The sequence below is a fragment of the Paenibacillus tundrae genome, assembly GCF_036884255.1.
GTDB lineage: Bacteria > Bacillota > Bacilli > Paenibacillales > Paenibacillaceae > Paenibacillus.
Map to the genome: position 1 here is coordinate 1,232,743 of NZ_CP145605.1, position 461,373 is coordinate 1,694,115.

Sequence of the window (461,373 nt, forward strand, 5' to 3'; positions counted from 1 at the left end):
AATATACGAAATGGGTGGAGCATCCTTTTGACCTGCAATTATCCTTCGGACCGGTAGCTTCGGATTTACCTGATCGCGTGGTGGAAGAGTTATTTTCCCACTTAGGGTATGCCGTTACTTTGGAACGAGAAGAGCTGTCCTATTCCTTCGATCTGAAGAAGAGAAGCAGTGTAAGACGCATCATTCTTCGTGGTCAGGAGACCGTGCAAAATGCACTGCGTCAGTTATTTCTATTGATTCCGGTGTTGGATAACTATAAGCACTATTTCATCAGCGAGGATGAGATTGATAAAATTAAGCGTTACGGTGACGGCTGGCTGGAGACCCATCCGCACAAGGAACTTATTGTTAAACGTACCTTACGATTCGCTGAACTTATAAGGAAATATGAGTCGAAGGAAGGTAGGTTGTCTATCTCAGACAACAAGCCGCTCAGCGCAGAAGACGTGGAGAATGACAGAAATGCATTATCCGAGCGTTCAAACGAGGCATCAACAGATGATGTCCTAACGGACGACCCACCGGTAAGGTTGAATGAGTTACGATACCGTGCCATTACGGATGTGGTCGCTCGTTTGCCGCACAGACGGAGAATCGTCGACATGGGTGCAGGAGAAGGGAAGCTATCGGCAAGGCTGGCGACCATTGCAGGGGTAGAGTCTATTCTGGCAGTGGAGCCTTCTGGTCAATCCCGTCTACGTGCGATGGAACGATTTGCGAAGCTGGAGGGTCGTCATGGGGTCTTTGCGATGCCAGAGCCGATCATCGGATCACTATTTTATTTTGATGAACAGCTGCAGCATCAGGATGTCATGATTCTGTGCGAAGTCATTGAGCATATTGAGGCGTACCGCCTAGATGGAATTATGAATACGCTGCTTCAGGAATATCAGCCAGAAGTCTTGATCGTGACCACACCGAATAAGGAATACAACGAGGTCTATGCGATGGAGCAGGAAAGTTTCCGTCACCACGATCATCGTTTCGAGTGGACACGCACTGAACTGGCTGAACGATGTGTGGAATGGTCGGCAGGTACGAATTACACCTATACGATCCAAGGCATTGGTGAACAGGTGGAAGGGTATGGACAGCCTACACAGATGATTATTTTTGGGCGCAGAGAGGAGGGACACCAACAATGAGAGAGGACAAGAAACAGGTAACATCAAGAGCAGGAGAAGTATCTCGTCCGAAGGGTCACGAAGTATCTCGCACAGAGCGAAAAAATCGAGAGATCAAGCTGCCACATGCGGGAGTTGTGGTACTCGTTGGGCCGTCAAACAGTGGCAAAACGACAATGCTGGATCGTTTAGCGAGGGAGGGCGTCATCCGGCGAACCGAAGCGGTCTCGTCAGATCAGTTTCGGATGCTAGTAGGCGATGAAGAATATATGGAGTGGAAGAACCGTCCACGTAGCGAGGCGGATGTGTTGTATGCCGAATATCAGCAGGTATCCGCGAAGGCGTTTGAGGCGATGGAAGCTATCGTAAGTACGCGTTGCCGCCTGAATAAGCTGACGTGGATAGATGCAACGCATCTATATCCCGAAGATCGAGAACGCCTTGTTCGTTTGGCAAGAAAAGCACACGTGCCTGTGATCGCCATCGTACTTGATATTCCGGAGAAGGAGCTGTTGGAACGGGACAGCCAGCGGGAGTACCCGCGTGGACGGCAACGGGTGAAGCAACAGGTACAGCAATTTAAGCGCTCATTACGCTCTATTCGCGAAGAAGGATTCGATGCGAATTATATCCTGAAACAGCCGGATGAGATCACATTTGTTCGGACAACGAACCCACTTGTGCTGGATATGGGAGCAGGAGTGGACATCATCGGAGATATTCACGGCTGTTATGAAGAGATGATGGAATTAATCGTCAAGTTGGGATATGTGAGAGGTGAGACCGGGCTATACCAACACCCAGACGGACGTAAGCTTGTTTCGGTCGGGGATGTATCGAGTCGTGGGCCTGAATCTCTCAAGTGTTTGATATTCTGGCAACAGCATTGTGCAGCAGGTCTCGCTTATATGATTGATAGTAATCATGGTTGGAAAATTGCACGATATCTGGATGGCCGCGATGTCACGCTTAGTCATGGAGATGAGCTTGTAGAAGCTGAGCTGATTCAACTGGAACAAGCCCAAGGTACAGATCAGGCACAGCAAGTGCGAGCAGAACTGAGAGACTTTCTGCTCGAAGCTCCGTCACATCTGGTGTTCACCCAGAACGGTGTACGGCAGGTGGTCGTTGCCCATGCAGGGATACGAGATCATTTTATAGGGAAACAATCCAAGCGTATTCAAGATTACTGCCGTTTTGGTGATGTAGAAGGGACAGATGCGGAAGGTCGCCCAATCCGCAAAGATTGGTATGTAGACCATACTTCTGGTGAATGCATCGTCTGGGGACATGACCCTCGTCCATATCCTACGATTGTGAACGACACCGTCAACATTGACCAAGGTGTAGTATTTGGTGGCATGCTGACAGCTTGGCGCATGCCTGAGCGGGAATCAGTTAGTGTACCTGCCCGGAAGGATTATGCCGAGGATCGCAACAGCCCATTAGTACGTTGGGAAAGAAAACGTTTGTCGCCGCCGAATTTGCGTAAATTCAAGGAAGGGTTCACCGTACAAACGAATTCGCGGATGGATGTAACGATACATGGCGAGGTTGCTCAAACGGCGATTGATACGTTCTCCCATTTCACCGTACCTCTCGAAGAGCTGGTATACATTCCGCCAACGATGAGTCCACCGCCTGTAGCTTCTTCGGTGGAAGGTTATCTGGAGTATCCACAGGATGCCTTCCAGTATTATCGCTCACAAGGCGTTACCCGTATGGTTGCTGAGAAAAAACATATGGGAAGCCGCGCCATACTGCTGATTTTCCGTGATGAGCAGGTAGCGCGGCAGCGAGTAGGTCGACCAATGCTCGGGAACATCGTGACTCGTACAGGCAGATCCTTTTTTGATCCAGCAACAGAGCAATTGGTATTGTCCAGACTACATGCCGACTTGAGCGCAGATGGCTATTTTGAGCGGCATCAAACCGAATTTGTATTACTTGACGCTGAGATTGTGCCATGGAACCTGAAGGCGAGGGAGCTAATCGCTTCACAGTATGCGCATGTGTCTGAATCGTCTCTTGTAGATCGTAATATTATGGTGGATAAACTTCGTGAAGCGGAGAAGGTGGGTCGTGATGTAACCGAATGGTTACAGGAGACTGAGCTCAAGCTTGCAAATGCCCAGACATTTCGCGATGTATTCCAATACTATTGCTGGGATGTAAATGATATTGGCGACATTCGGATTGCCCCGTTCCATACGTTGGCACACAGCACGGGTACATTCTGGGAGCAGACGCATGAATGGCATATGGAGCAGAATCGTGAGTTTGCCCGAATCTCCCCATTGATGATGGAAACAGAATACCGTATCATCGCTGACGAGACAGATGAGGCAGACATTATTCGCTGGTGGGATGAAATGACGGCAGAAGGTCATGAAGGGATTGTTATCAAACCAGAGACGTTCCGCACCTGGAACGGAAACAAAATGATTCAGCCTGCCATCAAAGTTAGAGGACGCGCCTATTTGCACATCATCTATGGTATGGATTATCTTGCGCCTGAGAACTTATCACGCCTTCGGAAACGCAAAACCTCCAAAAAAGAAAGACATGCGCTCATGGAGAGTGCTTTGGGAATGGAAGGGATCGAGCGTTTCGTACGCGGTGAATCGGTGGAGCGGATTCATGAATGTGTACTCGCCACATTGTCCCTCGAATCAGATCGAATAGACCCACGATTATAGAATTGGATTATAGAGAGCGTAATTGTTAGGTACAATTGTAGAGATGTAAATGAATCGGATAGCCTTGTACACTAGGTTGAACATCTGGGATTATTCGTAAGTTAAATCCAAATAAAGTAATGTGATTTGAATGTTTTCATTCAATTTACATTGCTTTTTTCTTTTTTTTCAGAGGCAGAAACCGTTGGTACTTAACCCTTTTGGCTTGTTTGAAGCAGGGGAGAGTCTTTGAGCCACCTAAATATTTCCTCTATGGATTCCGATAATATGTATGAATGTATTTTATTGTGAATGACTCAGAAAGGAAGCGGAGACCTTGTTCAAAAGGGTAGAGAGTGAAGTGGAACTGGCCATGTTCAACGGGATATGGACAACTGTCTGGACAGAAAAAGGATTCGAGCTTGAATTTTCAGAGGAAATTCTGGAAAGATACGTGGTGATTACGGAGGAAGGATACTATGTAGGTACAACGGAGATCAAGCCGTATTCTGAGGATAGCTCCATTAATGAAATTGGATCATTCCACACGCATCCCATGATTCAAGAGAACCTGAAAAAGGTTGCAGAGATTGATAAAATGGCAGTTTTGTCGAGCTTCCGGGGGCAATATATTGCCGAATTGTTGTCTGCAATCGTTCACTATGCGGAGAAGAACGGTTTAACGTATTTTGTCATGTTGCTTCAACCCACGCTGATGCGTGCTTTACGAGTCTCATATCATCTGCCGATTCATAAGGTTGCGGGGAGGGTGTTCTATAAGGGCGAAGACGTTATTCCCTCGATTGTGAATGTGAGAGATGTATATATGCATAAAGAACGGTATTCGTGGATTATCCAATCGGAATCAGATTCAGCCTTGGTGTCTAAGGGACTACAACTGTCCCAGCAAACTTAATCTATCAGATCTTACATAGGTTATTCATGGTATTTCAATGGGAGTACTTTACAGAGGGGAGAAACATCATGGTTAAGGGAGCTCTGACGGAGCTAGACAAACGTAACCGGCTATTCATCAAAATTTTGTGGATCATGCTTGCGTTTAGTATCGTTACGGATATTATGATTGGACTGGGCATGAATATTATTTTGATGCTGGTGGGGATAGGAGGTACGTCATGTGCTGTGGCTACATTCATGACATACAAGCGAATCTGGGTTACATCGATTAAATATTTTATCGCTTGTATCGTAACATTGATTGTTGTCATGCTGATCGTATTCGATCCGAATCCGGTCATTAGCACGTATTTCTTAGTTTATGTGAATTTGGCGATTATGGCGCTGTATGCAGACTATAAGACGATCATATTTACAGGAGTACTGGGTGCAGGCGTGAGCACGTACATATTTATGATACCGGAATATGGAGATCGACTGTTTGCAGGGGATTCGCTCTTGTACTTGTATCTGTACCTTGGATTTGCGACAGCTGCATTAGCTTTTGGTGCAAACTTTAGTCAACGGTTACAAAAGCAAGTTACCGAGAGACAGCAGGAGACGCTGGAAGCGAAGAAGGTTGCAGATCATCTGCTTGAGCAATTGAAGGCTTCTGTTCTGACATTGGATCAGTTCAGCAACAATCAGCAAGAGGGTGTACGCACAACAGGAGAAATCAGTAAAGAAGTCACCCTCAGCTTCACGGAGATGACATCATCCATTGAAGCACAGACCGGTAGTGTCATGAGAGTAAACGAGACATCACAGACGATCAATCAGACGGTAGGTACATTACTCGATGGTACACGTGAGCTACAGAATTATGCAGCGGAGAATACTAGACTTACCGAGCAGAGCAGCACTCAGATGGGCGTGTTATCTGCTGACGTGGAGAACGTACATCAGATGATGGGCAGTACAGTAGAGATGATGCAAAAGCTTAACAGTGATAATGAACGAATCAGCTCCATCGTTAGTGTCATTCAGGAGCTCGCAGAACAGACCAATCTACTTGCATTGAATGCCGCGATTGAAGCCGCACGAGCAGGTGAGCATGGCAGAGGGTTCGCCGTTGTATCCGATGAGGTACGCAAGTTAGCAGATAGCTCAAGAAAAGCGGCGGCTGAGATTGATGGCATTCTATCCAATATTCGTTCGCAGATCAGTGGGCTACATGGACAGGTTGTTCATGGACAAACTGCTGTAGCCACCAGCAGAACAGTTTCACAGGAAGTGAGCGACCTTATTGAGCAGATTCATGAGAATATGGAGCGGATGAAGGAGCACACCGATCGTGTAGGCGAATCATCGAACCATCTGCATGTACAGCAGAATGAAATGGTAGATAGTATGTCTCACATTGCGGGGATCACGCAGGAGAATATGGCTTCTGTTGAGGATATGCATCAGAATATGCGAACGCAGGATTCCAAAATGACAGACATGATTAGTGATTACGCTAAACTAGATCAGTTGATTACAAGTATGAAGAAACTGGTTGCTACTTCATAATCGAGAGAGAGGCCTTAAGGGCCTCTCTTTTTATGTTGGAAAAATGGGAGTTTTGGATCAATATAACTAACCTAAGCCCTATATCCATTCCTTCCAATCTGGGTAATAATTATAGATGTAGTTCAAAATAAAGCTATTTGATTCCGAGGGATGTCTACGGCATCTTTTTGAACATGCATGATGAATTTGTAGCATTGGAATCTCACTACGTAACGATAGGGGGTAACCTGTATGGCGTCAATGATTCTACTGGTGAAACAGACGGAGGACGATGAAAAGGTTATTTATCGATTCGGACCGAATGAGCGGAAGATGGGACTCATTGAGATGAACAAGGTTAAGGAAAGCGTGAAGGAACTGGAGCCTGTTCAGGTGGACGGCATGAGTTCAAGTTTTTACTTCAATCGAGCCGCTCAGCGATTGGTGCGATGTTTGTTCAGAGAAGGCGGGAAGTTCCCAGAGCGAACATCGTTTGAATCATAGTCCGTCTTGGATCTTCTAGTAAGAAGGCTGAGCAGACATTGGCATAGCATTAAGCACCAACTGAATAGGTGCAAAATAGAAGAAGTCCAAGCGCAACGGAGAATAGTTGCACTTGGACTTCTTTGTGTTAGATAGTGGTTTAAGGGTGGGTCACAGGAGCTGCGAAGCGATCGATCCATGCCCGTAATTGTTTACGAAAGGACGCTCTGGAATGTTGGATAATCTCAATGCTGGCATCACTTTCGTTACTAGCGTTATCATTGGAAATGCTCCAGAAGCCTTCTTCAGTATGAAGCATAAGCAGAGCTTGATCTGGCAAAGGGATCTCCGTTTGCTCACTGGTATAACGAATAATACTAAGGTTATCCACTTGACGACCAGACGCTTCAAAGGACTCATACCAACGTGTTAGTAACTCATGCGATTCCGTGGGAATTTCCCAATCATTTATGAGGGTATCTAACGCAGTGTGGTTATCCTCATTCGTAAGTACGTTCCATTGTTCCTCTGTTAGCTTGAATTGAGTGGGCTGTTCAATGAATGGCTGCTGTTGGCCTGTGTAGAAACGGAATAGCTCTTCCTCCCATTCCTGCGGTTCTGTCCAAGTGAACAGGTGAACACGTTGATCCACGGCTAAGTGATATAAGTATGTATCGTTGTTATCTGTACCTTGGTGGATGGTTAATACCTTTTCTTGCTCAAGGCTGTCGGAGTAGGCACGAATCATCCCGCGACTTTGGGCAAAATGCATCAGCATCTTCAGAAACTCTGGCTCGATCTCAATCTCCGTTTCTTCCATACGTACGATAAGCCCTTTGGATAACAGGCTGTGAGACGCTGCTCGCAGAACAAGTTCCCAGTGCTGTTCAGATAATTCACCATACATTGGTTTGAGAAGCCCGGCTGCAATGTCTTCTGCGCCAAGCGTGGCGAGCGCAAATCCGAATTCTTCGATAGATAGGGTAACTAGAGGTTTAGCCATGAGTTTAATCGCCTTCTTTCGATTAGATGAGTGTGTAGAGAGTTTGTGATGAGAAAACAAGCGTGCGTGACTACTTTCGGTTTTTGTATAGATGCCAATTCTTACGGAGGACTCCTAGATTTCTCTTCAATTCTATTGGTGTAAACACATAACCGGTTTGGATATCCTCGAATTGATTATGGTACAGATGCAGACGATAAAATGGCTGAGCAGGTTGCGCCCATCTGCGTAGAAAAGGCATTTTGAGTTCAATACGTGTGACGGTTGACCATGGAATGGGACGTCCATTCCGTAAGAAGATATTAGATTCGTCCCACTGCACAATGAGGGTATCCTTCGCCATAGCCCTCAAACCGAGCGTTATCCAAATAGGGCCGAAATACCAGAAGCCCAGCAGAGCTGCCGATCCATAGTAGTATTGGTTGAGTATGAAGTCATCCGTGAAGGTTGCATAGAGCAGTGTGATGGACACAGGGATGAAAACAAAAGCAAGTAGAGCTCTATAGAGAGCGGATTCTCTCTGGTAGCTTATCGAGTTCATTGTACATTCCCCCAGAAACGGATCCTGCAATACAAGTGTTAGTAACAAGAAAAATCTATTGATCCACCTTACGATGTTTATTATGAGACCAAGCTGTACGTAGTTTTTTCGCACCATCTGTAAATTGTTGATTCGTTAGAAGGTGATAAGTAGACATGTCGACATGGGATCGATCTAAAAGAGTGAAGCGGTATAACCTAGGTACCGGTTGCGCTATATTGTTAATGGTATCTTCCACCACCTCAATACGCTTGATTTTAGACCAGGGAAGGGATCTACCGTCTCTGGCGGTCACCCTATATTGGTCGAATGAGATAAGAGTTGTTCTGGCGAATAGAAGAACAGTAAGTTTACATAACGCAGGGCCAACAAACCAGATCGATAAAACGAATATCAGAACGTAATAGAGGGGAGCGAACCAGCCAAACTCACCCTGTTCCGGTGCTAATATAAGAAAAATTCCAAATAAAACTGCGGATAAAGCAATCAGAAATCTTCCCAGTGCTACTGATCGACTAAACTTAATTGACTCCATGGATTGCTGATCACTCACTCCCCTTTGACAAAGGTGTAATTCATTTAAAACTTACGTCCAATTCCTACATTATTTCATTTGCTTTTTGGATGGTGATTTACGTTCATTCCAGGTTTTGCGAAGCATTTTAAGAATATCGTTTTCCTGATGTTTCAGTAGACTGTACGTATAGATTTTATGACGCTGTCCGTTATGCATTTTCAAGTCATAGTAGGATGGGGTAGGTTGAATCCATTTATTGATTCCCGGCGCAACCAATTGAATCGTTTGAATCTCCCTCCAAGGCAGGTGTTCTCCAGATTCGGTCTTAATACCAGACTCGTCAAAGCCAAACAACACATTGGAGCCAAATGCTCTAATGATGTTCCACACGAATAGCCGTCCAATAAACCAAAAGCTTAAGAAGGCAGCACTACTAAAATAGAAGGTTTGTAGAGGACTGTTCTCCCCGAAGATCACGTCACCAATCAAGACAAATCCAGCAATAATAAATAGAGCAGAAATTAATGCATGACGTATAGCAAATTTGCGCTGGTATGTAACGTACTGCATGGATACCCCCTAAAGATTATTTGAAGAGTTTACTAACCCACCGAATTCCTTTTTCCGCCGCTGAGGCGATATGTTTACCGGCGTAACTACCAATAGCTCCGCCTACGTAAGCCCCAACTGCTGTTCCGGCAGGCCCTGCGAATGATAATAAGGTTCCACCGACGATTGCGCCAGCTCCAGCTGAGGCAGACTTAATTACAACATTTGATGCGGAGACAGCAAGATCTGTTTTGGTTAGAGTACCTTCCTTAAACTTGGAAACCGTTTTGACCCCTTCATCCCAAACATTCAGCCCAACGTTAATGGGGAACAGCTTTTTGCTGATCATTTTAGGAATTTGAGAGGTTTTCATACCATATTGACCTTTAGTTACGCCAGCGATAACATTCCGGGTCCATTGACCAAAGCTGTTGGCTTTACTGAATCCGAGCCCGATATCACCAACTTTTAACTTACCTGCAAGTTTATCAAATCCCTTCAATCCTTTCATGACCAGACCCGGGTTGCGGAATTGCTTATCTAGTTTACGTGCCATGTTACTTAAGAAGGAATTACCCTTGCCCTTAACCCATGGAGCATTATGCACTTTAGCACGAGTAGGGTTGCGAGGATCTACCTTAAAATGAACCGATTTAGAAAGCACCATGGATGTAGCCATGGCAGAATACATAGCCGTACCAAACAGTCCCACGTTACCGTGAATCCCACTGATCTTATCCCAAGACTTACTCCCTTGATCATACAGATCCGATAACGTTGTTTTAACATCTTTGCCAGAAGGAGATTGACCTCCATTTGCCTGCACACCTTGTCCTTGGGACTGATCCGCTTGGGCGAAACGAGTGGCAATCGTATTCAGCTCTGTACCGATGGAAGATACCGAAGTAGAGAAATTCGCCATTTGCCGATGTGCCACTTGAAAATTCTGAAAGAAACGCTCCTGTGTGATTCCGGACCATTGACTCTGTAATGAACTAATATGTCTGCTCAGGTTGCTAATCATATTTCTGCTTTGTTCCGAAGCTTGCGCAAATTGGTTGGAGATATCCTGAAGCTTCTCAGGAGGGACAACAATTCTTGTCACGACATTCACCTCACGAAAAATGATAATGAAGTAATTCTATATATGTATATATGAAAATAACTCAACTCTAAGGGATAATTACCCAATAATTTTAATGGTCGAAACGTGCCTTCGCAACGGATAAAAGGCATTTGACGCGCAAAACAGTTCTATGGTCAGGCTAAATGAGGAGTCGTGCTAAGACTTTATTCCTGCAACCGGGACGAATGAAGGTGAAGAATGAAAAAAATCCACAACCGTCTTAAAGCGGTTGTGGACTTAGAATTTTAATATGAATACTATAGCTTCTCGCTTCAGAATGTTTTGGCATAAGAGATGAGTGCAGTAATGGTAATAATGTTGAGCAAGGTTGAGATGAGTACCGTTTGAGCAGCAAAGTCTGGCTCATTGTCATACTCCTCGGCTAGAATCGACGCATTCACCCCAGTCGGCATACCAGAAGCAATGATAAGTGCCTGAGCGGCAATACCTTGCATACCTAGTAGCAGAACGATGGAGATGCCAATGGCAGGGCCAATCAACAACCGTAGAAATGTGCTAATATACACATCAAGGCGATATAAACGAATCGGGTATTTCACAATTTGAGCACCCAGTGTCAACAAAGCCACAGCGACCATACTTTGCTGCGCATAGGTTAGCGGCATAGATAAGAAGGTTGGTAGCGGCACATTCCACATATGAAGCAAGATACCGAGCAATAGCGCGTAAGGCACAGGCATTTTTAAAAATCCAATAATCACTGCACGGTAATTCCCCTTAAGCTTGGCGCCTTGAATGGAGAGTACCCCATAAGTAAAGGTCAGCAAAGCCTGCAACGACATAACGAGCGCTTGAATGGATGAGGCAAGTGGATCGCCACGGAACACGAGCGCATTAATCGGTAATCCGTAATTGCCTGCATTGTCGAGCATGATACTGTTATTAAAAGCAGCCTTCATACCTTTGCTCATCCGAAGCGTACGTGCCGTAACAGAACCAATAATATAGAGAATAATGACATAGATCGCATAGAATAGCGTGACCGTACCGAGTAATTCACCCGACATATCGGAATGATACATGCTCATAAAGACAGCAGCCGGGGTAATACAATAGAAATTAATTTTGGCGAGGGTATACAAGTCCAGCTTAAACACCTTTTGCATCCAAGACCCGACGGCAATTAAGAGAAAGACGGGTAGGACGACTTCAAGTATGATGTCTGCAATCATCTGTTCAACTTCCTTTTTCATGAAAATTTCAGCCTATTTCGAAAAACCTTCAATCATTATAGCACTAAAAGGAGTGTGTACGTCCTATGATTCCAGATCATTTAGAACCAGGTTTATCCATTCTGTTTATCGGATTTAATCCAAGTATCACGTCCGGCGAGACAGGTCATCATTATGCATACAAAGGCAATCGCTTCTGGCGTATCCTTGAACGTTCCGGGTTGACGCCGCGTTTATACCAAACTGAAGAGGACGGGGAGCTGCTGAAGTTAGGATATGGGTTTACAAATATTGTAGCGCGACCGACAAAAGGTATAGAGGATATTACACGTGAAGAGTATGCCGAAGGACGGGAGATTTTAAAGCAAAAGTTAGAGCAATACCGCCCAGACATCGCTTGTTTTGTCGGGAAAGGGGTCTATACCCAATATAGCAAACGTACCAAAGTAGAGTGGGGATTCCAAGACGATCCAATTGTTCCGGAGATTCATGAATTTGTAGCTCCTTCGTCTAGTGGTCTGGTACGGATGTCGATGGATGAGATTGTGGGAATCTACGCGCAGCTCAGTGATTTTATATCGGAGAAGAAGTAAATACACCTTATGCAGGATTCGCTTATCCGGCTTCTACCGGAACCATGCGAATTCTTTTTTTTGGATGAAGTGAGAAGTTTCGGGAAGTCACACCGTCTATATAGTACAGAACCATGCATGGAAGCTGTAGAGAAGGGGGATTACATGGCACAGCAGCTACAGGAGGAGGAACTCATTGAACGCATTATTGGGGGAGAGAAACAACTGTTTGCCGTCCTTGTGGATCGATATAAAAATAAAGTCTTCGGCATTATGCGCGGAATGGGCGCAAGTCATCAGGATGCACAGGATCTAGCTCAGGATACGTTTATTCGCATCTATCGATATTTGCCAACAAGGCGAGCGGGGAGTAGCTTCTCTTCGTGGGTGTACACTATTGCAGTGAATCGAATGCGGGATTTTCTACGGCAAAAGAAACCGGTGATGACGGCTGTAGACAACGGTCTAGAGCGCAGTCATGACAATACACCAGAACAGCAAGTGCTGCACAAGGAGATGCAGCGTGAGATATATCGCCAAATGGACGAGCTACCTGAGGCATATCGGCTTGTCCTATTGTTGAAATATACAAATGAGCTGAGCTACGAAGAAATCGCAGAAATTACTGGCATGAGCCCAGGGCAAGTGCGTAATGCCCTCCATCGGGGCAAAAAATCACTTAAGAAAAAGCTGGAACGTAGAGGAGGGTTAGCAACATATGAAGCCTATTCCAAATGAGGAAGAACGGTTGCTGGAGCAGCATTTGTTCCGAGAAGAACCAGACGCTGATTTTACGCTGGAAGTGATGCAGAAGCTGGAAGATGTATCAATGGTGAGCGGAGAAGATGAGCTACAACCGACGAAAGCCAGCAAAAAGATATGGTTCCGTCGAACTGGGATGGCTGCCGCTGTAATTCTTCTGCTTGGGGGAGCATGGTTCGCTTGGGAGCAGAACGTGGTGCCTACAGAGCCAGGCGTGAGCGCAGTGAATCCGCCACTTCCGAATATCCCTGTTCCAGAAAGCTTGAGGTATTTCAATCTAACTGATGATTACAAACGTTTACAGCCACTAGGTCTATACGTTGATCCGCAGATTGAGATTGAGAATGAGGGCTACACGCTCAAGATCCATCATGTGCTGGTGGATCGTTCGCAGATTGTGATGACGATAGAACAAATAGCCCCGGACGGGACAAATGCGTACCTTGTTACCCCATACTCAGGCAATATTCATATTACAGATGAAAATGGGCGTCAAGTCGCCACAATTTTAAAAGAAACAAACCTTTACCGAGCCGGTTCTCAGCGATGGGTATTTCAACTGAATGATGACATCCCCGATCAAGTGGTTGTACGAGGGGAACTGGGGCATCTAACTGCAGAAGAATACACTATCGGGGTGAATAAGCCATCTGAAAAGAAAACGATCGACTGGAGCTTTCAATTTAATTTGGATATGACCAAGGCCAAAGCGTTATCTATCCAAACACCACTGAAGAACACGTATACAACGCCAGAAGGTTTACAGATCGGATTAACTCAAATGATTCGAACGCCAAATGGAATTCGTCTGGATCTCGATGTGAACCTGAGTGATGAGTTGCAAGCCAAAGTCGAGGCAGGATGGGACGAGGAACTGGAAATTTTATATCATCTGGAGATTCCTGATACGAAGGAATATCGTATTTTTAACGGCAGCAGGTCAGGTGCGCGGCAAGCTAAATTCCGAGTGAAAGACCTTAGCCAGCTAAGTGGTACAGAGGGGCATATCCAATTATCCGAGGTGTGGGATCCTGCATATGTAACGCTGGATGCGAAGCATATTCGTTTTGTGCTGGATGGCTACACGTTACCTGTAAAAGAAGAAAAGCAAGTCGAATTTGATCTGAATCAGCTCTACAGAAAGCCTGTCAAAATTAAGCAAGAAGGTACTGAGTACACTATTCATGGTTATAGCTTTGATCCTGTCGAAGAGGCATATGATCTGGAGAAGGACAACAAGGACACGGAAGAAAATGAACTTGTGCTTAAAGCAAGCTCAATTCAAACGGGCAAACATACTCGGGAATATTGGTTGATCGTGGATGATGTAGGGAATGAGCATATAATTGAAGGTGTAGGAACTGAGATTAGAGTGAATGAAAAGGGACAAAGCATAACGGACGATTGGAAGTTTATGGTTCGGGGTTATGATCGAAGCAAGGGTTCAAAATTCACGCTAAAACGAACAATTTACAAACAAGACTTTGACGATGTTGATTGGACAGTGGATTTACCGTCCTACAGAAGTTTGCCTTGGCAGCAATGAGGAGGGATCTGTAGAACTCAATGTTCTCGTGTTCTGGACATCTCAAATTCATGAGCAATTGGAATGAAAATCTCTTGTTGGCGAAGCGGTCGGCTGAAAGCTTTTTGAGAGAAAGCTGCATCTGAAGCATATCCTATCCCCGGATTTATCTTTGGAATAGGAAATCAAAAAAAATCTGGGGATAACAGCGATCGGAAAGTTATTCTGTCATCGAAGTGCCAAGTGTAAACTATTCTTTAGTTCAATTTATATAGATTAGAACTATCTCTATAAATACACCCAGGGGATGTCCCATAGTCAACAATAATGACGAGGGACATCCCCTTTAGCGTTATTTTGATGTAATGAACCTGACAAATGCTATTCGCTTCTATTTTCCTGAGTCTGATATCTAACGAATCACAGAGGCGTTATTTCGTCGACGCAGTCGATATTTTAGGTTTTCCCACCGTTGTATGGCGGAATAGCGTTATTGAGGTTCGTTAAATCTTGCATACGTACATGATCCGCTTATTAAGATGTGGTAGGTTCGTTAGCGTATGGAGCGAAGAGGAATTCCTTTTGAGCAACCCTTCTTCATGTCTATCTTAGTCTATCCATCCACATCTAGCGTGAGATTCCATGCGTTTAGCCTACGAACAATCACTACACTAACTTCAGATGATCCCCAATCAGCACTTTCTGACCTGTGCGGGCACTTTCGAGAGAAGCAAGCACCATTGCCATACTGTACTGATTATCGCTACAGTGCGTTTCGGGAAGACGGCCAGTCTCTAGCGCAGAGAACATATCCTCGAGACAGCCATGATGCCCGGTTTTCTCCATCACAGGCAGTGTTCCTTCGATTCGTTCATGGGGCTGCAAGAACGACAGTTTGCCATCAGCCTCCCGCTGTTCCGCCGCAACGACCTCCGCATAGATTGTGTCATGACCATCCCAGATGGCAGTGCCTTTCTCCCCGGTAACACGCCACGACGCTTCCCATGAAGTAGGTGAACCTTCAGCGCACCAAGAACCGCGATAGTTGAATATCGAACCGTCAGACATTTCAAATATACAGATTGCCATCGCATTGCCGGTATACCAAGAGCCTGGAGGATTGAATTCATGACAATAAACGGATACAGGGTTCACTCCCATAATTAATCTAGCTTGATCGAAGGTATGTATGGACATATCCAGTAACAGCGGACTATCCATTACGTCACGAAATCCACCGAAGTGAGGGCCAAGGAAAAAATCAGCCCCGGCAAATCCAATTTTACCAATATGCCCATCCTCTATCAGTTGCCGATAGGCACGAATACGTGGATCGAAGCGGCGATTCTGCATGACAGCTTGAATACGACCTGTGCTTCGTGAAGTTTGCACGATGTCCTCGCATTCAGCGAATGATTCAGCCAGTGGTTTCTCGCCAAACACATGGCAGCCCTCTTGTAGCGCAGCCATAGATATACCGTAGTGGCTGGCTGGAATCGTTACATCGAATACAATGGTTGCGTCGGTAGCCCGAATGGCATCACGAATATCGGTGAACGTTGGACAGGTGAGACCATGTCTAGCCGCAAGTGCTGCTGCCACAGGCTCGTATAGATCGACAAGCCCTACAATCTCTGTGTTCGGTCTAGCCAGTGCGTAATCCACCCAAGTGTTGGACATGGCACCACAGCCGGCTATAACGACCCGATGTTGTTGAGTCACCTTATCATCTCCTCTTGCTTCTCATGATCTTCATCGATGTATGAACTGTGCATCGGCAAGGTATCTTCTCAGACACGATATTCCTGCTGTCTATACTGGATTCGGTACAAAATCCCCACCACGACATTGCTTCAGATAACGAAGGGCATGCACCTGTCCTGTCATCTCTAATTCGTCCTTGTAGACCGGATCATGCCAGCCTTCAATATCAATCGTGCCTTGGTATCCATGCTGCCGCAGAATCGTGATAATATCCGACCAATTGCTATCCCCGAAGCCTGGTGTACGATGCCATACAAATTCATGCGGTCCATGCACGCCATGCTCCTTCACAATATCCCAAGCGATGGTGGCGTCTTTACCATGGACATGGAACACTTTAGGTGCCCACTTGCGCAGTTGAGGAATCGGATCAATCAAGCTGACCATTTGGTGGCATGGCTCCCATTCTAGTCCGATATTGTCCTCTGGCACAGCATCGAACATCATCTCCCATGCGGTTGGATTGTGGGCAATATTCCAATCACCTGTCTGCCAGTTTCCACCCATATCACAGTTCTCAAATGCGATGCGCACACCGCAATCCGCTGCTCGGCGTGTTAGCTCTCCAAATACCTCTTTGAATTTGGGAATCGATTGATCGATAGGTTGATCGGTCAACCGTCCTGTGAATCCAGAGACGATATCTGCGCCGAACAGATGGGCATGATCGATAGCTCGCTCCCAGCTTGCCAGGGTATCTGCGTTATTGCCAGCCCCGGTAAGTGGATTACCGAACACGCTAAGTGCAGAAATGACAACATTATGTTCGTCTACAATCTCGCGAACACGTTTGGCGGTTTCCGTTAGATCCAAGTCTCCTGTCGTCTGCCAGAAGGTCAGATTGAATGATTCGAAGCCGTGCTGCATAATCTGTGGGATGACGCGAACAGCGTCTCCTCCACCGACCAGGGTACCTATACGCAATGGATTATTCATCGTTGTAATTCACTCCAATATTGGCTTATAGTAACTTCATGACACACTCATTATATCCGGGCATCTGCCAGATAGCTCTATACAATCTTGTGCAATATTAGTCCGATCTTGTGGGGAAGGAGCCATTGGCGATGTTAGACCTGAAAGCGCTTCACGAAAATACCCGGATTGATCATAAATCACACCCATTTCAATTGTTTGAGAATCGTTTCAAGCAGATGAAAGCTGGCGAATGTATTTTATATTTGCATTGGCATGAGCACTTTGAACTCATTATGATGCGCAGGGGCAGTGTCCTTTTTCATATTGATAGTAAACCTTACGCTGCGGAAGCAGGCGAGCTCATTGTCATTCCAGGTGGGGCGCTGCATGTTGGATATGCCGCTCAAGAGGGGGATGTGGAATACGACTCGGTTGTAGTGAATCCAGCCTTATTTCATGATTTTATGCATGATCCAGTTCATATCCAGTACGTTGCTCCCTATCTAGAGGGGAGAGTGAGGTTCCCGGTAAAACCTGCTGACCAAGACGATGTCTGTCTCACGTATTATGCATTGATGCATGAAGCGATTGAAGAGATGTCCTTACGGCCTCCGGCTTATCAGCTTGTGGTGAAATCTAAATTGCATGCCCTATTCACGATGCTTGCCCGTACATTTCTGCCACAGCAACGATCAGAGCGGAGCACGAGGTCCTATTTTCCCAATCGAGAACGATTCAAGCAGTTGATTGAACAGGTTGAGGCGACACCTACATCCAAAATCTCAGTGACCGAAGCGGCGAGCCAAGTTGGACTGAATGCATATCATTTCTGTAAAATGTTCAAAAAACTAACCGGTCGTACATTCGTGGAATATGTGAATGGATGCAGAATGACAGAAGCAGAACGACTGCTGCGTGAGAGCAGTCTAACGATTACGGAGATTGCCGCTAGAGTGGGATGCGAGAATGCCAATTATTTTACTAAACTATATAAAAAATATAAGGGAATGACTCCCTCACAGGGAAGGGTGGAGAAAGAAAGCTAAGAGTCCCGGAGTTGATGAATTGATAAAGAATGAATTGATTAAGAATCAAGAATTCGCTAGGGATTGAGGACTCTAATAGATGGAGAAATCAGAACAAAATCAGAAAAAAACGGACGCTCGCACAAAACTGCGAGTGTCCGGTGGATTCCTATCATAAGACTACTTCATAAATCGGGAGAATAGCCGGTTGGCTTTTCTGGAGAGGTCGTCCAGCTTAATGTTGGCCTGATCCAGTTGGTTGTACCCCCATTTGATCGTTTGCAGCATACGTGGAGACAGTGGTGTCCCCTTAATCCGAGGATAGATATTGTGATACGCCCAGACAAGGTGTTCCCAGCGATGATCGTTACCGTCTTGAATGTATTCAGATACGTCCAGAACTTTACCGCGTCCTTCTTGGAGTAACACATTTTTCAAGTGAATGTCCCGCGGATTGAGTCCACGACTACGGACCGCCTCGCGAGCTGCGTCCACATCGAGCATTACTTGCTCAGGAACGGGTATCCCTTTCTCCAGACATTCCAGCAGTGTGTCCCCAGGCTCGTAGCTAATAACGAGAATATTCCTGCCGCTGCCGTAATAGGTGGGGAAATAAGGTAAACCTTTGAGCTGCTCGTATACTTCTTTTTCATTTTGTAACTTGTCCAGGGCATGATCCGAGTACATTTTGAAGGCGTATTGTGGCAAGCCGTCATACGTAAATACGGCGGCATCTGTACCTGTGCCGATGCAGTGCAAGTTTTCCACTTGGCCAATGATGTCTACAAGCTCATTCCGGTCGCTTCCGATGACTTGGATCTGTTGCAACGCTTCTTCTGCCTGGAACCAATCCGGTCGATTCATGGGTGGTGCCTCCTTTAAGGATATGCCTCTAATCCTCGTTCAAATGAATACATCTCATCTTGTGCTCAGCATGATGATATTATATAAACGATACGGATATCATCGGAAACGGTTGCGGGTATAAGAAAAAAACAGCAAAGCATAACTCACTAAAACAGAAAAGATGTAACGAGTGCGGCAGTAGATGAAAAGTTGTAAAATTGAAATACTAGCGAGTTACGTTAAGGTTTCGTCATGCTCACAATTTTAGCTCTGCTGCGGCACGAGTAGCATGAAATGAGCTCGAACCTATATCTTACGAACGTGAGACACGCTATTTCGCAGATATGGCACTTACTCGGTATTTAGCGAACTCAGGACACCTTATTGTAGTTATAAGTAGTAGATCAGAGCACATTATTAACCTTTTTCGTGAAATAAGGCTGCTGAAGTTCGTTACAATTTCAACATTGCTCAAATAGAGGTGATAAGCTCGTCTGAGTTCGTTAGGACGTGTCTGAAAACTCGCTGAAGAGTAAGTCTTTTACTGCCTTTTCGCCCCCTGCTGCGTCACTTTCCCTTGACGTGTCCTGGCATGCCTGCGGAAAATTTTCTGGCTTAGAACGGAAAATCGGCAAAACAGGGGGCCTTCGGATTTTCAGACACGGGTATGATGAATTGAATTCATTTATCGTATCTATTCCCAAGTCTGCTTATAATCAAAAGCGGATTTTTTGAAAAAAATCATAAGGGATCTTGTACAGATCGTACACAACCATACAACCTACACAATGTACGCAGATCCTGTTATGCAGAAAGGCAGATTAACTTATGGCACAGTACCCTCAGTGGTCTTACTCGCAGTCGCGGGCAAGCATGTTCGATGAGTGCCTGCGCAAATATTATTATCATTATTACGGAGCGCATAACGGCTGGAAAACGGAAACAGCCGATGAGATGCAGGTGCGGCTATACCGCTTGAAGCAGTTAAGCAATCTATACTTGGTGTTTGGTGATCTAGCCCACCGGATGTGTGAGTCTGCTGTACGCAGTAGAGAGGAAGGCAAGGATAAGCCACGCGAGCACTTCTTGGAGCAGATGATGCGCAAATTGCTCAATCAAGCCTATGTGGAATCCATGGATCAAGATCAGTGGCGACAAGATCCGAAGAATCGTGTGATGTTATCCGAAATGTATTACGGTGACGATACGTTGGACGACCGAATTGCTACGATTAAGGAACGCGTCTCTGCTTGTGTGAGTAATCTCTATCAGACACTGACATGGGAGGACTTATCACGCGCTAGCACAACGATTCTGGAAATAGAGAAATGGGATACCATGTTGCTGCATGACACTCGTGTATATGTGAAGATGGACTTGTTGTACCGCCGTCGTAATGGCAATATTGTCATTGTTGATTGGAAGACAGGCAAGGAGGATGATTTCTCCGATCAGCTGATGTTGTACGCATCCTATGTCAAGGAGCATTACCAAGTTCCGTTAGAGCAGATTGAGCTAAGAGTGGAGTACCTTTTGACAGGGACACACAAACAGTATACGGCAACGGAAGTGGATATAGCGAAAGTGGAAGAGAACGTTGGACGTTATATTGAAGAGATGCGGTCTTGTGTCGCGGATGAATACTATAATCGTCCGAAGGACGTCTCGTATTTCACACCGATGCCTTCGCGTCGTGCCTGCCGGGATTGCAACTTCCGAGAGGTATGCAGTGAGCGTGCTGTCTGAGCCAGGGGAGTAGTTCCGGGACGTGCATGGACGGTATATTGCAAAATAAAACTAGAAGCGCCAGTCTGGACACTACTGCCCAGACTGGCGCTTCTATTGCGTTCCACAGGCTTAAGGAGAGAGCCTGTGGAACGATAATGTTCAAGATCATCTGACCGCCACGGGTTCTCCGTGAGCTGTCATGTCTTACTGGACAGTGGCTGCATTCTCCAGCGCCTGTCCTGCAGGGACATAGGCATGCCCGAGATCCCGAGCAACAGCCTCATACGTGATATGTCCATTCAGCGCGTTAACCGCGCTGCGAATGGACGAGCTACCGCGAATCGCTGCGGCTGCACCATGGTTCGCGAGTTGCAGTGCATAAGGCATGGTGGCGTTAGTGAGCGCCACAGTCGATGTGCGCGGCACTGCACCAGGCATGTTAGCGACCGCGTAATGAACGACTCCATGCTTCACATAGGTGGGTTCATCATGGGTTGTAATATGATCAATGGTCTCGACAATTCCACCCTGATCAATTGCTACATCCACAATGACCGAGCCAGGTAACATGGTCGTAACCATCTGCTCACTGACCAAGGTAGGAGCTTTGGCTCCTGGGATCAGCACGGCACAGATGAGCAGATCAGCTGATGCTACCGCTGCTGCGATGTTGGATGGGCTCGACACCAGCGTATGGATCTGGTTGCCGAAGATATCATCTAACTGGCGCAGCCGATTCAGATTCAAATCAAGAATGGTAACGTCAGCTCCGAGTCCAATGGCAATTTTGGCCGCATTGGTTCCAACCGTTCCTCCGCCAATAATGACAACTTTGCCGCGACTAACACCAGGTACACCGGATAGCAGAATGCCTTTGCCACCCTCGGTTTTCTCTAGAAGCTGGGCTCCGATCTGGGCTGACATGCGCCCAGCCACTTCACTCATCGGTGTAAGCAGAGGAAGTGTTCCGTTTACTTCCAGCGTTTCATATGCGATAGCGGTCACCTGACGTTCTATTAGAGCTTTAGCCAGAGCAGGCTCTGCGGCAAGATGAAGGTAGGTGAAGAGGATGAGACCAGGTCTGAAGTAGTCGTATTCACTTGGAAGAGGCTCCTTCACCTTCATGATCATATCGGATTCGGCCCAGATCGACGCGGCCTGCTCTTTAATTTCTCCACCTGCCACTACATATTCTTGGTCTGTGAAGCCACTGCCGAGTCCAGCGCCTTGTTCGATCATCACCTGGTGACCGGCTCTGACGAAATCAGCGGTTCCAGCAGGGGTTATTGCAACTCGGTTTTCATTGTTTTTGATTTCTTTGGGAATTCCGATTCTCATCACCATGCACCTCGTCCATTTATTGGTTGTTAGCTTATACTACAAGTTTATGACTTGGATCGTCGTTTTGCACCTTGCTTAATGTCTATGTTTTTCAAGAAAACATCAACATATTGTCGAGAAAGTCTATTCAGGACATTTGTCTTTCGATTATAATGTAAGAAAAAATGACATATAGGAGAGCCGATATTGAGAAATGATCGTGTGTTTACGATAAAGGATATGTTGGATCGTCCTGTTTTTGACAGAGCAAGGCTTGCAGCAGGTAAAGAGGGATTGTCTCGGCAGGTTGGATGGGTTCATGTGCTGGAGATTACCAATGTCTCTCCATTTGTTAGCCCTCATGATCTTATTTTATCCACTGGACTATGGCTTCAATCGGCAGAAGGTCGTGAGGAATACCTGTTGCAATTGATTCGGAGTGAGGCGGCAGGGCTATGCGTGGAGTTTGGCACAAGTATCTACAGCATTCCTGAACAATTAATTGAACTGGCTGACCGGCATCAATTTCCGTTGATTGTATTTGAACAGCCGGTTCGTTTTGTCGAGATTACACAAGACATTCATTCACTGCTTATTAATCACCAACACCAGTTACTCAAAAGCTTGGAGTCATACTCTCGCAAGCTTCAGCAGCTAACTCTTCAAAGTACGGATATGTCCGCAGTCATGAACCTATTGCACAACTATGCGGCCAAACCGGTAGTATACATTTCCTCAATGGAGCCTGGGAGCTTCGTTCCCGATCTCTCACCTGAGTCTGAACAGGCCATCTATACGTGGTATGAGCAGGAGGTGGAGCATCTGGATCTGAATGATTCTGATACAGAACTATGGTTCCATCTAGATGAGGACAATGTGCTGCTCTGCCATCCGGTTGTCTGTTTCGGTCAGGTGTTCTCTGCAGTAGGGATGCTTGTCCATCCAACAGCACCTGTAGAATATCTCAAGCTGCTGCTGGATTACACAGCCAAAGCCGCTGCAACGCTCACCTTACGATCCCAGTTCTTAGAGGAAAAGATGGTGCGGAACCAAAATGAGTTAATCCAGGATCTGATGAACGGCAATATTCATCAAGAGGAGCAGGCGCAGACTCGGATGGGATTGCGTTTGTTGGTAAAGGGACAGTATTGGTTCGCAGGAGGGGTCATGGAGATTGAGCATCAATGGAAGGGAACAGGTCGGGAACGAATGGAAGCTAACCATCAGGACATTCTTGTACTGCTCCGCTCCTTGCTCAAAAAGAACAATTTAACGAGTTTAATTATGCTGAAGAATAATCAGGTATACTTGTGCTGTGCGAAGGAAGAGATTAACCTGTCCACGCGCGACCAGTTACTTCGAGCACTGGAAGGCATTGTTGGGGATGTTACACGATTTGCGAGTCGCAATCTGAAGCAAGTCGCAATTCGTGTCGGTTTTGGCAAGTTAAGAAGTCGCTTGACTGAAATGCATGATAGTCTTCAAGAAGCATATCAAGTCATTGAAGTTTCACGAACTGTAGATCAGATGGAACATGTTCATTTCTACGAACGTATGGGTATATATCAAATGTTAAAAGCTTTGCCTCAATCCTTCCTACAACCATTCGTCAATGATCATCTAGGTGTGCTGATCGAGCATGATCGGGCATATCATCTCCGGTTGGTCGTAACACTGGATGCTTATCTACGTAGTTTTGGCTCCAAGCGGGATGCTGCTGCCCGATTATTTATTCATCGGCAGACATTGTATAACAGGTTGGAGAAGTTAGAGGAGTTGCTCGGTTCGGACTTCATGGATCAAGGGAGAAGAATCTGTCTGGAGATGGCGCTTCTCGCCCATGCGATGATTGAGGATGAACAGCTTCACCATCGCTAGAACCTAAGAAGCATAGCGTAGAGATTGTTCATTCCATTGGTTCTAAGCGATGGTTTAGCATTTTTTGCTGATGCGGTATGTGGGTTGCATTTCTGTAGTCAGAAAGGGCTTGTTAAGTATCATACGACGTCCGCGTTGTAATTTTGGTTGATTAGTGATAGAAGCAAGGGATAGGAAGGGGGGCGCCACTAAACGATAGGGGGATGAAGCACGCTTGGCTTCCGAAGCCTCCGTCTTGGAGGAAAGAGTCCTCATTTGGCGCATCCACTCATTTAATCGCTCTGGATGGATTCCGATTTGCCCGCTCAGATTACAGATATCGAGGTTTTTTCTCACACAAATCCGCCTTTCCAAGAATTTCGAGAAGTATAGATGATGAAAGGGAAGCATGATAATCGAAATCAGTTGATCAGTGGAATGCATTCATCAATACGTTGTTAAACGTTTACATGTCCGTATTGGAGTCTTTTCTATAATTTGGCTTTTATCGAGATTTTATCATTTTATACTTGATTATGCGTCTCAATATAGTCTCAATTTGATTGAAAAATAAAGTATATTGAAAGTACTAGTACTAGTACGGAGGACATAGATGGGAAACAGTGGTGAATCACGATATGATAGTTATTTTGGTCAGGGCAAACGATTTATTGGACGAATTCAAGAACTGAATATGTTGAATCAATGGTTTGCTGATTCGGTAGCGCCGCTCACTATTTTTTCGGTAACGGGTATGGGGGGCATAGGCAAATCCTCCTTACTCTCGGAGATGATGGCTGTATCGCGTAATCGGGGGGCAACCGCAATCTGGATGGATGGTAGATTCTGCGGCTCGACCCCTTCGGTTTTTCTGGATTATTTATCTTCGGCGGTAGGGCTGGAGACGATGGAGAGTGGAGGGGATTGTACGCCATTAAGTCGTCTGCGTACCGCATCTGCTCGAAATCGATACGTTATTGCGGTGGATAACTATGAGGAACTGTTTTTGCTGGAAAGTTGGTTTCTTGAGGTATTTGTTAACAAAATTCCGGCTAACGGTGTACTTATTATTTTGGCATCCAGACCAGAGCCTGCTTCAACTTGGCGAACACATCCCCGTCTGCAGCAATGTCTAGTTCAGATGCCGCTACAGCATTTTACAGATGAAGAGGTAACGAATTATATTGCAGGTGTGGGTACGTTGAATCGCCATATGGCAGGCAAGATCGCTCGTATGACGGATGGTCATCCGCTGGGTCTTGCACTGGCTGTGGAAGCGGCAGATCAGCATTGTAATATACGTCTGAGGGAATGGGCTGAATTATCACATATGGTTAGTGCCCGTTTGTTGCATGAATTGACATTACCCAGCTTGCAACCGATGGTAGAGGTGTTAACCCTACTAGAGACCGCGAATCAAGAATTGTTATCCTCTGTACTGCAAACAGAAGTGACGCTACAGGAATACCAGGTTCTGAAACGAATGTCGTTTATTCGTTCTGATCCGAGCGGTGTGGTCTTACATGATCTAGCACGACTACATTTGCTGCGGGATTTCCGTCAACGAGAACCACAACGAGTGCAAGCTATGCGTGTCCGTATTGCAGGTATCCTGAGACCGTTGCACGAAAAAGCGGAGCCGCACGAGCGCAATCAAATCACCAGAAAGATGCTGTTATTATGCCAAGAGTCGATGCTACAACACCGGAAATACGCAGATGTTTCTGCTGACTCCCTGTTCACGCCAATGGAGGCAATGAAGATGGAGGACATGCCGGCACTCCAGCAGCTGCTTTGGCAATGGTGCCAATATAGCGTAGAACCGTGGCAGGCACCGCTATATCGTGATTTTCTGGACGAATTGGCACGTCGATATCCAGAAGGTATTGTGGTTATGCGGGATAAAAACGGTGAACCGATTGCGATGTTTGTTACTGTTTTTTTGCACCGGGAGAGCAGCGAGATTCTACTCAAGTATTTTCCCGATGAAATGCAGGAGTGTTTTACGTCTGATGAAATGAAGTGTGAGCCGGATCAGGCGGATACACATTATGCGGTTTTGGTCGCGGCTAGAGATGATGTACCCGGATATAAGCGTGAAGAGCTTGTCGGTTATATGGCGCTGGATCGGTTGTCGTTACTGGGGGATGGGGCTAGAGTGTTACTGGTGGCCACCAATCCGAATCTCAAGCTTTTTTTGCAAAGTATTGGTTTTCAGATGCGAAAAACCCGTACCCGTGTATGCGACTTGTATGACGAGCAGGCTGACGTGATGGAATTGGATCTGCGCAAAGAAAAATTTGGGGATTGGGTCATGTCTCTGCTAAACACAGAGACTTTAGCTAATGGCACCTCCCATTCAACGGCGGTTAAAGAACGGATGTCATGGACGGAAACGGACGTCCGCAAAATGCTGGCGCTATTGCATTCTCCTGGAGAATTGCAGCCTTACGCCGAGCGAATGAACGGTATGGAGAATGGCATCCAATTTCAGATGTATGTGCTGGATTTGCTTGAGGGAAGAACGCATGGTATCTGCCAGCAGGATCAGATGCTGCTGTATGCGGCCTATTGGACACATGCTGGCAATCCAACTGCCGCTGCACAGGTATGTTCCATGAGTCGTGCGACCTTTTATCGCCATCTACGAGCTGCCCTGAAGCGGTTAGCGCGGGTGTTATAAGTCAGGATTCGCGTGCGTTAGGGATGGATCGATGAGTAGTTGAAAAAAATGAATAGATGGATAGCTGAAGAAATGAATGCATGAAAAAAGTGGATGAATACATGCAAAAAGACACGCAGTAGAGGCTGGTGAACCGTTACTGCGTGTTTAGTGTGAGCACTTATTTATTTTTATGGAACTCAACGGTTCAGGATCGAACTAGCGGAGTGTTGTCTAGTAATGGCATTCGCACCGCGCCGAGGGTCTATAGACCAAGCCGCTTCATCCGGTTGTATAACGTTGCTCTTGAGATGCCGAGCTGACGAGCAAGGGTGCGTTTGTTTCCTCCCACGTCTTGTAGATATTGGAGTAATAGCTCTGATTCGAATGCATCAAGCCGATCCTGATAGGAAGAGGATGAAGGTTCGCTGGACTTCCCTAACGTCTCCGAATGAGTGTCATCAGTAGCGTTAAGCCCGCTGACTTGTGTCTCTGATTGAACAACATCTGAACTTGCATACGAATGAAGAGATAGCGCCTGCTGATTGTTGATCTGTTCTTGGTTCATGGATATAAGTAGCGATTCGGGTAGATAATCCGCCTTAACCTCGCCATCCGTGGTGAGAATGGTAATTCGTTCGATGACATTCCTTAGTTCCCTTACGTTACCCGGCCAGTCATATTCGAATAACAGCTTAAATACGGCTGGAGGTACAAGTTCAATATGCCGGCTATACAACAAAGAAAACTCTTGTAGAAAGGTCTGTGTTAATTCATAAATATCCTCCTTCCTTAGACGTAACGGAGGAATGATCAGATTAATGACATTCAGCCGGTAGTATAGATCCTCTCTAAACTGACCACGTGCGATCATATCCATCAAATTCTGATTGGTTGCTGCAACGATCCGGCAATTCGCCTGCTTCATGCGTGTTCCACCTACGGCAAAGTAGCTTTTCTCCTGCAATACACGGAGTAGCTTAACTTGTAGCTCCAGCGGCATCTCGCCGATCTCATCTAGAAATAATGTTCCGCCTTCTGCAAGCTCAATTTTGCCCTTCTTGCCCTTCGGATCAGCTCCAGAGAAGGCTCCCTTCTCATAGCCGAACAATTCACTTTCGAACAAAGAAGCAGGAATGGCACCGCAGTTTATGGCGACAAAAGGTGCAGTTTGTGGCTCGCGCAGATCGTGAATGGCTTTGGCGAATAGCTCTTTACCTGTGCCGCTCTCCCCGAGAATGAGTACTGTCGCTGAGGTGGTGCTAATTTTGCGGATCGTTTCCAGGCATTGTTTGATGACTGGGCTACTGCCTTTGATTTTGGCAAAGGGATCTACGTCCGGACGCAGCCTGGCGACAGCCTTTTCTAGATGTTGAACCTTAGAGGTCATGTGCAGCAATTCCTGGTGAAGTCGGATTTCAGTTGTTATGTCCACTTCGGCTGCGACTGCTCCAACAATTCGGCCATCCAGATACACCGGACGTGCATTGATTAAAGCGAATAGATCAGGTCTCGGTTGATGCTGTTTACGATATACCGTCTCGCCAGTGTAGAGTGTTTTGAGTGATTGAAGTCGGTCAAGTGGGAAGAAATCCGCCGCGGGCTGGCCGATGATATCCTCTCTACGAATCGAAAATACATGCTCGGCATCGGAAGTCCAGTAGGCTACTTTTGCCTCCTCATTAATTAAAGTGAGTGCAGTACCTGCCGTTTCCAGTGTGGTTTCGAAGTAGGCTTCCAGAAGGCGGTGAGCGTGATACATCTCTTGCAGTAGATCGGATGCGGCAATATAACCGAGGATATGCTCTGCTTCGCCTTGAATTAATACATATGGACTGGCATAGAAGAGAGGCAGGCAGGTTGCCAGTTCCGTCGATGATAAGACTGTTGGTATAGGTATTCGTTTATGGGATGGGGACTTATCGGTTTCGGACGTTTGGGGTATCCATGAATATCCTGACGTATCGCGAACAAAGACAGGTCCCTGAGAAGTTTCACGGTGAGTTGGTTGTGAAGCTATTCGATGAGTGTACTCCATAATGGTCTCGCCCTGAATGATGAGGTCAGTGCGTAATAAGGACATCAGATTGGGAAGTAAATGTTTCAATGCGATCACCTCAATTAGAACATTGCGTTATTTAAAAGGAAGTATGTGTAGTCCTTCTATAACAAATGGTTAGGACACCCATAATGTTAAACATATTATAGCTTTCCAAATGATGTATGTATATATTTTTTGACATCAAATGGTTAGGTATGGAGGTGTTGCGTCGCAGAGTATATCAAACAGATAAAGTATGCGTTTACAAAACGATATGTATTGTGCAAATGCTGATATGACGTTGTTCTGGCGATATAAAAAGTAATATGTAAGTTATATAATGTGACATCGTAATGTTTTAATTTTTAGATAATTTACGGATGTGTTTAGGATGATTTGCAAGAGATTATTGGCAGGTGTCTAACTATTTGTACACTTCAATTTGGGGATGTTAAATTTTTAGACATTGTGGTGGATGTGAAATAAGATAGTTAAGAGGAGCATGGCGAACATGAGGAAAGGCGAAGGAACACAAGGAATGCGAAGAAACATGCCAACCTTGAGAGATGCAGGTTGGCATGAGATGAAAGTAAACACATATTATCTGAACATATTTTTGACAACCATCCAGAGGTTAGCCGGTTTTTCCGCCAGTCGGCGAGTATAGTAGGGGTACCACATCGTGCCATAGGGAACGTAACAGCGAATCCGATATCCCTCTTGCGCCAATCGCTCTTGCTCACTCATGCGTAAGCCGTACAGCATCTGAAATTCATACGCATCTGGTGAAATTCCTCGATCTTTCGCGTATTGCTTCGTCCATGAGATGATGTGGTCATCATGTGAGGCAACTGCGGTATAGACACCTTGGTCGAGATGATGCCGAATCATCAATTTGAACTGTTCAATGACTTCCGAGGCATTTTGATAGGCCACTGCAGCAGGTTCTTTATAAGCGCCTTTGACCAGCCGAAGCCGAATCCCTTCCCGAATCATATCCCGTGTGTCTTCTACTGTTCGATGCAAATACGCCTGTAGCACCGTACCTGTGTTCACCAGTCCTTCACCATGCAGACGGCGAACGATATCCAGCGTCGCTTGGGTAAACGGACTGTCTTCCATATCGATTCTCACAAAAAGATCATGTAATTGCGCCTGCGCAGCAACGGCGCGAATATTCTGATAACCTTCTTCGGGGTCAAGGGCAAGCCCCATCTGCGTAGGTTTAAGTGATACGTTCGAATCCGCTTGCTGACGAGCAATGCCGTCGACAAGTCGTAGATATTCATCCCGATACAATGCTGCTTCGCTCAAACGAGTAATCCCTTCTCCGAGATGATCCAGGGTTGCCATGATGCCTTTATTGTTGAGTATACGAATCTCTTCAAGTGCTTCCTCGAGTGTATTACCGGCAATAAACTTCCCAGCGAGCTTTTTTCCATATTTAATAGATAAATTCTCTACAGCTTTGTTGCCTGCAACAGTTAACAGCGTTTTGCGGTACATCTCCGTTCCAATACTCATCCTGCTTCCTCCTTATGAATCATGCTCCTGATACCAACATATCTAGCAAGAATCGTGCCAAATCTACAGCGTGGACGTATACATCACCAATGAATTATGGAAAGCATCTAATCTCACCAAAAAAGTTACAAAAATATTCCTACCTCAACCGGAGTTGGCACGGATCTTGCTACATATATTGGATGAGACCCAGCCAGCGAACATATATTACATCCTGAAGGAGGAATTATTTATGAATATCCCTTTTGTGAACGAACCCTTTACGTCTTTTGCTAACCCAGCCAACCAAGAGGCTTTTGAGAATGCGCTTCGTCAGGTGGAATCGGAGTTAGGACAACAATATTCTATGATCATAGGCGGGCAAAAGGTAACCAGCTCTCGCACATTAACCTCCGTGAATCCTGCCAATAAAGAGCAGATCATCGGCACGATCTATCAAGCTGATCAGGAGCTGGCAGAGCAAGCGATCCAGACTGCGGCAGAGACATTCCGTACGTGGAAGCATACAGACCCGAATGAACGCGCACGATTGTTGTACAAAGCGGCAGCGATTATGCGTCGTCGGAAGCATGAATTCTCTGCTTGGCTTGTATATGAGTCAGGCAAGACATGGCCAGAAGCAGATGCAGATACAGCGGAAGCGATTGATTTTATGGAATTTTATGCGCGTGATATGCAGCGGCTGAGTCAGCCTCAGCCACTGACACGAATTGCGGGAGAAGATAATGAGCTAACCTATATTCCACTTGGCGTAGGAATTGTCATCCCACCATGGAATTTTCCACTCGCCATTATGGCAGGCATGACATCGGCAGCACTTGTATCGGGCAACACCGTTGTATTGAAGCCAGCTAGCACAACGCCAGTAATAGCAGCAAAGTTCATGGAGTTGCTGGCTGAAGCGGGATTGCCAGACGGAGTCGTCAATTATTTGCCAGGGCCAGGAAGTGAGGTCGGTGATTATCTGGTGGATCATGCGTTGACTCGATTCATTAGCTTCACAGGTTCAAGGGATGTTGGACTGCGTATCAATGAGCGTGCGGCTCGCACGGCACCAGATCAGAAGTGGATCAAACGGGTTATTGCCGAGATGGGCGGCAAAGACTCCATTGTGGTGGATAATGATAGCGATCTGGAGCTTGCAGCAGAATCGATTACCGCATCGGCGTTTGGTTTCTCAGGTCAGAAGTGCTCTGCGTGTTCCCGTGCCATTATTCATAAGGATGTATATGATGAAGTATTGCAAAAAGTGATTGAGCGCACGAAGCAGTTGACGATGGGAAGTCCGCTCGAAGTAGGTAGCCAGGTTGGTCCTGTTATTGATGACAAGGCATATGCCAAAATTAATGAATATATTGAAATAGGTAAAAGCGAAGGAAGATTGGTGCTGGGCGGTGGAAAAGGCAGTGCAGAAGGTTACTTTATCGAACCGACTATTATTGCGGATGTTGATCCTCAGGCTCGCATTGCACAGGAAGAGATTTTTGGCCCTGTGCTTGCCTTTATTAAGGCGGAGGACTTCCAGGATGCTCTGGAGATTGCCAACAATACCGATTATGGTCTGACCGGTGCGGTGATCTCACGGAATCGTGAGCATTTGCTGCAGGCTAGACAGGAGTTTTTTGCAGGTAATTTGTATTTTAACCGGAAATGTACTGGCGCGTTGGTGGGCACTCATCCTTTTGGTGGATTCAATATGTCGGGTACGGATTCCAAGGCAGGCGGAAGAGACTATCTGTTGCTATTTACCCAAGCGAAGCTGGTATCGGAGAAATATTAAATACGCGCTAAGTTTGGTCTTCAAACGCTAATCAAGATTAAGGCGAGTCTTAAATCTCACTTAAGGGCACATGCTCTAGATTCTTGTGTTATGATGTGTTCAAAATATGTACTCCAATAGGTGTTCAAAATAGACATACTCGTGCTTCGATATAAGTTCTCACACTGCCGCTAAGGAGGGAGACGGATGCTCGGATTGCAGTTGGTGCAGGAGCAGCGTGTACGACTGGCCATCACACCAGAGATGAAACAATCCATTCATGTATTAACGTTGTCCAGCCAGGATTTGGCTCGATATCTTCAGGATGCAGCAGCAGATAATCCCGTTCTAGAAATTGAAGAAACCACAGCACGAGTAGCTCGGCTCCCTGCGCGGCTGAATCAAGGTGGAGGAAGCTCTTCTTATGATCCGTTACTCCAGATCAGAGGAGCTGAACCTACGCTTGAACAGTTGTTGGCATCACAGATTCGTGTGCTCGCACTGCCTGCACAGCAGAGAGCAATTGCCATATATTTGGCTGGATGTGTCAATGACGATGGTTATCTCGCGGTTGATCTGACTGAGGTGACTTCGTTACTCGGTATATCCATGGATACGGCGATGGCAGGACTGGATGTGCTGCAATCGCTCGACCCGGCGGGTGTTGGTGCCCGTAGTTTATGCGAGTGCTTGCTTCTGCAGATAAAGCGTGATCCATCTGCTGCTGCTTATGCGGAACAGATGGTGGGCGCAGGACTGGAGGCCTTAGTTCCCTTCCATCCAGGCCGAGCAGGTGCAAGGTTAGCGATCACTTCTCAACAAGCGCAGAAAGCTTATGATTATATTTCGAGTTTGAACCCTAAGCCTTGCCGCTCCATCGGCTCCAAGGAGTATCCGCACTATATCATTCCGGATGTGGCTGTAGCTGTTCGAAACGGAGTGATTAGTATTCGACTGTGCTCAGCAGGTATCCCGCGAGTATCTATTAACGAAGAGTACGCTCATTGGTTCAGAGATCCTTCTACGGATGAGTCTTGGCTGGCACGTACGGCAGAAGCAAGAGCGATCATTCGTAGTGTATATTTGCGGCGAGGGACATTAATACGCGTGGTGGCAGCGGTACTGGAGGAGCAGGAGCGGTTTATGTCTGAGGGGCCATCTGGATTAAAATCACTAAGCATGACAGCCGTTGCTGACAACATTGGCATGCATGAGTCAACAGTTAGTCGCGCCGTCCACGGGAAGTATGTTCAAACGCCGCATGGCGTATTTGAATTGAAGGCTTTCTTCACTTCGGGCATTGCAACAACTCAGGGAGACCAGATGTCGGCATCGGCAGTAAAGCTGAGGTTAAAAGCATTGATTGCCACGGAACGTGCAGATCGCCCGTTCTCCGACAGTGCCTTAGCTACATTGCTGCAAAAGGAAGGCATCATCCTCTCGCGTAGAACGGTCGCGAAGTACAGGGAAGAGCTCCAGATTTTATCCTCGCTTGAGCGCAAGCGATGGGGATAAATAAGCAAACGTATTGCTAGTAGTCCAACATATCGAACCGCACAATAACGGTAGACAGCCCCCATTAACCGAGTACATACCGGTCTACGGGGGCTGTTAATTTTTATATTTTGTTGTGTTCTGTCCAGATAGCGAGTCGTTTGAACGATTTGAACAAAAAAACGGACTATTGCTCCATATTAAGCAGGAATCGCTCACCAGCAATACCTGGTGTAGTCATCTGCTCTGGATGCAAAATTTCCTCAAGCTCTTCTGGGGTCAACAGACCTCGCTCCAGAATAATTTCTTGCAGAGAAGCACCTGTTTTCAATGCTTCTTTTACAATTGAGGCTGCCACATCGTAACCGAGGTGTGGGTTGAGAGCTGTGATGACACTGAAGCTCTGTTTCATAATGATTTCACAGCGTTCCCGGTTTGCTTCCATCTCTTCGACAGCATAACGGGTAAATACGTCGATACCATTATTCATGATTTTCAATGATTGTAACAAGTTAAACGCAATGACAGGGCCCATGACATTCAGTTCGAATTGACCTGCTTCACAAGCCATGCAGATGGTATGGTCATTACCCATTACCTGGAAGGATACCTGATTAATGACTTCAGCCATAACAGGATTCACTTTACCCGGCATAATGGATGAGCCTGGTTGGCGCGGTGGCAGACGCAGTTCGTTGAAGCCTGCACGGGGACCTGAAGCCATCATACGAATATCGTTACAGATTTTGGAGAGATTGACTGCACATACTTTCAGCGCAGCAGACAGCTCCATGTAAGCATCTGTATTCTGAGTAGCATCCACGAGATCCTCTGCCGTTTGCAGCTTCAATCCTGTAATATCCGCCAGATGCTCTGTAACCTTAACGATGTATTCCGGCTTGGCATTCAGACCTGTACCTACAGCCGTAGCACCAAGGTTGATGGTCAACAAGCGGCGATTAGCAAAATCGAGACGTTCCATGTCACGACCAAGCACCCGAGCATACGCACCGAATTCTTGTCCAAGTCGAATCGGCACCGCATCCTGAAGGTGGGTACGTCCTACTTTGACAACATCGTCGAATTCCTGCTCCTTCTTACGGAAGGCATCCTGAAGCCGTTGCATTGTCTTCAGTAAAGTTTCCGACAGATGATAGGCTGCGATGCGAAGGGCTGTAGGTATGACATCGTTCGTTGATTGGGACATATTGACATGATTGTTGGGATTACAGTGGAAGTAGTCCCCTTTGTTCTGCAACAGCAGCTCCAGTCCACGATTGGCAAGAATTTCGTTCATATTCATATTCATGGAGGTGCCCGCACCACCTTGAATGGAGTCTACAATAAAATGATCAATATGATGACCCTTCATCATTTCTTCAGCAGCCATAACGATCACATCGCCAATTTTGCGTGGCAGCATTTTTAATTCCATATTCGTGACTGCCGCTGCTTTCTTAACAGCAGCCAGAGCCGTGATTAGTTCGCGGTGCACGGGAACGCCGGTAATGGGGAAGTTTTCTACTGCCCGTACCGTCTGTATTCCGTAGTACGCATAGTCAGGAATTTCTTTTTCACCGATAAAGTCTTTCTCAGTCCTTGTGGACATTTCGTTCGCCTCCAGTGGCATCCAAAAATAGGTCAACTCTGGCATAGCCAAAGCGCACTCAGTATATCATTTAAGCAAAATGGATGCCAAGCTAAATCATTTGGCCCTAAATTCCGATAAATAATTTAAATTAAAAATATTACCCGACGTTGAAGCTAACATGAGATGATTTAAGGTTATAACATGCGATAGGGACGGATGTACCTGTTTTGTGCACGAGTTGAAGGGGGAGTCATTCATCTTATAAATTATGCACTATAAGGATGGAAAGGTATTCATATAGCGTTTTCAGTGATGAATGTCACATGTATTTTGGGTAACGATTGGTAAAATAGGAAAAAAGGACTATGAGGTGCGAATATGAAGTGGACTTTAGGCGCAAAGACAGTCGCAGGTCTGGTATTGATTTCAATTATTACATATGGAACTAGCGGCTTTTTTATATTTTTTCTCCAGGATTGGTTCTCATTTAATATTCCAAGCTGGTTATACATTTCAATCGTTCTTGTGATGGGGGTATGCTGGAACGGTATCCTCGGTTATTTTGCATCACGCTGGCTAACTCGTCCAATTGTACGTCTGGCCAAAGCGGCGCAGCAAGTTTCATCGGGAGACCTGACTACGGAGATTCCGCAGCGTCGTACCGCTGATGAGCTTACGGTTCTGTACGATGCTTTTCGGGCAATGGTAACGAATCTACGTGGCATTGTGAATGATATTGCGGATAGTACACGGACAACATCCCAGAATGCCCAGTCGCTAAGTGAAGCCATTACACAGGCTGCTGAGCAAATAGAGATGATGTCAGATGCGGTAGATCATATCGCTGTCGGCGTAGAAGAGCAGAAAGTGACATCACAGCAATCATTAGTGACTGCCGACGAGATGCTTGGCGATTTTCAACGTATGCAGAATCAGTCCATGGGCATGGCTGAAATGTCCGGTCAGATGGAACGTTCGGTGGAGCATACGAAGGAGACTTTCTCTTCCCTGATGAAAGGGATGGACGAGCTGGCTGTATCGCATAACCGTTCTCGTGACATTATGGTTCTACTTGAAAAGGAAGCTTCGGATATTGAAGCCATTACGCAATCCGTTAAGAATATCGCAGAAGAAACGGGACTGCTTGCCCTTAATGCATCCATCGAGGCTGCACGGGCAGGAGAAGAGGGCGCTGGATTCGCTGTCGTTGCACAACAGATTCGCAAGCTCGCAGACGAGAGTAAAGATTCCGTACATCGGATTAATGAGTTAATTAGCCGGGTTCAGCAGCGGATCAGAGACACTGCTCAATTGATTCACGAACAGCATGGGCTTGTCGTGAATGAATCCCAGCGGACGATTAACGTAGATCAGACGTTACAGGAGTTGACGGGATCTGTGGAGGTGTTCATGAGAGGTGCGCATGATATCGGCCTCAAAATCGCGGATCAGACGGGACGCGTAGAATTGACACATGGTCATGTGAAGCAAATCCAAGGTAAAGCAGGTTCATTCTCGGATGAAGCCAAACGGATTATGAGCGCTGCACATGAAGAAACGGCGATTATGGAGGAAATTTCTTCTTCTGCCGAAGAGCTGAGACAATTGACTGATCGTTTGATGGACAAGACCAAAGCATTCCGGATGCAGCCTTGAGCTGTGTCTGGAGTGTTTTTTTACTTTATTTGCTAAAAGAAGTGTTAGAATTTTGCTTATTTTGGTTAAACCCGAACGTTCTTTCGTAAAATGAAAAGTTTGTAAAGATATTTTTATTAAACATTAACAAAAACGCAACGCTTGGGCGATAAATGACGGTATAATAGTCATATTCCATGAAAAAAGAAGGAGCCCAGTATATTGAAAACGACTTGGACAGGTATCCTGCTGATGATTATTTTGGCGGTAGCTACGATTAGTACAACTTCCGCTGCCAAAACAACCAATGTACAACAAAAACAGCTTAACATAGATGAGCAATCCAGCCAGACCGAAGCGGTTGTGGCTTCTGATATCGAAACAAAAAAAGAACATTCACTCCAACTGGAGGCATCTGCGCCGAGCAACAAGGAATATGTGTCGGTAGCGCCAGAAAATGATGCCATTCGATTATACCCGATGCAAGTAGAGGGTTCTGGATATATATATAAAGGCTTAGTGCTTGAGGCAAACGGTATGACTCGCGAGTTCAGTGATTGGACAGCAGAGGGTGGAAGCAACAAACCGGAAATACATGAGATTGATCTGAACGGTGATGGGCAAAAAGAGATTGTCGTTATGTTTACGCAAGGTCATGGAACGGGAATTTATTTAGGCCAGGCATACATTATTCATCCTGAAACGTTGGAAGTCATGAAGATGCAATCGTTAGAAGATATTGTGAAGCAGCATGTGGAATCGAATATTAATGTTACGGCAGGTCAGGTGGCCATTGACGTGTCCATTGATGGGGTTAAGGGAGATCCCATTCGGATAGAGGAGGACACAGAAGGGCTGCAATACTACGATCAACTTCTGTTTGGTGATGTCATCTATTACGGTTTGGAGAACGGACAGCTGGTTGTATCCGTATCGGGCGCCTACGGTTTTGCCGTGTATGGCGGTGAATTGAAGTTCGCTTATGGCTATGAGGATGGCGAATGGAAGGCCGTGAACGTGCATTATACGAATGAAGAATACGAAGACGGATATGAGGAGTCCTTTGATTAAGTGGTGTAACAGACGATTCGCATGAACGGATATATATAATATGAGCTATACGGACAGTGGGGCTGAAAAAATCGGAAAAGTACAGCCTCATTTTGTGCTGTCTAAAAACAAACAAAACATAAAAAAATACCAGATTATTGTAATAAATAAATTGACATTTTTACTTTAGTGATTTAAATGTATAAAGGACAACTCATTTCTCAGGGAGGGATTAGTAGTGAAGAAGAAGGTTGTACTTGGATTGATGGTAGGCACACTGACGTTAGGGATTGGTACTGGAGCATTGGCCGCAACGGGATTGGAGCCAATTAAAGCATACCTCAACAGCAAGATTACGCTGAAGTTAAATGGGGAGACGGTGACAGCAAAGGACGCTAACGGCAAGGCCGTATTGCCCATTACCTATAACGGAACGACGTATTTGCCGGTTCGTGCGGTGGGTACACTGCTTGGAACTGAAATTTCATATGACGGGGCAACTTCTTCCGTCCTGATCGGTGGGACAAATGGGTCAACGCCAGTAACGAACAATAAATTAACATTAAGCTCTTTGGGAACATCGGTGCTCGGATCTACTGCATGGCATACCAAAGATCCTGCGGAGACATCATACAAAGGCAAGGACTACAAAGACGTGTATCTGCATAATGATCCTTCGACACAAGGAAGCGATATCCAGATTAACACGGGCAAAAAATATTCATCCCTTCATGTGGAACTGGCAGCTCTTAAAGGCAATCAGAAGATTCAGGTTGTTGATCAGGATCGGACTGTCCTGAAAACAGTGAATATTACGCCAGAAGACGGCTTGATAAGTCTAGACGTGGATGTTAAAGGCACAGAGGCTGTCTATGTCGAGATCGTAGCTGAAGATCCGGGTTCAGCGCTGTTTGTACCGCTCACAACATCTTATCTAACAAATTAAAATAGAACATTTGCATGATGCACCAACTAAGGTGACTTAATTAAAAAACGATTATTCACGATGCATCCTCGCTTTCTATTGAGAGGATGCACCATCGTGATAATCGTTTTTTTTGCAGAAAGCAGTATGATGTGAATGCTGTTCGTCACTTTTAACGAATAACGGTATCGAGTGGTTTGAGTTGTGCTTCAATCTCTTTGCGGCGACCTTCCAAGAATGGTGGCAGGGCTAGAGATTCACCGAGAAATTCAAGCTCTTCGTCCGTATCGAAGCCAGGGCCATCGGTGGCAAGTTCGAACAGGATGCCATTGGCTTCTCGGAAATACAGGGAACGGAAGTAGAAGCGATCTACAAAACCTGAGTTCGGGAATTTGAAGTTGCTTACACGGTCTACCCATTGCTTCAGTTCTTCCTCGTTGTCTACACGGAAGGCAACATGGTGAACACTTCCTCGACCAGGACGTTCAATTGGTAAGTCGTTTCGTTCTTCTACATGCACCTCAGTACCACTTCCGCCGTCACCGGATTCAAAGACCAGAATGTCGGGCTGGCCTGTAACCAGAGCAGGGTATGAACCTTTAGAGCGGAAGCCAAGCAGATCCGTAAGAACAGGGGTTGTCAGCGACGCATCTTGAACCGTCAGATGGATTGGACCAAGACCAATAATACCGTATTCAGCAGGTACAGGGCTTCGATCCCACGGTTTTCCTCCAGGGACACCTGAATTGTGTTCATCTGAGACTAGAATCAAACGCTGGTTCTCGAAGTCCGTAAAGGAAAGGGTCAATCGACCACCCCGCTCCGTAATTTCACCGTGAGGTACTTCGTACTCATCGAAACGTTGTAGCCAGTACGTAAGAGCTGCATCGCTCGGAACACGCAGGGATGTTGCCGAGATGCTGTTCACGCCTTCGCGTGTCTCGCCAGCCATTGGAATCTCGAAGAAGGTAAGCTCTGTGCCAGGGTTACCTTTCTCATCGCCATAGAAGAGGTGATATACTGATACGTCATCTTGATTGACCGTCTTTTTGATAAGGCGAAGACCCAAGACATTGGTATAGAATTGATAGTTATTAGAAGCGCGTGCGGTTAAAGCCGATACGTGGTGAAGTCCTTTGATTAACATATGAATTCCTCCTAAGTAGTGTAGATGTAATACAATGCTCTGTGTTATAGATGAGAGTTGTTGTTTTATTTATGAAAAAACTAATTTTAAGTTACTAACTTTTAGTTTGTTTTGTTCTTGAATTTATCTTAACATAAAGATAATAACAAAGCAACAGGTAAGTTAATCACTGTTATGAGGCTTGATGTCAGTCCTGACAAACTGGAAAAGAGACATGGACAATCGGATAGAACGATGGCAAAATGAAGAATATCCCAGGATGATCTTCGCTCATTCGGGAGTGAAAGGAGAGACGTATGGCATTTCCCTCATGGCTCGACCCATTTGACGCCGAACCCTTTGTCTTTTTTTCCAAATCACATCTGTGGGCCATGGCATGTATAGCCGTTGGACTCTTACTAACATATCTGTTTCGAAACGAATTGAGAGCAATGTCTGATCGCACAAGGCGGAACATACGTATCTATCTGGCTTTGTTCATGTTCGGCTGTGAGATTGTGCTGCAGGCCTGGTACATCTATGGAGGTGTATGGAGCCTACGAACCTCGTTGCCTCTTGAACTGTGTAGTCTTTCGTTGCTACTATCCGGGGTTGTATTGTTAACTCGTAGCCGCTTGTTGCATAGTGCGCTGCTCTTTGCTGGCATTGCGGGAGCCCTTATGGCGATTGTGACGCCGAACTTGGGATATGCCTATCCGCATTTTCGTTTTATTCAATTTTTTACTGCACATGCCTGTATTATTCTTGCTTTACTCTATATGACTTGGGTGGAACAGCTTCGTCCAACCTGGCGTTCTGTTGTGGCTTCCATGGTATTCGTTAATGTGGCGGCATTCGTTGTGTATATTATGGATGTAATCCTTGATGCGAATTATATGTTTCTTCGACACAAGCCTGATACTGCTTCAGTGCTTGATTTATTAGGGCCTTATCCTGTCTATATTTTAGGAGAAGAGATTCTTGCTATAGTGATGTTCTCACTGATGTATGGTTTATTCTTTGCCATTCCAGCGCGAGTAAGAAGCCGGATGAAGAGAGATAGAGGTACGACGTTCTGAGAAGCATCATGGTATATGTATAGTATAATCCCGTAGCGTCCTGTCGCAGGCGCTAGCGGGATTATTAAGTTTGAGGTAGAAATCCGTATTAGCCGCGTAACAGGGATTCTGCACCATCGACATAGATGCGTGTACCCGTTACATGGGAAGATTCATCCGAAGCGAGGAAGAGCACCACGTTGGCTACCTGCTTAGAAGAACCGGCTTCATCCTTCAACGGATGCTCATGCCCTTCAGGGAACTCGACAGGAATCTGAACTTCCTTGAGGTCATCGGATGGATAGGTATTATCGTCAATATTGGTATCGATTGCGCCCGGACAGACGGCATTTACGCGGATTTTATATTGTGCAAGTTCGAGTGCGGCCATCTTTGTAAATGCAGTTTGTCCAGCTTTACTGGAAGCGTATGCAGAAAATCCGATATTGGAGAACACACGATTACCATTGATTGAACTTGTGATGATCATACTGCCGCCACGTTCCTTCATGTGGGGGATCGCATATTTAATCGTTGCAAAGGTACCACGCATATTGATCTCCATGGTCTGATCCCAGTCTTCGATTTCCATCGTTTCGATGGGCGCCATCGAACCATTGATACCTGCATTAGCAAAGACGATATCCAGTTGGCCAGCGCTTTCTGCAACCTGATTAATGGCCTGCTGTACCTGGTCGGGCTTAGATATATCACATTCGATAACGTGTGCCTCGCCACCGATATTTTCAATGGAGTTTTTTGTTTCTTCCGCGTTCTCAGGTGTTCGATCCAGCAAATACACTTTAGCGCCGTGCTCGGCAAATCGGATGGCAGTTGCTTGACCTATACCTGATCCACCTCCTGTAACAATAGCTACTTTACCTTCTAAACGTTGTTCAGTCATCCTGATCCCTCCGTTTATAATAGATATGCATAGTAAGTATCTTCTCTATTTCTACATACCCGACCCATAGCTAGTGAATCAGAAGGGGAGAAGGACTCGGCAACTTATACCGTTGAAGGGAAGGAGAACATGCGATAAGTAGCCCTCGAAATTGAAAAAGACCCAGAACCGCTGTGCGATTCTAGGCCTGTACCTACATAAAAACAACTTATTTATGCTTCTTCCAATCCAGAGAGCTGTTATTTAATAAATACTCAAAATCATTATCTCGGCGCTTCTGCTCGGCCTTGCGCGCTTCGTCTGCCTTGATGCGCTCTTGCTCTTTCCGCTGAGCTTCTGCGGCTTTGGCTTCATCTGCCTGAGCCTTTAATTTCTCAAGCACATCACTGCTTAGCAGATCCTTCAAGGTCGTTGGTTTATCCTGAGCTGCCTTGGGAGCAGGTGTGTGTTTTTTCGATTTTGCCATCATAAAATCTCCTTTCGTGCGGTGAATCAAGGTTCCCTATATCAATCAGTAGTCATAGTATATCAGGTTACTAAGCCCCAATCCATGAATATGCGGAAGAAAAGCAGGAAATGAATACTCTTGTGACGAATGAAAATGGGTATCAATTCATATGATAATACCGATACTGCGACTATCCCCCTGATGAAAGGAGTCGTTGTTCGTGGAAATGAATCGGAGTTTATTGAAAGGGCTTGCATGGGGCATTGCCTTTAGCTGCCCACTGTGGATTGCCATCATCGGTTGGTTGCGATTGTTAGGTGGGCTTCTTTGAATGAAGCAGCGCAAGAGATGATTTCCTTTTATAATATTACTTATGCAAGCGCTACCAATAGTTAAAGCTCTGCCTTGCGATTTCGCATAAGGCAGAGCTTTTGTTTGTGTATGGCTGAACACTTCCGAAGGAAAAAACTCGTAAGCATCCACTTATTTCGGCTGAATTCCATATTCGACGCTGAGATGACGCCCTATTCGATGGAATTAAGGCATCTTCACCGGTTCTGGATACTCCAGCCCGTGGGTGTCCACCGTTACTTTTTTCATCACTTGGTTGGTAAGGGGTCTATCTTGGTCACCACGCTGCTGAGCTGCAATCGCGTCAACGACTTCCATACCTTCTGTCACTTTGCCGAACGAAGCGAAGGTGTTATCCAGATGCTCCGCGTTTCCAAGCATAATGAAAAATTGTGATCCCGCTGAATCCAATGAGTCCGCACGTGCCATAGAGATAACTCCACGTGTGTGCAACAGGGTGTTTTTATGACCATTAGAATTAAATTCACCTTTGATGCTATAACCTGGACCACCTCTACCGTTACCGTCTGGATCGCCACCTTGGATCATGAAGCCTGGAATAACGCGGTGAAAGATCGTACCGTCATAGAATCCTTTGTTCGCGAGTGAAATAAAGTTATTCACCGTATTTGGAGCAATGTCCGGGTATAGCTCAATAACAATTTTTTGCCCGTCTTCCATTTCAATGGTAGCGACAGGATTAGGGCCTTCAGGCTCTACCGGAGCTGGCGTCGCACTATTGGAAGGGCGACCACAACCACTAATAACAATGAGCAGTAACGCCATGATCAGCGATGCAGCTATTGATTTTTTCCGACGATTAATCATGAACAAGTTCCCCCTTGGTTCTTTTGCTATCGTAGTATTCATCCTTGATTACGATAAGATAGTCCATCAACTATCATACCTGTTTTATATCCTTTATAGCAATCTATGACACCGTTTATACCTTATAGGGATGGTCTTCAATAAAGTATAGGTGTAAAATAAGGAAAATGCTTCCTCAGACAGGGACGTACGGGTCTGTTCCGTTCGCTCCAATACACGGCAGTCCCGGCGTCAATGATGGAAAGGACGTGCGGGGGATATGAACTTCTCGTGGAAGCGTAATCTGGCGATTTTGTGGATCGGTGTATTTTTTTGCAGTACAGCATACTCGATATCTATTCCGTTTCTCCCACTGTTTCTGAGCAACGATCTTGGTGTTCAGAATCACTTGGAGTTCTGGTCAGGTCTTGCATTTGGCATTACCTTTCTGGCAAGTGCGCTGGTGTCTCCGTTCTGGGGATCACTAGCTGACAAATACGGGCGTAAGCCCATGCTGATTCGGTCAGGATACAGCCTTGCGGTATTGTATTTAATCAATTATTTCGTGCAAGATCCATATTCTCTCATTGTGGTACGTCTGTTTCAAGGATTGCTGGCTGGTTTTGTTCCGGCAGCGATTGCCCTTGTAGGTACGAATACACCAGAAGAGAAGACAGGCTATGCCCTTGGAGTGATGTCCACGGCAGGGGCTACCGGTGGAATTATCGGTCCCTTAATTGGTGGGATTGTCAGTCATTACTATGGTAATCGGAATGCTTTCTTATTTTCGGCAATTGTTGTATTAGTCTCGGCGCTGATCGCAACGTTCTGGGTGAGGGAAGAGAATTTTAATCGGAATAAACCGCGCTCTCATGTGATGGATGATATTCGTGAAGCCAGAGCGAATCGTGTGTTTATTACGGTGCTTGGTATGATGGGCATATGTACTTTTTCCGTAATGATCTTAGAGCCTTTACTGACGGTATATGTAATGGAGATGGGCGTTCAGCCAGATCGAGCCTCCTTAAGCTCAGGAATTATATTCTCTGCGGTGGGTGTGGCTACAGTCATCATGGCGCCTCGTTGGGGCAAGATCGGTTCACGAATCGGATTCGGCAAAGTGTTAATCATCGGATTGGTTGGCGGGGCCGTGGGTAATTTGTTGCAATTTTTCACCACAGGTTACATTGGATTTGGCATACTTCGGTTTGTCTATGGACTGTTCTTCGCAGCAGTCTTCCCAGCGATCAATGCCATGATTGTACAAGTAACGGATTCGAGCTTTCGTGGCAGAGCGTTCAGCCTCAATCAATCTGCTGCTCAGATTGGCACAATGGCAGGGCCGATTATTGGCGGTATTCTCGGTGGCTGGCTACCGATCCGGTGGATCTTCATCATTAATGGTATCGCGTTGCTAGCGACTGCCATCGTTGCTAAGTGGTCTGGTCTGGAGCATAAGTTGCCTGGTGCGAGCCAAGCTCCTACGAAGGGCAAAACGTGATGGATGTTGTAAAAAGAAGAATGAATGATGACAAGGGGGGACTGCGCGCGGGATGTAGTTCCGCCTTGCTTGTCTATGTCACCAACAGGGAAGGCGTTCATTCATCTTCGCTACGTCAAGAAACCCCTTCTCTGTAAGAAGAGGTTTCAGCTACAATAATAAGGTACTTTTATGTGTATAACATTAGCTATCAATTAGAAGCATCCTTCGAATCTGGTTCTTCCTTAGGGATGGCATGCTCCACTGCATCACGCTGATCTTCATCCTTAAGTGCATCTGGGAATGAGTCTTCCGTGAACAGGCCGAAGTCTGGATCAATATCTCGTTCTGTAACCAGATTATCCGGTTCTGGTTTAGGTCGAGCGTGCTCGTCCTTCATGAGTCTCAGCCTCCTTCAGTTCAGAATCTTAGTTGTGCAAGTTGGGCCAATTAGCGACCAGGCAGGATATCGTCCTGAGGTTTTGCATTCGCGCCAAAGCCGTTCAACAAGTCTGTGCCGTGAAGTGCATCCGGATCAGGTGCAGCAGGGTCAACAGGGCTGTCTGGCTGAACAAGGTCAGCATCTGGAACAGATTCCAGCGAAGGTTCTGCTGTTCTAGACTCCAACTCTCGATCTCCTTCAGCTGTTGCCGCTACAGGGTACATTTCAGGTTCTTCTTCCATTTCGATCCGCCTGCCCGAAACTTCATCAAATGTATCCATGTCTCCTACAGGAACCTCGGTTTCTGGCGGAATATCGCGTGACCTTTGATAACGGTCGAAGTAACGGTCGCTTTCTCCATTGCTAATTGGTTTATCTGACATGAGTAGCAACTCCCTTCAGTCCTATTTATTAAGGTGGAACGTGATCTGTGATCGTATGTGTGAAGTCATCTTACTTCGTAGTTACCCAAAGGGCTGGTATTGTAATCTTACTCTCCCACCAATATTGTCCCCTCAGACTCTTCAAGTATGAATGGGTCAATTAAAATTTAGGAAATACATATTTGACCAAGAAGTACAGGAAACCGAAGAAAATTAGAACATATGCTGCATATTTAATAAATGTGGCTGCAACCATACTAGAGTCTGATTTTTGTTGAATATCTTTGTGCTCAACCTCAACCGTTTTGTGTGGCTCGTTCATTCGAATCATCTCCTCGTGGATGTTTGGTTTTACTTTGAGGAACCATTACACCAGGAAGAGCGAGTTGAATCGTAAGTACCGTTTTTACAGCATTACATGATTTGGCTATGGTATGATGGAGCATGAACACATAGGAGGGATACCCCTTGGAATGGTACACACTTGGTCATATGATTACACGAATTCGTATTGGACAAAAGGCTTCTACACCGGGATTCTCCCGTACGGTAATTCGTCGTCCAGATGGTTTGTTTTGGGTTGGGGGAATATGGGCTGGACAAGTTGTACAGCTAAGAGATTTTTTATTCTCAGACATTTGGACTATATATGAGGATGAGGATACGGAACAGTGGTTGGCATTTCGCGACTCGTATGAACGCAAAGAGCAAGAGATGATTGTAAACCAGTTTGAAGATTTGCGGGACTGAATCATTGTTCTCATTCGATTTCTTAACAGTTAATTGGAAAAAAATATAAACTTAAACTAAAATGTGATTTTTCATTTAAATTTAGAAGGTGACACGTGAAACTTTGGCGAAAATAGATGGTAGAGTTAACGGGGTCAAAGAAGCGGAGAAAATAAGAACTTTGAGGTGCTGTGAATGAAAAATGTGCCCAAAGCTATCGTCGTCTTATGGATTGGTTTATTGATACTCCTGTACTGGCCGCTGGAGGTTCGTGCCGCGGTTATACAAGAGAACGACAAGCCTGTTCCGATTATGACGTGGGAAGTCAAGTGGGGGAATGCACACGATCGGGGATTTATAAGTGAAGCGAAGCATTATGATGAAGTGTGGGAACGGCAAGGGGTAGATAAATTAGAGAATAGTATAATTAACCCGCCTTCCGGATCACTTTGGACTCGCTTGACCATTCCTGAGATACAAGAGGATAATGATGCAATTCGGTTCGAAAATATCAAAGGTCAACATATTGTCATTTACTTGGAAGACCAGAAGGTATACGAGAACTATCATTATAATTACGATAACAATGCAGTACTATTGCCATTGACGATGGAGAACTCTAACCAGAAGCTGTATGTATGGGCAGAGAATACGGATGGTCAAATAGGGATATACGGGACGGTTGAGGTAGGGCCTTATAGTGTCCTACAGGGAGAGTTTATGCGCAACGGCTTATTGGATGTGATATTGGGAGCAACGTTCCTATTCACAGCTCTTGCGATGTTAAGCTGCACCTTCTTTCTTGGGAAATTTTATACCGGATTATGGATTTCATTAATCATTGTCATAAGTTCCATTGGCACGATGATTATTACGTACTCGCCATTTCTGTACACATTCTACCAAATACATGGGAATTTGTATTCTGTTCTATTTGATCTATCCATGTTAACAGGGATGCCTGCTTTATGTTATTTCTTCGAACAGGTTATTGGAAGTGGGCCTTATCGGATCTTCACCAAGCTACGCAAGTTTCAACTCATGTACTCTATGGTAGCTATCCTAGCATTAATTTTATATTTTGTTTCTAGTGGTGAGTGGGATCTGTTCTATGTCCTGTTGGTTCAAAAAGGGAACGGTATTATTCTCGTCATTTTATTAACTTTATTAATGATTGGTACCGTTACTAAGGCGCTTCAGCGAGATCGGGAAGGAATATTGCTCGCGGCGGGTTATGGGACATTTGCGTTGGTGAGCATTGCAGAATTGGTATTCTATTATCAACGTAATGGGATGTATCATCTGTTGTGGTGGAAGTGGGCCATCGTTATATTCATCGTATCGCTTATTGCTATTCTCGGTAATCGATTCGCAGCGAAGCATACAAAGGTCATTGAATATTCCAAAGAATTGGAGCTGTTCAATAACGAGTTGCAACGGTCGGAGAAGATGGAGATTATTAGTGAACTTGCTGCTTCGGTAGCTCACGAGGTCCGTAATCCACTACAGGTTACAAGAGGTTTTCTGCAGCTCATGACAGAGCAGGAGGATAATAAAAACAAAGGGTACGTGCGGATTGCGTTGGAAGAACTTGATCGAGCATCAGGGATCATAACGGACTTCCTTACATTTGCCAAACCGGAGTTTGATCATATCATCTCTCTTAATATTGCGGATGAATTCAATCATATTGAAGGCATTCTCGTGCCGATGGCTAATCTAGAGGGTGGTAAGATCACAACAGATATTCCTCCAGATTTATGGATCAGAGGTAATTCGTCTAAGTTCAAACAAGCTTTTATTAATATTATTAAAAATAGTATTGAGGCTCTACAAGGAACCGGTCAGATCGATATTTGGGCATATGCTCAAGATGGTACCGTTAAGGTACATGTGCGGGATAACGGAGAAGGAATGGACGAAGAGGCGCTAGTTCGTCTTGGAGAGCCCTATTTCTCGAATAAAATCAAAGGCACAGGACTGGGCATGATGGTGACATTCAGGATTGTAGAAGCCATGCATGGTGAGATCACGTTTACAAGTACCAAAGGTGTAGGGACAGAAGCCGTTGTAACTTTTGCTGAGTTCGTCGAGTGACGAATCGGCAGAAGTGTGCAGCGGCTTATTGCTGTGGTTGATTAGTCTATCATGTAATCATTTAATGAATGATGCAAAATCTTGGAATAAAAAAGCAAGGATTAGGTTCACACTAGAGAAAACGAACCTCGACATAGGAAAGGCGGTACAGTAATGAAACTCAGATGGAAAACATGGTTGGCTAGTGGGATCATAGCCACATTCGTAGTAGCCTCCAATGGATATGCAGTATCTGCACACTCGTTCTCCGAACCGAACAACACGCCAAAGGAAAATTCATCTTCCACGTCCGCTCCCAATAAACTACCTTGCATTCAAGCAGGACATGGGCTGTTTATGATTGGCGAGACGGCAGATCTACTGGGGATTGGCCTTCGGGATTTGAAGGAACAGATGGAGCTTGGCAAAACATTGTCTCAGATCGCAAAGGAAAGAAAAGGTCTTAGCGAGGAACAATTGCTGCAGAAGTTAAAGCCTTCTCTTACGAAGCGCTTAGATCAAGCCACAGCTGATGGTTGTTTAACGAAAGAACAAGCTGCAGCTGCCAAGGCAAGTATGGATGAGAAGCTGAAGAAGGTTATCAACACGCCACTGAGGGAGTTGCGACGGGAATTTGCAGGTCATGGCAGAAAACATCCTGCTATGAATCAGAAGACGATCGCGAAGTTTATTGGTATTACTCCGGATCAGCTCGAAGAGCAGCTGAGACAGGGAAAGTCACTAGCCCAAATCGCGGAAGCTCATGGCATTAGTGAAACACAACTGATTAATAAGATGAAAGAGGAATTAACAGGTGATCTGAAGCGATTGGTTCATCGAAAGGGAGGGGCACATGCTGCTCCTCATGAGCATGCTCCAGGACATCCAGCTGCTGCTGAATCAGAATGAGAATGAGCTCAAGAAACAGGTCAGGGCATCCATGTCTATCCGATGGATGCCCTGATCGATTTGTAAGCCAATATTTTTCAAGCAAAAGTTGCTTGGAAATGAGTCAGTGAAAAAACATTAACATCAATGGTAAATTAATGAACATCAGGTTCAGCTAACGCTTGTTGCTTAGTTGATAGCGATGTACTGTACCCGGCCTTTTGCCTCGGTAGTGATTCATCAGTGCTGCGTATTGGTGAATTCGAACGTTTCCTCCTTTGCAGCCCAACGGTAAACCGGGAGCCAGGCAACTTCGATAGTCCCCAGCTTATCGCAAGTGAGATCGATACAGTTACCAAGAAGGAAAGTAGTGTAACAGGTAAGTGCAAGCCTGTTAATAGTAACGGTCTAGTCACATAAGCAATGCAATAGATAATTAAGGCGTGTACCAAGTATCCGCCGAACGAATAACGGCCAATCCACGTAAATAGTTGCTGGAAGCGAGTATTTTTGCTGCGAAGTAAAACAAGGAATCCATATAACATCAGCATCTGCGCCATGATAATGATGAATGTTGTTGGCTTCAGATAGGTGGAAATATTCAGATTCACAATATCCCCAGAGCCCTTAAGCACATCGTAACCTAGCCAGATATACATACCGATGAAGAGGCATACCAACCAAGGTAACGCCCGAACCATCCAATGCCTCCAATGTTCTATGCCCCAAGCACATACAGCTCCAAGTAAGAAATAGAACCAATACATTGCCCAGGAGTAGGAGCGGTACTCCAGCAATGTTGACCAAGGTGGAGAGAGAGCTGCTGTCCAGCCAGCCATGTCATAATAAGACCACTTCATCAGCATTGTATATAATGCTGCCGCAATGAGAACAAGTGCGATAACCGACTGTGTTCCCGTCAATTTGGTCATCTTCCCTAGTTTCCTCTGTACGAACTGCGCTGCTCGAAGGAATAACGGGAACAATACGTAGAACTGAAATACCATAAGGACAAACCAGAGGTGATACCCCGTCTGAGGAAGGAACAACTCACGGATGAAGCTTCGAACATCAAATGTACCTGATTGCCAGAACTCAGGTGTGAAAATGCGTACCGCCAGCCAGTAGATTAGAGTCCACAGCACAAAAGGCACATAAATATCCCCAAACCGTTTACGGATAAAACGTGGGTAGTCGGGCTTCTTATGACTATGATGATAAAATAACAGCACGCCTGCTAGAAATACAAATGTAGGTGTACCAAAACGAGTCAGGTGGTAAATCATCGTTAACATAATGGAATCCGGCTGTGCAATATCTGCACGATAGATATATTCTGCTATATTGTGTTGCATAACGATGGCAAGAAACGCCATACCTCGTAGCTGTGTCCATTCTTCAATACGCGGTTTGCTCACATGTCACCGCCTCCTTGCAAATAAACATTCACCTCTAAGGGTACCGTTCTAACATTAAGAGGGCATTAAATGGCGAGAATTGGATAAAAAAAAGGTGGCGAATCGCCACCTTAACGGAATGTTGTGTATGTGTATGCTAATTTAGATCTTTGTTTTGATCTGGATTCGCTGCGTCATCCTCTGGAGTTTCTGCATCTTGTGCGAATAAATCTTGAATATAGGCTTGGAGCCTAGCTTCGTTCACACCAAGAACCTGAGCGGAGCCTACAAGCTCATTCGTCAGTAACTTATTTGGTGGAATCTGTTGCTTGTCAATCTCATTCGCATTAATGTCGAAGCCGAGTGCTGCCAGTTTGAGCATCTGGGTTGGACTGAGATCTGTCTCGATATAAGGAGCAACGGCTTCCAGAATGTCTGGAATCTTGAAGAGCGATGTGGTGCTCTGCATCTTCTTAGCAAGCTCTGTTATGAAGATTCGCTGACGCTCCGTTCGAGTGAAGTCGGAGGTTGCGTCATGTCTGAAACGAACATATTGGAGAGCTGTTTTTCCATCCATATGCTGTAGCCCTTTTTTTAAATCGATATCATACATATGCTTGTCTGCTTTGCTGGTGTAGTACATGTCTTTCTCCACGTCGATATCTAGACCACCGACCGCGTCTACAAGCGCTATGAAGCCAGTGAAATCAGTGTAAACGTAATGCTGAATCGGAATACCAAGCAAGTTGCTGACAGTTTCCTTCGTCAGTTCGGCACCGCCATATGAGAAGGCTGCATTCAATCTGCTTTTGCCGTGTCCGGGAATGCTAACGTACGTGTCCCGCAATACAGAGAAGAGATGTGCCTTTTTGGTGACAGGATCGATCGAAGCGATCATAACCGAGTCGGAACGCCCCGCGTCATCTCCCCGGGAGTCTCCTCCAAGCAACAAAATGTTAACGCGCTCTTTGCCGTCCCATTTGGGAATCGTGGCAGTTGGTGTTTCATTCGTTTCTGTCTCGGATGAGGGTTCGGATGAAGAGCCGGCTGCTGTCGAGATACTATTGGCAAAATGAACGATTGAATATCCGTAGTATACAATGACGCCTGTAACAATGAGCGCCAAGGTTAGGGCTGTCCCCCATAACCATTTTTTGTGCATAATCTTCACCTTTCTTAGACATTTGTATCAGCATTTTGCATCCTTTAAAGCGAATGGCTTCGAAATGCAGGATATAGATTAATAGGATTATTCTGATCTAGATCCTACCGATTCGGAAGTCACTCTTGGGATTGAAGCAAACTGCTCTCGTATATGTAACCCAAATCATTTTAACAAAAAGTAAGGCAAATGTCCTGTTTGATTTCGAAAGTTCGGTTGATTCGTGGTTTGTTTGACAAATAGTTAGTCTATATTTAATATGTAAAAAATAATCTAGGTTTGTGTAATGGGGGTATTAAGCTTCGAATATGAATCAATCTATTTTTAACTGGATTAATCAGTTCGCGGATCGAATTCCGCTGCTTGACTGGTTTATGATTACCTCAGCTGAGTATGCCGTATGGGTCATGATTGCTCTGCTTGTCCTGGTATGGTTTGTTGGGGATGCCCACAAGCAGCGCATCGTGTTCTATGCGTGCGTGTCTTCTATAGTGGCACTTGTGTTAGCGAAATGGGGCATTTCTCCTATCGTAGGCCATCCTAGGCCTTTTATGGAAGGTGTTGTGAACCAGCTCGTTCCACATGTGCCTGATCCATCTTTTCCAAGTAAGCATGCATCCTTTGTCTTTGCGCTTGCTGCGGCATCGTTTTTCATTGGCCGTCGCTTCGGCTCCTGGATGTTATTACTGGCTGTGCTAACAGGTGTATCACGCGTCTATGTGGGGGTTCATTACCCAGGAGATATTGTAGGTGGATTCATTCTGGGAAGTTTGGTCAGCGTCATTTTGATTGTTACACGTCAATACACGAAGTCCGTTCCTGACTTTTTCATTCAGATTCATCAAAGAATTTTTCGCTAATTCATCAGTTTGAGAAATTTACCTCACTTATAGTAAAAGCCAATATAGAAAAAGCGAAAATAAAAAGAGCCTCATTTTTATGGCGTTGCCAGGAAAATGAGGCTTTTTGTGCTGTGAATTTCCGAACATATTCTGAGCTTTTACTAAAGTGATTGTAAATTTTCATTGTTAAATGAAATTTATGAAAGATGGATGGGATATATCTACAATTTACGACGGAGTTTGTCGATATAGTATTGATATGTACGATGCTAAGGAGTGGGAACTATGAAGAACACGTGGGGAAACGTGGCGGGGAAATTTAGGTTAACGATTCGCATGAAGTTATTACTTGGTTTTGCAATCGTGGTCGCATTGCTTGCCTTTGTAAGCATCTATTCAGCAACACAGATTAAGGACATGTCCAACAAGGCAAATGACATTGACCAGACGTGGATGCCTAGTGTAAGCCTTCTAGGTATGATGAATGGTGATGTATCCGATGTGGAGCGTCTTGCTTTGGCAGTGATCGTGGAAACGAGCCAAGAGGAGATTACCAAGCTCAATGAATCTTTGCAGTTTCTCTTAACCAAGATCGAGGATGAGCGTAAACAACTCGTTGCGCTGATTGGTAACAATGAAGAAGCCATGAAGCTATACAATGAGAGCTTTAGTCCAAACTACGATGCCTATGTGGAAAAGATGCCTGCATTCATTGAGTTCGGCAAAGATAACAATTATGGTGAGGCGAGTAGACTACATAGTGAATCCTATCCTCTATGGTATACTGCGAATGACACGATTGCTAAATTGATTGAACTTGGCAATACGGGATCAGATGCAGCTACGAATTCATCGGTTGAATCAGCCGATAGAGCCTTCGTCATTATTGTAGCTCTAAGTATTACAGCGATCGTACTCGCATTGTTTATTGCGATCTTTATCTCGATCATTATCTCCAGACCGATTCAAAAAATGAATGAGGCAGCGATGCTTATTGCAAATGGAGACCTGACAGGAGAGACAATTCTCCTTAAGAACAAGGATGAGCTGGGAACCCTCGCAGAATCCTTCAACGTTATGACAGGTAATTTGCGTAATATGATCCAATCTGTATCTATGACTTCGCAACAAGTTGCAGCTTCATCGGAAGAACTGCTGGCTAGTGCGGAGCAAAATACAAGTGCATCCAAACAAATCTCGGAAACAGTGGAAGAGCTGGCGGTAGGTACATCCGATCAAGTAAATATCGTTAAGCGTTCATCCCAAGCAATGAGCGAGATGGCTTTAGGTTCTGAACAAATTGCAGAGCTTGCTCAAAGTGTATCGGTATCAGCGGTAGATGCAGCTAATCAGTCTTCCGAAGGAAATATGATCATCAAACAGGCTGTAGAACAAATGGGATCTGTACGTAATTCCATTGCTTCCTTATCGTCATTAGTTACGGGATTGGGAGAACGTTCTACAGAGATCGGTAATATCACAGAGGTTATCAACAACATTGCTCGTCAAACGAACCTGCTTGCACTCAATGCTGCGATTGAAGCAGCTCGTGCAGGTGAGCATGGTAAAGGTTTCGCTGTCGTTGCTGGTGAAGTGCGTAAGCTGGCAGAGGAATCCTCGATCTCTGCACAGCGAATTACGGACCTGGTGCAATTGATTCAAAATGATACAGGCCATGCGGTACAAGCTGTGAAAGTGAACAGCAGCGAAACCGAAGCTGGAATCGAGATGGTAACTGCAGCAGGCCAAGCCTTCGAACAGATCTCAGATGCCGTGAACAAGGTAGCGGGTGAAATTCAAGAAGTATCAGCAGGCTCGGAAGAGATGTCAGCGAGTACGAATGAAGTTGTGGGATATGTAGATCAGATCTCCAATATTGCTGAGGAAGCTGCAGGGGGAGCACATAACGTATCTGCTGCAACGGAGGAACAGTTAGCTTCCATGGAAGAGATTGCATCATCCGCGAGTTCATTGTCCCAAATGGCAGAGGAACTGCAAGAACAGATCAATAAATTCAAGGTATAGTCTATACTGACATTTCGCTGCGTATTGGAATGAGCAGTGCAATGATGTAGCGGGCTTACTGGAATGCTAGTATGAATAGAAGTCGTTATCTGGCGGGATGTATTCCGTTAGGTGACGGCTTCTTTGGTATTGGTACATATCAAAGCTGAATATGTCACAACAATGTTATTTCAGAAGTCACCAATGCTTATATTGGAAGTTAGACAAAAGACTATAATGGAAATTAATGGTGGAATTAACAGGGAGTCACACCATAGAGAGGAGCGGGTTGGAATCGTTTTATACAAGGCAATGTGTAACAGAATTGATGAAGAGGAGATGAATGATTGGACATGAAACGAAGCTGGTGGAGGCGAATCGCAATCATTGCGTTGTCGGCAGGACTACTGGCAGGGAGTTTACCGGTGGGTACAGGATGGATAGGCAAGGCGGATGCGGCCGCTGGCACTCACAATTATGCAGAAGCTCTGCAGAAATCGATCTATTTCTATGAAACTCAACGTTCAGGTAAACTACCGGCGAATAACCGAGTGGAATGGCGGGGAGATTCAGGGCTACGTGACGGAGCCGATGTTGGTATTGATCTGACAGGTGGATGGCACGATGCTGGCGATCACGTGAAATTCGGTTTGCCGATGGCTTATTCAGCTACGATGCTGGCTTGGTCTGTAGTCGAATATCGCGACGGTTACGAGAATGCAGGACAGCTGGAAGAGATTAAGGAGAATATTAAGTGGGCGACAGACTACTTTGTGAAAGCGCATACGAAACCAAACGAACTATGGGGACAAGTTGGATCAGGACACGTGGATCATGCTTGGTGGGGGCCTGCAGAAGTGATGCAGATGAACCGTCCATCGTTCAAGATCGATGCTTCTTGCCCAGGTAGTGATCTTGCGGCAGAGACGGCAGCAGCGCTCGCAGCAGCTTCCATTGTATTTGCAGACGATGAACCGGAGTATTCGGCGAAGTTGCTCCGACATGCTAAGGAGCTATACAGCTTCGCAGATACGTATCGTGGTAAATACTCGGATTGTATTACGGATGCGCAGTCCTTCTACAATTCATGGTCGGGGTATTACGATGAACTGGCTTGGGGCGGAGCATGGCTTTATTTAGCTACTAATGATAGCGCTTACTTGTCCAAAGCAATTGCTGCTACCGATCAATGGTCGTCGGGTGGTCCTTCCAATTGGCCTTACACCTGGACACAGGGTTGGGATAACAAAAACTATGGAGCACAGATTCTTCTAGCCCGCATTACTTCCAGTCTGAATATGCCAGAGGCGACAAGGTTTATTCAGTCAACGGAGCGTAATCTGGATTATTGGTCGGTCGGTACCAATGGGCACAGAGTGACGTATACGCCAGGAGGCCTTGCTTGGTTGGATCAGTGGGGCTCGCTCCGCTATGCGTCGAGTGCGTCATTTATTGCATTTGTATATTCAGATTGGGTCAATGATCCTGTGAAAAAAGCAAGATATCAGGACTTCGCAGTTTCGCAAATGAACTACATCTTAGGGGATAACCCACGCCAGGGCAGTTATGTGGTTGGTTATGGGCAGAATGCTCCGGAGCATCCACATCATCGTACAGCTCACGGTTCATGGGTCAATAGTGAAAGTACCCCATCGAGTCACCGTCATATTTTGTATGGCGCCTTGGTCGGGGGTCCGAATGCATCAGATCAATACACGGATGATATTGGGGACTATGTTAGCAACGAGGTTGCAACCGACTATAATGCGGGATTCACGGGAGCGCTCGCGAAGATGAATCTATTGTTTGGTCAAGGGCATCAGCCTCTTGCCAACTTTCCTGCCCCTGAAGTAAAGGGGGATGAATTTTTCGTCGAAGCAGCCATTAAGGCTTCCGGTTCAAACTACACGGAGATTAGAGCCATGCTGAACAATCGCTCAGCCTGGCCTGCACGGATGGGGGATCAACTCTCATTTAAATACTTCCTTGATCTAAGTGAGATCTATGCGGCAGGGCGTACAGTCTCGGATGTCAATGTCACTGCATCTTATGCGGAAGGTGCAACGATCTCGCAACCTGTAGTCGTGGATGCAAGCCAACATATTTATGCAATTACCGCCGACTTCAGTGGAACCAAAATCTATCCTGGTGGAGAGGGGCACTATCGCAAAGAAATACAGTTTCGCATTACCGGCCCTCAAGGGGCTTGGAATCCGAATAACGACCACTCATTTCAGAATCTAGGTACTGGTAATGTGGCGAAAAGTACCAATCTACCCGTCTATGATGCTGGGGTACGCGTATATGGTGAGGAGCCAGGGATTGCTCCTGTAACGGTTCCAATCGCACCTGCTAACGTGCAGGCTCTAGCAGGAAGCGCGCAAGTAGCGCTCAACTGGACAGCAGTGCCAGGCGCCACATCCTACTCAGTGAAGCGTTCTGAGACAGCAGGTGGAACGTACACCTCTGTAGCCACTGGAATCAACGGGCTAACACATACAGATACCGGCTTAACGAACGGAACAACCTATTACTATGTCGTTACTGCGGTGAACTCTGCAGGAGAGTCAGGGAATTCTGTTCAAGTTTCGGCAACACCTCAGGCTACTACAGTCGTACCTGGTACGTTGACGTTAACTGGAACGGCGGGTAACGCTCAAACGATCTTATCTTGGACATCATCAACAGGAGCTGCAAGTTACAAAGTACAGCGTGCGCTTGCAGGAGGAGCCTACACGGATGTAGCAACAGGTTTAACTACACTTACCTATACCGATGAAGCGACAGTGAATGGGACGACATACAGCTACCGCATTATGGCTGTTAACGCAGCGGGGCAGACGTTGTCCAATGTTGTGACGCTGACACCAAGTGCGCCGCCAGCAACGACGGGCACATTGGAAGTTCAGTATCGAACTACAGGATCTGGCGTGTCCAGTAATGCAGTGACACCACAATTCATTGTGAAGAACACGGGAACTCAGGCGGTTGATCTGAGTACAGTGAAGCTACGTTACTATTTTACGAAGGATGGTTCAGTCGATCTGAGCTTCTGGTGTGACTATGCACAGGTGGGCGCTGCCAATATTGAAGGCCGGTTCGTAACGGTGAATCCGGCGAAGGGTACGGCAGATACCTATCTGGAGATAAGTTTTAAATCCGGTGCAGGCAGTCTAGCTCCTGGGGCGGAGACAGGTGTCATTCAGGCACGCTTCTCTAAGACCAACTGGAGCAATTTTGATCAGAGCAATGACTATTCTTATGATGCAACGAAGACGGCTTTTACTGCCTGGAGTCAAGTGACTGGATATCAGGGCAGCACACAAGTGTGGGGAATTGAACCATAATGACCCGTGGAGGCGCCGAATATTCCAAACGTAGCGGATCTTAATAATTCTACTCATTTAGGGAGGTAAGTACATGTTGAAATCAGCGACGAAGAAAAGTTTGACGGCCATGCTGGCAGGTACAATGATGTTGACCGGATATACCGGACTATGGGCGGGGCCAGGTCAGGCACATGCTGCGGATTCAGCGATTGAGCTTCAGGCAGAGAGTATAAATGAACAGCGGTTTCTGCAATTGTATGATCAATTGAAAGACCCGGCTAATGGATATTTTTCACCAGAGGGGATTCCCTATCATTCGATTGAAACGTTGCTGAGCGAAGCACCTGACTATGGGCATATGACAACTTCGGAGGCATACAGCTACTGGTTATGGCTAGAGACCATGTATGGTCACTACACAGGTGATTGGTCGAAACTCGAAGCAGCTTGGGACAACATGGAGAAATACATTATTCCAGTCAATGAAGGTGATGGCAAGGAAGAGCAGCCTACGATGAGTTATTATAATCCGAATAGCCCAGCAACGTACGCTGCGGAAAAACCGTTCCCGGATCAGTATCCTTCAGCGATTAATGGACAATATGCGGCAGGCAAAGATCCACTCGATGCCGAACTTAAGGCTTCGTATGGCAATAACCAGACCTATCTGATGCACTGGCTGCTTGATGTAGATAATTGGTACGGATATGGGAATTTGCTGAATCCATCACACACGGCTGCTTATGTGAATACGTTCCAGCGTGGTGAACAAGAGTCCGTATGGGAAGCGATCCCCCATCCATCGCAAGATAATAAAACGTTCGGCAAAGCCAATGAAGGCTTCATGAGTCTGTTCACGAAAGAAAATCAGGCACCTGCAGCTCAATGGCGTTATACCAACGCAACAGATGCTGATGCACGTGCGGTACAAGTGCTGTACTGGGCCAAAGAAATGGGTTATACCAATACGAAGTATCTGGATAAAGCGAAGAAGATGGGGGACTATCTGCGGTATGGTATGCATGATAAGTACTTCCAGAAGATCGGTAGTGCGAAGAACGGGACACCTACTCCGGGTACAGGTAAAGATTCCAACATGTACCTGATGGCATGGTACACCTCATGGGGCGGTGGCTTAGGGCAAGGTGGAGAATGGGCATGGCGCATTGGAGCGAGTCATACGCACCAGGCTTATCAAAATCCGGTTGCGGCCTATGCGCTGTCCGATCCTGCTGGTGGCTTGATTCCAAAATCGACAACAGCGAAGGACGACTGGAATGCATCCTTGAAGCGTCAATTGGAGTTCTACACGTGGCTGCAATCGCATGAAGGTGCTATTGGCGGAGGGGCAACTAACAGTCTGGATGGCTCCTACAAAGCGTATCCGGCAGGAGTAAGTACTTTTTATGATATGGCATATCAGGAAGCACCAGTATATCGTGACCCAGACTCCAACACATGGTTTGGATTCCAGGCTTGGTCGCTCGAACGTGTAGCAGAGATGTACTATATTCTTGCTGAGAGTGGCGATTTGAGCTCCGAGAACTTCCAAATGGCCAAAAAAGTCATTACCAAATGGATTGATTGGACGAAGGACTATGTATTTGTAGATGAACGCCCGGTAACGGATGCTCAAGGTTATTACCTGAATGCAGCCGGTCAGCGTGTACTTGGTGGAACCAATGTGCAAGTAGCGACAACGCCTGCGCCAGGGGAATTCTGGATTCCAGGCGGTCAGGAATGGCAGGGTCAACCTGATCAATGGAATGGATTCAGCTCCTTTACAGAGAATCCGAATTTCCATGTCGTCACGAAAGATCCAGCACAGGATACAGGTGTATTGGGCAGTTATATTAAAGCTCTTACCTTCTTCGCAGCAGGTACTCAGGCAGAGGAAGGTGTGTTAAGTGCTGATGGGCAGGAAGCTAAGGATCTCGCTGAGAAGCTTCTGGACACAGCATGGGACTATAATGACGGCGTGGGAATTGTAACGGAAGAAGTGCGTAAGGACTATTTCCGCTTCTTTGCAAAAGAAATCTACATTCCTGCAAACTGGACGGGAACGTTTGGTCAAGGGAACGCCATTCCAGGAACGGCTGGTATTCCTTCTGATCCAGCGAAAGGCGGAAACGGTGTATACATCGGGTACTCCGATCTTCGTCCGGCCATCAAGCAAGATCCAGCATGGGCTTACTTAGATAACTTGTACAAAACGTCATACAATCCAACAACGAAAACATGGGAAAAAGGAGCGCCAACCTTTACGTATCACCGTTTCTGGTCACAGGTTGACATGGCTACCGCATACGGCGAATATGATCGTTTGCTTGGAGATGAAGAGACACCAGTAGTTGAAGTGCCCGCAGCACCTGTTGGTGTAACAGCCACAGGGGCTAGTGAACAAGTCGTACTGAAATGGAACACAGCTCCAGGTGCAGCTTCATACACAGTGAAGCGTGCTGAAGTAGACGGTGGGCCATACACTTCGGTTGCAACAGGAGTCACAGGCACAACCTTTACAGACGCGGACTTGACTAATGGCACGACCTATTATTACACCGTCACAGCGGTCAATGCCGTAGGTGAATCCACGCCATCTTCACAGGTATCTGCAACGCCGCAAGCGGGCGCGGTCGTACCAGATGTACTGACGCTTACAGGCACGGCAGGCAATGCTCAGACCGTATTAACATGGAGCGCATCCACAGGGGCGGACAGTTATAACGTACAGCGTTCTGTTAATGGAGCACCGTACACGGACGTGGCAACCCATGTAACCGAGTTGACATATACGGACAGCGCGGTAGTCAACGGCACGACGTACAGCTACCGGATTGCGGCCGTGAATGCCAGCGGACAGACATTGTCGAACGTGGTAGCATTGACGCCTACAGCGCCTCCTGCTACAACGGGCAGTATAGAGGTGCAATATCGTAATGGGAGTTCGGCAGCCTCCGGCAATGCCATTACGCCACAGTTTAACGTGAAGAACACAGGTACAACCGAAGTGGATCTAAGCAAGGTAAAGCTACGGTATTACTTCACGAAGGACAGCGCAGCAGAGCTGAGCTTCTGGTGTGATTATGCCCAGATTGGTAGCAGTAATGTAGAGGCACGTTTTGTCGCGGTAGACCCAGCGACAGGAACGGCAGACACGTATCTGGAGATTGGATTCAAAGCTGGAGCAGGCAGCTTGGCAGCGGGTGCGGAGACAGGGGTCATCCAAGGTCGTTTCTCCAAGACCAACTGGAGCAATTTTGATCAGACGAATGACTATTCATTTGATGCAACGCAGACTGCCTTTGGCGCTTGGAGCAAAGTAACTGCTTATCAAGATGGTGTGAAGGTATGGGGAATCGAGCCTTAATGGAGGCGAGCCCATCCATTGTAAATGAGTAAGTGAAGCCGGGGAGCAATCCCCGGTTTTTACGTTCATGGATACCCAGATCGATATTAAATTAAACATATTTATGTATAATTGTGGGTATTTATAGCTTTTATTGGTGTAGTAATGTTTTCCACTTATGGAATGTGATGAATCGGAAGTGGTTCTTAAGAACTATTAAGTGGATGGGCTAAAGTATACACGTACTTATGGAGATAAAGTGTGTGACACCAAATGGTTACAATAATTTAACCTTTGTAGAAACCTTCGTATTGAAGCGATTTTTCCCATGTATGGCATGTGTATCCCTGATTCTTATTGCTCAAATGGCATGAATCGAATACAGGACTTTGGTCTGATGATTGTTATGGAAAGCCCCGTTTACAATGGGGCAAGCCCGGGAGAACCAAGCCGAGGTTAAAATTCTGTAACATCAGGGGGAACACGACATCATGAACTGGAAAAGTAAAATGATTACTGCAACACTAACAGCAACGATGCTGATGGGAAGTCTGACGACAGGAGCACTTACAGCACCGGTATCAGCGGCTGCAGTCCAAAATTCGAAATTAGAGGTTATCTGGGGCGTTAATATGCGTACTTCAGCATCTTCAAGTGCAAGTGTAGTTCGCATGGTACCAAAAGGTGAGCAAATTACTGTACTCGGGCAGTCTGGATCGAGCTGGTACAAAGTACAGGATGCTAACAAACGCACAGGATACATATCCTCTTCATCCAAATATACAAAAGCTGTGAGCGGAAATGCGAACACGTCGACTTCTGGCAGCAGTTCATCGAATACCAACCAAGCGGCAGTTGAGAAGGTAATCGCTGCAGGTATGAAGTATTGGGGTACTCCTTATGAGTTTGGAGCAAGCCGTAATAGTACGGCTACCTTTGATTGTTCCAGCTTCATCCGCCAGGCTTTTATTGATGCACTTGGAATCAAACTGCCAGCCGACTCTCGCCAGCAAGGCGATTATGTTAAGGGCAAGGGCGCTGTTCAGACCAATTGGAAAAATCTAAAACGCGGCGATCTGATGTATTTCATGTCTTATAAAGGGACTAAGTCGTCCTCATACGCTGGCGTGAATAAGTCCACAGCAAGAATTACGCACACCGGTATTTATCTAGGTGATGGTAAAGTATTGCATACGTATTCCAACGCCGGTGGCGGTGTAACAATCAGTGATATCGCAGGTAAGCATTGGGAATATCGCTTCTTGTTCGGTGGAAGTGCGCTGTAGGGAAGCAGCATCTCTCAGTTAGATGTGTCTATGCATCCTTGCGGAATACCTAAACGAACTTTTTGATCTAAGTGTACGTCGGTACATTTGGTTAAGTGAGTGGCTAAAAAGGCTATTCCAATGCTGGGATGCCTCGGACATCCATCGTAATCAGAATCGGACTTTTTGAATAACATCTTACTACAAGTGAGACTAACAAATAACCTGCCATCTACGCCACAAAGGGTAGACGGTAGGTTTTTTATTGTAATTGCTATCCTAATTCAGTCCTGATAGTAGAGACGGAACAGGATATCTTGGTTATAGTTTCCGAATCCTTCGCCATACAAGGTCATACCTCCGACATGCTGCGCATCTTCCTCAACCGATAAGCGCAATGTCCACTGATTGCGCTCCACCGGAATGTCCGAGAGCTTCACATCAGATAAACGCTGTCCATCGATAAATGTCCCCTCATCGGTAATCCGTAGCACTTTTAACATGCCATATTGGTTAACGCTCTCGCTCCACCATTCCGGGGTGAACATACCGCGTCCGTTGCCGGAATCGCCGGGACTTGTCCATTCCCCGAGCCTTATCCCATTCAGTGTAAACGTAATATCAGAAGGCCAGTTTGGATTAACGGACGGTGCTTCTGAACCGATCTCCAGAGACAGCTCAATCGCATTAATCTGTTGCCCGGACAGAATGTAGTTTGGAATTTTATATTCTACAAATCCTCGCCCCATCCAGAGAATTAAAGCATGCATCCGCTCTGGGTCTAAAAAGTAACGTGGGTCATCATATTGACCGATCACATGAGTAGAGGTAGCTAATCCACAGGTTGGATAAACGTCAAAATGGGTGTAGTGCCCCACCGGAATCGCAACCTCATGAACTTTATTGGATGATCCGGTGTCCTGAGGCATCGAGATTCCGATCCAATCCACCGCTAAACTGTTCATTTTGTGGGTACCGCCATCTTTACGAACCATCTTCGATTGAATAATACCTACGTCCTGAAGCTTCCGAACGTGCATCGTTACAATGGCACTGCTTAGACCAAGCGAAGCAGCGATATCTTTGACGTTCATGGGAGTGTCCGCGACGAGACGGATAATTTGCAGACGAACTTCACTGGCAAGCGCCTCATAGAGGGGCAGCCATTCTGCATCGGTATTTGCTCTGATCACATGTGTTCCTCCAAGCCATAAATTATAGAATTAAGTTAAACATAAATCCAAATGAAAGAGTAACATTTTTCGAAATTCGGGTTGAAATTATTGTTGTAATCGATTTTAATATAAATATAAACGTTTATCCATACATTTTGAATTAATTTTAATATTAATCTTAAGGAGTGTTAACCTCAATGGAAAAAGCGAAAATGACAGTAGACAAAGATTTTAAAATTGGTGAAGTTGATAAGCGCTTGTACGGATCTTTTATAGAACACCTGGGACGCGCTGTATATGGTGGGATTTACGAGCCGGGACATTCTTCAGCGAATGAGCAAGGTTTCCGTACAGATGTGCTGGAGATGGTGAAGGAGCTGCAGGTGCCGATTGTACGTTATCCAGGAGGGAATTTTGTATCCGGTTACAATTGGGAAGATTCCGTTGGACCAGTGTCTGAGCGTAAGCGTAGATTGGAATTGGCATGGAGAACGATCGAGACGAATGAATTTGGCTTCAACGAATTCGTAGACTGGACGAAGCAGGCGAATTCCGAAGTGATGATGGCGGTCAATCTGGGAACAAGAGGAGCAGATGCTGCCCGTAATATCGTAGAGTACAGCAACCATCCGGAAGGTTCGTATTATAGTGATCTTCGGATCAAGCATGGTTACAAAGAGCCGCATGCGATCAAAACATGGTGTCTAGGTAACGAGATGGACGGCCCTTGGCAAATTGGTCACAAAACGGCTGAGGAATACGGGCGTGCTGCAGTAGAGGCGGCAAAAGTGATGAAGTGGACGGATCCAACGATTGAGTTGGTGGCTTGCGGAAGCTCTAGCTTGAATATGCAAACGTTCCCGGATTGGGAAGCAACGGTGCTGGATCATACGTATGATCACGTCGAGTATCTTTCCCTACACCAATATTATGGCAATCAGGAGAACGATACGCCGACATTCCTTGCACGCTCGCTTGAAATGGATCGTTTCATCGACACGGTGAAGGCAACTTGTGATTATATCAAAGCGAAGAAACGCAGTAAGAAGACGATGTATCTCTCCTTTGACGAGTGGAATGTATGGTATCACTCCCATGAAAATGATTCGAAAATGGATCCATGGCAGATTGCTCCGCCGCAACTGGAGGATATTTATAACCACGAGGATGCACTTCTCGTAGGTTGTATGCTCATCAGCATGCTCAAACATGCAGATCGAGTCAAAATGGCATGTTTGGCACAGCTTGTTAATGTTATTGCGCCAATTATGACAGATACAGGCGGTGGTTCATGGAGACAGACCATCTTCTATCCATTTATGCATGCTTCCGTATACGGACGTGGAACAGCGTTGGTGCCGTTGATTCAATCTCCGAAATATGACACAAAACAAATTACGGATGTTCCTTATCTGGAAGGGATTGCGGTGCATAACGAAGAGCTTGGAGAAGTGACTGTATTTGCAGTGAACCGTCATCTGGAAGAATCTTTGCCGCTTGAAGTGGACTTGCGCAGCTTTGGGAAGTGCAGCTTGATCGAGCATATTGTGCTTGAGAATGATGATCTCAAAGCGACCAATACAGCAGCACAGCCGAACCGTGTTGTTCCGCATAACCGCGGGGGAGCAGAGGTATCGGATACGTTGATTACAGCAAGTCTTGCCAAAGCGTCTTGGAACGTCATCCGATTGAAAGTTCAGTAAGAGCACAGGCTAAATTGATGTAGAGTTCTCCAGTAACACTAGAGACAAATCGATTGAGAGTTCTGTAAGAACACAGACAGAAACTGCAATGAAGAACACAGAATAAACTGATTGAAAATGAGTAAGGCCAAAGGTAACACTGATGAGAAATCAGTAAGCGCGCACAGACATAAGCTAGACTGGGCACGATCATTCTTGTGTTTAACTTAAGTTAAATGCCCGACCGAGAGAGAAGTGAGGAAGGACGTTAGCGAGTTAACGTCCTTCCTTGAATCCCAAAAAGCTGGATGCGAGTTTATCGCATCCAGCTTTTTTCATGTTATATACAACAATTAGGTTAGGTCAGGCTATCGAATGCTGGGAAGATAAGGTGGGATAATCCGCAAGGTTGCATGTAGGTAACATGTAGGTATCAAGGAGAGAAGGTAGTAAGCAGTAGGCGTAGGATTCGTTGAAATTGCAGAAAATATTGCATTAGCTTTTGTTGTATTAACTCTTCATGAATTCATCGTATTAATGGTTGTTGGTAAGTCTATTATCGAGCGTACAGTCCGGTGCTTACGTTCTAACGAATCTAGGAAACCTTATTGTGCCCATTATCACCAAAATAGAATTTTAATGAATCTGAGACACGCTATCCCAGCAAAAAGGTGGATAAATGCCGGGAAAAGTGTGCCCAGAGCAATAATAACGTACATAGGATTCGTTAGAATTTTGGATAGGCTGAAATTGACCTAATAGAGTGTCCTGAGTTCGTTACCTCAAACCTCAAATCTCAAACCTCAAATCTCAAAACTCAAAACTCAAAACTCTCACCGTCAAGTGGGATAAGTACTTGACCATCCAACTGCTCGGATGCCAGATGGTTGGCGAGATCAGCGCGGGATACTACGCAATGGTTAATGGCATCCATATGCACAGCGATCACATGAGCGGATGGCGCATGTTGCTTCACAGCAACAACGTCATGCTCGTCCATCGTAATGGGATCCCCCTCGTTGAAGCGTGCACCCCCAGCATTCACAACAATAACGTCTGGAGTATACTGACGAATTGCCTCAGCAGGCTCCTCGCACCAGATCGTATCACCGGCAATATACGTGACGGGTTCACCGTCTGCTTCCAGAACGAAGCCGGATACGTTGCCCATACGTTTACCAATCTCACCCGTACCATGATGACCGGAGGTGCGAGCGAATCGTACCGAATGATGCTCATGTTTATCCTCCACAGCCGTTACGTCGGTGAACCCCGCATTGGTAAACACATGCTCATCTCCAGGCTGGCATAACAGCGGGATATCTTTGCGGAGATGCTTCGCAGCAGCTTCATCCCAATGATCTGGATGAGTATGAGTGACAATCAACAGATCAGGGTTGAGGTAATCTGTTTCGGTTTCTGGCAGGCTCACTCTCGGGTTGCGCAACTCATTTGGGGTGTTCGGAAATCCGGGCATGGATTCAGCATCCATCAACATCGGATCAACTAGAATGTTCAGACCTCCATATTCCAGCCACAGCGTAGCATTGCGGATCAATTGAAATTTCATTATATTTGCACTCCTTCGGGTTGTTGAATAGTATTATCCTATATGTTATACAACCCGATTAACGTCGTACATAACATGATGAACGGAAATAGATCGAACTCATTTCACGTTGAAAGGATTGTAACAGCCGGATGAATGAAACGATAGATGACACAGATCTGCGTATTTTACAGATTCTTATTCAGGACGCCAAGCGTTCTCACAAAGAAATCGGAGAAGACGTTCACCTGACTGGGCAGGCCGTAGGTGCAAGATTGCGCAAGCTGCAGGATCTGGGTGTGATAGAAGGGTATACAGTAAAATGGAACCCAGAACGTCTTGGCCTCGGGCTTCAGGCATTTGTTACCGTATTCATGAATTCGGGTGATCGACACGTCGCTTTTCGGACATTTATCGCTTCACATGAAGATATCGTTGAAGTGCATCGTATTAGCGGAGAAGGCTGTTACCTGATGCGGGTTCGCACCGGAACGACAGAACAACTGAACCAATTACTTGAGGAACTTTTACACTATGGAAACTATAAGATGAGCTTGTCCATTCGTGTGGAGAAATGAAGCTGTGGTGACTATCCTTGTTGTGAAGCAGAGCACCGCGTCCAGTCAGCTGTACGCGGTGAGCAGGTCATAACGATGACGTAAATCCATCCTCCCGTGGATGCTTATTGCGCAATGTTTGCTGAAGCAGGTTGATTGCTTTGTCTCGTTCCTTTTTGCTAAGCAAGTGATCTGTTGCAATGTGGTGCCGTGTGCCGTCATTTAGGAATAGGACAATCATTGGTGAAGACGACAAGATCCACTTGCTAAAGTGATACGAGGACAATTCAATTTTGCGAATTTGTTCCCAACGGATACTTCGTTTACCGCACAGGATGGCTTCATCATTCCAAGACAGTAACACAGGCGGCTGCTTGATGAATCGAGCTCCAAACATCAGGCATAACGGGCCGATGAACCATATGCCCAGAACGGCTGCGATCGAGTAATATAATGTTTCCAGTTTGCCAGATAGCCCATCATATATAAACCATAACAGTTGAATGCACAGGATTATAAACAGCAGAAACAGTGTTCCCTTCCAGAGAGCTGTGAATCGTCGGTATCGAATGTGCTGTATATTCGAAGTTGGTACTGTTGATTCTGATTCCATGTCCAATCAATCCTCCTTTATAACCATCATATAACGAAATATGCCGCTCTGCGAGGCAGGCGGCATATTTCATATTCGTTTATCCCGAGGCGGCGTTATTCTCTCCAGCTTCTCGAGCATGTTTATACAAGTCAGCATATACGCCTTTGGCGGCGATAAGTTCTTGATGTGATCCTTCCTCGACAATCTCGCCATTCTCCATGACGAGAATCCGGTCAGCATGCATGACAGTGGAGAGTCGGTGTGCAATGACAATCGTTGTTCGTCCTTGAGATACAGTTTCCAGGGCTTGTTGTACCAGTTGCTCGGTATGGGAGTCTAGATTAGCCGTTGCTTCATCCAAGATGAGCACGCGAGGCTCGAATACCACAATCCTTGCAAACGATATGAGCTGTCGCTGTCCAGCTGACAATCCGCTGCCTCGTTCAGATAGACGTGTATCGTATCCATCAGGCAAACGCTCAATCATCGCTGCTGCTCCGACAAAACGGCAGGCTTCAATTGCTTTTTCCCGCGGAATATCCTCGCGGAACATTCGCACATTATCGATAATCGTTCCCGAGAATAGAAAGGGCTCCTGCTGAATTAAACCAACGATTCGATGAAGATTGGCTTGGGGGATTCGCCGGATATCTGTACCATCGATTTCAATACGACCTGCCTGAACATCATAGAAGCGATTCAGTAGAGAGATCAGTGTGCTTTTGCCTGCTCCCGTTGTCCCTACAATGCCGACCATTTCTCCAGGATACAGATGCAGATTCAGATGCGCTATCAGTGGACGATCTGGTTGGTATCCGAACGATACATCGTTAAAATCAACCTGACCCATCACATGCTGTGGCTCAAGTGTGTGTGCATCTTGGGGCTTGGGATCCGCGACTTCAGGACGGGTGCTTAGAATTTTCCAGATGCGATCCATGGATACCGTAGTAGATTGGAACGTGTTCCATTGCATCGTAATCTGGTTGATCGGCTGAAAGAACTGGCGAATGTAGCTGATAAAGGCGTAGAGTACACCTACCTGTAATGACTCGCCAAGGACTGCCCGACCTCCTAACCAAACCATCATGACCAGTGCGGCATTGCCCAGAATATCAAATGTACGGTTGAAAATGACATTGGAACGAGCCTGAGTAATGTTGGCTTGCAGATGATCCTGATTTTTTTCCGAGAACCGTTTCTTCTGTTCTTCCTCCTGATGAAAAGCTTGAATGAGGAACATGCCGGACAAGTTCTCAGCGGTAAACGCAATCAGACGAGAGAGACGTGTGCGTGCGTTCTGATAAGCTTTTCGTAGTCTGCTTCGAAATAGTACGGCAACTATAGCGATAATCGGTAACACAATGAGTGAATATCCTGCCAGTACCGGATCTAGTTGAAACATGAAAAAGATAATGAGGACGAGCATCATGCCATCCCGAATCAGACTGAGCAGCACTTGCGTGAAGAAACTGCTGATCGTTTCCGTATCGCTGGAGACATTCGTAACCAGGCTGCCAATATGAAACCGATCAAAAAATGACATCGACATTTTGGAAATATGCCGGAATAGGTCTTTGCGAATACGAGAGACGATGTTCTGACCGACATGTTGCAACAGATTATTTTGTACATAAGTAAAAACAAAGCTGATGACAGCTAAGCCTAAATAAATGGCTGCGAGTTGAACCAGAAATGCAACACTTGTTTGACCTATCGCAAGATGGTCATCGATCGCAATTTTGACTAAATAAGGCTGAAGTAAGTCAGCAGAAATGCCGAGTAGTGAGCACAAAAAGATTCCCAAAAAGGTAAGTCTATGCGGTTTGGCATATGCCATCATGGCTTTGAAGGAAGTGCGCTTACTCTGATCTGGTTCCGTTGTTGTTGTGGATGTTGTATCTGCATCAGGTTTATGGTCACTCAAGATGTAATCCCTCCTCCTGCAAACGATACGTTGCGGCATATAACCCATTCGCTGCCATCAACTGGGAGTGGGTGCCTTGTTCTGCGATACGCCCCTGATCAAGCACAATGATGTCATCTGCATGACGGACCGCGCTGATCCGATGTGAAATAATCAAAGTTGTTTTGCCTTTACCGATCTCACGTAGACTTCGCAAAATGCCACTTTCAGTAACGGCATCCACAGCACTCATGCTGTCGTCCAAAATGAGCAACTCGGATTTCTTAATTAATCCCCGAGCCAAGCTGGTACGTTGGCGCTGTCCACCAGATAGGGTAAGTCCGCGCTCGCCGAGTAAAGTATCAAAGCGGTCTGGGAAACGTGTGATGTTATCGTAGATCATCGCTTGCTTCGCGCTGTGTTCAACGGTACCGAGCGACGCATTACGGTCGCTGAAGGCAATATTGTCTCGAATGGTGGTGCTGAATAAGAATCCATCTTGCGGAACATAGGCAATGCGGGATCTCAGGCTCTCCAGTGATAAAGCGCGAATATCTGTACCATTCATGCGAATCGTTCCCTCGGGTGGTTCGTATGTACGAAGTAACAACTTGACCAAGGTGCTCTTGCCTGAACCAGTTCTGCCTACGATGCCAACCGTACGACCTGTACGAATATTCAGTCGAATATTACGGAGCGAAGGAGAAGAACTTCCTGGGTACGTAAAAGTCAGTTGGTCAATAGAGATATCGCTTACCTTATCAAGCGGCTGAGCCCCTGAACGTTCCCGTACATCTGGTACTTCTAGGAGCAGATCATTGACTCTCTCCAGTGAAGCTCCAGAGCGTTGCACGGTATTAATAACATTACCGATCTGCTGCAGCGGCCCCATAATAATACGTAAATATAATGTCAGCGCTACAAAACTACCGAGCGTGATGGAATTCTGCATCGTTAGTATGCCGCCAACGAGCAGTGATACAACGAGTGAAATGGCACCGAGTAGCGGAAGTAGAGCCTGGAATAGAGACGACAGGCGTACTAAGCGCAATTGTTTTGCTTTGATTGCATCAACGGTTGTGCCAAATCGCTCCTGAGCAACGTCTTCAATCGCAAATGTTTTGGTAACCCGGATGCCACCCAGCTGTTCTTCGGCAGCTTCGGTCATATTTGCCAGAGCCTCTTGCACGTCGCGGGAGCGCTTTCGAATGCGCGGTCCAAAAAATACGACCAGAAATGGGATAGCTAACAGCGGAATCACACTGATTAGAATTAGGCTCTGGGGTATCCCGCTAAGCAGCATCATGACAATACATGACAGCAACAGGAATGTTGCATTTGTCATCAATGTCACACCATTGGAGATGGCTTCACGTACTGATGTGACGTCGTTCATTACATAGCTGAGCAGCTTGCCGTTACCTTGTTTGGAAAAATAATGCTCGCTCAGTTCGGAAAATTTGCTGAATATTCGCTCACGTGTCATGAATTCAAACCGACGGCCAAGCTTCATAATCATGAATTGTCCTGTACCAAACAGTAAATTATAAGCGATGGCAATAGCCAGTAAGGAGAGGCTGTACTGAACGACGGTGTTCATCTGAATTTTATGTTGCATTAACTGATCCGTGAAGCTGCCCAGAATTCGGGGTAAAGATGCCTGACCTACATTGGAGGCAATGATTAGAAGGATCGCGACCAGATATACAGGCCAGTTGGCAACCACATAGCCTCGTAATAATCCTGTCTTGGACATAAGATAGGTTCTCCTTTGTTCAGATAAGAAGTGTCTTCGGAAGCGAAGTCAGCAAAAGGGCCGACACCTGATATTAGCGCGCCGTGCCCTCTTACTGTATGCAATCTAGTTTGTAATTTATCCGTCATTCAATGAATTTCTCTATACTTATTTTTGCTCTATTCCGTACGGATGTCAACAAAGCAAGTAAGCATGGATGCAGGAAAATGGGTCGACATAGAACGGATATAAAACGAATATGGAAAGGATCAAGGAACGTTGTGTCTCTCTCATTATTCATCCTAAAGTCGATTTGGTGAAACATTTTTGAACAGTATCCCGTCTGTAGGATTGAACAGGTAAAAAATAGGGTTTACTAATCATAGGAGGTGCCAAGGCATGAAACATAAAAAAGGATTGGCGGCAACGCTTGCACTATGCGTGTCATTAACGGCAGGAGGTGCTTCGGTACTCGCTTTTTCAGATGTGAAGGATGAAGGGCAAAAAACAGTTGTGGATACATTGAAATCGAAAGGCATCGTGAACGGTGTGACCTCAGATCTATTCCGTCCAGATCAGGCATTGTCAGAGCCACAAGGTGTGCAGTTGATTGTAAAGGCATTTGGTTTGAAAAATGAATATGCTGCTGCTTCAGCGGCTCAAAATAAAATTAGTCCAGACACATGGTATGCTGATGCTGTACAGGCTGCAACGCAGAATGGTCTGTCCATTCCGGTCGAGTTGAATCCGCAAGGGGAGATGACGCGTGAACAGTTTGTCATTTTACTCCACGAAGGTATTAACACAACAGGTAACTATCCAGTGATCATGAAGTATAATCTTGTGAATGACGAAGATAAAATTGGTAAGGACGCCAAATCTGCGGTTCAGAACCTGCTGAATATGAACATCATTGAACTGGATAAGGACGGTAACTTCCGTCCAGATCAGTCGCTTACCCGTATGGAGGCTGCAAGCATGATCTTCAATGCACTTGAATTTGTGGATTCGCATGGAAATGGTGGTTCGTCTGAACCCGCTCCAACCGAGCCGGGCGAGGGTCAACAAGGAATCGTACCAAGCGTGACAACGACGAAGGTCGATGATAAAACGACGAAAGTTAAGCTGACGGCTGAAATGCCGCATCCTGGTTATGGCTTGAAGATTGATGATGTGAAGCTGGAGAAGGATGGACGTGCGATCGTGCTCTACACTATTGTTCAGCCTGATCCTGACATGATGTATCCAATGGTTATTACGAATGTAACTGCTGAGACAGATATTCCTACAGGCTACACAGCAGAAGTACAGCCATCAGGTAAGTAAAATTAGAATAGTATCTATATATCGACGTTAACTCGAACCCTACCTTTTATGCATATGCATGAAGGGTGGGGTTTTTGAGTTGAATCTGTTATTCGTTCAATTCCTGTAATCTCACAGGTAATAATCTATATTTTGACAGGTTAAATTTCTTCAACAAAAAAGATAACATAAATAGTATTTATAATAAGACTAATGTATAGAGGTGTTATGGATTCATGAATCCATCTCGGGTAGTAATTATTGAAATTTTAAATCAAAGTAAAAAAATCATTTTTTTGATTCTATTGTTCAATATCTCTGCCTCGTTAGTCTCAATTGTACAACCACTATTAATCAAGAGTTTATTTGATAACATTTTGCCTGGAAAGCAGATTGGAACCGCTACATTATATATTGTACTTCTTGTATGCATTCCTATTGTTTATGCCGCGTTTCATAGCTTTACTGCTTATTATAACAACGAATTGGGAAATAAGTTATCTGAAAAACTTCGTCTTCGATTGTTTTCACAATTGCTGGCGAGCAGACCGAAGCATGTCGATAAGATCGGAAGAGGAGAAATCATCAACCGAATTACATCGCAAGTGGGAATGTTATGTGAAATCTTTGTCGTAGAGACCATAATGTCTATCGTATCTAATGCTTTTTTACTGATAGCTACGTTGTGGATTATGTTGTCCATGAGTATGGAGCTTACGTTAGTAGCTGTTATTTCATTTCCTGTGTTTATGTATGGCTTCAAACGTTTCAGAAACAAGACAGAGAAGCTGGATAAGCAATATTATGGAATTTTGGAAAAGGGTATCGGGTATTTGAATGATTTTTTTCACAATTTAAAAGCTGTACATATGTCTAACGGACATGAGGCTGAACAAAAACGCTGGAGTGACTGGAATGATCAGGCATGGAAGATTTCCAAACAATCTCGTGTGTTTCATCATATGATTTTAAACCTCGTTGCGGATACAGTAATCTCCTTGATTACTGGTGTGATTTATGGCTACAGTCTGTACCTGATTCTAAAAGGTGAAATCTCACCAGGTACATTACTGGCGTTTATTGTGATTCTTCCAAGATTGTACAGCATATTTAAATCGCTATTTACGATGAATATTGATATGAGCCGAATGAAGGTTATTATGAATAACCTGAATGAGATTTTGGAGTTGGAAAAGATTGAATCAGGTATTAAGGTACCTGATTATAACAGAGCTCCTCGAATTCAGATGAACAATGTATCTTATCGTTATACGAAAGAAGATTCTTCTGGTATTTCGAACTTCACTTTGGATATTAAGCCAGGGGATTTTGTGGGCATTATTGGATTAAGTGGGTCAGGAAAATCTACGATTTTTGAATTAATTCACAGATATATGGAGCCGGATGACGGAGAGATCTTACTGGACGGAACTCCAGTTAAAGAACTGAATCTTCAGGAATTAAGAAAATATGTGGGCTATTCCCCGCAAAAGGGAGTGCTTTGGAACTTATCTATTTTGGAAAACATTATTTATCCACTTCAACGAGAAGACTTGGATGAAGAGACGCTGCTCAGATTTAATACTGCGGTTGAAATGGCTCATGGTAAAGCATTTGTTGAGGCTATGCCTGAGCAATATGAGAAGAAGGTTGAAAGCCACGGAGATAACCTCTCTGGTGGAGAAATCCAAAGAATTTTGTTAGCGAGGACATTCATGACTCCATCCCGCGTACTGCTGCTGGACGAGTATACCTCTGCTCTTGATGCCATGACAGAGAGTAACTTGAATGATACATTATTGAATTTAAAAGGGCAGCAGACGATTTTAGTCATTGCACATAGACTCTCGACGGTTAAGAATGCAGATTACATCCTGGTGGTCGAAAAGGGACAGATTGTAGAGCAAGGTAGCCCAGAAGAATTGCATTTCCGCAAGGGTGTCTTTTATAAGATGACAGAAAAGCAGAGAATATAGCGATGTCCACTTTTGAAATGATGATAAATATGATAAACATGGCTGCTCATGATAATGAAATACTCCCCTTCAAGATTACCTTGAAAAGGGAGTATTTGGAATTTTATTCAACTATATATAAGAGGTAGTTAATCAGGATTTTAATCCTCCAATGGTTCATAATCGAACCAATTGAAACTTGCAGGTGCGCCATTTCCTGATGGACTGCTGGCATACATCGCAGCGATGACCCCTGTGAAACCGCCTGCTACTTCAGTAGAGAGCAGATGTGTCTCACCTGAGCCAACCTCCAGTTCTGGAGATGAATTTTGCTGAATGGAGAAAAGGAATTGCTCAGGCTTAGTGTGAATCTTCAAGATTACGGGGCCAGCCTCACAAGCAACCCATTGCTCGGTTCTTAGGGAGCCGACTGTGCGACGGAGTAGGATCTTTTTCTGCCCGTTTACCTGTTTGATCGCCAGATCATAATGATATTTGGGATTCATATACAAGGTTAAGCCGGCTTCTTCACCGTCCTCCTGTGGCTCAAATGTTAGTTCAGTTGCGATATGGGACGTAAAATGTGTCAACCGGCGACCAACAAAAGCAGGATTACCTACATCATCAAGGGAAACTGCGGTTCCGCGCAGCACGAGCTGACCAGGTTGTTCCTCTAGCGACCAGCTTCCGGGTGCAGGGTTACGCAAGAACATCCATTCCAAACCAAGTGTTGGTTCCTTAAAATCATCGCGTACGCTTGGTGCTGTCCATTGTACTTGAGGTAGCTCAGGCGCATCCATAACAGGCTTAATGTTCCCATTGTCCCCAATGATTGGCCAGCCTTCATCCGTCCAAGTCACAGGTGCAAGAAATGTTTCACGTCCCAGATGATGGCGCATTGGATAAGAAGGAGGACGCATACCAAGACAGACAGCCCACCATGTACCATCTTGAGCTTGAACCAGATCTGCGTGTCCAGCGGCATGGATGCTACTCTTCATACTGCGATTCGATAAAATTGGGTTGTGAGGACATGCATCAAATGGTCCGTATGGGTTCGTGCTCCGGGCGATAGTTTCCATATGACCGTATTCGGTGCCACCTTCGGCAATCATGAGATAATACAGATCGTTAATTTTGTACAAATGGGGCGCCTCTGGGGCAGCTCCACCTGTTCCGCGCCAGATGAGTCGGCTATCTGTAAGCTGCTTCCCGGTAGTGATATCGATCTCGCACTGATATATTCCTTCGCCTTCATCGCCATTCTGCGCGGATTGGAAATACACACGACCATCATCGTCGAAGAGCAGAGAAGGATCTATCCCTCCCTGTGCAACAAAAATCGGATCAGACCATGGGCCTGCTGGATCTTGGGTGCGAACAATCAAGTTTCCACCCGCGCCGATATTGGTTGTTGTCATGTAGAACCAGCCCTCATGGTGACGGATGGTCGGTGCATATATACCGCCGGAACTCCACGCTTTACTTAGAGGGAGTTGTGTTAGCGAGGTTAGACAATGTCCAATTTGTTGCCAGTGCACAAGATCCTTGCTATGGAAAATAGGTACACCCGGAGAGTATTCAAATGTACTTGTTACCAGATAATAATCTTCGTTTACGCGGCAGATACTCGGATCGGGGTAAAAACCTGGAATCACCGGGTTCGTATATTTTGTCATGTTAGGCTCCTATTCATATGAGAGTTATGGGTAACTTACGGCACATTAGCGAATCCGAGCTACCGTCTGGCGTGAGCTCCTCATTCGCAGTGCCTTGTTATAAGGAAAAGTATAGCGGTTACAACCGCCCTTTACCTTGATTTTTCGGACTTGGAGTAGCATGATATAGACATACGAACCCAACATTGTTCGGAGGGAATGCTTTTGAGTAATGCATATCTGAGATGGTTTACGTCAGATAAGGAATTCCCGTTTTTCATTCAGTATGGTGGGCATGAGACAGATATGGAGCTTCACAATCATATGGATTTCACGGAGCTTGTGATCGTTCTGAATGGTCATGCGACCCATGTTGTAAATAACGAGGAGTTTTTTATTAAGAAGGGGAATGTATTTGTCATCAATGGCGAGACACACCATGCGTATATCGACCCTCATGATTTTAGAATATGTAACATTATGTTCAAGCCTGACATGCTTTCATCAACGGGGCCTGACCTAAGGAAGTCGAATGGATTTCAAGCATTGTTTGTGTTGGAACCGTTTTATCGTCATATCCACTCGTTCCCCAGCCTGCTTGCCTTACCTATTTCTAGTCTGGAATATATTGAAGCGCTGATTTCATTCATGGTTGAGGAATATGAGGCGAAGCAGCAAGGGTATCAGACGATGCTGATCGCACGTCTAACGGAGATGGCAGTATATTTGTCGAGGCAGTATGATACCCAGGAGAAGGGTGGCAGGGGCAATAATCTGATGCATCTAGCCAATGCCATTTCCTATATTGAAGATCAGTATCTGAAGCCATTATCGCTGGAGGATATTGCGGGAAAATCAAACATATCGATCAGGCATCTCAATCGGATCTTTCGATCCTACTATCAGATGACGCCTATTTCGTATGTACATAAGCTGCGTCTAGAGAAGGCATGTCATCTGCTGAAAAATAGCAATCTGTCCATCACCCAAATCTCGTATGATTGCGGATTTAACGATAGCAATTATTTTACTCGTCAGTTTAAGAAAGCCTATGGCGTGTCTCCCAAAAACTACAGGCAGAATTTGCACTGATCAACGAAGAGGATCTCCCTTATCGTGCGGGTTCAAAAGCGGACTTTATGAACAAGCTCTTTTCGGAGATCCTCCTTTTTATTTTTTCGTGATATTGGTGAAATCTTCATAGTGATAATCTAAGAGTCGTCCATGATCATGCCACTGACCGTACATCTGGTTTGCCTCTGTATGGGTGATCAATTTGTTCAATCTGCGCTGGAATAGCACAGGCTGATGCTTCACGCTTTGGATCGTATCGATTCGAACCCGCTGGTAGAGAGCAGGGAATGCCAAGAAATTGGTATAGGTCATGGGATTCACTTTCAGTCTTCGCTTAATAACATCATCAATGATGAACGCATTGGGATCCATCTCAGGTAGAACCTTTCTACCTTCGTCATGCATGAGTCCCAGCGCTTCAAGGCGACGAACACGTTCTTTGTTTAGCTCAGTCCACGAGCTTTGTTTGCTTCGGGGAGATAAGCGTTGCGCTAGATGATGCTCGGATATTTTTTTCTTTATTCCATCAATCCAACCATAACATAGTGACTCTTCTACGGCATCCAAGTACAACAGTGTATTTGGGCTTGGTTTGAGACTAATGGTTACCCAGCAACACGTCTGAGTGCTACCATGCTCGTGTAACCAAGCTCTCAATTCTTCTCTTGATGTAGCAGCCAAATGATTGTTAATTTCCACAGTTCATTCCACCACCGTCTAATCTATAGCAGGTTTGGTATACCAGAAAAGACTGTAGTCATTCATGATAGAGGCATGGCCTAATTGACGCAGCATCGTAGAGATGTTCCCCCGATGGTACGTTCCGTGATTAATGAGGTGAAAGACGATCTCTGCAAGGCGCGTATCCCGAATTCCCGCAAATGGATTATCCAGCAGAATCGTCTGTTCCAGATCGATGTGATCTAGAAACCACGTTGTATATTGCTCTGATAACTCTGCAAATCTCTGACTGTAGTCCTCCACAGCATCGTAGATCTCTTCATTCCGTGGCATGCATAGTTGTAGAGCTTCGGGCATACTGACACCTGTTAAGACTAGATACCACATTTGATCAACGGCATACATATGACTTAGTGCGTGAGCAATGGTAGGAAATGAACTGTTCACCTCCTGATGTAACAGGCTGTCCGGCAATTCTTGAATCCTCCCTAGAATGGTGTGTGTGGCCCATGTGTGGTATTGATACATTTCTTGCGGATGGTTCATGCGATCATCTCCTTAGAATAGTCGTGAAGTGCAACTAACTTACAGAGATGATTATAAAAAAAGAAGTATGACAACAGCGTGTCATACTTCTTCAATGTGATTTTTCATAAGGTCTAAGCGCGTTTTGCAGCTCTTCTCTTACGATATCTCGCAGTTCGGTAGGTTCGAGGACCTCCGCACCACTTCCTAAACTTAATAAGAACGAACATAACCAACGGGCTTTCAATGGCTGATGAACTGCGATTCGCATCGTCATGCTTCCATCATCATGAAATTGTTTGTCCGCTTGTTGAAAGTGATCCATGGCTTCCGCGAGTGCTCCCGGATTAACCTTGAACACCACTTCTGTTGTCTGATTTTGCAGCGAGTCATCCCAAGTAGTCGTTGGTTCAATCCTGACAGAATGCGGTTGGAAAGTGTCAGAACTTAAGCTCACATTCATCATCCGAGAGAGTCGGAACTCCCGATAATCCTGGCGTGTCAGACAGAATCCATATACGTACCAATTGCGATATTTAAAGTGTAGTCTCACAGGTTCCATTCGACGAGTTGTATGTTCATTTTTCGTATTAATGTAATCGAATTGGATAATCCGATATTCCGTAATGCCTTCTCGCAGATATGGCAGGGCATCAGGTTCCGTTCGACGTGTTTCCAGATCTATAGATAAACTTGATATCTGATGCTCCGGTCCAATCGTTTGCAGTCGCTCAATCGTTCCTTGTACTCGTCCATCATCGAAGACAGTGGAGAGACTGCTGAGTACTGTAATAAGGGAATTGACATCGTATGAGCCGAGTAAGCTTTTGTCCATTTTATATCCATCAATGATGCCATATCCGCCTTTAAGTCCTTGATGAGAGACGACGGGGAAGCCAGCTGCACAGATGACATCAATGTCTCGATAGATCGTCCTTGGAGAAACGTGAAACTCTTCCGCCAATGTAGAAGCAGACAACACCTCATGGTTCAAGAGCTTGAATATGATCGAGATTAAACGTTCCAATTTCATCAAGTATCCCCGCCCAGTATCCCTTTTTGTTATTGCAGGCCATATTATATCACAGTGTCATGAACGAGAAGGGATTTGTCTTCTAATGACTTTAAGGTAAGTCACTAATTGCTGATGCGCAAACTTAACTTAGCTATAACGTGAGATGAAAATAACAAAAAAGAGTGCTGATACGCACTCTTTCTAAGCCGCGATATTATTACGCTGATTCGTGATAATAAGCAGTAATGCAAGCAGTTAAGCCAAGCAGTGATAGCATGGAAGGAGGTGCTTTTTCTATCGGTGTTCATTCAAGCTTGTGTTAATCTTCTTGTACGTTGTAGAGCACACGGGCGAGTAGACCTTGGCCGTAATTACCGAAATGTTTGCCAAAGATCGTGAGTCCACGTTTGTTGACAGGTTCTTCTGTCACTGCAATGCGGAAGAGGATATCACTTTTGTAGTCCAGTCCAATATCATCTAACGTCACATCCGAAATGCGACAGCCGTCGATATAGCTACCTTCTTGCGTGATTCGAATCAGCTTCAGCATGCCATACTGATTAAGGTGAGGCGGCCACCAGTCTGGATTAAACGTTCCACGTGTATTGCCAAAATCACCTGGACTCGTCCAGCAGCCAATCTCGATACCGTTGATGTGAAAGTAAATATCTGAAGGGTAGTTATCGCAATAGCCGGGTGATTCCGAACCGAGTTCCATGGAGAGTTGAATCTCACTAAATGACTGATTCGGTTTCAGATAATTGGGAATGCGATACTCCAAATAACCTTCCGCAAGCCAGATCATCTCCGCATCAATCCGTAATGGATCTGCGAAATAACGTGGGTCATCGAATTCCCCAACGATACTGTCCCGAGTCGCAAGTCCACAAGTAGGGGCAGCCTGATAATCACTATAATGTCCTACTTGAATCTCTACTTCATAACGGTTATTAATCTCCTGCGAACGCAGATCCACCATCAGCTTCTCCTCATTGAGATAGCAAATTTTCTGGATTCCATGTTTGCCGACAGCGGTATTTATTTCGATTAAACCGCTCTCCTCCAGCTTTTTGATATGCATTGTAATTGCTCCGTTGCTAAGTCCCAGCTTGGTCGCAAGATCATTGAGATTAAGGCTCTGGTTCTTCGCCAGTAGTTCAATGATCTGTATCCGAATCTCCGAACTGAGGGCTTTAAAGATGTTCACACCCGACTTCAGATCCTTAATATAAATCATATGTGTTGGTCCTTTCCCCGTTCACTGTTAGATAGGTTATTCAAAAAGTCAGCTTTTGATTACGAAGGATGTCTGACGACATCTCAGCGTCGAATATGGACTTCAGCCGAAATTTCCGTTGCTCACGTAGCTTGATCTACGCTCCGCTACTCTATTTCTATCTTCATCCCATCTTCTCGGTACTGAAAACCATCCTTTTTGAACACGTACTGTTAGATAGGTTAGTGCACATTTCTATATTTTATTTTAGATAAGTATAAATGATTATAAGATAGATGGGAAGGGTAGAGCCAAGAAGCCTATCTTCTTTATTATCGTACGATTGATTATACAAATGAAGGTTTGTTTATCAAGGTAGTGTTACATATAAACATTTAAATTGTTTCATTAATCTTTGAAATAAACCATTGAAAAGTATTGTAACCGCTTTTATAATTCTATTATACCTAAAATACTTTAACACTTCATGAATCAAATGCATCATTTGGTTAAGAAAAGATCGAAACTTCCCTCTATCACCTCCCTGGTGTCAAAATTTCAAACGATGAAAATCATAGGTTAATCCACGGTTATAAACCCTAAGGAACACTCCCAAACATATTTTATTTTATAAAAATATAAAATGTTTTAATAAAGTATTGACTAAAGTGATTAGTGTTTGATAAATTTAACAACAGAAATCTTATTTCACGCAATTGAATACGGTTACAAATTCAGATCAGGAGGGGTTCAGATGTTAAAGAAAAAGAGTTGGGTCACGTTTATGCTTCTTATGCTGGTTACTGCACTTGTCTTAGCAGGTTGCGGTGGAGATAGCGGTGGGGCGAGCGGTAACAAAGAACTGACATTTATGTTCCGAGGCGGTACAGATGAACAGAAGGCTTATCAAGCGGTTGTCAAAAAGTTTGAAGAAGAGAATCCTGGTATCAAAGTTAAATTGATTGTAACGGCTGCAGATCAATATGCTACTAAGCTGAGAGCAGCGATCACGGGCAATAGCTTGCCAGATATTTTTTATTTTAACCCTGGTGACGTGAAAGCGTATGTGAACAGTAATGTATTGATGAATCTGACTCCTTATGTTGAAAATAACCCGGATGTAAATTTGGATAATATTTGGAAATACGGTGTGGATTTATATCGTTATGATGGCCAAATGGCAGGACAAGGAGACCTTTACGGTATGCCGAAAGATCTTGGTCCATTCGCACTTGGTTATAACAAAACGCTGTTTGAACAAGAAGGCATTCCACTCCCAGACAAGGACAAGCCATATACGTGGGATGAGTTCATTCAAGTAAATCAGCAAGCAACGAAGGATACGAACGGAGACGGCAAACCGGATGTATTCGGTACAGGCTTCAACGTAAACTGGGCACTTCAATCCTTCGTATGGAGTAATGGTGCTGACTGGTTAGATGAGACCAAAACGAAAGTAACGATTGACGATCCGAAATTTGCGGAAGCGCTACAATTTTTCGCAGACATGCAGAATAAATACAAAATCACACCTTCTATTGAAGAAGCACAAACCCTGGATACGTACCAACGTTGGATGAAAGGGGAAATGGCATTCTTCCCTGTAGGTCCGTGGGATATGAGTACGTTTGAAGGGCTGCCTTTTGAATATGATCTGTTGCCATTCCCAGCTGGTTCTAGTGGTAAGTCCGCAACGTGGATCGGTTCCCTGGGTATCGGTGTTTCCGCCAAAACGAAATACCCTGAAGAAGCAGCTAAACTGGTGAATTACCTTACAGCTTCTAAAGATGCAATGCAGCAGCTTGTCGATGCCAAAGTACAGATTCCGAACCTGCTCGACATGGCTGATGAATGGGCTAAAGATACATCAACGAAGCCAGCGAATAAACAGGAATTCATTGATATCGTTGAAGATTATGGTCGCTCCCTTCCAGGGAACTACACGTATAACGCAGAGTGGTACGACCTGTTCTTCACAGACGTTCAACCTGTGCTGGATGGCAAGATTACAGCTGCAGAGTATGTAAAACAGCAACAGCCGAAAATGCAGAAGTTGTTGGACAAAGCAGTAGAGCAAGAGAAAAAGTCTCAGAAATAAGTTAATCAACGAGAGATTGCTAGAAAGCTTCGAGCCCTTCGAGCGAGAAGCGAACTACACAAGGTGAATCAGAGTTAAGTTGGTAAATTTCGTGTTGCATAGAAAAGCGATGCCAGCAGCCTGCTATCACGCTGCTGGCATCATTTTTGGATTCCATACTTGATATTAGAAACAGGGGTGAGCGCAGTGAATACAAAGTCTAGCTTGTATCGCAAAGAGAGGCTGTATGGATATTTGTTTATTACACCTCCAATTCTCGGTCTGCTGATCTTTGTTCTGTTCCCTTTCTTATATTCGTTGTACGGTTCGTTCACGGATTGGGATGGCTTGGGACAGATGAACTTTATCGGTTTAGCCAATTTTAAAGATTTGCTCACAGATGATCTATTTTACAAAGCGATGTTTAACACCTTTTATCTGATGCTGGGGATTCCGATTGGATTGTTACTTGCACTCTTGCTCGCAATGGGCTTGAATCGCAAAATTCCTGGTACAACGACGTTCCGCGTGATCTATTATATTCCCGTTATTTCTTCTCTTGCAGCCGTTTCCATCATGTGGAACTGGGCTTATAACGGAGATTATGGATTGGTTAATCAGTTCCTTGCGCTCTTCGGCATTGAAGGGCCTAACTGGCTGGCTAACAAAGATACAGTCAAACCAGCGCTCATTATTATGACGGTGTGGAAAGGTCTGGGTTACACCATGTTGCTGTACCTAGCTGCCCTACAAAGCGTATCACGTACATACTACGAGGCGGCTGAGCTGGACGGAGCGAACGGGTTCCAGATCTTCCGTAACATCACCTGGCCGATGGTGAAGCCAGTGACCTTCTTCCTCGTGGTTACCAATATTATTGGTGGCTCCCAGATCTTTACCGAGATGAACATTATGACCCCTACAGGCGGTCCTGAGTATTCATCGGCGTCGATCGTTTTCTACATCTGGCAAAAAGCGTTCAGCAACCTGCAAATGGGTTACGCCTCAGCGATGGCCATGATTCTAGGTATTTTCATCTTTGTCATTACTTTGGTGCAATTCAAATTAAACGAAAGATCAGCCTATGATGGGGATTGATGGTCAAGGGAAAGGAGTGAACCGGAGATGTCTTACAGTCAAAGAAGGAAAGTAACGAACTCGATTATTTTTATCATACTTGCGATTGGCGCTATTGCGATGGTTGCCCCATTGATCTGGATGCTGTCCACGTCGTTGAAGGAGAAACAGGATGTATTTGCACTTCCTCCTGTGTGGATTCCAGAAGTGTTCCAATTTGAAAAGTATAAAGAAATCTGGGAAGCTGGCCCGTTACTCAGCGGGATCAAAAATAGCTTGATCATTGCATTGAGTGTCACTGTGGTCGGTACGTTTACGTCCAGTATCGCCGCTTTTGCTTTTGCCAAATTGAGATTTCCACATAAAAACAAATTGTTTCTAGCTCTGCTTGCATCCATGATGATTCCTTATCCAACTGTCATGATTCCACAATTCATGATGTTCTCTAAGCTTGGTTGGGTAGATACACTACTGCCGCTGATTGTACCTGGGTTGTTCGGTAACGTCATTATGATCTTCTTCCTGCGGCAATATCTGCTTAGTGTCCCAGATGCAATTATAGAAGCAGCCAAAATTGATGGAAGTTCCTATTTCCGGCTCTATTCTAGTATCACCTTCCCACTGATCAAACCTGCGATTGCGGCACAGTTAATTCTGTGGTTCATGGGAATCTGGAATGATTATCTGGCTCCAATCATCTATCTGAACTCGCCAGAGAAGCAGACCTTACAGCTTGTTATCGCAAACTTCAATGCGACCTATGCGATTCAGACGGATTATCCGCTTATTATGGCTGCGTCCATCGTTGCGTTGCTCCCAGTACTCATTGTCTTCTTGGTCTTCCAGAAGCAAATTATTGAATCTGTTGCGATTTCTGGAGTAAAGGGATGATCTCGTTGAAAAAGCGTGGCTGGAACATAAACAAGAGAGGAGTGGTTGCTTCAATGCTATTGTTCCTGTTGATTGGTGCGACGGGTTGTTCTGGAGAGGGGGCAGAGGCAGATGTGCCTCGCCCAACCTTTCCTGCGGAACCACAAGATACCTTACTGTATGACAACTCCATATTAGATGATGAGTCTCGTTGGACAGTAAATAATGCTCATGATCCAGCGATTATTAAAACAGATCAGGGTTACTATGTATATTCGACGGATGTTCGTGTTGCCGGAGAGCCTAAGCCTGGCGTGATGGTGCGAAAATCAGAGGATCTTATCAACTGGACATGGGTAGGTCAAGCCCTGCCGGGCATTCCGCAGGAAGCATTGGACTGGACAGGAGCCGTGAATTTATGGGCACCTGATGTTACGAAGGTAGGAGATACGTACCGCATGTATTACTCGGCTTCTACTTTTGGCAGCACGCGGTCAGCCATTGGTTTGCAGACATCCACTTCTCCAGAAGGGCCTTGGAAAGACGAAGGACTTGTAGTGAGCACATCGGAGAACGAACAGGATAAACTAAATGCCATTGATGCGAATCCTGTGTTGGATGCCGACGGCAATCCGTGGATGGTGTACGGCTCATTCTTCGATGGTATTTATATTGCGCCACTCGATCCAGACACGGGCAAGTTCAAGGAAGAGGGTTATGGTACTCGTATTGCCGCACGTGATCGGGCTACCGAAGAGGGTGCAGTAGAGGGGCCGTATATCATATACCATCCTGAATTTAAAAAGTATTATCTGTTTGTCTCATATGACTCCTTATTCGAGGATTACAACGTAAGGGTCGCGCGCGCTGATTCAATTACAGGCCCATACACGGATATAAACGGTATGAACATGCTGGATACAGATCATCTGCCACAATACGAAATTGGAACAAAAGTGGTAGGGGGTTATCGCTTTACAGAGGGAGAGGGCTGGGTTGCTCCAGGTCATAACTCAGTACTGCAAGACGGTGACGATTATTACATCGTGCATCATGCTAGAGGGGAGACGGATAAAAACTGGCCGTACCTGCATGTTCGTAAAATGTTATGGACGAAGGACGGTTGGCCGGTCGTCTCTCCCGAACGTTACGCTGGCGAGACGGTACAGGATATTCCTAAGTCTATGATTGCTGGGGAATGGGAAGGTATGGAGCTTGATCCGTCTGTTGACGGACAGGTTCAAGCATCTCCATTTACCTTACAGCGTAACGGCAAAGTCACAAGCGAAAACGATTCAGGTACGTGGACATTCGATGGCAAACACACACTCACGATTGAGTGGAAGGAACGTAACTCGAACGGAGCCTCCACAGAGGAGCTACAACTGCTCCCGTCGTGGGACTGGGAACTGAGCAAGCCAACCCTTGTGGTCACAGGTCTGAATGACCGCGGCATTGCCGTATGGGGGAAACAACTGAGCGAAGAAAAAGAATGAGAATCTTATAGAAGCGCGCATGAATAAGCACAAAGCTGCGCCTTGAAGGGGCATCAAGCAGTGAAGGGGAAGGAAGGAGCCGAAGGAGTGTGTTTGTCATCGGATTTCAACTGCTGAAGAGCAGGTGGGAGGAAATCGGAGGACAAGAAAGCGACGCAGGCCCATCATTCCCCGAAGTGTGAGCGATGCCCCTCACGATCAGGTTTGTTACTCAGGTGCAGTCGACAGGAAGGTAGTCGACTGTCCACAACCAATCGAGCCACAACAATGGTTCGATGAGAACCTTATAGAAGCGCGCATGAATAAGCGCAAAGCTGCGCCTTGAAGGGGCATCAAGCAGTGAAGGGGGAGGAAGGAGCCGAAGGAGCGTGTTTGTCATCGGATTTCAACTGCTGAAGAGCAGGTGGAAGGAAATCGGAGGACAAGAAAGCGACGCAGGCCCATCATTCCCCGAAGTGTGAGCGATGCCCTCACGATCAGTTTAGTTACTCAGGTGCAGTCGACAGGAAGGTAGTCGACTGTCCACAACCAATCGAGCCACAACAATGGTTCGATGAGAACCTTATAGAAGCGCGCATGAATAAGCGCAAAGCTGCGCCTTGAAGGGGCATAAAGCAGTGAAGGGGGAGGAAGGAGCCGAAGGAGCGTGTTTGTCATCGGATTTCAACTGCTGAAGAGCAGGTGGAAGGAAATCGGAGGACAAGAAAGCGACGCAGGCCCATCATTCCCCGAAGTGTGAGCGATGCCCTCACGATCAGTTTAGTTACTCAGGTGCAGTCGACAGGAAGGTAGTCGACTGTCCACAACCAATCGAGCCACAACAATGGTTCGATGAGAACCTTATAGAAGCGCGCATGAATAAGCGCAAAGCTGCGCCTTGAAGGGGCATAAAGCAGTGAAGGGGGAGGAAGGAGCCGAAGGAGTGTGTTTGTCCTCTGATTTCAACTGCTGAAGAGCAGGTGGAAGGAAATCGGAGGACAAGAAAGCGACGCAGGCCCATCATTCCCCGAAACGTCAGCGATGCCCCTCACGCCCAGGCTTGCTCGTTTTCACCAGCTTATATCGTTCTCTTCAAACCAATGCCAAATAGAAAGGAAGCGATCTTATGACACAATCTATTACATTTACCAATCCTATTCTGGAACAGCGTGCCGATCCATGGGTGTACCGCCATACGGATGGTTTCTATTATTTTTCCGCTTCTGTACCTGCATTTGACCGGATCGAAATCCGGCGTGCGCGCACAATTGAGGAGCTGAAGGATGCGGAGCCAGTGACAGCATGGCGCAAGCGCGACACTGGACCGATGAGCGCCAACATCTGGGCGCCTGAGATTCATTTTATCGACGGGAAATGGTATATCTATTATGCCGCGGCACATACGAGTGAGACGAATGCAGGTTTGTTTGATCACCGGATGTACGTACTGGAAAATGAATCTGCGAATCCACTAGAGGGTGAATGGGTGGAGAAAGGGCAGACGCGGACACGCTGGGAAAGCTTTGCTTTGGACGCTACGACGTTTGAGCACCGAGGCATCCGCTATCTCGTCTGGGCACAGAAAGATCCGGATATTCCAGGTAACTCTAACTTGTATATCTCCGAGATGGAGAATCCGTGGACACTGCGCGGAGAACAAGTCATGATCTCTACACCTGAATATGATTGGGAGATTATTGGTTTCAAAGTCAATGAAGGTGCGGCTGTATTGCACCGAAATGGACGTATTTTCATTGGTTATTCAGCCAGTGCCACAGATTATAACTATTGCATGGGATTGCTTACTGCAGATGAAAATGCCGATCTGCTCGATCCAGCAAGCTGGGTGAAATCGCCTGAGCCGGTATTCCAGACATGTGAAGAGAACGGCCAGTATGGCCCGGGACACAACAGCTTTACCGTAACACCAGATGGGCAGACGGATATCCTCATTTATCACGCTCGTAACTACAAAGAGATCGAGGGAGATCCGCTCTATGACCCTAACCGTCATGCCCGTGCTCAAGTAATCCACTGGAGAGAGGATGGTACACCTGATTTTGGTGTTCCTGTTCCGGATGGTAAAGCTGTAGCTGAAGTGGAACAATAATTAGATAGAATGTGAATGATAGAAGTAGCCCTTAGTCAGTATAATAGCTGATTAAGGGCTTTTCTCGTTAATGAAGGAAGAGGCGGATCTAACATAACGCATGAATTGAATCCGTTCTTGCACCTTTCACGTATACAACGTATAGATGAAGTTAATATGTAAATAGAACAGCTCTTGCTATAGTTCGTTTGATATCATGCTAGGAGGACAATATATGGATTCGCGTGAAACTTTAGATCAGGAACTACAACTGATTCATACATGGGAGAAAGAGCAGAAGGACTTGTTCATTTGGGACAAGATCGGTCGTCTGCCATTTGCTATGCTGGATAAAGTTATGCCTAAGGCATTGAAAGATAAGATTGGAAATTCGCTCAATGAAGTAGGACAGTATGTACAGCATGGTGGTAAATTTCTTGTTCAGAAGAAGAAGGTGGCGAAGCTGCTACAGGAGGAAGCTCAGCGAACAGGTCATTCGATGTTAGGTCATACGAATCGTCTCGAACGGGAAGCTGAGGAAGAGAGCACAGCGAAAATTCACAGTGTAGAGAACCTGCCACTTGAAGTATTGGATCGTGTAGCTGACAACATCGCTGAGAGTCGTACCAAGTTTGCAGCAGCACAAGGAGCGGCAACAGGCATTGGTGGAATCGTGACGATTGCAGCGGACATTCCAATGGTGATGGGACTTTCTTTGAAAGTGTTACAGGAGATGGCGCTATGTTACGGTTATGATCCGGATGAGCCACAGGAGCGCATTTTCATTGTGAAGTGTCTGCAATTTACATCGGCGGATATCGTAGGCAAGAAGGCAATCATTGATGAATTGGCAGACTACGAGAATCCTGATAAACAGGTTGAGGTAATGTCGCAAATGCAAGGGTGGCGAGAGGTGTTTGACTCCTATCGTGAGTCCTTTGGATGGAAAAAGCTATTTCAACTCATTCCGATTGCAGGTATGATCTTTGGTTCAGTGAGCAATAAAAACACAATTCGGGATGTAGCTGAGACGGGTAAAATGCTGTACAAAAAACGGCTGATTCTGCACCGTTTGAAGTAAAATGCTTAGAAGGACTGCTAAAACGCTTGATTGTCGGCTCTCGGTGTCCCACCTTATAAACAAGAGGGTCAGCCCACATGTAGAGTACGAGAAACAGACATGAGAGAAGGGAAGGAATAAAGTAAAGTAAAGATAAGGGTTCCTGCCAGACTGTAAATACAGCATTGGCGAGAACCCTTTTGTTGTGGTTGAACTAAATAGCACAGATCTAAGGATTCTAACGAATCCATTAGACGCTATTCAGGAATATTGTGCTCATTCGAAATTCTAACGAATCTCAGACGCTTTATTTTACAAAATGAACACCGTTCTGAAGGATAATCGCTCCAGTATTCGTAAATAACGACGCTCAGATTCGTTAGATTGGGAATTCGACGATAATTGTGAATATAAGAATGGTCAGGTTCGTTAAAGCACGGACAGACGGATTTAGACGCTCAGGCAGCCATATCTAAGTCCAAGCAAGCACCAGCCCGCTCGCATCATACCGTTTGCACTTTCCTTACTCTTCGCTACCGTTCTCATCTGCCCAACGCTTCAGCAGTTGATCTGAAGGAAGCAGGAAGGTCAATATTCCGAGTAGTGGCAAGAAGCTACACACCTGCATCACAGGTGATACGCCGAACACATCAATCCAGTTGCCCAGTACGAGCGCGCCTAGACCGCCCATACCGAACGCTAGACCCGTGATCAGACCAGAGACGGTACCGATTTTGCCGGGGATCAGCATCTGTGCGTACACGACAGTAACCGAGAAACTCGATAACATGATGAAGCCGATGATGGTTAACAGTACACCCGTCCAGAACAGATTAGCATATGGCAGTAACAACGTTAATGGAGCCGCACATGCCATGGATAGGAAAATAAGATTGCGTTTGCCGAATCGGTCGGCAAGTGGCCCTCCGAAGAAAGTTCCCAGTGCTCCTGCTGCTAGGAATAGGAAAATATAAATTTGTGCGTCAGGTGTAGAAAGGTTGAAGCTTTCTATGAGATTAAAGGTATAGAAACTGCCGATAGCTGCGATATATAGGGAGCGGACAAAAACAAGCAAGATCAGAATTGTAATCGCTGCAGCGATTTTCTTACGTAATGCCGGGTTAGGAACTCGGCGTGCTGCCGCTTGTTTGCGTAGATAACTACCTGATCTCAGCATCCGTTCGTACCAACGTGCAATGTAGATCTGTACGGCAATACCTGCTGCTGCAATACCTGTGAATCCAATAGCGCCGAAGAGACCAAACGGAATGAAGATCCAACGGGTGAGCAGTGGAGCCAGGGATTGTCCTGCATTGCCTCCAACTTGAAAGATCGATTGTGCCAGACCACGCCGTGCGCCGGCGGCCATATGAGATACTCGAGAGCCTTCGGGATGGAAGGCAGCCGAACCGAGCCCGACAAAAATAACAGAAATAAGAACGGCCATATAGCTGTCAGCAAAGGCTAACAGGAGCATCCCTGTAAATGTAAAGCCCATACCGATCGGTAGAATAGAAGGTGTTGGCTTCTTATCGGCAAACCATCCAATGACAGGCTGCATAATGGAAGCGGTGAAATTAATGGCGAAGGAAATCCAGCCAATCTGCGTGTAGGTGAGATGCATGGAATCCTTCAAAATCGGGAAGATTGCTGGAATAACCGACTGAATGGAATCGTTGAATAGATGCACCAGACTGATGGCGATTAATATCCGGTATACGGTGCGTTGAGCATCCAATCCGGAGGTTGCCTGAGGCCCTGCTGATGCGTCTTTGGGTAAAGAGGTTTGCATGGACATGTTCATGTTCTCCTTTGGTCGCGGTCACGAGGGATCAGCGCCTTTTGATGTGATTTAAGCATATTGTTACATAATAGGATAGATTTAATAGGTGGGCAAGGGGAACAAAGAAATCGTTTAGGCCGTTTCTACCTTTATTCTCGAAAAGGATGAAGGATTGAAATATGGGGTTGGATACGAAGAATTCATTTCGAATTTTGCAATGCCTTGTGGTAGGGGGAAGATGCTTAATTTGTTATTGATTACCTTCTATAGTGAGCTGCTTCATATATAGTAGAAAAGTACCCTTTTATCCTATTTACCTTCAAAAAGGGGTTAGCTTCAGGTAACGTAAAGTAGTCGAGTGTAATGCAGATCCAACGGCACTATTCCAAAAATGCTGGGAGGATGAATCGATATGAAGCAGTTGAGCCCCTATGTTCTTGCCAGGCGAAATGTCGTGATGACTATTATCTATATGGCCGTGGCCACTTTTTTTGCGATATATGTGGCACCTCAATCTTTGACTTTTGCGATCGTACTTTTTGTCACTTATCAACTGTTTAATGTCTTTATGTTACGGCACTATATTCGAAAGATGAAACATTTGAAGGAAGAATGAGCTATCCAAATGTGAAGTAACTCCTTGTGCACGCAGATGTGGCGACTGAAAAAGAAACTGGATAGGCCGAGAGAATGGGAAATCTTCATAATCTAAAAAGTAAACCATCCTCTAAATGTCTCGAAAAGCCCAAAAAATCCGAAAAACCTAAAAACACAAAAAAGCCGAGCTCCTCAATCATTGAAGAACTCGGCTTTTGATGTTTTACCATTAACGATTATCAATTGTCTCTGGATACATATCATGGTTCATCATACGGTGGTCGGCCATTTGCTCATATTTCGTTCCCGGTTTACCGTAGTTGGTGTACGGGTCGATGGAAATACCACCGCGTGGTGTAAATTTACCCCATACCTCAATGTAGCGCGGATCCATGAGCTTGATCAGATCGTTCATGATGATGTTCACGCAATCCTCGTGGAAATCTCCATGATTGCGGAAGCTGAACAGATACAGCTTGAGAGACTTGCTCTCGACCATTTTGATATCAGGAATGTAGCTGATATAGATTGTCGCAAAATCCGGTTGACCCGTGATAGGACACAGGCTAGTGAACTCCGGGCAGTTGAATTTAACAAAATAATCGCGGTACGGATGCTTGTTATCGAAGTTTTCTAGAATTCCTGGATCGTATTCGAATGTATATTTTACGTTCTGGTTACCCAGTAGCGTGATATCTTGCATTTCATCAGGTTGTCTCATCGGTTTATAACGCTCCTTATTTCCGTCAAAGCCCGTAGCCTTGCGGTATATCTTAACAGACGAATTTCGCTGTACAACTCAATTGATATAGAATGATTACGACGGAGTCCGTTATTACATCATGCCGCCCATTACACCCATTGCATCCAGCTTAGACGCCGCGCTTGTTCCCCCATACCAATGTATGAAGCTGAGGAAGCACACGGACGTTATTCAGATCATCGGAGGCACTGACTTGGTCAATCAGCCACTCATAACGAGTGAGCAGGGAGGCCGCAAGGTCAGGCGTATCCATCGATGTCACATTCGGATTACCTGTCTGCAAAAATAAATCGGTTCCCGGATAACGTGCATGCACACGCCGGGCATAGTTCAGGTCTGTTTCGTCGAAAATGACGATTTTTAGACTATGACTTCGGTCTGGGGAAACTGCGGCAAGCCTCGCGATCACATCATCCAGCACGTCCCAATCTGTATCCATGCCAGAACTTGGCGGCTTAGGTGAGACGGTGACTTCGTCGATGTCTGCCAGCCATGGCTGCCAGCGAGATCCTTGCGTCTCTACGGCTGTACGGATGTCATGCTCACGCAATAGATTAACTAAGCCATCCAGCGAAGCGAGCAGAGCAGGATTACCGCCAGAGATGGTGACATGGGAGAAGCGAGATCCGCCAACGCGGCGCAATTCCTCCCATATCTGCTCAGCTGTCATCTTCTGAATCTGATCTTTGCCGGTGCCGTCCCAGGTGAAAGCAGAGTCACACCAGGAGCAACGGTAATCACAGCCAGCGGTGCGGACAAACATCGTTTTCTGCCCGATGACCATACCCTCCCCCTGAACGGTAGGGCCGAATATTTCCATGACAGGAATGCGCATAGCTTGACTAGGAATGCTACTCATCGATCATCCACTCCCGTCTCGCTTCGGCATAGCTGGTGGGTGTCTCATAAAGTCTTACAAACTCCGTACGTCCGCCTTCAGTGAGTGCCGCATATGGCTCCGTCTGAAGCGCGTGTTCCATTTGTTCGAACAGCCATACGACCATATTTTCCGCCGTTGTGTTCATCAGAGGCAGTGTTTCATTAAGGTACTGGTGATCCAGATAACCTTCGATTTTTGTTTTCCATATATCTTTAATATGTCCAAAATCAACCGTCAGCCCGGTTTCACCCGGATAACCGCTGATGCCGAAAATAACTTTATACGTATGACCGTGCAAGTTCTTGCACTTACCTTCATAACAGTGCAGATGATGTGCCGCGTCAAAAGTAAACTCCTTGCTGACCAGTACACGTTTGCGATGATATCTTAGCTGTGTTGGCAGGATATCCTCGTCAATCCGCTGCAAACGTTCAACAATACGGAATGTTCCAGGCTCTCTCATCGCACATCCACTCCCGTATGACCTATTGCTGTACGTTGCTCTACGTACTGATCCAATCCGGCTTTGCGCAATTTACATGCAGGGCATTCTCCGCAGCCATCCCCAATCACGCCGTTATAACAAGTGAGTGTGCGCTCGCGTACATATTCAAAGGCACCCAGATCATCTGCCATTTTCCAAGTTTGGGCTTTGTCCAGCCACATCAAAGGCGTGTGAATTACGAACGGATAATCCATCGACAGGTTAAGAGTGACATTCATTGATTTAACAAATGAGTCGCGGCAATCCGGATATCCGCTAAAATCGGTTTCACATACACCTGTGACGAGATGACGTGCGCCTTTTTGTTTGGCAAGAATAGCGGCGAAGCTAAGGAACAGCAGGTTACGTCCATCCACAAAAGTGCTGGGCAGCTCGCCTTCATTATGTGTAATTTCTACATCATTACGAGTTAATGCGTTAGGGGCAAGCTGGTTGAGCAGGCTCATATCTAGCACAGTCTGCTGCACACCGAGATCCTTAGCAATAGCAGAGGCACATTCAATCTCCAGCTTGTGGCGCTGTCCGTAATCAAACGTAACCACCTCAACTTCAGCAAATTGCTGTTTGGCCCAGAACAAACAAGTTGTACTGTCCTGACCGCCGCTGAAAACAACGACTGCTTTTTCTTCGTTCAACATAAAAAAACCTCTCCATCTTCTTAAGATCACGCCATGCACTTAGGCATAGGGTGTCGGAAGAACAGAGAAGTCCATGAACTAACATCCATCAAAAAACACACCTTCTTGCAAATCGCTTCAAAAAAAGCGGATTTCCAATCCAGTGTCCTTAGTTTTTTACGTACATGCTGTTTGTGTCATCAACACAAAGTATTGAACTGCTGTACAACAGGTGCATAACACGGTGTCCACATGTTCAATTCAATGTACGCAAGACTGTGCTGACCCAATGGGTCTAAGTCTTGTAGAGGGAGTTCGCGAACCTCTCCCATGCCAGACGGCATGGATTTTCTTCTTCAAATGTCTGATCCATTATAACACGAAACCGCCTGGTGGCTACCTCACTTCAATAAAGTGGCATAAGTCTCCAGACGGTTTGGTCGTGAAATGCATTATTTAATTAAAACGTTCCCGAAGGGGATCACTTCTTTCAAGATTCGCTTGAACAGACCTTCATCGTTCACATCCCTTTCCAGTCGGCTATTCTCACGTCCTGCTTGAAATAGAACCGAGCCGTGTCCAGTCATTTTCCAGTGATAATTCATATGCTGACTCGCCAGATGGTTCCCATATACGGTGAGTTCCAAGTGTGCATTCTCAGGGTAGGCGATAATGCTGCCCGCGTCGACATAGAGCGGGGCGGTGGGATGTAGCTCCTGTTGGCATACTTGGCCTTGAGTTAACAGTCCGATCTTGCCTTTTCCCGAAAACTTCATTTTGACCGCATCTTGGGTGATGAGCATATTTTTGATTTTCTGAATTTTGGTATGCATGGTGACGCCATCGGAGTAAAAAAAGAGATGTCTGAAGTCGTATAACAGATCACTCTCTTCATCCAGCTCGACCTCTTTCATCGTAAAACCGGGAGGGAGCGCAGCTACAAACTGGCATGGACCAGAGATTTCCGATTTGATCAGTTTCTTTTTGCGGACAATGCCTGAAATGTTCATAAACTTATCATTACGGCTGTTACTAGAGCCACGAAATGCAACAATCTGCTGTGGATGCAAAATATGAAGCCGGTCGTCCTGAACAAGCGAGAAGGTAACGACTTGTCCAGCGCCACCAGCTTCAACGGTATTGAGGTGTATGTGCATGCGGCTGCTCCTGTTCTCGTTTTAGATTCGGCCTGAGCGACGACGCATTCCCAAACGCATAAGGCGAATCAAAATAAAGTAACCCAATATAAGAGCAACGATGGTAATAATCATCGTCTGAATTCGTTTGGCAGTCGTATTTTTGGCATTTTGATCGTCTTGCAATTGGCTGACCATTTCAGTCAGTTTTTGGTTTTGTGCGATTAACTGATCATTCTGAGCTTTGAAGGCTTCGACGTTCGCCTGGGCTTGTCCCAACTGGGCGGAAGTTTCATTGAGCTTGTTTAACGTCTCTTGATAGCTTTGCTGTAGGGCATTCACTTCTCCTGGAAGTTCAGCTACCCGTTCCCATCCGCTGTATATATCTGAAAATATATTGGCATTTGCTGCATGTACTGTAGAAGTTAACGAGGCAGTAAACAAAATGCATGTGGTGAATAACACCCGAATTAGAGCATGATGAATCGATTTTGGCATTCATGACACCTTCTTTCGATGTGGTAGATTCGTCAGACGATTTATGTCTTTATTTGTTTCATTTAATGAAAGCATGGCTCTTACATTATACGTCAAAAGTAGCGCAATGGGTTCAGGCTGTCCACATTTTTTGCAAGTAATATTTAGTTTCGTTCACAAAGTGTCAGGGTAATAGAACGATAAGGAAGCACACGAACAGGTCTGACTTATAAATATTACCCCAGTTCCGGGAGCTTACTCTTCACAAAGACGAAAAATATAATGAAAATAATATATCCGATTTCGGAAGAAGATCGTATACAAAAGGAGTAGAAAAATATGCATACTACAGAACGTGGAGCACCAACCAAAACAATTATGATTACAGTCAATGGCGAGCCTATTGGACGCAAACTAATTATTGATAGTGTGACGTACGCACCCGTTGCCGAAACAGAATGGAATGAATCAATACCTCAAATTTTAAATAATTCATCGGCATTGTGAGTTAGGTCTTGCCAAGAATAACCCCTTGAAAAGCATGGCAATTTGCCAGGCTTTTTTGTCGTTTAGTGTCGTAATTAGACGGATTAAGAAGGAATAAACCATCTATAATTATTTTTGTGTAAATTTTATATGCGAACATATGTTCCGTGACAATATAGTGTCCATTCACCCTGATAACTTAGAAGATAATACATAAAAATCGGGGGGGAGACGACGTAGTGAACTCAGTCTTTGAAGTATGTTATTCGTGGAACAAAGAGGCCATACCGACGGGAGGAGCCGACCCCGTGTATATGATGATTGAATGGCGCAACGGTTCCCCTGCCAAAAGACTCAGGAAGTTAGCACCTAAAATTGTGTCTAGAGACTTGGAATTATTGCTCAAACCGGAATATGGAATCGAGCTTAAAGGCATTTACGGATGCCGCTCCAAAGAGACAGATATCGGTTGGGTGCTCCGACTTGGAGATGTCTATAAAGGCGAGAGTAAACAGATCTTACTCGAATTTGCGATGGGATCCAGATTATCAGGCAAAGCTTCTGTATGTTCAGCCTATTGGAGTACACGCAAACTGAAACAGAGCCAGCGAGTGTTGCTCCGAAGAGAACAGTTGTACATTCAATATACGAGTCATTTGGGTATGTTGAGGCAACCGGAGGATCCGAAGGTCGAAAAGACCATTAAGCTTAGTGAGACAGTACCGTTGATTAAACAAGCTCTACGAGCTTATGAAAGAGGGCGTGTACAAGAAGGAAGTAATCTACTGCGACGACATGCGGATGCCCTGCTGATTGAAGCAGCCCGCAAACAAGATTTGGATTATTATGAAGAGGCCGAAATGGTGGAGAAACTGCGCTATCACTATGGAATTACGTATGCTAATCCTTACCAAGTTCGTGGAAAAACGATGTTAGGCGAGTAGGGAGAAAGAACCATTCATAACGTGATACCAATAACTGTTTCTACATAGATTTTAAAGGTGAAGTTAAGAAATAAGTCGAATTTACTATGAATGTGATAATGGATATTGCAAGAAAACAGAAATGGTAAATAAGTTCAATCAAGCAATGTCCATCATCATAAAAATGGATGGAGTTGTCACAAATTTATTGAAACAACATCGTGGAGGATCCGGCAAAATGACAGACCGACTGATCCGATTAATGCGCATTATCACGCTTGTGCAGGCCAAACCTGGAATTCTGGCTCGTGAGCTAGCTGAGCGGTGTGAGACAACGGAAAGAACGATATACCGTGATATGGAGGCTCTCAGTGCAATGCATATTCCGATTGCGAATATGGGACATGGCCGAGGGTATATGTTTATCAGCCAATTTGCGATGTATCCCCTGAACTGGTCAGATGATGAGGCGGCAGCCTTTATGCATTTGGCTGAGGTTATGGAACATATCCGCCCGTTGTTGAAGCCAGCTTTTGAGAGTGCATATGAGAAGGTCATCGCTTCAAGTCAGAAAAATAAGACGGAGCGGGTGGAATGGTCGGAGCACATTAGTGGGTTGTTTAAAGTTGGGCTACCCGTCTGGCAAAATGAAAATTCCGATATGATGAATAGTACACTGGTCACCCTTCTTGAAGCTAGTATTTCTCAGAACACGATTGAAGCAGAGTACCTCACCGAGGGGAAAAAGATCGTCATTCAAATTGATCCGTATAGTCTAGTTCCTCGAGAGTACAGATTTGATCTGCTCGCTTATTGCCATCAATCAGAGAAGCTGAGGAGATTTCAAGTGGGTCGTATACAGAACATACGGATTTTGCCTCGCACATTCCGCAAAGATGACTTCCTATTACAGAACTATTTCCGAACCCCAAGGGATGGTAAAGCTACCGAGTGGATTGCGTTTAAAATCCGATTTTTTCCGAATGCCGTAGAGCATGTGATGCAGCAACAATATTTAGTACGTCCTCTGCTGACGAGCGAGCCTGGGGGCACGCTATTATTCGAAGTGATTTTGAGTGATGACCAAGAGTTATTAACATGGTTAACCCAGTATGGCCCCAATGCAGAAATTCTTGAACCCAAAGAGTATCGAAACCGAATGAAGGAATGCCTAGAGCGCTGGCAGCAAGTTTACAAACAAGCCCCTACCTAGGGTGTGTCTCAAAACTCGCTGAAGAACATCGTTCACTGCCTTTTCGCCCCTTGCTATGTCAGTTTCCTTGGATGTGCTCCGGCACGCCTGCGGAAAACTTCCTGGCTTGGAACGAAAATTCGGCAAAATCTGCTTCGTTTGGAGTTTTAAGATTCGCCCTAATAAGCATCCCTTGCGTTGGTCATGCAAGTGTAGATTATTCTTTGCTCTTAAAGAGATGAGCCAAGTTTCCAAAAGGTGACTCGTGATCATCATCCATACTACTGGAATAGACCACCTTGGATGTGATTCCTTCATCATCTGCGGCGCAATTCGTCTCAAGATTAAAACTCTCAAATTGATGAATGAATACTTTGGCTGTGTTGATCGCATCATCAAGTGCTCTGTGCTGCGTACCATCGAATTCAATCCCGCATAGTTCAAGTGCCTGAGCAAGTCCAAGCTGACGGAACTTACCTTCTTTGCGTACAGTGCGTGACCATTGCTGCTGTAAATCGTTATGATTCGTGATCCATGCTACATCGAGCTGGTGTGTCCGGCAATGAGAAATTAGCTTGCTGCGATCATCCGGTCCCCATGAGCACATGTAGTATGGGGCGTTACCCATCCATGCAATGAAGTTTCGTATCGCTTCCGGAAAAAGCGGGGCTGCATCAATGTCTTTTTGTGTAATGCCTGTGAATTGAATTGTATCGGTAGAGAGTACCGATTTGTTAGAAGGACGAACATAGGTATGGAACGTGTCGGAAACGATCAGACCGTCCTCACCTTCTGTGACTTTTACTGCACCGATATCAATAATTTCGGAAGAGTAGCGAGCATTGCGACTTACGGTAAATTCGAGATCATAAATGATATATGGCATGGGATGAACTCCTTTGTGAAATGTACATGTATAACTTAGCGAATGAACGAACGGATTGTTATTTCTCTATATTACAGGTAAGCATCCAACATGTCAGCCACTAAGGCACATTTCATAGCAGAGGGAAGACGAGTTTGGAGTTCAGAATACGAAGGCAGATAGTCTGTCGTTTTGAGAGCGCATGACCCTTTACATTGGAAAAAGCGAACTTTATAATGGGTAAAGTTAGGGGAAAGTTCCAAGTTTTTGTTATAAGCATGTTCAAGTGGATAGACCGTTTGAGCATACAAGATCGATGTATAATTAACATTTCCTGACATGGCACACGCCATTGGGAAATGTTTTTTTTATGACATCAGATTACATATGGGGGTTAGGTTAGGTGGGGAAAAGTAAAAAGGGAAGAGTAGCGCTTATTGTCGCGGCTGTCTTTATCGTTGCATGCAGTGCTGCTTATGGGGCGTTCTATATCTGGAATAAGAACTATAAGTTCAACAATAATTATGTCTGGCAACCGTTGGAGGCTGTGCAATCGACGACAGAACTCGCTGATTCTTACGATGTTATTGTCGCGGGAACCGATCCGGAAGGCATCACTGCAGCCTTATCAGCGGCTCGTAACGGGATGACCGTATTGCTCACGGAAGCGCGTCACCGGAAGATGCTTGGGGGATTAATGACAGAGGGTGGATTGAATACGCTTGATCTGAACTACTCTCCTGATCAACCACAATGGTTAAGCAGTTTGAGGCAGGCTGACTTTTTGAACAAAGGTATTTTTCAAGAATGGTTTGATCAGATTGAGGGAAGTTCATTTGATACCCATACTGCTGCGAACGTTTTCTACCAAATGATTCGTTCCGAGCCCAACATTGATCTGTTGATGCATGTGAAGCATATGGAACCTGTGACCGAATCTGCTTCGGGTGACCAGAGGAACATTACAGGAATGGACATCACAACGGAGGAAGGGACGACTGTACATATTGCGACGCGTTCGATCATTGATGCGACCCAAGATGCAGATATCGCCGCAGCTGCTGGAGCGCCTTATTCCATAGGCAGACAGGACATTGGAGACGGCAAGTCTAAGATGGTATCCACCCTCGTCTTTAAGCTAAGTGGGGTCACAGATGACGTATGGCAGAAGTTCAGGGACAGAGAAGGAACAGGTGTGGATAAAATGAGTGCCTGGGGTTACGGAGATGCGCGTAACTATGAATCAACCAATCCAGACCGTGTGAAAATTCGTAGCTTGAACATCGGCAGACAGAATGACGACACCATTTTGATTAACACGATGCAGATCTTTGGAGTCGATCCGTTAGATCCAGCCTCTGTGCAGGAGGGTCTCCGGATAGGTAGGGAAGAGGCTCCGAGGATTGTAGACTATTTGCAGAAAAATTACCCCGAATTCGCAGGTCTTCAGTATGAGGGGACTGCCGATGAACTTTATGTCAGAGAATCACGCCATATCTATGGCGAATATCGGTTGACGCTCGCTGATCTGATGGAAAACCGGGATCACTGGGATGCTATCGCCTACGGCTCTTACGACATTGATATCCAAAGCACAAGTGCCGGACTGCCAGGTACAATTATGATGAGTCCGATTCAGTATGGGGTGCCTTTTCGTGCATTGGTGCCTTTGAACGTAGATGGTCTGTTGGTTGTTGGACGAGCTGCGAGCTATGACACCATTCCTCACGGAAGCGCGAGAGTTGTGCCATTAGGAATGGCAACAGGGGAAGCTGCCGGAGCAGCGGTCAAGCTGGCCGAACTGCATCAGGAAACGTTCCGCGAGCTGTCTGCTTCACAAGAACGTGCAACCGAACTACGTACCATACTGGAGAAGCAAGGGATGGATTTATCGATGCAACCATTCGAGCAACCCGACTATATGAAGCATAAGGATTACCGAGGTTTATTAGCTGCCGCAAGTATGTACATGACCTCTGGTAACTATAATAATGATGGATGGGACTTGGATGTTGCCATGAATCCCGAGCGCTTCTTGAGTAAATTAAAGCGGATGCAGGCGATGTTCCCGAGCAGTTACCCGGGACAAGCTACTGAAGCTATCGCAAACATAACTAATCCGGCTTCCATGCCGCTATCACTCAATCAAGCTGCATACATGATATGGCTAATGATCGAGCCTGTTGGAGCGTCCATATCGCCTGAGCAAGCTATAGCTGAATTGCAGCGGGAAAATCTCATCAGTGCTGCTACGCTGGATGGGATTGCAGACCAAAACGAGCTCACGAATGGAGATGCATACATGCTTCTTCGTGATGTAGTCGAATATCATTCAGGTAAGGTATTTGAATGAGATATAAGAATGCCCTAGTTGACAATTTTGGAGTAATGAACTAATGTGATCAAAAATGGTAACAGCGATCAACAAGGACATGATTACGACGGTTGGCTTCAACAGAGAGAGAACCAATGGTGTGAGGTTTTCGTTGCTGCTTCGTAATTCCCGCCTTGCTAGCTGCGGAGGAGAAGGTCGATGACTGCAACTTCCGCCGGATGAGCCCGTTATGCTCTGAAGGATTGCATGACTGCTACTCGTCCTTAGGTGCGAGCAGCGTTGGCTTGTTCAGCATGCTCAAGTTCAAGAGAACTTTGGCAAGGTAATCTGGCTGAATTCATGCAGTTAAATAAGGGTGGTACCACGACACATTCGTCCCTTGACGGATGTGTCTTTTTGCTGTTTATCCAATGATTATGTTGTACGTCAGATGACAAAAAGAAGAGGTGTATCCACATGCGACAAAGTGAAATTCTAATCCCTACATTACGGGAAGCGCCAGCCGAGGCAGACGCAGCAGGACATCGCTGGTTGCTGCGCTCCGGCATGATTCGCCAACTAGCATCGGGGATCTATAGCTATCTGCCAATGGGGCGACGTGTTCTGTTAAATGTTGAACGTATCGTTCGCGAAGAGATGGATCGTGCGGGATGTCAGGAAGTATTGTTGCCGATTATGCAGCCTGCCGAGCTCTGGGAAGAGTCCGGAAGATATGACCAGTATGGGCCGGAGCTTATGCGCTTGAAGGATCGTCATGCGCGAGAGTTTGCACTCGGGCCAACTCATGAAGAAGTGGTGACTGCACTGGTACGTGATGAGGTCAACTCTTACCGGAAGTTGCCATTCACGTTATATCAGATCGGAACGAAATTCAGAGATGAACGCAGACCGAGGTTTGGTTTGTTGCGTGGTCGGGAATTTGTGATGAAGGACGCGTACTCCTTCGCTTCCAATTGGGAAGAGCTAGACCAGACGTACCAGGCGATGAATACGGCATATTCACGCATTCTGGAGCGCTGTGGCTTGAACTATATGCGCGTTGAAGCGGATGCAGGAACGATTGGGGGACAGGGAGCGACACATGAGTTTATGGCGCTTGCCGATGTGGGTGAGGACACCATTGTCTCCTGTGAGAAGTGTGGCTATGCAGCCAATCTGGAGAAGGCAGGGTACCAAGCTTCCAACTTGAATTCTTCAGGTGAAAAAGGTACAACGAGTCTGGCTAGCTCCGAATTAAATCGCGATCTTCAGCCAGATTCTAATTCAGGTGCAACGTGGACTCGAATAGAAACACCGGGCATTCGTACGATAGACGAATTAAGCTCCTTCTTGAACATTGGGGCAGAAGCGATCATCAAAACATTGATATATCAGGCGGATGATAAGTTGGTTGCGGTACTTGTTCGTGGGGATCATGAAGTCAACGATATTGCATTAAAGCAGGTATTAGGTGTGGAAGAACTGGATTTAGCTGATGAGGCTGCGCTCGCAGGCCATCCTGAATTGGCAGTAGGTTTCCTAGGTCCCATTGGATTGAACATACCTCTAGTTGTGGATCGGGATGTGGTTGGAATGGAAGCAGCGATTACAGGAGGTAATGAGGCAGATATACATCTCTCAGGAGTGCGTCCAGGTAGAGACTTCCCTGTGAGCCGTGTCGAATCCGTTCGTTTTGCAACAGAAGGTGATGGGTGCCCTTCATGCGGAGAACCGCTTTCGTTTACGAAGGGAATCGAGGTGGGGCATATTTTCAAATTAGGAACGAAGTATAGTGATGCTATGGGCGCGTCATTCTTAGATCGTAACGGTCGTCAATCCGCACCTGTAATGGGATGTTATGGTATCGGTGTATCACGCTTAATGGCGGCGGTAGCTGAACAACATGCAGGCGAGGACGGTATACAGTGGCCTGCGTCTATTGCTCCTTACGATGTACATCTCATCACGCTGAGTTGGAAGGATGAACAGCAACAGAAGCTGACGCTTGAGTTGGAACAACAGCTTATGGACGCCGGATACAGCGTATTATTGGATGATCGAGATGAACGACCTGGCGTCAAATTCAAGGATGCAGAGCTGATTGGATTACCTGTGCAGATCGTCATTGGAAGAGGTGCGGCTGAGGGACAGGTTGAACTGGGATCACATGTGCTTGCGATATCCGGGGATTCTAAACGGATCAGTATGGCCGCACAAGAGGCTGTAGATCTTGTGAAGGAACAGCTATGATCTTGTAGCCACCATGTGCGTAGATATAGGTCCAGTTATTATGCGGTAAGCAGAAATTCAGTTGCGATGGCACCTATAAGCCGAAAAAAGAGGGCTAGAGTCATAGAAAAGAATTTAAAATTTTGCATATTGTCATCCGTAAACACTATATTTTTGTATGTTGTATTCTGTATACAACAGGTTTGTGTTAAAGGAAGCAACTAGCGAAGTTTTTTCTAGGAGTGACTGTGCAAATACGCAACATCTAAATGCAAGAATGAACAATCGAAAATACAAGAAAGCCTATGGTAATGGTAATTTTGGGGATATTTACTATAGTTCACTGCGGTAAATGAAGGAAGAGCTTTTTGCCCAGTGTACTGCTGAAGATGTGTTTTTCGCACGGAGTTTGGAAAATGAAGCAGGTAGACTCAGGGTAAGATTGCTAAGTAAGAAGGTGAGCGTGGTAAACATAGTGGTGCCATCCATATTGCCGATTCGTTCCATATACTAATTCTTGAGTCTGCCCAAATAACATAAGAGAAAGGGTGTTCCTTAAGCCGCTAACGGCTAATGGAACACCCTTTTTCTGTTAAGACTATCGTTCAATTCACTAGCTTAGGTTACACTCACATGCAACGCTAATCCTGTTTGCACGCTCTTGCTCTGGAAGCAGATTAAGAAGCGGCTGGCAGTTTCAGTGATTGACCTGGATAAATCCAGTGTGGGTTTTTGATTTTGTTCAGCTTTTGCAAAGCTTGCCATGTAGTGCCATATTGTTTGGAGATGGAGTACAAGGTATCTCCCGATTTAACAACATGCACTTTAGCTGGTGCTGGCTTGCTTGGTGTAGGTTTGGAAGGTGCTTCTGGTTTAGGTGTTTCTGGTTTTGGTGTAACCGGAGCTGGTGTTTCTGTTACTGGAGCTTCTGGTTCAGCTGCAGGCAATGCAGCTTCTTTGATCCGACCATCAGTTTTGATATCTACAGCGCCGAGTTGTTGCATGTATTCAATCAATGCTTCATCCAATGCACCGTACATGCCAGTTGTTGGGTATTTCGCGAACATTGTGTATTCGTCACCACCAACAGCTGTAAAGTCATTTGTAGCCAGTGTATACGTAGCTTCTGGATCCAGTGCTTGATCTCCAACCATCACGGAATGCACGCGGTTTCCTTTGTCTTGGGAAGGATCAATGCTGAATGTGATACCAGATACTTGCGGGAAACCACCACTTGGTTCAGGGTAGGAGCCTACGCCATTTTCAAGAGCAGCTACAACATCGGAACCCTTCACATCAATCGTTACAACCTGGTTACCAAAAGGAAGAACGGTAATAACGTCACCTTTAGTTACTACTCCTGTTTCAATGGAAGCACGAATGCCGCCACCATTTGTCAGCGCAATATCTGCACCACTTACGTCACGAATAGCATCTGCAAGCAGGTCGCCAAGGTTTGTTTCCCCTGCACGAACTTGTTCACGCTTACCGTCCAGCAGAACAGCTGTGTTAGCTACTTCTTCTTTCAGGATTGGTTCTTGTTCTTTCTGAATGGAGTTCACCAAAGTGGCAACTTTCTCATTGGGTTTAATATCTTTTGCTGCTGCTTCATCAATCAATGCAGCTTGTTTTTTCGTTACTTTACCAGCATCTACCCACAGGTCAATAACCCCTACGTAGTTCGTATATTCCCCTGCACTAGCAATCAGTGTTCCATGATCGGAAACCAGACCATCTTGCAGTACAGTGTGGCTGTGACCATCGATGAATACATCAATGCCAGGCACTTCTTTCACTACTTTGAGACTCGTATCTGTACTGGATGCATCTTGTCCAAGATGTCCCAATACAACGACAACATCTACTTTGCTGCGAATTTCATTCACAAGCACTTTAGCTTCCGCAGTAGGATCTGTGATATCAAGACCTTCTACATTTTTCGGATTCGTTTTGTACATCGTTTCCGGTGTGGACAGCGCAATAATACCGATTTTCACGCCATCCACTTCTTGGATGAGGTACGGTTCAAATAGACGAGTGCCGTCTTTCTTCTTCACGTTACCACTAATCATAGGGAAGTTCATCATGTCCGCAAGCTCAAGTAGGCGTTCGGAGCCGTAATTGAATTCGTGGTTACCAGGTACGATTGCTTGGTAGCCCATTTCGTTCATGACTTTGACGATGCTCTCACCGTTAACCAGTGTGGCAAACGTTGTGCCGTGTACAGCATCTCCAGCATCAAGCAGGAGGGTATTTGGGTTTTCGCTACGGTATTTGTCCGCAATTCCAGCTACTTTAGCAAAACCCATCGCAGGTGAGGATTCAACTGCGCGTGCATGTGTATCATTCGTATGTAGAATGGTAATGTGCTTGCCTGTGCCCGGAGTGGTATCCGCAGCCGCAGCCATGCCTACACTGCCAAACAGCAAACAGACCGTTAGCAGAAGTGAAACGTAATTCTTCCAGATTTTCATATGAATCCGAAACCTCCCAAAATAGTAATCTACTTGAGCGTGTATAGCTCATTTGCTATTTTAGCAGACAATGATTAGGAAATCTCGCGATTTACGTAAAAATAGGTAACCTATAAGTGACATCATATTGTATGGATGCAAAAAGAAAATAAATTTTAACAACGAAGGAACGTATGTTCTTAGTTGGGGTAAAAAAAATGCTGCACTTCACGAGGCAGTCCTGTTCGTAAGCAATATTTTTCAAGTGATTCATCGGGCTCTGGAGTTACCCCTGAGGTTAAGAGCTGAATGGCAAAAAGATTCGCCTGTCTTTCCAGCTTGCCAGGTGCAAAATAGGAGTGCTCCTCTAGAAAGAAACGGTTGATGCCTTTATGCAATCGGTCATGCCCCAGTTCATGAGCGCACACAAAACGTTGCCATTCTGGAGCCAGGTCATTGTGAATCACAATAAATCTGCGTCGCAGCTTACGAAAATACAAACCTTTGGTAGACTTTCCGAGATTGGTGAATCGGATGTGTATTCCAAGGGCTCTCGCAATGCTGAAAGGGCAGTTGGTCCGGTGTTTTCGAATCAGCTTTGTTACAATGTCATCCATATCATCTCACCCGCTGCTTCAATTTGGTTCACCCTGTATTGCTTCATTTATTCTCATCTGGATCCGTTGTTTTCTTGCGTTTGTTCATCTGCTTAGCTTCCCAGAATAGTCCTGTTAGAACATCCTTAATACGCTTCTTGTCCTCGTCATCCAGCGGTATGCCATCAAACATGAGATCATCCTCATCCTCCAGCATTTTCTTAAAGTCTCGACGATCCTTATAGGTTGCCCACTCAGGTGTGACTAGTGCATCCGTTGTGGTATTCATTTCTTCCATATAACCAGCTTGCTTCATCATCTCTGCATAAGGAACGGAGAGGGCATCTGCCAATTTGCGAATAGTTGCCGGTTTGGGAACACCGCGCACCCCATTCTCAATGCGTGAAATCTGCGAGTTACTAATTCCTGCGGAATCTGCTAGCTGATTGATACTATAGCCTTGCAACTCTCGCAGTTGTTTGAGGTAAGATCCAAAAGCATGCTCCACAATTCATGCCACTCCTTCGATTAGTCTATCGTAGTCTACATCTATGTAAGTTCAACTAATGAATATTTACACTTGCCACTCCGATGACAGAATAACCTTCCGATCGCTGTTATCCCCAGATTTTTTTTGATTCCCTTTTCTTTAAAGGGAAAATCCGGCGATAAAGGCGAGCGCTTCGCTTCTTCACGTTATTTCTGTCTTCTCCGTTCTCGTGTAAAAAGTTTAGTTGAACTTATATAACTCGTAGAAGACGACTTGGATGGAACTCGTTCATTATTTGTACTATATCGTATATATACCATTAGGTAAAGAGATTTGAAACAATTATGCCAAAAGGTAAAGAGAATGAGAGAGTGAGTTTTATTATTCGCCCAAAATGACCCAAAATGAGGGTTTACTCCAATCTCCAGAAAGTGGTATCCTCGAATAGAAATACGAACAATATACGAACAAAATGTAAATTGATGATAACTGATGTCTATTAAAAATACCATCGTTTTTGGTCTATTCAAGCTCGAACGGATTCCAAAAGGCAACAAAGGAACATGAGCTATATGAAGCTCTAGCACAGAAAACAAAATGTTCAGTATATAAGGAGGAGAATGATGATGGAATTATTGTTACCCGAATTGGATCGCCGAAAAACACAGACTGCGGTTGAAGCTGCTCTGGAGAAGTATCGCATATACAAAACCATTGCGTTTGAAGAACGAGAAGTGATGGTGACTGCGAGCTATGCAGAACGCTTCCATGGTGCAACGAATGTAACCGGAGATTCAACGGCTCGAACAGCAATTTATAATGTGGATGTCCAGCGAGCGCGCCAAGCCTATTGTGATACGATTGATTTTATTGTCTCTCGTCTTAGTGAGAAAGAGCGTCTGCTTGTGTGCGAACGTTATTTGAAGGATGAAGATGTGTTCGATTATAAAGTATATAACCACGTGTTCGACCCTCCTGTAAGTAAGGATACGTATACGAAGATTCGAACGCGTGCCTTCTATAAGTTGGCTCTTGCTTTATCCGATCGAGGGTTAATTAATGTAGAGCCGTTATCGGCAACACGCAAGGAACGTAAGAAGCTGGGGTAAGGGCAGCGAACTTCATCCTTTAATATCCATGCTTGATTGGATACAATAATGAACAATACGAGGTTTAGTTAATGTGCGTGTTCAACAAGGGCAGTCGGACTTTTTGAACACTCTTAAAGGAGAGAATCTGCATGTCTGAAGAAGGTAGGATGCAGGAGATGTACACCCTGAAGACGATTGCGGAGACGCTGAATACCTCGAACGACCTGAGTACGATGCTGGATACCGTTATAGGCAAGTTATTGGGTCTTACGGGGCTGACAACAGGATGGCTATTTCTGATTGGGGAACGCGGAGAATATTCGTTCATGGCAGACTATAATTTGCCACCTGCACTTCAGCGTCAAGAGAAGCAACCGATGCGATGTGGCACGTGTTGGTGTCTGAATCGCTTCTGGGATGGACGACTGGACAATGCTGTTAATGTTCTTAACTGCAAACGACTTGAGGATGCGCGTGAATATCAATGGGGAGATACCTACGATATCACCCATCATGCAACGGTACCTCTGCGATCTGGTGAGAAGATGTTAGGGCTGCTCAATGTAGCTGCCCCGAACAAAGAGCACTTTAGTGAAAGTGAACTGGCACTATTACAAGCAGTAGCTTATCAGATCGGCAGTGCGATTGAGCGAATGCGGTTATATCGTGCTGAGCAGAGGCGAGCAGATCTATTTACGAAGCTAGGCGGATTCAGCAGTGCGTTAGGACTCGCGGTGAATGAGTGTAAGCATTTGGATTCGCTGGCCGAGACAACGGTTAGTCTGCTAGGACAACATTATGATTGGCCATTTGCGGCATTGCTGAAACTCAGAGAGGATCGTTTGGTTGTTCAGGCTGCACATGTTGTGGGAGCCTTGCAGCAACGATCATTATATGAAGATTTTCCTTCGGATGGACTGAACGGTCTACAGCGTGCCATTGAACTTCATCGCGTTACGAAATTATCCGCCTCAGAGGTTCAAGAGATAGCTACAAGCAGTGCACGGGTGTTACCTGTACCTGTTCTATCTTCAGGCCTCGCCGTCCCCATTCTGAGTATTATTCCGGGAGAGGTTGGTGTATTAGTCGTTGGTTATGCTCGATCCAGCATTCTCCCTCAGGCGGATCATGAGGTTCTTGAGGCAATTGCTGAACACATTACTGCGTCGTGGGAAAGCTTGAAACTTGCTGAACAACGGCGTGAGTTGGCTCGATTGGAAGAACGGAATCGCTTGGCACGGGATCTGCATGATTCGGTCAACCAGATTCTATTTTCTTTGTCCTTGACGGCGAAGGGAGCTGAGAGCATGATGTTGGGTTCTGCAGAGCTTGAGCCTATTCGAGAGGCAATGAAGGACGTTCGTTCTCTCTCACAAGAAGCGCTGAAGGAAATGCGAGCACTGATTATGCAGCTGCGACCGGCCGGCTTAGAGAAGGGGCTAATGAGTGCATTGCAGGAATATGGTGCAGGACAGGGACTGCAGGTGGTTGTCCAGCGTTCTGGTATGGGGAGCCTGCCCCGAAGTGTTGAAGACGGGCTATGGCGAATCGGACAGGAAGCCCTTAATAATGTACGTAAGCATGCTGGTGTAGACGCGGCTGAGATCATCCTACATTTGAGTGATCGTGAGGTAACATTAAGCGTAACCGATCGTGGGAAAGGTGGAGCCAAGCGGCGCGGAGCTTTGTCCACTCGCTCTCTCGGATTATCGATTATGAAGGAACGTGCTCAAGCGTTGGGAGGCCGATTGGAACTTGTGAGCTCCGCTCGCAAAGGAACAATGGTAACGGTGGTCGTCCCGCTTACGTCTGAACGGTAGAGAATTAAGGAGGAGAAGAGATGCCGATTAGGATTTTGCTTGCGGATGACCATGCGATGGTCAGGCGTGGGCTTCATGTTTTTCTATCCACACAGTCCGATATGGTTGTCGTTGGCGAGGCATCTGATGGACAGGAAGCGTTGCAACAAGCAGCAGAGCTGGAGCCGGACGTGGTGTTAATGGATCTGCATATGCCTGTACTTGATGGAATAGAAACAGCTAGACAGCTTCGAGTGCTTACGCCTAATATTCGAATCATTGTGCTCACATCGTTCTCAGACCAGGATCATGTTGTACCTGCTGTACGTGCTGGGGTCAAAGGATATTTGTTAAAAGACATCGAACCAGAGGATCTGGCGGTGGCGATCCGCAATGTACATGCAGGTCAGGTGGAGCTTCATCCGGCGGCGGCCGGTCAACTCATGCATGTCATGGCTTCTGCTGAACTATCTATGAATGAACAGCAGTTATCGTTGAAGCAGACAGAGCAAAAGTCTGTACAAGAGCAACGCCAGGATAAAGAAAAGGATAAGGAAGCCCAAGCATCCGCACAGGAACTTGATACGCTGACCCGTCGTGAACGGGAGGTGCTGGGGCTTATCGCTCAGGGGTTGAGTAATAAAGAAATTGCAGCCCAGCTAGTCATTACTGAGAAAACAGTAAAAACACATGTTAGTCATCTATTGGATAAATTAGGGCTATCGGATCGTACCCAAGCTGCGATCCATGCGGTCCGCAAAGGATGGGTGGTCTGAGCATCATAACCATGCCTCAGTCCAAAGTCGTAGAAACTCAGCCGAAAGGTTGAGTTTTTTGGTGCTGGAAGTTAAGCCTTTCTGCTGACGCATCTAAGGGTGAAGAAAGATATGCTAGTAATACATAAGACGGGAACTTGAAACGAAATAAAAAAAGGAGCGTGACCCAATGAAGTTTATTGTTGTGGCAGGAAGTAACCGTAAAAATGCGACCAGTACACGTCTGGGAGAATATGTGATTCAAGCTATTCATGGTCAAGGACATGAAGCGAGCCTGTTCGATTTATATCAAACACCGGTTCCTTTCTACGCGGCGGATGAGAAACTCGACGATGATCTACATTTGGCTGATCTGAAGGCTCGAGTGCTCGCGGCAGACGCCATTATTTTAGCTACGCCAGAGTACCATGGAAGCATAAGCGGTGTGCTCAAAAATGCACTGGATCACCTAGGTCAATCCTATTTCAGCGGGAAGCCTGTGTTGTCCATTAGCTCATCGGGAGGTGCTGTAGGCGTAAGTGCGCTACTACAGTTACAAGCGATTGTGCGGAATATGCATGGGATCAATGCATCGGAGTGGATTTCTATTGGCGGAGCACAGCGTAGAAGATTCGAGGCAACATACGATGGATACGAGGAATATGAAGGAAGTCAAGATATTGAAGAACGGATTCAACGTGTACTTGGTTCATTTTTGCATCTAGCAGAGGCCATCACGTCTGCACGTAAATAATAAATAAAACTTGATAGAGAGGGGGATGCCGCATGATTAAAGGTATATTTGAGACCCATCTGAATGTAACAGATCTGGAGAGATCTCATCATTTTTACGAACAGGTCGTAGGTCTGGAACATGCATATGGACAGCCCGAGCGAGGGAACTCCTTTTACTGGGTCGGTGGTAGAGGAAACGCAATGTTGGGACTTTGGCAAAAGGAACCTGCTAACGTTCAGCGGCAGCATTTTGCTTTTCATGTGTCCTTAGAGGATATGAAACAAGCTGTCCCTTATCTGGAGGCTAAGGGTATTACGACGCGTAATTTCTTAGATGATGACATTGGCGGATTGTACGTGTTTGGCTGGATGCCTGCTGTGTCGGTGTATTTCACCGATCCAGATGGGCACTCGCTTGAATTCATATCCATGCTGCCAGACGAAGCGAAGCCTGAGCTGGGCATGGTACCGTGGAGTACGTGGGAACGCATGCATGGACGCATGTAGATCCTCATTTGATATAAACCACAGGAATCTGGGTGACGGGGGATCGAAAGATTGTTCTGTCATCACAGTGACCAGTGTAAATAGGGTTTAGTTTAATTTATATAGTTATATCTTATGGGCGTGTCCCGTGAGAGGCGGTAGGAGGAAACGAGATGGTATTTGAAGAGGTTACGTTATACACTGCACGGTTGAAAGATATTAAACCGTTCTATAAGGATACGTTAGGCATGACAATTGTCGATGAATCTGAGCATTCATTTACGATTCAAGTTGGACAGACAAGAATGGTATTTATGCAAAACGAAACGAACGAGGAGCCCTTCTATCACTTTGCATGGATGATACCTTCGAATCTCTTTCAGGAAGCAAAGGAATGGGTAACTTCTCGGGTTCCGCTTAGTCTGCAAGATGGTCAAGATCAGACGTACTCTATGAACTGGAACGCCCATTCACTTTATTTTGAAGACCCCGCAGGTAATATTCTAGAATTCATCGCCCATCATTCGGCGCATAATGAACGGCAGCATGCTTTCTCAACCGCTGATATATTGAAGGTATGTGAGGTAGGCATCGTATGCGAAGATGTGCTGGCAAAAGTGAGTGAATTGGAGCGGATGGGGATTAAGCGATGGGGAGAGATCAGTAATACCTTTGCGCCGATGGGAGATATGAATGGTCTATTCATTGTTGTGAAAAAAGAACGGATCTGGTTCTTCTCCGAGCAAAAAGCACAGGTACATGCACTTGAGGTCGTCGTCCAAGACGTCGGAAAGCTTCAAATGTAGTAAAACGCAAACAAGTGAAGTAAAAATGGAGCGGGTCAGCAGGGGTGTGCATATCTTCACGATTTGGCTCATTTAATAGAAGTATCCGCAATGTAAGCGGTATACATGGGGAAACACTTATTCGATGAAGGAGGGATGAATTATGGATCGACGTTTGTTAGAAGAGGGTCTAATGATCATCGTTTCGAGTCGGGAGCACACAGGTGATCTGTGGCATGCCCATTATGGTGCAGCAGCGATTGCGGCTTACTTCTGGGTGAGAGAGAACCGCTTAACCTCCCTGGCTGCTGGAAGTGTTACCGCTGAAGCCAAGGCAATGCTCCGTAAACATGGCGTACACTCGGGAGAACCTTCTTTGCGAGGTGAAGTGTTGCCGATGGAAGAAGCGGAAGCACTTATCACCCAGGCGCTGGATCGTACCATTGGTGAGCTGCACTGGGTTGGGCATCAAGCGATCTATGGAGCGCTAAGCTTGAAGGCCATTCGCGAGCTGGAGGGCTGGGGGACTGCGCACGATGTGCAACAGCTAGTTGAGCTGATGGATTCATTCGAACGGACTGTACCTGGACGATCGTGGATCAATACGACGGTTAAAGAAATACGTACGCTGCGTGTCGATGAATCTGACGGGTTCCCGCATATTGAACGCCCAGAGGATCTGTCGCGTCTCATTCTGGATGAGCTTGGCGCATTTGATACCATCTATCAGGCAGAGGCTCACCATGATCTCATCGGACATATGTTAACGTATGGACATGCACTTAACATTTTGTATGAATTAGGTTATCCAAGCTTGTTCCATCAGGGGCTGACGCCGTTCTTAACGATGGTAAAAGCGTTGCGACTGAGCCGTAACGTGGATCATGAACTAGATAGGCTGACGTTACAGTCTCCGGTGGATCGATTACCCTTGGTACGTGCTGAACGCTCGATTGCACTGCCGCATGAACTTGAATACTGGCTAACAGACCGACGCTCACAAGATTGGAACAGCGGACATGTATTCAAATTCCCATTCAGTTTCTACCATCACGCAAGAAACAGCAATTCGGTTCCGGAGAGCTGGGAAAACTTTCGGTATATTATTGCTTAACAAGGATACGAAAGAAACATTCAGTCCATGCGTGGATTGAGTGATTAGATATATAGAATTAATGGACATATGTAAGGAACGAGGAAATAAAATGAGAAGAGCACAGCCTGTGAAGTATAGGGCATGTGCTCTTTTTTGGTATATGAATTTAAGCTGATCCTTTGACCTAACGGACTCCTATCCAAATGATGAAAAGAATGAATATGACTCGCGATAACAACAAGAAGAGGGGCTTCGTCGATGGATTACGTACTACCCATACTCCCCAAGAACAGGTCAGGGCTGTGCTCGTCCAAAAAACAAGGAAAGGCAAGCCTTCGACTGTGAAGGGGAACGATAATGGCGGTAGTGTGGAAAGGCCTGTGCCAAGGAACAACCAAGCGGTCATATAAACGATAAGGAAGGATGCTAATACAAACATAATTGTCTGAGACCAGAAACGATATAGACCGACTAGACGTAGGATAAGTACAGAAAGTAGATACAGCAGCATCACGCTCGTTAAATACATCACCGCAGTCCATCCAATAAACGAGCCAGTTACTACGTCAGCCTCTCTATATAGAAGGAATAGGGTCATCATGTACATAACGTAACCTGTCAGATAACCACTTATGATCACCCAGAGGTAGAACCAATCTGATCTTTGCATGCATGTCACTCCTCTTGATCCTGTAAAACTTTTATTTGAAGTATAAACGTTAGCAAGATTAAGAAAGTTGAGTCAAATCGACTAAAATAACGCCTTCGCAAAAAAACGACCATGAGTCGACGTACTAGCTCCAACAATCGGTCTTAATTCAGACGGTTAACCGTCAGCGTAGACGTTTAAAAGAGGTAAGATGGTATTATCAGATCAGAAGGAAAGCAACCATATCGATATCATCTATGAATCTACTGGCTAAAGGCCAGTTTTTTTAATAGGGGCTAATCGTTCTGATCCGATGCTGAAGGAAAATCTCATTCTTGGAGCAGGAGGTAGCATGATATGAAAAAAGTATTGTATGTCCCACTCGATGATCGTCCAGCCAACCTGGATGACGTCATTGTACAAGGTAAAGCAGCCGGTCTCCATATCGTTACACCGAACCGGAAGGACATCCAAAATCGCTTGGATTCGGAGAAAACGGTAGATGGCACCACATTACTTGGTACATCTACACCTCAGTATGGCAAGCCGTCCAATATTCACGATTTTATTCTGGAGCATGCTGCTGAAGTTGAAGGTTTCATTATTTCAAGCGATATGCTGGCTTATGGTGGTCTCATTGGTAGCCGCGAGCTTCGTGAGAACGGAGGCGGTGACTATCCGAACTATGATCAGGAGACGACGCGGTTGTTGGATGTAATTCGTGTTATCAAAGAGAAATATCCATGTAAACCCGTTTACGTAATGGACACAATCATGCGACTTGCGACCACTTCATTTGCAGATGGGCTTGCACTTGATGCCTATAATGAATCGCGAGCATTGATGCAACAGCCTCGTCAGACGTTTACTGCTTTTGAAGATATTATTCAGGGGTATAACGTGTCTCCTGATTCTACAGAGTATGGTGAGACGACCTATTTTGATAAAGAACAATACTATAATACGAGACAGCATAAATTTAAAACGAATCTGTATATCCTTGATCAGCTGGCACGTAAGGGATACATTGATTTTCTCGCGGTTGGTGTGGATGATGCCAATACACAAGGCGTACAGATTAACGAGATTCGTTATGTGGAGAATCGAATTAACGAATGGCTTGGCGGAGTAGCTGGGCAGAATCCAGACCGTGCGATCATTCTTCCGGATGCCGATGGTTTGGGGCATTCGTTGTTAGCTCGTATGGCGAATCAATTGATTCGTGATGGTGCAAAAACACGTTATGCAGTTACCTACTTTGGCCCGCATGGTAATACCATCGTGAACACCTATGAATATATGAATGTGCATGAGAATGTAGCCCGTCATATTGATATCGTGGGTGGTGTGCTTGTTGCTGATTCTGCATATCCAGTTCCAGAGACGGATACTGATCTTGTCAAAGGCGAGAACGTTAGGCAGGATGGCGTTGCGCCTCAAGCTGCAACGTTTGATGTTGCCTCCGAACTCGATCGAATGACCAGACATTCTCATAAGAACAAATCAGAGCCTAACTTAGAAATTGTGGCGATTACGGCATTGGAAGAGGTAGAGGCTGCTGTTGAGCGAATTAACGCCAATAGTGAAGAAGGTGTGCCCACAGTTGTGATTGATTTTGTAGGTAAAGGCCCGGCGAATGTAGATGTAGCTGAAGCGCTGCTGAATAGCCCACACACCGGTCGAGTTCTAGGGTATAGTGCGTGGAATACACCAGGCAATAAGATCGGGATTGCGGTTGGCATGGGACAATCTCGCTATGCCTTTATTACGAAAGAAACGAATGCTTCTGCACTAGAGGAAGCGATGAGTGCTCATGGATCACTACTGTTTAAACGTTTCCAGAAGGATTACTACTACAAAGCAGTTGCGATTGCAGATATTCGCACATATTCCCGTGCTCATGCCCTCTATACCAACGTGGCTACGCTTGCGGATCAGAATATGCTTTTGTTCAATTCCAGTGAGGACTACGAACATCTACAATCGTTGCTAAGAGATTTAATGCAGACATACACAACGACACTTGCCGCTAAACCTGCATTTGCCCAAGGTAATGATGCAGTGGTTCAGTTGGAAGATGGGGAAAGCTCCTATGCTAAGTATCAAAATGCAGAGTTGGAGTATACCAATCCGGACTTCATCTGGGGACGCGCATTTGAAATTACGCTGAACCCCCAAGTTACATTGGTGTCTATTTAGCTTATATAATTTAACGTCGTCTTTTTTCCACCCAAGATACACTCTTAATCGCACCGAAGTCATGCCAATCACCATCCGCGTTAGCGATCAACAGGTGTAAGATTGTATTATCGGATCAATCGCACAGGGACACACCGAAAGCACATACGCTAATGTACAGACCGGCCACCGAGCCGGTCTTTTTAATGCGGTGATGTTGTCTAGTTTGGTTCGATCCTAGATTGTATTACAGACGGAATGTTAAAGGGGGAGTTTCATGACTGCTGCATTGTCGCTGCACAATGGGGGCAGATCATACAGTTGCAGCCGAAGGGGGCGAAATGAATGTGTCTATAAGAAATAACGCTGATTCTACTGCCAGTATGGGCAGTATGAGCAGTATGAGCAAGCTCATGAAACAGACGTTGAAGCAGAAGCTTGCTGAACTTGTTCCAGCGTGGCAGGGTCAGGTGCGTGATGCTCTTGCACCGGGCGAACCGGTAAATGAGTCTTGCGCGGTCATTGCTTTTGCGGAAGAAGTACCCAAGTCTAGCTGGGCAGGATATCGCCGAATCATCCGCATTGCTCCATATGCGAGACTCACAGAAGGTGGAGCAGAGCAGTTGGAAGTCTGGTCTAGCAGGTTGATGGAAGGATTACATCAGGTTCGACTACAGGATACGGAGGGCAATGCCTTCACCTGTATCTACCTCGGATCTTCCGATTGTGATCGAATCGACTCAGGTGCAAGCTTCATTACACGTAGCCTGCGGTTCGGAGTATATGTACCTGAGGTCGTTGAACAAGATCTTGCCATTGAAACGCAGGACTATTCGCTGCTTGCACTCCAGAACTGGACACAAACTGAGCTTGGTTCAAGTTGGTCTGTCTATCGTGATATGTGGCCTGGGGGGTACGATTCTCCTTCTGTTTTGTGGCGACTCGCGAGTTACGATATCGCTGAGGCAGGTGCCTCTACACTGGAGATTCACAAGAAGCTCGTGGGACATGTCATCACTAGAAATCCAGTGGCGACACATAACACTGTAATTCGACTTGTGGAACAGCTAGGAATACAAGCAAGAATCGCTATTACTGATGCGGGGAGCGAAGAAACTAACGAGAGCAAGCGATATGTCACGGTCGATGATGTCTCTGCCGATTTACAGGCGGATGCGTACCTGAATGGACAGATCCGTCTAACCTTACAGGAGCGTATTCGTCGCCCAGGGACAGACGTACCTTTCATTCGTCAGGTGCATCATAGCAGAGGAATAGAATAAGCATGAATCACAATAAATTTATTAATAATGCGTGTTGAACTTATAACCAAATGAGGTGAGATGGCGTTGACAAGCTCAATCGAACATACCCAACAAGGCGACGCGAAGTATACGCGAGCCGAGCTAATCAATCATGCAGAAGCCCTCTTTGCCGTTAAGGCTGAGGTGCTGTATGGGGCGCTGAGCGAAGCAGCGGCGCAGACGTTTTCCATTGCGGAAGCACAAGAACGAATCAACCAATTTATGAAAGCGAAGGTGAAGGGCTAATGGCAGGCGGAACATGGGAGCAGACGAATCGTCCGGTACTTCCGGGCTTATATATGAATTTTCAGGCGGCGGCAGCATCGTCCATTCAGGCAGGAAATCGTGGAACTGTTGTAGTACCAGTGAAGGCAAACTGGGGGCCGGCGGGGACTTTTGTAGAAGTGGGCAGCGAATCAGCGATTGAACGGATTTTCTCAGCGGGTGCACGGGACAATGGGACAGCATATACTTCCCTGAAGCTTGCGTTACTCGGTGGACCGAAGAAGCTGTTAGCCTATCGGGTCGTGGGGGAAATGGCGAAGGCGGGAAGCCTTACGCTTAAGGATCGGAACGACGAAGATGTGCTGCAATTGGATGCCAAGTATGTAGGGGATCGGAGTAACGATTTCTACGTCACGATTCAACCTGGCATCATCGATAATACGAAGCATGAAGTGCGCCTCTTCGAAGGAAATCGCATGTTGTACGCGTTGGTGACAGCAAATATCACAGGTGCAGCTCTTGCAGAACAGATCAATGCGGATGAGAACAACGTATGGGTAACGGCAGTAGCGATTGGAGATGGTACGGGCGAGGTTGCCACCGTTGCTGGTGCATCATTCAAAGGCGGTGTGAGCGGTAATGACAGTCTGACCAATGCGGATTACATTGCCGTACAAGAGGCGCTCGAGGGAGAACAATTCGATGTATTGGCTCTGGATCAAGCTGCGGATGCTCCTCTACTTGCAAGCTTTGGCGCATGGGTCAAGCGTGTACGTAATGAGGGTAAGCCGGTTATTGCCGTATTTGGCGGTTCCGCAGCAGATGATACATCGGCGAATGCTGCTCAGAAGGCATCGGCACGTTCAGCGCAGTTGAACCATGAGGGTGTCGTTAACGTGGGTACGGGGGTGCGTTTGGGGGACACCTTCTATAGCTCGGCTGAGACATCTGCGTATGTTGCAGGTCTGATCGCAGGTCAGCGTTTGAACGAATCCACCACGTATGCATCAACTCCGTTCGATGATGTAACACGTCGCTGGACACGGGCTGAACAGGAGCAGGCTGTGCAGAATGGTGTGTTTATTTTCTTCCACGATGGTCGTCAGGTGAAAGCACTGCGTGGTGTGAATACACTAGTTGCACCCGTGGCTGGACAGAATAATGCATGGAAAAAAATCCGTTCCATTCGTGTGATGGATGCCATTAACGTAGACCTGCAGCGTTCTGCGGAGGACACGTACATCGGTAAAGTGAATAATACGGAGGAAGGTCGCCAGGCATTGATTGGGGCGATGAAAGCCTATCTGGCACTGCTCGCGCAGAGCAATGTGATCGAGGCATCAGGATACGATGTTGTTCTCGATCCGGCGTATTATGGAACGGCTCCAATTCTGAAGCCGGAAGCAGATCAGGTGTATTTGCAGTGGAATGTGAAGTTGACGGATGTAATGGAGCAATTATTCGGCACTTTTTATGTGCAATAAGTTTTGTTAAGAGGGCGATTTCTAGTTTGCGTATAGAGTGTGCTGTTTCAAGACAAATGAGTTTAGCCGGCTGTGGAAGTAAGCGAATGAGGCAAAGTTCAATCATATCCATAAATAAAAATATGTGAACGGATAGTTTACGCGAATCGATACGTTCAATGATCCCAAGGAGGAATTTTCATGTTAGATGCATCACGAGTTATTCTCGGTACCCATGGTCAACTGCATATTGATGGTACGTGGCAGACCAATATTAACAAGTTGGAAGCGAGTGTAGAGATTGAGAAGCGTGAGCTGAATCTGGTCGGGAACGATTGGAAGGTGCACAAGAATGGAGCGAAAAAAGGAACAGGTACGATGACAGGGTACAAAGTTACCTCGGATATGATTACACGTGGCTTCACGAAGTTCCAGATTATCTCCAAGCTGGATGATCCAGAGTCCTATGGACATGAGAGTGTGCTGTTGAAAGGCTGCATGGTGGACAAAATCCAACTTGCCAACTGGACGGCTGGCGAAGAAGTGCCGGAAGAAACAGGCTTTACCTTTGAGGGATTTGAGTTGCTCAATCCAATTGTAGCGAACTAAGATTCGTAGGTTAGCAAGACGAAGGACGATAAAGGAATAGGTAAAGCAAGGCAACAGCAAGGATAAGGCAAAAATACAGCAAAGAACAAGCAAGGGTACGGCAGAGAAAAGAAGCAAGCAGGCTGAGATAAACTCGGTCTGCTTCTTATGTTTGTACAGATTTTGTGTGATGCTAGTACATTTTAGGAAGACAAAAGGAGACATGCCTCGATGAGTATGAATGAAAAGCTGTCAGAAGAACAAATTTTGGACCAGCTATTTGAAGCGGCAGAGCGGTTGCCAGAAGAAAACGTGCGTATTCAGCGGTTGGATCTGCTGCTTACGTTGCGTGGACTGACATCCTCCAAAGTCGATCAGATTCGTGAACGTTGTACCGTTCGCAAAACGGTCAAGGGTCGCACCGAGGAAAAGGTGGACACCGAGACGTTTAATGCGTTGCTTATTTCCGAAGCTACGGTGAAACTGCAAGTGCGCAGCCTGGAATTATCCGGCTGGGGTGACAACCGTATTACTGGGCGCATGAAGTTGTCTGGTGGGGAACAAGCGGTTCGCCGCATGCTGCTTGCTGGTGAACTGGATGCGGTGGGTGACAAAGTGCTTGAGCTATCCGGGTTCGGCGTGGAGATTGAAGACCTAAAAAACTAATTCACTCCGGCGGGATGACAACGTTCCTCTATCACATGTGGGTGCGTCATCATCTAAGACCCGGAGAGTTCTGGTCTCTACCCCGAGGCGAACGCTCGTTGTTGCTGGCTTTCTCGGAAGAGGAAATGGATGCAATCACGAAGCAAAACAATCGGTAAGGTAGAGGAATCCATATTGAATGACAGGAGGTGAATTAGATGGCTGAAATGATTGTAGGTCTAAGTAAGTCCAATGCGCAGATGCGGACAACCCTTCGTTATCTGGATCAGATTCAGCGCTCAACCGAACGGCTGGGTAGGGTGCGATATCAGAGTCTAATCAAGACCAACAATGAGTTGCGTACAACCGGACGTAGGCTGGAGCATGTGTACAGTACCGCGATTCGATTAAGTAGATTGCGCATCATACCAACGATTAGGCTGAACGATCAGCTAAGTCCTGCCTTGGATCGGGTATTGGCGAAGCTTAACCGAGTTCAGGGGCAGATGGTTAAGGCATCGGGAACGGTGTCTGTCGAGGTGCGCCAGAAGGTTGAAGTGGCGATGGGCAAGATGAATCCGGCGAGCAATCCTTTGCTGTCGCTTAGTATTGGCAGCAATAACAATACGGTTAAAAATGTAGCGAAGGAAGAAGAAAAAGGCTGGTTGGATAAGGGTGCTGATTTTGCAGATTACATTAATAAATTTGGAGATGCAGTAAATCATCTTATGGAAGCACCAGGGAAACTACGTGATCTATGGAACAAGATTACAGGAAAAAAATCTAAAACAGATGCTACCTCAAGCCCCGCCGCTAAATGTGGCTGCTGCTCTGGCGGCAGTATTGGAAAGACTCGCAGAGGTGGTTCAAAGGGTGGTTCCAGAGGTGGGAATCGATCCAGAACCAATTCTCGAACTCGAAATGTTGGTGGTGGTCAAGCCGAGAAAACTCCGCGTAGAGTTTCTGGGGGAGGTTATCGAGGTCGACCCCAGAGAACTACTCCAGCACTCGCTCCAACCCAATCCAAAATTCATCAAGACACATCAAACAAGTCCTTCCGCGAATCTGTATCCATGGAGAAGAATAGGCGGATGCGAGGTGGAGGGAAATCTGGTTTTAGCTCAGGCATCCTGTCAGGTTCACCTATGGGCATGCCCAACCTGTTATCGGGTAACGGCATGTTTAGTAAATTAAGCGGTGGTTTAGCGAAAGGAGCAGGAAAACTGCTCGGACCGATCAGCATGTTGGCAGACGTAGCGAATGTGGCTTCTGCTCCAGCTGGAGAGCGTGGGCGAGCCGTAGGCTCTATGATAGGTGGAACTGCGGGTACCGCGATTGGTAGCGCCATTGGGAGTGTGATTTTACCTGGGATTGGCACGTATGTGGGCGGCGCAATTGGCGGCTGGGCTGGAAGTGCTGCAGGCGAATGGATTGGCGGTAAAGCGAAGGATATTGGCAATTTCATGTCGAGTGCAACCGAGAGCGTGGGCAATGCTGTATCTGGTGCGGTAGATTATGTCGCTGAGAAAACGAAAAACATTACGAGCGGCATCTCCAACTTCTTCGGATTTGGCTCGAAGGAAGAAGAGAAGGTTCCGCCTGCACCTGTGCCTCCGCCTCCTTCAGTGCAACCTGCAATAGCTCCGCCTTATATTCCTTCGGCGCTCTTGACCACAGGCCCATTGGCGTATATGACATCGATGGGGGTTCAACCCACTTCGGCGGCATTTCAAGGTTCGAGCATGATGCAAATGCAGGCAATGAATGCGGGCAATGGATCACAGTCCACAGCGGGAACTAATGGCAAATCATCCCCAATGACCGTACAGATCTCGGAAGATCAGATGAGTAGTTTGTCGAGTTACCTCAAGGATTTCAAAACCGAAACAACGAACCAGATTGCTGTAAATGTTCCTGTAGGTGCGGTGCAAGTTACCGTTCGCGAGAATGCTATTGACTACGATGGACTTGCCCGACAGGTCGGACAGCGTGTGGTGAGTGAGGTACGACGCGCGATGGAGAACCGCAAAACGATCATGGCCTAGGATGAAAGGAGGTCAGGTATGAGTGTAATTGAAGACCGAGTGAAAGGGCTGGAGATGGAGTTTACGTTAAAAGACGGAACGACATTATTTCAATTCCCTGTGAATCCGGAAGAACTGAATATTTCCCGTACCAAAGGGTATGAGACGATCCAGATGCTGGAGCATGGTGAGTTTGATTTTGCACAAGGAGAGAAGGTGAAGGAGATCACCTTCTCTTCTTTTTTTCCCAAAGAATATGATGCATCCTACTGCACGTATGCAGATATCCCCGATCCACGTGTAGCGATGAACATATTGAATACATTTTTGGTATCAAAGAAGCCGCTGCGTTTCATTATCACGAATACAGGTGTGAATGTGCCTGTCTATCTCGTGTCTCACAATACGACCTTCCGGGGTGGGGAGAGTGGGGATATTTATTTTGACCTCACCATGCGTACTTGGCGGGACTCGAAGGTAGAGAAGACGAGTGCGAAGACAGCAGGCCAGGCAGGCAAGACAAATACTCGAACAGATCTGAAAAAGACAAACAAGACGTACATCGTTAAATCTGGAGATTCTCTATCCAAAATAGCCAAGCTGGAGCTTGGGAGCAGTTCCGAATGGAACGAGATCTACAAGCTCAATACCAAGACCATCGGTAGTGATCCGAACCGGATCAAGCCAGGGCAGAAGCTGGTGATGCCGTGACATATCAAGTCATTATTGACGATCAATACGACGTGACCAAACTGGTGGAGACGATTACGCTGAAGGATTCGCTCGAACAGATTGCCTATCAGGCCAACATCCGGCTGGCGGTGTCTGCATCTTCGGGTCTGCCTGCGATATCACCGGGGATGCCGGTGCGGATCAGTGGGGTTCCTTTTGGCGAAAAATCGAAGGTTCCTTTAGTGCATCCTGCTGTCATCTGGGAGGTCGAAAGCTCCAATAGTGGCACGAAGCGATTGTCTCTTACGGTGTACGACCGCATGATCTATCTGGAGAAGTCAGAGGATGAGTTCCTGTTACCGAAGGATCAGACCGCGACGCAGCGGCTCAAAACGTACGCTAAGGAATGGAAAATTCCCTGTGCCACGCTGCCAGATACGAAAACCAAACTTGGGAAGGCGGTGTATCGGGCGCAGACGATTTTCTCGATGATGTTTGCCGATCTGAAAGAAACTGCGAAGTCAGGTGGAGATATGTATCATCCTCGAATGACGTCTGGCGGGTTGCAGCTTTATCAGGTTGGCAGTAACACGAAGGTGCACGAGCTAGATCGGCTCATCGATCTGACTCAGATGCGGACGCTCGAAGGTGCTGTTACAAAGGTGAAAGTCATGGCGGCTTCAGAGTCGGGGAGCGGGAAAGAGGTTCCCTCCAAAGTTCTGGCCATTGAGCAGGATGGTGTAGCTGAACTCGGTACATTGCAAAAGTTGGTCGAGGACGACCAAGTGAAAACAGCCGCCGCCGCTAAGAAACTGGCGAAGAGTCGTCTGGCTGGGATTCAGGAGACATTTACCGTAACTGCGCCAGATATCAATACCATTCGAGCCGGGGATGCCGTGTTATTGAAAGGGCTGAAGCTAATCGTCATGTCGGTGAGCCGTGATCTATCTGGAGCTGGAACGATGACGTTGGAACTAGCTACGGCTGAGATGGTGAGAAGGAGGGTTTACCTTGAATAACGATGATCCATATGGACAGTTTGCCGATGTGATGCGTGGTGCGATGAGCAATCATTCTCGTCAAGCCGTTAGTGGAATGGGTGCTGTATTGGGCACGGTGACGTCATCGGGTGTGAAGCTGGATGATTTCAAGCATGAGGTGCAGGATTATCTTGTTGCTGAGTTTCCCGGAACATTGACGCTGCCAGAGCGTGAGGTTGTTGGCGCAATCTCAGGGATCGGTGATGTGGCGAATGGCGGGACGACGAGCGTAGGGCGGTTTCTTTTGCAGGAGAGTGAAGTAGATGAAGCCAATTGGTCGCTGGGAAAAGGCTTGAAACCTGGAGATCGTGTTCTTGCCATGCGCGTGAATAGCGGGAACGACATCGTAGTGCTGTGTAAGGTGGTGAGTGCCAATGCCTAGTCTGTTTCCTGATCGAGGTGTGGTCTGGGGCGATGAGGAGGATCTGTCGGGTGCGGCTTCGGAAGAGGTGACCTTTGGACGAAGCTGGCGATTCGACTATGATGTTGGAGATTTTGTACTGACTCCGAGTGGTAAAGTTGCCGTGGCAGATGCCCATGAGGCTTGGGTTCAGTGGTGCATCAAAGCGGTCAAAACGCCGCGTTACCGGCATGTGATCTATTCTCGGAACTATGGCTCCGAGCTTGAGGATCTGATCGGGAAGGGGGATCGCCGGGGTGTGATGGAAAGTGAGATCACTCGTATGGTGAGTGAGACGTTATTGGCAGATCCGCGCACTGAATCGGTAGATCAGTTCACATTCAATTGGAACCTTGAGCAATGTATGTTTTCTTGTCGGGTGGCGAGTGTGCAGGAAGAGATGTTTATTTTGGAAAGTGAGGTGATCTGACGGGATGGCTGAGATGCCGCGTTATTTGGAGGATCAGACGGAGGAACAGATTATGCAGCGCATGCTGGATCGTCTGCCCGCGGATCTGGATAAGTCAGAGGGTTCTTTCTTGTGGGATGCAGAGGCTCCGGTAGCGTTCATGTTATCTGAAGCCGCACTCTGGGCACAGGAATTATTACGGCGTGGATTCGCAAGTACGGCTGCAAGCAGTGATCCGAATTTCCGTTCGGAGGAGCTGGATTTACGTGCTGGAGAGCATGGCATTATTCGGCGGGCTGCGGTGGTGGCACAAGGTGTGGTGAGATTCGTAGGTACGCCGGGGAAGGTGGTGCCAGCAGGCACCGTAGTTGCAACACTCGCCGACGAAGTCTCAGGCGAAGCTTCGTTAGAGTATGAGACGGTTGGCCGTGTGGAGCTAGGTGATGATGGTTCTGGCGTCGTCGGTGTACGAGCACTCGTTGCGGGAAAAGAGAGCAATGTGCCAGCAGGCACGGTAACCGTGCTGTCTACACCGATGAGCGGCGTGACTTCGGTCACGAACATGGATGTGATCAAGGGCGGAGCGGATATTGAAGCAGATACCGCTTTGCTAGAACGCTTCTATGCCAAAGTCCGCAATCAGGGAACCAGTGGTAACAAAGCTCAATATGTACAGTGGGCAAGCGAAGTTCCAGGCGTTGGAGCGACGCGAGTTATTCCGCTCTGGCAGGGGCCGGGCAGTGTGGGGCTGTATTTGCTGGATACGGACAAGCGAGCTGCGGGCAGTGATCTAGTGGCGGCCGTGCAGAAGTACGTAGACCCAACACAGGATGGACAAGGTGAAGGCGTTGCACCCGCGGGGCCTGTAGTAACCGTCATGCCGGCAGAGGAAGTACCGATGAACATTCAGGTGAAGCTGACACTGGCGAGTGATGCCACGCTAGCCGATGTGCGGGAGTTGATCGAACGCGGGGTGACCGCGTATCTGAAGCAGCTTGCTTTTGCCGATCCGCTCGTTCGCTACACACGTATTGCTGCCATCCTGCTCGACATTCCGCCGATCATCGACTATACGGAGCTTACCGTGAATGGTGTGAGTGACCAGAATATTGAGATGACAGCAAGTCAGGTGGCGGTGTTAGGAACGGTGGATGTGCATGAATAGTGAGAAAAAATCAGAGTGGGAAGGAGATTAGCAGATATGAGTAATCCTTCTACGATGAGTGTGAAGCTGACAAGCCCGAAGGGGCGGGAGCTTTTCTCGTATTTGCCCAGTTATTATGAGACTTCACGGGTGATGCAAGCCGATATGCAATCCAAAGGTACTGAGATGGATCTGCTGTATGAGGCACTGGATGAGACATTGGATCAATTTTTTGTCCGTACGGCGACATGGGGATTAGGTTACTGGGAGCAGGAACTGGGCATTGAAACAGATCGTCTCAAACCTGTTGAACAACGGCGTGCTGTCGTGGAATCCAAGCTAAGAGGAGCTGGGAAGTTCTCGGGTAGGCTTGTTGCCAACGTGGCTGAGGCGTATGCCGGAGGTAAGGTGGATGTTTCTTTTCAGCCGGAAGCATGGAGCTTTACCCTGAGTTTTGTTGATAGGATGGGCATTCCGCCCAATATTGATGATCTCAAACGGGCAATCGATGAACTGAAGCCGGCGCATATGGCTGTGGAGTATGAGTATCGCTATCTGATCTGGGACGATCTGGACAACAAACAGATTACCTGGGATGAACTAGATGCCGCGTCCCTGACGTGGAACGAACTGGAGGTGTGGGCATAATGCCAAAAGAAACTGATCGACTGAAGTTACCCTTGCCCCTTGGGAATGAGAGTGTAACCCGGGAGAGTATTAATGGGATTTTTGAGAATATTGATGCAGGTGTGGCGACACGGGAGGATTTGGATACGCTCCGTGAAGCAGTGAGTCAGATGGATATTCCTGATGCGTCTTTGACGCAGAAGGGAAAGGTGCAGTTGTCCAATAAAACGGATGGGACTTCTGAAGCGGTTGCTGCAACAGAAAAAGCAGTCAATGACGTGAGACAGTTACTTTTTCAATTTGTAAGTGACGGTAAGGCTAAGTTAAAAGAGACAATCGTTACTGGTAAAGGGGGCACAGTCTCTCAAGCTGGAAGTGTTCCCACTTTTGATGAATTAGACGCAGGTATTGCGTCCATTAAAGTAACAGATTATGACTTTGGAGATTCAAGTATTAATAGGGTGATTTCTTCAAACACAACTTACAGTGTGGGTACTGATTCATATCTCGTTCTTAAGTCTAAAAACTTAACGATAAACGCCGGAGTGTCGTTTGAAATAAATTCTCCAAATTCAGGTTTAATTCTCTATTGCGAAGGTGATCTCATTATTAATGGGACGATAGATCAATCTGAAAAAGGTGGGTGGGGTATGGGTGATATTTTACCCGCACCACTTTTTCAACTACCTTCTGGATTTAATACGATGGCACACGAAATTGGACTTCCTTGGGGAGGTAGCGGAGGAAGTGGAGGAAGAGGTGGCGGTTCAGCTAATATGATGGTGGGCGGAAAAGGAGCAAAAAGAAGATTGTTAGGAGGGTTTGGCGGAGGAGGAGGAGGAGGAGGTACTGAAGTCAGGTCTGGCTCAACGAAAGGCAGTGCGTTATTGGGCGGAAGAGGCGGAGGGTTTGAAACTAATAAGACAGGGATAATTTATGATTTTCAAGATACTAATCGACCTTCCCGTGAAATAGATCCGTGGGAGTGGAACGGAAATGATGGGAAATATGGTCAAGGTGGACAAGGCGCTGTCTATGATCTAGGCGCGGGAACAAGAGCTAACGGAAAAGGTGGGGCATGTCTTGGTGCAGGTGGTGGTGGTGGTGGCGGTACTGCTAGGGGGGCGGCTGAGTCTGTATCTCATGGTTTAGCAGGAGGACGTACCGGAGGTTTTGTTGCGATTATTGTAAGAGGAGATGTCACCATAGGAAGCACAGGGAAAATTCTAACTAAAGGTGGAGCAGGAGGAGCAGGAGGGAATGCCACAGCCAAAACCTATGATGGAATTATATTTTCAGGAGGAGGAGGAGGAGGAGGAGGAGGTGCTGGTGGAGGAGCAGTGATGATTTTGCACGGCGGAACTTACACCAATAACGGCACTATTGATACTTCTGGTGGATTAGGAGGGGCAAGTGGTGTAGGAAGAGATTCTAACAATACTCTCATGGATCAAGGGGTATCAGGTTTATCAGGCAGTGCCGGAGATATCAGGGTTAAACAAATAAATTTTTAAGGAGGGGAATCCAGTATGTATGCTGTTTATATCTACAATGAGCATGATGCAAAACAGGTTACTTTGAAAGAAAAGGTAATCGGTGAATTGTCTGAAATTGTGCAAGAAGTAGTTGCTAAAGACTACCAGGAAATAAAAGACTTTTATAGAGTTAGAACGACGCCCGCTATCATTTTTATACGTGATGACTTGCAAGGAGAACAACTTTTAAATGTGGATGAAGAGCAAGGGAAATTGCGTCTTGCACTAGAAGCATGGAAACAGCTTGAAGAAGAAGAAAAGAACATCCACGAAATGGAAACATATCGTATAGATTTTAAAGTTCAAGAAGAAATTCAAACAGCCGTTGAGTTAATAGGGATGCAGCTTGTACAGACGAAGATTCAACAAAAGCAAGAGGAGACAACGGCACGAAGCCTAGGAGCTGAACTAGTGGTTACTAAACTGGAGCTTGCACACTATAAAAACAATGAGCCGGAGGCGACAGCATAATGACAGACTATCAAATATTTGAAAAGGGCTATAAATACGGTTGGGCTAGTGAAAAACAAATGCTAGAAGCAGTTAAATATAAACTCATCACAGAAGAAGAGTATAAGCAGATTACAGGTAAAGAATATATGTAGTAACACGCATAGATCTAACCTAGTAGCGTGTTTTTTTATACCCCTAGAGTAATCAGGGGGATATTGAAAAAGGTAAGGGGGAGATGAGATGGAAACAGTAGGTAAATGGCTTATGGCTGTTTGGAGCACGACAGCCTCATACTTCTTTGGTGGTTGGTCGGGTGTGCTAGGTGTATTGTTGGTGTTTGTAGCATTGGATTATATGACAGGATTTGCAGCGGCAGCTATGACAGGCACACTAAAGAGTAATATCGGGATGTTTGGCATCGCCCGAAAGGTATTTATTTTTGCAATGGTATCGGTGGCTCATCTGGTGGACGGTGTTCTGGGAGACGGACATTTGTTCAGGGATGCGGTCGCCTTTTTTTATATCGCGAATGAGCTGTTGTCCATTATTGAAAATGGTGGCAAACTTGGCGCGCCAATTCCGCCTGCGATTCGGCAGGCAATAGAAGTGCTCAAGGGTAAGGGAGGAGCCGGGGATCACCCCGGTAACCTCCCTTTTAAGTCTAATGAGTCTTTTGCTCAAACAGATGATGATAGTGAAGTACAAAAGAAAAAAGATAAAAAGTAATTGCAGCTTTACATTGTTCATCTACCGCACAAAAAAACAAATCTAATAGCAATTCAAATAGTGTGTAGAAAGCAAACCAATAGTAAGCTGGTAGCAAACCGAATAGGACTAGCCTCGAAGAATATTTTAGAATCATTTAGCTAATAAACTAGGAATAGAGTAGATCCAACAGTTTTATCTATCACTAGAATGATCAACCATACTCACACAAGAAATCCAAAAGTCCGGTGATACACCAAACGAAGAGAGCTCTGTCATTTTAGTGATGGGTACCTAACCACTAAACGTGTTTTGTTTTATAACACACCACACCAACACTAACCAACCCAGTAACCACCAAACCTATTCCAACAACATTTCCTCCTAAACTCCCCCAAACTTCCAAAACATCAGGACATGCACACAGGCAAGCTACCTTGTCCTGACATCTACTATATACAAACGGCAAACTTGCCGCGAAAAGGGTGTGAGAACCATGCAAACGAGAACGCCAGGCAATACACAGGGCATTGATGTCTCCCGATATCAGGGCACGATTGATTGGGCCAAAGTTAAGGCAAGTGGCATGACATTTGTGTTCATCAAAGCAACGGAGGGACGAACGTATACTGATCCAAATTTTCAGCAAAATGTGGCTGGCGCACTTGCGGCTGGCATGCTGGTGGGAACGTATCATTTTTTCCGCGGCACCTCTACAGAGATCGCCAAAGCAGAAGCAGCGCATTATGCGAACACTTTACAGAAGGTCGGGGGTGCGAAGGCATTACAATTACCTCCGGTCATGGACTATGAGAATAACCCCGGTAATTTGAGCAGAGCGCAGATGAACACTGTAGCCAAAGCCTTTCTAACCGAATTACAACGTCTTACTGGCATAAAACCAATTATATATACGGGCAATTCATTTGCTGGAAACTTTGATGCCTCGCTCGGTACGTATGATCTATGGATCGCGCGTTACAGCAACACACGGGTGCCGGATGACCAGCCTGCTTGGAAGCGTTGGACATTCTGGCAGTACACGGACTCAGGTAAGGTGAACGGCATTGTGGGCAACGTCGACATGAATGAGTTTGAGGGGACGGCAGCGCAGCTACGAGCTAGATATGCTACTACAACGACACCTCCAAATCCACCTAAACCGACAGAACCCACGAATCCGCCGAACCCAACCGAACCACCGAAAGGGGGCGAACCGATGACAACTGAAGAGAAAGTAGCGTTTGATGCGTTGAAGGCACAGGTGGAGAGACTACAGGCACGCCAGCAAATGGAGGTTCCGGTATGGGCCAAAGCAGCTGTAGAAGCTGCATTAGCCTATGATCCGAAGAACCCGTTGTTTAGCATCGATAACGGAGCGAGTTACGACTTTTATCGTTTTATCACGGTCATGCACCGTAGAGGTTTGTTTAAAAAATAAGGCTAATCCTAAATGAGTGTATGCATTCTACATGTAAATGTAGGCTTACCAAAGCCAAAGACGCCATTCTTTAATGAGATGGCGTCTTTCTTTGTGTGTTTAATTGCTAATCATTTTACGCGGGAAGGAGAAGGTAGCGAAAACTGAAGAAGCGAAGCGTTAGCCCCAAAGCTTACTGAAAAGTAATCTGGGGGTTACAGCGACCTTCGAGGTTTTCTATCATCGGAGTGCAGCGCAACCAACCCTTAATTCTCTTTCTCCAACAAAGGCACAAAATACGAATCATAATACCGCTGAAATGCCTCTTTGGTACGATCATCTTCTAATGCCCTTTTGGATAGAATCATCGCTTGTAAATCAGAAACGTGTAGATAGTAGTGCTTCTCATCCTCCCGTACAACGACAAACTGATCCCATGCCAAGAAATTTTGATTGTTCTTCGTCGTTCGCGTGATGCCTTGCTCATCTAACAACATCGTATTAGAGCCAAGGACGCCATTTAAATTCTGTTTTTTCATCATCCGAACTATGGAGAAGAGTGTTAATTTTTTGTATAGGCTAGGGAAAACGATGATCCATAGTAGAATGGTTCCAATAGTCACAAGTGAAACGGGTCGCTGAAAAATGAGATTTAAAAATAACAAAGAAATAGGAAACGCAGAGAGTAAAATATATTTTACCTTACGATGATGCTTGGATTGTGAGATCACATTTTTCTGTAGGTCGATTAGATCGTCAAAGGATAGGTTGAACTGCAGCTTCACAATGAATCGCCTCCATTCATATCTTCTAAATTGTAACGCATTTCAGTAAAAATGGAAAAATAAAGCTTTATCTAGGGATACATAACTCGCATCAGTCTAGTAATTCGAACGAAATGAGAAGTGGTCAGGAGGGGGTGCCAAGACATTTTTTTGTCGATCTATGTTTTATTTCCGCGCTTTATGTAACTTTAAATAACATGGATTATAAAGTTGATGATCGTTGTATGTAAATCTCTTGTCTAAATGATTAATGTGATGTAAAGTAAGTTACACAAAATGGTTTTTTACCACAGTTTGCGAGCATAATCCTCCCATCATGACAAGACTATAACACTCAAAGTTATTGTAATGTCTCCCTGTTGTATATTCCAACACCCTTGAAAACCACTCCTATGTCAATTTCGATCTGAATGATCCCTATGCTAATGAGTATATGTGTATACCCAAAACAAGTGACCAAGCTTTCACTCTTTTCAATTGACCTTTGTTTAATTGTTCCATTTCTTTCTCTCTCAATTTATCTACGATTCCCCAACATGATTTGCTCAAATATATTAAAGGTATCATGGGTATGTTAAACCCTTAATAGATACAGGTAGTATGTGATACACGCCTGCGACGGTTTCTTGGATCAGCATTTTGCGCGTAACAATCCTGGAAGCATGTTGAGTGATCGTGTATCCACTATCAATCCATCAGGATAATTGTTTTGGCACGCCAGCATCACACACATTTTGAGACAGGGAAGGGTGTTGTACGTATGCGAATGAGAAAAAAATGGTTGTCCGGTTTGATGGTTATGGCGATGAGTACGGTTTTGGTTTTATCGGGTTGCTCTAGCCAGGAGGGGACGAACACACCTGCTCCAGCGGAGGGTAGCGATCCACCTACGGAGGAAGTAGCAACGCAGGATACGATGATTATGGGAAGGGGTGGAGATTCTGTTGCCCTAGATCCGGCCATTGTAACCGATGGTGAATCCCTCAAGATTGGACATCAGGTATTTGATTCATTGCTTGATTATAAAGAAGGTGGAACAGAGGTTATCCCTGGACTTGCGGAGAGCTGGGAGATATCGGCAGATGGACTTAAGTATGAGTTCAAGCTAAAGTCTGGTGTGAAATTTCATGACGGCACCGACTTCAACGCCGAGGCTGTTGTATTCAACTTCAATCGTTGGAGTGATCCTGCGAGTGAGTATAAATTTGAAGGAGATTCCTTCGATTATTACGATTCCATGTTTGGCCCAGAGGACGGACGCGTGATTAAGGAAGTGAAGGCGATTGACGAGACAACGGTGGAGTTCACATTGAACCAACCACAAGCGCCTTTCCTGCAAAATATCGCGATGACGCCATTCGGCATTGCCAGCCCAACCGCCATTCAGGAAAAAAAGGAAAACTTCAAAACGGATCCTGTAGGCACCGGTCCTTTTGTATTCAAAGAGTGGAAACGCAACGACTCCATTACACTGGAGAAAAATCCAACCTACTGGAAAGAAGGACTGCCGAAGCTGAACAAAGTTATTGTTCGCTCTATTCCAGATAATACAGCCCGTTTCAACGCCTTGCAGAATGGCGAAATTGACGTGATGGAGGATCTGAATCCGGATGATCTGTCGATCCTGGAGTCGAATGCTGACCTGCAGAAGATTGAACGTCCACCATTCAACGTGGCGTATATCGGCTTTAACTTTAAGAAGAAACCTTTTGATGATGTAAAAGTGAGACAGGCGCTGAACCATGCGGTGAACAAACAAGGAATTATTGATGCGTTCTTTGCTGGACAAGCTCAGCCTGCGGTGAACCCGATGCCACCAACATTATGGGGGTACAACGATAGTATTGAGGATTACCCGTATGACTTGGAGAAAGCAAAAGCATTGCTAGCCGAAGCAGGCTTCCCTGACGGATTGCCAGATCCGGTGACCTTCTATGCGATGCCAGTGTCTCGTCCGTACATGCCTGATGGTAGAAAAGTTGCCGAAGCGATCCAAGCGGATTTTGAGAAAATTGGAGTAAAGACAAACATTGAATCTCCCGAGTGGGCGACGTATCTAGATGATGCCAAAGCCGGGGAGAAGGACGATATCTACATGCTCGGTTGGACGGGTGATAACGGTGACCCCGATAACTTCTTGTACACGTTGCTGGATAAAGATGCGATTCCGGGTAACAACCGTAGCTTCTATGTCAATGAGGAGTTGCATGTGTTGCTGACGGATGCGCAGAAGGAGACCGATCAGGATAAACGGGCAGAGTTGTATGAGCAGGCACAGGTCATTATTAAGGAAGACGCTCCATGGATTCCGCTTGTGCATACCACGCCAATTCTTGCGGGTAGTGCGAAGTTGAAAGGTTTTGTACCTTCGCCGCTGGGTAGCGAATCCTATGCCGGTGCCTATTTCGAGGAGTAATGAGCAAGTTGTAAAAACTGTAATCCGTGTCTGAATTTTAAAGCGCTGGCGCACACGCAATGCTTAGCAGAACCATCATCCGGACGTAATCATCTCGAAGCATACGTGTCCGCTGGCGTTTTTGTCTACCTAATCGGTTGTTTAAAAGGCGGGTGAATGAGGATTGAATAGTTACATCGTCAAACGAGTATTGGTACTGTTGCCTGTTCTGTTAGGCATGACGTTAATCGTCTTTTCCATCATCCATGCCATTCCCGGTGACCCGGCGGAAACCATTCTGGGACAGAAGGCAACAGAGCAATCCAAACAGGCTCTTCGAGACCAACTTGGCTTGGATAAACCGTGGTTTCAACAATATTTCGCATATCTCGGTGATCTGGTCAAAGGCGACCTAGGAACTTCTATCCGAACGAAGGTTCCGATTGCCCAGGAAATAGGGCCATACCTGACGGCAACGTTTGAATTAACGATGGCTAGTATGCTGTTTGCCATTATCATTGGTGTCAATGCGGGGATCGTCAGTGCGTGGAAGCATAACTCCTGGTTTGATTACTGCTGCATGGTCATTGCACTGGTCGGGGTTTCGATGCCGATCTTCTGGCTTGGCTTGATGGAGCAATGGCTGTTCGCCAACAAACTACAGTGGTTGCCATCCATCGGCAGGATGAATCCGCGCGATCCGATTGAAGCGGTAACCGGTCTGTACGTACTGGATACGATGATTGCTGGTCGCTGGGATCAGCTATGGACGGTGACGAAGCACTTGCTGTTGCCAAGTATTGCGCTGGGTACGATTCCAATGGCCGTCATTGCACGCATGACCCGTTCCAGTATGCTGGAAGTGATGAGTTCGGATTATATCCGTACTGCAAAAGCCAAAGGTCTGGGTCCCTTTTTTGTCGTGTATGGACATGCGCTGAAAAATGCATTCATTCCCGTACTTACCGTAATCGGCATTCAGACCGGATCGCTCCTCGGGGGAGCGGTGCTGACTGAAACCATCTTTGCATGGCCGGGCGTGGGACGCTATATATATGAAGCAATTAGTTCAAGAGATTATCCGGTGATCCAGAGCGGAATCCTGATCGTTGCTTTTTTCTTCGTGGTCATCAACTTGATTGTGGACTTACTCTATGCCGTATTTGATCCAAGAATCAGCTACAAATAATCCAAGAAGGGGATGCCACATGGCCAAATTATCGACGAATACGGGCGCTTCCGTGGATGTTGCAACCAAATCGACTTCAGGCCCATGGCGGGAGGCTTGGAGAACGTTTCGTAAAAATCGGCTAGCGCTTGCCGGGCTGGTCATCATTGTATTTTTCATCCTAATCGCCTTCATTGCACCTTATATTTCACCTTATGACTACAAAGAGCAGGTTCTTACAGATCGACTGCAAGCACCATCGGCAGAGCATTGGTTTGGCACGGATGATCTCGGACGGGATGTGTTCTCCCGCGTGTTGCATGGGGCGAGAATTTCACTATGGGTCGGCTTCTTCTCCGTCATCGGTTCGATTATTGCTGGTGCGTTGTTAGGGCTGATTGCAGGATTTTATGGCAAATGGGTGGATATGCTTATCTCACGTCTGTTTGATATCTTGCTTGCTTTTCCAGGCATTCTCCTCGCGATTGCGATTGTCGCTATTCTGGGACCGTCTCTGCAAAATGCCCTGCTCGCCATTGCGATCGTCAACATTCCGACCTATGGCAGACTGGTGCGGTCGAGGGTACTTAGCTTGAGGCAGGAGGAGTTTATTACGTCAGCACGTACGCTTGGGGCGGGTAATGCACGAATTCTGTTTCGGCATATCTTGCCGAATAGTCTTACACCTCTGATTGTGCAAGGCACGCTGGGCATTGGTACCGCGATTATTGAAGCGGCTGCACTCGGATTCTTAGGAATGGGTGCACAGCCACCTGATCCAGAATGGGGCAAAATGCTGTCGGATTCTCGCCAGTTCATCCAAAAAGCACCTTGGACACTCATTTTCCCGGGTCTTTCCATTATGCTCACGGTGCTCGGTTTTAACCTGCTGGGGGATGGACTGCGAGACACGCTTGACCCAAAGATGGCGAAAAAGTAGACGTTATATATCCAGTGATCTCTGTCTATTGCCTTATGCAGGGGGACGTATTGCTCGCAGAAAGGGTTCGAATGTTATGTTTTGATGTTTTCATCGATGGCAATAGAAATATAGGTTTGTTGTCCACGTAACCATTGAACGCGAATTAATATTTGATGAGACAGCCGACTACATAGTCGGCTGTCTGTCCGTTAAACTAACGGGCAGCGTATTCGTAATATATGGTGTATTGTAGAGTGTTTTAATGTTAGTTAGGAAGGCAAACCAAAACTTAATAGCTTATGGAAAAAGGGTTAGATTTTGTTTTACATAGCGTTATCACAGCATTTCACAGCATTCAGTTCTTCCCATTTTGTATTTTTTTGAACCACATGTCACATGAAAGGCCACTACCTCGTTCTATATGCAAACGACAGAAGAGGTGGATATTATGAAAACATTAACGTGCGTTGTCATTGGCGCTGGGTATGCGGGAATTCATACAGTAAAAGAAATCCGTAAACGGTTTAAGGATCAGGTAAATAAGCATCCGCTCCGACTGGTTCTGATTGACGGAAACGCTTTCCATCTGCGTAAAGTGTTAATGTTTAGACCTGCCGTTACAAATGAAGACATACGGATTCCGCTAACCAAGTTGTTTCCGGACGAGGTTGAACTCGTGCAGGCCATGGTCCTCAATATCAATGCGGTAGAGAAAAAGCTGGTATATGTGAATGATGTGGGAGCAGAACATGAGATGAATTACGATATGCTCGTTGTAACAGTGGGCAGTGTGATTCGGCAGCCCGATTCCGATCAGGGTGGAATTGCACTCACCTCACTGGAAAGCGCGCAAAAGATTCGGAGCGCATGGCTTTCTAATCTTCAACAAGCCGCTTCTGAATCTAATGCAAGAGAACGTGAGCGATTAATGCACATTGCAATTGTGGGAGCTGGCATAAGTGGAGTAGAGACTGCTGCAGAGCTAGCTTATTATGCCCGTAGGGATGGGGAGCGGCTAGGACTTGACCCGCAAGCCATCCGAATTGAGCTATACAATGCACATGATCGCCTTTTTCTAGACGGCCCTGCCAAAGTAGGCATGAAACTAGAACGACTTCTCCAAGACATTGGTATAAACACGCTGCATAATAAACGGATCATCAAGGAAGAAGATGGAGTAATATGGTTGTCAGACGGTGAAAAGCGGAGTGTAGGGCTGTGTATCTGGACGCTTGGACTACTGCCTAATCCGATGATTCAGACGATCGGCTTGCCAGTAATATCTGATGGGCATGTGCGTGTTGATGTCAGCTACAGAGTGTCGGATATGCCTGGAGTCTATAGTATTGGCGACTGCGCCAAAATTGTAGACCCGCTTAATGGGCATGTCGATGGCAAGACGTGCAAGGAAGCGATTCCCCAGGCTGCTCGCCTTGCCAAGATTATGCTTGCAGACCTCGAAGGTCGCCAAGCACCGGTTCATGAGAGTTATATGAATTTGTATAGCATCGGACTAGGTCCGGGCAAAGGGTTAACCTGGGTAAACAAATGGGGGATTGATTTTGTCATCACTGGTAAACTGAGTTGGAAAATTAAGGAGTACACATGGGATGCAGCAAGTATGTTGACGACATGATCGGATGAATCGGGGTGGCTGAGATGGAGGAACTATACGGTAGGTATAAAAAGTTATTGCTTACACTGGCTTACCAGATGACGGGTACGTGGACCGATGCGGAAGATGTCGTGCAGGACGTATTTCTTAAAGTATGCGATGTAAATCCGGCTGGTCTGACCGAGGAACCGAAGGCGTATTTGTGTAAAATGGTCGTTAATCGATGCCGAGATTTGTATAAATCGGCTCGCAGGAGACGGGAACGTTATGTAGGAGAGTGGCTCCCTGAACCCATTCCGACTTCAATGGTAGATCCGCTTGATTTAATAATCCGTGATGAATTGCTGTCCTATGCCGTCCTGGTCATGCTAGAGAAGTTGTCTCCGGCAGAACGCGCGGTGTATGTATTGCGTGAGGCTCTTGGTATTGAGTATGGCGATATAGCCGAGATCATTGGTAAAAGCGAGATCAATTGCCGAAAGATGTTCAGCCGTGCAAAGGGGAAAATGGGGCTGAGTGAAGGGGAACCAGATATGATCAAGACGGATAGAGAAGTGTGGATTCGCCAATTTATAGCCGCGTTTGAGCAGGACGACGCAGAGCGAGTTATTTCCATGTTAGCGAGCGATGTCGTTCTCATATCCGATGGGGGAGGGAAAGCACTCGCTGCCGTTCGGCCGATTGCAGAACGCGATTCTGTTTTCAAATTTCTGTATGGTATTTTCCATAAATCATTTCAACATGAAGATGGACTACAGATAGAGGTGAGAGAGATCAACGGCCAGACAGGAGTTGTTATCCGTTTGGGAGAGCGTGTCGATACCGTTGCGCTGATTCATATCATAGAACGTTCTATTCGCAACATTTATCTTATTCGAAATCCAGATAAACTTCGATTTTTTCATCATATCTGAGGTTCAACTCATACTTCATGCCGTTTCGAAGCATCGTTCGAGGCGGCTTTTGTATTGCCTACCCTATTACGTTAAAATAAGAAGATGCGCTCGATTTCAAGCGTTGTTCAATCATTTTGTTAAAATATCCGCCATCATGTTGACACCCAATTTTCCCATATGTTATATAAAAGGTAGGGTTTAGCACTCTAACGACCTGAGTGCTAATACAAGATGTTTTTTAATACACGACTACATATGGAATGATTTTGTTTTGAATATTAAATTGTTGAATTCGAAGAGAACACGAGTGTGGCTGAATAGAAAAAATTCGGTACGTCGTAGCGAGTCTTCCTGAATGTTTTGATCTAGAGAAAGCTCATAATTTCATTAGGTTCTTGGCTAATAGCCTCAGTAGTGGAGGGTGCGGAATCGATTCTGAAGAAGCGGTAGCACTCGCCTTTGTCTCCGTATTTTCACCTATTTAATATAATTCACAAAAATTTGGAGACAACAGCGATCGAAAGAACGATCCGTAACCGGAACGGTCACTGGAGGAGAGCCTTCGACGATAGTGATCTTAATGGGTCTTGAATATGCATTAGATTAGTTCAGGGATTAAGCGACAGAAGAATTTTTGTTCACGTGATGCTTTATGTGGAGATTCTAATTTTACATTTAATATTTAACTCAATCATTCGATATCCAATTTGAGAGGAGACACCCATTCATGGCTAAGAAAGAATTCCAAGCAGAATCCAAGCGTTTGCTAGATATGATGATCAACTCCATTTACACGCAAAGAGAAATCTTTTTGAGAGAGCTGATCTCCAACTCCAGTGACGCGATTGACAAAATATATTACAAAGCCCTCACCGATGACTCACTTGTGTTCAACAAAGAGGACTACTACATTAAACTGACGATCGACAAAGAAAATCGCACGCTCACCCTGACCGATACCGGTATTGGTATGACTCAGGAAGAGCTGGAGAACAACCTCGGAGTTATCGCGAAGAGTGGTTCCCTTGCGTTCAAGAAGGAAAATGAAGCAAAAGATGGACATAACATCATCGGACAATTCGGGGTTGGTTTCTACTCCGCGTTTATGGTGGCTGACAAGCTGACCGTGACGAGTAAAACGCTGGGCAGTGATGAAGCATGGAGATGGGAATCCGAAGGTGCGGATGGATATACGATCACGCCAGCAGAGAAGGATTCTGTAGGAACTGAGATCGTTCTGACGATCAAGCAAAATACCGAAGAAGATTCATATGACGAATTCTTGGAAGAGTACCGCCTGAGATCCATCATCAAGAAATACTCTGACTTCATTCGTTACCCAATCAAGATGGATGTGACAGGACAACGTCCGAAGGAAGGTACAGAGAACGAGTTCGAGGAATACCAAGAAGAACAAACCGTTAACAGCATGGTACCGATCTGGCGTAAAAATAAAAGCGAGCTGACCGAAGAAGATTACACGAACTTCTATATGGAGAAGCGCTACGGTTTTGACAAACCGCTGAAGCACCTGCACATTAGCGCGGATGGCGCAGTGGTATACAATGCAATCTTGTTTATCCCAGAGAATACACCGTTTGATTATTACACCAAAGAGTATGAAAAAGGTCTTGAGCTCTACTCCAACGGCGTATTGATCATGGACAAGTGTGGCGACTTGCTGCCGGATTACTTCGGTTTTGTTAAAGGTATGGTGGATTCCGAGGATCTATCTCTGAATATCTCCCGTGAGATGCTGCAGCATGACCGTCAACTCAGCCTGATTGCGAAGAACATTAAGAACAAGATCAAGAGCCAACTGCAGAGCTTGCTCAAGGACGAGCGTGAAAATTACGAGAAGTTCTACCAAGCATTTGGACGTCAGTTGAAATATGGCGTATATAGCGACTATGGTGTGAACAAAGATACGTTGCAGGATCTGCTGCTGTTCTCTTCTTCCAAAGAGAAGAAGCTGGTAAGCTTGGATGAGTACGTCTCCAGAATGCCGGAAGATCAGAAGTATATCTACTATGCATCTGGTGAATCAATCGAACGGATCGAGAAGCTGCCACAGATCGAGGGTGTACTCGACAAAGGCTATGAAGTGCTCTACTTCACGGACGATATCGACGAATTTGCGATCAAGATGATCACGAACTATAAGGAAAAAGAATTCAAATCCATCTCCAGCGGTGACCTTGGCATCGAAGACAGTGCGGACAAAGAAGAAACGGAAGCACAGGACAACGAAAACAAAGAGTTGTTTGAAGCGATGCAAACACAGCTCGCAGGCAAAGTAAAAGCGGTTAAAGCTTCGAAACGTCTGAGAAGCCACCCGGTATGTCTGTCCACTGAGGGCGAGCTAACCATTGAGATGGAGAAAATTTTGAAAGCTATGCCTAATAGTGAAAATGTACAGGCAGATAAAGTGCTGGAGATCAACGTGAACCACGATGTCTTCCAATCGTTGAAAGATGCATTTGCACAAGACAAAGAAAAATTGAGCTTGTACACAAGCCTGTTGTATCACCAAGCCTTGCTGATTGAAGGGTTGCCGATTCAAGATCCAGTTGAATTCACAAACGATATTTGTAAAGTGATGGTGTAACACGACATTTTAACTTTTTGAACGAAAGGCAGGACATTCATGTCCTGTCTTTTTAGTGTACCAACAGGTACATGTCATAGGATAAGCATGCCAACCAAATGATGTCCAAAGAACTTCACGAGTTAGTTAATCTAAACGATTGGTGTGAGGGCAGAAAGTGAGCTATCAGCCGTATTAACATGAGCTGTTGGCGACTCCATTAATCAAGCAGTCTCATACCAATTTCGATGCAAATGGAAAATTGCCTATTCTCTTTTTAAAAACATACTTGACAGGTAGGGATAAGGGGGTTATATTGGTTTCAATAATACTTCACTACTAATTAAATGAACAGTGAAATAATTTCTGAGCTCATTGGATCACCAAAGGCTCCAGTACATCATCCCCGTGGGGAAGGTGTGCCGGAGCCTTTTTTTATTGCCTCCACGCGAGGAATGAGGCCGAGTTCACAGAAGGGAAGGCTGCCTAATGGATAAAGGAACATGGGAGCAACTAACGATCGTAGATGACCTATACCGCAAAATGGTACGTAGATTTGTGAAAGAGCGGGATCGCGTTAGCGTGGAGGGTGTGACGTTACCTGCCATGCTCATTCTACAAAAGATCATTCGCGATGGTGAGCAGCGACTTGGCGATCTGGCAGAACAGATGGATTTTACCTCAGGTGCAATCACAGCGCTGAGTGACAAGCTGGAAAGCGCCGGATATACGGTACGCCGTCGTAAGGAGGATGATCGGCGCACGGTATTGTTGGATATTACCGCCAAAGGGCGGGAGATGGTAGCGCGCAACAACAACATCGGTGATCGATGTATTACGCTTCTGTTTCAAGGGTTCACGGTAGAGGAGCTGGAACAGCAGAGCCGTTTCTATGAACGGATATTTGCCAATCTGGAGGGATTCTCCGAAACATTGCTGGGGCTGGCAGAACAGAATGCGGAGGCTCCATCACCTGTGGATCAGGAACAGAAGCCTGCACGAAACAGTGAGAAAAATTATTTGAGTTATTAATTAGCGAGTTTTCAGACACGACCTAGTTTTATAAACCACTACTAAGGAGCGGATTACGATGGGACACTCAACAATTTACCCGACAGGGGCAACGGTATTTCAACCAGAAAAAGCATGGAGTGGGTATACGATCTTTCAGGCAGGGGATGAAGGTGTTGTTCTGATCGACATGAACGGCAGAGAAGTGCGTCTGTGGAAAGGATTGATCGGTTTTCCGGCCAAATTATTTCCGGGTGGCTACGTGCTTGGAAGCACTGGACGCAGAGATCCCAAGTTTGGTATTCAGGATAATCTCGATTTGGTTCAGGTGGATTGGGACGGTAACATCGTCTGGAGATACGACGGATATGAACACATTGAGGACCCTGGTTATGAGCCGCTCTGGTATGCAAGACAGCATCATGACTATCAGCGGGAAGGTAATCCAGTGGGGTATTATGCACCAGGGTTGGTACCGAAGATCGGTAGTGGTACCACACTCATTCTGTCTCACAAAAACGTCAATAATCCGAACATATCGGATAAGCCGTTGTTAGATGATACGATCCTCGAAGTGGATTGGCAGGGCAATATCATATGGGAATGGGCGGCGAACGAGCATTTTGAGGAACTAGGGTTCGACGAAGCGGCACGCAATGTGTTATTCCGTGATCCCAACTCTCGGTCCTTTGGTCATCTGGGAGGGGGCGTGGGAGACTGGCTGCATATCAACTCTGCTTCGTATGTCGGGCCAAACCGCTTTTATGATGCCGGGGACGAACGTTTCCATCCGGACAACATTATCTGGGATGCACGCGAAGCCAATATTATTGCAATTACAGACAAACGCACAGGTAACATCGTCTGGCAGCTCGGGCCAGATTACTCCCGACCAGAAGTGAAGCATATTGGATGGATTATCGGTCAGCACCATGCCCATATTATCCCGAAAGGACTGCCTGGTGAAGGTAACCTGCTGGTGTTCGACAACGGCGGATGGGCTGGATATGGTCTGCCGAACCCGGCTTCTCCGATTGGGCTGAAATCAGCGGTGCGTGATCATTCCCGGGTATTGGAGATTGATCCGGTCACGTTGGAGATCATCTGGCAGTATACACCGGCAGAAGCAGGCTTTTCGGTACCGACGGATTCATACAAATTCTATAGTCCATATATTAGCTCGGCTCAACGGCTTGCGAACGGTAACACACTTATCACGGAAGGGTCGAACGGACGTCTGTTCGAGGTCACGCGCGAGCATGAACTAGTTTGGGAATACATCTCGCCGTATTGGAATGGTCGTAATACCAACATGGTGTATCGTTCTTACCGTGTTCCTTATAGCTGGGTGCCCCAGTTAGACAGACCGGAAGAAACGGCGATTGAGCCGATCAGTGTCGAGAACTATCGTGTCCCAGGAGCTGCTTCAAAAGGGGCTGAATCGGTCGTGAGTGTCATAGCAACACTGCCATTCGTCGAAGAAGCTGCCTGCGTGACGACCTCACATGATTTGAAGTCCGATAAAGGCGACCATACGAATGAATAGGATAAACATTAATTATACGCAGGGGTGATTACCGTGAAAAGATCATTGATCCATTCATCCATAATACTTATGGTTACGACTATGCTTATACTTTCCGGTTGTGCATCGGGAGAAGAGGGCGGGGCGCAGACCGGAAATGTTAGTGCCGAAGGGAAAAAAGTGAAAATCAGGATTGCGGATACGGCAAGCAATCCGACGTTTCGTGTCGGTATCGAGAAAGGATTCTTTGCGGAACAGGGTATTGACGCTGAGAGTATGATTTTCGGTACGCCTGCCGAAGGTGTGAACGCCTTGTTCATTAATCAGATCGATATTGCCTATGGTGCGGACTTCCCTGTATTAAACGCTCTCTCCAAAGGTGACTATTCCGTCATCGCTTCGGCCGGGCAAGCAACGGATTATGCGGCTGCGTCTTGGAAATTGTACGTGAGTAACGACATTCAAGCCGCTGCCGATCTAAAAGGAAAAAAAGTGAGCTTTTTGAGAGGGACCTTCATTCCCTATTTATGGGATGAGTATCTGAAGGAGAACGGAGTGGCACTGCAGGATGTAACGCAGGTGGGTCAGGGTTCTTTTGACGAGACATATATCGCACTGAAGCAAGGTGATCTAGATGCTGCCTGGGTTGTTGGCTCAGCATTGACCGACAAATTCGATGCGCTGGACAACGTGCATCAGCTATCGGATATGTCGAAAACCTCAGTGCGACTTGGCATGGGACTTGTTGCGAGTGATGCGTTCATTTCAGAGAATCCTGAAATAATTGGCGGGTTCCTAAAGGCACTCAATCAAGCTTCAGAGTATGCGCAGGCTCACCCAGAAGAAGTGGCTGACTTGCAGTACAAGTTAACGAAGCAGCCAAAAGAAGCGACTTTGAAGGATATCCCGATCAACCCTTGGGTTGTTGGTTTCACTCAAGCGGCCTTTGATAGCCTTGCCAAGCAAAAGCAATATATGGTCGATAATGGAATCATTCAGCAGGATTTTGATCTTGCAAGTAAATTGAAGTTGGAGCCGTTAAGCAAGGTGCTACCGGATCAGGTCACTTTTGATAAGTAGATACATGAGTACAGAGGAGGGTCTTGCATGTCAACACCTGCAACGATATCGGCTATTGAGATCGAACAGCTTCGTAAAAGCTATAACGATGTGACGGCTGGAGATGTTCATTACATTATCAAAGATGTGAATTTGATCATTAGGGGAGGAGAATTCTTTGTCCTGCTGGGGCCAAGCGGATGCGGCAAATCAACGTTGCTTAACATGATAGCAGGTTTTATTTCCAAATCAAGCGGACAATTGAAAGTCAATGCGAGTGAAATCGTGAAACCGGGTAAAGACCGAGCTATGGTGTTTCAACAGGCAGATTCTTCACTGTTTCCATGGTTAACTGTGAGGCAGAATGTGGAGTTCGGGCTGCGTATGGCACATGTACCTAAGGCTGATCGGAAGGCGATCTCAGATCGGTTTATCGCGATGGTTGGTTTGAATGGTCACGAATCCAAATTCCCGAAGGAACTTTCAGGCGGCATGAAGCAACGTGTTCAGCTTGCACGGGTCCTTGCCAACGATCCGGCCATCCTGTTAATGGATGAACCATTTGGAGCGCTCGACGCGATGACACGCAGGACGATGCAGAAGGAATTGGTCAATATCTGGCGTGAGACGAACAAAACGGTTATTTTTGTGACCCATGACATTCAGGAAGCGTTGCTGCTTGGTGAGCGAATTGGCATCATGTCGGTGGGGCCGTCCTCCAACATTATGGACATTTATGACGTACATTTGCCTTACCCGCGCAATATCGCCTCCGAGGAACTAGGAGCCCTGTACGAGCAGATTGGCAGCCATTTTGAGAAATAGGGGGTGGACATTATGAAATGGTTGGAACGTAAATGGATCACAGTTCCGATATTATGGTTAGTGGTTATCGGTATTTGGCAGATAGGCGCGTTGATCTACGGATCGGATGTTGTTCCAGGGCCATGGGCCACCTTGCTGGGAGCCAAGGAGTTGATTGCTGATGGCACATTGGTGCAGTATATTGGTATCAGCTTTCAGCGCGTGCTCATTGGATGGGTACTCGGCAGCCTGATTGCTATTCCGATTGGTCTGTTGATCGGTCAGGTACATATCATCCGTGTGTTTGCAGAGCCGTTCCTGAATTTTATCCGCTTCATTCCACCAATCGCGTTCATTACGTTGTTTCTGGTCTGGTTCGGAATCGGAGAACAGTCGAAGATTGCCCTGATTATGTACGCGACCTTTTTTATTGTAATTCTTAATACATTAACTGGTGTGCTTGCAGTGGAGGAAGATAAAATACGTTCAGCCCGCAGTATGGGAGCAAGCGAGTGGCAGATATTGCTGTACGTGGTTGTGCCAGCAACGACGCCGTACATTTTTACCGGAGTAAGGCTGGCTATGGGGACATCTTACATGGCAATCATCGGAGCGGAAATGATAGCTTCCAATGAAGGTGTCGGTTACTTAATTTGGAATTCGCGCTTATTCTTCCGCACAGACTGGATATTTGTTGGCTTAATATGCCTGGGGTTCATGGGATTTACTACCGACAGAGTGTTCAACTGGTTTGGGCGCAAGGTGTTAGGTAGGTACGGTATATCCAATGCACCAGCGTGGAAAAGGTAAACTGGGAAGACGGTATGAATGAACACATGAGCGATTCGCAAACGTAACATTTTGCGAGGTCGCTTTTTTCATTTCTATGGACTCTTATATGGACTCTATTTGGAGCAGAATGCACCAGCATATATGTTGAGAGGTTGCACGAACGATCATTGGTCAGGGTATAATGAGATAAAGAGGACTGACCATAACAAGTTGATGTGAGAAGATATAACAATGACAGATAGGTTTTGCTTTTCGAAACCGCTGATTATGTGTATAATCACTCAAAATAGAGACAGTCGGCTAGGAGTGATCAAGATGCAATGGAACGATCTGAGAGAACATAGACAATATCCTGAATTGACGAAGCTGGATGGGGCTCGCGCAGCCTATGAACGGGATTATTCGAGACTAATTCACTCACCAACTTTCCGTCGGTTACAAGGCAAATCCCAGGTGTTTGGGGCAGGAACAGGCGACTATTATCGTACTCGTTTAACTCATTCACTAGAGGTAGCACAGATTGCACGAGAGGCAGCGAGAAGTCTGCTTCGTCGTTTTCCCGAGGTGGATTGGAATCAGGCAGAAAACCCTGGTCTCATTATCGATTCAGAGGTAGTGGAATGTGCAGCGATTGCGCATGATTTTGGCCATCCGCCGTTTGGGCATAAAGGGGAAGAAGTGTTAGACGGTATCCTGGATGATCTCATCAACACCGAGTTGAAGAAGATCATGAAGAAGAGTCGCAGTGCGAAGACACCTAGACCGGAAGCAGAAGTTCGTGCTGAACTGAAGCGTAAGTATGAACATTTTGAAGGCAATGCGCATAACTTCCGTCTCATCATGTATCTGGAGAAACGGGAAGATATCGACGGTCTTAATCTGTCTGATGCAGTACTGCTGGGGATTAATAAATACCCTTATCCGGGGACAGAGAGCAAGAAGGGCATGTACCACCACGAGTGGCAGTATATTCGCGAGATCCGTGATCGTTGGAGCATTCCGGCGGGCAAGAAGACGCTTGAAGCGCAGCTGATGGATCTGTGTGACGATATTGCCTACTCCGCGCATGATCTAGAGGATGGCATCAAAGCAGGCAAAATTGAAGTGCATGAGCATTTCCTGCAAGACCCTCATATCAATCGACTTATCGTAGATAAAATTACGACGCTTGAGGATCTGTTCTGGAACGGTTGGACACATGAAGCTATTGGGCAAAAGGTAGAAGAGGTACTTGCTTCATTTCTGCGTGTATGGAATGAGAAAATGCCATTCTGTGAGCATGATTACTCACGGACTCGCCGTGAGGTCAAGGCGTACTGGGTAAGTTTGTTTGTAGGCAGTCTAGGCGTAATTGACGACGGGAACTGGAAGAAGGTTACGTTTGTTCGAGAAGGCAAGGAAGATCTCGATATGCTGCGCACGGTGAGTGTGCTGAAAAGCTTCGCTTGGGTGACCATGATTCGTGACCTGCGTGTGCAACGGCTGCAAAAGCGTAGTGAATGGATGATTAAACGCCTATGGGATGCATTCCTAGATCCAGAGACATCCAAGTCGATCATCCCGTCGGACTGGCTGCAACGGTATGAGAAGGATCAGGCGAAGTCGAATCCGATCTGGACGTGGGAGCATATGGTGATTGATTATATTGCTGGTATGACGGATGCTTTTGCCGAGAAAATCTATAACGAACTGTATGGCTTAAAGGTTGGCTCCATTTACGATCTCGACTAGAGATACAGGTTGTTCCATAAAAGTATACAAGGACAGGGAGATGAGACGCTTGGATATTCGGACAAATCCTCCAACCCATCTGGGCGTGCTTGACTTAGTTCCAAGGCTTGGCGGCGTGTCAGCAGAGCAGGCATTACAGCAAGCGGTAACGCTCGCTCAACATGCCGAAGAATGGGGATATTTACGATACTGGACATCAGAACATCATGATATGGAAGAACTCGCTTCGGCATCTCCAGAGGTGCTTCTTGCTCATATCGGAGCGAGAACCTCCTCGATTCGGCTAGGATCGGGTGCAGTGCTTCTGCCGCATTACAGCGCACTTAAGGTAGCTGAATCGTTCCGCTTACTTGCATCACTCTATCCTGGGCGGATTGAGTTGGGTCTGGGAAGGGCGCCTGGTGGTGGGCCTCATGCTACGATGGCGCTGAGTGGTAACTATCTACAGCATGTATCCAAACTGCCTGATAAGCTGGAAGCACTCACTGCACTCCTTGAGGATCGGTACACCTATGAGGAGCATGAGGTACAAGCACGACCTATTCCAGAACATCCATTATCGGTATGGATGCTCGGCACGAATGTGAAGAGTGCTGAGTTTGCTGCCCGTTTTGGTATGGGATATGTATTTGGCCAATTTATGAGTGAGGCAGATGGAACGGAGGCTGTGCGGCGATACCGGGAAGGTTTTGTTCCTAGTGCGCATCGAACCGAGCCGGAAGTGATGGTGGCTTTGAGTGTGCTATGTGCGGAGGATGAGGAGCAAGCGCTAAGCTGGAGTCGTCAGATGGAAGAGCGGCGCAGAGCGAGAACGACTGGTGATCCTTCACAGAGTAACGGTGATGAGAATACTTCTAATGCAGATGGGGAGCCATCGGATCGGCATATTGCCGGAACCCCCGAGCAGGTGTGGAAGCAGATGGATCAAGTCGGCGCACGGTTGCGTACGAATCAATTGCTAATCGTGACGGCAGGCCCTGATTATGAGCGAAGACTTGAATCTTACAAACTTCTCGCCGAATATCAGAGAAGGCTCAACCTATAGGGAGTCAGGGAAAGCTGGCACAGTAAGGCTAAAACAGCCTTGGGATATAGCGTGATTTAAAATGCTTATACACTATTTTGTCTTACAATAGATAGGAAGAGCTGCAGTTCACGAATGTTGGTGTGCTGCAGTTTTTTTATGATTTTATAGGTAGAAAGGTTTGGGAATTAGGCTTATACTTCATGAAGATGAAAATATGTCACAGATCCTATGCGGCATTCACAAGATTTTACAAAACAAAGTATCTTAATAACAAAAGAATGTTATAATACTTTACGTCTGTTTTGTCACAGATATAATATAGAAAAGGATATTTTGCAAGATGCCAAAAGAAGGTTGATTAGCAGACAAAAGTCCTAAAAATCCATTATTTTGAACAAGCACTAATAAGCCAAATCCGGCATGAGGGGGAAATCGTATGTTCAGCAGATTCAAGATCAAGAGTATTGGTCTGCGTATCAGCATCGCGTTCTATCTGTTAATCCTCTGTTTAATTCTTCTGAGCGTGACCATTATCACTCGAATGAATTCGATGGAAGCCAACACAAACGAAATAACGGGTAACTGGATGCCCTCCATTCAGCAGATTAATCGAATCAATTATACGACAGAGCATATTTTATCGCTGAGCTACCGTCATTTCGATGCACAAGCAGCAGACAAGACGGGGCTAGCGGAAGAGCGTACTCAGTATATTCGTGAAACGGCTCAGGCTATAAAGATATATGATCAGCAGCAAAAAGCTCCAGAGGAGAAGGAACATTGGGATGCCTTCAAATCCAAGTGGGAAGCTTACCTCAAAATCAATACCCAATCTATCAAGCTCAGCGATGAAGGGCAAGAGCAGCTCGCGAAGGAAGTATCGGAGAAGGGTGCCGATTCGTTTGATGCTATGCAGGTTGATCTTGATTACTTGGTGGAATACAACCAAAATCAATCTGACTTATCTGCGGCTCAAACTATTCGTTCCGTGCAGGATGGTCGTATGATTATCATTATTGGTGTTCTGATCATGATCGTGATTACAGTGATCACCATTCCGATTATCCGTTCCCAGGTCGTTAAACCGCTGCTTCGCGTGATTAGTGCCGTGAAGTTGATTGCCGAAGGGCAATTGAATGTTCAGGACATACATACGAAACATCAGGATGAAGTCGGCGTTCTGGCTAAGGCAGTCAATGACATGAAAGGTAACCTGACTTCAATGGTGCTGAATGTAAGACGTGTTGCAGAGGCGGTGAACCGTCAGAGCAGTGAACTAGCGATTTCCTCGGAAGAGGTTAAGATCGGTAGTAGTCAAATTGCACTCACCATGGAAGAGTCAGCGAAGGCGGCTGAGAGTCAAGCGGAAACGGCAGTACAGTCTGCACGTACGGTTGAGGAATTGAATGAGCACATTCAGCAGCACACAGAACAAGGGAAACAGCTGCGTATCATGTCGGATCTTGTGTTAGAACAAGGACTGAATGGACGCAAGGCGATGGAACAGTCAGTTCAACAAATGAAGCAAATCGCAAGTTCTGTCTCGATCTCAATGGATAAAATGGAACAGTTGGATCGCAAGAATGAGGATATCACGAAGCTCGTACAAGTGATCCATGATATCGCACGTCAGACGAACTTGCTTGCATTGAATGCCTCGATAGAGGCAGCCCGTGCTGGAGAGAGTGGCAGAGGATTTGCGGTCGTAGCCGCTGAGGTTCGCAAATTATCAGAGGCTGTACAGACGTCGGTAGAAGAGATTACAACGATTACCCAAGATATTCAGCAGGACTCCCAAGGGGTTGTCTCTGAATTGAGGACTGGCGTTCAAGAGACTGAACGTGGACAGGAGCAAGTCCTGCAAACGGGAAGTGTGTTTAAGAATATCAATGAGTCGGTTGAGGGCATGGTTCAGGTAATTGGTACGATGACGGATGGGCTTGAAGGCATGCAGGAAGCAAGTGGACGCATGAATGACTTCAGTCAACAGATCTCGGCTGTATCGGAACAATCTGCGGCGAGTGTCGAGGAAGTATCGGCATCAGCAGAAGAGCAAGTTAGCTCGATGGAAACGATTAGTGGCAGCATTCAGAATCTGAAGGAGTTGTCCGATGACCTGCTTACTTCCATTGAGAAATTAAAAATATAGACCTTCTTCTAGGTATGAATAAGTGGGATTGTTGAACTTGCATTTATAATAGAAGAAACATGAAGGATGGCTGCTGTTTTGAACGAATCCAATTGTAAATTTTCCGCAAAAGGAAGTTATCTGTACACCTTTGCTTGCCACGAGAATGAACGTGAGTTATGTATGCTTGAACTGGAAGTTCTGCTGCGTCACGCTTCAGAAATTCATTCGATCTCTGGGGCATATGTCAGATCGGATATCGACATTCCACCTGGAAGAAGTCCGTTTATTCGCGGCAGGTTAGAAGTGAGTGCTGAGGCAGACTCGATCAGCGAGCTACTGCCATTTGCTTCAGCGATCCAGCTAATGCCGGAGGAGACGTTCAAGGTCGTTTGTCTGAAAGAAGGAGACGACACGCCAGACTACGAATCTGCTCGCAAGCTGGAGAGACAAGTCGGGATGTGCATTCAGGGTAAAGCGCAGATGAAGGAACCGAAAGTGACTTTCGGCCTAATCCATGCTGGTGGAAAATGGATCTTGGGGCGGTGGACAGAAGCAGATCGTTCTTGGCAGAATCGCCGCAACAAGCCGCAAAATTATTCAACTGGATTCGGTGTAACTCTGGCTAGATCACTTGTAAATATTGCGGTTCCAGAGATTCAGGGTCATCGATTGCTTGATCCATGCTGCGGAATGGGAACAGTAGTTATTGAGGCGATGTCCATGGGGATTGAGACTAGAGGCAATGATCTGAATCCTCTCGCAGTGCAAGGTGCACGTGTTAATCTTCCGGCTTACGGATATGACGCGGCATGTATAACTTTAGGTGACATGAATGATTTGCAAGGTACTTATGATGCAGCCATTTTGGACATGCCCTATAATCTATGCTCTGTTCTTCCAGATGATGAGCAACGAGCGATGCTCACAAGTCTACGGCGATTGACTGGAATAGCAGTAGTTGTCTCTACCGAATGGGTGGAGAACCACTTATTATCTGCAGGCTGGAAGGTGACACACTACTGCAAGGTGAGTAAAGGTACGTTTGTACGACATATCTGGTTATGCATATAGGCTCGTGTGCAACTGGAAACTATTTCAGTTGCTGATACTAAATTTCTTTAAAGATAATGTAAAATAAAGTAAAATGATAGAAAATGAAAACCTCCAATCCTGGAAAAGTATGTATTCCGGAGAGGAGGTTTTCTGTTATTTGTACAATTATGCATAGAAATGATTGGATGATTTAGTACTGATGATCATAATCTACCGGATTACGAGGGAGTGATTTGCCGGCAAGGTAGGCCTCTAAATTTTCTAGGAAAATATCGAGTGCGCGATCCTTATATGCTTCTGTGCTCCCTGCAATATGCGGTGTAATTAATACATTGTCCATCCCCCACAGAGGGTGCTCTGAAGGGAGAGGTTCCTCTTCAAATACATCCAGACCGGCAAAGGCGAGGTGTCCGCTATTTAGAGCATCTAGAAGCGCATCGGTTTTCACACTAGGGCCTCGTCCCACATTAATGAAGCAGGCACCTGGTTTAAACTGTGCGAAGGCGGCCTCGTCATAGAGATGCTTCGTCTCATCCGTTAGTGGCAGGATGTTAATGACATAGTCACCTTGCCCTAAGGCTTCGTGTAAACCGGACATGTCATACATACGATCAACATTAGGGACATCTTTACCGGAGCGACGCACACCAATGACGTTCATGCCTAGCGCTTTGAGAATTCGAGCTGTTTCACTGCCGATCTCTCCTACGCCAGCGATGACAGCTGTTTTTCCGTGTAATTCAGGCAGAGGCTGATCAGGTGCTTTCCATTCACGTTGCTGTTGGTGTAGCATCGCTTGTCTCAACCAACGGCTGTGAGATAACATCATGCCCAAAATAATTTCTGTAATTGGAATAGAGTGAACTCCATTTGCACTGGTTACTTGAATTTGCTGTTGTTCCAGATCAGAGAATGGCAGGTTATCGACACCGGCAGACCAGACCTGAATCCACTTCAAGGAGCCTTGCTTCTTGAGTACATGTTCTGTAATGAGAGGAGACCAGCCAAGAATGATTTCAGCTTCTTGTAGCTCTGCACTGTTCATGTCTTTGGCTTTGCCAACATTCAAGGTATAACCAGGTGCAGCGTCCAAAATTCGTTGTTGCTGTTCCTCTGACAGTGCTGGAAAACATACAATTTTACCCATGATATGTAGCCTCCTAAGTTTTATTCACTTGTAATATCAAGTGTAGCAGATTTGAAGTTGATGTGCAGAAAGAGCAAGTGGGTAGGTGGCTACCTCTAAGGCATTCTGGCATCGAATACGTCAGTGCAACATTTTTTGGTTGGATATATATATTTATTTACCCAACTTGAAACAATAGGTATGACTGTGAAATAATAAAACGAACTTTAGAGGGGTGTATCCGATGAACTATCGTAACCATAATGATTCGCATGTTAATCATCATTCGCAACAAGAAAGGCTGTTTACAGCCATTCGCCTTCCTGATCCCATTCAGGAAACGCTGCAAATGGATGCAAGGCTTGCGCAGAGCAAACTCGATTTTCGCAAGTGGACTCATCACAAAGATTATCATATCACTTTGCAATTTCTGGGAGATACGCTTGTAAGTAACATGGGTCATCTTCGGAAGGCACTTCGTGAAGTCAGTGCAGAAGTTCAATCCTTTTCGTTGCAAATTACCGATTGGGGTACATTCGGACTGGAGCAGACACCAAAAGTGCTGTGGAAAGGTGTTAGCGGAGAAATGGATCGTTTGAATCTGTTGCAGAAGCGAATTGTAGAAGCGACATCCGAGCTGGGATATAAAGCTGAGTTAAGACCCTATCGACCTCATATTACAATCGCTAGAAAGTTCCTGGGAGTTGTCCCTGGAAATGAAAATAAAGGAATTATTGAGGTGCTTCCAGAACATTCTACTGGAACACTTTCATGGAATGTGGAGGATTTCGTACTTTATGTGACGAGGCTTGGACGTAGCCCGATGTATGAGATTGTGGAGACGTTTTCTTTTTCCGGAAAATGATTTATATCCCATATAATCACATTGACATTACGTTGTTCCCTATGTAATATTAGCCATCGTTATTCAAATTCTTTTTTTTGGGTTACTTAGATTAGGGAATTGTTGCGACTAGGAGGAATCTTCGAATGGATATTATAAGCAAGAATCGTTGGGTAGCACCGATGTTATCTGTGCTGCTTGTGTGTATAGTGGGGGTTAATGTAGTCCAGGCGACTGGGAAGTGGAATGAGGATGGCGATAGTAAGCAGATGACTGAGCTCGCAGCGTCTGTGAATAATGGGGCAGTTTCTTCAAACGAGGATAGGCGAATGCTGCAAGACGGGACAAGTCTGTCTAAAGATACGTCTGCTTCGAATGCAGACTGGATTAATACGCTTCCGGCCAAAAATTGGCTTGTTTCTGCTCAGGAAGAGCAAGAGCTAGCAGAGGCTAGAGCCAAAAATAAGGCAAGAGCAGCGGCGGCAGCTCAAGCTAAGAAAGAAGCAGCAGTAAAATTGGCGAAGATCGAGAAAGCCAAAGCAGCAGCTGCACTTACAACTCCCCCCAAAAAACTTTACTTTACGCGGACCAAACTTCTGAACCAGGCGGACTCGAAGCTCGCTACCTGGTCATACAGTGTGTCTGATAAAGATGTGCTTCTGCTGCAAAAAATCGTCATGGCAGAGGCGGAAGGTGAACCGTACGAAGGCAAAGTGGCAGTTGCCAATGTTGTCTTAAACCGGCTGCGGTCAGCCAATTTTCCCGACTCCATTTATAAAGTGATTTATCAGAAATCTCAGTTTAGTCCTGTAGCTAACGGACGTTTAAAACGCGTTGTTCCGAATGAGGACAGCATTAAGGCCGTGAATGCAGCATTGAACGGGAAGAAGGAAGTAGCCGATGATACGTATTATTTCTTATCATTGACGCTTGCGGATGATCTGACAGTGGCTCGTTCACAGAAAAAGGTAAAAACAATCGGTCATCATACATTTTACAAGTAAAACAAGCTGGATGTGTTAAGAAATCAAAGGTCGGTTCAAAAGGGTGCTAATCGTCCCGAAAATTCTGCAAACAGGCAGGCTAGTTAACTATGTGAGCTTCACTGGTGACCCAAAATAGCCGGATTGTCCTGGTTTATTTCGTGGTTTTCGAAAGATCATTACTTTTAAATTACCCTTTTATATGGAAAATCATACGATAAAATTATCGAAATAAAAAAGGTTCCTTCCAACTTGTGGAGGGAACCTTTTTTTGCATGGTGTAATTCGATAGAAATAGACTAGATGAGGTGAAATGAGATCATATAACTCGTCTTATCCTCAGTACGACCCTCATAGAACGAATCTAAAGGGGTCTAGAGGGCTTAGAATGGTATTCTAGTACCTGACAGCGGCGTGGCAGTAATTCCTGCTGTAAAACGCTCCTTAGGAGCGTTTGTAAGTTCCGTAGTCGTCGGAAATAATAAGTCATGAACAGCTTGTGCGCAGCATGTAGGATCGTAAGTCGATTTTGGCTTGGTGAGTTTAGCCGTATTAGGCTGTTCCTCGGCCGATGTCTGAGCAGAATGTGGATCACATAATTCGCCAAATCGTTTCGAAATGACCTCTGCTGAATGAATGACCTGCCCATATCCGGCTTGTACGAAATACTCACAATTTTCTTCCTCTTGCCCCGGAAGCGGAGGAACAAACAGCATAGGCAATCCTTTCGCCAGTGCCTCCGTACATGTCATGCCACCAGGCTTCGTGATTAGCACATCGGATACATCCATCAGCTTGCTGACTTCACGGGTATATCCATAGATCCGAATGTTCGGATGCTGGAAGCAAGGCATTTCTTTCATTTTGGCTATCATCTTTTCATTGCTCCCGAGACAGAAGAGAAGCTGCACACGGTCTGCCCAAGAAGTTAATGCCTTCATATGTTCCTCGTCAAAAGAAAGTCCCCAGCCTCCACCCATCAGCAGAGCTGTAGGCATATCCTTAAGGCCAGACTCCTGTCTTAACGTGGCTTTATCTCCTGCCTCCCAGAAGTCGGGATGCACTGGAATGCCCGTAATTTGAATACGAGATGGTTCGACCCCTCTAATCTCTAGCAATGCTTTTACCTGTGGGGTAGAGACCAGATATTTGTTCACCTCTGGATTAATCCACGTTCCATGGACATCGTAATCGGTAACGACGGTATATAAAGGAACATCAAGTCCTTGGCGCTTAAGCCTAGAAATGACCGCATTCGGAAATGGGTGGGTACAGATTACGGCATCTGGCTTCAATTGAGCTACGACCTGCGCCGTTTGCGTATAGAAAATACGGTGTAGCGCTAATTTTGTAAAACCGTTCAGTGATTTGTTATATTGCGTGCGGTATAACAAACTGACAAGTTTGGGCTGCACAGACAAGGTTTTGCGGTATGCAGAGAAAATTAACGGGGCTACCGTTGGATTCAAAAATTTACCGAGCTCAATCACTCGACTATGGATATGCGGGCTTACTTTCTTAATTCCGCTTGCCAGTGCATGGGCGGCTTGGGTGTGACCGGTGCCGAAACCTTCGGATAATAAGAGCACTCTTGGTTTTCGCATGAGTTCACCTTTATTCATAAATTTAAATTCAAATCAGTTGTAAGTAGATTTTGCCGGAACGTTGCGATACTACAAGAATATACAACGAGGCGGAAAATCATGTTTTTTTATTCGTTAGATAATTACACAAGATTAAGAGTTCTGAGACATATAACTTCCGTTTCATTCGCGTTGATGGAATCATCATACACTATAGACGACGCTCCACGTAGTTTCCACTGCATTTCGGTTAAAAAATATTAACACAAATTTTTATATTTAGGGTTGCAATCATTTTTCAAAGGTGGTATTGTAATTTTTGACCGAATGACCGAAATGTATTTTTGGTCAATTCCTAAAGGACGATCATGGAATAAAGGAGGAGATATGATGGCTCCGATTGACCGGAGACAGCAGGTGATACAAGCGGCAGCGCAATCGTTCGCCATGTTCGGATACAAGGCGACCACGATGGATCAGGTAGCCAAAATTGCGAATGTGGGCAAAGGAACGATTTACACGTTTTTTACGAATAAGGAGCAGTTGTTTGATCAGATTTTGGTAGATGTCATCCAGGAGATGAAGAACATTGCTCATCGTGAAGTTCATCAGGAAAGTGCGTTTTTTGAGAATCTGTTCCGCGTTCTTGATTCATTGTTGGAATTCAGACGGGATCACGATCTGTTGGTGAAACTTGCCCAAGAGCTAAAGGATTTCGGTACACTTCAGGCCAAAGAAGGTCTAGATAAAGTGGAAAAGGTCATTTCGGACTTTCTGACACGTGAGTTAGAGAAGGCTAAGGCATCAGGCGAAATTCGCGACTGCGATCCACAGGTCGTGTCATTTATGATGATTCGATTATACATTGCCCTGACGTCGGATTGGAATAAGCAACACGAGCCACTTAGCAAGGAACAGATCAAGAGCTACTTTCGCCTTTTCTTAATGGAAGGAATTGCTGTTGTTACTTAAATGGTACGACGGTGAGGCTTGTCGGAAGACAGGTTGTTTTTTTGCCCTAAATTGACCGTTTGAGGAAAGTGGTCATACGTTATTTCAGAAATTTACTTTTTCACATCAAAATGTTTACATTACAAGGAATTCCTGCTGATTAGCAGAGACAAGGGGAGAAATGACATGAAATCGTTATCCGTGTTTTTCAAGGATGTGGGATCGGCCGTGAGAAACCCGAAGGTATTGATCCCCGTTATCGCCATAATGTTTATTCCGATTCTGTATAGTGGTATCTACCTAGCGGCCTATTGGGATCCATATGGTCATGTGGATCAGATGCCTGTCGCAGTAGTCAACCTCGATAAAGGGGCTGAGCTGGAAGGGAAGTCCTTGCACGTTGGGGAAGATCTCGTGGATGAGTTGAAGAAAAATGCAGATTTTAAATGGGAATTTGTGAATAGTGCTCAAGCACAGCAAGGTATGAAGGACGATAAGTACTACATGCAAATTACGATTCCTGAAAATTTCTCGTCACAGGCTACTACATTGCTGGATGATCAACCTAAACCCGCAGACCTCATCTATGAACCCAATGGTAACTATAGCTTCGTAGGTGCTCAGATTGGTAAGACGGCAATTAAGGATCTGAAGGCGAAAGTATCAGCTAAAGTGACAGAGGCTTATGCGGAGACATTGCTTGATAAGTTCTCCGAAGTGTCAGATGGACTTGCTGAAGCTGGAGACGGTGCTGGCGAACTGAATACCGGTGCAGGCAAGCTGGATGATGGTGCTGTGAAGCTCAAAGATAATTTGGCTAAGCTTGCATCAGGAACAATTGAACTACAAGAAGGGCTCTCACCTTTGACGGATGGTGTCAATGCGCTTCATACCGGAGCTACGAAGCTGGAGACAGGTACTTCAAGCTTGGTTTCTGGCCTACAGCAGCTTCAAACAGCAGCCGGAACACAGCTTCAGAGCGGAGCTGATCAGTTGAAAGAGGGTAGCGACAAGCTGGCAGCTGGTCTGCAATCGTCTCTGGATGGTACAAGTAAGCTGCAAACTGGGCTGCAAGCCTCCGAACAAGGTAGCGCTAAATTATCAGAGGGTCTGCAAAGTGCGGTTCAAGGTAGTGGTACTTTAGCTACAGGATTGCAGTCGGCTGTCGACGGAAGTGGTCAGGTTGCAGATGGGGCTAAAGGCGTTGCCGATGGATTGAAGCAGCTTGCTGCCGCAAATCCAGAGCTAGCCGAGAGTGCTGATGTGCAGAAGCTGCTTGCAGCAAGTCAGGCGGTTGCCGATGGCAGTGCGCAGCTACATGAAAGCGAGCAGAAGCTGGCACAGGGTGCAGGTCAATTGCATGAAGGTAACCAACAACTGGCTACCGGAGCAGAGCAACTGCATGAAGGTCAGCAGCAACTGCTTGCGGGTGCAGGTCAGCTTGTGGGCGGACAAGAGCAATTGCTCGCAGGTGCGAGCCAACTTTCTGATGGGGGTTCGAAGCTCTCAGATGGCCTAAAACAATTTACAGGTAAGCTCAGCGAGGCTGCAAACGGCGGTGCGCAATTAGCAAGTGGTGTTAAACAGCTTGGAACAGGCACAAGCGCTTTGCAAACGGGCGTTGGTAAATTGAGTGGAGGCGTATCCTCCCTAACGGACGGTTCCAAACAACTGGGTGATGGTGCAGGCAAGCTTGCCGATGGATTGTCCGAGTTGAAGGACGGTTCGAATGAGCTGGCAACGAAATTGAATGACGCTGCTCAGAAAACGTCTGAAGTGAAGAAAACCGATGATGTTGTGAATATGTTCGCTGAACCGGTGAACTCATCGGAGAATGAAGCAGAGGTTGTGCCAAACTATGGTACAGGATTGACGCCTTTCTTCTTATCGATCGGATTGTTTGTTGGATCTCTGATCTCAACGATTGTATTGAAAATGCGTGATACATCCGTGCCAGGTGCATCTGGATGGAGTCGGTTCGTCAGCCGTACACTGGTCTTTGGTTCGATGAGCGTCTTCCAGTCCGTGATTGTAGCAAGCTTTATGTTGTACGGACTTGGATTAGAGACACACAGTGTACCGCTGTTCTACCTGTTCACGATCATTACGGGTCTAACCTTCATGATGATGGTGCAGGCACTTGTCACATGGCTTGATCTGCCAGGACGTTACGTAGTCATCTTGCTGTTGGTCTTCCAACTCGCGGCAAGTGCAGGAACGTTCCCAGTAGAGCTGATTCCATCATGGTTGCAAGCGTTCAGCCCTTGGCTGCCAATGACTCACAGCATTATGGGCTTCAAGGCCGTTGTATCTAGCGGTAACTTTGATGTGATGTGGCATCAAGCTGGAATTCTGGCGATCTACGCTGGGGTCTCCATCCTGCTCACGCTCGCCTTCTTCCTATGGAACGGCAGAAAGCCGAAAAAAGAAGTTGAATTGGTCGAATCGGGTCAAGTTGTGACTGCATAAAGCATAGAGAAGTGCGAATTTTCAAAAAAATAAAGTTTGTAGTTCAGTATCAAAATTATGCAACATAGTAGTCAAATAGTGCAAAGAGCCTGCCGCCCTAAAATGGGTGGTAGGCTCTTTCTGTATACAAATGCATGCTAGGGAGCTGAAGGAGGCTTACTAGGATTTTACATTTGACTAAATGTGGCTGAAACACACGCCCCATATGGAATGATTTTCTTTTGTCAGCAGATAAATTCAGTTGTACTCTATCATAAAATGTGTATAATTATTCGAAAAAGAGATGAATTTAAACGTCATCACACTAAAGCTGTACTGCAAAACATTTCTTATCAGAGGTATTAAAAAGTTTAAATTGCGCTGATGTTAGGTCGGTGTTAAAATAATAGAACTATATCAAAAAAACGTCGCTTCATAATGAGTGGTCGTGCCAGCGGCTACGTGTTGTTATATTAGACTGTTACCGAATCGTTCGGTCAGTCCACTTTCAAATAGCGGCTACCTCAGTCGCAATGCTTGGAACTATGACAGATGATGGCTGTCACCTCTATTCAGCAGGCTGCGTTAGTTAGCCCGCTCCTCCCGTTTCATTGTTGCTTGTTGCCTATGTTCTTGATCTTTCCGAAATACTTCATTATAGAAAGGTTGCGTTCCATGAGACAGATCGGATTACCTCCTAAACAAGGTCTTTATGACCCGCAGTTCGAAAAAGATGCATGCGGAATGGGCTTTGTTGCCAACATTAAAGGAAAAGCTTCACACGATATCGTTAGCCAGGCACTGACCATGCTCAGTAATATGGAGCACCGCGGAGGACAGGGCAGCGAGCCGAATTCCGGCGACGGAGCCGGGATTTTGATTCAGATTCCACATCGCTATTTTGCACAGGAAGCTGAACGCCTCGGATTTGCATTGCCTGAACAAGGATTCTACGGCGTGGGCATGCTGTTCCTTTCGCAAGATGCTGAAGTTCGTCACGCACATGAGGAGAGCCTCAAGAAGATTATTGAAGAAGAAGGACAGACATTCCTAGGTTTCCGGGATGTGCCTACTTATGATGAGATGCTTGGTCGTTCTGCATTGGCTGCGAAGCCATATGTACGTCAGGTGTTCATTGGCAGATCTGCCGAAGTGAAGGATGAGCTTGGATTCGAGCGCAAACTTTATGTTATTCGTAGACGCGCTGAGCTTGCTATTCGTTATTCTGCGGATGAGAAAGAGGGCGGATCATTCTATCTGCCAAGCTTGTCTTGTCGCAAAATTGTATATAAAGGCATGCTGACAACGGAACAAGTTGGACAGTTCTATCTGGATTTACAAGAAGAGTCTGTGGAATCGGCAATTGCCCTTGTTCACTCTCGTTTTAGTACGAACACCTTCCCAAGCTGGGAACGTGCCCACCCGTATCGCTTCATGATCCACAACGGTGAGATCAATACGATGCGTGGTAACGTGAACTGGATGCATGCTCGTCAGTCTTTGTTCGAGAGCGAAACTTTTGGTAATGATATCTCCAAAGTAAAGCCGATCATTAATCCGGACGGTTCCGATACAGCGATGTTTGATAACACGCTTGAATTCCTCTATCTAAGTGGACGTTCTTTGCCACACGTAGCCATGATGATGGTTCCTGAGCCATGGAGCACAGATGAGGGAATGGATCCTGCCAAAAAGGCATTCTACGAGTATCACAGCACGATGATGGAGCCTTGGGATGGGCCGGCAGCAATGGCGTTCACGGACGGCTTGCAGATCGGTGCAACGCTCGACCGTAATGGTCTTCGTCCTGCACGTTATTATGTAACGAAGGATGACCGAATCATCCTATCTTCCGAAGTTGGTGTATTAGACATTGAACCGGAAGAAATTCTATACAAAGACCGTTTACGTCCAGGACGTATGCTGTTAGTAGATACAGAGCAAGGACGCATTATTTCCGACGAGGAAGTTAAAGCGCAAATTGCAGCCGAGAATCCGTACCAGGATTGGCTGGATGAGCACTTGATGGATCTGAATGAATTGCCAGAAGCACCGGAGCTACCTGATCCAAAACATGATAATGTAACTCAGCTTCAGCTTGCTTACGGATATACGTTCGAAGAATTACGCAAAGTGCTTGAGCCGATGGCATCAACAGGTATGGAAGCAACAGGTTCCATGGGTTATGATGCACCGCTCGCAGTATTCTCGGATCGTCCACAGCGTTTATACAATTACTTTAAACAGATGTTCGCACAAGTAACCAATCCGCCAATCGATGCGATTCGTGAAGAGATCGTAACGTCTACAGCAACTACGATTGGACCAGAGCGTAACTTGTTGAATCCTGAACCGGAGAGCTGTCGTCAGATTCGTCTGGACACACCGGTATTGTCTAATGAAGACTTTGCCAAAATCCGTCACGTACGTCGCCCAGGCTTCCGTTCTATGACAATTCCAATCTTCTTCGCAGCCAAAGAAGGAGCAGAGGGACTTCGCAAAGCAATGGATCTGCTCTTTGAAGCAGCAGACCGTGTCATCGACAAAGGTCATAACATTCTGATTCTCTCTGACCGCGGCGTGGATGCGGAGAATGCAGCAATTCCTGCATTGCTAGCTGTAGCAGGACTGCATCACCACTTGATCCGTCAAGGTACAAGAACGAAAGTTAGTATTTTGCTTGAATCGGCTGAGCCGCGTGAGGTTCATCACTATGCATTGCTGCTTGGTTATGGCGTGAGCGCTGTGAACCCGTATCTGGCATTCGAAACATTGGATGACTTGATCCAGCAAGGCTTGCTGCGTGGTATCTCGCATGAGAAAGCTGTGAAGAACTACATTAAAGCTGCGACTAAAGGCGTTATTAAAATTCTGTCCAAAATGGGGATCTCAACAATTCAATCGTATCGTGGAGCGCAGATTTTCGAAGCAGTGGGTCTGCAATCCGATTTCGTTGATCGTTACTTCACATGGACGCCTTCCCGTATCGGGGGAATCGGGCTTGAAGAGGTTGCGGCGGAAGCATTGACGCATCATCATCGTGCTTTCACGGAAAAAGACGGTAACGATAAGGTGCTGGATTCCGGCGGTGATTACCAATGGCGTAATGATGGAGAAGAACACTTGTTCAATCCACAAACAATCCATACCCTACAGCATGCAGTGCGTACCGGCGATTATAAATTGTACAAAAAGTATTCCAAATTGGTTCAAGGTGAGAATGATCAATTGCTTACCATTCGCTCGATGCTGAAATTGAAACCAGTTGGTAACGCAATTCCTTTGGAAGAAGTAGAGTCCGTAGAATCCATTATGCGCCGTTTCAAAACGGGAGCGATGTCCTTCGGATCAATCAGTAAAGAAGCACACGAAGATCTTGCAATTGCCATGAACCGTGTCGGTGGTAAATCGAACACAGGAGAAGGCGGAGAAGATCCAGCTCGCTTCATTAAAGATAGCAACGGTGATTCTCGTCGTAGTGCAATCAAACAGGTGGCATCTGGACGCTTCGGTGTTACTTCGAATTACTTGGTTAATGCTGACGAGATTCAGATCAAGATGGCGCAAGGAGCAAAACCGGGTGAAGGTGGACAATTGCCAGGACGTAAAGTATACCCTTGGGTTGCTGAGGTTCGTGGATCAACACCAGGCGTAGGTTTGATCTCACCACCACCGCATCACGATATTTATTCCATCGAGGATCTGGCTGAGCTTATCTATGACTTGAAGAATGCCAATCCACGTGCCGAGATTAACGTGAAGCTGGTATCGGAAGTTGGCGTAGGTACTATCGCGGCAGGTGTTGCTAAAGGCCGTGCCGACATTATCCTTGTTAGTGGTTATGACGGTGGTACTGGTGCATCACCACAAGGTTCGATCCGTCACGCGGGTATGCCGTGGGAGCTAGGTCTTGCAGAGACACATCAAACGCTGATTCTGAACAATCTGCGTGACCGTGTCGTATTGGAGACAGACGGCAAAATGCTGAATGGTCGTGACTTGGTTGTTGCAGCATTGCTGGGCGCGGAAGAGTACGGCTTCTCCACAGCACCACTCGTTGCGCTGGGTTGTATCATGATGCGTGTTTGCCAAATGGATACTTGTCCTGTTGGTGTCGCGACACAGAATCCAGAACTGCGTAAAAATTATATGGGTGACCCAGAACACGTCGTTAACTTTATGCGTTTTGTTGCAGAAGACGTTCGTGAGATCATGGCTGACCTCGGTTTCCGTACCATTCAGGAAATGGTGGGTCGCACAGACTGCCTGGAGACTGTAGAAGCAGTGGATCATTGGAAGAAAAAAGGTGTAGACCTGTCCGTATTGCTGCATGTGCCTGAGATGCCAGAAGGCTCTGCACGTTATCGTACACAGTATCAGAATCACGGTTTGGAAGAGACGCTGGATATGCAGCAATTGCTTCCGCTCGCAGGACCAGCTATTGAATCCGGTCAACCGGTAGAGGCTGTGCTTCCGATTACGAACGTGAACCGTGCCGTAGGTACGATCCTGGGCAGTGAAGTAACACGTAAATATGGTCTCGCTGGATTGCCAGAAGATACAATTCAATTCAAATTTGTTGGATCTGCTGGACAGAGCTTTGGAGCCTTTGTTCCTAAAGGGATTACCCTGACGGTTGAAGGAGACTCCAATGACTATGTAGGTAAAGGTCTATCCGGTGGTAAAATCGTCGTAATGCCTTCGCCAAAAGCGACATTCGACGCTGAGGATAACATCATCATCGGAAACACGGCTCTCTACGGAGCAACAAGTGGCGAAGCTTATATCCGCGGAATCGCGGGTGAGCGGTTTGCTGTTCGTAACTCTGGAGCAAAAGTTGTCGTTGAAGGTGTAGGCGACCATGGTTGCGAGTATATGACAGGTGGACGCGTCGTCGTTCTGGGCGATACAGGTCGTAACTTTGCGGCAGGGATGTCCGGAGGTATTGCCTATATCTATGATCCAGAAGGAACGTTCTTGCAACGTTGTAACCTGGAGATGGTACTGCTGGAGCGTATTGAGGATTCAGCAGAGAGCGCAGAGCTGCATGGAATGATTGAACGCCATGTTGCGAATACAGGAAGTGCTGCAGGTCAGCGCATCTTGGAGAACTGGCAGCAATCGGTAGATCAGTTCGTGCGTGTCATCCCGAAAGACTTCAAACGTATGACAGAGCAGATCGAGCGTATTCAAGCGACTGGACTGACGGGTGAGGCAGCGTTGCTAGCAGCATTTGAAGCTAACATGCGTGAGCTTGCACGTACAGGCGGTTAAGGATTCATGCCGTTAGGCATGTCTCGTAATCAAAATTGCCCTTTTTAAACAACATCATATAATACATGTTTAAAAAGGGCGGTTTTCAGTACCGAGAAGATGGGATGAAGCTAGAAATGGAGTAGCGGAGCGTAGGCAACCTACGTGAGCAACGAACATTTCGGCTGAATTGCATATTCGACGCTGATCATGCCGTTAGGCATGCTTCGTAATCAAAATTACCTTTTTAAACAACATCTAATAGGAGCTTTATGTTTGCCTGTGTGGCATTCAAAAGGCTCCTATTTTGTTTTCGACAAAATTAGAACCCCGACCAAAAACGCTATCGCCATGAGACGACAACATTGAGGAGGGTTCTCAAGTATAATTAGGCTAGTTTTGGAGCACAGGGAAAGTATTAAGATAGGAGAGGTTCGCGGAATGAATATGAAAAATCCAAACAAGGGCGATCGCAAGCCGAAAGGTGAACACGTTGAAACAACCGAGATGGACATCAAAAAAGTTTTACTGCAATGCGGAATCGACCCAGAGCGTTGGAACGATTACATATCCTCCGTCAACAACATACGTCCTTGACTAGAACTAGAAGACATGAATGAAATGGAGGGAACTAGAGACAAGAAAAAAACCCAGAAACCGATATATTGCTTTTTCGGTGCTGGGTCTTCTTTTGCAAATCGAATCATCTAATCCATACTACGTTCCATACGGACAAAGGCAATAAAACGACGTGCCTCTTCTTCGGTCAAGGGTTTACCGTCGATCATCAGGCCGAAGCGTTCCAACACTTCCTTATCCGATAATTCAAGAGAATCAACAAATTCCCGAACGTCCTCATCCATTACCATATCACTCTGCTTCGTACGACCAATGAGATAATCAATGGATACGCCAAAAATGTCTGCAAGCCTTGTTAATACTTCAAAATCCGGTTTGCGTCGATTCTTCTCATAATGGGAGAGTGCAGCCCGGGTAATATGGATGGAGCTCGCAAGTTCTTCTTGAGTAAGTCCCCGCTGTTCCCTTAATTCAGCAATGCGATTCCCGTAGTTCATAAGCCATTTCCCCCTGAACGCCATGTCAAATATATATCGAAACAATCCTGAGCTATTTTTTGATCAGGGCAGCTTTCCTGCAAAAATGATACGACCGCACCAGATTAATACAACCATTGTCATGTAAAAAGACAGTGAAAATATTGCAATGTAGGTCTGTCTAAGGACATCTCATATTGTCGTAAATCAAAAGAACCATGTCCAAATACTGCTTGACATGATACAATTTGTATCGTAAATTGGACGTATGGAGTTACAAAATGTATCATTTGGAATATTTTAAGTATCTCCTCGTTGCCAGATCTGTATACCTGTGAGAAGGGAGGTCAGGCAACGAACGTGTTGCTAATCCATTCTAAAAGGAATGAAGCCATGAACTCATTGATTCAGGAATGGGCTGATTTAGAGTTAAATGTCCATATGTATATCCAGGAGTTTAAGGGTAAAGCCTTCAACCGCAAACGTCGTCCCGTTCTACTCCTTGGAATGGACACAAGGGCGATCAGCTTCCTGAGTGATTTGGTCTTACCAGTATCATCCGAGATGTTGATAGGTTTAGATGTGGAAGATTACCATGTGTGTTTACGACTCCAAGCTGTACCCGAATGGAAACATCCTTTTGGAGGGCTCACATTGTATCATTCCAAGTTGCATATTCAGCAAGAACAGAAACTATATATAACTGGACAGTTAAACACTATGCTTCGTGATGTTCAATTTCCGGCGGTATCTCGTGTTCTGTATGAGAAGTTATCGACCCAACCAACGGTACAGAAAACCTATCATTACATTAATTTTACCATATAAAAAGGAAATATATTCGAAAAGATGCATGTACTTAACGCCATTTTACTATATTTCATAGCGTTATGCATTAGTTCTTTAACACCAAAAGCAATTGCGCAATGAATAAAGGGGCAAGGGGGATCATACTATTTCAGGAAGTTTGGATATGGTTGAAATGCACTGCCACATATTATCTGGTCTTGATGATGGCCCAGTCCATATGGAACAGTCCATCGCAATGGCCGAGAAAGCGGCTGCTGCTGGCATAACCTCCATCATTGCAACTCCGCATCACCTGAACGGGCGCTACAATAACGAACCGATCGTAGTCAATCAGGCAGTAGATCTGCTCCAAGCAGAGCTTCGCAAACGCAACATTCGATTGGATATCCATCCCGGACAGGAGATCAGAGTGCATGACACACTGATTGGAGATCTCTATGCAGGTAGATGCTGCACACTCGCCGGGAGTCGCTACATGTTGCTGGAATTGCCTTTTGGCTCCATTCCCTCGCAGTTTCCCGGTATCCTTCATGAACTTCGGGTAGCCGGTATCACACCTATTATTGCTCATCCGGAACGTAATCTAATCTTGCTGAAAAAGCCGAAGCTGCTTGCAGATTATTTGAAGCAAGGCGTGCTGTGCCAACTCACGGCTCAATCCTTCACAGGACTTTTCGGTCGAAAAGTTCAGAAATGGTGTTTTCATTTTTGCAAAGAAAACGGGTTTCATTTCATTTCATCAGATGCTCATGATACACGTCAAAGAACATTTGCTGTTAATGAAGGAAACAAAATGATTGAGCAATACTTTGGAATGGATGCCGTCAGGCGTATAGCGGAAAATGCTTCCCTCATTCTATATAACTCTGAACCGATTATTACTCGGTTTAATCCCCGCAAGCTCCGCATGCTCCTTTGGTAGCTCGGAGTGGGGTTGAGCCCAGAATTATGCAACAGGTTACATATATGACATTAACGTATAGGAGGAATGTGAAGGTGGAACTGAAGGGGTATTTCCGCATTTTGCAAAAAAAATGGTGGTTGATTGTTGCCATTGCACTGATAGCTGGGGTAGGTGCTGGAGTTAAAAGTATTTTCTTCACACAACCAATCTATGAGGCAAGTTCCAAGCTGATCGTGAACCAAACATCCAATGTTGAAGGTCGAGCTATGATGGATTTCAGTATGATTCAGAGCAACATTAAGCTCATTAACTCCTATAAGGAGATCATTAAATCTTCGGCCATTATGGAGAAAGTAGCAACAACGTATCCTGACTTAAAGGTAACTACCGCTGAGCTAATCAGCAGAACCTCCGTTACAACCGCAAGCGAGTCCCAAGTCATGAACATTACAGTACAAGGGACTACCTACGAAAATGCCGCAAAAACAGTGAATGCAATTTCCAAAGTATTTCAAGAACAAATCCCCCTCATTATGAAAATCGATAACGTAGCCATTCTTAGTGAAGCCAACGTCAATGGCAACGCGGCACCAATTAATATGAAAACCACACTCACCATCATCGTCAGCTTGTTTGCAGGCTTGGTTCTTGCGATTGCACTTGTCTTCCTTATGGATTATCTGGACGATACGTTCAAATTAGAGTCCGAAATTGAAAAGGAACTGGGCATTCCGGTATTAACGGTCATTTCCAAAATGAAAAAAGACGATGTGAAGGGCAGCAAAAACATTGTATCTCAGCAGAAAGTGGGGGATGGAAAATATGTCACGGTTAACCAATGAAAATAATAATCTGGTGACCTATTTCAATTCCAAGTCTCATATCTCAGAAGGCTACCGCAAATTACGTACCAATATTCAGTTCTCTTCTATTGATAGTCATATCAAAACGATCATGGTTGCCTCGGCTCAAGCTGGTGAAGGGAAAACCACCACCATTAGCAATTTAGCCGTGACTTATGCGCAAGAAGGCAAAAAAGTTCTGCTCATTGATGCCGATCTGCGGAATCCATCTCTTCATCAAGTATTTTCGGTACCTAACCATATCGGACTCAGCAGTGTCTTGTCGAACCAATATGACGTGGATGAGGTTCTGCGAGAGAGCTACATCGAGAATCTCCAACTCTTCACATCCGGTCCGATCCCGCCTAACCCGTCGGAGATGATCGGCTCTAATCGGATGAAGAACCTAATGAATGATTTACAGTCGAAATACGATGTCATCATGTTCGATACCCCTCCGGTGCTCGCTGTAACAGACGCACTGATTGTAAGCTCCTTCTGCGACGGTGTTTTGCTGGTCGTGAACTCAGGCAAGGTCAAGAAAGAGCTGGTGAAGAAAACGAAGGCCCATCTTGAGCATGTGAATGCACGAATTCTAGGTGCCATTCTGAACAATATCAAAACGACATCGAACTCGGTCAGCTATTACGGAGAGAAGTAATACGCTTTGATTGAACAGGTAATGTCTACTGCACCTTTATCACTGTAGGCACTCGGTCATGCTGTGGGTTCGGTGAACCTTAGACGTTAATCGTCAGAGGTATGACGTGAGGTTGGGTTCGATGCCCTTTTTTAACGATTCAATAAACTTTAAAAAAAGAGGATAGGGTGGTATTTATGAAAAAAGTGAGAAAAGCGATCATTCCCGCAGCTGGTCTGGGAACACGTTTCCTGCCTGCCACGAAAGCTATGCCTAAAGAAATGCTCCCTATTGTGGACAAACCAACTATACAGTATATCGTTGAGGAAGCCATTGCCTCTGGTATTGAAGACATCATTATCGTTACAGGTAAGGGAAAACGGGCGATTGAGGATCATTTTGACAATGCATTCGAATTGGAACACAACCTGCTCGAAAAGGGGAAATTAGGCCTGCTTGAGGAGGTACGCAAATCATCCAATGTGGATATTCATTACATAAGGCAAAAAGAGGCCAAGGGGCTTGGTCATGCGGTGTGGTGTGCAAGGAATTTTATCGGTGACGAACCTTTTGCGGTGTTACTGGGAGATGATATTGTGGTCTCGGATGTTCCATGCACCAAACAGCTCATTGATCAATATGACCAGGTTCAGCAATCCGTGGTGGGTGTTCAAACGGTTCAACCTGAACAAACCGAACGTTACGGTATTGTTGATCCATTGCGATCGGACGGACGTCTGACTGAGGTACTTCAATTCGTTGAGAAGCCAGCACAAGGGACGGCACCATCCAATCTAGCGATCATGGGAAGATATGTCCTGAATCCAGAGATTTTTGACTTTTTGGAAGAGCAAGAGATTGGGCAAGGGGGAGAAATTCAATTAACTGACGCGATCCAACGACTAAATGAGAAACAAGGAGTGTATGCTTACGATTTCGAGGGAATCAGATACGACGTGGGCGAGAAGTTGGGATTCATATTGACGACCATTGACTTCGCGCTCCAAAACCCAGAGCTGAAATTACCGATGTTACATGCTTTACAGCTGATTCTGGAGAAACAGTCTGTTGAGCAAGTAATCGCTGGGAGGGAGTTTGAATGAGTCCATCTCCCCAAACAAAAGAAGCGGAGATTGTTATAGACAAAGGCCTAGGATACAGTGCAACGACGGCCGCCCATGGACTTGAAGCAGATAAAGTGTATTTGCTTATGAAAAGAATGCTCGACTTTCTCGGCTCTTTCATAGGTTTGATCCTATTATGTCCGCTGTTTGCTGTAATAGCACTACTTATCAAAATCGAGGCCCCTAAGGGGTCTGTTTTTTTTCGCCAAGTTCGGGTAGGTCTGAACGGTAAGGAATTTCATATGTACAAATTCAGATCGATGGTCGTGAATGCTGAAGATTTGCTGGAGAATCTGATGGATCAAAATGAAGTGGGCGGCAACATGTTCAAAATGAAAAATGATCCTAGAATTACTCGCATCGGCAAGTTCATTCGCAAAACCAGTCTGGATGAGCTTCCACAGTTATGGAATGTGCTCAAAGGGGAGATGAGTCTGGTTGGTCCCAGACCTTCACTTCCAAGAGAAGTGGAGAATTACACTTCCTATGACCGACAACGTCTCAAAATGATTCCAGGCTGCACAGGACTATGGCAAGTGAGTGGCCGGAACAGTGTTGGTTTTAATGAAATGGTTGAGTTGGATCTGACCTATGCCCGCGAGCGCAATATTTTCATGGACATCAAGATTATTCTGAGAACATTCAGAGTGTTGATCGGTTCTAAGGATGCATTTTAAGCGAAGTGTGTTTGGCGTGGTTGATGGAAAGGTTGAAACACGATTCTGGCTCTGAGGTGGCATAGCTATCATGCAAAAAGCAGCATTTTTTGCTTCTTCTAAACTAGGTGCGTTATATCTTATTTTTGCCTCGTTGTTCATTATTAGCCTAGCTATTTACGTACCTATTGTTGCGGTAATGGCATTGATGGCGTTGATCTTGCTAGGGGTGTATCTGAAGCATCCCAGCTGGGTCTATTTTGTGGTCATTGGAACGTTTTCGTTATCTGTGGACAAAATTTTGAGAATGCAAGTGATGGGCTTTGATTCTTCCTCATTCTATAAGTTGCTTATTTTATTTTTTATCCTTCCTATCTTTCTAAGATATGGCTTTAGGAAGGAAATGATCTATCCTGCTCTAGCAGTTGGTTATCTCTTTGTGCAAAGTTATTTTTTATCCAATATGCCTGACAAGATGAGCCCGATTGATCCCTTTAAATCCTTTTTGGGATTAGTTGTGCCATTTCTGTTACTGATGGTTAACTTCTCCAAAGAAATTAATATGAGGATCATACGGGTTCTTGCATGGCTCCCGGTGTTTAGCTTGGTCGCTGGTTTCATCCTGCAGCAAATGGGGATGCTGTCGATGGTGAGTTTCGAAATCTCGGGTGTTAATCGTTTGCAAGGAGCCAACATAGCAGCACATCTGGGGATGTTATGTTTTATCTCCATCTGTGTATGTCTTATCGAAATTCGAAATAAACACCATATTATTTTGAATTATGCTCTGACGCTAACTCATTTTATTATATTAATCCAGACGGGAACCCGTGGTCCTCTAATCGCACTGATTCCCATTGTGTGCATGTATTTATTCGACCACGTGCGGAAGTTTGCGAAGGGAAGAACAGGGGCATTAATTCCGGTTGTTCTATTTATGGCGGCCGTGATTGTGATGGTCTTTGCTCAGTGGGACAATTATCAGTTAAGGCAGGAGAGCAAGGGTCTATCTGGCAGGGATTCTGCTTGGGCTTTCTTTACGAATAGGGCGAATGAACACCCTGTCTTTGGGCAAGGCCTTGGCTCGGCTCTAGTTGCGAACGATGGAAGTATCTTCTCGGGCTTTGTTGTGCCGCATAATGAGTACATTCGATTCTACTATGATGGTGGATTTGTCGGAGCACTGTTGTTCTTTGGTGCTTTGTTCTTCGTGTATCTGAAAGTGTATCGTCGCTTGAATTCCCTGGTGAAACCTTACTTTTTGGGAATGATTCTCGGTTTCTTGGTGTATTCCTTCTTTGACAATACGTTATCCACGATGCATTTAATTGCTCCCTTCTGTGTATACCTGAATTCGTTATACCTGACGAGCAGCAAGCAACACCCTGAACCTGAAGAACTACCGAAGTTAGCCCCTCGAAAGGAGATCTTGCAATGAAAGTCTGTTTGGTAAGTTCAACAGGAGGTCATCTGAATCAATTGTTGAATCTAGTTCCTGCTGTCGAGGATCATGATTACTTTTTGGTGACGGAGAAAAGCGAAGCGAGCAGCAAGCTGAATCTTTCCCAGCGAACCTATTTCTTATCGCAACAGGAACGCAAAAATATGCTGTTTATATTTATCGTTCTGCGGAACATCATAACCTCGCTGTTCATTCTGTTGAAGGAACGACCTAAGGTTCTGATCACGACTGGAGCCGGGGCGGTATATCCGCTGTGCGTGCTCGGGAAATTGATGGGAGCGAAGCTAGTCTATGTAGAGAGTTATGCCAAAATATATTCGCCAACGCTAACGGGCAGATTGATTTATAAATTTGCTGATGAATTCTATATTCAATGGGAAACGTTGCAGGAAGCATATCCGAAGGCGAAGTATAGGGGGGCATTATTTTGATCTTTGTCGTGCTTGGGACACAGCGATTCCAATTCAACCGGCTTTTGCAAGCTGTCGACAATCTAATTCAAGAAGGGAAGCTACCTTCAGACGTGCTTGTACAATCAGGTTACAGTGAATATAAGCCTCGCCATTATCAGCACAAGCCATTTTTTAATCAGGAAGAGATGAATGATCATATTGCCAAAAGTGAATTTGTTCTGTCCCACGCAGGGGTAGGGGTGATCACTAGCGCACTACAGATGAACAAAAAGGTCATCGTCATGCCTAGGCGCAAGGATCAAGGGGAGCATGTGGATAATCATCAGCTTGAGATCGCCAAGGTATTTCAAGACAAAGGTTACATTTCGGTTGCTCAGAACGAGAATGAACTGTCCGCATTAGTATCTAATCTCGATCAGCTCGACTTCAAGCCTTATGTGAAGAGTAACTCGCAGTTGCTATCTTCCATCAAAGGCTACATCAATTCCCTATAAGATTTTGAGGATGTTCAAAAAATCTGCTTTTGATTACGAAAGATGCCTACTGGCATCTCAGCGTCGAACATGGAATTCAGCCGAAATATCCGTTGCTCACGTAGCTCTCCTACGCTCCGCTACTCTATTTCTAGCTTTATCCCATCTTCTTGGTACTGAAAACCAGATGTTTTGAACTTGGACTATAAAGTCTGCTTTTGATTACGAATGCTCTTGATGATTCAAAAGGAGTGGAAGAATGAAACCTAAGGTGCTAGTCATCGGTTCTTCGACGAAGGACATGGGCGGGATTGTGAGTGTCATCGTGAATATTGAGAATTCGCATATCGCCGAGCAATACAATCTACAACGGATTGAAACCTATATTACAGGCAGCGTTCTGGCACGTTTACTCATCTTCATGAAGGGTTTCCTTCAATTCCTCGGTAAGCTCGTTACGTTCAAGCCAGATATGATCCATATTCATATGTCGTATAACGGAAGCTTCTACCGTAAAGCATTGTTCATTCTTGTGGGTCGCAAGCTGTTCAGGGTGCCGGTGATCGTTCACATTCATGCGTCCAGTTTTGATGTGTTCTACAATCGACATCCACTGCAACAGAAGCTATGCAAGTATGTGCTGAACCAGGTGGATAAATTAATCGTGCTGTCCTATACATGGCAGGAGTTTTTCTCCCAGATCGTGCCCGAATCCAAAATTGAGGTGCTCTATAATGGCGTGTTCATTAAAGAACCTCCGATTAGGGAAGAGCGTCCGGTTCCGCGTTGCTTGTTCATGGGCCGGCTGGGCAAGAGAAAAGGTGTATATGATCTTCTGTTAGCTATCCAGCAATTGAAGCAACGAGGCGTAGAAGCGGTCTTTACGCTTGCAGGCGATGGAGAAGTTAATGAAGTTAGGGCTCTTGTGGAGCGGTATGACATCTCTGATTATGTCGAGGTGCCTGGATGGATCAGGGGCGAAGAGAAGGAACGTTTACTGCAACATGCGGATCTATTGGTTCTGCCTTCCTATCATGAGGGGCTTCCTATGGCCGTACTGGAAGGAATGAATAGTGGACTGCCGATTGTCTCTACCCGAGTCGGTGGAATACCGGAAGTGATTACAGATGAGTTGAACGGTTTCTTAGTGGAACCGGGGGATGTTGAAGCACTGGCTCATGCTCTGGAGAGGATCATTCTGGATAAAGAGCTGAGGTTGCAAATGGGTTTGAATAACAAGCAGTTGGTTACCTCCAAGTTCAACATGACTGATCTTATGCATAACTTATCGTCTATCTATGACAAGGTGCACGTGAACGTGTCCTAGGAGGATGTATATGAAAAATCAGCTCCTTTCGGAATGACCAGATATGCCCTATATAGATTGAACTAGACAATTACACAAGAACGGAGGGGACAGAAATAACGTGAAGAAGCGAAGCGCTCGCCTTTATCCCCGGATTTTCCCCATTGAAAAGGCAATCAGAAAAATCTGGGGATAACAGCGATCGGAGGGTTGTTCTGTCATCGGAGTGGTCAGTGTAAATATTTATAGTTAATCTGTATAGTTTCAAGGGAAAGGTGGTTCTATGAAAGCATTAGTGAGTTGTATCATAACAACGCATAATCGCGCTGAGTTGTTGAAGAAGGCCATGGCAAGTGTGATGGCGCAGACCTATCCCCATCTGGAAATTATCATTGTCGATGATGGTTCGAAGGATCATACGGAAGAGGTATGCAGAGCATGGGTCAAGCAGGATCAGCGAATCCATTATATCCAGGTTCCGTACGCTCAGGGTGCCAATCATGCCCGTAATTTAGGGATACAACGTGCCAATGGTAAGTATATTGCCTTCTTGGACGATGATGATCAGTGGTTACCCGATAAGATTCAGGCTCAGACCCAAACGTTGGAGCAGAACAAAGGACTTTTTTGTTTTTGCAGCAAAGTGCTTGTCTATGTGGATCGGGAAGATAACGTTACGCGAAGAAAAGTATCCATCGAATCCCGTGAGCTGGTGTTCTACGAGGACTTGCTGACGTACAACTGGATTGGCGAAACGTCCAAAATCATGGTGCAAACGCAGTTGGCGCGCACAGTTATGTTTGACGAACAATTAACCTCCGCTCAGGATTATGATTTCTATCTGCGTATTCTGCAACGAGGGCATCATGCAATCAATGTGAAGGAACCGCTGGTGCACATTTATATTCATCCAGGGCCACGCATCTCCACCTCTGCCAAGAAAAAGTTCCAAGGGCAACGGAGGGTGCTAATTAAGTATTACAAGGACATGAGCCAAGAACAGAAGAGACGCCAGCTTCATCATTATCGCATGATGGAATGGTCGAAGAATCCTAACCGTAATACCCTTTTTCTCAAAAAAACACTGACGCTATATCCGTGGTGGCGAAACTTCACGTTGCTCAAGCGTAATGTGAGAACCATCTGGCTTGGTTTTCGCTTGCGCAAACAGCTTCGAAGCGAAACGCTGAACAAAGAGTATAAAGGAACAGCCTAAAACAGAGGTGTTATCATGCGAGAACCGATCGTCTACATGTTGCCCAAAATGATCAAGACGAACAAATTCAATGAACTATTGTCACAATCCATCGAGGATGAGGGATGGGATGTGAAGCACTTTTCCAAAAAAGATCTCAGAAATGTACGCAAAAACGATGTATTACATTTTCACTGGCCGAGCTTTTATTACAAAGGAAACAACGCGTTCTCGACATTCATCAAGTCCATATTGTTCATTCTCATGATTGTTTACGTGCGACTAAAGGGTGCGAAGTTGTTCTGGACGGTGCATAATATATGGCCGCATAACAGCGGTAGAACTTGGCATGATTACTGGATGAGGAGGTTTCTGGTGCGGAATTGTACCAAACTCATTGTCATGGGCAAACCGCTCATTCGTAGTGTGTGCGAGACGTTTCATGTGAAAGAGAGCCTCATTGAAGTGATTCCCCATGGACATTATCAAGGAGTATATGGACGGACAGGGCAGAACATTAGAGAGATGTTCAACATCCCGGCGAATGACTATGTCTTTGCCTTTTTTGGTCAGGTATCACCCTATAAAGGGGTGGATGATCTAATTAAGGCGTTCAAAGATCTAGATTGGCCGGATGCTCATCTGTTGATTGCCGGTAAGAAATCAGCTGATTATGACCTGGAGGCATCGATAGGCCAATCGGATCGGATTCATACGTACTTCAACTTTATTCAGGATGGAGAATACTCGGATTATTTTGAAGCGATTGATTCGATGATTCTGCCATACAAAAATATTGCAACATCAGGCAGTGCCATACTGGCACTGTCTTATGGCAAGCCTGTCGTGGCTCCACGAATCGGGCTTATGGAAGAGTATTTGCCCGAGAACTGCGCCGTCTTGTATGATCCTGCGGATCATAACGGGCTGGAAGAGGCGATGAAGCAGATCCGGGCGAAGGACGACGAGTTCAGGGAAGGCAAAGGGTTTCAATCCATGCTTGAAAAGCTAGAATGGTCGGGAATTGCGAAGCGCACGATTTCGCTTTATGCCATCTAAATCAATGAGGATGCGGGGACGATCAAATGAAAGCCACTGTAGCCATTTGCACCTACAATAGAGCCTATGATCTAAGTGAATCCGTTCATAGTGCCATTCAGCAGCATGCTGAATTTGAGTATGAAATTATCGTGATTGATAACAATTCAACCGATGATACCGCTAAGCTTGTGCAGGAGATTCGGGCTGGCGAAGGTGGAGAGCGCGTCAAGTATGTGCTGGAGAAGACACCTGGCTTGTCGGCAGCAAGAAATCGAGCGATTCGGGAAGCGCGCGGTCAGTATATTCTCTTCTTGGATGATGATGCGATTGCATCTCCATTATGGATTCAGCACATCGTCGGTGTATTTGACAGTGATCAAGCTATCGGAGTGGTGGGCGGCAAGATCGAGCCTCTCTGGGAGAGCCGGAAGCCAGATTGGATACCTAGTGAGAATCTATCCCTATACACGATTCTGGATTATGCGGATCATGTGGTGGAGATGCCGAGTCCATCGATTCCGTTTGGTGCCAATGTTGCCTTTCGCACACAGGTGTTTCGAGACATTGCCCCTTTTCGCGAAGACCTAGGCAGGGTAGGGAAGAACCTGTTATCTAATGAAGAGAGTGAGTTAATCGCTAGAATCAGAGTACACCACAAGGTGTTCTATACACCCTTCGGATCAGTGCAACACAAGGTATCCAAAGAACGCACGACCAAAAACTGGTTTTTGCGGCGCGTGTTCTGGCAAGGGGTTAGTGATGCAGTTCGTAAAAAAGACAAGGGTGCAGTTCGCACACTGAAACATGCGATTCGCTTGGGTCAAGGCGTAATTCGAGCACTGCTGTGCATCTATAGCCCAAAGCGTTTTACCCGGCAACTTGCCCAGATCTGTTACCGGAATGGTCTAATTATCGGCATACTCAGATATAACAGTAAGGAATGAGGAATAGTTCATGTCACAACTCGCTCTCCCTAAACTCTTAAAAGGCAATGGTTTGTTACAGACCATTGTGCATACCAGTGGAACGAACGTCATTATTATGGTCTTCACTACCATTACATCCATCATCACTTCACGTATGTTCGGCGTTGAAGGTAAAGGCGCCTTCTCAGCGATCCTATTCTGGCCGACATTTCTCATTGGTCTGGTCAGCTGGGGACTACCAACCTCGATTATCTATAATCTGAAACGTGAAGCTGCGGAGAAGAGTGCTGAGTATTTGCGGCTGAGCTTCATGGTTCAGATTCCGATTAGCTTCATTCTCGGAACGATTGCTTGGATCTTCATGCCTACATGGATGGCGGATTATCCCGCAGACGTTATTGCGATTGCTCGTTGGTTTACCGTGACCAGTATTCCTGTGCTAATTCTCATTAATCTGCTATCTGCGCTATCACAGAGTCGTGACAGATTCCAAGTGTATAACGGTATTCGCTTATATAACCCTGTGCTGAAAGTGGTTGTCATGGTTTCGTTATGGTTGCTTGGTGCAATGAGCATTGGCATCGCGTCTTTTGTATCCTTGGCGAGCTCCGTGGTTGTCGTTGCATGGGCAGCGTATACGCTCAGAGGCAGTTTGAAGTTTAAGTGGTTTCGCCAAGCGATCGATCGGAAGGCAGCCAAGAACCTATTTGGTTACGGGGGTCGAGTGTTTGGGGTAGAACTACTTGGCACGCTGTACACGCAGTTTGACAAGATTATTATACTGGCTCTACTTACGCCGAGAGATTTTGGACTCTATTCGGTCGTTTTTGCGTTGTCTCGCATCTATAATGCGGTGCAAAATGCGATAAGCAGCGTTGTGTTCCCCAAGGTCACTGGATTACCGCAGGATCAGGTTATTCGTACGGTTGGGCGAGCGTTCCGACTTTCTTTAATCATCATGACCATTGTCGTTCTGCCAACGATGTTTATTGGTAATTGGCTGATGGGCGTTTTGTTTGGGAAAGAGTTTCTAGAGGCGAGTCAGGCATTTTATATTTTGGCGTTTGAATGCATTATTGGCGGTGGTTCGTGGATTCTCGCTTCTGCATTCAATGCTTTGGGCAGACCGGGACTGGTGATGATTAGACAGCTAATTGCGTTGTCCGTCACGATCGGTCTATTTTTTGTATTCACACCTCTATGGGGGCTCAATGGTATTGCGTTTGCTCTCCTTATCGGTTCGATCGTGCGGATGCTGGTTACCGTTGCGGCGATGAAGTTTGCATTTAAAGTGAAGTTCAGCAGCATGTTTTTTGATAAAAAGGATTTGGCTTTCCTGTATGAACGGTTAAACAAAAAAAGAAGAGTCACCCAAGGAGGAGATGGAGATGCTGGCTAATCCCAACATTCACCCGATGGAAGAGTTGAAGAGACATTTAAGGCAGATTCTAGATGTCATCCCACCGCAATCGGAGATATTTTATATTGACTATCCTGTGTACAACAATGGTGGGGATCTGCTCATTATGAAGGGCACGGAGGCCTTCTTCAAAGATAACGATATTCGTGTTCTCCAGAGGTACAGTGTATGGGATGTTCCTTTTCCGCTCAATATTCCCAAAGATGCCATCATTGTAATGCAAGGTGGAGGGAATTTTGGTGACTTATATCCCGTTCATCAGAAGATGCGAGAGAAGATTATTGCAGGCCATCCGAAGAATCGCATTGTGATATTGCCGCAGACGATTTTTTTCAAAAGCGACATTGAGCTGAAAAAGACAGCAAAAGTGCTTAATTTTCATAAAGATCTACATTTCTATGTTAGAGATCAGACCACCTATGAGCTGGCTCAGAAGGAATTTAATCAGACGAGTGTATATCTCTGCCCGGATATGGCACATCAACTCTGGCCGATTCAGCCCAAAGGTAAGGCGGTTCTGGATCGACTATTTTTTTTCAGGGAAGATATTGAGAAGAACAAAGAACAGCTCAAATATGAATCAGCCGCTAAAGGGGATGGAGCATTTCTAGATTGGAACACGCTATACAACCGGGTGGATCGCAAAATCATTCGCATGGTGACATCCAGTCTGAAAGCTCGTAATACCTTCTTGCCTGTTCAATGGTTCTGGTCGAAGTACTCCGACTATATGGTACATAAGGCTATCAAGAACTTCTCGAAATACAAAAATGTGACGACCTCTAGGTTGCATGGGCACATTCTGGCATGTTTGCTCGATCAACCGAACGTGCTATTAGATAACTCGTATGGCAAAAACTCCAACTACTATTGGGCATGGACGCGCAACAATCCCAAAGGCATATTGGAGTCGGGTCAGACGGACACGTATAGCAAATCGGTAGATAAAACCAAAGCCAATGGCTCCGTTGCATTGTCCGATGGTACGGCGTTATGAGAAGCATTCTATTATCTGGTGGATCAGGCAAACGACTCTGGCCATTGTCCAATGATTCCAGATCCAAGCAATTTCTGAAAGTTCTACGTAATCCCGAGGGTAGACCGGAATCCATGGTACAGCGGGTTTGGCGGCAGCTCGGTCAATCTGGACTTGCGTCTGAGGCGCTTGTAGCCACAAGTTTACCTCAAGTTGAGATTCTGACTGCACAGCTTGGCGATGACGTGAAGCTGATTGTTGAGCCTGAGCGTAGAGATACGTTTCCAGCGATCGCACTTGCGGCTTCGTATCTGTATTCCGTGGAAAGTGTGAGTTTACATGAGACGATTGCCGTGCTACCGGTTGACCCTTTTGTGGAAAAAGAGTTCTTCGATGTGCTGGCAACCTTGCCAGATCTGCTCGATAAGTCGGGTGCGGATCTTGCGCTGATGGGTGTGGTACCGACCTACCCTTCGGAGAAATATGGCTATATTATTCCTGAGAATACATCCTCTGAGAATCAGGAGTTCAACCGCAATAACAAGTTCTACGATGATAAGCAAGATCGTTACGTTAACGTAGCGAAGTTTCAAGAGAAACCCTGCGAATCCGATGCAGCCGCCATGATTGAACAGGCTGCCTTATGGAATTGCGGGGTTTTTGCGTTCAAGTTAGGTTATCTGATCAATCTGCTCATTGATATGGAGTTGCCTATTCAATACGACGAGATGCTGAAGCAGTATGGACGACTACACAAGATTAGCTTCGATTATCAGGTTGTCGAGCAGGCAAGCCACATTATTGCTGTGCCCTACCATGGCTACTGGAAAGACCTTGGAACATGGAACACACTCACGGAGGAGATGAATGCTCCAATTGTGGGCAAGGGATGGATCACAGCGGATTCAACCAATACCCATCTCATCAACGAATTGAATATTCCGGTGGCCATTCTCGGACTCTCCGACATTGTGGTAGCGGTGAGCCCAGACGGCATTCTGGTCAGCGAGAAGGATGCAAGTCCGCGAATTAAGGAAATCGTGCAGCATGAAGATCAGCGCCCAATGTATGAGGAACGTAGATGGGGCTGTTATCGCGTGCTTGATTATACAAGGAATGAGGGCGGTGACGAGGTATTAACCAAACGCATCTGCATCAGCCCCGAACGAAATCTGAGTTATCAATATCATCGACTGCGCAATGAAGTGTGGACAGTGGTATCTGGAACGGGTGAACTCATTCTGGACGGTGTGAGTCGAATGATTCGCCAGGGGGACACGGTCATTATTGATCGAGGAATGCTGCATTCCGTCAAAGCTTTCTCGGAGCTGGAGATTATTGAGGTTCAGATCGGCAGCCAATTGATCGAAGAAGACATTGTTCGGGTTGCTACACAGTGGCAGGACATCGTGAAAACGTATGTTAAGCATGCCTAACAACTACTTAGGAAGATGGGGGATATGGCGATGAATATTACAGTGATTGGTACGGGGTATGTAGGTTTAGTTTCGGGTGTGTGCTTCTCTGAGATTGGAAACAACGTTATCTGCGTAGATAATAATCCGGACAAAGTTGCGCTGCTTAGAGAAGGCAATGTGCCTATTTATGAGCCAGGACTGAAAGAATTAATGAATGCCAATATGAAAGCGGGCAGATTATCATTCACCGAAGATATCGGTGAGGCGATCAACCGCTCAGACATCATTATAATCGCTGTAGGTACACCTTCCTTGCCAAATGGTGAAGCCAACTTAAGTTACGTTGAACTCGTTGCCAAACAAATTGGTTCTCATATTGATAGTTACAAAATAATTATGACTAAAAGCACGGTTCCTGTCGGAACAAACGACCGAATTCAAGAATGGATTAGCAGTTTGACCCAGCATGCATTTGATATGGCATCGGTTCCTGAATTCTTACGTGAAGGAACTGCGGTAAAGGACACGTTATACCCTGATCGAATTGTCATTGGAACAGCTAGTGAGCGTGCTGTTGCGACACTTAAGGAGCTGCATCAGCCTTTGACGGATCAGATCATTACGACGGATATTCGATCCGCAGAGATGATTAAGTATGCATCCAATGCCTTTTTGGCAACCAAAATATCCTTTATCAATGAAATCTCAAATATCTGTGAGAAGGTGGGGGCAGACGTCAGTCGAGTTGCTGAAGGTATGGGGTATGACAAGCGGATCGGCTCTTCCTTCCTAAAAGCAGGCATTGGCTATGGTGGCTCATGCTTCCCTAAAGATACACAAGCGCTGATTCAAATTGCAGGCAATGTCGATTATGACTTTAAATTGTTGAAATCAGTAGTCGAAGTGAATAAGGATCAGCGTTTCAACGTCATTCGTAAACTAGAAGAGGCATTGGATGTACTGGATGGCAAACAAATTGCGGTGTGGGGCCTCGCCTTCAAACCGGATACGGATGATGTACGGGATGCGCCAGCGATTGAGATTATTCAGCGCCTGCTAGATCAGGGAGCGACGGTTAAAGCTTACGATCCTATAGCTACAGAGAATTTCCGGAAGGAGGTCGATTCACCAGCAATCTCGTGGGCTTCAAGTGCAATGGAAGCTGCTCGTGATGCTGATGCACTCTGTGTCCTGACCGAATGGAAGGAATTCATGGAGGTTGATCTGGCTGAACTAGCTGCACATATGGATCAACCGATTCTCATCGATGGAAGAAATATATATGAAGAAGATCAGATTAAGGATACACCATTTCAATATTACTCCGTTGGACGTCCTGGCTTGACCAATATCGATGGTAGAAAAACTGCAGTTCTGTGACCGGAGGCATGAACATGAAACTCAAACGGGGAATCCAAATTTCGTTAGCGATTCTGTTTCTCATGATAGCGATTGTGCTCGGTTATGCAGTCTATCTGTATCTTAACGTTAAATCGGCTGCAAATGACATCTATGAGCCCCGGGAACCGGTCAAACAGGTATCTATCGTGGATAACAGGGGAGGCGGTGGATTCCCCATCGACTTGGAGAACGAGGAACCGTTCAATGCCCTCATTCTAGGTGTTGATACACGTGCCAATGATCGTGGACGCTCTGACACCATGATTGTGCTCAGTGTGAATCCAGCTCAAAAGTCCGTACTCATGTTCAATATTCCTCGCGATACTCGCACCAGTATCGTGGGGCGTGGAACAGAGGACAAAATCAACCATGCCTATGCCTTTGGCGGCGTAAATATGTCTGTGCAAACCGTTGAGCAATTCCTCGGTGTACCAATGCACTATTATTTGAAGGTGGATATGGAAGGATTTGCACGAGTTATTGATTTAGTTGGTGGTGTAGATGTGGATAATCCATTTGCTTTTGAATATGAGGGCTATCAATTCGATAAAGGTACGATCCACTTGGATGGGGCGAGCGCATTGGGCTTCTCACGTATGCGTTATGACGATCCGAAGGGTGATCTGGGACGTAATGACCGGCAACGGGAAATTATTAAGCAGGTATTGAAAAGCACAGTTCAAGTCTCCACAGTGTTTCAGTTGGAGTCACTGCTTGGAGAAGTGAGCGAGCATGTCAAAACAGACGTTTCATTTGATGAGATGAAGTCCATGCTCACCAAGTATCGTAACGTGCTGGAGCATGTCGAATCGGTTGAAATTAAAGGCACTGGCAAAAAAATAGACGGAGTATATTATTACATGGTGGAACAGTCTGAAAAAGATCGTATACATCAGTTGATCAAAGAACACTCCGGGTAAATGGAAATGGGGGTGAACCACATGCGTAGGTTCAGGCTGCCTAAATTATTACTGATCGTAGTGCTAATGTACACACTCATGATTCCAACAACGACAAATGTAGTTCAGTCTGCTGAGAGTTATCAATGGAGTTCGATCCCCGTTGGCGGTGGAGGTTACGTCACAGGGATAGTTATTCACCCTACCGAGCCTGACTTAATCTATGCTCGTACAGACATCGGGGGCGTATACCGACTCGATTCGGCGAATAACAGATGGATTCCGTTACTGGATCATATTGAATCAAATGAAAGCAATCTGTACGGTATGGATGGAATTGCGCTGGATCATCAGAATCCGAATATCGTCTATGTTGCTGCTGGGAAGTATGCGAATGGCAGCCCGAGTGATGTGTTGAAATCGACAGACCGTGGTGCAACGTGGACACGAACCGGATTGAATCTGCGTAATGTCTCTAATGGTAATATTCATAGAGCCATGGGTGAGAACATTGCAGTTAATCCAACAAGCTCAAGCTTTCTGCATGTCGGTACGAGATACGACGGTTTATATGTATCCAATAATGGAGGAAGCACCTGGAGCCAGGTACGAGAAGTACCTTATGGCATTGCAGGGCAGGGAATTCGCAGCGTTGTCTATGGGGTTAATCCATTAGCTAAGCATGAGCAAATCGTGTATGCAGGAATCAGAGGTGTAGGCATTTTCTCCAAAATGAAACGAAGTAATGGGGTAGTGGCCTGGGAGCTCATCCGGAACAGTCCAGATAGTGTAGCACGGATGACCGTTTCCAAAAGTGGGATTTTGTATGCCACTACCGATAACAAAGGTGTCTTTAAATACAATGGCAGACAGTGGACCAATATTACTCCGAGTTCGGCCTACTCATCCTATTATGGGATCAGTATAGATCCTTCAAACGATAATCACATCTTGGCTGCTGTTCGAACAGGTGGCAGTAACTTACCATTGTATCGCTCCACGAATGGTGGGCAGACCTGGGTTAATGTAAACAAAACGTTGAACGACAGACCGTCATGGTGGACACCGAATATGTTCTTTTCTGCAACAGCAAGTGTTGTATTTGATCCTCATCATCCTGGCAGAGTATACGTTTCCGATTGGTCAGGTGTATACAAGACAGATGATATTGCGGCACAGAATACGCAATGGGATGCGATTACAGATGGACATGAGGAGCTTGTGGCATTAGCTGGTTCAGCACCGCCAAAAGGAACTCCTTTCTTTAGTGGTGTCGCGGACCAGACTGGATTTGCCCATTCGGATGTCTATCGTACACCGACCAGAAAGCTGCAGCTTGAAGGTATGAAAGAAGTGGTCAGTATAGATTATCACGAAGCCGACCCGAATCAGATGATTTTCTTGGGCAGTAACGATTGGTATGGAACGATCACAAGGCTGTATATTTCATCGGATAATGGTCAGACGGCTACCTCTGTGAATGTGCCTGAGGGCTCCACATTGGGGCGGATCGCATACTCAGCCACGAATCCGAATTTGATCATTTATTTGCCGCAAACCGGCAAAGCCGTAAGGAGCACGAATAAGGGAGCAAGCTGGCAGAGTATGACCGGGCTTCCATCCAATGAAAATGATGCTGATTCAATATTTACGTATAATGAAAGGCTCGCTGGGGATCGAATCAACGGAAATAAGTTTTATATGTATTCCGCTGGTCATCTGTACCGCACGACCAATGGTGGAGCAAATTGGTATAAAGCCAACTCCAGCCGATTGCCGAGCGGTGGGAAAATTAAGGTGGAGGCTGCGCCAGGATTGGGGAATGTAGTTTGGGTAAGCCTGGGGGATGCAGGATTGTATGCTTCTAGCAGCTCTGGCACTACATTCACCAAATTACCTAATGTGCAGTCGTCTGAATTATTTGCTTTTGGCAAAGGAAAACCAGGCACGCTTAATCCTTCAGTGTTTATCTATGGAACCGTCAATAATGTAAAAGGATTTTACCGTTCCGATAATATGGGACTGACCTGGCAGAACATCTCACCGGCTACCGGAATCGGTCTTGGAAATGAACCCCAAGTGCTGGAAGCGGATCGCCAGACGTATGGGAAGGTCTATGTAGGTACGAACGGTCGAGGCTTGTTTACAGGCTCTATCGTCCAGTGATCTGTAGTGAGTTTGGTGAACATTAGAAAGAGAGATGAAAGCGGTGATTACAATATTAGTAGAGGAGGGTTCACGGCGTAGGCGACATCGTCATAAGCGGAGAAAGTGGGGATACTTGCTTACCGCGCTTATGATCGTGTCATGGATTTTGTTCATCTGGTCAATGTCGGCACAGTCGTATCAGGAGCAGACGATTCAGCCGTGGCTGCGTCAATGGTCTGGAAACATTCAATGGCTGTTAGCATTGCCTGATATCCAGTTTACCTATGGCGAGCATCATTATTCACTCAATGAACGACCTTTAGACTTTGCCGAGTTTGTATTTCGCAAAAGTGCGCATGTATTCGTGTATGCCGTACTGGGTGTACTTGTATACTGTGGGATGCGGTACCTAAGAAAAAGAACGATAGCCAGTGTTGGAATTGCGCTGGTTGTAGTTGCCGTCATTGCCGCAGTGGATGAGTACATTCAGCATTTCAATCCTAGCCGAACAGCTTCTATTCCAGATGTTGGAGTAGATCTGATCGGCGGCTTTTGCGGTGTGATGTTATGGATAGCAGGCGTAGCGATCTATTGGAAATTAAGATCAAGAGGTATCCGTAAACGCTCTGAGCGGTGATGAACGCCATTTCCCAGGAAATCAGATGTGATTGTTGCAGCTTCTACTTGTCCGTCCTCCATCATAGATATGGAAGGAGGACAGGGAGGGACAGGGATGCTGCGAAGAAGGCAACGTAATGAAATGTTCAAAAAGGTTGGCTTTATCATCGTTGTACTATTGCTGTTGTGGCTTATCGTGAGAACAGTTCCACATCTGTTCCGTGCCAGTGCTCCTGATGAGGCGGCAGAAGTTGTTGCTGAATTTTATCGCTATGAGCAGACAGGTGATTTCGGTAGTTCATGGGAGCTGTTTCACCCGCTTATGAAGGAGCGATTCCCAAAGAGCACATATGTGCAATCCAAAGCCCATATTTTTATGCAGCACTTTGGCGTGGAAACCTTTGGTCTGGAGATCGAGAAGCCTGAGCGTGAATTCGACGTCAATATCATTGACGGCATGCAGGTATTCTCGGAAGCGTACAAAATGAATGTAACGATGAAATATAAGAGCACATTTGGTGTGATCGACATGGTGCAAACCTGTTATGTCGTGCAAGATGGGAAGGAATGGGTGTTGCTCTGGTATTACCCTTCAAGTGGTGAGCATCAGCAACAGGAGAGCAGTGAATAGGTGATGTTATTTATTCAATTTGATATATGCCCATAGTTTGAACCGGATTGTATCGTAAGTCCTTGAAGAAGCTCTATGAATGCGAGACTTTTGTCGCATTTATAGAGCTTTTTTTGTGTTTTTTCCTTTTTATAGCCGATATACTCTTGACAATAGTCCCGGTGTCAAGTAAATTACGAATTAGATACAAAATGTATCAATTCTCAGCATCTAACGACAAATAACAGGGACCTCAGTGCTCCTTGTGAGGGGAATGAATTCAGTGATCGAATCGAGTCGCTTTTATTGTGTCAGTTGTGGGAGGATTGTGTCGGTTGCTAGTAACTCAGACCAAGTTAAGGATGAGAGTTGCGGAGTCAATCAAGTATTTCGCACGGGATTTTATCGAAGTGAGATGCCGCTAGGATGCTGTGGAACATGTCAGGTTCAGACGAAGCGACAGGAGAATGCCCAGTTTACAGGACAATATACTAAATATTATGATACACTGAATTCATATGAGAAACGGGCATGAATGGTGAGCCCGTCGATGAGGGAGGGAATGGAATGCAGAATGAACCGGTCGTCCGTCTTCAGGGCGTCAGTAAAATTATCTCTTCCCGCTCGTTGGTCAGCGACCTGACTCTGGATATTTCTCCGGGGCAGGTTTTTGGTTTTTTAGGACCAAACGGGGCAGGTAAAACAACGACAATCCGAATGATGGTTGGACTTATGTCGATTAGTAAGGGAGATATCTTGATCTCTGGACATAGTGTGAAAACGGACTTTGAGAAGGCCATCGCAGAGGTTGGTGCGATTGTTGAGAATCCTGAAATGTACAAGTTCCTCACAGGGTATCAGAATCTTGTCCATTTTGCCCGCATGTCACCCGGCATTACGAAGGAGCGCATAGCGGAGACCATTGAGCGGGTTGGTCTTACCGCACGGATTCACGATAAGGTGAAAACGTACTCGCTTGGAATGCGTCAACGCTTAGGGGTTGCCCAAGCCATATTACATAAACCGAAGCTGCTCGTATTGGATGAACCTACGAACGGATTAGATCCACAAGGGATTCGGGAACTGAGAGATTATTTACGTCAGCTCACGCGAGAAGAAGGAATTACTGTGTTTGTGTCCAGCCACTTATTATCCGAGATGGAGCTCATGTGCGATACGGTAGCCATTATTCAGAACGGCAAGCTGATCGATGTGCGGAATCTGAGACAAGAAGCGGGAGCGGACGCTCTGATCGAAGTTGCCTTCGAGGTCAATGATGCACAGCGTGCTGCTGAGCTCATTCCAGGAGCTACTATTCAAGGCAGTAACATCGTAGTTAGCGTATCTCGTGAACAGATTCCAGAATTGAACGCTAGATTAGTGCATGAAGGGCTTCAGGTTTATGGTATCCGTAACGTAACCCATACCCTAGAAGATCAATTTTTGCAAATGACTGGGGGCGGAGGTATTGGCTAGTTTCGGCAATCTATTATTGAATGAAAACATGAAAATATTCCGTCGTGTACGAACCTGGATTATGCTCTCCATTTTGGCTTTAAGTGCGCTATTGTTGCCGGTTTTGTTAAGAGAAGGCATGGGAGCAAGCGATATGCCAGCCTTGGAAGCGGCATACACAACTGTTCAGATCGTATTTTTTCTAAACACGATCTTCTGCGTCGTTATAGCAGCTGAGGCGGTAGCGGGTGAATTTACCTGGGGAACGATCAAGCTGCTGCTGATTCGTCCATGGTCGCGGAGCAAGATTTTGTTGTCCAAATATTTGACGGTCATCGGGTTCAGCATTTTGAGTACGCTCGTTGTGATTCTTCTGGCTTGGGGCATATCTTCTGTTCTTTTCACGACGGATCTTGAGACCAGAAGCACAGGACAGGTATTTACATTATGGGGATATATGTACGTTGACTTGTTTATTACGCTTGCGATTGCCTTTATGGTGTCCTCTGTCTTTCGTTCAGGTGCACTGGCGATTGGATTATCGCTATTTATTATGTTTACACAAAATATCTTTACATTGATTTTCAATCCAACTCGCTATGAATGGGCGAAGTATGTTCTATTTAATAACATGGATCTTAGTAGATACATGAACTCAGGTTCGATCTTTGACATGATCGGCGGAGGCGTTCCAGAGGGCATGACTCTTGGCTTTTCCATTGCCGTGTTGGCTGCATACTATGTCGTCTTCATGGTTATATCGTGGGTTGTATTCAGCAGAAGAGATGTAGCAGGCTAATTGCCTGCTTCTTTTTTTTGCGCTCATTTTGATATGAATGTTTCTATTTAACAAGATATTCTTCACCATCAAACTCATCCAGGCTGAGGCAAGAGCTGCATTTCAGGGTACATATGTTACAACAGACATGGCTTGGAAGATGAAAATTTGTCCATGCTGTAGTCAACAGGTTGGTATTACATATTTCGCCGCAGTCGCATTTGGCAGAGCAGCGCATGGAGGGATCACGTTTCTTGGTAAACAACAAGTTTTATCGCATATGCACAGCCATCATCTTGCTGCTGCTCATCGTTTATTTGGGAGATAAAGTGAACTTTATTTTCCGTCCGTTAACCTCATTGATTCACATCATCATTATTCCACTACTGATTGCAGGATTTTTCTATTATTTGCTGCGTCCGCTTGTCGATTATATGGAGCGGCACAAATTGAAGCGAGCCTTGTCAGTTATCATTATTTATGTTGTGATTGCACTGATTCTTGCAGGCTTTAGCGTCTTAGTTTGGCCATCTCTGCGAGAGCAACTGTGGAATTTCATTGAGAACACACCAACTTTGATTAATTCACTCACCAGTCAGCTCACAGAACTCGAACAGAACGGTTTCCTTTCCAGGTATCTGCCCGAAGATTCCGATCTGGTCTCACGTTTGTCTGATTTCTTAAGTCAGGGGATAACTCAAGTCAGTGATTATGTCGCTGGATTATTCTCGGTAGTATCGAACCTCGTCATTATTCTCGCGACGTTTCCGATCATGCTGTATTACATGCTCAAAGAGGGAAGTAAGTTTGGCACGAATCTAACGTTGTTATTGCCAAGGCATTACCGCAAGGATGGCGAAGAGACGGTTCATGAGATTGATGATGCACTGAGTAATTATATTGTGGGGCGTGTCATTGTGAATGTGGCACTTGGTATTCTGATGTATATTGGGTTCCTTATTCTAGGCCTGCCTTACGCACTGTTACTGACCATGGTATCCATCATTTTGAACTTTATCCCGTATGTTGGTGCGATTCTGGCCGCTATTCCGGTAGTCATCGTTGGTTTTATTGAATCACCATCCATGGCGATCTGGTCTTTGGTTATTATCGTTATCGCACAGCAAATTCAGGATAATCTTGTTTCCCCATATGTATATGGGAAGAAATTAGATATTCATCCGCTAACGACGGTTATACTGTTGCTTGTAGGTGCCGACTTGGGCAATATTCTGGGAATGATTATCGTGATTCCGTTATACATGATTCTTAAGATTATTGTTCGGAGAATTCATCATCGAATTGTGGAAGAAAAGTCCGAGTCTGTAGAGTGAGCAAGTTTTCATTAGATAAGCCGCATATAAGTCGTTAAGGATCGCGTAATTGGTCCTTGACGATGCATATGCGGCTTTTTTGACGTATCTGAAAGGCTCCCTATGTTAATCATTCAGGGTGAAAATGATGTGCAAGTGTCTATGCAGCAATTCGAGGACTGGAAATCAGCTCTTCAAGGGCACTCTGATGTTACGTTCAAAAGCTATCCTAACGTAAACCATATTTTATCCACTTACGATGGTCTTTCCATTGGCACAGAGTATGCTAAGCCATCCAATGTCTCTAAAGCTATTATTGATGATATTGCGAAGTGGGTATTAGAATCAGAATAAAATAAATATTAAAAAGCACTTGCCAATGGAGGCAAGTGCTTCTTCTTGTTCTATATCAAGTTGCTTCATTCAGCCACTAGGATTCCTTCTCGTTTTCATCAGTATAGTCTGACATAACGAGGGGTTCCTTCGGAACGACAGCAACTTTGTAAAAGCGGTTTTTATCTTTTTCCAAAAGAACAAACGTGAGATTCTCGTATTCGTATTCTTCCTGTTCGTTCATCTCTGGACGATGGCTGTATAACCAACCACCAATGGTATCCCATTCATCCGCATCGAGGTTGGATAAGAACATATCATTCACTTTGGACAAGGAAACTTTACCATCCATAATGATATATTGTTCGTTGATGATCTGAATGTCTTCAACTTCATCGGCATCGAATTCATCGCGGATCTCGCCGACGATCTGCTCAAGTACATCCTCAATGGTAACAATTCCCGACGTCCCACCATACTCATCGACCAATACGGCGATATGTACGCCATCCTTTTGCATTTTCTTCAGCAGGTCTTTGACAGGTGTTGTCTCATGGACAGCCGATACGGGCTGGATGAGGGAGGATAGGTCAACAGGTTCATCATTACCATACAACTCTAGGAAAAATTGCTTGGTGTTAATGATTCCGATGATATCGTCTTTACTCTCATTCACAACAGGAAAACGAGTATATTGTTCTTCGCGAATAATATCTAGATTTTCTTGATTCGATTTATTTAGATAAAGGCAGACCATATCGGTCCGAGGTACCATAATTTCTTTAGCTAACATTTCATCAAAAGCAAAGATCCGGCTTACATATCCGAATTCCGCTTGATTGATCTTACCACTCTCGAAACTTTCGTTGATGATAATCTGTAGCTCTTCCTCCGAGTGTGCGTCTTCATGCTCAGAAGCTGGCTTAATACCGAATAATTTGACGAGCTGATTGGCAGATCCGTTCAACAACCAGATAAATGGATACATAATACGGTTAAACCAGATGATCGGTGTTGACGTTAGTAGCGCAACCGTTTCGGCTTTGCGGATCGCAATCGTTTTGGGTGCAAGCTCGCCGACTACAACGTGCAAGTATGTAATGGCAATAAAAGCGATAATAAACGATAAGAAAGATGATAGCGCCTCAGGCAATTGCAAACTTTCGAATAATGGATGTAGCAGCTTCTCTACGGTTGGTTCACCGAGCCAACCGAGTCCCAGAGAGGTGATTGTGATGCCGAGCTGACAGGCGGACAAGTATCCATCCAGATTAGCCACTGCTTGTTTCACCGCTAAGGCACGCTTGTTCCCTTCGGCAACCATTTGATCAATCCGGCTTGGACGTACCCGCACCAAGGCGAATTCCACCGCTACAAAGAACGCTGATAATCCTATCAAAAACGCAATCAAAAATAATTTTAACGCATACCCGTCACTGTCCATTACACTATTCTTCTCCTTTAAGTAATAAGTTTTAACGATTATTATATCTAATTTTACGTAAGAAGACCACCTTTAGCTTATACGTAGAGGAAGCATTTGGAACTGAAAACGCTATGAATGGCGCTACAACGCCATTTTCACAGATCTTGGATGGATATGTTTAACCTATCACTGTCATAATATACACGTTATTTTCCTTTTCAATTCTAGTGTTAGTGTGCGTATGTAAAGTTTTATCTATGCAAACCGTTACGAATAGGGTCAACATTGGGTATCTATGATTAGTCGCTCACTTAAACGTCAAAGATGATGTAGTGAACGTGTAACAGGATGATGTTTTTTGTCACTGAGGGGGAAGCTGAATGTTCTGGCTGCTTATCATATTGCTTATTTTTATTTTTCAGGCTGGTACCATTCTATTGCTGGAATTTCGTAATCCGGCGAAGGCTGTAGCCTGGTTATTTATTTTGTTTTGCGTTCCCCTGATCGGTTTTGTTGTCTATTATTTCGTCGCTCAGGATTACAATAAACGTAAAAAGCTTCGTAAAGGAGGCTCACGTATTTTTCGTGAGATTAAGGAAACGATATGGCAGCAAGCTCATATCATCGAGGATGCGCAGCAGATGACAGATCACCGTTTCCGGCATCAGCATCGGTTGTTCAATCTGTTGTCTCATCTGTCTGAAAGTCCGATAACAGGCTGTAATCGAAGTCGGGTACTTACGAATGGGGAAGAAGCATTTGAGGCCATGCTGCAAGCGATGGAAACGGCTGAGCATCATTTGCATGTGGAGTTTTATATTTTCCGCGATGATGAGATCAGTACCAAGTTTCAAGATGTGATGATTCGTAAAGCCCGAGAAGGCGTGCAGGTTCGTTTTATCTGCGACGGGCTCGGGAGTCACAAGATGAGCTGGAATTTTATTCGCAAGCTTAAGGAAGCCGGCGTGCAGTTTCACTATTTCCTCCCACCGCTCATTGCTACGATTGATCGCCGAGTCAACTACCGTAATCACCGCAAAATAGTAGTGGTGGATGGGCGTATTGGTTTTGTTGGCGGCATCAATGTTGGCGATGATTACTTAGGAAAGTATCCAGAAATCGGATTTTGGCGCGATACCCATGTGCAGATTGAAGGGGATGCCGTCTATTTTCTGCAAAATACGTTTCTCAACGACTGGAAGCTTGCTTCCGGTGAGCAGATTACAGAGCCGCAATTAACGGAACTATTTCCCCCTCATATCTGCAGTGGAGATGAGCGCATCCAGATCCTAAGCAGTGGCCCGGATCAAGATTGGGATGCGATTCAGGAGATGTGTTTTGGTGCAATTTCTGTAGCGTGTAACCGGATTTATATTACGACTCCTTACTTTATTCCCGACCCCGCCTTATATGAAGCGCTCAAAACCGCAGCCGTCAGTGGAGTGGATGTAAAGATTATCATTCCATATCAATCGGATTCTCGGCTGGTGCATCTAGCTTCTCTGTCATATGTGGAGGAATTGCTTCGTGCAGGTGTGAAGTTTTATCAATATCGGAAGGGATTTGTACATGCCAAAGTCATGATTGTGGATGATCTGCTTGCAACTGTAGGGACTGCCAACATGGATATGCGTAGCTTCTTTTGTAATTTTGAGTTGACTGCAGTGTTGTTTGAGTCATCGGCTATGGATCATTTGCTTCATGATTTTAAACGTGACTTAGAAAATTGCAGCTCCATTGATGTGAAGGTTTTTCAGCAGCGATCACGGTGGCAAAAAGGGGCAGAAATGCTTTCTCGGATGCTTTCACCGCTTCTTTAGCCGTTTTTAGCCCGATTTCTGAAGATAAGTTCACTTTTTGTGAATTTATCTTCTTTTTGCTAACTATTTTGCTCAAATTTGATCTTTTATGATATAATAGATATATAAATCATGTCTTGGCGAAGGAGGGGAGTCTGCGGGAAAACAGGCTCCCTTTTGCTCTCTTTTGGAAGTGTGAACCGGAATGCAGACAATCTTGAATCCATTTTATATCGCCTTTAGGTGCTTGTGCTCGTATTAGCCAGTGGATGTGTAGAGCTAGCTTCATTTCTTGCTCTGCGATATGTAGATCCCCTGTGAAGTATTTAAATGATTTATAAAATGGATTCACATACTGATTTAACGGGGGGGATACCATGTCTAATGTAACAGTGAAAGAATTAACATCTAAGGCAGCTGACCGCAGCGTCAAAAGCTCGGTGTTTACATTGAAGCTTCTGCAACGCATTGTAATGATACTTGTCGGTGCTGCACTTATGGCTGTATCACTTGAAGTATTTCTCGTGCCAAATGGCGTTATCGATGGCGGGATTACGGGGATCTCGATTATGGTCTCAGAGCTCACGCATCTGCCGCTCGGGATATTCCTGACCTTGCTCAACCTGCCTTTTCTAATTCTAGGTTACAAACAAATTGGTAAAACATTTGCGTTATCTACGCTGCTTGGGATCGTGGTGATGTCCATCGGGACATCGTTATTGCACAAAGTGCCTGCGTTAACGCCAGGCGAACCGCTGCTTGGAGCAGTGTTTGGCGGATTGATCCTAGGGGTGGGTGTTGGTCTAGTTATCCGCTCCGGTGGATCTCTGGACGGAACCGAGATCGTTGCGATTTTGCTGAGTGAGAAGTCACCATTATCAGTAGGACAGATCGTATTGTTCATTAACGTATTTATTTTTGCAGGTGCGGGATTTGTATTTGGATGGCCAAATGCCCTGTACAGCATGATTGCTTATTATATTGCGATGAAGATGATCGATATTGTCAACGAAGGATTGGATCAATCCAAATCGGTCTGGATTATTAGTGAGAAATATCGGGATATCGGATCAGCGCTCACAGATCGTCTTGGTCGTGGTGTTACCTTCCTCGATGGGGAAGGTGGATTCAGTGGGGATGAGAAGAAAATCATTTTTGTGGTTATCACTCGTCTCGAAGAAGCCAAATTGAAATCGATTGTAGAAGATTGGGATCCACAAGCCTTTGTAGCTATTGGTAATATCCATGATGTGAAGGGCGGACGTTTCAAGAAAAAAGGTATCCATTAGCGAGTCTAATCGCTTAATCGCTGAATAATCGAATGACAATATGCCGCATGTGCTCGGACGAAATGCACATGTAGTTAGAACAATAGCCGACACCCTTGGTTTGAGGGTGCCGGCTATTTCTTTTTGAGATGCTGGATGATCAGCTCCACCGGCTGAGGCTCGACAGCAGCAATGAGGTCTCCCATGTGTGCAAGCCGTTCTACGATGTTCATGAGATGATAATCCTTGACCGACACGTCGTTACGAACCTCATCCCAAGTGAGAGGTGTCGAGACGGTGCCTCCTGGTTTAGCTCGCGGTGTATAAGGAGCTGCGAGTGTTTTGCCACCATAATGTTGAAGATAGTCAAAATAAATACGATCCCCGCGGTCTTTTTTGAGTCGTTCTAGCGTGAACAGATTGGGGTGTTTCTGGGTAACATATTTGCCTACAAAATGGCCGATGTCCCTCAGTTCATCAAAGGTGACACCCTGACGGATCGGCACAATGATCTGAACCCCAGTGGCGCCAGAGGTTTTGGGTACAGATCGAAGACCAAGGGACGTGAGTGTTTCCCCTACGATCTGGGCAGCCTGCATGATTCGTGGCTCGTCCTCCTGGGAAGGATCAAGATCGATCATCCATTCGCAAGGTAAATGACTCCCGACCGCATGTAGGGAAGGATGGAATTCAAGTGATGCCAGATTCCCAAGCCAGAGCAGTTCCGGTAGTTTGTTCATGACTACGTAGTTAATGCCTTCATGATTTGAGGTCTGTACGAACGCGGGAAGCGGCTCGGGGGCATTCTTTTGATAAAAAAATTCACCGTCCACGCCATGAGGGTATCGAATGGTAGTAAGGAGCCGATTGCTGGTATAGGTGAGCAGATAAGGAGCAAGTGCTGCTAACTTTTGCAAATAGATGGCTTTTGTCACCCCAGCTTCCGGCCATAAAGGTTTGTTCGGATTCGTCACAGTGATCTCCATGCCGTCAATCATGATGGTTCCTTTGATCGTGCGTGCCATGGCATATGCCTCCTATCCTCAAATTTATCTTATTGGCAGGCTATACTGCCATCTCTTATCTGTGTGAACGTTTAGTTGAATCGCTATACATGGAGCTACACATTCTACTGCTCTTCTTGGATAAGCTGACTTGCAGGGCAATCCTCCTGTGTAACTTCGGCAAACGTCTGAATACTTGGATGGCGCAACGTCCGGTGATGAGTTAGTTCCATGTATTGCACTTTGACTCCAATCTGTGGCTCGATCCACGTCGTCTCTGCACTGCGTTCGGGGATGTTATGAAATGGATTCGTTTGCCGAATTAGCGGCTGTATATCCGCAGTAAGCTTACGCCACGTATCCGAGTTTAGCTTACCTGTGCCCACATGACCGATATAAATAAAGTGTGGTCCATCGTATACCCCTACTGCTATAGCATTCACAATACCGCTACGAAAAGTAACGCCTCCAATCATCGCATAGAGATCATGCATGATTTTTACTTTCTGCCAGCGTGCATCCTTCGCCCGTATTCCATACGTGCTGGCAAGGTCCTTAATCACGATGCCTTCCATCTGATGCTGTCTCATAACGCTCAACAGAGCAGCTGGATCGGACATATTGGTGACCTCTTGCACATGAGAGGATGGAGTAAGCAACTGGTGCAGCAATTGCTGGCGCTGGGCAAGAGGCTGATCTGTGACCCATTTTCCGTCATAGTACAAGATATCAAATACCATGTAAGTGATCGGAATATGCTGAATCGCTTGAGCAATTGCGTCTGGTTTGCTCATACGATCACGGCGCAAAACATGATAAAAAGAAGGTTTGCCGGTATCGGGATCTAGCGCGATAATTTCACCATCCACAATGTAAGACGAGGCAGAGCAAATATTGCGGCCTAAAGCAAGCTCAGGGTATTGTGCCGTTCGTTCATGCTGTCTACGGTTGATCAGTCTGAGCTCTTGTCCGTCCTCATAAGCAAGCATACGAACACCATCCCATTTAATTTGGGCAATCCAGTTAGAGCCTGTAGGTAGAGTAAGGCTTGAGATGGGTTCAAAGGGGGTGATCGGAGTGAACATGTGTATAGGCTCCTTTCCAAATAAAAGAGGTTGTTCCAAACAGTGCGCTTTGGATTACGAGGATGCCTGATGGCATCTCAGCGTCGAATATGTGATTCAGCCTAAAGCCGCTTTAAACATGCACTTAAAATGTAAAATGATCATGTTTAAATTTTTGACGAACGGGCTCGGAGTTTATGTACCAGAATAAGCAGCAGCGGAAGAGCAATTCCACACGTAAGATCCCAGTCGATCCAATAAGGAATCACGACTTTGAGATAGTAAGTTTCGTTTGGCGCAATCAGGATAGACATACTAAAAATGATCAAAGCGCTCGGTAAGATGAGTGAGCGATAACTGGACAATCGGAATAGGTGGGCAATCCCTAAGATAAAGCCGTAAAAAAACAAAATGGTTTTAAAAAAAACAGCGATAATCCACACACACGCGATAAAGGCTTCCATCCGCTGTAGAAAGTTACCTATATTAATTTTCTGTGCAAGTATAAACGAGGCAAACCAGTAATGCTGTGTCAGAAAAGAACCCATGACCAACAAACTGATCGTCAACGTTAGTGTCAGCATTAAACCACCAATCATACCTGTGAGTAGAATTTCCTTCTTCATATGAGGCTTTTGATTGGTGTAGGGGAGCAGCATCATAAAGATACTTAGTTCGCAATACGGATATGTGAGTACAGCTACAAAGCCTTTCAAAGGATCAAGTATGCCGTTGGAGAGAACAGGCCTGATGTTACTCAGTTGAATTTGAGGAAGCAGTAGGACAAGCAGAATAATGAGAAATAATACAACGAGAGGAAGGAACACCTCAGCAGTTCTACCTATGCAGGTTAGCCCCTGTATCAGTCCCCATGCAAGTGCCCCAACAAAGAGCAGATCGATCGCCCATATTGGCGAAGAAGGTAAGATCTGAGTGGTCATGAAATCGCCAAGTTCTCGGATAAAGGTAGAAGCACTGATAAGAAAATAAAATAAATAAAAACAACTGAACAGCGTACCGATCCAAGAGCCGAAAGTTTGAAGTGCATTTTCAATCAGGTTCATCCGCGGATTAAGATTATAGGCTGCCAGAAAAATGATTAATACTCCCATTCCACCCCCAACGCCAAGTAACGCTGATAACCATGCGTCTTCCTGTGCGTAGGAAGTAATCATGGCAGGGAATACGAGAATCTGTTCGCCGATCGTACATAGGAACAATAGAATGGCAAGTTGCCTGACGTCCAACCTTCCCTTCTCAATCATATGTTATCTCCTTCGAGTATCTTGGTTGTCTGAGCATGAGGATAGGATGCACGAAAAGAACCATATTTATAAGGCAGGCTCGACGTATAACATCATCATGAATACCATCAATAAAAAATCCCGAACAACAGGCAGATCCTCCATGGCATGGGAGGGTGCCGTATGTTCGGGATTTGTAGAATGTGTAGTGTTAGTAAAGCATAATGTGAAACTTATTTTTCTACTGTCAGACGAATGTGAATCTGCTGTGGATCGACTGTAAAGTAGACATCGTTTTGTTGTGTTAATGTAGCTCCAGCTTCACGTAACTGCTCTACAGCTTGGTTACGTTCCTCTTGGCTGGAGTACACAATCGTAAAGTATTCAATGCCTGTAGCATGGCTTGGATTCACGGGTGCTCCTGAGCCTGCCCAAATATTAAGTCCGATATGATGATGGTATCCGCCTGCAGAGATGAACAGTGCTGACATGTTGGCAAAGTTGCCGACGATATCGAAACCAAGTACACCATGATAGAAGCGGCGGGATTCTTCCAGACTACGTACGTGGAAATGCACATGACCAATGACAGTACCTACCGGAAGACCTTCCCAAGTTTCATTCGCAGATAGGTCAAACAGACCTTGAACATCAACGGGATCGGTTCCCATGATGTAGTTGTTATCTGCGTCACGTTGCCATGTATCGCGAGGGCGATCGGCATAGATTTCAATACCATTAAGGTCTGGATCAGAGATATACAGTGCTTCACTAACAAGGTGATCCCCTTGTCCAATCTCAATACCGGATGCAGCGAGGTTGCGCAGCGCTAACCCGAGAGACTTACGATCAGGCAATAGGATAGCAAAATGATACAAACCAGCGGATGAACGTTCAGGCATAGTCACTGCATTAGGAATTTCCTCAAGACGTAAGAGCGAGTGCTGTCCATCTACGGTAAACGTGGCAACAGAATCCTTCCGTTCCAGCAGTTTCAAACCTACCACTTGCGTATAAAATTCAATGGAGCGCTCCAGATTGCTGATTCTCAGACTAACTTCGCCTAGATGGGTAGTAGCAGGAATTTGATAAGGTTGAGTCATGTCGTTACCTCCTGAAATGAAATATGATTTTTGTGTTTAGCTACTAAAGGGTTGTAAGAAATCATAGTTATTATGGGTTCATAATTAGGATTGAATGGATTGAATGGGATATAAGATTGCAATGGATGTTTGAACTTATATGCAATTAAAGATCAAGTTGACTTTAAAATCGCAAATAAGTTACTTTTCATAAGTTAATATAAAATATAAATCGACTTTCGTCAAATGATAAATATCGATTAATCCGTGTGATTTCATCTCATATAAAACATAAATCCGGCTATAGCGCCGGATTTAATGAGTTCTGATTGAGAAGACATGAGCTATGTCTTCGGAGTCGTTTTTCTCTTTTTCGCAGGCGCAGCAGGGGTGTCGTTTTCTCCTCCGGCGACAGCTTGAATGGCCGTTTTTTTCGGTGCGCGTTTCTTCGGCTTGGCGGTAGATTTACCAGGATCAGTAGGGATCGGTTTAACAGCCTCGATACTCGCCTGCAAGGCAGCCATTAGATCCATTACATTAGCCTCTGGTTTGGCAGGAGCAATCTTGATCTCTTCACCCGCAACCTTGTGATTGATCAGATCCAGCAATTTGCCTCGGTAATCGTCGGTATATTTGCCAGGCTCAAACGGGGTAGACAGTTGGTCGATCAGAAGCTTCGCCATGGTCAGCTCCTTCTCATTGACTTGCTGTACCTCGGGCAGATTAGGAACTTGTGAGACGGGACGGATCTCATCAGGGTAGAATATCGTCTCCATGGAGAGACAGTCCTCAAGCACACGAATAGCGGCTAAGCTGCTTTTGGATCGAATCGAAATTTTGGCTATGCCGATTTTGCCTGTATCGCGCATGGCGTTCATTAATAGCTGATATGCGTTCCCTCCCGCCTGATCGGGGGACAGATAATATGTCTTTTGAAAATAGATCGGATCAATTTCAGTTAGATCTACGAAATCGAGGATCGTAATGGTTTTGCTGGTGGAATCGTTGAGAGCTTCCAATTCCTCTTTCTCAAAAAGGACGAACTTGCCCTTCTCATATTCGTACCCCTTGGTAATCTCTTCCCACTGCACTTCAACCTCACAAGAAGGACATTTGCGAACATAAGCAAGCGGGCTACCACAGACTTTGTGGATGTAACGCATGGAGATGTCTTTGTCTTCGGTAGCCGAGAACATTTTGACAGGCACATGTACAAGTCCAAAACTAATAGCGCCTTTCCAGACGGTATGCATGGATATCGGCTCCTTTCCGTTAATCATTTATAGGATCAGTATGGGCATTTCTGTGAAGGGCTAACCGCTTCATTCCATGGTTCATGTGCTGAGTATGCTTCAGCCAGAGTGGGGGATGATAACAGAAACATCCTTGAGATCAATCGCAAGCAAGCTGGAGAGTGGTCTTCGTCATAGGATGAGCAATTGTAACTATCTAACCTAGGAGGTGTCTCATGAAGAATGGACGTGATGAAGGGGAAGCTCATGCTCACACATTTTCACCTTATCCTCTTGCAGCGTCGGAAGGCTCTGAGGATTTTCACACGCCTGCGACATCTGTCAATTGGGAGGCCGTGACCTCAGAGGAGTTACCGCTTGACCGAGAATCGTTCATGCTCGATATTGATCGCATGGTCAATGAGGGACTGGGTGGAGGTCAGGTAACCGATGATAATGGTTATATTGGGGATAGCACAACCGATACCATGGTTCGTGAATCACACGATGATCCGGAAGGGGAGTACGAATAAGATGATGGATGTTAAGCGTGCCAAAGCGATATATGATTCTGAGGATACAATTGCCGTTACGCTCGAAGGGGATCCGGTTTGGATTGAAAGTGTCGACGAAGCCAATGGGATGGCTACGGTTCAGGTAGGAAGTCGTCCTGGTAATACGCAAACGGTTCGTGTGGATCGACTGGAGGAGTAGCAACTAAGCCTCGTTAACGTTCAGTGCATGAAGGAGCCGTAGAAATAGAAGCGGTTTTGAATGTGCAGGTATAGGTCATGATCGTGGAGAGGACAAGCTGAGGTTGGTATCACGCCTCCCCCGATCATATTGATGCCCTGATTATCTGAACATGCTCTATGACAAGGTTGGTCAGCCGCAGATTTGAAGATATAGAGATCGAGATGAGGCCGGTGCCATGAGGTGCCGGTTTTTCGTTATTTTAATGGGGATATCAAGCGTCATTCCTTTTGCAAGTGTTGCGGGGGAAGAAGGTGACCGATATAATAGTCTTCAAAGTGAACTCAGGCGGCAGAGCCGTCAAAGGTGGGGCGTAAATTGAATCAAGAGCATGAGCAGTGGGTGTATGATTCCCATGGCATTTCAGATACAGAAGCGCTTGCGTCTGCACTTGCTGGACAGGCAATGGCTGGTATGGTGATTGCACTGGATGGTGATCTGGGCGCGGGCAAAACGGCATTTTCACAAAAGTTCGCCTGGCATTTGGGTGTGCAAGGTGTAGTTAACAGCCCTACGTTTACATTGATCAAGGAATATGAGGGACGATTGCCTTTATATCATATGGATGTATACCGTATTTCATTGGAAGAAGCGGATGAGCTTGGGCTAGATGAATACTTCTATGGAACCGGAGTCAGTCTGGTGGAATGGTCAAGCATTATCCCGGAGCTACTCCCCGAAGAGCATCTGCATATACAGATTGAAACGACCGGTCCGGAGGATCGCAAGATTACGCTGGATGGATACGGTGAGAAGTATGCCGCCATATGCCGGCAGTTCAGACAGAATGGAGTTTAATAAGATGATGGAAGATTTACAAAAAAAGCCGCGTCAGCGGTTTTTGGCGTTGGATACGTCTACAGCGGTGATGGCTGCCTCAGTGATGGAGGATCACACGCTGCTCGAGGAACGAAATGAACGGGCAGAGCGTAATCACTCCGTGCATGTTGTGCCTGTAATGGAGCAGCTCTTGGCTGCGAGTGGAACACAGCCCGGGCAATTAGATGGCATTGCCGTTGGCATTGGGCCAGGGTCATACACAGGCATCCGCATTGCGGTGACGGCGGCCAAAACACTTGCCTGGGCATGGGACATCCCCGTTGCTGGGGTGTCCAGCCTTCAGGCAATGGCCTGGGGCGGCTGGCATCATGGCCTCGCCGCCAAGGCTGAAGCTGCGGCAGAGGAACCTACCGCAGCAGGGGCTGGAGGAACGCCATCCGCGGACGAGGACAGCCAGTCGGCTGCCCCGGTTCACTGGATCGTTCCGCTCGTGGATGCGCGGCGCGGTCAAGCGTATACCGCGCTGTTCGCCTCCGCCGGGAGCGATGCGCCCCGGCGGCTTGAGCCTGATGCCATCCGTAAGATGGACGGATGGCTAGAAGCCCTCGCCGCCCGCATCGCGGAGGCGGCGCCGGAAGAGCGGCCCGCTGCCGTCTGGCTTGTCGGCGATGCGGGGCCAGTTGAGGCTGCGGCTGCGCTGCGCTGCCCAGCAGATACGGCGCTGCAGCTCATTCCATATGAGCTGGAAGGCCGTTGGGTTGGGCGGCTTGGCGCCGCCGCGCTGCTTGCAGGTCAGCGCGATGATGTTCATGCGCTGGTGCCGAACTACACCCAACTGGCTGAGGCGGAAGCCAATTTACTGCGAAAAGGGTGAAGGGGGTCGGCGAGCGGATGGACAATGTGATACAAAACGACCAGGGTGAGGCGCTCCAATTCAGGCTCATGACACTATCGGATATTCCCGATGTGATGGTGATTGAGCATGAAGCCTTTACGTTGCCCTGGACGGAAGAGGCATTCCGAAATGAATTAACGCACAATCATTTTGCTAAATATATGGTTATGGAAATAGACGGTAAGGCAATTGGCTACGCCGGGATGTGGACGATTATGGATGAGGCGCATATCACGAATATCGCAGTAAGACAGGCCTATCGCGGTCGCAAGCTTGGCGAGAGATTGCTGGATGAACTGATGAGAACGGCAGCCTATTTGGGCATGGAACGGATGACGCTAGAAGTAAGGGTTTCGAACTTAGTTGCTCAGCGTTTGTATGAGAAAAAAGGGTTTGAATCGGCAGGTATTCGCAAAGGCTATTACTCCGACAACATGGAGGATGCGATGATTATGTGGGCGAATTTGCCTTCTACAGGCCGAGACGGCACAGAGGAAGGAAGCGTAACGGATTCATGAAGGAACTGAGTGAGAACCATCAAACACAAACGGCTCCATGCTACATTTTGGCGGTGGAGACGAGCTGTGATGAAACATCTGTGGCAGTGGTCAAGGATGGACGGGAAGTGCTGTCCAACTTGATCTCCAGTCAGATTGAGACACATAAAGCATTTGGTGGCGTTGTACCTGAAGTGGCTTCACGCAAACATGTGGAAGTCATCACATTAATGCTTGAACAGGCCATTGAAGAATCAGGTATTCGTCCAAGAGATTTAAGTGCCATCGCCGTAACGCAAGGACCTGGACTCGTGGGTGCTCTGCTTGTCGGTATCGTTGCAGCCAAGACGTTGGCAATGGCGCTGGGTAAACCGTTAATTGGGACTCATCATATTGCAGGACATATCTATGCGAATCGTCTGACACATGAACTGAAATATCCTGCGATGGCGCTTGTGGTATCGGGTGGACATACGGAGCTTGTGCATATGGAATCCGAAGGTAAGTTCAAACTGATTGGTCGCACACGGGATGATGCTGTAGGTGAGGCATATGATAAAGTGGCGCGGGCATTGGGTTGTCCTTATCCTGGGGGGCCACATGTGGACCGGATGGCATCAGAAGCAGAGCAGGTTGTACCCTTGCCAAGAGTGTGGCTGGAAGCTGATTCATATGACTTCAGTCTCAGCGGATTGAAATCAGCTGTACTCAATGTGCTGAATCAGGCCAAAATGCGCGGAGAAACCCTGGAAGCTTCTGCTGTGGCGAGGGGGTTCCAAGAGGCAGTCGTTGAAGTGCTGGTTGAAAAAGCCGTCCGTGCCGTCCGGCAATATGGCTCACAACAACTGTTGTTGTGTGGTGGTGTTGCGGCAAACCGCGGACTGCGCATGGCATTGCAGGAGCGTTGTGAACGCGAAGGGCTTGAATTGTTAATCCCACCGATGGTGTATTGTACAGACAATGCTGCCATGATTGGAGCAGCAGCGTACTTGAAATGGCAACGTGGAGAAATTTCCGAATTCGATGCCAAAGCCGATCCAGGGTTATCGCTGGAGGAATGGTCTGTGCAATCCGTATAGAGGTTGTTCAAAAAGTCCGCTTTTGATTATGAAGGATGCCCTGAGGCATCTCAGCGCCCGATATGGGTTTCAGCCGAAATGTCAAATGTAACAGTTGACATTCGGATGTGAAGAATGTATATTAGTTACAAATTTAAACAATGTTTTTTTACTGAACGATAATAGAAAACGCGATGAACAGGAACAGTAAGGAATTTCCCGGTTGTAGAGAGCTGCGGGGTGGTGCAACGCAGTCGACGGAAAACCTGAAACTCACCTGGAAGCGGAACGATGGAACACGTTTACTCTCTTAGAGAGCCGAAGACCGATTAAGGTCGAAAGTACATGGTTACGGGTTGCCTCCGTGAATGGGCCGTTGCCTTGAATCGCCGGATCGAATGACGGTAGATGATTGGCAATAACTGAGGGGGCTTCTGACGGCTTCGGGTGATTCTATTGTGTGCATAGACATACAGGAGTTACGCGAGTGAATAGGAGAAGTCAACAAGAGTGGTACCGCGAAGGTGAACAGCCTGTCGTCTCTTGCATATATGCATGAGGTGGCAGGCTTTTTTGATTTTATTTTATCCTATATCAGATAAATGTAATGAATGGGAGCAGTACAAGGATGAGGCGCACAGAGAGCTGCGGGTTGGTGCGACGCAGTGGCTTAATTCCTTAGAATCTCGCCCGGGAACAGAGCTATGGAGGCATGGAAAGACGATCTGATTATCATGATACTTCCTTGACGGTAGTAGATGATCTAAGTCCATGTTACACAGCCACGGCTAACCTCCGTTATGGGGTGTTTCTCCGTTTTGGTCATATTGCGGCTGTACTACCTGCCCGCAATATCATAAATGGAGACGACGAGGTGGATGGTGATTCGGCTTAGGCCGTAACCATCAAGCAAGAGTGGTACCGCGGAGGGGAGAATAACCCGCCGTCTCTTAATGGAGATGGCGGGTTATTTGGTTTTGCTGCCGGCAGCAGGGTGGGCATAGAAATGAGAAGCGCTTATGAGAATTACTACATCTGGTGTGTAAGTCGACGTACACGCTAGAGCCAATGGCATGACATAACCTATTGATGGAGGCTGATGATATATGACAACGAATAACAAACGGCACATTGAGATTTTTGATACAACACTGCGTGATGGGGAGCAAGCGCCAGGAGCGAGCCTACAGCCCGAACAAAAAATTGAGCTGGCACATCAACTCGCTTCTCTTGGTATTGACGTCATTGAGCCTGGATTCCCGATCTCCAGCCCAGGGGAGTTCGCGGCGGTTCAGGCGATATCTAGACAATTGCAGAACGTAGAGATCTGTGGATTTGCCCGTGCTGTAAAAGGGGATATTGATGCAGCAGTGCGTGCAACGGCTGATGCTGCTCGCCGCAGAATTCACCTGTTCATTTCTTCGTCAGATATTCATATCGAGCATCAACTGCGTCGTCCGCGCAGCGAAGTTGTGGCTACTGCACGTGAAATGGTTTCATATGCAAGGCAGTTCAGCGATATCGTAGAATTTACGGCAATGGATGCGGCTCGCACCAAAATGGATGACCTGATTGAGATGATTGAAGTGGTCATTGAGGCTGGGGCTTCGATCATTAATCTGCCAGATACGGTTGGTTACGCTCTGCCACATGAATACGGGGAGATGTTCCGTCGTGTGCGTGAAGGCGCGAGAGGCGGGGATCAAGTCCGTTATAGTGCCCATTGTCATAATGATCTGGGTCTTGCGGTGGCGAATAGCTTGGCTGCCATTGCGAATGGGGCTTCTCAGATTGAAGTAACCATTAACGGTGTAGGCGAGCGGACAGGTAATGCAGCATTGGAAGAGCTGGTTATGGCACTGGAAACGCGGGGTGATGTGCTTGGAGCAACAACGAATATCAAATTGGAGCAACTGTACGAGACATCCCGTCAGATTAGCCGAGCGATGCACTTCCCGATTGCCTATAACAAGCCGGTCGTAGGACGTAATGCATTCCAGCACGAATCCGGTATCCATCAGGATGGGCTGTTGAAGAATCGGAACACATACGAGATTATGGATCCAGAAGCACTCGGTATTCCACGCAGCATGATTATTCTGGGTAAACACTCCGGGCGCCATGCCTTGAAGGATCGGGTTCGTAAATATGGGTTTGAGCCGGATGAACAGCAAATGGAACAACTCTACAACGTATTCAAAGAAACGGCTGATCAGCAAAAAGTAGTTAGTGATGACCAGCTGCTTCAGATGGTCAGTCAGACCATGAATATTCCTGCTCAAGATTATGAGCTGGTCGAATTGCAAGTTACGGCAGGTAGCATGACAGATCGTATGGCTGCTGTACGTATGCGTGCAGGTGGAGTAGAACAATCCTATTCCGCAGTAGGAAGTGGGCCTGTAGAAGCGGCGATTCATGCGATCGGTCAGAGCATCTCTGACGATATCACATTTGTAGATATGGAGATCCATGCCTTGAGTGGAGGAGAAGAAGCGAATGCCGAGGCAGCAGTTACGGTTGAGCGTGCTGGTCGGGAATTCAGAGGAACCGCTATACACAGTGATATCGTGATGGCTGCTGGACTTGCGTATGTGGCTGCATGTAATGCTGCCGGACTAAAAGCAGAATCATCCGAAAGTGGAGAAATCGCTCACGTATAAAAAAGGGGCTCTGATTCAACGGGAACGGTGTGTTGATTCGTTTGTCGAATTGAAGGTGTAAAATATGAAGTCGCCACTTCAATTTGTCAAGATGTGATTATAGTTATCCACATATTCAGGATAAATTGTGGGTAACTGAGCTAGAGCCAAACCAGACTCGTTTTCGAAACGATAAGGTTTTAGGGGATAGAATCTAAGCTGTATATCCACAAAGTTGTGGATAATGTGTATAAGTCGGTGGATAAATATGGGTTTTTGTTGAAAATGCGATTCTACCGCCGTTTAATTAAGCCTGATGGACTGCTTGGTGTCTTGCTTAATTGTGGATAAATGCGCCGTTGGTTCTATAAAAAATATTTTTCAAAATTCGAGTGGATTTGACAAATGTGAAATGATCAGAATATGGCTACCCACTCGATCATAATCAACAACAATGGGGCTGTCTTAAGAAATCTCTCTGCGCTCCAATTGCTAACGAACCTACCGCATCTTAATAAGCGGATTATCTTACTATGCAAGATTTAATGAACCTCAGTAACGCTATTCCTTCATATAATGGTGTCACAACCTAAATAATGGACTGAATCGATGAAATAACGCCTCTAGTGGAGCTAGAATAAAAAGTGGACACCCAATAACGGACAGAAGGATAATAAGGCTAACGGAGGTGTGTCCACATGGGAGAACAGCGGCAACGATACAATGAAGAATTTAAGAAACAAACGGTAAAATTTATCCAAGAACAGACCAAGACACTCGGAGACTTGGCAGAAGAACTCAACATTCCAAAAAGTACATTACACCAGTGGATGGGCAAGTATCGCGAACTTAAACATGAGCCCGTAGCTAGCGTAGATCGAGTGAAAGAACTGGAAGCAGAGCTTAAAGAAATGCGCCGGTTACTTCAAGAGAAAGAGCATACGCTTGCGGACACGCAAGAGGAACTGGCTATTGTAAAAAAAGCAGTGCACATCTTCAGCAAACCAAAGAGCTAAGGTTTCAGTTTCTGGAAAACCATCGCTCCCTGTTTTCTTTGGAGAAGATGTGCACTTTGTTACACGTGTCACGGAGCGGATATTACAAGTGGCGGATGGATCGAACAAGTAAACAGCAGCACCGGAAAACTGAGATCATGAAGCGTATTCGGTTTCATTTCTACGACCACCAGAAGCGGAGTGGAAGTCCGAAAATTACGTATGCGCTCCAGCTGGAAGGATACAGAATCTCTTCCCGTACCGTCAGTATATACATGCGTCAAATGAATCTTCGTTCCGTGCATAGTCCTCGGTATCGTGTCCAAACGACGGATTCTAAACATCATCATCCCATTGCACCAAATACGCTGAACCAGCAATTTCAAACGTCCAAACCGAACACCGTATGGGTCACCGATATCACCTACATTCCCTGCCGAGGAGGCCGGTTATATCTCGCCAGTGTTCTGGATTTATGTACGCGTGAAATTGTAGGCTGGCGTCTGTACAACCACATGGAAACGAGCCTGGTGCTAGATGCATTGAATGATGCTTACCGAGCCAAACGCCCCGCTCCAGGACTGCTACATCACTCGGATCGTGGCTCGCAGTACACGTCAAAAGAATACGTGGAGCAACTGAAATCGTATGGTATGGAGCTCAGTATGAGCCGCCGAGGAAACTGTTACGATAACGCATGTATCGAGTCTTGGCACAGTATTTTGAAGAAGGAACTCATTCACTGTAACCCTCGTTTTAAGAATCCAGAAGAGGCTTATAACGCCATTTACCAGTACATTGAGTTCTATTACAACCGCAAGCGAATGCATGGTGCGCTAGGTTATCTTTCCCCTGCTCGTTTTGCGAAGAAATTTACGGACAAATCCGTCGCGTAAGTGTCTACTTTCTTGACATAGGTCCATATGATTCGTTAGATATCAGATTTGAGAAAATAGGAGAAAATAGCGTGTATCAAGTTCATTAGCTTAAAATAACGCTAAAAGGGATGTCCCTCGTCATATTCGTGACTTTGGGAGATCCCTTTTAATGTGTGAATATTGCATGCATCATAGGTAATAAATTGACGTCGTGTTTTATTCGAATGCTTCATTCCAAATGACGATTGCTATTCCAAAGCGAGAGCTTCCCATTCCTCATAAGCTGTCGCAACTTGCTGCTTAAGCTCCTCCGATTTGGCTTGCAGCTCCTGTAGCTTCATGTAATCCTGATAAACTTCAGGTTGCGCCATCTGTGCCTCAAGCCCTGTAATCTCATCCTCAAGCTCCGCAATTTTCAACTCTAGCGTTTCTTGTCTACGTTGTCGATTGCGTTCTTCCCGCTTCGCTTGTTTATCTGCTTCAAAGGATGCAGCGCCTGATTTCTCCGTTGATGAGGGAGCAGTGCTCGCTTTAGGAGAGAGTTTAGCAGAGGCTGCCTTGGCTTCAGCAGCTTCGCGTGCGATATCTTCAAGCTCCTGTTTTTTCTCGACATAATCATCGTAATTGCCGAGATAATGCTCCGTTCCACCTGGATGCAATTCAACAATTCGCTCCGCCATTTTATTGAGGAAATAACGGTCATGAGAGATGAATAGCAATGTGCCTTCGTAGTCCATGAGAGCCGCTTCCAGTACCTCTTTGGCGAATAGATCCAGATGGTTCGTAGGCTCGTCCAGAATCAGCATATTGGCTTCCTTAAGCATGAGCTTAGAAAGGGAAACACGCGCCTTTTCCCCGCCGCTGAGCGAGGAGATTTTTTTGAGCACATCGTCACCGCTGAACAAGAAGTTGCCCAGAACCGTACGAATGCGGGCTTCCTCCATGCCAGGATAAGCACCCCATAGTTCTTCCAACACCGTGTTGGTTGGGGTGAGTCCTGTTTGCTCCTGATCATAATACCCAATCTGCACCTTCGTTCCCCACTGAATATCACCAGCTGCCGGGCGCAAGCTTCCTGTTAGGCATTTGAGCATGGTAGATTTACCAATCCCGTTAGGCCCAATCAGGGCAACGGTCTCTCCACGTCGCAGGTCGAACGAAACATTGCGGAATAGGGGCGAGCCCGCTTCATATGCAACGGACAATTGATCCACTCGAAGAACTTCCTTACCCGACATGACGGCTGTTTCAAAAGAAAAGTGAGCCTTCTTCAGATCGCCCATCGGTTTGTCGAGACGTTCCATTTTGTCGAGCGCTTTGCGCCGACTCTGTGCGCGCTTGGTTGTTGAAGCCCGAACGATGTTTTTCTGCACGAATTCTTCCATCTTGGATATTTCATCTTGCTGTTTCTCATATTGCTTCATCTGTGTTTCATACTCAGCCGCTTTGAGCTCCATATATCGACTGTAGTTACCTGTATATTTCCTAGAACGGTGCCGTTCGATTTCGACGATGGTTGTAACAAGTCGGTCAAGGAAGTAACGGTCATGAGATACGACCAGCAACGCGCCTGAATACCCTCGCAGGTAATCTTCCAGCCAAGTTAAGGTAGGGATGTCGAGATAGTTCGTCGGCTCATCCAGCATGAGAAGATCAGGGGCTTGTAACAGAATACGAGCAAGAGCAAGTCGTGTTTTTTGCCCGCCACTGAGCGTAGCAATCGGTGTGTCTGCGGCAAATTCGCCAAACCCCATCCCGTGCAGCACGCTTCGAATACGAGTTTCCATCTCATAGCCGCCATGATCCTTGAACCAATCGGAACGCTTCGCATAACGCTCCAGCAGCTCTGCATATTTTTTCTCGTCTTCCATGAAGGCAGGGTCGGCGATATCCTGTTCCATCTGTCTTAATTCAGCCTCAGCTTGGGTTAGATGGGCGAAGACGTTCATCATCTCTTCCCAGATGGTGCGATCGGACTGCAGTCCACTATTCTGAGCAAGATAACCCAGCGTCGTCTCTTTTGATTTGAAAATTTGCCCGCCATCGTAGGACATCTCACCGGCAATGATTTTGAGCAACGTTGATTTGCCTGCGCCGTTTACACCGACGAGGCCAATTCGTTCACGTTCTAATATTTGTAAGTTTACGCCGTCCAAAATTGGATCGACACCATAACGTTTAATAATTCCGGATACTTGTAATAACATAAAATGAAGTTCCTCCATCGGTCCAGTACGTGATTTGATAACAATAAGTGCGTGTTCAAAAAGTACGGTTGTCAGTACCGAGAAGATGGGATGAACTTTTTGAACAACCTCTATAGTCCAGTTTACATGAAATACAGATCAAATGCACCGCTTGAGAGCGGGGGGCCGTGTAGTCTTTTTGGGCAATCAATGATAAACTGAAAGAAGGCATGTTAATTCATGAGTATTTTGCAGAAAATGATTCATGATAACCATTTCAACGAGATGACATCACGTCATAACATATAAATTTTATTCTTTAATGCGTTTTTTTCACCTTCCACATCAACAGGAGGTTATTCAAAACCATGCAGGATCGGATGGAACACAAGAGCGAGCTTCGTTCTCGGCTGAAGCACAGTCGGGATCTGCTGGATGAATCGCTTCGCCTTCATGCGATGGGGGAGATAAGCCTTGTGGTGAAGCAGGAGCTACATCGATGGAGGCTGGACAAGCCACAGTTAACGATTTTTAGCTATTTGTCCTATCGCAGCGAGGCAACGACTGCGTTTTTGTTTGAAGATGGATGGAAGCATGGGGATGTGATGCTTGCCCCCAAAGTGCTGGCGAATCCCCCTCGGATGGAACTGAGGAGGGTGACCGGACAACAGGATATTCAGCCAGGTGTATGGGGCATACCCGAACCTAAGGAATCCTGTGAAGTATTACAGCCGGAGGATTGGCCTGATATCGATCTTGTTATTGTGCCTGGTTTGGGATTTGACCTTCAGGGCGGCCGGATTGGTTATGGCGGCGGTTATTATGACCGTTTTGCCGAGACGCTGGTAGTCCAATGTTCCCAAGCAGGTCAAAGACCACAGTTGGCAGCACTTGTGTTACCAGGGCAATTGCAGGACGAGATTCCGATGGAACCGCTCGATCTGCGACTGGATCTGTTGATGACGACCGAAGGTGTACTACATATCAATAAAGGGTTGTGATGGTATTGAGTTCTGATGTACACAACGGACAGACTTCCGGAGGGGAGTTTACCCATTTTAATGAACAGGGACGGGCTCGAATGGTTGATATTTCGGGCAAGGAGGCTACCGTTCGGAAAGCAGTGGCGGTGTCCAAAGTAACGATGCAACCAGCTACGCTTGAAGCCATCCGTGAAGGACGTATCGGCAAAGGCGACGTTTTGGCTGTTGCTCAGATCGCCGGTATTCAAGGGGCTAAGAAAACATCGGACTGGATTCCAATGTGTCATCCCCTTGCACTGACAGGTGTGGATATCCGTTTTCACGACAACGGTGTGGATGAGATACAGATTGAAGCAACGATAAAAACGGAAGGAAAGACTGGCGTCGAGATGGAGGCACTAACCGCAGCCTCGGCTGCGGCGCTTACGATCTATGACATGTGTAAAGCCTTGCAAAAAGACATGATTATCGGTCCGACGATGCTGCAATCCAAAAGTGGTGGCAAAAATGGGGATTTTAATCGATAAGTGCGTGTTCAAAAGCGGACTTTTTGAACTACCTCTTTAACGGACATTTATTTTCATAAAGGAGAAGGGTGATCTTTATGGTGTGGAGAACAGCAATCCTGACAGCCAGCGACAAAGGGGCCCGCGGGGAACGTGAGGATACGAGTGCACAAGTCATCCGGGAGCTTGTAGAAGAAGAACTGGGTGGGGAGATCGTAGAGTACCGCATCGTTCCTGATGAACCCGATGAGATTATCGCGGCACTAATTGAGATGACAGATTATTTTCATGCAGACCTTGTACTGACCACAGGAGGTACGGAACTTGCGATTCGCGATATTACCCCGGAGGCGACAAGGCGGGTAATTGAGAGAGAAGTTCCAGGTATGGCTGAAGCAATGCGTTACAGTGTCATGAGCAAAAATCGTTCTGCCATGCTGTTCCGCGGCTTGTGTGGTATTCGTGGACGTACACTGATCGTCAATTTGCCTGGTACGCCTAAGGGGGTACACGAGCATTTGGCAGCGATTATGGATCAGCTTCCAGAGGCACTACTCATGGTTACAGGACAGTTTAAGCAATAGATGAGTGCGAATCTCCATAGGTAATCCATTCATAAATTTTGAATAATTTATGAATATTATGGGTTATGTAAGTGGTTACATCTGTGGTATGATTGGCGTAAATCAACATTGTTGTTGTTCTTAATCATTGGATTCTTATGAAACAGAGTTTCTGAGCCTTGCAGAAGGAGGAGTATCCATGGGAAGTGCTATAGGTCCAACAGGTTTTATTTTATTAGTTGTTGTGGCGCTGTTGTTGTTTGGTCCAAACAAGCTTCCTGAACTGGGACGTGCAGTTGGCCGTACTTTTCGTGAATTCAAAGACGGCGCACGCGAGATTATCTCGGATGATGACGCATCCAAACGCAAGGAGCAGGAAAAGGCCAAGCCACTGGCATCGGAGAGTGCACCTGTAGATAAGCCTGAAGACAAACGCTTGCCGGAGTAATGACGGCCATGAATGAGAATTCCCTTCCTGCCGGAAGGGTTTTGTATTTTAAGCTGGCAATAATGGGGGGCAGGCATGACGCAGCAGACAGAAGAAATGACAATTGTGGAACATTTGAGCGAGCTGCGCAAGCGGCTGATTTATGTGCTGAGCGTTTTTGTTTTAGGTTTAATTGTAGGCTTTTTTGTAGCAGATCCCGTGTATGAGTACTTAACGAAAGCCGAGTCGGTTAAAGGTTTTGTACTGCACGCCTTTTCTTTCTGGGATGGTATTGGCATCTATATGAAGATTGCGGGACTGTTTTCGCTTGTTGTGACATTGCCATTTACAGTGTTTCAGATCTGGAAATTTGTAAGCCCGGGGCTACGACCTATTGAGCGGAAGGCTGCATTGAAATATGTACCGTATGTCTTTCTTCTGTTCCTGATTGGTCTGTCGTTTGCCTATTATGTTGTCTTCCCGATGGCGCTTGCGTTTACAACATCGATTACGGAGAAAATGGGACTTGTCGAGACATATGGCATGAAGCAATATTTCAGTTTTCTGTTTGGCATTGTGCTGCCTGTATCTTTGTTGTTCGAGCTTCCACTGCTCATCATGTTCCTGACAGCAATACGGATTCTGAATCCGACCCGTCTTCGCAAAATGAGAAGAGTGGCTTACTTCATCCTGATCTTCATCGCTGTAGTGGTTACACCACCGGATTTTATCTCAGATCTCCTAGTGATGATTCCCTTGCTTTTGTTGTATGAGTTCAGTGTGTTTCTATCGGCCTTTGTATATCGTAAGCAGTTAGCTGCCGATGAGGCGTCAGAGTCGCGCTACATCCAGGCGAGTGACGAGAACAGCATGAATAGCTAGATTTCGGGAGCAATAAGAACGCAATAGAGTTAATAGGGTTATCATACATGAAGTATTCTATTGTTCTATATGAGCTTTGAGGACAGACAAACCTGAAGAAGGTATAACTAGAACTTTTCGTTGATCACAAGAGTTTGAGTGCAGCCGTCGGAGGGTAACACTGTCCTTGAAGGGTTCTATATTCTTGTTTAAGTGTGTCGTTCAACCGACTTATATCTTCATCCCATCTTCTCGGTACTGAAAACTGTCCTTTTTGAACACGTACCTTAAAGGACAAGCAGGCATATTTTGCCGAGCAATGGATACAATGGAAGAGGGCTGAGCACCCCAACGGGTTAAGGCTTAGTATTGTCTTGCGTCTGAACAGCACGGGATAGAAGAGTGGGATTCTTGTGTAATTCTGAGGGCTCGTTGTAAAGAGAACGTAAATTATCACATGAATTCGTGAAAAGGACTTGAAATCATGCTTCAAGTTGAGTATCATAAAGTTGGTTGTTAGCACTGGGCACGGTCGAGTGCTAATACATAGCTACAACCTACAATGTAACGTTATATAATTTCAAAAGGAGGCTATTTTTCATGATCAGACCTTTAGGTGAACGCGTATTGGTAGAACCATTGGAGCAAGAGCAAACTACTTCTTTCGGGATCGTACTTCCGGACTCTGCTAAAGAGAAGCCACAAGAGGGTAAAGTAATTGCTGTTGGCGCTGGAGTGCTGAAAGACGGCGTACGTGTAGCTCTGGAAGTGAAAGAAGGAGACCGCGTAATCTTCTCCAAATATGCCGGTACAGAAATCAAATTCGAAGGTAAAGAATATTTGATTATGAAAGAGAGCGACATTCACGCGATTCTCGACTAATTCAAATTTTATCGGTTAACCGAACCATATAGCAGTACCATTTTAAACAATATACTAGGGAGGTTTTCTTAACATGGCTAAAGACATTAAATTCAGTGAAGACGCTCGTCGCTCTATGCTTCGTGGTGTAGATGCATTGGCTAATGCAGTAAAAGTAACACTCGGTCCTAAAGGCCGTAACGTTGTACTTGAGAAAAAATTCGGAAGCCCGCTCATCACGAATGACGGTGTAACCATCGCTAAAGAAATCGAACTGGAAGATGCATTCGAGAACATGGGTGCACAACTGGTTAAAGAAGTAGCAACCAAAACAAACGATGTTGCCGGTGACGGTACAACTACAGCAACTGTATTGGCTCAAGCGCTGATCACAGAAGGTCTGAAAAACGTAACTGCAGGCGCTAGCCCAATCGGTATCCGTAAAGGGATCGACAAAGCGGTTAAAGCTGCGGTTGCTGAATTGCAATCCATCTCCAAACCGATCGAAACAAAACAATCCATCGCACAAGTTGCAGCAATCTCTGCTGCTGACGAAGAAGTAGGCGAATTGATCGCTGAAGCTATGGAAAAAGTAGGTAAAGACGGCGTTATCACTGTAGAAGAATCCAAAGGATTCGCAACAGAGCTTGAAGTGGTTGAAGGTATGCAATTCGACCGTGGATACATCTCTCCTTACATGATCACAGATACGGACAAAATGGAAGCTGTTTTGGACAATCCGTACATCTTGATCACAGACAAAAAAATCTCCAGCACGCAAGACATCTTGCCATTGCTTGAGAAAATCGTTCAACAAGGTAAACCACTCGTATTGATCGCTGAAGATATCGAAGGCGAAGCATTGGCGATGTTGGTTGTGAATAAATTGCGTGGTACATTCAATGCTGTAGCTGTTAAAGCTCCAGGATTCGGTGACCGTCGTAAAGCGATGCTGCAAGATATCGCTGCCCTGACTGGTGGCCAATTGATCACGGAAGAACTGGGTCTGGATCTGAAATCCGCTGTTGTGGAACAACTGGGTACAGCTCGTCAAATCCGTGTAACTAAAGAAAACACAATCATCGTTGACGGTGCTGGTAACAAATCCGATATCGATGCACGTGTAAGCCAAATCCGTACGCAATTGGAAGAAACAACTTCCGAGTTCGACAAAGAAAAACTGCAAGAGCGTCTGGCTAAATTGTCTGGCGGCGTAGCAGTAATCAAAGTTGGTGCGGCTACTGAAACTGAATTGAAAGAACGCAAACTGCGTATCGAAGATGCCCTGAACGCAACTCGCGCTGCGGTTGAAGAAGGTATCGTATCCGGTGGTGGTACTGCGCTTCTGAACGTATATCAAGCTGTTGCTGCTGTAGCATTGTCCGGCGACGAGCAAACAGGTGTGAACATCGTACTGAAAGCTCTGGAAGCACCAATCCGTACAATCGCAGCTAACGCTGGCGAAGAAGGTTCCGTAATCGTGGAACGTCTGAAAAAAGAACAAACAGGCGTAGGCTTCAACGCTGCGACTGGCGAATGGGTTAACATGATCGAAGCAGGTATCGTTGACCCTGCGAAAGTAACGCGTTATGCATTGCAAAACGCTGCTTCCGTAGCAGCAATGTTCCTGACGACTGAAGCCGTTATCGCTGACAAACCAGAACCTGCAAGTGCTGGTGCTGGAATGCCTGACATGGGCGGTATGGGTGGAATGGGCGGCATGATGTAAGGTCTTTGACCTTATCTCATGTGTCTGACAGATCAAATTTTCGGTCATTTTGATTGAGGGTTTGTGAAGCAGCCACTGTTACAAATTATAAATGAATCAAAAACCACTTCTTAATTTCGATTAAGGAGTGGTTTTTGTGTTGTATGGATGCTGATACGAGTAAACTAAATTCGCAAGCTGCCAGAAATGAGTTGCAAGTACGAACTTAAAGATTTCTTTAACTTTCACACAGGGGCTAATCCTCAATGATAGGCTAAAGTAGCTGTAAAAGCAACGAAGAGAATAATGTTTTCTAGGTTTTTATCTAATCGGAGTGGCTTAGTGTAAAGTTCAACCTATATAAGGAGGGAATTTTCAGATTGAAAGGTCGGAATGTAGTGAGTAGTATCCGAGGTTTAATCATTTTATTATTTTTGTTTCTTGCAACAACTTCATCAGCATCGGCACAAGATACACGCCATGCAGATGCGCTTAACCACTTGGGATTATTCAATGGAACGGAGAGTGGCTATGAACTCTCGAGGGTGCCTACCAGAGCAGAAGCGCTGGTGATGATGCTTCGTCTGTGGGGTAAGGAAGAAGACGTTCAGAAAAACACCAACAAAAATCCATTTAAGGATACGGGTTGGGAAAGTTCCTATGTGTCGTTTGCCTATGCCAATGGCATTGTTAATGGAATCAGCGAGCATCATTTCGGAGGTAACCAACCAAGTTCTCTAAAGCAATATAGTGCAATGGTTTTAAGAGTTTTGGGATATTCAGAAACAAAGGGTGACTTTACATATGAAACTGCGGTTTCTTTCGCTTCAATCGTTTTAGGAATAGACCTTACAAAAGAAGTCGAGTTCAATCGGGGAACTCTTGCAAAAATAAGTAGCTATGTTTTAAACACCAGACCCAAAAATCAAATTGCAACACATGGTCAGATCCTTCGAGAGAAAGATGTGTTCACAACGCAAAGTTTAAACGAGGCAAGATCGATCTTGGAGCAGGATAAAAAATTGGATTCAACGACAATTCTAATATATGCAATTGGTTCTGACCTTGAATCACAACAAGGCCAACTAACCAATGACTTGGAAGAAATGTATCGTGGTCAGCCAAACCAAAATACGAACATCCTAATTCAAACAGGTGGAACGCTCAAATATCACAACAAATATATGACGGATGGAGCATCCGAACGTTTTGAAGTTAGCGATGGACGACTTAAAAAGCATCCAAGCCGCATCCAAACCGCTGCATCAGACCCTAAAACACTAAGGGATTTTCTTGTTTGGGGCAAAGCCGTTGCACCAAGTGAGCGTTATATACTTGTTTTATGGGATCACGGGTACGGTACAATGGGTGGCTTTGGTGCAGACGAGCTAAACGGACGAAAAACGATGAAGGTTTCGGAGCTTTCGAAGGCGATCGATGCATCAGATATGTATTTCGACTTAATCGTCTTTGATGCATGTCTTATGGGCACAGTTGAAACGGCCTATTCGCTTAGAAACCATGGCAAGTATCTCATCGCTTCTGAAGATTCAATCCCCGCAGCAGGATTGTACTATACCACATGGATCGGTGCGCTGGAGCGAAACCCACAAATTAGCTCGGAAAGATTAGGACGTTTAATTTTAGATTCTTTTACCCTTCATTCGGGGATTGAAGCTAGCATGCAGACAACAATGTCAATGATGAAGCTTTCTCAGGCTGAATCATTGGTTCATGCAATAGAAAATGCAGCATTTGATTTCTCACTTACAGACCTTGCAAAAAACTCTGATCTATTAGGCAAAAACGACGGAGTATTTGATCAATATGATCTTATAGATCTAATGGGCAAATCATCAGAAGTTACTGCTGCTGCTCAAGCACTTGCCTTCGAAGTGAAAAATTCAGCAGGATTTAAAAATCGTAATGGTGTGGGTATGTACGTTCCTAACAAAAAAATGGAACATGCAAATGAAATGAAAGAAGAACTAAAAGCCATGGGTCTTAGTTCAAAGTATCTAGAATCTATTTTTAACTAAAATGAGCCTTAAAGCTCAAATTAATTAAAATGTTTCCTAAATTCTTCATTAAGAGGTTCGCATAGGTTTACCAAACTTTTGCGGACTCTTTTTTTTTGCAATTATGTTCACCAGTCTCGTCAAATTATGCTTCTTTCACGGATGATCACAGGCTCTTTAATGTAGTCTTTCTATGAAACTTAAAGTTTTCTTTATGTAAGACAGTTCCTGCAATTAATGATGATATGATATGAAAAGAACTGTCACAATTTGTCGAACATGATGTATAAATGCTAATGCTTACACTGCCGATGCAGCAGGCGACAGCCGCCAAATTAGCGGATTTGAATTTGAAAATGTAACAAATGGATTGTAAGATGTTAGGTCAAAATGGCAAGCACGATGAACCGAGGAGGCATTACATGAAGAAGATTTTAAGTTTGATGTTAGTCATTTCACTTCTGGCATCAGTAGCACCTGTTTATGCGAATGTGCCAACAGAGTACACCTATGTGTTCGGTGTGAAAACAGGAGGAAACGAAAATGGAGGAACAGATGATGATGTTCATATGGGCGTGAGTACCTATGAACCTGGGATAGCCTCTGATCATTACAGAGCACTTGGCGCCGCTGGGGCTTGGTCTGATGTGCAACATACATTTAAATTGCAGAACATTCCACCATGGAGAATGAATGAACTGGTTTTTTGGCTGGTTGGCAGTGATGACTGGTACGGGGATTCTGTGGTTCTATGGCTTCCTACTATTAATGGGGGCATAAATCCAACACAGGCGAAGACCATTAAATTAAACACATGGACAAAAGATCAGGGCAGACTTTATCGTGATATTTCAGATGTAACAAAACGGAAATTCACAGCTATGGGTAATGTTGATGTTGGTGGAGGAGAGTTCTACCTTGATACTAATTCATCAGGCTCTGAACTTGTAGAGTGGGACAAAAAGGTTAGAGATCAATATGGTGAATACGACATTATGCAATATGAAGATACTCCAGTGATCAACTATACGGTTTCGGACGATGCTGTAGGTAGAGATTGGTTAACATTCGAAGAGCCAACCAAAACAAATAATTTCAAGTTAGATATTGACCGCAAAAAGCTTCACGATGCAATGGTTGCGCAGAATAAAGCGGAGATATCACTAACCTATAGGGTGGCGCTTCTTGCCCAGTCTACCAACGCTGAAAGCCTTGGAGGGACTTTTGCCCATACAACTTCAGGAAATCCCGAAGTTAAAACCTATTTAACAACAAAAATCGGGCAAGCGGATTACTATTATAAAGATGTTACATATACGTTCTATCGCAGCATCTATGACTTAGGCAATGAAAATATTTCGGAAACAGCTACGTTCTCGCATGCAGCTGACAATCGATATCTAAATCGAAAATTAACAGATGTGAATATTACCGTTGACGCACTTTCAATTCATAGAAAAACGATGATAAAAGAAATTAAAGAAGAGCTTATTACTAATTTTCAGGCAACACCAGTGTTATATCTTGGGAATAGCACTACAACACCACTTACTAATCTTACCATGACCAAACTATTGGGGGAGGATGGTAAACCTAATGGTACGCTTCAGTTTACGGGGAAAGTACCCATGGATGTTAGCGAAGTGGAGAGTGAGGGCATAAGGCTACAGCTTAATGATGTATCTACCTTTTTAACGAAAAATGGTGTAAATCAGCCATATTATTTGGAGAGACCCACACCAGAATCGAATTCAGCACAAAGTTTTTATTTTTCTACTCATAAAGTGGACACAAAAACACCAACGATCAGAATTACCGATGAAAATGGACAGGATCTAACAGGACAAAATTCCATTCAAAATAATGTGAAAAAAGTGCATCAATTTTATATGGTGGCTAGCGAAACACTCTACCCTGAGGGGAATGTCGCTCACACCATCGATAATCAAAACTATTTGACATACGAGCTATACAAGAAAAATGGGGATGTCTATGAACCGACAACGACAAGAATAACCAACTTTGACGGTTTAGGTAGCGCAACGAAAGTTACAGCACCTATTAGTACGGAGGTATTAAAAGGCGTTAGTACAAACTTAAGCCCAATTGATCCTACAGAGGGCGAATTCAAGCTTCGTTTGTATGGATGGGATAAAGCTGACAATTCACTTGGTGGAGATGCTGGATACTCAGAGATTGAACATATTAAATTAGATAACCAGGCTCCGCGTGTAACGGTTCACGAAAGTGTAAAGCCGCAAGATGCACAGTCTCGTAAAAGAAATGACTATAGATTTGAAATGGAAGATTATCAACAAAGTAATGGCGGTTGGTCTAGAACGTATTATACGTTTATGAACGGTACGGATTCACCACCTAATACGCCTGTAGATGACATCAAACTTGGATCAGAAGAAATTTCTTCCGTTCAAGGCAAGTGGGCATTTGTAGATTCAAAAGGTGAAAGTTCAACGGCTGTATTATCTGTTCCCAAAGGTGATAGCTTTGACGGTACTCTATATTATTTCACAGTGGACTCATTAGGTAACGATTCAAGAAAAGAGCAAGCGTCAAAGTATTATACAAAAACAGTCCAGATCTTTAATGGTTCTGTTGCTGACACCCTCATTACAAAGGATACAGGTTCACCAAATACACATTTTGATATCAAATTCGATGTAAGTAATTCCAATGTTGAAACGAGCTATAGATGGGTCTCTCATCCTCGTAATGGAACAAGCTTCACACAAAACTTTACTGTCTATGATGCAAGCGATGATGTTGGTGCAGCTGAGAAACGTAATAGCAGCGGAGCTGAAGTTTTGATGGACGGTAAATTTATACTTGAATATCGAGTTAAAGATAAACGCTCTGGCAATTCATTAGAATTTACTCGAGAGTTCACGTACGACAATAAAGCACCGGAAATTAGTTATATCGTTGGAAATCAGCATGATCATTTCAAGTCAACACATCAATTTAAAGTTAAAGTGACAGATGCAAGTGGTATTGCAAGTGCAAGTTATTATTTAGCTAAACCAGAAACAGAAACGAAGATTGAGAATACGCAAAATCATCCGCTAACACTGACAGCAAATAGTGAAGGTGTATTCGAAGTTGATCAAACATTAACAATGACAGGACTTCCTTCGGGTGCTTATAGCATTGTTGTTGTTGCGACGGATGTTCTTGGTAAGGAAAGTAAAAAGATTTCCCCGTACTTTGGGATGAGGTCGGGACCTGCGACCATTGAGTCGTTAGCGCATGCTCAAGCAAAGACGCTAAACGGAATAGGTGCAACCAATGACGGAACATATAAGGTCGATGTTGTATTAAATGAACCCCATGTAGCTTGGACTTCTGAAAGTGCAACGAAATATCAAAATCCAGTCTATTATGCAACAATTGACGGGATGCCGACAGATCAGGGTGTGTTAGTTCCAACTTTTACAGAGAGCAATAATTCAGGTGGTAAGTTTGCATTTACACTAGATACACCTGTGGCACTCAAAGAAGGGATCAATACAATATATCTTCAATTTGGACTTTTAAATCACCCTGCTGACGAAAGGCCAGAGTTTTTAACAGAAACAAGACCTGTCAAAATCTTATATGATAGCCAGGCACCAACTTTTGAATTACCGGACTACAGCACCATTCAGCCAACCAACTCATCAGTAACGGCAAGAATAGTAGCTAATGATGTTGGGACAGGTATTTCAAAACTGACGGTTGAGCCAAAAGATCAGGACAAAATCACCGTTTCTCCATATACAAACGGTGCATTCACAGTAACTGTGAGCGAGAACGTTACAACAAACCTGGTACTGTCTGACGAGCTTGGCAATCAGGTTTTAGTACCGATTTCAGTTTCGAATATTGACAAGGCAGTTCCGAATGCAATAGCATCCAGCGAAATGGTAACCAATGGAGCAAGACAAGATGGCCGAATCACGGTCGATGTTTCAGACAAGAGTGACACAACTGTTTCATTCGCACTTATTAAAGATCCATCAGCCAGTCATATTCTTACTGAAGAAGATTATGAACTGTTTAATTCGAGTAAATCAGTAAAAATGCAAAGTAGTCAGCCCGTCGTTAATGGCGAAGGAAACAAACAGACAACATATACGATTGATTTGAAAGGGCTAAGTGGCAACTATGCAATCGGGATTAAAGCAGCGGATAACTCAGGCAATATTACTGAAAAAGTATTCGTTGACTCCAGTGTGAATTTGGTGGATGCGGAGGCATCCATTGTAAGTGTTAACGCAAACCCTCAAATAACAAAAACGACTTCAACGGTTAATGTGACATTCAATGTTCCAGTAACAATCATGCCTAATGCACCAAATGAGGGTGATAAGGTGAATGAAATGGCAAGGTCGAACCAACTGTATACAGGGCTATTAACAACATCTGTTGAGTATGCGATAGAACATGATCTTGTTATTCAGAACAATAACGAAATTAGTCTATATGTTCAGGATGAGGCTGGAAGGGATCGTGTTCTAAAATTCACACCTACTGTTGAATTCATTCAAGGATTTGAGATTACAGGAAATGTAGAAAAAAATGGAGTTCCTATTCAAAATGGAGGATTTATATCCTATACGGAAAGCGATAAGCTCACCTACGTGATTGATCCTAATCCTAATTATTCCGGACAATTTTTCTTTGTTGAGAATGCCGTATTGTCAGGATTAGAACTGAATGCGGAGCTAAGTGTAGTTGATCCTTCATTTACAGAGGTAGAAGGAAGAACAGCTTATTCCAAGCTTGTATTTGAAGCGCTAAGAGATGGGAAGACAACCAAGTCAGCTTACTTCGAGGTCTATACAACTGAGGGAGTTGAAGCTGATCGGATGGAAGATGCGTATGTTGCTATCTCAGTCGTTGATGAAACTGCAGCTGTTACTGATGTGGTGTATTCAACTACTGAGCCAACAAACCAAATTGTGAAGGCAGTACTTTCAATATCTGACCCGGAAAGCGGGATTATGAAACTGGAACGTTCATATGATGGGACAAACTTTGAGCAAATTGACTCCATTGCATCTCATACCGAAAGATTTGAACAGAATGCAACGGTATATTTCAAAGTAACGAACCAAGCGGGAATAGAAACAACCGTACCCGTTACAGTTTCAAATATAGATACAACGCCAGTTGAAGAAGACGTACACTTCAGGGTGGAATACACCTACGAAAACTATCTAGGGAATTGGGTTCCAATTCAAGATGGCAAGGCCTATAGAAGAGTAATGGCGACCATTAAGCCGATCAGTGATCAGAAAACTCTATCGATGACGAACAACAATGCTTCATTTTCAAGAGTTCTAACTGAGGATGTTAATTCATTCACCTTTGAGTTTAGAGATCAGGCAGGAAACACAAATTCTCGTACGGTTAGCTATAAGCTTTTTGACAACACGATTGGTCAAACCTCTTATGTGTTATCCAACACAGCAAAGACGAATCAAAATATACATGCAACGATCACATTAACAGACGATTCAGGTGAAATATCATTTGCAGAGGTTAAGAAGGACGATGTCGTGTACCCACTCAAAGGTGAGCCACTGGAGAATGAATATGTCGTTGAACTGGATAGCTCAGGTATCTATTATGTGACAGCGTATGACTACGCAGGAAACAAGTGGGTCACTCCAATAACTGTCTCAAATATTAACAAAGTAGCGCCAGTTGCAACTGCGAGAGCGTACAGCACACTACCAACGGAGATTACTACACAAAGTGTAAATGTGGAGTTGACACAGTTTAGCAAAGATATCAATACAATTAGGGTCACAGGTGTTGAGCCAGTTGGCAGCTTGACCTATAAAGACATCGTTCACATCCCTGGTACTAAAGCAGTTCGCCTTAGAAAAAATGGTACAGTTACGATGTCCTTTGTCGATGACTATGGTAACGAAGGTCATGAGATTATTACCGTTTCCAATATTGTATCTTCACCACCACAAGTTACCGCAACCGCAACATTAGCCAAAGATAAGTTAAGTGTTGATGTGTCATTTGACCAAATTCGGGATCGTGATGGCGTTCCGCTCGACATCCTTAGAAATATGAAAGATCTTACCGTTTCTTATAAAGGATATGAATATGCACTTTCAACACCGGTTGAAAATGAAGATGGGGATGAGGTGTCTTATAAAGATACGGTCATCAATGTTAAAACGAATGGGGAGCATGTCTTCCAAGTTAGAGACAAAACAGGATTAACGCAAAAAATTCTACTAACGATTGAAGGAATTGAAGTAGGAGCACCAAAGATTAAAGAAATTCATTGGTCTTATAAATATCTTGTGAAAAACGAAGCTGGTGAGTGGGTAGAACAGGATTATCAAAATAAGATTACGGTTGGCGTTGATACATCTGGAAAAGAAGAAGGATATGTTGTCGGAACGGATAAAAATCCAATAACAAACCAGGATGTCACTGTCACTGTAAACACGGACAAAGATACGAAATCTGTTGGAGGAAACGACGTTTGGGAACTAGATAAGTCCATGAACTATAGCAACAATGGACTATATGTATTCAATCTTCAAGGAAGAACGGGAGAGCAGGCTTCGTATGGTGTTGACATAGGTCTGATCGACAAAACAGCTCCGGAGTTAACACTTGAAAATGGCGAAGAGCTCATCTTCATTGAAGGAATGACTCCTCAAAAAGATGCTTCAATTGCCTATAATAAATCGAAGCTTCTTGACTTTGAAGCATGGGATATGGTTGCAAATAAAAAGGTTGATTTAACTGACAAAGTTACCATCAACTACGATGTTGGCGGGCGAGTATTTAATCCGGACAACATCTCGGCGAATGAATTTAATCGCTCTAATCCTTACTATATAGACTATACAGTAAGAGATGACGCAGGAAATCAAACGACTATTCGTCGTACAGTTCGTCTTGTAGGTCTTTATGACACCATAGCGCTTGTGAATGGGGTCATGCCTGACAGTTCAAATGTTGCAACGGTAATTGGAAACAAAGTTGAGATTTCACTGAAAAATTTTGCTGGAGTATCGTATGCACGTTATGAAAAAGGCAGTTTAACACAAGGTCAAATGAAAACAAAAGGAACGGTCCTGCGGGAGAAAAACGGAGTGTATACCATTGATAATGTCTCAAATGGTTGGTATACCATATATATTCAAACGGACAAGCGTGATTATTTCAATATTTCTGTATATGTTTCAAACAAAGGAGGGAAATAGGCAATGATGATCGATCGTCGATTAAAACGCGGCATAGCTGTATCCCTTATTCTAGCGATGCTATTCACTCTTGTAAGTTTCCCATTGAGTGCAGATGCAAGCAGTGCGAATTATTCAATTGCAAACGACTTTATGAAATATTCTATCAATTCAAAAACAGGTGGATTTTCGATTGAAACCGTGGATGGTCATCCACAAAAAGCGTTTGACAACAATATTCCGCTTCTCTATAAGGAAGATACGGCAAGAAGCAACGGAACATCCTTTACTACCGTTCGTATCGATGGAAAAGATTATATTTTCGGTCAGGAATATGGATGGTTCGGAATAGATACTAAGCTTCATGAACCTGTTGTCTCTGAACAAAATAGACTTTTGACGATTGCATGGGATATCAAGGGTTACACGATCACACAAAAGGTTTCCATTTCTACTGACCCTAATAACTCGCGGGTTGGAAACGTTGGTATTTCATATGATGTGGTCAATAATAATAGCAAAGCCGGAACGGTAGGTATTCGTCTCCTTCTAGATAACGCGCTTGGTTCAAATATTGATGCACCTCATGTGCTCGTGAATCCAAAACAACCGACCATCGTGGAAACAGAATACAGTGGTGAAAACCTGCCACAACAAATTAGATATGTGGATTCTCTTTCAGCTTCAGACAAAATGGCCTACGCCCTTTTGTCTGGTTGGAGTGGGAACAAAGATGTAAATGTGGATAAAGTTATTGTTGGACATTGGGTTAATCTTGCAAATACAAGATACGATTATACACCGAATCCTAACGTTGACTTTACGAACTATTCAAACAAATATTTAGTGCCTGATACGGCAACAGCATATTATTGGAATGAAAAACCGATTGAGGCAGGCGAAGTGAGAATTTCAGAATTGTTATATGGTGTGGGTAACTTTTCTGATCAAACACAAAAGAAAGAGGTAGCAATCGGGATCCAGACAGATAAAGTTCAAGTGAATGAAGGCAAAGATGGATATCTAAACGATGGTAAGTTTAAAGCAACAGTAACCATTGATAATAGTGTTACAGGAGCTAAAGAACTAATAGAACCGGTGGTTACCCTTACTCTTGATGAGGGACTTACTTTTGCAGCGACGAATACAAGAGAATATACGGTGAGAATTTCTGGTGGATTAAACATTGGTACTGTATTTGACATTCCCGATCTAGAAATCATAGCAGAGAAACAATCCATGATTACGGCAAAGCGATTAATAGTTTCGTTAAACGCAACGGCAATTATGGATTCAAGCACACATAAATTGGTTGAGTATAGTGCGAATTCAAACATTTTAATTCCCGCGATTGAAGGGGAACTTCCTAATGTCTCATTGAAACATATTTTTCCTTCTGCAGTTTTTCATGAAGGAGACAAAAATATAACCGTTTCTGGAGATATGAACGAATTGAAACAAGCGATTACAGGAATTGATGGATGGGATCTTTATCTTGTCTCTGCATCAAGTGGTGCAACTACGTTAATCGACAAAAGAAAAATAAGTTTTGTTGAAGATGGTCAAGCCCTTTCGTTCTCGACAAATGAAAATTTGCCCGTTGGAAAATATAACATTGAATTCAGATTTACAAATCAACAGTTAATCAGTGCGTTTAAAGAAAAGATTATTTCTACCACTCAAATAGATGTAACTAATAATCTGGCGGATAAAAGTGCAAGCTACGGAATTGTTTCACTAGTTCGAATAACAAACTCTTCTAATAATAGACAGTTATATGATTATGTTAATTTTGAAAACGAAGATGTAATGAAAAAATTTATCGAGGGTAACATCACTAGAAATGGTATTGTTCATAACAATATAAAATATGTAGAAGATGAAACCGAAATTCTATTGACCGTTCGTGGGAAAGTCAGGCTAATGGGTACGGGTGTTAATCGATACTACTCTGCCAGTAAAGCCGATGGCGACATTACGATTAACAACATTTTGACGTATGATAGCAACACGCCACTCAAGATGACGGTTACGGACGTTGGCGCAAAATTAGAAGGCGATGGCACCATAAAAGTCATAAACTCTGTTAATGTATGGCATAATAAATGGTTTTTTGAAGTTAAAAATGGAGTGAAATACAGCTTGGATGGTGAAGCTGTTTCCGAGGATGAGGCTAAAGCATTAGAACTGAAATTTGGAGATGCAGGTTCTATGCTACAAAATATTGCAGGATTTTTAATTAATATCAAGTACGGTGTCATGACTCAGGATAAGGAAGACTTCGGAATTAGCTTCGGTGGAAAGATTTCAATGCCTTTAAAAGCAGCAGATAAAAATAATGGTGAAGAGCATTATGACTACAAGGGCTCCCTTACTGCCGAGATTAGTGATATCCGCTATGGTAGTAAAGATAAGAAAATCGGTTTTATTGGTGTCAATACAACACTAGCTGTAGCTCTGCCAGAAGATATATTAGGTCCATTAGTAGGAAATAAAGTGGGTGCTATGGCAGAAGTAACAATAGATACGATTGATGGAATCTATAAACTAGATTACGGAGTTGCTCTTACCATGCTAGAAGTAGAAGGTTCGCTGGCATTCAAAGAGGTTCCTATCAATAATGTTCCGTCTATCATGCTTGACGAACTTACATTCTTCTTGGCAAGTAATACGACGAAAGTTCCGATTGTTACGCCATATGTATTTATGACAGGTCTTGGTGGAGGTTTCGGAAATCTTGCAGAGACCATTTCGGGAACATCAGACGGTAAACTTCCCCCCATCACACTTCATCTTCAAACAAGGTTATTAATTAATCTGGTTATTGTAGGTGACTTCAAGCTGGAAGCAAAACTATCCGGTCTTAGTCTTGAAGGTACGGGTCGGTTGGCAAAAGATGATGAAGGAAGATTACTTAATCTTGAAGCAGGAATGAATGTTCAGTGGATATCGCCATTTCAGCTAAATGCCTTTGGTAATATTAGTATTCATGCCGGGGCGGTTCGGGGTGGTATTACGATTAAAATTACTGAAGATTATTTCTATGGTTATGTATACGCAGGATTCTATATTCCAACTTCAGTCCCCATCATAGGAGGAAAGGAAATTGGAGGCGTTGAGGCAGCTGTTTCATCTGACTTTGTTGGTGCAAACATGAAAGTCATCGGCGTGAAATTTGGCTTTATCTATTATTGGGATGGCGATTTTAACTTTGGTAGTTCCATCAATCTCGCTTCTAGAGGAAAAGCTGTACACTATGTTCACTCGGAAGAACTGGATGCGAACGGAAATCTTGTGCCTACCACTGCATTATATGGAACGAATATGAGAAGGCTCACGACAAAGGAAATAGCTAAAACTAGAGCCGGAGATGGCATTACAAAAGAAGTGATCCCAGCATCAAAAGATTCACTACTGTTTGAAATCCCACTTCGTGGCCATGTCAAACCTTCTGCATCTGAAATCATAGTCACTAATCCAGCTGGTACTAAATTGACAATGGTTGAAGACGATAATAAGGGAAATGGAAACTATCTTGTTCAATCGATGAATGGTAAAAATACGTTGTATATTTCAGTGATTGATCCAGCACTTATTGTTGGTGGTAACTGGTCCATTTCAGTGACAACACCAAATGTGTATATCGACAATTTTGAAGTGAACAGTGTTGAAAATATCCCGGAGCTTACAGGTATTAAAACTACGCATAGTAATAATACGAGCCGTGAGCTTGATGTGTCTTGGACAACGGACGGACAAAGTGCATATTCAGGAGCAGTTAATGTCTATGTCACCAAAGATCCATCCATTATGCAAAGCATTGAATCAGATAACATGCAAGACACATCATCATTAATTAGTATTGGTAATCTTGAGCTAGATGAAATTAAATCAGGTTCTCATGTCTTTACACTTCCGGAGTCTTTCCCTGAAGGGAAGTATTATGTGGTTGCAATGCTTGTTAATCACCTGGGTGGAATGAGTAAGCAGATCACTGCATCTCCAATCACTTTTACCAATCCATTACTTCCACAAGAACCTAAATCAGTATCAGCGGAATACAGTGGAGATGGATACGTGAAAGTTAACATCAATGGAAGTGACCAAACTGCAACCCATTATTTTGTGGCGATTGAAGATGAGAACGGGGTTGAGATTGAGAATTCCTTTGGTCAGTTTCCTATAGACAGTGAAATTAAGTTGAAACCATTAGAAGACCAAACCAACCTCCCTCTATTAAAGGAAGGCAAGAAGTATTTTATCAAAGTAAAATCCGTTAGAATTGTCGAGTCAGCACTTAATGCTACGGAATATTATAGCTCTACCAAGGTTGCATCATCGCAAAGCTTTGTTATGCCTGCCATGGGTAAACCTAAGCTTGTCAGTGTTGAAACCAATATCGACAAATCAAAAGAAAATTATTATTTAAGGACTGGACAATTAGAGGCAACGTACACGTTCGATCGACCGGTCAAAATGACATTGACCCTGAACAAGGAAAACAAGAACACGCCTGAAGAATTTAAGACGGTTTGGTCATTTGAAGAAAACCTTGAAGACGGTGAGAATTTGATTGACTTTACTGCAGTTAGTGAAAATCATGACACTATTCAAGGTAGCAGATCATCAGGGGCAATAGGTGTTACTGTTGATACAAGTGCACCGATATTACTTTTAGGTGAAGAAGTAGAGCCAAGCCTTGATAAGGAGCCGGTAGATAATACAGTCAGCAATCAAGTTGTTTTTGTTAGTGCGGACTCAAGCTATAGCTTCCATGGGCTAACAGAGGTATCTGCGTCATTAACTTTAAATGGTAGTTCAGAAGGTATTGTGATCCATCCAGACGGGACATTTGTCGTTAATCGTAAGAGTTCAAGTCAAGAACCAAACGAAACTTTACAGCTTAAAGCAGTTGACAAAGCTGGAAACGAAACGGTTGTTCCCGTTTATCTTGTGAATCGTGAATTGTCAGAGTTTGAGAGTATTAAACTTATATCTGACCTTGAGAACTCGCAGAATCAACCTGATGTGATCGAACTTGGGATTGGCGGAAAAACAGTGCTTTCTGTTAAAGGTCTTCGTCAGGGTGGCGAATTGGACTTAAAAGAAGAAGATATTGTATGGGATGTTCTATATAATCAGAACATTATCAAGATTTCACAGGATGGTACCATTGAAGCTTTGGCTCCAGGCGAAACGGCAATCAAAGTTGGTTATAGACTTTCTGCTTTTGAAGATGAGAATGGGAAAATAGTCTATAAAGAACTGTCAGATGTAATCAACATTCATGTGAAAGATCTTGGATATCGTTATGAAGTTCGGCAATCACAAGGATTCTCGTTGTTCACCATATATACGGAGATCAATATGGGTAAAGCAACAGTTGTGATTGATGGCAAGAAACAAACGCTCTTGTATGACAATCTTAAAAAAGCATATATTGGTTCTTCAAGAGAACTTGTCACGGGTGAACAATTAACAGCCAATCTTGTTTTTGAACCAACGTTGAAATCTCCTAATCTTCTTCGTGGAGATACGAATGGTAGTGGGGCTGTAGATCGAGCAGACGTTCTGGCGACGATAAAAGCGATATTAAATAATGTATACAATGGCTTTAATTCTTCTGAAGACTGGATGAGATCTGATATAAACGGTGATGGTGTTGTTGATATTGTAGATGCACAACTCATACTAATGGAGGCACTGAGACGATGATGAAACAATTGAAAGTGATATTGTGCATGCTACTTCTGGTAGCTATTCTACCATCATACGTCTACGGGGCAGACGATGCTGCTGACCTTAGTTATCGTGTGGACATCACAGTAACTGACAGCTCTGGTTCTCCAAAATCTTCATTTGATGTTGGAGAGAACATATTTGTGAAACTAAGTCTTGCATATACTGGTGCGGGTAAAGCGCCGGTATATGGTTTTCAAGGAAAGCTACACTTTGATTCTTACGTTGTAAAAAACACGAGTGTCAAAATGGAAAAGGACATTTCAATGAATTATTCCTATGGTGACATCAATTATGTATTTCTCGATATGACCGCCAACGGTAAAGATGATGAAATTATGAAAAATATCGGAACTGCTGTCTTCCAAGCTAGAAATAACGGAACGTTCGATTTTTCTTTAAGTAACTTTCTCATCACGAATAAAGATGCAACCCTGAGGGGAATTGAACCGTTTGAAGATGTACAAATTGTGGTCGGTTCTGGTGTAAAGGAAATCTCTAAGTCTTCACTATATGAAGACATTGAGGCTGCAAAAGCTTATCTTGCTTCAGTTACGATTGCGGATAATCCCAAAGTCATATATTATCCAGACTTTTGGTATACAACAAAATCCGCTCAAAATCTAAGAAGTGCGATTTCTAAGGCTGAGACTGTCTTTGAGAATGAAAACGCGTTGGATACGGAAATTTCTGAAGCAATAGATTTGCTTGAGATTGCATTTTCTAATTTTAAGAATTCGAAAATTGTAGGCCCGAAACGTTGGGTTATCACGGACGAGGATTCTAACGCTTCTAATGGTGGTTCTAATGCTTCTAGTGGTTCTAGTGGTTCTGGGGGCCCTAAACAACATCAGCTTAACTATACGGTTAACGCTTCTGTAAAAGGCGGGAATGGTAACATTGCTGATGGCTTTGAAAATCAAACGATTCGTGCATCAACCTCTGCCACGATCAGAGTGATTCCTGATGAAGGGTATGAAACAGAATATATCATTGTCAACGGCGAAAAATTCATAGGTCGTGACATTTATACCATTCCAGAGATTAGTCGTGACACAACTGTAGTTGTTACATTTGTAAGAAAGACTCCTTTTACAGATATAGCACATGACGATTGGTTCTATTTTTCTGCAAGATATGTTTACAATGCGGGGCTATTCACAGGAACTTCTGAAACAGAATTTTCACCCTCAAGGAACATGAGTCGTGCAATGCTTGCTACTGCACTGTATCGTATGGAAAATCAACCTAGTGTTAAATTTGCAGATGTGTTCTCAGACGTTCAAAGTGGTCGTTGGTATTCAGATCCTATTATTTGGGCAAACGAAAGCAAAATCGTTAACGGATATGGTAAGGGGATATTCGCTCCTAATGTTTCAATCACTCGTGAGCAAATTGCGGTTATGCTCTATCGATACGCAGAGAGTAAAGGGTTGAACCTGCAGAGCGAAATTTCAACTCTTAGCTTCAAAGATGCAGATAAAATTTCAGCCTTTGCCAAAGAGTCAATTCATTGGGCTGTGTCAAAGGGCATTATGAATGGTAATTCTGATCGTACTCTGAATCCTTCCGGTCTTGCAACCAGAGCAGAAGTTGCTACGATGATTCAAAGGTTCAAAGAATTAGAATAAATTGAACTAAGATTAGTTAAATATAGAAGCATTTTAAATTGATATAAACCAAACTGACATAGAGCTTTTCTTTGTCGGCTTGGTTTTTTTTCTGTGAACCTTCAATTATAAAAGCTATGTTATTCTATAATATGGAGAAACAGCGTGAGAAGGCGCGTGTACCACATCAAAACGTCAATAGCTAACGCAACTGTTTAAAGAAATGAATGGATCGCTTTAATAGAACTGCTATAATTAGTTGAAACATTCTCTGATGTGGTTTCGTAACTTAAGTAGCATTCAATCTTTTACATATTATTATATAATTTATTATCTTAAGGCTGCTGTTGGTGGAATTAGAGTTGTGAAAAAAGATGATATTCTATGAAAAGCATCTACAGGTGAATAGCACGGGGTAAGATAAACGGAATAAAGGAGGAAGTTCGTTGAGAAAAAGTACGAAATGGGTATTATGGATATTAGGTTTAATGCTCGCTGCGATTTTTATTAATTTTTACATGAATCTATATAGCTTGGGTTTTGCTTTAATTGGGGTGCTGTTTATGGTATTTACGGGATGGGGCTTTCTGGTCAAGCTGAAGAATGACGTTCGCCAGCACGAGGATCATCATAGAAGAATGCATGAATCTGTGAACGATGATATTGAGAGGTACACCAGGTAAATTAACGATCTAGGTACCTGACATGAAATAAGAGGTACTAAGCCCGCGTAACAAATTAAATCGTATAATGAAAGAGTAGGGACTCCCGTTAGGGAGTCTTTTTAACTTTATAGGTTGAGAATAAAAAACTTTTATGAGAATTACATATTGCTCTACAAAGAAAATATAAGTAATATAAACATATGAATAAGTGCTCATGTATTTAAGTGTAAAATGATAATGGAGATGATACATATGTACGATGTATTGGTAATCGGAGCTGGGCAAGCAGGGTTAGCAGCAGGTTATTATCTCAAACAATCAGGTTTAACCTTCTTGATCGTTGATGCTGGAAGGTCTATTGGACAATCTTGGCGTAACCGGTACGACTCTTTGCAGCTCTTCACTCCAAGAATGTATGATGAGTTACCTGGAATGCAACTGGAAGGAGATCGTCATGGCTTGCCGAGTAAAGATGAAATTGCAGATTATTTTGAGAAGTATGCTGAACAAATGCAGCTTCCGATCATGTTGAATTGTGCAATTACCCGTCTCTCTATAGAAGATGAAGTTTATTATGCGGAAACTACAGCGGGAACGATTACAGCGCGCGATGTTATCATTGCAACTGGGCCTTTCCAGGTTAAAAATGTACCTAGCTTTGCGAATTCATTATCTGAAGAAATTGTTCAACTTCATTCCTCGGAATATAAAAACCGCTCTCAATTGGTTCCGGGAACAACAGTTGTCGCTGGTGGCGGCAATTCAGGTGCCCAGATTGCAGTAGAGTTAGCATCAGATGATAGACAAATAGTGTACATATCCCTAGCTCGACAGATCACATTTAAGCCATTACATATCATGAAACGAAGTATATTTTGGTATTTGGAAAAGAACGGATTGTTACGTGCGGGTACTGAACGTATGAAGGGGAAGTGGTTACGCAATCAGCCTGAGTATGTATACGGCTACGAGTTAAAAGAGCTGATTGCCAAAGGCCGAGTGAACATGCGTCCACGTGTTACCAATGCGATAGGGGATCGTATCCTATACGAGGATGGTAGTGAGACGCGGGTCAACAACATTATTTGGGCAACGGGTTTTCAGCGTAATGATCGTTGGATTGATGTTCAAAATGCTTTTGATTCCGATAGGGGAGTCTTGCACGAGGGAGGCGTATCGCCAGTTGCTGGTCTGTACTTTGTAGGATTACCTTGGCAAACATCACGTGGTTCAGCGTTGCTAGGCTGGGTTAAATACGATGCTGAGAGCATCGTGCATGCTGTCCTTCAGAGGTAAAACGAACGAATATGACATCTCATATTTTGGGTAAATACCTAAAAGGAGGGATCATATGAAACGAATCAAAATGGCGTGCATGATTTGTAGTCTATTACTAGTATTCATTTTATCAGCTTGTGGTGACGATAATATTCTACACGGGAAGAGTGACCACTGGGATGTGTCCCTTCAGAGATCAACAGGGGTTTATAGTATTACTTATATCGGTGATGAAACGTATATAAGAGATTTTGTATTTGATCTTACCGGCACGAATATAAATCAACAGGGCAGTTCACTCTCAGAACAAAAGAAACCATTTAAGATGTCGGGAACGATTACGAATACGGAAGACACGAAAGATCCTCTTGAATTCAAAATGAGTTGGAATAATCAAAGCGAGAGTGTAACCTTTGAGTAGCTCTCGCTTTGGGAGGTGTTACAGTTTGGAGTGGTCACAACTATGGATTGCGTGGGTATGCATGTATAATGGGACGGCTTCTTGCACTTGTGAGACTTACTCCACCGTTGTTATTTCAAAAACAGACGTCCCATCATTTTGAACCTGGAAGCGATATTGAAATCCATCTCGTATTGTTGTTTCATCAAACTCACTCTGATTCACATCACGCTCTAACAATCCGATATCCTGAATAACGTCTTGCGCATCATTATAGGTGTACTCACTGTGCGTGGTTAGAATGAGCGTAGCGATGGCAGTCAGCAGGACGCCACGAGTCGGTTCATTGACATTGCCAGTTCCATATAGCTTAATTTCCTGTATTTGTTCATCTGCATTGACTATTCCGATCATGCGTAATTCATCATTGAATGCATACTCAAAAGTGGGAGTGGCCTGATCTGTTGATGACTCATTCATCGTCAGTCGGGTAATCGCTAGCCCATTTAATCGGTATTTACCTACGGCAGCATTAAACTTATTTCTAAAATCATTGGCAGTCATCTGAAATCCAGTATGATCCGTTGGGGTGGAATGATCAGCGTTTTCCCCGGTTGAATCGGTACCGGGAGCCTGTTGCTGTGCTTGATCTGGACCAGGCTGTGTAGTGTTCGAGGATAGAGCTAACATACCATACATACCTATGGAAGCCATCGCGAAACATAGTGTCGTTAGGATAATATGCTTGATGGTTACCTTGTTATGTTTTCTCATGGATAAGATCATAGATATAAGAAACACAAAGAATGCCAATAAGCCAGTGATCCATATTACGGTAAACAGAACTTGCAAATTCTCACCTCATAATAGATTAATGATTAATATCATGTTTGTCCCATCACTCATTATAATGTTTCTTCGATTAACTTTAAACTGAGCACGTATGCTCGCGCATCACATCGTTCACATTACATATCTAGCATCACGCATTGTGCGGCAAAGCATCTCATTTCACATATCCAGCGTCTCGCATCATATATCAATCATCAGTTATTCAACATCACGCGAAAAAAAGCACTACTGGCATACGTCCAGCAGTGCTATTATTGGTGCTTTCCTCAATTACATCTTTTTGTTATACAGGTTTAACCGTAAAAGTGAAGTGGTATGCACGATTAGCGGGCAATGTATATTCCGCATGAGTTGGCGCACCCCAGCTATCGTCACCGCCTACGCCCATTTGTTTGTAATTGATGCGAGCGACCGTTTGCGTGCTCTGAGGTAGTTTGTACACATGGTCATGTGTCTCAAGTTCCTCAGGAGTCCACGGCAATGCATTAATCTCGAACGGTGTTGCTGATTCGAAGCGGACACCGGTTGTGTTATTGCTTGACGTAATTTCAGCATAGCGTACATCGGTTTTGTTACCGCATTCCTGTGGTCTCAGGTACGGAACGAATTGATCGCGAACGGCTCCAGTGTAATATCCTAATCTTGCACTGGTCAGCCGGTCTGCATAGTTATCGTGTGGCCCTCGACCATACCAAGCGATTGTATCCAGCTCGTTATTCAGTTGAAGCAGCATGCCGAACTCCGGTAGCTCGGGTAATCCTTCACCTGGAATAAGATGCTGCTGTATTTCCAGCGTGCCATCCGGGAACATCTTGTACGTAATGGACAATGTGCATCCTGGATGTGCATTCCACGTATAATCGCTTGTCACGATGCAGTTTTGTTCATTCACTTGATGTTCGAAGCGAATTAATTGGCTAGTCGCGTGAGCATCTTTCCAGAAACCGGAACGCTCTGGCAGACCGTTACCTAGATCATTGTCTGTCACAGCACGCCAGAAATTAGGCCGGACGGGTGCAAGGAGCTGCTCCTGCTTGTTGAGCTGATAGGAGGTAAGCGCGCCTGTAGTTTGATCAAAAACAAACGATACATGGTCACTACTTACGCTCAACTCGTTCTGCACATCCTCTACGAGTAACGATATACCCTTGCCTTGGTCTGCTGCCCTGGTTGGTTGTAATCTTGGCGATACAACGAACTGATCCCAAGCGACTTCATGACCCTCGCTTGCCCATTTGGTTGCAACTTTGGTCACGAGAGACACGGTTAATACCGCTTCTTGGAACAGACTTGCCGATGGTGTATAAGGAATACGAATTTCGCTCGATTCTCCAGGTGCCACGGCAATGTCAAGTTGACCGTTCTCAACAGGCTTACCATCGTGTAATAACGTCCATACAAGATCATATTCGCTCAGATTGGTGAACAGGGAGAGATTGCGGATACGCAAGATACCCTCCTGTACATTCACGGCTTCCATGCGAACATTCTGATAACATTTCTTCACTTCTTCAAGCTTCGGTGTAACAGAGCCATCTGCTAGGATCAGTCCGTTTCCGCAGAAATTCCCATCATGCGGCGATTCTCCGAAGTCCCCACCATAGGCGAGATATTCAATCCCATCTGCTGTAGTTGTGAGCAGCGCCTGGTCGATCCAGTCCCAGATAAAGGCTCCCTGTAATATGTCATACCGGTCAAATACATCCCAGTATAAGTGTAATCCACCACATGAGTTACCCATGGCATGGCTGTATTCACAGATGATATACGGTTTCTTCGGCACCTTCAGCTGGGCATATTCCTCAACTTGTTGAGGTTTGATATACATGGTTGACTCGATGTCACTTGCTGAATCCGAAGGACGGTAATGGAACGTTCCCTCGTAATGAACAAGTCTTGTTGGGTCAGACTGCTTCAGATAATCGTACATAGCAATGAAGTTGTCGCCACCGAAGGATTCATTACCCAGCGACCAGATGATGACGGACGGATGATTTTTGTCCCGTTGGAACATCGAGTTACAGCGATCTAACACATTCTCTCGCCATTCTGGCTTGCTTGCAGGAATGTTGTTCTCATTCAGTTCCTTTTGTCCGTAGTACCATGATCCATGTGTCTCCAGATTCGTCTCGTCAATGACATAGAGGCCGTACTCATCACACAGCTCGTACCAGAGCGATTGGTTAGGATAATGAGAGGTACGCACGGCGTTAACATTGAAAGATTTCATCAGCTCAATGTCACGGATCATGTCCTCAGCGGTAATCGCACGTCCTGTTTTCGGAGAGAATTCATGGCGATTCACGCCTTTGAAAACAATGCGTTGACCATTGATTTTCATCAAACCGTCCTTCAATTCAAACGTGCGGAATCCAACGCGGGAACGAACCGCCTCAACTGTTTCACCATGGCCTGCCTGTATGGACAGAACTAATGTATATAAATTGGGGAATTCTGCACTCCATTTCAGTGGATTGGTTACCTCTGCAGATAAGTGAATGCTTAGTTCGTTGTTATCATTTGCAAAAGAAACAGCCGCTTGTATTGGTTGATCCAGCACCGCTTGCTGCTGTGCATCATAGAGCTGTGCCTGCACGCTCATTCCATCTGTAACGCTGGCATTGTGATTGAACAGTTTCACATCGATCTGTAGCTCAGCATCCTGATAGGCTGCATCAAGGTTAGTTTGTACGAAGAAGTCAGCAATCTGAACCGGTGAAGGAGAATACAGATATACGTCACGGAAAATACCACTCATTCGCCAGAAGTCTTGATCCTCCAGCCAGCTTGCATCACACCAGCGGTATACTTCTACGGCAAGTGTGTTCTCACCATCATGTAGATACGCGCTAACATCAAATTCCGAAGGCGTGAAGGTATCTTCGCTATAACCGACTAATTCACCGTTAACCCATACATAGAACGCAGATTCAACCCCTGCGAAATGGAGAAGAACAGGGCGATTCTTCCAGTCTGCAGGCACGGAGAATGTTCTAATATAAGAACCAACAGGGTTATAGGTTGTTGGTGCGAATGGTGATTTTAATTCTGGCTCACGCTCTGACCATGGGTAACGGATATTCGTGTATTGTGGATAATCATAGCCTTGAAGCTGCCAGTGCGAAGGAACCGGGATCTCGTCCCACTGGCTATAATCGTAATTCGTCTCGTAAAAGGACGCGATTCGAGCATCTGGCGTTTCCGCAAAAGCAAACTTCCACACTCCATTCAGGGACTGGTACCAAGGAGAAGATGTTGCTTTATTGTTCAATGCTTCCGCAACAGACGGAAATGGCATCATTGAAGCATGTGCATTTAATCGACCGACTTGAAAGGTCTCAGGATTATTGTTCCATTCAGGATAACCATTGGCTGGAGGGGTGTAGTTCAATTTGTTTCTCATCACAGCAGCTCCTTCAATAATGTTATAATATTGTCATTATAAAATTGAAAAGGCACTTATGAAATAAAGAATATTGCCCACATCTATCACAATATGAAACTAAATGACAAGGTGGTGAACCGGTGGAAACTCAATATAGGTTTGGGAAAACAGATGAGACCTCTCGTTTGCCGATTTATATGACTACAGTGGGGTATTGGGAGCATCAGAAGGAGACGGATCGTCCGCAGGGTTTTCCTGACTATCAGATCCATCAAGTCATTGAAGGGCAAGGGAAACTGATCATTCAGGATGAGGAGCATCTAGTCGGCCCAGGTGATGTATTTTTCCTCTATCCTGGCATTCCGCATCGTTATATGCCCATGAGTGAGCGCTGGGAGCTGGCATGGATTTCCTTCCAGGGGAGGGAGGCTAGTGAATTGCTCTCGTATGCAGGAATTACCCATTCGCGCGTATGTAGATTGAGGTCTAACATGCTATTACAGGGACTACAACACATGCTTGTGAGAGAAGAGAGTGTAGAAGATACCGACTATGAGATTGAATGCTCCAAGTGGTTGTACGCGCTGCTGCTTGATCTTAAACCAATGCTTATCGCTCCGGCTAATCACAATGATGAATTACAGCGGTTAAATCCCGTATTGCGATATATCGCTGAACATCTAAATCAATCGTTGTCTCTAGCCGAGCTAGCCGAAGTGGCCGTGGTGTCCCCGCAGTATTTATGTCGATTGTTCCAGCGGGCATTATCCACCAGACCGTTGTTCTATGTGAATCAACAGCGTATTAATCGCAGCAAGCAATTGATGTTTAGCGAGATGCAGCTGCGAATATACGAAATTGCCCATCGGGTTGGGTACGAGAATCCGAGTTACTTTTGCGCCATGTTCAAAAGGCATACCGGCATGAGCCCGGAAAGCTTCCGTAAGCTACATGGATTGCAATGATTTCGTTCACATCCTATTCGCTCATTCAACTTATATAGAGGGTGTATGTGTAACGGCGTATACTTCGCTTAAATGAAACGCCAGATAGATCTTCATCCAGCCTTCTGAATCATTCAGATCTACACCTAGAATTTCTTCTATTTTACGTAGGCGTAAATAAAGTGTATTGCTATGAATATGCAATCGTTCGGCTGTAGCCTGAACGGAGCGGTTCTCGGAAATATAGGTTTTGAGCGTAAGTTCAAGTTCACCAGATTTATGCTGCTGGAGCGGTGCTAGAACTTCATGAATATAGTTTTCAATATCTGACGTCTCTTGATTGAGGAAGAGCTTGTTAATGCCAATATCTTCATAGAGCATCCTGCCTACCTTATTGCGTTTCAGCAAAAATGACAGTGCGCGCGCAGCCTCGTCATTGCTCTTGGACACATACTCCAGACCACGGTACACGCCACCGATTCCCATTAAGAGTTGCGGTGTCTTAGAGGTGGTCCATTTCTGTATGGCTACTTCGAGTGTGTTTATGACATGCAGCCGGATTTTGGGATCGGAAGCGGCGGCCAGGATCGTTATTTTATTGTGTGTATTAAATAGAAGATACTCAGTTGTACCTAACTCCTTATCAATAAAGCCAATGAGCTTACGAACCCAATTTTCCGTTGTTTTCATATCCAGATGCTCACTCTGAAGCTGAACTTGAATGACGAATAGGGATTGATGCGCTGGTAAATGAAAGCCGGCGAGCCTGCTCTCTAACTGCTGAGGTTCCCGATATTGAACGAGATCAGCGAAATAATCCTGGTTTTTGCGATAAGTCATCTCTGTCAGGGAGTAGGTATTCATCATATTCAGTGTGACAATAGCTCCGCCTTGTTCCAGAATAACATGGTCAAGCTGGCGCAGAGGATGATGTAGCTCAATGAGGAAACAACCGAGCACAAGCGCACCATATACGATCGGATATAGATATACGTCGGAATTTCCGTCTCCAGGCAATGTCATGGGGTCGAAGTTATTCTCTATTAAACTATAGATATTGACCTCATGAAGCATTGCAGTCTCCGGTATCGTAGGATACCAATCACTTCTCGCCATATCAATATAATAGGTAGGCAAGTTTAGCATCGAACCTACCTTCTCTATGGTATGCCCTAAGGAACCATGTTCAATGGAAAGTTTGGTGAACTGATTATGAAGTTCATTACGGCTGACGAGATAACGGTTCTTCTCCAGTAGCTCAGAGTACATGGTGGCGTTGGAGATGGCAATCGCGGCTTGATCCGCAAATCCTTGCATCACGTTCAGGTCATGCGGGGCAAAACGCCTGTATTGCGTGAATTGATAGACAAGCATGACCCCAATTTTACGCGTGTTCATCGTGACTGGAACAGCAATCATGCTTTTAGCTACACTACCGTCAGGTAATGCACTAACAATAATGCTGGCATTCTCCGGATTAACGTTAGCCATATCCCTGTATGCCTCTTCCGGATTACTGTATATACGGCCGATGCCTTCCTCATATACCTTTCCAGTAATTCCTTCATCAATCTCCCCTTGATACTGAAACACACTATCTTGAAAACCAACCTTGGCTCTAGGAATCATTTTGCCTGATTCGGGATCGACCATCATAAATAAACCACAGGATAAGGATGGAATTACCTTAAGCGCGTTCTCCATAATTTTCAGCAAGAGATCGTTTAATTCTAGGGAACAGGTAAGCTCTCTCAGCCCCGTCATCCATCGCTCATTATGTACACGCTCCTTCATGATCTGCTGTTTGAGCAGCTCTTCTCGGATCAAGGATTCCAGACGTTCACTCTGTAAGAGGGTCAGCTGCTTCTGGGTATCGACAGCCACACGGATATTGCAATGGGATAGAAATTCAAACGTATATTTAAATATTTTCCACTCTAAGCTTAGAGAACTTTCCTCGATATTGTCAGGCATCTCTCCTACAAGCAGCCAGTTATTCCACTCAACATCATAATCATCCTTGAGCCATATGCCGTACCGACAGGGGCCGAAGCTATGTGTCATAAAGGAATGAATCGTCTCATTCATCATGGGTATTACTCCTTTCGTGTGCTAATACATCACATTAGTCATATCAATTTTGAATAAAGCATCTTCTTCGCTGTGTATATCACTAGTGTTGTCCATATAAAACTGTTGGTATCAACAATGACATTATACATTTGCAGCTTATATAATGTCAGTAACTTTAACGCTATACAATTTCAAAGTGTTACAACAGTATAGCTTTAACTTGAATAGGTACATCACGTATCACTCATTACGATGATGCGTAACCAAATCTGAAAACGAGGTGGAGTATTGATGAGTTCAATGATTGCTTTTACAGGTGCATTGCTGATAGATGGACAAGGCGGAGAGCCTGTTTCCGATAGTGTGGTTCTGGTAGAGAACGGTAAGATTAAAGAAGCAGGTGCCAAGGCAACTGTACAGATCCCAGAAGAAGCTCAGGTTGTCGACGTAACCGGGAAAGTTATCATGCCAGGATTGATCGATGCACATGTTCACGTACACGGAGCGAAGAATCTGAACATGGCTGCGGTGGCTCTTGAGCCAAATGAACTTCAGATGGGGAGAGCGTTACAGGATCTACCGAAGCTGATTAACGCAGGTTTCACAACGGTTCGGGATGTCGGCAGCCATGTTGCTGTGTATATTCGTGACCTGATCCAGGAAGGCGTCGTTAAAGGGCCGCGGATCAAAACGTCTCGTCATATGCTCAGTCAGACGGGTGGACATGCAGATATTCATATGATTCCAACCGAAATGAATATTTTCACGACATGTGACGGTGTGCCAGAAGTTATTAAGGCCGCACGCACGCAGTTTCGTGAGGGTGCAGATTTTATTAAAGTGTGTTCCACAGGTGGGGTGTTATCGGAGAAGGATGATCCACGCTGGTCACAATTCCGATTAGATGAACTGAAGGCGATTGTGTATGAAGCTGAGGCGGTACAGTCGTATGTAGCATCACATGCACAAGGGACGCAGGGAATTAAAAATGCGTTGCTTGCAGGTGTGCGTACGATTGAACATGGAATCTACATTGATGAAGAAGGCATTGGTATGATGCTGGATCAGAAGGCCATTCTCGTTCCAACACTAGCTATCGTGCATCGGATTATCAAAGAGGGGCATAAATACGGTGTACCTGAATTTGGAATTCGCAAAGCAGAGCGTGTATACCAAGAGCATATTGAAAATATGATCATTGCACACAAAGCGGGTGTAACCATCGCAGCGGGTACGGATTTCTGTACGTGTGCACCGGTAGAGCATGGCGGTAATGCACTCGAACTGCGATTACTTGTAGATGATGTTGGCTTCACGCCAATGCAAGCCATTGTTGCTGCAACGCGAGATGCTGCCAAAGCGATGCAGATGGAGGAGGAGATCGGTACCCTTGAGGCAGGCAAGTCAGCAGATCTGCTGGTACTGAATGTGAATCCGTTGACAGATATTAGTCTGCTTGAAAATACAGGCCATATTGAGCAGGTCTATCTATCAGGTGAACGCTTGAAGTAAGATGCAGACAACGTAGAGAATGGGGAGAAGTCACCATGTTTAGTCAACCGATTTATATCGCCACGATATTACTCGTCATTTTAGCTATTGGAGAATTAGTCTCCATCTGGTCGAAAGCACGAATTCCTTCCTTGCTCGTTGTTCTAATCGGTTATCTACTGCTGAACTGGGCTGGGTTCTTTCCGCAAGGCGTGGTGTCAAGCTCTGCACTGAGCGCGTTCGGGGCGCTGATGGTGGCTCCACTTATTGTGCACATGGGAACCTTGATTCCACTGAAATTGATTCGTTCGCAGTATAAAGCGATATTGATTTCACTGTTCGGATCACTTATTGCTACAGGCCTCATTTTGTTGATTGTAACGCCATTTTATGGTTACCCTACAGCTGTTGCCGGGTCAAGCCCAGTGGTCGGTGGGATTATCTCTTATCTGATCACGGCTACCAAGCTGCAGGAGATGAATCTCGCGCATCTGATTACAATTCCGGCTGTTATTCTTGGTATTCACTCACTCGTGGGCATGCCGCTCGCAACCAATTTACTTCGGAGGTATGCACTGAAACTACAGAAGCAGGGCGCTTTTGAGAACAAGACTCCATCGCCAGGAAACGTAAATATTAAGGAAGCGAATGTGAAAACATTTCTTCCACAGCGTTTCCATACCGCTCCGATCTTGCTATTATTCTTATTCATTATGGGCAGTCTGTCCATCTTTCTTGGCAATGTAACCGGGCTTAGCTACAGTATTTGGGCGTTGCTGTTAGGTGTTATTGGCCATCTTGTCGGGTTATTCCCATCACGGATTCTGGATAAAGCTAGTACGTCAGGCATTGCTATGATCGGTCTGATTATCGTGGTGATGACAAGTATGGAGTCGATTACGTTGGATGCAGTGGTCAGCTCTATTATTCCCGTATTGTTCATTATCGCAGTCGGGGTGGTTGGGGTAATGATCGGGGGATTCCTTGGCTCCAAGCTATTCAAATGGGACCCGCTGAAAGGTCTGCCTGTGGCGTTAACAGCTCTATTTGGTTTTCCGGGGGACTACATTATCTGTGAAGAAGTGAGTCGTTCCGTTGGGCGTGATGAGAATGAACGTCAAGCGATTCTGGATGAGATTTTGACACCGATGCTGGTCGGTGGATTTACAACAGTCACCACAGCTTCTGTGTTAATCGCGTCAGTATTGATCAAAACACTATGAGTACGTGAACCAAAGCGGAGTTGTTAGTTCAATCCCTTTTATAAAATTGATCTTCTCTTCATCCTAATTTCAGATTCTATTAAGGTTCGAAGACTAATATAAGTCTTGTAAACCCCTTCTCGTGTTAAATAGATGTGTGACTGGCTCCGCCCGGATCGTCCGGCGGGGCATTTTTTTTGTTTCATGGCTGTGTAGGGTTACGTGATGATGATATGATAGAAGCATACATAATGGATATACAGAGCAGAGATATGAATAGGAAGGAAGGGTTCTCATGGATGTGACGCTCCATACGATGTTTCGACCAATCCAGATCAATGGTACGGATGAGCAATCGTATTATGTGGAGAGAATGCCTTCTGCTGATCTAATGGCGTACATTGCTTGCTATTGGGAATCAGGATTTTTCTCGAATAGAGAAGAGAGCATGTTGCCTAAACAGGTGAATGGAGTACCCACTCGGGTATTGCCGGACGGTTGTACGGATATTCTGATAACATATGATGCGGCTCAGTCGAAGCATACGTTATCGTATTGTGGGAACTACACGCAGCCCTTCATGTTTCCCCAGTCAGTGGGTGTAGTTCCGTCAGGGGATTATACGTTTGGTGTGCGCTTTTTTCCGGGCGGTGCACGTTCATTTCATGGATTGCCGCTGGATACGTTCACAGATCTGAGAATCCCTCTTGAGGAGTGCTGGCCTACCCAGGTGGATGAACTTCGGGAACGCCTGGCTACAACGAATAGCTTTGATGAGCGAGTGCGAGTCATGGAGGGGACATTGAAACGGTTGTCGGTACGTATCTCAGCATATGAACAGGATCTGATGAAAAATGTTCTGCACCGCATATTCAGTGATGGCGGTAGCATGAATGTACATGAACTCGCCATACGTGAGGTTGTGAGTGAGCGGCAATTACATCGTAAATTTGCAGGCTGGATTGGCGTTAGCCCGAAGCGATTCAGCGAGATCGTTCGTTTTCACCGTGTGCTGGCGAGCATCCATCAGAATCCGGCGCGTGACTGGGCGGCATTGGCGGTTGAACATGGATTCTACGACCAAGCACACTTGATTCGTCACTTTCGTAAGTTCTATGGAGAGACGCCACGGACTGCTGCTAAGGAACATCATTTGATGATGTCCGATTTGTACAATAGATTGGACAAGCCCTCGGTTATACTTAAATCTTAAGATGAATAATAAAGGAGACTTATGATATGAATGGAACTATGCAAATGAGAGATCATCTGCTTCGAGAATTGGAAACAGGCGTGCGTACAGGGGCATCACTGATCCGTCTGATTCGTCCAGAGGATTGGGCATACCGTCCACAGGACAATATGCGTTCTCTGGTGGAGCTAGTGCACCATTTTATTCAAATTACCGCCTCAGACCTTGCCATCATGCAGGAGAAAGGCGAAGCAGAGGTAGGACAAGTTGAGAATAGTCTAGCAGGCATCGAGGATATTGAGAAATTAGAGGCAACGCTGTGGAGTAATCTAGAAGCGTACAAAGACTATATCGTTTCACTCAGTGAAGAGGATCTATTAACCCGTTCAACCAAAGCATTTTATATGGAGCACGGACACCTTCAGGCACAGTGGCAGATTGAGACGCTAACTCATGTATTCCATCACCGTTCCCAGCTCTATAATTATCTCAAGCAACAGGGGCATGAGTTAAACTTCTTCATGTTATACGCGTAAGATCGGAGAATTATAATCTTCTGTCAGCGAAGTTTGTGTATGTAATTCAGTGCGTTTCTACGTTGAGCATAAAGTACGCATCGCAACAGCTCTACCGGATGGTTCGGTAGGGCTCTTTTTTATTTGAATCGATCATCGAATCTCGAATCTATGAAGTCTAGCAAAAATAGACGTTATAACACTGGCATTTTACCGTTACAATGCTAGATTTCAAACATAGAATACCGTATCAAAGCAAAAAGGAGGTGATTCACATGGCTATCCTTTTACCATTACAGTATTACAATCTTCCAGCGGGTGTAGGTAAGTCCTACTACGAAAATCTGGCTGGAGGCTCCAACGCTACTGTAACAGTCAACAACAATGGACCATTCCCCGTATCTCTTGTGATTACGCGTGTCAATGAACCAGTTGTCACTTATGTTGTTCCTGTAAACAGTAGTCTTACGATTGGAGCGGGTCATGTGTTAGTTTTCGCGTTGCTAGCGAATAATGGAGGCCCGGCTTCCGGAACGATTCAATTCGCTGTAGCTGATTTCTAATGCAGACTTGACTGTAGTGCACTGAACAAGCCCTTGTCTGGTAGGTTATCCTTCCGGGCAGGGGCTTAATTTTTGAATGAAGCAACTTTGCTTGAGAATCAGATCCGGACAGGGTCGTTTGCCAAGGATCAGTGGGTTACAGGTTATGATGTTCGACATGGGGAGTACGATCCGCCGTATTCTTTTATGTACAAAGACGCTAAGCTGAGCCTAGAGATGATGGGTGAACCAGGAAATATGTTAGCAAGGTTAAAGAGCGGGTATTTCTTCTCATTTACATATAAAAAGGGAAATGTATATCGTAATGTCGGTGTAGGTGGCGAGTTTAGTCAGAAGCAGTTTACTACATTTATTAAGAGTGTAGAAAAAGAAATTAAACCGCACATTGATCAATTCGAAAAGCTGGCTAAGCAACTGTAGACATAAACCTCCTGTTTAACGTCGCTTTCATTCGATTAATTCATTGTAAAGGAAATAATGAACTGGTCATACCGATGGGAGGTTGTAAGACCATGAAGGAAACGATGAGAACAGAGCGAGAAACGTTTCTTGAAACTGACCGACTTGAGTTCGCGACGTGGACTGAAGAAGACCGACCTTTGGCATCTGCGCTTTGGGGTGATCCAGAGGTGACGAAGTGGATGAGCAACAAGGGATTTTTTAACGAAGATGAGATTGAAGCAAGACTCACGCAAGAGATGAAACGGCAGCAGGAAGAAAATGTGCAATACTGGCCCATGTTTGAGAAAGAAACGGGTGTATTGGTAGGTTGCTGTGGGCTTCAGCCACATTCATCGGATGAGTACATGTATGAATTGGGTGTTCATCTGACACGGGATCATTGGGGTCAAGGTTATGCGACAGAGGCTGCGCAGGCGGTGATCCGATATGCATTTGAAGAATTAGGCGCTAAGGGTCTCGTGGCAGAACATCACCCAGAGAATGAAGCTTGCGAACGAATGTTGCTTAAACTCGGCTTCTCTTATGATCGGGATGAATTGGTCGAGCAGACCGGAAAGATGCATCCGTCATATCTCTTGCAGAGCCCGCCCCAGAGATAAGATTAATGATTCGGTGAACATAACATTAGGAAGTACAGCGCTCACACAATGGTGCTCTATTGGCAACTCGTAATGAGTTACGTCGAATGTAGTCCAAATTCATCGTTTTTTTATTTCATTTTCAGCTTCTATTAAGGTAGCGAGGGTAAGATATCTCTTGTAAACCCCTTCTCGTGTTAGATAGATGTGTGACTGACCCCGCCGGACGCCGGTGGGGTATTTTTTTGTTTGATTTTGAAATAAAACAGATAAACAAACATAAACAAAGATAAATAAAATAAAATTACGATAATATGATTGACTTATAAAGATAAACAAAGGTATAATGAATGTGAAAAAAGGAACTTACTAGTACGTGGTTAGCTAAAAAAATGAGGCAATCTAAGGAGAGAATGATCATGAACGTGACCCTTACGAATAAAACGAACGAAACGGATCGACCTGCTGGCTGGAATATTCCCTTCATCCGCGAGATGGCCGAAATTACACAGCATATGTGGAAAAATGGCTGGGATGAACGTAATGGTGGTAACGTCAGCTATTTGCTAGAGGAAGAAGAAGTTGCTCAGTATATCGATATTCATCACGTCATCCGTACGATTAAACCCGCATTTGCTGTACATGAGTTGGCAGGGAAATATTTTATCGTGACCGCTTCGGGTAAATATTTCAAAAATGTACTTGCTGACCCAGAGAGCAATCTCGGATTGCTGCGTGTCTCGCAGGATGGTCAGGAATTGGAGGTATTATGGGGCTTGAAATCGGGAGCCAACCCGACCAGTGAGTTGCCTACCCACTTCATGAGTCATATCGAACGGCTAAAAATCGACCCGAATCACCGGGTTGTGATGCATAACCATGCGACCAATGTACTGGCAATGACATTCATCCATGAACTGGACGAAGCGAAGTTTACGAAGACGTTATGGCAGATGTGTACGGAATGTGTGGTTGTATTCCCAGATGGTGTAGGCATCATTCCGTGGATGATCCCGGGGTCGAATGAGATTGGACGGGAGACGGCTGAGAAAATGAAAGAGTATCACGCAGTGATCTGGCCACAGCACGGTATTTTCGGTACAGGGACAACGATTGATGAAGCCTTTGGACTCATCGAGACGATTGAGAAGGCTGCCCAGGTGTATATGCTGGTTGCTGGTCATGAGATTAGACAGCGAATTACGGATGAACAGCTCACAACCCTCGCACAAGCTTTCGGCGTGACCCCGCGTCCTGGTATCATCGGCACATAATATATGTATTGCTCGTAGAGGAATATATCGATGGATTGGAAGTGACATTTACACAAGAACGGAGAGGACAGAAATAACGTGAAGAAGCGAAGCGTTCGGCTGAAAGCTTTCTGAAAGAAAGCTACATCGGAAGCATACGCTATCCCCGGATTTACCCCTTTGGAAGAGGGAATCAAAAAAATCTGGGGATAACAGCGATCGGAAGGTTGTTCTGTCATCGGAGTGGTCAGTGTAACTATTGATAATTCAATCTATATTGGTTACGAGTGGAAAAGGAAATGGTCTTTGGTTCACGAACCGAAGTCCGTTTCTTTTTTTTGGCATTCAAACGTCAATTTGGCTCAAAAAAGTTCAAATAGATCATAAAGAATGGCTTTGTTATTCATTATTGAATTGTAGAATGCATTATCTCACGCTGACGAATTTCAGGTGAAATGACGTATTGTTATTGCGCTCGCGATTTTGCATAATAACAATGCTTCACACATGAAAGACGGAAGGAAGTCATGATCATGATTGGCAAAATGAAGAGGGTCTTAATAGGCAGGCCGATGAAATCGGCGCAATTGGATGGAGAGAAATTGGGGAAATGGAAGGCTCTAGCGATTCTATCCTCGGATGCATTATCGTCTGTAGCCTACGGTACGGAACAGATTTTACTAGTGCTCGTTGCGGCTGGATTTGCCGCTCTGTGGTATTCCGTGCCGATCTCCATCGCTGTGCTTGGATTACTTGTCATCTTAATATTCTCTTATCGTCAGACGATATTTGCCTATCCTACAGGGGGCGGGGCGTACATTGTCGCCAAAGATAATCTGGGCACAACGCCAAGCCTGATCGCCGGAGGATCATTGCTGGTCGACTATATCCTAACGGTTGCGGTAAGTTCATCTGCAGGAACCGATGCGATTACGTCGGCGTTTCCCGCTCTACATGATCACAGCATAGCGATTGCGCTGTTGATGATTATATTTTTAACCATAATGAATCTAAGAGGGGTCACAGAGTCAGCATCCGTGCTTGCACTCCCGATATATCTGTTTATCTTCTCCATTGCAATACTTATCATCTCTGGTGGGATCAAATTCTTCACTGGAGGTATGCATGCAGCAGCACCTGAATTCGGAACCAGTCTGTCGCACGTAAGTATATTCCTATTGCTCAAGGCATTCAGCTCAGGCTGTTCTGCACTAACCGGGGTGGAAGCTGTAAGTAATGCCATTCCGAACTTCAAGCAGCCTGCGGAGAAAAATGCAGCAGGAACCCTACTGCTGATGGGATGCATTCTTGGCGCAATGTTCATCGGCATTACGTTGCTCGCTTTTGGTTATGGCGTGAAGCCTGATCCTCAGGCAACGGTTATTTCACAGATTGCTGAAGCAACGTTTGGCAGAGGAACGATGTATTATATCATCCAAGGTGTGACAGCACTCATTCTATTCCTGGCTGCGAATACAGCATATTCGGCTTTCCCGTTGTTGTCGTTCATGATGGCCAAAGACAAATATATGCCGCATATGTTCATGGTGAGGGGAGACCGATTAGGCTTCTCTAACGGTATTATTTTTCTAAGTGTAATGTCTGCATTGCTCGTTGTGGGGTTCAAAGGGAACACGGAAAGTCTCATTCCCCTCTACGCGGTGGGTGTGTTCATTCCATTTACGTTATCACAACTGGGCATGATGATTCGCTGGATCAAAGTCAAACCGGCGGGCTGGAGAACGAAGTTACTCGTTAATACGGTGGGGATGCTGACGACCTTGTCGATCACCTTAATTTTTATTTTCACCAAGTTCACGCAGACATGGGTTATCTTTATTTTCCTACCACTCGTCGTTTATGGCTTCATGCGCATTCACCGTCACTATTGCAACATTGCTGATGAGCTGCGAATTGACATCCAATCGGAGAAACCAGCTCGAAAAGGCAATACGATTGTGATTCCAGTGGCTGGCATTACACGGGTAGTGATGAATACGATCAGTTATGCCCAGACGATGTCAGATAACGTTGTAGCACTATACATCGGTTTCGATGATGAGGCGATTCATAAGATGGAGAAAAAGTGGGCAGAGTGGAACCCAGGCGTGCGTCTCGTGGTGGTGAAGTCCAGATACCGTAGCATTATGGGGCCTTTGAAAAAGTTCATTGATACCGTGGAGTGGAAAACATCCGAGACGGATCACATTACCATTCTAATCCCACAATTCATCACGAAGCATTGGTGGCAAAATGTACTGCATAATCAAACGAGCTTCATGATTCGAACCTATTTGATTAATTATAAGGACGTTATTGTAACAACTGTGCCCTATCATCTGAATCGATAGACGTAACAAGGGTAGAAGGTGAGGGTTATTCTAAACCTGCAATTGACGATAACCCCTTTGTAAATTGCTATTTTCCAGTTTTGTGTAAAATGAATGATATTTCAGGAAATGGACTTTTCATTTCGCTTTTACAAAGACAGCCGCATGAAACTTCCCGAATGGAGGGAGGACATGCGGTTTTTTTGTCATTTTATCCATTAATATGGAAGCTTCCTCAACATGATTCGTTTGGTAAACCCTCTTGTCCACGATTAACATTACGTTGATTCAGAATGGATTCTGCAATGATGTTGAACTTATAGACTGATTAAGGTGGTTATGACGCTTGAGTCGTGACCGAATGCTAATCAAGGGGGAAGAAAATCCGATGAGTGAGCTTGATAACCGGATCGGCTTGCCTGCTGCTAGTCGGCGTATATCGAAGACAAGTGAGCGCCGTACGGCTTCGCTCCGAGTACAACGGATGCGGGAGAATATGCTGGCCTATGGTTTCCTGGCACCATCGCTGCTTTTGTTCGCAGTGTTCCTGTTCTATCCAATGTTTAAATCTGTGTACCTCAGTATGCATTCAACTGATCCTACGGGACAGATTGCTGCCTATGTAGGACTGGATAACTTTAAGGCGGTTTTCCAATCCGGGCTGTTTCTTCAAGGAATGAAAGTGACGTTGTTGTTCGTTCTGTTCACGGTGCCAACGGGCATTCTGGCAGCTCTGATTCTCGCTGCGCTAACCCATAACAAATTTAAGGGAATGCGTGTGTTCCAGTTTGTGTTTTCTCTACCCGTTGTATTATCTGTAGGTTCGTCCGCGGTCATCTGGAAGTTTCTGTTCCACCCAACACTGGGTATGCTGAATTATTTGTTAGGAAAAGTCGGCATTGATCCGATTCCTTGGCTAACCAGTCCGGATTGGGCACTAATCTCCATTTCGATCATGACCATCTGGATGAATCTTGGATTCAATTACATTATTTTGTCTAGTGGATTGCAGGGCATCCCGGATGAAATCTATGAGAGTGCGAAAATTGATGGAGCAGGACCGTTGCTTACGTTTCGCAAAATCTCAATGCCGTTGCTGTCACCTACGCTGTTTTTTGTCAGCGTGGTTTCTATCATTGGTGCGTTCCAGTCGTTTGGTCAGATCAACATTCTAACCCGAGGGGGACCGATGGACAGTACAAACGTATTCGTCTACTCGATCTATCAAGAAGCCTTTGTTAATTTCCGCTTTGGAACAGGTAGTGCGCAGGCACTGATTCTGTTCGCGGTCATTATGCTTCTAACCCTAATTCAGTTCAAATGGGTAGAAAGGAAAGTACATTATCAATGAGAACTCCATGGATTAACACCTTATTGTATGTGCTTCTCACGATCTGTGCGGCACTGGTACTGTATCCAGTCATGTATACCTTCTTCATGGCTGTGATGACGCCCGAGGATGCAAGTGCCTATCCGCCGCATATCATTCCGCAGTCGATTGATCTGTCCAACTTCTCCGAAGTATTCGATATCGTGCCTATTGGTACGTTTATCTGGAATACCTTCCTGGTTGCGGGACTGACCATGCTGGGGCAATTGATCACGGCGAGCATGGCTGCATACGCTTTTGCCAAAATGCAGTTTAAAGGGAAAAACGTCATCTTCAGTATGTTTGTCGCGACGATGATGATCCCTTGGGAAGTCACGATGATTCCGAACTATCTGACGGTTCGTAGTTGGGGCTGGCTTGATACGTATCAGGGCTTAACGGTTCCGTTCCTGGCTACGGCGTTTGGTACCTTCCTGCTAAGACAGTTCTTCATGCAACTCCCCAAAGAGCTGTTTGAGGCAGCAAAAATTGATGGCTGTGGACACATCCGATATTTTGTATCGCATGTCCTACCGCTATCTCGCCCAGCGCTTGGGACACTAGCGATCTATTCATTCCTCAGTATGTACAATTCGTATCTGTGGCCGTTGCTTGTAACGAATACCCCAGAGATGAGAACAGTACAGATCGGGATTTCGATGCTGGAGTTCCAGGAATCCACTGCATGGAATCTGGTATTTGCCGGCACGGCGATGGTCATTCTACCATCCTTGTTGCTGCTGGTGTTTGGGTTGAAACAGCTTGTCCGCGGAATGGCGGCTGGCGCATTGAAAGGCTAGTTATATCAGAGCTTTACCACCATTGAAAAAGGTTCTTGTATTCCAATGCTACGAGCGAGTAAACCAGGCTCAATCTGTAATAAGGTTTTATTAGACTGCAAAAGTAGTGGAGGAGAAGAATCGATTCTGAAGAAGCGATGCGCTCGCCTTTGTCTCCGGATTTATACAATTAAGATATCATTCCAATAAATCTGGAGACAACAGCGATCAAAAGAACGATTCGGATCCGTAACGGCCATCTTGCAGAGTAGTGAAGCACTTATTACGAAATGAGCCCCAAAAAAGGAGAGAGATCATGGTAAAGGGATTTCGGTTGAAAAAAAGAGGAACGTTCGCTTTAATGTTGGCAGCACTCATGTTAGTTATCTCCGCATGTGGTACCAAAGCAGATACAAGCAGCACGCCAGCGTCTAGTGGACAAGCGGATGCCGCTGCAGCGACCACTGAGCCGGTTCAATTGAATTGGTGGCACTCCATGTCCGGTGCCGGAGAGAAAGCGATCAATCAACTTGCATCCGACTTCAATGCTAGTCACCCTGACATTCAGGTAAAAGCAATCTATCAAGGTAAATACGATGAGAGCTTGAACAAACTGAAAGCCTCAATGGGATCAGATAGCGGCCCTGACATCATCCAGGTATATGAGATCGGCAGTAAGTTCATGATTGACTCTGGCATGATTACGCCAGTACAGCAATTTATTGATAAGGATAACTTTGATCTCTCTCAATTGGAGCCAAACATCATTCGTTATTACACTATTGATGGTAAATTGAACGCGATGCCTTTTAATACATCGAACCCAATTCTCTACTATAACAAAGACATGTTCAAAGCAGCGGGCTTGGACCCAGAGAACCCACCGAAGACATATGAAGAGTTCGAACAAGCAGCCAAAGCACTGGGCAAAGACGGTAAACCAGGTGCTTCCATGGCGATCTATGGCTGGTTCATGGAGCAATTCTTCGCTAACCAGAATGCAGATTATGTAAACAATGGTAACGGTCGAGACAGTGCAGCTACGGAATCTCTGTTGAACTCCGAAGCAGGCGTGAAGACATTATCATGGTGGAAAAAGATGATCGACGAGAAAACCGTATCTAACCTGGGACGTAGCACAGATGATACAACAGCAGCATTCACAGCACAACAAATCGGTATGACACTGGATTCTACGGCTGGATTGCGTAAAATCGTAGAAGGCTCTGGCGGTAAGTTTGAACTTGGAACAGGATTCTTGCCACGCCCAGCAGATGCAAAAGATGGCGGAGTCGTGGTTGGTGGTGCAAGCTTGTACATTATGAATAACAAATCCGATGCACAACAACAAGCAGCGTGGGAATTCATCAAGTATTTGGCGACACCAGAAGTACAAGCGAACTGGAGCGTTGCGACAGGATACTTCCCAATTACGACAGCAGCTTACGATCAGCAAGTATTAAAGGATAATATGGCGAAGTACCCGCAATTCCAGACAGCAGTCGACCAATTGCACGCTTCCGTTGATTCGACAGCAACTTCCGGCGCAGTTATGGGTGTATTCCCAGAAGCAAGACAAATTGTCGAAGGAGCAATCGAGACCGTTCTGAATGGACAAGGTGAACCACAGGAAGCTCTGGATGCTGCTGCGAAACAAATTACAGATAAGATCGCACAGTATAACAGCACAGTGAAGAAATAATAATGTTAGATTAATCTCATAACAACAACTCAGATGCGGCGGTCGAACATGATCGTCGCATTTCTTTCTGTGTTCAGATTGAGCATATAAGGTGAGGCTTAAGCCGGATGGACTAAAGATGAACTAAGGATGATCTTTGGAAAGACGGCATCGTAAAATGTCGAAAAGATAATAGTTGTGTACTGTATTTGTTAGTTTATCTAACGTAATGTAGTCGAATATGCTTATTTCTTTAGACCGAAAGTTGGGAAGGTCACGAATTCAGACAGGAAACTGCGTGATTTAAAGTTTTTATTTAACATAAATTATATTTTTGTAAAGTATATGTTCTATTTTCTATCATTTTATAAAAATAATGTTTACATGCAATCCGGGTTCAGTTATCTTATATTTGAACTAATGTACAAGCTGTCTGAACAAATGTTGCTAAGTTGAAAACATGGAGGGAGAACATGAACAACAAGCAAGTGAAGCGTTGGGCACAATGGTTGCTGGTATTCGTTCTTATCGTAACTGGTGCAGCGCCAATGGGTGGATTCGGTAGTACTGCGTATGCTGACGATGACAGTGTTGTAGTAGAGCAGCCACAACAGGAGGATTCAGGATTAGGGGTACCCGATGATGAAGCAATCGAACAACAACCATTACCTGAGAAGACGGATGAGCCTGTAATCGAAGATGAACTAAGTAGTGAGTCTGAACTTGTCGAACCTGCTCAGATGGATAGCGAAATCCAGGTAGCGGACGATACGCAGATTATCCCGATTGCCGATGCACGAGTACTTGCGCCAAATACGAATGTAGCTGTTTCTGGTCTCGTAACATACAGTGAACTCGCAGGTGAATTCACGAATTATTATATTCAAGATGATAACGCAGGTATTGTAGTCCGAGCGAAAAATCAAGTTAACGTGGGAGACCGCATCGAAGTTTACGGACCGATAACCCATTACAACGGACTCGTTCAGATTGAGAAGGATAAGTCAGGTTTTACAGAAGGATACTTGAATATCGTGGAACAGAATGTGACCATTCCTGAGCCAAAAGGCATGATCTCTACAGATTTTGTAAGACCGGAAGATCGGAGTAACAAAGGCCCAGGTGAGAAGTATGAGGGTATGTTTGTCGAAGTAAGAGATATTAAGGTAACTAGTGGCGGTGGTTCTACATTCTACGCCACCGATCAATACGGCGGAGAGATGACGATATACGCCAAAAATTCCCCCACAGCGCTAGCTGTCGATAAAACCTACGAATATGTGCAAGGTGTACTTACGTTCCATACCAATTATGGATTGGAGCTTCTTCCTCGAACTGCAGCGGATGTTGTAGAAAATAGTCTGTCTGTAATTGCAAGTGTTCCGCCAGGCGGAATTCCTCATAACAATGAAGTCACATTAACCACACCAGCCAAGGACGCAGTCGTACATTACACAACAGATGGAACGGAGCCTACTTCTTCTTCCACTATATATAGTTCTCCACTAGTTATTGATCGGGATATGGTCATAAAATCCGTTGCCATTCTAGATGGACAATCTAGTGGAGTATATACTTTTACTTATCAAGTACTGCCTAACAAAGAGGACTTGCGTATCCACGATATCCAGGGCGCGGGACATACATCTGTTTTTAACGGATATGATGTGAAGGATATTGAGGGGATTGTAACCTCGGTAAGTTCCAGCAGTTTCTATATGCAGGAGCTGGAGAACAAGATGGACAACGATGATCACACTTCTGAAGCGATACAGGTGTATAAACCAAGTCATGGTATGAAAGTCGGTAATCAGGTGAAGGTATCGGGCAAAGTGACGGAATATGGAGCGGTTAATGAATTAACCACCACCCAAATTTCAGCGAGCTCGATTGTGAAGACATTGGATCAAGTCGATCTACCCAAACCAGTGAAGCTGGGGAAAAACGGTCGTATCATTCCAACCGTTATTGATTCGGATTCATTTGCACAATTCAATCCAGAGACAGATGCCATAGACTTTTATGAGAGTCTGGAAGGCATGCGTGTTGAGTTGGAAAATCCCGAAATTATTGGGCCATATTCGAGCCAACCGGGTCTGGCCGTTGTCGTGGATAACGGAGAGAATAATCCGGTGCGTACACCTTCGGGCGGCGTCATATTGACTGATAACGGAAAAGGCATGTTTGAGAGTGATCTCAATCCGCAGCGTCTATTTATTGGCAAGAAACCTTCCAAAGCCGTTAAAACAGGAGATATGCTTGATGGTAATGTTATTGGCGTCATGACATACACTGCTGGCAATTTCAAAGTAATTCCCGAAGGGAACTTGCCAGATGTAATCTCCGGTGAAACGAAGCAAGCCATTACTTCCATAGAGCAAGCCAAAGACAAACTGACGATTGCCACATTTAATGTGGAGAATTTCAGTAAGAAGGATGCAGCAAGAGCCGACAAAATCGGCAAGATCATCGTCGATCATCTGAACAAGCCAGACATCATTGGCATAATGGAGGTCCAAGATAACGACGGCGATGCCGACACAGGTACAATAGCGGCCGATCAGAGCTTTCAGACGTTAATTGATGCGATCAAGGCAAACGATGGACCAACCTATCGATATAGTGAGATTTCTCCAGAAAATAACAAGGATGGCGGGGCACCAGGCGCGAATATTCGTGTAGGATTCCTTTACCAACCCAACCGTGTAACGTTAGCTTCTGGTATGGGCAAAGGCAAAGCGACAACAGCGATTGAAGTCAAAGCCGACGGTAGTCTCTCGGTTAATCCCGGCCGAATAGCGCCTAATGACGAAGCGTTTGCTAGCTCTCGCAAACCGCTTGCAGCGGAATTCGAATTCAACGGTGAGCGTGTAGTTGTGGTTGCTAACCATTTCAATTCCAAAGGTGGGGACTTGAAGCCTTTTGGAAGTATACAGCCTGCGACACGAAGTAGTGAGGTTCAACGGGCGAAGCAAGCTACGCTTGTAAATGGTTTTGTAAAAGAGTTATTGAACAAAGATCCTGACGTTAATGTCGCGGTTCTTGGTGATTTCAATGACTTCCAGTTCTCCAAAACATTGAACATTCTCAAAGGTAATGAACTGGACAATCTAGTGAACAAGCTACCGGAAAATGAGCGTTACTCCTACATCTACGATGGAAACTCTCAGACACTGGATCACATTCTGGTGAGCAAAAATGTGTCTGATACAGCAGTCATCGAAGTCGTGCATGTGAATGCTGATTTCGAAACAGCAGGTGGACGGGTGAGTGACCATGATCCATTGCTAGCTCAATTAAGCATCGGCGATGCGGCGGAAGAAGGCGACTTCAATCTGCGGGTATTGCACACCAATGATACACACGCGCATTTGGATAACATCCCTCGCCGTGTCACGGCTGTTAAGGAAGTGCGCAACGATAATACGCTGGTGCTGGATGCAGGAGATGTATTTTCGGGTACGTTATACTTCAATCTGTTCAATGGTCTGGCGGATCTGGAGTTCATGAATATGATTGGATACGATGCGATGACCTTTGGTAACCATGAGTTTGATAAAGGTACCAGTGTGTTAAAAGATTTCATTGAACAAGCTGAGTTCCCATTCGTGAGTGCTAATATTGACTTTGGGAAAGATGCGCATCTGAGTGGCCTGTATAATGAAAGCATTGGCAAACCGGGGGAGGACGCCCAAATCTATCCGGCTATTATTACAGAGGTAAATGGTGAACAGGTCGGGATTTTTGGTCTAACTACAGCGGATACGGTATCTCTATCCTCCCCGGGAGATGAGCTGAAGTTTGAGGATTACCGAGCGAGTGCCCAAGCCACGGTGGACATGCTGCAACAGGAAGGCATTAACAAAATCATCGCCCTGACACACTTGGGTTACTCCGAGGATCTGAAGCTGGCTGAAGCAGTAAAAGGCATTGACATTGTAGTAGGCGGTCATTCGCATACGATTCTGAAAGAACCGATTGTTGTGGGCAGCCAGGATGAACCTACACTAGTTGTGCAGACTGGAGAGTATGACGTTTCTCTTGGAAAGTTGGATGTTACGTTTAATGAAGAGGGCGTATTGAAGAAATGGAATGGTCAATTACTGAGTCTGGATGCAAAGGACGCTGCCGGTAACTATATATACGAGGAGGATCCTGTTGCCAAAGCTAAGCTTGCTGCATATGCTCCTGAACTGGAAAAGTTCAAGAAAACAGTAATCGGCAAAACCAGTGTATTTCTGGATGGAGAGCGCAACAGTGTACGTAAGCAGGAAACGAACTTGGGGAATCTGATGACAGATGGCATGCTGGAGAAAGTGAAATTGATTGTGAAGGAGAATAATGTCAAAGGGTACGTAGCGATCCAAAATAGCGGCGGTATTCGAGCTTCTTTCAAGGAAGGCGACATTACGTTAGGTGATCTGCTCACCGTAATGCCGTTTGGGAATAATCTGTCCGCACTGAAAATGACAGGTAAAGAAATTACGGCTGCGCTGGAAAACGGCGTAAGTGGTGTGGAAACGGGAGAAGGACGCTTCCCGCAAGTGTCTGGAATGCGATTCTACTACGACTCCACCAAGCCAGGTGAGAAGATTGATTCCGTGACGAACCAAGTAACACAAGTGGGCAAACGGATCATCAAAGTGCAAATTAAGAATGCGAACGGAACGTATACGGATATTGATCCGAATGGATATTATATCGTAGCTACGAACTCTTTCATGGCCAACGGCGGTGATTTCTACCGCGCAATGAGAGCTGCTAAGGATGATAATCGATTCTATGAATTGAATCTGGTCGATTATGAAATTTTCAATGAGCACCTTGATCGAGTAGGTACGGTAAACCAAGCGACGGAGGGACGTAGTACCGATCTAAAAGGTAGCTCATTGCCAGGGGAAGGAAGTAATCCTGGTAACGGCGGAGGGAATTCCGGAAGTAACCCGGGTGGAGGTAATTCAGGTGGTGGAGGTGGTGTAACTACACCAGCACCAACAACGCCAACCCCGGCACCAAGCAATCCGACACCAACGCCTACACCTTCTCCAACGAACCCAACACAACCGACAACTCCACCTGCTTCAGGTTCGAATGGTTCTACGACACCAGGTGTGGTTCTGGGGGATGTGGCGAGTCATTGGGCAAGTGCTGCTATTCAGCAGGCCATTTCCCGGGGAATTGTGAATGGATATCAGGATGGAAACTTCCGCCCGAATGCCTCCGCTACACGCGCTGAGTTCATTGTTATGCTGGCAAGAGCATTTAACCTTCCGGCCAGCAACAAAGCGTTGACGTTTAAGGATGCTGCTGGGATACCTGCTTGGGCACAATCTTTTATTGCTCAGGCTGTAGATCAAGGAATTATTAGTGGATATACCGACGATACGTTCCGATCATCAGGCAAAGTGTCGCGTGTAGAGATGACGGTAATGCTAGTTAGAGCTCTTGGACTTCCGGTAGACTCCAGTTCTACACTGAGTTTTGCGGATGCAGATCAGGTGCCTGCATGGGCAGTTCCTTATATCGCTGCAGCCTATGAAGCAGGTTTGGTAAAAGGAACAGGCAAGAATAGGTTTAACCCATTGGCTGAAGCTACTCGGGCTGAAGTAGTAACATTGCTAATGTCAGCAGGTGAGCTTCGGTAACGGTTGTAAGGATTGGGATTGGATAGTCACAGAGCAACAGTATATGTTGTAGAAAACAGCTTGCAAGTATTCATCTTGCAAGCTGTTTTTTTTGTGCAAAATAAACGATACGCTATACGTGTTAGTGAGTAGTAGGAGCAGTGTAAGGAAAAAGATTGACACCCTAGGAGCTCCTATCATATAATCAGCACGATAAAATGATAATGATTATCATTAATGATTAGGGGAGAAAACACAGATGAAAAAGAGAATGATCCTGCCGTTGATTGTGATCATGCTGTTCACGATCATCGCCAGCGCCTGCGGTAACGATGCTTCAAATAATGCAACTAGTAACAGCAATCAGGAGACTGCTGCTGATACAACAAGTACAGGTGCTGCTCAGGAAGAGACAACGGATACAATTACGTATCAGTCTGAAACTGGCCCTGTAGAGATTCCGGCCAAGCCCGAGAGAATCGTCGCTCTGTCGAATGGCCCTAATATACTTTCTATGGATGTAACACCAGTGGGTGTGGATGAATGGACTGCGGCAAATCCGCTGTTTCAGGACAAATTAAAAGATGTTGCCATCGTAACAGACTCGGATCCAGAGAGCATCGCGGCATTGAATCCGGATTTAATCATCGCAGGTTCAACGGCGAAGAATCTAGAACAACTGGCTAAGATTGCACCTACCATTGTGTATACTTGGGGCAAACTGGACTACTTGGATCAACAGTTAGAGATCGGTAAAGTACTGAATAAAGAAGCTGAAGCACAAGCATGGATTGATGATTTCACGAAAAGAGCAGAAGACATCGGCAATGAGATCAAAGCTAAATATGGGGATAACGTGACGGTATCCACAATTGAAATATTTGAAAAAGAAGTATTTGTCATGGGAGACCATTGGGCGCGGGGAACCGAAGCGTTATATCAAGCCATGAAGCTGAATATGCCGGAACAAGTGAAGAATGATACACTACAAGAAGGCTATCACTCCTTATCACTTGAGGTTCTTCCTGAATACATGGGTGATTTTGTTGTAGTCAGTAGAGATATGACTCGGGATAATGAAATTATGAAATCTACCATTTGGAGCAATATACCTGCTGTTCAGAATAAACACGTCATTGAGCTGGAAACGAAAGCTGTCACGTATAGTGATCCAACTACACTTGAATATGTATTGAACATCTTCAAAGAAGCGTTTCTTGGTGAATCGAAGTAAGTAGAAGTAAGTAGAAGTAAGTAGAAGAGCTTATGAGTTCTTTTACACCGATTGAAAATGACAACATTTACGCACACGCACAAGTTTGGCCCTCACATTTCATAGTTTCGCCAAAACAAAACAACCTTCTCGCTCATCGAGAAGGTTGTTTTGTGATATATGAGCAGCGTAACACCACTCACTTTTTTTCCAAATCCAGGTTTATACAACTCGAATTGGGTTAATTATCTTTTAAATCTTCAACCGAATTGATGTCCATGTAAGTTGGAACGACAAGTCCTTGTTTCACACCTGTCATGCTTACAGCGATATCGTCGATTTTGTCTCCATATGAATCCCAATAGTCTCCATGAGTAAGTGGAAGCCAAACGGCTGGAGATGCATCGATATCCCCTGCTGCCAAGCCTGCCCACATTGGGCCTGCTTCGACTTGCAGTGCTTGCACGTTGTAACCTAGATCCGTCTCAAGGATGTATTTCATTAGATTCGTACTTGCAATCTCAGAGTCCCATGCAACATAACCTAGACGTAGCGTATCACCTTTAACAGGTGTAAGTCCTTTGATCCATTCCTCAATTTGGTCTGGATGTTTCTCAGCATAAGTCTTTGCAGCTTCTTCAGGGGAAATGCCTTTTTGAATGTCGACCATGATTTCACTCATTTCGTCGGCAGTCCAATTAAAGCGAGAGAAGAATTCGTAAGCCACAGGATGATCTTCTTTTATCCCTTTACGACCAACGGTGTGAACTTCTTCTGCATCCCCGAAGATTTTGTCGGGGTCATCCAGATACTTAAGATCATACTGATTGAACATCCAGTGAGGCGTCCAGCCTGTAACGATAATGGGTTCTTCATTTTTATAGGCTTTGTCTAAGGATGCAGTCATCGCTGCGCCAGAGCCTTCAATTAGATTCCAGTTCGTTAAACCATAATTCTCAATGGCATTTGCTGTAGCTTTCATCAGACCTGCACCTGGGTCAATCCCAACGATTTGGTGATTAACCTCGTTGCCTACATTCGTACTTGCTGTTGGAGCAGCAGCAGAAGAAGCGCCAGTTTCCAGATCTTCAATGGAATTAACATCTGTCATATAACTCGGAACCACAAGACCAGTACGTACTCCCGTCATGTTAGCACCAAGATCGTCAACTTGATCTTTGTACCGATCCCAATAGTCCGCATGTGTCAGTGGCAACCACGCTGCCGGAGAGGCATCTACGTCACCAGAAGCAACACCCGTCCACATTGGACCTGCTTCAACTTGAAGGGCATTAACTTTGTAACCAAGTTTTGTTTCCATCACATATTTTAGCAGGTTTGTACTCGCTATTTCGGAATCCCAAGCTACATAGCTGAGCTTGAAGGCATCGCCATTTACCGGTGTTAGACCTTTAGTCCATTCATCGATCTGATCAGCATGCTTCTCAGCATAATCTTTAGCTGCATCTTCTGGAGATGTACCATCTTGGATGGCAATCATCATTTCACCCATCTCATCGGATGTCCACTTAAAGCGGGATAAGAATTCAAAAGCGACAGGATGATCTTCTTTCAATCCTTTACGAGCAATGGTATGAATTTCTTCAGCATCCCCGAAGGATTTTTTGGGATCTTCCAAATATTTAAGGTCATATTTGTTGAACATCCAGTGCGGAGTCCAACCTGTAATGATAATCGGTTCTTCATTTTTGATGGCTTTATCTAGCGTAGCAGTCATTGCTGCACCAGAGCCTTCGATGAGCGTCCAATCGGTCAGATTGTAATCCTCAATCGCTTTTGCAGTTGATTTCATGATACCTGCACCTGGATCAATACCGATAATCTGATAGTTCACTTCATCACCTACAGCATTAGCTGCTGCGTTGTTTCCGCCAGCGGAAGATGTACCGCCCACGAAATACTGGGAGAAGCCTGCGAGGAGCACGACGAGTGTCGCTACAGAAGTAATCCATGCTTTTTGTTTCGATGTAACGCGTGACGTCTTCTTGCGACCTGGCATGAATAGATTCTGTGTGAATCGGTCAAGCACAATGGCAAGTACGACAACAGCGAGACCTGCTTCAAAACCTTTACCAATTTGCAGTTGAGTAACCGCACGATATACTTCGGCACCAATACCTTGCGCACCAATCATGGACGCGATAACGACCATAGAGAGGGACAACATGATGGTCTGGTTAATACCGGACATCACTGTAGGTAAGGCGAGAGGAAGCTGTACTTTGAACAATTTCTGTGCAGAAGTCGAACCAAATGCATCGGCTGCTTCCACCAGTTCGCCCGATACCTGCTTGATTCCGAGGTGAGTTAGACGAATCGTTGGCGGAATCGCAAAAATAACAGATGCGATAACACCTGGTACAACACCCAGGCTAAAGAAGGTAACCGCAGGCAGCAAGTAGACGAATGCAGGCATTGTCTGCATGAAGTCAAGTAGCGGTGTAATAATTCGTGCCGCTGTTTTGCTGTATGCTAGCCAGATACCAATCGGTACACCAAGTAGGATGGAGATTAACCCGGAAGTGATAACGAGACCGAGCGTATCCATCGATTGAGACCAGTACCCGAGGTTATCTACGAGCAGGAATCCGATCACTGTAAATAGGGTCAGTGGGAGTCGTCCCACAATAAACGCAAGAACACCTAATATCGCAATGAACAGAAGTGGGTGGGGCAACATAAACAATCCTGAGAAATATCCGACCACGCTCTCAATAACAACAGAAATAACTTTAAACAATCCGGAGAGCGAGGAGCTCATCCAGTCAACGATGGATTCAATCCACGATGCTAGTGGTATTTTGGGAATCATTCACAAGTTCCTCCTTTACTGCAACTTCACCGCTAAGAGCACCCAGCAGGGCACCGCGGACAATAACACCTTGCAGACGGCCATTCTCACCAACAACAGCAAGTGGCACATGGGCAGAACTTGTAATCTCGAACAACTCATGAATCAACGTTTCAGGTGGCACGGTAGGTCCATCCGTAATTAGGATGTCATTCAATGTCTTACTCTCACGCATTGCACGAGAAGCATCTTCAGCCGTAATAACACCTAGCAATTTCTTCGAACGGTCAATGACAAACAGGTTGGAAATACCACGTTCGCGCATTAATTCGAGGGCAACACGAGGACCACGATCTAGTGTAATCGTTTCTGGGCGACGCATAACGTGAGAGGCGGTAAGGACTTTGGATAAGTCCACGTCTTCGACGAAGCGGGCCACATAGGAGTTGGCCGGTTGAATCATAATTTCTTCCGGTGTACCGATCTGCACGACGGCTCCATCTTTCATAAGAGCAATACGATCGCCGATGCGCAGCGCTTCGTCCAAGTCATGGGTAATGAAAATAATCGTCTTTTTCATTTTATCCTGAAGCTCAATCAGTTCATCCTGCATATCACGGCGAATCAGTGGATCGAGGGCGCTGAAGGCTTCATCCATCAACAGCACTTCTGGATCATTGGCAAGCGCACGAGCAAGACCTACACGCTGCTGCATACCACCACTGAGCTCATCCGGCATTTTGTCTTCCCAGCCTTTGAGGCCAACCAGCTCAAGCGACGTTTTTGCTTTTTCACGTCGAACTTCTTTGTCCACTTTTTGGACTTCGAGTCCATACTCCACATTATCGAGAACGGTACGGTGCGGGAACAACGCAAATTTTTGAAAAACCATGCTAATTGTTTTCCGACGTACTTCGCGCAATTGTTCTTTGTTCATCTTACGTAAATCTTTGCCATGAACCAGAATTTCTCCAGATGTTGGTTCGATTAATCGATTGAACATACGAACCAGCGTGGATTTACCACTACCGGATAAGCCCATGATAACGAAAATCTCGCCTTCTTTGATCTCCATGTTGACCCGATTGACACCAACCGTTATCTGTTTTTCTTTGGCCAACTTTTCTTTACCCCAACCTTGCTCTAATAATTGTAATCCTTGCTCGGTTTGGGGGCCAAACAGTTTACTTACATTCTTCACTTCTAGTATGGTCATGTTTTCACCCCTTCTGATGTGTTGTGCACTTCGAACGGCTTACAGCATCCACAAGTCCATACACTTGTGCGCCCAGCCACGAAATCCGGTAATCGTTGCTTCGCTTCCCGTCTTTCTGGGTAACGTTTTGTATTCTAACAATACTTAACCAGTATATCAACCGAATAAACAGTACATAATGTTTATACAGTAAAAACTGTACAAAGTTTTCCTCCCATATGCTCCGTCTATCTCCTTATTCTGGCTAATTAGGCACCTTTACTTTTCAGAATGCTCCTTCTACAATAGAAAATGGGTTGAATTGAATTTAATTTTTTTGGTTAAAAGAGAGTCATAGGCAAATGTATCTTGGCAAAGTTACCATTTTAATACATTGGGTGGTCAAAGCCCTCTGGCGTATAGGATGTCCGGCCGGATGCTTTCCCATGTAAGCAGGACTTTGTAAGGATGCAATTATTTTTGCCAAGACTGGTAATGTTCAGAATGGAGGTTGCAAGCATGGGCTTGGACCATTTACAAGAAGAGCAGCAGGAAACAGTTCTTAGAATCCGGAAACGCGTCATTGAAGCGATTGGACGTAATATGGATCTATACGGCGTGACGCTGTCCACGGGACACTTATACGGTTTACTTTTTTTTGCGGACAAACCAATGACCCTTGACGATATGGGACGGGAAATGGAAATGAGCAAAACAAGCATGAGTACCGGCGTACGCACCCTGCTGGATCTGAAAATGGTGAATAAAGTATGGAGTAAGGGCTCTCGTAAAGATCTATATGAAGTAGAGTATGACTGGCACCAAACGTTTACAGACTATTTCGTCATTAAATGGAGAAAAGCGGTGGAGAGCAATCTTCAGACCCTGCGCAAATCCATTGAAGAACTAAATCGTTTAATTCGTGACTCGGATGAACAAGCTGACGCGGAGCTACTTCAGATCCTCATGGAGGACAAGAAGAAGATGCTGCAAGCGGAGGCATATTACAAATGGCTTGACCGATTAATTGATACAATGGAAGATGAAGAAATATACAAGCTTGTCCCTCGGGAAGAAGTTCAAGAATAGTCCTGATCCTGAAAAAAGATACGTAACACAAAAAGGCGTTCTCCACACTGGAGGACGCTTTTTCTGCGATTATGATGTGAACAACCTCTTATAGAATCCAAGCTGTTTGAGAAAAGGCAGCATACTGCTGGGCAATCTGCTCTAATTCATTCATGATCTGAATCTGTCCGCGTGGTGTCCAGCATATCTCAAACCAATGATGAATGTCATGGACATTACCATGAAGTACAGCAGGTGAGCGGTTCCAGCCTGCCGTCTGCTTCATTCGCCGCAGCACCTTCTCACTGGCAGCAAGGGTGGGTACACGTTGAATTAACAGATGGTCTGTATCCAGCAATGGGGTACTCTCTGCTAAGAACTCACTTTGTGGTTGATGGGGAGGGACAAGTTGTGCAGGTTGCAGCCCCAGCTCACCATATAACAATTCTGGCAGTGGATGATCAAACGTACCCTGTATGCGAACAAGTTGCGATGTCACTTGAACAAGCGTAATACGCTCATTAGCAAAATAAGTCTGTAGATGCTTGCTTGTCTCCAAGATTCGGAAGGCTAGCTCTTTGATATGAGATAACGCTTCTTTTTCCCTTCCAACCAGTTCACCGATTAGAAGATAACTTTCGCGCCAGTCTTCCACTTTGTTCAACACCACAGTAGGTGCAATGCTTTTGAGTGTATCCACATATGACTCATGGTACCAATCTGCGATGATTAAGTCAGGCTTGGCTCTGCGAAGTTTATCTAATTGAGTAGTGAACTGACGATGGAATTCTTTTTCAGCGACTTCTCTGTCATTCCATGCATTAACTGAGGCAACCGGCTCAAGACCTAGGGAAGACAGGTGTTCAGACAGGGCAAGCACCGATGCGGTGGCAACTTTTAATTGATTTTGCTTCATATATAAACTAGGGGAAATACCCACAGTTTGTTTGAATTTGCGATTGAAATAATATTCGTTGCCATAACCGACGGATTCTGCGATTTCTTTAATGGAACAATCATTTTGTTTTAATTGTAATTTGGCTTTGCAGATCCGAAGTCCGTTCAGATAATCGGTGGGGGACATGCCCTTTGCTTTTTTGAAGCTTCGAGAATAAGAGCTGGGCGTAAGGTTGGCAATTTTGGCGAGTTGATCCATGCTAATCCCGTCTCCCATGAAGCGGTGCATATATCGGATACTACGCTCGAGTGCCGGATCAACTCGTTCTTGATTCGCTTCTAGCCGATGCTCTGAGACGTACTGGAGCAATTCATGGAGCTGGCTATGTATGCTAACAAAATGATCTTGCGTCACACCGCGATATGCATCGTACAGTTGTTTAAAGCGTGCCACGAGTTGCTGTTCCTGACGGACAAGTATTCTCCCTGTATGCCAATGCAGCGGAAGCCCAGGAACAGATGTCATTTTCCATTCACCGTGGATTTGCTGCACGATAACCGTGCTCATGCTCACCAGAATAAATTCCGTTATATTGGACGAGGAGATGGCCTCGACGTGTGTACCTTCTTCTATGACAAACAGTTGATTGGCTGTAGCCGAATAGAGTTCATCATTAAGGGACAGAAGCCCTTCACCTTGTAAAACAAGGCACAGCATTGGACGGGACACCGCTCTGCTATTTACACGGAAATTCTCCCCACGGCGAACCCGGCACATGGAAGAGAGCAACGGCAGAGATGAAGTTTCATTATTGAAAGAAATCTGTTCAGTCATACCGACCATCCTTTTTGGCTCATTTTCTTAATGATAACAATTATCATTCTCATATGGAAGTTTTTTTTGAAATTGACGAACGTATAAACAAAAAAACACCCCGAACCTTAGTAGGTTCAGGGTATTTCTGATGCAGTAGGAATGCTGCTTAGTTAGATGTAACCAAGCGGATATCGTCAAGGTATACGTCACTAAGCACTTTTTTGCCTGTACCATTGGCATTTACGTGGTACAACCGATAGAGGTCATTTGCGTTGATGTAGAATACGCCTGGCACGTTGTTTCTGAATAGGAAGGTATCCCACTCTTCGCCAGTAAGTTTGGTTACCTTGAAGGCTGTTGTAACAGAGTAGAGACCGTTGTTGCCTGAGATGTACACCGTGGTTGGTGTGCTGTTTGTATACTGATTAGACGCATACGTAACGTTGTTCAGGTTTAGGGTAGTCGATTTGGTCACCTTGTTGCTAGCAAACGTTTTGCCGTAAGCTTTTTTGTCTGCATCAATGATGATTACTTTATCTGTTCCTAGAGCAGTGACTTCTCGCACACTCTTGCTGTGAACCTGGAAGGTCTTGCCCGCAGAAGTCAGAGCAAAGGCTTTGCCTGTTGAATAGTTGTAATCTTTGTTGCTATCAAGCACGATGCCTTTGTTATAAACGTAAAGGTTATTTCCCCAGCCACCGGAGTACACGGCGTTCACATCAAGCTTAGACTTGGGATTAACAGCTGTACCCTTGCCGGTATTGTAGTTTACTTTGTACAGAACCATCGCATTGGTTGAATAGTAATCTTCGTAAGGATCCGTATTGAGCATCACTTGTAACTCATTTTTGGCTTCATTCAGTAGGTAACGACTCTCTACAGCACCAGATGCAATCCGTTGCACAGCTCCGCTACCATTAGAAGCTTTGGAGACAAACCATGTGTTGCCATTAACGAGACCGTTGTAGTATATGCGACCTTTATTGACCGAGAACATCGGGAATTCTGTATCTGCTTTATCGGCAATCTTGGTAGCGGAAGACGCAGCGCTATTTCCATTTGCTCGATAGATCTGTCCTGTTGTATCTAGATAATAAATGAATCCGTTATCGGTGTAGTAATCGAGTACACCTGTTGCATATGTCTCCGCAGCATCACTTGATCCATCATTCGGGACTCTAAGCAGGGTTGTAGAATTATTGGATGGCAGGTAATAGAGATAAGAGCCTGCTTCGACCGGATCGGTACCTTCATAATCAATCAATACTTCTGTCGTTTCGCTGCCGTCCCCAGTCACCTTGTAGAGAACACCATCCGAATCATAATACACGCTAGACTGACTAAGCGTTGCAGCTTGTACCTCAGTCCCACCAATGAGTGCTGCGCCGCCCACCAGCGCGCAGATCAGCAATGCTCCCATGGAGCGCTGCATTTTGGCCAACCATTTGTTCATAATGAAATCGTCACCCTTCTTCATGTTATATATGTATAGACCTTTAAATTATATCGGTAAACAAGGGAAAAAATGTTACAGCTCCCAACTCCATCTGAACTAAAATGAAATTGAATTTCACTAAAATTTCTTCTCGGACTCCTTCTGTGCATGGTGATGCCAATTCGGTTCTTAAGCATTCTCGGAGCGGATCAAGCATGATAACATTCGTGTATCTTAGAGCAGAAGGAGTCATGATAAAATGCTAAATATCGCCATCATTGGATTCGGTAATGCTGTTGTCAATTATCACCTGCCTTATCTGGAGAGAACAAAAGACATCAAGGTGAAGAAGATCTATCGGCGTGAGGAAGATCGCATAGGTGATACAGCAAGAGAAGCGTATTATCCCGATATTACATTTACTATAGATTTCGATGACGTACTTCAAGATACGGAGATTGAATTAATTGTTGTAGCAACACATGTGGACAGTCATGTTGATTATGCGAAGCAAGCCCTAGAGCATGGAAAACACGTATTGGTAGAAAAACCGTTTGCTGCAACATCAGCAGAAGCGAAGGAGATTTTCGAACTTGCTAAGCACAAAAGTCTAATCGCTATGGCGAATCAAAACCGCAGGTTTGATGGGGATTTCTTAACCTTGAAGAAGGTAATCGAGAGTGGGAAACTGGGGAATATCCATGAAATTCAGTCTCACTATGATTATTTCAAGCCATCCTGGATCAGACCTGGGTTTGGGTTAATGCATGGACTGGCTGTGCATACCATTGATCAGATGGTTTCCCTATTTGGCGTAGCGGATCGGATTGATTACGATGTCCGAAGCTTCGTTTATCCGGGCCAGGCGGATGATTATATCGACATTGATTTTCGCTATGGCTTGACCAAAGTAACGATTAAGTGCAGTTTGTTAGTCAAGATTGCACATCCCAAGTTTGTCGTCCATGGCGACCGTGGTAGTTTCATTAAATATAGCAGTGGTCATCAAACCAAAAATGGAGAAGGGCCAACACAGGTATCCTTTGATCAAGAGCCTGAAGAGAATTGGGGTACACTGACTTATATAGATGATGAGGGAGAAACTCATACGGAGAAGGTACCTTCGGAGATTACGGATTATGGGCTGCTGTATGAGAGGCTAGTGAGGGCGATCCGGCATCAAGGTGAACAACCCGTTAAGAATGAAGAAGTACTGTATGTACTCGAAATATTACAAGCTGGGGTCGAGGCTGCGAAGCAAGCCCAATAATATAAATGAACTTAGCCATATCGATCTAGTAGGAGTCGCTAATACTGCCCATATATAGAATATCGAAAAGATAGAGCACAGAGACCATGGTAGACATCTTGGATAGACGTAACTGTTCATAATATCCATGGGTAAGAAGCGTTTCCGTGCACTGTCTGGACAGTGTTGAATGATTGTTGCTCGTGACTGCGATGACCTTCATGGACTTCTGACTAAGAATTGTGGCCGCATCAATCATAGACAGATTCTCTCCTGTATGTGATATGACAAATGAGAGCGTTGTCTGACTGGGAGTCATAGTGTTCAGATAATGCAAATTAGGGCTATTGTGAGCAATGGCAGATATGCCGAGTTCATTCCACTTGGTACAGGCTTGTTGGGCGAGATAATAGTTCATGTCGTTACCGTAGATATCGATTCGATGTGATTCTCTGACCCAATCTATAATTCGTTGCAGAACAGTAGGGTTCAACAGACGACGAGTCTCATTCAGTGCTTGTTCGTAGAGATAAGGAACGGATTCGATTGCTGCGAGTACATTACCTTGTTCTGCAATCAGCTGATCCTCAGAGCGGAATGGGGTAGAACTAGGCTGATATTCCAGCGCAAGTTTGAGTTGAAAGTCTGGGTACCCTTGGGTACCCAGTTTTTTGCATAAACGAACAATGGTCGAAGAGCTTGTATAGGTTAATTGAGCAAGTTCATGAGCGGTTGAATGAAAAACAATGTGAGGATTGTTTAAAATAAAGTCTACAATATGCTTTTCTTGTGTCGTTAATTTCTCTGCATATTTCAATTTTTGAAGTAGCTGGAATTCCATTCTATCCTGTATGCCTCCTACTAGCATTCTAGGTACATCTCTTCATATCATAACCCTTGAGTTTTGTTTTCTCAATGATCATCGAAGGGACGCTAGTCGCATCATAATAATCTAAATCTGACTCTCCGCTAATTGCTGGCGGCTGTTCCAGAGTGTAACGAGACGAAGCAGGATGAAGCAGACGAGTAGAAGAATTGCACCAATGAGAAGTAACATAGAAGGACGGATCAGCAGCATGCCACTTGCCTGACCAGCAATGAGAGCAAGTAGTGGAATGACGACGAGACCACCAAGCTGGTAGGCTTCCTGAAATCCACGTACTTTGGCTGAGATGAGCACATTGAACAGGATGACCATCAGACTGGATGAAGGCACAACCCAGAGTACTAGGATGATCCAGTTTAGATTAGGAAACATGATTTGTCCGAACATCGGGTACATCAGAATATTGGCAATAATGCCATAGATGATGAATGTAACCCAAGATAGAAGCACAGAAGGGATGAAGGCGGCGAGCACCTTTCCTTTGAACAAGGTATCCATGCTGATGGGTATGAATAATAATCCCTCCAATGTCTTGCGCTCTTTCTCACCAGCGAAGCTGTTCGCCGTTAATATGCTGGATGCCATCACTGGAATGATGAGGAACAACGGAGCGAACATGTACAAGGCAAGGTAATAGACAATTCGATGTTTATCCGTAGGCATGGAAGCGAGCTGAGGGATTTGCCCTGAACTTGTGAGTGCATCTAGAGAATCAAGCATAAATTCAAGATTACCTATAGTACGTAGTTCTGTTCTTGAGGCTACCCACAGAAGGGCGGCAGGCATAATAATACCAATCAGAAGCGGAACAATGATCATAGGAAGCCAGAGCTGCACACTGGCAGTGATAGCTCGAATATCTTTGCGAACAAGTGCACGAATGGCATGACGTTTATTCATGGTGGTGTGCCTCCCTTATGGCAAAATAAATACGCTCCAGATCACTGTTAACAATGCGAGCTTGATACACTTCCCCGTGCGCGGTCAACTGTCTTAGCAAGGTTGGAATATCCTCACGGGATTGAAGCTGGAAGACAGCTCGCTGCGCGGATATAACCTCAGGGGTATAACCTTCGACCCGATCCCATCCCTCTGGCAGAACAGCTTCTACTTCGATCCGCGGCGGCGTCTGGTAACGGCTAATAATCTCATGCTCAGTTCCTTCCTCCACTTTGCGGCCATTCTGCATAAATACATAATGGTCACACACGGCTGAGAGCTGTGATAATACGTGAGATGACACGAGAATCGTCAGGTGTTCCTCCTTGTTGAGACGACGGATCATCCGAAGAACCATCTGAATTCCATCTGGATCTAGCCCGTTAGTGGGTTCATCCAGAAATAGAACGGATGGACGGTGTAGCAATACCCGTGCTAGCCCTAATCTTTTTTTCATACCTGTACTGTAGGTACCGACTTTACGATGTTGATAATCTTGAAGCTCCAATAGATCCACAAGTTCGTTTATTCTTGCATCACGCTGCGGAATACCAAATGCATCTGCAAAGAAAGCCAGGTTGTCACGCCCACTCATATTGTCATAGAGCCCGCTCTGTTCCGTCAGTGTACCGCACATGGCAAGAACCTTCTCTGTCTCCACGAACGGATCAAGCCCATGAATTCGAACCTGTCCGCCGGAAGCGCCAAGAACACCATTCATGATGCGAATCAGAGTGGTTTTACCTGAGCCGTTAGGGCCAATCAAACCTGTGATACTGCCTTCTGTAAGGGTAAAGCTAACATCGTTTAATGCTTGATGATCCTTGAACTGTTTAGAGATATTACGAACATTAATCATATGTATTCACCGTCTTTCATACTGATCAGAGCTTCGTTAGCGATGATTCGTCATGCACTTAGCTCGATCCATGTTTGCTAATGATACGAGTAGCTTAGTCAGATCGTTCAATCCTTCTCGAAAATAGTTATGATGAATGTTCATAAGTACGCCGCTGCTTGATTTTCTATATGAATTTGTATCTTTTTCTATCTTTAGTCCCAAGTGATCAACATAGTTATGAATCTAAAGTCTATTGAATTCGGGTCCCAGGTTTGTTTTCATCCGTTCTGCTAGCTAGTATCCTGAATATAAGGTGACTGAAGTCGTTTCAGTGCTAATGCCATTGTGGTAATGATCGGATAGACCCCCAATGATCCATATAAAAACGAATTATTCGTCTAACGCCGGTCTTGGTGAACAAGGCCGGCTTGACGCGTGGTTTTAACCTATGTGATCTAATCTATCGTTGCTGAAACAATCTATTAATATGTATACATATTTAATTCGTCTAACAGATCAAATGCCATATAGACTATGGAGTTATGGTGTGATTGGACTTTAAGGAAGGTGAACGAATATGACAGCATCTAATGAGTATCGTTTTCAGGTTAACCTGAGCGGTATGATCCAGATTTTATCAAACCATTTGTACAGCAGCCCTAAAGTGTTTTTACGTGAACTCATGCAAAATGCGACAGATGCGATTACAGGACGCGCGGAAGTAGAACCGGGATTCATGGGGAATGTCCGAGTGGAGCTTACGGGCACCGGTGAACAGTTAACGATGATGGTAGAGGATAATGGCGTCGGATTAACTGAAGCGGATATTCATGAATTTCTGGCGATGATTGGTCAATCATCCAAACGGGATCCACAATCACTTTTGCAAGGAGAGACCTCATTTATTGGCCGGTTTGGGATTGGTCTATTATCCTGCTTCATGGTGAGCAATGAAATTGTTATGCTGACACAGTCTGTGAAGGGTGGACCATCCATGGAGTGGAGAGGGAAGCCAGATGGCACTTATACGATTCGGCAGCTGGATACGCAATTATCTCCAGGAACCAAAGTATATTTGCGCTCGACACCCGAAGCAGCCCATTATTTTGAAAAGGATTATGTGCAACAGGCGTTGTTCTATTACGGAGCATTACTACCGTACCCAGTTACACTACACAGTGAAGGTGTGCAGAGCATCGTGAATGCTGAATCGCCTGATTGGCTAATCGCGCCTGAACGTGCAAGAGGGCGGAAATCCGAAGTATTGGCCTTTGGCGAGCGATTGTTAGGTGAGAAATTTCAAGATTTTATCCCGCTGACTACGGCCTCAGGGCGCACAGGGGGAATTGCTTACGTGTTGCCCCATGCTGTGAATTTAAACGTAAAGCGTTCGCACCGGGTATATCTGAAGCGCATGCTCGTATCGGAGAAGGCAGAGAATATTTTGCCAGAGTGGGCATTCTTCGTGAAATGTCTGATCTGGACAGATGAGCTTCAGCCAACGGCATCACGGGAGCATTTTTATGAAAATGAGAAGCTGGAAGAAGTTCGCTCTGAATTAGGAGATGCACTTCGTCAAGGACTAGCTGATATGGCTGAAACTCAGACAGAACGATTACAGAAGATTATTCGTTTACATGCATTGTCCATGAAGGCTCTCGCTGTGGAGGATTTGGAGTTCTATCGCATGATTCACCGCTGGTTGCCGTTTGATAGCACTCGCGGTCACCGGGAATTAGGAGAACTCCTGGAGGAGCAGGAGACGCTCTATTTCACCACGACAGTAGATGAGTATCGTCAAATTCATCACGTTGCTTCCGCGCAGTCCATGCTAGTCATTAATGGCGGTTATATATATGACAGTTCACTAATGGAGAGCCTGCCTATGGTGGCAGAGAACGTGAATACCGAACGGATTGAACCAGATGAAGTGTCGATGAGCTTTACCGATGTGCCGCCAGCTGAACGCAATCGTTATTATGATGCCTTGCGTCTTGCCGATTCAGCCTTACAGCGTTTTCGCTGCCGAGCAGAGGTGAAAGGGTTCAAACCAACCGATCTGCCGGTGCTTTTCACACTCTCACAGGAATCCTCAACGCTACGTGCACTAGAGAAAGCAAGTGAAGAGACTACGGATTTATTTTCATCCGTACTTGGCTCCTTATCTTCTGGCTTTGGATCGGCAGGATATTCGACGTTATATCTAAATGTAAATAATCCCGTAATACAGCGGGTCTTAACGTCACCAGACCCTCAGATGACACCGATTGCCATCGAAATGTTGTACGTGAATGCATTGATGATGGGTCATTACCCGATGAACCGCCAAGAGCTTGAAGTCATGAATCAAGGCATTGTTCGTTTCATTGATTGGGGTCTGCAGGCGAATACGAAACCACAGGAGGGAAATGAATGAGAACGGAGATGGATTTTGAAGACTTAATGGAAGAGGCTTATGGACTCCCGAACGGGCCTGCCAAACTGGGAATGTTAGAAGAAGCGGCTAGAATAGCTGATCTGAGTGGTATGGAGGAGGAGGCGTACGAAGCTCGTTCCGAAATTGTTGAGGTGGCTTCCTTCTGTGGCTATCCGATGAAAGCCCTGATTGCATTCTCCTGGCAGTTGGGGAAATTCGATCAGCAGCCGGAGTTATATGACGAAGAAACATTGATGTGGTCATATAAATGGATACTGGGAAAAATGACGATCTTCCCTGAAATTTCACGTGATAAAATTATGGAGCTTCTCGAGGACTTCGGACGTCGTTTCCAATCCTTTGGATATAGTGATCGTTCGTACTGGTATTATCGCTTCCGTGTCTATATGGATCTCGGTGAATTGGATGAAGCTAGCGCGAGCTATGCTAAGTTCAAAGACCTGGAACGTGACTATATGAGTGATTGTGAGGCGTGTGAGCAGGATGAAATTATGCGCTTCTGGGACAGAATGGGTGATGATGAGAAGGTGCTGCAGACAGCCAAGCCCATCTTGAAGGGTCGCATGAGCTGTGCCGAGATTCCACACTTGACCTTGTCCGAGGTTCTCATGCCATTATATCGATTGGGTAAGATCGAAGAGGCGCATGTTCACCAGAAAAAAGGTTATCGACTGATTAAGGGACAGAATGATTTCGTGCAAAGTTTCGGCGAACAGATGGAATTCTTGACGTTAACTGATCCTGCGAAGGGCATTGATATACTGGAGGAAAGCCTTGTGCTGGCGATGGATCATGAAGATCCTTTTGCCAAAATGATCTACTATGCACATGCCGCTTCGCTGTTACGGCGCTGGGCAGAAGAGTCACCTGGCTATCGCCTGCGCCTACCCGCATCGTTTCCGTATGACGGAGATCCAGGGGATCTGATTAAGCTTGCAGATTATTTCGGAGATTACGCCAAATCGATGGCAGAACAATTTGATCAACGGAACGGCAATCGCCACGTATCATCGTTGATAGAGAAGCGTTGAACATAATCATATCGTAGAACAGGTTTAATGTTCTAATCATTCCTGTTCGATATTCAGGCGTGCTTGCAGCTCATGGTGGGATTTTCAATCCTGCCATGAGCTTTTTTTGAGTTAGCTAGGGCGTGTCTCAAAACTCGCTGAAGTGCATCTTTTACCGCCTTTTCGCCCCCTGCTACGTCACTTTCCCTTGACGTGCCCCGGCACGCCTGCGGAAAACTTCCTTGCTTGGAACGAAAATTCGTCAAAATCTGCTTCCTTCGGAGTTTCAGACACGCCCTAAATGAAATTAAGATTTGCTTTTACGATAGACTTCACGATAATAGGTTCCGATATGGATAATCCAGATTGCAGACAGGACAACGATTGGGAAAGGGGCAAAGGTGAAAAAGATGGAGTAGAGCACCATAGAGATCATTCCAATACTAAGTAGAACATTCATGGCGCGGAAGGAGCGATAAGCTGCACGATAGACGATCCATTTCTCACCTTCGTCAAGCTTATCGAAGTGCTCCTGATGCATGTTACGTGAATTGAAATCTAAAGTGCGATCTGGAAAATAATTATTATATCGTTTAAGTGTTATGTTCTGAAGGCACACGACCGTAATTATGGCAATGGCAGAAGCGATTAAGTTACTCAGGTTAAACGCTTCAGAAGAGCCAGCAACAGCTCGTGTTGAGGCAAGTAATGACAGAGAAAGAGCGCCCCAAGTAAGTGATAAAATTACATTAAGATTACTAATAATCATCGCTCTACCCAATGAACGTTCCGCTGGTGAACCAAGGAGATCGGCATCATGAGGTAGATCGTCTTCCAGGTTGGGCTTAGTAGGAATACGAATCAAAATCGCTGTATTGCATGCAGTCAAAACCAGGAACAAGAATCCGAGAATGGCGAACAGAAGATCATAATCGTAGTAGACAGAGAGTGTCCAGTTCAGACTGGAAGGTGCATTTAATAAGACACTTGCAATCAAAAAACCAACGATTGCTCCTCCAGCCATGTACAGCGGCAGACGTAACCAACGATATTTGGAGTTTACGTTTGTAGTTGAATTAGTCATGTGAATCTCCACCCTTCAATTCAAAAATTTGTTCAACAGGTTCATTAAAAACTTTGGCTATTTTCAATGCCAGAACGACAGAAGGAGAATAATCTCCGCGTTCAATGAGGGCAATGGTTTGACGAGAGGCGTTGATTAGTTTAGCCAGTTCTGCTTGAGACAGACGGTCTCTGGCTCGTAACTCCCGAACATGATTGTGTAATTCTTCCATTAACTCACCTCCTGATTGGATTGTATATTATAATATACAATTTGTAAATAATGATATACAAAATAAATACGATAATATACAAAAAAAGTGAGGGGATACGGTAAAAAACCTCCGCGAAACTTTATTCGGAGGCGAAGTGGATAAGGAGTATTAAATGCGAAATTTTATTTGGACTATACCTTACTTTCCAGGCTTGGAACCAAGCAACTAAGAAGCATCTGCGCAAGCGACAGGATCATGATGAGTCGGTGTAACCGGTGATTGTAACGTCAACGCCCGACGGAAAAAGAATAATGAAGCGATTCCGAGCAGCGCATATAGGGCTGCCATCCCGTATGAAGGGAGGAAGGCACCAAGCGTGAGTCCCAAGCTTCCGAGCAATGCAGCTACATTGTAGCTCATGCCGTCAACAGCCATATAGGCAGCGCGATTTGTATCTGGGATCATTCCTGCAAGTAAAACTTGCCGGACAGGACTATACATCAGCTCCCCAACCGTAAGTATTACGGTGCATATGATGAGCAATAACGTCCAGTTACTGAATCCGAGAAAGGCAAAACCAGCAGTGTACAGACACATACCAACCGTCATCACTTTTCGAGAAGGAAACCGTCCCATCCATTTGGTGAAAGGAATGGCAATGAGTACAACGAGTACAGTGTTGATGGCCATAATGAGGCTGAACATTTGCAAACCCGTGATATTCCAATGGAGCAACTGAGCACTGAATTCGTTTTTTAGCCTCACCGCAATATACTTGTCTAATTGAAATTCCAGAGAGACTGCTAATACAGTAGCGGTGAGGAAGACCATAAATCGCGTGTCTTTAAGGACATCGATGTAGGTATAGAAGATGTTTTTAGGGGCGATTGATGTTGTCCTGTGAGACAGGCTCGTATGTCTTCTACCCATTGTTTCGTGAATATAAAAGAGAAGGATAACTAAGGTGACTAGACTCTCTACCCATACGATACTAAATAGGATGAAGCGGAAGGATTCAAACAGTAACCCTCCCATCAAAGCACCGATCGTAATTGCAGCGTTGGTTGTCCAGTATTGCAGTCCATACACATAATGGCGTTCGGATTCACTGCTTACATCAACAATCATGGCGTTGGCAATCGGAACAGTGATCCCGGAGCTTAGGCTGCTCAGGAAAAACATCCAGCAGGTTAAAGGGACTGAATTCAGCCATGGCGAGTTAGCGGCAGCTAACCAGAACAGTGCGAATACCTGGAGTATTTGAGCAATGACCATCAATTTCTTTCTTCCAATACGATCAGACCAATACCCAGCCCATAACCCAACCAACATGGAGCCGATAATGTTAATCGTCAGTAGCAAGCCTGCCCAGCCTGCACCAATTTGAAGACTTAGGTAGACCGCCATAAAAGGAATGATGGATTTCTGTGTCAGATCCGTAAAGAAATCGGTAATGATTCGAATCTGAATATTGCGATGTAAGTCGGTGTATCTCATATGGTTTCAATCTTCCTTTCGTTGGTGAAACGGCTTTTCCTGAGTATAATGAAGAAAAACCTGAAGAAAAACTGTAGGAGTTCAGAGATGGATTTCACATTTTAGTGAAGGCGATGAAAGGCTGGGACGGTTGTGGAAGTGACGGAGCATTATATCCAACTTAGGTTGATCTTCTCCCATGTACATGAAGAGGAAGAAATAGAGATAACGATGGGTGTATTAGCAACTCATTTGTGCTGCACCATGCGTAATATGAATCTGATTATGAATAAGTTTTTGGATAACGGCTGGGTCAGATGGAGCCCGCAGCGGGGAAGAGGCAAAAAGTCTATACTTGTTTTTTGTTTACCGTTACACGATGTGGCTGGGGAATGGTTTGAACGTCTACTACATCACAACAAAATAGAAGAAGCATACGCACTGGCTGCATCATTGCCGTTTCTCATCCGAGAAAATTTAATGCATAGACTACAGGGGCAATTCGGTCTTCGTTCAGATCATGGTGCTCGGGGGAGAGTGGACACACTCCGCATTCCTCAGGAGACATCGTTTGAGACGTTGGATCCAACCCAGGCTGTTGTGTGGGGCGATGTGGGGATCGTTGCAGAAGTGTATGATCGTTTAGTGCGTTACAATGCAGAGCACCATGTCTGTGAGCCAGGGCTTGCGATGGCATGGGAGAGCAACGTAGAGGGGACGGAATGGACGTTTTATTTACATAAAGGTGTGCTCTTTCACCATGGCAGAGTACTGGAGGCAGAGGATGTGCAATTTACATTTGAACGCATCTTATCCAGCGTGGACAATCCTTGCAAAGCCTTATTCGGCTCAATTCAGAGGGTGGATACGTTTGACGATTTGACGGTTCGCTTTGAGCTGAATGCACCCAATTTTATGTTTCCTGATTTGATGAGCAGCATTAATGCATCTATTCTGCCAAGAGATGTGGAGATAGACCCACTTCATCCGATTGGGACGGGACCATATCGTTTGGTTCGCAACGATCCAAACATCTTAGTCTTGGAGGTATTCTCTTCTTATTTTCAAGGTCGTGCGTTTATCGATCGTGTAGAGATCTGGCAGCTTCCTCAAGCAGGGCGGGGCGAATCCGTGATCCGACAGGAGCTATTTCCAGACGGTAAACCACATGCGGTACAGCATGAAGTACAGGGTGGGGTCTTTATGACGTTTAATATGCGCAAAAGAGGCCCTCATCTCGATATATCCTTTCGTCGTGCCATACGAGAGCTTATGCACCCACAAGTCATGGCGGATGCTTTGAATCGATCATCGATCCAGCCGACATCTAGTTTGGTTCGTAAGTATGATCGGGGAAACCAGCAGGACGAAGAGATGTATCTATTCGATGCAGAGAAGCACCTGAGAGAAGAGAAGATGGCACAACGGAAGTGGACTGAAGTAAATGAAGCTGTAGATGTAGGCGCAGATGTAAGTGTAAGTGCAGATACAGATACAGATACAGGTGTAGACAAATCTTCTCTCGTTAGCGCTTCGGCATGGTTGAAACGTAGCCAGTATGCAGGAGAGATGGTGAACGTGTGGGTTGAAGAGGGCGTGAACATGGAACAAGACATGGTTTGGTTTGCTAAGCGGTGTGAACAGATTGGTCTACATGTAAACATTGTACCTGGTGATGTGGTCAAGGCCATTTATCATGACGAATTACAGTCGTATGACCTCATATACACTGGAGAAGTCTTTGACGATCATGTAATGCGAAGTCTCATTACGATGTACACGTTCCAAAATACGATCTTTCTCAGTGTAATGGATGATCATTGGAGGCTTGAGTTAGAGCGAGAGTGCGGTCAGATCGTGGCGATGCAGGAGCCAGAGGATCGGATGGATAGTTTGCTACAACTGGAGGATCGATTAATTCAGGAGGCGTTACTATTGCCTGTGTATAGCTTCAGGGAGGAGCATTCACATCATCCATCGCTGCGAGATTACCGCGTAATGGGATATGGGATGCCTGACTTGCGACGGTTGTGGGTGAAGCGAAGTCCTAATACGTCGGAAGAGTCCTCCAGCTATTCGGCCTATATCCCGTTGTGGTAGGAGTCCACTACAACGGGATGGTCGAATAGCTGAGAAGAAGGACGCTGAATGCTGTATTGTAATCCTACCTCTAAATCCTACATTCGATGCTGCTCGTGGTATTAGGCTTCAATTTGGGCATCAACATTAAGATTAACATTAACATTAGCTTTTGTTTTAGTTTTAATAAATATCACTTCATTCGTATTGGGCTCCATCAATAGTGGAATCTTGAGAGAATGAGTATGATTTTGATCATCTAACGTGAATGTGAACGGAAGCTTTTGTTCCTGTCCCTGTTGAACAAGCTCAACATCGAAGGTCTCGTTGCCAATGTATTGCATGCTCATATCTAAATTGTTAAATGTTGCTCGTAATCCGTCCTCAGCAGTGGATTCAATCAGGATATCGCCATAGCCAAGATGGGTGTATACGCCAATATATTCGGATGCGGGACGATCAAAGGGTTGAACTTCCGTTTTCTCGAAGTCTGTTGTCTCCTGATGCTCAGATCCGACAGAGGCTGTGCCTTCTGTTGCTTCGGATTCGCCCTCTGGCTGTGTATCCTCCCCATTGATTAGTTTGGTCAATCTATCGCTCCAGTCGGTAGGTTCCAGCTCCAATAATCGATCAATAATGTGATAGGAAACGGTATAAGGCACTACGCTGCCATTGCTATTACATAGTACAACGACGCCAATCTGTTCATCTGGCAGGAAGGCTACTTGGGAGGTGAACCCGTCGATTCCTCCGCCATGATGGATCATCCGATGACCGCGATAAGACTCAATAATCCATCCCAATCCATAGGTGCTAATCGGAACTTCCTCACTACGGAATGACGAATCACAAGGCATATGCGGGCTATGCATGGTCTGCATTTCCTCCATGGAAATGAGGGCTCTGCCATCATGCTGTCCTTGATTCAATTGGAATTGTAACCACGTAATCATATCTATAAGATTGCTGTTAATGGAGCCGGCAGGGCCAATCGTATCAATATTGCGATAAGGAATTCGAATGTGCTGCTCATCCTTCTCCGTATAAGGCAGTGCATATTCAGGTTGGAGCTGCATCAGATCAACGGATAGCACGCTTGAATTCATCCCTAGTGGGCGCAGCAACGAATCTTCTAATACGCTCTCCCATGACGTGCCTTTGATGTGCCCGACTAGATAACCTGCCGTCATATACATCATGTTCTGATACTGCCACTTATTTCTGAAATCCTCATTAGGCTCCAAGTACCGTAGACGATGAACGAGCTCTTCTCTTGAACGAGGTGAGTTGTACCAAGCCATCTCATGTCTTGGAAGTCCAGAACGGTGACAGAGTATATCCCGGATCGTAAGCCGCTCCGTCGTTACCGGGTCGAACATTTTGAAATCAGGCATATATTGCACAATAGGCGTGTCCCAGTTCAATTGATTTTGATCTACAAGTATAGCGGCCGTCGCTGCTGTAAAAGCCTTGGTTGATGAACCGATTGCAAAGAGTGTGCTAGGAGTTACGCCAAGCTTGGCTTCCAGGTCGCGATAGCCATAACCTTTTTGCCAGACCACCTCATTTTTGTGCACAACCGCAACAGCTGCGCCCACACCTTTCCAATGTTTCATTTGTTCTTCTACAAAATCATCCAATCCCTCCAGCAATGAGTGAAAATCTGTTGTTGTCATCCGTTACCCTCCAAATGTATGAATTAGGTTTCTGATACAAACAAGATGATTGTAGTCCAGTAGTTGCTTTCCTATATCAACTATCCCTCTTCTGTACCAAAAAGGCATCCTTCCCTAGACCGATTTGATCCTAGACCTCCGGTATAACTTAGAACAGGTGATGCTTGTCAAACTAGTCCGCATAAATCGAACAAGTCCCTCATAGACATGTACTAATCAAGTAGGGGTTCTGCTGCAAGCACAGCCCTGAAGTGAAAACAGTGCTAAAGGGGATGATGTCATGCGCCGAATATCATGGATGCTTACCATGGTATTGGTCTTATCGGCCTTGCTTGCTGCTTGTGGGAAAAAGGATGCGGCAGCCGTGGTCAAAGATCTGAACGAAGTCGTAGGAGAGATGGAAAGTTACCAGGGAGCAGGCGTGATGACGCTGCACACTGGGGATACGCCGCAGCAGTACAAGGTCGAGGTATGGCATCAGAAGCCTTCCTATTATCGAATCGCGTTAACGAATGCGAAGAAAGATGTAACTCAGATCGTATTACGTAATGATGAGGGTGTGTTCGTACTCACACCGAGCCAGAACAAGAGCTTCCGTTTCCAAAGTAATTGGCCAGACAATCAAGGACAGGTTTATTTGTACGAAACGTTGATTCGCAGCATTACGGGAGATTCGACTCGTCAGTTTGTAGATGAGAAGGATAGCTACGTGTTCGATGTTGCTGCCAATTACAATACGCATGCATTGGTGAGACAAAAAATCTGGCTGAACAAGGCCGATTACGCTCCTAAACAGGTGGAGGTATCCGATTCCAATGCCAATGTTGTGGTCGATGTGAAATTCGACAATTTCAAATTCGGTGCTGAATTTGGTAAGGATGCGTTTGATATGCAGCGCAATATGACTGCGGCTACAGAAGGAAATGGGAACATCGGAGCAGGCAGTGAAGGAACCCCTGCTAAAGATCCTCAATCTTCAACGGAGCAACAACCAGCATCCGATTCAAGTGGCGAAGTAAGTGATGGTCAGACGGGTATCAGTGGAAGTGATGAGCAAGAGGGGGCACAAGATCCAGCGAGCGCAGATCAAGGTGCAGAAGAGCCAACGATGACAGCGCCAGAGGAGAGCGAAGGGTTTGGCGTTGTTGAACCGACGTATGTCCCTGAAGGTGTGAAACTGAAAGACGATCAGATTGTTGAAGAATCAGGTAACTATTCTGTACTGCTGCGCTACGAAGGGATGTATAACTATACCATCTTTGAAGCTAGGCCACAGGACAGAGCTGTATCGCTTGCGCCATCCCGCGTTGTGGATCTCGGATTCACATGGGGAATGATGAGTGGAGACGCACTGCAAACTCTTACGTGGATGTACGATGGAATCGAGTACCGGATTACAAGTGCTGATCTACCAGAGAACGAAATGAAACAGATTGCACTATCCATGCAGGAACAATCCGGGAAATGATAATATAGTGGACTTTTTGAACAACCCTTTGAAGGTATAGTTGTCATATCAGAAGGAATGCTAAGAAGCATCGGAGACCTATTCTCCGGTGCTTTTGTGTTGTGCACGGCTACAACTCTGGTCGCATAGAATGATGATACACATCAGTGTATGAAAAGGATCGAAACATGGAAATACACAAGCTTGAATAGGCGGCAAAATCTCAATAATTCAAAAGACGCTTCTACGCACGAGGAACCGGGTAAGTAATACGGTATAGACGGACATATTCTATCGTTGGATATGAAAATGATCAGGAGATGTTCAGTCTATCTGCCGTTTTCTTCCTTAATCTCCGGCTGCATGATGGCAAGGTCATTGCATTCGAATGAAGCACATATGTAGCTCATTTGACAGTCACATGCTAGAGCATTACGATGGAGTCTGATGTGTGAGCCGGATTAAGACGATTAGAGAAGGTGACAGAACGTGCAAGAACAATATCGGCCGACCCAAGCGGAAATTAACTTGGATCATCTGTGTGACAACGTAGAAGCTTTCCGTGAGGCATTGCCGAAAGGGATGAAGCTCCTTGCTTGTGTTAAAGCCAACGCTTATGGACATGGAGCTGTAGAGACAGCGAGAGGACTTGAACAATATGGAGTCGATTATTTGAGTGTTGCTTTTCTAGATGAAGCGCTCGAATTGCGTCAACATGGGATCAAGCTACCGATTCTCGTGTTAGGTTACACACCGCCTGAAGGTGTTGCTGTAGCCTGGGAACATGATATTACAATTACCTTGTACAGCCGGGAAGTGCTGGATGCGATTCGAAACCTGAATGCAGGCAAGTTCACCGGGAAATTGAAGGTGCATATTAAAATCGATAGTGGTATGGGGCGGCTAGGCTTGCTGCCTGGTAAGGATGCAGTAGCCTTCGTACAAGAAGTCGCTTCGCTGGATCAGGTAATGCTCGAAGGCATGTTCACTCACTTTGCGAAGGCAGATGAAGCAGACAAGACCTATACACTGGAGCAGTATCGACGGTTTCAAAGCGTTGTAGAAGCGCTGAGAGATCAGGGATGTGTCATCCCGATTATACATACGGCAAACAGTGCCGCCGCCATTGATACACCGAATCTGTCTTACGACATGGTTCGAGTTGGAATCAGTCTGTACGGATTGTATCCGTCTACTGAGGTGAATCATCAGGTGGTGAAGCTGTCCCCGGTATTGACACTGAAGACAAAGGCGGTTCTGGTCAAAACGCTGCCACCCCATTGGGGCATCAGCTACGGAACACGCTATGTTACACAGGAAAATGAACGAATTGCGACCCTGCCTATCGGCTATGCAGATGGATTCTCAAGAATGCTGACAGGCAAAGCACAAGTGCTTGTACGTGGACGCCGTGTTCCCGTTGTCGGTACGATCTGCATGGATCAGTGTATGGTGTCGCTACAATCTTTCGCTGAAGAAGCGGAAGAAATTCAAGTCGGCGAAGAGGTTGTCCTCATCGGCCACCAGTCCGGCGAATGTATTACCGTAGACGAGGTGGCTGCCCAGCTAGGTACGATTCCATATGAAGTGATCTGTATGATGGCACACCGTATTCCGCGGATCTATCTGCGGGATGGTATAGAGGTTGCCAAGGTTAATCCACTTTTGTCCTCCTAATAGGTTAACTGGACGCTATTTACAATAAACTTTTTTTAGAACAGAAGGAAAACTGTCGGAGCATCTCGAATTATGTATGACGATAAGGATTTATATCCTGGAAAAGAGATGTTTGGTCTGTACGAATATTGTTCCCCGTGTTTATAATGGAGTACAGCATACTTGATATACGCGGGGCATATATATTCCTTTGTATAAAAGTTCTGGAAAAACGTAATACTGGTTCACAATGGCGAAAGGTTTGTGGGGGTGGAAGAAAGGTGGCCAACTTGCAGAACACCAAGCGAATCATGATCAGTCTGCCTGATCATCTTTTGCAGGAAGTGGATGGCATCGTAGCGCTGGAGAACTCCAACCGCAGCGAATTGATTAGGCAGGCCATGAAGCTGTATCTGACGGAACGGAAGAAGCGGTATATCCGTGAGTCTATGCAGCGTGGGTACATGGAGATGGCGAAGATTAACCTGACCATGGCATCCGAGGCCTTTCACGCGGAGGAAGATGCGGACAGCACTCTGGACCGCTTAGTTAGCGGGGTGTAGACATTGATCGTAAAACGCGGTGACGTTTTTTTTGCGGATCTTTCTCCCGTTGTCGGTTCCGAGCAAGGTGGAGTCAGACCGGTGCTGGTCATCCAGAATGACATCGGTAATCGATTCAGTCCAACTTGTATTGTGGCGGCGATTACCGCCCAGATCCAAAAGGCAAAGCTGCCGACGCATGTAGAGATTGATGCGGCGGCACACGGCTTTGACCGGGATTCGGTTATTTTGCTCGAACAAATACGGACGATTGACAAGCAAAGATTGACTGACAAGATTACTCATTTGGACGAGGAGACCATGAAATTGGTTAACGAGGCCTTACAGATCAGTCTCGGCTTGATCGATTTTTAAAGGTGGAGCAGTGGTTTGAAACTGCCAGCCAGCCGTTGACAGCGGGAAGTGCCTTAGGTGTTCTAGGGCATAACCAATTCAAGTGTGTGTTCAGAAGATCCCTTTTGGACAATCACACTATAGTGCATGTTCAAAAAGGTCGATCTTCAGCACCTTTTAGAGCAGTAATTCACAGGAGCGTACAGCAGCCAATCGGCAGCGGTACGCTCTTTTGAATAAAGCTGGATGAAAGCGTAGAACATTGTCCATCTTTTCGCTATAATGAAACCTGAGAAACCGTTTACCCAAAAGATAGATATATAGAGGTGGAGGAGACATATGAGCATTTATATCAATCAGGAGAAACTACAATTCCATTTACAAACTCGCAAGGCAAGTTATGTATTTCAAGTATTGCCTTCAGGATATTTGGTGCATTTGTACTACGGCAAGAAATTACGCGATACCGATCTGAGCTGGTTGCATGTGCGTACAGAGCGCGCATCCTTTAGCCCTAACCCGGTGCCAGAGGATCGAACGATCTCTTTCGACACATTGCCAGTGGAACTGCCAGTGTATGGGACGAGTGATTTCCGTAACCCAGCCATCCAACTCCAATTGGAGAACGGCTCAACCATCTCGGAGTTTACTTACACAGGTCATCGCTTGGAGAAGGGGAAGCCTTCCCTTGAAGGACTACCAGCAACATATGTAGAAGCTGCGGATGAAGCAGAGACATTGGTCATTGAATTGCAAGACCGTGTTGCTGGCATCAAGATCGAGCTTTCTTATACAGCCTTTACGGCATTTAATGCGATTACTCGTTCGATGCGTGTAGTGAATGAGAGCGCTACCTCGGTTAATGTCTTGCGTGCGCTTAGTTCCTCAGTTGATTTCCCGCACGCAGATTATGAATTGCTGCAATTGTCGGGTGCTTGGACACGTGAGCGCGACATCGTACGCAGACCGCTTGCTTCTGGATTGCAAGGCGTAGAGAGTCGCCGTGGTTCGAGTAGTCACCAGCAGAATCCGTTTATTGCCTTAATGACACCAGGTACGGACGAAGACCAAGGTGAGGTATATGGATTCAGCCTCGTTTATAGTGGAGGCTTCACAGCACAAGCGGAAGTAGATCAATTCTTCACGACACGTGTGTCGCTCGGAATCAATCCGTTTGACTTTAGCTGGAAGCTGGATCCACAAGAAGCATTCCAGACTCCTGAGACCGTTATGGTCTACTCGGATGCAGGGCTTGATGGTATGTCCCAGTCCTATCACGAGCTGTATCGTGAGCGTCTTGCACGTGGTCAATTCCGGAATACGGAGCGTCCTGTCCTCGTTAACAACTGGGAAGCAACATACTTTGGCTTCGATGCAGACAAGATCGAGCAGATCGCACGTGCGGGACAGAAGCTTGGTATTGAGCTATTTGTATTGGATGATGGCTGGTTTGGGCACCGGGATAGCGATAATTCCTCGCTGGGTGACTGGATCGTGGATAAGAATAAGTTACCACAAGGTCTGGATGACCTCGCGAATCGAGTGACGGGTCTAGATATGCAGTTCGGACTGTGGTTCGAGCCTGAGATGATCTCTCCTGATAGTGAGTTGTATCGTGCACACCCAGACTGGTGTCTGCATGTGCCTGATCGTCGCCGTACAGAAGGACGTCAGCAGCTGGTACTCGACTTCTCTCGTCAGGATGTACGAGACGAAATTGTACGCATGCTGAGTGATGTACTAGGTTCTGCACCGATCTCCTACGTGAAATGGGACATGAACCGGAATATGACAGAAGTGGGCTCCGCATTGCTGCCAGCAGATAGACAGCGTGAGACAGCACACCGTTATATGCTGGGATTGTATGAGGTGATGGAACGGATTACGAGCACATTCCCGCATATCCTGTTCGAAAGCTGTTCAGGTGGCGGCGGACGCTTCGATCCAGGTATGCTCTATTACATGCCCCAAACTTGGACAAGTGACAATACTGATGCGGTATCCCGTCTGCGTATTCAATATGGTACGAGTCTCGTGTATCCAGTAAGCTCGATGGGTTCCCACATCTCTGCCGTACCGAATCACCAGGTGAACCGGATTACGTCATTGGAGACGCGTGGACATGTAGCGATGTCAGGGAACTTTGGCTATGAGCTGGACTTGACTCGTTTCACTGAGGAAGAGAACGAAATTGTAAAAGCACAGGTTGAACTGTACAAAGAAATTCGGGGTACGATTCAATACGGAACATTCCGTCGCTTGCTCAGTCCGTTTGAAGGAAATGAGACGGCATGGATGTTCATCGCACCGGATGGCAGCGAAGCTGTCGTGTTCTATTTCCGTGTGTTGTCGGAGCCGAATGCACCGTTGCAGCGCCTGAAGCTCAAAGGATTAGACCCTGACGCGGATTACCGTCTGAAGGGCAGTGAAGAGACGTTCACTGGCGATGCTCTGATGTATGGCGGTATCGCAGTTGGTGCAGCGTCTGGAGACTACCTGAGCGAGATGTTCCGTTTCGAGCGAGTATAATTTTAGAAGCTATATCAAAGATGCTAATTACATTACACGAGAACGGAGAGGGCAGAAATAACGTGAAGAAGCGAAGCGTTCGCCTAAAAGCTTTCTGAAAGAAAGCTACTTCGGAAGCATACGCTATCACCGGATTTTTCCCTTAGGAGAAGGGAAATCAAAAAAATCTGGGGATAACAGCGATCGGAAGGTTATTCTGTCATCGGAGTGGCAAGTGTAATACGCTTTAGTTCATTTGATATAGCAAATGCAAAGTAATACTTCGCTTTTATAATTAGTATGATGAAGACCGGGATGCGTCGAAACGACGTTTTCCGGTCTTTTTTTGCCAGTACATTGCATGATAGCTACCGATGAAACGGGAGTATCGGGATTGGATGAACTTGTAAGCTCGCCTCATGCTGGAAATTTGAACGGGATTTTGTGATAATATAGGGAAGAAGAATCTGCACACGTGTGGATTCCATACTGTGATTATTGCAGCGAAGCTGCCCTGGACGTGCTTCTAATGATCGATTCAGGAAGGAAAGAGGGATTTATTTGTCTGAACAGGAAACGGTTCTGGAACCTAATGAAGAAACGATAAAGGCTGAACGCCACGAGCGAATCATCAAGCAGGTAGCCAAGGAATTATCGCTACCCCTGAAGCAGATCCGGACTACGTCCGAGCTTCTGGACGAAGGCAACACAATTCCGTTTATCGCTCGTTACCGTAAGGAAATGACTGGAGAGCTGGATGAGAACCAGCTACGAAATATTGAAGAACGTATCGTATACTTGCGTAACCTCGAAGACCGTAAAGTAGAAGTTATTCGTATCATAGACGAACAAGGCAAGCTGACGAAGGAGCTGAAGCAGTCCATCACTCAAGCTGTGAAGCTGCAAGAAGTCGAGGATCTGTATCGTCCGTATCGTCAAAAGCGTAAAACGCGTGCCAGCGTAGCCAAAGAGAAGGGTTTGGAGCCACTCGCTACTTGGATCTGGAGCCAGCCTAAACAGGGAGATGCCCTGGAAGAGGCGGCGCGTTATATCAGTGCTAAGCTTGGCGTGGATGACGCAGAGGCTGCGTTGCAGGGAGCTAAGGACATATTAGCCGAGAACATTGCGGATGATGCTGCCATTCGTGCGTGGATTCGCCGTTACACGTTGGATCACGGAATGCTTACTTCCGAAGCGAAGGATGCAGAGCAAGAGTCCGTGTATGAGAATTATTATGATTATCGTGAATTAGCGAAAAAGATGCCGCCGCACCGTATCTTGGCGATTAACCGCGGTGAGCGCGAAAATATTTTGAAAGTCGGTTTGGACGTGGCAGCAGATCCGGCTCACCGTCACATGGAAGGACAGATTATTAAGGGTTCATCTGCTGTACAGGACATTTTGCGTGCAGTAATTGAAGATGCTTATAAACGTCTAATCGCACCTTCCATTGAGCGTGAAGTTCGCGCAGAATTAACGGAAAAAGGGGAGACCCAGGCAATCTCCGTATTCTCAGCTAATCTTCGGAACCTGTTGCTCCAACCGCCGATCCATGGCAAACGTGTGCTTGGTGTCGATCCTGCCTACCGTACAGGCTGTAAGCTGGCAGTCGTTGATGATACGGGCAAACTGCTTGAGGTGGCTGTAACATATCCAACCCCACCACATAATAAGAAACGTGAAGCAGCAGAAGTGTTCCACCGGATGATCAAACAGTATGATATCGGTCTGATTGTGATCGGGAATGGTACAGGATCTCGTGAAACCGAGCAGTTTGTTGCCGAGATCATTCAGGAGAATGGCGATGAAAGTCTTGTCTATCTGATCGTTAATGAAGCTGGCGCAAGTGTGTATTCCGCATCTAAGCTGGCTCAAGATGAGTTCCCGGATTTGGACGTTGCTGAGCGTAGTGCGGCTTCTATTGCTCGTCGAGTACAAGATCCGCTGGCAGAATTGGTCAAAATTGATCCTAAAGCCATTGGTGTAGGTCAATACCAGCATGACGTTTCTCAGAAAGTTCTCGAAGAGAGCCTCAAAGCTGTTGTAGAGTCTGCCGTTAACCATGTCGGTGTTGATGTAAACACCGCATCTCCTTCACTGCTTTCCTACGTGGCTGGAGTGAATGCAACCATTGCGAAGAACATCGTGAAATACCGGGAAGAGAATGGCCGCTTCACGAATCGCCGTCAGTTGCAGAAGGTGCCTCGTCTCGGAGCCAAAACTTATGAGCAATGCGTTGGCTTTATGCGGATTGGTGAAGGGGAGAACCCGCTCGATCGTACACCAATTCACCCAGAGTCCTACAAGGTTGTGGATCAGTTGTTCAAGGAGCTTCAAGTGGAATTGGACAAGCTTGGCAGCAAAGAGCTGGCTGAACTGCTGTCTGAGCAAAAGGCTGATCAGTTGGCTGTAAAACTGGATGTCGGTGTGCCGACACTTCGCGACATTTTGGACAGCTTGCAGCGTCCGGGCCGAGATCCACGTGAGGAAATGCCATTGCCAATCTTCCGTACAGACGTATTGAAGATTGAGGATCTCGTTGAAGGCATGGAACTGCAGGGTACGGTTCGTAATGTTATTGATTTTGGTGCCTTTGTAGATATCGGTATCAAGAGTGATGGACTTGTCCACATCTCACAGCTCAGCAATGGTTATGTTAAACATCCGATGGATGTGGTTTCCGTCGGGGATAATGTAACGGTATGGGTTATGAATGTAGATACAAAAAAAGGCCGTGTAGGTCTAACGATGAAGAAACCAGCTTCAGCCAAGTAGTTTCTTTAAAGTGCATTTGGAAACGATAGAACAGCCTTCCCTAGTGGACAATGTCATTAAGTTTATTTTTATCTTAATGATATTGCGCTTAGGGAAGGCTGTTTTTTTGGTCTGGTTGGATTGTCCTGTGGACTGATTATCATTCGAATGATAGATCACTGATAATATCAATGATAAGCTATATAGAGGAAGAGTATTTGATCGGACGGAGAAGGTTAAGCATAACAACGTCGTTCTTAGAGTTCACTGTCCGCGCTGCGTACCGTACCACTTTTCGGTTTGTTACGATAAAAGAACCAACATTCGTTAAGTAGCTTAATCTGGCGGCTGTCTTTTTTGTGGAATGCACGCATGAGTTGATTGCAGAGCCATTGAGGCAAGGGTATCTCCTCCTCTTGCATAATTCATCTGTATGTTAGCATATGTGATAACAGCCTGGCCTGTGCAAATGAACCATTGACATTAGAAAATTCAGGTATAGGTTGGATTGATTACAGTTAGCGTACCGTTGTGGACTAGAGGTATATAGCAAAAAAACGCACACCCATAGATGGGGATGCGTTTTGTTTATGCCGCGCTAACTTTTTCAAGATGAATTCAGTTGAATTATAGCGTTTCCATCTCTTCTTCATACCATTGTTCTAATTGAGCTTGAAGTGCTCGAATCTCAGTGAGTAAGGAAATTAACGGATAATGGCTCTCATGTAATTCGGCAAAACTATGCTCAAGCGCGTTGATATAGTCTAGACCTCCAACAATAGAGAGTTGTTCATCCAGCAGATCCAGTTGGTCACATTCGGCAATTGCTCGGGGCAGAACGGGTACGTTGGGTGCGGTGAGTTTATTGATCTCTTTGTGTAGGCGCAGATTAAGGGCGCTGAGCTGATAAGCATAATCGGCAGGCATTTCTACAAATTGTAATTGTTGTTCCAGTTGCAGGATGACGTAGCGCATTGTAGGCATAACGAGTAATAATCTCCCCTCATACATTCTACTTGACAGTGTAGCCTAGGAAACGGTTAGAATTCAAGTATTATAAGAGGTTGTTCAAAAAGTCCGCTTTTGATTACGAAGGATGCCTTGATGCATCTCAGCATCGAAGATGGGATTCAGCCGAAATAAGTGGATGCTTACGAAGCTTGTTTCCTTCGGAAACAATGTAGTTGCTCACGTAGTTTTGCCTACGCTCCGCTACTCCATTTCTAACTTCATACCATCTCCTTGGTACTGAAAACCGCCCTTTTTGAACACGCATTATGCGGGAAAATCAATCGTGCAATCGGTGTGAAAGGAGAGGGATCGATGGAGAATGAAGAACTACAACAATGGATTGAACAGGTATCCTTAGATCATTTCGGGGTTCCGTTCACCCATGAGGCGTTGTTTAATCGGCGGTTAACGACTACGGGTGGACGATATATGCTTAAGAGTCATCGGATTGAGATCAATCCGCATCAGCTTGAAGTGTATGGGAGAGAAGAAGTCGAGAAGATTATTAAACATGAGCTCTGTCATTATCATCTGCATATTCGTGGACGTGGTTATCAGCACCGTGATCCTGAATTCAAGGCTTTATTACAAAAGGTTGGCGGATCTCGCTTCTGCCAGTCTCTTCCCGGCAGTAAGGGTCGGAAGCCGCTACCTTATCGTTATAAATTGGTATGTAAGAGCTGTGGTACTGAATATTTACGCAAACGAAAAGTAGACCCCAAGCGTTACCGTTGCGGACGATGTGCAGGTAAACTAAAGATGGTAGACCTGTAAGATAAACTCTTTATTAGAATGAAAATGAGTCCTGTTGACTTGGCTCTTTAATCATGATAAATTAAATTTATTCAAGATTAATATTCCCTGATAGCTCAGTTGGTAGAGCACTCGACTGTTAATCGAGTTGTCACAGGTTCGAGCCCTGTTCGGGGAGCCATTCTTGGAGAGATACCCAAGTGGCTATAAGGGGACCCTCTGCTAAGGGGTTAGGCTGCGTAAGCGGTGCGAGGGTTCGAATCCCTCTCTCTCCGTACTGAATAAACTTCCCTGCAAAGGGATGAGAACCCTAGAGGTTCGTCGAAGCATAAGCTTCGTTAGCGATACTTCACAGTCTCGAACGAAGTGAGAGTACCCCTCTCTCTCCGTTCTGAATAAAAAAACGTATAAATGTAAATCCCCACCGGATTGAGCGATAATTGCTCCAGCCGGTGGGGATTTTTTGTTGTTTCGATATGCTTCGATTACGATAACTTAAATCATCCTGTTTAAAAGGAAATGTTGAGTGCTTCGTATAGCCCTTTCTTACCTGTCTCTGTTAATTCAACGGAGCGACTTCCCTTCATTTGTCGTGTCCAGTCTAGTTGAGATAATCGACGGTTCAATTGTTCTCCGAGCAAGCCGGAAAGGTGGTGTCGTCGTTCGCTCCAATCCAGACATTTACGAGCCAGCGCACGGCGTGATCCGGGTTTGACCTGAAGCTCGATTCCAAACGAGGCAAACCAGTCGTATCCTTTCGTTGTAATCGTAAAGTCTTTGTTTTCCTCGTCTTGTGGCTCAATTAAATATCCCTCACGCAGCAAAGCCTCACACAGGGCGATTCCCAGCTTTCCAGCCAAGTGACCGTAACAAGTTCTAGCGAAGCTCAGATGACGCAGTTGATCAGATTGTTTGAGTGAACGTACTTGTACAGGAGGGGCAATGTTGGCCATGGACTCGATCAAAAAAGCAATCTCTTGATTGGCCAAACGGTAATAGCGATGTCTGCCTTGTTTCTCAACGACCAATAACCCGCCCTCGACCAATTTGCTCAGATGATTACTTGCTGTCTGGGGAGTAACTTTAGCCATATAAGCAAGTTCGCCTGCAGGTAAAGCTCGTCCATCCAGCAATGCTTCTAAGAAGATGGCGCGACTTGGATCAGCAATTAATGACGCAATAATCGTTATATTCGGATATGTACTCATACTTCGATGATACTTGAACTATAGGCGTATTACAATCGATCTGAGACGAATGCTCAGGACTACGTAAAGGGGAACTAGGTAAATGAATGGGAATAGGAGAGGGAGAATGGATGAAGCAGGAACAACCACAACTACAGCAACAATCGCAGGAACCGCAACCCAAATATGAGCGCCTTGAACAATCAAATGGAGAACAAGAACCAAGCTCCAACAACGACGTATATCCACAACATATAGGAGATACGCATGATACGGAAACGATACAACCGAGTATTTTATACTATGGTACCCCAGTGATGATGCTTAGCACGCTTAATGAGGACGGTTCGACTAATTTATCCCCGTTATCTTCTTCTTGGGCATTAGGGGATTGTCTCGTACTTGGTATCGGGATTCAAGGGAAGGCATACGAGAATTTGATACGACACCCAGAGTGTGTTGTTAACCTACCGGAAGCTTCGATGTGGAAACAAGTTGAGGTGTTGGGGAAATTCACAGGGGTAACTCCAGTACCTGAGGCCAAGCAACAGATGGGCTATACATTTTGTCAGGATAAATTTAACGCTACAGAACTTACACCTCAGAATTCAGTCGAGGTTGTGCCACAGCGAATTGCAGAATGCCCGATCCAGATTGAGGCTTCTGTCCAGCACATTCGTATTCCGGAGCATACACCCTATATGGCTATTGTGGAAGTGAAGGCGATGAAAGTTCATGCTCATTCCAAGATCATCTCAGGCACAAACAAAATTAATCCCGAGGCATGGCGACCGCTTATCTATAACTTCCGGCATTATTATGGGCTTGGAGCGAAGTGTGGAGAGAACTTCCGGGCGGACAAGGTGTAAGAGGAAGGGGAAATATCATAACCTCATACTTTGGACAAAAGTAAACAAGCACAGCCTCTTAGAAAGAGACCGTGCTAGAATTTTATATTTTGATATGCGCACACAATGAGTGAAATGTTACAGATTGCCTTCGCTAACACCTGCTGGTGGATTGATCGGCTTACCTTCAAGCACGGAATAGATAGCATGAGCTACGCCGTGCTCTACATTGGTCAATGTGATAGCTTTAGCTAGTGCTTTAATTTCCGGTTCTGCGTTGCCCATCGCGATTCCGAGCCCTGCCATTTGCAACATGGATACGTCATTGAAGTTGTCCCCGATCGAGACGGTATCTTCCATAGCAATGTTTAGGTGAGCTGCAAGCTTAGACAAGGCATTACCTTTGGATACATCAGGATGCTGCATCTCGAAGTTGTGTTCAGAAGATACAACCATCGCGACATCCGAACGTGCTGCAAAGTATTGTCTACCTTCACGTAATTGATCCGGATTCATGGAGAAGGCCATAATATTGTAGATGTGTGCTTCTGCAGGGATTTCCTGATGTGAGTTCACGCGGTGGTAATCCTTCTTGTCGTAATGCTTCTTAACAGCTCGGATGAGGCGTGCAACGTCTTCGCTAGGGCTTGCACCTAGAATGCGATCCATCTCGGCAAGCATCGCGTTATGACTGTTGATTGGAGCATAGATCCCCTGCTGCGTGGAGGCTTCATAATAGCAATCGTGATCCTCCAGCCATTGCATAACAGAGGCAGCTGTTTCGCGTTCCAATGGGAGGTGGAAGAGACGTTCTCCATTCTCATCATGGATGGTTGCGCCATTTGAACCGATAACCGGTGTTTTAATTCCTCCTTCTAGAGAAATATTAACAACATCGGAATACACGCGACCTGTTGCAATTGTCACCCGTAGACCTTCTTGCTGTGCACGGTGAATTGCGGCTGCGTTCTCAGGGCTAATCTGGCTGTCTCTGTTCAATAACGTTCCATCTAAATCTGTAGCAAACAATTTCATATACTTACAACTCCTTATCTTCTGTAGGTTCAGGAATGAGAATCTCGACTTGTTGTTCGGCTAGAAAAGTACGCCATTCCGGCGATGGCCATTGGTTCGTAATTAATATGTCTACTAGAGACCAATCGGCAAAGCGATAACCATAACGTTTGTTAAACTTAGAATGGTCTGCGAGTACAATAACTTGTTTGGCTGCTTGCATCATACGGTATTTAATCTTGCCTTCTTCTTCGGAGGCACTGAAGCCATCCATGGTAAGACCACCAATGCCGATAAAAGATTTGTCTACATAATAGTGAGAGAGGGTTTCAATCACAGGAGCGCCATAAACATAGCGTTGCTCTTTATCAACTTTACCACCAAGCAAACGAATTTCGACGGAGGCATGATTGGAGAGAAGGTCAGCTGAATGCATGGAGTTCGTAATGACAGTGCAGGATTTACCGTTGAGATTCTCGGCACAGGCTTGCACTGTAGTTGAGGCATCCAGAATGATATTCTCACCTTGACGAACGATAGCTGCAGCAAGTTTGCCAATGGCTCTTTTTTCCTCTGAGACATAGAGTAAGCGGTCTTTGTAGGATCTGAATTCTTGCGGAGGAGAGGGGAGAATCGCGCCGCCACGCGTCCGGATAATGCTATCCTGCTCTTCAAGCTTAATGAGATCTCTACGAGCGGTGTCCCGGGATACGTCAAAGAGTGAACCGATCTCCTCGACAGAGATGCGATTGTGTTTACGTAAGTGTTCTATAATAAGCTGCATGCGTTCCTCTTGAAACAAACGTGCCGCCTCCTTATACAGGGATGACCGTGTTATATATCTATATTTTTAATTATAAGTAGTTATAATGTTATTTGCAATATTATAAGTGAATATCAGTTTTTATAAGTAATTTGACGTATCTTTTACATATACAAGCGATTCTAATGACATATCTCTGAAAGGCTACTTGTTGATTTCTTTGTAGCTGAAAACTTCTTTCAAAAAAAGTGTTGCACTATTTCGAATAATCATGGTATACTCATTCTTGTCGCCAAGAAAGACAACTTGTTATTAAGGCCCGTTGGTCAAGGGGTTAAGACACCTCCCTTTCACGGAGGTAACAGGGGTTCGAATCCCCTACGGGTCATATCTTCACCACCTTTTTAATCGAAGGAAACCTCGCAAGTCATTGTTCTACGTAAGAGATGATCATGGCACATCAGGGTGAAGTTACAGCAAGAGCCATTAGCTCAGTTGGTAGAGCACCTGACTTTTAATCAGGGTGTCGAAGGTTCGAGCCCTTCATGGCTCACCATTTTTACAATTGAATATGCGGTCGTGGTGGAATGGCAGACACGCTATCTTGAGGGGGTAGTGGGCGTACGCCCGTGGAGGTTCGAGTCCTCTCGACCGCATCACAGTATTAGGAAGTAGACTCTCATGGTTATCCATGGGGGTCTATTTTTGTCTAAAAGCCAGTGATCGGATTTATCGTAGGATTAGTGGCTGAGGATTCATGGAGGTTGTGGTATAATTATGTATATTGTGTTGTCCGTGATTCATTAGGATAAGAAGATTATTATCGTTGGAAGGCGGTCCTGTATGCAGTCAATATATGAGCGAATTGAACACCTGATTGCTGAACGAGGAATGACGAAGAAGGCTTTCTGTCAACAACTGAAGATTAGTACGGGTAATTTGGGTGATTGGAAACGTGGGAAATCCACGCCGAGTACGAATAAGCTGATTGAGATCGCTGCGTTTTTTGATGTGAGTCTGGACTGGCTCATGATTGGTCGTCCGTCGAAGGAAGCGATGGTACGGGAAAAACGAGAGGATTATTTTTTTGACGTGTTGCGGCAATTGAATTGCCAAGAGAGTGAATTGACGACTGAAGAGCAGTCTTTTATTAGTGAATACATTGAGTTTACCCGCTACCGTAAATCGAAGGAGAGCCGGAATACGCAGGATTTCCGTTATGAGCAAGAACGCAAAACGGAAGAGGATGAATCGCTCTAGCTTGAGCGCTGATTTAGTCTCTGGTTCGTGATATATAGTTTCTACCTATGAGAAACTCTTGAATACCCGTTGTTATGCGGGTACTCAAGGTTTTTTTGTTGTTTCTCATAAGAAGTTGTAGATCGTATATTCATTTACGGAAGGTTAAAGCTCCGCTACCAAGTAGTTGGGGGCGGATTGTATTCCAGATGTGCAGGCATTGTTCTTGGAGCTCCCAAGCTGCGGTGCCGAGTATACGGACGCCGATCCCACCAGCGGCCAGTAGACTAGCTCCAGCCAGCATGCGTCCATCTGGAGGGAGGGCTGAACGTATGAGCTCTAACTGTGTTACCCCGAGATTGGGGGCGATCATCCACAATGCTGCGGTATGAGTGTAGTGAAGTAAGGCAGCGGATTGTCTAGGGTCGTTGACTGTTGGTTCTAATCCGAATCGATCCCAGACGGCAAGTTGTTGCCCCTGCCAAATTTCCGTTAAACTGCGATACCTATTGAATTGAAAAGCCTCTCCCCGGTGAATGCGTCCAGCTGACCATACATCCGCATAGGCAAGTATGCAATTTCCCTCTAATTCAAAGATGGCGTGAAGTGATGAAGAACTACCTTTGAACGGGATAACGCATTCGGGAAAATACTCCAGCACCGCTCCTTGCTCCAACCGGAAGTGATGGTGGATTGAAGAGGGCAGAGATGGTGTTGGGTGAAGACGAGTGGCTGACGTACTACTCAGCATCACATGAGTGTCTTGGCCTAAATGCCAGTTGGAATGATAATGATCTCCATTCAGGACGCCTGGCGAGACATCGGAGGTATAAATGCAAAGTCCATCTCTGTCGCCGGGTGAACGAAAGGAACGGCTGAATCGAAGAGGGGCACTGTAATATCGATCTGTCATGACGGTGCGCCCGCCTTGAAGGGCGAAAGTTGCCTGTAGCTCGCTGCGGCGTATCGCGGCTCCTTCAACATGAACGTCCGATTCGATTGTACCTTCTGATCGTGAGGAATTAGGGTTAATGGGTGTGGGCGGAACCATGGCCATGTGTATGTGGATGCGCAGCGGCATCGTCATCCATATATTGATGTTCAAGCCAATGAACGATCTCGGAGACACCTTCGCCACTCATTAGATTGGACATGACATAAGGGCGTCCTTCACGTACTCGCTCAGTATCTTCCTGCATGACCTGTAAGCTTGCGCCGACATAAGGCGCTAGATCGGTCTTGTTGATGAGTAGTAGATCGGAACGTGTAATTCCGGGACCTCCTTTACGAGGTAATTTCTCCCCTTGAGCAACGTCGATAATGTAGATGAAAACATCTGCTAGTTCAGGGCTGAACGCCGCGGATAGATTGTCCCCGCCGCTTTCGATAAAGATGAGTTGCAGGTCAGGGAAACGTTCAATGAGTTCGTCAACAGCTTCAAAATTCATGGAAGCATCCTCGCGGATGGCGGTGTGAGGGCATCCGCCTGTTTCGACACCGATAATACGTTCGGGTGCGAGTGCGTTTTGGCGTAATAGGATCTCGGCATCCTCTTTGGTGTAAATATCATTCGTAATCACTGCGAGACTGTAACGGGTACGCAGTGCCTTGGATAACTTCTCTACTAATGCGGTTTTGCCTGAACCTACAGGACCTCCAATTCCAATCCTCATCGGACGACTCCGGTCAAACGTTTTGCGTTCCCATTCTGGGTGATGTGTATGATCTGCTCCTCCGCACATAACAATTCCTCCTTCGTTTTTTCTTCAAGATTGAGCGTGTGTGAATGCCCTTATATCAGGACATAAACAGACGTGCGGGTAAACTTTCATGCCTCATAGCGTAGATTTCTTGCGCGATACCAAAACTATGCATGTCATCTGGATCGTCGCCGCGGACTTGGTTCCATTCAAGTTCAATGACGTCTAATAGAGTTTGGATGAGCATTTGAGCTTCGGTCTGCCCGATGGGCAGAAGGCGTAATGCACTGTTCACATAGGCATTAACGGAAGTGTAGAGATGTCCGATGACGGCTTCATCCAATCCGATATCCAACCTGTGATTAATGTAACCCTGAACGGTTGTGATCCCGCAAAAGGCACCATGCTCATGGATGGCGGTGTCGATAAGGGAAAAGTCCATCTGTGGATAGAGTGAGTGTGCTAATTTCAGTAGTCGCTTACCCATTTTATGTCCGCTTTCCCTGAGTTCGCGTGGTGTGCGTTGGGCATGAACCTGCTTGTCATACAGGGCGAGAAGGGCGGCATTCTCCTCATCTATTGCCTCGTAAACACCCTTGATCGCAAGCCCGTCGAGGCGAACAAGGCTAGCATGGAGTTGGCTACGGATGAATGTTTCGAGTTCGCTCGTTGTCCGTACGCTACCATCATGGGTGTATGCCTCCAAGCCGAATGAATGTGAGAATCCGCCGATGGGCAGAGCGGAGTCTAAGAGTTGAACGTATCGAAGTAGCTTTGTGCCACTATGCATCATGAGAAGCTCCGCCCCTTTGTCAAAACATGAAATAACGCTGAGCCATAGGTAATTCATCTGCGGGTTCACACGTAAGGAGTATGCCGTCGGCGCGCACCTCATACGTTTCGGGGTCTACCTCAATGGTGGGGGTCACATCGTTGTGAATCATGTCTTTCTTATTTACTGTGCGGCAGCCCTTCACAGGCTCGACACGCTTGTGAAGCCCGAGTTTTTCTTTGATGCCGGCATCTGCCGCGGCTTGGGAAACGAAAGTGATGGAGCCTTTGGGCAATGCGCTGCCATAAGCGCCGAACATGGGTCTGCCAAACACGGGTTGAGGTGTTGGGATTGAAGCGTTGGGATCACCCATCTGGGCAAAAGTGATCATGCCTCCCTTGATTACCATCTCGGGTTTGACGCCGAAATAGGCGGGATTCCAGAGTGTGAGATCGGCGAGTTTACCAACTTCGACGGAGCCGACGAGATGGCTGATTCCGTGAGCAATAGCTGGATTAATCGTGTATTTGGCGATATACCGCTTGATGCGATCGTTATCAGCTGGTGAACTTGGATTGATGTCCAGTTTGCCACGTTGCTTTTTCATTTTGTCTGCCGTTTGCCATGTTCGTATGATGACTTCTCCAACACGTCCCATAGCCTGGGAGTCGGAACTGATGATGCTGAATACACCAAGATCATGCAAAATATCTTCCGCGGCGATCGTCTCGGGTCGGATCCGAGAATCTGCAAAAGCAACATCCTCAGGGATAGATGGGTCTAAATGGTGGCAGACCATCAGCATATCCAAATGCTCTTCTACTGTATTTCGTGTGTAAGGTCTGGTGGGGTTAGTGGAAGAAGGAATGACATAGGATTCACCGGCTGCTCGAATAATGTCGGGTGCGTGGCCGCCGCCTGCGCCTTCTGTGTGGTAGGTGTGTATGGTACGACCGTTAATGGCTGTGAGTGTGTTCTCCAAGAATCCGGTTTCGTTCAAGGTATCAGTATGGATGGCTACCTGCACATCATGCTCGTCAGCAGCAGTCAGACAGGCATCGATTGCACTTGGGGTTGTACCCCAATCTTCATGGAGCTTGAGTCCAATTACCCCTGCTTGAATCTGTTCAATTAAAGGGGCTGTAGTGGAGCTATTTCCTTTGCCGAGAAAGCCAATATTCATAGGGAAGGCTTCTGCTGATTCCAGCATGCGATGGATGTGCCAAGCTCCTGGTGTGCAAGTTGTTGCTTTTGTTCCTGTGGCAGGCCCTGTGCCGCCGCCAATCATGGTGGTAACACCAGAAGATAATGCCGTCTGAATCTGTTGTGGACAGATAAAATGAATATGGGTATCGATCCCGCCTGCAGTTACGATCATTCCTTCGCCAGCGATGATTTCCGTGGAAGCGCCTATAATGAGTGAGGGGTCGACGCCGTCCATCGTATCGGGATTGCCGGATTTTCCTATGGCGCAGATGAGTCCATCGCGGATACCGATATCGGCTTTGACGATTCCCCAATGATCAATGATGATTGCGTTGGTGATTACAGTATCAGGGGTGCCATCACTACGAAGGGCATATGCGGATTGACCCATGCCGTCGCGGATGACTTTGCCGCCGCCGAACTTGCTCTCGTCTCCGTAGATGGCATAATCGTGTTCGATCTCAGCCCAAAGTTCTGTATCTGCTAGTCGGACGGCATCGCCGGTTGTCGGCCCGAACATGGAAGCATATTGCTCACGGCTCATTGATTTCATGGAGAATCACTCCCATCCTGCTTCAGTGGGGCAAAAGTCTTCAGGAACGTGTCTAGCTTCTGAGAATCGGGAGGGTGATCTATGGCGCCTTCGGTTAAACCGTTAAAACCATAGATTTGTCGTTTGCCGCCAAATGTCGTAAGTTCGATAGGTTTCTCCTCACCGGGCTCAAACCGAACAGCAGTACCTGCCGGGATATGCAGGCGATGTCCATAAGCCGTTATGCGATCGAATTCCAATGCAGCATTAACCTCGTAGAAATGCACGTGGGAACCGACTTGTACGGGACGATCCCCGCGGTTCAAAACAAGTAATCGCGCTGTTGGGCGATTGGGGTGACAGATGATTTCGTCCTGCTTCAAACGATATTCACCAGGAATCATGATGTTCTCCTGCCTTTCTTAGCGTATGGGCTCGTGTACGGTAACGAGCTTTGTACCATCGGGAAAAGTAGCTTCTACCTGTACCTCGGGAATCATATCCGGTACACCTTCCATGCAGTCCTCACGTTTCAAAATGGTACCGCCGTATCGCATCAATTCTGCAACACTCATTCCGTCACGCGCGCGCTCCATGAGTTCAGAGGTCAGTAGGGCGATAGCTTCGGGAACATTTAACTTAAGTCCTCGGCCTTTGCGTTCCCGGGCGAGGTTAGCGGCTACGGTAACCAGGAGTTTTTCCTTTTCCTGCTCAGTCCAGTGCAATGTAATCCGACCTTTCCCATATGAAGTCAGTCTTGATCTCTTTTGAAGACAAACGAAAGCATGTTCATCTAATATAGAATATTATGTTAAATATACTCACACAGGGTAGGTTCGTTGTCAATGGGATTTGAATAATATTGGCATTTTATATCCATTATAATGGGTTGATGTGTTATATATATTGACATTTAAGTTTGGTGCTTCTTTGAATGCCGCATTATTAGAGGCTGGGATGAGAATAAGGGAGGAGTGGGTGCTTGAGGGGTTGAAGCGTACTCTTCGGGATAGAATCGTCCGAAGGCATTCAGCCTTCGGCGCTAACAGGATTAGAGTTCATCTATCACTACCCGAGAATACCGGAATATTGTGGGTACAGTCTGCGGATGCAATCTGGGCAAATGTCATGGGTGAACTCGGCATGAGTGTGCTTTCTGAGATAACTCTCGACGGAGTTCCATGTATCCTGTTCATCCTTAATTTGTTTACATACGGCACATATAGGAAGGAGTCCGTGTAGTGTACGTACCTCAGATAATGCTTGTTGAAGTTGCTGCTCGGCTTGTTTCTGTTCTGTGACATCGGTGTGGGCGATTAAGGCGAGTTCAGAGCTACATGGTGACTCAGTTGTTGGTAAGGGAGTGAGTTCTATGCGGAACCACCTTTGTTTCGAATTGGGAAGGCGTATCGCAATGTCGTATGTATGGTTGCTGTCAAATGGTGTTCGGATGTTTTTGAGTCGCTGGATCGTCTTATTGCTCTGATGATCTCGCTCAGGTGACGTCCATGCCTCTAGTAGATTGAGGTAAGGCAGTGTGCCGGATTCGGAATAAAAGAACGCTGGTAAGTGTGTAAAGTTGTACGTTTGACCAAGTCCTTGTCGCCAAGCGTTGTTGCAGCTACGAATGATCCAGTTGTTATCTACGATAATGAGTTGGTGGCGCATAAATTGATAAGATAGTTTCTCTAGATCGGTTGTTAAGTACCGCATTGGTCGAAACCCTCCTTATGTTCATTTGGCGAATGAGGCATGGTGATCTGCTAACGGAGATCGTCTGGAATTTGTAAAATATCTGCGACCTGATTCCGGAATCGGGTAGCCTTGCGTGTGCCGTGAATTAGGTTGGATAGACGGTATGGTGGGATGTCGTGTTGTTCGCAAAAGGTCTTCTGATCCATCTGGAGTTCGGTTAAACGGCGTTTGATGGCCCATCCGAATGGGGTCACGGGTTTCTTTTTGTTCAAAAGGGTTCACCCCTAGGTTAAAAGTAGTATTCAGTCGCTCCTACTTCGGGTAGAATGTAGGGAGATGCGCGCTGTATATTTCATTATATACGTTATTACGTCATGTAACAATTAAAAAAGACGGAAATAAGTGTATTTTATGATTTAAAATGACGTAAATTCGCAAATTCATCCATAAATGAATAACAACAAAAACACGCCAGCAAAGGAGTTGCGGCGTGTTTTTGTTCAATTGGAGAGGTATGTGTTGCGGGAGGATTCGTGGCACGCAGCTATGCTTTGAATGCATGTAACCCTGCGCCAAGCATGTGGAAGCTTGGGAATAGTGACTTCATAGACGTCGCTGTTGCTTGTGCTGGTTCATCCGCAACGGAGGCGCTGACGGTATTCCATTCATGCTCCAGGTCTGTGGTTAGGTGAACCAGCAGTTCCTGTATGTTTTGACGATCAAGGGGGATGGCTTTCGAGGCTTCCGTTATGCATGCGTTTGAGGCTGAGTGGAGATAACCGAGAACCGCCTCCTCGACGGGGATATCGAGGTAGTGGTTAATCCAGGCGTGAACAGTGGATAGGCATCCAACTGAATTATAGGTGGACAGGGTGTGCTCGAGTTTTCTAAAGTCGATCCAGGGATGGAGGGCTTGAGCGAGCTTGATTAACCGTTTGCCCATAGCAGAGGAGTGTTCCCTGAGATCTGGAGGGGTTCGCTGAACGTGGACTAGTTTGTCAATAAGAGCTGTTCGCCATGTGTCCTTCTGATCCGCTGCACTGTAGATGCCCTTAATCGCCATTCCTTCCAGGCGCACAATGCTCGGATGTAATTGACAACGCATGAATGATTCCAGGTCTGCTACGTTGCGGATTGAACCTTCTGCTATAAGTGCATCCATGCCGAATGAATGAGTGAACCCTCCGACTTGAATAGAGGAATCAAGCAGTTTGACATAATCGAGCAGCTTATTCCCACGGTTCACGATCTTTCGCCTCCTATGTTCGTTAAATGTTATTATATATAACATTTTATTTCGTTTTGAAGCTGTTTATGAGTTTGAATCCGAATTATATGATATATATATTCACATAATTATCCGCTTTTTGTCAATTAAATCTTGTTAATTTTGTTTTATTTTCTTTATATGTTATTTAAAATAACGTACTGAGTTATATATTGGAGTGTGTGTGATAATCTTGTCATTGGAAGAGAAGTAGTAAAAGTAATATTAGTGATTATTCCATTGGCTTGCTCATTGAAGCTTATCAAGGGTAAATGAACTACAAAAATAGGTCGAACTCAAGGATATGCAACTGCTGTGGAAATATGACGATTCATGCAGGTAGAGGGGGAATTATCGTGTGAAAAAGCTGAATTTAAAAAGTACTTTACTTTTATAATGAAACCCGGTATAATCATTTTTGTTGCCGATAATTTACGACATGCGGTCGTGGTGGAATGGCAGACACGCTATCTTGAGGGGGTAGTGGGCGTATGCCCGTGGAGGTTCGAGTCCTCTCGACCGCATCATAATGCAAGACAGAAGAAGCTTCCGAACTCGGAAGCTTCTTTTTTTGTTTCTACCGTTTTTATTTTATTCTAATCATTAAGCCCGACCGATTTGAAGTAAACGTACGATTTCGCCATCGATAAGCTCTCTACTTACTTGGATGAATCCTAACGATTCATATAACGTCCCGGCGATTCGATTGTCTGGTCGATGTCCAATCATAATCCTTGTACCATTAGAATTACGTCTACTTCTCCGAAACATTGCAGTAAGTACTTTTTTCATACCACATCACTCCTCTCAACAGAACACTCTAATGTATATCCTGGGCCCTTATGCCAAAATAAGCTCGTGAGTGCAAAAAAAAGCCACCGACTAGAGAATTCCTGCTTAAAGCTGTGGTCTCCGGTTAGATGGCTGTTGGTTGTTCAATTTATTTTTTTAGTAATTTCTCGATGTCAGCTTCGATCTGATCAGGAGTTGTTTTGGGTGCGTAACGCTTTACGACACGTCCGTCTTGATCCACTAGGAATTTAGTGAAATTCCATTTGATTGCTTTGGAGCCGAGTAGGCCTGGAGCCTCTTTGGTGAGATGCTGGAACAGGGGGTGAGCGTTCGATCCGTTGACATCGATCTTCTCGAACATCGGGAAGCTTACACCATAGTTCATTTGACAGAACTCAGCAATATCATCGGATGAGCCTTTTTCCTGTGCAAACTGATTGCTCGGGAATCCGAGAACTTCAAAATTGCGATCTTTGAATTTATTGTACAGCTCTTGCAGCCCTTCGAATTGTGGTGTCAATCCACACTTACTAGCTGTATTCACAATAAGCAGCACTTTGTTTCGGTATTGAGACATTTCTTGTTCTTGGCCTCGAAGGGTATTAACTTTGTATTCATAAACGGTCATGAAAATCGCCTCCTATATCGAATGAATGATTCCTTTTTCGTATATATCTATTATATTGGTTACAATTAAATAATGCAAAACTAATATTGGATAATTATAGTTTTAGCTCTTTTTGAGCTTGAATTGGTCTTCATATGGACGAATAGGTAGAAGATTTTTGTGATCACGAGAATTAGAGAGCTTAGGGGAGATGGATGAAGCAAAAATATGTTGTAAGCGATATCATTGGGTTGAAACGGCATAAATCCGTCGATTCGGTGATCTATGTACACTTTACATCAACATGACCTCGGTGTATGATTCATATCGTAATTTCTAATTTAATTTCTATTGTACATGAAAAAACGAAACAAACGATAATATCGATCTAATCAGTAATGATGTAAGAACGATGTTTTAATCGCTGAGTTTCCATTCATTCATGGGTGGAAAACGGGGGAACCAACAGGATGCGCTGTTCTAGGACGGTATGGATCCATGGGGTGAATTTTCCGGTAACAGCCGGAAATAGGGCGACTCTCGCGCCCGAATCCGTCAGCTAACCTCGTAAGCGTTAAAGGGAGAGGCAACAAGCCGTACGCTGGTTCATGGTGTTTTTGCCATGGATTCTTTAAGAAGCGTCCGGGAGGCCTTGGTCCCCCACGCTTCTTTTTTGTTGTCTTTTCACGCTAAGGGAGGAACGAATGATGGATAATGAGATGATTTTAGTAACTGCTCCGAACGAAGCGGGGCGCAAATTTATCAAACTATTGATGTACAAAAAAATGCCGTTTGCCGTTCTGACCAACAGTGCAGGGGAAGAGCGGAAACTCCGGAAGTTCGGGGTAGAGCATGTCATTCGCATGAACACGGCTGCGGCAGAGAAATGGTTTTTACCTCAGAGTAGTGTAGGTAATGTTTTTATTTTTGAGAATAGTCTGAACTTGACCTGCCGTTATTTGCAGATCTGTCGTTCGTGGACATCTAAGTCGCTGTGTGTGATTACAGAACAGAGCCATCCAAAAGGAATTTATCGAGGCATGGGTGCCGATCGGATTGTCTATTCATTAAACGGAGAAGTGGGCTTCCTGCTTAACGGTTGATGCTGCAACCGATGATTGCTCCCTTGTCAGGTGCCTGATATAATTGAACGAATAGATCATTAAACTTATGAACAAAGGGTAAACGGAATTTTGAGGAGACTCATGCATGAAGTGGGTCTTCTTTTTTATTGTTTAGGGGATGTAGCAAGATAAGGAGGAATAGTTGTGCCAGATGTACGTGGGTTAAAATGGTTGTTCTTCGATGTAGGAGATACGCTAGTGGACGAATGGGAGCCTGTAGACGATATTATCGGTCAGTTCGTGAGAGAAGCCTGTGCACTTGGATATCCGGTGCAGATCGAGACTGTACGGGAGATATTTGTCACCTGTTACCGAAACTACGAGGCATGGCCAATGAAAGTGGCGATACGTACGTTGATTAGCGATGAACAGCATAGAGAGCAGATCCAGGCTAAATTAAAGTTTCGTAAAGAGCTTGAGCAACCCTATGCGTGTGCTGGTTCAGTGCTGAAATCACTGTCACGATATTATCGAATTGGCATCATTGCTAATCAGAGTCCGGGTACGGAGGAACGGTTAGAGCGTTACGGCTTGCGTAAGTATGTGAATGTACTTGCTTGTTCTGCTGAAGAAGGAGTGTCTAAGCCTGATCGTGAACTGTATGCAGTGGCATTGAAGCAGGCGGGATGCAAGGCTGAGGAAGCAGTTATGATCGGAGATCGCATCGATAATGACATCGTTCCGGCGAAGAAGCTGGGAATGCGAACGATACGCATTTTACAGGGGTATGGACGGTTCCAGCCTGAGCTTGAAGATCAGGATCACCCGGATTGGACAATTGATAATTTAGAGCAGCTTCTTCCTTTGCTTTTACCAGATCAAGACTAGGAGATACATACTCCAAAATAAGATTTATGCTGATGACCCTACTGGAGCATATCGTTCTAGAAAAGGATAAATAAGAGCCGACCATTTCAAGTGAACGTTTCACTTGGATGAGTCGGCTCTTTTTATTTGAATTAAAACAGCGCGATGGTCTGAATAATGAGATACACATTCAGGACAACGATGACTGCAGCGATGATCCAGGACGTAATTTTCAACCACAGTTTGTTAGCGAATGCACCCATACTCTTCTTATCACTTGTAAACATGACCAGCGGAATAACCGCAAAAGGAAGCTGTAAGGAAAGTACAACTTGGCTTAGGATCAGAAGTTCCTCTGTTCCATGCTCTCCTGCAATAGCGGTCACAATGACGGCAGGAATGATTGCAATCAGGCGAGTGACTAGACGTCGCAGCCATGCAGGAATTCGAATGTTGAGGAACCCTTCCATAACAATCTGTCCGGCCAGAGTGCCAGTGAGTGTCGAGTTTTGACCTGATGCCAATAGAGCAACGCCGAACAGAACACTTGCAACAGTGGTACCGAGCAGGGGTGTGAGCAGATGGTAAGCATCTGCAATCTCGGCAACCTGTGTCATACCAGCACTATGGAATACTGCCGCAGATACGATCAAGATCGCTGCGTTGATGAACAGCGCGAGTGTAAGTGCAATCGTGGAATCCATCGTTGTATAACGAATGGCTTCTTTTTTACCCTGCGGTGTCTGTTCGATCTGACGTGTCTGCACAATGGAGGAATGCAGATACAAGTTATGCGGCATGACGGTAGCTCCAATAATACCAATCGCGATGTAGAGCATCGCCGGATTCTGTAGAATTTCAGTGCTAGGTACAAAACCGTGAAGCACTCCGCCCATATCGGGTTTTGCTAAAAATAGATCAATACCGAAACAAAGGGCGATAGTCGCCATAAGCACAATTACAAGGGTTTCGAGCGCCCGGAAGCCTTTATTCTGTAACACTAAGATTAATAGTACGTCCACAGCTGTAATAATCACGCCATATAACATCGGAATGTTGAACAGCAGCTTCAAGGCAATAGCGGAACCAATAACTTCCGCGAGATCGGTGGCTGCAATGGCAAGTTCGCAGAGTACCCAGAGCATAATAACCACCGGCATACTGAAGCGTTCACGACAGGCTTGAGCTAGATCGCGTCCTGTGACGATCCCGAGCTTACCCGCGAGTGATTGCAGCACAACAGCCATCAGGTTCGAGATTAGAATAACGGACAGTAGTGTATAACCAAACTGTGAACCACCTGCGATATCTGTTGCCCAGTTGCCGGGGTCCATATATCCGACAGCTACCAAGTAGCCCGGGCCAACAAAGGCGAGGAACTTTTTCCACCAAGCTGCGTTCTGAGGAACCTTCATGGAGCTATGAGCTTCCCCGAGGGAAGGAGCCATCCCAGCCGTGGATAACGATTCTCTGGAAGGCGTGTTAAACGGATTTCTTTTACTCATACAATAATCACCTGACTTTGCAATAATAATGAGACAATATGCGATATGTGATATATCTAAATTTTTATGTTTATTCTTACATTGTACTCCTTCAATAATTTTTGTCTAGTGCAACTTTTATGTACCGGCACAAAAATAAGACGATATTTTCAACGTGTTCCTCCGTATATTACCCATTGATCAAAAAAATACAGCCTCTGAGCGTTATCTGCATGAAAATGAGAAAGATGTACAAGCTGAATATGAATCCAACATATGAATCCAATATGCGTTTCAAAATGAGCCAGAAGTTTAAAATGAATTGTAGGCAACAAAAAAACAAAGTGAAGGAGAGATTCTAATGGAAGCTTTATATACAGCAACAGCAACGGTTAAAGGTGGACGTACAGGCTCAGTAACTTCTTCGGACGGCGTACTTCAGCATGATCTGAAAATGCCTAAAGAGCTGGGTGGCTCTGGCGGTGAGGGAACGAACCCTGAACAACTCTTTGCAGCCGGATATGGGGCATGTTACGAGAGTGCACTAGCTAACGTAGCGCGCAAAGCGGGTGTGAAGCTGGAGAATGTCGTTGTAACAAGTAATGTATCCATTGGTAAAGACCCTGCGGATGATGGATTCCAACTGTCTGTGCGTCTCGATGTAAGTATGCCGGGAGTGGATCATAGTCAAGCAGAGGATCTCGCTCGCAAAGCTCATGATTTCTGCCCTTACTCCAAAGCGACTCGTGGCAATATTGACGTTGTATTGAATGTAGTATAACCACTACTTATTAGGAAAAGAATTGATTTATAGAGACAGATAACCTCGATATCTGTTGCATAAGACAAGCCCTGCTGGTAATCGGCAGGGTTTTCAATTTCAGAACCTTTCTGCACAATCTCTTTCATTAAATTAACGGATGGTGCAGGAGATTATAGGGTCAGGAGCGTACTCTTTTACATAAATTATACTCTTAATTCATGTGAGCTATCCTAAAAAAGGGGGAACGCAAAAATGAGTATTGAAGAGATGATCGAACGTCGGTTTGTATGTACAAAATGCCGAGGAACCGATTGTGATATTAAGGAAGTGTCGATGTCGGGAGCGGGTTTAAGCAAAGTATTTGATATTCAGCATAATCATTATTTGTTCATCACGTGTACTTCCTGTGGGTATGTAGAGGTGTTTAACCCGGATGTGCTCAAGGGAAAAAAACAAGGACAGGTAGGGACGATTCTGGATATTTTGTTTGGAGGTTAAGATCACAAAAAGGTTGATTGTAGGGAAGTGTTCCGGAATATTCCAGTTCAGGCGTAGCTACTTGAGTTGACATGGGCCTAAAATTTCTTTAATATGACTTAGTACTGAGAAGTATCATTGCATGAACCAAATTTGAATTGACAGGTGATATCCATGTCTTATAGACCGAAAATTGCACAATTGCAAGTAGCTAGCCAAAACGAAAAAGACGGATTGTATGAGTTTACAGTAAAACTCGAAGATGGTACACATTGTCGTGTGTTCTACTCCCGTTCCCCAGAATGGAAGTTGACTCATATCAGTCGTCTGCAAAAAACACCTTGTCCAGTATGCCGCAAAGATTTCATTTGTAAATGTATGGATCAGTGGTCAGAAGATCTGCATCACCAAATGATCGATGAGCAATGGGTGGACAAAGGACTTGCTGAAGTAACTCAAAACTAATATCGTCTGATTTCGGGTGAATCACCCAGACAGATACGAGCGTAGGCACCGAGCCTGCGCTCTTTTTCTATTGTTTTATTCCTTCATTGAAGGTGTTAGGTTTGAATTTGTGCGACTTAGTGTTGCTAGATTTAGGGTACAGCCTAGTTGAACATAGTCTAAGATGGGTAAATTACTCTGACAATCAACTTGAGGAGGCCTCCATTATGACAGCTAATGACATCGATCAGCATCAAGGACACCCTATTGTGCTCGTGGACGGCGTATGCCATTTCTGCCAGGGCATTACCAAATGGATTATTAAGCGTGATCCAGAAGGCAAATATCATTTTGCATCACTGCAGTCCGATATTGCAAAGGAATTACTGCGGAAGGGTAATCTTTCGCCAGATCAGATGGATACATTTGTACTTATTGAAGACGGCGTTTATTATACGCGCTCTACAGCAGCGCTTCGTTTAGCCAAAGGTCTCAAGTTCCCATACCCCTTGTTATACGGGTTAATCATTGTTCCCAAATTCATACGTAATGCTGTATATAATCTGGTTGCTCGCAATCGTTATAAGTGGTTTGGTAAGGATGAGGCTTGTATGTTGCCGACACCAGAGATCAAAGAACGTTTTTTAGAAATGTAGTTTAAAAAATTGCTTTTGATTACGAATGATGCCTCTGGGCTTCATCAGCATCCAATATGGAATTCAGCCGAAATAAGCGGGGTGCTTACGAAGCTTGTTTCCTTCGGAAACATGTAGTTGCTCACGTAGCTCTATCTACGCTCCGCTACTCCATTTCTAGTTTCACCCCATCTTCTCGGTACTGAAAACCAATTTTTTTAAACGGGGGTATTTATAATCTATGATTAATAACGGGAAAAACTGGGTAATAAATAAGGATTATATTTATTTGGGAGGAAATCAACTTGAAGAAGTGGACTACATTAATTATCGGGGCGTTATTATCAATCAGCTTGGCTGCATGCGGAAACGATACAGATAACAGTGCTGCAACGCCGCCAGCAAACAACGAATCAACCAATGAAGCAACGAACGAAGGTACAGCAACTGAACAACAGGAGACGGCAGCAATCCCTACGCTCGACGAATTAATTAACAAAACAAATGAAGCAACCAAAGCGATGAAGAGCTTCACAACGGATGCAAATATCGACCAAAATCTGAAGCTTGAGGCTGGTGACCAGTCCCAGGATCAAGAGGTTAAAACCTCGTTGAAGATGGATATCATTAAAGATCCAATGATGATCTATCAAGAGATGAAGGTCGAAATGGCTGGACAGGAAGCACAGAATGTGAAGCAATATATTACTTCGGATAATATCTATTCACAAGTTGGCGATCAGTGGGTTACGATTCCTGAAGATCAAACCAAGGAACTGATCGAGCAGATGCAAGCTAGTATGAATCCGGAAGCGGAACTGGAGCAATTCAAAAAAATCGCTGAAGATACGAAGATTACAGAAGAGGGCGACAATTATGTGATCAACGCAGACGTATCGGGCGATAATGTGAAAGAATTAGCCAAATCCGTCATGGAACAAAATGGATCAGATGCTCAGACTCAAGCGATGCTGGAGCAAATGAACATTACGAGCATGAAGATGAAGTATATGGTTAACAAAGAGACATATCTGCCTGCAGCTACCGATGTAACTATGGTAATGGAGATGGAGCAGAATGGACAAAAAGTAACCATGGATATGAAGATGAACTCAACCTTCTCCAATCATGACCAAGTAGAAGAGATCAAGGTTCCACAAGAAGCATTAGATAGCGCGAAGTAAGCTAGCTAGATGCGAATTGGTGAGTAACCGTTATCTCTGAACTACACGGTTATACATCAAAGGCATGTCTTAACACAGTTCTGTGTGTAAACATTATGTTTGCACACGCTGTGTAAGGCATGTTTTTTTGTTTATGTCTATCTTTTCTAGTCATGGATCAGAGAAGTATAGTAGAATTTATGTAAACGTTTAACGTGAACTAGCCTGGACAGTATCTCAAGAGAGGGGATTCAGTAATGATTCAATATGCACATTTACATCATGTCAGTCTGGCTGTACGTGATCTGGAGATTGCGAAGCAATTTTACTCCGGACTACTGCAGATGCAGGAGATTGAACGTCCGCCTTTTCGTTCTACAGGCATATGGTACGCCATTGGAAGTCAGCAGCTGCATTTGCTCCAGCATCCAGAAGGGCATACGCTGCGTGAAGCGGGGATTGATACGACGGATGGGCATTTTGCCATCTGGGTTACAAGCTATCAGGAAACAATAGACTGGCTCACGAAGCAAGGCATTGAATACGAAGCGAGACCGGATAGTGTGGCTGGCTTTGCACAGATTTTTGTGCTTGATCCGGATCGTAACATTATTGAATTTGGCGCGTTATATAATTCCTAATATGGATCATCGGATAGATGTCTGCAACGAGTGCGTGAGGTTTAGGTGAATTAGGCCATAGGCTCATTTGTATAAATCTCTTGCTCCCCCAGAAATTGTATGATATATTATCCATACATTCATAGCACGTGACGGAAGCACCGTCCATATGCTGCATGCACATGCAGTCATTGGACGGTGCTTTTTTGTGCTTTTTTTGCGGGGAGGGGAGTACATTGATTGTTCTGAAAGTAGTGCTTGCTTCAAAAGATCGAGAGTATATCAGCGCCTGGTTAGATTTTGCACAGGGGGGCTCAGCAGGCTCAGGTTTGCGATTTACGGCTTTTTCACAATGGGAGCCATTCAGGGAGCATATGCAACAGGGGGAGCGAGAGATACCCGATCTGGTCATTGCGGAGCCGGAGCTGCTGAACGCCTGGCTTAGTAGTGGTGGTGATACCTCGGGTATACCATGGTTAATGCTAAGTGAGGGGAATGATGAGGTGCAGGAGGATAAACAGTTGATGAAATATCAACCTCTGCCCTCTTTGCTAGATGCGGTAATGAACGCATGCCGTCAGCCACGTCGTAAGAAAGCGCATCGACCCGGTCAGGACACCCTTTCCATTGGAGTCATATCTGCTTCAGGTGGAAGTGGGAAGACAGCAGTTGCTCTGCATATGGCGAAGCAGTTAGGACTCGCTGGATATGCTGTGCTCTACCTTAATCTGGAGACATTAGACAGTACGCAACCCTTCCTTGAGAAGGGTCTAACTCGAGGCCTACAGCGTCAGCCTGATGCCGAAACGGGGTTGTCTCGACTGTTATACGATCTGAAAGTGAGCCGGAAAGAAACAGGAAAAGCAGTACAATCCCCATCACCGTCCAAAGGTGTAGATCATTATGTGCTCCGTCATGAGGGATTGAAGTCCGATGTATTCTGGCCTCTATCCAATCGCAAAGAGTTGTTGCAAATGTCCAAGGACGACACAGCGAATCTCATTCAACACCTGATCCAATGTAGACAATACGACGTGATTATTCTAGATGGAGATTCAGGTTGGGATGGACGCAGTGAAGGGATCATCGAAACAGCAGATTCATTCGTATGGCTCATAGAGGATGAACTTGCTGCGATGCATCGCTGGGGGCAATGGATACAGTACGCTGAACGGGTGAAGCCGAACTGGATTGATAGTGTAATGGATCGTGCACGATTCGTGGTGAACAAGTATCGGGACAGTGTTGTGAATGCAACGCCCAGACCTGATCTGCATCTGGATGCCGTATTACCCTACATTCCATCCTGGAGGCAGATTAGTCAGGAAGAAGTACTGCTTAGCTCACCGATCTTTCAGCGAGAAGTGAAAAGGCTGTGCGCACTGCTGATGCAGAATGGGGACGAAGAACTAACGCAGACAGGTCGAATTCACCAGGGAATGGGAGGACGCTAATGACAGACTCATCCCTCAATAATCTGAACCGGGAAGAATTGTTCCAGCATATGCGCCAGGAAGTAAGAGCTGGACTGGATCTGACCTCATCTGCAGGAGACGAGGAGTTGTGGCAGGGTATTGAGCGGAAAGTGCTCTCTGATCCGAACCTGCATGACCTGACATCTGGAGAGCGACATACGTTGGTACAACGGCTATATGACTCTTTCCGTGGGCTAGATATATTACAGCCGCTTGTGGATCATCCCGATATTACGGAAATTATGATTAATAGCCATAGGGAGATATTTGTAGAGCAAGCAGGTGAAGTTAGCCGAATTACACTTGAATTCGAATCCAAGGAACGGCTAGAGGATATTATTCAGATGATCGTGTCTGGGGTAAACCGAATTGTTAACGAGTCTTCTCCAATCGTTGATGCCAGGCTTAAGGATGGTTCACGTGTCAATATCGTATTGCCGCCCATCGCATTGAAAGGGCCTACGATGACGATTCGTAAATTTCCGAGTGAACCGCTGACGATGTTGGATCTAATTCAGAAGGGCGCCCTGCATGAAGAGGCGGCTGAATTGTTACAACAGTTGGTACGTAGTAAACACAATATTTTTATTGGGGGCGGTACGGGTTCAGGGAAAACGACGTTCCTTAATGCATTATCTCAGTTCATTCCGGCTGATGAGCGGATTATTACGATTGAAGATTCGGCAGAGCTACAGATCGTGACTGTACCTAACCTTGTATCTATGGAGACACGTAATGCCAACACCGAAGGTAAGGGTGAAATATCGATTCGGGATTTAATCAAGTCTTCGCTACGGATGAGACCTAATCGTATTGTCATTGGTGAGGTTCGGGGTGCAGAGGCTTTAGATATGTTGCAAGCCATGAATACAGGACATGATGGTAGCTTGAGCACTGGGCATGCCAATAATATACGCGATATGATCAGCAGGCTGGAAACGATGGTTCTTAGTGGTGCAGATCTTCCGATCGCTGTTGTGCGGCAGCAGATTAGCTCAGCAATTGATATCTTTGTACATCTGTCCAGGCTACGTGATCGATCACGTAGAGTAACTGAAATTAGTGAGGTTATAGGTATAGAGAACGGGGAAGTGTTGCTTAACCCTTTGTTTCGTTTCCAGGAGCAAGAAGAACGTGAAGGTAAGATCATCGGGGGACTGATACAGGTTGGCATGCTGAGTCGAATCGACAAAATTCAGATGGCTGGCTTGGGGGATTGGTTTGAAGAATACATAGAACGAACAAAGGAAAACCATTCGCTGAAAATTGAATTTGCGGATAACAACGTTAATTAGATATTCGATATTGTTTGGAAGGTGATTAGTTTTGGCGGAAGCTAGACAAGCATTGACTGATTACACCGTATTCACGCTATCCCGGAGACAGCGATTTACCTGCATGTTGATCAGTGGATTGTTATTTTTCGGTATCGGGATTCTATTCTATCATCACTGGTTGGTTGGCGTCATCTTAGCTACAGGGTGTATCTGGGTGCCTAAACATTGGACTAAGGTGTTGTTGGAACGAAGGAGAACAACGCTCAGTCTACATTTCAAACAGGCATTATATGCATTGTCTTCTGCGCTGGCTGCCGGAAAATCGGTTGAGAATGGATTTAAGGAATCCGTTGAAGATTTACGTATGTTAAACCCTGAAGCAGATACGGATCTTATTCGGGAATTTACTATTCTTCGGACACGGATGGAGTATGGACAGCCTATTGAGGAAGCGTTGCAGGATTTTTCTGATCGGGCGCAGGTTGAGGACATTACTAATTTTGCCGACGTGTTTATTACTTGCAAACGTACAGGTGGTGACCTAGTCGAGGTTGTCCGGCGAACGTCTTCGGTAATCGGAGAAAAGCTAGATATTCAGCAGGATATTATGGTTGCCATAGCACAGAAAAAGTTCGAATCCAAGGCGATGTTTGCCGCACCATTTATATTTCTTATTTTTCTTAATTTGACTGCAAAGGATTTTATGGAACCTCTATATAGCGGCATGGGATATCTAATCTCCACAGGTGCTTTAGCACTGCTTGCCTGCTGTTATCTATGGATTACACGAATTATGGATATCAAAGTATAGGGGTTGAAACTTTTGATTACGAGGGCTGGCTGAACACGGACTACATGATAAGGAGTTGAAACGATGCTACTTCCCGTCATATTCGGAGGAATGCTCGGGATTGGATGGCTGATACTGGATCGTACCCAAGGACAGACCTACCGCCATTTACGCAAGCTGGAGATGGAAGGATTACGATTCAAGAAACTGCACGCTCCATTCTTGTTTCTATTGGATAAGTTTGAGGTGGGACGTCGATTGCCTGTTGTGATGTTCCGTATGCAGCATGCCATTCAGAAGATGTATGGCATACAGCACAGTGGAGAGAAAACGTTGCTCTATAGTGCTGAGATGCTGACGTATACCTGGCTGATGTTGTTGGTGGGGTGTTTGTTGTCCCTTGTTGGGGATATAGGCATTGGTGGATTGGCAGGCGGTATAGTACTCGGTGCTCTCCTACCATTTGCACTATATAAGGATCTCAGCAGTAAGGTGCAACGCAGAGATCAGGATATTTTGGTGGAATTACCGGAGCTACTGAATCGAATTGTTTTATTGGTTGGTGCTGGAGAGACGGTACAGCGTGCCATTATGCATTGTGTTGCCAGTCAGGGGGAACGAGATCATCCATTATATAACGAACTGCGGAAGACAGCCCACGACTTGCATAACGGTTATTCGTTTCAACAGTCGTTCGAGCAGTTCAGCCGGCGCTGTGGCGTACAGGAAGTAACGATTTTCACAACAACCGTGTTACTTAATTTCCGGCGTGGGGGAGGTGACTTTGTATTGGCGCTGCGGGATCTTTCGCATGTGTTGTGGGAGAAACGTAAGGCTGTTAGTCGGGCGAAGGGGGAACAGGCTTCTTCCAAACTTGTGTTTCCAATGGTACTGATCTTTTTTACGATCGTTGTGATGATTGGGGCACCTGCTTTTATGATGATGAATATGTAGGAGGAATTGGGATGCTGGAATTAATAAATAGCAAGGTTAATGGATTTTGGAAGGAAGAGGATGGGCTGGGTACGTTAGAACTCATCTTGATTATCGGCGTTATTATCATCATTGCATTGATATTCAAAGATAAAATATCTGAATTGGTCAAAGACCTTCTTGGCAAGGTGGATACCAAAAGTGATGAATTCTTCCCAGGATAACCGGAGGAATAAGGAGGAGGGGAGCTTCACGATTGAAGCCTCCCTAGTCTTCCCAGTTGTGTTGTTTACGCTTGTTATCCTGCTTTTCTTCAGCATGTATATGTATCAAAAAACGTTCTTGAATCAGCATGCATATGCTGCATCCGAGCGAGCCGCTTACAGCTGGGATAATAGTCATAAGCAAGCGATGACCGGAGAGTTTGCAACGGGGGAGTACGACAACCTGTACTGGAGATTAAAGGATGACCAATTGCTCGGTGCACTATTTGGGTGGGCAGGAGCTGACAATCAAGTTACGGTTTCGGTGCCGGCCGGTGAAGGTGGTAGCTTATCTGAACAAAAGTTATCTCAAGCAGTTCAAGGCATGCCCACGGCTATGAATGGAACGATTGAATACCAGAATACGCTGATCCAGCGTAAGGTAACGACCAAGCTTGAACAGATGATATCTCTGCCGCTACCTTCTTTTTTGTTCGATTCAGGTAACAACGTGTTTACAACTGCATCATCTGAGGTGGTTGAGCCGGTAGAGTTCATTCGAACGGTAGATTTAATTCGTTATTATGGAGCCAAGTTCAAAGGCAAAGGTGGAACCGGAGATAGCAACGCTGCGGAAGCGGGTCAAGTCGTGCAATATTTTGGGAACCGTAAAAAGTGACAGAAGGAGGGGGGGGACGCTGTTTAGAAAAAAAGATGGTGAAGCGGGAGCCGTAACACTTTTTTTAATATTAATTTTGGCAGGCGTGTATATGTTTGTTGCTGTGTTCATTGATTATGCTCGCATAGCTGCTTTCAAAGTGCAGGCTGAACGTATGACACATGCTGCTCTAAGGTCTGTCATGTCGGCATATGACCCATCACTGCGCGAATATGGATTATTCGCTTATGGAGATAGTAGCAGCGAAGCAATTATGGCTAAGGTGCTGAATGACAGTGTGAAGCCATCTGCGGTGAAGGATGGTTTTCCGATTCTTGATATCCAGTGGGATACAACATCTTTAAGTATGGATCGGGAATTAGGTAAATACGAGATATTCAACCGTCAGATTCAAGAAGATATGAAATATCGAGCACCTGTCGACTTTACCCTTGAAGTGGTCAATCGTTTCAAGCCAATGTCAGAGGACTTGAAGGAAGCAGCACATACAGTGGATTTGCTCAAAAAATTGCAGAAGCTATATGACAAGCGAGAAAAATTGTTAGATGAAGCGATTGAGAATCAGACAGAATCGGCGGAAAAGCTGAAAAATCTTCCGGATCTGATCATGAAGCCGCCTTCGTCTGCCATATATGATGAGATGCTAAGAGAAGCACCAGAGACTGCTGCTGAAGCTGCAGCCCGTTACGCTGATTATCTTAATAAAAAGCAAATCGACGAGGGTCTGCCCTTCACCCAGCAAATGTACATAGTAGAACTGGGTCGTTATCAAACAGGGGTCGGCAAGGTCGCGACAGGTATAAGCATGACTATTCAGCCTGCTTATCAGACGCATCAGACCAAACTGGAGGAAGCGCAGGCCAAGATCGAAGAGGCTCGCCAGATTAACGAAGAGATGAAGCGAGTTATAGCTGAGGGAGAGAATCGTTCACAGAATGCCAGCTACGATAACGTAGGTAATTCAACGCTGCCTGGCGCGAGCCCTTCATCTGCTGGACGAGGTGACGAGGCCAGAAGTACACGTTCCCTTGCTTCTGAACTTGTGAGAGCTGATTCTTTATTCGATCAATTGAATGCGCGAGTTCGTTCACAGACGTCAGATTTCAGTCACGTTCGAACGGATAGTATGGAACTCAATATGCAGCTTCATAGTGTCACGGCTGTAAACGGTGTGGCAATTAAACCCGCAGTTACACAAGCAAGTCGGACTACAGAGCAGTATATGAATACCTACGTACGCAGCGGCTCGTCAAACGTCATTATGCAAAGTAAAAAGCAGCTTGAAGAGGGTCGAGGCTCGGATGCTCAGCGTAAAGCGAACGACAAAGAATCGAAAGGCAAGCTAAAGGAAGTTAAACGTATGTTGTCACAGATTGAAAAGGGCAGTTCAGGATCGAAGGAAGCATTCAAGCAATTAGAGACGTACTACAACGCAAATATTGCTTTTAATGAGGCGAGTCGTGAAGAGGCTAAAAAAGCTGAAATTGATGGAGATCCTTACGATTCTGGCGGCAATGCCATGAACGGGATGGACAGTTTGTTTGGTGGGATGTCAGGACTACTGGACAGCCTCGGGGATGAGTTATTCCAAAATGAGTATGCGCTGGCCTATTTCAATTCGGTGGATTTTGGACAACTGTTTAGTTGGACTGAGGGCAGTGGAGATGCAGGTGATGTCTTTAAGCTTGAGAATCAAGAGCTGGAGTATATCGTTTACGGTTTCCATAATCCTTCAGGTAACATTGCGGCTGCATATGCTGAGATCTTTGGAATGCGACTGGCAATTCGCACGGCGGAAGGTTTAGTGAAGAATAGCAAATTAGGCAACCCGCTTCTGGTACTCTCCGCAGCTATTTTATATGGAATTACACATGCGATTGCAGACATGGTGGCTCTTGCCAAAGAGGGTAGCGTAGAATTGTCCGATTATATCAAAGTCAAATTGACATACCGCGATCATCTCAGGCTGTTTCTGCTAATGCATAGCAATAATGAACGGAAAATGTCCCGGATGCTTGCGCTGATCAGGATGAATACGGGTGTGAACCCAGACGAGAAGCAGACCTATGCGTCTAGCACGATACGAAGCAGCATCAAATTATGGTTCCTGCCTGGCGTCGCCAAAAGTATAGGTGCGGTATTAGGCAGTGCAGATGAGGTTGAGGATGGACGACTTTTCATTGATCGGAAGGCGGATTATTCCTACTGAATAATGAGGTTCGTTCTGGTGGAGGGAATATGGATAAGCACTATCAGCAGTATCAACAGCAGGCTCAGCAAGAGAGAATGTTGGAACGATTGCAGGCACGCCTAACACAGATCAACAGACTAGAGCGTTTGAAAAATTTAAAATCGTTGAGAGAGCGTAGCCATTCTCTGAAAAAGGAACAGGGTAGCATCGTGCTGGAAGCTTCGTTAGTGTTACCTGTATTTTTGTTCTTTGTCATGTTTCTGATCTACATTGTGCAAATGACACTAATATCTACTGCGCTACAAAGTACAGCAGGCGAAGCCGTGAAACAGCTCTCTACCAAGATCTATCCCGTATCTCTTGTATTTACCCCTTCTGATTCAGCTGGCAGCGGAAGCAGTGATTCCGGTACTGGTTGGAAAACACCTGAGTTATCCCTCACAGAGTGGGCAGAAGGGTATGCATCTTCGCTACCTGAGCCCCTTAGTGACTGGGTACGGGCAGCAGCAGCTCGAGGGGAGCAGCCTTTGCAGGAGATCAAAACATCTGTACTAGAAGCTGTACTTGACCCAGTTGTAAAGCCGCTGCTTAAACCCTTCATGAATACTTCTCTACTGGATTATGAACGAGTACATGTGAATGGGGTGTCTATCCCTAATCTTAAAAACAAGACCAATCCGTATTTCAGACTTGAGTTAAGTTATGATTTGCCTCTCAAGGTACCTTTTCTCGGCAAATCGCTACGCATTCAGGCTTCTGCCGCAGAACGATTATGGATTGGAGATACAGGAGAGGGCACTGACGGTAGTGGAAATGGCACAGATTCAACAGGTTCTGTTACGGTGTTGTCCAAGCCAGAGCCTGCATACATAGGCAATAATGCCATGATTAAGGTTAAGGTCGAGCCTGGAACCACGGCGAATCTGACGATCTTTTACAAGTCGGGGGAAAGTACAGCCAAGCACATTGGTTGGGCAACTGCAGATGAGAACGGCGAGATTCAGTGGGAATGGTTTGTTGGGACACGTACAACGGAAGGCACGTGGACGTTTGTTGTAGAGACAGCGGATGGTGTTGTGATGGAAACGGCGTTCGATGTTGCCTCAAGAAAGTAAAAGAAGTGAGTGTTCAAGAAATCGGTTTTCTTCAGTACCACTCTAGAAGGGAGGAGAGTCAGAAGTGACATGGTTCTCTATGATATGTGGTATCTATGTACTCGCTGCTTTTGTTACAGACGTACGTTCAATGAAAATTCCTAATCGGCTGACGTTGCCTGTAACAGCAGCAGGGCTCTTAGCGCATACGATCTGGCAGGGATGGGAAGGGTTCATATTTTCAGTAACAGGCTTTGGTGTATGTTTTGGAATTATGTTTCTAATGTATGCACTTGGAGCTGTTGGTGCGGGAGATGTCAAGTTATTTGGCGGCATTGGAGCATGGACAGGGCTTATGTTTGGCATTCAAGTATTGGTCTATTCCATTTTGTATGCTGGCGCAATTGGATTGATCATCCTGTTGTTCCGCAGAGATTTTGCCAAACGAATTCGTGCCATGGCAAGTGGGCTTGCAGGCTTCTTCATGCTTGGTTCGCTCCAACTGGTTAGTCAAGATAAGACATTAAAGTTTCCGTTTATGCTGGCTGTTTTACCTGGGTTTATCAGTGTCTATGTGTACATGAATGCAATATAAATTGGATTAAATTTATCTAGTATAGGAAAGAGAGGATCGGTATGTATGGATTAACAAGGGATTTTATCCGCAACGGAGGAGCCTTTATGGTTCTGGAGAAACCGGGAGGCTTGAAAATGGAGAACCTGAGCCGAGTTCAGACGGGCATGCTCACTGCCAATTCGATTCCACGGTTACTACCAATCCACATTCGTGAAGTGGACAGCACGGTGACGTTACAGTATGACATCTCAGGCTACAAAATGCTGTCCCAGGTGCTGAAGTCGAGCAAGATTGAGATGGTTGTACTATATGGTTTATTGTATCAGCTTGCGGACACCTTTACTGAATGTCGCCAATATATGCTAGAGTCACGTAAATTGATGCTGCAAGAAGAATATATTTTCGTAAATGGATCGCTTGATCAGGGTGAGCTTGGTTTAGTCTACGTACCTCTCATGGATACGCCAGAAGTGGATTCTACACCTCTACATTTTCGTGAACTGGTCATTCGACTAATGGCACATACGAAGGAATTACAAGGACAAGGGATTCAGCGTGTGTTGCAGTTATGCGATACGGAACAATGGGATATTCAGAAATTACGAGAGTTGTTGATAGAGCTGTATGCAGATGAACAAAAAGGTTCAAATAACGCTAAGTTTCTATCTTCACGGTCAACTGGAGACGGGGGGGTCGTCGTTAAGGACACACAATTAACAGGTAATCCAGCTTTAGAAGAGGTTCGAATAGGTCAGCCACAATTGAGTAGTCGGGAGTCATACTCGCCGCAGCACGTACCGTATGAATCGGAACCTCAGCTCCATTGGCGTCAACAGTCTAAGACTCCTGAAGAAAAGGAGCTGGATATCGTGAACCGGGCAATGCCTAGCTCTTCAACTATACGTGCCCAACGAGATATACCACCTCAGTCTCGATTCGGTAATGAGCAATCATTGGCACGTTCGAATAACGCGTCAGTACAAGGTGATATGTATGATGAACCATTGGACGATGAAGCCGAGAAGAAAGCTGCCTCTTCCAAAGTAACTTATATCCTGTTGGGCTGTATGGTGGGCATGGCATTGGTATGGAGATTCATCTACATGGAGCAGCCAGGTGAGACACCAATGATCCTGTCTGCTGCATTGAGTGCTGTATTGCTTGCTATTGCGGCATGGGCATGGTTCAGCAAAGGAAAATTTAATACATCAAAACGCAACACGAAGCGCAACAATGCAGATCAGAAACAGAACTCATATTCTTTCTCGTCGGATTCCGATTCGAATGCTATGGAGACTTCGACCGATAAAAAATCTACCTTTTTTGGGTTAGGCAAGAAACGCCCTAAAGAAGAGGATGAGATGTTTCAGGAGAACTGGCGTTGGAACGCTCCAGCACCGGCAGTTGAACAAGCTTCCACTGCACCTGGTTACGTAGGTCAAGGTATGAACACTCGTTTTCAAGATTTACATACGGAAACGCATAATAATCTGACTCCGCAGGCTACACCTATCGCTCCATCAACTTCTGAATTAGCACGTTATCATGTGGCAACAGAGCCAACGGTTAATTTGCAGAATGTCGGAGGTGGGGAACAAGCACTAGCGGGCACAGCTACGCCTTCATATTATCTGGAACGCCGTTCAGCGACGGGTGAGCGTAATGAACGAATGGATGTAAGCGGAGCTTCGTTTGTGATCGGTAGATCAGCAGAGATGGTGCAGTGGGTCGATACAGCAACCGGTGTGTCCCGTGCTCATGTGGAATTGAGCCGGAACAAAACGGGCTATGTGATCAAGGATTTGGGGTCTGTCAATGGCACGATTCTTCAAGGCAATCCACTTGCCCCGTACAAAGAATACCCGTTGCAGGATGGAGATACGTTTACGTTAGCTGATTCAGCATATACCTATCGATCAGTCGGATAAGTCTCGATGCTTCAGGTCTTCTAACGCTTTAGTTAGTGTAGGGAATGTAAATTCGAACCCGTGATCTAGAGCTTTTTGAGGAATCACGCGCTGTCCTTGCAGCAGCACTACCGAGAGTTCACCTACCAAAGCCTTGATGAGGAACCCAGGTACGGGGAACCAATGCGGGCGATGGTACACCTTCCCGACAACGCGCCCAAACTCGTCATTTGTTACAGGGTTAGGCGATGACGCATTCACCGGCCCTGAGATGTCTTTGTTCTGGATCGTAAATTCAATAAGCCGCACGATATCCATAATGTGGATCCAACTGGTCCACTGCTTGCCGCTGCCGATTCTACCTCCAACCCCTAACATGTATGGCAATTTCATGAGGGGGAAAGCTCCTCTTTTATGACCGAGGACAAGACTTACCCGGATCTTCACAAGTCGTACATCTTGGATGGCATCGGCTGCTATTTCCCATTGTTCAGATACACGGGATGGAAAATTCATTGATTTTTGCGGACTGCTCTCATCAAAGGTCTCGGTTGGAGACGTTCCGTAGATCGCCATCGCAGATGCTTGAACGACGACTTCCGGTTTGTTCTCCAGGGACTTTACGAGCTTGGCTACACGAGCAACGGTCGTTACTCTCGATTCCACAATTTCTAATTTCGCCTTGGTTGTCCAGCGCTGATTCAGTGTCTCTCCAGCAAGGTTCACCAAGGCATCCATTCCTTCTAACAAATGAGGCTGCTCCTCGGCTTGCTCCCAAGAAATGTATGTAAGATTCTCACTAGGGTTATGAAGGTCGGGCAGTTTGCGTGTAATGATTTTCACATGGTATCCGGCCTGCAACCAATAATCGACAAGGGCCCCTCCGACAAATCCGGTTCCTCCACAAATAGCAATTTTCATGCAAAATTACCCTCCTCTATATCATTATGCTGATAATTACCCTGACGAACGATCAACAAACAGCCCCGACTGGTAAGCAATGCCTCAAATGGGTCTTACCTGACGGAGCTTTGTGAAAATAAGATCCTAATTTAGTTAAGTGAAAATATCAATTAAGATTTGAAGTATAACGATATAATCAATACTCGTTTAATTTCTTATTTAATTATTTATTTGTTTATTAGATGTTTATAAGGCATGTAATCAATTTTATTTTTCTCTAGGAATTTCACGAGGAACTTATTATCACGCTTCGGGGTGGCAATAATGTATCCTTTGATGCAATGATCTCTTGAAACTTCTGTAGCTTGATCTTCTACAGCGATTCTACCAATTTCAGCAGCGATGGAATGTTTGGCGATATCACGAAAAGGACCCGGAACAGGTTCCACCAGTTGATCCAAAAAAGCCTTGGCTTCGTCCGTCCATAAGTGACGACTTGTCTCGACCCAATGATTCTGCCAATCTAGCTTGGACTTCCCGTCTGCCTTAGGGAGAACCTTTAGGAACTTGTGCATCATAAAAAATCCGCCAATGCACATACTGCCGAGCAAGACAAATGTCCAGAACGCCATGGTGTTCATAAACCAATTGCTGGGTGAACTGCTGGCCAGCGTCAAAGCATAGGAATCGAAAATCATTGCGGAGTCACCTCGGTTCATTGATTTTCACGGATAGACGAAATCCGTCTGCCCATGTTCCAGATGTTAGCTGTAAAAAATAGCCTGTATCCCGAATTATAGCGCATTTCTAGATTTATTTCGATAATCGCGTTAGAATAAGGGATAATTCACATTAAGGGGGATCAATGATGCTGAAAATCGGCTCCCACGTGTCCTTTTCGGACAAGGGATTATTGAGTGCAACGAAGGAAGCGTCCTCGTACGGTTCTAGCTCGTTTATGATATATACAGGTGCACCGCAGAATACACGTCGTAAGCCTATCGAATCCATGTATATTGAAGAAGGCAAACTTGCTATGCAAGCAGGTGGAATGGAAGATATCGTTGTCCATGCGCCTTACATTATTAACCTCGGTTCGTACAAAGAAAATACGTACGAGCTTGCAGTGAGCTTCCTTCAGGAAGAGATTCGTCGTACGCATGCCATTGGTGTCAAAAATATCGTATTGCACCCAGGTGCATTTACCGATAAAGATGCACATTATGGTATTGAGCGCATTGCTCAAGGACTGAATGAAGTGCTGGACGGTGTGAGAGAGACAGATGTAAATATCGCCTTGGAAACGATGGCGGGTAAAGGGACTGAGATGGGCCGTAGTTTCGAAGAAATTGCCCAAATCATTGAAAAAGTGACGCACAATGAACGCCTTACTGTATGTATGGATACCTGTCACATTCATGATGCTGGATACGATATCGTGAATGATATTGATGGTGTTCTGAAACAGTTTGACGAAATCGTAGGTCTTGACCGCATTGCGGTTATGCATATTAATGATAGTAAGAACCCTGCGGGCGCACGTAAAGACCGCCATACGCCGATTGGCTCTGGCTGGATTGGTTACGAAGCGATTCATCGTATCGTTCACCATGAAGCACTACAAGGCCGCCCATTCATTCTGGAGACGCCTTGGATCGGGAAAGAAGCCAAGACACAACGTCCAATGTATGAAGCGGAGATTGCTTTACTGCGTGGCGATATTGAAGGCCGATTTGGCGGAGAGTTCCTGACAGATGTGGAGCAATTGCATCACTTCTTCCAAGGGAAAGAGATTGAAGCCCGTTCTTATGTACTCGATGTATGGACTTTGCTCAAGAACGATGCCAAAGCCAAAAAAGCAGATCCACGTGAACCGCTAGAGCGCCTATATGACTTGGTAGCCGAAGCAGCGCTGTTCCCACAGCTTAGTGAGGAACAACTGAATCAACGCTTGATTGCTTGGCTTGCAGGCAAGGAAGCACTGGTCACGGTTTAATTTGAAGGAGGAAGAATAACCCGATGGAGATTCATGCTAAACAAGTACGTCCTGATGCTAAAAACCGCGCCGATCGGGCGCGGATGCTTATTTCCTGCCCTGATGGGCCGGGAATTGTAGCAGCTGTTTCACATTTCTTGCACCAGCATGGTGCAAACATTGTTCAGTCCGACCAGTACACAATGGATCCGGCTGGCGGCATGTTCTTCATGCGTATTGAGTTTGACCTTCCACAGCTCGAAGCGAGTCTTCCTAAGCTGGAAGATGATTTTGCTGAAGTAGCGACTCGTTTCAACATGGAGTGGACTTTATCGGCTGTAAGCCGTAAGAAGAAGCTTGCCATTTTTGTATCCAAAGAAGATCACTGCCTCGTTGAATTGTTGTGGCAATGGCAGGCTGGCGACTTGGATGCAGACATTGCACTGGTTGTTAGTAATCATCTGGATATGAAAGATTATGTGGAGTCCTTTGGTATTCCGTATCATCATATTCCGGTTACAGCAGATACGAAGAAGGAAGCAGAGCAACGTCAGCTTGACATCATTGGTGACGATATTGACGTCATTATCCTGGCGCGTTATATGCAGATCATCTCACCGATGTTCATCGAACATTATCGTAATCGCATTATTAATATCCATCACTCATTTCTTCCAGCCTTTGTTGGCGGTAAGCCTTATGCTCAAGCATATAACCGTGGTGTTAAAATCATTGGTGCTACGGCTCACTACGTTACAGAAGAACTGGATGGCGGACCGATCATTGAGCAGGACGTACAGCGTGTAAGCCACGGGGATGACGTAACGGAATTGAAACGAATCGGACGTACGATCGAACGTGTTGTTCTAGCGCGTGCTGTGAAATGGCATGTAGAAGACCGTATCTTGGTTCACGAAAATAAAACCGTTGTATTTTAAGCTTGTGCTTTAATACTGTGCAAGGTTGATTCGGAGCCACATAAACTGGCAAAAGAAAAAGGCGATTCCTATCTATGTACTTCATAGGGGATCGCCTTTTTTGAGCTTAGTAAAGCCTTTTGCACACAAACCAAGAATTACTCCATAGATCAGATGGGCTGTGACCCAGTACAAAATGGCTTGCGTGTTATTCAAATCAGGAACACGTGTAGACAGTTGGGATAGCGGAATATAGAGAAGAGAGGAAACTGCGCCAATTAGAATACCCTTGAGCATGGCATGCTGAGGCCGAATCTGTACCCACCATATGTAGAACATGCCGATGCAGATGGAAACCACGAGGTGTAGGGCAAATTCTACGAATTCTGGCAAAATTGGTGGAAGCCCTGGCACGAAATCAATGTTTAGGAGCAAGGTGTAGACCGCAATACCGGTAAATGACTGAATCGCTTTTAGCAAAAAACCAAGTACGATGCCCGAAAGGACGCCTGTCCATATGCCTCTGAACCATGGAAAGGTGCGACGGGGTAAATCGGAACGTTTAACAACAGGGTCAGAAGACATAGCGAGACCTCCAATCCATGAAATTTACTTCGCTTCCTGAAGTATACTACGTTTTGATTTCCCAATCAGGATTACAAGAGCAAGTTCATATTGATAAAAGCTAAAATGAAAATCGACATGCCAAAAAGAGTATGGTTTTCTGGTTAAAGGTTATACTTCTTCCGATGGATGGACGAGGCTCGTCCTGACGAAAGATGGGCTGCAATGTTTTTTTACACAATTTTTTGGCGCTGTGAACCCATCTCTCGTAGCAAATCACCGAATTTTCCCGAACTTCTAAAAGAAGGTTATGGAAAAGCTTCACGCCAAGTGATACAATACAAAAGTGAATAAGTCAAAATGAAACACTCAAGCGGATTCACTTATTGTTATATACGGTTTGCTTGGTATTGATGAGAGGGATTCGCTTGCGCACCCGACTTATCTAAAGACATGAGGAGGACAAACCATGACTGACAAGAACGAAGCGATTCAAAAGGACGAGAACACTACAATCGACAATCTGTCGATTACAACCGTACGTACTTTGGCGATTGATGCAATTGAGAAGGCAAATTCCGGACACCCGGGAATGCCGATGGGCTCCGCTCCAATGGGGTACCAACTTTTTGCAAAAACGATGACTCATAACCCGAACCACCCAACTTGGGTTAACCGGGACCGTTTTGTCCTGTCCGCAGGACATGGCTCCATGTTGCTGTACAGCTTGCTGCACTTGAGCGGCTACGACTTGCCAATGGAAGAACTGAAACAGTTCCGCCAATGGGGAAGCAAAACACCGGGTCACCCGGAATTCGGACATACTGCTGGTGTTGACGCAACTACAGGCCCACTGGGTCAAGGTATTGCAATGGCAGTTGGTATGGCAATGGCTGAAGCACAATTGGGTGCAACATATAACAAAGAACAATTTAACGTTGTGGATCACTACACATACGCAATCTGCGGTGATGGTGACTTGATGGAAGGCGTATCTCATGAATCAGCTTCCCTGGCTGGACGTTTGCACCTAGGTAAACTGATCATGTTGTTCGACTCCAACGACATCACTTTGGATGGTAAATTGGATCTGTCTTCTTCCGAAAGCATTGCGAAGCGTTTTGAAGCTTATGGCTGGCAAGTGCTGCGCGTTGAAGATGGTAACGATCTGCCTGCAATCGAGAAAGCAATTCAAGAAGGTCAAGCAGACACACTGCGTCCTACATTGATTGAAGTGAAAACTGTTATTGGTTATGGTAGCCCGAACAAACAAGGTAAAGGCGGCCACGGCGGTACTCACGGATCTCCACTAGGTGCAGAAGAAGCTAAATTGACTAAAGAATATTATAAATGGGTTTACGAAGAAAACTTCCACGTACCAGCTGAAGTTCGCGATCACTTTGCACAAGTGAAAGAGCGCGGTATCGCTGCAAACCAAGCATGGGATGAGAAGTTTGCTGAGTACAAAAAAGCATTCCCAGAGCTTGCTGCTCAATTCGAAACAGCGATCAACGGTGACCTTCCAGAAGGATGGGATCGTGATCTTCCTAAATATGCAGCAACAGACAAAGCGCTCTCCACTCGTGTAGCATCTGGTAACGCGCTGAACGGTCTGGCGCACAACGTGCCACAACTGACAGGCGGATCTGCTGACTTGGAAAGCTCCACGATGACTCACTTGAACAACCTGACTAACTTCACTCCTGAAGATTATGCAGGTCGCAACATTTACTTCGGTATCCGTGAATTCGGTATGGCTGGAGCAATGAACGGTATGGCTCTGCACAGCGGCGTAAAAGTATTCGGTGGTACGTTCTTCGTATTTACAGATTACCTTCGTCCAGCAGTTCGTCTGGCAGCACTGATGAACTTGCCAGTAACGTATGTCCTGACTCACGACAGTATCGCTGTTGGTGAAGATGGTCCTACGCACGAACCAATCGAGCAATTGGCTTCCCTGCGTATCATTCCTAACTTGACGGTAATCCGTCCAGCTGATGGTAATGAAACTTCTGCTGCATGGGCTTATGCGCTTGAGAATAAGAGCAACCCGGTTGCCCTTGTACTTACTCGTCAAAACTTGCCAATCTTGGAAGGAACAGTTGAAGGCTCACGTGAGAACGTTAAGCGCGGTGCTTATGTTGTTTCTGATGCAAAAGACGGTAAAGCAGTAGCACAAATCATCGCTACAGGTTCTGAAGTACAACTGGCTGTTAAAGCTCAAGCTGCACTTGCAGAGCAAGGCATCCAAGTTCGTGTAATCAGCATGCCAAGCTGGGATCTGTTCGAGAAACAGGACAAAGCTTACAAAGAATCCGTCCTGCTTCCAGACGTTAAAGCTCGTCTTGCAATCGAGATGGCTCATCCAATGGGTTGGGAGAAATATGTTGGCGATCAAGGCGACATTCTCGGAATCAACACATTTGGTGCATCCGCGCCTGGCGACCGTGTTATCCAAGAGTATGGCTTCACCGTGGACAACGTTGTTAGCCGCGTAAAAGCATTGCTGTAATAGAGGTTGTTCAAAAAGTCTGCTTTTGATTACGAAGGATGCCTCACGGCATCATCAGCGTCGAATATGGGATTCAGCCGAAATGTCCGTTGCTCACGTAGTTTTCTCCTACGCTCCGCTACTCCATTTCTAGCTTCATCCCATCTTCTCGGTACTGAAAACCTGACTTTTTGAACAGGCATTTATAGCTTCATAAACGCTGCAATGGAGGGGATGAGCTCACCTGTGAGTTTTGTCCTGTCCGAGCAGCTAGTGATTTCCGCAGAGAAGGGTGGGTAACCACCCTGAACTGTTTTGCCTTTTGTTTTCATTAACTTCAGGGGAGCGGGTACGCATGTCACAGTTTGATCAAGTGAGTGTAGTTAAAGAGGCCAACATTTATTATGAGGGTCAGGTAACCAGCAGAACGGTTATTTTGGGAGATGGCAGCAAAGTGACATTGGGCATTATGCTTCCAGGCAGTTACGAATTCGGTACAGATTCTCGTGAGATTATGGAGATTCTGTCCGGAGATCTGAAAGTATTACTTCCCGGTGAAGAAGATTGGCAAGAGATTCAAGGTCAAGCTACGTTCCACGTGCCTGCCAATTCCAAATTTAAACTGGAGATACGCAGCGTTACCGACTACGTCTGCTCGTACCCGGCGGAATAACATAAGAAGGGTAAGCGGAACCTCGTTAGCGAGTTCGGTTTACCCTTCTTGCTATTTATAACTTAACGACAAAGTTCGCGTTGCAAGCTTGTCAGTAAGGTGGATTTGAAGTATCCTTAGGCTAAGTTGTTTGTATGGAAAACGGAAAATTACTTAACGATTATTAGGAGGTTTTTTAGATCATGGCTAAAAAAGTGACTTTTGACTATAGCACTGCATTACAATTCGTCAATCAACATGAAGTAGACTATTTCGCTGAACCAATTCGTTTGGCTCACGAGCAGCTTCATAACGGAACGGGAACCGGATCAGATTACCTTGGTTGGATTGACCTTCCAACGGCATATGACAAAGAAGAATTCGCTCGTATTCAAAAAGCGGCTGCTAAAATCCAAAGCGATTCAGAAGTTCTGATCGTCATCGGTATCGGTGGTTCTTACCTGGGTGCTCGCGCAGCGATCGAAATGCTGACACACTCTTTCTACAACAACCTGTCAAAAGATAAACGCAAAACGCCTGAGATCTACTTTGCAGGAAACAACATCAGTTCCACGTATGTTACACATTTGCTGGATCTGGTCGAAGGCAAAGACTTCTCTGTAAATGTAATCTCCAAATCGGGTACAACGACAGAACCAGCGATTGCATTCCGTATCTTCCGTGCAGCTCTTGAGAAAAAGTACGGTAAAGAAGAAGCTCGCAAACGCATCTACGCTACAACAGATAAAGAGCGCGGCGCTCTCAAAAAACTGGCGAACGAAGAAGGCTACGAGTCCTTCATTATCCCAGACGATGTAGGCGGACGTTACTCTGTTCTGACAGCTGTAGGCTTGCTGCCAATCGCTACTGCTGGAATCAACATCGAAGAAATGATGCAAGGTGCTGCTGACGCATCGAAGGAATATAGCAACCCTAATGTAGCTGAGAATGAAGCATATCAATATGCAGCTGTTCGTAACGCGCTATATCGCAAAGGTAAAGGAACGGAAATCCTCGTAAACTACGAGCCTTCCCTGCACTTTGTATCTGAATGGTGGAAACAATTGTTTGGAGAGAGCGAAGGTAAAGATTTCAAAGGAATCTATCCAGCATCGGTTGACTTCTCAACAGACTTGCACTCCATGGGTCAATTCATTCAAGAAGGAAGCCGTAACATCTTCGAAACGGTAATCCAAGTGACTGAAGTTTCCGAGCACATCTCAATTGAAGCAGATGCAGACGATCTGGATGGTCTGAACTTCCTCGAAGGTAAAACGATGGACTTCGTAAACAAAAAAGCATTCCAAGGAACGTTGCTTGCACATACAGATGGTCAAGTACCTAACCTGATTGTGAACATTCCAGATATGACTCCATATTCTTTCGGATATCTGGTATACTTCTTTGAAAAAGCATGCGGCATTAGCGGATACTTGCTGGGCGTCAATCCATTTGACCAACCAGGGGTAGAAGCTTACAAGAAAAACATGTTTGCATTGCTGGGCAAACCAGGCTTTGAAGAAGAGAAAGCCGCGCTGGAAGCGAGACTTTCGGAATAATTCATCGCTCTGCTCATATGATGATATCATGTAAGTGTTAAGTCGATTGGGGAACCAAGGATCATCATTATGATGGATTCAGGTGCCATCCCAAATGTCTAAAACAAGGCAGTTCGTCCGCGTTCTCACGCGGGGAACTGCTTTCTTGTAAAATGGATCAATTTAGAAAGTTGGATTGGAATGATTGAACGCTATCGCACGGTTCGAGAATCGGGCAATCTAGAGATTGTCATTAAAAAGTCCCGATTTATTGGACATATTATGCCAGTAACGACAGAAGAAGAAGCCATAGCTTTTATCGATGACATTAAGAAAAAACATTGGAATGCAACGCATAACTGTTCCGCTTATATGATTGGTGAGCGGGATGAAATTCAGAAGCAATCCGATGATGGGGAACCGAGTGGTACTGCTGGTAAACCGATTCTAGAAGTCATCAAAAATCAACAATTGAAAAATGTAGCTATTGTGGTTACACGGTATTTTGGGGGAATCATGCTTGGCGCAGGTGGGTTAATTCGTGCTTACACAGATGGTGCTGTTGCGGCCATTGAAGCCGGAGAGGCGATCACCAAAGTGCTGCATCGTGAAATATTTGTGGAGCTTGACTACACTTGGCTGGGAAAAGTGGAAAATGAATTAAGGAGCCGGGAAGTCCGTACAGGTGAAACTGGATTCACCGATAAAGTTACGTTGACTTGTCTTCCGCCGGATAGTGAATCTGAGGCATTTGTGGCTTGGATCACGGATTTGACGCAAGGGCAGTCCCGGATCACGGAAGGACAGCGGCTTTATTTTATTGAAGGGGAATAAAATATATGGCTAGAAGAGCAGTCGAACAGGAATTGTCGAGGGAGCGGATACTGGAGGCGGCGAGGCATCTTTTTATTACCAAAGGATACCGCGCCATATCGATGCGAAGCATCGGCCAGCATCTAGGCTATAGTCATGGGTCGCTGTATTATCATTTTAAGGAAAAGGCAGAGTTGTTTTATGCCATTGTGGTGGAAGACTTCAACCATCTGGGACATTTGCTGATGCAAGCTATGGTCAGGCCAGTACGAGATGGCGTGAGCAAAGCCGAGCATATCATGATGGAGTTTATTCGCTTTGGATTGGATAATCCGTACCAGTACGAGATCATGTTCATGCTGCGGGACGAGGAATTGTTGTCTTATTGTCGTGCCGAACAGGGGCGTTGCTTTGATTTGTTTGCATCTATCATTAGGCAATACATGAAAGAGGAAGGCTGTTCAGAAGAGGATATCGAATGTGTACCACGTACACTGTTTTTATCTATGCACGGATTCATATCTTATTTTAATCAGGATCGTGTAACCTTTGCTGAGATTGAGCCATCTGCACTGTCTCATGTTAAGGTACTCTGTCGCAATCTCCACCACCAGCCTGGCGTCCAATAATGACGCTTTTGTTGCACTCATACACTTCAGGGCGGTGAATTGTCATAACATTAATTCTTTATAACGTTGTCTCGCGAAAGCTTTTATATGCAAAACAACAAGTCAGGCGGTTCATAACCCGGGAATGGGTGGGAATCGCCTGTTTGTGTTGCGTCTTTGTATCGTTGTTGAGAATGCAGTGAGCATTATCCTTCCATGATTTTGAGGAAATATTGGCGTTTACGCGGGCCATCGAACTCACAGAAGTAAATTCCCTGCCACTGACCGAGCAGAAGTCTGCCTTCATGGATAATGACCGTTTGCGAAGGGCCAGTTGTAATCGACTTCAGGTGAGAGGCAGTATTGCCTTCAGCATGACGATATTCAGGGTGCTCCCAAGGATACACTTCATCCAAACGTAGCAGAACATCATGCTTCACGTCTGGGTCTGCATTTTCGTTAATGGCAATACCAGCGGTGGTATGAGGACAGTAGATTAGCACAGTGCCCTCTTGCACTCCACTATTTCGGACAATGACTTCCACGTCCCTCGTAATATCTCTCATTTCATCTCGAAAACTCTCGGTATATAACACGTACACCGCTCCTTTTTCACTTCTAATTGTGTCTCCTAAATTGTACCTTACCCACCACAGGCTAAACAAACCCTCCTCATGATTTATCCCACCTCTGGAGACTGATTCTTTGCCATTAATACATCTCAGATCTGGCTCTAATATATTCAATAAAAGCATTGACGGTTAGTACTGTAAACTGGTAAAGTATCAGATAAGCAAAAAACCAAGTAGACTAATGGGAATAATATTAAAGTAATAATACCCATATTAGGGAAAGTGTTGTGCCATAACAGGAAGACTGCCGACCGGGCAAAGAACCGGAGGCTGGGAGGGAATACGGCAATGAATACCGTTCTTCGTCACAAGGGATGGACTTGGGGATTTCGCAGTACTGTATTGTTATATTTCATCGTACTTATTGTGCTTCCAATTATCGGGGTGTACGTCAATTCGTTCTCTGAAGGTTGGAGTACCTTTGCCGAGAGTATTATGGATCCAATCGCCTGGAAAGCCGTATTGCTTACCGTTCGATTGGCTGTGATAGCCACATTGATCAACGTTGTTTTAGGTACGATGATCGCCTGGGTACTCACACGTTATCGGTTCTTTGGAAGATCGTTTCTGAACAGTCTCGTAGACCTGCCTTTTGCATTACCAACAGCCGTTGGTGGATTGATGATTATGTTACTCTTAGGACCAGTTAGTGCCATTGGCAAGCTGGCAGAGTCCATGGGTTTCGAAATCGTGTTTCATCAACCTGCAATTGTCATTGCGATGACTTTTGTTACGTTTCCTTTTGTCATTCGTGCTGTACAGCCGCTACTGGAAGAGATTGATCCTTCCGAAGAAGAGGCATCGTACACGATGGGTGCATCGAAGGCTCGTACTTTCAGACAGGTTATCTTGCCATCGATGGCGCCAGGCATGATCAGTGGAGGGATGCTGGCATTCTCCAGGGCATTGGCTGAATTCGGTGCGGTTGTATTGGTAGCAGGTAATATTCCAGGGAGAACGTTAACGGCATCCGTATTTATATACGGTGAGATTGAGAGCGATAACCCCACCGGGGCAGCTGCTGTATCTGTTCTGTTATTGACCCTATCCTTCGTCATCCTCTGGATGATTAATCTAGTGCAGATGCGGGGGAGAAGACGATGAGACGGCTGTTAATCGGACTGACGTATGCGGTATTTGTAATCTTGCTGATTATTCCACTTGGACGGATTGTTATTGGTGCTTTTGAAGACGGAGCAGGAGGATTCCTGGCTGGACTGATGCGTCCTGAGGCGCTACATGCTCTCATGATGACAGGACTGGTTGTTCTTGTTGTCACTCTGTTAAATACATTGTTCGGTATTATGATGGCGATTTATTTGGTTCGTGCTAGCTGGTTGAGTGAACGAATCAAAGGATTACTTAACAGCATCGTGGATCTGCCTTATGCGGTATCACCTGTAATTGGTGGATTAATGATTGTGTTATTACTCGGCCCAAGCAGCATTATGGGTGGTTTCTTTGAAGGTATTGGGTTCAATGTTGTTTATGCATTCCCAGGCATGGTCATTGCAACACTGTTTGTCACATTCCCGCTCATGGTTAGAGAAGTTATGCCTGTCTTGCAAGAGCTTGGTTCTCAGCAAGAAGAGGCGGCATCCACGCTCGGGGCGTATGGTTGGAGAACGTTCTGGAGTGTAACGTGGCCTTCCATTCGTTGGGCTGTTGTTTACGGTCTTGTGTTGACTGTGGCGCGATCATTGGGTGAGTTCGGAGCTGTACTGGTCGTATCAGGCAATATTATGAACAGAACACAGACTGCGACGACGCTCGTGTATCAGGATGTAGAGAATTTTAATGTGTCTGCTGCAAATGGTGTGGCATTGGTGCTGGTGACGTTTTCCGTATGTCTATTGCTCATGATGGAATGGGCCAAGAAGCGAAAGGAAGTGCATTAAGATGCATGTAGAAGTCCGTGATCTGAACAAACATTTTGGTCAATTTCATGCCGTAAAAGATGTTTCATTCGATATTGCCAAAGGCCATCTTATTGGTCTGCTCGGTCCTAGTGGTGGCGGGAAAACTTCAATTCTACGTATGCTTGCTGGTCTGGAAAGTCCAGGTTCAGGAGAGATTCGCTTTCATGGAAAAGTAGTAAACCATTTGCCACCGCAAGAGCGGGGCATCGGATTTGTCTTTCAGAACTATGCATTGTTCAAACATATGACGGTATTTGATAACATCGCTTTTGGACTTAAGGTCAAGAAGACACCAAAATCCCAGATTCGTGATCGAGTGATGGAATTGGTGGAGCTGACTGGGCTGAAAGGGTTTGAGCAGCGTTATCCACATCAATTGTCTGGTGGACAGCGGCAGCGTGTAGCTTTTGCAAGAGCATTGGCACCTGAGCCTCAGTTATTGTTATTGGATGAGCCGTTTGCCGCGATTGATGCGAAGATTCGTCAGGAGCTTCGTTCATGGTTAAGGGAATTGATTGAGCGTGTCGGCATTACTTCGATCTTCGTCACGCATGACCAGGATGAAGCCATTGAAGTCGCAGACGAAATTATGATTATTAGCCAGGGACGCTTGGAGCAGAAGGGTACCCCGTGGGATATTTATAAAAACCCAGAGACACCTTTTGTAGCTACCTTTATCGGTGAATCCACAGTCGTGGAGGATGCTTCTGAGCTGAAAGGATTTGAACATGCGGTTGAAGGTGAGAATACGCGTGCTCTGATCCGTCCGGAATATATTGAAATTGGTCTCAAAAACGAATTCAGCATGTTGTCAGCAACCGAAAAGGGTACGGTGAAGCACCTTCATTTCCGCGGAAGTGAATGGATGGTTGAAGTCGAGGTACGAGGTCATAAGCTGATCACGTATCGATCCCTGGAGAAAACAACACTGGAAATCGGTCAACAGATTCGGGTGCTTGTGCACCGGGCATATCTATTCAATGATTCCCATAGTTGGGTTGTCGAGAATCGACTTAAGGAAGATCCAATGCCTGTCATGATCTAACGAATCAAACCAAGTGGGAATTCACCCAGAACGTTTAGAGAGGAAGACGTTGCCGATGCAGACGAGGAAGAAAAACACATTACCTTTCGTTGCTGTTCTCATGTTTCTGCTCGTCTGCATGACGGTTGGGTGCAGTAAGCAAGAAGCTGCAAACGAACCCGGCGATGCTGCTGGAACGGATCAATCCAACACGCTGGTCATTGGAGCTTATAGCGTTGTAAAAGACGCGATGGCAGAGCTGTTGCCTATTTTCAAGGCAGAATGGGAAGCCAAGACGGGACAGTCGATTAATTTTCAGGAGTCTTATGAAGCTTCGGGTACACAAGCAAGAGCCATTGCAGGTGGTTTCGAGGCGGATGTAGCTCTGCTCGCGATGGAAAATGATATTGATAAACTGGTTAAGGCAGACCTGGTCAACCCTGACTGGAAGCAAGCACCTAATGACGGCATGATTACGAGATCTATTGTTGTGTTAGGTACGAGAGAAGGCAATCCACTGGGCATCCAAGATTTTGACGATTTAACCAAACCGGGTGTGAAGGTGCTGTATCCTAATCCGAAGACCTCAGGCGGTGCACAATGGGATATTAACGCAATCTATGGTGCTGGCCTGAAACTGTCGGAAGAGCAGGGGAAGAAAGATCCTGCGGTAGCCAAGGCTTTTCTGGAAAAGGTACATCAGAATGTTGAATCACTTGATAAAAGTGGCAGATCTTCGATGGCGGCCTTTGAATATGGCGTCGGTGATGTCATCGTAACGTATGAGAATGAGTTGCTCGCCCGAATCGCTAAAGGAGTCAAGTATGATATCGTTGTTCCGAAGAACACGATTCTGATCGAAAACCCGGCAACCGTGGTGGATAAATACGTGGATAAACACGGAAATCGTGAACTCGCGGAAGCTTTTGTGGCGTATTTGAGTACACCTGAAGCTCAGCGTATTTTTGCAAAGCATGGTTTTCGCTCTGTAGATCCGGAAGTATTTGCGGAGACAGAGTCTACTTTTCCAACACCACCAGGGCTATTCGATATCAATTACTTGGGTGGCTGGGCTGAAGTTCGAACCACACTATATTCCAAGCGCGGGGTATGGTATCAGGTATTAGCGGGCTTGTAGCTGTCTTGTAAGAACTGAAACCTTTGGTTTGCCTTGTCCGGCAGACTGGAGGTTTTTTTTTGAAGTATCTCGGAGTACTTTATTATTGAGAATCGGACAGGCTATAATGAGATAGGTTGAATATGGGTATGGATTTTATAGGAAGGTGTGAATGAGATGAGTACAGAGGTTAAATTGTCCCAAAGTACAGCAATCCGGCTGGAACAGGCGCGCACAAAAGGCATGTCTGATGCAGATATACTGAAAGCCATTCAGGCGAATGATGTTGCGGCTTTTGATGCTGTGTCCGAGGAGGATTACAGATATGATGAGTTCCTTTCCTATGCGGCGGATCATGGAGAGAACCTAGAAGTAGCGGTTCAAGATGGCTACCGTATCACGTTTAATACACGTGGTGGATTAGGCATATACTTGGAGAAAGCATTCGGTGTAGTAGCAGAGAAGGATTTTGCAGTTGGTGAAGGCATTATAACAGGGCTAAAGCTTAAGCCAGAACAGGCAGAAGTGTTAGCAGAGCGACTTGCATCCAACTGGGTCATTACGGAATCGAAGGATGTACCTGCGGGGAAAGAATTGACGCTGAAGCTGCGGGCATTGGTGTAACAACAAGCGAGAGCTAACATTGATAGATTAGACATAAGGCTGTCCTGCATTGCGTAATCAATCGCAGCGGGAGAGTCTTTTTTTTTGCCAAATCAGAGGTTGGAGAATACAATTTAGATAATAGTGAGCTTGAGAGGGGATAACGATCTTGAATCAACTAACATTTCTTGGAACAGGCGATGCGATGGGCGTTCCGCGTGTATATTGTGACTGTAGCACTTGCACAGAGGCTCGGCTTATCGGCATTAATCAACGTAGACGTTCTTCTGTTCTAATCCATAGTGAGGGTGCGAATGAACCCTTTATGATTGATTGCGGACCTGACTGGAGAACACAGATGGAAGCGCAGAATCTTAGAATGGTACAGACGATGCTGATCACACATGCACACTTTGACCACATTGGTGGATTGCCTGAGTGGGCAGATGCATGCCGATGGTTGGGGGTAAAGGGCAACTTGTATGCACCACGTGAAGTGATCGCCACGATCCAAGGGCAATTTCCATGGTTAGATCGTCATATGAATTATATGGAGACAGATGATGATATTGAAGTGCACGGGTGGCACATTCACTCATGGAAAGTTTGCCATGGGAAGAACGGATATTCCTACGCCTATCGTCTGGAACGAGACGGATTCCACTGGGCATACTGCTCAGATGCGATTGATCTAAAGGAGGAGGAAAAGGATCCGTTGCACGGTTTGGATCTGCTTATTCTGGGAACCAGCTTTGTGCATGAACTGGCAGAATTCTCAACACGCTCTGTATACGATATGAAGGAAGCACAGGAGCTTTTGCAGGAATTAGAGCCTAAGCACACATATTTTACACACATGTCTCATGATGTGGATGTACGGCAGGATTATCATTTAGGTCAAGGCATTACACTTGCTCTCACAGGCATGAAGGTGTCTCTTGAAAAATAAATACAGAAGAGCGTATCCTTTGCAGGAGGTTCTTCGTTTACATAGTGTAAGTCGATTACAGCAAGAGCACAGCCAGTATGTAAAAGGAAAGCAAGACCAATCAGGAATCAACAAAGGGGGGCCCCGTCATGGCCTTTGTGAAATCCGTGGATTGTCGAATCAACAGATCACACAACCATGTTAATCAATCGCATAATCCATATACACCACCACACATGAATGCTGAAGATTCACTTCAAGCGGACGATCTCCATGCTGTATTACTTGATGTACAGCGTTCGTTGTATGCGTATTGTTTGTCCATGACAGGTTCTAGAGAAGATGCTGAGGATCTAGTGCAGGAGACGTTTGCCAAAATATTATCTTCTTCCTCGGTTCATAAGTCGGGTGCAGAGAGAGACATCAATTGGGAAGCTTATCTCATTCGTATTGCCCGTAATGCGTGGATGGACGTTCTTCGCAAACGCCAACGTTTACATTGTAAAATGGATGGTTTGAAGCCGCTTATTGAAGAAATGGCGGAAGATGAGCCACTAGAAGAGCTTGATACCGCAGTTGAGATTTTAATTAAAGAGTTGCCGTCATGGCAAAGAGTGATATATATGTTGCGAGAGTTGTTAGGATACACGGCGGCAGAGGCTGCTGAGATGTTAGATACAACAGAAGGCGCAGTAAAGTCGGCGTTACGTCGTGCCCGGATGACCATAGCTGAAATTAGGGATCAACTCAATGATCTAGGTGCCGACGAGGCGAGAGAAGTTAGCGAGGAACGAATCCATATCGAAGAGTTACGCGGTTATCTGCTGGCATTACGCCGCGGTGATACGGCTCGCCTAATTGATCTATGTCTGAATCAAACGGATGATCCAATGGCTGTGGCAAGTACGATTTTGCAGCAGGCTCTGCCGTCTTCAACGATGCAACCGATGATGAACAGTTATGCCATCTCAGGTTCCCATGGAGGAGGCTACACGGTCAGCATGGTTGCATAATCTGAGGAGGGATATGCATGAATGTAGTACCTTATGTTGTTGAACAGACGGCTCGCGGAGAACGGAGCTACGACATATATTCTCGTTTGCTGAAAGACCGAATTATTATGGTGTCTGGTGAAATTGAAGATCAGATGGCGAATGCGATCGTAGCACAGCTATTGTTTCTAACCGCAGAAGATCCGGATAAGGATATCCAAATGTACATTAACAGCCCAGGGGGTTCGGTGACCGCGGGATTCTCGATCTATGATACGATGCAGTTTGTGAAACCGGATATTTCCACCATCTGTACAGGTATGGCGGCCAGTTTCGGTACGATTCTGCTCGTTGGCGGCACAAAGGGTAAAAGGCTGGCGCTACCCAACAGCGAAATTATGATTCATCAGCCACTTGGTGGGATGCGCGGGCAGGCATCGGATATGCTTATTCACGCCAACCGAATTATTCAGCATAGACAACGTCTGAACCAGTTGCTTGCAGACCACACCGGTCAGCCGCTGGAACGAATTGAAGAAGATACAGATCGTGATTATTTCCTTACCGCTGCTGAAGCTGTGGATTATGGCATCGTTGATAAGGTGATATCTAGCACCTAGGCAAGTTAGCACAAGAACGCATTTAGGACAGCAAAAGACACGAATAGTGTATCTCCAGAGTAATCAACCTTTATAAGGTAAATAAGCCAGATGTAAATCACAGTGCTGAACGCACGGTTGGAAGAGCCGTAAATTATATCAGGCGGAGTATTCACAAAGACAAAGCCCAGATGGTCTAATGACCTTCTGGGCTTTGTTGCGAGTAAAAGCTTGTTAAACTCGATTACATTACATATGCTCAGTAGCACGCTTTGGCAGAGGGACTGCAAAATGTTCTACAGAAGGCCGTTCAGTGACATGGGATAACGTCTAGAGGGTATCTGATAGGTACATCATTTCAATGAGACAGGCTTGATTATTTTGGAAATATTTAAATTAATCATTGACCTCAATCGTATATAGTGTATATATTAGATATATACACTATATACATGAAACAATGAGAACACCAATGAGGTGAGAGCATATTAAGATTTTATTGTCCAACGCATCCAGCGACCCAATCTATATCCAGATCTTAACCCAGATCAGACAGAGCATCTTGAGTGGTGAATTGGTCGAAGGAGATAGTCTTCCTTCCATCCGGCAGCTGGCCAAGGATTTACAGGTGAGCGTGATTACAACAAAACGTGTCTATGAAGAACTGGAGAAGGAGAATCTAATCGATTCCGTAGTAGGTAAAGGTAGTTTTGTCTCGGGAACCAATCAGGACTTTATTCGAGAGCAGCGAATGAGAAGATTGGAAGAGAAGATGCTTGAAATTATTCGTGAGAGTAAAGAGATCGGCATGAGTTCACAGGAGTTAATTCAACATCTCACTTTGTTGTCAGAGGAGGAACATACAGAATGAACGCCATTGAAATTCGCAACCTTTCCAAAACGTATCCTTTATTTAAAGTAGAAAATGTATCTTTGGATGTGAAGCAAGGTTATATTACGGGGCTTATCGGTCCGAATGGGGCAGGGAAGAGCACGTTAATTAAATTGATTACCGGCTTAATCCAGCCTGATTCTGGGAGTATTCATACATTGGGCAGAAAGATGCCTGAGCAGGAAGTTCACATTAAGCAGCGTCTCGGTATTGTATCAGACGAATGTTTCTATTATGAGCATCTAACCATCTATGAGATGGGTCGGATGATTGCTCCGTTTTATAAGCGATGGAATGATCAAACATTTAGAGGTTATCTGGATCAATTCGAGTTGTCGCCGAAGAAGAAGATCGAAGATTTATCCAAAGGAATGAAGATTAAGTTCTCCTTGGCAGTTGCTTTATCACATGAAGCGGAGTTGCTGATCATGGATGAGCCAACTTCCGGTCTTGACCCTGTATTTAGACGCGAATTGCTGGATCTGCTTGCAGACACGATACAAGATGAGACAAGATCCATTATATTCTCCACACATATTACAACCGATCTGGAGCGGATCGCAGACTATATTACGTTTATCCATCGCGGACAAATTGTATTTAATGAAGCCAAAGATGATGTACTCGAAAGGTACACGATTGTGAAGGGAGACATGGAGCTGCTGGATGCAGACACCCGGGCTCATTTGGTGGGAATCCGTGAAACGGCGGTGGGCTTTGAAGGATTGTCTGATAACAAGGTAGAAGCGGAGCAGCTGTTTGGCAGTTATGCGTTGTTACACAGACCCTCCCTTGAAGACCTTATTTACTTTACAGCAAAGGGGGTACGGAAACATGGTTAACCTGCTTCGCAAAGACTTTATTGCACTGAAAAGTTGCCTGTGGGTCATTCCCTTTTACCTGGCTGTGTTCAGTCTCGCCTTTATTCCCAAAAGTGAGATGTCGATGTATCTTGTAGGCATATACACCGCATTTGGTTCCATCATGCTTGCGACCATGATTGATGTCAAAAACCATAATCATAATTTCCTAGTCACACTCCCGATTAGTCGGAAAAACGTAGTGCAAGCGAAGTATCTATCGACCATATTCTATACGCTTTTTGGCGTTCTCGCATCGTTCGGAATTCATTCTCTCGTTAATATGAACTTCCCTGGACTCGATAAGCCAGATTTCTCAGTATTGGATATTCTGGTTTCGATCGCTATGGTACTTGGCTTAACTTCAATCTATTTGCCTCTCTTTTACGCACTGAGCAAAAAGGGCGCAGGGATCATCAATGTTGTATTCTTAGTTGCGCTCGTTATACTCGCCCAGCCTTTTGCATTACTCATGAACTTGGCGAGCGAGGAAGGCATGGTGACTGGACAGGTAATTAGTATGGTTACCATCGGTATTCTGCTGTTATTCGTAGGTTCTTATCTTCTCACGGTTCGGTTGTTCGCCAAAAAAGATCTGTAAATTTTGAACGTACTATACACTTTGAGTGTCTGCAAAATAAAATCAATCATCCGAGCATAAACTTGCTCGTCTGAAATAGCAGAATGAGCGAGAGGATCGCTCCCATTCAGAAGTCGCCTATATGGCGACTTTTTTTATGAGAAGTCTTTCACTCTGAACACCCACCAACCGATTCTCCATATATCCGTCAATCAACTCTTGTGAACACACTCCTTATAGATAATGGAATGCATTTAAACCTTTTTGTGCGCCAGCTCGATCAGTCTGTTCATACCTTCGTAAATCTGCTGTTCATGTGCATATGAGTAGGATAAACGCAATTTACGAGTTGCCCCAGGATCCGAAGGATCAAACACCGTACCTGGTACAAAAGCAACCGAATGTTCCATACATCGATGCAGCAGTCTGCCCGTATCCATACCTTCCGGAAGCTCTACCCAGATGTTTAGACCACCTTGGGGTGTAGTCCAACGCCAATCCGTCTCTTTTAAGCATTTCTCCATCACTTCCATCCGTAATTGGATTGCGGTACATAGCTTGGATATATGCTGATACATACGCGGAGATTGGAAGTAGCGCAGAAACAGCTTCTGATTCAGCAGCGGAGATCCGTTATCCGCAAGAGTCTTAATTGCCTGTAACCCAGGCATGAATCGTGGACGGCACATAATAGCAGCGATTCGAAGACCAGGAACGACATATTTGCTATAGCTGCGAATGTAGAGCGTGTGTCCTGTTGTGTCATAGGTAAAAATCGGCGCCGGAGGTTTTTCTTTAAAATAAATATCATACGTACTGTCATCCTCCACAAGGAAACATCCATATTGCTCTGCCAATTCTGGTAACTGTTTGCGTTGTTCAACCGGAATGTTAATCCCCGTAGGGTTTTGGAAAGTTGGTGTCATGTAGAAGAGTTTGGGCTTTTCTTGCTTCATTAGAAGCTCAATCTGATCCAGATTGTACCCCTCTGAGGTGATATCGGTAAACACGAGCTTCGCACCTTGCTTGCGGAATATTTCCATAGCCGGTCCATAGGTAGGTCGCTCCACAAGAACACGGTCACCCGGTTTAACTAAACTGCGTGCAATGAGGTCAATGGCTTGTTGCGCACCCGAAGTAATCAGGACTTCATCGGCTGAGATATAGAAACGTTCCCGTGAGGTCAGATGGCTAGCCAGTTCACTTCTAAGCTCCAGATCCCCCTGATTCGTAGAATAAGTTCCGAGCAGACGAGGGTAATGGTTGAGCAGATCCCGCATCAGCTCTCCCCAATATCGGTTAGGCAAGAGAGCAGGGTCAATTAACGATTTGGAAAACTGGAACTCCGCCTCCAATGATTGCACACGGTCAAGAGAATCCCAATGCAGCCAAGCCGAGACAGCGGGATCATCCGCCTGATCCATAATAGGGGCTGGGTCGGCAGGACTCACATAATAACCGGATTTGTCTTTGACATAGACTTTCCCATGTTCTTTTAACTCCTGATAGGCTTTGAAAACGGTCAGGCGATGTACACCGAGTAGCTCGGATAGGCTGCGTACAGAAGGCAACTTCTCATGTTCCGTCCATTCTCCTGCTTCAATACGAACAACAAGATAATGAACGACTTGCTCATATAGTTTAAGGCTGTTATCTGTCATCATGATGGATTTGCCCACCCGGCTCACGCTCCTTTTGAACTCTATTGTAACAGCATACGGGTCTAACTGTTCTGTTTTCTCCGCTCTGTTCTGTAGACAGTGCTATATGATGGAGAACAGATGAAGGAGGGGCTAGCATGATTGGAGCAGCATTTGCAATAATGTGTCTTGTATTTGGTACGACGTTTCTAGCGATTAAAATTGGTGTTGAGGCAGGCCTGCCGCCATTTATGTCCGCGGGTATACGCTTTATGATTGCAGGTGCTTTGATGTTTGCCTGGATGCTGATGAAAGGACGGGTCAAGATGTCCTTGTTGTGGCGCAAAGAAATGCTGCTCACCGGCGCAGGACTCACGTTTGGTACGTTTGCGGCTTTATACTGGGCTGAACAATATGTAAGTTCGGGTGTGGGTGCAATTTTATCAGCGACGGGTCCGATTATGATTATGGTGATGCAAACGGTTTTGTTAAGACAGAAGACGTCTGCTCGCATAATTACAGGCTGTCTGATCGGCTTTGTCGGCGTTATATTTGTTGTTATGCCTGGTGTCACGATTGGGGGCAGTCCACTGTGGTTATGGGGCTGTATCGTCATTCTGATTGGGGAAGTGTGTTATTCCGCAGGAGCGTTATATTCCAAAAAGGTAATTAACCAGTTCAAGGAAAGTGACCCAGTGGCGATTAATGCCGTTCAAATGATGTATGGCGGACTATTACTCTTAATACTGTCAGCCTTCACAGAGTCATGGAACATATCGGTTATCGACTGGACATCTGCCATTATCTCATTGATCTATCTGACAGTTATTGGCTCGATGGTAGGACATAGTCTGTTCTATTGGATCATGTCACGAACCAATCCGTTGTTCCCAGCAACCTGGCTGTACATCTCACCACCAATTGCGGTTGTTCTTGGCGCCATTGTCTATAATGAGCATGTAAGCTGGATGACTTGGATTGGTGTAGTACTTATTGTGTCTGGATTATTATTCATGAATGACAAAGTTACGGGTTGGTTCAAAAGTAGGAGAAACAGCAATACGTTAGCCGAAAATCCATAAATTGGTGTACAATGATAGGAGTGGATTTTTAGTAGCAAACGAGGTGAGAGGATTTGAACAGGCAGGGAATAGGTGTAGCGTTGGTATTTGCAGGCATCATTTTATATGGGATCGTGCATATCACAACGTTGATGTACCTCCCATCTGTAATGACCTATTCAACGCAGTGGGGGAAGTATCTACAAGCGATGTATGATAGCGGAGGCTTGATCGCTTTTATCGTATCGATCGTCTTGTTTTTGATCGGGGTATTTTTGCTCTTGCCCAAATCGATCTTCTCTGTGAAGGGTGTCATGAGTGAAATCCGTGAGCGAGACCGTGAATTTAATGAGCAATATGGAACCCGGAAAACACAATAATCGAAAATAAGAGTAAGAAAGAGAAAGAGAAAGTAAGAGTATGTTTCTCTTAATTACGTTGGAGTTTTCTTGGGGCAATATAGTTGCTAACTCTCATTATAGGAGGTTGTAGATTACGAACGTCTACGACTTCCCGTGATGGGAGTTTTTTATGTTTAGCATAGACGATGATGGAGAAAAGAAAGCTGGAAAAATTATATCAGTATACCTATATTTTCTGATTATGCGGTGGTAACATATTGTAGTTAATCGTAGTTATTGGTCGTTATGAGAATATATTATTGGAAGGAATGAATGTGATGAATACCCAGCTAGATGTATTGCCTACTGCCAAACTAAGAATTGCGTTAGCACAATGTTCTGCGGTTGATGGGAATATAGAGGAAAACGTTAATCGAGCTTATGAGATGATTGAAGAAGCTGGGGAAAAGCGTGCAGATCTTATTATGTTTCCAGAAAAATTTCTAACGGGATATGTCCCGGAAATCGTACAATCCAATCTCTCTGACAATACGCTGTGTATAAATGACGTAAGGATTGAAAAGCTGCGTCAAGCATGCAAAACGTATGGGATATGGGCGATCATTGGGACACCTGTGAGAAGAGGAGAACAACTATATATATCCTCGATCATTATAGATTCACATGGAAACGAAGTAGGCGTTTATGATAAGTCGCATTTATTCCAAACGGAGAAGAGCATGTTTTCCACCAATAATGACCAGGTCATCATTCATCTCAAAGGCTGGAATATTGGCATGGCCATTTGTTATGATGCTGGCTTCCCTGAACATTCGCGTCGTTTAGCACAGCAGGGCTGTCATTTATATATGGGTAGCTCTCTCTTTAGCAAAGGGATGGGATACAAGGAGTCACGCGTATGGTTTCCTGCCCGAGCACTAGATAACACCATATTTACTGCGATGTGTACTCATGTTGGCAGAACCGGAGTGTGGGATACGTGCGGACATAGCGGCGTCTGGAATCCATTAGGGGATAACATCGTTGAAGGCTCGCCAGACCAAGCTGAATTGTTGATTGCTGATTTAGATCCTGCACTTCTTAAACAAGCCAGAGATGGTGAGATGATGCTTGCAGATTCATTTGAGTTAGATCAACAACCATATTCGATCCAAACGATTAAGGGCTAATCGGGTCGAGATGCCGATACGTGAAATTCGGGTCTACGCCTTTTACAGGTGCGCTGCTATATTGATAGATTTGTCCGTTCTCCTCTTTGTAGAAGTAACGAGCAAGAGGCTCATCCTTAAAAATAACTTCTGTGCTGACGAGTGGTGCTTTACCAAAATGGGTATCGATTTGTTCAATATCTTCGTGACTATATTCTTTGGACGAGAGTAAATACGCTTCAACTTTAAGTTCCATCGTTCGTTGGAAATTCCAAAGGTACAGAGAGACAAGCACTACTAACGTGATAAGTAGGGACAGAACGAGTTTCGGTTTGCTAATCTTCATCGACTCATCTCCTTCGGGTCCATCATACATGATAACGAACTAATGCTACATAGTAGAAAATAAGCAAGAAAGAGCCCAATGCGCACATTTTAGGTGCAATCTGGACTCTTTCTTGATGTGACAATCAAATTCTAGAATAGCTTCGGTTGGACAGTAGCGTGTCCATTACTCCGCATTCAGTACAAATTTCTCAATGACCTGCTTCACACCATCTTCGTTATTGCTAAGTGTGATGTAATCTGCGATCTCTTTCAATGCTGGGATGGCATTACCCATCGCAACACCAAGACCGGCAGCTTCAAGCATCTCATGGTCATTCCAGGAATCACCGATGGCGATGCACTCAGACAACTCAACGCCGAAATGATCAGCTAGGAAGGTAAGGGCATGTCCTTTTGTTCCTTCGCGGTGCATAATTTCAAGGAAGTAAGGCTTCGATTTCGTAATATGCACTTCAGGCCCCAGCAGCTCGCGCAGGTCAACAGCTACCTTATCCAGATAATCTGGCTCGTCGATGATCAGCAGTTTTGGTGTTTGCTGCTCAATCACTTTAATGAAGTCCGATTCAATATAGTATTGTGTGCCGTTCAATTTCGCGTAATCGCGCAATTTATCATTCTCTTCACGGGCATACAATTTATCATCAATATACGTTTGAAGGTGAAGATTGTGCTCCAAGCAGTAGTCATACAATTTGCGAGAAGCTTCCTGTGGCACATAGCGCTCGTAGAGAACGTTCTCGTCCAGCAAGTTTTTCACCAAAGCTCCTTGGTATGTAATGATTGGCACGTTCAGCTTCGTTTGGCGAGCAAGTGCTTGTGCGGAAGCGTAAGCGCGTCCAGTTGCCAGTGTTACCACTGCACCGTGTGCAACGGCTTGCTCCAGAGCCGTTTGGGTTGCAGGTGTTACTTCTTTGTTGTCGTTAATGAGTGTGTCATCAATGTCGATGGCGATTAGTTTGTAAGTCATGTCGTTTCTCTCCTTTATTTATCTGTATCTATTTCATTGAACAAAATAATCTCACACGAACACTTCGATGACAGAATAACCTTTCAATCACTGTTATCCCCAGATTTTTTTGAATTCCCTGTTAAAGTGAAATCCGGGGATAGCGTATGCTTCCGATGCAGCTTTCTTGCAGAAAGCTTTCAGGCGAGCGCTCCGCTTCTTCACGTTATTTCTGTCCTCTACGTTATCGTATAAAAAGTTTAGTTGAACTTATGTGTATCGTGTAGCAAGAACGAAAGCCTATTCTTCCAGGAAAATGAGGCCAATAAAGTCCTCCAGCTCCAGGTTGCCGAAGTAATGTTTCACATCCAAGTCTTGCAGTGCTGTGCGCACCTCGGATTCTTCGTAACGTTTGCCACGCAGCATATCCTCGATATCGGCTACATCACCCACACCGAAGAAATCACCGAAGATTTTCAGATCTTCAATCCGTCCATCTTTAATGTTCATCCGCAGATCGATGATGCCGACAGGGAATTTACGTGTGTGCTTCACATTGCTTTCTGGAGACAACCCGTAGTTCCAATCCCAATTGCTGTAACGCTCAGCAGAGATTTCTTTGATCTTGTCCCAATCTTTCTCGGTGAGTTCGTATTGAGGCACATCTTGGGGCTCCATACGGAAGATATGACGGAGCAATTCGTCGCGGAATTGTTCAATGGTCATGTTGCTGTCAATCAACTCACGAATGTTAGCAACCCGGCTGCGCACAGACTTGGTGCTCTTGGATTTGAATTTCTCAGGATTAACGTTCAGTGATGCTTGTACATGATCCAGGTTCAGATCAAACATCAATGTACCATGGCTGAACATGCGACCACGTGTGGAAAACTGGGCATTACCCGAAATTTTCTTTTCTCCTACTTGCAGATCGTTCCGCCCAGTCAATTCGGCATTGACTCCCAGCTCTTGCAGAGCCTCAACTACGGGTTGAGTGAACTTGCGGAAGTTGTGGAAGGACTGACCGTCATCTTTCGTAATGAAGCTGAAATTGAGGTTGCCCAGATCGTGGTAGACTGCGCCACCTCCGGATAAACGGCGTACGACCTGAACTCCATTATCCTGAACATACTCGATATTAATCTCCTCAATGGTGTTCTGGTGCTTACCAATAATAATGGATGGGCGGTTGATGTAGAACAGCAGGTAGCTGTCCTCCATCGGCAGATGCTTCAGAATGTATTCCTCAATGGCGAGGTTTACGGAAGGATCTGTGATGCCCTGGTTATCAACAAACAACATGGTCATTCCTCCATTAATGTATGTGAGGGATAGTAATCCCTTATGTAGTGTTTGATTCGTAGAAATTAGATTCACCGAACTGACGTTCATGAAACTGAAATTCCTTCTCTATTGTAAACGAATTGCCCTAATGACACAAAGAAATTAGACAAGTCCACGAATTCAGCCAGGCATAGACAAAACAAGATTGACCCCAACCTGTGATCGACTCCATAATAAAATGGACATGCAGAAAGGATGACGGACACAATGACCGGTATGATAGAAGTATTCGGACATGGTGGTGATGTGGAGACAGCGGCCTCCCGTTTCGGGGGCAATCCGGCTAATTTTCTTGATTTTAGCGCAAACATCAACCCGATGGGGCCACCTCAGAACGTATTACATGCATTGGAACAGGGATTACAAACCATTTTGCGCTATCCTGATCCAGGACACAGATCGTTTAAAGCAAGACTTAGCGAGTATCTTGGTGTACAGCCTGATCAGATCTCTGTTGGAAATGGCGCTGCGGAGAGCATGGCATTGATCCTACTGGGTCTTGCGCCAAGAACTGTAGGTACGGTGGAGCCTGGCTTTTCGGAGTATAGTGCGTTAGCTAGACAATTTGGAGCTGAGGTTCTTCATGTATATGGACGTGAAGAAATGGACTGGCGAGCAGAGGTAGCGGATATTGAGAGGCTGATGGATCAAGTGGATCTATTGTTTCTAGGGCAGCCCAACAATCCCAACGGGGTTCAATATTCGGTAGAGGTGCTTCATCGCCTGGCTCGCTCAGCAGAGAAAACGAACACGATTTTAGTGATTGATGAAGCATTCATGGACTTTATCCCTGAAGCTCGGAGGCAGTCACTTGCACCTCGATTAAATGAGTACCCCCAGGTCATGATCATACGTTCGATGACGAAGTTTTACGCGATTCCGGGACTGCGTCTAGGTTATGCACTGGCACGATCTGAATTAATACAAGCCATGACTGCGAAGCAAGTCACTTGGAGTGTCAATGGGCTGGCGCTGATTGCTGGGGAAGCCTGTCTCCGCGATGGGGAGGGCTTCGAACAGGAAACGCTTGCTTATGTTTCTCGTGAACGGAACCTATTGACTGAGGGGCTGGAGGCTTGTGGTTGTCAGGTTACGCGCGGAGAAGCTAACTTCATATTGGCTCGTCTGCCGGAACCGTGGTCAGCGACCGCAATGCAGGCAGCACTGGGAGAGCGTGGTATTCTCATTCGCAGCTGTGCAATGTATCCTGGGCTTGGCGAACGACATGTTCGGTTTGCGGTGAAGGATGCGGATGCCAATGGGCGTTTACTGAGCGCAATGCAAAGTGTAATTGCTCAGACTAATTCACAGCATATTTCTGAGCATATCTCTCAGACCTTTTCTCAGGAAACTCCTCACGTAAAGGAAGGTGGCTCGAACGATGACCTTACCGTTTCTTGATGAAGAGTCGAAGGGGAGACAAGTCTATCGTTATCCCGGTGAATATGCTTCTTCTGTATGGCCAGGATTGACTATTAACGCTCAAGAACGTCATGTTAAAGCGTCCGTTCCCTCTGTAGCTACTGCGATCTCCAGTGCAGTCTATGGCGGAGGCATGGTTGAACTGGATCGGATATTTAACATTTATGTAGATAAGCATTATCGCTGTGACGATCCTCCGCACGATATACAGTGTCTACTCCGTGAATGGAAGGAACGAGAGGATGCGTGTACCGGTCTGCTGACAGCCGTCCGTCTGGAACATACTTCAATTCAAGAGTATGCGAACTCTGACTTTGGGCTCTTATGCTGTACAACGGCAGGCGTATCGAATGCTGCACGCGCCGGTTCACCAAGAATGGTATTCGATGCGATGGGGAACCGAACTGATGCTGTCCAGCAGCTGGATGGAGCGTACATACCTGGCACCATTAATATGATGTTGTGGTTGAACGGTCGTTTGACGAATGGAGCCATGGTGAATGCGATTCAGACTGCGGTAGAAGCGAAGGCTGCTGCTCTGGCTGATGCTGGAGTGAGAGATTCCGAGAATGGCCTAACCGCTACTGGAACCACCACCGATGCAATTGTGCTTGCGGTGAGTCAGGATCAGCATAATCCGATTTTGACTTATGCGGGAACAGCCACCGTTCTAGGTTCAGTGATTGGCAGACTTGTCTATGATACGATTACGGAAAGTTTGCAGGCCGGACGGCAATGGAGCGGGAGGAACAACAAATAATGATACTAGAATTGAATCAATGGTTCTCTTCGTCATATTGGATCGGGATGACAGGAGCTTGGATCATTGTCGCAGCATACATATTAGATCGTTGTATCGGAGATCCGAGGTGGATTCCTCATCCAGTCATCGGTATGGGAAAAGCCATCTCCGCACTGGAGCGGGTTATACGATCTCGTGTCACTTCCAATCAAGGACTCAAAAAAGCGGGAATCTGGTTTCCGATCTTGATTGCAGGTGGTTCTTTTGCCGTGACTTGGGGACTGATCTATCTCCTTGCACATATTCATCCGATGGTTGCAGTGGTAGCTGAGGTCATATTGATTGCGACAACGATTGCTTCCAAAGGATTAAAGGATGCAGGGATGGACGTATATCGTCATCTCATCCAGGGAGATCTTCCTGCGGCGAGGCGCGCTCTTGGTATGATTGTAGGACGTGATACGGCGCATCTAGATGAACCTGAGATCGTAAGGGGAACGGTGGAGACGGTAGCTGAGAATATTGTGGATGCAATCGTGTCTCCTTTGTTCTACGCCCTTATTGGCGGCGCGCCGCTTGCCATGGCATATCGAGCCGTCAATACACTAGATTCCATGGTTGGTTACAAAAACGATAAATATCTGCATCTCGGCTGGGCATCCGCTCGTCTGGATGATTGGGCTAACTGGATTCCAGCTCGAATCACGGCTGTATTATTGATTAGTGGAGCATGGGTCATGAAGCTAGATGCAAGAAGGGCAGCACAGATGGTATCCCGGGATGCAAGACTGCATCCGAGCCCGAATAGCGGCTTTCCCGAGTCTGCCGTTGCAGGTGCACTGGGGATCAGACTGGGTGGGCATAACGTGTATCATGGTGTCTCGTCTTTTCGTGCATATATGGGAGAACCGACTCGCTTAATGGGTGCAGAGGATATCGTGCGAACGACCCGCCTCATGTTCTGGTCGGCAGGTTCCTTTGTCATCCTGTGTGTACTTGTTTCCCTCGTCATCTGGCTCGCTGGAGGTACATTACTGTGGTGATACCTAATAAAAAAAACATAATGCATTCGCGTGATCTCATTTTTATCCGTCATGGGACAACGTTATGGAATCAGGAAAAAAGATATCTGGGGCATACGGATATCGGCCTCCTGCCTGAAGCGAAGCAAGAGCTTGCTCCGCTCCGGGAGCAGCTTCAGAGCCTCTGTTGGAGCAAGCTGTACTCCAGTGATTTACTTCGCTGTCAGCAGACCCTCGCAAGCATCGCTCCCTTGCAGCGAGAACAGGCACATCTAGATGCACGCCTCAGAGAGATTGATTTTGGGGAGTGGGAGGGGAAGACGTATGATCAACTCCAACACATTCAGCAATATCGAGACTGGATTGATGATCCACAGAATGTGACACCACCGAAGGGGGAGTCATGGCAGGCATTTACTGCAAGGATTGATTCTTTTCTGAATACCTGCTTGTTGCACGATGCATTGTCCGAACCAGTAACGGTTGATGTACCTCAGATGGGTATCGTGACACATGGCGGTGTGATCCGATATGCTATATCTCGCCTAATCCCTGATCTGAACTTCTGGGATACGCAGGTTATTCCAGGCCAAGCCATTAAGGTCAGACTGGATTACGGGGCGAGCGGATGGGTAGGAAGCCAGGTTGCATTTCCTTGAATCGGCTTGTAAGGTTGTACAATATAACCTATAATCACAACAGACGTGTGACGATGCGTAGGGGCCTGATGGGTCTAATCAAGGATTAGATGCTCAACCATACGTATACAACTAATATGCTCAATTGAATGTTTAGATCATAAGCGACCAAGGGTTCCGTATGCATTGGAGTTGCATGGTTATGTGTATTCATACCATGTACGCAAACGGATGAAATAGGGAAGCTGGTGTAAATCCGGCACGGTCCCGCCACTGTGAATCAGGAATAATCCTGTAAGTCAGGTTACCTGCCCTGGACGTATAGACCGGTGTTCCTTCGAGGAAAGGACAGCGTTTCGGGCAGTGTTCTGTGTATGAACAGCGCAGGTGATTCATCATGCGTAGAGCACGCCATATGCGAGACGTTATCCCTGATCCTGTTGTAAGGATTGGGGATTTTTATTGTTCCAATATGAGTTCTTCACTCTCCGATAACGTGTAAATGTTGTAGTTCAACCTTATACAGGAACATCAAGACATGGGCATTTAGTTTTGAGCACGACACAGGATTAATAGAACAGATAGAGAAGGGGAGAATGAACACAATGAGTATCAAGAATTGGAAAAGCGTAGCGTCTCTGCTTAGTGCAGCGGCTCTGGCACTGGCTTTGGCTGGATGTGGCAATGCAACAACGAATGAGGGGTCAGGAGCATCACAGCAACCTGCACAGGAACAGAGTCAAGAACAGACAACAACGGATCTCAAGACACAATATCCAATTACCGTTACAGATGCAACGGGTGAGACATTCACGTTTGAAAAAGCACCAGCCAAAATTGTATCTGTATCTCCAGCGGAGACAGAGTCGTTGTTCGCCCTTGGATTGGACGAGCAGATCGTAGGTGTATCTGATTTTGATGATTACCCTGAAGCAGCTACAACGAAGCCCAAAATGGGCGGTGTTTCTAAACCGAATGAAGAGTCCATCATTGCAGCGGATGCAGACATTGTATTCACAGGTATTTCTATGAATGAAGAAGCGGTAAAGAAATTCCGTGACCTGGGGATTGTTATTTTCAAGACTGATCCAAAATCAGTAGATGATGTAGCGAACAACATTGAGACATTTGGTCAAATTACAGATACGCAGGAAAAAGCACAAGAGATCATCGCGAAGATGAAGCAAGATGTAACAGATGTTACTGAAGCGGTGAAGGCAGTTAAACCGGAAGAGAAGAAGAACGTATATGTTGAATTTTCCCCTGGCTGGACAGTGGGTAAAGGTGAGTTCATGGATGAGCTGATCACACTTGCTGGAGGAAACAACGTTGCTTCTGATTTGCAAGGCTGGAACGAAATTAATGAAGAAAATATCATTGCTGCGAACCCAGATGTAATTCTGTATGCCAATGATGTTATCGATGAGAATTCCAAAACACTGGATCAAATTATCAAAGCTCGTAGCGGCTGGGATCAGATTACCGCGGTAAAAGACGATGCGGTTATCGGTCTAGATGCCAACCTACTTAGTCGTCCAGGACCACGGGTAACCGAAGGTCTGAAAGCCGTAGCTAAAGCGATCTACCCTGATCTGTTCCAATGAGTAAAAAGCTAGCGGTGTACGGGACGGCTGGGATAGGACTACTTGTGTTGACGGTGCTGATCTGCACGGGCATTGGTTCAGTATCCTTGCCTGTCCGTGACATTGCAGGTATTCTGCTGCATCACATTCCGTGGATTGGGGATTGGATTACTCCCGATTGGAGCACAGCAGCAGAACAGATTATATGGAAGGTGCGATTCCCGCGGGTACTGCTTGCCGTGCTCGTGGGTGCCTCTCTAGCAATAGCGGGTGCTGGCTTCCAAGGGGTGCTTCGTAACCCTCTCGCAGATCCGTTTACGTTAGGCGTATCATCTGGTGCATCGGTGGGTGCAGCGTTTCTGATTTTCTTCGGATTACAATATGCATTAATCGGAATCTGGACCTTGCCTTTGGTTGCGTTCTTAACCGGCGTGTTGACGCTATGGTTCGTGCTGGCACTGGCTCGTGAGGGTCGAAAAATACCAACACATAGTCTGATTCTGGCGGGCGTGGTCATGCAAAGTTTCCTAGGGGCAGTTGTCTCCTTCCTATCGACCATGTCGAAACAGACGATTAATGAAATTATATACTGGACGATGGGAAGTCTGGCACTGCGTGGGTGGTCGTATACGGCCATCCTTTTCCCATATTTTCTGCTTGGTCTGATCTTCCTCTGGAGTCGTGCACGTTCGTTGAATGTGCTTGCTCTGGGAGAGCGTCAGGCGGCTCACATTGGAGTGCAGGTGGATGGATTGAAGCTATCGGTGCTGGCGGTTGGCACGCTGCTTACGGCAGGAGCCGTATCAGTGTCGGGCGTCATCGGATTTGTAGGACTTGTCATTCCGCATATTCTTCGACTGATCGTAGGGCCTGATTATCGTCTGCTGGTGCCACTATCTGCAATAGGCGGAGCCATATTCATGGTGTGGGCAGATACGATCGCTCGTACGGTATTGGCGCCAACTGAAATTCCGCTAGGCGTTGTTACCGCATTTGTCGGTGCACCGTTCTTCGCCTATCTTTTGCACAGAAATAAGAAGCTTCGTAAAGGGATGATGCCATGAGTAAAGACACGAACCAAATGGTGCATGCCAATCGGAATGAACTTAAGTTTATGGGGAAACAGGCAGATCCGAGCTTCAATGTTCAGCGCGACATCAGTAAACCTTTGATGGAAGTAGACGGGGCAGGTAAACGGTATGGTGAGCATCAGGCGTTAAATGGTGTGAGCTGGCAGATCGCAGAAGGCGATTGGTGGGGTGTTGTAGGTCCCAACGGAAGTGGCAAATCAACCTTGCTTCAACTATTGGCTGGCACGGAGTCGGTTAGTGAGGGCAGTATTCGACTGAATGGCAGGAATATCACTTCGTATAGCCGGAAGGATCTGTCTCGTATGATTGCTGTTCTGCAGCAGGATGGACTGCCTGCAATCTCATATCCCGTAAGGGATGTCGTGGAGATGGGGCGTTATCCTTACCAGAACTGGCTTGGCCGTGATTCTGGAGAAGGCGAGAAGATCGTTGATCGTGTGCTGGAGGAATTAGGTCTATCCGAGCTTGCGGATCGTCCTCTGGATGCACTCAGTGGAGGACAACGACAGCGAGTAGCCCTTGCTAAAGTGATGGCACAGGAACCAAGTATTCTTTTGTTAGATGAGCCTACAACGTTTCTGGATATTCGTTATCAGTTGCAATTTATGGAGTTATTATCGACATGGCGTCAAAGAAATCGAATTACGATTGTGGCAGTGCTGCATGATCTGAACCTAGCTGCGCAATTTTGTGATCATATTCTGGCTTTAAAAGAAGGCGAAAGTGCTGGCTCTGGAACCCCTCATGCACTGATGACCGAGGAACATATTCGAGAGATTTTCCAGGTAAACCCTGCGATGGTGAAGCATCCAGATCATGGCATTCCCCAGTTACTGCTGCGCCGGGAGCATGGAGAGCCGAAGAATTGATCGGGGTATTACCCACATATTGATGAAGGAAGTGCTAGTTGTATGCGTAATGAACAGGTGTTGGAGCAATTAATATGTCGAATCACTGGTCCTCATGAGCAGGTCGCGTCAGAAGCTGCAGCTCATGTGGATATCCTTACGAAGCCGCCAGGCAGTCTTGGCAAACTGGAGGAACTCGTTATTCGTCTAGCAGGCATTACGGGACAGAGTCGTCCTTGCTTGGAACGTCGAGCGGTGATCGTGATGGCAGCAGACCATGGTGTAGTTGCCGAAGGTGTCAGTGCATTCCCTGCTGAGGTAACACCACAGATGGTTCTTAATTTTCTGGCGGGCGGAGCGGCCGTTAACGTGCTTGCCCGGCATGCTGGGGCAGATGTGCTCTGTGTAGATATTGGAGTAAATGCTGATCTAGAACACCCTGAGCTCATCTCCCGCAAAGTCCGCAAAGGCACAGCTAATATGGCGAAAGGTCCGGCGATGACTCGGGACGAAGCAATCCAAGCAATCCTGGTTGGCGCCGAAGTGGTCGCGTCAGAAGTGGACAGAGGAACGCAGATATTTGTAACTGGAGAGATGGGGATTGGCAATACAACGGCAAGTGCTGCTGTAATGTGTGCTCTAACGGGAATATCACCGGCTTCGGCTGTTGGACGCGGAACGGGGATTGATGATGTTGGGTTACAGCGCAAGGCAACGGTGGTAAGCCAGGCTCTAAGTCTGAATGCACCCCATGCGGAGGATGCGCTGGATGTGCTCAGTAAGGTTGGCGGATTAGAAATTGCCGGACTAACAGGTGTAATTCTTGCTGCTGCGGCGAATGGATGCCCTGTTGTGGTCGATGGCTTTATCTCAACAGCTGCAGCATTGATCGCAAGACAGCTTGCACCAGTAAGTACGGCTTATATGATTGCTTCCCATACATCCGATGAAAGTGGACATGCAGCATTGCTTCGTGAGATGGATCTGAAGCCAATGCTTGATCTGAATATGCGGCTGGGTGAAGGGACAGGAGGCGTTCTCAGTCTTCATCTCATTGATGCGGCTTGCCGTATCCTTAATGAGATGGCGACCTTTGCCAGTGCAGGTGTATCCGATGGCTCGCCTCAAGGAGAGGTTTCTTCATGAGTGTGCTTGTAACCGGAGGGGCGCGAAGTGGCAAAAGCTCGTTTGCTGAGCGTCTATGCATGCAACGCTCCTCAGAGGCTTGGTATGTCGCTACAGCTCAAGCCTATGATGACGAGATGCGTGAGCGAATTCGTATGCATCAACAGGGACGTGAAGAAGCGGGATACCTGTGGCATACGGTAGAGGAACCATTGGCGTTGCCTGAATGGATCACACGTATGGGAGCTTCTCATACTGGGATGTCAGCTCCTACCGTATTGGTGGATTGTCTGACATTATGGCTGACCAATATTTTACTTGCCCATGAACATGATCCTGCGCATGTCTTACAGGGCCATATGGATGCGCTCGTATCGGCTGTAGAGTCATATCCGGGGCTACTTGTGCTTGTAACCAATGAAGTAGGGGATGGCATCGTTCCTGAATATGCTCTTGGACGAAGATACCGTGATCTTGCAGGCATATTGAATCAGCGGATTGCGGCGATTTGCGGGGAAGTATTTCTAGTTACGGTGGGGATTGCGATTGAATTAAAGAGCAAGGAGTACCGTTTATGAGTGATCGTAAGCACGATGGGAGAAAACAGCCAGCGGCGGCAGCCTTTCAATTTTTATCTCGCTTCCCGGTTAAAATGCAGATTGATTTTGTCCCACCTTTGCTACGTGAAAGCGTGGTTTATTATCCCCTAGTAGGTGCCGTAATAGGGTTAGCTGTCTGGCTTGGAGCGGCTGTTTCGGGTGTACTCCTACCCTCGTTTCCAGCAGCGGTATTAACGCTGACCCTATGGGTCTGGTTGACCGGAGGGTTGCATCTGGATGGTTGGATGGATACAGCAGATGGTCTGCTCAGTTATCGCTCTCGTGAGCGAATGTTAGAGATCATGAAGGATAGCCGCGTGGGCGCCATGGGAGTGATTGCTTGTGTTCTCCTGTTAATGATGAAGGCGGCTCTCATTGCAGATTTCATCGCACGTGCTAACTGGATGTATGGAGCACTACTGATCTTACCGATGATCTGGAGCCGATGGTTCATGGTCTATGCCATCTCGGCATGGCCCAATGCGCGAGGGGATGACGGATTAGCTGTTTTGTTTAAAGGATTGGGTGAGCGGCGAGAAGTTCAGCGGGCACGGAGCAATGCCATTGGACTTACTGTTCTAGTAGGTGTAATCACTCTAGCAGTGGGAATGCTTTTCCAGCCCGAGATGTCAGTCGTAGAGGGATTACATATCGGGAACAGTCTAATGACTCTGCCGTGGTGGCTATACCCTGTGATTGCTGTAATTGTAGTTCCGCTCGCTTGTTACGTCATAGGGAAATGGATTGCTGGACGTATAAGTGAACGACTAGGCGGATTAACAGGAGATACCTATGGTGCAATGAATGAACTACTGGAAGCTGCCTTGCTTACAGTGCTTAGTATCCTGCAAGGATTCTTTTGGATATAAAATATAATCGGTGACTGGGGGATGGATCGTGGACAGTGCGTCTGTACAGAAAACAGCGGCAGTCTTAATGCTGCAAGGAACCGCATCGGATGTAGGGAAAAGTGTAATAACGACAGCTCTATGCCGGATATTCAAACAGGACGGCTTCAGACCTGCGCCGTTCAAATCCCAGAATATGGCGCTGAATTCCTACGTCACAGAGGACGGTAAGGAAATTGGTAGAGCGCAGGGAGCACAGGCAGAAGCTTGTGGTATTGAGGCGACGACAGACATGAATCCAATTCTCATTAAGCCTGTTCGCGATATGCACTCCCAGATTGTTGTGCACGGCGTACCCTTTGCTCAGATGAGCGCTTCAGACTATCGGCAGCATTTTCTGCCAGAGGCGAAGCAGACCGTGATGGAAGCATTGGATCGTCTACGGTCGACTTATGATGTCGTACTAATGGAAGGTGCAGGCAGCCCTGCAGAGATTAATCTAAAGGATCGGGATATCGTTAATATGAACCTGGCCGGATGGGCAGATGCACCGGTTATTCTGATCTCTGATATTGATCGTGGCGGCGTATTTGCCTCCATTGTAGGTACGCTAGAGTTGTTGGAGCCACATGAGGTACAGCGTGTAAAAGGCTTCATTATTAACAAATTTCGGGGCGATCTGTCCCTATTACAGCCAGGACTGGATTGGTTGGAAGAACGGACAGGAATTCCAGTACTCGGCGTGTTACCTTACATAAGAGATATACAGATTGAAGCTGAAGACTCAGTCGTTTTGGATTCCCTGCGTCATGGTAAGTCGGGTCAACAGGAATTAGATCTTGCTGTGATTCGGTATCCGCGAATTTCGAACTTTACCGACTTCGATGCATTGTCTCGTGAACCTGACGTCAATATTAGGTATGTTACTTCACCAGAGGAGCTTGGTTCACCAGATGCAATCCTGTTGCCAGGAACCAAGGACACCATTGGTGATCTGGAATTCTTGCGTGAATCAGGCTTGGAGCAAGCGATAGTCCGTCATATCGAGCGTGAGCATGTGCAACTCGTAGGGATCTGCGGAGGCTATCAGATGCTTGGTCAGCATCTTAAAGATCCTTTTGCCGTTGAGGCGAATCAGGTTCAGGAGGCAAGAGGCATGGGCATGCTGCCGCTATCCACGACCTTCCTACAGAACAAACAGACCGTTAGAGCTTCGGGTTGGGTACAGGTGGAACATCCAATTCGTATACACAAGGAAGTAGATGGAGCCCATTCGGCTGGTCAATCAGCTTCTTCGCTACCCATTGAAGGTTATGAGATTCATATGGGAGTTACGGAATGCCATGAACCGGAGCGTGTGTCGGCTTTATTTGAAATACGTCATCCAGGGGGACAGTCGTTTAATGAAGGTTGGGGAACCCAGGATGGCAAGGTGTGGGGAACGTATCTACATGGATTGTTTGAAAGCGACCAGTTTCGGCGTTCATGGCTTAACGGTTTGCGGGAAAGTAAAGGGCTTGCTCCTCTCTTTGAAACGTACAGTGCGCGTGAGCGTAAGGAAATGGAATTTGATCGCGTAGCGGAATCCTTGCGTTCTGCACTGGATCTGGAGCGGATATATGAAATTATGGGTCTGCAAACTCCACAGTAGGCTGTGACTTAATAATACGGTGAATATAATAGTATTCAAAAAAAGTCCCCCATAACGGCATTGATCCTTCATCAAAGGAACCTTGCCGTGTATGGGGGACTTTCCTATTCAGTTGCGAACTCAAGTTCAGCAATTTAAAGATCGTGAGCATTTCCTTACGTTCAGTATTGATTCAAACAGTAGAACGATGGGTTAATGCTACAATTGATTAGTTAATTTTGAATTTCTTCATGGCCGCCTGTAACTCTACCGCTTGTTCATGCAAGTGACGAACCGTTCCAGAGTGGGAATCCATTTCGCTCAGTTGCAGATCTGCGGTGGAAGCAATCTCCTGCATGCTCTGACGGGACTTGGACGTAATCTGCGCCGTCTCTTCAACAGAGGCACTGACTTGTTCTGCCCCGGCAGATACCTGCTGCGTGGAAGCTGATACCGTCTGGATGGTCAGGTTTACGTTCTGAATTAATTCGTTCAATTGCTGGAAAGCTGAGCCTGCTTGTTGAACAACATGAGTACCTGAGCCAATCTCTTGCGTTACCCGGTTCATGGCATCAACAGAACGCTCGGCATCCTCGCGAATCGTGTTTAGATAGTCCGAGATTTCCTCGGTTGCCGTCTTGGATTGCTCCGCAAGCTTACGAACTTCCCCAGCAACGACAGCGAATCCGCGACCATGCTCGCCAGCACGTGCAGCTTCGATGGAAGCATTGAGCGACAACATATTGATCTGTTTCGTAATTTCAAAGATGGAAGTGACGATGGTACCGATGGCGATGGAGCGTTCATTCATCGTTTCGACATAACGTAAGGATTCACTAGCGGTCTGACCTACACGTTCCATCTGCTCTACAGCATTCTGTGCCAGGCGATTACCGTTCACAGCTTCACTAGCAGCCTCACCAATCTGCTCTGACACTTCGGCAGAAGAAGAAGCGATATGCATGATTCCCTGGGTGATTTCCTCCATAGCTCTAGCGTTCTCAGCAGCACTCGTGGCAATGCTTACACTGCCTTTCTCGGCTTCTTCGGCAGATTGACTGGAGTTCTTAACCATACTGGACATGGATTCAACCCGATTCAGCAGATCATTCGAGCCTTCAACCACTTCGTCCGAGGTGGAGAGAACGCGACTAATCATTTCTTTGAGATTATGAGTCATCGTCTGGAAGCTAGTCGCGAGTTGAGCAATTTCGTCTTGACCTTTAATCTGAAGCTGGGTTGTTAGATCACCCTGTGAAATTTGTTTACTATGTTGAACGAGTGTAATAATCGGACGGGTAACTCTTTTAATCATAGTCGTTGAAATCAGCCATCCAAGTACAAAGGTCAGTGCGGTGATACCTAGGCACAACCAGAAAATTTGCGCAATCTTGGACTGGATGAATTGTGCATCCATGCTTACCGCCATGAGCATATTGCTACCTGCTACAGGTATAAATGCAGCTTTATGTACGCCAAACGAGTCGGAATAAACTTCACTAATAGCTAATGCTTTGGTCTCAATTGCTGTATTCATTGCAGATTCAACCGCAATTTCTTCTCCAGCCTTCATACCCGAGGCGTTGTTGGCAATTACGATCTTGGCCGTTCCGTCTTGAAGAGAAACAACGTACGCTGCATCCAAGCTATGTTCCTTCGCTTTTTCAGCCAAATAGGATTCAACCGTTAGAGCAGCACCATCGGAACCGGCTCCGCCACTTTCGACTTGTGAAATTTTGGACGAAGAAATATTTTTGTATATATCCTGAATAGACGTGTTTAAGACCTTGTCGAATTGCGGGAGTACATAACTTTGCATAATATTCATCGATACTGCATAAAAACTGATACTAAACAACAGGGATGCAACTAGCAATACGAGGAACAACATTCCTCTTATTTTGCCAGCAACCGTGCGATTACGAAACATAAAATCATCCTTTCACGTCATGTTCATTAACATAGTCGCTTTTCCGTACTCATCAGTCCTATCTATCAACGAAGAAAGACCTAATTTTCACATTGAGAAAACTTGGGAATAAGCGGATATACCTATATTACATAATTAACCTGAGGTTGAATACAACAAATTTCATAAAACGATCAGTTTTTTTCAGAAATGCGCAATTAGATTACATACATATTACACAAAATAAATTAATGCCTACCGGAATAGTTTGTTATGTGTTATATTGTTCAATACAATATAAGTAAATAGAAAGCCGGAGGTTTCGGCAAGCACATTTAAGAGGAGGATTTACAGTAGTGGATACATTTTTAATCATTTTGAACGTCGTGGTTATGCTCATTCTTCTGGGTGTCCTGTTCTGGATGCAGAAGAAACACATTTCATTCACGAAGCGTGTATTTACAGGTTTGGGCATCGGGGTAGTATACGGCGTTATACTTCAACTGATCTATTCCTCAGGTTCTGATATTATTACCAAGTCAGTCGATTGGTTTAACCTTGCCGGTTCAGGCTATGTTCGTTTGTTGCAAATGGTCGTTATTCCTTTGATCATGGTGTCGATCATTTCGGCAATCATGAATCTGAAGGGTAAGCAAAATCTAGGTAAGATGAGTCTATCCATCATTGCCATTCTTCTTATTACAACTGCAATCGCTGCAAGTGTAAGTATCGTAACAAGCTTGAGCTTTAACCTGACTTCCATTGAGATTGAGGGAGGAGATCGGGAGCTAGCACAAGGTCAACGGATGGAGGAACGTCTCGTCGATGTGAAAGATCAGACGATTCCGCAGCAGGTATTGGAATTTATTCCATCTAACCCATTCGCAGATATGACAGGTGAACGTCGTACATCAACACTCGCGGTTGTTATTTTCTCTGCATTTATCGGAGTAGCGGTACTTGGCTTGGATCACAAAAAACCACAGCAGGCTGAAACGTTCCGTGGAATGGTGAACGCGGTGTATGCCGTAGTTATGCGGATTGTTACGCTGGTGCTACGGTTGACGCCGTACGGTATTTTGGCGTTGATCACGAAGGTCACAGCGACAACCAATCCAGATGAGATATTGAAGCTCATTAAGTTTGTTATCGCGTCCTACGTTGCGTTGTTCGTCATGTTCATTATTCATCTGATTATTATTGCTTTGTTTGGCTTCAACCCGATCACTTATGTGAAGAAGGTTCTGCCAACACTGGTATTTGCCTTTACTTCCCGTTCCAGTGCAGCGGCTATCCCGCTTAACGTAGAGACACAGACGAAGAAACTGGGCGTCTCGGATGGTATTGCGAATCTATCGGCAAGCTTCGGGGCTACGATTGGTCAAAACGGCTGCGCCGGGATATATCCGGCCATGCTCGCGGTTATGATTGCTCCTACGGTCGGCATCGATCCGCTTAGCTGGGACTTCATTATTACCCTGATCCTTGTGGTTATGATCAGTTCATTCGGCGTAGCCGGTGTAGGTGGCGGGGCAACCTTCGCTTCCCTGATCGTGTTGTCCACGATGAATCTGCCTGTTGCTCTGGCAGGATTGTTGATCTCCGTTGAACCGCTTATCGACATGGGTCGTACGGCGCTTAACGTTAATGGTTCAATGACTTCAGGTCTCGTTTCCAGTAAATTGTTGAAAGAGAACGATCAGGATACCTTCAGCAACCCAACACCTGATCTGGATGGTGCCGCTCAGGCATAAGCTGAATTTTCACTGAAGTAATGGCTTAAGCAGCCATCTATTGCATCACGACGATAGCATTACGAAAACCGTCCTTCGGATAACCCGAAGGGCGGTTTTTTGTGTCTATGTGAGATACATTGGACCAGAAGGTACATCAACGGTTCATTTTTAGCTTAGTAGTCATGGTGTAATTTAGTGCTGTTCAATAGGCAGGAAATATGATAGAGTAATCATGTTTTGGCTCTGTGCCAGACCGCGGTTCGTAACCATCCCGCGTAATCAAAACTAGGAAGGCAGTGTATGTATTTATGTTTAATTTAGGGTGGGGAGCGTTATTCGTTCTCATCACTTATGGTTTCTTTTTGTTATGTTATCGCTTGTTCGGTAAAAAAGGTCTCTATGCCTGGATTGGTGTGGCAACGGTTATTGCCAACATTCAGGTGACCAAAACGATAGATATTATGGGGATTGTGTTGACACTAGGCAACACGATGTATGTAAGTCTATACCTTACCAGTGACTTGCTTAACGAGAAGTACGGTTCAGGAGAGGCGCGCAAAGCTGTATGGTTCGGTTTCTTTACGTTAATTATGACCACGGTACTCATGCAGATGGTGTTGTACTTTGATCCAGCGTCTACAGACTTTGCCCAGAAGCCGATGGAAGCTTTATTCGGGCTATTGCCACGTCTTGCACTGGGAAGCCTGTCAGCGTACTTTATTAGTCAATTCCTGGATGTGCGCTTGTACTCTTGGTTACGAAAAATCACACCTGGTCGTAATCAATTGTGGATTCGTACGAACGGAAGCTCGATTATCAGTTCATTTGTGGATACGTTAGTGTTCACTGCGATTGCGTTTGCATTCATTTATCCATGGGATGTGTGGATTGAGATTTTCCTAACGACTTATGTGATCAAATTTGTACTGACTGCAGTGGGAACACCATTCCTATATGCTGCCCGTAACTTTAAGTTTAAGGATGAGTCTTAAATTCGAAGGCAATCTACGTGCAGATGGTTACCAGAAGTAGATGAATGAGTGAATGTTCATAGACGAAACTAAAAATGTCCCGCAGAGCCATGTCATCATGGACTTGCGGGACATTTTGCATTATAGGTGGCGATACAACCAGCACGAAGGTTCCTATATGATAAAGTAACTTAGAGTGTGCGATAGCACCGCCAAGCTTCTAATAAGATGGAGAATCGTCATGTGCGATACAAATATAACAGTTTCTCTAAGATGTTTTGATTGAATAAGAAGTATTAGTCTGTCAAAATTTGCAGTTCTTTAGGATAAGAAGTCAGTACTTCTACCCCCGTTTCTGTTACGAGGACATCATCCTCAATACGCACGCCGCCAGCTCCGGTTACATAAATACCCGGTTCGATGGTGAAGACGGTTCCTTCTTGCAAGAGATCGGTATTCTGACCATGCAATGACGGATATTCATGAACATCAATGCCGAGGCCGTGACCGACGCGGTGCATGAAGCGTTCCCCGTAGCCAGCATCTTCTGTAACTTGGCGTGCAGCTCGGTCAATCTCTGCACAGGTCACGCCAGGCTTGACTGCTCGAATAGCAGCTTCATTGGCTGCCAGTACCGTATTATAGATCGTACGCAGCTCAGGAGAGATGTCTCCAAATGCAAACGTACGTGTAATATCGGAAGCATATCCACCAGCATATACGCCCATATCAAACATCAACAGATCACCATGTTGAAGCTTACGTTCGCCCGGTGTACCGTGTGGCAATCCCGTTTGTGGCCCAGTGAGCACCATCGTGTCGAAGGAAGGACCGTCTGCCCCCAGCTTCTTCATCTGATATTCCATCTCGGCAACGAGTTCAATCTCGGTTACACCTGTACGAACGTGGGAAAGCCCCTGGCGTAGAACTTCCTCAATTAGATGAATAGCATGACGGATTCGAGCGATTTCATCTGGTGTTTTCTTCACGCGTAGGGAACGCAGCAGTGGACCAACATCTTCGTATTGGGTGCCGCCCAACGCAGCGGTTAATTGCTCATAACGTGCAACGGTAACGTATTCCTTTTCCAAACCAATTCGTCCAAGACGTCCCTGGTAACGCTCAAATAGCGCGTATGGATTGTCTGTATCGGTATGTGTTGCGATGTTGGAAACGGAGGAAGCAGCAGCTGCGGCATCGGCATCTAGCGCAGGTACAATCAGAAGAGGTTCTTCGCCGCGTGCGAGCACGAGTCCAAGGAAACGTTCATGCGGATTACTTGCGAATCCTGTTAAGTAGTAGATATGTTTAGGATCTGTGATCAGTGTGGCATCCAGTCCTTGCACAGAGAGGCTAGCTTCTAAGCGGGATAATGGTGTTTGGTTCGTCATAGGTACGTCCACCTTTCAATTGTCTATATCATCTAATCTATTATAAATTAAATCTTCCCAATTCCATAGGCGCGCGTATATGAGAACATTTATATAGAAGAAAGTAAGGAAATCTGGCTATCTCTAAATAATGCGGATTAGGACGGATTTTTCGTTTGAGTACATAGTGGGGCGGGTAACGGGTAATACAGGGCGAAACCTTGTTATGTCTGACGTCGTAGAGTTAACGGTCATGATTGTGTTATATCCGTAACTCATTAAATATGAACTCATATCCATTCATTCCAATTCGAAGGGAGAGGTATACATGAATAATCGATTAAGCGTTCCTCTATATGCTTCGCTATTAAGCGTTGCGTTATTGACTGCGTGTGCTTCGGGTGATGGCTCCGCAGGATCGCAACCTATGTCTCAGGGCGCAGGTGGAGGTCAGGGACAGACAGCTAACGGCGGTTCTTCTACTAACGTAGAGAGCAGTGAAAATGAGGCACAGGAGAATGCAGTTGTTCCTTATGAGACTTCAGTTCTGGTAGAAGGGCTTAATGCTCCATGGGAATTGGTTGAAGTGTCCGATGGTCGTATGTTCGTAACCGAGCGTCCGGGTACAATACGGGTCATTGAGGATGGCAAGTTGTTGTCTGAGCCATTGATTGAATTTACTGAACCATTTAATGAGGAAGGCGAGGGCGGATTATTAGGGCTTGCTGCTGACCCGGAGTTTGAGGATAACGGCTATTTGTATGCCTATCATTCGTACGTTGAAGGCGATAACATTGCGAATCGTGTATTACGATTGAAGGTGAGTGATGGGACAGCAGTCATTGATAAGGAGTTACTTGGTGATATCCCTGGCGGTGTGAATCATAACGGTGGGCGCATCAAGATCGGGCCGGACAATCTGCTCTATATCACAACAGGTGAGCGGTATGAACCAGAACTAGCACAGGATCAGGACAATCTAGGCGGCAAAATATTACGAATTGGTCTCGATGGCTCGATCCCTGCGGACAACCCTTGGAATTCTCCTGTATATAGTATGGGACACCGTAATGCACAGGGACTAACTTGGAATCCGGACAATGGATATCTCTATGCGACCGAGCATGGTCAGCGGAATCTGGATGAGATTAACCGAATTGAAGCCGGGGCTAACTATGGTTGGCCTGAGGTAGAGGGTGACGACCATAACAATAGCGAGTATCAGGCTCCGCTTGCACATAGTGGCGATGATACCTGGGCTCCTTCGGGTATTGCTTATATTGAGGAAGGACCTTGGGCGGGTTCCTTAATTGCGGCCAATCTGCGCGGAGAACAACTGTTGAAGATCACGCTATCCGAGGACGGAACGCAAGTCGATCAGGTTGAACCTATTTTTGAAGATGAATGGGGACGCATTCGGAATGTAACGACTGGAGCAGATGGGCAAATCTATGTACTAACAAACAATCGGGATGGTCGTGGCTCCCCACGTGATGGTGATGATAAGCTCATCGTGCTTACCCCGCAGGATCAAGCGAAGTAACCTGATATGGTATTGGCTTTCTAGGCCGGCTTCTTGCTAGGTCTCAAACTTAAGCTACTACTGCCCAGAGATTCCATAAGTAATTTACGCAAAAAAAGGGGCTACCTTATACAAGAGGTTCCTCTTCGCTCCAAGCGCTAACGAACCTACCGCATCTTAATAGGTGGATTATTTGCATATGCAAGATTTAACGAACCTCAGTAACGCTATTTCGCCTTAAGACGGTATCAAACCCTGAAAAATCGACTGAATCGACGAAATAACGTCTCTGTGATTCATTAGATTTCGGATCTGGGGAAATGGGAACAAATAGCGTGTTTCAGATTCATTACATCGTTAAAATAAAGCTAAAGGGGCTGTCCCCCGTCATATTCATGACTTATGGGACAGCCCCTTCATTCATTATGGCATCTCGATAGAGATGCCATTACAGGTAATAAGTCACCGTCTGCATGACGATGTACTGTCTGTATCCGATCCGTTAACTTATTCACCAAGCTCAGCGAGTTCAGCCACTCGTTCACTTGCGGCTTGGGTGTATTCACCCCCGTGGTAACACAGGACGGTATCGATGTTCAAGCCGATTAATCGTTTCAGGCTGCGCAGTGCCTCGGGCATGTCCGGGGTTGCTGGAGGAGCAGGGCCTACCAATTCGTCATCAACTACACGAAGCTCATCGGCTGCGAGTAGAAACTGCTTCTCACGGAAGTACAAGCAAATATGTCCAGGAGTATGACCTGGTGTATGAATGACTTGTATGCCTCCTTGTAAGGGCAGCATGTCCCCATCTTCCAGAATGCGAGCGATGGGGAGCGTAGGAAGCTCGGAGAGCAGTTGCTCAGCTAGCTCCAATGTAGGTGGGGCTAGCATGGCTCTACGTTCAGGGGTAAACTTAATCAGTGGAAGCTTCCCTTGAAGATAGGGGATTTCATCGGCATGTGCCCAGATTTCGACGTCAGGTACAGCTTCGACCAGCGCACCGAGATTACCGATATGGTCAATATCCTGATGTGTGATAATAATGCGCTTAAGCTCATGAAGCTTTGCACCCGCATCTTCGAGTGCAGATTGCAATTCAGCAAACTGTCCAATCATGCCTGTATCCACCAATGTAATTCCATCTTCATCACGCAGCATCACGGGATAAATCGGACTGTTACCAGTGGGTGTAGGAATGTTGAGATGAAGAATGGTGATATCAATAGGTTGTATATTCATATTCGTTACCGGATTCGTTCCGGAGCACCTCCCTAAATAGTATGTAGCTTATATTCAGTACCGAAAATGTACACAGTCGGAATGTCATGTAGGTAGTGAGTTCATCCCGTCTTCGCATTACTAAGAACGAGGATTTCGTACTTTGAGAGGTTGTTCAAAAAGTCCACTTTTGATTACGAGGGATGCCTGACGGCATCTCAGCGTCGAATATGGAATTCAGCTGAAATAAGTTGATGCTTACGAAGGTTGTTTCCCTAGGAAACAATGTAGTTGCTCACGTAGTTTGCCTACGCTCCGCTACTCCATTTCTATCTTCATTCCATCTTCTCGGTACTGAAAACCGTCCTTTTAGAACACGTACTTTAAGTGTTTTCTGTATTGTTTAATGGTATTCAAAATCCACTCTAGCGTTTGTTCCGCATTGCTATCCTGCCCAACGATTGAGGCGAAGGAGAAGTTGGAATGAATTAGTTTGTTTCTTGCTTTGAATACCTTGGTTAGTTCGTCATCGTCATTCTCTGCCCCGGGTTTCACAGCAATGTGTTGGCTTCTTAATTCTGCTTGAAGAATCTCGATATTTGATAAAGAGCGGTATGCAGGAGTTTTCATAAGTTGAACCGAATTGAATGTTTTTTGATAGGTTTGTTCATAGAGGCGAAGTAACCATTGTTCAATGATGGAGCATAGTTCAATCGTCCATGAAGCATACTTTCGATCCTTACGATCATAAGTCAATCGATGGATCTCTTCCTCGTCCCATAGGTCATGTTTCTTAAGCTGGCTTGAAATTCCCTTTTGCTGGAGCTGTTCATACTCCTGTTCAATCCATTTGATCTCATGCTTAGCTTCTTTTTTCAGTTTTTTGAAGTCTTGTTTGGTTAGCATAAGTCATAGCCTCCCTATAGGATCAGATGTGAATAAATTCTATTATCTCACATTGTCTTCTTTGGCTCAAAAAGTCAATCCGTACTCATTTAAGTCCATACTCATTCAAGCCGCAGTTTAAGAAGGGAAGTGTTATGATGTCCAACATAATCTCCAATACCATATCCACGCCAGTGACCGATTCAACGTCCAAAACAATGCTCAATCCCAATGCCGATCATAGGAAGAATCCAATCGCGATTGTAACGGGAGCGAACTCCGGCATGGGGCTGGCGACCACGATAGAGCTTGCGCGAAAAGGTTATCATGTGATCATGGCATGTCGCAGTGAGCAGCGTGGACAGGCGGCGCTTCAGGAAGCACTCCGTCAGTCAGGCTCCGCTACCATTGAACTGATGCTGTGTGATCTCGGTTCATTGGACAGCATTCGTCAATTTGCCCATTCGTTTAATGAACGCTATGACACGCTGGATGTGTTAATGAATAATGCCGGCGTAGTGATGGTGAAGCGCAAGGAGACCTCAGATGGGTTTGAGCAGAGCATAGGGATTAACCATTTGGGTCATTTCCTATTGACACTTCTGCTGATCCCGCCTTTGCGGCGTGCGCAGCAGGGACGGATTGTAAATGTATCATCCGGTGCATACAAAGCAGGCAAGATTCACTTTGAAGACCCACATTTACATAAAAGGTATAACCCCATCAAGGGCTATGCTCAGTCCAAGCTCGCCAATGTGTTATTCACTCGGATTCTGGCTCGCAAGGTAGCCGATAGCCGAATAACAGTGAACTGCCTGCACCCCGGTGCGGTTGGCACAAGTATTGGTGTGGATCGGAACACGGGTTTTGGTACCCGTATTATGGCTTTTGTGGGCAAGCTCCCGTTCTTTCTTACCCCCGAAGAGGGGGCAAAAACGGCGATCTACTTGGCAACCAGCCCTGAAGTTGCAGGGGTGACCGGAAAGTACTTCTACCAGCAGAAAGAACAGAAATTGCAAGCCCACGCCACGGACGATGCTGTAGCTGAACGATTCTGGACGTGGAGCGAGCAGCAAGTAGGACTTGGGCCGAGCGAACAATTGTAATGTCCTGTCATTGGGTTCCATGCTAATCTAGCATGTCGGATGTTTTATCTTTTGGCTTGCACAGCTTCATGAATTTGTTGAATCAGATCGTCTATCCGCTGAATGCCTTGATCGCCCTGACCGTACACACGGACAGAGGCTGACGAGGCATTTTTCTCATTCTCACCAAGGACGATGGAGTAGGGAACCTTCTCCATCTGAGCTTCACGAATTTTGTACCCCAGCTTCTCGTTACGCAAGTCTGTCTCTACGCGAATTCCTGCTGCTCGCAGCGCTTGTTGAACTTCTAGAGCATACTCAGCATAATGGTCTGAGACTGGTAGCAGCTTCACTTGTATCGGCGCAAGCCATAGAGGGAATGCACCGGCAAAATGCTCAGTGAGAATGCCGATGAAACGGTCAATGGAACCGTAGATTGCACGGTGAATGACGACCGGACGGTGCTTCAGACGATCCTCGCCAATGTAAGTGAGATCGAACTTCTCTGGCATTTGGAAATCAAGCTGGATCGTTCCGCATTGCCAGCTGCGTTTCAGTGCATCAAGGATATGGAAATCAATTTTAGGGCCATAGAATGCGCCATCCCCTTCGTTAATACGGTAGCTGACTCCGCGCCGATCCAGAACATTTTGCAGTGCGCGTTCCGCCTGATCCCATAATTCCTCTGACCCCATAGAGTCTTGCGGTCGTGTGGACAGCTCGATGCTATATTCGAATCCGAAAATATCGTACATACGTCCAATCAACGAGATTGCGCGGTTAATCTCTTCTTCGATCTGTTCAGGCATGACATACAGATGAGCATCATCCTGGCAGAATGTCCGTACACGCATCATGCCGTTTAACGCACCCGAGTATTCGTGGCGATGTACCTGGCCGAATTCCATCATGCGAATAGGTAATTCGCGATAGGAATGAAGCTTGTTTTTGAAGATTAGCATATGCCCTGGGCAGTTCATCGGTTTCAGTGCAAACGTAGCATTGTCCACTTCGGAGAAGTACATATTGTCTTTGTAATGCTCCCAGTGACCAGATTGCTCCCACAGCCGATTATTCATCATGAGCGGAGTGCGAACCTCCTGGTATCCTTCTTGTAGCTGTAATTCACGGGAGAAATTCTCCAGCTCAGTACGGACAGTCATGCCTTTGGGTAGATAGAACGGCATGCCGGGTGCTTCCTCCGAGAACATGAAGAGCTCCAACTCTTTGCCTAGTTTCCGATGATCTCGTTTCTTCGCTTCTTCAAGCATGTGCATATGCTCATCCAGTTGTGCTTGGTTTGGAAAGGCAGTGCCGTAAATCCGTTGAAGCATTTTATTGTCCGAGTTACCACGCCAGTATGCGCCTGCGACATGAAGCAGCTTGAAGGCTTTGACGCGGCCAGTTGACGGAAGATGTGGACCTCGGCATAGATCGATAAACTCACCTTGTTCATACAAGGAAATCTCAGCGTCCGCGGGTAAATCGTGAATCAACTCCAGCTTGTATGGATCCTGCATATCGCCAAAAATCTCAAGAGCCTGTTCGCGGTTAACGACGCGACGATTAATTTTCCAATTTTCCCGCACAATCTTGTGCATTTCCTGTTCTATAACTGCGAGATCATGAATGGAGAGGGCATGCTCCAGATCCACATCGTAATAGAATCCATCTGCAATGACAGGGCCAATGCCAAGTTTCACGTGCTCCGCACCGTAAATTCGTTTGATTGCCTGAGCCAGAACATGTGCAGTAGTGTGACGATAACGGTGAAGACCCTCTTCACTTTCGAGTGTAACGATAATAAGTTCGCAGTCCTCTTCAAGCTGCCGATCCAGATCGACATGTTGCCCGTTCACAATACCTCCTATAGCTTGCTTGCCCAGACTTATACGGATGGACGAAGCGACCTCTCCCACAGTAATGCCTGCATGGTAATCCCGTACGGCTCCACCTTGGAGACGAACTTCGATATGCTGATTTGGCTGATTGGCTTCCTTTGCTTTTGCTTGGCCAGATGGACTGAATTTTTCCTGATTATTCATGTGAACCACACTCCAATTCTCAAATTAGAAGCGCAAAAAACACCCGTCCCGGAAAAGGGACGAGTGCGCTTAGCTCGTGGTTCCACCCTAATTTGGTTATGAAGCTATCCTTATTCGGCCAGCCGCCGGATACAGGAAACATCATAACCCTCATTGGAATCCGTTAACGGGGATTAGGCGGTGAACTCTACTGGCCCTTGTATGCTCCAAATTCGAATAGGAACTCGTGGCTTAAAGGGGTGGTTCGAGATCACGGCTGCAGAGGGGTAACGCCGTTTCGTTCGCTGAAGAAGGTTTCACCAATCCCTTCTCTCTCTGGGCAGCACGCAAGCGGAATCATGTCTCTGGTCATCGCCAAATATACGAAATGATAAGGCTTATCCGTCCAATGTGGAGGACTCCATATCAATTTTTTGGGAAACAGGTGTTACTTGAGTGTCGATTATATCGATTGAAAATTCAAAGGTCAAGTGATTTTATTTGGAGAGTCGTGTGAAATCCCGTCCCAGATCAATCGAATCTGTGTGCCTTGCTCGGGTACGGAATGCACTTCAATTCGACCTTTCATCGCCTCAATCAGACCCTTGGTTACAGCCATGCCTAGCCCTGATCCCACATCAGGAGTTCCCGTATCGGTTCCACGATAATAACGTTCAAATAACCTCCATACCGTCTTCGCATCCATACCTCTTCCGTTATCGGTAAACTGTATGCTGAAGTCTCCATCTCGTTGCCCAGCATGCACGCTGACGATGAGCTTGGTGTCTGTAGGGTTATGCAGCAGAGCGTTGGCGGTCAGATTATCTACAGTTCGTTCAAACGAAGGGATGTGAACTTGCCCGTAGACAGGAGCCGGTGCCGGTTGAAACTGGATGCGACCTTGTCCATAGGCTGGATTGCGCTCAGCGCGCAGCACGAGATCATGAAGTAGCGTATTCACGTCAGTTCGTTCCACGTCTGGTTGATAGCCACCACTGCGTAAGCGGTAAGTCATAGCAAGATCATTGACCAACCGATCCATATACATCGATTTGTCCAACATGATTGCCGCGAACTCCCGTACTTCCTCTTGAGACCAGCTATATTTATCCGCTTCAAGCATGTGGGCATAACCCTGTATAGAGGATAAAGGTGTCTTCAGATCATGTGTGATGCCTGCAATCCATTCCTCGCGAAGAGACTCTGTTTGCTTACGAAGCTCCTCGTCTTGTTTCAGCGTGCTGGATAACATTTGCATCGAATGCAGCACTTCGGCGTATACACGATATTTACGCTTCCATTTGCCATTACGTCGTTGACTGCGAGGGATGCCATTGAGCCCAGTAGGCTCTTCGTAATGCCCTTTTTCCAGTCGTTGTAGCCATTGAAGCATGTGCAGCATTGGGGAGCCAAAACGATTGGCGTACCATAGTGCCAACAGGATTAGTAATACAATTACGGACAGGATCAACACCAGCAGCGCCGGCTCCCATATAAACGTATAGGGATTTCTCTCATCTTCTGCTGCTGACAAACCGCTGGGGACACTGATCATCCAAGTCGTTCTAGTCTGTTCATCATATAGAGTGGCTGTGAATGCTCCATACCGGCTAGGGTAGCGGGCACGCAAAACGAGATCCTGAATGTTATACTCGCTTGGCACACCCATTGTAGGTTTGTTAAACGATTCTAGCTCCTTGCCGGAGGAATCCAATAGTTGAAGATAGGCCTTGTCAGCACGGATGGACGCTTGTTGTTCTGGCGCTATGACAAGCTTGCCGTTGGTAAAGGTGCTAGTCTGATGTACCTCGTTAAGTAAGGGTTTGGCTAGACTACGTTCTCCGTATAACAATGTAAAAACAATACCGTTTCTTTCTCGAATCATCATGACGATCTGATAAGGAAATGGCTTAATTCCTTGCCAATAAGCAATTAGCTCTCCGGGTGCATAGTGAGTCGGAATATCGGAAGGGGTATGAAAAGCATCGATAACCCTACCTTTATCATCAAGCATTTGCAGCCATCCCTGGTTTTGCTCCACCTGCTTCAGAAGATCGGGATCATAGTGAACGGTGCCATCGGATGAGATTTTTGCGGTATCAATTAGTTGATCTAGACCCGTGGTGGCAAAATCATCCACTAGGTTCACTTCATTCAACTTTTGCACTACCCAGAATGTCGCTGCTGATCCAAGTACCACAATTAGAAGAACTGCGCCAGCGAGCATACCGATAAATCGGGTCATCAATCTGCGCCGAATGCTCATGATTGTGGAACCTGCTCAGGCTTAATGAGTTTGTATCCAAGACCTCGTACGTTGACTAGGAGCTCTGGGGTGGAAGGGTCGGCCTCAATTCGTTCCCGAATGCGATGGATGTGAACCATAACGGTATTGTCGTCACTAATGGCTTCCGATCCCCAGACCCGTTCATATAATTCGGATTTCGTAAAAATACGATTGGGATGCTTACAGAAAAAGAGCAGCAACTGATATACAAGTGCCGGGCAGGTAACGGTCATTCCCTCGACTCGTAGCTCTCCAGCCTGTTCCATCACCTGGAATCGGCCAAAATCATATACGTCTTCTTGTGGATTTGGATATGACGTATTTACGTCGTTTTTTATATTTAAGCTGTTTGAGGCATTCGCTAATTTTGAAGGCAAGTAACGCTTGAGTAGTGACTTGATTCGGGCGACGACTTCGAGTGGATTAAAGGGTTTGACGACATAATCGTCACCCCCCACAGCGAATCCAGTTAACTTGTCATAATCCGTTGTTTTGGCGGTGAGGAACAGAATGGGTGCATCGGTTACCTCTCGCAGAAATGGGCAGATTTCGAGTCCGCTTTTCCCCGGAAGCATGACATCCAGCACGATGCAATGATAGGTTTTGCTTTTGCAGGCTTCGAGTGCTGCTTCACCTGTTGTAACGGTATCGATATCAATAAACTGCTCTTTCAGCAGAACGGTGCGGAGCATATGTAATATGGCTTGTTCATCATCTACAAGGAGTAATGAGACGTGATTCATGCTTGAAAGTGACCTCCTTAGGCTTCTGTCTGGCTCAGTTCATCATATCACTAAGATCGTTGATCTGGAGCATGCGCTATCTTAACAGAATCTTAATTATGAGTTCCGTGGAAGTCAAAGAGTTATGTTAGGTGTAAGCATATGTTAGGCGCAGGATAAGATTCATTGTGTAGAGTTAACTCCAAGAGATAACGATTTTAATAAGGGGTGTGGAACAATGAACAAGATACATGAAGAATTAGGGCATATGAGGCAACGGCAAGATGAAGCAACCGCAGATTCGAAATCCCCAAATGCTGTACAAGTGAGATCACATTCGAAGAAGAGCTGGAAGTTATTTGCGATGTCACTGGCAGCCTGTATGATTCTATCTGCATGTAGCAGTAATGTTTCATCTGATCAGGCAGGGCAACAGTCCGCAGCGCAGACATCTGATTCTACTCCAACAGTTGAAAATCAAGAAAATGATAAGCAAGAGGGCACTGAAGAACAATCGGGAACAGAGGTGCAAGCAGTGATCACACCAGATAATTTCTTAGATACATTGTTGAATGGTTCGAAGGATGATATTTATAGTCAGATGAGCCCTGAGCTGAAAGAAGCGGTATCGCTTGAAGAGTTCAAATCATCTGCTGACAGTTTTTTGCAGGGGGTAACTACGCTTGACCAAGTGGTAGATGTGCAAATGAATAATTTAACTGAGCGTGTCTGGAAGGATGCAACTGGAACGAAAGGCATTCGCGCTTATTTTTCGGAAAAACAAATTGAAGGCTTATCCATTCATGCTCTGGAACCTCATGAGGATACAGATAACAAGTATACCCAAACGGAGTTCCAGTTCCCTATGAAGGGCGAATGGTTTGTATTTTGGGGAGGCAATGATGTTCTGTCCAACTACCATTATGAGCATGAGACTCAGCGCTATGCACTTGATATCGTTCGAACGAAAGACGGTTTCAGTTATCAAGATGATCCGACTAAAAATGAAAATTACTATGCTTTTGGTGAGCCGCTCTACGCTGCTGCGGACGGAACTGTCGTGGAAATTAAAAATGATCTCCCGGATAACACACCGGGTGTGATGAATGCGGAAGAACCAGCCGGCAACTTCGTAGTCATTGACCATGGTAATAAGGAGTACAGCATTACAGCGCATTTGAAGGAAGGGAGTGTAGCGGTTAAGAAAGGGGATGAAGTGAAGCAAGGCGACCTCATTGGAGAATTAGGCAACTCAGGTAACTCCAGTGAAGCACATTTGCATTTCCAAGTATCGGATGGGGCTGATCTGTTCACGTCCCGATCCATCAACATTCGCTGGGCAGATCAGAGTCAGCAGTTAACACGTGGTAACACCATTCAAGCGAGGTAGTTTCTGCATAATCCCATAATGGCTTAGAGCATCTCTTGATCAAAGGCGATAGGAAGGAGGCAATCCTTAATCTATCGCCTGTTTTCTTATATGTGCAGCTATACAAATGTTATGGGTGACGATTGCGCCTGTATCCCGTTATAATATCGTCATAAAGTCGGATTGGACTGGATGATGGAGGCGTTATGATGATGTTAGATCGTGTGCAGATTGAGTATGCCCGCATTGAGGATTTGCCAAGAATTGTGGAGATTTATAACTCGACGATTGAGAGTCGTATGGTTACAGCCGATTTGGAGCCGGTAACGGTTGAACAGCGCATTCCGTGGTTTGAGGAACACTCTTCCGATCGGCGTCCACTGTGGGTGATGAAGCAAGAAGGACAGGTTGTAGCCTGGGCGAGTCTGAGCTCTTTTTATGGACGGCCTGCCTATAATGGGACTGTGGAAGTGAGTGTCTACGTGGATCAAAATTGCCGGGGGATTGGCGCAGGCAGTCGACTGCTGAATACCATCTTTGCGGCGTGTCCACAACTTGGCATAAGCACTATTTTGGGCTTTGTCTTTGGACATAACGAACCTAGCTTAGGTTTACTGCGCAAGCATGGTTTTGAGCAATGGGGCTATTACCCGGAAGTAGCTGTATTAGATGGGGTGAAACGAGATCTAGCGATTTTAGGTAAGAAAATATAGATAACTCACCATGGTATCATCGTGGTAAATCATTGATTAGTTATATCGTTGAACGAGATAGATGATGAATTGCAGCCAAAGGGAGGCAGTTTCGTTATGTTGCTGGATGATATTGAAATTGTAATGAAGCCTGAGATCAAGCTGGTAGGATACCAGGCGCAGGCAAGTCTGAACGAGGACATTCAGGGTAGCGTTGTGAGGAACTTACGCGCAAAGTTGAAGTTGAATGCTCCGCACGTTCCTAATATGAAGCATGCTGGGATGTACCTTATCCAGATCTATCCGGATGTGGAATGGACGCCAGATGTGGTGTTCACTCATATTGTCGCGATTGAAGTCCAGGAGTCTCAGCAGATCGCTGAAGAGATGATTACGCACACTGTGCCAGCAGGTCGGTTTATACGATTTATACACGCAGGTTCTGAAGCTGAGATTGATGAAACATATCATGCTGTGAATGACTGGCTTGTTAACAACGGATACGATGAGCCACGTGCATTTGATATGGAACACTGGACAGAAGCGATGTTATCTGGGGAAGAAGAAACTCAAATCCAGATTTATGTTCCTATTTAGAGGTTGTTCAAAAAGTCCACTTTTGATTACGAAAGATGCCTGACAGCATCTCAGCTTCGAATATGGAATTCAGCCGAAATAAGCGGGATGCTTACGAAGCTTGTTTCCTTCGGAAACAATGTAGTTGCTCACGTAGCTCTATCTACGCTCCGCTACTCCATTTCTAGCTTCATCCCATCTTCTCGGGACTGAAAACCGCCCTTTTTGAACATGCAATATTAGTTAACAGATTGTGTGGGAAAATATATGACATGAAAACTCTGATACGCCTAAATGGTGTGTCGGAGTTTTTTTGTTAAGTGGGTTCAGGATAGAAGAATTGGCATAGAAGAAGGATGGAGCACATTGTTTGAGTTAGGGTTCGATCTAGTATTTAAGCTGTTAGAGGAATAAAACGTATACAAAAAAAGCTCGCTGTGATCCAACGGGCTCCTCTCAATCATTACCATCACCAAAAAAGGATTGACGGTTAGACTATGGCATTCTATAATCGGTAGCAAGTAACTTGATATGTAAGGAGTCCTGACATGATATGTTAGTAATTGACGAGGTGTATCACCATACAGCATTGCAAATATCATCGTCCGATTTATTGTACCTTATGGAACAGCTTAAGGTCAAAAAGGAAAATGAAATAGAGACTCTCAAGCATAAAATCGAACAATTTGAGCAGAAAAAACGTGCGGAAGAAATGGCATATCAATCTTTATCTCCAGTGCGCAAATGGTTCGCAGGACGTCCGGCTTCGCATCATCAGGCCGTAGAATATATGGTTCAGGTGAAGGAACGTTTTCGTAAAATGGAGCAAATTCGACGACGAATCCGAGACCTTGATCGGATAATCGAACAAATTCAACATCCTGACAGCATTGAGCGAGATGAGATTGAGCTTTCACCCGATACCATCCGTGAGATTAGGCAGCTACGTGAAACGGAGGATGTACAAGCATGACGTTAGAGAGCTTGAGCACGGGAATCGATACGGTCTGGGTAGTACTGAGCGCGGCCATGATTTTGTTGATGGAGGGTGGCTTCGCTCTGCTAGAGGCTGGCTTTGTACGTTATAAAAATAGTGTGAACATTATTATGAAAGTATTTGCTGACATTACGATTGGTACATTATTGTTCTATGCGATCGGCTTTGGCTTGATGTACGGTTCGGATGTTGGTGGTTTGGCTGGTGTTACCGGCTTCTTCTTAAATGGAGACTTATCTCACATTGATGTACCTGTCTCATTAGAGACGTTCTGGTTGTTCCAAGCTGCGTTCACCATCGCCGTCATTTCGATCGTTTCAGGTGCGGTAGCTGAACGGATTAACTTCCGTGCTTACCTGTTATATATCATCTTAATGACTGCGATTATTTATCCAATTGGTGGACACTGGGCATGGGGCGGCGGCTGGCTCAGCAAATTGGGTATGCAGGACTTTGCTGGATCGGCAGTCATTCATGCCTTAGGTGGATTCTCTGCCTTAGCCGCTGCAATTATCATTGGCCCGCGTAAAGGGAAGTACACCCCACTTGGTGTAAGTGCGATTGCGCTTCCCAGTAACTTGCCGTTAGCCTCGGTAGGAGCCTTTCTGCTGTGGTTTGGTTGGTTCGGTTTCAATGCAGGGAGTACGCTTAGTGCAACAGATGTAAGGATCGGTCATATCGCCATTGTGACCATGCTATCGGCCGCTTCTGGCGGAGCAGCGACATTGCTGTATACGTTATTCCGCTTTAATCGTTCAGATGCGCCTTCTGTCATTAACGGATCGCTTGCTGGGCTTGTTGGGATCACGGCAGGTTGTGCCTTTGTAGGTGATCTGGCAGCCATCTTTATTGGCGCAGTATCCGGTCTGCTCATGATGGCTGCTACGAACTGGCTTGATCGTCGTCAGATTGATGATCCTGTAGGTGCTTTTCCTGTGCATGCTGTATCCGGCATGTGGGGCACGATTGCGGTAGGGTTATTTGCAACCGATGGAGGTTTGTTCACTGGTGGAGGATGGAGACTACTTGGTGTTCAAACGCTGGGGCTGGTTGCCCTCGTTGTCTGGGGATTTGTCATGACCTGGTTCGGACTGAAGCTGATTGGCAAGATTGTACCTGTTCGTTCGACGGAAGAAGAGGAGGATCTGGGTCTGGATATCAGTTACCACGGGGTGATGGCAGCTCATCAATCCCATGAATTTCTGGATGGAGAAGAGCACATGCGTGCTTTTCGAGAGAGTAATAGAGACTAACGGCTATGCCGCTGGTCTTTTTTTATAACTTCTATGTTTCAGTTCTATTGAATTTTACAATTAGGCAGGGAAAGATGTCTTGGCGGAAGAATATACAGGTGTGAACCTGAATATGTCTCACCATAGATGTATTGTATTGTCTGAAGGGGAGGATCTTGATGATTAAGCCTGAACAATGTGAACGCTTGACTAACAAAGCTCGTAAAACACTAGAAGAGTATGGATTAGGTGAAGTTTCTGACCTGCTCCTAGCATCTGGCCGCTGGGGCATTCGCCTCGATGTGTCCACGATTGATGAGTACCGTAGAACGGGCAATTCGCGAGTTGGTGGGAGTCCTGATCTGCCTGAAAAAATGGAATGGCCTGTGACGCAGGAAGGTGTACCGATGACCTTTTTGGCACAGTTGAATCTTGTGGATCTGTCACCTTATACACCGAATGACGGGCGTGGAAGTTTGCCGGAACGAGGGATGCTGTACTTCTTCGTTGGTGTGGATGAACCCGCTTATAATATTGAACATCGTGTAATATTTGAGCCGGAGGCTCGGCATTTGGTAAAACGTGAACCAGAAGGCAGCACGGCTCTAGAACAAGCTGAATTTGTAGGTCATGCCGTAACTGTACTGCCGAATCTAGAGTTTCCTACATATGCCTATGTTGACTCTAAGGCGCTGAGTGCAGCAGCTGTTACACAACCTGATGTACAGCAAGAAGGGGAAGCAGATATTGATCTGTACGACCGATATCTGGACTTCGAATCCCATTGGAATCATCCGAGTTCGAAGAACTGGGGTGGGATGTTTGGTTACCCTGATGGCCAGCACCCTGATGCTGAACATCAAGCGCTGCTTCAGATTGCGACTGGTGAAGAGTATGGTTATGACGAAAAGGCATGTGAGGAGAAGTTAACCGCTCATTATGATGGGGATCGGAACCGAGCCTTACAAGAACTTGAGGATACATTGCTGCTGCTGAAGATTGATACACATGACGAGATTGGTTTCCAGTGGTGGGATTGCGGAGAGTTGCAGTTTTTCATTCGTAAGGCTGATCTGCTGGCAGGGCGGTTCGATCAAACGTATTGCTCTTTATATTCTAGCTGAGGCAGAATCATATCTATTCGTATAATAAGCGTGCAATCCAAAGAGGAAAGTCTCTGAAAGAAATGAATTATCATTGCGTGTTCAAAAAGGTCGGTTTTTCAGTACCGAATTAGAAAGCGGACTTATTAATCAACCTCTATAAGCAACAAAATGTCCCGAAACCCGTCTAATAGAGGGTAGAGGGGCTTTTTTTATTTGTAAATGTTAAGTTTCAGATAACAATGGTTTATATATGAAGGAGGAATATCTTGGTTGTAAACCGATCATATGTTCTGTATAATGGGACGAAAAGGAAGTGTAGCTGTTGATTCAATCTGCATTTAAACATATCGACGTGGCAGTGACTTCACTTATTGATATATGTGACCAGCTGTCTGAGCAAGATCTAAAGTTAACTCCAATTGAAGGGAAGAGACCTGTTGGAGAATTGCTATCCCATCTATCGGTGATCTGCCGAGCGGATGTATACATATCGGAAGGCGCCTCCGAAGAGGATATGGTGACCTTTTATGAACAAAACAATCCACTGACTCTATGTCAGATCAAGCAAGCTCTTGTGGACAATCAGATGTATCTGTATCAGCGGTATAGACAGTTTAATACAGAGGAATTATTACAAGTGACCGATTCGTATTGGGGCGCTTCGTATAGCCGGCTGGAATGGTTGCTAGAAATTATGGGGCATGTTTATCATCACAGAGGTCAGCTGTATACGATGCTTAACATGACAGGGAAAGATCTGAAGGTAAGGTTATTTGAATAGAATAGGAGGTTTGTGCGATCAAAATGCACGACGAATGAAGGATACATTTTGTGAACCATCGAATACATAGAAGGTAAGGTCGAATACGGAAGATCTTCTTCAGGGGAAACATAGACACTCACCGGCGAGGTATCTCTCAGGCACACGTGCAGTCTATTTGCTGTGCGGGAAGAAATGCAGATCGTTAACCAACGGAGGGTTGCAAGATGGATAAGCAGGATACATATGATGTGTTGCAAGAGATGATGGCGAAGATCCCTGAACTACAGGGTGCTTTAATGATTGAACCAATCCACAAAGGCTATTCGACGGATTCGAAATTTAAAGTCCAACGGTCTGGAGGAGAAAGCTGCTTGTTGCGGACATATGAATGGTCTCAGCAGACTGTGAAACAGACAGAGTATCGAATCATTGCTGAATTACACCGGAGGGGAGTTCGTTGCCCACAAGCGATTGCTATAGGTCAACTGAACGAGCAACAAGGTTATATGCTACTTAGCTACATTGAGGGGGAAGATGCGGAAGAAGTACTGCCTCGAATGGACGAACAGAAGCAGTGGAGCATCGGTATTGAAGCAGGAGGGCAACTGCAGCGTATGCATGAACTGCAGATCGGGGAGCCTGCTGAATCCTGGTATGTGCGTAAGAGTAAGAAGCATCAGCGCTATGTAGATAAGTATCATCATTGCCCTATTCGTATGCGGAATGATCAGGCTATATTGACATTTATCGAAGAGAATATGAAGTGTATGAAGAACCGCCCGGATCGATTCCAGCATGATGATTTTCATCCAGGGAATCTGATCGTGAAGGACGAAAGGTTCGCGGGAGTTATTGATTTTAATCGTTATGATCAGGGTGATCCAGTTCATGAGTTTCTTAAGCTGGGTCTATTTGCTTCGGAGACGAGTGCGCTGTATTCGATTGGACAGATCCAGGGGTACTTCAACGGTGGAGATCCGGATGAGCTATTCTGGCGTATGTACTCTCTGTATATGGCTATGGCACTTATATCTTCTGTAGTCTGGATTCAACAAGTGAAGCCGGAGGAAACGGAGGATATGATGGCTAAGATTGAGCGAGTTCGGGAAGACCATGATGATTTTCGCAGATTGATTCCTAGATGGTATAATGTGAAGAATTACTGATTCGGGATAGAATGGAAAGGAACAATGCCGTGGCACATCCAGCAACTATTCTGCTTGTGGATGATGAGCAGGAGATTATTAAACTCATGGAGATTTATTTTGGCAATGAAGGTTATCGCGTGCTTACAGCACATGATGGTATCGAAGCTCTTGCACAATTGAAGAATGAGCGGGTTGATCTCATTATCCTCGATGTCATGATGCCCAATATGGACGGCATTGAAGCTTGCATGAAGATCAGGGAAGAACAGAAGATGCCGATCATTATGTTGTCTGCCAAAAGCATGGATATGGACAAAATAACAGGGTTAAGCATTGGAGCGGACGATTATGTGACGAAGCCATTTAATCCGCTTGAACTTGTTGCTAGAGCCAAATCTCAGCTTCGGCGGTATCATACGTTTAATGAAGGTCGGGAGAAAACGGAGCATGAGTTGATCATTGATGATCTTGTTATCAATACAGATACACATGAAGTATGGGTAGATGAGCAGTCTATTCGTTTAACGCCTCGTGAGTTTGCGATTCTAGAGCTCTTGGCGCGCCATCAGGGTTCCGTGCTGAGTATGGAGCAGATCTATCAACAGGTCTGGAAGGAAGAATTCATGGAGTCGAACAACACCGTAATGGTGCATATACGCAAGATTCGTGAGAAGATCGAAATGGATAGCAAACATCCCAAGTTCATACAGACCGTGTGGGGTGTGGGCTATAAGATGTTCAAGCCATAACGTGCAAGGATATGAGCGGTATTATACTGCCAAAGACCTGAACAGGGAGTATCTGAGATGAATTCTACATTGATTAATACGGTTCGCTGGAAATTTATCTATGCATTTCTGCTGAGCGGCATATTGACAGCGGCTATTTTGTATGGGGGCAGCAAGGTGGTTCAATCGATCCTGGCAGCACAGACCTATCCCAATTATTCGATCCCTGCAAGGGGAGTACGATGGCTAATCAACAACATTGGTTCTATACCGTTAATGTTGGTAATTGGTATTTTGGGGTTTGTGCTGTTCTTTTTCTTATTCACACGCAGGACGATCATGGTGTTGAATGAGATCACTGCGGGAATACAAGAAGTTGCCAAAGGGGAGCTATCGCATCGTATTGAAGTGAAGTCCTCCGACGAATTTGGTGTGGTAGCGGCCAGCATTAATCAGATGGCAGAGCAATTACAACTATCGTTGGAAGAGGAACGGAATGCGGTTGCCGCCAAAAATGATCTGATCACAGGTGTGTCTCATGATCTGAGAACGCCATTAACGTCAATTCTTGGGTTTCTGGAATACATCGAGAAGGATCGTTATCAGGATGAGATTGAAATGCGTTATTACGTTAGTATTGCTTATGAAAAGTCCCTAACGTTAAGGAAGCTCATTGATGATTTATTTGAATACACCCGGGTAAGTGGTGGGAATCTGCCTTTATCTATGACAACACTGAATCTAAACTCGTTTCTGATGCAGCTTGCCGAGGAATTTACGCCTATGTTAGAGGAGGCAGGTATGACGTATACGTTTGTTGGGAGACAGGAGCCATTATGGATTGAGGCTGCACCGGGAGAATTAGTACGTGCATATGAGAATCTATTTAGTAATGCCATTCGTTATGGCTCCAAAGGAAAGGTCATGGAGATTGGATTAGAGCTTGAAGGAGAAGAGGCTGTCGTGCGAATTAGCAATTACGGTGACCCGATCCCTGCACAGGATTTGCCTTATTTATTTGATCGTTTCTACCGGGTGGACAAGTCTCGTTCGCGTGAAACAGGAGGTACCGGGCTTGGTCTTGCCATTGCCAAATCCATGATTGAGCTACATCACGGCACGATCGCCGCATATAGTGACAAGGGCAGAACCGATTTTGTGACTCGCTTTCCAATAGCCTCGCCACTTGCAAGTGCTCGGTCAGTGGATGACCATGATACCCGTTCTTAGATGAACTTTACCATTTTAGCTATGTTAAATGTGCTTGTAGCTTCTATATAAATTGAACTAAACATATACACGAGAACGGAGAGGACAGAAATAACATGGAGAAGCGGAGCGTTCGCCTGAAAGCTTTCTGCAAGAAAGCTACATCGAAAGCGTAAGCTATCCCTGGATTTTACCTTTGGAAAAGGAAATCAAAAAAATCTGGGGATAACAGCGATCGTAAGGTTATTCTGTCATCGAAGTGGCAAGTGTAACCATTCTTTAAGTCAATTCATATAGCACAATCGTATGAGGGTGATTAGTTCAACGCATGTTAAGAAAATGATAAGAAGTTCGTTACATTTTTATTAAGAAGTACACGGTATCCTAAACTCAATGATCGAAGTTAGATAGATATCTACATTGAGGAGGGTGCCGATATGAATTCATTACTACGTACGGTTAGATCGCGATACATATACATCTGTGGAGCAAGCGCGCTGCTTAGCGTGGTGCTCCTGTTTGTCGTTTATCAAATGTTACGATTCGCGCTTACGCATCTGTCTGCAGGGGGGACATCATGGTTACCTCAGCTCATTCGCTGGGGAATCCATAATATTGGAACTCGGCCTATTATTATCGTTGTCGGAGCGGCCTTATTCTTAACCTTCTTCTGGATTCGATCGCAGAAAATTACGGATGATCTTCAGCGTATATCCCAAATGACCCATGCTTTAGCGAGCGGGGATACGGGTAAACGCGTTGATGTTCTAAGCGGTGGAGAGCTGCGCCAGATTGCTGCTCAGTTGAACGAGATTGCTTTTCAGATGGAGCAGGAGCGAATGAATGGGGGAGGGAGCCCCGAAAGTGAGGATGGCTGGAATAAGAAAGAGATAGCCAGCAATGAGCATACCGCAAGTGTGCAGGATAACGCCGTAGAGGTAGACTTACCGGTGAAGCTTACCATCTATAGCATTCTCTCTTCTCTTGAAACCATTATTGAAGGACGGTACCAGGATGAGGCTGAGCTCCAGCATTGGGCTCGATTGACGTATCAGAAAACATTAAGCCTTCAACAAGCCCTCGACGTCGCAGCGTTACATCAACAGGTGAGCAAGGGGGATTAACATTGAAATTTGAAATGATACCCAAGGCTAGCCATGATCGACCTGCAGCAAAATACTCCGAAACGCAAACCCGAGAGCGTGTACCGATCATACGTGAGAAATTATCTAGACTAGAAGACTCCACTGTTAAGGAAGCACTCGGATTACGGCGTAGAGTGAAGTTTAATGTCAAAGTAAAACGCGGAATTTATTATGCTTTTGATGCATCAGTGGTTATCGTGATGGTGTTACTGATTGGATACGTGTACATGGTGACCTATGGTGAACGCATGATTCGAAGTCATCCTGCCATAACCTCCAAGATATCCTCAACGACGATTCTGAACTCAGAGGGAGCAGAAATAACGAGGCTACTAGCTGGTACAAATGGCTATGCAACGCATGCCGACCTCAACGAAATGCCGAAAGTATTGAAGCAAGCTTTTCTAGCTACAGAGGACAGACGCTTCTATAAGCATGATGGATTGGACTACATCGGTATTGGGAGAGCAGTGGTACAGGATGTAATTAACCTTGATCTAAGTCAGGGAGGAAGCTCCATTACGCAGCAACTAGCGAGGAATCTGTATCTCAATGGAGACAAAACAATGGTTCGTAAAGTGAATGAAATGTCCATCGCCATAGCCTTAGAGAAGAAGTATGCAAAGGATGACATTCTCGAATCGTATCTGAATCAGATTTACATGGGACAGGGGCTATACGGTGTAAAGGCAGCAGCATGGCGTTATTTTGGCATTAAGGATTTGCGTCAATTAGAGCTCTGGCAGGTCGCAACGCTAGCGGGAATTCCTAAAGGGCCATCCATCTATAATCCGATTGATAACGCAGGTTTATCTAAGGATCGACGTGCGGTAGTGCTCACCCTTATGCATGAACAAGGAATAATTACGAGAAAACAAATGCAGGAAGCTCGCAAGGTGGATTATGTGCCTCCTGCTACTACGGCTTCAATGAATTTGTCTGCACCCCAGCCTGCTTACGCCTCTGCTATAGATGCGGTCATACAGGAGGCCTCACAGTTAACTGGCAGAAGTGTCGCAGATATTCAATCAGCAGGCTGGGTCATACATACTGGATTGTACAGTCGTGCCCAGTTGGCGATGGAAGAGGAGTTTCGCCAATCTGCTCACTTCACAGATGACCGTGCCGATGAACGGGTTCAGGCGAGCATGGTCATTATCGACCAACGAAATGGAGAAGTGAAAGCGATGATGGGTGGACGCAACCCTCGAAGAGGTGACATGAACCGAGCCACGAGAGATGCCCGGCAGCCTGGCTCGGCATTTAAACCTATTATTGCGTATGGGCCAGCGCTCGAATCGGGGAAATTCAATGCAAATAGTATTTTACAGGATAAACGGGTGCGATATGGCAACTATCAACCGAGTAATCTGGGAGGACGTTATCAAGGTTCAATTACCATGACTGAAGCACTCCGGAAGTCAGTTAATGCACCAGCAGTATGGTTGCTAAATGAGACCGGAATGCAGCGTGCCCAGCAGTTTGCTGCGCATTTGGGGATTGAGCTTGGTCAAGAGGATCTTCACTTGTCGAGTGCTCTAGGGGGATTGCATCAAGGGGTGTCTCCTCTGAAAATGGCTCAGGCGTATACCGTATTTGCGAACCAAGGAAGATTCAATACCGCGCATCTCATTCGAGAGATTACCGATGCACAGGGACGGAACATTTATGTGCGTAAGGCAGAGAATGAGCAGGTCATTTCTCCCAATACAGCCCGTGTTATGACCGCTATGCTACAGAATGTAGTCAATCATGGCACAGGAGGCAAGGCGCAATTACATGGATATCAGGTGGCGGGCAAAACAGGTACAACCCAGGCTGCATTGCCTGGCGTGAAGAAAGAGGCGAATCGGGATCTATGGTTTGTAGGTTATACGAACAAGTGGACTGCGGCAGTGTGGATGGGGTTCGATTATACGGATGCGGAACATTATATGCTAGCAAACAGCGGAGCAGCGGCGAATTTGTTTGCATCGGTCATGAGGCGTGCGTTGCCATAGCCAAAAATGCGAAGAGGTGAAGAAGTTCTCTGGAAGAAAGTGACTTCCCGAGAATTGCTTCGTCTGAAAGTATTGGAGCAGAAAGTTACATCAGTAGCATCAGTAGCATAAGCTTTGCCTGTATCCCCGAAATTCATCTGTGTAGGCTTAAAAGTGCATGTTCATAAGTGAACTTGTTGAACGGCCTTTAAATCTAAACTATAGGGATAACAGGCGACATTTACGAGATCAATATATACGAAGTGTTGCGTAGTTATGTTCCTGGGTTTTTATTTTAACTAATCTAACCTGACTAGGTTGTTGCTACTACGTTGATGTAGTTAGGTTTTGGATCGGAATAAATGAGGTGTACGTCGAATCATCTGATTCAGCACCTCGGACAATACAAGTCCAACGGCGATGGCGCCGGATAACATGAGTGCTTTGGCGGCAAGCTCTACGGCGGCATTATAATCATTTTGCACAAAGCTACGCATCGCATTGTAGGCCAGTCCACCTGGAACGAGGGGAATAATACCGGCTACGCTGAAAATAATGACAGGTGAACGGAACATCCGGGAGAATAACTGGCTGATCACACCAACTGCAATCGTGGCAGCAAGCGTAGCAGGAACTGCATCGGCTGCATACTCCAGCACTACATAGATGATCCAACCAATCATGCCAACAAAACCGCCGTGTAACAACATCCGGCGCGGGGCGTTGAAGATAATTCCGAACGCTGCCGAAGCAACAAAGCTGGTCAGGGCTTGTTCTATAAAATGAAGCATCATCTGCACTCCTTCGTCTTACATAAAAAGTGAAAATACAACAGCTATACCTGTGCCGATGGCAAACGCGGTTAGAAATGCCTCGGCTCCCTTAGATAACCCAGACACGAGATGACCTGCCATCAAATCCCGCACAGCATTGGTAATAAGCAGTCCTGGTACGAGCGGCATGACAGAACCGATGATGATTTTGTCCAGCTCGTGGCCTAATCCAAGATAGACCAGCAGAAATGCGAATATACCGATCACAAATGAAGCTGTTAGCTCGGCAAAGAATTTGACAAGCACCAGGCGGTGAAAGGCGATCACTGCTGCATAACCGGTGCCACCACAGATCAGTGCCGGGATAAAGTCACCCCAACCTCCGCCAAACATAATCGTAAAACAGCCACTAGACAATGCAGCAGCCGTAAGCTGCACAGCAAAGGAGTAGGAGGAAGGCTGTCCTTCGATTTGTTGTAACAACCCGTAGGCATCGATGGCAGATAACTCACCTTGTCCAATTCGCCTTGATATGGCATTCACCTCGGATACCTTGTGCAGATCCGTTGTTCGTTCGGAGATGCGAATGAGTTTTGCCGGTTCGGTCGCATCCACTGAGAAAAAAATGCCTGTAGGCACAACATAACTATGCGAATGGGGTAATCCAAGCGCTGCAGCCATACGTTTCATCGTATCTTCTACACGGTAAGTTTCTCCGCCGCTCTGCAGCATAATTTTTCCTGCGAGCAGACATGTAGCAATCACGCGCGATTGTTCTGAATTTGTCGTACTATTTCCCGCCATTTCTGTCTCAGGCTGAGGGATGGGGGGAGGGTCATGCGGTATGTATTCCAACCGGATCATACTCCGTTTCTTATAAGATAGGGCTTAAGCCGACACCATTGTATCATATTTCACACGAGAGAACGGAAACATACTGTACGAATGGGTGAACACCTATATAAGCGACACGAATTAACACGATATACCTAATGGAAAGGCTCCGCTTCAAACCCGTAGGGCCGAAACGGAGCCATGTCAAACTTAAAAATGAATTCAAACTACATCAACAAAGTAATGACCAACAGCTCATACAGCACTAATGGCAAAATCGTTGGTCCAAACAAAGCTCGCGGCTCAGGGTAGCCATGCATCGGCGTAACTTGAAGATATAGAATCCCCCGGTCTGCGCTAATGATAACTCCTTCCCATACCTGACCATCGATATTCTGAACTTGGACTTTCTTGCCTATATGTTGCCGAGCTGTATGATGAATCATATTCCGCACGCTATGTACGGATTGAAGCATAGGTGTATTCGCCTGATAGACGACGCGTGTCGACGGTGTGGATGTAGACTCAGACATGATGCACAACCCTTCCTTTGAATAAACTTCTTACTTCAAGGTATGCATCTGCCTATAAAAGGTGACTACACCAACACCATATCTATGAGTACTACTGAAGCTGGTTAAGCCGTAAATATTGAGCCTTACACCAATTTACTTCTTCCAAGTGAGTTGCCTAGATCACTTTAGTCTAGTCTATGGATTAACCGGAATATCAACCGAGAACGGTGATTGACTTAATACCGGGTATGAGAATAACTCCATATCCAAAGCGCCTTGTGCAGAAGCACCATTCTTGATTGTGACAGACGCTTCAGCAACGGAAGGGCTCCATCCCAACTGGCTGACCTCGAATGATTTTCCCTTACGATCCTTAATATTGGTAAATGACAAACCTGAGTTGGCATTCTCCGAATCTGTAATATTGAAGTGCAGTATCATATCTTTACCTTTAATTTCTTTCTTAAGGAATTTCAAGTTCTTCGGACCACCCTCGATCTTACCCGATGTTGGGTCAATCTGTATATTCAGTTTATCTTTGTCCACGGCTCTAATCCCAGACGCATGTAAGGTCAGTTTTTTTGGAATAGAGAAATACATACTTTCGAAGAAAGCAGACATCCCATCCTCGGGAAGCGATGCTTCTTTTGTTGTCCATACTCTACCTTGCTCATCCACGAGCTGCAGATCACCAATGCCAAAGATCTTTTTGGTGTTCTTCGGGTCATAGGTCATGTCCAGCACAAGCCGAGTTGGATATAACGTAGCTTGGTTTACATTAATTTGCTGACCATCTACAACTAAGGTTTCGTTAACAGGGATAACCCTTTTCATGCCTTGGGTTAAGCTGTGATCGACGGGAAATGTAATTCTCCACTCGTTTGCGTCAGCTTCTTTGCTTTCTTTAAACACAACGGTTAAATCTTGTGGTGGTAAAGATTCGGTAAAGGATACATTAATCATATTCTCATAGATGTCTTCATCTGAAGTTGGATTAGGGTACGAATAACTAAATCCAACGGGAAGATCCTTACCATCTTTATCAAGCAATTTGATGTCGTACATCAGATTTTTGGGATTTTGGATGCCTTTCATTGTGTAGAAAATAACCATACGTGACTCATCCGTAATTACACCCTCGATGGTCACAGAAGTACCATTATGCTCGTCGGTTATACCCACCTTCTGTAATAGGGATTGATCGATCGCCATCATCAGCCCTTTATCCTGACGAATCAGACTCACAATGCTATCCATCCCAGGCAATTGCTCTACGAAGGAAGCAAAAGCAGGGGACACCCGGATACATCCGGTAAAAATAAGAATGATTGCTGCGGCTGAAACGGAGCTCATCATCCAGCGCAATCGGGATTTACGCTGGCGTGTAGCTTTACGAATGCCAGCTTGCACAGCCTGCTGCGTGGTGGCTTCGGGTATGGACAGGGCATCATATTCTAATTTGCGACGATGTAGACGTTGTTCCAGATCTTCAATAGGTTTCATTTCATCAGACATATTATGTATCTCCTTTCGTTCCTAGTTGATCACGGAGCTGTCCGAGTGCTCGATGCAATCGTGATTTTACGGTTCCGGTCGGAATGCCGAGAATCTCGGCAACTTCTGTTAAGGGGAAACCTTCAAAATAACTCAGAATAATAATCTGTTTGCAATCTCGATCCAATGAAGATACAGCAGCAGCCAAGTCAGGGTCTTCAGGTTGATCCCAACTACTGGATTCCTGAATATCGGTGATCTGGCTGAATCGGCTTTTGCGTTTACGTTCATCGGCACAATAATTGAGGAGAATGCGAATTAACCAGGTGCCGAAGTAGGATGGTTCCTTTAACTTTTTGAGTTTGCGAAAGGCTCTATAGGTGGATTCCTGTATCGCTTCCAGTGCATCGGCTTCGTTATGCAGATACGCATAGGCGATGCGATATAGTCGGTTCTGATGCATCTCCATTAAGGCTGCAAAAGCTTCGGCATCCCCTTGTTGTGCGGCAACAGTAAGCTCGGCAGGGTCACATGGCTCCTCCTTTCGTGGATGTGTTGCGTATTAGACGGCGCAGCTCGCCAAACGGTTCTTGAATTTCCCCAAAAAATATAATATTTTTTGATTGAGCCGTTCCCTCAAAATAAATAACCGCCAAACTCCATGATACAGCTAAGGAGCCTAGCGGTTAAACGTTTTCAGCATATGTGAGTGAGCATTAGGACTTGGCTTCAAGGGCATCTCTCAGACATTGGGCTGCCAAGTGATTCTCTCTTTCAAGTGCAATATCCAGCGCAGTCTGTCCTGAATTGGACAGAGCTGATGGATCAGCGCCATGCTGTAAAAGAAGCTCAATCAATTCAGCTTGATCAGTATGGAATGCAGCCGTATGAAGAGCGTTCTGACCATCGCTATCAAGAATGTTCGTGGCTGCGCCGTGTTCTAACAATAAGCGCACAACCTCCATCGAGCGTTCACCTGCAAGTGCGGCATGCAGCGCAGTATTGGACGGGATAAATGAGATTTTTGAATGAGAAACGGCATTAACATCGGCTCCCTGTGCTAGTAGAATACGCACCGCTTCGGATTGTCCATAATGCGCAGCGTACCCAAGCGGGGTGAGGCCATCACTGTTTTCCGTATTGACGAGATCAGGCAGAGAGGCGAGTAATGTTTTTATTTTTACGATATCCCCGTTCTGACTAGCTTTGAATAGTTCGTTAATCTGTTCTTCATGAGCCAAGTGGCAGACCTCCAGTCATTCTCCGAAATACATTTTCTTCACAGCATCAAGACCAGGAACAGCGAAGCAAGCGAGTGGAGATGGTAGATCATCCAATGGGAACCACCCGATCTCACCGATGGCTCCGCCTTCTTCTAGATTCCGAGCGACACCCCCAATAATCCGTGTGGAGTAGAGAAGAGAAATCCAATGCTCCTGCTGGTCGGGCTGAATCGTCTCTGCTGTGCAGAGCAACCGGTCGATGGAGATATCTAGATTGACTTCTTCCTTGATCTCCCGAATAACTGCTGTTTCAGCAGACTCGTAAGGGTCGATTTTACCTCCGGGTATGCTCCAGGTGAATTGCTCTGGTTCACGGTTGCGCCAGACAAGTAGTACTTCTCTACGATCATTAACAATGACCGCACCTACGCCAATGCGAGGTTGAACAGAAGTGTTCTCACTGGTCGTGGACTGGGACTCAGATGCAGCACCGGAACCAGAAGTAGAGACTGAGGCGGCGTGTTGAAATTGATCTATGTTAACTGACGTTTTGTTTGAGACATTCGTACGAGTAGATTGAAAAGATAGAGGCGATTCTGTCTGCTTCGACCATTCCTCTGCAAGGATACTCATAGAGATGAGGTCATAGTGCCTTCCATCTCGTAATACGGCTGAACGCTGACGTCCTTCTACCTGAAACCCAGCTTTGAGGTACGCCTGCATCGCAGTCTCGTTATATTCGATGACTTCCAGTGCAATTCGGTTCAAATTCAATTCATGAAATCCATAGCGCATAATCAGGGCAAGCGCATCACTACCGTAGCCTTTGCCACGATCCTTTTCATCACCAATAGCAATGGCCAGACGCGCGGAGCGGTTATTCCATTCGATCCGGTAGAGAGCGGTGAAGCCAATATATCGATTGTCCTCTAGTGTACGCAAGGCAAACTCAAATCCATTATCTCTGCGGACAGAAGAAGAACCTGTTTCATCCGGCGTTAGCGGTACTGCAATGTCCGTATCTAGATTACGTAGATATCCATAATCGTCTGTGAAACGGGATAATCGCATACAATCTTCCGGACAGGGTGCTGCGAGCCGAACCTTGGAGCCTTGAAAATGATTGAAATGAAGTGGAGCCATGTTGCACCTCTTTTATCGATATGAAATCGTTCATTAATTATCATTATACTACGAATGAGCCCAGATCCGAAAAAGGGAATACCTGATTCACAATTCAATCCCATACGCCGTTCATGAAGCGATGATGTGCTTGTTCGCGGTTATGTATTTACAATCTCAATAAAAAAAGCAGCCTACAGGCTGCAGTGTCGTGCATTATTTTAGATCATTTAGAAGATTCTTTATCTTTTTGTAGTGTCCACTTACTCGATCGACCATGTAATTGTACATCAATTGATTCTCCGCAAGATTCGACATTTCTTTGTCAATGTCAACGTTATTGCCGTTGTTGTTCATCGATGTGTTGTTGTCTTCTACAATGCGGTAGGGTACGACAGGACCAGGAGTACTCACTGGAAAATGCTTCGGATGAGTCCGGTGTAAATCCAGATTATCTGTCTTGCCTTGCTCAACGATGCGTCTGAGTTCTTCTTGGAACTCTACCGACTTCTTCTTATAGTTCGGTGTATCCGCATTGGCAATGTTGTTAGCAGTTACATTATGCCGGGTAGTTAATACTTGTAACAGCGATTCGTTACGCTTGGAAGTGTTTGTTTCGATCACGGCTCATTCTCCTTCACTGCAAAGTAATACCGTTACTCCTATAATAAGAAAATATGTTGCATCATGTCAACAAATGACGAAAAGACAAACATATACCGAAGGCTCTCATGAAGCGAAGAACCTTACGGAATTATTGTTTGTCTTTTAACATCATCTTCATCTTGTGTTATTGGTGACATATCACGTTAATCGTAAAGATGCAATGAGTATCGTACTCTGCAAGAAGTGAAGGTTTCAATAAGAGGGCATCGCCTCATGACAAAGGTGTCAGTTACCTTCAAGGTCGATCATGAAGTAGGACGATTAATGTTTTTGCCATAATAGATCTCGTCCATCTCCAGCTTCAGCCACTCCGTAATTTCATGTTGTTCTGCCTTGCTTAGCTTATCCTTGGTGTACCCAAAGAGATAGTTATCCAGATCGAACTCCCTCAGCTTACATTTAGTATGGAAAATGTTCTCCTGATAGACGTTCACATCAATCATGTCAAAGCTGCTCTTGATCTCATCCGGAATGTAGTTCTGGATAGAACCAATCTCATGGTCGATGAACAGCTTGCGTCCACTTGTATCACGTGTAAATCCACGCACACGGTAATCCATCGTCATAATGTCCGTGTCAAAGGAATGAATGAGGTAGTTCAGCGCTTTGAGAGGCGAGATTTCCCCGCAAGTGGACACGTCAATATCGGCACGGAACGTACTGATCCCTTCACTTGGATGAAATTCCGGATACGTATGAACCGTAATATGACTTTTATCCAGCTGCATCACGACGTTATCTGGCAACGGCCCCGGGGATTCATCGAAGGATTCCTCCGGAATTTCCACGATTGGTCCCTCGGATACGAGCATCGTTACACTAGCGCCTTGTGGGACGTAATCCTGCTGCGCCACATTCAGAACGTGTGCACCAATAATGTCGGATACATTTCTGAGAATTTTACTTAATCGTGCCGCGTTATATTGTTCATCAATGTATTCAATATAAGCCTCACGTTCATCTTTGGTTTTGGTATAACAGATATCGTACATGTTAAAGCTCAGCGATTTGGTCAGGTTGTTGAATCCGTGCAGTTGAATGCGCTGCTCGGGAGTTAATGTCATGGCTGCAGTTCCCCTTTATCCATACGACATAGTAATCGCAGTTTTAATACTACTTATACCCATATTGGTGCCAAAAAAAACATGAGTAGGTCATAAGAGGCTTTTACATCTATCTTTACTTTTTAGTAAAATAAACCTTTCGATGTATAACATACGGTTTTTTGACGTACGAGGCGATTACTGATGAAGAGGAGGGCTATGCCAGATGGAATTCAGCTTTGGGAACGTTACTATTGTTCTCCCACCATTGCTCTTTTCAATGATTATGGTCATTATTATATTCCTGTTAGTAAGATGGAGCAGACAATTAGAAACAAGACGTTTTACGATTTTCTTTTATTTTTGGATCAGTACATTTAATACACCAATCTATTCTCATGCTACAACCGAAGGTTTCTTTCAGTTATCGCTACCTATGGGGTTTCTATTGATTTTATTATATTTTTCCGGGGGTAACAGATACCATCCAGCTAAAATGAAAGCGAGTCTATTAGGACTCTCCGTAGCGCTATACCAGCTAATTCTTCGATATTTAGGATAGATAGATGAATAAGGATATAGAGGAGATGAGGGGAATGTCCATTTGGAAAAAGCAAATGATAATCTATATGGAATTCATAGGATTTTTGGTTATTGGCTTCATTGTTACAGAAAATGTTATGAGAAATATTTATGAGCGTTTCAATATTCCTTTTATGGGGAACGTATGGGTTAACTGGTTTGGGGTCTCATATCTTTTGTTTTTCCTTTACACACTCATTTGTACGCTATGTATAAAAAAGAATGCTGATTTCTTCAGGAAACGCTTCAAATCGTTGATTTTCTGGGCTTTTCTAATTGGCTCTTTGTATGTTATTTTTGTTCCATTTGTTAAAGGAGAGAATCCATTTTAATAGAACTCAAAAAAGGCTATCCCTAGTCATTTATATGACTCATGGGATAGCTCTTTTTACATCAATACCACAATAATTCTAGAAGGAAGTATCTTCGTAATGCTGTACATCATTCATCCGCTCATCCTCCGCGATGGATTGAATGTCCTCTGACGTTATGCTGATGATGGTATAGTCTTCATTCTGCTGTTTCTTCATTGCCTTTTCCTTCATAAACCGTGGACTGCCCTCGCCGGCATCCTCATCGTACACAAGCAATAGACCGTCGCTTTTGCGTAGTAGAAGATCGTCCCTCGCTGTGAACTGCCATGGACCAATATAGGGCTGCCGACTAATGGCACCATAGTAATCAACACCTTGCAGGATGGAACGATAATACTCTTGTTTATCTTCCTTCCATTGTTCCTCAGGATTCTGAAAGGCAGTAATGATCGATAATTTCAGATCAGGGAATGTCTCTTTCAGCTCCAACACAACTTCACAGGCCCACAGATCCACGCCATATTGCCCTGGAGTTAGCACCCATTCCAGCCCGTCCTCTACAAGCGGTGTAAGACGGGAGGCGATGGCTTTTTTGATATAAGGAATACCTTCATGCTTCTGTCCAAAAATCTGCAGTTCATGTGCCCGATAACCGGTAATCAGCAAGTTTTTCAGCATCGGTTGCTCCTTTCAGCGCGACTCCGTACCCGAGAGCTTCAGTTACTCCGCGGTTGCGTTATCTGCACGGAACGGATACAGGAATTGCTTCGGAATATCGGTCTCGAATGTCATCAGCTCATCGGTTGTTGGGTGGATAAACGAGAGCACACGTGCATGGAGTCCAAGGCGTCCCAGGTCTCTCGTGCGCGCACCGTACTTTTTGTCTCCTGCAATTGGATGCCCGAGGTCTTCCATATGCACACGAATCTGATTTTTGCGTCCTGTTTCCAATCGAACTTCAAGCAGAGAAAACTCACGATTGGATTTGAGACGTTTGTAGTGTGTTATCGCGTGCTGTCCGTCATTCGCCCGTGGACTTGAGTACATTTTCAGCGTTTTGGTTTCCTTCAGCCAGGAGGAGATCGTACCTTCCTCTTTGCTCACAGCACCTTCAACGAGAGCAACATAGACGCGATCCTGTACATTGTCTTTCCAGTTGTTTTGCAGCTTCTGTTGTACTTCTTCGCTTTTGGCAAACATCATCACGCCAGATGTATCCCGGTCCAGACGATGCACGACAAATATCCGATTGTTTGGATTCGTACGGCGCACATGCTCCATCAACTGGCGGTAGGCTGTAAGGTCGTTGCTACGGTCAGCGGCGATGGATAATAGCCCAGCTTCCTTACGAATGACGATGATGTCATTATCCTCATGCAAAATGTTCACTCCGGTCATGGAAGGGGCAGCGACGGCGCCTTCTTTGCTAATGGATACGGTCTGACCCGGCGTGAGCGCCAGGTTGAACTTCGTCACAACCTTCTCATCTACGGATACCTGACCACGACCTAGAATGGACTTCACGGCATTACGACCATCCTTCAGATGCTTCAGCAGGAACGGTAGCAGTTCTTCTGGCTCTGTCACTTGATATTGGCGAGGTGGCTCTTGTTTACGATAATACGAATTGCCGGAGCGTTTAGACGCACCTGATGATTTGGCTTTGCCAGATCTTGCTTGGTTGCCTGTTGTTGAAGACTTGGCAGCTAGTGGCTTGTTCGTATTCGCTGTATTGCGAGATGTGGATGCAGAGGATCTGGATGATTCGGAAGATGAAGCACCTGATCTCTGAGAGCGTCCCGCAGAGGGGCGGTTCGATGACTTTCCTTTGGATGAATTGCCTGTGGAACGTTTACGTGTATTCATAAATAATAATCTCCTTCTGAACAGCCTGTACCGCTTGCGTGCATACGATCCGTTCATTTCGTTATGCAGTTCAATATACCATTAACCGGGTGTAAATAAAAATAGGTGTATAGAAACTGTTATTTATCCAATCGAACGAGAGTTGAGATTCATAGAATAGGATATCTCATTGCATTGGAGGTGTTACTCTTGGGTGTATTTCTCGATATGAGAACCTCAATGAACTCAGGAAGCGTAGGATCGCCTAACACATCTTTATCCGTATCACCAGAAGTGTTCGGGTCAATTGGGCTGCAGACCTTAGGTGTTGCGAATCCCATTATCACCCTGAATGGCACAGTTGGTGTGACGGGAGAGCAAGGAGATACCTTCGTTGTTGAGTTGGTACGTGGTACGGTATATGATCCGTTCTTTGTCATCTATCGTGCCGAAGGTACGGTGGGTCAGACGGGCGGCGCTGAATTTCATTCCTTTACCGCACAGGATTTGGCTGCACCACCAGCACTGGAAAGTGTGTACACTTCATTTATATCCGGGGTGTCTACAGTGGCAAGAACAGGACCAGAGATGTTCTACGGCATTGCAGCTACGAACTAGTTTTCGACAAGATGACCATGAGAACTTCCCGATCAATTCAAGAAATGCAGATTCGATGGCGTAACGTAATGGGTCAATAATGCCTGTAGGAAAAGTGATCGTAGATCAGGACAATGGATCGAAATATTTAGACAGAGCAGTGCACAGAAGATAGTAGACAACAAAGTGCACATCAACAGAAGTAGTAAGTGGTAAGCAGTAAGCAGTAGGTTACAAACAGAAGCTCAAACAGCAAACAGTAAACAGAAAACCGGAAAACAGCAGCAATCATCATATAGAAGCAGCAATTAGCAGCGGTAAAAGGTCAACTTAAAAATCCCGGTTCCAGTATCGTAGGAGTCCGGGATTTTTTTTTAGTTATATTCCAGCCGTATTGTGATGCACCAATAGCATGAAGAGAGCCAGATGTAATTCAAGAGCCACAAGCAAACTCAGTTAGCACGGCCTTTCAGAATGATGTTGCCTGCTTTGCCAAAATCAATAGCAACCTTGCCCGCTAGGGCGGCCGTGCGCTCAGCGAGAACAACAGCATTAACGCCACAGGAGAAGAGAGCGACATCAAACGTATGCTGGTTCGTGACGATCCATTGCAGCGTTTCATCGGTCTGACCCCAGTTATCAAAAGGAAGGGCTGCTGCGATCTGCAGATGATACGGTTCTTGAACAAGCCGATCGCGAAGGGCATCAATCTCGCGAGTCACGAGCAGCACCCGTTTACCAGCAAGCATGGACCAGAACCGAGGCATCTGTACGAGCTCACGGTTGACACAAGCATGGCAGGTCATTGCTGGAGAGATGCCGTAGTGAGCAAATAACATATCGGTGAGCGGTCGCTTGAGATAATCCGGAGCTTTAATCGTCATATCCCCTGGGGGAAGCACACCAACAATATTAGCTCGTTGTATAGAAGCGGCCACGTGATCTCTGAGCTGAAAATCGGGGAGACGAAGTCCCTTTTGACCTAAATTGGCTTTGATCGCCCAGCGTTCTTGAAGCACCTGCTCCACAGTCCAGACCGTTTCCTGAGACATGACAATATTCTCGCCATCGCCCACGCGAACGAGAGAAAAAGGACGCTGCTCTACAAGTGCTGCTTCGAGCTGATCAAGTACACCATCCGTCTCAAGATAAATAGCATTCATTTTAGATGTAAACCTCCTTCGTATTCTATTGACCTATTCTATGTAATGGCTGCGCTAACGTTTTGTACGTTCGACCTGTAAAAGGCTATTCCATAAGTCCACTTTTGATGAGGTGATTACCTTCGTCCCATCTTCTGGGCACTGCAAACCAGACCTTTTTGAACACGCACTATAAGGCGAATCTTCGGGTGTATATCAATCTATTTTGTGAAAAGTAGTTCAAGTGTACTGACCGATTCTACTTCTATTTCATACGTTGTAGGGATGGCGGATAAGAGAATTACGCTATGAAAGTTGGTTGGAATGCAACAACGCATTACATGTATTTCTGCAAGGCATAGGCTGCAAAACTATGAAAATGTTCAAAGGCAACCAGAAGAGGTTGTTCAAAAAGTCCGCTTTTGATTACGAAGGATGCGCGAGTGGCATCTCAGCATCGAATATGGGATTCAGCCGAAATATCCGTTGCTCACGTAGCTTAGTCTACGCTCCGCTACTCCATTTCTATCTTCATCCCATCTTCTTGGTACTGAAAACCGACCTTTTTGAACACGCACTAGAAGAAAGGCTGTTTACATGAGGAGGGATGTTATGTCTAGGAAAGTCGTTATTGAGATTAACTTCAACAATTATGGCATGGATCCGCAGCGGTTAACGAGAGAATGGCTGGAGCGACGGATGAGCATCTTTCGTACCTTTACGTTGCATTGCCTCAAGGCACAGACGAATCAGGATTTTCTTACCGTTGTGAAGCTGTCGAAGGAATCAGGCGAGTTGATGCAAGAAATTCTTGCGGAACAAGAGCCATTACCTTCTAATATTCGCTTTGGAACCAATATTGAGAGTGTGCGTGCCATTCTAGCTTTTGCACAAGGGGCAGAACACATCTATATTGCACGTCTGGATTCGGATGATCTGTACCACCGTACCTTTGTTCAACAGTTATACGATATTCAGCCACAGCCGGAGACGATGGCATTGATCAATCAGAACGGCTACCTGTGGGATAGTGTGAATCATGAGATGGCACCCGCATTTCATCGTTCTCCGCAGTTCTATGTCTACCTGTACCGGACGGAGGAGTATGCTTCAGGCTATCGAGTGAAGCTGCCAGGCCGCGGTACGCATGGAAATGTAATTGATCTGCCGCACGAACTGCTCGCACCTCGCAATTATGTCAATATCGTGCATAGCAGCAACACATCGGTCAAAAAGGTACCACCGAAAGATCGTTTAAGCCGAGACGAGATGGCTCAGGTATTACGTGAATTCATGATCTAACGATCTAATGAAGGAGGCATTCTTGCATGATTAAAGGACAAATTATTTTGATCACTGGAGGAACAGGCTCCTGGGGACAGAAGCTGACCGAGGTACTGCTGGAACAGGATCCGGCTGAGATTCGCATCATGTCGCGTAATGAGTATGCTCAGATCGCGATGCAACGTGATTTTGGTCATGATGCAAGGCTACGTTTTGTCATAGGAGATATTCGGGATTATGGAGCAGTGGAGGAAGCGTGCCGGAATGTGGATGTTCTCTTTCATTTGGCCGCACTGAAGCATGTACCCGTATGTGAAGACCAGCCGGATGAAGCTTTCAAAACCAATGTCATTGGCACACAGAATATCATTAAAGCAGCCATTCGCATGAAGATTCCTAAGGTGATTGATGTCTCCACCGATAAGGCGGTCGATCCAATCAACGTGTATGGCATGACCAAGGCGCTCGGTGAAAAGATGATGATTCGTGCGAATGGACTAAGTGAGCATACTAGATTTGTCTGCATCCGTGGTGGCAATGTGCTAGGAACAAGCGGCAGTGTCGTGCCATTGTTCCGTCGTCAGATTGATGAGGGCAAGGTGCTTACGATTACGGACAAAGGCATGACACGCTTTTTTCTGACACGAGCGGAAGCGATACATTTGCTGCTTAAGGCGGCTGAGGCGGCGGTAGGCGGCGAGACATTTGTGATGAAAATGAAAGCTTGCAAGATGACCGATCTAGCCTCGGTCATGTTAGAGAGGGCGGGTCGCCCATCCTTTGACTATCAGGTTACAGGCATTCGCCCTGGCGAGAAACTACATGAAGTGCTCATCTCGCCCTTCGAATCACCTCGAACCTATAAGTATGATGAGCAATATTACGTCATATTGCCGCAAGAACCGGACAAGCGCCTGCAAGATCAGTATAGTAGCCTGCCTCGTGTCACACTTTCCGAATACCGCTCAGACACTGCCATGATGAACAAACAAGCGATAGCTCAGTTTTTGCGTGCAGGCGGCTTTATTAATTAATAGAAGGGAGGCGGAGCGTTTGGAGATGGAAGGATTGCAAGACAACATACACAACCGCTCCCTTCTTGCTGCTGTCATTGGGCTGGGTTATGTGGGGCTTCCGATGGCGGTGGAGATGGCGCAGGCTGGTTATCAAGTACATGGCATTGATATTGATACCCTCAAGGTTGCGAGACTTCGAGCGGGGGATTCCTACGTAATCGGCATTGAGGATCAAGTGGTGCAGTCATTAACCGCAAACGGATTATTCACGGCAACAACGGATTATACGGCAGTCGCTAAGGCGGATATCGTTGTCATCTGTGTACCAACACCACTAACGCCAGGCCATCAACCGGATATTTCATATATCGCCGCAGCAGTCAAAGGCATAACCCCTCATCTGAAGCAGGGAAGCCTCATCATACTGGAGAGCACCACGTATCCGGGAACGACGGAGGAGCATGTGAAGCAACCGATTGAAGCAGCCACAGGCTGGACGGTGGGCAAACAGTTCCATGTCTGCTATTCTCCTGAGCGGGTCGATCCAGGTAGTGTGAATTATGGGGTGAAAAATACACCGAAGATCATCGGAGGTGCTACAGCCTCCTGTTTAGCCTATGGAACAGCGTTCTACGGCTCGTTCTTGAATGAAATTGTGCCGGTGAGCTCTACCACCGTAGCTGAGACCGCCAAGCTGTTCGAAAATACGTTTCGCAGCGTGAACATTGCCCTTGTGAATGAGCTTACGCCTGCATGCGAGCAGATGGGAGTGAACATCTGGGAGGTGCTGGACGCTGCTGCGACGAAGCCGTTTGGATATATGCCTTTCTACCCCGGGCCGGGGATTGGTGGACACTGTATTCCGATTGATCCAATCTATCTGTCCTGGGCGGCAGAGCGACAGGGGTCGGAGCTGCAATTCATCAAACTAGCCGATGCAACGAACCGGGAGATGCCGGAACGCATGGTGGCACGGGCAGTGGAATTGTTAATGAAGAGTGGAATTTTCGTAAAGGATGCACGGATTGTGCTGGCAGGTATGGCGTACAAAAAAGATATTGACGACTTGCGTGAATCTCCCGCACTGGATGTCTTCAGACTGCTGAGTGCAGCGGGAGCAGAGGTCGTCTTCACCGATCCGATGGTGCCTGTCTTCCGCAAGGACGATGGCACGATTATCCAAGCTCAGCCAGCCTCACCTGAACTATGGGCATGGGCGGATCTTGTGATTATTACAACCGATCATACCGGCTTTGATTATCAAGAGATGGCTGACCACGCGAAACGAATTTTCGATACCCGTAATGCTACCCAAGGTGTCCATGGGGACAACATTGTGGTGCTTGGGCATCCAGCCCAAACGCCCGTCTTAACTGCTCTAGAGGAAACGGCAAGCCATTCGTCTGAACAGGTAGGAGATAGCAATGGCGAATCATGACCGGGTGAATGAACGATATTATGGCGAGATTAATTCGGAAGAGTCTCATGAAGCAACGAGGACACGTATTCACTGGATGTGCCGGGAAGCGACAGGCGAGCGAATGCTGGATGTCGGATGCAGTCAGGGGATTACCTCAATACTGCTAGCGCGTGAAGGCTTTCGGGTAACCGGCATTGATCTGGAGGAAGAGAGCATCCGGTTTGCGAAGGAAGAGCTGGCGAAGGAATCGAAGCCTGTGCGGAGTAAAGTGGATTTCCGGCTGATGGACATTACGCAGTGGAAGGAAAGGGCTGTCTTCGACACGGTACTGCTTGGTGAAGTGTTGGAGCATTTTGCACATCCCGAGAAGTTATTAATGCAGATCCATCGGTTATTGCATGAAAAAGGAACGCTGGTCGTGACGGTTCCCTATGGATATCATCCGTTTCATGATCATAAACAGACCTTCTATGCAGGCAAGCTTGTGATGTGTCTGCTGCCGTATTTCGAAGTGGTGAAGCTGGAGGTTCATCATAAGTATCTATGCTGCGCTGCACGTAGACGCTGGGAAGTGAATCCATATATCTCGCCTGCGCCAAGTGAAATGAAAACATGGATGGAACTGGACTATGCCCATTTTGCCGAAATCGAACGGAGCCACCTACGACTGATGAATCAACGGAAGAAGGCACTCGACAATGCTGTTGAGCAGGTAAAGCGTCTGCGCAAACAAGAAGCGGAGAAACAGTAGTCAGAACAGTAAAAGTAGTAAGGTATAGTAAGAACAGTAAGAACAGTTAGAGAAGTAAGATAAGGCGGACACAACAAGTATAGAGGGAGAGTACGATATATCAAGCTAAGCTGCACCAAGGAGACTTATAGAATGGATGTACAACCGTAGGCTGTATTGAAAATAGGGCAAGTCTCAAGGGTAACAACTCGGAATATGAAAGTCATCACCCATGTTGAATAAGATGCTTCATCGCATAAGTGTAGGGGCAAGGAAGGGGCATATATCCGTGATCACCATCAGTCTATGTATGATCGTGAAGAACGAAGAACGCACGTTGGCACGTTGTCTCGATTCGGTGAGTGGAATCGTGGATGAGACCATCATTGTCGATACAGGCTCATCTGACCGAACCATGGATGTGGCTGCGCAGTATACCGACCAAGTCTACACATATGAATGGCAGGATGATTTTGCTGCAGCTCGTAATTACTCATTCGAGCAGGCCACGCAGGAGTATATCCTCTGGCTGGATGCAGATGATGTGCTGTTGCCTGGTGATCAGGCAAAGCTTCGGGTGTTGAAAGAGCAGCTTCCGTCAGGTGGTGAGACGGAAGCTGTGGTTTTGAACTACACGCTGGCCGAGGGGGCGGAGGCAAGTCCGTTAGTGACGGACCGCCGGAACCGCCTGGTCAAGCGCAGCGCAGGGTGCCGCTGGCATGGCCGGCTGCACGAGCAGTTGAGCTTTCCGCGGAGCGGAGTGATGACGGCAGACATTGCCGTCACGCACCGCCGCGAAGCGAGCAATCATTCGGCGCGTAACGTGCGCATCCTGCGCAAATGGATCGCCGAAGAGGGCGTAGCCCAGGGTCGCCTGCTGTTCTATTATGCAGGCGAATGTTATGACCGCAAGCGCTACGGGGCTGCGGTGCAAGGCTACGAGAAGCTGTTGCAGGAGCCGCAGGGTTATCGCGAGGATCGATTAATCGCCTGTGCGCGACTTGCGGAATGTTATGAACGGCTGGGCAAGCCGAGCTATAAGCTCCGTGCGTTATTACAGTCGTTCCAGTTTGACCTGCCTCATGCAGACTTCTGCTGCGCGATTGCTTCTTGCTTTCAAGAACGTGGGGAGCATATGACCGCAATCTATTGGTATATGCAAGCCCTAGATGTAGGCACTCGTGATCCGGGGTTCCGCCCCGTACCTGCGGCATGTCGATCCTGGCTTCCTCATGCCCGGCTCTCCTTGTCCTATGCACAATTGGGACATTGGGAACAGGCGCTTAAGCATAATGTTCAAGCGCTGGCATATGTGCCGACTGATCCCGGATTGCTCAGTAATCGGGAGAAGCTAGAAGCGATGGTGCGTCAGACAACATCTGACGCAACCGGGATTGACAGCGAGTAGAGGGAAGGAAGCGTAGAGCAAGAGCAGAGAACAAGCAAAGAACAAGCAAAGAGTATGCAAAGAAACCAGCCCAGGGTCGTGATTAATAAGTAAGCTACGTGCTAGAATGTTTGCTCTAATCGTTTGATTTTGTTGTACTGCAAAAGGAAATAACGTATTTAAGCGTCACTGCTACTACTGCTTCTCAGGTGAGAGGCAAAGCACGTATTCACCTTTCATACGCAGGCTCTTACATGCAAAGTTCCATCCATCATAGATGTCCTCTTCAATATTCAGCGTTACGCTGTCATCATTATATTCGTTCCGGTTTTCAATCCGGAGCGTTTTTTCATTTTCCCATTCAAGGTGGTTAGCTCCGCGGTGTTCAGCGCGATAGATGGTTTTCACAAAACTAGAGTCTGCACCATCAGATCCGTTTCCGGTGGATCGAACATCGACCCATAAGGTTACTCTCCTCCTTTCCCCGCACCACCGTAAGGAACACTATAGATTTCGGCTACATATTCACCGTTCCTTGAAGGCATCGAATAAGAAAGGTGCCCTTGTTCAGAACGATCGAATGTCGAAAAGTAAGGACGAAGCAGGATGTAAGCGAAGAGAATTAGTAGTAAGAATAGAAATGTAGTGAGAATAGGATGTCTACGTATCCAGGGTTTACGTAAGTTGGTCGTGGGAGTACCAGACGCATCTTGGGTCATAGGATCAAGTCTCCTTTGTAAGAGAGCATTTCGTTTGCAAGTTTTAGCTATGAGTTCAGTTCACACTAAAACTTGTAATAATGATAGCATAGAGAGTAATTTAATGATTGCAAATAAGTTAAAATTATCCTAATTTGAGGGTGGAACGATTCAGGTTAATAGGTATCTAAAACCTTAGATTGATCTAGTCAGAGATAGGTGGAACTGAGAAGATTCGATTGACATGAAAACGCGGTTGCTCATTCGGGTCTGTCCCGTTAAACTAAAGGGAGCGGCGTTTTGCTTGACGGACAAGTCATGAGAACGCCATTTTGTTGTCAAGGATACGGCAATGGTGCCGTGTTCGGATGTCAGAATCGGATCGGACCAAGCTGGTGGAGGAACACCGGTGACAAGTAAGGAGTCTTTACATGAGTGTCCAAGCACCTACTTTAGAAGAAGCGCAGGGTCTCCTGCAAAAATATTATGGTTACCCCGACTTCCGCGAGGGTCAGAAAAAAATCGTATCCAGCCTGCTCGAATATGAGGATACGCTGGGCATTATGCCAACCGGGGGCGGTAAATCGATCTGTTATCAGATTCCCGCTCTGTTATATCCGGGACTAACGCTTGTCGTTTCCCCGCTCATCTCCCTGATGAAGGATCAGGTCGATGCGCTGACGACCGCTGGCATTGCCGCCGCTTACATCAATAGTACGTTAAGCGGCAAAGAAGTGAATGAACGCATCCGCGCAGCGCAGCGCGGCGATCTGAAGTTGCTCTACGTCGCGCCGGAGCGACTGGAGCTGGATTGGTTCCGCGATGAGATGGCGCAGTTGCCCATCTCGTGCGTAGCTGTGGATGAGGCGCACTGTGTGTCACAGTGGGGCCATGATTTTCGGACAAGCTACCTGGCGGTAGCGCCGTTTGTGGACAGTTTGCCGGAGCGGCCGGTGGTTGCGGCCTTTACGGCAACGGCAACGCCCGAGGTCATGGGCGATATTCTGCGTCTGCTGCGTTTGCAGGATCCGCAGACATACGTGACCGGACTTGGGCGGGATAATCTGGCGTTCAGCGTGCTGCGCGGTGAGAGCAAGAAGGATTTTGTGCTGAACTACGCGCGCGAGCATGAGAGTGAGCCAGGTATTATATATGCCGCGACCCGTAAGGACGTGGATGATCTACATCAACGTTTATTGCATGCAGGCTTGCCCGCAGGACGTTATCATGCAGGTATGACGGACGATGAACGGGCTCAGAGCCAGGAGCAGTTTTTGTACGATGATATCCGCGTGATGGTGGCAACGAATGCCTTCGGGATGGGGATCGATAAGTCTAACGTACGTTACGTACTGCATTACAGCATGCCGAAGAATATGGAGGCATATGTACAGGAAGCCGGACGTGCTGGACGGGACGGAGATCCAAGCCAGTGCATATTGTTATTCGGGGCACAGGATATTATCACCCAGAAGTTCCTGATCGAACAGAACCCGATGGAGGGTGACCGGAAACAGAATGATTACCGCAAGCTGCAGCAGATGGTGGATTACTGTTATACAACACGTTGTCTGCGCAGTGCACAGTTGGACTACTTCGGTGAGGTGCATGAGGACAAGCCTTGCGGCATCTGCAGTTCCTGTACGGATGATCGCGAGCTGGTAGATATGACGATTGATGCACAGAAAATTTTCAGTTGCATTCATCGTATGCGTGAACGGTATGGTGTATCTCTGGTTGCTTCGGTGCTCAAAGGCTCCCGTGCCAAAAAAGTGTTGGATTACGGCTTCGATTCCCTGCCAACATATGGTGTGATGGGGAATCGCACGGAGCGTGAAATTGCAGAGATCATCAACGTGATGGTATCGGAAGGTTATCTGATGCTGTCCGAGGGGCAGTATCCGGTAGTGCGTTTGCAGCCCTTGGCGGTGGAAGTGCTCAAAGGTCAGCGTGAAGTCATGCAGCGGGTGGTACGCAAGACGGCTGCAACAGCCTCGGGCACCAACTATGGTGGACGTCGTGGACGTGATGCGATGCCGTCTGCGGTTAATGAAACGGTATTTGAGCAACTACGCTTAATCCGGCGTGATCTGGCGGCGAAGGAACATGTGCCGTCCTACATTATCTTCAACGATGCAACACTTCGCGAGATGAGTGTGGTATGTCCCAAGACGGAACGTGACATGCTGACAATTAAAGGGGTCGGTGAGGTCAAGTATCGTAAGTACGGATTACCGTTCTTGGAATTTTTCCAGAAACAATCGGGCGAAGAGGTTGATACGGATGATGATGCCTTTTACGAGTATGAGTAAGGTGCTGGAATGGTAGATGAACATGTCTTGTATCGTTCAGGTGAGTGATTGAGTGAGCGCATGAGTATGACTATGAGTGCAGGATCAAGTATTTTTTTCAAAAATATGGTCTGGGTGTCCAGGCAAAGGTTGTGAACCATGAAGGTTATTCTTTCTACATTAAATGCAAAGTATATCCATACCTCGCTGGCTTTGCGTTGTCTGAAGGCGTACAGTGAGAAGGATTTTGATATTGATATCGCCGAGTATACGATTAAAGACCCGGTCATGAATATTGTGTCTGATCTGTACCAACGCGGTGCGGACGTGATTGGGTTCTCGTGTTATATCTGGAACATTGAAGAGACGATTAAGGTTATTGATAATCTGAAAAAGGTTATGCCTGAGGTGAAAATTTTGCTGGGCGGGCCGGAAGTATCCTATGACACGGAATATTGGATGAACCGGATTCCTAATGTGGATTTCATCGTTATGGGAGAAGGCGAAGAGACGCTGCATCAGCTGTTGACGGAGCTTACGGGCAGTAAGAAGTTCCACTTTGTATACGGACTGGCTTATCGCAAAGGGGAAGAGGTCATTCTCATGCCAGGACGCCCGAAGGCGGATCTGAACGATCTGCCGTCACCGCATCGATTTGAAGAGGATATCCCGGATCTCGGGAAGCGGGTTGTTTATTTTGAAACGAGTCGTGGTTGTCCATTCAGCTGTCAGTTCTGTCTATCCAGTATTGAGGTCGGCGTGCGGTATTACGATATCGAGCGGACGAAGTCGGACATTCTGTACCTGATTGAGAAGGGTGCGAAGCTGATCAAGTTTGTAGACCGGACGTTTAACATTAAGCGGGATTACGCGCTGGAGATGTTCAAATTCTTGATTGAGAATCATCAGGGGACGGTATTTCAGTTTGAAATTACCGCTGACATCATGCGTCCTGAGGTACTCGATTATCTGGCAGAGAATGCGCCGCCGGGTACGTTCCGATTCGAAATCGGGGTACAGTCCACGAATGATCCAACCAATGAACTGGTGAAACGCCGCCAGAACTTTACCAAGCTGAGCCGTACAGTGAACAAGGTGAAAGCCAGTGGAAAAATCGACCAGCATCTCGATCTTATCGCAGGACTACCGGAGGAAGATTACAATACGTTCCGTAAGACGTTTAATGATGTATTTGCTCTGGGGCCAGAAGAGCTTCAGCTTGGATTCCTCAAAATGCTGCGCGGTACGGGTCTGCGTCTCGATGCAGAGAAGTACAACTATACGTATATGGATCACGCGCCGTATGAAATTCTGGGCAGTGATGTGTTGCCGTTCAGCGACATCGTGCGCTTGAAGCGTCTGGAGGATGTGCTGGAGAAATACTGGAACGCACACCGGATGGATCATACGCTGAAGTATCTGATGGAGCAGGAGTTCAACTCGCCGTTTGATTTCTTCCAAGCATTCGGGGATTACTGGGAAGGTCAGGGCTGGCAGAAGATTGGTCACCAATTGGAGGATCTATTCACCCGCCTGCACAGCTTCCTAGAGTCGCGGAATACACCGCATATGGATATTGTGCTCGGTCTGATGAAGCTGGACTATTTCCTCGGACACAAGTACAAGCCACGCAAAATCTGGTGGGATGACGTACTCCAGAAAGACCAGTGGGCGGGTTACATGAAAACGCTGGCTGAACGTCCGGAAGACGTCCGCTTGCCACGTGTTGCCGGTGCCGCAGGCTCGGCATGGCTGGAAAGCAGCGGCACGGGTGCGAGTGCCGCTGTGGGAAGTTCGGCTGCTGCCGGGGAAGACTCTGCCGCAGATGCGGCGGGTGTGATCGGCAGCGATGGCGAGGATGCTGCGGCGCTTGCAGCGCGCGACGCCGGGGTTATGTCCGCCGCGGATGGAGCGGCGGACGGGGTTGACGGCAACGCTTCGCGTGCGTTGCCGATGACCTCGGCCATGACCGCACAGACGGTCATGGGTGCCCGTGATTTCGCCGACCTTGGTCTCGGCGAAAAGGAACTGCAGAAGCACGCCGTATTGGACGTGCTTCCGTTCCGGCTTGAGCGAGTGCTTGCTGGCGCTAGCCCGCTTGCCGCGAAAGGGCGGACGCTGCTGGTCGTAGTATACCAGCAGCATGAAGGGCAGCAGGCGCAGTATTACACGCTGCCGCTGGGAGAAGAAGCCGCTGCTATGTAGGTGCAGCGGCGTGGATGAGCACCGCGATTATTAACGCGGTGCATCGCCATGAGGTGCTGCCCATTTGGGCGCAGCACCTCACCCTTACGCGGCTTGCCATTGCACAAGCCGCGCTCCGTTCTACCTTTTACAACAGCATATAGGTTCCGAAAGCATCGGAAGGTCGTCTGATTCCCTAGGGGAGGAAGAAGGGCCTTCCTTTTTGTTTTTCAGAATGATAGCAAAAGCAGAATCCACCCAATCTAAGGAGGTTTCCTATGAATGAACATGCTACGACCAAAGAGACGATTACGATATCAAAAGGTTCTGCTGAGGTACTGCACATTTATATTCCATATAACCCTGCTCACATTGAGCGGATTCGTCGGATCACGGGTAGAACGTGGCAAGCGAAAGAAAAAGTATGGGTCATCCCCTACACCACATCAGCTATACAGGAGTTCATGAATCAATTTGATCCAATTGATGTTCAGATTGCCCCAGAGTTGTGGGTGGAGAGTGAGGATTTACAGCAATGGAAAGCTAGCAAGGGAAACAGTGCATGGAGCAAAGAACCATTACAGAAGGCATTAACATTACGAGGATACAGTCGCAAAACGATCAAAGCCTATTGTAATCAGATCGAACGCTTTCTGAGTAGCTGCCAAATTGAAAGTACAGCTGTGACTACTTCAGTAGTTCAACGTATTGTTTAAATTTGCTTGAGCGAGGGATTTCCCATTCCAGTGTAAACCAGACGATCAGCGCGATTTGCTTCTATTGCAAACATGTGCTCCATCATCCTACAGAGATCCAGTATATTCGTCCCAAGAAGCAGACCAAGTTGCCACAAGTATTGTCTGAAAAAGAAGTAGCTCAATTACTCACATCCGTAACTAATCTCAAGCATAAAACGATTTTGTTTCTCACGTATTCGTCTGGTCTTCGTGTAGGTGAAGTCGTTCGTCTACGTTGTAGCGATCTGGATATTGAGCGCCAGACCCTTATTGTAGGGCAGGGAAAAGGTCAGAAGGATCGAAGAACCCTACTCTCCAATATTGCTTGGGAAATTGTGCAGAAATATATAGTCGAATATAGACCCCAGCGTTGGTTATTTCCGGGACAATCTTCGGATCGGCATCTGACCGAGCATAGTGTGCAAAAGGTTTTTGAGGAAGCCAGACAACGCGCAGGCATTGTGAAAAAGGTTAGTATTCATGTCTTACGACACTCTTTCGCCACGCATTTACTGGAAAACGGTACAGACCTGCGCTATATCCAAGAGCTGCTTGGTCACACAAGTGCACGAACAACCCAGCGATATACGCATGTGAGTACCAAGAGTATTCAGCGTATTCAGAGTCCGTTGGATCGTCTGGATCTGGGCGATTGAGTGTTGCTATAAATCTCCCTTTTTCGCCAAATTCTCCTTCGCAAATACCAGTGCTTGGGGTATCATATACGTAGTCGGATATCAGACAGAACATGTGGTATTTACGAAGTACATAAATTAGATGTTATAGGAAGTCAGCAAAAGACTTATTTTCATCAAAATAATGAAGGAGAATAATATGAAATTGTTAGAGCTTAGTAATATAAATAACTTGAAAGTTAAAGAAGGATTTTACAATGGAATTTCAGGTAAGGCGGTATTCAGCAAAAATAATAATATTCGTAAACGTTATTTTTTGGAGAAACGCTGGGGTCAAGGAACGAATGTACTAACTGCACTTATGATGAATCCAAGCAAAGCGGCACATGATAATTCTGATGATACGGTCAACCAATTAATTGAGGTAGCTAAGAATAATAATTGTGATGCTCTATATGTAGTTAATGTATCAAGTTATATTGAGGGCAGTAGTAAAAAAATGAAAAGTGATAAATTTATTTTTGATAATATAAATTGGAGCTATATAGAACATGCTATATCAGAATCAAAGATAATATTTATTGGATGGGGAATGAAAGGGCAAAATGGGATATTACAACAAATTAAAAAGAATAGGAATGTAATAAGAACGTTAAATGAAGCAAAGGAACTTATTTACGCTTATGAATTTGTTCAATCTAAAAATAAGAAGTATATTAATAAACCTTTTTATTATGTTCCTCATCCTAGACCAATATGGAATAAAGAAAAGTATAGAAAACAGAGTTTGCATAAATTGACTTTAGTTCAATTTGATAGATTATTTAATAGATAAGAATATTCGAATTTCAATATACGATTAATTTTGTAAGCAAGATTATTCAATGAAGTCGCTGACATCCTATAACATAATATTCACGCTGCGGACATTCATCCTTGGTCTGGCAGTCGCCAGACAACCGACATACGTCGGTTCGCGAATACAGGAACGTTATCTGAAATTCATGTTAGGAGCTGATTAAATAATGATACACGAATACTTGGAATATCCAACTAAAGAGCAGTGGATAGAGATAGAAGAAAATTCGGAAATAAATTCCTTATATTTAGAAGTAAAACGACCAGAAATAAATGATCTTTTTGCTATGTTTGCAGAACAAGAATTAGCTAGTTGGATCAGATTGTTTAATAATAGACTTGGTCAGTCGAGAATGAGTTATATCTTTTTTAAACACTATTACAATAAAGGTATTCCTGATGAAGAGTGGTACATATCACCGGGTAAAGATGGACAATCAATTCAATACTTCCCTCATTTTAAGAAAGACGAAACAATTAACTACAAAGTGATGTTCGATTATTACGTCGATGCTTTCTATTACAAATTTTTCTCTGCATGGGATACTATTTTTCATATCATAAATGTCCAATACCAATTTGATGTAGATAAAGATAAAGATTTTAATCGAAACATATTAACCAACCTTAATAAGGTTAACCCAGCTTTGAAGAAACAGTTTAATAAAACTAATTACTCTGAGGCATTTAAAAAATCAAGGGTACTTAGAAATGATATCACACATAATTTTGCTCCTAATGATATTAGTTCTGGAATAAGTAAAAAGAAAGAAGATGGGCAATTGAAAGAGATAAGCTTTGGCGTCGGAAGTTATACGCCGTCAAGCGAATTTGTTCAAAATATAGATGAAGTAATAGATGAGTTTATTAAATTTTTGAGGGTATTTAAAAGAGGGCTTGAAAGTAGTCCAAAGAAGCCATGAACTTCAGATAACATAGTATTCACACTGCGGACATTCGTCCTTGGTCTGGTATACGCCAGACACCCAGCATGCGCTGGGTAGTGAATACGGGAATGTTATATGACATCTTGCAGTCCAACCATTAAGGATTAAAACAGATTGTATGATCAAATATAGATTATATTGATGATAAGAAATGAAAAATTCAATGGATAAGGTGGGGCAGCGATGAAAAGAAATTTTCTTTTTGTTAATACGATTATATCTGAGCTTAATAGTACAAGAAATGAATTTGTTAAAATTAAAGAGGAATTAAATTCAGGACTTAGCGATATATTGCTAAAAGGATTATTTACATACCAAGTTTCTAAATTTGAGACAACCTTGAATGAAATTATTAAAATGTTTTTGAATGCATTTCCTGAGAAGATCCAGAGAAAAGTTTTAAACCTACAAAAGAAAAAGTTATCGAGAATTCAGAATCTTTAATATCTTCTGTTGTTGATAGTTATATAAATGAGCTTTCGTATAAAAATCTCCATGAATATTTAAAGGTTTTTATTGATATAACAAGTATTGAAAAAAATACGGATGAAATTATTGATAAGTTAATAGAGATGAAAGAAACAAGGAATTTATTAGTTCATAATGACTTAAAGGTTAATGAAATATATCTTGCAAAGTGTAAGAATTATAAAAGAGCTTCTGACAAGGACATAAATAAGTATATTGATTTTGATGAAGAATATATCAAAGAATGTCTTAACCTTTGTGTTGATTTCATGGATTCTTATTTATTAACTAAACTTCAAATGAAGTATAAAGATTATACGAAGATAAAAGCTATGAAGGAAATATGGGATTATCTTTTTGATACACCTATTCTTAAATTTGATGATTTTTGGGAACATGATGGAACATATCTAAATTATTTTAAAATGGATGAGGAAACGTTGAAGGCAAAGATAACAATGTGTTCTACAACTGAAAAGATGAGTTTGTTCTATTTATTAATACAATACAGTGACTCATTAGTAGAAGCGTATTTAGAAAAATATCAATATAGATTATTGTCTCTTGGAAATCTACACGGAAAAAGAAAAGAGGATCACATATATTTACAAGCGATTTTGACCAAATATCCTAGATTGTTTCAGCAAGACATCACGCATCATATAATATAATATTCATGCTGCGGGCATACGCCCTTGATCCGGCAGTCGTCGAGTCGTGAATACGGGAACATTATATGAAATGATTAACTATTTGAATTTCTTTTATTTAGTATCATAGAATTTATACCTACAATAAACAAATTGAAAAGGTTCGTTCAAACTAAGAAAAACCCCTTTCAACGAAGGGGCCAACACAGAATATATTAAGAAACAATTCCCCAGTCTCTTTGAACATGCCACTTCGGGTTATTCCAAGTAACTAGATCTAAAGGGTTAAAATATTCATCAGTTAGTAAGATTTCTTTTAACTGACCTGGTAATATGCTCAATACGTGACTACCGCTATCACTTGTATAATCATACATATGATATCTAGGCGATTTATCTTTGTATTTGTTACTTGGGCCATAATCGAAGGGAGCACAGAGTCGCTTTAATGAGTGTCCGTCTTCATTAGAAAAGAATGTTACCATAATTTTTCTTTTTTCGTTAATAGCCTGTAAAAATAGCTCATGCATCTCGCATTCCTCCTGGATTATTATTGAAATAACACTTTAATTTTATCATATTAATTATATTTAAAGAAATAAATTACAATCATGGAGCACGAAGAAGGCATCCCAATCATATAACATAATATTCACGCTGTGGGCATACGCCCTTGATTCAGCATTCGCCGGACACCTAGCATTTGCTAGGTCGTGAATTCAGGAACGTTATCTGAAACCGATTGAAAGGAGTAGAAAAATGAATAACCTACCATCAATTGAAGAAGGCGAAAAGATAGTCGCTGATCAACTGAAAGATGAATTGGAATTCCACATAAATTGTTGTAAGAGTTGTTGCAATGTTATCGCAAAGTCTATTGAGGCATATCCAGATATAGATTTAGATAATGCAACAAGTTCAATTAAAGTTGTTACTTCCTTACTTGCAAAAGTTCTTAATGATTTAAGAACTGCTTCATTATTATCAGCAACAGGATATCCGTCTCAGGCTGCAACTATTGTTTCATCATTATACGAATCTGCCTTTATGATAGCTTACATAGGAGATAATGATGATTTAGCAAATAAGTGGATAGAACACGAAGATGCTACTAAATTATTTATCAATGTAAAGGAACTTACAAAACAAGGTTTGAAAAATATTGATGCACCAAATTACGAAGAATTTTATCTACAAGAATACAATGATTATAGGCAGCTATGCATGATAAAACATGGTAATCCTTTAGTGCAAAAGAATCTCGTATTTTTAGTTGAAGGGAACTCGGTAATTGCTGATTTTGGACCAGAAACAAGTGAATTTTCTATAAAAATAAGCTGGTATGCGTTAGAAAAAGCAATAAATTATTCAATGATATCGATTTCAGCTTATATAAACTTTCATCTTATAGATAACACAACTTCTGAAATTATTGAACATTTTAATAGTGTAAAAGAATCTTACAAAGAAATGGGAAGAAGAGCAGTCGAGAGGTGGGGAATTGAAAATACACAGCCTTAATAGTAGCTCAATGAAGAATCGGCACCAGATAACATAATATTCAAGCAGCGGCTCCTTTCGGAGCCTTGGTCTGCTAGATGGATTTCGTAGAGGAATTTCAGCAGACAACCCCTTTGGGGTTTATGAATACAGGAACGTTATCTGAAAGATACGTAGAGATAGAGAATAATCTGAACAAATAATAAGAACATGAATGTTAAGGGGGTTCTATGGAGGAGTGGGAAGAGCTTATAGAAATATTACTAGATGAGAAGGCTTCATATGCTGAGCGAGATGATGCAGCCATGGATCTAAGTGAATACAATAATAAAACGGTAATAAAGACTTTAGTGATGACTGCCAATCATGATTTAACGGATGAGATGATTAAAGCAAGTTGTGGAGAATCTTTAGCCATGATTTTAGTACAGAGCGATCAATTTGAGAAAGAGATTTACAAGCAATTAAAAGGCATAGCGAAAATAGAATTTGAAAGCTATGTCAGTTTAAAGAGAAGCGATTGGAAGACTTATTTAAATATACAAACATAAGAAGTAAGAAAAATCGAAGAAGACGTATCCATTAGATAACATAGTATTCATGTTGCGGACATTCGTCCTTGATCCGGCATTCGCCGGATACTCGACATACGTCGAGTCATGAATACAGGAACGTTAGATGAAATATGACAATAGAAAGAGGAAAAAGATGAAAGAATTATCACATACGTTAAAACAAGAGTTAGAATCAATGGGGGTTCATCTGTTTGAAATAGATGAAAGCAATTTAAGCAAAACCAAGCAGTTCAAATACAACTGCTATATATATGATTCAGATAAACACTATACAAACCATGTGGTGTATATTAAAGATATAGTCGGCACATTACATCCTTCATATGAAGGTCTATCATTTTTAGACATTTTCACAAAACTTAAAAGGAGAGAAAGAATTGTATCAAACTATTTGGAGAATTCATCCTATTATACTGAACAATTAACTCGGGATATATCTGATGATGAAAATGATCGACCATGTTTTATAAAACTAAATGATGAATATTACGTTGATACCGGTAATCACCGAATTACTATTTGCAAATTAAAGGAATTTGATTATGTTGTAGGCGATGTTACGGAGCTTATTTGGAATCCAAACAAACAAAAATTGTGGGATGGGTATATTTATAGAGGCTTTAAGTTGGATTATGATTCAACTAATGATCGATTAACAGTCTTCTTTGATGACGATTATGTATACTTCGATGACCGTACGGTAATTGAACTTACTGAATTCCTCATTCTTTATGATAAAATTTCAATACATAAATTAGGTTTTATTAAGAACAGAAAGTTAAGGAGTCAAAGTATGAAGTATAATTATTCAAATGCGAGTTTTCAATTTAATAGAGTATTCAATAAACTATTACAATTTAAAAAACAGCTGTTAGCATTTCATGAGGATTATACGTCATCTAACATAATATTCACGCTGCGACTCCTAACGGAGCCTTTGTCTGTGGGAAGGAATTTCGAGAGGGATTTCAGCAGACAACCCCTCCGGGGTTCGTGAATACAGGAACGTTAAGTGTAACTTCTGAAAGAAAACTGTAATACAAATTTAAAACTGATGAGTGCTTACTATTGGAAAGGGAACAGAGAAGCGGATTCTAAATTAAGCAAGAAAGAATTAAGAATTAATTCTTCTTTATTTGATGGCGTGTTTAAGCTATCAATTTTGATATGATAATAAAGAAGTATAGAAAAAATCAATAATGCTAAAGGGAGATGATCTTATAAACATGTATAAGAAATTCATGATTTTCAGATGTCTAACTTCGTTTCATGAAATAGCTGCACTTTTTGATAAAAACCAAATGAGTAGCGTAGAATACATTTCCATAACAGATATAGAAACAAAGGAGTCTAAGCTTTATGATAGTCTGTTAATCAAGTATCGAAAACTGCAAGATAAGAGCGGTGTAGAATACATTAATAATTATCCTGAAAAACAATATAAGCATATAAACGAGGGAGAAGTAGTAGATGAAGAAATTGAGCTGCTATACTTTAGAGAGTACAAGATAATTTTGTTTATATCCAATGTACTAAATATTAATTTATTGAGGAAAATCATACCTATTTATGATTACAAAAAAAATAACGAAGTAATGCTTCCTATTGATATACCGAATGAATATTTCAAGAAATTGTTAAAAGAAAATAATCTTAGTTTTAAAGAAATTACGTATTTTCAAGATGCAAGACTTGAAAACATTAATGCTAGTAAAATGGAAATTACATTTAAATTGCGAGATGGATTCTTAAAAAATATAAATGATTTAGGTATAGATCTATATGAGGCACAAATCACCGAAGTTAAATTTGAATATTATGGTGTTTTAATAAAACTAAATTCTAAAGGACGGGTATTACTGAATAAGTGGGTAGATGAATATGCATTGAAAAAAATAGTAGATTACTTGGCTGAAGGATTGGAGGAAATTTGATGGATTCGTTTCGAAGAATATCCGAAAATCCTATCTTTATATTTATAGCTAGTTTGTCATCAATAGTATCACTAATAGTAAGCTATTTTTTCAATGAATCCCTTAATTGGATTATACTTTTAATTTGTTTTGGATCATTTTTACTTATAATTCTTTTAAATATTCAAAATAAAAAAATAATTGGTATCATGGATAGAATTGATTTAAGCGTATCGACAAAGTCTATTGATCTTGAGACTGACAATGATGAAATATATAAGTCAATTAACGGATTTATATTGTTTTACCATGGAACTTTATCTCAAGAAGCATTAAAAAAGAATCCAAAAGCATTAATCACTTTAACTGCTCCTTCCCAGTTAAAGTTATCAGTGCAAGTAGGGAAAAACTCGTTCATCAGAAACTCTTCTAACGACAAGCACATCATTGAAACAGCAATTACCAATGGTCTGGATTATATGATAATAATTTCATTTGAATTACATCAAAATGAGTTGAATGAATTCGAAAAATCTAGCAAGCATCTTCAAGTTAACGTGGTCTGTAATGAATTGGAATTGAACTATAGCGAAGCTATTCTTATTCAAACCATGGGTTAATAATATTTTAAGTTTAAGAATTAAACAAGTAATGTTTGCTAGTCTATGCTAGGACACACGAAGCAGATTAAAACTTCTATATTGAAAAGATGAGCAAAGTAAATCGATAAATTAAGAATAAGTTTAAGATACCTCAGGAAGTCAGAAGCAACACTTAACATAATATTCACGCTGCGGATATTCGTCCTTGATCCGGCATTCGCCGGACACCCGACAAGCGTCGGGTCGTAAATACGGGAACGTTAGGCGAAAGAACGAAACATGTTACTTAAGAAAGGAAATGAAAATGTCATCCAGCTCGTACTTGAAAGTATTGGGATTCTCTTTTATCGTAATGGCACTACTTAGTATTAAGAAGACTATAATACTAAGTGACTATTTTTTGTTAAGTTTTTCTATTTCGGCATGGTGTTTTGCTTTTGCGGACTTTCTTAGATTTAGACCATTTATAGATGATAGAGAAAATAAAACTAGATTTATAAAGGTAGTTAACAATGTATTAATATACGTGCAGAGTCAAATTGGTAAGCTAAATTACATATTAGATATATTTGCAATATTGAGTCTAATTGTATTGCCTCATACACTTTCAAAGATGTTCCCCGATTTAGAACTGGTAAACTCATTTATGGTTCTGATGAGTATGGCTTTAATTTTACTTATGATAGGATTTAGAGATAAAAAGAAAGAAATGATTCAAAGTTATAATTTGCGAAAAAAAATGATCGAATATGAGCTCGAAATATCTGAGTTGAAGAAGCAGATCGAAATGATTAAAGAAAAAGATTGAATGTGTAGCTATGTTCCGTCGTCTAACATAATATTCACGCTGCGGACATTCGTCCTTGGTCTGGCATTCGCCAGACACCCGACATGAGTCGAGTCGTGAATAAAGGAACGTTAGGCGAAATTATTGCAATCAAATAATGAAAGGAAGGATAGTTGAAGATGGGAATGCCTTCAAAATCAAAGATATTTGAATATTGGATGAATTGGTTAGCTGAGAAGGGAATTGATTGGGGAGAGCCGTGTTGTTGGGCATGTGGAAGGTTTTGGGGGGATAAATATGATATAAAGAAACCTCATGCAACTAGGGAAGAAATAATAAAGAATTGGGATAATGTCCCTTTACAAAGATGCCATATTATTGCCAAGCAATTTGACGGTACTGACGAACCCTCAAATTTGTTTTTAATGTGCAGGGATTGTCATGATAAAGCTCCGAATACTAGATCGGTAGAAGCATTCTTAATATGGACAGAAAAGCAAAATTGGTATGAGAATTTTAGAGATGAAGTAATGAAGGAAATGAAAAATTTTGGACTTGAAGACAGGATTGAAGAGCTGAACGAAATAATTGCAAATAGAGAGATAAAGGGTAAAATCATTGGAAACTTAGGGATACATATGAATCAGAATGGAAAAGGTGCTCAAATAACCATCTCAACATATATTTCAGCGTTATATGAATATCTAAAAGAACAAGACAAATTGAAAGTCTCCCAAGAAGGCAATAACCTCGCCTAACATAATATTCACGCTGCGGACATTCATTCTTGGCCCGGCATTCGCCGGACACCCGACATACGTCGAGTCGTGAATACAGGAACGTTATACGAAAGTTCTGAATCACCAATGAAGAGTTAGAACTAACTTAACTAGATTATTACCAAAAAAGGAGCTATACAATGGCCAATTTAAAAGTGTTTATATCTTCAACTTGTTATGATTTAAACGTAGTAAGATCTCAGCTTAGAAATTTCGTCAATAATTTCGGTTATGATCCAGTCATGAGCGATTATGCTGATGTATTATACGATCCGCGGGTACATACTCACACAAGTTGTGTTCAAGAAGTTACAAATTGTGACGTCTTAATTTTAATTATGGGTTCCCGCTTTGGAGGGAAAGCAATTCCTAAAGCAGCCGAAGTAGTAAATCTGGAGTACCTGAAAGATAAAAGTAAAAGTAATAAAATACTTGACGATTCTGCTAACCTGTCTATCACTCAATTAGAAGTTATTCGAGCAATAGAGTCAGGAATTCCAATATTCACCTTCGTAGAGAATAAGGTCATGCATGATCATTTAGTTTACGAGAAAAATAAAGACAAAGAATTTATTGAAAGTTTAGATTTCCCATCTTTTGCTGATAAACCAGAAACAGCGAAGTATGTCTTTGAATTTATAAACTTCTTAAGGCACAGAATCGAAAATAACAGCATAGTTAGTTTTAATAGAATGGAGGACATAGAATCCTATCTAAGAAAACAATGGTCAGGATTACTTCAAAGATTATTGTATGAACAAAGATTTAAAAAGCAAGAAGAAATTAAAATAGACTATTTGGCAAATCAAATTGCCGATATAAAAACTGCGATAATGACATCTATTTCTAGTAGCGATCTAAAAGATACAGCAAGAGGTGCTATAAAATTTAGACATTTAGTAGATTTTTTTAGACAGCTGAAGAATTCAAATACAAGAGACTTACTATTATTAGACATAACATTTCAAGACCTTTTAACAAGATTAAGCATTATTGATATCATTTCTATTGATAATTCGAATAGGTTTAATCGGTTAACTGCTTTAATACTTGAAGATGGGACATTTTTTGAATTGCGATATCCGATTGGTTTTATTGAAAGGCTTAAAGATGACTGGATGGAATTCACTATTCTGAATCAAACAAGTAGACAAGCAATAATAAATGCTATCTACGATATTGATGATAATAGACCAATGAGAAATTTTCGATACATTGATAAGCAATTTAGTGATGTGTTTATTGAAAATCAAGACGGCGATTTGAATTTAGTACAAGATGAAGGAAATTCAACAGATTAATATTTTGATAAAAAGTTAGAACAATTAAATTATAATTCTGGCTTCTTATTGTTTCGTATATTCAAAGGGGCAGCCCCTTCGCCTAACATAATATTCACGCTGCGGACATACGCCCTTGATCCGGCAGTCGCCGGATACCCGACATACGTCGGGTCGTGAATACAGGAACGTTAGGCGAAACCTCATAGTAGATAGTAAATAGAGGGGAATACAATGATGTATTATGCTCTTATTCGTATGAACGAAGTTTTTCCACATAACAGTGATGTTGCTAAGTGGATAGTTTGGACCTATGTCAAGAAAGTAGACACTTACGCGACGGATTTGTCCGTAAATTTCTTCGCAAAACGAGCAGGGGAAAGATAACCTAGCGCACCATGCATTCGCTTGCGGTTGTAATAGAACTCAATGTACTGGTAAATGGTGTTATAAGCCTCTTCTGGATTCTTAAAACGAGGGTTACAGTGAATGAGTTCTTTCTTCAAAATACTGTGCCAAGACTCGATACATGCGTTATCGTAACAGTTTCCTCGGCGGCTCATACTGAGCTCCATACCATACGATTTCAGTTGCTCCACGTATTCTTTTGACGTGTACTGCGAGCCACGATCCGAGTGATGTAGCAGTCCTGGAGCGGGGCGTTTGGCCCGGTAAGCATCATTCAATGCACCTAGCACCAGACTCGTTTCCATATGGTTGTACAGACGCCAGCCTACAATTTCACGCGTACATAAATCCAGAACACTGGCGAGATATAACCGGCCTCCTCGGCAGGGAATGTAGGTGATATCGGTGACCCATACGGTGTTCGGTTTGGACGTTTGAAATTGCTGGTTCAGCGTATTTGGTGCAATGGGATGATGATGGTTAGAATCCGTCGTTTGGACACGATACCGAGGAGTGTGCACGGAACGAAGATTCATTTGACGCATGTATATACTGACGGTACGGGAAGAGATTCTGTATCCTTCCAGATGGAGCGCATACGTAATTTTCGGACTTCCACACCGCTTCTGGTGGTCGTAGAAATGAAATCGAATACGCTTCATGATCTCAGTTCTCCGGTGCTGCTGTTTACTTGTTCGATCCATCCGCCACTTGTAATATCCGCTCCGTGACACGTGTAACAGAGTGCACATCTTCTCCAAAGAAAACAGGGAGCGATGGTTTTCCAGAAACTGAAACCTTAGCTCTTTGGTTTGCTGAAGATGTGCACTGCTTTTTTTACAATAGCCAGTTCCTCTTGCGTGTCCGCAAGCGTATGCTCTTTCTCTTGAAGTAACCGGCGCATTTCTTTAAGCTCTGCTTCCAGTTCTTTCACTCGATCTACGCTAGCTACGGGCTCATGTTTAAGTTCGCGATACTTGCCCATCCACTGGTGTAATGTACTTTTTGGAATGTTGAGTTCTTCTGCCAAGTCTCCGAGTGTCTTGGTCTGTTCTTGGATAAATTTTACCGTTTGTTTCTTAAATTCTTCATTGTATCGTTGCCGCTGTTCTCCCATGTGGACACACCTCCGTTAGCCTTATTATCCTTCTGTCCGTTATTGGGTGTCCACTTTTTATTCTAGCTCCAGTTGGACTGGCAATTGTACATAACGACTTTGTATTTCTCAAGAGAAAATTACTTAAAACTTCAGATGACATTTTGGACTGGATTTTTGAAACAACATCTGTTCTTAAAATTCTTACTGCCTCTCTAAGAGAAGCTATTTTCTACTTAGAAGAGTCTGAAAAATTGGAAGAGGTAAGAATTTATATTAATTCCCTACCTGAGTATATGATTCAGAAATATGAAATTCTCAAACAGCTATTTAGAAGCGGTGAGAAAGCAGAGTTATTGCAGAGATTATCTAATACAAGAAACATAACCTATCATTACACTAAACCTCAAAGAAAAGAGTTGTCAGAAGCATTAGAAGCATCAGGTGATGAAATTTTAGCTTATGAAGAGAATAATCAAAAGTTTTTCTTTGCAGAGCACATAAAGAATACGATTTTATTAAGATCCTTGTTTTCACCCAACGAACTTAAGGTGGAAAAAGAGCTACCATTGAAGAGCTGATAATGAGTATTAGAGAATCGATTGAAGTACTTATTGATTTTTCTAGCGAAGTAAGTAAACATTATTTAAAAGCATTTTGTAAGTAATTCAATGAGGCATCGCCTAACATAATATTCACGCAGCGGACATTCGTCCTTGGTCCGGCATTTGCCGGACACCCGACATGCGTCGGGTCGTGAATACAGGAACGTTATCAGAAATCCTATTAAACAATTAAATGAGAGGAGAATTTATGGGGCATTTAACAATAGCAGAAGTGAAAGAAATAAAAACACTTATTATGCAAGCTAGGAGTCTTGAGAAAACAATTGATGACATATTGAGCAGAGATGGTATGGAAGCTAATAAGTATACTTCATTTAAATCAATGGCTCATATCTATAATGATATAGCTACAAGATCTGCAACAGTAATGAAAATTGGGAACTTCTACAAAATGAATACTGAAGAAATGAAGGGATGGGCAGATACACTTTGGCCAACAGCAAAAAGCATTTTAGAAACTGTTCTGATAAGCACACGTATCCTGATTTCCTCATTAGAAAGCAATATTGACTTTGTAGAAGAAGAAGTAGATAACATTGAGAGCTTTATTAAAACAAAATTAAGAAGTGTACTTTATGAAATTCCACAAAAAGAGAAGGAAGTTCAGAATGCTATAGAAAACTTATTTGTTGGAAAAGGTTTCAATAAAGCTATTGATTATGATAGAGAGACAGGGAAATTTAATTTCTCAGGTAGGGAATACATACCTGATTTTATTCTGCCCAAACTTAGAATGTGTATAGAAGTAAAATTGTTAAAAGATGTTGCTAAGAAATCCCAGATAATTGAAGAGATTAATGCTGACATAACTGCATACTTGAAAGAGTATGAAAATGTTCTTTTTGTAGTTTATGATCTTGGTGTTATACGAGATGAATTGGAATTCTGTAGAGACATTGAAAGTAATGAAGGCATAAAAATAATAATAGTAAAACATTAATGGATGCGTATTCTTAGGAGAATAGGACATTTGATAACATAATATTCAAGCAACGGCTCCGTTGGAGCCTAGGTCTGGGGGAGGGATTTCGAAGAGGAATTTCAGCAGACAACCCCGTTGGGGTTCATGAATAAAGAAACGTTATCAGAAACCGGCCAAAGAAAAGAGGCTAAATAATTCAAATGAGAAAATCTCCAAAGAAGAAATTAAAAGAAATCTTAATGCAAAAAAATGCAGGTGTTTGTTGCGTATGTAAGAAAAGAGGGCAGGGACTTCACTTTCATCACATTGATGGTAATAACTCTAATACAGTTGAAGGCAATTTAGCTGTTCTATGCGTAAGAGATCATGATTTTCATCATAGACCACAGGTATATGATGAACCAAATCATACTGAGTTAACAGAATCCGAAATTCGAGATTTTAAAATATCTTGGGAAGCTTTTGTTTATGAAGCTTCCCAAGATGATACAAAAGTGCTTGCGGTATTAAATGCTTATGGAGATTATGATAAGATTCACTCTCTAAGACTAATCTTTCAATGGGAAAACGAGAAAGTTGAATTTGAACGTGTTTATCACTTGCTAGATGGACCAATGGATAAATTAATCGATAAAGCTCTAGAGGAAATATCATGGTTAGGTAAAGACATTAAATTAGTATTAATTGATAATCCTTTAGAAATTGAATATTGTCCATGTTGTAATAATAGTTATAGCAACACTATTAATAGTGGTTTTATTAAGAAGTTAAACAGTGGATCTTGGGAACAGGATTCGATTTGCACAATCTACATCAATCCTGAACAACCATCATTAGCTATAACTATGTTTTTACAGAATGAAATGATCTATTCTGGAAGTTTACACCATTGTAAGAATCAAAAGCTTCATTTTGTCTGTGATAATTTTGAGGAATCTATAGTTATCGATTCAGTACCAAGTGTTAGAACACAAGCTACAAAATCAATTGAAAAGATAATAAGAGATTGGGAACCAGGGCAAATATTTATTGGTACAGGTGATCCTGATAAACCCCAAATAATAAATGGAATGATTTTACCCCGCTGCTGGGAACGTAAGAAGTAAACATTTAATGACTGAAGGTATATTCTAAAGTAGTGCCGACATCTGATAACATAATATTCACGCGGCGGACATTCGTCCTTGGTCCGGCATTCGCCGGACACCCGACATGCGTCGGGTCGTGAATACAGGAACGATAAGTGAAATTCCGAGGCGAAATTGAAAGGAAGGTAAGTGATGTTTCATGGAGATCTGTTCAATGAATTTGAGACTGCAAAAAATTATCAAGAAGCCTTTCTGTCGATGAAAAGAGAGTGGGACAAAGGGAAGCGTGATTTGAGTATATGCTTGAATTTAGGTTTTTTATCCTGGTATTTGAGTGTCGAATCTGGAAATACGTTTGTTACTGAGGGGCTTAATGAAAACGATTATGAGATGATTGAATTGACATTAAACGAAGTTACAGAGAAAGGGATACATAATTTCTCTACAAAAACGCAGTTTTTATTGATTTTCGGTTATATGATTACGTTGTTTCCTCAACATTTTGGAGACTATGAGCATTGGGAAAGCATAGGTAAAAACATGCTGTCAAAAGCATACAAGTTGGAACCAAGTGATCCAATAATTGAAATGCTTTTTCTTGCGGATAGTATGAAAAGTGAAGGTTATAAAAATGCTTGTTTAAGAGCAAAAGAACATATTACAGACAGATTTAAGAATAAAGGATTAATGGATAAATATTTTCAAGACGTATTTGATAGGTAATTCAGAGGAACATCACTTAACAATATATTCAAGCTGCGGGCATACGCCCTTGATCCAGCTTTCGCTGGATACCCGACATATGTCGGGTCGTGAATACAGGAACGTTATACGAAAGGACCGAAGCGAGTGATATTTAATAAACCACTTGATCCATACGATTTTTTTCTTCAGTCCGAAGATAAAAAATCACGCATCCTTTTTTTATTTAAAGACGTTGAATTAGAGCGATATAAATCCATTAACTACTTGGTACATATTAAGGACGATCAGTTTGCTGGACAAGCTGAAATCTGGATTGAGCATGAAGAAATCCATGACTTTATGGAAGGACTTTTAAAAGCTAAAAATAGCGAAGTCAAAACGATTCATTTAAAAGCAATGAGTGATGAGGAGTTTAAAATGAGTTTTATCGATCAAAAAATGGGGCATTATGAAATTGCCTACTCCATTACAAAGAGAAGATATTCAAGAAACGGATTAATAGAAACGACATTGAAAGGCTCTTTTGACTACGATAGTGAATTTTTAAACCTACTGAAAGAGAGCTTGAAGAGAATTAATAGACTGTTGTCTTAAACATTTGTGAGTAATTCAAGATCCCTTCGCATAACATAATATATAACGTTCCTGTATTCACGACTCGACGTATGCCGGACCAAGGGCGCATGCCCGCAGCGTGAAGTTATCGGAAATTCCTTAAAACTTTATATGAAAAGAGGATCAATATTGAGAACCAAAAAAAACGATAAGAATGGCATTGAATGGACGTATAGAGATATGAAATGGTCGATAGTTGTACTAGTTGCAATCATTATATTGATACTATCTTTACGAATCAGCGCAGATCAAAACGTCACTAATATTTTATCTATAGGCGGAAGCCTAGTGTCAATCATACTTGGGATTGTAGCTATATTAATTTCAGTTATACAAAATAACAGCTCTGCAAGATTAGATGGGCATGTCTCAACAACTTTAGCTTTAATTAATCAAAAATTAGAATCAATAGACAGTCAAATTAATAAGATGGAACCATATTCTAAAGAAACAATAGACGCATCAGAAGTAGAAACTCAAGGAGAAAAAATCACACGGATAAATGGCATCTATAGTACTAATAAGGAATGGGGAGGGCCTGAGTTTGTAAGAGAAATAAAAAAGGAATTATCTCTAATAAACGAAGAATATCAATTGATAGATTATAGTATTATACCGCTGAGAATTGGACAAGATAACGTATTTAAATTCTCATAAGTTTATTGTTTAAAGGACATATTAAAGAAAATTTATTGGAACAGATTATTCAAAGTACTTTGAGTAATATGGGAATCAATAGTTATCATAGCGAAGTATATATAAACGATAATTTGTAGTTGAATCTTTGAAGAAGGAACATCCGACAACATAATATTCACGCTGTGGGCATGCGCCCTTGGCCCGGCTTTCGCCGGACACCCGACATACGTCGGGTCGTGAATACGGGGACGTTATAGGAAATCAACAAACACACAAAGAGAACTTGTATTATTCAACATATTTTTTTGAGGAGAAGTGATTGAGTGAATAAAGACATTCTACTTGAATGGGACAGTAAGCATCGTGCGATGAAACGCACGAAAGAAAATTACTGGAAAACCTATAGGAAGTGGCGTGACGAGAACAAGAGCGATTATCATGATACTTTTATGGGAAAGTTATATGATGAATTTATAAGTGTTGAAGAGCGTGCTATATACCTAAAATATAGTTTTAATACAGCAGAAGCCGTGCTATTTTGCTCTATTAATATCTTTTACATAGAAGAGCAAATAGGAACTTATGATATAGAGTTCTTTTTGAACGGTGAGATCGCTGATGAATACCTGAATTTTGGAGACGTGTTACTTAAAGATCGTATGATTAAAGTAAAGTATAATTTGAAGACTGCAAGAAGCGCTTTAAAACTGGGATTTGAATTATCAGATATTATGAAAATCACAGAAATTCCACACAAATACATAGAAATATTAAAAGAAAAATATAGTTGATATAAAGGGATGGTATAAGAAGTATAAGTGATTCGAAGAAGCTTCTGATATCCAATAACATAATATTCACGCTGCGGGCACATGCCCTTGATTTATCAGAAAGACTATAAAGGAGGGAGAAGATGAAGCTTTTTTCTGGAGTAGAGCCCTTAATTCAAGAAGCTGATCTTTTACAACCCTCAATATATACGCCACTTGGAACCATTGAGTTTTCGCTTTCTGTCTCCAACAAATGTTATCTTCCAACTCAATGTTTTCGACTCAAACAAGGTGGTTCATTATACCAGTATAGCTATGACTTGTTTGATTGCGAATTAGTGGTCTGCAAACCTAAGCTCGATCTTGCTTCGCATCTGACAATCGAGGAATGTTGGGGAGCCGTATTTAGAATTCAACCGAATAAAAACCGTCAGATTGATACATGTAGTTTTTCTTCTTATTGGCAGGAGGGATACAGCTGGAAAGATTACGGCTCTAATACCGGGGAACATCTTGAAGCTATTGAGTATGAGAACGAGAAATACCGATTACATGTAGGAACTCAGGATGGAGAGCTTTTAATGGCAAGACGAGATCGAGGCGATATGATTCCTAAATCGCTAAATTTGAATTCAGATTTTGAGAAACATGGTTTTATTATAAGTTCAGATCAAGGCATTGAAGTACCTATGACACGAATTGAATCTCAAGAGACATGCCAAGTACATTTTTTAACAGCTTGGAATCGAAAGATAGAAGAAGATATTTCCACATGGCTAGCGGTAGATTTACTTTCGAAACAAATACTAGAGGGAGAAGAACTTTTGTAAACATGTTCAAAAGAAGTTTCTAGTCCATCCGATAACATGATGGCTTAGCTTATACATCACCTAACACATTGTTCATGTTGTGGACTTTCGTCCCTTGGTTGTGAGGTGTATAATAATGGAAGATAATCAGACAACAAACGCTCCAGCCCAAGATAAGAGCTATCTAAGGCTGGGGCGTTTCTTGAATACAGGAACTTTAGCAGAAATTAGGGGAATGCTTAATTATTATAAAGATTAGATAAACTATTATCTAAGGGTGGGGATTTCGATGAGTAGCTTGTTACTAACTTCGTGTGGTTTTAATACTGAAGATATTAAGAATCAATTTCTGAGTTTGATTGAAAGAGATATTTCTCAATTAAATGTATCTATTATTACAACAGCATCCCCTATGAAAGAAAATAATAGATATGCACAAAGGGCAGTGCAGGACTTCAAAGACATGGGGTTTCAGCATATTGATTTTGTAGATATAGAGTTTGATGATCCGCAACTTCTCATACATAGCGATGTTATATATATCAATGGTGGAAATCCATTTACATTATTGTTTTACGCTAAGAAAAGTGGTGCTGATGAAATTATTAAAACCTTGGCCGCACAGAATGTAATTATAGTTGGAGTGAGTGCTGGGACGTTATTACTGGGGCCGAATATTAACATTGTCGATTTCTTTACTCCACAGATGAACACAATGGATTTAACTGATTTTAAGGCATTAGGTCTAATCGACAAACTTATTTTTCCTCACTATGATCGAGAGGACAAATTTAAAGATAGTACGAATAAAACAATAGAAGAGAGAATAGTAGCATTTGAATCCAATGAGAACTGTAAGGTGACAAGGCTTAAAGATGAAGAATATATCTCAATCTTAGTGGACTAAGCATGTTTTAGGAGGGGTCTACATGATATTAGAAAAAGTAATAAATAGAGTTGAAATACAAAGTGAATATAAGGATTTGGTTGATAAGTATATAGATCATGTACGTACCGAATTCAAAGGTGAAATTCATAGCATTTATATGTGCGGCTCAATTCCCAAAGGAACTGCTACACCTTTTAAGTCAGATGCAGACTTTACGATTGTATGTGAAAATCCCAAAGGTATCGATTACGAAAGATTGTCGAATATCAAAGACAGGCTTTTGGAAGAATATCCATTCGTCACTAAGATTGATACGATAATTTGCTCTATAGACGATGTATTAAATAAACCGAATGAGTGGGGGTTCTGGGTTAAGATCATATGTGTTTGTATACATGGGGATGACATTGGTGAAAAAGTACCCCCGATCATTATTTCTCCAGAATTCATTTTAGACTTAAATACAGAGACAAAGGAGGAAGTAGATCGTATACATCGTTCACTTTCTAATACTAGTGATAACGCATTAAAAACTAGATATATTAAAGGTTACTCTAAGAGATTAATTCGTGCATTATACTCTTTGGTTATAGTAGATACAGGTGTATGGCAAGATGACATGCTTAAGATGAAGAATGCTATATTAGACTATTGTGACATTGACTCCGCTTTAGTTGATTATCTGTACGCTTGTTACTTGGATTTTAATAGTGTACTTGTTGAAGAGTTTCTGGAAATTGCTGATGAAGTATATAGCTATTTTGAAAATGTCTTAAAGGCAATGGCTGCTTCCAGAAATTAATTCGGATAATAAAATATTGACGCTTCGGATTACTCTGAGAAGCGATTGACGTCATCCAGTCCTCTAAGCCGGTTGGGGACGTCACTGCTTTAGTTATTCGGTAAGCCAACTATAAGCAGCAACTCTAAGGGGTTAGTACGTCATCAATATAAATCATTTATTAAAATTGCTTAATTGCAATTAGAGGTGGAATTATGGAGAAAGATCCAAATTTAAGACCAAGACTTTTAAGTTGGAAATTCGATGATGAAGTTGAAACAGATCATGAGGAAGAATGGAATTGGATAGAAATCACCATGTATTTCACGGATGGTTCAAAAAGATGGAGTATTTTGTATACACCAGAAAGATTATTAAATAACTTATCTAGACCAAACATTGATCCACCAGGTTTACATATGCAACAACTGATTGTAGTTAGAAGCTATGAAGTAAGTGATATTGACAGAGTGTTAAGAGTTTTTGATGAAGAAGATGAATTGATTAAAGCCTCAAGAGCATATAGTGAGTGATTCAAAGAAGCTAAAAACATCATATAACATAATATTCACACTGTGGACATGCGTCTTGATCTGGCATTAGTCAGCCGCTCTATACGTTGATTCGTGAATACAAAGATGTTATGTGAAATTCACAAATTAAAAGGAAGATAATCTATGAAAAAATTTTTGAAGGTCATTACGATAATTCTAATGACGTCAATGTTGCTTACAGGATGCATTTATTCAAACACTGAAGTGACTATTAATGAAAATGGTTCGGGTAGCGTAAAACATGTCGTTGGTTTCGATAAAAATATGTTAAACAAGCTGGGAAAAACGTATCAGGACTTTACTAGCAAAAGTAACCAATCCTATGAAATTACATATAGTGGTAAAAAATATACTGTAGGTACATATGAGGACAAATTTATAGAAGATATTAACGATTCCGGTGTTGCAACTATTTCAAATGAAATGGGACTCGTATCTCTTAACAAAATATATGAAGGGTTTGAGTTGAAACTTGAACTTCATGACTTTATCAGTAAGGACATGAGATATGATACCAAATTTCCCGAGGTTAAAGACATTTCCGATAAAACACTTAGAGACATGCGACTTAAAGATCTCATTGCACAGGATATTGATGGACTGGTACTCAAGGTGAAATTCAGCATGCCCTATCAGGTAAAACAAGTTTCTGGCGGAACTAGTGGAGTGTATGTAAATGGAAAAACTATTCAATTAGATTATCTGAAGATGATTGAATCCGGTAGCCGCGAATGGAAATTCGAATCTAGGAAGAACCCTAATAAAGTTGATCCAAACAATACAATATTCAAGGACGTTAAAAAAAACGCATGGTATGCCAAGGCAGTGCTCGAAGTTAACAGCAAGGGGATTATGAAGGGGTTTGGTGATGGGACATTCAAACCAAACGACACACTTACCATGGCAGAGCTTGCAAAAATTGCTTCAGAAGTGGCAGGACAACGAATTCCTAACCATCCAGAGTACTGGGCAATGGGGCATATTCTCTTTGCACAAGACACCGGACTATTTCTTGAGAAAAAGACGATCACAGCAAAAAATTGGAGCGTACCTGCCACGCGTGAGCAAACCGTGTATGCTATTTCAATGGCAGCAGGACAGCAAGATGTCAAAGAAGTACCATCGACTTCAATTACAGACTGGAATCAGATCGATAACAGAATGCAGAGTATGATTCTCTATGCATATCAAGCAGGGATCGTCAGTGGGAATTCTAACGGAAAGTTTGAACCAAAAAGTAAGGTGACACGTGCAGAAGTAGCGCAAATTTTGAATAATATCAAGTAAATGAATAATTCAGTAAATCCAAACCTTTAATCTTGGGGGCACTGCTAATGCCAAATAAAATTGAGATATTTCCACCGTATGAAAAAGAAAAAGTATCAATTATTTCTGTTTTAGAACGTATTGATAAAAAAGCTAGATTCGTTAGACAGAGTGGGCCGCCAGGAAGATTCGCCAGTATTGATATTGTAATCGAGCCATATGAAGGCAGTATTATCTTTGAGAATGAAGCACGAATTCAAGAAGATTTGAAAGGCGACAATGAATGGGAATTAGGGTTTCCTATGATTATATGTGCCATATTTGATGCTTTAAAATCCTATATTCAAAATTCTTATGATGAACATAACCTCGCCATAGGGAATTTCAAATTTAAACTAATAAACATTGATATTCACAAATATGATAGTAAATTAATGGATTATAAGATAGCAACGTTGATAGGCCTAAAAGAAGTTTTTAAAGTGTAACTGAACATATCACCGTCCGTCCCAGTTCCGTGAATATAAAGATGTAGACGAAACGAATGATATAAGGTGGTAATTAACTAGATGTCTATTCAACAATTTATAAATGAACATCTCTCTAATATAATCTTTGAACCACCATTCTATTACAATAATGATTTTAGTATCCGGTTTGAACTGGGACCACCAAACAGCAATATTGATAATGACACATACTATAGTGTAGTCCAGGAGAGAATCCTTGCCTTATTTCTAGCAATATTTAAAGAGAAGTATCCGGTTTATATTGTTGGGGTATCATATGAACCTATTGAAGATTTAGATGCTTATATTGAAGAGGAAATTGACCTTCTTCAATATTTTGCAGACCATACAATTGAAAATTTTCTTAACAAAGAAGACTATGACGATGAAACACTAGAGTTGACTGGACATTATAAATTTTACTCTCTTGAATGCAAACTGTCCGAGATAGACTATATTGATTTGTTAGGACTTATTGGAGGATTTACTCAGAAGAATAGTTACCTTAATTCAAGAATTTACTTCATAGATCCTCAATCCCAATTGGTTTTTCACATTTATGATGATCGTGGTTTAGACATCGTCTCACCGACTAAGGAAGCCTTGCTTTACTTGTACAAGGAATTTAACGATTGGATTCTTGATTACGATCGGAAAGAGATAGATAAGATATTTAAGAGTATTTCATAGAAATCAATTGACCCGAACGTAAACAAAAGCACGGGGGTTTTGTGGAGAGGAGGCGGAAATGTGATTGGTCCGATATTCTTAAGAGGTGATTTAATTCATCAGTTTAAAGAGCACCTCACCAACACTGAATACCATCGTGTAATACATAACGGTGTAGCCGATACCAATAGTACAACTGAAAGATTCGAATTGGAAAAACTAAATGATACATTCGATACATTTATTAACTCAGACTATCCTATCATTTGTAAGTCAGGCAGCAAGAGTACAATTCCATTCTGGGATTACCACATTGCAATCAACCGTTCCAAATAGGACAAAGAGGTTATTGTAACTGAACTTTTGGTTCGAGAACCTAATGATCAGAACATAACAAATGCAGTTTTAATGGCGTTCTATATGTTAATTAATGAGAGGTACAAGTATGAAAGATTAGTAGTGCCAATAAGAATGAATGACATCGTTGAATATGAAGAAATAGGGATACAATCTCACAAAGATGGAAGCGTTCTATTTAGAAAATATGCGTGAGTCATTGCTATTCCGTTATTCTATGAAATTCCTTATATTGAAATGGATTTTAGTAGATAGTGCAATGCGGCATAGCCTAACATTATAATCACGCTTCGGGCTTACTCCTATGGTCATCCAGATGTATAATTATAGGAGATAACTCGGACGATACGCGAGCCGATCTAAGATAAGAGTTTATCTAAGGTCGGCTCGCGTCGTGAATCCAGGAACGTTATGTAGAAATAACGAAGAAAAAACGTTGTTGGGGGTTGAATCCATTGAAGTATTCAACTGTAGTTCTTGACTTGGACGGAACATTATTGAATTCAAATAAAGAAGTATCCAAGAGGAATTTAGATGCTGTCTTATCTTGTTATCTGAAAGGAATGAGAATAATATTCGCAACAGCTCGACCGCCCAGGGCTGTTAATTGGTTTCTTCCTCAAGAATTATTGGATATCGGGGCTTTTGTATATTACAACGGAGCTCAAGTGATCTGTAAGGAAACCAAGATAGAAATTAATGAATCAATCCCTGCTAATGTAACCACAGAAATTCTTGATTACTGTTTGAAGTGTAACCCCGAGATTGAGCTGACGATGGAAGTAAGAGATGAGTGGTTTAGTTTAAGAGAGCTTGATTATATTACCTCAATGAACACACGATCAAACCCTATAGTAAAACCCTTAAATGAATTAAAGCAATATGATGCTACGAAGATACTCCTTTCCGGCAATAATGACAGTTCTGGATTATTAAAAAAATTCGAAGGTAAAGTGAATATACTGATTACGGATAATCATCAATTAATACAAATCATGCCTCTTCTCGCCTCTAAGGAGCTGGCGATTGCTAAACTCTGTGAATTGTATCATGTAGAATTGGATTCCGTTATTGTATTTGGTGATGACCATAATGACGTAGGCCTCTTTAAGAAGGCTGGATACGCTATTGCTATGGGGAATGCAATAAAGGAATTGAAGGAAATTGCTGATGAAATAACCGCTAATAATGATGAGGATGGTGTAGCTATAAGTTTAGAAAGATTTTGTGGGTCACGTAGACTGTTTGAACGTCAGGATGGCGCGAAGGGTTTTGGATAATCTTCATAAATACTTATTTTTTTGGAGGCATCTCAAGAATATATCCTTCAGAGATGCATTAATTAGTAATCCTGAATTTGTAGTTGAATATGCCAATCTAAAGAAAGAGCTAGTTAATAGTTATAGTGAAAATCGACAGGCTTACACGGATGGGAAAACCGAATTTGTAAATAAAGTACTGATGTGAAATCACAGTAAATCTATTTATCAGAGCGGCTCAAGGAGGTCTAAATGAAAACTACAATCTACATGGTTAGGCATGCGGAATCACCATATGATGAAGGAAATGAAAGAACTAGAGGTCTTACTGCAAAGGGTAAGGCGGATGTTGAACAAGTAACGAAGTTACTTAGTGATGAAGGAATAGATATCATACTTTCAAGTCCATATCGCCGAGCGGTATTGAGTGTTGAGGGATTAGCGCAGCACTTAAACTTAGAAATAGAAACATTTGAAGATCTAAGGGAACGTCATTTTTCATCAGATGATGTTATTGATTTAATGTCTAATATTAGAAATAACTTCTACAACGCTGAATATGCCTTACCAGGTGGCGAATCTAACGCGGATTGCCAGAATAGGTCAATTACAGTGCTCAAAACCATATTAAAAGAACACAAGGGAAAGAAAATTGCGATTGGAACACACGGTCTTGTAATGACTTTGATGATGAATCATTTTGATTCAAATTATGGCTTAGCTTTCTTAGATCAATTAAAGAAACCGGATATCTATAAAATGCAATTTGAAGACCTGGAATTGAAAGAAGTAACGAGACTGTGGAATGAATAGATATATTTAAGCTTAGCTCTACAGAAGTTTATGAAAAGGAGAAGATCAATGGATTATATTAAGTGGATTAGAAGTAAGGTAGGCACTGAAGTGATCATTCTTAACTTTGCAGGAGCCATCGTTTTAAACGAAGAAGGACAAATATTGCTTCAACGGAGAAGAGATAAAAATGCTTGGGGATTTCCAGGAGGAGCTATGGAGTTAGGCGAATCTGCTGAAGAGACAGCTATTCGTGAAGTGAAAGAAGAAACAGGAGTAACAATCTTCGTTGAGAAATTAATAGGCGTATATACCAAGTATTTCGACAAGTATGCAAATGGGGATCAGGCACAAACGATTTCGTTTTTTTATCAGGGACGCATTTCCGATGGAGAACTGATTAGTAGTAATGAAGAAACTATAGAACTTCAATTCTTTAATCCAGATGAAGTGCCTGAGTTATTTAATCAGCAACATACTGATGCATTTAATGATTTCAGGGCTCAAAGAGTTGGAGTATCTAGATAAACGCAAAGAGCTCAGGATGAAGGTAATTCGAAGATCCTTGGAGTTCTTATAAACTTAGCGGGATAAAGTGAAATCACTCAAAGGTGGAGATCATGTGAAGCTTTTCAAGAACAAGAGCAAGATTATTGGGTTAATCATAGTTTTGTTCATAGTATCATCTGTTGCTGTTTCTTTAAAAGTTTATGCAAAACCTGTGCATGCTGTGTTAGTAAATTATTCAAATATGGATCACATCAAAAACAATGTATATATAGAATCTGATGTAGGGAGCAATGTGAAAAATCAGTTGCTCGAATTGGTTCAATTATCAGAGGATAAAGTTATTAATGTATTTGGTAATAAAGTTTCATCTCCATATGTAATAGCTGCTCTAAGTCAAAGAGCATTGGATATGTATGCAGAAAACCTAACGGGTCAAACCTATTATTATCCATGGAAGAATTACATTGTTGTAGGACCAAAAGGGCTAACTGATCATGTACTATCGCATGAGTTTACACATGCAGAGTTGAGAGAAAGGCTACATAATAAGAATAAAGTTCCTGTTTGGTTTGATGAAGGTCTAGCTACAATGGTTGACGGTAGATTTTCCAGCAACGAAGAAGTATGGAAGGAACATACGAATGATGGCGAGAATCCTATTGACTATAAAAGACTAGACTCACATGATGCATTTAATAATTATGGAACTGCAGAGGCTTGGATGAATTATAACTTGGCGTGCTACGAAGTTACCCGGTGGTACACCATTGTAGGGAGTTCTGGGCTGCTCCAATTAATCGATGGATTGAACAAGGGTGAAGAATTCGATGTTCAATACAGATTAATAGAAAGTGAAACAGAAAATCAGGATTAATAAATATTGCAAAACCTGATTACGTAGTGGCTGTCAAATCCTGAATTCCAGAGAGTTGACTCATTAGGTAGCACACCCGCACTATCCTACCTGAATGGTACCCGCTTGCTTCCGGTGAGAGGACATGGTGAACACGAAACATTGTGTGAATGCCAAGAAATATATAAACAAATAAAACGAAGATAGGTGCATTACATGGCGGTGAGTAGAAAACTACGACGGAAAATAGTTCGTCTTAATAGAGTGTTTTATTGGTATGTGGCTCCAGACTACGATGATGCTGGGGTTTACAAGCTTCACATTTTATCTGAAGATAAAAAATTTATCGTTGCCTATGAACTAGAACAAGCAGATAAACCGAATTGGAGACCGAAGTTAGTCGTAATGGGGAAGGAATTTGAGGGGTTAAGTGGTGATTATACGGGATATAGAAGGGTTCTGACACCTGTTTGGCAAGACAAACTGATAACCCCAAAACTAGTAGGCGAGATCATTGATTGGTGTTATTCAAAAGAGAAGGATCTAATCTTAGTAAATTGGATGGGAGAAATACTTACCTAAATTAATGAAGAGATGAGGATGATATGATGAGCTATAAATCCATTTTGTAGATCAATTAACGGCATGTTATAACGATAAGAGTTGGTTTCTTCCTCTTGCGGAGATCTTGGATGATCTAACAGCAGAAGAAGCAGTCATTCAGAATGACAATGAACAAAGCATATGGTCGATAGTGAATCATCTTATTTTTTGGAATGAAAAATGGCTTGAGCGATTTAAGGCTGGAGAATTTAGATTAGATCATAATATTGATAATGATAGGACATTTGCTGTGGCACAAGATCAATTGAATGAGATTGGCTGGACAGAAACATTGAATAGACTTGAGAATGTGTTCGTTAATTGGAAAGTTGTCTTAGAAGAAACAGAAGATTCGAAGCTCACCAAACAACTTCCAGAATATTTCAATGCTCCTTGGTGGGGAGTTGTCTCTAATTTGAGCATTCATAATGCTTATCATGTCGGGCAGATCATGTTGTTAAAGAAGCAAATACGAGTTGAAAAATGAGTTTAGAGAAAGAGCTAACAAAGAAGCAAGGAGTCATGCAATGACTGATGAAGTGTTAACCATTTTCAAAGAAATAAATAATAAAGATAACTTGCCAGGTGTGTGGCTCAGAAGAAATTCAACTCACTACAATTTGGTTTCATACATAAATCACATTATTGGGTTGTATCTTAGTGGAACATTCGAGTTCATTCCAGTATTCATTAATAGGGCTGATAAAGAGCTGAATTTCTTAACTGACAGAGTGGGACACCACCGATATTTTGAAAAGTGTCGGATCTTATTACTTCAGGTTTCGGATCAAATTATAACTAATCTCCAGAACTCTTCACATAAAGAAGTATTACCGTTAATTTATCAAGAAGACAAAGAACGATTTCGTGTATGTCCAGAGAAATTTTGCTTCCACTGGGTTGATGAAGGGAGTATTAAGCTTCCTTTTCAATTTACAGAACTAGAAGAAACATTAAAATTATCCAATAATGCAACACCTTCAAAAACTTCATATTGTGGTTGCGCATTTGGAACGTGTAAAAGACAGGTAGGGGAAGCTGGAAATAAGGATTGGTACGAACCCAATGAACCCTTATTAAGTGCATATAAAGTATCAGATAATCATTTTAGGAATGATTGCTGAAATTACCAAACATATAAAGGAAGGTATAGATTTTATGTGGGAACATCCATCTCATAAAAAAATTCAAAAACTTAAAGAAAAATATAAAGATTTATATCCTCAGGTTGAATCATTAGTCAATGAGTGGGATCCAGTAGGGCTGATTGAAGGTGGAGCGCCAAAAGATGAATACGATTGCATTTCAGTCCAATTAATTGAATTACTAATACAAGGAAAAAGTAGTATTGAAATATATGAGTTTGTGATGCGTGAACTTGAAGATCATTTTGAGTTAGGAATCAAATCAATAGGAGAAGAATTTAAAGAAAAATATATTCAAAAGCAAATTAACTTTAGTGAAGAAATCTCAGCTTGGTATCTAGAAAACAAGCAATAAAACTAAATAATATTCAGTCCAGTCAACCGAGAGAGGGGAAGGTATTCATGGATCAGCAGGAATATGGTCGTTATTTGTTAGCGATGGGCGGAGAAGAATTAGAGATAGAAGAAGATGAGCAGGTGGAAGCAGACCATCTGTACGGTTTTTTTCAGTGGTTTATGCCATCGGGCTCGGGGGTGGAGCGTGTATTTGAACCTATTCCTGGCGGGCAGCGTTTTCTGGACAGAATACGTCCAATTTATGAGATGTTGAATCCAGAAGATTTCACCGGCGAATATGTACCAGGTTATTTCAATGGTGGACATGAAGGTACATCCGAGGAAGCGTTACGAGGACTCGGCCAAGAGCTAATAAAAGGGTTGGAGAGTCTGTTCTCCATCGTGCCGGAAGATGACGAAGCAGCGGACATTGCTAAGGAAGCATTACACGATTTGGCTTGTGTGAAGGCAGTCGTAGTTTTAAAGCAGGGTGAAATTGGAAAGTTAGAGAAAGAAGCGATTCAAGGCACGAATGAAGAACATAGCGAAGCAGTTTACGAAGCACTTGGAGAACTTCTCAGTTCGCGCAGTGACTACAATGAGACGATTGAAATATTGAATGAAGCCTACTACTCTATCGCTTGTGATTATTGGGTAGCATACTACTTGCAATGGCCTCGTTATCAAGGTTTGCAGGACATGGAAGCCTGCCTATATCCATACTTTGAGCTATACCGTTATGGATACAATCTTCATTGGACTCAGAACGTGTTATTCATTGGAAAACGTACGTAGATGTTAAACCAAAATATGCTCAATAATTTGAGCCAATTCATAAGATAAGGGTGATCAATGTGGAACGGGGACTCATTATATTTTTGAACGGAACGTCAAGTTCGGGGAAGACCAGCATTGCGATGGAAATGAAAAATCAGGCTGACATTCCCTTTCATCATCTGTCTGTAGATCAATTTTTCCAAAATTATGATCAGTTTATCGATACTACATATCCAGATATAAAACCAACAAGAGAATTAGATGCAGGTGTGATATCAGATATTCTTTTTGACCCGATTGGCTCATTGTACTATGCAACTATTAAATTATTTTCAGAGCTGGGTTTGAATGTGATTGTGGATACAGTCATCAGTAATGACAAGTGGTTTAATGATTTTTATGATTTGCTTTCGGATTATCCGATCATGTTTGTAGGTGTACATTGCTCCAAAGAAGAACTCACCAGAAGAGAACAGAGTAGGGGAGATCGCGAGATTGGACTCGCCCATTCCCAGTTCGATTATATATACTCCTACGATGAATATGATCTGGAAGTGAATACGGAAGAACTCAGTTCCGCAGCATGTGCGGAGAAAATATTAAGTTATATGAAATCCGGTCAGGAATACCCAGCCTTCAAAAAGTTAAGTAGAAAATAATGATGTAAGCTGCAGAAGCAGCTCCAGTTTTGGTACGTTATTATCGTTTACCTCACATAGTTAGATCATTTAAATCGATGTCTCAATACAATTTGGGGCATCGATTCATTGTATTTTGTCAGAACAAAAGGAGATCACCTCATGGAAACTAACGCTATGCATCCAGAAGATGATATTCATCAAAGGTTACAGGCAATCATTGAAGATACACATTCCATCATTAACGATAAACATAGACAATCCTTTGGCTCCCTGGAATATTTCTTAGAGTACATTCTAGAGTATTGGAAAGAGAAGCAATACATGACAGATGAGTGGCACATCCGCACCCCGCGCTGGCTTGGAGAGTATGGAAATACACAGGAGGAAGAGAAGCTTCTCTCTGACATATATCAACTTCAAGCGTATATTGCTGAAAAGTTAAAGGGTGGATAAGGAGCGTATGATATCGTATTATTTCGGATTCAATGATATTAAATGATAGTTTATTCAGATCAATATTTAAAGCATGTTTATTGGCTAGATGATCGTTGTTGTACGGAAAAGAGCACAAATCAGCTACACTACACTACACTTAGACTGACAGAAAGAAGGGGGAAGAATCCTCATGACCAATAGAATTCTCATCATAGATGATGATATTGAATTGTGCTCATTAGTAAAAAAATGCGTATCGCAAGTAAACCTGGAAACCGATGTGGCATATAACGGACAATCAGGAATGCTACAAGTGATCAATGAAAAAGATACTTATTCGCTAATTATTTTAGATGTGATGTTACCGAAAATGGACGGTTTTCAAGTATTATCTGAAATCAGAAAGTATAGCAATGTACCCGTACTTATGCTGACGGCTAAAGGAAGTGAGCCGGATAAGGTAACAGGTCTTAGCCTTGGGGCAGATGACTATTTAACAAAACCGTTCAGTATCAATGAACTTATCGCTAGAGTACAATCTTTGATTAGAAGATATACCACATTTAATCCTGGAGATTCCGTAAGCATTCTTACCTTTAAAGGAATGGTTGTTGATAAAGAAATAAGAACTGTTCAAGTTGAGGGCAAGCTAATAGATCTAACAGGCAAGGAGTTTGATTTATTAGTATTATTAGCTTCTAATAAGGGGCGTGTGTTTACGAAGAAACAAATCTATACACAAGTTTGGAAAGATGATTATGCTTATGATGATAATAATATTATGTCTTTTATAAGTAAGTTGAGGAAGAAAGTAGAGCCTAATTCAGAACAGCCATTTTATATTTTAACGGTACACGGAGTAGGTTATCGTTTTAATAAGGAGGCTTAATTATGGATTGGACTTATATTCTACTTTTTGTTCTAGCTTTTTGTCTTGTTATTATCATTTATTTGGGAACGAAACTATTAAAGATTTCTGAACAACTCTCAATTATCGAAGATTCATTAGCGGATATTAAAAAAGGAAATTGGAATCGTCGTATTTTAGTAAATGAAAATGATATGACTAAAAGAATTTGTTATTCCATAAATGATATGGCAATGAATAGTCAAAATCAACTCATACAATTAAAGCAATCTGAACAGATTTATAAGCGACTAATGACGAGCTTATCTCATGATGTACGTACACCTTTAACTTCTTTAGTTGGCTATTTAGAAGCAATTCATCAAAAGTTTGTTACAGGCAAAGAAAAAGAAGAATATCTTGAAATCGCTTTAAATAAAGCACATCATTTGAAGGGTTTTGTTGAAGCTTTATTTGATTGGGTCAAACTTGATGCAAAAGAGCAAGTTTTTAAACTTGAACAAAAGGATATAAACGAATTTACTCGTGATATTTTGGTGAATTGGATACCAACCTTCGAGGACAAACATTTTGAATTTAATATTGATATTTCTGATAAAGAATGCTTTATCAGGTTAGATCCAAATGCTTATTTAAGGATTGTGAATAATTTAATTCAGAATGTTATTGAACATAGTGAGGGAACTAGTATTGATCTACAAATAAGCGAAAATGAACAAAGTGTTATAGTTCAGATAAGTGATAATGGAAAAGGGATCTCTCCACATGACCTGCCACACATATTTGACAGACTGTATCAAAGTGATGAATCTCGTTCGACTAACGGAAATGGTTTAGGGCTTGCTATTGCGAGAGAACTTGTTCTTTTGCATAAAGGAACAATCCATACTCAAAATCAATTGTCTGGTGGTACAACATTTATAGTAAATCTTCCGAAAGCTCTTTAATTATTGAGGGCTTTTTTATTATCAAGAAACAAACAAGATTTCAGCAAGGTTTAGGCAAGTTTTGTTTGATAAACTTTAATTAAAGGAGGGGTTCGTATGACAGGATATATCATAGAAACTAAACAACTTACTAAGAATTATAGAGATCAAAAAGCTGTAGATAATGTGAATATGCATGTGAAAAAAGGTCGTATTTACGGTTTGCTCGGTCGTAATGGCGCTGGTAAAACGACAATTATGAAAATGATTTTAGGGTTAACATCTACATCTTCTGGTGAGGTGAACGTATTTGGTAAGAATATTAAAGGTAGAGAAAAGCAGGTATATCCCAGAATTGGAGCGATTATTGAAACACCTGGATTTTATCCAAACTTAACTGGTACAGAAAATTTGAGTATTTTTGCAAAATTGCGTGGTACAGCTGCTCCTAACGCCGTGAAGAACGCATTGGAGGTTGTAGGATTACCGTATAAAGATAAGAAGCTGTTTGCTGAGTACTCCCTCGGCATGAAGCAGCGTCTGGGTATTGCTAACGCTATATTGCATGACCCAGAACTTTTAATTTTGGATGAACCTACAAACGGTCTTGACCCTATAGGTATAGCCGAAGTTAGAGATTTTATTAAGAAGTTGAGCGTTGAACGTGGAAAAACAATTCTTATTTCTAGCCATATTCTTTCGGAGATTTCATTGCTTGCGGATGATATTGGAATTATCGACAACGGTATTCTGTTGGAAGAAAGCAGTATGGATGAACTTAAACGAAAAAATGGCAAGTACATTTTGCTTCAAGTTTCTGATGCTGCTAAAGCTAGCTTGATTTTGGAGCGTCAATTCGATTTGAAAAATTATTCTGTGCAAGACGACCATACGTTGCAAATTTACAATAATTCTCTGGATATGGCTTCTGTTAATAAGGCTCTTATATTGGGAGATGTGTCGGTTATTAGTTCTCAGCTTTGTAATGATACTTTAGAGGACTACTTTAAGAAAATTACGGGAGGAGATGGCATTGCTTAAACTTATTCAAATCGAATTCTTTAAGTTGCGACGTAGAAAATTTTTGTGGATGATGATGTTTTCAGCTCTTATCATGCCATTTCTATCATACTTACTATTTAAATATGCGTGGAGTACAGGGGGCGACCCTGTACAGTTTTATAAATGGTCAGCGTTCGGACTTACACTTTTTATTGTCTTGCCTGTTGTTTTAGGAATACTAAGCAGCATGTTAATGTACAATGAAAATCAATACGATATGCTTAAACAAATTTGGATTGTGCCTGTCAGCAAAATGAGGTATTTCTTTAGTAAATTTTTTGTGGTTTTAATTTATTCTATTTGCTTCATGATCGTTACAGCTTTAGGTTCCGTTATATTTAGTATACTTCTTGACGACCTTGCATTGGATTGGCATAACACTTTGTTTTTGATAAGAAAGTGTTTGGAGATTGGTATTATAACAGCTTTTGCTATGCTGCCGATCCTGGCAATTGCTACCACGCAAAATGGATACATTCTTCCCGTTTCTATAACCTTGGTTTATGCATTTCTGGGGTCTATTATAGTGTCGATAAATATGTACATACATCCTTTATCTAGTATGGCATTGATCGTTGCTCGAAACGGAGATATTCCAGGTCTGAATGATACACAGGTAATTAGTATACCTTTGGCGTTTTTTAGCATTTTTGTCTGGGGGATTGGTTCCGTTCTCCTTGCAAACGTTGCGTTAGCAAGAAGAAAGTGAGGTGTTCATCATGCGAACATTACTTTGGGCAGAATATCAGAAGATTCGGCGTTTAAGTTTTGTTTGGATTGCAATTTTCGCAACAGTTATGGTAGCGGTTATTGTTTTTTTATCCGGATTAACAGATAATGACGGCATCAGGGATATAGATACTGCAGGTTGGTATATGGCTGTAGCTCAACCACTGGGAACATTTTTCGTTCTTCCGGCGGTTATTGCTCTCTTAGGTAGTTACATGATATGTCGCGAAGAACAGGAGAATACAATTGAATCTCTTCGACTTATCCCAGTGAATGAAGCGAAGTTAACCCTTGCAAAAATGATTATAACCCTTATATATAGTATTCTTTTTTACTTATTACTCTTTGCTATAACATTTTTTACTGAAGCAGCTTTACATTTTTCTGATTTATCCATAGGGGTGGTCCTAAATTTTTTGAGAGCTTATTTTTTGGATGGTCTATGCATATTCCTTGCGATCTCACCTATTATTGCTTGGGTATCGTACATGAAAAAGGGATATTGGATTGCGTTAGTGATCACTGAATTTTATTCTTTTATTGGATTATTTGCGAGTACATCAAACACCCTAAAAGCTTTATATCCTATTACAGCTGTATTTACCATTTCTGGCTACTATGAAGCATCGACTAGTCAGGTTATTCTTAGTTGCATTAGCTTAATGTTTTGCGTAGGGCTTTCTGCTGTGATACTTGCTAGCATGAAAAAATACAAATGAAATAAATCATCTATCTGCCAAACCTAAATCGTCAACCATGCTCGAAAAGAGCATGGTTTTTAACTATCTCATCTTATTTGCGAAGCAAAAATATTTGGATCCTCTCAAATATAGATCAATATACTTAAAACAAAGTACCTGGGTATCTGAAAAACAACATTAGAATCCGTTATCAGATTAGAGGAAATCATGTGACTATGAAAGAAGAAAGATAAGGATGTAAAATCCAAAAAACTGCAAGTATGATGATAGATTAAATGATTTTAATTGAAGTAACTATAACCTTTAACAGGAAAGGTGGATTACCTTGTTTTATGTTAATACAAGAGCAATCATTGAAAGACATATTGATGATCATATCGAAATTGTGATTCAGAATAGAGTAAAACCGAATGAGCCATTAACTATTGAACTTCCTGGAGGGCGCATCGAACCCTTTGAATCATTAACACAAGCATTGAGGAGAGAAGTGAAAGAAGAAACGGGGCTAGATTTATCTGAAATTGAAGGAGAGGAATTAAGAATAGTTACTGAAGGAAATCACTTTGAAGTAGAATGTGTTAAACCATTTGTAGCGTACCAAACTATTAAAGGGCCCGTGGATTCTCTAGGTTATTATTTTAGATGTAAAGCAAACGGAGAGTTGCTTGAAACGGGAGATGAAACATCAGGGATTCGATGGATCAAGATAAGAGATTTAAAAGAACTATTGGAATAAAATCCCTTTCAATTTTCAGAAATAGATCGAGCTGGAATACAATATTATATAAACGAAACACTCGTATAGAATTTTGGGAGGTGCGTACCAATGGGGAGAATAGTTGCAATCGGTGGTGGCGAAATGCGGTTTCATGAGACTCTGCCTATAGACAGATATATCGTTGAATTTTCAAATATTGAAAATCCGAAGCTACTATTCATTCCAACAGCAAGTAATGATGCTCAAGGCTACATTGATACTGTTAAGGCTGTATATGGAGAGCAATTGGGTTGTGAAGTTGATACGTTATGTCTTGTCGATCAAGATATCTCTGATGAAGCCATTAAGAACAAGATCCTATCCTCAAATATCATTTATGTAGGTGGCGGAGACAATGTTAAAATGATGGAAATATGGAGAGCTAATAAAGTAGATCAATATCTTAAAGAAGCCTATGCACATAATATAGTATTGTCCGGTTTGAGTGCAGGTTCTATTTGTTGGTTTTTAGAAGGCCATAGTAACAGTAGTATAGAAACCAATCGTGATGGATGGTGGGATAGAGAACAAGTCATAGGACTGGGGCTAATCCCCGCTAATCACTGTCCACATTACAATGAAGATGGTCATGAAACATTTGATGACAATATGTTAGATAAAGAGGTTCCTGGCATTGCTCTTGAGAACAATGTTGCAATTGTAATTGATGGAGATATGTACAAGATAGTAAAGAGCAATACAGAAAGTAAGGCATATGTATTGAAAAAATGTGACGGTAAAATGAACAAGATTGAAATAAACAATTGCGACTTCAAACCATTATCAGAAATTATATAACTTCTCATTAGGAAACTATCGAGAGCGGAAAAAGTAGCAATTCAGCGTAAGAGTGTAAGGAATAAAAAGGATTAGATCACAATTCATAGAATACTACCTTTATACTTGAAGAAAGGTGGTATTAACATGTATTTTCCAATAAAGATTCGTCACCTCTCTCAATTCTAAAAAATTGAGGAGGGTAAATATGAAAGTAAACGATAATTATTTAAAAGAACAATTAAAGCATGTTTATTGGTTAAATGGTGGTTGTTGCGCGGGGAAGACCACCATGACTAGGAAATTTGTGGAGGAATTGAGATTTCAAACTCTTCGGGATGATGTCTTGAAGTATAGATCATTCACTAGCCATGTTGAATACCCTGCGCTTCAATATCCTCATCCTAAATTGGATTGGGACAAATGGTTTAACAGACCGAATGATGAACATTGTGAATGGCTTTTTCAAATTGTCAAAGAAATGATGGAGTTTTTTGTCATCGATTTGTTGAAGATGCCTAATGATCAGCCAATTATAATAGACCTAGGGATCATGCCAGAGGAAATATTGCCGTTTATCCCCAAGGAAAGAATCGTATGCCTCTATACTTCTGATCAAGAGATTGAGAGGCTATATTATTTTAGAGAAGATCATAAAATGATTCTGGATGTTATTAACCGTACGGCTAACCCAGAGGAATCAATAAAGAATGGTAACAAAAACATGGTGAAGTTTTCTCACGATATTAGAGAAGCCTGCATTAAACATGGTATCAAAACAATAGAAAGAACACCTGAATTGAGTGTTGATGAACAATTTAAATTAGTTCGCGGGCACTTTGGAATATGAATTAATAAATTCTATTAATGAACGCCAACAGGCTGCCGAGATTAGGCAGCCTGTTGCATTAACGCAACTTTTATATCAAATTAGTTCGTCCAAAACATGTAGGAGATGATAATTTGCGGATTAGAGAAGCTACGATTCAT

The 461,373-nt window shown here is 44.7% G+C and carries 409 protein-coding genes, 6 tRNA genes, 2 pseudogenes and 2 riboswitches (2 of these 419 cut by a window edge); of the genes and pseudogenes, 299 read left to right on the forward strand and 118 right to left on the reverse strand.

The window, feature by feature from the left end; translation table 11 throughout:
* From V6W81_RS05345 to V6W81_RS05365, 5 genes are all read left to right on the forward strand, one after another.
* A protein-coding gene (locus tag V6W81_RS05345; RefSeq protein ID WP_338541939.1) for a 3' terminal RNA ribose 2'-O-methyltransferase Hen1 crosses the window boundary here: on the forward strand, window positions 1–1,145 show its 3' portion. 313 nt of this gene lie to the left of the window's left edge; only the last 1,145 of its 1,458 coding nucleotides appear in the window; its start codon lies off the left edge, out of view; its stop codon occupies window positions 1,143–1,145.
* Window positions 1,142–3,823, forward strand: a complete 2,682-nt coding sequence (locus V6W81_RS05350) for a polynucleotide kinase-phosphatase (protein WP_338541940.1) — start codon at window positions 1,142–1,144, stop codon at window positions 3,821–3,823. The genes V6W81_RS05345 and V6W81_RS05350 overlap by 4 nt, the downstream gene beginning before the upstream one ends.
* Window positions 3,824–4,139: 316 nt before the next feature.
* Window positions 4,140–4,718, forward strand: coding sequence for a GNAT family N-acetyltransferase (locus V6W81_RS05355; protein ID WP_338541941.1), 579 nt, complete (start codon window positions 4,140–4,142; stop codon window positions 4,716–4,718).
* 68 nt (window positions 4,719–4,786) lie between these two features.
* Window positions 4,787–6,271, forward strand: coding sequence for a methyl-accepting chemotaxis protein (locus V6W81_RS05360; protein WP_338541942.1), 1,485 nt, complete (start codon window positions 4,787–4,789; stop codon window positions 6,269–6,271).
* Window positions 6,272–6,502: 231 nt separating this feature from the next.
* A complete protein-coding gene (locus V6W81_RS05365) occupies window positions 6,503–6,754 on the forward strand; it encodes a hypothetical protein (RefSeq protein WP_145049534.1) in 252 nt (83 codons plus the stop codon).
* A gap of 139 nt (window positions 6,755–6,893) precedes the next feature.
* Here V6W81_RS05365 and V6W81_RS05370 read toward each other — a convergent pair whose 3' ends face one another.
* From V6W81_RS05370 to V6W81_RS05395, 6 genes are all read right to left on the reverse strand, one after another.
* On the reverse strand, window positions 6,894–7,736 hold the full coding sequence (locus V6W81_RS05370; protein WP_338541944.1) for a hypothetical protein: 843 nt from the start codon (window positions 7,734–7,736) through the stop codon (window positions 6,894–6,896).
* A gap of 70 nt (window positions 7,737–7,806) precedes the next feature.
* Window positions 7,807–8,277: a hypothetical protein gene (locus tag V6W81_RS05375; protein ID WP_338541945.1), complete on the reverse strand. Its 471-nt coding sequence runs from the start codon at window positions 8,275–8,277 to the stop codon at window positions 7,807–7,809.
* Between the two features lie 55 nt (window positions 8,278–8,332).
* Window positions 8,333–8,830 carry a hypothetical protein gene (locus V6W81_RS05380; protein ID WP_338541946.1) on the reverse strand — a complete coding sequence of 166 codons (498 nt, stop codon included), beginning with the start codon at window positions 8,828–8,830 and terminating at the stop codon, window positions 8,333–8,335.
* A gap of 51 nt (window positions 8,831–8,881) precedes the next feature.
* A complete protein-coding gene (locus tag V6W81_RS05385; RefSeq protein ID WP_338541947.1) occupies window positions 8,882–9,364 on the reverse strand; it encodes a hypothetical protein in 483 nt (160 codons plus the stop codon).
* Window positions 9,365–9,380: 16 nt separating this feature from the next.
* Complete coding sequence (locus V6W81_RS05390) at window positions 9,381–10,448, reverse strand: WXG100 family type VII secretion target (RefSeq protein WP_145049544.1); 1,068 nt, start codon at window positions 10,446–10,448, stop codon at window positions 9,381–9,383.
* Window positions 10,449–10,741: 293 nt separating this feature from the next.
* Window positions 10,742–11,662 carry an AEC family transporter gene (locus V6W81_RS05395; RefSeq protein WP_056694398.1) on the reverse strand — a complete coding sequence of 307 codons (921 nt, stop codon included), beginning with the start codon at window positions 11,660–11,662 and terminating at the stop codon, window positions 10,742–10,744.
* Between the two features lie 86 nt (window positions 11,663–11,748).
* Here V6W81_RS05395 and V6W81_RS05400 point away from each other — a divergent pair, with 86 nt between their 5' ends.
* The 3 genes from V6W81_RS05400 to V6W81_RS05410 all read left to right on the forward strand — a co-directional run bounded on the left by V6W81_RS05400 (window position 11,749) and on the right by V6W81_RS05410 (window position 14,542).
* Window positions 11,749–12,255 (forward strand): mismatch-specific DNA-glycosylase, encoded by a 507-nt coding sequence (locus tag V6W81_RS05400; RefSeq protein WP_338541948.1) that lies wholly within the window; start codon window positions 11,749–11,751, stop codon window positions 12,253–12,255.
* A 144-nt stretch (window positions 12,256–12,399) separates the two neighbouring features.
* Window positions 12,400–12,972 (forward strand): RNA polymerase sigma factor, encoded by a 573-nt coding sequence (locus V6W81_RS05405; protein WP_338541949.1) that lies wholly within the window; start codon window positions 12,400–12,402, stop codon window positions 12,970–12,972.
* Window positions 12,953–14,542 carry a hypothetical protein gene (locus tag V6W81_RS05410; RefSeq protein ID WP_338541950.1) on the forward strand — a complete coding sequence of 530 codons (1,590 nt, stop codon included), beginning with the start codon at window positions 12,953–12,955 and terminating at the stop codon, window positions 14,540–14,542. Before V6W81_RS05405 ends, V6W81_RS05410 begins: the two co-directional genes overlap by 20 nt.
* A gap of 645 nt (window positions 14,543–15,187) precedes the next feature.
* Here V6W81_RS05410 and V6W81_RS05415 read toward each other — a convergent pair.
* Together V6W81_RS05415 and V6W81_RS05420 are read right to left on the reverse strand one after the other, a co-directional pair.
* Window positions 15,188–16,243 (reverse strand): Gfo/Idh/MocA family protein, encoded by a 1,056-nt coding sequence (locus tag V6W81_RS05415; RefSeq protein WP_338541952.1) that lies wholly within the window; start codon window positions 16,241–16,243, stop codon window positions 15,188–15,190.
* 90 nt (window positions 16,244–16,333) lie between these two features.
* Window positions 16,334–17,221, reverse strand: coding sequence for a sugar phosphate isomerase/epimerase family protein (locus V6W81_RS05420; protein ID WP_338541954.1), 888 nt, complete (start codon window positions 17,219–17,221; stop codon window positions 16,334–16,336).
* Between the two features lie 131 nt (window positions 17,222–17,352).
* Here V6W81_RS05420 and V6W81_RS05425 point away from each other — a divergent pair, with 131 nt between their 5' ends.
* On the forward strand, window positions 17,353–18,249 hold the full coding sequence (locus tag V6W81_RS05425) for an AraC family transcriptional regulator (RefSeq protein ID WP_338541955.1): 897 nt from the start codon (window positions 17,353–17,355) through the stop codon (window positions 18,247–18,249).
* A gap of 159 nt (window positions 18,250–18,408) precedes the next feature.
* Here V6W81_RS05425 and V6W81_RS05430 read toward each other — a convergent pair whose 3' ends face one another.
* On the reverse strand, window positions 18,409–19,092 hold the full coding sequence (locus V6W81_RS05430; RefSeq protein ID WP_338541956.1) for a serine/threonine protein kinase: 684 nt from the start codon (window positions 19,090–19,092) through the stop codon (window positions 18,409–18,411).
* 810 nt (window positions 19,093–19,902) lie between these two features.
* Here V6W81_RS05430 and V6W81_RS05435 point away from each other — a divergent pair.
* A complete protein-coding gene (locus V6W81_RS05435; protein WP_145051258.1) occupies window positions 19,903–20,820 on the forward strand; it encodes a PD-(D/E)XK nuclease family protein in 918 nt (305 codons plus the stop codon).
* 186 nt (window positions 20,821–21,006) lie between these two features.
* Here the strand turns inward: V6W81_RS05435 and ald are convergent, their stop codons facing one another.
* Window positions 21,007–22,140, reverse strand: a complete 1,134-nt coding sequence (gene ald / locus V6W81_RS05440; RefSeq protein ID WP_338541957.1) for an alanine dehydrogenase — start codon at window positions 22,138–22,140, stop codon at window positions 21,007–21,009.
* 189 nt (window positions 22,141–22,329) lie between these two features.
* On the opposite strand from ald, the gene V6W81_RS05445 reads away from it, so the two are divergent.
* Complete coding sequence (locus V6W81_RS05445; protein WP_338541959.1) at window positions 22,330–24,000, forward strand: PucR family transcriptional regulator; 1,671 nt, start codon at window positions 22,330–22,332, stop codon at window positions 23,998–24,000.
* Between the two features lie 592 nt (window positions 24,001–24,592).
* Window positions 24,593–26,662: a hypothetical protein gene (locus V6W81_RS05450; RefSeq protein WP_338541961.1), complete on the forward strand. Its 2,070-nt coding sequence runs from the start codon at window positions 24,593–24,595 to the stop codon at window positions 26,660–26,662.
* A 244-nt stretch (window positions 26,663–26,906) separates the two neighbouring features.
* On the opposite strand, the gene V6W81_RS05455 is transcribed toward V6W81_RS05450, so the two are convergent.
* The gene (locus tag V6W81_RS05455; RefSeq protein ID WP_338541962.1) at window positions 26,907–28,748 is read right to left on the reverse strand and encodes a sigma-54 interaction domain-containing protein; all 1,842 of its coding nucleotides are present in this window, start codon (window positions 28,746–28,748) and stop codon (window positions 26,907–26,909) included.
* A gap of 534 nt (window positions 28,749–29,282) precedes the next feature.
* A complete protein-coding gene (locus V6W81_RS05460) occupies window positions 29,283–30,206 on the reverse strand; it encodes a proline dehydrogenase family protein (RefSeq protein ID WP_145051247.1) in 924 nt (307 codons plus the stop codon).
* Window positions 30,207–30,438: 232 nt separating this feature from the next.
* Here V6W81_RS05460 and pruA point away from each other — a divergent pair, with 232 nt between their 5' ends.
* Entirely contained in the window at window positions 30,439–31,986 is a 1,548-nt protein-coding gene (pruA, locus tag V6W81_RS05465) for an L-glutamate gamma-semialdehyde dehydrogenase (protein WP_338541963.1), read from the forward strand.
* Between the two features lie 186 nt (window positions 31,987–32,172).
* The gene (gene rpoN / locus V6W81_RS05470; RefSeq protein ID WP_338541965.1) at window positions 32,173–33,480 is read left to right on the forward strand and encodes an RNA polymerase factor sigma-54; all 1,308 of its coding nucleotides are present in this window, start codon (window positions 32,173–32,175) and stop codon (window positions 33,478–33,480) included.
* A gap of 166 nt (window positions 33,481–33,646) precedes the next feature.
* On the opposite strand, the gene V6W81_RS05475 is transcribed toward rpoN, so the two are convergent.
* Window positions 33,647–35,068, reverse strand: a complete 1,422-nt coding sequence (locus V6W81_RS05475) for an aspartate ammonia-lyase (protein WP_235540455.1) — start codon at window positions 35,066–35,068, stop codon at window positions 33,647–33,649.
* 360 nt (window positions 35,069–35,428) lie between these two features.
* Here V6W81_RS05475 and V6W81_RS05480 point away from each other — a divergent pair, with 360 nt between their 5' ends.
* The 3 genes from V6W81_RS05480 (at window position 35,429) to V6W81_RS05490 (ending at window position 38,681) form a co-directional block, all read left to right on the forward strand.
* Window positions 35,429–36,706, forward strand: a complete 1,278-nt coding sequence (locus V6W81_RS05480; RefSeq protein WP_338541967.1) for a methyl-accepting chemotaxis protein — start codon at window positions 35,429–35,431, stop codon at window positions 36,704–36,706.
* 201 nt (window positions 36,707–36,907) lie between these two features.
* Window positions 36,908–37,756 carry a hypothetical protein gene (locus V6W81_RS05485; protein ID WP_338541968.1) on the forward strand — a complete coding sequence of 283 codons (849 nt, stop codon included), beginning with the start codon at window positions 36,908–36,910 and terminating at the stop codon, window positions 37,754–37,756.
* Between the two features lie 217 nt (window positions 37,757–37,973).
* On the forward strand, window positions 37,974–38,681 hold the full coding sequence (locus tag V6W81_RS05490) for a stalk domain-containing protein (RefSeq protein WP_338541969.1): 708 nt from the start codon (window positions 37,974–37,976) through the stop codon (window positions 38,679–38,681).
* A gap of 151 nt (window positions 38,682–38,832) precedes the next feature.
* On the opposite strand, the gene V6W81_RS05495 is transcribed toward V6W81_RS05490, so the two are convergent.
* Window positions 38,833–39,807 (reverse strand): ring-cleaving dioxygenase, encoded by a 975-nt coding sequence (locus tag V6W81_RS05495; RefSeq protein WP_056693981.1) that lies wholly within the window; start codon window positions 39,805–39,807, stop codon window positions 38,833–38,835.
* 296 nt (window positions 39,808–40,103) lie between these two features.
* Here V6W81_RS05495 and V6W81_RS05500 point away from each other — a divergent pair, with 296 nt between their 5' ends.
* Entirely contained in the window at window positions 40,104–40,865 is a 762-nt protein-coding gene (locus V6W81_RS05500) for a TIGR02206 family membrane protein (protein ID WP_145051229.1), read from the forward strand.
* 88 nt (window positions 40,866–40,953) lie between these two features.
* Here V6W81_RS05500 and V6W81_RS05505 read toward each other — a convergent pair whose 3' ends face one another.
* The 3 genes from V6W81_RS05505 to V6W81_RS05515 form a co-directional block, all read right to left on the reverse strand.
* Complete coding sequence (locus tag V6W81_RS05505) at window positions 40,954–41,748, reverse strand: SDR family oxidoreductase (protein ID WP_145051226.1); 795 nt, start codon at window positions 41,746–41,748, stop codon at window positions 40,954–40,956.
* A gap of 208 nt (window positions 41,749–41,956) precedes the next feature.
* Window positions 41,957–42,214, reverse strand: a complete 258-nt coding sequence (locus V6W81_RS05510) for a YqkE family protein (RefSeq protein ID WP_145051223.1) — start codon at window positions 42,212–42,214, stop codon at window positions 41,957–41,959.
* A 519-nt stretch (window positions 42,215–42,733) separates the two neighbouring features.
* Window positions 42,734–43,375, reverse strand: coding sequence for a peptidylprolyl isomerase (locus tag V6W81_RS05515; protein WP_338541972.1), 642 nt, complete (start codon window positions 43,373–43,375; stop codon window positions 42,734–42,736).
* A gap of 259 nt (window positions 43,376–43,634) precedes the next feature.
* On the opposite strand from V6W81_RS05515, the gene V6W81_RS05520 reads away from it, so the two are divergent.
* Entirely contained in the window at window positions 43,635–44,855 is a 1,221-nt protein-coding gene (locus V6W81_RS05520) for an MFS transporter (RefSeq protein ID WP_145051216.1), read from the forward strand.
* Between the two features lie 190 nt (window positions 44,856–45,045).
* On the opposite strand, the gene V6W81_RS05525 is transcribed toward V6W81_RS05520, so the two are convergent.
* The 3 genes from V6W81_RS05525 to V6W81_RS05535 all read right to left on the reverse strand — a co-directional run bounded on the left by V6W81_RS05525 (window position 45,046) and on the right by V6W81_RS05535 (window position 45,981).
* The gene (locus V6W81_RS05525) at window positions 45,046–45,234 is read right to left on the reverse strand and encodes a hypothetical protein (protein WP_338541974.1); all 189 of its coding nucleotides are present in this window, start codon (window positions 45,232–45,234) and stop codon (window positions 45,046–45,048) included.
* A gap of 50 nt (window positions 45,235–45,284) precedes the next feature.
* Window positions 45,285–45,659, reverse strand: a complete 375-nt coding sequence (locus tag V6W81_RS05530; protein WP_338541975.1) for a hypothetical protein — start codon at window positions 45,657–45,659, stop codon at window positions 45,285–45,287.
* A gap of 160 nt (window positions 45,660–45,819) precedes the next feature.
* On the reverse strand, window positions 45,820–45,981 hold the full coding sequence (locus tag V6W81_RS05535) for a hypothetical protein (protein WP_186323339.1): 162 nt from the start codon (window positions 45,979–45,981) through the stop codon (window positions 45,820–45,822).
* 146 nt (window positions 45,982–46,127) lie between these two features.
* Here V6W81_RS05535 and V6W81_RS05540 point away from each other — a divergent pair, with 146 nt between their 5' ends.
* From V6W81_RS05540 to V6W81_RS05550, 3 genes are all read left to right on the forward strand, one after another.
* Complete coding sequence (locus V6W81_RS05540; protein ID WP_145051207.1) at window positions 46,128–46,409, forward strand: hypothetical protein; 282 nt, start codon at window positions 46,128–46,130, stop codon at window positions 46,407–46,409.
* Window positions 46,410–46,583: 174 nt separating this feature from the next.
* Window positions 46,584–48,485, forward strand: a complete 1,902-nt coding sequence (locus V6W81_RS05545; protein ID WP_338541977.1) for a HAMP domain-containing sensor histidine kinase — start codon at window positions 46,584–46,586, stop codon at window positions 48,483–48,485.
* 153 nt (window positions 48,486–48,638) lie between these two features.
* Complete coding sequence (locus V6W81_RS05550) at window positions 48,639–49,373, forward strand: hypothetical protein (protein ID WP_145051201.1); 735 nt, start codon at window positions 48,639–48,641, stop codon at window positions 49,371–49,373.
* A gap of 134 nt (window positions 49,374–49,507) precedes the next feature.
* Here the strand turns inward: V6W81_RS05550 and V6W81_RS05555 are convergent, their stop codons facing one another.
* Both V6W81_RS05555 and V6W81_RS05560 read right to left on the reverse strand, forming a co-directional pair.
* Window positions 49,508–50,770, reverse strand: a complete 1,263-nt coding sequence (locus V6W81_RS05555; RefSeq protein WP_338541979.1) for an acyltransferase — start codon at window positions 50,768–50,770, stop codon at window positions 49,508–49,510.
* A 136-nt stretch (window positions 50,771–50,906) separates the two neighbouring features.
* The gene (locus V6W81_RS05560) at window positions 50,907–51,911 is read right to left on the reverse strand and encodes an LCP family protein (RefSeq protein WP_338541981.1); all 1,005 of its coding nucleotides are present in this window, start codon (window positions 51,909–51,911) and stop codon (window positions 50,907–50,909) included.
* A 308-nt stretch (window positions 51,912–52,219) separates the two neighbouring features.
* Between V6W81_RS05560 and V6W81_RS05565 the strand changes: the two genes are divergently transcribed.
* From V6W81_RS05565 to V6W81_RS05585, 5 genes are all read left to right on the forward strand, one after another.
* On the forward strand, window positions 52,220–52,771 hold the full coding sequence (locus V6W81_RS05565; RefSeq protein WP_338541983.1) for an undecaprenyl-diphosphatase: 552 nt from the start codon (window positions 52,220–52,222) through the stop codon (window positions 52,769–52,771).
* A 267-nt stretch (window positions 52,772–53,038) separates the two neighbouring features.
* The gene (locus V6W81_RS05570; RefSeq protein WP_338541985.1) at window positions 53,039–54,778 is read left to right on the forward strand and encodes a methyl-accepting chemotaxis protein; all 1,740 of its coding nucleotides are present in this window, start codon (window positions 53,039–53,041) and stop codon (window positions 54,776–54,778) included.
* Window positions 54,779–55,110: 332 nt separating this feature from the next.
* Window positions 55,111–58,104: a glycoside hydrolase family 9 protein gene (locus V6W81_RS05575; RefSeq protein ID WP_338543948.1), complete on the forward strand. Its 2,994-nt coding sequence runs from the start codon at window positions 55,111–55,113 to the stop codon at window positions 58,102–58,104.
* A 73-nt stretch (window positions 58,105–58,177) separates the two neighbouring features.
* On the forward strand, window positions 58,178–61,453 hold the full coding sequence (locus tag V6W81_RS05580; RefSeq protein WP_338541987.1) for a glycoside hydrolase family 48 protein: 3,276 nt from the start codon (window positions 58,178–58,180) through the stop codon (window positions 61,451–61,453).
* A gap of 470 nt (window positions 61,454–61,923) precedes the next feature.
* Window positions 61,924–62,718 carry a C40 family peptidase gene (locus V6W81_RS05585; RefSeq protein WP_338541988.1) on the forward strand — a complete coding sequence of 265 codons (795 nt, stop codon included), beginning with the start codon at window positions 61,924–61,926 and terminating at the stop codon, window positions 62,716–62,718.
* Between the two features lie 263 nt (window positions 62,719–62,981).
* Here V6W81_RS05585 and V6W81_RS05590 read toward each other — a convergent pair whose 3' ends face one another.
* On the reverse strand, window positions 62,982–63,890 hold the full coding sequence (locus tag V6W81_RS05590) for an ArsR/SmtB family transcription factor (protein WP_145051182.1): 909 nt from the start codon (window positions 63,888–63,890) through the stop codon (window positions 62,982–62,984).
* A gap of 179 nt (window positions 63,891–64,069) precedes the next feature.
* Here V6W81_RS05590 and V6W81_RS05595 point away from each other — a divergent pair, with 179 nt between their 5' ends.
* Entirely contained in the window at window positions 64,070–65,575 is a 1,506-nt protein-coding gene (locus tag V6W81_RS05595) for an alpha-N-arabinofuranosidase (protein ID WP_145051179.1), read from the forward strand.
* Between the two features lie 796 nt (window positions 65,576–66,371).
* On the opposite strand, the gene V6W81_RS05600 is transcribed toward V6W81_RS05595, so the two are convergent.
* Complete coding sequence (locus V6W81_RS05600) at window positions 66,372–67,124, reverse strand: MBL fold metallo-hydrolase (RefSeq protein ID WP_338541989.1); 753 nt, start codon at window positions 67,122–67,124, stop codon at window positions 66,372–66,374.
* Between the two features lie 131 nt (window positions 67,125–67,255).
* Between V6W81_RS05600 and V6W81_RS05605 the strand changes: the two genes are divergently transcribed.
* On the forward strand, window positions 67,256–67,681 hold the full coding sequence (locus V6W81_RS05605; protein ID WP_338541991.1) for an Lrp/AsnC family transcriptional regulator: 426 nt from the start codon (window positions 67,256–67,258) through the stop codon (window positions 67,679–67,681).
* 67 nt (window positions 67,682–67,748) lie between these two features.
* Here V6W81_RS05605 and V6W81_RS05610 read toward each other — a convergent pair whose 3' ends face one another.
* The 3 genes from V6W81_RS05610 to V6W81_RS05620 all read right to left on the reverse strand — a co-directional run bounded on the left by V6W81_RS05610 (window position 67,749) and on the right by V6W81_RS05620 (window position 71,917).
* The gene (locus V6W81_RS05610; protein ID WP_338541993.1) at window positions 67,749–68,273 is read right to left on the reverse strand and encodes a DUF5381 family protein; all 525 of its coding nucleotides are present in this window, start codon (window positions 68,271–68,273) and stop codon (window positions 67,749–67,751) included.
* Between the two features lie 79 nt (window positions 68,274–68,352).
* Window positions 68,353–70,182 carry an ABC transporter ATP-binding protein gene (locus V6W81_RS05615; protein WP_430701085.1) on the reverse strand — a complete coding sequence of 610 codons (1,830 nt, stop codon included), beginning with the start codon at window positions 70,180–70,182 and terminating at the stop codon, window positions 68,353–68,355.
* Complete coding sequence (locus tag V6W81_RS05620) at window positions 70,175–71,917, reverse strand: ABC transporter ATP-binding protein (RefSeq protein WP_338541995.1); 1,743 nt, start codon at window positions 71,915–71,917, stop codon at window positions 70,175–70,177. The genes V6W81_RS05615 and V6W81_RS05620 overlap by 8 nt, the downstream gene beginning before the upstream one ends.
* Before the next feature lie 378 nt (window positions 71,918–72,295).
* Here V6W81_RS05620 and V6W81_RS05625 point away from each other — a divergent pair, with 378 nt between their 5' ends.
* Both V6W81_RS05625 and V6W81_RS05630 read left to right on the forward strand, forming a co-directional pair.
* Complete coding sequence (locus V6W81_RS05625) at window positions 72,296–73,222, forward strand: S-layer homology domain-containing protein (protein WP_310139596.1); 927 nt, start codon at window positions 72,296–72,298, stop codon at window positions 73,220–73,222.
* A 215-nt stretch (window positions 73,223–73,437) separates the two neighbouring features.
* On the forward strand, window positions 73,438–75,177 hold the full coding sequence (locus tag V6W81_RS05630) for an ABC transporter ATP-binding protein (RefSeq protein ID WP_338541998.1): 1,740 nt from the start codon (window positions 73,438–73,440) through the stop codon (window positions 75,175–75,177).
* A 140-nt stretch (window positions 75,178–75,317) separates the two neighbouring features.
* Here V6W81_RS05630 and V6W81_RS05635 read toward each other — a convergent pair whose 3' ends face one another.
* Window positions 75,318–76,835: a glycoside hydrolase family 43 protein gene (locus tag V6W81_RS05635; protein WP_338541999.1), complete on the reverse strand. Its 1,518-nt coding sequence runs from the start codon at window positions 76,833–76,835 to the stop codon at window positions 75,318–75,320.
* A gap of 204 nt (window positions 76,836–77,039) precedes the next feature.
* Between V6W81_RS05635 and V6W81_RS05640 the strand changes: the two genes are divergently transcribed.
* Window positions 77,040–77,906, forward strand: a complete 867-nt coding sequence (locus V6W81_RS05640; RefSeq protein WP_338542000.1) for a helix-turn-helix domain-containing protein — start codon at window positions 77,040–77,042, stop codon at window positions 77,904–77,906.
* A 78-nt stretch (window positions 77,907–77,984) separates the two neighbouring features.
* Here V6W81_RS05640 and V6W81_RS05645 read toward each other — a convergent pair whose 3' ends face one another.
* The 4 genes from V6W81_RS05645 to V6W81_RS05660 form a co-directional block, all read right to left on the reverse strand.
* Entirely contained in the window at window positions 77,985–78,587 is a 603-nt protein-coding gene (locus V6W81_RS05645; protein ID WP_338542001.1) for a YdeI/OmpD-associated family protein, read from the reverse strand.
* A gap of 18 nt (window positions 78,588–78,605) precedes the next feature.
* Window positions 78,606–79,115 (reverse strand): DinB family protein, encoded by a 510-nt coding sequence (locus tag V6W81_RS05650; protein ID WP_338542002.1) that lies wholly within the window; start codon window positions 79,113–79,115, stop codon window positions 78,606–78,608.
* A 91-nt stretch (window positions 79,116–79,206) separates the two neighbouring features.
* Complete coding sequence (locus V6W81_RS05655) at window positions 79,207–80,127, reverse strand: helix-turn-helix transcriptional regulator (protein WP_338542003.1); 921 nt, start codon at window positions 80,125–80,127, stop codon at window positions 79,207–79,209.
* Between the two features lie 301 nt (window positions 80,128–80,428).
* Window positions 80,429–81,346: an ArsR/SmtB family transcription factor gene (locus V6W81_RS05660; RefSeq protein ID WP_145051146.1), complete on the reverse strand. Its 918-nt coding sequence runs from the start codon at window positions 81,344–81,346 to the stop codon at window positions 80,429–80,431.
* Between the two features lie 733 nt (window positions 81,347–82,079).
* On the opposite strand from V6W81_RS05660, the gene V6W81_RS05665 reads away from it, so the two are divergent.
* The 6 genes from V6W81_RS05665 to V6W81_RS05690 all read left to right on the forward strand — a co-directional run bounded on the left by V6W81_RS05665 (window position 82,080) and on the right by V6W81_RS05690 (window position 89,994).
* On the forward strand, window positions 82,080–83,423 hold the full coding sequence (locus V6W81_RS05665) for an ABC transporter substrate-binding protein (protein WP_145051143.1): 1,344 nt from the start codon (window positions 82,080–82,082) through the stop codon (window positions 83,421–83,423).
* A gap of 186 nt (window positions 83,424–83,609) precedes the next feature.
* Complete coding sequence (locus V6W81_RS05670) at window positions 83,610–84,500, forward strand: carbohydrate ABC transporter permease (RefSeq protein ID WP_056694078.1); 891 nt, start codon at window positions 83,610–83,612, stop codon at window positions 84,498–84,500.
* Window positions 84,501–84,527: 27 nt separating this feature from the next.
* Window positions 84,528–85,370: a carbohydrate ABC transporter permease gene (locus V6W81_RS05675; RefSeq protein ID WP_056694081.1), complete on the forward strand. Its 843-nt coding sequence runs from the start codon at window positions 84,528–84,530 to the stop codon at window positions 85,368–85,370.
* Window positions 85,371–85,423: 53 nt separating this feature from the next.
* Entirely contained in the window at window positions 85,424–86,845 is a 1,422-nt protein-coding gene (locus tag V6W81_RS05680; RefSeq protein WP_338542006.1) for an arabinan endo-1,5-alpha-L-arabinosidase, read from the forward strand.
* A 1,105-nt stretch (window positions 86,846–87,950) separates the two neighbouring features.
* The gene (locus V6W81_RS05685) at window positions 87,951–88,934 is read left to right on the forward strand and encodes a glycoside hydrolase family 43 protein (RefSeq protein ID WP_338542007.1); all 984 of its coding nucleotides are present in this window, start codon (window positions 87,951–87,953) and stop codon (window positions 88,932–88,934) included.
* 214 nt (window positions 88,935–89,148) lie between these two features.
* Window positions 89,149–89,994, forward strand: a complete 846-nt coding sequence (locus V6W81_RS05690; protein ID WP_338542008.1) for an EcsC family protein — start codon at window positions 89,149–89,151, stop codon at window positions 89,992–89,994.
* Window positions 89,995–90,496: 502 nt separating this feature from the next.
* Here V6W81_RS05690 and V6W81_RS05695 read toward each other — a convergent pair.
* On the reverse strand, window positions 90,497–91,771 hold the full coding sequence (locus V6W81_RS05695; RefSeq protein WP_430701087.1) for an MFS transporter: 1,275 nt from the start codon (window positions 91,769–91,771) through the stop codon (window positions 90,497–90,499).
* Between the two features lie 397 nt (window positions 91,772–92,168).
* Here V6W81_RS05695 and V6W81_RS05700 point away from each other — a divergent pair, with 397 nt between their 5' ends.
* A complete protein-coding gene (locus V6W81_RS05700) occupies window positions 92,169–92,372 on the forward strand; it encodes a hypothetical protein (RefSeq protein ID WP_338542009.1) in 204 nt (67 codons plus the stop codon).
* Between the two features lie 210 nt (window positions 92,373–92,582).
* Here V6W81_RS05700 and queF read toward each other — a convergent pair whose 3' ends face one another.
* The 6 genes from queF to V6W81_RS05730 form a co-directional block, all read right to left on the reverse strand.
* A complete protein-coding gene (queF, locus tag V6W81_RS05705) occupies window positions 92,583–93,074 on the reverse strand; it encodes a preQ(1) synthase (protein WP_128100638.1) in 492 nt (163 codons plus the stop codon).
* Between the two features lie 151 nt (window positions 93,075–93,225).
* Window positions 93,226–93,975 (reverse strand): 7-carboxy-7-deazaguanine synthase QueE, encoded by a 750-nt coding sequence (gene queE / locus V6W81_RS05710; protein ID WP_338542010.1) that lies wholly within the window; start codon window positions 93,973–93,975, stop codon window positions 93,226–93,228.
* A complete protein-coding gene (gene queD / locus V6W81_RS05715; protein ID WP_145051123.1) occupies window positions 93,968–94,459 on the reverse strand; it encodes a 6-carboxytetrahydropterin synthase QueD in 492 nt (163 codons plus the stop codon). The genes queE and queD overlap by 8 nt, the downstream gene beginning before the upstream one ends.
* Entirely contained in the window at window positions 94,456–95,136 is a 681-nt protein-coding gene (gene queC, locus V6W81_RS05720; protein WP_056694411.1) for a 7-cyano-7-deazaguanine synthase QueC, read from the reverse strand. Before queC ends, queD begins: the two co-directional genes overlap by 4 nt.
* A 434-nt stretch (window positions 95,137–95,570) precedes the next feature.
* Entirely contained in the window at window positions 95,571–96,275 is a 705-nt protein-coding gene (locus V6W81_RS05725; protein ID WP_307214619.1) for an AIM24 family protein, read from the reverse strand.
* A 21-nt stretch (window positions 96,276–96,296) separates the two neighbouring features.
* Entirely contained in the window at window positions 96,297–96,752 is a 456-nt protein-coding gene (locus V6W81_RS05730) for a hypothetical protein (protein ID WP_056694116.1), read from the reverse strand.
* Between the two features lie 318 nt (window positions 96,753–97,070).
* On the opposite strand from V6W81_RS05730, the gene V6W81_RS05735 reads away from it, so the two are divergent.
* The 3 genes from V6W81_RS05735 to V6W81_RS05745 all read left to right on the forward strand — a co-directional run bounded on the left by V6W81_RS05735 (window position 97,071) and on the right by V6W81_RS05745 (window position 99,353).
* The gene (locus V6W81_RS05735; RefSeq protein ID WP_186381026.1) at window positions 97,071–97,238 is read left to right on the forward strand and encodes a hypothetical protein; all 168 of its coding nucleotides are present in this window, start codon (window positions 97,071–97,073) and stop codon (window positions 97,236–97,238) included.
* 218 nt (window positions 97,239–97,456) lie between these two features.
* The gene (locus tag V6W81_RS05740) at window positions 97,457–98,161 is read left to right on the forward strand and encodes a hypothetical protein (RefSeq protein WP_145051114.1); all 705 of its coding nucleotides are present in this window, start codon (window positions 97,457–97,459) and stop codon (window positions 98,159–98,161) included.
* Between the two features lie 217 nt (window positions 98,162–98,378).
* Entirely contained in the window at window positions 98,379–99,353 is a 975-nt protein-coding gene (locus V6W81_RS05745) for a helix-turn-helix transcriptional regulator (protein WP_145051111.1), read from the forward strand.
* A gap of 196 nt (window positions 99,354–99,549) precedes the next feature.
* Here V6W81_RS05745 and V6W81_RS05750 read toward each other — a convergent pair whose 3' ends face one another.
* A complete protein-coding gene (locus tag V6W81_RS05750; protein ID WP_338542015.1) occupies window positions 99,550–100,218 on the reverse strand; it encodes a 3'-5' exonuclease in 669 nt (222 codons plus the stop codon).
* Between the two features lie 382 nt (window positions 100,219–100,600).
* Between V6W81_RS05750 and V6W81_RS05755 the strand changes: the two genes are divergently transcribed.
* Window positions 100,601–102,550 (forward strand): FAD-dependent oxidoreductase, encoded by a 1,950-nt coding sequence (locus V6W81_RS05755; protein WP_338542017.1) that lies wholly within the window; start codon window positions 100,601–100,603, stop codon window positions 102,548–102,550.
* Window positions 102,551–102,988: 438 nt separating this feature from the next.
* Window positions 102,989–104,761, forward strand: a complete 1,773-nt coding sequence (locus V6W81_RS05760) for a proline--tRNA ligase (protein WP_338542018.1) — start codon at window positions 102,989–102,991, stop codon at window positions 104,759–104,761.
* A gap of 656 nt (window positions 104,762–105,417) precedes the next feature.
* On the opposite strand, the gene V6W81_RS05765 is transcribed toward V6W81_RS05760, so the two are convergent.
* The 3 genes from V6W81_RS05765 to V6W81_RS05775 form a co-directional block, all read right to left on the reverse strand.
* Entirely contained in the window at window positions 105,418–107,214 is a 1,797-nt protein-coding gene (locus V6W81_RS05765) for a 5'-nucleotidase C-terminal domain-containing protein (RefSeq protein ID WP_338542019.1), read from the reverse strand.
* A 179-nt stretch (window positions 107,215–107,393) separates the two neighbouring features.
* On the reverse strand, window positions 107,394–107,810 hold the full coding sequence (locus V6W81_RS05770; protein WP_239290276.1) for an ImmA/IrrE family metallo-endopeptidase: 417 nt from the start codon (window positions 107,808–107,810) through the stop codon (window positions 107,394–107,396).
* A 43-nt stretch (window positions 107,811–107,853) separates the two neighbouring features.
* Window positions 107,854–108,300, reverse strand: coding sequence for a helix-turn-helix domain-containing protein (locus tag V6W81_RS05775; protein WP_145051093.1), 447 nt, complete (start codon window positions 108,298–108,300; stop codon window positions 107,854–107,856).
* 605 nt (window positions 108,301–108,905) lie between these two features.
* Between V6W81_RS05775 and V6W81_RS05780 the strand changes: the two genes are divergently transcribed.
* The 7 genes from V6W81_RS05780 to V6W81_RS05810 all read left to right on the forward strand — a co-directional run bounded on the left by V6W81_RS05780 (window position 108,906) and on the right by V6W81_RS05810 (window position 115,044).
* Window positions 108,906–109,388 (forward strand): ArpU family phage packaging/lysis transcriptional regulator, encoded by a 483-nt coding sequence (locus V6W81_RS05780; RefSeq protein WP_145051278.1) that lies wholly within the window; start codon window positions 108,906–108,908, stop codon window positions 109,386–109,388.
* Window positions 109,389–109,519: 131 nt separating this feature from the next.
* Complete coding sequence (locus V6W81_RS05785; protein WP_338542020.1) at window positions 109,520–111,190, forward strand: GAF domain-containing sensor histidine kinase; 1,671 nt, start codon at window positions 109,520–109,522, stop codon at window positions 111,188–111,190.
* 20 nt (window positions 111,191–111,210) lie between these two features.
* On the forward strand, window positions 111,211–111,945 hold the full coding sequence (locus tag V6W81_RS05790; protein ID WP_145051087.1) for a response regulator: 735 nt from the start codon (window positions 111,211–111,213) through the stop codon (window positions 111,943–111,945).
* A gap of 169 nt (window positions 111,946–112,114) precedes the next feature.
* Window positions 112,115–112,678 carry an NADPH-dependent FMN reductase gene (locus V6W81_RS05795; protein WP_310139657.1) on the forward strand — a complete coding sequence of 188 codons (564 nt, stop codon included), beginning with the start codon at window positions 112,115–112,117 and terminating at the stop codon, window positions 112,676–112,678.
* Window positions 112,679–112,710: 32 nt separating this feature from the next.
* Window positions 112,711–113,166: a VOC family protein gene (locus tag V6W81_RS05800; RefSeq protein ID WP_338542022.1), complete on the forward strand. Its 456-nt coding sequence runs from the start codon at window positions 112,711–112,713 to the stop codon at window positions 113,164–113,166.
* A gap of 152 nt (window positions 113,167–113,318) precedes the next feature.
* On the forward strand, window positions 113,319–113,951 hold the full coding sequence (locus tag V6W81_RS05805) for a VOC family protein (protein WP_338542024.1): 633 nt from the start codon (window positions 113,319–113,321) through the stop codon (window positions 113,949–113,951).
* A gap of 142 nt (window positions 113,952–114,093) precedes the next feature.
* Window positions 114,094–115,044 (forward strand): hypothetical protein, encoded by a 951-nt coding sequence (locus tag V6W81_RS05810; RefSeq protein ID WP_145051075.1) that lies wholly within the window; start codon window positions 114,094–114,096, stop codon window positions 115,042–115,044.
* Between the two features lie 166 nt (window positions 115,045–115,210).
* Here V6W81_RS05810 and V6W81_RS05815 read toward each other — a convergent pair whose 3' ends face one another.
* Window positions 115,211–115,696, reverse strand: a complete 486-nt coding sequence (locus tag V6W81_RS05815) for a hypothetical protein (RefSeq protein WP_338542025.1) — start codon at window positions 115,694–115,696, stop codon at window positions 115,211–115,213.
* A 336-nt stretch (window positions 115,697–116,032) separates the two neighbouring features.
* Here V6W81_RS05815 and V6W81_RS05820 point away from each other — a divergent pair, with 336 nt between their 5' ends.
* The 18 genes from V6W81_RS05820 to V6W81_RS05905 all read left to right on the forward strand — a co-directional run bounded on the left by V6W81_RS05820 (window position 116,033) and on the right by V6W81_RS05905 (window position 132,528).
* A complete protein-coding gene (locus V6W81_RS05820; RefSeq protein WP_338542027.1) occupies window positions 116,033–117,874 on the forward strand; it encodes a DUF4127 family protein in 1,842 nt (613 codons plus the stop codon).
* Between the two features lie 326 nt (window positions 117,875–118,200).
* Complete coding sequence (locus tag V6W81_RS05825) at window positions 118,201–119,136, forward strand: hypothetical protein (RefSeq protein ID WP_338542029.1); 936 nt, start codon at window positions 118,201–118,203, stop codon at window positions 119,134–119,136.
* A 66-nt stretch (window positions 119,137–119,202) separates the two neighbouring features.
* Window positions 119,203–119,403, forward strand: a complete 201-nt coding sequence (locus tag V6W81_RS05830) for a hypothetical protein (protein ID WP_430701090.1) — start codon at window positions 119,203–119,205, stop codon at window positions 119,401–119,403.
* Window positions 119,403–120,866, forward strand: a complete 1,464-nt coding sequence (locus tag V6W81_RS05835) for a phage tail sheath family protein (protein WP_338542031.1) — start codon at window positions 119,403–119,405, stop codon at window positions 120,864–120,866. The genes V6W81_RS05830 and V6W81_RS05835 overlap by 1 nt, the downstream gene beginning before the upstream one ends.
* Window positions 120,867–121,046: 180 nt before the next feature.
* Window positions 121,047–121,454 (forward strand): phage tail tube protein, encoded by a 408-nt coding sequence (locus V6W81_RS05840; RefSeq protein WP_056694176.1) that lies wholly within the window; start codon window positions 121,047–121,049, stop codon window positions 121,452–121,454.
* A 210-nt stretch (window positions 121,455–121,664) separates the two neighbouring features.
* Window positions 121,665–122,099 (forward strand): phage tail assembly chaperone, encoded by a 435-nt coding sequence (locus V6W81_RS05845; protein ID WP_128100657.1) that lies wholly within the window; start codon window positions 121,665–121,667, stop codon window positions 122,097–122,099.
* A 197-nt stretch (window positions 122,100–122,296) separates the two neighbouring features.
* Window positions 122,297–124,123, forward strand: a complete 1,827-nt coding sequence (locus V6W81_RS05850) for a hypothetical protein (RefSeq protein ID WP_338542033.1) — start codon at window positions 122,297–122,299, stop codon at window positions 124,121–124,123.
* A 54-nt stretch (window positions 124,124–124,177) separates the two neighbouring features.
* On the forward strand, window positions 124,178–124,813 hold the full coding sequence (locus tag V6W81_RS05855; RefSeq protein WP_338543951.1) for a LysM peptidoglycan-binding domain-containing protein: 636 nt from the start codon (window positions 124,178–124,180) through the stop codon (window positions 124,811–124,813).
* Window positions 124,810–125,793, forward strand: coding sequence for an XkdQ/YqbQ family protein (locus tag V6W81_RS05860; RefSeq protein ID WP_338542035.1), 984 nt, complete (start codon window positions 124,810–124,812; stop codon window positions 125,791–125,793). The genes V6W81_RS05855 and V6W81_RS05860 overlap by 4 nt, the downstream gene beginning before the upstream one ends.
* Before the next feature lie 31 nt (window positions 125,794–125,824).
* Entirely contained in the window at window positions 125,825–126,196 is a 372-nt protein-coding gene (locus V6W81_RS05865) for a hypothetical protein (protein ID WP_056694417.1), read from the forward strand.
* The gene (locus tag V6W81_RS05870) at window positions 126,189–126,644 is read left to right on the forward strand and encodes a DUF2634 domain-containing protein (protein WP_338542036.1); all 456 of its coding nucleotides are present in this window, start codon (window positions 126,189–126,191) and stop codon (window positions 126,642–126,644) included. Before V6W81_RS05865 ends, V6W81_RS05870 begins: the two co-directional genes overlap by 8 nt.
* A 4-nt stretch (window positions 126,645–126,648) precedes the next feature.
* On the forward strand, window positions 126,649–127,788 hold the full coding sequence (locus V6W81_RS05875) for a baseplate J/gp47 family protein (protein WP_338542037.1): 1,140 nt from the start codon (window positions 126,649–126,651) through the stop codon (window positions 127,786–127,788).
* Window positions 127,789–127,824: 36 nt separating this feature from the next.
* The gene (locus V6W81_RS05880) at window positions 127,825–128,415 is read left to right on the forward strand and encodes a YmfQ family protein (protein WP_338542039.1); all 591 of its coding nucleotides are present in this window, start codon (window positions 127,825–127,827) and stop codon (window positions 128,413–128,415) included.
* Window positions 128,415–129,908 (forward strand): phage tail protein, encoded by a 1,494-nt coding sequence (locus V6W81_RS05885; protein ID WP_338542041.1) that lies wholly within the window; start codon window positions 128,415–128,417, stop codon window positions 129,906–129,908. The genes V6W81_RS05880 and V6W81_RS05885 overlap by 1 nt, the downstream gene beginning before the upstream one ends.
* Window positions 129,909–129,923: 15 nt before the next feature.
* On the forward strand, window positions 129,924–130,400 hold the full coding sequence (locus V6W81_RS05890) for a hypothetical protein (protein WP_338542043.1): 477 nt from the start codon (window positions 129,924–129,926) through the stop codon (window positions 130,398–130,400).
* Window positions 130,400–130,534, forward strand: coding sequence for an XkdX family protein (locus tag V6W81_RS05895; RefSeq protein ID WP_338542045.1), 135 nt, complete (start codon window positions 130,400–130,402; stop codon window positions 130,532–130,534). Before V6W81_RS05890 ends, V6W81_RS05895 begins: the two co-directional genes overlap by 1 nt.
* 88 nt (window positions 130,535–130,622) lie before the next feature.
* On the forward strand, window positions 130,623–131,108 hold the full coding sequence (locus tag V6W81_RS05900; protein WP_338542046.1) for a phage holin family protein: 486 nt from the start codon (window positions 130,623–130,625) through the stop codon (window positions 131,106–131,108).
* A 475-nt stretch (window positions 131,109–131,583) separates the two neighbouring features.
* The gene (locus V6W81_RS05905) at window positions 131,584–132,528 is read left to right on the forward strand and encodes a glycoside hydrolase family 25 protein (protein ID WP_338542048.1); all 945 of its coding nucleotides are present in this window, start codon (window positions 131,584–131,586) and stop codon (window positions 132,526–132,528) included.
* A gap of 245 nt (window positions 132,529–132,773) precedes the next feature.
* Here the strand turns inward: V6W81_RS05905 and V6W81_RS05910 are convergent, their stop codons facing one another.
* A complete protein-coding gene (locus tag V6W81_RS05910) occupies window positions 132,774–133,292 on the reverse strand; it encodes a YcxB family protein (RefSeq protein ID WP_338542049.1) in 519 nt (172 codons plus the stop codon).
* Window positions 133,293–134,058: 766 nt separating this feature from the next.
* On the opposite strand from V6W81_RS05910, the gene V6W81_RS05915 reads away from it, so the two are divergent.
* The 15 genes from V6W81_RS05915 to V6W81_RS05985 all read left to right on the forward strand — a co-directional run bounded on the left by V6W81_RS05915 (window position 134,059) and on the right by V6W81_RS05985 (window position 154,026).
* Window positions 134,059–135,708, forward strand: coding sequence for an ABC transporter substrate-binding protein (locus V6W81_RS05915; RefSeq protein ID WP_338543952.1), 1,650 nt, complete (start codon window positions 134,059–134,061; stop codon window positions 135,706–135,708).
* A gap of 163 nt (window positions 135,709–135,871) precedes the next feature.
* Entirely contained in the window at window positions 135,872–136,876 is a 1,005-nt protein-coding gene (locus V6W81_RS05920; protein WP_338542050.1) for an ABC transporter permease, read from the forward strand.
* Window positions 136,877–136,895: 19 nt separating this feature from the next.
* Window positions 136,896–137,795, forward strand: coding sequence for a nickel transporter permease (gene nikC / locus V6W81_RS05925; RefSeq protein ID WP_145051026.1), 900 nt, complete (start codon window positions 136,896–136,898; stop codon window positions 137,793–137,795).
* Window positions 137,796–138,225: 430 nt separating this feature from the next.
* On the forward strand, window positions 138,226–139,413 hold the full coding sequence (locus V6W81_RS05930) for an NAD(P)/FAD-dependent oxidoreductase (protein WP_338542052.1): 1,188 nt from the start codon (window positions 138,226–138,228) through the stop codon (window positions 139,411–139,413).
* Between the two features lie 23 nt (window positions 139,414–139,436).
* Complete coding sequence (gene sigJ / locus V6W81_RS05935) at window positions 139,437–140,306, forward strand: RNA polymerase sigma factor SigJ (protein WP_338542053.1); 870 nt, start codon at window positions 139,437–139,439, stop codon at window positions 140,304–140,306.
* A gap of 709 nt (window positions 140,307–141,015) precedes the next feature.
* The gene (htpG, locus tag V6W81_RS05940; RefSeq protein ID WP_338542054.1) at window positions 141,016–142,896 is read left to right on the forward strand and encodes a molecular chaperone HtpG; all 1,881 of its coding nucleotides are present in this window, start codon (window positions 141,016–141,018) and stop codon (window positions 142,894–142,896) included.
* A gap of 468 nt (window positions 142,897–143,364) precedes the next feature.
* Window positions 143,365–143,907: a MarR family winged helix-turn-helix transcriptional regulator gene (locus tag V6W81_RS05945; RefSeq protein ID WP_338542055.1), complete on the forward strand. Its 543-nt coding sequence runs from the start codon at window positions 143,365–143,367 to the stop codon at window positions 143,905–143,907.
* A gap of 58 nt (window positions 143,908–143,965) precedes the next feature.
* Window positions 143,966–145,432, forward strand: coding sequence for an aryl-sulfate sulfotransferase (locus V6W81_RS05950; RefSeq protein WP_338542056.1), 1,467 nt, complete (start codon window positions 143,966–143,968; stop codon window positions 145,430–145,432).
* A gap of 33 nt (window positions 145,433–145,465) precedes the next feature.
* A complete protein-coding gene (locus V6W81_RS05955) occupies window positions 145,466–146,491 on the forward strand; it encodes an ABC transporter substrate-binding protein (protein ID WP_338542057.1) in 1,026 nt (341 codons plus the stop codon).
* A gap of 27 nt (window positions 146,492–146,518) precedes the next feature.
* Window positions 146,519–147,295, forward strand: coding sequence for an ABC transporter ATP-binding protein (locus tag V6W81_RS05960; RefSeq protein WP_338542058.1), 777 nt, complete (start codon window positions 146,519–146,521; stop codon window positions 147,293–147,295).
* 12 nt (window positions 147,296–147,307) lie between these two features.
* Complete coding sequence (locus V6W81_RS05965; RefSeq protein WP_239290234.1) at window positions 147,308–148,084, forward strand: ABC transporter permease; 777 nt, start codon at window positions 147,308–147,310, stop codon at window positions 148,082–148,084.
* A 297-nt stretch (window positions 148,085–148,381) separates the two neighbouring features.
* A complete protein-coding gene (locus V6W81_RS05970) occupies window positions 148,382–149,797 on the forward strand; it encodes a deoxyguanosinetriphosphate triphosphohydrolase family protein (protein ID WP_338542060.1) in 1,416 nt (471 codons plus the stop codon).
* 40 nt (window positions 149,798–149,837) lie between these two features.
* Window positions 149,838–150,842, forward strand: coding sequence for an MsnO8 family LLM class oxidoreductase (locus V6W81_RS05975; protein WP_338542061.1), 1,005 nt, complete (start codon window positions 149,838–149,840; stop codon window positions 150,840–150,842).
* Window positions 150,843–151,260: 418 nt separating this feature from the next.
* Entirely contained in the window at window positions 151,261–152,973 is a 1,713-nt protein-coding gene (locus V6W81_RS05980; protein WP_338542062.1) for a methyl-accepting chemotaxis protein, read from the forward strand.
* Between the two features lie 162 nt (window positions 152,974–153,135).
* The gene (locus tag V6W81_RS05985; protein WP_430701337.1) at window positions 153,136–154,026 is read left to right on the forward strand and encodes a TRM11 family SAM-dependent methyltransferase; all 891 of its coding nucleotides are present in this window, start codon (window positions 153,136–153,138) and stop codon (window positions 154,024–154,026) included.
* A 172-nt stretch (window positions 154,027–154,198) separates the two neighbouring features.
* Here the strand turns inward: V6W81_RS05985 and V6W81_RS05990 are convergent, their stop codons facing one another.
* On the reverse strand, window positions 154,199–155,155 hold the full coding sequence (locus tag V6W81_RS05990) for a D-2-hydroxyacid dehydrogenase (protein ID WP_338542065.1): 957 nt from the start codon (window positions 155,153–155,155) through the stop codon (window positions 154,199–154,201).
* A 223-nt stretch (window positions 155,156–155,378) separates the two neighbouring features.
* Between V6W81_RS05990 and thpR the strand changes: the two genes are divergently transcribed.
* On the forward strand, window positions 155,379–155,999 hold the full coding sequence (gene thpR, locus V6W81_RS05995; protein ID WP_145050981.1) for an RNA 2',3'-cyclic phosphodiesterase: 621 nt from the start codon (window positions 155,379–155,381) through the stop codon (window positions 155,997–155,999).
* Window positions 156,000–156,124: 125 nt separating this feature from the next.
* The gene (locus V6W81_RS06000) at window positions 156,125–156,982 is read left to right on the forward strand and encodes a cell wall hydrolase (RefSeq protein WP_145050978.1); all 858 of its coding nucleotides are present in this window, start codon (window positions 156,125–156,127) and stop codon (window positions 156,980–156,982) included.
* A gap of 362 nt (window positions 156,983–157,344) precedes the next feature.
* Here V6W81_RS06000 and V6W81_RS06005 read toward each other — a convergent pair whose 3' ends face one another.
* Window positions 157,345–158,565, reverse strand: a complete 1,221-nt coding sequence (locus tag V6W81_RS06005; RefSeq protein ID WP_338542068.1) for an MGDG synthase family glycosyltransferase — start codon at window positions 158,563–158,565, stop codon at window positions 157,345–157,347.
* A gap of 369 nt (window positions 158,566–158,934) precedes the next feature.
* Between V6W81_RS06005 and V6W81_RS06010 the strand changes: the two genes are divergently transcribed.
* From V6W81_RS06010 to V6W81_RS06025, 4 genes are all read left to right on the forward strand, one after another.
* Window positions 158,935–159,516 (forward strand): TetR/AcrR family transcriptional regulator, encoded by a 582-nt coding sequence (locus V6W81_RS06010; protein WP_145051265.1) that lies wholly within the window; start codon window positions 158,935–158,937, stop codon window positions 159,514–159,516.
* Window positions 159,517–159,681: 165 nt separating this feature from the next.
* Entirely contained in the window at window positions 159,682–161,964 is a 2,283-nt protein-coding gene (locus V6W81_RS06015; protein WP_145050972.1) for a YhgE/Pip family protein, read from the forward strand.
* A 654-nt stretch (window positions 161,965–162,618) separates the two neighbouring features.
* Window positions 162,619–167,217 carry a glutamate synthase large subunit gene (gene gltB, locus V6W81_RS06020; protein ID WP_338542070.1) on the forward strand — a complete coding sequence of 1,533 codons (4,599 nt, stop codon included), beginning with the start codon at window positions 162,619–162,621 and terminating at the stop codon, window positions 167,215–167,217.
* A 420-nt stretch (window positions 167,218–167,637) separates the two neighbouring features.
* Window positions 167,638–167,793 (forward strand): hypothetical protein, encoded by a 156-nt coding sequence (locus V6W81_RS06025; RefSeq protein ID WP_156395379.1) that lies wholly within the window; start codon window positions 167,638–167,640, stop codon window positions 167,791–167,793.
* A gap of 110 nt (window positions 167,794–167,903) precedes the next feature.
* Here the strand turns inward: V6W81_RS06025 and V6W81_RS06030 are convergent, their stop codons facing one another.
* Complete coding sequence (locus V6W81_RS06030) at window positions 167,904–168,272, reverse strand: helix-turn-helix domain-containing protein (RefSeq protein ID WP_056694267.1); 369 nt, start codon at window positions 168,270–168,272, stop codon at window positions 167,904–167,906.
* 372 nt (window positions 168,273–168,644) lie between these two features.
* Here V6W81_RS06030 and V6W81_RS06035 point away from each other — a divergent pair, with 372 nt between their 5' ends.
* The 26 genes from V6W81_RS06035 (at window position 168,645) to V6W81_RS06160 (ending at window position 193,433) form a co-directional block, all read left to right on the forward strand.
* Window positions 168,645–169,079 carry a hypothetical protein gene (locus V6W81_RS06035; protein ID WP_145050966.1) on the forward strand — a complete coding sequence of 145 codons (435 nt, stop codon included), beginning with the start codon at window positions 168,645–168,647 and terminating at the stop codon, window positions 169,077–169,079.
* Between the two features lie 145 nt (window positions 169,080–169,224).
* On the forward strand, window positions 169,225–169,983 hold the full coding sequence (locus tag V6W81_RS06040; RefSeq protein WP_056694273.1) for a tyrosine-protein phosphatase: 759 nt from the start codon (window positions 169,225–169,227) through the stop codon (window positions 169,981–169,983).
* Window positions 169,984–170,057: 74 nt separating this feature from the next.
* Window positions 170,058–170,807: a YveK family protein gene (locus V6W81_RS06045; protein ID WP_145050962.1), complete on the forward strand. Its 750-nt coding sequence runs from the start codon at window positions 170,058–170,060 to the stop codon at window positions 170,805–170,807.
* Window positions 170,788–171,468, forward strand: a complete 681-nt coding sequence (locus V6W81_RS06050; RefSeq protein ID WP_056694276.1) for a CpsD/CapB family tyrosine-protein kinase — start codon at window positions 170,788–170,790, stop codon at window positions 171,466–171,468. Before V6W81_RS06045 ends, V6W81_RS06050 begins: the two co-directional genes overlap by 20 nt.
* A gap of 176 nt (window positions 171,469–171,644) precedes the next feature.
* Entirely contained in the window at window positions 171,645–172,550 is a 906-nt protein-coding gene (gene galU, locus V6W81_RS06055; protein WP_145050956.1) for a UTP--glucose-1-phosphate uridylyltransferase GalU, read from the forward strand.
* The gene (locus tag V6W81_RS06060; RefSeq protein WP_338542074.1) at window positions 172,547–173,248 is read left to right on the forward strand and encodes a sugar transferase; all 702 of its coding nucleotides are present in this window, start codon (window positions 172,547–172,549) and stop codon (window positions 173,246–173,248) included. Before galU ends, V6W81_RS06060 begins: the two co-directional genes overlap by 4 nt.
* A 70-nt stretch (window positions 173,249–173,318) precedes the next feature.
* Window positions 173,319–174,665: an O-antigen ligase family protein gene (locus tag V6W81_RS06065; RefSeq protein WP_145050950.1), complete on the forward strand. Its 1,347-nt coding sequence runs from the start codon at window positions 173,319–173,321 to the stop codon at window positions 174,663–174,665.
* The gene (gene pssD / locus V6W81_RS06070; RefSeq protein ID WP_338542076.1) at window positions 174,662–175,120 is read left to right on the forward strand and encodes a PssD/Cps14F family polysaccharide biosynthesis glycosyltransferase; all 459 of its coding nucleotides are present in this window, start codon (window positions 174,662–174,664) and stop codon (window positions 175,118–175,120) included. The genes V6W81_RS06065 and pssD overlap by 4 nt, the downstream gene beginning before the upstream one ends.
* Window positions 175,117–175,596: a PssE/Cps14G family polysaccharide biosynthesis glycosyltransferase gene (gene pssE / locus V6W81_RS06075; RefSeq protein WP_186381025.1), complete on the forward strand. Its 480-nt coding sequence runs from the start codon at window positions 175,117–175,119 to the stop codon at window positions 175,594–175,596. The genes pssD and pssE overlap by 4 nt, the downstream gene beginning before the upstream one ends.
* Window positions 175,597–175,834: 238 nt before the next feature.
* Window positions 175,835–176,902 carry a glycosyltransferase family 4 protein gene (locus V6W81_RS06080; RefSeq protein WP_338542079.1) on the forward strand — a complete coding sequence of 356 codons (1,068 nt, stop codon included), beginning with the start codon at window positions 175,835–175,837 and terminating at the stop codon, window positions 176,900–176,902.
* A gap of 262 nt (window positions 176,903–177,164) precedes the next feature.
* Window positions 177,165–178,097, forward strand: a complete 933-nt coding sequence (locus V6W81_RS06085; RefSeq protein WP_338542080.1) for a glycosyltransferase family 2 protein — start codon at window positions 177,165–177,167, stop codon at window positions 178,095–178,097.
* Window positions 178,098–178,112: 15 nt separating this feature from the next.
* Window positions 178,113–179,135: a glycosyltransferase gene (locus V6W81_RS06090; RefSeq protein WP_338542081.1), complete on the forward strand. Its 1,023-nt coding sequence runs from the start codon at window positions 178,113–178,115 to the stop codon at window positions 179,133–179,135.
* A gap of 26 nt (window positions 179,136–179,161) precedes the next feature.
* Complete coding sequence (locus V6W81_RS06095) at window positions 179,162–180,061, forward strand: glycosyltransferase (RefSeq protein WP_145050935.1); 900 nt, start codon at window positions 179,162–179,164, stop codon at window positions 180,059–180,061.
* A 10-nt stretch (window positions 180,062–180,071) separates the two neighbouring features.
* Window positions 180,072–181,442: a lipopolysaccharide biosynthesis protein gene (locus tag V6W81_RS06100; protein ID WP_145050933.1), complete on the forward strand. Its 1,371-nt coding sequence runs from the start codon at window positions 180,072–180,074 to the stop codon at window positions 181,440–181,442.
* Window positions 181,432–182,460, forward strand: coding sequence for a polysaccharide pyruvyl transferase family protein (locus V6W81_RS06105; protein ID WP_338542085.1), 1,029 nt, complete (start codon window positions 181,432–181,434; stop codon window positions 182,458–182,460). The genes V6W81_RS06100 and V6W81_RS06105 overlap by 11 nt, the downstream gene beginning before the upstream one ends.
* Window positions 182,457–183,875 (forward strand): sugar phosphate nucleotidyltransferase, encoded by a 1,419-nt coding sequence (locus tag V6W81_RS06110; protein ID WP_338542087.1) that lies wholly within the window; start codon window positions 182,457–182,459, stop codon window positions 183,873–183,875. Before V6W81_RS06105 ends, V6W81_RS06110 begins: the two co-directional genes overlap by 4 nt.
* 30 nt (window positions 183,876–183,905) lie before the next feature.
* Window positions 183,906–185,237, forward strand: a complete 1,332-nt coding sequence (locus V6W81_RS06115) for a UDP-glucose dehydrogenase family protein (protein WP_338542089.1) — start codon at window positions 183,906–183,908, stop codon at window positions 185,235–185,237.
* 14 nt (window positions 185,238–185,251) lie between these two features.
* Window positions 185,252–186,178 (forward strand): LCP family protein, encoded by a 927-nt coding sequence (locus V6W81_RS06120; RefSeq protein ID WP_145050921.1) that lies wholly within the window; start codon window positions 185,252–185,254, stop codon window positions 186,176–186,178.
* Between the two features lie 21 nt (window positions 186,179–186,199).
* Entirely contained in the window at window positions 186,200–188,323 is a 2,124-nt protein-coding gene (locus tag V6W81_RS06125; protein ID WP_338542091.1) for a hypothetical protein, read from the forward strand.
* Window positions 188,324–188,366: 43 nt separating this feature from the next.
* Window positions 188,367–188,942 (forward strand): VanZ family protein, encoded by a 576-nt coding sequence (locus tag V6W81_RS06130; protein ID WP_338542093.1) that lies wholly within the window; start codon window positions 188,367–188,369, stop codon window positions 188,940–188,942.
* Window positions 188,943–189,038: 96 nt separating this feature from the next.
* Window positions 189,039–189,554 (forward strand): hypothetical protein, encoded by a 516-nt coding sequence (locus tag V6W81_RS06135; RefSeq protein WP_338542094.1) that lies wholly within the window; start codon window positions 189,039–189,041, stop codon window positions 189,552–189,554.
* A gap of 262 nt (window positions 189,555–189,816) precedes the next feature.
* On the forward strand, window positions 189,817–190,068 hold the full coding sequence (locus tag V6W81_RS06140; RefSeq protein ID WP_338542095.1) for a hypothetical protein: 252 nt from the start codon (window positions 189,817–189,819) through the stop codon (window positions 190,066–190,068).
* 32 nt (window positions 190,069–190,100) lie between these two features.
* Window positions 190,101–191,009 carry an ABC transporter ATP-binding protein gene (locus tag V6W81_RS06145; protein WP_239290202.1) on the forward strand — a complete coding sequence of 303 codons (909 nt, stop codon included), beginning with the start codon at window positions 190,101–190,103 and terminating at the stop codon, window positions 191,007–191,009.
* Entirely contained in the window at window positions 191,002–191,787 is a 786-nt protein-coding gene (locus V6W81_RS06150; RefSeq protein WP_145050904.1) for an ABC transporter permease, read from the forward strand. Before V6W81_RS06145 ends, V6W81_RS06150 begins: the two co-directional genes overlap by 8 nt.
* Before the next feature lie 233 nt (window positions 191,788–192,020).
* Window positions 192,021–193,100, forward strand: coding sequence for an AI-2E family transporter (locus V6W81_RS06155; protein WP_307214783.1), 1,080 nt, complete (start codon window positions 192,021–192,023; stop codon window positions 193,098–193,100).
* Window positions 193,101–193,202: 102 nt separating this feature from the next.
* Window positions 193,203–193,433: a hypothetical protein gene (locus tag V6W81_RS06160; protein WP_338542101.1), complete on the forward strand. Its 231-nt coding sequence runs from the start codon at window positions 193,203–193,205 to the stop codon at window positions 193,431–193,433.
* A gap of 76 nt (window positions 193,434–193,509) precedes the next feature.
* Here V6W81_RS06160 and V6W81_RS06165 read toward each other — a convergent pair whose 3' ends face one another.
* A complete protein-coding gene (locus V6W81_RS06165) occupies window positions 193,510–194,856 on the reverse strand; it encodes a hemolysin family protein (RefSeq protein ID WP_145050890.1) in 1,347 nt (448 codons plus the stop codon).
* Between the two features lie 362 nt (window positions 194,857–195,218).
* Here V6W81_RS06165 and cls point away from each other — a divergent pair, with 362 nt between their 5' ends.
* Together cls and V6W81_RS06175 are read left to right on the forward strand one after the other, a co-directional pair.
* Window positions 195,219–196,658 (forward strand): cardiolipin synthase, encoded by a 1,440-nt coding sequence (gene cls / locus V6W81_RS06170; protein ID WP_338542104.1) that lies wholly within the window; start codon window positions 195,219–195,221, stop codon window positions 196,656–196,658.
* A gap of 356 nt (window positions 196,659–197,014) precedes the next feature.
* Complete coding sequence (locus V6W81_RS06175; protein ID WP_338542106.1) at window positions 197,015–197,926, forward strand: YitT family protein; 912 nt, start codon at window positions 197,015–197,017, stop codon at window positions 197,924–197,926.
* 113 nt (window positions 197,927–198,039) lie between these two features.
* Here V6W81_RS06175 and ligD read toward each other — a convergent pair whose 3' ends face one another.
* The 5 genes from ligD to V6W81_RS06200 all read right to left on the reverse strand — a co-directional run bounded on the left by ligD (window position 198,040) and on the right by V6W81_RS06200 (window position 203,552).
* Window positions 198,040–198,930, reverse strand: a complete 891-nt coding sequence (ligD, locus tag V6W81_RS06180) for a non-homologous end-joining DNA ligase (RefSeq protein ID WP_338542107.1) — start codon at window positions 198,928–198,930, stop codon at window positions 198,040–198,042.
* 104 nt (window positions 198,931–199,034) lie between these two features.
* Complete coding sequence (locus V6W81_RS06185; protein WP_338542108.1) at window positions 199,035–199,994, reverse strand: RNA ligase family protein; 960 nt, start codon at window positions 199,992–199,994, stop codon at window positions 199,035–199,037.
* Window positions 199,995–200,140: 146 nt separating this feature from the next.
* On the reverse strand, window positions 200,141–201,238 hold the full coding sequence (locus V6W81_RS06190) for a GerAB/ArcD/ProY family transporter (protein ID WP_338542110.1): 1,098 nt from the start codon (window positions 201,236–201,238) through the stop codon (window positions 200,141–200,143).
* A 212-nt stretch (window positions 201,239–201,450) separates the two neighbouring features.
* Complete coding sequence (locus tag V6W81_RS06195) at window positions 201,451–202,320, reverse strand: VOC family protein (RefSeq protein ID WP_338542111.1); 870 nt, start codon at window positions 202,318–202,320, stop codon at window positions 201,451–201,453.
* 323 nt (window positions 202,321–202,643) lie between these two features.
* Entirely contained in the window at window positions 202,644–203,552 is a 909-nt protein-coding gene (locus V6W81_RS06200) for a Ku protein (protein ID WP_056694343.1), read from the reverse strand.
* A 215-nt stretch (window positions 203,553–203,767) separates the two neighbouring features.
* Between V6W81_RS06200 and V6W81_RS06205 the strand changes: the two genes are divergently transcribed.
* The 10 genes from V6W81_RS06205 to V6W81_RS06245 all read left to right on the forward strand — a co-directional run bounded on the left by V6W81_RS06205 (window position 203,768) and on the right by V6W81_RS06245 (window position 212,044).
* Window positions 203,768–204,064, forward strand: a complete 297-nt coding sequence (locus tag V6W81_RS06205) for a hypothetical protein (protein WP_056694347.1) — start codon at window positions 203,768–203,770, stop codon at window positions 204,062–204,064.
* Window positions 204,065–204,068: 4 nt separating this feature from the next.
* Window positions 204,069–204,245, forward strand: coding sequence for an H-type small acid-soluble spore protein (locus tag V6W81_RS06210; protein WP_056694429.1), 177 nt, complete (start codon window positions 204,069–204,071; stop codon window positions 204,243–204,245).
* Window positions 204,246–204,602: 357 nt separating this feature from the next.
* A complete protein-coding gene (gene tsaE, locus V6W81_RS06215) occupies window positions 204,603–205,082 on the forward strand; it encodes a tRNA (adenosine(37)-N6)-threonylcarbamoyltransferase complex ATPase subunit type 1 TsaE (RefSeq protein ID WP_307214800.1) in 480 nt (159 codons plus the stop codon).
* A 7-nt stretch (window positions 205,083–205,089) separates the two neighbouring features.
* On the forward strand, window positions 205,090–205,938 hold the full coding sequence (gene tsaB, locus V6W81_RS06220) for a tRNA (adenosine(37)-N6)-threonylcarbamoyltransferase complex dimerization subunit type 1 TsaB (RefSeq protein ID WP_338543954.1): 849 nt from the start codon (window positions 205,090–205,092) through the stop codon (window positions 205,936–205,938).
* Window positions 205,939–205,955: 17 nt separating this feature from the next.
* Complete coding sequence (rimI, locus tag V6W81_RS06225) at window positions 205,956–206,477, forward strand: ribosomal protein S18-alanine N-acetyltransferase (RefSeq protein ID WP_338542113.1); 522 nt, start codon at window positions 205,956–205,958, stop codon at window positions 206,475–206,477.
* Window positions 206,474–207,535, forward strand: a complete 1,062-nt coding sequence (tsaD, locus tag V6W81_RS06230) for a tRNA (adenosine(37)-N6)-threonylcarbamoyltransferase complex transferase subunit TsaD (RefSeq protein ID WP_338542114.1) — start codon at window positions 206,474–206,476, stop codon at window positions 207,533–207,535. Before rimI ends, tsaD begins: the two co-directional genes overlap by 4 nt.
* A 691-nt stretch (window positions 207,536–208,226) precedes the next feature.
* Complete coding sequence (locus tag V6W81_RS29165; protein WP_430701099.1) at window positions 208,227–208,409, forward strand: hypothetical protein; 183 nt, start codon at window positions 208,227–208,229, stop codon at window positions 208,407–208,409.
* 211 nt (window positions 208,410–208,620) lie between these two features.
* Complete coding sequence (locus V6W81_RS06235; protein WP_145050859.1) at window positions 208,621–210,174, forward strand: 2-isopropylmalate synthase; 1,554 nt, start codon at window positions 208,621–208,623, stop codon at window positions 210,172–210,174.
* Between the two features lie 677 nt (window positions 210,175–210,851).
* Entirely contained in the window at window positions 210,852–211,169 is a 318-nt protein-coding gene (locus V6W81_RS06240) for a transposase (protein ID WP_111270792.1), read from the forward strand.
* 11 nt (window positions 211,170–211,180) lie between these two features.
* The gene (locus tag V6W81_RS06245; protein WP_338543955.1) at window positions 211,181–212,044 is read left to right on the forward strand and encodes an IS3 family transposase; all 864 of its coding nucleotides are present in this window, start codon (window positions 211,181–211,183) and stop codon (window positions 212,042–212,044) included.
* Between the two features lie 230 nt (window positions 212,045–212,274).
* On the opposite strand, the gene V6W81_RS06250 is transcribed toward V6W81_RS06245, so the two are convergent.
* Window positions 212,275–214,233, reverse strand: a complete 1,959-nt coding sequence (locus tag V6W81_RS06250) for an ABC-F family ATP-binding cassette domain-containing protein (protein ID WP_338542117.1) — start codon at window positions 214,231–214,233, stop codon at window positions 212,275–212,277.
* Between the two features lie 347 nt (window positions 214,234–214,580).
* On the opposite strand from V6W81_RS06250, the gene V6W81_RS06255 reads away from it, so the two are divergent.
* The 14 genes from V6W81_RS06255 (at window position 214,581) to V6W81_RS06320 (ending at window position 239,072) form a co-directional block, all read left to right on the forward strand.
* Window positions 214,581–215,213 (forward strand): 5-formyltetrahydrofolate cyclo-ligase, encoded by a 633-nt coding sequence (locus V6W81_RS06255; RefSeq protein ID WP_338542119.1) that lies wholly within the window; start codon window positions 214,581–214,583, stop codon window positions 215,211–215,213.
* Window positions 215,213–215,722, forward strand: a complete 510-nt coding sequence (gene moaC, locus V6W81_RS06260) for a cyclic pyranopterin monophosphate synthase MoaC (protein ID WP_338542121.1) — start codon at window positions 215,213–215,215, stop codon at window positions 215,720–215,722. The genes V6W81_RS06255 and moaC overlap by 1 nt, the downstream gene beginning before the upstream one ends.
* A 77-nt stretch (window positions 215,723–215,799) precedes the next feature.
* Window positions 215,800–216,285, forward strand: a complete 486-nt coding sequence (locus V6W81_RS06265) for a MogA/MoaB family molybdenum cofactor biosynthesis protein (RefSeq protein WP_056694365.1) — start codon at window positions 215,800–215,802, stop codon at window positions 216,283–216,285.
* Between the two features lie 178 nt (window positions 216,286–216,463).
* Entirely contained in the window at window positions 216,464–216,712 is a 249-nt protein-coding gene (locus tag V6W81_RS06270) for a twin-arginine translocase TatA/TatE family subunit (RefSeq protein ID WP_056694367.1), read from the forward strand.
* 75 nt (window positions 216,713–216,787) lie between these two features.
* Complete coding sequence (tatC, locus tag V6W81_RS06275) at window positions 216,788–217,573, forward strand: twin-arginine translocase subunit TatC (protein ID WP_338542122.1); 786 nt, start codon at window positions 216,788–216,790, stop codon at window positions 217,571–217,573.
* Window positions 217,574–218,152: 579 nt separating this feature from the next.
* Window positions 218,153–218,434 (forward strand): co-chaperone GroES, encoded by a 282-nt coding sequence (groES, locus tag V6W81_RS06280; RefSeq protein ID WP_056694371.1) that lies wholly within the window; start codon window positions 218,153–218,155, stop codon window positions 218,432–218,434.
* Window positions 218,435–218,507: 73 nt separating this feature from the next.
* Complete coding sequence (groL, locus tag V6W81_RS06285; RefSeq protein ID WP_145050416.1) at window positions 218,508–220,142, forward strand: chaperonin GroEL; 1,635 nt, start codon at window positions 218,508–218,510, stop codon at window positions 220,140–220,142.
* A gap of 359 nt (window positions 220,143–220,501) precedes the next feature.
* Window positions 220,502–222,160: a clostripain-related cysteine peptidase gene (locus V6W81_RS06290; RefSeq protein ID WP_338542125.1), complete on the forward strand. Its 1,659-nt coding sequence runs from the start codon at window positions 220,502–220,504 to the stop codon at window positions 222,158–222,160.
* 401 nt (window positions 222,161–222,561) lie between these two features.
* Window positions 222,562–229,380: a hypothetical protein gene (locus V6W81_RS06295; RefSeq protein ID WP_338542127.1), complete on the forward strand. Its 6,819-nt coding sequence runs from the start codon at window positions 222,562–222,564 to the stop codon at window positions 229,378–229,380.
* Between the two features lie 3 nt (window positions 229,381–229,383).
* Entirely contained in the window at window positions 229,384–235,074 is a 5,691-nt protein-coding gene (locus V6W81_RS06300) for a dockerin type I repeat-containing protein (protein ID WP_338542129.1), read from the forward strand.
* Window positions 235,071–236,729 carry an S-layer homology domain-containing protein gene (locus V6W81_RS06305; RefSeq protein WP_338542131.1) on the forward strand — a complete coding sequence of 553 codons (1,659 nt, stop codon included), beginning with the start codon at window positions 235,071–235,073 and terminating at the stop codon, window positions 236,727–236,729. The genes V6W81_RS06300 and V6W81_RS06305 overlap by 4 nt, the downstream gene beginning before the upstream one ends.
* 425 nt (window positions 236,730–237,154) lie before the next feature.
* A complete protein-coding gene (locus V6W81_RS06310) occupies window positions 237,155–237,391 on the forward strand; it encodes a hypothetical protein (protein ID WP_128100726.1) in 237 nt (78 codons plus the stop codon).
* 225 nt (window positions 237,392–237,616) lie between these two features.
* Window positions 237,617–238,669: a flavin-containing monooxygenase gene (locus V6W81_RS06315; protein ID WP_338543956.1), complete on the forward strand. Its 1,053-nt coding sequence runs from the start codon at window positions 237,617–237,619 to the stop codon at window positions 238,667–238,669.
* A gap of 55 nt (window positions 238,670–238,724) precedes the next feature.
* A complete protein-coding gene (locus V6W81_RS06320; RefSeq protein WP_338542134.1) occupies window positions 238,725–239,072 on the forward strand; it encodes a hypothetical protein in 348 nt (115 codons plus the stop codon).
* A 96-nt stretch (window positions 239,073–239,168) separates the two neighbouring features.
* Here the strand turns inward: V6W81_RS06320 and V6W81_RS06325 are convergent, their stop codons facing one another.
* Together V6W81_RS06325 and V6W81_RS06330 are read right to left on the reverse strand one after the other, a co-directional pair.
* Window positions 239,169–239,825 carry a hypothetical protein gene (locus V6W81_RS06325; RefSeq protein ID WP_338542135.1) on the reverse strand — a complete coding sequence of 219 codons (657 nt, stop codon included), beginning with the start codon at window positions 239,823–239,825 and terminating at the stop codon, window positions 239,169–239,171.
* Between the two features lie 361 nt (window positions 239,826–240,186).
* A complete protein-coding gene (locus V6W81_RS06330) occupies window positions 240,187–243,306 on the reverse strand; it encodes a glycoside hydrolase family 2 TIM barrel-domain containing protein (RefSeq protein WP_338542136.1) in 3,120 nt (1,039 codons plus the stop codon).
* 122 nt (window positions 243,307–243,428) lie between these two features.
* On the opposite strand from V6W81_RS06330, the gene V6W81_RS06335 reads away from it, so the two are divergent.
* The gene (locus V6W81_RS06335; protein WP_338542137.1) at window positions 243,429–244,253 is read left to right on the forward strand and encodes an AraC family ligand binding domain-containing protein; all 825 of its coding nucleotides are present in this window, start codon (window positions 243,429–243,431) and stop codon (window positions 244,251–244,253) included.
* A 30-nt stretch (window positions 244,254–244,283) separates the two neighbouring features.
* Here V6W81_RS06335 and V6W81_RS06340 read toward each other — a convergent pair whose 3' ends face one another.
* Complete coding sequence (locus V6W81_RS06340; RefSeq protein ID WP_338542139.1) at window positions 244,284–246,323, reverse strand: helix-turn-helix domain-containing protein; 2,040 nt, start codon at window positions 246,321–246,323, stop codon at window positions 244,284–244,286.
* 273 nt (window positions 246,324–246,596) lie between these two features.
* Here V6W81_RS06340 and V6W81_RS06345 point away from each other — a divergent pair, with 273 nt between their 5' ends.
* From V6W81_RS06345 to V6W81_RS06410, 14 genes are all read left to right on the forward strand, one after another.
* Window positions 246,597–247,817 carry a metal-dependent hydrolase family protein gene (locus V6W81_RS06345; protein ID WP_338542140.1) on the forward strand — a complete coding sequence of 407 codons (1,221 nt, stop codon included), beginning with the start codon at window positions 246,597–246,599 and terminating at the stop codon, window positions 247,815–247,817.
* 35 nt (window positions 247,818–247,852) lie between these two features.
* A complete protein-coding gene (locus V6W81_RS06350) occupies window positions 247,853–249,019 on the forward strand; it encodes a hypothetical protein (RefSeq protein ID WP_338542142.1) in 1,167 nt (388 codons plus the stop codon).
* Between the two features lie 274 nt (window positions 249,020–249,293).
* On the forward strand, window positions 249,294–250,211 hold the full coding sequence (locus V6W81_RS06355) for an AraC family transcriptional regulator (protein ID WP_338542144.1): 918 nt from the start codon (window positions 249,294–249,296) through the stop codon (window positions 250,209–250,211).
* 26 nt (window positions 250,212–250,237) lie between these two features.
* Window positions 250,238–250,726: a DinB family protein gene (locus V6W81_RS06360; protein ID WP_145050434.1), complete on the forward strand. Its 489-nt coding sequence runs from the start codon at window positions 250,238–250,240 to the stop codon at window positions 250,724–250,726.
* Window positions 250,727–250,980: 254 nt separating this feature from the next.
* Window positions 250,981–251,268, forward strand: coding sequence for a hypothetical protein (locus V6W81_RS06365; protein ID WP_338542145.1), 288 nt, complete (start codon window positions 250,981–250,983; stop codon window positions 251,266–251,268).
* A gap of 72 nt (window positions 251,269–251,340) precedes the next feature.
* Window positions 251,341–251,688 carry a hypothetical protein gene (locus tag V6W81_RS06370; RefSeq protein ID WP_338542146.1) on the forward strand — a complete coding sequence of 116 codons (348 nt, stop codon included), beginning with the start codon at window positions 251,341–251,343 and terminating at the stop codon, window positions 251,686–251,688.
* A 92-nt stretch (window positions 251,689–251,780) separates the two neighbouring features.
* Entirely contained in the window at window positions 251,781–252,329 is a 549-nt protein-coding gene (locus V6W81_RS06375; RefSeq protein WP_338542148.1) for a GNAT family N-acetyltransferase, read from the forward strand.
* 398 nt (window positions 252,330–252,727) lie between these two features.
* The gene (gene rhaD, locus V6W81_RS06380; RefSeq protein ID WP_338542149.1) at window positions 252,728–253,582 is read left to right on the forward strand and encodes a rhamnulose-1-phosphate aldolase; all 855 of its coding nucleotides are present in this window, start codon (window positions 252,728–252,730) and stop codon (window positions 253,580–253,582) included.
* A 512-nt stretch (window positions 253,583–254,094) separates the two neighbouring features.
* Window positions 254,095–255,912, forward strand: coding sequence for an APC family permease (locus V6W81_RS06385; RefSeq protein ID WP_338542150.1), 1,818 nt, complete (start codon window positions 254,095–254,097; stop codon window positions 255,910–255,912).
* Between the two features lie 367 nt (window positions 255,913–256,279).
* Window positions 256,280–257,242 (forward strand): carbohydrate ABC transporter permease, encoded by a 963-nt coding sequence (locus V6W81_RS06390; protein WP_145050444.1) that lies wholly within the window; start codon window positions 256,280–256,282, stop codon window positions 257,240–257,242.
* A complete protein-coding gene (locus V6W81_RS06395) occupies window positions 257,239–258,060 on the forward strand; it encodes a carbohydrate ABC transporter permease (protein ID WP_056699714.1) in 822 nt (273 codons plus the stop codon). Before V6W81_RS06390 ends, V6W81_RS06395 begins: the two co-directional genes overlap by 4 nt.
* A 295-nt stretch (window positions 258,061–258,355) precedes the next feature.
* Window positions 258,356–259,741, forward strand: coding sequence for an ABC transporter substrate-binding protein (locus V6W81_RS06400; protein ID WP_430701104.1), 1,386 nt, complete (start codon window positions 258,356–258,358; stop codon window positions 259,739–259,741).
* A 452-nt stretch (window positions 259,742–260,193) separates the two neighbouring features.
* Window positions 260,194–265,365, forward strand: coding sequence for a 5'-nucleotidase C-terminal domain-containing protein (locus V6W81_RS06405; protein ID WP_338542154.1), 5,172 nt, complete (start codon window positions 260,194–260,196; stop codon window positions 265,363–265,365).
* 238 nt (window positions 265,366–265,603) lie between these two features.
* Window positions 265,604–266,578 (forward strand): iron-hydroxamate ABC transporter substrate-binding protein, encoded by a 975-nt coding sequence (locus V6W81_RS06410; protein WP_338542156.1) that lies wholly within the window; start codon window positions 265,604–265,606, stop codon window positions 266,576–266,578.
* 220 nt (window positions 266,579–266,798) lie between these two features.
* Here the strand turns inward: V6W81_RS06410 and V6W81_RS06415 are convergent, their stop codons facing one another.
* Both V6W81_RS06415 and V6W81_RS06420 read right to left on the reverse strand, forming a co-directional pair.
* The gene (locus V6W81_RS06415) at window positions 266,799–269,390 is read right to left on the reverse strand and encodes a glycine betaine ABC transporter substrate-binding protein (RefSeq protein WP_338542158.1); all 2,592 of its coding nucleotides are present in this window, start codon (window positions 269,388–269,390) and stop codon (window positions 266,799–266,801) included.
* Window positions 269,356–270,585, reverse strand: a complete 1,230-nt coding sequence (locus tag V6W81_RS06420) for a quaternary amine ABC transporter ATP-binding protein (protein ID WP_128100744.1) — start codon at window positions 270,583–270,585, stop codon at window positions 269,356–269,358. The genes V6W81_RS06415 and V6W81_RS06420 overlap by 35 nt, the downstream gene beginning before the upstream one ends.
* Window positions 270,586–271,083: 498 nt before the next feature.
* Between V6W81_RS06420 and V6W81_RS06425 the strand changes: the two genes are divergently transcribed.
* A complete protein-coding gene (locus tag V6W81_RS06425; RefSeq protein ID WP_145050452.1) occupies window positions 271,084–271,653 on the forward strand; it encodes a GbsR/MarR family transcriptional regulator in 570 nt (189 codons plus the stop codon).
* A gap of 88 nt (window positions 271,654–271,741) precedes the next feature.
* Here V6W81_RS06425 and V6W81_RS06430 read toward each other — a convergent pair whose 3' ends face one another.
* The gene (locus tag V6W81_RS06430) at window positions 271,742–273,364 is read right to left on the reverse strand and encodes an AraC family transcriptional regulator (protein ID WP_338542159.1); all 1,623 of its coding nucleotides are present in this window, start codon (window positions 273,362–273,364) and stop codon (window positions 271,742–271,744) included.
* Between the two features lie 148 nt (window positions 273,365–273,512).
* Window positions 273,513–274,799, reverse strand: a complete 1,287-nt coding sequence (locus tag V6W81_RS06435; protein ID WP_338542160.1) for a DUF5050 domain-containing protein — start codon at window positions 274,797–274,799, stop codon at window positions 273,513–273,515.
* Between the two features lie 241 nt (window positions 274,800–275,040).
* On the opposite strand from V6W81_RS06435, the gene V6W81_RS06440 reads away from it, so the two are divergent.
* A complete protein-coding gene (locus V6W81_RS06440; protein WP_338542161.1) occupies window positions 275,041–276,051 on the forward strand; it encodes a Gfo/Idh/MocA family oxidoreductase in 1,011 nt (336 codons plus the stop codon).
* Window positions 276,052–276,076: 25 nt separating this feature from the next.
* Here V6W81_RS06440 and V6W81_RS06445 read toward each other — a convergent pair whose 3' ends face one another.
* The 3 genes from V6W81_RS06445 to V6W81_RS06455 form a co-directional block, all read right to left on the reverse strand.
* Window positions 276,077–276,871, reverse strand: a complete 795-nt coding sequence (locus tag V6W81_RS06445; RefSeq protein WP_338542163.1) for a MurR/RpiR family transcriptional regulator — start codon at window positions 276,869–276,871, stop codon at window positions 276,077–276,079.
* A gap of 111 nt (window positions 276,872–276,982) precedes the next feature.
* On the reverse strand, window positions 276,983–277,816 hold the full coding sequence (locus V6W81_RS06450; protein WP_338542164.1) for an ABC transporter permease: 834 nt from the start codon (window positions 277,814–277,816) through the stop codon (window positions 276,983–276,985).
* A complete protein-coding gene (locus V6W81_RS06455) occupies window positions 277,809–278,714 on the reverse strand; it encodes an ABC transporter ATP-binding protein (RefSeq protein ID WP_338542166.1) in 906 nt (301 codons plus the stop codon). Before V6W81_RS06455 ends, V6W81_RS06450 begins: the two co-directional genes overlap by 8 nt.
* A 559-nt stretch (window positions 278,715–279,273) precedes the next feature.
* On the opposite strand from V6W81_RS06455, the gene V6W81_RS06460 reads away from it, so the two are divergent.
* Together V6W81_RS06460 and V6W81_RS06465 are read left to right on the forward strand one after the other, a co-directional pair.
* A complete protein-coding gene (locus tag V6W81_RS06460; protein WP_338542167.1) occupies window positions 279,274–281,112 on the forward strand; it encodes an HSP90 family protein in 1,839 nt (612 codons plus the stop codon).
* The gene (locus V6W81_RS06465; protein ID WP_338542168.1) at window positions 281,109–282,164 is read left to right on the forward strand and encodes a hypothetical protein; all 1,056 of its coding nucleotides are present in this window, start codon (window positions 281,109–281,111) and stop codon (window positions 282,162–282,164) included. Before V6W81_RS06460 ends, V6W81_RS06465 begins: the two co-directional genes overlap by 4 nt.
* Window positions 282,165–282,450: 286 nt before the next feature.
* On the opposite strand, the gene V6W81_RS06470 is transcribed toward V6W81_RS06465, so the two are convergent.
* The 3 genes from V6W81_RS06470 to V6W81_RS06480 all read right to left on the reverse strand — a co-directional run bounded on the left by V6W81_RS06470 (window position 282,451) and on the right by V6W81_RS06480 (window position 284,917).
* Window positions 282,451–283,227 (reverse strand): DUF3169 family protein, encoded by a 777-nt coding sequence (locus V6W81_RS06470; RefSeq protein ID WP_338542170.1) that lies wholly within the window; start codon window positions 283,225–283,227, stop codon window positions 282,451–282,453.
* On the reverse strand, window positions 283,220–283,438 hold the full coding sequence (locus V6W81_RS06475) for a helix-turn-helix transcriptional regulator (RefSeq protein WP_056699668.1): 219 nt from the start codon (window positions 283,436–283,438) through the stop codon (window positions 283,220–283,222). The genes V6W81_RS06470 and V6W81_RS06475 overlap by 8 nt, the downstream gene beginning before the upstream one ends.
* A gap of 207 nt (window positions 283,439–283,645) precedes the next feature.
* Window positions 283,646–284,917, reverse strand: a complete 1,272-nt coding sequence (locus V6W81_RS06480) for an MDR family MFS transporter (RefSeq protein ID WP_338542171.1) — start codon at window positions 284,915–284,917, stop codon at window positions 283,646–283,648.
* A 138-nt stretch (window positions 284,918–285,055) separates the two neighbouring features.
* On the opposite strand from V6W81_RS06480, the gene V6W81_RS06485 reads away from it, so the two are divergent.
* Window positions 285,056–286,996: an ABC transporter substrate-binding protein gene (locus tag V6W81_RS06485; protein ID WP_338542173.1), complete on the forward strand. Its 1,941-nt coding sequence runs from the start codon at window positions 285,056–285,058 to the stop codon at window positions 286,994–286,996.
* A 101-nt stretch (window positions 286,997–287,097) separates the two neighbouring features.
* Here V6W81_RS06485 and V6W81_RS06490 read toward each other — a convergent pair whose 3' ends face one another.
* Window positions 287,098–288,651, reverse strand: coding sequence for a serine hydrolase (locus tag V6W81_RS06490; protein ID WP_338542175.1), 1,554 nt, complete (start codon window positions 288,649–288,651; stop codon window positions 287,098–287,100).
* Between the two features lie 280 nt (window positions 288,652–288,931).
* Between V6W81_RS06490 and V6W81_RS06495 the strand changes: the two genes are divergently transcribed.
* The 6 genes from V6W81_RS06495 (at window position 288,932) to V6W81_RS06520 (ending at window position 297,933) form a co-directional block, all read left to right on the forward strand.
* Window positions 288,932–290,119: a DUF4367 domain-containing protein gene (locus V6W81_RS06495; RefSeq protein ID WP_338542177.1), complete on the forward strand. Its 1,188-nt coding sequence runs from the start codon at window positions 288,932–288,934 to the stop codon at window positions 290,117–290,119.
* Window positions 290,120–290,587: 468 nt separating this feature from the next.
* Complete coding sequence (alr, locus tag V6W81_RS06500) at window positions 290,588–291,775, forward strand: alanine racemase (RefSeq protein WP_338542179.1); 1,188 nt, start codon at window positions 290,588–290,590, stop codon at window positions 291,773–291,775.
* Between the two features lie 260 nt (window positions 291,776–292,035).
* Complete coding sequence (locus V6W81_RS06505) at window positions 292,036–292,317, forward strand: CopG family ribbon-helix-helix protein (RefSeq protein ID WP_056699650.1); 282 nt, start codon at window positions 292,036–292,038, stop codon at window positions 292,315–292,317.
* 3 nt (window positions 292,318–292,320) lie between these two features.
* Entirely contained in the window at window positions 292,321–292,671 is a 351-nt protein-coding gene (locus tag V6W81_RS06510; protein ID WP_024630714.1) for a type II toxin-antitoxin system PemK/MazF family toxin, read from the forward strand.
* Between the two features lie 318 nt (window positions 292,672–292,989).
* On the forward strand, window positions 292,990–295,179 hold the full coding sequence (locus V6W81_RS06515; RefSeq protein ID WP_338542187.1) for an alpha-galactosidase: 2,190 nt from the start codon (window positions 292,990–292,992) through the stop codon (window positions 295,177–295,179).
* Window positions 295,180–295,719: 540 nt separating this feature from the next.
* Window positions 295,720–297,933: a Tex family protein gene (locus tag V6W81_RS06520; RefSeq protein WP_145050485.1), complete on the forward strand. Its 2,214-nt coding sequence runs from the start codon at window positions 295,720–295,722 to the stop codon at window positions 297,931–297,933.
* Window positions 297,934–298,169: 236 nt separating this feature from the next.
* On the opposite strand, the gene cmpA is transcribed toward V6W81_RS06520, so the two are convergent.
* Window positions 298,170–298,313 carry a cortex morphogenetic protein CmpA gene (cmpA, locus tag V6W81_RS06525; protein ID WP_128100760.1) on the reverse strand — a complete coding sequence of 48 codons (144 nt, stop codon included), beginning with the start codon at window positions 298,311–298,313 and terminating at the stop codon, window positions 298,170–298,172.
* 226 nt (window positions 298,314–298,539) lie between these two features.
* Complete coding sequence (locus V6W81_RS06530; protein WP_145050487.1) at window positions 298,540–298,896, reverse strand: hydrolase/acyltransferase; 357 nt, start codon at window positions 298,894–298,896, stop codon at window positions 298,540–298,542.
* A 339-nt stretch (window positions 298,897–299,235) separates the two neighbouring features.
* Between V6W81_RS06530 and V6W81_RS06535 the strand changes: the two genes are divergently transcribed.
* The 3 genes from V6W81_RS06535 (at window position 299,236) to V6W81_RS06545 (ending at window position 299,951) form a co-directional block, all read left to right on the forward strand.
* The gene (locus V6W81_RS06535; RefSeq protein WP_239290122.1) at window positions 299,236–299,697 is read left to right on the forward strand and encodes a SprT family protein; all 462 of its coding nucleotides are present in this window, start codon (window positions 299,236–299,238) and stop codon (window positions 299,695–299,697) included.
* An 84-nt stretch (window positions 299,698–299,781) separates the two neighbouring features.
* Window positions 299,782–299,857 (forward strand) — tRNA-Asn (locus V6W81_RS06540).
* Window positions 299,858–299,862: 5 nt separating this feature from the next.
* A tRNA-Ser gene (locus V6W81_RS06545) sits at window positions 299,863–299,951 on the forward strand.
* A gap of 234 nt (window positions 299,952–300,185) precedes the next feature.
* Here V6W81_RS06545 and V6W81_RS06550 read toward each other — a convergent pair.
* On the reverse strand, window positions 300,186–300,884 hold the full coding sequence (locus tag V6W81_RS06550) for an ArsR/SmtB family transcription factor (RefSeq protein ID WP_145050490.1): 699 nt from the start codon (window positions 300,882–300,884) through the stop codon (window positions 300,186–300,188).
* A 110-nt stretch (window positions 300,885–300,994) separates the two neighbouring features.
* On the opposite strand from V6W81_RS06550, the gene V6W81_RS06555 reads away from it, so the two are divergent.
* Window positions 300,995–301,732 carry a flavin reductase family protein gene (locus V6W81_RS06555; protein WP_338542189.1) on the forward strand — a complete coding sequence of 246 codons (738 nt, stop codon included), beginning with the start codon at window positions 300,995–300,997 and terminating at the stop codon, window positions 301,730–301,732.
* 117 nt (window positions 301,733–301,849) lie between these two features.
* On the opposite strand, the gene V6W81_RS06560 is transcribed toward V6W81_RS06555, so the two are convergent.
* A complete protein-coding gene (locus tag V6W81_RS06560) occupies window positions 301,850–302,746 on the reverse strand; it encodes a Cof-type HAD-IIB family hydrolase (protein ID WP_145050494.1) in 897 nt (298 codons plus the stop codon).
* A 4-nt stretch (window positions 302,747–302,750) separates the two neighbouring features.
* The gene (locus tag V6W81_RS06565) at window positions 302,751–303,527 is read right to left on the reverse strand and encodes a DeoR/GlpR family DNA-binding transcription regulator (RefSeq protein ID WP_145050496.1); all 777 of its coding nucleotides are present in this window, start codon (window positions 303,525–303,527) and stop codon (window positions 302,751–302,753) included.
* A gap of 277 nt (window positions 303,528–303,804) precedes the next feature.
* Here V6W81_RS06565 and V6W81_RS06570 point away from each other — a divergent pair.
* From V6W81_RS06570 to V6W81_RS06585, 4 genes are all read left to right on the forward strand, one after another.
* Window positions 303,805–303,876 (forward strand) — tRNA-Glu (locus tag V6W81_RS06570).
* Between the two features lie 92 nt (window positions 303,877–303,968).
* Window positions 303,969–304,044, forward strand: a tRNA-Lys gene (locus V6W81_RS06575).
* Window positions 304,045–304,061: 17 nt separating this feature from the next.
* Window positions 304,062–304,144: transfer RNA gene (locus tag V6W81_RS06580), tRNA-Leu, on the forward strand.
* A 187-nt stretch (window positions 304,145–304,331) separates the two neighbouring features.
* On the forward strand, window positions 304,332–304,748 hold the full coding sequence (locus V6W81_RS06585; protein ID WP_145050499.1) for a helix-turn-helix domain-containing protein: 417 nt from the start codon (window positions 304,332–304,334) through the stop codon (window positions 304,746–304,748).
* Window positions 304,749–304,878: 130 nt separating this feature from the next.
* Here the strand turns inward: V6W81_RS06585 and V6W81_RS06590 are convergent, their stop codons facing one another.
* From V6W81_RS06590 to V6W81_RS06630, 9 genes are all read right to left on the reverse strand, one after another.
* On the reverse strand, window positions 304,879–305,640 hold the full coding sequence (locus V6W81_RS06590) for an urease accessory protein UreD (RefSeq protein ID WP_338542190.1): 762 nt from the start codon (window positions 305,638–305,640) through the stop codon (window positions 304,879–304,881).
* Between the two features lie 115 nt (window positions 305,641–305,755).
* Complete coding sequence (ureG, locus tag V6W81_RS06595) at window positions 305,756–306,469, reverse strand: urease accessory protein UreG (RefSeq protein ID WP_056699622.1); 714 nt, start codon at window positions 306,467–306,469, stop codon at window positions 305,756–305,758.
* 55 nt (window positions 306,470–306,524) lie between these two features.
* A complete protein-coding gene (locus V6W81_RS06600) occupies window positions 306,525–307,217 on the reverse strand; it encodes an urease accessory protein UreF (protein WP_338542192.1) in 693 nt (230 codons plus the stop codon).
* Between the two features lie 22 nt (window positions 307,218–307,239).
* Window positions 307,240–308,958 carry an urease subunit alpha gene (ureC, locus tag V6W81_RS06605; RefSeq protein ID WP_145050512.1) on the reverse strand — a complete coding sequence of 573 codons (1,719 nt, stop codon included), beginning with the start codon at window positions 308,956–308,958 and terminating at the stop codon, window positions 307,240–307,242.
* Window positions 308,955–309,341: an urease subunit beta gene (locus tag V6W81_RS06610; RefSeq protein WP_145050515.1), complete on the reverse strand. Its 387-nt coding sequence runs from the start codon at window positions 309,339–309,341 to the stop codon at window positions 308,955–308,957. The genes ureC and V6W81_RS06610 overlap by 4 nt, the downstream gene beginning before the upstream one ends.
* A gap of 18 nt (window positions 309,342–309,359) precedes the next feature.
* Window positions 309,360–309,662, reverse strand: coding sequence for an urease subunit gamma (locus V6W81_RS06615; protein ID WP_145050518.1), 303 nt, complete (start codon window positions 309,660–309,662; stop codon window positions 309,360–309,362).
* 343 nt (window positions 309,663–310,005) lie between these two features.
* On the reverse strand, window positions 310,006–310,650 hold the full coding sequence (locus V6W81_RS06620; protein ID WP_338542195.1) for a hypothetical protein: 645 nt from the start codon (window positions 310,648–310,650) through the stop codon (window positions 310,006–310,008).
* Window positions 310,651–310,700: 50 nt separating this feature from the next.
* Entirely contained in the window at window positions 310,701–310,904 is a 204-nt protein-coding gene (locus V6W81_RS06625) for a hypothetical protein (protein WP_056699605.1), read from the reverse strand.
* Window positions 310,905–311,176: 272 nt separating this feature from the next.
* Window positions 311,177–311,878 (reverse strand): urease accessory protein UreF, encoded by a 702-nt coding sequence (locus tag V6W81_RS06630; protein WP_186381014.1) that lies wholly within the window; start codon window positions 311,876–311,878, stop codon window positions 311,177–311,179.
* 462 nt (window positions 311,879–312,340) lie between these two features.
* On the opposite strand from V6W81_RS06630, the gene V6W81_RS06635 reads away from it, so the two are divergent.
* Window positions 312,341–312,423: transfer RNA gene (locus V6W81_RS06635), tRNA-Leu, on the forward strand.
* 79 nt (window positions 312,424–312,502) lie between these two features.
* Here V6W81_RS06635 and V6W81_RS06640 read toward each other — a convergent pair.
* Window positions 312,503–312,691: a hypothetical protein gene (locus V6W81_RS06640; protein WP_338542198.1), complete on the reverse strand. Its 189-nt coding sequence runs from the start codon at window positions 312,689–312,691 to the stop codon at window positions 312,503–312,505.
* A gap of 148 nt (window positions 312,692–312,839) precedes the next feature.
* Window positions 312,840–313,319, reverse strand: coding sequence for a glutathione peroxidase (locus V6W81_RS06645; protein ID WP_145050530.1), 480 nt, complete (start codon window positions 313,317–313,319; stop codon window positions 312,840–312,842).
* A 391-nt stretch (window positions 313,320–313,710) separates the two neighbouring features.
* Window positions 313,711–313,887, forward strand: a riboswitch (cyclic di-AMP (ydaO/yuaA leader).
* A gap of 115 nt (window positions 313,888–314,002) precedes the next feature.
* Between V6W81_RS06645 and V6W81_RS06650 the strand changes: the two genes are divergently transcribed.
* Together V6W81_RS06650 and V6W81_RS06655 are read left to right on the forward strand one after the other, a co-directional pair.
* Window positions 314,003–314,401: a hypothetical protein gene (locus tag V6W81_RS06650; protein WP_235540704.1), complete on the forward strand. Its 399-nt coding sequence runs from the start codon at window positions 314,003–314,005 to the stop codon at window positions 314,399–314,401.
* Between the two features lie 165 nt (window positions 314,402–314,566).
* Window positions 314,567–315,250, forward strand: coding sequence for an HAD family hydrolase (locus V6W81_RS06655; protein WP_056699594.1), 684 nt, complete (start codon window positions 314,567–314,569; stop codon window positions 315,248–315,250).
* Window positions 315,251–315,381: 131 nt separating this feature from the next.
* On the opposite strand, the gene V6W81_RS06660 is transcribed toward V6W81_RS06655, so the two are convergent.
* Window positions 315,382–316,677 carry an Nramp family divalent metal transporter gene (locus V6W81_RS06660; RefSeq protein WP_239290803.1) on the reverse strand — a complete coding sequence of 432 codons (1,296 nt, stop codon included), beginning with the start codon at window positions 316,675–316,677 and terminating at the stop codon, window positions 315,382–315,384.
* Window positions 316,678–317,074: 397 nt separating this feature from the next.
* Here V6W81_RS06660 and V6W81_RS06665 point away from each other — a divergent pair, with 397 nt between their 5' ends.
* The 16 genes from V6W81_RS06665 (at window position 317,075) to V6W81_RS06740 (ending at window position 331,962) form a co-directional block, all read left to right on the forward strand.
* Window positions 317,075–317,494: an organic hydroperoxide resistance protein gene (locus V6W81_RS06665; protein WP_056699592.1), complete on the forward strand. Its 420-nt coding sequence runs from the start codon at window positions 317,075–317,077 to the stop codon at window positions 317,492–317,494.
* Window positions 317,495–317,728: 234 nt separating this feature from the next.
* Window positions 317,729–317,974 carry a zinc ribbon domain-containing protein gene (locus V6W81_RS06670; RefSeq protein WP_145050536.1) on the forward strand — a complete coding sequence of 82 codons (246 nt, stop codon included), beginning with the start codon at window positions 317,729–317,731 and terminating at the stop codon, window positions 317,972–317,974.
* 153 nt (window positions 317,975–318,127) lie between these two features.
* Entirely contained in the window at window positions 318,128–318,418 is a 291-nt protein-coding gene (locus V6W81_RS06675) for a hypothetical protein (RefSeq protein WP_128100775.1), read from the forward strand.
* A 206-nt stretch (window positions 318,419–318,624) separates the two neighbouring features.
* The gene (locus V6W81_RS06680; protein WP_145050539.1) at window positions 318,625–319,053 is read left to right on the forward strand and encodes a thiol-disulfide oxidoreductase DCC family protein; all 429 of its coding nucleotides are present in this window, start codon (window positions 318,625–318,627) and stop codon (window positions 319,051–319,053) included.
* A 284-nt stretch (window positions 319,054–319,337) separates the two neighbouring features.
* Window positions 319,338–320,216: a DUF6612 family protein gene (locus V6W81_RS06685; RefSeq protein ID WP_145050543.1), complete on the forward strand. Its 879-nt coding sequence runs from the start codon at window positions 319,338–319,340 to the stop codon at window positions 320,214–320,216.
* A gap of 236 nt (window positions 320,217–320,452) precedes the next feature.
* Window positions 320,453–320,836 carry a VOC family protein gene (locus V6W81_RS06690; RefSeq protein ID WP_056699563.1) on the forward strand — a complete coding sequence of 128 codons (384 nt, stop codon included), beginning with the start codon at window positions 320,453–320,455 and terminating at the stop codon, window positions 320,834–320,836.
* A gap of 215 nt (window positions 320,837–321,051) precedes the next feature.
* Window positions 321,052–322,269, forward strand: coding sequence for a hypothetical protein (locus V6W81_RS06695; RefSeq protein WP_338542201.1), 1,218 nt, complete (start codon window positions 321,052–321,054; stop codon window positions 322,267–322,269).
* Entirely contained in the window at window positions 322,269–323,585 is a 1,317-nt protein-coding gene (locus tag V6W81_RS06700; RefSeq protein WP_338542203.1) for a CpaF family protein, read from the forward strand. Before V6W81_RS06695 ends, V6W81_RS06700 begins: the two co-directional genes overlap by 1 nt.
* A gap of 31 nt (window positions 323,586–323,616) precedes the next feature.
* Window positions 323,617–324,378 (forward strand): type II secretion system F family protein, encoded by a 762-nt coding sequence (locus tag V6W81_RS06705; protein WP_338542204.1) that lies wholly within the window; start codon window positions 323,617–323,619, stop codon window positions 324,376–324,378.
* 63 nt (window positions 324,379–324,441) lie between these two features.
* Window positions 324,442–325,311, forward strand: a complete 870-nt coding sequence (locus tag V6W81_RS06710; RefSeq protein WP_145050556.1) for a type II secretion system F family protein — start codon at window positions 324,442–324,444, stop codon at window positions 325,309–325,311.
* An 11-nt stretch (window positions 325,312–325,322) separates the two neighbouring features.
* On the forward strand, window positions 325,323–325,514 hold the full coding sequence (locus V6W81_RS06715; protein WP_145050559.1) for a Flp1 family type IVb pilin: 192 nt from the start codon (window positions 325,323–325,325) through the stop codon (window positions 325,512–325,514).
* Window positions 325,495–326,172: a TadE family protein gene (locus V6W81_RS06720; protein ID WP_338543958.1), complete on the forward strand. Its 678-nt coding sequence runs from the start codon at window positions 325,495–325,497 to the stop codon at window positions 326,170–326,172. Before V6W81_RS06715 ends, V6W81_RS06720 begins: the two co-directional genes overlap by 20 nt.
* Before the next feature lie 91 nt (window positions 326,173–326,263).
* Window positions 326,264–328,381, forward strand: a complete 2,118-nt coding sequence (locus V6W81_RS06725; protein ID WP_338542206.1) for a hypothetical protein — start codon at window positions 326,264–326,266, stop codon at window positions 328,379–328,381.
* A 29-nt stretch (window positions 328,382–328,410) separates the two neighbouring features.
* Complete coding sequence (locus tag V6W81_RS06730; RefSeq protein WP_338542207.1) at window positions 328,411–329,478, forward strand: TadE/TadG family type IV pilus assembly protein; 1,068 nt, start codon at window positions 328,411–328,413, stop codon at window positions 329,476–329,478.
* Between the two features lie 64 nt (window positions 329,479–329,542).
* A complete protein-coding gene (locus V6W81_RS06735) occupies window positions 329,543–330,052 on the forward strand; it encodes an A24 family peptidase (protein ID WP_338542208.1) in 510 nt (169 codons plus the stop codon).
* An 86-nt stretch (window positions 330,053–330,138) separates the two neighbouring features.
* Window positions 330,139–331,962, forward strand: coding sequence for a DUF6382 domain-containing protein (locus tag V6W81_RS06740; RefSeq protein ID WP_338542210.1), 1,824 nt, complete (start codon window positions 330,139–330,141; stop codon window positions 331,960–331,962).
* Here the strand turns inward: V6W81_RS06740 and V6W81_RS06745 are convergent.
* Both V6W81_RS06745 and V6W81_RS06750 read right to left on the reverse strand, forming a co-directional pair.
* Window positions 331,951–332,862: a TIGR01777 family oxidoreductase gene (locus tag V6W81_RS06745; protein WP_338542211.1), complete on the reverse strand. Its 912-nt coding sequence runs from the start codon at window positions 332,860–332,862 to the stop codon at window positions 331,951–331,953. The two genes, V6W81_RS06740 and V6W81_RS06745, sit on opposite strands and share 12 nt — an antisense overlap.
* 209 nt (window positions 332,863–333,071) lie before the next feature.
* Window positions 333,072–333,542 carry a DUF2621 family protein gene (locus V6W81_RS06750; protein ID WP_338542212.1) on the reverse strand — a complete coding sequence of 157 codons (471 nt, stop codon included), beginning with the start codon at window positions 333,540–333,542 and terminating at the stop codon, window positions 333,072–333,074.
* A 170-nt stretch (window positions 333,543–333,712) separates the two neighbouring features.
* On the opposite strand from V6W81_RS06750, the gene V6W81_RS06755 reads away from it, so the two are divergent.
* Both V6W81_RS06755 and purU read left to right on the forward strand, forming a co-directional pair.
* Window positions 333,713–334,840, forward strand: coding sequence for a deoxyribonuclease IV (locus V6W81_RS06755; RefSeq protein WP_338543959.1), 1,128 nt, complete (start codon window positions 333,713–333,715; stop codon window positions 334,838–334,840).
* A gap of 23 nt (window positions 334,841–334,863) precedes the next feature.
* On the forward strand, window positions 334,864–335,757 hold the full coding sequence (purU, locus tag V6W81_RS06760) for a formyltetrahydrofolate deformylase (protein ID WP_056699513.1): 894 nt from the start codon (window positions 334,864–334,866) through the stop codon (window positions 335,755–335,757).
* A gap of 81 nt (window positions 335,758–335,838) precedes the next feature.
* Here purU and V6W81_RS06765 read toward each other — a convergent pair whose 3' ends face one another.
* Window positions 335,839–336,321: a hypothetical protein gene (locus tag V6W81_RS06765; protein WP_338542213.1), complete on the reverse strand. Its 483-nt coding sequence runs from the start codon at window positions 336,319–336,321 to the stop codon at window positions 335,839–335,841.
* A gap of 448 nt (window positions 336,322–336,769) precedes the next feature.
* On the opposite strand from V6W81_RS06765, the gene tkt reads away from it, so the two are divergent.
* The 5 genes from tkt (at window position 336,770) to V6W81_RS06790 (ending at window position 342,423) form a co-directional block, all read left to right on the forward strand.
* Window positions 336,770–338,812, forward strand: coding sequence for a transketolase (gene tkt, locus V6W81_RS06770; RefSeq protein WP_307214965.1), 2,043 nt, complete (start codon window positions 336,770–336,772; stop codon window positions 338,810–338,812).
* Window positions 338,813–339,146: 334 nt separating this feature from the next.
* Window positions 339,147–339,464: a pyrimidine/purine nucleoside phosphorylase gene (locus V6W81_RS06775; protein WP_056699507.1), complete on the forward strand. Its 318-nt coding sequence runs from the start codon at window positions 339,147–339,149 to the stop codon at window positions 339,462–339,464.
* 182 nt (window positions 339,465–339,646) lie between these two features.
* Window positions 339,647–341,002, forward strand: a complete 1,356-nt coding sequence (locus tag V6W81_RS06780) for a glucose-6-phosphate isomerase (protein WP_307214967.1) — start codon at window positions 339,647–339,649, stop codon at window positions 341,000–341,002.
* A 180-nt stretch (window positions 341,003–341,182) separates the two neighbouring features.
* Window positions 341,183–341,815 carry a YigZ family protein gene (locus V6W81_RS06785; protein WP_128100792.1) on the forward strand — a complete coding sequence of 211 codons (633 nt, stop codon included), beginning with the start codon at window positions 341,183–341,185 and terminating at the stop codon, window positions 341,813–341,815.
* Between the two features lie 5 nt (window positions 341,816–341,820).
* Entirely contained in the window at window positions 341,821–342,423 is a 603-nt protein-coding gene (locus tag V6W81_RS06790) for a TetR/AcrR family transcriptional regulator (RefSeq protein ID WP_145050585.1), read from the forward strand.
* A gap of 185 nt (window positions 342,424–342,608) precedes the next feature.
* Here V6W81_RS06790 and V6W81_RS06795 read toward each other — a convergent pair whose 3' ends face one another.
* A complete protein-coding gene (locus V6W81_RS06795; RefSeq protein ID WP_338543960.1) occupies window positions 342,609–342,968 on the reverse strand; it encodes a secondary thiamine-phosphate synthase enzyme YjbQ in 360 nt (119 codons plus the stop codon).
* A gap of 354 nt (window positions 342,969–343,322) precedes the next feature.
* Here V6W81_RS06795 and cysT point away from each other — a divergent pair, with 354 nt between their 5' ends.
* From cysT to V6W81_RS06850, 11 genes are all read left to right on the forward strand, one after another.
* Window positions 343,323–344,138, forward strand: coding sequence for a sulfate ABC transporter permease subunit CysT (gene cysT, locus V6W81_RS06800; protein WP_338542215.1), 816 nt, complete (start codon window positions 343,323–343,325; stop codon window positions 344,136–344,138).
* A complete protein-coding gene (locus tag V6W81_RS06805) occupies window positions 344,135–344,932 on the forward strand; it encodes a sulfate ABC transporter permease subunit (protein WP_338542217.1) in 798 nt (265 codons plus the stop codon). The genes cysT and V6W81_RS06805 overlap by 4 nt, the downstream gene beginning before the upstream one ends.
* A gap of 1 nt (window position 344,933) precedes the next feature.
* The gene (locus tag V6W81_RS06810) at window positions 344,934–345,998 is read left to right on the forward strand and encodes a sulfate/molybdate ABC transporter ATP-binding protein (RefSeq protein ID WP_145050594.1); all 1,065 of its coding nucleotides are present in this window, start codon (window positions 344,934–344,936) and stop codon (window positions 345,996–345,998) included.
* A gap of 55 nt (window positions 345,999–346,053) precedes the next feature.
* On the forward strand, window positions 346,054–347,115 hold the full coding sequence (locus tag V6W81_RS06815; protein ID WP_338542220.1) for a sulfate ABC transporter substrate-binding protein: 1,062 nt from the start codon (window positions 346,054–346,056) through the stop codon (window positions 347,113–347,115).
* Window positions 347,116–347,271: 156 nt separating this feature from the next.
* Window positions 347,272–347,718, forward strand: a complete 447-nt coding sequence (locus V6W81_RS06820) for a hypothetical protein (protein WP_338542222.1) — start codon at window positions 347,272–347,274, stop codon at window positions 347,716–347,718.
* 148 nt (window positions 347,719–347,866) lie between these two features.
* A complete protein-coding gene (locus V6W81_RS06825) occupies window positions 347,867–348,646 on the forward strand; it encodes an MBL fold metallo-hydrolase (RefSeq protein WP_338542223.1) in 780 nt (259 codons plus the stop codon).
* 128 nt (window positions 348,647–348,774) lie between these two features.
* On the forward strand, window positions 348,775–349,638 hold the full coding sequence (locus tag V6W81_RS06830; RefSeq protein ID WP_338542225.1) for an RNA polymerase sigma factor: 864 nt from the start codon (window positions 348,775–348,777) through the stop codon (window positions 349,636–349,638).
* A gap of 17 nt (window positions 349,639–349,655) precedes the next feature.
* Window positions 349,656–350,237: an ATP-dependent Clp endopeptidase proteolytic subunit ClpP gene (gene clpP, locus V6W81_RS06835; protein ID WP_338542227.1), complete on the forward strand. Its 582-nt coding sequence runs from the start codon at window positions 349,656–349,658 to the stop codon at window positions 350,235–350,237.
* Between the two features lie 466 nt (window positions 350,238–350,703).
* Window positions 350,704–351,087 (forward strand): GntR family transcriptional regulator, encoded by a 384-nt coding sequence (locus V6W81_RS06840; protein ID WP_056699462.1) that lies wholly within the window; start codon window positions 350,704–350,706, stop codon window positions 351,085–351,087.
* Window positions 351,084–351,950: an ABC transporter ATP-binding protein gene (locus V6W81_RS06845; protein ID WP_338542228.1), complete on the forward strand. Its 867-nt coding sequence runs from the start codon at window positions 351,084–351,086 to the stop codon at window positions 351,948–351,950. Before V6W81_RS06840 ends, V6W81_RS06845 begins: the two co-directional genes overlap by 4 nt.
* Window positions 351,943–352,569, forward strand: coding sequence for an ABC-2 transporter permease (locus V6W81_RS06850; RefSeq protein ID WP_338542230.1), 627 nt, complete (start codon window positions 351,943–351,945; stop codon window positions 352,567–352,569). Before V6W81_RS06845 ends, V6W81_RS06850 begins: the two co-directional genes overlap by 8 nt.
* A 233-nt stretch (window positions 352,570–352,802) precedes the next feature.
* Here V6W81_RS06850 and V6W81_RS06855 read toward each other — a convergent pair whose 3' ends face one another.
* Window positions 352,803–354,227: a PLP-dependent aminotransferase family protein gene (locus tag V6W81_RS06855; RefSeq protein WP_260985496.1), complete on the reverse strand. Its 1,425-nt coding sequence runs from the start codon at window positions 354,225–354,227 to the stop codon at window positions 352,803–352,805.
* Window positions 354,228–354,346: 119 nt separating this feature from the next.
* On the opposite strand from V6W81_RS06855, the gene V6W81_RS06860 reads away from it, so the two are divergent.
* The 3 genes from V6W81_RS06860 (at window position 354,347) to V6W81_RS06870 (ending at window position 356,780) form a co-directional block, all read left to right on the forward strand.
* Window positions 354,347–355,270 (forward strand): DMT family transporter, encoded by a 924-nt coding sequence (locus V6W81_RS06860; RefSeq protein ID WP_338542233.1) that lies wholly within the window; start codon window positions 354,347–354,349, stop codon window positions 355,268–355,270.
* Window positions 355,271–355,323: 53 nt separating this feature from the next.
* The gene (locus tag V6W81_RS06865) at window positions 355,324–355,629 is read left to right on the forward strand and encodes a hypothetical protein (protein WP_145050622.1); all 306 of its coding nucleotides are present in this window, start codon (window positions 355,324–355,326) and stop codon (window positions 355,627–355,629) included.
* 299 nt (window positions 355,630–355,928) lie between these two features.
* A complete protein-coding gene (locus V6W81_RS06870) occupies window positions 355,929–356,780 on the forward strand; it encodes a carbon-nitrogen hydrolase family protein (protein WP_338542236.1) in 852 nt (283 codons plus the stop codon).
* Here the strand turns inward: V6W81_RS06870 and V6W81_RS06875 are convergent.
* The 3 genes from V6W81_RS06875 to V6W81_RS06885 all read right to left on the reverse strand — a co-directional run bounded on the left by V6W81_RS06875 (window position 356,770) and on the right by V6W81_RS06885 (window position 359,355).
* Entirely contained in the window at window positions 356,770–357,105 is a 336-nt protein-coding gene (locus V6W81_RS06875) for a DUF3139 domain-containing protein (protein WP_338542238.1), read from the reverse strand. The genes V6W81_RS06870 and V6W81_RS06875 overlap by 11 nt on opposite strands.
* 165 nt (window positions 357,106–357,270) lie before the next feature.
* Complete coding sequence (locus V6W81_RS06880; RefSeq protein WP_338542240.1) at window positions 357,271–358,074, reverse strand: Cof-type HAD-IIB family hydrolase; 804 nt, start codon at window positions 358,072–358,074, stop codon at window positions 357,271–357,273.
* Window positions 358,075–358,353: 279 nt separating this feature from the next.
* On the reverse strand, window positions 358,354–359,355 hold the full coding sequence (locus tag V6W81_RS06885) for a lipoate--protein ligase (protein ID WP_338542241.1): 1,002 nt from the start codon (window positions 359,353–359,355) through the stop codon (window positions 358,354–358,356).
* Between the two features lie 258 nt (window positions 359,356–359,613).
* Here V6W81_RS06885 and cobD point away from each other — a divergent pair, with 258 nt between their 5' ends.
* From cobD to V6W81_RS06940, 11 genes are all read left to right on the forward strand, one after another.
* Window positions 359,614–360,798 carry a threonine-phosphate decarboxylase CobD gene (gene cobD, locus V6W81_RS06890; protein ID WP_338543961.1) on the forward strand — a complete coding sequence of 395 codons (1,185 nt, stop codon included), beginning with the start codon at window positions 359,614–359,616 and terminating at the stop codon, window positions 360,796–360,798.
* Window positions 360,779–361,579, forward strand: a complete 801-nt coding sequence (locus V6W81_RS06895) for an adenosylcobinamide amidohydrolase (RefSeq protein WP_338542242.1) — start codon at window positions 360,779–360,781, stop codon at window positions 361,577–361,579. Before cobD ends, V6W81_RS06895 begins: the two co-directional genes overlap by 20 nt.
* A 47-nt stretch (window positions 361,580–361,626) precedes the next feature.
* Window positions 361,627–362,604, forward strand: a complete 978-nt coding sequence (gene cbiB / locus V6W81_RS06900; protein WP_338543962.1) for an adenosylcobinamide-phosphate synthase CbiB — start codon at window positions 361,627–361,629, stop codon at window positions 362,602–362,604.
* Entirely contained in the window at window positions 362,598–363,242 is a 645-nt protein-coding gene (locus V6W81_RS06905) for a histidine phosphatase family protein (RefSeq protein WP_338542243.1), read from the forward strand. The genes cbiB and V6W81_RS06905 overlap by 7 nt, the downstream gene beginning before the upstream one ends.
* Window positions 363,243–363,401: 159 nt before the next feature.
* A riboswitch (cobalamin riboswitch) is annotated at window positions 363,402–363,551 on the forward strand.
* A 275-nt stretch (window positions 363,552–363,826) separates the two neighbouring features.
* Window positions 363,827–364,825, forward strand: coding sequence for an ABC transporter substrate-binding protein (locus tag V6W81_RS06910; RefSeq protein ID WP_145050640.1), 999 nt, complete (start codon window positions 363,827–363,829; stop codon window positions 364,823–364,825).
* Complete coding sequence (locus V6W81_RS06915; protein ID WP_056699428.1) at window positions 364,822–365,868, forward strand: FecCD family ABC transporter permease; 1,047 nt, start codon at window positions 364,822–364,824, stop codon at window positions 365,866–365,868. Before V6W81_RS06910 ends, V6W81_RS06915 begins: the two co-directional genes overlap by 4 nt.
* 107 nt (window positions 365,869–365,975) lie before the next feature.
* Window positions 365,976–366,764: an ABC transporter ATP-binding protein gene (locus V6W81_RS06920; protein WP_430701339.1), complete on the forward strand. Its 789-nt coding sequence runs from the start codon at window positions 365,976–365,978 to the stop codon at window positions 366,762–366,764.
* A 42-nt stretch (window positions 366,765–366,806) separates the two neighbouring features.
* A complete protein-coding gene (gene cobT, locus V6W81_RS06925) occupies window positions 366,807–367,889 on the forward strand; it encodes a nicotinate-nucleotide--dimethylbenzimidazole phosphoribosyltransferase (protein ID WP_145050647.1) in 1,083 nt (360 codons plus the stop codon).
* Window positions 367,886–368,446, forward strand: coding sequence for a bifunctional adenosylcobinamide kinase/adenosylcobinamide-phosphate guanylyltransferase (cobU, locus tag V6W81_RS06930; protein WP_145050650.1), 561 nt, complete (start codon window positions 367,886–367,888; stop codon window positions 368,444–368,446). Before cobT ends, cobU begins: the two co-directional genes overlap by 4 nt.
* Window positions 368,443–369,336 (forward strand): adenosylcobinamide-GDP ribazoletransferase, encoded by an 894-nt coding sequence (cobS, locus tag V6W81_RS06935; RefSeq protein WP_338542245.1) that lies wholly within the window; start codon window positions 368,443–368,445, stop codon window positions 369,334–369,336. Before cobU ends, cobS begins: the two co-directional genes overlap by 4 nt.
* Before the next feature lie 67 nt (window positions 369,337–369,403).
* Window positions 369,404–370,966 (forward strand): cobyric acid synthase, encoded by a 1,563-nt coding sequence (locus V6W81_RS06940; RefSeq protein WP_338543964.1) that lies wholly within the window; start codon window positions 369,404–369,406, stop codon window positions 370,964–370,966.
* 208 nt (window positions 370,967–371,174) lie between these two features.
* Here the strand turns inward: V6W81_RS06940 and V6W81_RS06945 are convergent, their stop codons facing one another.
* Window positions 371,175–372,875, reverse strand: coding sequence for a methyl-accepting chemotaxis protein (locus tag V6W81_RS06945; protein ID WP_338542247.1), 1,701 nt, complete (start codon window positions 372,873–372,875; stop codon window positions 371,175–371,177).
* Between the two features lie 335 nt (window positions 372,876–373,210).
* Between V6W81_RS06945 and V6W81_RS06950 the strand changes: the two genes are divergently transcribed.
* Complete coding sequence (locus V6W81_RS06950; protein ID WP_338542249.1) at window positions 373,211–374,608, forward strand: L-cystine transporter; 1,398 nt, start codon at window positions 373,211–373,213, stop codon at window positions 374,606–374,608.
* Window positions 374,609–374,898: 290 nt separating this feature from the next.
* Window positions 374,899–375,582 carry a queuosine precursor transporter gene (locus V6W81_RS06955; RefSeq protein ID WP_338542250.1) on the forward strand — a complete coding sequence of 228 codons (684 nt, stop codon included), beginning with the start codon at window positions 374,899–374,901 and terminating at the stop codon, window positions 375,580–375,582.
* Window positions 375,583–375,857: 275 nt separating this feature from the next.
* Here V6W81_RS06955 and V6W81_RS06960 read toward each other — a convergent pair whose 3' ends face one another.
* Complete coding sequence (locus tag V6W81_RS06960; RefSeq protein WP_338542251.1) at window positions 375,858–376,952, reverse strand: M24 family metallopeptidase; 1,095 nt, start codon at window positions 376,950–376,952, stop codon at window positions 375,858–375,860.
* Window positions 376,953–377,259: 307 nt separating this feature from the next.
* Between V6W81_RS06960 and V6W81_RS06965 the strand changes: the two genes are divergently transcribed.
* Window positions 377,260–378,474, forward strand: coding sequence for a PQQ-dependent sugar dehydrogenase (locus tag V6W81_RS06965; RefSeq protein ID WP_145050662.1), 1,215 nt, complete (start codon window positions 377,260–377,262; stop codon window positions 378,472–378,474).
* 486 nt (window positions 378,475–378,960) lie between these two features.
* On the opposite strand, the gene V6W81_RS06970 is transcribed toward V6W81_RS06965, so the two are convergent.
* Both V6W81_RS06970 and V6W81_RS06975 read right to left on the reverse strand, forming a co-directional pair.
* A complete protein-coding gene (locus V6W81_RS06970; RefSeq protein WP_338542253.1) occupies window positions 378,961–379,692 on the reverse strand; it encodes an MBL fold metallo-hydrolase in 732 nt (243 codons plus the stop codon).
* Window positions 379,693–380,040: 348 nt separating this feature from the next.
* The gene (locus tag V6W81_RS06975) at window positions 380,041–380,577 is read right to left on the reverse strand and encodes a hypothetical protein (RefSeq protein WP_338542255.1); all 537 of its coding nucleotides are present in this window, start codon (window positions 380,575–380,577) and stop codon (window positions 380,041–380,043) included.
* Between the two features lie 197 nt (window positions 380,578–380,774).
* Here V6W81_RS06975 and V6W81_RS06980 point away from each other — a divergent pair, with 197 nt between their 5' ends.
* Entirely contained in the window at window positions 380,775–381,662 is an 888-nt protein-coding gene (locus V6W81_RS06980; protein ID WP_338543965.1) for an SDR family oxidoreductase, read from the forward strand.
* A gap of 44 nt (window positions 381,663–381,706) precedes the next feature.
* Here the strand turns inward: V6W81_RS06980 and thrS are convergent, their stop codons facing one another.
* The 3 genes from thrS to V6W81_RS06995 form a co-directional block, all read right to left on the reverse strand.
* Window positions 381,707–383,686: a threonine--tRNA ligase gene (gene thrS / locus V6W81_RS06985; protein WP_338542256.1), complete on the reverse strand. Its 1,980-nt coding sequence runs from the start codon at window positions 383,684–383,686 to the stop codon at window positions 381,707–381,709.
* A 466-nt stretch (window positions 383,687–384,152) separates the two neighbouring features.
* On the reverse strand, window positions 384,153–385,931 hold the full coding sequence (locus V6W81_RS06990) for a sensor histidine kinase (protein WP_338542257.1): 1,779 nt from the start codon (window positions 385,929–385,931) through the stop codon (window positions 384,153–384,155).
* Window positions 385,928–386,695 carry a response regulator transcription factor gene (locus V6W81_RS06995; protein ID WP_338542258.1) on the reverse strand — a complete coding sequence of 256 codons (768 nt, stop codon included), beginning with the start codon at window positions 386,693–386,695 and terminating at the stop codon, window positions 385,928–385,930. The genes V6W81_RS06990 and V6W81_RS06995 overlap by 4 nt, the downstream gene beginning before the upstream one ends.
* A gap of 217 nt (window positions 386,696–386,912) precedes the next feature.
* Here V6W81_RS06995 and V6W81_RS07000 point away from each other — a divergent pair, with 217 nt between their 5' ends.
* From V6W81_RS07000 to V6W81_RS07055, 12 genes are all read left to right on the forward strand, one after another.
* Window positions 386,913–388,064, forward strand: a complete 1,152-nt coding sequence (locus V6W81_RS07000) for a M23 family metallopeptidase (RefSeq protein ID WP_338542259.1) — start codon at window positions 386,913–386,915, stop codon at window positions 388,062–388,064.
* Between the two features lie 188 nt (window positions 388,065–388,252).
* The gene (locus tag V6W81_RS07005) at window positions 388,253–388,756 is read left to right on the forward strand and encodes a GNAT family N-acetyltransferase (protein ID WP_338543966.1); all 504 of its coding nucleotides are present in this window, start codon (window positions 388,253–388,255) and stop codon (window positions 388,754–388,756) included.
* 96 nt (window positions 388,757–388,852) lie between these two features.
* On the forward strand, window positions 388,853–389,332 hold the full coding sequence (locus V6W81_RS07010) for a GyrI-like domain-containing protein (protein WP_338542261.1): 480 nt from the start codon (window positions 388,853–388,855) through the stop codon (window positions 389,330–389,332).
* A 532-nt stretch (window positions 389,333–389,864) separates the two neighbouring features.
* Complete coding sequence (locus V6W81_RS07015) at window positions 389,865–390,284, forward strand: hypothetical protein (protein WP_056699382.1); 420 nt, start codon at window positions 389,865–389,867, stop codon at window positions 390,282–390,284.
* Window positions 390,281–391,561 carry an ammonium transporter gene (locus V6W81_RS07020; protein ID WP_145050685.1) on the forward strand — a complete coding sequence of 427 codons (1,281 nt, stop codon included), beginning with the start codon at window positions 390,281–390,283 and terminating at the stop codon, window positions 391,559–391,561. Before V6W81_RS07015 ends, V6W81_RS07020 begins: the two co-directional genes overlap by 4 nt.
* Before the next feature lie 158 nt (window positions 391,562–391,719).
* Window positions 391,720–392,664, forward strand: coding sequence for a YwqG family protein (locus V6W81_RS07025; RefSeq protein WP_145050688.1), 945 nt, complete (start codon window positions 391,720–391,722; stop codon window positions 392,662–392,664).
* Between the two features lie 304 nt (window positions 392,665–392,968).
* Window positions 392,969–393,427: a DinB family protein gene (locus V6W81_RS07030; RefSeq protein WP_338542262.1), complete on the forward strand. Its 459-nt coding sequence runs from the start codon at window positions 392,969–392,971 to the stop codon at window positions 393,425–393,427.
* Window positions 393,428–393,633: 206 nt separating this feature from the next.
* Entirely contained in the window at window positions 393,634–394,575 is a 942-nt protein-coding gene (locus V6W81_RS07035) for a phosphotransferase family protein (protein WP_338542263.1), read from the forward strand.
* Between the two features lie 11 nt (window positions 394,576–394,586).
* Window positions 394,587–395,306, forward strand: coding sequence for a response regulator transcription factor (locus V6W81_RS07040; RefSeq protein ID WP_186381017.1), 720 nt, complete (start codon window positions 394,587–394,589; stop codon window positions 395,304–395,306).
* A 57-nt stretch (window positions 395,307–395,363) separates the two neighbouring features.
* Window positions 395,364–396,515 (forward strand): sensor histidine kinase, encoded by a 1,152-nt coding sequence (locus V6W81_RS07045; RefSeq protein ID WP_338542265.1) that lies wholly within the window; start codon window positions 395,364–395,366, stop codon window positions 396,513–396,515.
* A gap of 416 nt (window positions 396,516–396,931) precedes the next feature.
* On the forward strand, window positions 396,932–397,618 hold the full coding sequence (locus tag V6W81_RS07050) for a HAMP domain-containing protein (RefSeq protein WP_338542266.1): 687 nt from the start codon (window positions 396,932–396,934) through the stop codon (window positions 397,616–397,618).
* 2 nt (window positions 397,619–397,620) lie between these two features.
* The gene (locus tag V6W81_RS07055) at window positions 397,621–399,639 is read left to right on the forward strand and encodes a transglycosylase domain-containing protein (RefSeq protein ID WP_338542268.1); all 2,019 of its coding nucleotides are present in this window, start codon (window positions 397,621–397,623) and stop codon (window positions 399,637–399,639) included.
* 320 nt (window positions 399,640–399,959) lie between these two features.
* On the opposite strand, the gene V6W81_RS07060 is transcribed toward V6W81_RS07055, so the two are convergent.
* From V6W81_RS07060 to V6W81_RS07115, 12 genes and pseudogenes are all read right to left on the reverse strand, one after another.
* Entirely contained in the window at window positions 399,960–400,409 is a 450-nt protein-coding gene (locus V6W81_RS07060) for a threonine/serine exporter family protein (protein ID WP_056699357.1), read from the reverse strand.
* An 18-nt stretch (window positions 400,410–400,427) separates the two neighbouring features.
* Window positions 400,428–401,195 (reverse strand): threonine/serine exporter family protein, encoded by a 768-nt coding sequence (locus V6W81_RS07065; RefSeq protein WP_145050838.1) that lies wholly within the window; start codon window positions 401,193–401,195, stop codon window positions 400,428–400,430.
* Window positions 401,196–401,452: 257 nt separating this feature from the next.
* Window positions 401,453–401,758, reverse strand: coding sequence for a hypothetical protein (locus V6W81_RS07070; protein ID WP_145411205.1), 306 nt, complete (start codon window positions 401,756–401,758; stop codon window positions 401,453–401,455).
* A gap of 177 nt (window positions 401,759–401,935) precedes the next feature.
* Window positions 401,936–403,255: a DUF4179 domain-containing protein gene (locus V6W81_RS07075; RefSeq protein ID WP_338542272.1), complete on the reverse strand. Its 1,320-nt coding sequence runs from the start codon at window positions 403,253–403,255 to the stop codon at window positions 401,936–401,938.
* Window position 403,256: 1 nt separating this feature from the next.
* Window positions 403,257–403,736 (reverse strand): annotated as a pseudogene (locus V6W81_RS07080) (RNA polymerase sigma factor); the annotation flags it as partial.
* Window positions 403,737–403,950: 214 nt separating this feature from the next.
* Window positions 403,951–404,475, reverse strand: a complete 525-nt coding sequence (locus V6W81_RS07085; protein ID WP_338542274.1) for an ankyrin repeat domain-containing protein — start codon at window positions 404,473–404,475, stop codon at window positions 403,951–403,953.
* A gap of 15 nt (window positions 404,476–404,490) precedes the next feature.
* Window positions 404,491–404,892, reverse strand: coding sequence for an NUDIX domain-containing protein (locus tag V6W81_RS07090; protein WP_338543967.1), 402 nt, complete (start codon window positions 404,890–404,892; stop codon window positions 404,491–404,493).
* Window positions 404,893–405,108: 216 nt separating this feature from the next.
* Window positions 405,109–405,600, reverse strand: a pseudogene (locus V6W81_RS07095) (GNAT family N-acetyltransferase); the annotation flags it as partial.
* Between the two features lie 195 nt (window positions 405,601–405,795).
* Window positions 405,796–406,203, reverse strand: a complete 408-nt coding sequence (gene flgB, locus V6W81_RS07100; protein ID WP_338542276.1) for a flagellar basal body rod protein FlgB — start codon at window positions 406,201–406,203, stop codon at window positions 405,796–405,798.
* A 287-nt stretch (window positions 406,204–406,490) separates the two neighbouring features.
* Window positions 406,491–407,309 carry an adenosylmethionine decarboxylase gene (gene speD, locus V6W81_RS07105; RefSeq protein ID WP_145050716.1) on the reverse strand — a complete coding sequence of 273 codons (819 nt, stop codon included), beginning with the start codon at window positions 407,307–407,309 and terminating at the stop codon, window positions 406,491–406,493.
* A gap of 971 nt (window positions 407,310–408,280) precedes the next feature.
* Window positions 408,281–408,862 carry a DUF1273 domain-containing protein gene (locus V6W81_RS07110; protein ID WP_338542277.1) on the reverse strand — a complete coding sequence of 194 codons (582 nt, stop codon included), beginning with the start codon at window positions 408,860–408,862 and terminating at the stop codon, window positions 408,281–408,283.
* 42 nt (window positions 408,863–408,904) lie between these two features.
* A complete protein-coding gene (locus V6W81_RS07115; RefSeq protein ID WP_338542279.1) occupies window positions 408,905–410,050 on the reverse strand; it encodes an RluA family pseudouridine synthase in 1,146 nt (381 codons plus the stop codon).
* 219 nt (window positions 410,051–410,269) lie between these two features.
* Between V6W81_RS07115 and V6W81_RS07120 the strand changes: the two genes are divergently transcribed.
* Window positions 410,270–410,647: a hypothetical protein gene (locus V6W81_RS07120; RefSeq protein ID WP_338542281.1), complete on the forward strand. Its 378-nt coding sequence runs from the start codon at window positions 410,270–410,272 to the stop codon at window positions 410,645–410,647.
* Between the two features lie 431 nt (window positions 410,648–411,078).
* Here V6W81_RS07120 and V6W81_RS07125 read toward each other — a convergent pair whose 3' ends face one another.
* The gene (locus V6W81_RS07125) at window positions 411,079–411,789 is read right to left on the reverse strand and encodes a GT-D fold domain-containing glycosyltransferase (protein WP_251382623.1); all 711 of its coding nucleotides are present in this window, start codon (window positions 411,787–411,789) and stop codon (window positions 411,079–411,081) included.
* A gap of 591 nt (window positions 411,790–412,380) precedes the next feature.
* Between V6W81_RS07125 and V6W81_RS07130 the strand changes: the two genes are divergently transcribed.
* The 5 genes from V6W81_RS07130 to V6W81_RS07150 all read left to right on the forward strand — a co-directional run bounded on the left by V6W81_RS07130 (window position 412,381) and on the right by V6W81_RS07150 (window position 417,626).
* Complete coding sequence (locus V6W81_RS07130; RefSeq protein WP_338542284.1) at window positions 412,381–413,070, forward strand: glycosyltransferase; 690 nt, start codon at window positions 412,381–412,383, stop codon at window positions 413,068–413,070.
* A gap of 26 nt (window positions 413,071–413,096) precedes the next feature.
* Window positions 413,097–414,086, forward strand: a complete 990-nt coding sequence (locus tag V6W81_RS07135; protein ID WP_338542286.1) for a polysaccharide biosynthesis protein — start codon at window positions 413,097–413,099, stop codon at window positions 414,084–414,086.
* A 25-nt stretch (window positions 414,087–414,111) separates the two neighbouring features.
* Window positions 414,112–415,506 carry a nucleotide sugar dehydrogenase gene (locus V6W81_RS07140; RefSeq protein ID WP_338543968.1) on the forward strand — a complete coding sequence of 465 codons (1,395 nt, stop codon included), beginning with the start codon at window positions 414,112–414,114 and terminating at the stop codon, window positions 415,504–415,506.
* A complete protein-coding gene (locus V6W81_RS07145) occupies window positions 415,493–416,239 on the forward strand; it encodes a class I SAM-dependent methyltransferase (RefSeq protein ID WP_338542288.1) in 747 nt (248 codons plus the stop codon). Before V6W81_RS07140 ends, V6W81_RS07145 begins: the two co-directional genes overlap by 14 nt.
* A gap of 268 nt (window positions 416,240–416,507) precedes the next feature.
* Window positions 416,508–417,626, forward strand: a complete 1,119-nt coding sequence (locus tag V6W81_RS07150; protein WP_338542290.1) for a glycosyltransferase family 2 protein — start codon at window positions 416,508–416,510, stop codon at window positions 417,624–417,626.
* Window positions 417,627–417,800: 174 nt separating this feature from the next.
* On the opposite strand, the gene V6W81_RS07155 is transcribed toward V6W81_RS07150, so the two are convergent.
* Window positions 417,801–418,013: a hypothetical protein gene (locus V6W81_RS07155; RefSeq protein ID WP_338542292.1), complete on the reverse strand. Its 213-nt coding sequence runs from the start codon at window positions 418,011–418,013 to the stop codon at window positions 417,801–417,803.
* 721 nt (window positions 418,014–418,734) lie between these two features.
* Between V6W81_RS07155 and recQ the strand changes: the two genes are divergently transcribed.
* The 8 genes from recQ to V6W81_RS07195 all read left to right on the forward strand — a co-directional run bounded on the left by recQ (window position 418,735) and on the right by V6W81_RS07195 (window position 427,094).
* On the forward strand, window positions 418,735–420,615 hold the full coding sequence (gene recQ, locus V6W81_RS07160) for a DNA helicase RecQ (RefSeq protein WP_338542294.1): 1,881 nt from the start codon (window positions 418,735–418,737) through the stop codon (window positions 420,613–420,615).
* Between the two features lie 138 nt (window positions 420,616–420,753).
* On the forward strand, window positions 420,754–422,799 hold the full coding sequence (locus V6W81_RS07165; protein WP_338542296.1) for a B12-binding domain-containing radical SAM protein: 2,046 nt from the start codon (window positions 420,754–420,756) through the stop codon (window positions 422,797–422,799).
* A 257-nt stretch (window positions 422,800–423,056) separates the two neighbouring features.
* Window positions 423,057–423,494 carry a hypothetical protein gene (locus V6W81_RS07170; RefSeq protein ID WP_338542298.1) on the forward strand — a complete coding sequence of 146 codons (438 nt, stop codon included), beginning with the start codon at window positions 423,057–423,059 and terminating at the stop codon, window positions 423,492–423,494.
* A 128-nt stretch (window positions 423,495–423,622) separates the two neighbouring features.
* On the forward strand, window positions 423,623–424,171 hold the full coding sequence (locus V6W81_RS07175; RefSeq protein ID WP_338542300.1) for a tyrosine-type recombinase/integrase: 549 nt from the start codon (window positions 423,623–423,625) through the stop codon (window positions 424,169–424,171).
* A gap of 178 nt (window positions 424,172–424,349) precedes the next feature.
* Window positions 424,350–424,985 carry a DUF1643 domain-containing protein gene (locus V6W81_RS07180; protein ID WP_338542302.1) on the forward strand — a complete coding sequence of 212 codons (636 nt, stop codon included), beginning with the start codon at window positions 424,350–424,352 and terminating at the stop codon, window positions 424,983–424,985.
* A gap of 190 nt (window positions 424,986–425,175) precedes the next feature.
* Window positions 425,176–425,931, forward strand: coding sequence for a Cthe_2314 family HEPN domain-containing protein (locus V6W81_RS07185; protein ID WP_338542303.1), 756 nt, complete (start codon window positions 425,176–425,178; stop codon window positions 425,929–425,931).
* Window positions 425,932–426,138: 207 nt separating this feature from the next.
* Window positions 426,139–426,399, forward strand: a complete 261-nt coding sequence (locus V6W81_RS07190) for a hypothetical protein (protein WP_338542305.1) — start codon at window positions 426,139–426,141, stop codon at window positions 426,397–426,399.
* A gap of 128 nt (window positions 426,400–426,527) precedes the next feature.
* Window positions 426,528–427,094 carry a hypothetical protein gene (locus V6W81_RS07195; protein WP_338542307.1) on the forward strand — a complete coding sequence of 189 codons (567 nt, stop codon included), beginning with the start codon at window positions 426,528–426,530 and terminating at the stop codon, window positions 427,092–427,094.
* Between the two features lie 194 nt (window positions 427,095–427,288).
* Here the strand turns inward: V6W81_RS07195 and V6W81_RS07200 are convergent, their stop codons facing one another.
* Window positions 427,289–427,603 carry a hypothetical protein gene (locus V6W81_RS07200; RefSeq protein WP_338542309.1) on the reverse strand — a complete coding sequence of 105 codons (315 nt, stop codon included), beginning with the start codon at window positions 427,601–427,603 and terminating at the stop codon, window positions 427,289–427,291.
* A gap of 229 nt (window positions 427,604–427,832) precedes the next feature.
* On the opposite strand from V6W81_RS07200, the gene V6W81_RS07205 reads away from it, so the two are divergent.
* The 7 genes from V6W81_RS07205 (at window position 427,833) to V6W81_RS07235 (ending at window position 434,530) form a co-directional block, all read left to right on the forward strand.
* A complete protein-coding gene (locus tag V6W81_RS07205; protein ID WP_338542310.1) occupies window positions 427,833–428,594 on the forward strand; it encodes a DUF5677 domain-containing protein in 762 nt (253 codons plus the stop codon).
* A gap of 209 nt (window positions 428,595–428,803) precedes the next feature.
* Window positions 428,804–429,124 carry a hypothetical protein gene (locus V6W81_RS07210; RefSeq protein WP_338542311.1) on the forward strand — a complete coding sequence of 107 codons (321 nt, stop codon included), beginning with the start codon at window positions 428,804–428,806 and terminating at the stop codon, window positions 429,122–429,124.
* A 157-nt stretch (window positions 429,125–429,281) separates the two neighbouring features.
* On the forward strand, window positions 429,282–430,145 hold the full coding sequence (locus V6W81_RS07215; protein WP_338542312.1) for a hypothetical protein: 864 nt from the start codon (window positions 429,282–429,284) through the stop codon (window positions 430,143–430,145).
* Window positions 430,146–430,374: 229 nt separating this feature from the next.
* Window positions 430,375–431,082 carry a hypothetical protein gene (locus V6W81_RS07220; RefSeq protein WP_338542313.1) on the forward strand — a complete coding sequence of 236 codons (708 nt, stop codon included), beginning with the start codon at window positions 430,375–430,377 and terminating at the stop codon, window positions 431,080–431,082.
* Window positions 431,082–431,681, forward strand: a complete 600-nt coding sequence (locus V6W81_RS07225; protein ID WP_338542314.1) for a hypothetical protein — start codon at window positions 431,082–431,084, stop codon at window positions 431,679–431,681. Before V6W81_RS07220 ends, V6W81_RS07225 begins: the two co-directional genes overlap by 1 nt.
* A gap of 948 nt (window positions 431,682–432,629) precedes the next feature.
* Complete coding sequence (locus tag V6W81_RS07230; protein ID WP_338542316.1) at window positions 432,630–433,208, forward strand: HNH endonuclease; 579 nt, start codon at window positions 432,630–432,632, stop codon at window positions 433,206–433,208.
* A gap of 161 nt (window positions 433,209–433,369) precedes the next feature.
* Complete coding sequence (locus V6W81_RS07235) at window positions 433,370–434,530, forward strand: DUF4062 domain-containing protein (protein WP_338542318.1); 1,161 nt, start codon at window positions 433,370–433,372, stop codon at window positions 434,528–434,530.
* A gap of 311 nt (window positions 434,531–434,841) precedes the next feature.
* On the opposite strand, the gene V6W81_RS07240 is transcribed toward V6W81_RS07235, so the two are convergent.
* Window positions 434,842–435,705 carry an IS3 family transposase gene (locus tag V6W81_RS07240; protein ID WP_338543928.1) on the reverse strand — a complete coding sequence of 288 codons (864 nt, stop codon included), beginning with the start codon at window positions 435,703–435,705 and terminating at the stop codon, window positions 434,842–434,844.
* Between the two features lie 11 nt (window positions 435,706–435,716).
* Window positions 435,717–436,034, reverse strand: coding sequence for a transposase (locus V6W81_RS07245; RefSeq protein ID WP_111270792.1), 318 nt, complete (start codon window positions 436,032–436,034; stop codon window positions 435,717–435,719).
* 143 nt (window positions 436,035–436,177) lie between these two features.
* On the opposite strand from V6W81_RS07245, the gene V6W81_RS07250 reads away from it, so the two are divergent.
* The 35 genes from V6W81_RS07250 to V6W81_RS07415 all read left to right on the forward strand — a co-directional run.
* Complete coding sequence (locus tag V6W81_RS07250) at window positions 436,178–436,594, forward strand: hypothetical protein (protein WP_338542320.1); 417 nt, start codon at window positions 436,178–436,180, stop codon at window positions 436,592–436,594.
* 232 nt (window positions 436,595–436,826) lie between these two features.
* Window positions 436,827–437,579 carry a hypothetical protein gene (locus tag V6W81_RS07255; protein ID WP_338542322.1) on the forward strand — a complete coding sequence of 251 codons (753 nt, stop codon included), beginning with the start codon at window positions 436,827–436,829 and terminating at the stop codon, window positions 437,577–437,579.
* 182 nt (window positions 437,580–437,761) lie between these two features.
* Window positions 437,762–438,667 carry a hypothetical protein gene (locus V6W81_RS07260; protein ID WP_338542324.1) on the forward strand — a complete coding sequence of 302 codons (906 nt, stop codon included), beginning with the start codon at window positions 437,762–437,764 and terminating at the stop codon, window positions 438,665–438,667.
* Between the two features lie 174 nt (window positions 438,668–438,841).
* Window positions 438,842–439,372, forward strand: a complete 531-nt coding sequence (locus tag V6W81_RS07265) for a hypothetical protein (protein ID WP_338542326.1) — start codon at window positions 438,842–438,844, stop codon at window positions 439,370–439,372.
* Between the two features lie 126 nt (window positions 439,373–439,498).
* Window positions 439,499–439,948 (forward strand): hypothetical protein, encoded by a 450-nt coding sequence (locus V6W81_RS07270; protein WP_338542328.1) that lies wholly within the window; start codon window positions 439,499–439,501, stop codon window positions 439,946–439,948.
* A 150-nt stretch (window positions 439,949–440,098) separates the two neighbouring features.
* Entirely contained in the window at window positions 440,099–440,626 is a 528-nt protein-coding gene (locus tag V6W81_RS07275) for a hypothetical protein (protein WP_338542330.1), read from the forward strand.
* Between the two features lie 305 nt (window positions 440,627–440,931).
* Window positions 440,932–441,399 carry a hypothetical protein gene (locus V6W81_RS07280; RefSeq protein ID WP_338542332.1) on the forward strand — a complete coding sequence of 156 codons (468 nt, stop codon included), beginning with the start codon at window positions 440,932–440,934 and terminating at the stop codon, window positions 441,397–441,399.
* A 122-nt stretch (window positions 441,400–441,521) separates the two neighbouring features.
* Window positions 441,522–442,208, forward strand: a complete 687-nt coding sequence (locus V6W81_RS07285) for a hypothetical protein (RefSeq protein ID WP_338542333.1) — start codon at window positions 441,522–441,524, stop codon at window positions 442,206–442,208.
* Window positions 442,209–442,476: 268 nt separating this feature from the next.
* Window positions 442,477–443,094, forward strand: a complete 618-nt coding sequence (locus tag V6W81_RS07290) for a Type 1 glutamine amidotransferase-like domain-containing protein (protein ID WP_338542334.1) — start codon at window positions 442,477–442,479, stop codon at window positions 443,092–443,094.
* A 22-nt stretch (window positions 443,095–443,116) separates the two neighbouring features.
* Complete coding sequence (locus V6W81_RS07295) at window positions 443,117–443,878, forward strand: nucleotidyltransferase domain-containing protein (RefSeq protein WP_338542335.1); 762 nt, start codon at window positions 443,117–443,119, stop codon at window positions 443,876–443,878.
* Window positions 443,879–444,072: 194 nt separating this feature from the next.
* Window positions 444,073–444,390, forward strand: coding sequence for a hypothetical protein (locus V6W81_RS07300; RefSeq protein WP_338542337.1), 318 nt, complete (start codon window positions 444,073–444,075; stop codon window positions 444,388–444,390).
* A 144-nt stretch (window positions 444,391–444,534) separates the two neighbouring features.
* Complete coding sequence (locus tag V6W81_RS07305; protein WP_338542339.1) at window positions 444,535–445,698, forward strand: S-layer homology domain-containing protein; 1,164 nt, start codon at window positions 444,535–444,537, stop codon at window positions 445,696–445,698.
* A gap of 47 nt (window positions 445,699–445,745) precedes the next feature.
* Entirely contained in the window at window positions 445,746–446,165 is a 420-nt protein-coding gene (locus V6W81_RS07310) for a hypothetical protein (RefSeq protein ID WP_338542341.1), read from the forward strand.
* Between the two features lie 81 nt (window positions 446,166–446,246).
* Window positions 446,247–446,876 carry a DUF3885 domain-containing protein gene (locus V6W81_RS07315; RefSeq protein ID WP_338542342.1) on the forward strand — a complete coding sequence of 210 codons (630 nt, stop codon included), beginning with the start codon at window positions 446,247–446,249 and terminating at the stop codon, window positions 446,874–446,876.
* A 791-nt stretch (window positions 446,877–447,667) separates the two neighbouring features.
* The gene (locus V6W81_RS07320) at window positions 447,668–448,492 is read left to right on the forward strand and encodes a Cof-type HAD-IIB family hydrolase (RefSeq protein WP_338542344.1); all 825 of its coding nucleotides are present in this window, start codon (window positions 447,668–447,670) and stop codon (window positions 448,490–448,492) included.
* A complete protein-coding gene (locus tag V6W81_RS29170; protein ID WP_353056295.1) occupies window positions 448,470–448,679 on the forward strand; it encodes a GrpB family protein in 210 nt (69 codons plus the stop codon). The genes V6W81_RS07320 and V6W81_RS29170 overlap by 23 nt, the downstream gene beginning before the upstream one ends.
* A gap of 44 nt (window positions 448,680–448,723) precedes the next feature.
* Window positions 448,724–449,284: a histidine phosphatase family protein gene (locus V6W81_RS07325; protein WP_251382656.1), complete on the forward strand. Its 561-nt coding sequence runs from the start codon at window positions 448,724–448,726 to the stop codon at window positions 449,282–449,284.
* Window positions 449,285–449,332: 48 nt separating this feature from the next.
* Window positions 449,333–449,791 carry an NUDIX hydrolase gene (locus V6W81_RS07330; RefSeq protein ID WP_338542346.1) on the forward strand — a complete coding sequence of 153 codons (459 nt, stop codon included), beginning with the start codon at window positions 449,333–449,335 and terminating at the stop codon, window positions 449,789–449,791.
* Between the two features lie 94 nt (window positions 449,792–449,885).
* On the forward strand, window positions 449,886–450,647 hold the full coding sequence (locus tag V6W81_RS07335; protein WP_338542347.1) for a hypothetical protein: 762 nt from the start codon (window positions 449,886–449,888) through the stop codon (window positions 450,645–450,647).
* 195 nt (window positions 450,648–450,842) lie between these two features.
* The gene (locus tag V6W81_RS07340; protein ID WP_338542349.1) at window positions 450,843–451,208 is read left to right on the forward strand and encodes a hypothetical protein; all 366 of its coding nucleotides are present in this window, start codon (window positions 450,843–450,845) and stop codon (window positions 451,206–451,208) included.
* Between the two features lie 106 nt (window positions 451,209–451,314).
* Window positions 451,315–451,716 (forward strand): DinB family protein, encoded by a 402-nt coding sequence (locus tag V6W81_RS07345; protein WP_338542350.1) that lies wholly within the window; start codon window positions 451,315–451,317, stop codon window positions 451,714–451,716.
* 40 nt (window positions 451,717–451,756) lie between these two features.
* Window positions 451,757–452,353, forward strand: coding sequence for a hypothetical protein (locus tag V6W81_RS07350; RefSeq protein WP_338542351.1), 597 nt, complete (start codon window positions 451,757–451,759; stop codon window positions 452,351–452,353).
* Window positions 452,354–452,387: 34 nt separating this feature from the next.
* Complete coding sequence (locus V6W81_RS07355) at window positions 452,388–452,729, forward strand: hypothetical protein (protein WP_338542353.1); 342 nt, start codon at window positions 452,388–452,390, stop codon at window positions 452,727–452,729.
* Between the two features lie 47 nt (window positions 452,730–452,776).
* The gene (locus tag V6W81_RS07360) at window positions 452,777–453,505 is read left to right on the forward strand and encodes a hypothetical protein (RefSeq protein WP_338542355.1); all 729 of its coding nucleotides are present in this window, start codon (window positions 452,777–452,779) and stop codon (window positions 453,503–453,505) included.
* 59 nt (window positions 453,506–453,564) lie between these two features.
* Window positions 453,565–454,146, forward strand: a complete 582-nt coding sequence (locus tag V6W81_RS07365) for a chloramphenicol phosphotransferase CPT family protein (protein ID WP_338542357.1) — start codon at window positions 453,565–453,567, stop codon at window positions 454,144–454,146.
* Window positions 454,147–454,287: 141 nt separating this feature from the next.
* Window positions 454,288–454,581: a hypothetical protein gene (locus tag V6W81_RS07370; RefSeq protein ID WP_338542358.1), complete on the forward strand. Its 294-nt coding sequence runs from the start codon at window positions 454,288–454,290 to the stop codon at window positions 454,579–454,581.
* Window positions 454,582–454,753: 172 nt separating this feature from the next.
* The gene (locus V6W81_RS07375; protein WP_338542360.1) at window positions 454,754–455,452 is read left to right on the forward strand and encodes a response regulator transcription factor; all 699 of its coding nucleotides are present in this window, start codon (window positions 454,754–454,756) and stop codon (window positions 455,450–455,452) included.
* A gap of 2 nt (window positions 455,453–455,454) precedes the next feature.
* Complete coding sequence (locus V6W81_RS07380; RefSeq protein WP_338542361.1) at window positions 455,455–456,378, forward strand: sensor histidine kinase; 924 nt, start codon at window positions 455,455–455,457, stop codon at window positions 456,376–456,378.
* A gap of 96 nt (window positions 456,379–456,474) precedes the next feature.
* Complete coding sequence (locus V6W81_RS07385; RefSeq protein WP_338542363.1) at window positions 456,475–457,398, forward strand: ABC transporter ATP-binding protein; 924 nt, start codon at window positions 456,475–456,477, stop codon at window positions 457,396–457,398.
* Window positions 457,385–458,128 (forward strand): ABC transporter permease, encoded by a 744-nt coding sequence (locus V6W81_RS07390; RefSeq protein ID WP_338542365.1) that lies wholly within the window; start codon window positions 457,385–457,387, stop codon window positions 458,126–458,128. Before V6W81_RS07385 ends, V6W81_RS07390 begins: the two co-directional genes overlap by 14 nt.
* Window positions 458,129–458,138: 10 nt before the next feature.
* The gene (locus V6W81_RS07395; RefSeq protein ID WP_338542367.1) at window positions 458,139–458,867 is read left to right on the forward strand and encodes an ABC transporter permease; all 729 of its coding nucleotides are present in this window, start codon (window positions 458,139–458,141) and stop codon (window positions 458,865–458,867) included.
* Window positions 458,868–459,174: 307 nt separating this feature from the next.
* Window positions 459,175–459,585, forward strand: a complete 411-nt coding sequence (locus V6W81_RS07400; protein WP_338542369.1) for an NUDIX hydrolase — start codon at window positions 459,175–459,177, stop codon at window positions 459,583–459,585.
* A 90-nt stretch (window positions 459,586–459,675) separates the two neighbouring features.
* On the forward strand, window positions 459,676–460,404 hold the full coding sequence (locus tag V6W81_RS07405) for a Type 1 glutamine amidotransferase-like domain-containing protein (protein ID WP_338542371.1): 729 nt from the start codon (window positions 459,676–459,678) through the stop codon (window positions 460,402–460,404).
* 187 nt (window positions 460,405–460,591) lie between these two features.
* Window positions 460,592–461,233, forward strand: a complete 642-nt coding sequence (locus V6W81_RS07410; protein WP_338542373.1) for a hypothetical protein — start codon at window positions 460,592–460,594, stop codon at window positions 461,231–461,233.
* A 113-nt stretch (window positions 461,234–461,346) separates the two neighbouring features.
* A protein-coding gene (locus tag V6W81_RS07415) for a GNAT family N-acetyltransferase (protein WP_338542375.1) crosses the window boundary here: on the forward strand, window positions 461,347–461,373 show its 5' end (the start). It continues 507 nt past the right edge of the window; 27 of the gene's 534 nt are visible here — the first part of the coding sequence; the start codon lies at window positions 461,347–461,349; the stop codon falls past the right edge of the window.

What these genes read in the sequence shown, in the direction of transcription:
- V6W81_RS05350 (WP_338541940.1), top strand. Translation starts at nt 1,142, where the DNA reads ATGAGAGAGGACAAGAAACAGGTAACATCAAGAGCAGGAGAAGTATCT.
- V6W81_RS05360 (WP_338541942.1), top strand. Translation starts at nt 4,787, where the DNA reads ATGGTTAAGGGAGCTCTGACGGAGCTAGACAAACGTAACCGGCTATTC.
- V6W81_RS05365 (WP_145049534.1), top strand. Translation starts at nt 6,503, where the DNA reads ATGGCGTCAATGATTCTACTGGTGAAACAGACGGAGGACGATGAAAAG.
- V6W81_RS05370 (WP_338541944.1), bottom strand. Translation starts at nt 7,736, where the DNA reads ATGGCTAAACCTCTAGTTACCCTATCTATCGAAGAATTCGGATTTGCG.
- V6W81_RS05375 (WP_338541945.1), bottom strand. Translation starts at nt 8,277, where the DNA reads ATGAACTCGATAAGCTACCAGAGAGAATCCGCTCTCTATAGAGCTCTA.
- V6W81_RS05385 (WP_338541947.1), bottom strand. Translation starts at nt 9,364, where the DNA reads ATGCAGTACGTTACATACCAGCGCAAATTTGCTATACGTCATGCATTA.
- V6W81_RS05395 (WP_056694398.1), bottom strand. Translation starts at nt 11,662, where the DNA reads ATGATTGCAGACATCATACTTGAAGTCGTCCTACCCGTCTTTCTCTTA.
- V6W81_RS05400 (WP_338541948.1), top strand. Translation starts at nt 11,749, where the DNA reads ATGATTCCAGATCATTTAGAACCAGGTTTATCCATTCTGTTTATCGGA.
- V6W81_RS05405 (WP_338541949.1), top strand. Translation starts at nt 12,400, where the DNA reads ATGGCACAGCAGCTACAGGAGGAGGAACTCATTGAACGCATTATTGGG.
- V6W81_RS05410 (WP_338541950.1), top strand. Translation starts at nt 12,953, where the DNA reads ATGAAGCCTATTCCAAATGAGGAAGAACGGTTGCTGGAGCAGCATTTG.
- V6W81_RS05420 (WP_338541954.1), bottom strand. Translation starts at nt 17,221, where the DNA reads ATGAATAATCCATTGCGTATAGGTACCCTGGTCGGTGGAGGAGACGCT.
- V6W81_RS05425 (WP_338541955.1), top strand. Translation starts at nt 17,353, where the DNA reads ATGTTAGACCTGAAAGCGCTTCACGAAAATACCCGGATTGATCATAAA.
- V6W81_RS05430 (WP_338541956.1), bottom strand. Translation starts at nt 19,092, where the DNA reads ATGAATCGACCGGATTGGTTCCAGGCAGAAGAAGCGTTGCAACAGATC.
- V6W81_RS05435 (WP_145051258.1), top strand. Translation starts at nt 19,903, where the DNA reads ATGGCACAGTACCCTCAGTGGTCTTACTCGCAGTCGCGGGCAAGCATG.
- ald (WP_338541957.1), bottom strand. Translation starts at nt 22,140, where the DNA reads ATGAGAATCGGAATTCCCAAAGAAATCAAAAACAATGAAAACCGAGTT.
- V6W81_RS05450 (WP_338541961.1), top strand. Translation starts at nt 24,593, where the DNA reads ATGGGAAACAGTGGTGAATCACGATATGATAGTTATTTTGGTCAGGGC.
- V6W81_RS05460 (WP_145051247.1), bottom strand. Translation starts at nt 30,206, where the DNA reads ATGAGTATTGGAACGGAGATGTACCGCAAAACGCTGTTAACTGTTGCA.
- pruA (WP_338541963.1), top strand. Translation starts at nt 30,439, where the DNA reads ATGAATATCCCTTTTGTGAACGAACCCTTTACGTCTTTTGCTAACCCA.
- rpoN (WP_338541965.1), top strand. Translation starts at nt 32,173, where the DNA reads ATGCTCGGATTGCAGTTGGTGCAGGAGCAGCGTGTACGACTGGCCATC.
- V6W81_RS05475 (WP_235540455.1), bottom strand. Translation starts at nt 35,068, where the DNA reads ATGTCCACAAGGACTGAGAAAGACTTTATCGGTGAAAAAGAAATTCCT.
- V6W81_RS05480 (WP_338541967.1), top strand. Translation starts at nt 35,429, where the DNA reads ATGAAGTGGACTTTAGGCGCAAAGACAGTCGCAGGTCTGGTATTGATT.
- V6W81_RS05495 (WP_056693981.1), bottom strand. Translation starts at nt 39,807, where the DNA reads ATGTTAATCAAAGGACTTCACCACGTATCGGCTTTAACCGCACGCGCT.
- V6W81_RS05500 (WP_145051229.1), top strand. Translation starts at nt 40,104, where the DNA reads ATGGCATTTCCCTCATGGCTCGACCCATTTGACGCCGAACCCTTTGTC.
- V6W81_RS05505 (WP_145051226.1), bottom strand. Translation starts at nt 41,748, where the DNA reads ATGACTGAACAACGTTTAGAAGGTAAAGTAGCTATTGTTACAGGAGGT.
- V6W81_RS05510 (WP_145051223.1), bottom strand. Translation starts at nt 42,214, where the DNA reads ATGGCAAAATCGAAAAAACACACACCTGCTCCCAAGGCAGCTCAGGAT.
- V6W81_RS05515 (WP_338541972.1), bottom strand. Translation starts at nt 43,375, where the DNA reads ATGATTAATCGTCGGAAAAAATCAATAGCTGCATCGCTGATCATGGCG.
- V6W81_RS05520 (WP_145051216.1), top strand. Translation starts at nt 43,635, where the DNA reads ATGAACTTCTCGTGGAAGCGTAATCTGGCGATTTTGTGGATCGGTGTA.
- V6W81_RS05525 (WP_338541974.1), bottom strand. Translation starts at nt 45,234, where the DNA reads ATGAAGGACGAGCACGCTCGACCTAAACCAGAACCGGATAATCTGGTT.
- V6W81_RS05530 (WP_338541975.1), bottom strand. Translation starts at nt 45,659, where the DNA reads ATGTCAGATAAACCAATTAGCAATGGAGAAAGCGACCGTTACTTCGAC.
- V6W81_RS05535 (WP_186323339.1), bottom strand. Translation starts at nt 45,981, where the DNA reads ATGAACGAGCCACACAAAACGGTTGAGGTTGAGCACAAAGATATTCAA.
- V6W81_RS05545 (WP_338541977.1), top strand. Translation starts at nt 46,584, where the DNA reads ATGAAAAATGTGCCCAAAGCTATCGTCGTCTTATGGATTGGTTTATTG.
- V6W81_RS05550 (WP_145051201.1), top strand. Translation starts at nt 48,639, where the DNA reads ATGAAACTCAGATGGAAAACATGGTTGGCTAGTGGGATCATAGCCACA.
- V6W81_RS05560 (WP_338541981.1), bottom strand. Translation starts at nt 51,911, where the DNA reads ATGCACAAAAAATGGTTATGGGGGACAGCCCTAACCTTGGCGCTCATT.
- V6W81_RS05565 (WP_338541983.1), top strand. Translation starts at nt 52,220, where the DNA reads ATGAATCAATCTATTTTTAACTGGATTAATCAGTTCGCGGATCGAATT.
- V6W81_RS05570 (WP_338541985.1), top strand. Translation starts at nt 53,039, where the DNA reads ATGAAGAACACGTGGGGAAACGTGGCGGGGAAATTTAGGTTAACGATT.
- V6W81_RS05575 (WP_338543948.1), top strand. Translation starts at nt 55,111, where the DNA reads ATGAAACGAAGCTGGTGGAGGCGAATCGCAATCATTGCGTTGTCGGCA.
- V6W81_RS05580 (WP_338541987.1), top strand. Translation starts at nt 58,178, where the DNA reads ATGTTGAAATCAGCGACGAAGAAAAGTTTGACGGCCATGCTGGCAGGT.
- V6W81_RS05585 (WP_338541988.1), top strand. Translation starts at nt 61,924, where the DNA reads ATGAACTGGAAAAGTAAAATGATTACTGCAACACTAACAGCAACGATG.
- V6W81_RS05595 (WP_145051179.1), top strand. Translation starts at nt 64,070, where the DNA reads ATGGAAAAAGCGAAAATGACAGTAGACAAAGATTTTAAAATTGGTGAA.
- V6W81_RS05600 (WP_338541989.1), bottom strand. Translation starts at nt 67,124, where the DNA reads ATGAAATTTCAATTGATCCGCAATGCTACGCTGTGGCTGGAATATGGA.
- V6W81_RS05605 (WP_338541991.1), top strand. Translation starts at nt 67,256, where the DNA reads ATGAATGAAACGATAGATGACACAGATCTGCGTATTTTACAGATTCTT.
- V6W81_RS05610 (WP_338541993.1), bottom strand. Translation starts at nt 68,273, where the DNA reads ATGGAATCAGAATCAACAGTACCAACTTCGAATATACAGCACATTCGA.
- V6W81_RS05620 (WP_338541995.1), bottom strand. Translation starts at nt 71,917, where the DNA reads ATGTCCAAGACAGGATTATTACGAGGCTATGTGGTTGCCAACTGGCCT.
- V6W81_RS05625 (WP_310139596.1), top strand. Translation starts at nt 72,296, where the DNA reads ATGAAACATAAAAAAGGATTGGCGGCAACGCTTGCACTATGCGTGTCA.
- V6W81_RS05630 (WP_338541998.1), top strand. Translation starts at nt 73,438, where the DNA reads ATGAATCCATCTCGGGTAGTAATTATTGAAATTTTAAATCAAAGTAAA.
- V6W81_RS05635 (WP_338541999.1), bottom strand. Translation starts at nt 76,835, where the DNA reads ATGACAAAATATACGAACCCGGTGATTCCAGGTTTTTACCCCGATCCG.
- V6W81_RS05650 (WP_338542002.1), bottom strand. Translation starts at nt 79,115, where the DNA reads ATGAACCATCCGCAAGAAATGTATCAATACCACACATGGGCCACACAC.
- V6W81_RS05655 (WP_338542003.1), bottom strand. Translation starts at nt 80,127, where the DNA reads ATGAAATTGGAACGTTTAATCTCGATCATATTCAAGCTCTTGAACCAT.
- V6W81_RS05660 (WP_145051146.1), bottom strand. Translation starts at nt 81,346, where the DNA reads ATGATTTATATTAAGGATCTGAAGTCGGGTGTGAACATCTTTAAAGCC.
- V6W81_RS05665 (WP_145051143.1), top strand. Translation starts at nt 82,080, where the DNA reads ATGTTAAAGAAAAAGAGTTGGGTCACGTTTATGCTTCTTATGCTGGTT.
- V6W81_RS05675 (WP_056694081.1), top strand. Translation starts at nt 84,528, where the DNA reads ATGTCTTACAGTCAAAGAAGGAAAGTAACGAACTCGATTATTTTTATC.
- V6W81_RS05680 (WP_338542006.1), top strand. Translation starts at nt 85,424, where the DNA reads ATGCTATTGTTCCTGTTGATTGGTGCGACGGGTTGTTCTGGAGAGGGG.
- V6W81_RS05685 (WP_338542007.1), top strand. Translation starts at nt 87,951, where the DNA reads ATGACACAATCTATTACATTTACCAATCCTATTCTGGAACAGCGTGCC.
- V6W81_RS05690 (WP_338542008.1), top strand. Translation starts at nt 89,149, where the DNA reads ATGGATTCGCGTGAAACTTTAGATCAGGAACTACAACTGATTCATACA.
- V6W81_RS05695 (WP_430701087.1), bottom strand. Translation starts at nt 91,771, where the DNA reads ATGTCCATGCAAACCTCTTTACCCAAAGACGCATCAGCAGGGCCTCAG.
- V6W81_RS05700 (WP_338542009.1), top strand. Translation starts at nt 92,169, where the DNA reads ATGAAGCAGTTGAGCCCCTATGTTCTTGCCAGGCGAAATGTCGTGATG.
- queF (WP_128100638.1), bottom strand. Translation starts at nt 93,074, where the DNA reads ATGAGACAACCTGATGAAATGCAAGATATCACGCTACTGGGTAACCAG.
- queE (WP_338542010.1), bottom strand. Translation starts at nt 93,975, where the DNA reads ATGAGTAGCATTCCTAGTCAAGCTATGCGCATTCCTGTCATGGAAATA.
- queD (WP_145051123.1), bottom strand. Translation starts at nt 94,459, where the DNA reads ATGAGAGAGCCTGGAACATTCCGTATTGTTGAACGTTTGCAGCGGATT.
- V6W81_RS05725 (WP_307214619.1), bottom strand. Translation starts at nt 96,275, where the DNA reads ATGCACATACACCTCAATACCGTTGAAGCTGGTGGCGCTGGACAAGTC.
- V6W81_RS05730 (WP_056694116.1), bottom strand. Translation starts at nt 96,752, where the DNA reads ATGCCAAAATCGATTCATCATGCTCTAATTCGGGTGTTATTCACCACA.
- V6W81_RS05735 (WP_186381026.1), top strand. Translation starts at nt 97,071, where the DNA reads ATGCATACTACAGAACGTGGAGCACCAACCAAAACAATTATGATTACA.
- V6W81_RS05745 (WP_145051111.1), top strand. Translation starts at nt 98,379, where the DNA reads ATGACAGACCGACTGATCCGATTAATGCGCATTATCACGCTTGTGCAG.
- V6W81_RS05750 (WP_338542015.1), bottom strand. Translation starts at nt 100,218, where the DNA reads ATGCCATATATCATTTATGATCTCGAATTTACCGTAAGTCGCAATGCT.
- V6W81_RS05760 (WP_338542018.1), top strand. Translation starts at nt 102,989, where the DNA reads ATGCGACAAAGTGAAATTCTAATCCCTACATTACGGGAAGCGCCAGCC.
- V6W81_RS05765 (WP_338542019.1), bottom strand. Translation starts at nt 107,214, where the DNA reads ATGAAAATCTGGAAGAATTACGTTTCACTTCTGCTAACGGTCTGTTTG.
- V6W81_RS05770 (WP_239290276.1), bottom strand. Translation starts at nt 107,810, where the DNA reads ATGGATGACATTGTAACAAAGCTGATTCGAAAACACCGGACCAACTGC.
- V6W81_RS05780 (WP_145051278.1), top strand. Translation starts at nt 108,906, where the DNA reads ATGGAATTATTGTTACCCGAATTGGATCGCCGAAAAACACAGACTGCG.
- V6W81_RS05785 (WP_338542020.1), top strand. Translation starts at nt 109,520, where the DNA reads ATGTCTGAAGAAGGTAGGATGCAGGAGATGTACACCCTGAAGACGATT.
- V6W81_RS05790 (WP_145051087.1), top strand. Translation starts at nt 111,211, where the DNA reads ATGCCGATTAGGATTTTGCTTGCGGATGACCATGCGATGGTCAGGCGT.
- V6W81_RS05795 (WP_310139657.1), top strand. Translation starts at nt 112,115, where the DNA reads ATGAAGTTTATTGTTGTGGCAGGAAGTAACCGTAAAAATGCGACCAGT.
- V6W81_RS05800 (WP_338542022.1), top strand. Translation starts at nt 112,711, where the DNA reads ATGATTAAAGGTATATTTGAGACCCATCTGAATGTAACAGATCTGGAG.
- V6W81_RS05805 (WP_338542024.1), top strand. Translation starts at nt 113,319, where the DNA reads ATGGTATTTGAAGAGGTTACGTTATACACTGCACGGTTGAAAGATATT.
- V6W81_RS05810 (WP_145051075.1), top strand. Translation starts at nt 114,094, where the DNA reads ATGGATCGACGTTTGTTAGAAGAGGGTCTAATGATCATCGTTTCGAGT.
- V6W81_RS05815 (WP_338542025.1), bottom strand. Translation starts at nt 115,696, where the DNA reads ATGCAAAGATCAGATTGGTTCTACCTCTGGGTGATCATAAGTGGTTAT.
- V6W81_RS05820 (WP_338542027.1), top strand. Translation starts at nt 116,033, where the DNA reads ATGAAAAAAGTATTGTATGTCCCACTCGATGATCGTCCAGCCAACCTG.
- V6W81_RS05835 (WP_338542031.1), top strand. Translation starts at nt 119,403, where the DNA reads ATGGCAGGCGGAACATGGGAGCAGACGAATCGTCCGGTACTTCCGGGC.
- V6W81_RS05840 (WP_056694176.1), top strand. Translation starts at nt 121,047, where the DNA reads ATGTTAGATGCATCACGAGTTATTCTCGGTACCCATGGTCAACTGCAT.
- V6W81_RS05845 (WP_128100657.1), top strand. Translation starts at nt 121,665, where the DNA reads ATGAGTATGAATGAAAAGCTGTCAGAAGAACAAATTTTGGACCAGCTA.
- V6W81_RS05850 (WP_338542033.1), top strand. Translation starts at nt 122,297, where the DNA reads ATGGCTGAAATGATTGTAGGTCTAAGTAAGTCCAATGCGCAGATGCGG.
- V6W81_RS05855 (WP_338543951.1), top strand. Translation starts at nt 124,178, where the DNA reads ATGGAGTTTACGTTAAAAGACGGAACGACATTATTTCAATTCCCTGTG.
- V6W81_RS05865 (WP_056694417.1), top strand. Translation starts at nt 125,825, where the DNA reads ATGCGTGGTGCGATGAGCAATCATTCTCGTCAAGCCGTTAGTGGAATG.
- V6W81_RS05870 (WP_338542036.1), top strand. Translation starts at nt 126,189, where the DNA reads ATGCCTAGTCTGTTTCCTGATCGAGGTGTGGTCTGGGGCGATGAGGAG.
- V6W81_RS05875 (WP_338542037.1), top strand. Translation starts at nt 126,649, where the DNA reads ATGGCTGAGATGCCGCGTTATTTGGAGGATCAGACGGAGGAACAGATT.
- V6W81_RS05880 (WP_338542039.1), top strand. Translation starts at nt 127,825, where the DNA reads ATGAGTAATCCTTCTACGATGAGTGTGAAGCTGACAAGCCCGAAGGGG.
- V6W81_RS05885 (WP_338542041.1), top strand. Translation starts at nt 128,415, where the DNA reads ATGCCAAAAGAAACTGATCGACTGAAGTTACCCTTGCCCCTTGGGAAT.
- V6W81_RS05890 (WP_338542043.1), top strand. Translation starts at nt 129,924, where the DNA reads ATGTATGCTGTTTATATCTACAATGAGCATGATGCAAAACAGGTTACT.
- V6W81_RS05895 (WP_338542045.1), top strand. Translation starts at nt 130,400, where the DNA reads ATGACAGACTATCAAATATTTGAAAAGGGCTATAAATACGGTTGGGCT.
- V6W81_RS05900 (WP_338542046.1), top strand. Translation starts at nt 130,623, where the DNA reads ATGGAAACAGTAGGTAAATGGCTTATGGCTGTTTGGAGCACGACAGCC.
- V6W81_RS05905 (WP_338542048.1), top strand. Translation starts at nt 131,584, where the DNA reads ATGCAAACGAGAACGCCAGGCAATACACAGGGCATTGATGTCTCCCGA.
- V6W81_RS05915 (WP_338543952.1), top strand. Translation starts at nt 134,059, where the DNA reads ATGAGAAAAAAATGGTTGTCCGGTTTGATGGTTATGGCGATGAGTACG.
- nikC (WP_145051026.1), top strand. Translation starts at nt 136,896, where the DNA reads ATGGCCAAATTATCGACGAATACGGGCGCTTCCGTGGATGTTGCAACC.
- V6W81_RS05930 (WP_338542052.1), top strand. Translation starts at nt 138,226, where the DNA reads ATGAAAACATTAACGTGCGTTGTCATTGGCGCTGGGTATGCGGGAATT.
- sigJ (WP_338542053.1), top strand. Translation starts at nt 139,437, where the DNA reads ATGGAGGAACTATACGGTAGGTATAAAAAGTTATTGCTTACACTGGCT.
- htpG (WP_338542054.1), top strand. Translation starts at nt 141,016, where the DNA reads ATGGCTAAGAAAGAATTCCAAGCAGAATCCAAGCGTTTGCTAGATATG.
- V6W81_RS05945 (WP_338542055.1), top strand. Translation starts at nt 143,365, where the DNA reads ATGGATAAAGGAACATGGGAGCAACTAACGATCGTAGATGACCTATAC.
- V6W81_RS05950 (WP_338542056.1), top strand. Translation starts at nt 143,966, where the DNA reads ATGGGACACTCAACAATTTACCCGACAGGGGCAACGGTATTTCAACCA.
- V6W81_RS05960 (WP_338542058.1), top strand. Translation starts at nt 146,519, where the DNA reads ATGTCAACACCTGCAACGATATCGGCTATTGAGATCGAACAGCTTCGT.
- V6W81_RS05965 (WP_239290234.1), top strand. Translation starts at nt 147,308, where the DNA reads ATGAAATGGTTGGAACGTAAATGGATCACAGTTCCGATATTATGGTTA.
- V6W81_RS05970 (WP_338542060.1), top strand. Translation starts at nt 148,382, where the DNA reads ATGCAATGGAACGATCTGAGAGAACATAGACAATATCCTGAATTGACG.
- V6W81_RS05975 (WP_338542061.1), top strand. Translation starts at nt 149,838, where the DNA reads ATGAGACGCTTGGATATTCGGACAAATCCTCCAACCCATCTGGGCGTG.
- V6W81_RS05980 (WP_338542062.1), top strand. Translation starts at nt 151,261, where the DNA reads ATGTTCAGCAGATTCAAGATCAAGAGTATTGGTCTGCGTATCAGCATC.
- V6W81_RS05985 (WP_430701337.1), top strand. Translation starts at nt 153,136, where the DNA reads ATGCTTGAACTGGAAGTTCTGCTGCGTCACGCTTCAGAAATTCATTCG.
- V6W81_RS05990 (WP_338542065.1), bottom strand. Translation starts at nt 155,155, where the DNA reads ATGGGTAAAATTGTATGTTTTCCAGCACTGTCAGAGGAACAGCAACAA.
- thpR (WP_145050981.1), top strand. Translation starts at nt 155,379, where the DNA reads ATGAACTATCGTAACCATAATGATTCGCATGTTAATCATCATTCGCAA.
- V6W81_RS06000 (WP_145050978.1), top strand. Translation starts at nt 156,125, where the DNA reads ATGGATATTATAAGCAAGAATCGTTGGGTAGCACCGATGTTATCTGTG.
- V6W81_RS06005 (WP_338542068.1), bottom strand. Translation starts at nt 158,565, where the DNA reads ATGCGAAAACCAAGAGTGCTCTTATTATCCGAAGGTTTCGGCACCGGT.
- V6W81_RS06010 (WP_145051265.1), top strand. Translation starts at nt 158,935, where the DNA reads ATGGCTCCGATTGACCGGAGACAGCAGGTGATACAAGCGGCAGCGCAA.
- V6W81_RS06015 (WP_145050972.1), top strand. Translation starts at nt 159,682, where the DNA reads ATGAAATCGTTATCCGTGTTTTTCAAGGATGTGGGATCGGCCGTGAGA.
- gltB (WP_338542070.1), top strand. Translation starts at nt 162,619, where the DNA reads ATGAGACAGATCGGATTACCTCCTAAACAAGGTCTTTATGACCCGCAG.
- V6W81_RS06025 (WP_156395379.1), top strand. Translation starts at nt 167,638, where the DNA reads ATGAATATGAAAAATCCAAACAAGGGCGATCGCAAGCCGAAAGGTGAA.
- V6W81_RS06030 (WP_056694267.1), bottom strand. Translation starts at nt 168,272, where the DNA reads ATGAACTACGGGAATCGCATTGCTGAATTAAGGGAACAGCGGGGACTT.
- V6W81_RS06035 (WP_145050966.1), top strand. Translation starts at nt 168,645, where the DNA reads ATGAACTCATTGATTCAGGAATGGGCTGATTTAGAGTTAAATGTCCAT.
- V6W81_RS06040 (WP_056694273.1), top strand. Translation starts at nt 169,225, where the DNA reads ATGGTTGAAATGCACTGCCACATATTATCTGGTCTTGATGATGGCCCA.
- V6W81_RS06050 (WP_056694276.1), top strand. Translation starts at nt 170,788, where the DNA reads ATGTCACGGTTAACCAATGAAAATAATAATCTGGTGACCTATTTCAAT.
- galU (WP_145050956.1), top strand. Translation starts at nt 171,645, where the DNA reads ATGAAAAAAGTGAGAAAAGCGATCATTCCCGCAGCTGGTCTGGGAACA.
- V6W81_RS06060 (WP_338542074.1), top strand. Translation starts at nt 172,547, where the DNA reads ATGAGTCCATCTCCCCAAACAAAAGAAGCGGAGATTGTTATAGACAAA.
- V6W81_RS06065 (WP_145050950.1), top strand. Translation starts at nt 173,319, where the DNA reads ATGCAAAAAGCAGCATTTTTTGCTTCTTCTAAACTAGGTGCGTTATAT.
- pssD (WP_338542076.1), top strand. Translation starts at nt 174,662, where the DNA reads ATGAAAGTCTGTTTGGTAAGTTCAACAGGAGGTCATCTGAATCAATTG.
- V6W81_RS06080 (WP_338542079.1), top strand. Translation starts at nt 175,835, where the DNA reads ATGAAACCTAAGGTGCTAGTCATCGGTTCTTCGACGAAGGACATGGGC.
- V6W81_RS06085 (WP_338542080.1), top strand. Translation starts at nt 177,165, where the DNA reads ATGAAAGCATTAGTGAGTTGTATCATAACAACGCATAATCGCGCTGAG.
- V6W81_RS06090 (WP_338542081.1), top strand. Translation starts at nt 178,113, where the DNA reads ATGCGAGAACCGATCGTCTACATGTTGCCCAAAATGATCAAGACGAAC.
- V6W81_RS06095 (WP_145050935.1), top strand. Translation starts at nt 179,162, where the DNA reads ATGAAAGCCACTGTAGCCATTTGCACCTACAATAGAGCCTATGATCTA.
- V6W81_RS06100 (WP_145050933.1), top strand. Translation starts at nt 180,072, where the DNA reads ATGTCACAACTCGCTCTCCCTAAACTCTTAAAAGGCAATGGTTTGTTA.
- V6W81_RS06105 (WP_338542085.1), top strand. Translation starts at nt 181,432, where the DNA reads ATGCTGGCTAATCCCAACATTCACCCGATGGAAGAGTTGAAGAGACAT.
- V6W81_RS06110 (WP_338542087.1), top strand. Translation starts at nt 182,457, where the DNA reads ATGAGAAGCATTCTATTATCTGGTGGATCAGGCAAACGACTCTGGCCA.
- V6W81_RS06115 (WP_338542089.1), top strand. Translation starts at nt 183,906, where the DNA reads ATGAATATTACAGTGATTGGTACGGGGTATGTAGGTTTAGTTTCGGGT.
- V6W81_RS06120 (WP_145050921.1), top strand. Translation starts at nt 185,252, where the DNA reads ATGAAACTCAAACGGGGAATCCAAATTTCGTTAGCGATTCTGTTTCTC.
- V6W81_RS06125 (WP_338542091.1), top strand. Translation starts at nt 186,200, where the DNA reads ATGCGTAGGTTCAGGCTGCCTAAATTATTACTGATCGTAGTGCTAATG.
- V6W81_RS06135 (WP_338542094.1), top strand. Translation starts at nt 189,039, where the DNA reads ATGCTGCGAAGAAGGCAACGTAATGAAATGTTCAAAAAGGTTGGCTTT.
- V6W81_RS06145 (WP_239290202.1), top strand. Translation starts at nt 190,101, where the DNA reads ATGCAGAATGAACCGGTCGTCCGTCTTCAGGGCGTCAGTAAAATTATC.
- V6W81_RS06160 (WP_338542101.1), top strand. Translation starts at nt 193,203, where the DNA reads ATGTTAATCATTCAGGGTGAAAATGATGTGCAAGTGTCTATGCAGCAA.
- V6W81_RS06165 (WP_145050890.1), bottom strand. Translation starts at nt 194,856, where the DNA reads ATGGACAGTGACGGGTATGCGTTAAAATTATTTTTGATTGCGTTTTTG.
- cls (WP_338542104.1), top strand. Translation starts at nt 195,219, where the DNA reads ATGTTCTGGCTGCTTATCATATTGCTTATTTTTATTTTTCAGGCTGGT.
- V6W81_RS06175 (WP_338542106.1), top strand. Translation starts at nt 197,015, where the DNA reads ATGTCTAATGTAACAGTGAAAGAATTAACATCTAAGGCAGCTGACCGC.
- ligD (WP_338542107.1), bottom strand. Translation starts at nt 198,930, where the DNA reads ATGGCACGCACGATCAAAGGAACCATCATGATTGACGGCATGGAGATC.
- V6W81_RS06185 (WP_338542108.1), bottom strand. Translation starts at nt 199,994, where the DNA reads ATGTTCACTCCGATCACCCCCTTTGAACCCATCTCAAGCCTTACTCTA.
- V6W81_RS06190 (WP_338542110.1), bottom strand. Translation starts at nt 201,238, where the DNA reads ATGATTGAGAAGGGAAGGTTGGACGTCAGGCAACTTGCCATTCTATTG.
- V6W81_RS06195 (WP_338542111.1), bottom strand. Translation starts at nt 202,320, where the DNA reads ATGACTCAACCTTATCAAATTCCTGCTACTACCCATCTAGGCGAAGTT.
- V6W81_RS06200 (WP_056694343.1), bottom strand. Translation starts at nt 203,552, where the DNA reads ATGCATACCGTCTGGAAAGGCGCTATTAGTTTTGGACTTGTACATGTG.
- V6W81_RS06205 (WP_056694347.1), top strand. Translation starts at nt 203,768, where the DNA reads ATGAAGAATGGACGTGATGAAGGGGAAGCTCATGCTCACACATTTTCA.
- V6W81_RS06210 (WP_056694429.1), top strand. Translation starts at nt 204,069, where the DNA reads ATGGATGTTAAGCGTGCCAAAGCGATATATGATTCTGAGGATACAATT.
- tsaB (WP_338543954.1), top strand. Translation starts at nt 205,090, where the DNA reads ATGGAAGATTTACAAAAAAAGCCGCGTCAGCGGTTTTTGGCGTTGGAT.
- rimI (WP_338542113.1), top strand. Translation starts at nt 205,956, where the DNA reads ATGGACAATGTGATACAAAACGACCAGGGTGAGGCGCTCCAATTCAGG.
- tsaD (WP_338542114.1), top strand. Translation starts at nt 206,474, where the DNA reads ATGAAGGAACTGAGTGAGAACCATCAAACACAAACGGCTCCATGCTAC.
- V6W81_RS29165 (WP_430701099.1), top strand. Translation starts at nt 208,227, where the DNA reads ATGGAAAGACGATCTGATTATCATGATACTTCCTTGACGGTAGTAGAT.
- V6W81_RS06235 (WP_145050859.1), top strand. Translation starts at nt 208,621, where the DNA reads ATGACAACGAATAACAAACGGCACATTGAGATTTTTGATACAACACTG.
- V6W81_RS06240 (WP_111270792.1), top strand. Translation starts at nt 210,852, where the DNA reads ATGGGAGAACAGCGGCAACGATACAATGAAGAATTTAAGAAACAAACG.
- V6W81_RS06250 (WP_338542117.1), bottom strand. Translation starts at nt 214,233, where the DNA reads ATGTTATTACAAGTATCCGGAATTATTAAACGTTATGGTGTCGATCCA.
- V6W81_RS06255 (WP_338542119.1), top strand. Translation starts at nt 214,581, where the DNA reads ATGCAGGATCGGATGGAACACAAGAGCGAGCTTCGTTCTCGGCTGAAG.
- moaC (WP_338542121.1), top strand. Translation starts at nt 215,213, where the DNA reads ATGGTATTGAGTTCTGATGTACACAACGGACAGACTTCCGGAGGGGAG.
- V6W81_RS06265 (WP_056694365.1), top strand. Translation starts at nt 215,800, where the DNA reads ATGGTGTGGAGAACAGCAATCCTGACAGCCAGCGACAAAGGGGCCCGC.
- V6W81_RS06270 (WP_056694367.1), top strand. Translation starts at nt 216,464, where the DNA reads ATGGGAAGTGCTATAGGTCCAACAGGTTTTATTTTATTAGTTGTTGTG.
- tatC (WP_338542122.1), top strand. Translation starts at nt 216,788, where the DNA reads ATGACGCAGCAGACAGAAGAAATGACAATTGTGGAACATTTGAGCGAG.
- groES (WP_056694371.1), top strand. Translation starts at nt 218,153, where the DNA reads ATGATCAGACCTTTAGGTGAACGCGTATTGGTAGAACCATTGGAGCAA.
- groL (WP_145050416.1), top strand. Translation starts at nt 218,508, where the DNA reads ATGGCTAAAGACATTAAATTCAGTGAAGACGCTCGTCGCTCTATGCTT.
- V6W81_RS06295 (WP_338542127.1), top strand. Translation starts at nt 222,562, where the DNA reads ATGAAGAAGATTTTAAGTTTGATGTTAGTCATTTCACTTCTGGCATCA.
- V6W81_RS06300 (WP_338542129.1), top strand. Translation starts at nt 229,384, where the DNA reads ATGATGATCGATCGTCGATTAAAACGCGGCATAGCTGTATCCCTTATT.
- V6W81_RS06305 (WP_338542131.1), top strand. Translation starts at nt 235,071, where the DNA reads ATGATGAAACAATTGAAAGTGATATTGTGCATGCTACTTCTGGTAGCT.
- V6W81_RS06315 (WP_338543956.1), top strand. Translation starts at nt 237,617, where the DNA reads ATGATACATATGTACGATGTATTGGTAATCGGAGCTGGGCAAGCAGGG.
- V6W81_RS06320 (WP_338542134.1), top strand. Translation starts at nt 238,725, where the DNA reads ATGAAACGAATCAAAATGGCGTGCATGATTTGTAGTCTATTACTAGTA.
- V6W81_RS06325 (WP_338542135.1), bottom strand. Translation starts at nt 239,825, where the DNA reads ATGAGAAAACATAACAAGGTAACCATCAAGCATATTATCCTAACGACA.
- V6W81_RS06330 (WP_338542136.1), bottom strand. Translation starts at nt 243,306, where the DNA reads ATGAGAAACAAATTGAACTACACCCCTCCAGCCAATGGTTATCCTGAA.
- V6W81_RS06340 (WP_338542139.1), bottom strand. Translation starts at nt 246,323, where the DNA reads ATGATGAATGAGACGATTCATTCCTTTATGACACATAGCTTCGGCCCC.
- V6W81_RS06345 (WP_338542140.1), top strand. Translation starts at nt 246,597, where the DNA reads ATGAGTTCAATGATTGCTTTTACAGGTGCATTGCTGATAGATGGACAA.
- V6W81_RS06350 (WP_338542142.1), top strand. Translation starts at nt 247,853, where the DNA reads ATGTTTAGTCAACCGATTTATATCGCCACGATATTACTCGTCATTTTA.
- V6W81_RS06355 (WP_338542144.1), top strand. Translation starts at nt 249,294, where the DNA reads ATGGATGTGACGCTCCATACGATGTTTCGACCAATCCAGATCAATGGT.
- V6W81_RS06360 (WP_145050434.1), top strand. Translation starts at nt 250,238, where the DNA reads ATGAATGGAACTATGCAAATGAGAGATCATCTGCTTCGAGAATTGGAA.
- V6W81_RS06365 (WP_338542145.1), top strand. Translation starts at nt 250,981, where the DNA reads ATGGCTATCCTTTTACCATTACAGTATTACAATCTTCCAGCGGGTGTA.
- V6W81_RS06375 (WP_338542148.1), top strand. Translation starts at nt 251,781, where the DNA reads ATGAAGGAAACGATGAGAACAGAGCGAGAAACGTTTCTTGAAACTGAC.
- rhaD (WP_338542149.1), top strand. Translation starts at nt 252,728, where the DNA reads ATGAACGTGACCCTTACGAATAAAACGAACGAAACGGATCGACCTGCT.
- V6W81_RS06385 (WP_338542150.1), top strand. Translation starts at nt 254,095, where the DNA reads ATGATTGGCAAAATGAAGAGGGTCTTAATAGGCAGGCCGATGAAATCG.
- V6W81_RS06390 (WP_145050444.1), top strand. Translation starts at nt 256,280, where the DNA reads ATGAGTGAGCTTGATAACCGGATCGGCTTGCCTGCTGCTAGTCGGCGT.
- V6W81_RS06395 (WP_056699714.1), top strand. Translation starts at nt 257,239, where the DNA reads ATGAGAACTCCATGGATTAACACCTTATTGTATGTGCTTCTCACGATC.
- V6W81_RS06400 (WP_430701104.1), top strand. Translation starts at nt 258,356, where the DNA reads ATGGTAAAGGGATTTCGGTTGAAAAAAAGAGGAACGTTCGCTTTAATG.
- V6W81_RS06405 (WP_338542154.1), top strand. Translation starts at nt 260,194, where the DNA reads ATGAACAACAAGCAAGTGAAGCGTTGGGCACAATGGTTGCTGGTATTC.
- V6W81_RS06410 (WP_338542156.1), top strand. Translation starts at nt 265,604, where the DNA reads ATGAAAAAGAGAATGATCCTGCCGTTGATTGTGATCATGCTGTTCACG.
- V6W81_RS06415 (WP_338542158.1), bottom strand. Translation starts at nt 269,390, where the DNA reads ATGATTCCCAAAATACCACTAGCATCGTGGATTGAATCCATCGTTGAC.
- V6W81_RS06420 (WP_128100744.1), bottom strand. Translation starts at nt 270,585, where the DNA reads ATGACCATACTAGAAGTGAAGAATGTAAGTAAACTGTTTGGCCCCCAA.
- V6W81_RS06425 (WP_145050452.1), top strand. Translation starts at nt 271,084, where the DNA reads ATGGGCTTGGACCATTTACAAGAAGAGCAGCAGGAAACAGTTCTTAGA.
- V6W81_RS06430 (WP_338542159.1), bottom strand. Translation starts at nt 273,364, where the DNA reads ATGACTGAACAGATTTCTTTCAATAATGAAACTTCATCTCTGCCGTTG.
- V6W81_RS06435 (WP_338542160.1), bottom strand. Translation starts at nt 274,799, where the DNA reads ATGAACAAATGGTTGGCCAAAATGCAGCGCTCCATGGGAGCATTGCTG.
- V6W81_RS06440 (WP_338542161.1), top strand. Translation starts at nt 275,041, where the DNA reads ATGCTAAATATCGCCATCATTGGATTCGGTAATGCTGTTGTCAATTAT.
- V6W81_RS06445 (WP_338542163.1), bottom strand. Translation starts at nt 276,871, where the DNA reads ATGGAATTCCAGCTACTTCAAAAATTGAAATATGCAGAGAAATTAACG.
- V6W81_RS06450 (WP_338542164.1), bottom strand. Translation starts at nt 277,816, where the DNA reads ATGAATAAACGTCATGCCATTCGTGCACTTGTTCGCAAAGATATTCGA.
- V6W81_RS06455 (WP_338542166.1), bottom strand. Translation starts at nt 278,714, where the DNA reads ATGATTAATGTTCGTAATATCTCTAAACAGTTCAAGGATCATCAAGCA.
- V6W81_RS06460 (WP_338542167.1), top strand. Translation starts at nt 279,274, where the DNA reads ATGACAGCATCTAATGAGTATCGTTTTCAGGTTAACCTGAGCGGTATG.
- V6W81_RS06465 (WP_338542168.1), top strand. Translation starts at nt 281,109, where the DNA reads ATGAGAACGGAGATGGATTTTGAAGACTTAATGGAAGAGGCTTATGGA.
- V6W81_RS06470 (WP_338542170.1), bottom strand. Translation starts at nt 283,227, where the DNA reads ATGACTAATTCAACTACAAACGTAAACTCCAAATATCGTTGGTTACGT.
- V6W81_RS06475 (WP_056699668.1), bottom strand. Translation starts at nt 283,438, where the DNA reads ATGGAAGAATTACACAATCATGTTCGGGAGTTACGAGCCAGAGACCGT.
- V6W81_RS06480 (WP_338542171.1), bottom strand. Translation starts at nt 284,917, where the DNA reads ATGAGATACACCGACTTACATCGCAATATTCAGATTCGAATCATTACC.
- V6W81_RS06490 (WP_338542175.1), bottom strand. Translation starts at nt 288,651, where the DNA reads ATGACAACAACAGATTTTCACTCATTGCTGGAGGGATTGGATGATTTT.
- V6W81_RS06495 (WP_338542177.1), top strand. Translation starts at nt 288,932, where the DNA reads ATGCGCCGAATATCATGGATGCTTACCATGGTATTGGTCTTATCGGCC.
- V6W81_RS06515 (WP_338542187.1), top strand. Translation starts at nt 292,990, where the DNA reads ATGAGCATTTATATCAATCAGGAGAAACTACAATTCCATTTACAAACT.
- V6W81_RS06530 (WP_145050487.1), bottom strand. Translation starts at nt 298,896, where the DNA reads ATGCCTACAATGCGCTACGTCATCCTGCAACTGGAACAACAATTACAA.
- V6W81_RS06535 (WP_239290122.1), top strand. Translation starts at nt 299,236, where the DNA reads ATGGAGAATGAAGAACTACAACAATGGATTGAACAGGTATCCTTAGAT.
- V6W81_RS06550 (WP_145050490.1), bottom strand. Translation starts at nt 300,884, where the DNA reads ATGAGTACATATCCGAATATAACGATTATTGCGTCATTAATTGCTGAT.
- V6W81_RS06555 (WP_338542189.1), top strand. Translation starts at nt 300,995, where the DNA reads ATGAAGCAGGAACAACCACAACTACAGCAACAATCGCAGGAACCGCAA.
- V6W81_RS06560 (WP_145050494.1), bottom strand. Translation starts at nt 302,746, where the DNA reads ATGAAATTGTTTGCTACAGATTTAGATGGAACGTTATTGAACAGAGAC.
- V6W81_RS06585 (WP_145050499.1), top strand. Translation starts at nt 304,332, where the DNA reads ATGCAGTCAATATATGAGCGAATTGAACACCTGATTGCTGAACGAGGA.
- V6W81_RS06590 (WP_338542190.1), bottom strand. Translation starts at nt 305,640, where the DNA reads ATGACAGATCGATATTACAGTGCCCCTCTTCGATTCAGCCGTTCCTTT.
- ureG (WP_056699622.1), bottom strand. Translation starts at nt 306,469, where the DNA reads ATGTGCGGAGGAGCAGATCATACACATCACCCAGAATGGGAACGCAAA.
- V6W81_RS06600 (WP_338542192.1), bottom strand. Translation starts at nt 307,217, where the DNA reads ATGCATAGTGGCACAAAGCTACTTCGATACGTTCAACTCTTAGACTCC.
- ureC (WP_145050512.1), bottom strand. Translation starts at nt 308,958, where the DNA reads ATGAAATCAATGAGCCGTGAGCAATATGCTTCCATGTTCGGGCCGACA.
- V6W81_RS06610 (WP_145050515.1), bottom strand. Translation starts at nt 309,341, where the DNA reads ATGATTCCTGGTGAATATCGTTTGAAGCAGGACGAAATCATCTGTCAC.
- V6W81_RS06620 (WP_338542195.1), bottom strand. Translation starts at nt 310,650, where the DNA reads ATGCGGTACTTAACAACCGATCTAGAGAAACTATCTTATCAATTTATG.
- V6W81_RS06640 (WP_338542198.1), bottom strand. Translation starts at nt 312,691, where the DNA reads ATGAAAAAAGTACTTACTGCAATGTTTCGGAGAAGTAGACGTAATTCT.
- V6W81_RS06645 (WP_145050530.1), bottom strand. Translation starts at nt 313,319, where the DNA reads ATGACCGTTTATGAATACAAAGTTAATACCCTTCGAGGCCAAGAACAA.
- V6W81_RS06650 (WP_235540704.1), top strand. Translation starts at nt 314,003, where the DNA reads ATGATGGATAATGAGATGATTTTAGTAACTGCTCCGAACGAAGCGGGG.
- V6W81_RS06660 (WP_239290803.1), bottom strand. Translation starts at nt 316,677, where the DNA reads ATGGCTCCTTCCCTCGGGGAAGCTCATAGCTCCATGAAGGTTCCTCAG.
- V6W81_RS06665 (WP_056699592.1), top strand. Translation starts at nt 317,075, where the DNA reads ATGGAAGCTTTATATACAGCAACAGCAACGGTTAAAGGTGGACGTACA.
- V6W81_RS06670 (WP_145050536.1), top strand. Translation starts at nt 317,729, where the DNA reads ATGAGTATTGAAGAGATGATCGAACGTCGGTTTGTATGTACAAAATGC.
- V6W81_RS06675 (WP_128100775.1), top strand. Translation starts at nt 318,128, where the DNA reads ATGTCTTATAGACCGAAAATTGCACAATTGCAAGTAGCTAGCCAAAAC.
- V6W81_RS06680 (WP_145050539.1), top strand. Translation starts at nt 318,625, where the DNA reads ATGACAGCTAATGACATCGATCAGCATCAAGGACACCCTATTGTGCTC.
- V6W81_RS06690 (WP_056699563.1), top strand. Translation starts at nt 320,453, where the DNA reads ATGATTCAATATGCACATTTACATCATGTCAGTCTGGCTGTACGTGAT.
- V6W81_RS06700 (WP_338542203.1), top strand. Translation starts at nt 322,269, where the DNA reads ATGACAGACTCATCCCTCAATAATCTGAACCGGGAAGAATTGTTCCAG.
- V6W81_RS06710 (WP_145050556.1), top strand. Translation starts at nt 324,442, where the DNA reads ATGCTACTTCCCGTCATATTCGGAGGAATGCTCGGGATTGGATGGCTG.
- V6W81_RS06715 (WP_145050559.1), top strand. Translation starts at nt 325,323, where the DNA reads ATGCTGGAATTAATAAATAGCAAGGTTAATGGATTTTGGAAGGAAGAG.
- V6W81_RS06720 (WP_338543958.1), top strand. Translation starts at nt 325,495, where the DNA reads ATGAATTCTTCCCAGGATAACCGGAGGAATAAGGAGGAGGGGAGCTTC.
- V6W81_RS06725 (WP_338542206.1), top strand. Translation starts at nt 326,264, where the DNA reads ATGTTTGTTGCTGTGTTCATTGATTATGCTCGCATAGCTGCTTTCAAA.
- V6W81_RS06730 (WP_338542207.1), top strand. Translation starts at nt 328,411, where the DNA reads ATGGATAAGCACTATCAGCAGTATCAACAGCAGGCTCAGCAAGAGAGA.
- V6W81_RS06740 (WP_338542210.1), top strand. Translation starts at nt 330,139, where the DNA reads ATGGTTCTGGAGAAACCGGGAGGCTTGAAAATGGAGAACCTGAGCCGA.
- V6W81_RS06745 (WP_338542211.1), bottom strand. Translation starts at nt 332,862, where the DNA reads ATGAAAATTGCTATTTGTGGAGGAACCGGATTTGTCGGAGGGGCCCTT.
- V6W81_RS06750 (WP_338542212.1), bottom strand. Translation starts at nt 333,542, where the DNA reads ATGATTTTCGATTCCTATGCTTTGACGCTGGCCAGCAGTTCACCCAGC.
- V6W81_RS06755 (WP_338543959.1), top strand. Translation starts at nt 333,713, where the DNA reads ATGCTGAAAATCGGCTCCCACGTGTCCTTTTCGGACAAGGGATTATTG.
- purU (WP_056699513.1), top strand. Translation starts at nt 334,864, where the DNA reads ATGGAGATTCATGCTAAACAAGTACGTCCTGATGCTAAAAACCGCGCC.
- V6W81_RS06765 (WP_338542213.1), bottom strand. Translation starts at nt 336,321, where the DNA reads ATGTCTTCTGACCCTGTTGTTAAACGTTCCGATTTACCCCGTCGCACC.
- tkt (WP_307214965.1), top strand. Translation starts at nt 336,770, where the DNA reads ATGACTGACAAGAACGAAGCGATTCAAAAGGACGAGAACACTACAATC.
- V6W81_RS06775 (WP_056699507.1), top strand. Translation starts at nt 339,147, where the DNA reads ATGTCACAGTTTGATCAAGTGAGTGTAGTTAAAGAGGCCAACATTTAT.
- V6W81_RS06780 (WP_307214967.1), top strand. Translation starts at nt 339,647, where the DNA reads ATGGCTAAAAAAGTGACTTTTGACTATAGCACTGCATTACAATTCGTC.
- V6W81_RS06785 (WP_128100792.1), top strand. Translation starts at nt 341,183, where the DNA reads ATGATTGAACGCTATCGCACGGTTCGAGAATCGGGCAATCTAGAGATT.
- V6W81_RS06790 (WP_145050585.1), top strand. Translation starts at nt 341,821, where the DNA reads ATGGCTAGAAGAGCAGTCGAACAGGAATTGTCGAGGGAGCGGATACTG.
- V6W81_RS06795 (WP_338543960.1), bottom strand. Translation starts at nt 342,968, where the DNA reads ATGAGAGATATTACGAGGGACGTGGAAGTCATTGTCCGAAATAGTGGA.
- cysT (WP_338542215.1), top strand. Translation starts at nt 343,323, where the DNA reads ATGAATACCGTTCTTCGTCACAAGGGATGGACTTGGGGATTTCGCAGT.
- V6W81_RS06805 (WP_338542217.1), top strand. Translation starts at nt 344,135, where the DNA reads ATGAGACGGCTGTTAATCGGACTGACGTATGCGGTATTTGTAATCTTG.
- V6W81_RS06810 (WP_145050594.1), top strand. Translation starts at nt 344,934, where the DNA reads ATGCATGTAGAAGTCCGTGATCTGAACAAACATTTTGGTCAATTTCAT.
- V6W81_RS06815 (WP_338542220.1), top strand. Translation starts at nt 346,054, where the DNA reads ATGCAGACGAGGAAGAAAAACACATTACCTTTCGTTGCTGTTCTCATG.
- V6W81_RS06820 (WP_338542222.1), top strand. Translation starts at nt 347,272, where the DNA reads ATGAGTACAGAGGTTAAATTGTCCCAAAGTACAGCAATCCGGCTGGAA.
- V6W81_RS06830 (WP_338542225.1), top strand. Translation starts at nt 348,775, where the DNA reads ATGGCCTTTGTGAAATCCGTGGATTGTCGAATCAACAGATCACACAAC.
- clpP (WP_338542227.1), top strand. Translation starts at nt 349,656, where the DNA reads ATGAATGTAGTACCTTATGTTGTTGAACAGACGGCTCGCGGAGAACGG.
- V6W81_RS06845 (WP_338542228.1), top strand. Translation starts at nt 351,084, where the DNA reads ATGAACGCCATTGAAATTCGCAACCTTTCCAAAACGTATCCTTTATTT.
- V6W81_RS06850 (WP_338542230.1), top strand. Translation starts at nt 351,943, where the DNA reads ATGGTTAACCTGCTTCGCAAAGACTTTATTGCACTGAAAAGTTGCCTG.
- V6W81_RS06860 (WP_338542233.1), top strand. Translation starts at nt 354,347, where the DNA reads ATGATTGGAGCAGCATTTGCAATAATGTGTCTTGTATTTGGTACGACG.
- V6W81_RS06870 (WP_338542236.1), top strand. Translation starts at nt 355,929, where the DNA reads ATGAATACCCAGCTAGATGTATTGCCTACTGCCAAACTAAGAATTGCG.
- V6W81_RS06875 (WP_338542238.1), bottom strand. Translation starts at nt 357,105, where the DNA reads ATGAAGATTAGCAAACCGAAACTCGTTCTGTCCCTACTTATCACGTTA.
- V6W81_RS06880 (WP_338542240.1), bottom strand. Translation starts at nt 358,074, where the DNA reads ATGACTTACAAACTAATCGCCATCGACATTGATGACACACTCATTAAC.
- V6W81_RS06885 (WP_338542241.1), bottom strand. Translation starts at nt 359,355, where the DNA reads ATGTTGTTTGTTGATAACCAGGGCATCACAGATCCTTCCGTAAACCTC.
- cobD (WP_338543961.1), top strand. Translation starts at nt 359,614, where the DNA reads ATGATAGAAGTATTCGGACATGGTGGTGATGTGGAGACAGCGGCCTCC.
- V6W81_RS06895 (WP_338542242.1), top strand. Translation starts at nt 360,779, where the DNA reads ATGACCTTACCGTTTCTTGATGAAGAGTCGAAGGGGAGACAAGTCTAT.
- cbiB (WP_338543962.1), top strand. Translation starts at nt 361,627, where the DNA reads ATGACAGGAGCTTGGATCATTGTCGCAGCATACATATTAGATCGTTGT.
- V6W81_RS06910 (WP_145050640.1), top strand. Translation starts at nt 363,827, where the DNA reads ATGAGTATCAAGAATTGGAAAAGCGTAGCGTCTCTGCTTAGTGCAGCG.
- V6W81_RS06915 (WP_056699428.1), top strand. Translation starts at nt 364,822, where the DNA reads ATGAGTAAAAAGCTAGCGGTGTACGGGACGGCTGGGATAGGACTACTT.
- V6W81_RS06920 (WP_430701339.1), top strand. Translation starts at nt 365,976, where the DNA reads ATGGAAGTAGACGGGGCAGGTAAACGGTATGGTGAGCATCAGGCGTTA.
- cobT (WP_145050647.1), top strand. Translation starts at nt 366,807, where the DNA reads ATGCGTAATGAACAGGTGTTGGAGCAATTAATATGTCGAATCACTGGT.
- cobU (WP_145050650.1), top strand. Translation starts at nt 367,886, where the DNA reads ATGAGTGTGCTTGTAACCGGAGGGGCGCGAAGTGGCAAAAGCTCGTTT.
- cobS (WP_338542245.1), top strand. Translation starts at nt 368,443, where the DNA reads ATGAGTGATCGTAAGCACGATGGGAGAAAACAGCCAGCGGCGGCAGCC.
- V6W81_RS06940 (WP_338543964.1), top strand. Translation starts at nt 369,404, where the DNA reads ATGCTGCAAGGAACCGCATCGGATGTAGGGAAAAGTGTAATAACGACA.
- V6W81_RS06945 (WP_338542247.1), bottom strand. Translation starts at nt 372,875, where the DNA reads ATGTTTCGTAATCGCACGGTTGCTGGCAAAATAAGAGGAATGTTGTTC.
- V6W81_RS06955 (WP_338542250.1), top strand. Translation starts at nt 374,899, where the DNA reads ATGTTTAATTTAGGGTGGGGAGCGTTATTCGTTCTCATCACTTATGGT.
- V6W81_RS06960 (WP_338542251.1), bottom strand. Translation starts at nt 376,952, where the DNA reads ATGACGAACCAAACACCATTATCCCGCTTAGAAGCTAGCCTCTCTGTG.
- V6W81_RS06965 (WP_145050662.1), top strand. Translation starts at nt 377,260, where the DNA reads ATGAATAATCGATTAAGCGTTCCTCTATATGCTTCGCTATTAAGCGTT.
- V6W81_RS06970 (WP_338542253.1), bottom strand. Translation starts at nt 379,692, where the DNA reads ATGAATATACAACCTATTGATATCACCATTCTTCATCTCAACATTCCT.
- V6W81_RS06975 (WP_338542255.1), bottom strand. Translation starts at nt 380,577, where the DNA reads ATGCTAACCAAACAAGACTTCAAAAAACTGAAAAAAGAAGCTAAGCAT.
- V6W81_RS06980 (WP_338543965.1), top strand. Translation starts at nt 380,775, where the DNA reads ATGCTCAATCCCAATGCCGATCATAGGAAGAATCCAATCGCGATTGTA.
- thrS (WP_338542256.1), bottom strand. Translation starts at nt 383,686, where the DNA reads ATGAATAATCAGGAAAAATTCAGTCCATCTGGCCAAGCAAAAGCAAAG.
- V6W81_RS06990 (WP_338542257.1), bottom strand. Translation starts at nt 385,931, where the DNA reads ATGAGCATTCGGCGCAGATTGATGACCCGATTTATCGGTATGCTCGCT.
- V6W81_RS06995 (WP_338542258.1), bottom strand. Translation starts at nt 386,695, where the DNA reads ATGAATCACGTCTCATTACTCCTTGTAGATGATGAACAAGCCATATTA.
- V6W81_RS07000 (WP_338542259.1), top strand. Translation starts at nt 386,913, where the DNA reads ATGAACAAGATACATGAAGAATTAGGGCATATGAGGCAACGGCAAGAT.
- V6W81_RS07005 (WP_338543966.1), top strand. Translation starts at nt 388,253, where the DNA reads ATGATGTTAGATCGTGTGCAGATTGAGTATGCCCGCATTGAGGATTTG.
- V6W81_RS07010 (WP_338542261.1), top strand. Translation starts at nt 388,853, where the DNA reads ATGTTGCTGGATGATATTGAAATTGTAATGAAGCCTGAGATCAAGCTG.
- V6W81_RS07015 (WP_056699382.1), top strand. Translation starts at nt 389,865, where the DNA reads ATGTTAGTAATTGACGAGGTGTATCACCATACAGCATTGCAAATATCA.
- V6W81_RS07020 (WP_145050685.1), top strand. Translation starts at nt 390,281, where the DNA reads ATGACGTTAGAGAGCTTGAGCACGGGAATCGATACGGTCTGGGTAGTA.
- V6W81_RS07025 (WP_145050688.1), top strand. Translation starts at nt 391,720, where the DNA reads ATGATTAAGCCTGAACAATGTGAACGCTTGACTAACAAAGCTCGTAAA.
- V6W81_RS07035 (WP_338542263.1), top strand. Translation starts at nt 393,634, where the DNA reads ATGGATAAGCAGGATACATATGATGTGTTGCAAGAGATGATGGCGAAG.
- V6W81_RS07040 (WP_186381017.1), top strand. Translation starts at nt 394,587, where the DNA reads ATGGAAAGGAACAATGCCGTGGCACATCCAGCAACTATTCTGCTTGTG.
- V6W81_RS07045 (WP_338542265.1), top strand. Translation starts at nt 395,364, where the DNA reads ATGAATTCTACATTGATTAATACGGTTCGCTGGAAATTTATCTATGCA.
- V6W81_RS07050 (WP_338542266.1), top strand. Translation starts at nt 396,932, where the DNA reads ATGAATTCATTACTACGTACGGTTAGATCGCGATACATATACATCTGT.
- V6W81_RS07060 (WP_056699357.1), bottom strand. Translation starts at nt 400,409, where the DNA reads ATGCTTCATTTTATAGAACAAGCCCTGACCAGCTTTGTTGCTTCGGCA.
- V6W81_RS07065 (WP_145050838.1), bottom strand. Translation starts at nt 401,195, where the DNA reads ATGGCGGGAAATAGTACGACAAATTCAGAACAATCGCGCGTGATTGCT.
- V6W81_RS07070 (WP_145411205.1), bottom strand. Translation starts at nt 401,758, where the DNA reads ATGTCTGAGTCTACATCCACACCGTCGACACGCGTCGTCTATCAGGCG.
- V6W81_RS07075 (WP_338542272.1), bottom strand. Translation starts at nt 403,255, where the DNA reads ATGTCTGATGAAATGAAACCTATTGAAGATCTGGAACAACGTCTACAT.
- speD (WP_145050716.1), bottom strand. Translation starts at nt 407,309, where the DNA reads ATGACATTAACTCCCGAGCAGCGCATTCAACTGCACGGATTCAACAAC.
- V6W81_RS07110 (WP_338542277.1), bottom strand. Translation starts at nt 408,862, where the DNA reads ATGCTGAAAAACTTGCTGATTACCGGTTATCGGGCACATGAACTGCAG.
- V6W81_RS07115 (WP_338542279.1), bottom strand. Translation starts at nt 410,050, where the DNA reads ATGAATACACGTAAACGTTCCACAGGCAATTCATCCAAAGGAAAGTCA.
- V6W81_RS07120 (WP_338542281.1), top strand. Translation starts at nt 410,270, where the DNA reads ATGAACTCAGGAAGCGTAGGATCGCCTAACACATCTTTATCCGTATCA.
- V6W81_RS07125 (WP_251382623.1), bottom strand. Translation starts at nt 411,789, where the DNA reads ATGAATGCTATTTATCTTGAGACGGATGGTGTACTTGATCAGCTCGAA.
- V6W81_RS07130 (WP_338542284.1), top strand. Translation starts at nt 412,381, where the DNA reads ATGTCTAGGAAAGTCGTTATTGAGATTAACTTCAACAATTATGGCATG.
- V6W81_RS07135 (WP_338542286.1), top strand. Translation starts at nt 413,097, where the DNA reads ATGATTAAAGGACAAATTATTTTGATCACTGGAGGAACAGGCTCCTGG.
- V6W81_RS07140 (WP_338543968.1), top strand. Translation starts at nt 414,112, where the DNA reads ATGGAAGGATTGCAAGACAACATACACAACCGCTCCCTTCTTGCTGCT.
- V6W81_RS07145 (WP_338542288.1), top strand. Translation starts at nt 415,493, where the DNA reads ATGGCGAATCATGACCGGGTGAATGAACGATATTATGGCGAGATTAAT.
- recQ (WP_338542294.1), top strand. Translation starts at nt 418,735, where the DNA reads ATGAGTGTCCAAGCACCTACTTTAGAAGAAGCGCAGGGTCTCCTGCAA.
- V6W81_RS07165 (WP_338542296.1), top strand. Translation starts at nt 420,754, where the DNA reads ATGAAGGTTATTCTTTCTACATTAAATGCAAAGTATATCCATACCTCG.
- V6W81_RS07170 (WP_338542298.1), top strand. Translation starts at nt 423,057, where the DNA reads ATGAATGAACATGCTACGACCAAAGAGACGATTACGATATCAAAAGGT.
- V6W81_RS07180 (WP_338542302.1), top strand. Translation starts at nt 424,350, where the DNA reads ATGAAATTGTTAGAGCTTAGTAATATAAATAACTTGAAAGTTAAAGAA.
- V6W81_RS07185 (WP_338542303.1), top strand. Translation starts at nt 425,176, where the DNA reads ATGATACACGAATACTTGGAATATCCAACTAAAGAGCAGTGGATAGAG.
- V6W81_RS07190 (WP_338542305.1), top strand. Translation starts at nt 426,139, where the DNA reads ATGAAAAGAAATTTTCTTTTTGTTAATACGATTATATCTGAGCTTAAT.
- V6W81_RS07195 (WP_338542307.1), top strand. Translation starts at nt 426,528, where the DNA reads ATGAAAGAAACAAGGAATTTATTAGTTCATAATGACTTAAAGGTTAAT.
- V6W81_RS07200 (WP_338542309.1), bottom strand. Translation starts at nt 427,603, where the DNA reads ATGCATGAGCTATTTTTACAGGCTATTAACGAAAAAAGAAAAATTATG.
- V6W81_RS07205 (WP_338542310.1), top strand. Translation starts at nt 427,833, where the DNA reads ATGAATAACCTACCATCAATTGAAGAAGGCGAAAAGATAGTCGCTGAT.
- V6W81_RS07210 (WP_338542311.1), top strand. Translation starts at nt 428,804, where the DNA reads ATGGAGGAGTGGGAAGAGCTTATAGAAATATTACTAGATGAGAAGGCT.
- V6W81_RS07215 (WP_338542312.1), top strand. Translation starts at nt 429,282, where the DNA reads ATGAAAGAATTATCACATACGTTAAAACAAGAGTTAGAATCAATGGGG.
- V6W81_RS07220 (WP_338542313.1), top strand. Translation starts at nt 430,375, where the DNA reads ATGTATAAGAAATTCATGATTTTCAGATGTCTAACTTCGTTTCATGAA.
- V6W81_RS07225 (WP_338542314.1), top strand. Translation starts at nt 431,082, where the DNA reads ATGGATTCGTTTCGAAGAATATCCGAAAATCCTATCTTTATATTTATA.
- V6W81_RS07230 (WP_338542316.1), top strand. Translation starts at nt 432,630, where the DNA reads ATGGGAATGCCTTCAAAATCAAAGATATTTGAATATTGGATGAATTGG.
- V6W81_RS07235 (WP_338542318.1), top strand. Translation starts at nt 433,370, where the DNA reads ATGGCCAATTTAAAAGTGTTTATATCTTCAACTTGTTATGATTTAAAC.
- V6W81_RS07245 (WP_111270792.1), bottom strand. Translation starts at nt 436,034, where the DNA reads ATGGGAGAACAGCGGCAACGATACAATGAAGAATTTAAGAAACAAACG.
- V6W81_RS07255 (WP_338542322.1), top strand. Translation starts at nt 436,827, where the DNA reads ATGGGGCATTTAACAATAGCAGAAGTGAAAGAAATAAAAACACTTATT.
- V6W81_RS07260 (WP_338542324.1), top strand. Translation starts at nt 437,762, where the DNA reads ATGAGAAAATCTCCAAAGAAGAAATTAAAAGAAATCTTAATGCAAAAA.
- V6W81_RS07265 (WP_338542326.1), top strand. Translation starts at nt 438,842, where the DNA reads ATGTTTCATGGAGATCTGTTCAATGAATTTGAGACTGCAAAAAATTAT.
- V6W81_RS07285 (WP_338542333.1), top strand. Translation starts at nt 441,522, where the DNA reads ATGAAGCTTTTTTCTGGAGTAGAGCCCTTAATTCAAGAAGCTGATCTT.
- V6W81_RS07290 (WP_338542334.1), top strand. Translation starts at nt 442,477, where the DNA reads ATGAGTAGCTTGTTACTAACTTCGTGTGGTTTTAATACTGAAGATATT.
- V6W81_RS07295 (WP_338542335.1), top strand. Translation starts at nt 443,117, where the DNA reads ATGATATTAGAAAAAGTAATAAATAGAGTTGAAATACAAAGTGAATAT.
- V6W81_RS07300 (WP_338542337.1), top strand. Translation starts at nt 444,073, where the DNA reads ATGGAGAAAGATCCAAATTTAAGACCAAGACTTTTAAGTTGGAAATTC.
- V6W81_RS07305 (WP_338542339.1), top strand. Translation starts at nt 444,535, where the DNA reads ATGAAAAAATTTTTGAAGGTCATTACGATAATTCTAATGACGTCAATG.
- V6W81_RS07310 (WP_338542341.1), top strand. Translation starts at nt 445,746, where the DNA reads ATGCCAAATAAAATTGAGATATTTCCACCGTATGAAAAAGAAAAAGTA.
- V6W81_RS07315 (WP_338542342.1), top strand. Translation starts at nt 446,247, where the DNA reads ATGTCTATTCAACAATTTATAAATGAACATCTCTCTAATATAATCTTT.
- V6W81_RS29170 (WP_353056295.1), top strand. Translation starts at nt 448,470, where the DNA reads ATGGCGCGAAGGGTTTTGGATAATCTTCATAAATACTTATTTTTTTGG.
- V6W81_RS07325 (WP_251382656.1), top strand. Translation starts at nt 448,724, where the DNA reads ATGAAAACTACAATCTACATGGTTAGGCATGCGGAATCACCATATGAT.
- V6W81_RS07330 (WP_338542346.1), top strand. Translation starts at nt 449,333, where the DNA reads ATGGATTATATTAAGTGGATTAGAAGTAAGGTAGGCACTGAAGTGATC.
- V6W81_RS07340 (WP_338542349.1), top strand. Translation starts at nt 450,843, where the DNA reads ATGGCGGTGAGTAGAAAACTACGACGGAAAATAGTTCGTCTTAATAGA.
- V6W81_RS07350 (WP_338542351.1), top strand. Translation starts at nt 451,757, where the DNA reads ATGACTGATGAAGTGTTAACCATTTTCAAAGAAATAAATAATAAAGAT.
- V6W81_RS07355 (WP_338542353.1), top strand. Translation starts at nt 452,388, where the DNA reads ATGTGGGAACATCCATCTCATAAAAAAATTCAAAAACTTAAAGAAAAA.
- V6W81_RS07360 (WP_338542355.1), top strand. Translation starts at nt 452,777, where the DNA reads ATGGATCAGCAGGAATATGGTCGTTATTTGTTAGCGATGGGCGGAGAA.
- V6W81_RS07370 (WP_338542358.1), top strand. Translation starts at nt 454,288, where the DNA reads ATGGAAACTAACGCTATGCATCCAGAAGATGATATTCATCAAAGGTTA.
- V6W81_RS07375 (WP_338542360.1), top strand. Translation starts at nt 454,754, where the DNA reads ATGACCAATAGAATTCTCATCATAGATGATGATATTGAATTGTGCTCA.
- V6W81_RS07380 (WP_338542361.1), top strand. Translation starts at nt 455,455, where the DNA reads ATGGATTGGACTTATATTCTACTTTTTGTTCTAGCTTTTTGTCTTGTT.
- V6W81_RS07385 (WP_338542363.1), top strand. Translation starts at nt 456,475, where the DNA reads ATGACAGGATATATCATAGAAACTAAACAACTTACTAAGAATTATAGA.
- V6W81_RS07390 (WP_338542365.1), top strand. Translation starts at nt 457,385, where the DNA reads ATGGCATTGCTTAAACTTATTCAAATCGAATTCTTTAAGTTGCGACGT.
- V6W81_RS07395 (WP_338542367.1), top strand. Translation starts at nt 458,139, where the DNA reads ATGCGAACATTACTTTGGGCAGAATATCAGAAGATTCGGCGTTTAAGT.
- V6W81_RS07405 (WP_338542371.1), top strand. Translation starts at nt 459,676, where the DNA reads ATGGGGAGAATAGTTGCAATCGGTGGTGGCGAAATGCGGTTTCATGAG.
- V6W81_RS07410 (WP_338542373.1), top strand. Translation starts at nt 460,592, where the DNA reads ATGAAAGTAAACGATAATTATTTAAAAGAACAATTAAAGCATGTTTAT.